This is a genomic window from Pseudomonas sp. B12(2026) (assembly GCF_057767015.1).
This window is the reverse complement of record NZ_CM173430.1, coordinates 224,808-670,395: the sequence shown is the minus strand read 5'-3', so window position 1 is coordinate 670,395 and position 445,588 is coordinate 224,808. Positions and strand designations below refer to the sequence as shown.

The window sequence follows — 445,588 nt, the reverse complement described above, 5'->3', positions numbered from 1 at the left end:
GCGATGGCGGCATCTGCCGCATCAAGCTGCCCTGTGGACAACTCGACGCCCGCGCCGCCCGCGCCATCGCCGCTGCCGCCGGACGCCACGCCGACGGCGTGCTGGAGGCGACCAACCGCGCCAACCTGCAGATCCGCGGCGTGCATGCCGGCGCCGGGAACGCGCTGAGCCGCGAACTGCTGGCCGCCGGCCTCGGCCCGCGCGAGCTGGCGGCGGACGACGTGCGCAACCTGCTGGTCAGCCCGGCCCTCGGCCTGGACGCCGCCACGGCGTTCGACGCCGGCCCGCTGGCGCGCCAACTGCTCGACCTGCTGGAGCGCACCCCGCGCTTCCACGGCCTGTCGCCCAAGTTCGGCGTGCAGCTGGACGGCGGCGAGTCGCTGGCGATGCTGGAGCACCCCAACGATATCTGGCTGTCGGCGATGTCCGACGACGCCGCGCCGCATTTCGCCTTCGGGCTCGCCGGCTGTCCACCGCAGATCGGGACGGATCGCCCCGCCCTGGCGGCAGTCTCCGCCGAGCAGGTGCCGCTGCTGGTGGAAAGCCTGCTGCACCTGTTCCTCGACCTGGCCGGCGACGGCCAGACGCGCATGCGCCACCTGCGCGAGACGCTGGGCGACGCCGCGCTGCTGGAGCGCCTGCAGCAACGCCTGCCCTTCCCGCTGCTGTACGGTCCGCTTGTGGACAACTGGCGGCGCCCTGCGCCGGATGCCTACGCGCACCTCGGCATGCGTCCGCAGCGCCAGCCGGAGCGCGCCCTGGTCGGCGCGGGATTCGTCCTCGGCCGCCTCGACAGCGCCACGCTGCTCGGCCTCGCCGATCTGGCGGAGCGTTTCAGCGGCGGGCAACTGCGCCTGACGCCCTGGCAAAGCCTGATCCTCCCCGACGTGGCGCAGGCCGATGCCGCCGTCGCGCTCGGCGCGCTGGGCGAGCTCGGCCTGGTGATCGACGCGGCCCAGCCGCTGTCGCGCCTCGTCGCCTGCAGCGGCTCCAGCGGCTGCGCGCGCGGGCTGGCCGACACCAAGGGCGACGCCCTGCGCCTGGCCGAACGCCTGCGCCACGCGCCGCCGGCCGGCGTGCACCTGTGCGGCTGCCCGCGCTCCTGCGCCGCCGCCCACATTGCGCCGCATACCCTGCTGGCCGTCGCCGACGGCCGCTACGACCTGTTCCGTCGCGCTGACGGCGTGGCCGGCTTCGGCCAGCCGCTGGCGCGCAACCTTTCCCTCGACGAGGCCTGCGACCTACTCGCCGCCCCCGGAGCCCTTCCCGATGCTTGATTACATCCGCGACGGCCAGGCGATCTACCGCCAGTCCTTCGCCACCATTCGCGCCGAAGCCGACCTGTCCGGCATCCCCGCCGACCTGGAGAAGCTCGCCGTGCGGGTGATCCACGCCTGCGGCATGGTCGACGTGGTGCAGGACCTGCGCTTCTCCGCCGGCGCCGGCGCCATCGGCCGGGCGGCGCTGGCCGCCGGCGCGCCGATCCTCTGCGATGCGCGGATGGTCGCCGAGGGCATCACCCGCGCGCGCCTGCCGGCGCACAACGAGGTGATCTGCACCCTCAACGACCCGGACGTCCCGGCGCTCGCCCGCGAGCTGGGCAACACCCGCTCGGCGGTGGCGCTGGAACACTGGCGCGAACACCTGGAAGGCAGCGTGGTGGTGATCGGCAACGCGCCGACCGCCCTCTTCTACCTGCTGGAAATGCTCGACGCCGGCGCGCCGAAACCGGCGCTGATCCTCGGTTTCCCGGTGGGTTTCGTCGGCGCCATGGAGTCCAAGGACGCCCTCGCCGCCGACAGCCGCGGCGTGCCCTACGTGATCGTCCGTGGCCGCCGTGGCGGCAGCGCGATGGCGGCCGCGGCGGTGAACGCCCTGGCCACGGAGGTGGAATGATGGCCGGCCGCCTCATCGGCCTGGGCGTCGGCCCGGGCGACCCGGAACTGCTGACCCTCAAGGCCCTGCGCCTGCTGCGCGCATCCCCGGTGATCGGCTACTTCGTGGCCAAGGCCAAGCACCACGCCGGCCACGGCGGCAACGCCTTCGCCATCATCGAGGAGCACCTGCTCGACTCGCAGCAGCGCCTGCCGCTGGTCTACCCGGTGACCACCGAGAAGCTGGAGCCGCCGCTGACCTACGAAGGCGTGATCAGCGACTTCTACGACACCGCCGCCGCGCAGGTGGCCGCGCACCTGGATGCCGGCCGCGACGTGGCGGTGATCTGCGAGGGCGACCCGTTCTTCTACGGGTCCTACATGTACCTGCATGACCGTCTTGCGGAGCGCTACGACACCGAAGTCGTGCCCGGCGTCTGCTCGATGCTGGGCAGCGCGGCAGTGCTCGGCGTGCCGCTGGTGTATCGCAACCAGAGCCTGTCGGTGCTTTCCGGCGTGCTGCCGGAAGACGAGCTCAAGCGCCGCCTGGCCGACGCCGATGCGGCGGTGGTGATGAAGCTGGGGCGCAACTTCGACAAGGTCCGCCGCGTGCTGCGCGAGCTGGGCCGCGATGGCGGCGCGCATTACGTCGAGCGGGCGACCATGCGCGAGCAGCGCATCGTCGCGCTGGACGAGGTCGACCCGATGGCCTCGCCCTACTTCTCGATGATCGTCATCCCCGGCCAGCGGTGGAACGGCTGATGCGCGCCGCCATCGTCATCCTCGGCCAGGGCGCGCTGGCCACCGCACGGCGCATCCAGGGCGCTTATCCACAGGCGCGGGTGCTGGGCCTGAAGGGTCGCGTCGAAGGCGCCGATGAGTCCTACGCGAATTTCGGCGAAACCCTGCGCCAGCTCTACCGCGACGACACCCCGATCATCGCCCTGTGCGCCGCCGGCATCGTCATCCGCACCCTCGCTCCGCTGCTCACGCCCTCAATGGCAGACAAGGGCGCGGAGCCGCCGGTGCTGGCCGTGGCCGAAGACGGCAGCGCGGTGGTGCCGCTGCTCGGCGGACTGGGCGGGGTGAACCGCATGGCCCGCGAAGTCGCCGCCGCACTGGAGGTGGCGCCGGCAATCACCACCAGCGGCGAGCTGCGTTTCGGCGCCTGCCTGCTCGACCCGCCGCAGGGCTATGCGCTGGCGGATATCGAACAGGGCAAGCGCTTCGTCTCCGACCTGCTGGGCGGCGACAGTCTGCGCATCGAGGGCGAGGCGCCCTGGCTGGACGGGCTGGACCTGCCGCTGGCCGAGGACGCCGCGCACACCCTGCGCATCGATGCGCGCGCCGAGGGCATCGCGCGCAACGAGCTGCGCATCCATCCGCGCATCGTCCTCGCCCACATCACGCTGGCGGATTCGCAGCTGCCCGGACGCATCCGCCTGGGCCTCGCACAAGCCGGGCTGGCCGCGGCATCGCTGGCCGCGCTGCTGGCGCCGCGCTGCCGCATGGCCGATCCGGCACTGGCCGAGGTGGCCCGCGAGCTGGGCGTGCCGCTGCGGTTTATCCACAGCGACGACGCGTTGCCGCCGGCCGTGCTGCACGGCGACTCCTTCCACCTGCACCGCGCTGCCACGCCGGTCGAAGCCGAAGGTATCGGCCAGCCGCGCGGGCGGCTCAGCGTGATCGGCCTCGGCCCCGGCGCCAGCGACTTCATGATTCCCGCCGTGCGCCGCGCGCTGGACGAGGCGCAGGACCTGCTCGGCTACGAGACCTACGTGAAGATGGCCGAGCCATTGCGCGACGACCAGGTGCGCCACTGCACCGACAACCGCGAGGAGATGCAGCGCGCCCGCCACGCCTTCGAGCTGGCCGCCAGCGGGCGGCGGGTGGTGGTGATTTCCTCCGGCGACCCCGGCGTGTTCGCCATGGCCGCCGCGGTGATGGAGGCGCTGCACGAGAGCAATGATCCGGAGTGGCACGGCGTGGAGCTGGAAGTGCTGCCGGGCGTGTCCGCCGCGCTGGCCGCCGCCGCGAAGGCCGGCGCGCCGCTGGGGCACGATTTCTGCCTGATCTCGCTGTCGGACAACCTCAAGCCCTGGGAGACCATCGAAAAGCGCCTCGACCATGCCGGCGCCGCCGACCTGGCCATGGCCTTCTACAACCCGATTTCCAGGGCCCGCCCGTGGCAACTGGGCCGCGCGCTGGAGATCGTGCGCCGCCACCGTTCGCCGGAGACCCTGGTGGTGCTCGGCCGCGACATCGGCCGCCCGGCCGAGGCGCTGCGGGTGGTGACGCTCGGCGAGTTGGTGCCGGAAATGGTGGACATGCGCACCCTGGTGATCGTCGGTTCATCGCTGACCCGGCGCTTCCCCCGCGCCGGCGGTGGCGACTGGGTGTATACGCCGCGCTGGTATCGCTGAGCCGCGGGAGCGGTCGCGGGCAGGCTCGCTCGCATGGCGCAGGGCAGGCGCCCGCCGGGGATGGCGGCGCCGCCCGGTCCCCCGTGGCGCGGCCGGCGCCACGGGGGCTTTCGCGTCTAGAGCTCCATCAGCTGGTGCTGGCGCGTCTCCAGCTCCAGGGAAACGCGGTAGGCCTGCGCTTCCCGCTCGGTGTGGAAGATGCCGACCAGCTGGCCTTCCTGGTGCACATCCCAGCAACGCCCGCCCTGGGCGCGGAACTCGCGGGATTTATGGTCGTCGTCACGCTCGGTCACTGTAATGCTCATGTCTTTTCTTCTCCGGTTTTGCCGTACGGCAAGGCAGCTCCAGATTCATTTAATTAGCTGGCTAATTAAATGGCGGTTTGCGAGAAAGACTGTTACGGGCATTCGCCAAAACCAGCGTCCCAGAAACGCAAAAGCGCAGCTCGAAGGCTGCGCTCTTGGGGACGGGTCTCCCGGGGGAGACGTCGTTCGACTCAGAACGGAATGTCGTCGTCGAAGCTGTCGTAGTCCGGGGCCGGCTGCGGAGCGGGCTGGGACTGCTGCTGCGGGGCCGGACGCGGGGCCTGCTGCGGACGCTGCTGCGGCTCGCGCGGAGCACGCGGGGCATCGTCGCCACCGGCACCCGGACGGCCACCGAGCAGCTGCATGTTGCCGTTGATGTCGACCACGATCTCGGTGGTGTAGCGGTCCTGACCGTCCTGACCCTGCCACTTGCGGGTGCGCAGGCTGCCTTCGACGTAGATCTGCGAACCCTTGCGCACGTACTCGGCGACGATCTCCGCCAGGCGACCGAAGAACACCACGCGGTGCCACTCGGTACGTTCCTGCTGCTGACCGGTCTGCTTGTCCTTCCAGCTTTCGCTGGTGGCCAGGGTAATGTTGGTGACGGCGTTGCCGTTGGGCAGGTAGCGGGTTTCCGGATCGCCACCGACGTTACCAACCAGAATGACTTTGTTAACCCCACGGGCCATGACGCTCTCCTAAAGGCTTCAGCACGTCGCCGACTCGGCGCCGGCAAGGCGCTCGAGGGACGTGCGATCCACTTGTTGGGAATCTACTTTGACATACGCGGCGGCCTCTTCGATGACCACCATCACATCGCTCACACCGGGCAATGCCTTGAAACGCTCGGCCAACGAGGCATCGCGCAGCGCCTCAGCGGACAGGGGCAGGCGAATGCTCGTTACATACGGCGGTTCACGCATGGTAACAGCAATCGCCAGCCAGATGGCAGCAAGGACGGCGCAGCCGATGAATACCCCGTTCAGGCCGCCATGCTGGAACATCCAGCCGCCCAGGATGCCGCCCACCGCGGCGCCGAGGAACTGCGCGGTGGAGTACACGCCCATCGCCGTGCCCTTGCCGCCGGCGGGCGAAACCTTGCTCACCAGCGAGGGCAGCGAGGCCTCCAGCAGGTTGAACGCGGTGAAGTAGACGATGATGCCGAACACCAGTTCCTGCAGGCTGTCGCCGAAGGCCCAGAAGTACAGTTCGCAGAGCATCATGGTCGCCACCGCGCCGCTCAGCACGCGCTTCATCTGGCGCTTCTTCTCGGCGTAGATGATGAACGGCACCATGCCGAAGAAGCCGACCAGCAGCGCGGTCAGGTACACCCACCAATGCTGCTCCTTGGGCAGCCCGGCGCGCTCCACCAGCGCCAGCGGCAGGGCCACGAAGCTGGCCATGAGGATGGCGTGCAGGACCAGGATGCCGACGTCCAGGCGCAGCAGTTCGGGGTTCTTCAGGGTCGGGATCAGCGACTGCCTGGCCACGCTGGATTCGCGGTGCTGCATGCGGTGATCCGGCACCGGCACCATGAACAGGATGATCAGGACGCCCACCAGCGCCATGCCGGAGGTGAACCAGAACAGCCCGTGCAGGCCGAACCAGTGGGTCAGCACCGGGCCGGCGACCATGGAGGCGGCGAAGGATACGCCGATGCTCAGGCCGATGATGGCCATGGCCTTGGTGCGGTGCTGTTCGCGGGTCAGGTCCGAAAGCAGCGCCATGACCACCGCGGAAATCGCCCCGGCGCCCTGGATCACCCGGCCGGCGATGACGCCCCAGATGGTCTCGGAGCTGGCGGCCACCGCCGCGCCCGCGGCGAAGACCAGCAGGCCGACGACGATGATCGCGCGGCGGCCGATGCGGTCGGACAGCGTGCCCAGCGGAATCTGCAGGATGGCCTGGGTCAGGCCGTAGGCGCCCATGGCGAAACCGATGAGTGCCGGGGTCGAGCCGCTCAGCTCCATGCCGTAGGTCATCATGACCGGCAGCAGCATGAACATGCCGAGCATGCGGAAGGCGTAAAGCAGCGCCAGGCCGGATGTCGCCCTGAGTTCGGTGCCACTCATGCGCTCAGTGTGGGAATCGTGCATAAGCCCCTCGTGGGAAGACGGATTTGGGGAACGCGCTGAATGGCCCCCGTGACGGCATACTCATCCGCGGAGCGGATGGCCGGCTGGCGCCGCGCCGAAAATAGCCGCGCATTCTACCAGCCCTGCCGCACGCCGGCACAGTCGCGACTTTGCCGCGCGCTCATGGCCAGCCTTATACTCAGCGGTTTTCGCCCGCCATGCGAGGCCGCTGTGGACCAGATCCTCATCCGTGGGGCACGTACCCACAACCTGAAGAACATCGACCTGACCCTGCCGCGCGACAAGCTGATCGTGATCACCGGCCTGTCCGGTTCCGGCAAGTCTTCCCTGGCCTTCGACACGCTCTACGCCGAGGGCCAGCGCCGCTACGTGGAATCCCTGTCGGCCTACGCCCGGCAGTTCCTCTCGATGATGGAAAAGCCCGACGTCGACACCATCGAGGGCCTGTCGCCGGCGATTTCCATCGAGCAGAAATCCACCTCGCACAACCCGCGCTCCACCGTCGGCACCATCACCGAGATCTACGACTACCTGCGCCTGCTCTACGCCCGCGTCGGCATCCCGCGCTGCCCGGACCACGACATCCCGCTGGAGGCGCAGACCGTCAGCCAGATGGTCGACCAGGTGCTGGCGCTGCCCGAAGGCCGCAAGCTGATGCTGCTGGCCCCGGTGATCCGCGAGCGCAAGGGCGAGCACCTGGCGGTGTTCGAGGAGATGCGCGCCCAGGGCTTCGTCCGCGCCCGCGTCAACGGCAAGCTCTATGAGCTGGACGAACTGCCCAAGCTGGACAAGAAGCTCAAGCACACCATCGACATCGTGGTCGACCGCTTCAAGGTCCGCGCCGACCTGCAGCAGCGCCTGGCGGAGTCCTTCGAGACGGCGATCAACCTGGCCGACGGCATCGCGCTCGTGGCTCCGATGGACGATGAAGAAGGCGAGGAGATGATCTTCTCCGCCCGCTTCGCCTGCCCGGTCTGCGGCCACTCGATCAGCGAGCTGGAACCCAAGCTGTTCTCCTTCAACAACCCGGCCGGCGCCTGCCCGACCTGCGACGGCCTGGGCGTGAAGCAGTTCTTCGACGCGCGCCGGGTGGTCAACGGCGAGCTGACCCTGGCCGAGGGCGCGATCCGCGGCTGGGACCGGCGCAACGTCTATTACTTCCAGATGCTCGGCTCGCTGGCCGGGCACTTCGGCTTCAGCCTGGAGGAGCCCTTCCAGGACCTCGATCCGGAGCACCAGAAGTTCATCCTCAACGGCTCGGGCCGCGAGAACGTCGAGTTCCGCTACCTCAACGACCGCGGCGACATCGTCAAGCGCGCGCACCCCTTCGAGGGCATCCTGCCCAACCTGGAACGCCGCTACCGCGAGACCGAGTCGGCCACCGTGCGCGAGGAGCTGGCCAAGTTCCTCAGCACCCAGCCCTGCCCGGACTGCCACGGCACCCGCCTGCGCCGCGAGGCGCGCCATGTGTGGGTCGGCGACAAGACCCTGCCGGCGGTCACCTCGATGCCGGTGGGCGCGGCCTGTGATTACGTCTCGGGCCTGACCCTGACCGGCCGCCGGGGCGAGATCGCCGCGAAGATCCTCAAGGAAATCCGCGAGCGCCTGCAGTTCCTGGTCAACGTCGGCCTCGACTACCTGACCCTGGACCGCAGCGCCGACACCCTGTCCGGCGGCGAGGCCCAGCGCATCCGCCTGGCCAGCCAGATCGGCGCCGGCCTGGTGGGCGTGATGTACATCCTCGACGAACCCTCCATCGGCCTGCACCAGCGCGACAACGAGCGCCTGCTGGGCACCCTCACCCACCTGCGCAACCTGGGCAACACGGTGATCGTGGTGGAGCACGACGAGGACGCCATCCGCCTCGCCGACTACGTGGTCGATATCGGCCCCGGCGCGGGCGTGCACGGCGGACAGATCGTCGCCGAGGGCACCCCGCAGGAGGTCATGGAGCATCCCGGCTCGCTCACCGGCAAGTACCTCTCCGGCCGCACCAAGATCCGGGTGCCGGCCGAGCGCACGCCGCGCAACAAGAAGCAGCTGCTCAAGCTCAAGGGCGCGCGCGGCAACAACCTGCAGAACGTCAACCTGGAAATCCCGGTCGGCCTGTTCACCTGCGTCACCGGCGTGTCCGGCTCGGGCAAGTCGACGCTGATCAACAACACCCTGTTCCCGATCACCGCCACCGCGCTGAACGGCGCCACCAGCCTGGAAGTCGCGCCCCACGATTCCTTCGACGGCCTGCAGCACCTGGACAAGGTGGTGGACATCGACCAGAGCCCGATCGGCCGCACCCCGCGCTCCAACCCGGCCACCTACACCGGCCTGTTCACGCCGATCCGCGAGCTGTTCGCCGGCGTGCCGGAAGCCCGCTCGCGCGGCTACGGCCCGGGGCGCTTCTCGTTCAACGTCAAGGGCGGCCGCTGCGAGGCCTGCCAGGGCGACGGCGTGATCAAGGTGGAGATGCACTTCCTGCCGGACATCTACGTCCCCTGCGACGTCTGCAAGGGCAAGCGCTACAACCGCGAGACCCTGGAAGTCCGCTACAAGGGCAAGAGCATCACCGAGGTGCTCGACATGACCATCGAGGACGCGCGCGAATTCTTCGACGCCGTCCCGGCCATCGCCCGCAAGCTGCAGACGCTGATGGACGTCGGCCTGTCGTACATCAAGCTGGGGCAGAGCGCGACCACCCTGTCCGGCGGCGAGGCGCAGCGGGTCAAGCTGTCCCGCGAGCTGTCCAAGCGCGATACCGGCAAGACCCTGTACATCCTCGACGAGCCGACCACCGGCCTGCACTTCGCGGATATCCAGCAACTGCTCGACGTGCTGCACCGCCTGCGCGACCACGGCAACACGGTGGTGGTGATCGAGCACAACCTCGACGTGATCAAGACCGCCGACTGGCTGGTCGACCTCGGCCCCGAGGGCGGTTCCAAGGGCGGGCAGATCATCGCCACCGGCACGCCGGAGCAGGTCGCGGAGCTGGAGGTGTCGCATACCGGGCGCTTCCTCAAGCCGCTGCTGGAGCGGGATCGGGCCTGATCGCGCTCACATGAAAAAGCCCCTGCTGCCAATCGGCGCAGGGGCTTTTTTCTGCTCTTCGTAGGAGCGAGCTTGCTCGCGAACCACCTGAAACCGCAGTCGCCGGGAAGCTCTGTTCGCGAGCAAGCTCGCTCCTACAAAAGCAAAGCCCTCGACGCGTTGGCACCGAGGGCTCTTTGCAAACCGCAGCCGCGAATCAGATCTGCGACTGCAGGTAATTCTCCAGGCCGACCTTCCGGATCAGGCCGAGCTGCTGCTCCAGCCAGTAGGCGTGGTCTTCCTCGGTGTCGATCAGTTGGGCCTTGAGGATGTCGCGGGAGACGAAGTCCCTGTGCTGCTCGCAGAGGGCGATGCCCTTGGCCAGCGCGGCGCGCACGTGGCGCTCCAGCTTCAGGTCGGCCTCGAGCATCTCCGGCACGGTTTTGCCCGGGCGGATGTCGTCCGGACGCATGCGCGGGGTGCCTTCCAGCAGCAGGATGCGGCGCAGCAGGGCGTCGGCGTGCTGGGTTTCCTCTTCCATCTCGTGGTTGAGACGCTCGTAGAGCTTGCTGAAGCCCCAGTCCTCGTACATGCGCGAATGGACGAAGTACTGGTCGCGCGCGGCCAACTCCCCCGTCAGCAGCGTGTTCAGATAGTCGATAACCTCGGCGTGGCCTTGCATCAGCCTTCTCCCTGGAGCGTGACAGCGAATTGAACGGCGCTATGGTCGCGACTGGCCATGACCGGGGTCAAGCCCGGTGGTGGCACAAATGAAGCCACCCTCCGCAGAGGGTGGCTGGTTGTGCGGTACAGATTAGGCCAGGTTCAGGCCCAGCGCCTTGGCGACGCCTTCGCCGTAGGCCGGGTCGATCCTGGCGAACAGCTCGACCTGACGGCGCTGGATGGTCTCCGGCACCCCGGCCATGTCGCCGGCGATGTTCGCGTACAGACGCTGCCGCTGCGCCTCGTCGAACAGGCCGAACAGCGCGGCCGGCTGGCTGTAATAGTCATCGTCGACCCGGTGGTTCCAGTGGTCGGCGCTGCCTTCCAGGGTCAGCGGCGGCTCGGAGTAGTCCGGCTGCTCCTGCCACTGGCTGAAACCGTTCGGCTCGTAGGTGACGGTCATGTCGCCGTTGTTGCCGTCGACCCGCATGGCGCCGTCGCGGTGGTAGATGCGCGGGTTGTTGCGCGCGGCGTTCACCGGGATCTGGTGGTGGTTCACGCCCAGGCGGTAGCGATGCGCATCACCGTAGGAGAACAGGCGGCCCTGGAGCATCCTGTCCGGCGAGAAGCCGATGCCGGGGACGATATTCGCCGGGCTGAAGGCGGACTGCTCGACCTCGGCGAAGTAATTCGCCGGGTTGCGGTTCAGCTCGAAGTAGCCCACTTCGATCAGCGGGTAATCAGCGTGCGGCCAGACCTTGGTCAGGTCGAAGGGGTTGTAGCGATAGGTCGCCGCGTCCTTCTCCGGCATCACCTGGATGAACATCGTCCAACGCGGGAAATCACCGCGCTCGATGGCGTCGTACAGGTCGCGTTGCGAGCTTTCGCGATCGGCGCCCACCAGACGGGCAGCTTCCTCGTTGCTCAGGTTCTCGATGCCTTGCTGGGTCCTGAAGTGGAACTTGACCCAGAAACGCTCATTGCCGGCATTGATGAAGCTGAAGGTGTGGCTGCCGAAGCCATGGACGTGGCGGTAGCTGCGCGGCAGGCCGCGATCGCTGAAGTCGATGGTCAGCTGGTGCAGGGCTTCGGGCAGGTGCGAGAAGAAGTCCCACTTCAGGGTGGCATTGCGCAGGTTGGTGCGCGGATCGCGCTTCACCACGTGGTTCAGGTCAGGGAATTTCAGCGGATCGCGGAAGTAGAAGACCGGGGTGTTGTTACCCACCAGGTCCCAGTTGCCTTCCTCGGTGTAGAACTTCAGGGCGAAACCGCGGATATCACGCTCGGCGTCCGCCGCACCACGTTCGCCGGCAACGGTGGAGAAACGCAGGAACAGCTCGGTCTGCTTGCCGACCTGGGAAAACAGCCTGGCGCGGGTGTAGCGGGTGATGTCGTGGGTGACGGTGAAGGTGCCGTGGGCCGCCGAGCCCTTGGCATGCATGCGGCGCTCCGGGATCACTTCGCGGTCGAAGTGCGCCAGTTTCTCCAGGAACCACACGTCCTGCAGCAGCATCGGTCCGCGCGGGCCGGCGGTCTGGACGTTCTGGTTATCGGCGACCGGCGCTCCGGCAGCGGTCGTCAGACGGGTTTTGTCGCTCATCGTTACTCTCCTCAACGGCGGGTTGTACGGTGGCCGCTGCCCACGCAAGGTGTGGCATGGCCCGACATCCCGATCGGACAATTAAGTGCCTTCCCGGCGCTGGCTGGCGATCCAGCCTGGCTCTGCGGAAGGCGACGTCGTCAAGGATCGGTGAGGAGACGGTTGATCAGCCAATTTATTGATTCGAGCTTATCGATAGAGAAAAACTTTTCGATAGGCGATAAAAAACCGGGCACAAGGCCCGGTTTCTTATAAGGCGTAAACCTTACTCGGCAGCTTCAACAGCACCGCCGACAGCACGGTCTACCAGCTCGACGTACGCCATGGGAGCGTTGTCGCCGGCACGGAAGCCGCACTTGAGGATGCGCAGGTAGCCGCCCGGACGGTTGGCGTAGCGCTTGCCCAGGTCGTTGAACAGCTTGCCTACGGCTTCTTTCGAACGGGTACGGTCGAAAGCCAGACGACGGTTGGCAACGTTGTCCACTTTAGCCAGGGTGATCAGCGGCTCGGCAACGCGACGCAGTTCCTTGGCCTTGGGCAGGGTGGTTTTGATCAGTTCGTGTTCGAAGAGCGACACAGCCATGTTCTGGAACATAGCCTTGCGGTGTGCGCTGGTGCGGCTCAGGTGACGACCACTTTTACGATGGCGCATGGTTCAATTCCTTTCCAAACTTTACGTTTGGTAGCTACGACGATCAGGCAGTCGCCTTGTCGTCTTTCTTGAGGCTTGCCGGCGGCCAGTTGTCGAGGCGCATACCGAGGGACAGACCGCGAGAGGCCAGAACGTCCTTGATTTCGGTCAGGGACTTCTTGCCCAGGTTCGGAGTTTTCAGCAGCTCTACTTCGGTGCGCTGGATCAGGTCACCGATGTAGTAGATGTTCTCCGCCTTGAGGCAGTTGGCCGAACGGACGGTCAGCTCCAGATCATCGACCGGACGCAGCAGGATCGGATCGATCTCGTCTTCCTGCTCTTCAACGACAGGCTCGCTATCGCCCTTGAGGTCCACGAACGCTGCCAGCTGCTGTTGCAGGATGGTAGCGGCGCGACGGATAGCCTCTTCGGGGTCCAGGGTGCCGTTGGTTTCCAGATCGAGGACCAGCTTGTCCAGGTTGGTACGCTGTTCGACACGGGCGTTCTCGACCACGTAGGCAACACGACGCACGGGGCTAAACGAGGCGTCGAGCTGCAGACGGCCGATGCTACGGCTTTCGTCTTCATCGCTCGAACGGGCATCAGCCGGCTCGTAGCCACGGCCACGAGCGACTTTCAGCTTCATGTTCAGCGCGCCGTTATCGGCCAGGTGGGCGATAACATGGTCACCGTTGACGATCTCGACATCATGATCCAGCTGAATATCGGCAGCGGTCACCACACCCGAGCCCTTTTTCGCCAGGGTCAGCGTCACTTCGTCACGGCCGTGCAGCTTGATGGCCAGGCCTTTCAGGTTGAGCAGGATCTCGATGACATCTTCCTGCACACCTTCGATGGCGGAGTACTCGTGGAGTACTCCGTCGATCTCGGCCTCGACCACTGCACAGCCAGGCATGGAGGACAACAGGATGCGACGCAGCGCGTTGCCCAGGGTATGGCCGAAACCACGCTCGAGGGGCTCGAGGGTGATCTTGGCGCGGGTTTGGCTGACCACCTGCACATCGATGTGGCGGGGGGTCAGGAACTCATTTACCGAACTCTGCATGGATGCACCTATTTTCTAGCCCTTACTTGGAGTAGAGCTCGACAATCAGGTTTTCGTTGATGTCGGCGGACAGGTCGGAACGAGCCGGAACACTTTTGAAGGTGCCGGACTTCTTGTCGCTATCCACTTCGACCCACTCAACGCGACCGCGCTGGGCGCACAGATCCAGGGCTTGAGCGATACGCAGCTGGTTCTTCGATTTCTCGCGAACAGCAACGACGTCGCCTGCTTTGACCTGGTAGGACGGTACGTTCACGGTCTGACCGTTGACGCTGATGGTCTTGTGGGACACCAGCTGACGGGATTCGGAACGAGTGGAACCGAAGCCCATACGGTAGACGACGTTGTCCAGACGGCACTCGAGCAGCTGCAGCAGGTTCTCACCAGTGGAGCCCTTGCGGCGGGACGCTTCCTGATAGTAGCCACGGAATTGACGTTCCAGAACGCCGTAGATGCGGCGGACTTTCTGCTTCTCGCGCAGCTGCAGACCGTAATCGGACAGACGACCACGACGCTGGCCATGCTGGCCAGGAACGTTTTCTGCCTTGCACTTCGAGTCGAGGGCGCGGGCGCCGCTCTTCAGGAACAGATCAGTGCCTTCGCGGCGAGACAGTTTGCACTTGGGACCAATGTAACGAGCCATTTCTCACTGTCTCCTATTACACGCGACGCTTTTTCGGCGGACGGCAGCCGTTGTGCGGGATCGGGGTTACGTCGGTGATGCTGGCGATCTTGTAACCGCAGGCATTCAGCGCACGAACAGCCGACTCGCGGCCCGGACCCGGGCCCTTGACGTTGACGTCGAGGTTCTTCAGACCGTATTCCAGAGCAGCCTGGCCGGCACGCTCGGCCGCTACCTGGGCAGCGAACGGGGTGCTCTTACGCGAGCCGCGGAAGCCCGAACCACCGGAGGTAGCCCAGGACAGGGCGTTGCCCTGACGGTCGGTGATGGTAACGATGGTGTTGTTGAAGGACGCGTGGATATGCGCGATCCCGTCAACCACCGTCTTTTTGACTTTCTTACGAGGACGAGCAGCAGGTTTTGCCATGACTAGATTCCTAAGCGATTACTTGCGGATCGGCTTACGCGGGCCCTTGCGGGTGCGCGCGTTGGTCTTGGTACGCTGACCGCGAACCGGAAGACCGCGACGATGACGCAGACCGCGGTAGCAACCGAGGTCCATCAGACGCTTGATGTTCATGTTGATTTCGCGACGCAGGTCACCTTCGGTGGTCAGCTTGCCCACTTCGGTACGCAGCGAATCGATCTGCTCTTCGCTCAGGTCCTTGATCTTTGCAGCCGGGCTGATGCCGGTGGCTGCACAGATGCTCTGTGCGGTAGTGCGACCAACACCATAGATGTAGGTCAGCGAGATAACAGTGTGCTTGTTATCCGGAATGTTTACGCCTGCAATACGGGCCATTCAGAAAAACTCCAATTGACAGCTACCCGGCGCCCAGGAAGCCAAGAAAGGGCGCGGATATTAGCGCTGTAAAAACAAATAATCAACCCGGCAGCACACTAGCTGCCGGGTTATAACGCGTGGTTCACACTCAGCCTTGGCGCTGCTTGTGACGCGGCTCCGCGCTGCAGATCACGCGAACGACGCCTTCGCGACGGATGATCTTGCAGTTACGGCACAGCTTCTTTACCGATGCACGAACTTTCATCAGTGACTCCTCGAACCTTACGGATCAGCGCAGCAGGCCGCTGCCATAACCCTTCAGGTTGGCTTTCTTCATGAGGGATTCGTACTGGTGAGAAACGAGGTGCGATTGTACTTGGGCCATAAAGTCCATCACAACCACGACCACGATCAGCAACGAGGTCCCGCCAAGGTAGAACGGTACGTGGGCAGCTACGACCAGGAACTGGGGCAGCAGGCACACAGCCGTCATGTACAGGGCACCGAACATGGTCAAACGGGTCAGCACGCCATCGATGTAGCGAGCCGACTGTTCGCCCGGACGAATACCCGGAATAAATGCACCGGACTTCTTGAGGTTTTCCGCCACGTCCTTCGGGTTGAACATCAGCGCTGTGTAGAAGAAGCAGAAGAAGACGATCCCTGCACTAAACAGCAAAATGTTCAGCGGCTGCCCCGGAGCGATCGCTTGCGCGACGTCCTGCAGCCATCCCAGGCCTTCCGACTGACCGAACCAGGCACCCAGGGATGCCGGGAACAGCAGGATGCTGCTGGCGAAGATCGCGGGAATTACCCCCGCCATGTTCACTTTCAGCGGCAGATGGCTGGTCTGGGCGGCAAACACCTTGCGCCCTTGCTGGCGCTTGGCGTAATGCACGGCGATACGGCGCTGACCACGCTCGATGAACACCACGAACGCAATGATGGCCACGGCCAGCAGGCCGATGGCGATCAGGGCGAAGATGTTGATGTCACCTTGACGCGCGGACTCGAAGGACTGACCGATTGCTCGGGGCAGACCCGCGACGATACCGGAGAAGATCAGCATGGAGATGCCGTTGCCGACACCCCGCTCGGTGATCTGCTCACCCAGCCACATCATGAACAGCGCACCCGCCACAAAGGTGGTGACCGACACGAAGTAGAAGCCGAAGTCGTTGGAGAAGGCCACGCCCTGGCTACCCAGACCAATGGACATGCCAATGGCCTGGACGAGCGCCAGGACGAGAGTTGCGTAGCGGGTGTACTGGCTGATCTTGCGACGCCCAGACTCACCCTCTTTCTTCAACTGCTCCAGCTGCGGGCTGATAGCGGTCATGAGCTGCATGATGATCGATGCCGAGATGTACGGCATGATCCCCAGCGCAAAAATGCTCATGCGCTCCAGCGCGCCGCCGGAAAACATGTTGAAGAGGCTAAGAATGGTCCCCTCGTTCTGCCGGAACAGTGCCGCCAAGCGATCGGGGTTGATGCCCGGGACTGGGATATGCGCGCCGATCCGGTAGACGATGATCGCCAGGAACAGGAAACGCAGACGTGCCCAGAGCTCGGACAAACCACCACCGTTGCTCAGCGCAGAGAGAGCACCTTGCTTAGCCATTTAGTCCTCGATTTTGCCGCCAGCTGCTTCGATAGCCGCACGAGCGCCCTTGGTGGCGCCGATGCCTTTCAGGGTGACTGCGCGAGTAACTTCGCCGGACAGCATGACTTTCACACGCTGTACGTTCTGGTTAATCACGTTGGCATCCTTCAGGGCCTGCACGGTTACGACATCACCCTCGACCTTGGCCAGCTCGGAGGTGCGCACTTCTGCGCGATCCAGGGCCTTCAGCGAGTTGAAGCCGAACTTCGGCAGACGACGGTGCAGCGGCTGCTGACCACCCTCGAAGCCCGGAGCGATGGAGCCACCGGAGCGGGAGGTCTGACCTTTGTGACCACGGCCACCGGTCTTGCCCAGACCGCTACCGATGCCACGGCCCGGACGGTGCTTTTCGCGACGGGCACCCGGCGCGGAACGCAGATCGTTCAGTTGCATGGATTAACCCTCCACACGCAGCAGGTAGTAGGCCTTGTTGATCATGCCGCGGTTTTCAGGAGTGTCCTGAACTTCGACGGTATGATTGATGCGACGCAGGCCCAGGCCTTTGACGCAAGCCTTGTGATTGGCCAGACGGCCGTTCAGGCTCTTGATCAGGGTAACTTTGACAGTTGCCATGGTTAGAGAATCTCCTCGACGCTCTTGCCACGCTTGGCCGCTACCGACTCAGGGGACTGCATGTTCTTCAGGCCCTTGAAGGTTGCGTAGACCACGTTCACCGGATTGGTGGAGCCGTAGCACTTCGCCAGAACGTTCTGCACACCGGCCACTTCCAGGACAGCACGCATGGCGCCGCCGGCGATGATGCCGGTACCTTCGGAAGCCGGCTGCATGTACACCTTGGAGGCGCCATGGGCGGACTTGGTCGGGTACTGCAGGGTGGTGCCGTTCAGATCAACCTGGATCATGTTGCGGCGAGCAGCTTCCATTGCCTTCTGGATGGCGGCCGGCACTTCACGCGCCTTGCCACGACCGAAGCCAACACGGCCCTTGCCATCGCCAACCACGGTCAGCGCGGTGAAGGCGAAGATACGGCCACCTTTAACGGTTTTGGCGACGCGGTTAACTTGAACCAGCTTCTCGATGTAGCCTTCGTCGCGCTTTTGATCGTTGTTTGCCATAACTTAGAACTCCAGACCGCCTTCGCGAGCGGCATCAGCCAGGGCCTTGATGCGACCGTGGTACTTGAAGCCAGAACGGTCGAACGCCACCTGAGTGACGCCGGCAGCCTTGGCGCGTTCGGCGACCAGTTGACCAACTTTCTTGGCTGCGTCGACGTTGCCGGTGGCACCTTCGCGCAGTTCCTTGTCCAAGGTCGAGGCGCTGGCCAGGACCTTGCCACCATCGGCTGCAATGACCTGGGCGTAGATGTGCTGGGAAGAGCGGTACACGCAGAGGCGTACGGCTTCCAGTTCGCGCATCTTCAGGCGTGCCTTGCGAGCGCGACGCAGACGGGTTTCTTTCTTGACGCTCATTTGCTATGCCCTACTTCTTCTTGGCTTCTTTACGAAGGACGACTTCGTCGGCGTAACGCACGCCCTTGCCTTTGTACGGCTCCGGCGGACGGAAGTCGCGGATTTCCGCAGCAACCTGACCGACCAGCTGCTTGTCGATGCCCTTGATCAGGATATCGGTCTGGCTGGGGGTTTCCGCTACGATGCCGGCAGGCAGTTCGTAATCAACCGGGTGGGAGAAGCCGAGAGCCAGGGACAGCACTTGGCCTTTGGCCTGCGCTTTATAACCAACGCCGACCAGCTGGAGCTTGCGCTCGAAGCCCTGGCTGACGCCGATTACCATGTTGTTGACCAGAGCGCGGGTGGTACCGGCCATGGCACGGGTCTGCTGGTCGCCGTTACGCGCAGCGAAACGCAGCTCACCGTTGTCCTGAATGACTTCGACGGACGGATGGACTTTCAGCTCGAGAGCGCCCTTGGCACCCTTGATCGAAAGCTCCTGACCGGCCAGCTTGATTTCAACGCCGGCGGGCAGCTTGACGGGGTTCTTAGCAACGCGAGACATGCTGATTCCCCTTAGAACACAGTGCAGAGCACTTCGCCACCAACGCCAGCGGCACGGGCAGCACGATCAGTCATCACACCTTTGTTGGTGGAAACGATCGACACACCCAGGCCACCGCGAACTTTCGGCAGCTGGTCTACGGATTTGTACTGGCGCAGGCCAGGACGGCTGATTCGCTTCACTTCCTCGATGACAGGCTTGCCTTCGAAGTACTTCAGCTCGATCGACAGCAGAGGCTTGGCCTCGGCGCTGACTTGGAAATCCGCAATGTAGCCTTCGTCCTTGAGGACTTTGGCGACTGCCGCTTTCAGCTTGGAAGACGGCATGCTCACGACGGTCTTCTCAGCCATCTGGGCATTACGGATGCGAGTTAGCATGTCTGCTAACGGGTCCTGCATACTCATGGGCTTAATGCTCCTGATACAAAAGATAAGCCTTCAACTTCTTTACTCGCCCTCAAAACACCAGGCGATCAAAACCCAGGCTCGGGGGAGCCGGGTATTCTAGAGATCGCTCAAAAACGAATCAAGCCCCGCGAGGGGGCTTGCTTCGTTAGGCGATCAACGGAGCCGTCGCCGGCTCCGCCTACGACTTACCAGCTGGCTTTCACCAGACCCGGTACGTCGCCGCGCATTGCAGCTTCGCGCAGCTTGTTACGGCTCAGGCCGAACTTGCGGTAGAAGCCGTGCGGACGACCGGTCAGACGGCAACGGTTACGCAGGCGGCTGGCGCTCGCGTCACGGGGCTGCTTCTGCAGGGCGACCTGGGCGTTCCAACGCTCTTCCGCAGAGGAGTTCGGATTAGCGATGATCGCTTTCAGCTCGGCACGCTTCTTGGCGTACTTGGCTACCGTTTGCTGACGCTTCAGCTCACGGTTCTTCATGCTCTCTTTAGCCATGGTCCTACTCCAATCAGTTGCGGAACGGGAAGTTGAAGGCACGCAGCAGGGCGCGACCTTCATCATCCGTACGAGCGGTGGTGGTCAGAGTGATATCCATACCGCGGAGGGCATCGATCTTGTCGTAATCGATTTCCGGGAAGATGATCTGCTCTTTGACGCCCATGCTGTAGTTGCCACGACCATCGAAGGACTTGGCGTTCAGACCACGGAAGTCACGTACGCGCGGCAGGGAGATCGACAGCAGACGGTCCAGGAACTCGTACATGCGGTCGCCACGCAGGGTGACTTTCACACCGATCGGCCAGCCTTCGCGGATCTTGAAGCCAGCGATGGACTTACGAGCGTAAGTCACGACCGGCTTCTGACCTGCGATCTTTTCCAGATCGGCAACGGCGCTTTCGATGACCTTCTTGTCACCGACCGCTTCGCCAAGACCCATGTTCAGGGTGATTTTGGTGACGCGCGGAACTTCCATCACGTTCGCCAGCTGAAGCTCTTGCTTCAGCTTGGGAGCGATTTCCTTCCGATAAATTTCTTTCAATCGTGCCATGGTGATCTACCTAGCTCCCTCAAGCCTTAACCGGTTTCTGGGTCGACTTGAAGACACGAATCTTCTTACCGTCCTCTACCTTGAAACCAACGCGGTCAGCCTTGCTGGTCTCGGGGTTGAAGATGGCGACGTTGGAGACGTGCAGAGGCGCCTCCTTCTCGACGATCCCGCCTTGCTGGTTGAGCATGGGGTTGGGCTTGGTGTGGCGCTTGATCAGGTTCACGCCACCAACGACCAGACGGTCGTCAGCGAGAACTTTCAGCACCTTGCCACGCTTGCCCTTGTCCTTGCCGGCAATGACGATGACTTCGTCGTCACGACGAATTTTTTGCATGACGGCTACTCCTTACAGCACTTCAGGGGCAAGGGAGACGATCTTCATGAACTTCTCGGTACGAAGTTCACGAGTCACCGGCCCGAAGATACGGGTGCCGATCGGCTCCTGCTTGTTGTTCAGCAGGACGGCGGCGTTGCCGTCGAAGCGGATGATGGAACCGTCGGTACGACGTACGCCGTGCTTGGTGCGAACGACCACGGCAGTCATTACCTGGCCCTTCTTCACCTTGCCACGCGGAATCGCTTCCTTGACGGTGACCTTGATGATGTCGCCAATGCCGGCGTAACGGCGGTGGGAACCGCCGAGTACCTTGATGCACATTACGCGACGCGCGCCGCTGTTATCAGCGACATCGAGCATGGATTGAGTCTGAATCATCTTCTATCTCCGACCCTTAGACTTCAACCGCGCGCTCGACGATATCAACCAGGGTCCAGGCCTTGGTCTTGGCCAGCGGACGGGTCTCGCGGATGGTGACCAGGTCACCAACGCGGCACTGATTGGTTTCGTCGTGGGCGTGCAGTTTGGTCGAACGCTTCACGTATTTGCCGTAGATCGGGTGCTTGACGCGACGCTCGATCAGAACGGTAACGGTCTTGTCCATCTTGTCGCTGACAACGCGGCCGGTCAGCGTACGGACGGTCTTCTGAGCTTCAGCCATGATTACTTACCTGCTTGCTGGTTGAGCACAGTTTTAACGCGAGCGATGTCGCGCTTCACTTGCGAGAGCAGGTGAGACTGCCCCAACTGGCCAGTTGCCTTCTGCATGCGCAGATTGAACTGGTCGCGCAGCAGGCCGAGCAATTGCTCGTTCAGCTGCTCAACGGATTTTTCACGAAGTTCATTCGCTTTCATCACATCACCGTCCGCTTAACAAAGGAGGTGGCGAGCGGCAGCTTTGCAGCAGCCAGGGCGAATGCCTCACGCGCCAGCTCTTCGGATACACCCTCGATCTCGTACAGGACCTTGCCCGGTTGAATCTGGGCTACCCAGTACTCGACGCCGCCCTTACCTTTACCCATACGTACTTCCAGGGGCTTCTTGGTAACCGGCTTGTCAGGGAATACGCGAATCCAGATCTTGCCGCCACGTTTTACGTGACGGGTCAGCGCACGACGTGCGGACTCGATCTGACGCGCGGTGAGACGGCCACGGCTGGTTGCCTTGAGGGCGAACTCGCCGAAGCTGACTTTGGAACCGCGATGAGCCAGGCCACGGTTGTGACCGGTCATTTGCTTGCGGAACTTCGTACGCTTAGGTTGCAGCATTTGCGTACTCCTTACTTAGCAGCTTTTTTACGAGGAGCGGGCGCTACCGGCTTCAGCTCTTCCTGGCGGCCACCGATGACCTCGCCTTTGAAGATCCAAACCTTCACACCGATCACACCGTAGGTGGTGTGCGCTTCGTAGGTTGCGTAGTCGATGTCGGCACGCAGGGTGTGCAGGGGCACACGACCTTCGCGATACCACTCGGTACGAGCGATTTCAGCGCCGCCCAGACGACCGCTTACCTGGATCTTGATGCCTTTGGCACCAATGCGCATGGCGTTCTGTACAGCGCGCTTCATGGCGCGACGGAACATAACGCGACGCTCCAGCTGCTGAGCTACGCTTTGCGCAACCAGCATACCGTCGAGTTCCGGCTTGCGGATCTCTTCGATGTTGATGTGCACCGGCACACCCATTTGCTTGGTCAGGTCCTGACGCAGCTTCTCAACATCTTCACCTTTCTTGCCGATCACGATGCCGGGACGAGCGGTGTGGATGGTGATGCGTGCGGTTTGAGCCGGACGATGGATATCGATACGGCTTACGGACGCGCTTTTTAGTTTGTCTTGGAGGTACTCACGTACCTTCAGGTCGGCGAACAGATAATCGGCGTAAGTGCGCTTATCTGCGTACCAAACGGAGGTGTGCTCCTTGACGATACCCAGGCGGATGCCATTGGGATGTACTTTCTGACCCATCTGATCGACTCCGTTACTTGTCCGCAACCTTGACAGTGATATGGCAAGACCGCTTGACGATGCGATCAGCACGGCCTTTGGCGCGCGGCATGATGCGCTTGAGCGAACGACCTTCGTTGACGAAGACGGTGGAGACCTTCAGGTCGTCCACATCGGCGCCTTCGTTGTGCTCGGCGTTGGCAACGGCCGACTCCAGCACTTTCTTCATGATCTCGGCGGCTTTCTTGTTGCTGAAAGCCAGGAGGCTGAGCGCATCGCCCACCTTCTTCCCGCGGATCTGGTCGGCGACCAAGCGGGCTTTCTGGGCGGAGATACGAGCGCCCGAGAGCTTAGCGGCTACTTCCATCTTCCTTACCCCTTAACGCTTGGCTTTCTTGTCCGCAGCGTGCCCACGATAAGTGCGGGTAGCAGCGAACTCGCCGAGTTTGTGACCGACCATGTCTTCGTTGACCAGGACCGGCACGTGTTGACGGCCGTTGTGGACAGCGATGGTCAGACCAACCATGTGCGGCAGGATCATCGAACGGCGCGACCAGGTCTTGATCGGCTTGCGGTCGTTCTTTTCCACCGCCACTTCGATCTTCTTCAGCAGGTGAAGATCGATAAAAGGACCTTTTTTCAGAGAACGTGGCACTGTCGTATCCCTCTATTTACTTGCGGCGACGGACGATCATGTTGTCGGTACGCTTGTTCGCGCGAGTCTTCTTACCCTTGGTCTGAAGACCCCACGGCGACACCGGATGACGACCAGCAGAGGTACGACCTTCACCACCACCGTGCGGGTGGTCGACCGGGTTCATGGCAACACCACGAACGGTCGGGCGAACGCCACGCCAGCGCTTGGCACCGGCTTTACCCAGCGAACGCAGGCTGTGCTCGGAGTTCGAGACTTCGCCCAGGGTCGCACGGCAGTCAGCCAGGACTTTGCGCATTTCGCCGGAACGCAGACGCACGGTTACGTAAGCGCCTTCACGGGCAACCAGCTGAGCCGAAGCGCCAGCGGAGCGAGCGATCTGAGCGCCTTTGCCAGGCTTCAGTTCGATACCGTGGATGGTGCTACCCACCGGGATGTTGCGCAGCGGCATGTTGTTGCCGGCCTTGATCGGAGCGCCGATACCGGAGATCAGTTGATCGCCAGCCACCACGCCTTTCGGGGCGATGATGTAACGACGCTCGCCGTCCGCGTATTTCAGCAGAGCGATGTGAGCAGTACGGTTCGGATCGTATTCGACGCGCTCAACGATGGCAGGAATGCCATCCTTGTTGCGGCGGAAGTCGACCAGACGATAGTGCTGCTTGTGGCCACCACCGATATGACGGGTGGTGATACGACCGTTGTTGTTACGGCCGCCCGACTTGGACTTCTTCTCGAGCAGGGGAGCGAACGGAGCACCTTTGTGCAGGTCCTGGTTCACTACCTTGACTACGAAGCGACGACCAGCGGAAGTCGGTTTGCATTTAACGATTGCCATGATGCACCCCTTTACTCAGCGCCAGCTGCGAAATCGAGATCCTGGCCCGGCTGGAGAGCGATGTACGCTTTTTTCCAGTCGTTACGCTTGCCCAGGCCGCGAACGGTACGCTTGGTCTTGCCCTGAACGTTCAGGGTGGTGACGCGACGTACTTTCACGCCGAACAGGCTTTCTACGGCCTTCTTGATTTCCAGCTTGGTTGCATCAGTGGCAACCTTGAAAACGAATTGGCTGTTGCCGTCCGCCAGGCCAGTGGCCTTCTCGGAGATATGCGGGCCCAGCAGCACTTTGAATACGCGTTCCTGGTTCATGCCAGCAGCTCCTCGAACTTCTTCACGGCAGACACGGTGACCAGCACCTTGTCGTAGGCGATGAGGCTGACCGGATCGGAAGCCTGAACGTCACGTACGTCGACGTGGGCCAGGTTGCGAGCTGCCAGGTACAGGTTCTCATCGACGCCTTCGGTGACGATCAGTACATCTTTCAGGCCCAGGCCTTCCAGCTTGCTGACCAGACCCTTGGTCTTCGGCGCGTCGACAGCGAAGTCGGCAACGACAACCAGACGATCCAGACGAACCAGCTCAGAGAGGATGGAGCGCAGGGCAGCGCGGTACATCTTCTTGTTGAGCTTCTGGGAGTGATCCTGGGGCTTGGCTGCGAAGGTCGCGCCACCGCCACGCCAGATGGGGCTGCGGATGGTGCCAGCACGAGCACGGCCAGTGCCCTTCTGACGCCACGGCTTCTTGCCGCCACCGGAGACTTCGGAACGAGTCTTCTGAGCCTTGGTGCCCTGACGACCGCCAGCCATGTAGGCGACGACAGCCTGGTGAACCAGAGTCTCGTTGAATTCGCTGCCAAAGGTACGCTCGGAAACTTCGATCGCCTGAGCGCCATTTACATTCAGTTGCATCTCAGCTTCCTCTCTTAACCGCGAGCCTTGGCTGCCGGACGCACCAGCACATCACCACCGGTAGCGCCAGGAACGGCACCTTTGACCAGCAGCAGATTGCGCTCTGCATCGACACGTACGACTTCCAGGGATTGAACGGTTACACGCTCAGCACCCAGGTGGCCGGACATTTTCTTGCCCTTGAACACTCGACCAGGAGTCTGGCACTGGCCGATGGAACCCGGGACGCGGTGGGAAACGGAGTTACCGTGGGTATTGTCTTGACCACGGAAGTTCCAGCGCTTGATGGTACCGGCAAAGCCTTTACCCTTGGACTCACCGGTCACATCGACCAGCTGGCCAGCCTGGAACAGATCGACGGTGATTGCATCACCGGCGCTGTAGGCTTCCTCGTCCAGGCGGAATTCCCACACGCCGCGACCGGCGGCGACATTCGCCTTGGCGAAGTGACCGGCCTGCGCCTTGGTCACACGGGAAGCACGACGCTCGCCGACAGTCACCTGGACCGCGCGGTAGCCATCGTTCTCTTCGTTTTTGAACTGGGTGACGCGATTCGGCTCGACCTCAATGACCGTAACCGGAATGGAGACACCATCTTCGGTGAAAATGCGGGTCATGCCGCACTTACGACCGACAACACCAATTGTCATCTTTAGAACCTCTTTAGTGTACGGGGCTTTCACCCGCTATGGCCGCCCATTTCAGAGCGTTACACGACCAATGCCGAAGGCATTAGCCGAGGCTGATCTGTACTTCGACGCCAGCAGCAAGGTCGAGCTTCATCAGCGCGTCGACGGTTTTGTCGGTCGGCTGAACGATGTCGAGAACACGCTTGTGGGTACGAATTTCGTACTGGTCACGAGCGTCCTTGTTGACGTGCGGGGAAATCAGCACGGTGTAACGTTCCTTGCGGGTCGGCAGAGGAATCGGACCACGCACCTGAGCGCCAGTACGTTTCGCGGTTTCCACGATTTCCTGGGTAGATTGGTCGATCAGGCGATGGTCAAAAGCCTTCAACCGAATACGGATTTGTTGATTTTGCATTTGACCTCAGACTCCAAGTTGCCATTCCCAACGGACGGACTCCGCCCGTTAAAAGGAGGCGCAATTGTACGGATGCACCTTGGGGGTGTCAATATTTAACCAACTCAACGAAAAAGGGACCCCGAGGGGTCCCTTTTTCTGGAGCGGATCAGCGATTACTCGATGATCTTGGCAACCACGCCGGCGCCAACGGTACGGCCGCCTTCGCGGATCGCGAAGCGCAGGCCATCTTCCATGGCGATCGGAGCGATCAGGGTGACAACCATTTTCACGTTGTCGCCCGGCATTACCATCTCAACGCCTTCCGGCAGTTCGCAGTTGCCGGTCACGTCAGTGGTACGGAAGTAGAACTGCGGACGGTAGCCCTTGAAGAACGGGGTGTGACGACCACCTTCTTCCTTGGACAGCACGTACACTTCGCACTCGAACTTGGTGTGCGGCTTGATGGTGCCCGGCTTGGCCAGAACCTGGCCACGCTCTACGTCTTCACGCTTGGTGCCGCGCAGCAGGACGCCGACGTTCTCACCAGCACGACCTTCGTCGAGCAGTTTGCGGAACATTTCAACGCCGGTGCAGGTGGTCTTGGTGGTCGCCTTGATGCCGACGATTTCCACTTCTTCCTGAACCTTGACGATGCCACGCTCGACACGACCGGTTACCACGGTGCCACGACCGGAGATCGAGAACACGTCTTCGATCGGCATCAGGAACGGCTGGTCGATTGCACGAACCGGCTCGGGGATGTAGGAGTCCAGGGTCTCTACCAGCTTGCGCACGGCGGAAACACCCATCTCGTTGTCGTCCTGGCCGTTCAGAGCCATCAAAGCGGAACCCACGACGATCGGGGTGTCATCGCCCGGGAAGTCGTAGGTGTTCAGCAGGTCGCGAACTTCCATCTCGACCAGTTCCAGCAGCTCGGCGTCGTCAACCATGTCGGCCTTGTTCAGGAACACGACGATGTAGGGAACGCCTACCTGACGGGACAGCAGGATGTGCTCGCGAGTCTGCGGCATGGGGCCGTCAGCTGCCGAGCAAACCAGGATCGCGCCGTCCATCTGGGCAGCACCGGTGATCATGTTCTTCACGTAGTCAGCGTGGCCCGGGCAGTCTACGTGAGCGTAGTGGCGTACCGGCGAGTCGTATTCAACGTGAGAGGTGTTGATGGTGATACCGCGAGCCTTCTCTTCCGGCGCGTTGTCGATCTGGTCGAAAGCGCGAGCGGAGCCGCCCCAGGTCTCGGAGCAGACCTTGGTCAGTGCAGCGGTCAGAGTGGTTTTACCGTGGTCAACGTGACCGATGGTGCCGACGTTGACGTGCGGTTTGTTACGTTCGAATTTTTCCTTAGCCACGACAGTAAACCTCGTACTTAAAGGGCTGAATCAAGCTTGTTTTTTAACGAGAGCTTCGACGATGTTCGACGGAGCTTCGGCGTACTTGGAGAATTCCATGGAGTAGCTTGCGCGACCCTGGGACATGGAACGCACGTCGGTTGCGTAACCGAACATTTCGCCCAGCGGAACCTCGGCACGGATCACCTTACCGGAAACCGAGTCCTCCATCCCCTGAATCAGACCACGACGACGGTTCAGGTCACCCATCACGTCACCCATGTAGTCCTCAGGAGTCACCACCTCTACCTTCATGATCGGCTCAAGCACCTTACCACCGCCCTTCTGGGCCAGTTGCTTGGTCGCCATGGAAGCAGCGATCTTGAACGCCATCTCGTTGGAGTCGACGTCGTGGTAGGAACCATCGAAGACGGTAGCCTTCAGGCCGATGAGCGGATAGCCGGCAACGACGCCGTTCTTCATCTGCTCCTCGATACCTTTCTGGATCGCCGGGATGTATTCCTTCGGAACCACACCGCCCACGACTTCGTTGACGAAGACGAGACCTTCGGTGATGTTGCCCTTCTCATCCACGTCCGGAGTCGAGAAGCGGATCCAGCAGTGACCGAACTGGCCGCGGCCGCCGGACTGGCGAACGAACTTGCCTTCGATCTCTACGTTGTCCTTGGAGATGGTTTCGCGGTAGGAAACCTGCGGCTTGCCGATGTTGGCCTCGACGCCGAACTCGCGCTTCATGCGGTCGACGAGGATGTCCAGGTGCAGCTCACCCATACCGGAGATGATGGTCTGGCCGGTTTCTTCGTCGGTCTTGACGCGGAACGACGGGTCTTCCTGAGCCAGCTTGCCGAGGGCAATACCCATCTTCTCCTGGTCAGCCTTGGTCTTCGGCTCAACAGCTACCGAGATTACCGGCTCCGGGAAGTCCATACGCTCGAGGATGATCGGCTTCTCGATGTCGCACAGGGTGTCACCAGTGGTGACGTCCTTCATGCCGATCAGAGCAGCGATGTCGCCAGCGCGTACTTCTTTGATCTCGTCACGCTGGTTGGCGTGCATCTGCACCATACGACCAACGCGCTCTTTCTTGCCTTTCACGGAGTTGACAACCGAGTTGCCAGACTCCAGAACGCCCGAGTAGACGCGAACGAAGGTCAGGGTACCTACGAACGGGTCGGTAGCGATCTTGAACGCCAGAGCGGAGAACGGTGCGTTGTCGTCAGCCGGACGCTCGTCGTGGATTTCGTTGTCATCAGTGCTGTCCGGGTGGACGCCCTGAATCGCCGGAATCTCGGTCGGAGCAGGCAGGAAGTCGATAACGGCATCGAGAACCAGGGGCACGCCCTTGTTCTTGAACGAGGAACCGCAGACAGCCGGAACGATTTCGCAGGCGATAGTACGCTGACGCAGGCCGGCCTTGATCTCTTCGATCGACAGCTCACCCTCTTCCAGGTACTTGTTCATCAGCTCTTCGTTGGCTTCGGCAGCAGCCTCGACCATGTTGCTGCGCCACTCGTTGGCCAGGTCCAGCAGCTCGGCAGGGATCTCTTCCTCGCGGTAAGAAGTACCCTTGTCGTCTTCGTTCCAGTAGATGGCCTTCATCTTCAGCAGGTCGATCTGACCTTCGAAGTCATCCTCTGCACCGATGGCCAGCTGAACCGGAACCGGGGTGTGACCCAGGCGGTTCTTGATCTGACCGACGACGCGCAGGAAGTTGGCGCCGGCGCGGTCCATCTTGTTCACGTAGACGATACGCGGAACACCGTACTTGTTGGCCTGACGCCATACGGTTTCGGACTGCGGCTCAACGCCGGAGGTGCCGCAGAACACAACGACAGCACCGTCCAGCACGCGCAGGGAGCGCTCAACTTCAATGGTGAAGTCTACGTGGCCAGGGGTGTCGATGACGTTTACGCGGTACTTGTCGTACTGGCCGCGCGAACCTTCCCAGAAGGTGGTGATCGCAGCGGAAGTGATGGTGATACCACGCTCCTGCTCCTGCACCATCCAGTCGGTGGTAGCAGCGCCGTCGTGCACCTCACCCATCTTGTGGCTGAGACCTGTGTAGAACAGGATCCGCTCGGTAGTGGTGGTCTTGCCCGCGTCAACGTGGGCACAGATACCAATGTTCCGATAGCGGTTAATTGCTGTAGTACGAGCCATAAAGCCCTCGCAAAAGTGTTGATGCCGTAATTAGAAGCGGTAGTGCGAGAACGCTTTGTTGGCCTCAGCCATACGGTGCACGTCTTCACGCTTCTTGACGGCAGCGCCTTTGCCTTCAGCGGCATCCAGCAGCTCGCCAGCAAGGCGCAGAGCCATGGACTTCTCGCCACGCTTGCGGGCGTAGTCCACCAGCCAGCGCATGGCCAGCGCATTACGACGGGACGGGCGTACTTCGACCGGAACCTGGTAGGTAGCACCGCCGACACGGCGGGACTTCACTTCGACCAGCGGAGCGATGGCGTCGAGTGCTTTTTCGAAGATTTCCAGGGGGTCGCCTTTACCGCGCTCTTTGACCTTGTCCAGAGCACCGTAAACGATACGCTCGGCAACGGCTTTCTTGCCGCTTTCCATCACGTGGTTCATGAACTTGGCCAGAATCTGGCTTCCGTATTTCGGATCGGCCAGGATCTCACGCTTGGCCGCTACACGACGTCTTGGCATTGATAAGCCCTCAAACGGTCTTCAGGTTAGCTCGGGACGGTGCCCGACCTTACTCTTATCGACTCAGCAAATAGGAAAACAAAATTACTTCGGACGCTTGGCGCCGTACTTGGAACGACCCTGCTTACGGTCTTTGACGCCGGAGGTATCCAGCGAACCGCGCACGGTGTGGTAACGCACACCCGGGAGGTCCTTTACACGACCGCCGCGGATCAGCACTACGCTGTGCTCCTGCAGGTTGTGACCTTCACCACCGATGTACGAGGAAACCTCGAAACCGTTGGTCAGACGAACACGACACACCTTACGCAGTGCAGAGTTCGGCTTCTTCGGGGTGGTGGTGTATACGCGGGTGCATACGCCGCGACGCTGAGGGCAGTTCTGCAGGGCAGGAACGCCGCTCTTGTCCACCAGGCGCTTGCGCGGTTTGCGCACCAGCTGGTTGATAGTTGCCATCTATAGCTCCACTGATTGTCTTACGACACTTAAAAACGAAAATGGGCAGAGCGTGAGCCCTGCCAATTTTCGGGGTACAAGATACTAAAGAGCTTCCTGTACACCGTCAAGACAAAGCCCCGGTTGTCAAGACAACCGGGGCTTCGTTTGAGGCTTAGTTACCGCTCAGATTGAGCGCTTCGGCCAGTGCGGCTTCGGCTTCGCTGGCGCTGACGCGCTGCGGCTTGCCGAGATCGCGCTGACGCTTGCGCTCGCTGTGGTAAGCAAGGCCGGTACCTGCCGGGATCAGACGACCCACGACCACGTTTTCCTTCAGGCCGCGCAGGAAGTCGCGCTTGCCGGTGACCGCCGCCTCGGTGAGGACGCGGGTGGTCTCCTGGAAGGACGCCGCCGAGATGAACGACTCGGTGGACAGCGAGGCCTTGGTGATACCCAGCAGGACGCGCTCGTACTTGGCCGGGAACTTGTCCTGGGTAGCCAGTACTTCGTTCTCTTCCAGCACCTGGACCAGCTCGACCTGATCGCCCTTGATGAAGGAGGAGTCGCCCGACTCGGCCACTTCGACCTTGCGCAGCATCTGACGCAGGATGGTCTCGATGTGCTTGTCGTTGATCTTCACGCCCTGCAGACGGTAAACGTCCTGGATCTCGTTGACGATGTACTTGGCCAGCGAGCTCACACCCAGCAGACGCAGGATGTCGTGCGGGTTGCTCGGGCCGTCGGAGATCACTTCACCACGGCTTACCTGTTCACCTTCGAACACGTTCAGGTGACGCCACTTCGGAATCAGCTCCTCGTACGGATCGCTACCGTCCGTGGGAGTGATGACCAGACGGCGCTTGCCCTTGGTTTCCTTGCCGAAGGAGATGGTGCCGCTGATTTCCGCCAGGATCGAAGGCTCTTTCGGACGACGAGCTTCGAACAGGTCGGCAACGCGCGGCAGACCACCGGTGATGTCACGGGTCTTCGAGGTTTCCTGCGGGATACGTGCGATAACGTCACCCACACGCACCTTGGCGCCGTCGTTCAGGTTGACCAGGGCGTTCGCCGGCAGGAAGTACTGCGCCGGTACGTCGGTACCCGGCAGCATCAGGTCCTTGCCAGCGGCGTCGATCAGCTTCACGGCCGGACGGATGTCCTTGCCAGCAGCCGGACGATCCTTCGGATCCATCACCTCGATGTTGGTCAGACCGGTCAGTTCGTCGGTCTGGCGCTTGATGGTGATGCCCTCTTCCATGCCCACGAAGGCCACGGTACCGTCCATCTCGGTGACGATCGGGTGGGTGTGCGGGTCCCACTTGGCGACGATGGCGCCCGGGTCGACCTTGTCACCTTCCTTCACGGAAATCACCGCACCGTACGGCAGCTTGTAGCGCTCGCGCTCGCGACCGAAGTCGTCGGCGATGGCCAGTTCGCCGGAACGGGAGACCGCCACCAGCGCACCGTCGGCACGTTCAACATGCTTCAGGTTGTGCAGGCGGATGGTGCCGCCGTTCTTGACCTGCACGTTGTCCACGGCGGAAGTACGGCTGGCCGCACCACCGATGTGGAAGGTACGCATGGTCAGCTGGGTACCCGGCTCACCGATCGACTGGGCGGCGATGACGCCGACAGCTTCACCGATGTTCACGCGGTGGCCACGGGCCAGATCGCGGCCGTAGCACTTCGAGCAGATGCCATGGCGGGTTTCGCAGGTGATGGGCGAGCGAACCAGAACTTCGTCGACGCTCATCTGCTCGAGGAAGTCGACCCACTTCTCGTCGATCAGGGTGCCAGCCTCGACGATGACTTCGTCGGTACCCGGCTTGAACACTTCACGGGCAACCACACGGCCGAGCACGCGCTCGCCCAGCGGTTCGACCACGTCGCCGCCTTCGATGTGCGGGGACATCAGCAGGCCGTGCTCGGTGCCGCAATCGATCTCGGTCACTACCAGGTCCTGGGCCACGTCGACCAGACGACGGGTCAGGTAACCGGAGTTCGCGGTCTTCAGCGCGGTATCCGCCAGACCTTTACGAGCACCGTGGGTGGAGATGAAGTACTGGAGTACGTTCAGGCCTTCGCGGAAGTTCGCGGTGATCGGGGTCTCGATGATCGAGCCGTCCGGCTTGGCCATCAGGCCGCGCATACCGGCCAGCTGACGGATCTGGGCCGCGGAACCCCGCGCACCGGAGTCCGCCATCATGTACATGGAGTTGAAGGACTCCTGGTCGACCTGCTTGCCCTCGCGGTCGGTCACCTTCTCTTTCGAGAGGTTGGCCATCATCGCCTTGGACACTTCGTCGTTGGCCTTGGACCAGAGGTCGATCACCTTGTTGTACTTCTCGCCCTGGGTTACCAGGCCGGAGGCGTACTGGCTCTCGATCTCCTTCACTTCCTCGGTGGCGGCATCGATGATGCGAGCCTTTTCGGTCGGGATGACGAAGTCGTTCACGCCGATCGACACACCGGAGATGGTCGAGTAGGCGAAGCCGGTGTACATCAGTTGGTCGGCGAAGATGACGGTGTCCTTCAGACCCACCACGCGGTAGCAGTGGTTGATCAGCTTGGAGATCGCCTTCTTCTTCATCGACTGGTTGACCACGTCGAAGGGCAGGCCGGCCGGAACGACCTGGAACAGCAGCGCACGGCCGACGGTGGAGTCGACGATGCGGGTGTTGGCGGTCAGGCTGCCGTCTTCGTTCTTGATCTTCTCGTTGATGCGCACTTTTACGCGGGCGTGCAGGGACACCTGACCGCTGCGGTAGGCGCGGTCAACTTCCTGCAGGTCTGCGAAAGCCATGCCCTCGCCCTTCGCATTCACGGCTTCACGGGTCATGTAGTACAGACCCATTACCACGTCCTGCGACGGAACGATGATCGGCTCGCCGTTGGCGGGCGACAGGATGTTGTTGGTCGACATCATCAGCGCGCGCGCTTCCAGCTGGGCCTCGAGGGTCAGCGGGACGTGCACGGCCATCTGGTCACCGTCGAAGTCGGCGTTGTACGCGGCGCAGACCAGCGGGTGCAGCTGGATGGCTTTACCTTCGATCAGTACCGGTTCGAACGCCTGGATGCCCAGACGGTGCAGGGTCGGCGCACGGTTCAGCAGTACGGGATGCTCGCGGATCACCTCGGCGAGAACGTCCCACACTTCCGGCAGCTCGCGCTCGACCATCTTCTTGGCGGCCTTGATGGTGGTGGCCATGCCACGACCTTCCAGCTTGCCGAAGATGAACGGCTTGAACAGCTCCAGAGCCATTTTCTTCGGCAGACCGCACTGGTGCAGACGCAGGGTCGGACCCACGGTGATTACCGAACGGCCGGAGTAGTCCACGCGCTTACCGAGCAGGTTCTGACGGAAGCGACCCTGCTTGCCCTTGATCATGTCGGCCAGGGACTTCAGCGGGCGCTTGTTCGAGCCGGTGATGGCACGGCCGCGGCGGCCGTTGTCCAGCAGGGCGTCGACGGCTTCCTGCAGCATGCGCTTTTCGTTGCGCACGATGATGTCCGGAGCGGCCAGGTCGAGCAGGCGCTTCAGACGGTTGTTACGGTTGATCACGCGACGGTACAGATCGTTCAGATCGGAAGTCGCGAAGCGGCCGCCATCCAGCGGAACCAGCGGACGCAGGTCCGGCGGCAGCACCGGCAGGACGGTCAGCACCATCCACTCGGGATGGTTGCCGGAGCCCTGGAAGGCTTCCATCAGCTTCAGGCGCTTGGACAGCTTCTTGATCTTGGTTTCCGAGTTGGTCTGCGGAATCTCTTCGCGCAGGCGACCGATCTCGTGCTCCAGGTCGATGGCGTTGAGCAGCTCGCGAACGGCTTCCGCGCCCATGCGGGCGTCGAAGTCGTCACCGAACTCTTCGAGGGCTTCGAAGTACTGCTCGTCGTTCAGCAGCTGGCCCTTCTCCAGGGTGGTCATGCCCGGGTCGATCACCACGTAGCTCTCGAAATAGAGCACGCGCTCGATGTCACGCAGGGTCATGTCTAGCAGCAGGCCGATACGGGACGGCAGGGACTTCAGGAACCAGATGTGGGCGACCGGCGAGGCCAGTTCGATGTGGCCCATGCGCTCGCGGCGCACCTTGGCCAGCGCGACTTCGACGCCGCACTTCTCGCAGATCACACCGCGGTGCTTGAGGCGCTTGTACTTACCGCACAGGCACTCGTAGTCCTTCACCGGGCCGAAAATCTTGGCGCAGAACAGGCCATCGCGCTCCGGCTTGAAGGTACGGTAGTTGATGGTCTCCGGCTTCTTAACTTCGCCGAAGGACCAGGAACGAATCATCTCGGGCGAGGCCAGACCAATACGGATGGCATCGAACTCCTCGATTTGACCCTGGTTTTTCAACAGATTGAGCAAGTCTTTCAAGGCCTTTCCTCCTCACGGACCCGGTGCGACCGGCCTTGACCAGCCGCACCGTTTGACGTCACGTGTTATTCGGTTTCCAGTTCGATATCGATGCCGAGCGAGCGGATCTCTTTGATCAGCACGTTGAAGGACTCAGGCATGCCGGCCTCCATGCGGTGATCCCCGTCCACGATGTTCTTGTACATCTTGGTACGGCCGTTCACGTCGTCCGACTTCACGGTCAGCATTTCCTGCAGGGTGTAGGCGGCACCGTAGGCTTCCAGCGCCCAGACCTCCATCTCCCCGAAACGCTGGCCACCGAACTGCGCCTTACCACCCAGCGGCTGCTGGGTAACCAGGCTGTAGGAGCCGGTGGAACGTGCGTGCATCTTGTCATCGACCAGGTGGTTCAGTTTGAGCATGTACATGTAACCAACGGTGGTCGTACGCTCGAACTGGTTGCCGGTGCGGCCGTCATACAGACGCATCTGACCGCTTTCCGGCAGATCGGCCAGCTTCAGCATGGCCTTGATCTCGCGCTCCTTGGCACCGTCGAATACCGGGGTAGCCATGGGCACGCCGCCCTTGAGGTTGTTGGCCAGAGCGATGATCTCGTTATCGTTCAGCTCGTCCAGGCTTTCCTGGCGGCCGCCGATCTCGTTGTAGATCTCGTTCAGGAAGCCACGCAGCTCGGCGATCTTGCGCTGCTCTTCGAGCATGCGGTTGATCTTCTCGCCCAAGCCCTTGGCCGCGAGGCCCAGGTGAGTTTCGAGGATCTGACCGACGTTCATACGCGACGGTACGCCCAGCGGGTTCAGAACGATGTCCACCGGAGTGCCGTTGACGTCGTGCGGCATGTCTTCGACCGGCATGATCACGGAGACCACACCCTTGTTACCGTGGCGGCCCGCCATCTTGTCGCCCGGCTGGATGCGACGTTTGATGGCCAGGTAGACCTTGACGATCTTCAGTACGCCCGGAGCCAGGTCGTCGCCCTGCTGCAGCTTGCGCTTCTTGTCTTCGAACTTGTCGTCGAGCATCTGACGGCGGTCACTGATGTAGGCCTGGGCCTTCTCCAGCTGCTCGTTCAGAGCATCGTCCGCCATCCGCAGCTTGAACCACTGGCCGCGCTCGAGGCCGTCCAGGTACTCGTCGGTGATCTCTGCGCCTTTCTTCAGGGCAGGACCGCCGTCGGCCTTGGCGCCGACCAGAGCGGAACGCAGACGCTCGAAGGTCGCGCCTTCGACGATGCGGAACTCTTCGTTCAGGTCCTTGCGGATCTCGTCCAGCTGCATCTTCTCGATGGACAGGGCGCGGCTGTCGCGCTCGACACCATCACGGGTGAAGACCTGTACGTCGATGACGGTGCCCTTGGTGCCGGTCGGCACGCGCAGGGAGGTGTCCTTCACGTCGGACGCCTTCTCACCGAAGATCGCGCGCAGCAGCTTCTCTTCCGGAGTCAGCTGGGTCTCGCCTTTCGGGGTGACCTTGCCGACCAGGATGTCGCCAGCCTGCACTTCGGCGCCGACGTAGACGATGCCGGCTTCGTCCAGCTTGTTCAGCGCGGCCTCACCCACGTTCGGGATGTCCGCGGTGATTTCCTCTGGGCCAAGCTTGGTGTCACGGGCAACGCAGGTCAGTTCCTGGATGTGGATCGTGGTGAAACGATCTTCCTGGACCACGCGCTCGGACAGGCAGATGGAGTCTTCGAAGTTGAAGCCGTTCCAGGGCATGAACGCTACGCGCATGTTCTGACCCAGAGCCAGTTCACCCATGTCGGTGGACGGGCCGTCGGCCAGGATGTCGCTGCGCGAGACCTTGTCGCCCTTCTGCACCAGCGGACGCTGGTTGATGCAGGTGTTCTGGTTGGAACGGGTGTACTTGGTCAGGTTGTAGATGTCGACGCCGGCTTCGCCAGTCTCGACTTCGTCGTCGTTCACGCGGACCACGATACGGCTGGCATCGACCGAGTCGATCACGCCGCCGCGGCGGGCAACCACGCAGACACCGGAGTCACGGGCGACGTTGCGCTCCATGCCGGTACCTACCAGCGGCTTGTCGGCGCGCAGGGTCGGTACAGCCTGACGCTGCATGTTCGAACCCATGAGTGCACGGTTGGCGTCGTCGTGCTCGAGGAACGGAATCAGCGAGGCAGCGACGGAGACGACCTGCTTCGGCGAAACGTCCATGAGGGTGACGTCTTCCGGCGCCTTCACGGTGAATTCGTTCAGGTGACGTACGGCTACCAGTTCGTCGATCAGCTGACCCTTGTCGTTCAGGGTCGCCGAGGCCTGGGCGATCACGTGGTCGGCCTCTTCGATCGCGGAGAGGAAGACGATGTCGTCGGTGACCTGACCTTCCTTGACCACCCGGTACGGGCTTTCCAGGAAGCCGTACTTGTTGGTGCGGGCGTAGGTCGCCAGGGAGTTGATCAGACCGATGTTCGGACCTTCAGGAGTCTCGATCGGGCACACGCGACCGTAGTGGGTCGGGTGTACGTCACGAACCTCGAAGCCCGCGCGCTCACGGGTCAGACCGCCCGGGCCGAGTGCGGAGACACGGCGCTTGTGGGTGATCTCGGAGAGCGGGTTGTTCTGGTCCATGAACTGCGAGAGCTGGCTGGAACCGAAGAACTCCTTGATCGCGGCAGCCACCGGCTTGGCGTTGATCAGGTCCTGCGGCATCAGGCCTTCGCTTTCGGCCATCGACAGGCGTTCCTTGACCGCGCGCTCTACACGCACCAGGCCAACGCGGAACTGGTTCTCGGCCATCTCGCCGACGCAACGGACGCGACGGTTGCCCAGGTGGTCGATGTCGTCGACGATGCCCTTACCGTTACGGATGGCAACCAGGGTCTTGAGGACCTCGACGATGTCTTCCTTGCTCAGCACACCGGCGCCTTCGATCTCGGTACGACCGATGCGGCGGTTGAACTTCATGCGGCCAACGGCGGACAGGTCGTAGCGCTCGGCGCTGAAGAACAGGTTACCGAACAGGGTCTCGGCGGCTTCCTTGGTCGGCGGCTCACCGGGACGCATCATGCGGTAGATCTCGACCAGCGCTTCCAGCTGATTGCTGGTGGAGTCGATCTTCAGCGTGTCGGAGATGAACGGACCGCAGTCGATGTCGTTGGTGTACAGGGTTTCCAGGCGCACGACCTGGGCCTTGGCGATCTTCGCCAGGGTGTCGACGCTCAGCTCGGTGTTGCACTCGGCAATGATCTCGCCGGTGGCCGGATGCACGACGGCCTTGGCCACGGTACGGCCAATGAGGTAGTCGAACGGCACTTCCAGCTGGCTGATGCCGGCCTTCTCGAGCTGGTTGATGTGGCGCGCGGTGACACGGCGGCCCTGCTCGACGATGACCTTGCCGCTGGCATCCTTGATGTCGAAGCTGGCGATCTCGCCACGCAGACGCGAGGGCACCAGTTCCAGGTTCAGGGTCTCGCCCTTGATCTGGAAGACGTTGGTGTCATAGAACGCGTTGAGGATTTCCTCGGTGCTGTAGTTCAGCGCACGCAGCAGGACGGACGCCGGCAGCTTGCGGCGACGGTCGATACGGACGAACACGCAGTCCTTCGGATCGAACTCGAAGTCCAGCCAGGAACCGCGGTAAGGAATGATGCGAGCGGAGTACAGCAGCTTGCCGGAACTGTGGGTCTTGCCACGGTCGTGGTCGAAGAACACACCCGGGGAACGGTGCAGCTGGGAAACGATGACGCGCTCGGTACCGTTGATGATGAAGGTACCGTTCTCGGTCATCAGGGGGATTTCCCCCATGTAGACTTCCTGTTCCTTGATGTCCTTGATCGCTTTGTTCGACGACTCTTTGTCGAAGATGATCAGGCGCACTTTCACACGCAGCGGGACGGCGAAGGTCACACCGCGCAGCACGCACTCCTTGACGTCGAATGCCGGCTCGCCCAGGCGATAACCGACGTATTCCAGGGCAGCATTGCCGGAATAGCTGATAATCGGGAAAACGGACTTGAAGGCCGCGTGCAGGCCGATATCACGGACCTGATCCTTGCTTGCGCCCGCCTGCAGGAATTCGCGATAGGAATCCAGCTGGATGGCCAGCAAATACGGCACATCCATGACGTCCGGCAACTTGCTAAAGTCCTTGCGGATACGTTTTTTCTCAGTGTATGAGTAAGCCATCAGCGTTCCCCAGCTTGGTCACCTGCTTGTTTGGCCTCTCCCTCGCAGGGAGCAGCCCAAAAATCGTGCAAACCCTAGGTTTGCGCCGCCACTCGGGCGGGATTTTCACGTTATGGAGGGGTACCCACGGCACCCAACCCATAACGGAAAAAGGCCGGTGGCAATTGCCACCAGCCATCAGCCTGTCGCTTAACGCTCGGGCTGTAGACGCAAGGTCCGAACTTACTTGAGCTCGACCTTGGCGCCTGCTTCTTCCAGGGCTTTCTTGGCAGCTTCGGCTTCTTCTTTCGAAGCGCCTTCCTTGACCACGCCCGGGGCGCCGTCAACGACAGCCTTGGCTTCTTTCAGGCCCAGGCCGGTCAGTTCACGAACGACCTTGATCACGTTCACTTTCTTGTCGCCAGCTTCGGCCAGGACGATGGTGAACTCGGTTTGCTCTTCAGCGGCAGCAGCCGGGCCAGCAGCCGGGCCAGCAGCAACAGCAGCAGCGGCGGTAACGCCGAACTTCTCTTCCATCGCCTTGATCAGTTCAACGATCTGCATGACGGACATTTCGGATACGGCGTTGATGATGTCTTCGTTGGTCAGAGCCATGACTCTAATTCCTGTATTGGGTGACGGCGCGTACGCCATCTATTAAACAAAAAAGGTTGAAAGCAGCTGCCGAGCCTTAGGCTGCGGTGGCTTCCTTCTGATCGCGAATTGCCGCCAGAGTACGAGCCAGCTTGCTGGTAGCGCCCTGAATGACGCTCATCAGCTGTGCGACAGCTTCGTTGTAGGTCGGCAGGGTCGCCAGCACGTCGATCTGATTGGCTGCGAGGAACTGACCCTCGAACGCGGCCGCCTTGATCTCGAACTTGTCCTGACCCTTGGCAAACTCCTTGAAGATACGAGCGGCAGCGCCCGGATGTTCATTGGAGAAAGCAATCAGGGTCGGGCCCTTGAACGTGTCGTTGAGCACTTCAAACTGAGTGCCTTCAACGGCGCGCTTGAGCAGGGTGTTACGTACGACTTTCACGTACACACCAGCTGCGCGGGCCTCTTTACGGAGTCCGGTCATTGCGCCGACAGTCACGCCACGGGCATCAGCCACGACAGCGGACAGACCGGCTTTGGCAGCCTCGTTGACTTCAGCGACGATGGCCTTCTTGTCTTCGAGTTTAATTGCCACGGGTTTACTCCTGGATGTTACCGATTCGTCCAGCCGGAGCCGGACGGCGTTTTGGTGTCTGATTCGGTTAACGAATCGGGAGCACCATCTGCGTAGGCTTGAGGTTTAAGGCTTGCGCCGCCTACGGTCTTGGACAGCCCCCGCCAGGCAGGGACCCCAATACCTGCGGACAGTGGGCGAACCCACTGTCCGACTTAGTTCATCAGCCTTCCAGCGAAGCCTGATCGATCTGCAGACCCGGGCCCATGGTGGTGCTCAGGGTTACGCGCTGAACGTACACGCCCTTCGAGGAGGCGGGTTTCAGACGCTTCAGATCGCTCAGCAGCGCTTCCACGTTCTGCTTCAGCTTGACCGGCTCGAAGTCGATCTTGCCAACGGAGGCGTGGATGATGCCGTTCTTGTCGGTACGGAAACGTACCTGACCGGCCTTGGCGTTCTTGACGGCGGTAGCGACGTCCGGGGTCACGGTGCCGACTTTCGGGTTCGGCATCAGACCGCGCGGACCGAGAACCTGGCCCAGTTGGCCGACAACGCGCATGGCGTCCGGAGAAGCGATGACGACGTCGTAGCTCAGGTCACCGGCCTTCATTTCGGCAGCCAGTTCGTCCATACCAACCTTGTCGGCGCCAGCAGCCAGAGCGGCTTCGGCAGCCGGCCCCTGGGTGAAGACGGCAACGCGCACGGATTTGCCGGTACCGTTCGGCAGAACGGTGGCACCACGTACGACCTGGTCGGATTTACGCGGATCGACGCCCAGGTTGATGGCGACGTCAACGGATTCCTTGAACTTGATGGTCGACAGTTCGGCCAGCAGCTTGGCGGCATCTTCGAAGCCGTACTGCTTGCCTGCTTCAACCTTCTCGGCGATAGCCTTTTGACGCTTGGTCAGCTTAGCCATTACACACCCTCCACGTTCAGGCCCATGCTGCGCGCGGAGCCAGCGATGGTACGTACGGCAGCATCCAGATCGGCAGCGGTCAGATCGGCCTGCTTGGCCTTGGCGATCTCTTCCAGCTGGGCACGGGTAACGGTGCCTACCTTCTGGCTGTTCGGACGGCTGGAACCACTGGTGATACCAGCAGCTTTCTTCAGCAGCACGGACGCCGGGGTGCTCTTGGTTTCAAAGGTGAAGCTGCGGTCGCTATAAACGGTGATGATCACCGGAGTCGGCAGACCGGGCTCCATGCCCTGGGTCTTGGCGTTGAACGCCTTGCAGAACTCCATGATGTTCACGCCGTGCTGACCCAGCGCAGGGCCGACCGGCGGCGACGGGTTGGCCTGACCGGCCTTAACTTGCAGCTTGATGTAAGCCTGGATTTTCTTAGCCATTTGCTACTCCAATTACGGGTTCAAGCGCCCTGCGGCTCCCCGGTTGCTTTCGCGTTTATCCCAATGACGACAAAACCCCGCAGCCTAGGGCTGCGGGGTGTGGGATGCGGTGTGTCAGTTAGACTTTCTCTACCTGACTGAACTCCAGCTCCACCGGGGTAGAGCGACCGAAAATGAGCACAGCGACCTGGATGCGGCTCTTTTCGTAGTTGACCTCTTCGACCACACCGTTGAAGTCAGCGAACGGACCATCGATAACCCGCACGGTCTCGCCCGGCTCGAACAGTGTCTTCGGCTTGGGCTTGTCGCCGCTATCAGCAACGCGGCGCAGAATGGCATCTGCTTCCTTGTCGGTGATCGGCGCCGGCTTGTCGGCAGTACCACCGATGAAGCCCATGACGCGAGGAGTATCCTTGACCAAGTGCCAAGTACCCTCGTTCATCTCCATCTGCACCAGGACATAGCCGGGGAAGAATTTGCGCTCACTCTTGCGCTTCTGGCCGTTCCGCATCTCCACGACTTCTTCGGTGGGGACGAGGATCTCGCCGAATTCGCCTTCCATGCCGGCCAGCTTGACCCGCTCGATCAGCGAGCGCATGACATGCTTCTCGTAACCCGAGTATGCATGCACAACGTACCAACGCTTAGCCACGGAACACCCTTAACCTACGATCATGGAAACCAACCAACCCAGCAGGGAATCGAGTCCCCACAGCAGTAGCGCCATCACCAGCACTACCGCGACCACGATCAGCGTGGTCTGAGTCGTTTCTTGACGAGACGGCCATACAACCTTACGAATTTCAGCGCGAGCTTCCTTGGCAAGGGCAAAGAACGCACGCCCCTTGACAGTCTGCAGCGACACGAAACCAGCGATAGCCGCCAGAACCAGAATACCGAGCACGCGATAGAAGATCGGCTGCGCGGAAAAATACTGATTGGCGACCACTGCCACCACAACCAGCACCGCAACCAAGAGCCACTTCAAGAGATCAAGACGCGACTCTTTGGCCTCTGCCTTCGCATTCATCTGCTAGGAATCCCGTTGAAAGAAGTGCCAGATCTTAATGAATCTGGCAGGCCAGGAGGGAATCGAACCCCCAACCTGCGGTTTTGGAGACCGCCGCTCTGCCAATTGAGCTACTGGCCTAGAACAAAGTCAGGCCGACCATTATGCCGGCCTGATGAGGAAAGATCAATCGATTATTCGATGATCTTGGCAACCACGCCGGCGCCAACGGTACGGCCGCCTTCGCGGATCGCGAAGCGCAGGCCATCTTCCATGGCGATCGGAGCGATCAGGGTGACAACCATTTTCACGTTGTCGCCCGGCATTACCATCTCAACGCCTTCCGGCAGTTCGCAGTTGCCGGTCACGTCGGTGGTACGGAAGTAGAACTGCGGACGGTAGCCTTTGAAGAACGGGGTGTGACGACCACCTTCTTCCTTGGACAGCACGTACACTTCGCACTCGAACTTGGTGTGCGGCTTGATGGTGCCCGGCTTGGCCAGAACCTGGCCACGCTCTACGTCTTCACGTTTGGTGCCGCGCAGCAGGACGCCGACGTTCTCACCAGCACGACCTTCGTCGAGCAGCTTGCGGAACATTTCAACGCCGGTGCAGGTGGTCTTGGTGGTCGCCTTGATGCCGACGATTTCCACTTCTTCCTGAACCTTGACGATGCCACGCTCGACACGACCGGTTACCACGGTGCCACGGCCGGAGATCGAGAACACGTCTTCGATCGGCATCAGGAACGGCTGGTCGATTGCACGAACCGGCTCGGGGATGTAGGAGTCCAGGGTCTCTACCAGCTTGCGCACGGCGGAAACACCCATCTCGTTGTCGTCCTGGCCGTTCAGAGCCATCAGAGCGGAACCCACGACGATCGGGGTGTCATCGCCCGGGAAGTCGTAGGTGTTCAGCAGGTCGCGAACTTCCATCTCGACCAGTTCCAGCAGCTCGGCGTCGTCAACCATGTCGGCCTTGTTCAGGAACACGACGATGTAGGGAACGCCTACCTGACGGGACAGCAGGATGTGCTCGCGAGTCTGCGGCATGGGGCCGTCAGCTGCCGAGCAAACCAGGATCGCGCCGTCCATCTGGGCAGCACCGGTGATCATGTTCTTCACGTAGTCGGCGTGGCCCGGGCAGTCTACGTGAGCGTAGTGGCGCACCGGCGAGTCGTATTCAACGTGAGAGGTGTTGATGGTGATACCGCGAGCCTTCTCTTCCGGCGCGTTGTCGATCTGGTCGAAAGCGCGAGCGGAGCCGCCCCAGGTCTCGGAGCAGACCTTGGTCAGCGCAGCGGTCAGAGTGGTTTTACCGTGGTCAACGTGACCGATGGTGCCGACGTTGACGTGCGGCTTGTTACGCTCAAACTTTTCTTTAGCCATCTTGACCGTCTCCCGTAAGGAATTGAGAAAGCCACATCACCATTAAAACAAAGGCAGATATTTTCATATCTGCCTTTGCAAGATGGAGCTCATGAGCGGATTTGAACCGCTGACCTCACCCTTACCAAGGGTGTGCTCTACCAGCTGAGCTACATGAGCAAACACAAGCAGCAAGTCTGGAGCGGGTAGCGGGAATCGAACCCGCATCATCAGCTTGGAAGGCTGAGGTTCTACCACTGAACTATACCCGCGGAGCCTTACGCTCACGCTTGAAACTGGTGGAGGGGGAAGGATTCGAACCTTCGAAGTCTGAGACGTCAGATTTACAGTCTGATCCCTTTGGCCGCTCGGGAACCCCTCCGAGTGAGGCGGCATTCTACAGCCTGCCACCGCGTTGTCAACAGTTTTTTCTTTAAAAACTTGAGCTTAGCTCTTCGACAACGGCTTCGTGGAATTCCCCTTTCAGGTCCCCCCTACGAAGCGGGCGCCATTCTATTCAAACTATTGAGGGCTTGCAACGCTTTTGCAGGGCATCGTCTGCTTTTGCAACTCCGGAAAATCCGGAGCCAGCTGACTCACCAGCGAGTCATCCACCAGGCGGCTGCTTTCCGGAGCAACCTGCACCCAGTAATCGTGTTGCGACCGCGCCAGTTCGCGAATCAACGCCTCATAACCCGCGCCCTTCAGCCGCTCAACGACGCTGTCGGCGGAGTCCTTACGCTGGAATATCCCCAGCGAGATGCCGTCTGCGAGATCTCCCTCGGTGATGATGTAGCTGTCGATCTTGCGCGCCTGCAACTCACGCAACTGCCACAACGAGGCCTGGCGCGAAGCCAGCGGCGGCAGATACACCCAGTAATCGATACCAGCAGCAGCATCCACCGTCTGTACGGAGGCCTGCACATCGAGGCTCAGCAGTCGCTGCGTCAGCAGCTTGGCGCGCTCCTCGTTTGGGAAGCCGCCCAGGAACAGACAGGCCGAAGCCGGCGTCACCGGCTTTTCCTCGACCTGCCGCCACCGGGGAGGCTCGGCCGACTCACTCAACAGGCGGATATTCTTCTGCTCGCCATGGAACAGACTGAGGGGCGCGACCTCCTTGGGACGAAGCGGCGCCTGCTGTTGATGCCAGACGTAATAGAAGACATTCAGGGCCAGCAGGAACAGAAAGAACCAACGCATCGATCAGACTCACTCAATCGGGCAGGCGAGCGCCAGGCCGAGAAACACCAGATCAGGAAGCACCACGGCGCGCGGGAGTACATCTCTTACCAACTCGGCATCTCCCCCGGTCAGGTATATCGCGCACTCATCGCCCAGCAGACGATTGGCCAACTCGCATTGTTCGCGCACGAACCCGCGCAGCATCAGAACACAGCCCCGCTCCACCGCCTCGGAGGTCTCCTGGCCCGGCAACAGGTTCTGCAGAGCCTCGTGAGCGGCCTCATCGTCGTAGCGAATACGGCGCGTATGCGTCCGTAACTGGCTGCGCATCAGCGACATCCCGGGAGCGATAAAGCCGCCCATGTGCCGTCCGGAAGCGTCTACCAGGTCGGCAGTCACCGCAGTGCCGAGATCGATCACCAGACAGCCACGTCCCGCCAGACAATGCCCCGCCACCAACGCGAGCCAACGGTCCATGCCAAGCCGCTGATAGTCGCAATATCCATTCACCACGCCACTGAGTTCCTTCGCCGGCGTGGCGATCCGCACCGCGACAGGGAACGCCTTCTCAAGACTGCTGCGCAGCGCATCGGTCTCCTGCTCGCTGCGGACACTCACCATCCGGCAATAGCGAATTTCCAGAGCGTTGCCTACCTGCAACTGTGCGAGCAGAGCCTGGTCAGAATCGGCAACGCCCCCTGCAACAGTCACCAGATCGTGCTTTCTAACCACACGCCACTTGATCAGGCTATTACCGCAATCCAATTCAAGAATCATCAGACAACCTCAGACTCAACTCGCCTCCGCTGTAACGCTGCTCCTGCCCATCAACCAGGAGGCGCAGAGCACCTCGCTCGTCGATGCCCAGCGCACACCCAACGATATTATTGGCGGCAGTGGAGAGTGTGACCTGCCTCCCCTGCCAAAGATGAAGAGACTCCCACTCCTCGAGGCTGGCGGCAAAGCCCCGCTCGCGGTGACGGGCAAGCACCAGGGCAAGCTCCATCTCCAGCGCCATAAGCAGCGCGTTGCGATCGACCCTCACACCCAGCGCTTCGCGCAGAGACGTCCAGGGCTGATCGATGGACTCGGCCTTGCGCATGTTCACGTTGATGCCAATACCAATGGCGACACTGCAGATATCCGCCGGATCACCGGTGAGCTCGAGCAGTATGCCGGCGATCTTCTTACCGCCGACCAGAACGTCGTTGGGCCACTTCAGCCCGACATCGACAACACCGAGGGAGCGAATGGCCCGCGCAACGCCAAGCCCCACGACAAGGCTCAGCCCCTCAAGCTCCTTCGCGCCGCCGCGGACGGAAATACCCAGGGTGTAATAAAGGTTGGCTCCGAACGGGCTTTCCCACTGCCGCCCGCGCCGGCCGCGCCCGGCAGTCTGGCGCTCAGCCAGTACCGCGAAGGGGGCAGCATTTCCCGCGGACAGTCGTCGCAGCACTTCGGCATTGGTGGAGTCGATGGTGAAAAGCACATCCAACGGCCAAGGACCAGAGCCATGCCTGGGCTCGATAATGCTCAGCGGCTCTTCCAGGCGATAGCCCCGGCCGCGCACTCTCTGCACGGTCATGCCATAGTCGCGCTCAAAACCTTCGAGGCGCTTCCAGACAGCACTCCGGCTCACGCCGAGCAGAGCGCCGAGCTCCTCTCCCGAATGAAAGCGGCCATCGCTCAGCAATTTCAGCAAGGTCTGCATATCACCCCCGCAATATTCAGGCACGCATCATATAGAGGCCCACCGGACTTGCCTATGCAGCAGAGCTGCTGGCTTTTCCCGCGCGCAAAAGCAAAGCCCCCGACCAGCGTTGGCTGATCAGGGGCTTTGGGATAGGTGCTTGACGATGACCTACTCTCACATGGGGAAACCCCACACTACCATCGGCGATGCGTCGTTTCACTGCTGAGTTCGGGATGGGATCAGGTGGTTCCAACGCTCTATGGTCGTCAAGCAATTCTTTAGGACGCTCGTGGCTTGCGCGCACGCTCATCCGGATTCGGGTATGTGACAGGTATTTGCGGTTCTCACGAACTTTCGGTTCGTCGACTTCACCGTCTAACACACAAATTGTTTGGGTGTTATATGGTCAAGCCTCACGGGCAATTAGTATCGGTTAGCTCAACGCCTCACAGCGCTTACACACCCGACCTATCAACGTCGTAGTCTTCGACGGCCCTTCAGGGGAATCAAGTTCCCAGTGAGATCTCATCTTGAGGCAAGTTTCCCGCTTAGATGCTTTCAGCGGTTATCTTTTCCGAACATAGCTACCCGGCAATGCCACTGGCGTGACAACCGGAACACCAGAGGTTCGTCCACTCCGGTCCTCTCGTACTAGGAGCAGCCCCTCTCAAATCTCAAACGTCCACGGCAGATAGGGACCGAACTGTCTCACGACGTTCTAAACCCAGCTCGCGTACCACTTTAAATGGCGAACAGCCATACCCTTGGGACCGGCTTCAGCCCCAGGATGTGATGAGCCGACATCGAGGTGCCAAACACCGCCGTCGATATGAACTCTTGGGCGGTATCAGCCTGTTATCCCCGGAGTACCTTTTATCCGTTGAGCGATGGCCCTTCCATACAGAACCACCGGATCACTAAGACCTACTTTCGTACCTGCTCGACGTGTCTGTCTCGCAGTCAAGCGCGCTTTTGCCTTTATACTCTGCGACCGATTTCCGACCGGTCTGAGCGCACCTTCGTACTCCTCCGTTACTCTTTAGGAGGAGACCGCCCCAGTCAAACTGCCCACCATACACTGTCCTCGATCCGGATTACGGACCAGAGTTAGAACCTCAAGCATGCCAGGGTGGTATTTCAAGGTTGGCTCCACGCGAACTGGCGTCCACGCTTCAAAGCCTCCCACCTATCCTACACAAGCAGGCTCAAAGTCCAGTGCAAAGCTACAGTAAAGGTTCACGGGGTCTTTCCGTCTAGCCGCGGATACACTGCATCTTCACAGCGATTTCAATTTCACTGAGTCTCGGGTGGAGACAGCGCCGCCATCGTTACGCCATTCGTGCAGGTCGGAACTTACCCGACAAGGAATTTCGCTACCTTAGGACCGTTATAGTTACGGCCGCCGTTTACCGGGGCTTCGATCAAGAGCTTCGCTTTCGCTAACCCCATCAATTAACCTTCCGGCACCGGGCAGGCGTCACACCCTATACGTCCACTTTCGTGTTTGCAGAGTGCTGTGTTTTTAATAAACAGTCGCAGCGGCCTGGTATCTTCGACCGGCATGGGCTTACCGAGTAAATCGTTCACCCTCGCCGGCGCACCTTCTCCCGAAGTTACGGTGCCATTTTGCCTAGTTCCTTCACCCGAGTTCTCTCAAGCGCCTTGGTATTCTCTACCCGACCACCTGTGTCGGTTTGGGGTACGGTTCCTAGTTACCTGAAGCTTAGAAGCTTTTCCTGGAAGCATGGCATCAACCACTTCGCTCTCTAAAAGAAAGCTCGTCATCAGCTCTCGGCCTTGAACACCCGGATTTGCCTAAGTGTTCGGCCTACCACCTTAAACTTGGACAACCAACGCCAAGCTGGCCTAGCCTTCTCCGTCCCTCCATCGCAGTAACTAGAAGTACAGGAATATTAACCTGTTTCCCATCGACTACGCTCTTCAGCCTCGCCTTAGGGACCGACTAACCCTGCGTCGATTAACGTTGCGCAGGAACCCTTGGTCTTTCGGCGTGGATGCTTTTCACACCCATTGTCGTTACTCATGTCAGCATTCGCACTTCTGATACCTCCAGCAAGCTTCTCAACTCACCTTCACAGGCTTACAGAACGCTCCTCTACCGCTCGTCTTACGACGAACCCGTAGCTTCGGTGTGTGGTTTGAGCCCCGTTACATCTTCCGCGCAGGCCGACTCGACTAGTGAGCTATTACGCTTTCTTTAAAGGGTGGCTGCTTCTAAGCCAACCTCCTAGCTGTCTAAGCCTTCCCACATCGTTTACCACTTAACCACAACTTTGGGACCTTAGCTGACGGTCTGGGTTGTTTCCCTTTTCACGACGGACGTTAGCACCCGCCGTGTGTCTCCCACGCTGACACTTCCAGGTATTCGGAGTTTGCATCGGTTTGGTAAGTCGGGATGACCCCCTAGCCGAAACAGTGCTCTACCCCCTGGAGTGATACGTGAGGCGCTACCTAAATAGCTTTCGAGGAGAACCAGCTATCTCCGAGCTTGATTAGCCTTTCACTCCGATCCACAAGTCATCCCCTACCTTTTCAACGGGAGTGGGTTCGGTCCTCCAGTCAGTGTTACCTAACCTTCAACCTGCTCATGGATAGATCGCCCGGTTTCGGGTCTATACCCAGCGACTAAATCGCCCTATTAAGACTCGCTTTCGCTACGCCTTCCCTATTCGGTTAAGCTCGCCACTGAATATAAGTCGCTGACCCATTATACAAAAGGTACGCAGTCACCTAACAAGTAGGCTCCCACTGCTTGTACGCATACGGTTTCAGGTTCTATTTCACTCCCCTCTCCGGGGTTCTTTTCGCCTTTCCCTCACGGTACTGGTTCACTATCGGTCAGTCAGTAGTATTTAGCCTTGGAGGATGGTCCCCCCATGTTCAGACAAAGTTTCTCGTGCTCCGTCCTACTCGATTTCACTTCCAAGAACCTTTCACATACGGGGCTATCACCCACTATGGCCGCACTTTCCAGAGCGTTCTGCTAGATTCAAAGAAGCTTAAGGGCTAGTCCCCGTTCGCTCGCCACTACTAAGGGAATCTCGGTTGATTTCTTTTCCTCAGGGTACTTAGATGTTTCAGTTCCCCTGGTTCGCCTCACACACCTATGTATTCAGTGTGTGATAACCAGCTTGTGCTGGCTGGGTTCCCCCATTCAGAGATCTCCGGATCACAGTCTGTTTGCCGACTCCCCGAAGCTTTTCGCAGGCTACCACGTCTTTCATCGCCTCTGACTGCCAAGGCATCCACCGTATGCGCTTCTTCACTTGACCATATAACCCCAAGCAATCTGGTCATACGTCTCGAACGTGAAGACGACATTCGCCGAAAATTCGCGCTTGAACTCGCAAATTTTACCTTGACTTGAATAATCACCAGTGAAAGAGATTATTCAGTCTACTTCTATCACATACCCAAATTTTTAAAGAACGGTTCCGGTACAAAGACCAGACATCAATGTTCGTTCAACCTGAACATTCATGTCTGAGCTTTCGACGATTTGAAGATGGTGGAGCCAAGGAGGATCGAACTCCTGACCTCCTGCGTGCAAAGCAGGCGCTCTCCCAGCTGAGCTATGGCCCCATCGGATCAGCAGCACACCACAACAATTGGTGGGTCTGGGCAGATTCGAACTGCCGACCTCACCCTTATCAGGGGTGCGCTCTAACCAACTGAGCTACAGACCCAATCGTCTAACCAGTGAATCAAGCAATTCGTGTGGGAGCTTATGAAGAAGCTGGGATCTTCGATTAAGGAGGTGATCCAGCCGCAGGTTCCCCTACGGCTACCTTGTTACGACTTCACCCCAGTCATGAATCACTCCGTGGTAACCGTCCCCCTTGCGGTTAGACTAGCTACTTCTGGAGCAACCCACTCCCATGGTGTGACGGGCGGTGTGTACAAGGCCCGGGAACGTATTCACCGTGACATTCTGATTCACGATTACTAGCGATTCCGACTTCACGCAGTCGAGTTGCAGACTGCGATCCGGACTACGATCGGTTTTCTGGGATTAGCTCCACCTCGCGGCTTGGCAACCCTCTGTACCGACCATTGTAGCACGTGTGTAGCCCTGGCCGTAAGGGCCATGATGACTTGACGTCATCCCCACCTTCCTCCGGTTTGTCACCGGCAGTCTCCTTAGAGTGCCCACCCGAGGTGCTGGTAACTAAGGACAAGGGTTGCGCTCGTTACGGGACTTAACCCAACATCTCACGACACGAGCTGACGACAGCCATGCAGCACCTGTGTTCCGATTCCCGAAGGCACCCTCGCATCTCTGCAAGGTTCCGGACATGTCAAGGCCAGGTAAGGTTCTTCGCGTTGCTTCGAATTAAACCACATGCTCCACCGCTTGTGCGGGCCCCCGTCAATTCATTTGAGTTTTAACCTTGCGGCCGTACTCCCCAGGCGGTCGACTTATCGCGTTAGCTGCGCCACTAAGATCTCAAGGATCCCAACGGCTAGTCGACATCGTTTACGGCGTGGACTACCAGGGTATCTAATCCTGTTTGCTCCCCACGCTTTCGCACCTCAGTGTCAGTATCAGTCCAGGTGGTCGCCTTCGCCACTGGTGTTCCTTCCTATATCTACGCATTTCACCGCTACACAGGAAATTCCACCACCCTCTACCGTACTCTAGTCAGGCAGTTATGGATGCAGTTCCCAGGTTGAGCCCGGGGATTTCACATCCATCTTACCAAACCACCTACGCGCGCTTTACGCCCAGTAATTCCGATTAACGCTTGCACCCTTCGTATTACCGCGGCTGCTGGCACGAAGTTAGCCGGTGCTTATTCTGTTGGTAACGTCAAAACAGCAAGGTATTAACTTACTGCCCTTCCTCCCAACTTAAAGTGCTTTACAATCCGAAGACCTTCTTCACACACGCGGCATGGCTGGATCAGGCTTTCGCCCATTGTCCAATATTCCCCACTGCTGCCTCCCGTAGGAGTCTGGACCGTGTCTCAGTTCCAGTGTGACTGATCATCCTCTCAGACCAGTTACGGATCGTCGCCTTGGTAGGCCTTTACCCCACCAACTAGCTAATCCGACCTAGGCTCATCTGATAGCGCAAGGCCCGAAGGTCCCCTGCTTTCTCCCGTAGGACGTATGCGGTATTAGCGTTCCTTTCGAAACGTTGTCCCCCACTACCAGGCAGATTCCTAGGCATTACTCACCCGTCCGCCGCTGAATCATGGAGCAAGCTCCACTCATCCGCTCGACTTGCATGTGTTAGGCCTGCCGCCAGCGTTCAATCTGAGCCATGATCAAACTCTTTAGTTCAATACTGCTTGGGTTTTGAGAAAACCCTAAACTTGGCTCAGCAATCGCAAAAAACTCTCGAATTCACGAGTGTTACTTGTGATGCTGATAATCTTGCGATCACCAGTCTTACAGTCACAAGCACCCACACGAATTGCTTGATTCAACTTGTTAAAGAGCAGTTGGCTGAGTCTTTCATCTCAACCGAGGCCGCGCATTCTACAGCAACCTCTTACTTCGTCAAGCGTTATTTTCGAAAATTTTCTTTTCTACTCAACCGCTTGCGCTTCGGAGAAGAAAGCCTTCTCACCAGCGGGAGGCGCATTCTACAGCGTTCAAATCCGCTGTCAAGCACCTCGATGATCTTCTTTCAACCGCCCTGCCGGAGCAGGAAATCGAAAGCGGCAAGCGAATCGCCTGCCGGACCACCACCCCACCGAAGAATCTCTGTAAGTGCTTGATTTTCAAGCCCTTTAAGCGATTCGTCGCTGGGAGTGGTGCGCATTATAGGGACTTCAAAAGGCCCGTCAACGACTTTTTTAAACTTTCTTTACTCGGCCACCAAGGTGACGCGAGCGAAGGACTTCTTGCCGGCCTGCACTACATGGGTAGCACCGATCTTGAAGACGAACGCACGATCCACCACTTCGCCATCCACACGCACGCCACTAGACGACAGCAAATCGCGAGCAACCGCGGAGTTCTTCACCAGCCCCGCCTTATTAAGGACAGCACCGATGGGCAGATCCTCCGCCGCAGCCACTTCCACTTCCGGCAGGTCTTCCGGCAGTTCGCCATCCTTCAGGCGGTTGCCTGCGGACTTGTGCGCCGAAGCAGCGGCCTCTTCGCCATGGAAGCGGGCCACGATCTCTTCGGCCAGCTTGATCTTGATGTCACGCGGATTGGCGCCCGATTCGACGTCCTTCTTGAAGCCCTCGATCTCCTCCATGGAGCGGAAGCTGAGCAGCTCGAAGTAGCGCCACATCAGAGTGTCCGGAATGGAGACCAGCTTGCTGTACATGACGCCCGGCGCTTCCTGGATGCCGATGTAGTTGCCCAGGGACTTGGACATCTTCTTCACGCCGTCCAGACCTTCCAGTAGCGGCATGGTCAGGATGCACTGCGGCTCCTGGTCGTAGGCACGCTGCAGCTCGCGCCCCATCAGCAGGTTGAACTTCTGATCGGTACCGCCGAGCTCGACGTCAGCACGCAGCGCCACCGAGTCGTAGCCCTGAACCAGCGGATAAAGGAACTCGTGGATGGCGATGGACTGGTTGCTGGCATAGCGTTTGCTGAAGTCATCGCGCTCCAGCATGCGGGCAACGGTGTACTGGGAAGCCAGGCGAATGAAATCAGCAGGGGAAAGCTGGTCCATCCAGGTGGAATTGAAGGCCACTTCAGTCTTCGCGGGGTCGAGGATCTTGAAGACCTGGGCCTTGTAGGTCTCGGCGTTCTCGAGGACCTGCTCGCGAGTGAGGGGAGGACGGGTAACACTTTTCCCGCTGGGGTCACCGATCATCCCAGTGAAGTCACCGATCAGGAAGATCACCTGGTGCCCCAGTTCCTGGAACTGGCGCAGCTTATTAATAAGAACGGTGTGACCGAGGTGCAGGTCGGGAGCGGTCGGGTCGAAGCCGGCCTTGATACGCAGGGGCTGACCGCGCTCGAGCTTGGCGACCAGCTCGGCCTCCACGAGAATTTCGTCCGCTCCGCGCTTGATCAGCGCCAGCTGCTCTTGGACCGACTTCATTGCAGTTTCCTGTACGTTGCGAGTTTCGAAAGGGAACCAACGATACAAGAACAGGCACTAAAAACAAGTTTTGCCCGGCGCCAGAGGACGGGACGCCAGAACCCCGTCATCAGGGTTGCTTCAGAGGGAATTTGATTATATTTTAGGCAGTTATTTCACATTCCAAAAACACCACTCACGCCATGACGCAATCCGATCAGAAAGCGCCGTACTACCCGAAGAGCCATCTGCTGGCCGCAAGCGGTGTAGCAGCGCTCCTCAGCCTGGCTCTGCTGGTGTTCCCCTCGGCCGAGGTCGAGGCGAAGAAGACCACGCTCAGTCTGGAAATGGACAGCGGTACCGACCGCATCATTCAGGAAAAAGACGATCTTCGACCCAATCCGGTCACGGAAGACGACGGATCTTCTCCCTTCGTACAGATAGAAGGTTCGTCCGATAACCAGAACAGCGCCGGAAAAGACGCGGAAAAGAACAACTATCTCGCCGATTCGAGCAAGCAACCCTCCCCCTCCGCTCCCGCAGCTCCTGCGTGGAAGAGCGTGACCGTGGGCAAGGGCGACACCCTTTCCACCGTGTTCGCGAAGGCCGGCCTGCCGGCGAACGCCGTGCACGACATGCTTGCCGCCAACAAGGACGCCAAGCAGTTCACCCGTCTCGATATCGGCCAGGACGTGGACTTCCTCATTGACCCCAAGGGCGAGCTGCAAGGTCTGAAGGTCAAACGCAGCGATCTTGAAACCATCAGCCTGAACAAGACCGCCAAGGGCTATGACTTCAAGCGTGACCTGGTCAAGCCGAACGTCCACGCCAACTATGCCCACGGCAAGATCGACAGCTCGCTGTTCGCCGCCGGCAAGGACGCGGGTCTGTCCCATGACCTGATCATGTCGTTGTCGAACATCTTCGGCTATGACATCGACTTCGCCCTCGATCTGCGTGAAGGCGACGAATTCGATGTGATCTACGAATCCCAGCAGGTGGACGGCAAGCAGGTCGGCACCGGCAGCATCCTCGCCGCCCGTTTCGTCAACCGTGGCAAGGAATACACCGCGGTCCGTTACACCACCAAGCAGGGCAACACCAGCTACTTCCGTGCCGACGGCACCAGCATGCGCAAGGCGTTCATCCGCACTCCGGTGGACTTCGCGCGCATCAGCTCGCGCTTCTCGCTGGGGCGCTTCCATCCCATCCTGAACAAGATCCGTGCGCACAAGGGTGTCGACTACGCGGCGCCAATCGGCACGCCGATCAAGGCCACCGGCGACGGCAAGATCCTCGAAGCCGGACGCAAGGGCGGTTACGGCAACGCCGTGGTCATTCAGCACGGCCAGAACTACCGCACCGTCTACGGCCACATGAGCCGCTTCGCCAAGGGCGTCCGCTCCGGCGTCGCCGTGAAGCAGGGACAGATCATCGGCTACGTCGGCATGACCGGCCTGGCCACCGGCCCGCACCTGCATTACGAGTTCCAGATCAACGGCCAGCACGTCGACCCGCTCAGCGCCAAGCTGCCGATGGCCGACCCGCTGAACGGCCCGGAGCGCAAGCGCTTCATGGCGCAGACCCAGCCGCTGATGGCGCGCATGGACCAGGAGAAGGCAACCTTCCTGGCCATGAACAAGCGCTGAGCCATGCCGCTCTATCTGGGGGTGATGTCCGGCACCAGTCTCGACGGGCTGGACATCGCCCTGATCGAGCAAGGCGAGCGGACTACGCTGCTCGCCTCCCATTACCTGCCCATGCCGCCGGCCCTTCGCACCGACCTTCTGGCACTCTGCGCCTCCGGCCCTGACGAAATCGCCCGCTCCGCCCTGGCGGAGAATCAATGGGTCCGCCTGGCCGCGCAGGGCATCGATGAACTGCTTTCCCGCGAGAGTCTCGACGCCGGCGCAATCCGCGCCATCGGCAGCCACGGGCAGACGATCCGCCATGAACCGCAACTGGGCTTCACGGTACAGATCGGCAACCCCGCCCTGCTCGCCGAGCTCACCGGCATCGACGTGGTCGCCGACTTCCGCCGCCGAGACATCGCCGCCGGCGGCCAGGGCGCGCCGCTGGTTCCTGCCTTCCATCAGGCGCTGTTCGGCAGCGACAGCCGCGAATGCGCGATCCTCAATGTCGGCGGCTTCAGCAATGTCTCGCTGCTCAGCCCCGGCCAGCCGGTGCGCGGCTTCGACTGCGGCCCGGGCAACGTGCTGCTGGATGCCTGGATTCAGGAACAGCGCGGCGAGCCATACGACCGTGATGGCGCCTGGGCCGCCAGCGGCACCATCGATCAGGCGCTGCTGCAGAAGATGCTGGCGAACGACTTCTTCGCCGCCCGCGGACCGAAAAGTACCGGCCGCGAACGTTTCAACCTGACCTGGCTGAACAAGGTCCTGGCGGATCACGGCCCCGCGAAAGCCGAAGACGTGCAGGCAACCCTGCTGGAACTGACCGCCCGCAGCATCGCCTCGTCGCTTCTGGACGCGCAGCCCGGCTGCCGTGAAGTGGTGGTCTGTGGTGGCGGCGCCTTCAACGCCACGCTGATGCAGCGCCTTGCCGCGCACCTGCCCGGCGCCGGCGTCATCAGCAGCATCGACCGCGGCGTGCCGCCGGAGTGGATGGAAGCCATGGCCTTCGCCTGGCTGGCCCATCGCTTCCTCGAACGCCTGCCGGGCAACTGCCCGGAAGTCACCGCCGCCCAGGGCCCGCGCATCCTCGGTGCGCTCTACCCCGCCTGAGCCCGCCGCACAAACGAAAACGCCGCGCAATCGCGCGGCGTTTTCATGATTACGGCATCAGATCGAGAAGGACTGGCCGCAGCCACAAGTGGTCGCTGCGTTCGGGTTCTTGATGACGAACCGCGAACCTTCGAGGCCTTCCTGATAATCGACTTCCGCACCGGCGAGGTACTGGAAGCTCATCGGATCGACCACGAGACTGACGCCGTCGCGCTCGACGATGGTGTCGTCGTCCGCGGTGTCTTCATCGAAAGTGAACCCGTACTGGAAGCCCGAGCAGCCACCGCCCGTGACGAACACCCGCAGCTTCAGACGCGGATTGCCTTCTTCGTCGATCAGGTTCTTCACCTTGGTCGCAGCGCCGAGGGAAAACACCAGCGGGGTGGGGGTGAAGGTTTCGATGGTCATGGTGACAACTCTCCCGGCCGAGGCCGTACGTTACAACATTGCGGGCTATTATCCGCTTACCCCAGAAAAACGGTCAACTAATCCAGCTTATCCTTTGGTCCAGATCAATCGACCGCTTCCCGGGGCAATCTTTCCTTACGGCAGCAGCGCGGCGTTGGACAGGCCCATGTGCTCGTCCAGGCCGAACAGGATGTTCATGTTCTGGATCGCCTGGCCGGACGCGCCCTTCACCAGGTTGTCGATCACCGACAGGATCACCACCAGGTCGCCGCCCTGCGGACGGTGCACGGCGATGCGGCAGACGTTGGCGCCACGCACGCTGCGGGTTTCCGGATGGCTGCCGGCCGGCATCACGTCGACGAACGGCTCGTCGGCGTAGCGCTCTTCATACAGCTTCTGCAGGTCCACGCCACGGTCGGCGACGCGCGCATACAGGGTGGCGTGAATGCCACGGATCATCGGGGTCAGGTGCGGCACGAAGGTCAGGCCGACGTCGCCCTTGGCTGCGCGGCGCAGGCCCTGGCTGATTTCCGGCAGGTGACGGTGGCCCTTGACCGAGTAGGCCATCATGCTTTCGCCAGCCTCGCAGAACAGCGAGCCAACCTTGGCGCCACGGCCCGCGCCGCTGACGCCGGACTTGCAGTCGGCGATCAGTTGGCTGGTATCGGCCAGGCCGTTTTCCAGCAGGGGGATGAAGCCGAGCTGGGTAGCGGTCGGGTAGCAGCCGGGCACGGCGATCAGGCGCGCGGACCTGATGGCCGCACGGTTGACTTCCGGCAGGCCGTAGACGGCCTCGGGCAGCAGGTCCGGCGCGCCGTGGGGCTGGCCGTACCACTTGGCCCATTCCTCGGCGTCCTGCAGGCGGAAGTCGGCGGACAGGTCGATCACCCGGGTACCGGTGGCCAGCAGCTCGCCGGCCAGGGCATGGGCGACGCCGTGCGGAGTGGCGAAGAACACCACGTCGCAGTCGCCCAGGCGCTTCACGTCCGGCACGCTGAAGGCCAGGCCGTCGTAGTGGCCTCGCAGGTTCGGGTACATGTCGGCGACTTTCACGCCCTCCTCGGAACGCGAGGTGATCACCTCGACATGCGCCTGGGGATGCTGTGCCAGCAGGCGCAGCAGTTCCACGCCCGTATAACCCGTACCGCCTACGATACCGACCTTGATCATCTGCCTGTCACTCCACCTATGGGGCCAAATTCAGGGGCAACCATGATATGAGCCGCTGCCCCGGCTGAACAGAGCGAATCCGCCTGGATTGACCCTCCTGCCAGCCTCATGTTTCGTCTTTCCGATCAGGGGCTCCGCTGGCTCCATCCGACAATGCCTCCGCAGCCGTGCGATATTTCCCACAGAGCCACCGCCACAGGGATGACGCCACCGTACCGCGCCACTACTATCGGCCCATCGCCGATTCGAGGATGTCCCGATGCTGTACCTGTGGCTCAAAGCCTTTCACATCATTGCCGTGGTCTGCTGGTTCGCCGGCCTGTTCTACCTGCCGCGCCTGTTCGTCTACCACGCCATGAGCGAGGACGCCGCCAGCCGCGAGCGTTTCTGCGTGATGGAACGCAAGCTGTACCGCGGCATCATGGGCCCGTCGATGATCCTCACCATCCTCCTCGGCGCCTGGATGCTCTACCTCAATCCGGCCTGGCTGAGCCAGGGCTGGCTGCACGCCAAGCTCACCCTGGTGGTGCTGCTGATCGGCTACCACCACGCCTGCGGCGCCATGCTCAAGCGCTTCGCCCGCGGCGAGAACGCCCGCAGCCACGTGTTCTACCGCTGGTTCAACGAGGCACCGGTGCTGCTCCTGCTCGCCATCGTCATCCTGGTGGTGATCAAACCCTTCTGACCCCGACAAGGAGACCGTCATGTCCCTGCCCGCCCTGCTTGATCGCCGCCTGCGCGTTCCCCTGGTCGCGGCGCCGATGTTCCTGGTGTCCACCCCGCAACTGGTGCTGGCCTGCTGCAAGGGCGGCATCGTCGGCAGCTTCCCCGCGCTGAACCAGCGCGAAAGCAGCGGCTTCAAGGCCTGGCTGGAGGAGATCGAGGCGGGCCTGGCCGCCGATCCCAAGGCGGCGCCCTATGCGGTGAACCTCATCGTCCACAACAGCAACCCGCGCCTGCAGGCGGACCTGGCGCTCTGCGTGGCGCATCGCGTGCCCATCGTCATCACCAGCCTGGGCGCCGTGCGCGAAGTGGTGGATGCGGTGCACAGCTACGGCGGACTGGTGTTCCATGACGTCACCACCCGCCGCCATGCCGAGAAGGCGGCGGAGGCCGGGGTCGATGGACTGATAGCGGTCGCCGCCGGCGCCGGCGGCCATGCCGGCACCTGGAGTCCCTTCGCGCTGGTCGCGGAGATCCGCCAGTTCTTCGACAAGACCCTGCTGCTGGCCGGCTGCATCAATCACGGCCATGAGATTCTCGCCGCCCAGGTCCTCGGCGCCGACCTCGCCTACCTCGGCACCCGCTTCATCGCCACCCGCGAGAGCAACGCCTCCAGCGAATACAAGCGGATGCTGCTGGAAGCCCGCGCCGCCGACATCATCCACACCCCCGCGGTGTCCGGCGTGCCGGCCAGCTTCATGCGCCAGAGCCTGGAGGCCGCCGGCTTCGACATGAAGCGCCTGACCGACAAGGCCGACATCAACTACGGCGAGAAGCTCAAGCCGGTGAGCGACGAGGCCAAGGCCTGGAAAACCGTCTGGTCGGCCGGCCAGGGCGTCGGCAACATCCACGACCTGCCGTCGGTGGACGAACTGATCGCCCGCCTGGACAACGAATACCGCCAGGCCCTCACCCGCAGTACGACGCTGCCCGGCCAACTGCTGGTCTGACCGACGCCACCGCTCACCGATATCTGCACCGGGGCCGCTTGTTGGCCCCCGAAGGCGCTATTACGCTGTACCGAGCTCGCAACAGCCAACTGACAAGGATGCCCCAATGGACCAACTCCGCTTCAAGATCGTGTTCGACGGCGCGCTGATGCCGCAGACGCCGCTGGAAACCGCCAAGGAGAATCTCGCCCGCCTGTTCAAGAGCGACGCATCGAAGATCGACGCGCTGTTCAGCGGCACCCCGGTGGTGCTCAAGCGCGACCTTTCCGGCGATGAAGCCGACAAGTACCTGCGCGCCCTGCATGGCGCGGGCGCCAACGCCCGCAAGGAAGCCGAAGGCGCGATGGGCCTGAGCCTGGTGGAAACCGACGACCACCCCAGCGAAGCGACGCTGGCCAGCCGGGCCGCGGTCGAAGCGCCCGGCGACGAACGGATGACCTGCCCCAAATGCGGGCACGTACAGCCCAACGCCAGCGAATGCAGCGCCTGCGGCATCATCATCGACAAGTACGTGGCGCGGCAGGCCGAACTGGCGGCCAGCGCACAGCCGGCGTCGAACGCCCCGGCGGCGGGTTCACCCTACGCGCCGCCGCAGGCGCAGGTCGGCGACGACCTGCCGGAGTTCGGCGAGCTGAACGTGCGCAGCCTGTCCGGACGGATCGGCCGGGTGCGCTACCTCGGCTGGTCCGCCGCGCTGTCGCTGATCTTCTTCGCGGCCTACCTCGCGGCCACCCTGCTCATGGCGGTTTCGATGCCCGCCGGCGCCGTCGCCCTCATCGTGGTGGCCATCGCCGCCGTCGTCTTCAGCGTGCCCATCGGCGTGCAGCGCCTGCATGACCTCGGCTGGTCCGGCTGGCTCTGGCTGGCGCTGCTGGTGCCACTGGTCAACGCAGTGCTGAGCCTGGTGATGCTGTTCATGCCCGGCGAGAAGACCGCCAACCGCTTCGGCCCGCCGCCGCCGCCGAACAGCACCGCGGTCAAGGTCCTGGCGTTCACCTGGCTGGTATTCCCGGTATTCGCCGGTATTCTCGCGGCCATCGCGATCCCGGCCTATGAGCAGTACGTCGAGCGCGCGCAGGCTTCGCAATACCAGCCGAGCGACGATGCCGCCGCCCCGGCCGCCAGCGCGGAGCCCTCGGAAGACCAGTTCAGCAGCGGCGACACCGAAGGCGCCGACTCCGACGACGCCGACAGCAGCCAACAGTAATGCAACAACCCGTGGCGGGCGTGGTCGAACGCCACCCCGCCACAGAGACCCCTGAATGCCTCGTTTTGCCCTCATTACCGGCGCCTCCAGCGGCATCGGCCTGGCCCTGGCCGAAGCCCTCGCCCGGCGCGGCCAGGCGCTCATCCTGGTGGCCCGCCAGCGCGACGCGCTGGACAGCATCGCCTGCGAACTGTCGCAACGCTTCGGCGTCGAGGTGCTGTTCCGCGTCTGCGATCTTTCCGAGCCGCTGCAGATTTCCGGCCTGCTGCACGAGCTGGAGCAGAGCGGACGGCAGATCGAGCTGCTGGTGAACAACGCCGGCATCGGTTCGTCCGGCGCCTTCGTCGATCAGGACTGGTCCCGCGAACAGGAACTGCTGGAGCTCAATGTCCTGGCCCTGGCGCGGCTCTGCCACGGCATCGGCGCCATGATGGAGCGCAGCGGCGGCGGGCAGATTCTCAACGTCGCGTCAGTGGTCGGCCTGCTGCCCGGCCCGTGGATGAGCAGCTACTACGCCAGCAAGGCCTTCGTCCTGCACTTCTCCGAGGGGCTGCGCGAGGAGCTGTGGGGCCGTGGCATCAAGGTGTCCGTGCTCTGCCCCGGCCCGACCCGCACCGCCTTCTTCCGCAAGGCGAATCTGCAGGTCGCCCGGCTCGATGGCGGCAAGCTGATGATGTCGCCCGAGGAAGTCGCCTTCCTCGCCGTGCGGGCGCTGCGCCGCGCGCCGGCGATCATCATCCCGGGCTGGCGCAACCGCCTGGTGGCCTTCGGCCTGCGCCTGCTGCCGCGCTGGGTGGCGCGCAAGCTGGCCAGGCGCATCAACCAGCTGGCGCTCGCCGGCTGAGCCACTTCCGGGCGCGCAACCGACACGGGGGTTAAACTCCAGGTTCCTACCCACATGGCTGGAGGAACGTCCGTGGACTGTCTGTTCTGCAAGATCGTCGCCGGGGAGATACCCGCGCGCAAGTTCCATGAAGATGACCAGGTGATCGCCTTCCACGACATCGGCCCGCAGGCACCGGTGCACTTCCTGGTGGTCCCCAAGCGGCACATCGCCACCCTCAACGACCTGCAGGAAGCGGACAAGCCGCTGGCCGGGCACATCCTCCTCACCGCCCAGCGCCTGGCGATGGAGCTGGGCTGCGACGAAGGCTTCCGCGTGGTGATGAACTGCAACGACCTGGGCGGGCAGACCGTGCAGCACATCCACATGCACGTGCTCGGCCAGCGCCAGATGCACTGGCCGCCGGGCTGACGGGCAGCGTCGGCGGCGGTTTGCGCGCACCGCGGCAAGACCTGTCATCCGCCATCCGGTAAACTGCCGGGCGAATGTTCCTTCCGGAGGTGCGCCATGTCCGCCGACCGTCACTACTCCCCCGCCGACCGCTTCCTGCTGCAGGCCGATGCCGCGCTGCGCACGCTGCTGCCCTTCAGCGGTCATCCGGGCCGCCCGTCGCCGGCCATCGTCCAGCCGGACGCCGAGCTCGATGAAACCGATGCCCGCCATGTCGCCGGGCTGATGCGCATCAACCACACCGGTGAAGTCTGCGCCCAGGCGCTCTACCAGGGCCAGGCACTGACCGCCAAGCTGCCGCGGGTGCGCAAGGCCATGGAAGCCGCCGCCGACGAGGAGGTCGACCACTTGGCCTGGTGCGAGCAGCGCATCCGCGAGCTGGGCGGCCGGCCGAGCCTGCTGAATCCGCTCTTCTATGGCCTGTCGTTCGGCGTCGGCGCCGCCGCCGGCCTGGTCAGCGACCGCATCAGCCTCGGCTTCGTCGCCGCCACCGAGGACCAGGTGTGCAAGCACCTCGACGAGCACCTGGCGGAAATCCCCGCCGAGGACCAGAAGTCCCGCGCCATCCTCGAACAGATGCGCATCGACGAAGAGCACCACGCCACCAGCGCCATCGAGGCCGGCGGCCTGCGCCTCCCGACGCCGGTGAAATTCGGCATGACCCTGCTGTCGAAGGTGATGACCAAGTCCACCTACCGCATCTGATCCGGGCGGAAACGAAAAAGGGGCACCCATCGGGTGCCCCTTTTCATTACTGCCTTCGAGCGCAGCGCAATAGCTCGATCAGTGCGGCATGTTGCGCGCGTAGAAGATCTCCAGCATCTCGTGGCGCACGCGCTCTTCCACCTGCTTGCGCTGCTCGGGCGACAGACTGCGGGTCGCATCGCCGAACAGGTAGTTGTCCAGGTCGAACTCCTTGAGCAGCATCTTGGTGTGGAACATGTTCTCCTGGTACACGTTCACGTCGGTCATCTGGTAGGCCTCGTACGTGTCGTCGGAGAGGTAGTTCTGGATCGAGTTGATCGCGTGGTCGATGAAGTGCTTCTTGCCTTCCACGTCGCGGGTGAAGCCGCGCACGCGGTAGTCCACGGTGACGATGTCCGAGTCGAACTGGTGGATCAGGTAGTTGAGCGCCTTGAGCGGCGAGATGACGCCGCAGGTCGACACGTCGATGTCCACCCGGAAGGTCGCGATGCCGTCCACCGGATGGATCTCCGGATAGGTGTGCACGGTGATATGGCTCTTGTCGAGGTGCGCCAGGATGGTTTCCGGCAGCGGCCCCGGGGATTCCTCGATCTGGCTGTCGGTCGGGGTGACCGGTTGCTCGGAGATCAGGATGGTCACGCTGGCGCCTTGCGGGTCGTAGTCCTGACGGGCGATGTTCAGGATGTTTGCGCCAATGATGTCGACAACATCGGTGAGGATCTGCGTGAGACGCTCGGCGTCGTACTCTTCGTCGATGTACTGCACGTAGGCCTGCTGGTCTTCAGGCGTCTCGGCATAGCAGATGTCATAGATGTTGAAGCTCAAGGTCTTCGTCAGGTTGTTGAACCCGTGGAGCTTGAGTTTGCTTTTCACCGTGGGAACTCTCATCAAATGCGGCTCTGCCGCGTGGTTGAGCATGCCCGTCAGATGCGTACGGCGCACCTGCGTAGGACGGTTTACACCTCTTCGCGATGGCGATTGTGTTTGCTTGGTTTCGGGCGGATGGCCCGGAAAAAAGGAGGCGCATTATGCAGAGGTCGGATGACCTCTGCCAGAGTCTGCGCGCCCTCGATGATGAAAGGATGAAACGGCGGATCAGCCCAGCTCGACGATCTCGTAGTCATGGCTGATCTCGACGCCGGCGCGGCCCAGCATGATCGACGCGGAGCAGTACTTCTCGGCCGACAGCTCGACCGCGCGCTTGACCTGGGCTTCCTTCAGGCCGCGGCCCTTGACCACGAAATGCACGTGGATTTTGGTGAACACCTTGGGGTCCTCGCTGGCGCGCTCGGCTTCGAGGAAGGCTTCGCAGCTCTCCACCGGCTGACGGCCCTTCTTCAGGATGCTCACCACGTCGAAGTTGGTGCAGCCACCCAGGCCGATCAGCAGCATCTCCATGGGGCGCACGCCCAGGTTGCGGCCGCCGGCATCCGGCGGGCCGTCCATCACCACCACGTGGCCGCTGCCGGACTCACCGAGAAACATCGCTTCGCCAGCCCACTGGATTCGCGCTTTCATTGAGAAGAACTCCGCCAAAAAAGGGGCGTCAGCTTACCACAGCCCCTCCGGAGGCCCAGCGGAGCCGCCTGGCTGTTAGCTGTGTCGCAATTTGGCGAGGATCTTCGTCATTTATTACTTAAACTGACGCCGGTTTACTGGCACACTCCGGAAGATTGCCCTGACGAATGTTCCGGTTATCCAATGTTGGTAACACGTCGTCTGTTAAGCTCCTGCCGACTTACATACACGCAGGAATGCTCAAAAAGGCAATCTTGCCGCCTTGGGGATCGAGGGGGATCGAGCCAGGGACTCACGGCAACACGCACACTGCATAAAAAATCATTAGACGCCTGTTGTGCAAAGGCCACTCTTTTTACTTTCCGGGACTCGGGCATGGTAGCTATTACCCTTACACCCAAAATAAAGAACCTCGACAAGTTGCTCGCGCACTGCCACCGCCGCCGCTTCACCGCCAAGAGCACCATCATCTACGCCGGTGACCGCTGCGAGAGCCTGTTCTTCATCATCAAAGGCTCGGTAACCGTCCTGATCGAGGACGATGACGGACGCGAGATGATCATCGGTTATCTCAACACTGGCGACTTCTTCGGAGAGATGGGGCTCTTCGAGAAGGAAGGCAGCAGCAACCAGGAGCGCAGCGCCTGGGTACGCGCCAAGACCGAGTGCGAAGTCGCCGAGATCAGCTACACCAAGTTCCGCGAACTGAGCCAGCAGGACCCGGAAATCCTCTTCACCCTCGGCAGCCAGATGGCCGACCGCCTGCGCAAGACCACCCGCAAGGTCGGCGACCTGGCCTTCCTCGACGTCACCGGCCGCGTTGCCCGCACCCTGCTGGACCTGTGCCAGCAACCGGACGCCATGACCCACCCGGACGGCATGCAGATCAAGATCACCCGCCAGGAAATCGGCCGCATCGTCGGCTGCTCCCGCGAGATGGTCGGCCGCGTGCTCAAGAGCCTGGAGGAACAGGGCCTGGTGCACGTGAAGGGCAAGACCATGGTGGTCTTCGGCACCCGCTGAAGATCCACTGAACGCAAAAAAGCCGGCGATTGCCGGCTTTTTTGTTGCTTTGGATCTTCGCAGGAGCGAGCTTGCGCGCGAACCCTGGCGACTCCCCGATTCGTCCGGCGTGTCGCTGGTCAGTTTTTTTCGCGAGCACGCTCGCTCCTACGGATTCAGTCCGGATCGGCGCCCAGCTTGACCTTGCTGCGCTCGGGGAAGAACAGGCGCTTGAGCTCGGTGCCCGGGTCCTCGGCGCGCATGAAGGCCTCGCCGACCAGGAAGCCGAACACGTCGCTGACTTCCATCAGCTCGACATCGGCGCGGTTGAGGATGCCACTCTCGGTGATCACCATGCGGTCGCGCGGGATTTCCGGCAGCAGGTCGAGGGTTGTCTCCAGGCTCACCTCGAAGGTGTGCAGGTTGCGGTTGTTGATGCCCACCAGCGGGGTATCCAGGGTCTTCAGCGCGCGCTCCAGCTCGGGCGCGTCGTGAACCTCCACCAGCACATCGAGGCCGACACCCTTGGCCACCGAGGCCAGCTCGGCCATGCGCGCGTCATCCAGCGCCGAGACGATCAGCAGGATGCAGTCGGCACCGATGGCGCGGGCTTCCACCACCTGGTACGGATCGATCATGAAGTCCTTGCGGATCACCGGCAGCTTGCAGGCGGCGCGGGCTTCCTTGAGGTAGGCATCGCTGCCGAGGAAGAAATCCACGTCGGTCAACACGGACAGGCAGGTGGCGCCACCCTCTTCGTAGCTGCGGGCGATGTCGGCGGGATCGAAGTTCTCGCGCAGCACGCCCTTGCTCGGCGAAGCCTTCTTCACCTCGGCGATCACCCCCGGCTCGCGGTGCTTGGCGCGCTCCAGCAGGGCGGCGGCGAAACCGCGCGGCGCATCCGCGGCGCGCGCCAGCTGCTCCAGCTCGGCGAAGCTTACGCGGGCGCGGCGCTCGGCGACTTCTTCGGCCTTGCGGGCCAGGATCTTCTGCAGGACCGTCGGCACACTCACTGTGCGTTCTCCTCTCGGTAAACGGCGGTGAAGGCCGCCAGCTCTTCCATCTTCTCCCGCGCCAGCCCCGTGTGCAGGGCGTCGTGGGCCAGTTGCATGCCTTCGTGCAGGCTGGTGGCCAGGTCCGCCGCATAGAGCGCCGCACCGGCGTTGAGCACGATCAGTTCGGCGGCCTTCTGCCCGGCTTCGGTCTTGCGCCGGCCGAGGGCGTCGCGGATCAGCTCCAGCGACTCCTGGGGGCTCTCCACGGTCAGGCCGATCAGGCTCTGGCTCTTGATGCCGAAGTCCTCGGGCTGCACTTCGTATTCGCTGACCACGCCGCCCTTCAGCTCGGCGATGTGGGTCGGCGCGGCGAGGCTGAATTCGTCCAGGCCATCGCGCGAGTGCACCACCAGGATGTGCTCGCTGCCCAGGCGCTTGAGCACCTCGGCCAGCGGGCGGCACAGCGCCTGGCTGAACACGCCGACCACCTGGTGCCTGACGCCGGCCGGGTTGGTCAGCGGGCCGAGCATGTTGAACAGGGTCCGCAGGCCCAGCTCGCGGCGCGGCGCGGCGGCGTGCTTCATGGCCTTGTGGTGGACCTGGGCGAACATGAAGCCGACGCCCACGGTTTCGATGCAGCGCTTCACCTGGACCGGCTTGAGGTCGAGGTAGATGCCGGCGGCTTCCAGCAGGTCGGCGCTGCCGCTCTTGCCGGACACCGCGCGGTTGCCATGCTTGGCCACCTTGCCGCCAGCCGCGGCAACCACGAAGGCCGCCGCCGAGGACACGTTGAAGATGTTCGCGCCATCGCCGCCGGTACCGACCACGTCGACCACGTGCCTGAGGCTGTCCAGCTCGACCTGGTCGGCCAGCTCGCGCATCACCGCGACGGCGCCGACGATCTCGTCGATGGTCTCGCTCTTCATGCGCATGCCCATGAGGAAGGCGCCGATCTGCGCGTCGGTGCACTGCCCGGTCATGATCTCGCGCATGACGTCCTGCATTTCCTCGGTGGTCAGGTCCAGCTGGTTGACCACCCGGTTGAGGGCTTCCTTGATGTTCATGCGCGCACTCCGCCGGTCTGCTTGAGGAAGTTGGCCAGCATCTCGTGGCCCTGTTCGGAAAGGATCGACTCGGGGTGGAACTGCACCCCCTCGACGTTCAGCGTCTTGTGCCGCAGGCCCATGATCTCGTCGACTGAGCCGTCTTCCAGCTGGGTCCAGGCGGTGATTTCCAGGCAGTCGGGCAGCGTCTCGCGCTTGACCACCAGGGAGTGGTAGCGGGTCTGGGTCAGCGGATTGTTGAGGCCGGCGAATACGCCCAGGTCCTTGTGGTAGACCGGGCTGACCTTGCCGTGCATCACCTGGCGGGCACGCACCACGTCGCCGCCGAAGGCCTGGCCGATGGACTGGTGCCCCAGGCACACGCCCAGCAGCGGCAGCTTGCCGGCGAAGCGCTCGATCACTTCCAGGGAAACGCCCGCCTCGTTCGGCGTGCACGGGCCGGGGGAAAGGACGATGCGCTCGGGATTGAGCGCGGCGATCTGGTCGACGCTCAGCTCGTCGTTGCGAATGACGTGGATGTCGGCCTGCAACTCGGCGAAGTACTGCACCAGGTTGTAGGTGAAGGAATCGTAGTTATCGATCATCAGCAGCATGTCTGCTCGAACCTCATGATTGCACTGCTTTCGGATCGCGCCATCGTCGACACCCGTTGCGGCCTCGCAGGCTGCGCGAATCTGGCGATTATGCCAGCGGATGGGAGGAATGGACGCGTATGAAGGGACCGGCGCTATGCCGGGAAAGAAGGAATCAGGCGCGCCAGCGCCAACGGGCGAATGCCTTGAGGAGGGAGGTGATGATGCGGCTGCGGTGGATCACGGTTGCGGTCTCGCCTAGCAATGCCCGAACAGTAGCCCAAGGCCGGGCGCCGGCGCAATACGCGCGGCGCCTCCGGCGACGAAGATCGAGAAATTCAGAGGCAGGTGTCGAGTGCGGCGCGCTGGGAGGCGATGCGCGGTTCCCGTCCTGGGGAAGCGAGCGTGCAGCGCCGGAGTAACCGGCGAGCACCGTTTGCGAGCAAGGACTGGGCGTCCCCCTCGGTCCTACGAAGGGCCCCGCTTCAGCGCTGAACATGAAAAAGCCCCGCCGAAGCGGGGCTTTTTTCATCGAGCCGGCGACTCAGCCGCGGCCATGCACCTTGGCGGTGTGCTCGGCCAGGGCCACGGCGCGGAACATCGCGCGGCGCTTGTTGATGGTTTCTTCCCACTCCGCGGCCGGCACCGAGTCGGCGACGATGCCGCCGCCGGCCTGCACGTGCAGTTCGCCGTTCTTGATCACCGCGGTGCGGATGGCGATGGCGGTGTCCATGTTGCCGTTCCAGGCCAGATAACCCACCGCGCCGCCGTAGACGCCGCGCTTGACCGGCTCCAGCTCGTCGATGATCTCCATGGCGCGGATCTTCGGCGCGCCGGAGAGGGTGCCGGCCGGAAGGATGGCGCGCAGGGCGTCCATCGCGCTCATGCCGTCCTTGAGCTGGCCGTTCACGTTGGAAACGATGTGCATGACGTTGGAATAACGCTCGATCACCATCTGCTCGGTGACCTTCACGGTGCCGGTCTGCGACACGCGGCCGACGTCGTTGCGGCCCAGGTCGATGAGCATCAGGTGCTCGGCGATTTCCTTGGCGTCGGACAGCAGGTCTTCTTCCAGGGCGCGGTCGGCTTCCTCGGTGGCGCCACGCGGGCGAGTGCCGGCGATCGGGCGCACGGTGACTTCGCCGTCCTCGACGCGCACCAGCACTTCCGGCGAGCTGCCGACGACGTGGAAGTCGCCGAAGTTGAAGAAGTACATGTAGGGCGTCGGGTTGAAGCAGCGCAGCGCGCGGTACAGGTCGATCGGCGCGGCTTCGAAGTCGATGGACATGCGCTGCGAGGGCACGACCTGCATGCAGTCGCCGGCGAGGATGTATTCCTTGATGGTGCCGACCGCGCGCTCGTAATCCTCGCGGGTGAAGCTGGCGCGGAACTGCGGCTCCGGCGCGTTGACCGCGCTGAAGTCCAGACCGCGGCGCGGGGTGATCGGCTGGCGCAGGCGCTCCAGCAGCGCTTCCAGTTGCGCGAGGCCCTTTTCGTAGGCATCGGCCTGCGCCGGGTCGGCGAGGACGATGGCGTGCATCTTGCCGGCGAGGTTGTCGAACACCACCACGGCGTCGGAGACCATCAGCAGGATGTCAGGGTTTTGCAGCGGATCGGGGTTCGGGCACTGCGCCAGGCGCTGCTCGACGTAGCGCACGCAGTCATAGCCGAAGTAGCCGACCAGGCCGCCGTTGAAGCGCGGCAGGCCCGGCAGGGTCGGGACGCGGTAGCGCTCCTTGAATTCCTCGACGAAGGCCAGCGGGTCGGCGCACTCGAAGCTTTCCGTCTCAACGCCGTCGACCTTGATGCTCGCCTGGTGGCCATAGACCCGCAACACGGTGCGGCTGGGCAGGCCGATGATGGAGTAGCGCCCCCATTTCTCGCCGCCCTGCACGGATTCGAGCAGGTAGGTGTTGGGGCCGTCGGCGAGCTTCAGGTAGATCGACAGGGGGGTGTCGAAGTCGGCGAGGGTTTCGCAGGTCAGCGGAATGCGGTTGTAGCCTTCGGCGGCCAGGCGCTGGAATTCTTCGCGGGTCATGATCAGCCTCGTGGAATAAGAGCCCGTTCAGGATCTCGCCGATGCGCGGGAGAGGGTAAACGGGCTTTGAGGAGGAAACGGTCTTGGGTGCACACACGCGCCGGGCGTACCGGCCAGAAGGATGTCAGGCGCGCCAGCGCCAGCGGGCCAGGGCCTTGATGACTTTCATCCAGAGTGTGCGGGGAGCCGTATCCACGGTGCGATCTCGCTGGGCGGGGTTGGAAGCGGAGTCGGGCAACACTATCGCGTTGCCCGGATCGAAGCAAGGCAGCAGTTGGCGCAGGTCGTCCACCACCAGGCTCGGGGTTTCCTCGCTGATCGGCCGGCCGTGGTTGTAGCCGTAGGTCAGGCCCACGCTGCGCACGCCGGCGGCCTTGGCGGCGAGGATGTCGTTGCACGAGTCGCCGACGAACAGGGCCTGGTCCGCCGCCACGCCGGCCATCTTCATCACGAACAGCAGCGCCGCCGGGTCGGGCTTCTGCTGCGGCAGGGTGTCACCGCCGATGATCCAGCGGAAGAACTTGCCCAGCTTCATCTCGTCCAGCAGCGGGCCGACGAAGCGCTCGGGCTTGTTGGTGATCAGCGCCAGTTCGACGTCCTGCTTCTTCAGCCACTTCAGGGTCTCGACCACGCCGGGGTAGACCACGGTGAGCGCGTGGCTGTCGGCGTAGGCATCCATGAAGAGTTCGAGGGCACGCTCGGTGTCCTCCTCGCTGATCTGTTCATGCTCGATGCCGCCGGCCAGGGCGCGGCGCACCAGCACGCGGGCGCCGTTGCCGACCCAGTGGCGCACGGCGTCGAGGCCGGCGGGCGGGCGACCGAGCGCCAGCAGCATCCTGTCCACCGCGGCGGCGAGGTCCGGGACCGAGTCCACCAGGGTGCCGTCCAGGTCGAACATCACCAGACGCGGCAGGTCCCCGGCGAACAGCGGTTGTGCGGCACTCATCACTTGCGCGCCTGCGCCAGCTCGGCGTGCATGGCGCGGATGACCTCGGCGTAGTCCGGTGCGTTGAAGATGGCGGAGCCGGCGACGAAGGTGTCGGCGCCCGCGGCGGCGATCTCGCGGATGTTCTTCACGTTCACCCCGCCGTCGATCTCCAGGCGGATGTCGCGGCCGGAGGCGTCGATCAGCGCGCGGGCCTCGCGCAGCTTGTCGAGGGTGCCGGGGATGAACTTCTGCCCGCCGAAGCCGGGGTTCACGCTCATCAGCAGGACCATGTCGATCTTGTCCATCACGTACTTGAGCGCGTCCAGCGAGGTGGCCGGGTTGAACACCAGGCCGGCCTTGCAGCCGCCGTCCTTGATCAGTTGCAGGGAGCGGTCGATGTGCTGCGAGGCTTCCGGGTGGAAGGTGATGTAGGTGGCGCCGGCTTCGATGAAGTCGCCAATGATGCGGTCCACCGGGGAGACCATCAGGTGCACGTCGATCGGTGCGGTGACGCCGTATTTGCGCAGGGCCGAGCAGACCATCGGGCCGATGGTGAGGTTCGGCACGTAGTGGTTGTCCATCACGTCGAAGTGGACGATATCGGCGCCGGCGGCGAGCACCTTGTCCACATCCTCACCCAGGCGGGCGAAGTCGGCGGAAAGGATCGACGGGGCGATGGCGTAGGGTTGCATGGCGCACCTCTGTGAGCGGAATCACGGTTGGCGCGCATTGTAGCCGCTCGGGCGGCCCGAAGGGGACTCGACCGATGGCCGAGCCGGAAGTGCGGAAGACGGAAAAAAAGATCGCGGATCGATCCCGGCGCCGTGGGTGAGCACGGCGCCGGAACCGTCCGCGAAACACTGTGTGAATCAGGCAGTCGGTGCGGTACGCATTTTCTCGCTGCGGCCGCGCAGCCATTCGAGGGTCAGCAGGAGCAGGACGGAGAAACCGATCAGCAGGGTCGCCGCGGCGGCGATGGTCGGGCTGAGGTTCTCGCGGATGCCGCTGAACATCTGGCGCGGCAGGGTGGCCTGCTCGGGGCCGGCGAGGAACAGGGTCACCACCACTTCGTCGAAGGAGGTGGCGAAGGCGAACAGCGCACCGGAGATCACCCCGGGGGCGATCAGCGGCAGGGTGACCTTGAAGAAGGTCAACACCGGCGCCGCGCCCAGGCTGGCGGCGGCGCGCACCAGGTTGTAGTTGAAGCCCTGCAGGGTCGCCGACACGGTGATGATGACGAAGGGCACACCGAGCACCGCGTGGACGATGATCAGCGAGATGTAGCTGTTACCCAGGCCCAGCGGGGCGAAGAACAGGTAGCTGGCCACGCCGATGATCACCACCGGGACGACCATCGGCGAGATCACCAGGCTCATGATCAGCGCCTTGCCGCGGAACTCGCCGCGGGTCAGGCCGATGGACGCCAGGGTGCCGAAGACCATGGCCAGCACGGTGGCCGCCGGGGCGACGATCATGCTGTTGGTCAGCGAGCGCATCCACTCGGCGGAGTTGAAGAAGTCGGCGTACCAGCGCAGGGAGAAGCCCTGCAGCGGGTAGACCAGGAAGGTGCCGGAGTTGAACGACAGCGGCACGATCACCAGCACCGGCAGCACCAGGAACAGCAGCACCAGGCCGCAGAGGATGCGCAGGGTGTAGAACCACAGGCGCTCCACCGGGGACATATAGGGACTCAGCATCTTCTTATTCTCCTCAGCCCAGACGCAGGCGGCTCGCGCCCACCAGCCAGCCGTAGATCACGTAGAGCACCAGGGTAGCGAACAGCAGCAGGCCGCCCAGGGCCGTGGCCATGCCCCAGTTGATGGTGGTGTTGGTGTAGAAGGCGACGAAGTAGCTGACCATCTGGTCGTTCGGGCTGCCCAGCAGCGCCGGGGTGATGTAGTAGCCGATCGACAGGATGAACACCAGCAGGCAGCCGGCGCCGACGCCCGCCACGGTCTGCGGGAAGTAGACCTTCCAGAAGCTGGCGAACGGGTGGCAGCCCAGGGAGATGGCGGCACGCATGTAGCTCGGCGAGATGCCCTTCATCACGCTGTAGATCGGCAGGATCATGAACGGCAGCATGATGTGCACCATGGAGATGTACACGCCGGTGCGGTTGAACACCAGCTGCAGCGGCTGGTCGATCAGGCCCAGCTTGAGCAGCGCGCCGTTGATCAGGCCGCCCGACTGCAGCAGCACGATCCACGCGGCGACGCGCACCAGGATCGAGGTCCAGAACGGCAGCAGCACCAGGATCATCAGCAGGTTGCTCTTGCGCGTCGGCAGGATGGCCAGCAGGTAGGCCAGCGGATAGGCCAGCGCGAGGCAGATCAGGGTGATCACCGCGCCCATCCAGAAGGTGCGGGCGAAGATGTCCAGGTAGATCGACTGGTCGGGCGTGGCGCGGGCGATTTCGCCCAGGTCATCGATGCGGTGGTCGAGCGCGGCCAGCAGGTAATAAGGGGTGATGCGGCTGGCGTTGCGGCGGATCACCTGCCAGTAGGCCGGATCGCCCCAACGCTCGTCGATGCCTTCCATCGCGTCCTTGTACGACGCCGGCTGCTCCTTGAGCGGCAGCGCGCGGGCGGTCTTGGACAGCAGGCTGCGGTAACCGGCCAGCTCCATGTTCAGGCGCTTGGAGAGGTCACCGAGGGTCTGGTTCTTGCGCGCGGCGACCAGGTCCTCGCTCAGCGCCTGGTACACCGCATCCGCGGGCAGCGATTTGCCGTCCCAGTCGGAAATGGCGTTGACGGTCAACGGCAGCGCGCCGGCGACCTCGGGGTTGTTCACGCTCTTGAGGAGCAGCGCCGCGATGGGCACCAGGAAGGTCAGCAGGAGGAAGACCAGCAGGGGCAGGATCAGCGCCTGGGACTTCAAACGGTTCATCCGCTCCGCACGCGCCAGGCGCTGCTTGAGGGTGGTGCCGGCGACCTCGTTCAAGGACACAGCGGTGGCCATAGCGAACTCCGGTAAAACGGGCCGCCCGGGAGCGGCCAAGGTGTGGTGTCGGGTGGAGCCGCCGCGAGGGGGCGCGGCGGTTCCGGTCCGCCGTGGCCCGGACGGGCGCGGCGGGTGGGCTGGAGTCGTCGGCAGAACCGGGTGAAGCGCTTCCGGCCGGACGCCGGAACGGTTCTGCCGGGGAGACCCTTACTTGGCAGCCCAGGCGTTGAAGCGCTGTTCCAGCTGTTCGCCGTAGTCAGCCCAGAAGGTCACGTCCATGCCCACCTGACCCTGCATGTTTTCCGGGGTGGTCGGCATGTTCTTCAGCATGTCCTTGTTCAGCAGCGAGATGGCATTCTTGTTCGCCGGACCGTAGGCGATGCTCTCGGAGTAGGCCTTCTGCTGCTCGGGTTTGACCGAGAAGGCGATGAACTTCAGGCTCTCGTCGATCTTCTTGGCGCCCTTCGGGATGGCCCAGGCGTCGAAGTCGTAGATGCCGCCGTTCCAGACGATCTTCAGGTTGCTCTCGTTCTGCACGGCAGCGATGCGGCCGTTGTAGGCGGAGCTCATCACCACGTCGCCGGAAACGAGGTACTGCGGCGGCTGGGCACCGGCTTCCCACCACTGGATGTTCGGCTTGATCTGGTCGAGTTTCTTGAAGGCGCGGTCCTGGCCTTCCTTGGTGGCCAGCACCTTGTAGACGTCCTTGGGCGCGACGCCGTCGGCCATCAGGGCGAATTCCAGGGTGTACTTGGCGCCCTTGCGCAGGGCCCGCTTGCCCGGGAATTTTTCGACGTCCCAGAAATCGGCCCAGCCGGTCGGAGCGGTCTTGAGCTTGTCGGCGTTGTAGGCCAGGACGGTGGACCAGACGAAGAAGCCGACGCCGCAGTTGCTCACCGCGCCCGGTACGTAGTCCGCGGCGTTGCCGAGGATGGCCGGGTCGATCTGCTCGAACATGCCTTCGTCACAGCCGCGCGCCAGTTCCGGCGACTCCACTTCCACCAGGTCCCAGGAGACGCTGTTGGTATCGACCATGGCCTTCACCTTGGCCATCTCGCCGTTGTACTCGCCGGCGACGATCTTGTTGCCGGTGGCCTTCTCGAAGGGCTCGTAGAACGCCTTGATCTGGGCGTTCTTGTTGGCGCCGCCGAAAGACACCACGGTCAGGTCGGTGGCGGCCATCGACTGGGCCGCGCAGGCCAGGCCGATGCTCAGTGCCGCGAGCTTGAGCCCCGCTGCTTTCAAGGACTTCGACATTATTGTTGTCTCCACAGTGTGCAGGTTTGTTTTTCTTGGATGCATCAGGTCCGGGAGTGGCCGGGCCTTGGCGTTACGCCGCCGGCAGGGGATCGAGCGCGCGCACGTGCTCGACTTCCCAGCCCAGCGGAACCACGTCGCCAACGCCGAGTGCGGGATCGAGCTCGGCGATCGGCTGTTTGACGAAGAAATCGGTACGGCCACAGACCTCCAGGCGGATGCGCACGTGGTCGCCCAGGTAGATGAACTCGGCGACGCGGCCGGAGAAGCGGTTCACGCAGTTCTCGCTATGGCCGTTCAGACGCACGCGCTCGGGGCGGATCGACAGGCTGACGGTGTCGCCGACAGCGCCGACGTTGACCGCCAGCGCCTCGACCTTCTCGCCACGGGCCAGGCCCACGGTGCAGCGGTCGCCGTTGCGCGCCTGCAGCTGGCCGGCGATGCGGTTGTTCTCGCCGATGAAGTTGGCCACGAAGGAATTGCGCGGGTGCTCGTAGAGCTCGGCCGGCGGGGCGATCTGCTGGATCTCGCCCTGGTGGAACACGGCCACGCGGTCGGACATGGTCAGCGCCTCGCCCTGGTCGTGGGTCACGTAGACCACGGTCACGCCCAGGCGCTGGTGGATGTGCTTGATCTCCATCTGCATGTGCTCGCGCAGTTGCTTGTCGAGCGCACCCAGGGGTTCGTCCATCAGCACAAGCTGCGGCTCGAAGACCAGCGCGCGGGCCAGGGCCACGCGCTGCTGCTGGCCACCGGAGAGCTGGGCGGGATAACGACCGGCGAAGGTGTCGAGCTGGACCATGGACAGCGCGCGCTTCACGCGCTCGCTCACATCGGTCTTGCTCATGCCGCGCACGGAGAGCGGGAAGGCCAGGTTCTCGGCCACCGTCATGTGCGGGAACAGGGCATAGTTCTGGAACACCATGCCGATGTCGCGCTTGTGCGGGGGGACGTTGTTGATTGCGCGGCCGGCGAGCTGGATCTCACCGGCGGTGGGGGTTTCGAAACCGGCCAGCATCATCAGGCTGGTGGTCTTGCCGGAGCCGGAAGGCCCCAGCAGTGTCAGGAATTCGCCTTTGCGAATGTCCAGATTGAGGTCCTTCACGATGAGGGACTCGCCGTCGTAGCTCTTCTGCACGCCACGGAAGCTCACCAGTACATCGTTTGCCTGATTCTCGGCCATAACCGCACCTTTATTTTTTTGTAATGCCGTTGAACCCAAGCCTAAAGAAGCCGGATCGCCGAGCAAATCGGGCGGAATGAGAGATTGCTATCAGGCTTGGAGAGGATGCCTTGTAGGGCGATCCCTACAAAAACTAAGGAAATAGGCTGCCGGCCATGTTCCGGCCGGCAACCCTTCCGTCAGCTTCGTCAGCGCTTGGCCCAGGCCTGGAAGCGCTTCTCCAGCGCCTCGCCATGTTCGGTCCAGAACGCCAGGTTCATGCCCAGGGCATTGGCGATGTTCTGCGGCGCGGTGGGCAGGTTGGCGGCGACGTCCGGCGCCAGCAGCTCCACCGCCTTGCGGTTGGTCGGGCCGTAGGAGATGTTCTCGGCGAAGGCCTTCTGCTGCTGCGGCTGGCTGGCGAAGTTGACGAACTTCTCGGCCAGCTCCTTCTTGAACACGCCCGAGGGCAGCGCCCAGAAGTCGAAGTCGTAGATGCTGCCGGCCCAGACCATGCGGAAGCCCTTCTGCTCGCTCTGCGCCGCGGAGATCCGGCCGTTGTAGGCGGAGCTCATCACCACGCTGCCGTCGGCGAGGTCGCGCACCGGGTCCTGCCCGGACTTCCACCAGCTGATGTACGGCTTGAGCTCGTCGAGCTTGCGGAAGGCGCGGTCGACGCCCTCGTCGGTGGACAGCACCTTGTAGACGTCCTTGGGCGCGACGCCGTCGGCCATCAGGGCGAACTCCAGGCTGAACTTGGCGCCCCAGCGCAGGCCGCGCTTGCCGGGAAACTTCTTCACGTCCCAGAAATCCGCCCAGCCGCTGGGCGTGCCCTGCAGCTTGCTCTGGTCGTAGGCGAGCAGCGTGGTCCAGACGAAGATGCCGACGCCGCAGGGCTGCACGGCGCCGGGAACGAAGTCGGCGGGGTTGCCGACGGTCTTGGCGTCGAGCTTCATGAACAGCCCTTCCTCGCAGCCGCGGGCGAGCTCCGGAGCCTCGACCTCCACCACGTCCCAGGACACGTGGCTGATCTCCACCATGCGCTTGAGCTTGTCCAGGTCGCCGTTGTAGGAGCCGTGGACCACCGCCGTATCGGTCGCTTCCTTGAAGGGCTTGTAGAACGCCGCTTCCTGGGCTTCCTTGTTGGCGCCGCCAAAGGAAATCACCGTGACATAGTCCGCCAGCGCCGGCACCGCGACGCTCCCCAGCAGGCCGAACAGCACCCCTCCCCTTACCGCTCGCAACATCGTCTTCTCCTTGTTATCACGACGTACCGCATCAAGCGGGCAATGATTCCCTGCCTGACGGCAGCTAGATAGCCGGTTTGTTACAGAAATAGGACGCATCGCACAGAGATACGGGAAAAATCTGCGCGCGAGATGGCACAGATCAACTCAGATGAGCTTGTGCTCCATGGCATAACGCACCAGGTCGGCCACCGAGTTGGCGTTGAGCTTCTGCATCAGTCGCGCCTTGTGGGTGCTGATGGTCTTGCTGCTGACCGCCAGCTGCTGGGCGATCTCGTTGACGCCCTCGCCCTGCACCAGGCGCTCGAACACCGAGAACTCGCGCTCGGAGAGCAGTGCGTGGGGCGGCCGCGAGTCGGTCAGGCCGACCTCGAAGACCATCCGGTCGGCCAGCGCCGGGTCGATGTAGCGGCCGCCGCTGGCGATCTTGCGGATCGCCGTGAGCAGCAGCGCCGGGTCGCTGTCCTTGGTCGCGTAGCCGGCGGCGCCGGCCTTCAGCGCGCGGGCGACCATCTGCACTTCGTCGTGCATCGACAGCATCAGGATCGCCGGCGGATTGTTCAGCGCGCGGATCCGCGGGATGGCTTCCAGGCCGTTGACGCCGGGCATGGAAATGTCCAGCAGGACCACTTCGCAGGGCGTCTGGCGCAAGGTCTCGATCAGGTGTTCGCCGTTGGTGGCCTCGCCCACCACCTGCAGGTCCTTGGCCATGCCGATCAGTTGCTTGATGCCCTCGCGCACGATCGTATGGTCTTCCGCCACCAGCACTCGAATCACCGCCACTCCTCCCGCTTCCTGTCATTGTCGTTATCGTTGTAACTGCCGCCGCGCAATGGAACCCGGACCCACAGCGTGGTGCCCTCCCCGGGCTGGCTGTCGATCTGCAGCGTCCCACCGAACATCAGCACCCGCTCGCGCATGCCGACTAGGCCGAAGGATGCGCCCGGGCGCGTGGCGTCCGGGTCGAAGCCCACGCCGTCGTCGGTGATGCGCAGGCACAGCTCGCCATCCTCGACGCTCAACTGCAGCTCCACAGTATGCGCCTGGGCATGGCGCATGACATTGGTCAGCGCCTCCTGAAGGATGCGGAACAGGCCGATGGCCTTGGCGTCCGACAGCGCCGGCGGATTCTCCGGCACCTGCACCAGGCAGGGAATCTGCGTGCGCGCCTCGAAGCGCCGCGCCTGCCACTCCACCGCCGAACCGATGCCGGCGTCGAGGATCGGCGGGCGTAGCGCGGTGGCCACGTCCCGCACCAGTTGGAACAGCTGGGCGATCAGGCGCTTCATGTTGTCCAGGCGCTCGCGCAGGCCGCTGTCCAGCTCGCCATAGGCCAGCTCGCACATCGAGGTTTCCAGCTTGAGCACGGTGAGCACCTGGCCCAGTTCATCGTGCACTTCGCGGGCGATCCGCGCCTTCTCCTCCTCCCGCACGCTTTCCAGGTGCGCGGACAGCTCGCGCAGCTGCGCGCGGGATTCGCCGAGTTCCAGCTCGGCCTGCTTGTTCTCGGTGATGTCCCAGACCACGCCGTCCCAGGCCAGGCGGCCGTCGTCGAGGGTGCGCACCGTGGCCTTGATGTCCACCCAGCGCGGCTCGCGGCTGCGGGTGAGGATGCGGCCCTGCCAGCGCCAGTTGCTGCCGCTCTCCACCGCCGCCATCTGGCTGGCCAGATAGCCGTCGCGCTCGGAGGGATGCACCAGCCCAATGATGCCCAGGCCGCTCTCGCGCAGGTAGCCGGGCGAGTAGCCCAGGGCGGTTTCGCTGCCGCCGGTGATGAAGCTGATATAGGCGAAGTCGGAGTCGTCGTCCGGCGCGTTGGGCTCCAGGCGGAACACCAGCCCCGGCACGTTGGCGGCGATGCCCTGCAGGCGCGCCTCGCTTTCTTCCAGCGCGGCCCGGGCACGGCGGCGCTCGGTGACGTCATTGAGGAACACCAGCAGGTATTCGGAATCGCCGAAGCGCAGGAAGCTCAGCGAAACGTCCGCCGGCAGCCACTGGCCGTCGGCGCGCAGGCACTGGGTCTCGAAGCTCAGCGGCGCCTCGTCGGCATTGCGCGCGCGGCGCCAGAGGTTGAGCCAGCGGTCCATGTTCAACGTCGGCTCGAAGTCGGACAACGGCCGGTCCACCACGGCGCCGGGGGCATAGCCGAGCAGTTCCTCGGCGGCGCGGTTGGCGTAGCGCACGTGGCTGTCCCAGTTGACCCAGAGAATCCCCACGGTGCTGCTGTCGATGGCGAACTGGGCCAGGCGCAGCGCTTCCTCGGCGGCCTGGCGCAACTCGATGTCGCGGCGCGCGGCGAGCAGGCGCGACTCCAGCGCGCTGTGCTGGCGGCGCAGCCAGAGCACCGAGGTGACGGCGCAGGCCAGCAGCAGGCCGAGCAGGATGCAGAGGTTCTGCCAGAAACCCGGCGAGGAGCCCAGGCGCGGGTAGCTTGGCTGCAGCCAGCGCTCGTGGAGCTGGTCCAGGTCCTTGGCCGGAATGGCGCGCAGCGATGTATCGATGATCGACGCCAGCTCCGGCAGGTTGCGCCGGGTGGCCACCCGCAGCAGTTGCGGATAGCCGATGTCGGCCACCACCGAGAGGCCGCTGAACTCGGTCTCGCGGGTCAGGCGCGCCAGCTGCGCCTCGTCGATGACCGCGTAATCGGCCTCACGGCCGAGCACCTTGCGCAGCACCTCGCGATCGCTGTCGACCACTTGCAGCGCCAGCCCCGAGTAGGTGCCGCGCAGGTAGTCGAGCACCGGCCCCGGCCCGCGCACCGCGACGGAACCGCCGGTCTCGAGCGACTCCAGTTCCACCGAGGTGCCGCTGCGACGGTCGCCCACCACCAGGCGCGGCACGCGCAGGTAGGGGTCGGAGAACAGCCAGTCACGCAGCGTCGACGGCGTCTGGCTGATGCCGGGCGACAGGTCGATCTCCCCGGCGCGCACCGCGCGCTCCAGCGCCGCCTGGTCCGGGTAGGTGCGCCACTGCAGGGTCACGCCCATGAACTTGGCCAGCCATTCCAGAAGCTCCACGTTGGCCCCGGACAGCTGCTGCAGGCGCCGGTCCTGTTGCACGTAGGGTGCCTCCAGCAGCACGCCGACGCGCAGCTGCGGGTGCTCGGCGAGCCAGGCGCGCTGCGCCCCGTTCAGCGCCGGGGACGGAGCCGCGGTTTCCGCCGCGGCCAGCAGCGGCACGCAGCACAGCCAGAACAGACAGGCTTTCCAGAACAGACGACTCATGCCGACAACACCCCAGGATTCGATCGCGCCAGTGAACAGCCGGCATACCTTACCGCAACGCCGGTGGAACCCGGCATGGCCTGTGCCTGACAAACCAGATAACAGCCGCTAGGCTGGCCGCACTCGCGCCCGCCCATAGACATGGATATCGCCGATGCCGCACCTGCCTCGCCCCGCTCTGCTCGCCCTGTGCCTCTCGCTCGGCCTGTCGCCCCTATCGACGGCCTGGGCCGAAGCGGCCAAGCCCGCCGCCGAGGAGCAGCCGGCGCCGCGGCCGCAGCTCGGCGAGCGCAGCCAGGATGACGCCAGCGGCCTGGAGCGGCAGTTGCCGGAGCATGAACGGCAGCTGCTGCGGGCCGGCGAGGAGAGCTTCCTCGCCCTCTGGCTGCCGGCCAACACCGCGGAGGCGGAAGGCGTGGTGATCCTGATCCCCGGCGATGGCGAAAGCGCCGACTGGCCGGTGGCGATCGGCCCGCTGCGGCACAAGCTGCCCGACGCCGGCTGGCAAAGCCTCAGCGTGACCCTGCCCGACCCGCAGAGCACCGCCCCGGTGCCGCGCCCGGCCGAGTCGCCCGACAAGGCCAGCGCGGACACCGACGCCAGCGCCGCCGACAGCGCCCGCAAGCCGGAGGTCACGGGCAGCGCCGGCAACGCCACGCCGGCCCCGGAAAGCACCGGCGAAGCCGGCAGCGCCGAACCGGCCCAGGCCAGCCCGGAAGAAGCCGCGCCGACGCCGACCGACCCGGTGGCGCTGCGCAAGGCCCACGCCGAGCGCGTGCTGGCGCGCATCCAGGCGGCGGTCGAGCTGGCCGAGCAGCACCAGCCCAAGGCCATCGTCCTGCTGGGCCACGGCACCGGCGCCTACTGGGCGAGCCGCTACCTCGGCGAGCGCACGCCGGCCGACATCAGGAACCTGCTGCTGGTGGCCCCCGAGATGCCCCGCGATTTCCAGCCGTCGCTGGAGGACTCGGTACCGCTGCTCAACCTCGCCACCGGCGACTTCTATTACAGGGACAAGGCCGCCGACCGCGAAGCGGCGCAGCGGCGCCTGCAGGCCAGCAAGCGGCAGAAGTCGCCGAACTACGTGCAGATCGGCATGAACGCCCTGCCCGCCGACCTTTCGACCGAGCAGGAGCAGCTCTACCGGCGCATCCGCGGCTGGCTGTCGATGCACCTGGAGCCGGTCGGCCGGCCCGATTAACGAAAACCGCGGCGCTGCCGGACCAGCAGGTAGGCGGCCTGGATCTCGCGGGTCCTGGCGGTGGCGGCGGCAATGCGCTCGGGGCTGGCGCCCAGGCCTTCGAGCTTGTCCGGATGGTTCTGGCTGATCAGCTTGCGGTAGGCGCGCTTGATCTCCTCCGGTTCGCTGTCGGCCTTCACCCCCAGCAGGCGCAATGCCTGGGTATAGGACTCGCGCGGCGGCACAGGCGCCTTCGGCGGTTCCGCGCCCGCGGCCAGGGCCTGGATGCGCGCGCGGGAAAGACCGAGCCAGTCGCCCCACTGCAGGATCAGTTGCCTCTCCGCCGAACCCGGCGCGCCGGCCGCCCAGGCCATGCGCCAGCAGGCCTGCAGCAGACCTTCCGCGCTCGCCTCATGGCCGCGCCGCTGGCGCAGGCCGGCTTCCAGTAACGGGCCACCGCCCTTGCCGCGCCCGAAGGCCTCGATGGCCTGGCGGCGCGCGCTGTCGTCCAGCTGCAGACGCAGCATTTCCGCACGCGCCTGCTGGATGTGCGCGTCATGCACCCGCCCCCGGCTCTTGGCCAGGCGGCCGAGCAGGAGGAACAGCAGCTCGCGGTCATCGACCCGCGTGCCGCCGCGCAACTGCTCCAGCAGGCCGCGCCAGGAGCGCTCCTTCATGCGGCGGTCGAGCACCTGACCGAGCAGCGCGCCGAGCAGCGCCCCGGGAATGCTCGCCAGCGCCCAGCCGGCGACGAGGCCCAGCACTGTCCCCGGCCAGAACACCTCAGCCCTCCGCCAGTTGGCGTTCGACGTCGGCCAGGCGCTCATGGGTGCCGACGTCGACCCAGCGCCCGCGATGCCGCACGCCGCTCACGCGGCCGGCGTCCATCGCCCGGCGCAACAGCGGCGCGAGCTTGAAGGCGCCGGGCACGCAGCCGTCGAACAGCGCCGGATGCAGCACGGCGATGCCGCTGTAGGTCAGGCTCGGCTGGCCTTCGCGGTGGTCGCTCACGCGCCCTTCGTGCAGGCAGAAGTCACCCCGGCCGTGGTGGCCGGGATTGTCCACCAGCACCAGGTGCGCCAGGTCGCCCGCCGCCAGCGCGCCGTGCAGGCTCGCGTAATCGAAGTCGGTCCAGATGTCGCCGTTGGCGATGACGAAGGCTTCATCGCCCAGCAGCGGCAGCGCCTTGAAGATGCCGCCGCCGGTTTCCAGCGGCTCGCCTTCGGGCGAATAAAGGATGCTCACGTCGAAACGCTGGCCATCGCCCAGATAGTCCTCGATCTGCTGGCCGAGCCAGGCGTGGTTGATCACCAGTTGATCGAAGCCGGCCTGGCGCAGCGCCCGCAGCTGGTACTCGATCAGCGGCACGCCGCCGGCGCACACCAGCGGCTTGGGCGTATGCAGGGTCAGCGGGCGCAGGCGTTCGCCCTTGCCCGCGGCGAGAATCATGGCCTTCATGCGGGATGCGTCTCGTCTTCAGGCAGGCTCGCCAGCAGCGCGGCGAGGTCGCCCAGCTCGGGGCGGCGGGCGATGACGTTCTCCAGGTAGCGGAAGAAGCGTGGCACGTCGCCCAGGTAGCGCGGCTTGCCGTCGCGGTGGCAGATGCGGGCGAAGATGCCGATCACCTTGAGGTGGCGCTGCGCACCCATCAGGTCGCTGGCGCGCAGGAAGTCCTCGAAGCGCTCCGGCAGCGGGATGCCGGCAGCCTGCGCCTTGCGCCAGTAGCGCGACAGGCCGTCGTGGACGCGCGGCTCCGGCCAGCTGAGGAAGGCGTCCTTGTAGAGGCAGGTCACGTCATAGGTGACCGGGCCGAAAACGGCATCCTGGAAATCCAGCACGCCCGGGTTCGGCTCGCTGAACATCAGGTTGCGCGGCATGAAGTCACGGTGCACCAGCACGCGCGGCTGCTCCAGCGCGCTGCGCACCAGCAGGTCGCAGGTGCGCTGCCAGGCCGCCAGTTGCTCGCCCTCCAGGGTGACGCCCAGGTGGCGCTGCAGGTACCAGTCGGGGAACAGCTGCAGCTCGCGGCGCAGCAGGGCCTCGTCATAGGCCGGCAAGCGCCCGGCAACGTCCACCTGCTGGAAGGCCACCAGCGCGTCGAGCGCGGGCTCGAACAGCTCCTCGGCGTTCTGCGCGGTGAGCACGTCGAGGTAGGTCTGGCGGCCGAGATCGCTGAGCAGCAGGAAGCCCTGCTCGACATCCTCGGCCAGGATCTCCGGCACGTGCACGCCGGCCTCGGCCAGCAGGCCGGCGACCTTGACGAAGGGCCGGCAATCTTCCTGGGGCGGCGGCGCATCCATCACGATCAGGCTGCGGCCATCGCCCTGCCAGCGGAAATAGCGGCGGAAACTGGCGTCGCTGCTGGCCGGCGTCAGGCTCGCTGCGGGCACCGGGCCCCAGCCTTGGTTAGTGAACACTGCGGGCAAACTCAAGTCCAACCAGCCGATCATCTGCTGGTAACGGGCATCCTGTGACATCTTTATGGGTTCTCCACGGCCCTAGCCGTTGCGCGGGTCATGCTTTATTATCCAGCATCTTTTTGAGCCCATCGAGAGGCGTGCGGCCCGCTTTGGGCCGATGGCTCGCAGGAAGCCCGGATTAACAAGATGGCAGTGAATTTCCCCGTGTTCCGTAGAAAATTCCCCTTACTGGTGACCGGTGGCCTGCTGGCTATCCAGCCGCTCGCCTCTGTGACCGCGGCACCCGGTCAGCAGTTCGCCTGCCAACCCTCGGCCTCCGGCGCCTGGGATTGCGCCCCGCAGGACAGCACCAGCAGCGTTCCGCGCCCGCAGCACAGCGCCACGGCCGTGAGCGCAGGCACAGGCACCGGCACCGTTGCCGCAGGCGGCGCGCAGGCCGGTGGCGGCAGCACTGAAGAGCCCCAGCAACTGGTCACCGAGTCCCGCGGCCGCGGCCTGAAATCGCGCAGCGAAGACTTCAGCCACCTCGACTGGATTCCGCGCGAGAAGCTGACCGCCGCCCAACTGGCGGAGATCGGCCCGTACTGCAGCGGCGCCTACATCGAACCGGTGCGCCCGGGCATGAACGACAAGACGCCGAACGACGAGGCACCGACCTACGTCTCGGCCAAGGTGTCGCGCTACGAGCAGGAAAAGCAGATCGCCACCCTCGCCGGCAACGTGGTGCTGCGCCAGGGCAGCATGCAGGTGGAGGCCGACGAGGCCAACCTGCACCAGGCCGAGAACCGTGGCGAGCTGGTCGGCAACGTCAAGCTGCGTGACAACGGCGCGCTGATCGTCGGCGACCACGCCGAGCTACAACTGGACAACGGCGCGGCGAAGATCGAGAACGCCGAGTACGTCATGCATCAGGCCCAGGTGCGCGGCAGCGCGCTGTACGCCAAGCGCCAGGAAGACGCGATCATCCAGCTCAAGGACGGCACCTACACCCGCTGCGAACCCAGCAGCAACGCCTGGGTCGTCAAGGGCAACAACATCAAGCTGAACCCGGCCACCGGTTTCGGCACCGCGACCAACGCGACCCTGCGGGTGAAGGACATTCCGGTGTTCTACACCCCCTACATCTATTTCCCGATCGACGACCGCCGCCAGTCCGGCTTCCTGCCGCCGTCGTTCGCCAGCTCCACCGACACCGGCTTCACCCTGACCACGCCGTACTACTTCAACCTGGCACCGAACTACGACGCCACGTTGTACCCGCGCTACATGGTCAAGCGTGGCCTGCTGATGGAAGGCGAGTTCCGCTACCTGACCCACACCAGCGAAGGCCAGTTCAATGCGGCCTACCTGAACGACAAGAACGACGACCGCCAGGACTTCCCGCAGTACACCGACACCCGCTGGCTGTACGGCTGGAAAAACGTCAGCGGCCTGGATTCGCGCCTGCTGGCGCAGGTGGACTACACCCGCATCAGCGACCCGTACTACTTCCAGGACCTGGACACCTCGCTGGGCATCGGCACGCCGACCTATGTGAACCAACAAGGCTCGCTGACCTACCGTGGCGACAGCTACACCGCGCGTCTGAACGCCCAGGCCTACCAGCTGGCGACCGTGACCGACGTGACGCCGTACGACCGTCTGCCGCAGCTCACCCTGGACGGCAAGCTGCCGTTCAATCCGGGGGGACTGGACTTCAGCTACCGCACCGAAGCCGTACGCTTCGACCGCGACCTGGACGAAGGCCTGTACGTTCCCGACGAGAACGATCCGTCCTTCCAGGTACCGCGCCCGGATACCAATATCAAGGGCCTTGCGCGCGCTAACGGTGATCGCTTCCACGTCGAGCCGGGCATCAGCCTGCCGATGAACCGCAGCTGGGGCTTCATGACCCCGACCGTCAAGGCTCTCTATACCAAGTACGACCTGGACCTGGACAGCAAGGGCCAGTCGACCCTGCCGTCGTACATCAATTACGACAGCAGCCCAGACCGATCTCTGGGCCTGGCCAAGTTGGATTCCGGCCTGTACTTCGACCGCGACACCACCTTCGGCGGCAGCAAATTCCGCCAGACCCTGGAGCCGCGCGCGATGTACCTGTACGTCCCGTACGAGAATCAGGACAACCTGCCAACCTTCGACACCGGCGAATTCACCTTCAGCTACGACTCGCTGTGGCGTGAGAACCGCTTCACTGGTCGTGATCGTATCGGCGACGCCAACCAACTGTCCCTCGGTCTGGGCTCTCGCTTCATCGAGGATAACGGCTTCGAGCGTGCCTATATCGCCGCCGGCCAGATCTACTACTTCAGTGATCGCCGCGTACAACTGCCGGGCCTGACCGAAAACGACCTGCGCGCCAGTGGTGCAGAAAACCCGGACGCCGACACCTGGCGTTCGCCGTATGCCCTGACCGGCCGGTATCGCTTCGACCACGACTGGTACGTCAGCTCGGACTTCAACTGGAATGCGGACAGGAGCCATACCGACAACGGCAACCTGATGTTCCACTACCAGCCCGAATCCGATCCGCGCAAGGTGCTGAACGCCGGCTACCGCTACCGTGCGGACAGCAAGCGCTTCAACCCCAGCACCGGGCAGTTCGAGTACGGCAGCGACCAGTACAAGATCGAACAGCATGATTTCTCGTTCATGTGGCCGGTCCTGCCGCAATGGGCCGCCATCGGCCGCTGGCAGTTCGACTACAACCAGAGCCGCACGCTGGAAGCCTTCGGTGGTTTCGAGTACGACAGCTGCTGCTGGAAGCTGCGCCTGATCAATCGCTACTGGGTCGACTACGACGACGAGGATTATGTGACCTCGACGTCCAAGGCCGACCACGGTGTGTTCCTGCAAATCATCTTGAAAGGCCTTGGCGGCGTGGTTGGCAACCAGGTGGAAGGCTTCCTCGACCAAGGTATCCAGGGTTATCGTCAACGTGAAGACAATGCTATGTAAGGCCCTGCGCCCGCTGATGCTGGGCGCGCTGTTGGCAAGTTCCGTCGCTCATGCCGAAGTCGTCCCGCTGGACCGTGTGGTCGCCATCGTCGACAACGACGTGGTGATGCAGAGCCAGCTGGACCAGCGTCTGCGCGAAGTCCGCGCGACCATCCAGAAGCGCGGTGCGCCGCTGCCGCCGGAACATGTCCTGACCCAGCAGGTGCTCGAGCGCCTGATCATCGAGAACATCCAGCTGCAGATCGGCGACCGCTCCGGCATCCGCATCACCGATGAAGAGCTGAACCAGGCCATGGGCACCATCGCCCAGCGCAACAACATGAGCCTGGATCAGTTCCGCGCCGCCCTCGCCCACGACGGCCTGTCCTACGACGACGCCCGCGAGCAGGTGCGCCGCGAGATGGTCATCAGCCGCGTGCGCCAGCGCCGCGTGGCCGAGCGCACCCAGGTCAGCGAGCAGGAAGTGCAGAACTTCCTCGCCTCCGACATGGGCAAGATCCAGCTCTCCGAAGAGTACCGCCTGGCCAACATCCTGATCCCGGTACCCGATGGCGCCTCGCCGGAAACCGTGCAGGCCGCCGGCCGTCAGGTGACCGAGCTGTACCAGCAACTCAAGCAGGGCGCGGACTTCAGCCAGCTGGCGGTATCCCGCTCGGCGGGCGACAACGCCCTGGAAGGCGGCGAGATCGGCTGGCGCAAGGCCGCCCAGCTGCCCTCCCCGTTCGACAGCATGGTCGGCAGCCTGGCCGTGGGCGACGTGACCGAGCCGGTCCGCACCCCGGGCGGCTTCATCATCCTCAAGCTGGAAGAGAAGCGCGGCGGCAGCAAGATGCTGCGTGACGAAGTGCACGTGCGCCACATCCTGCTCAAGCCCAGCGAGATCCGCAGCGAGGAAGAGACCCAGCGTCTGGCCGAGAAGCTCTACGAGCGCATCCAGGCGGGCGAAAGCTTCAGCGAACTGGCGAAGAAGTACTCCGAAGACCCGGGCTCCAAGCTCAATGGCGGCGACCTCAACTGGGTCGATCCGGAGTCCCTGGTGCCGGAGTTCCGCGAGGTGATGAACAACGCCCCGCAGAACCAGGTCACCAAGCCGTTCCGCTCGCCGTTCGGCTGGCACGTCCTGGAAGTCCTCGGCCGCCGCGCCACCGACAGCAGCGACAAGTTCCGCGAACAGCAGGCTGCCCAGACCCTCCGCGCACGCAAGTACGACGAGGAACTGCAGGCCTGGCTGCGGCAGATCCGCGACGAAGCCTACGTCGAGATCAAGCAGTAACCGCTTGCGACGCTACGAGGAAACCCGGCCATGGCCGGGTTTCTTTTTGCCCGCGCAAAGCTTCGTCATAGAGAGGCTTCGTCGTAGAGTAGTCGCATCCGCTCCAACGCCCTGATTCGAGACCCCCTGATGAACACCTCCCGCCTCTTCGCCCTGACCCCCGGCGAGCCCGCCGGCATCGGCCCCGACCTCTGCCTGCTGCTGGCCCGCGAAGCCCAGCCCCATCCGCTGGTCGCCATCGCCAGCCGGCAATTGCTGGCCGAACGCGCCAAGCTGCTGGGGCTGGACATCGCCCTGCTGGAAGTCGGCCCCGGCCACTGGCCGAGCGCGCCGGCCGCTGCCGGCACTCTTTACGTCTGGGACACGCCGCTGGCCGCACCGGTCGAGCCGGGCAAGCTGGACAAGGCCAACGCCGCCTATGTGCTGGAAACCCTGACCCGCGCGGGCCAGGGCTGCATGGACGGCCACTTCGCCGGGATGATCACCGCCCCGGTGCACAAGGGCGTGATCAACGAAGCGGGCATCGCCTTCTCCGGCCACACCGAGTTCCTCGCCGACCTGACCGCCACCGCCCAGGTCGTCATGATGCTCGCCACCCGCGGGCTGCGCGTCGCGCTGGTGACCACCCACCTGCCGCTGCGGCAGATCGCCGACGCCATCACTTCCGCCCGCCTGGAGCGCGTCACCCGCATCCTCCACGCCGACCTGCGCGACAAGTTCGGCATCGCCAACCCACGCATCCTGGTCTGCGGCCTGAACCCCCACGCCGGCGAGGGTGGCCACCTCGGCCGCGAGGAAATCGACGTCATCGAGCCGACCCTGGAGCGCCTGCGCACCGAGGGCATGCAACTGATCGGCCCGCTGCCGGCCGACACCCTGTTCACCCCCAAGCACCTGGAACACTGCGACGCGGTGCTCGCCATGTACCACGACCAGGGCCTGCCGGTGCTCAAGTACAAGGGCTTCGGCGCGGCAGTGAACGTCACCCTGGGCCTGCCGATCATCCGCACCTCGGTGGACCACGGCACCGCGCTGGACCTCGCCGGCACCGGCCGGATCGACAGCGGCAGCCTGCAGGTCGCCCTGGAAACCGCCTATCAAATGGCGGCGGCCGCCGCCAGCCGGTAGCTGCAAGCAACAAGCGGCAAGCGGTGCCAACTGGTAGACTTTCGCCCTTTGATCACCGCTTAGGCTCTGGCTTGTCGCTTGCAGCTTGAAGCCTGGAGCTGCATTTATGTCCGAACTCTTCCAACACCGCGCCCGCAAACGCTTCGGCCAGAACTTCCTGCACGATGCCGGGGTGATTCACCGCATCCTGCGCTCCATCGCCCCCAAGGAAGGCCAGCACCTGCTGGAGATCGGCCCGGGCCAGGGCGCCCTGACCGAGGGCCTGGTGGACAGCGGCGCCAGGCTCGACGTGATCGAGCTGGACCTGGACCTGATCCCGCAGCTGAAGTGGCGCTTCGGCCTCAAGCCCAATTTCAGCCTGCACCAGGGCGACGCGCTGAAATTCGACTTCGCCAGCCTGGTCGGCGCCAGCGACGACAGGCTGCGGGTGGTCGGCAACCTGCCCTACAACATCTCCACGCCGCTGATCTTCCACCTGCTGGATCATGCCGGGATCATCCAGGACATGCACTTCATGCTGCAGAAGGAAGTGGTTGAGCGCCTGGCCGCCGAGCCGGGCAACGGCGACTGGGGCCGGCTGTCGATCATGGTGCAGTATTTCTGCCGGGTGGATTACCTGTTCACCGTCGGTCCGGGCGCCTTCAATCCGCCGCCGAAAGTCGAATCGGCGATCGTGCGCCTGGTGCCCTATAGCGAATTGCCCCATCCGGCCAAGGACCACCGCCTGCTCGAACGCATCGTCCGCGAGGCCTTCAACCAGCGCCGCAAGACCCTGCGCAACACCCTGCGCACGCTGATGAGCGTCGAGGACATCGAGGCCGCCGGCGTCGACCCGACCCTGCGCCCCGAACAGCTGGACGTGGCCGCCTTCGTGCGCCTGGCCAACCGCCTGGGCGAAACCGGCGCCGCAGCCGCGCAAGGACCCTCCGCATGAGCGATCCGCGCTACAACGTCAGCGTCAGCGTCACCACCCGCCACCTGCCGGAGCAATCCCAGCCGGAGCAGCAGCGCTACGTGTTCGCCTACACCGTGACCATCCACAACCAGGGCGAGCAGGCCGCCAAGCTGCTCACCCGCCACTGGGTCATCACCGACGGCAACGGCCAGGTGCAGGAAGTGCGCGGCGCCGGGGTGGTCGGCGAGAAACCGCTGATCGAGCCGGGCGCCAGCCATACCTACACCAGCGGCACCGTGCTGGCCACGCAAGTGGGCAGCATGCACGGCAGCTACCAGATGATCGCCGCCGATGGCCATCATTTCGAGGCCGAGATTCCGGTGTTCCGCCTGGCCGTGCCCGGGGCCCTGCACTGATGGCCACCTACGCCGTCGGCGACCTGCAGGGTTGCCTGGAACCGCTCAAGTGCCTGCTCGCACAGGTCCGCTTCGACCCCGCGCAGGACAAGCTGTGGCTGGTCGGCGACCTGGTCAACCGTGGCCCGGCCTCGCTGGAAACCCTGCGCTACCTCTATTCCATCCGCGAGTCGCTGGTCTGCGTGCTGGGCAACCACGACCTGCACCTGGTGGCGGTGGCCTACAACACCGAGCGCCTGAAAAAGAACGACACCCTGCGCGAGATCATCGACGCCCCGGACCGCGCCGAGCTCATCGAGTGGCTACGCCAGCAGCGGCTGGTCTACCACGACGCCGCGCGCGACATCACCCTGGTGCATGCCGGCATTCCACCGCAGTGGTCCATCGACAAGGCCCTGCAGCGCGCCGCCGAGGTCGAGGCCGTGCTGCGCGACGACGATCGCCTGCCGCTGTTCCTCGACGGCATGTACGGCAACGAACCGGCCAAGTGGGACAAGCGGCTGCACGGCATCGAGCGCCTGCGGGTGATCACCAACTACTTCACGCGCATGCGCTTCTGCACCCCCGACGGCAAGCTCGACCTGAAATCCAAGGAAGGCCTGGACACCGCGCCACCGGGCTACGCGCCCTGGTTCAGCTATGCCGAACGCAAGGCCGCCGGACGCAAGATCGTCTTCGGCCACTGGGCGGCACTGGAGGGCCAGTGCGACGTACCCGGCCTGTTCGCCCTGGACACCGGCTGCGTCTGGGGCGGCAGCATGACCCTGCTGAACCTCGACACCTTCGAGCGCATCCACTGCGACTGCGCCAAAGCACACCCCTGATTCCAGCGGGGCCAGGCGCCCCGCGCCTTGCGAGGTACCCCACATGAGCGACTTCAAGCGCATCGCCCCCGACCTGGCCCAGCAACTGCGCGAAGGCGGCGCCCAGGTCGTCGACATCCGCGACCCGCAGAGTTTCGCCACGGGCCACATCACCGGCTCGCGGCACGTCGACAACTATTCCGTGGCCGACTTCATCCGCGAAGCGGACATGGACGCGCCGCTGGTCGTGGTCTGCTACCACGGCAACTCCAGCCAGAGCGCGGCGGCCTATTTCGTCCAGCAGGGCTTCTCCGAGGTCTACAGCCTCGACGGCGGTTTCGAGCTGTGGCGCAGCGTCTATCCCGCGGATACCAGCGCGGGCGGCTCTGACTGAAAGCCCTTACGAAAGAGGCGGATTAGCCCCTTCAAAAAATCTGTAACTTCTCGCGCTTTCGCCCTTTACAGGTCAGAGAACGAACTATCCTTTCCCTCAGGCCATCCAAAACAGGGAGAGCCGGCACACCGGCTTCCGGGTAATCGGCAGTGACCATTTGGGGCGGATCAGGGCAGAGGCCAGGTTCCGTTGGAGTTCTGGGGGATTCTCGCCGGCATCACTGGCGGCCCGACCGCACCCGCACACGACCGAACCCGCGCCGGCTCCATGCATCGAGCGAGGAGACGTCATGAGCATTTTCAGTCACTTCCAGGAACGCTTCGAAGCGACCCGTCAAGAAGAGTACTCCCTGCAGGAGTACCTGGACCTCTGCAAGCAGGACAAGACCGCCTACGCCACCGCCGCCGAACGGTTACTGATGGCCATCGGTGAGCCCGAGCTACTCGACACGTCCGTCGATTCCCGCCTGTCGCGGATCTTCTCCAACAAGGTGATCCGCCGCTACCCGGCCTTCGCCGACTTCCACGGCATGGAAGAGTGCATCGACCAGATCGTTGCCTTCTTCCGCCACGCGGCCCAGGGCCTGGAAGAGAAGAAACAGATTCTTTACCTCCTCGGCCCGGTCGGCGGCGGCAAGTCCTCGCTGGCCGAGAAGCTCAAGCAGCTGATGGAGCACGTGCCCTTCTACGCCATCAAGGGCTCGCCGGTGTTCGAGTCGCCCCTTGGGCTGTTCAACCCGGACGAGGACGGCGCCATCCTCGAAGAGGACTACGGGATTCCCCGGCGCTACCTGCGCTCGGTGATGTCGCCCTGGGCGACCAAGCGCCTGAACGAGTACGGCGGCGACATCAGCCAGTTCCGTGTGGTCAAACTGCATCCCTCGATCCTCAACCAGATCGCCATCGCCAAGACCGAACCGGGCGACGAGAACAACCAGGACATCTCCGCGCTGGTCGGCAAGGTGGATATCCGCAAGCTGGAAGAATTCCCGCAGAACGACGCCGACGCCTACAGCTACTCGGGCGCGCTGTGCCGGGCCAACCAGGGCCTGATGGAATTCGTCGAGATGTTCAAGGCGCCGATCAAGGTCCTGCACCCCTTGCTCACCGCCACCCAGGAGGGCAACTACAACAGCACCGAGGGCCTCGGTTCGCTGCCCTACAGCGGCATCATCCTCGCCCACTCCAACGAGTCGGAGTGGCACAGCTTCCGCAACAACAAGAACAACGAGGCCTTCATCGACCGCATCTACATCGTCAAGGTGCCGTACTGCCTGCGCGTCACCGACGAGATCAAGATCTACGACAAGCTGCTGATCAACAGTTCGCTGGCGCACGCCCACTGCGCGCCGGACACCCTGAAGATGCTCTCGCAGTTCTCCGTGCTGTCGCGCCTGAAGGAGCCGGAAAACTCCAACATCTACTCGAAGATGCGCGTCTACGACGGGGAGAACCTCAAGGACACCGATCCCAAGGCCAAGTCCATCCAGGAATACCGCGACGCCGCGGGGGTCGACGAGGGCATGGCCGGGCTTTCCACCCGCTTCGCCTTCAAGATCCTGTCGAAGGTGTTCAACTTCGACCCGCATGAAGTCGCCGCCAACCCGGTCCATCTGCTCTATGTGCTGGAGCAGCAGATCGAGCAGGAACAGTTCCCGCCGGAAACCCGCGAGCGCTACCTGCGCTTCCTCAAGGAATACCTGGCGCCGCGCTACGTCGAATTCATCGGCAAGGAAATCCAGACCGCGTACCTGGAGTCCTACAGCGAATACGGCCAGAACATCTTCGACCGCTACGTGCTGTACGCCGACTTCTGGATCCAGGACCAGGAATACCGCGACCCGGAAACCGGCGAGATCCTCAACCGCGCCGCCCTCAACGAGGAACTGGAGAAGATCGAGAAACCGGCCGGCATCAGCAACCCGAAGGATTTCCGCAACGAGATCGTCAACTTCGTGCTGCGTGCCCGCGCCGGCAACAATGGCAAGAACCCCAGCTGGCTGTCGTACGAGAAGCTGCGCGTGGTGATCGAGAAGAAAATGTTCTCCAACACCGAGGACCTGCTGCCGGTCATCAGCTTCAACGCCAAGGCGAGCAAGGAGGATCAGCAGAAGCACAACGACTTCGTCAAACGCATGGTCGAGCGCGGCTACACCGAGAAGCAGGTACGCCTGCTGTCGGAATGGTATCTGCGGGTCCGTAAGTCGCAGTAGTCTGCCATCGGCGCGGTGGGATTCCCCGCCGCGCCGGTTGCCGTCGGGTCCGCGGCGGTTCCGCCGCCGCGCAACAGGCCCTGAGGAGCACTCATGAGCTACGTCATCGACCGGCGTCTGAACGGCAAGAACAAGAGCACGGTGAATCGCCAGCGCTTCCTGCGGCGTTACCGTGAGCACATCAAGAAGGCGGTGGAAGAGGCGGTCAGCCGCCGTTCCATCACCGACATGGAGCATGGTGAGCAGATCAGCATTCCCGGCCGCGATATCGACGAGCCGGTGCTGCACCATGGCCGCGGCGGCCGGCAGACGATCGTCCACCCCGGCAACAAGGAGTTCACCTCCGGCGAGCACATCCCGCGGCCCCAGGGCGGCGGCGGTGGGCGCGGCGGCGGCAAGGCGAGCAACCAGGGCGAGGGGATGGACGACTTCGTCTTCCAGATCACCCAGGAGGAGTTCCTCGACTTCATGTTCGAGGACCTGGAGCTGCCCAATCTGGTCAAGCGCCATCTCACCGGCAGCGACACCTTCAAGACCGTGCGCGCCGGCATCAGCAACGAAGGCAACCCCTCGCGCATCAACATCGTGCGCACCCTGCGCTCGGCCCACGCGCGGCGCATCGCCCTGTCCGGCTCGACCCGCGGCAAGCTGCGCGCGGCGCTGGCCGAACTGGACCGCCTGAAACGCGAGGAGCCGGACAACCTGGGCGACATCCAGGCGCTGGAGCTGGAAATCGCCAAGCTGCGCGCGCGCATCGACCGGATACCCTTCCTCGACACCTTCGACCTCAAGTACAACCTGCTGGTCAAGCAGCCCAACCCGACCTCCAAGGCCGTGATGTTCTGCCTGATGGACGTCTCCGGCTCGATGACCCAGGCCACCAAGGACATCGCCAAGCGCTTCTTCATCCTGCTCTACCTGTTCCTCAAGCGGAACTACGAGAAGATCGAGGTGGTGTTCATCCGCCACCACACCAGCGCCCGCGAGGTGGACGAGGAAGAGTTCTTCTACTCCCGCGAAACCGGCGGCACCATCGTCTCCAGCGCGCTCAAGCTGATGCAGGAAGTGATGGCCGAGCGCTACCCCACCAACGAGTGGAACATCTACGCCGCCCAGGCCTCGGATGGCGACAACTGGAACGACGACTCGCCGGTCTGCCGCGATATCCTGTTGAAACAGATCATGCCGTTCGTGCAGTACTACACCTACGTCGAGATCACCCCGCGCGAACACCAGGCGCTGTGGTTCGAGTACGAGAAGATCCGCGAAGCCTACGAAGACAGCTTCGCCCAGCAGCAGATCGTCTCCAGCTCGGACATCTACCCGGTATTCCGCGAGCTGTTCCAGAGGAGGCTCGTCGCATGAGCAAGCGTCAGCCGATCGCCACCGGCTCGGAGTGGACCTTCGAGCTGATCCGGCAGTACGACCGCGAAATCGGCCGGCTCGCCGAGCGCTATGCGCTGGATACCTACCCCAACCAGATCGAGGTGATCACCGCCGAGCAGATGATGGACGCCTACGCCTCCGTCGGCATGCCCATCGGCTACAACCACTGGTCCTATGGGAAGCACTTCCTCAGCACGGAAAAGAACTACAAGCGCGGCCAGATGGGCCTGGCCTACGAGATCGTGATCAACTCCGACCCGTGCATCGCCTACCTGATGGAGGAGAACACCCAGTGCATGCAGGCGCTGGTGATCGCCCACGCCTGCTACGGGCACAACAGCTTCTTCAAGGGCAACTACCTGTTCCGCACCTGGACCGACGCCAGCTCGATCATCGACTACCTGGTGTTCGCCAAGTCCTACATCAGCCAGTGCGAGGAACGCTACGGCATCGACGCCGTGGAAGACCTGCTGGACTCCTGCCACGCCCTGATGAACTACGGCGTGGACCGCTACAAGCGGCCCTACCCGATCTCCGCCGAGGAGGAGCGGCAGCGCCAGAAGGAACGCGAGGAGCAGATCCAGCGCCAGGTCAACGACCTCTGGCGGACCATTCCCAAGGCCGCCGGCAAGGACAAGGAACATTCCATGGCCCGCTACCCCAGCGAGCCGCAGGAGAACATCCTCTACTTCATCGAGAAGAACGCGCCGCTGCTGGAGCCCTGGCAGCGCGAAGTGGTGCGCATCGTGCGCAAGGTCGCGCAGTACTTCTACCCGCAGCGCCAGACTCAGGTGATGAACGAAGGCTGGGCGACCTTCTGGCACTACACCCTGGTCAACGACCTCTACGACGAGGGCCTGGTCAGCGACGGCTTCATGATGGAATTCCTCCAGTACCACACCAGCGTGGTCTACCAGCCCGGCTTCGACAGCCCCTACTACAGCGGCATCAACCCCTACGCCCTGGGCTTCGCCATGTACCGCGACATCCGCCGCATCTGCGAGGAACCCACCGAGGAAGACAAGCGCTGGTTCCCCGACATCGCCGGCAGCGACTGGCTGGCCACCCTGAAATTCGCCATGAAGAGCTTCAAGGACGAGAGCTTCGTCCTGCAGTTCCTCTCGCCCAAGGTGATCCGCGAGTTCAAGCTGTTCAGCATCCTCGACGACGACCAGAAGGACGACCTGCTGGTCGACGCCATCCACGACGACGACGGCTACCGCAAGATCCGCGAAACCCTGGCCGCGCAGTACAACCTCGGCAACCGCGAGCCGAACATCCAGATCTGGGACGTCGACCGCCGCGGCGACCGCTCGCTGACCCTGCGCCACCAGCAGCACGACCGCAAACCGCTGGGCGAGTCCACCGACGACGTGCTCAAGCACCTGCACCGCCTGTGGGGCTTCGACATCCACCTGGAGACCCTGCAGGGCGACAACCTGGTCAACACCTTCCACATGCCCCCAAAGGGTGAACGTGACAGCGAGGAGGGCTACCCGCGGCTCGACCTGATCATCCCACCCATTTGATCGGTTGACCGGTACGCCGGGCCGCTTCCAGCATGGCGAGACTCCCCCTGGAGATCGCCATGCGCCTGTTCGCCATCCTGCTGCTCTGCCTCGCCGTCGCCACCTGCACCAGCCCGCAGCCGAGGCCCCAGGTCATCCACCCGGCCGACACACGGCTGGCGGGCCTGCGCGACTTCCAGCTGATGCCGCCGGAAAACGCCGTCGACGCCCTGCCCTACCGCAACCGCTACCCGCTGATCAACGCCCGGCTGCGCCAGGGCCTGATCGAGCGCGGCTACCGGGAAAGCGCCACGCCGCAGCTCCGCGTCTACTACTGGCTGGCGCTGCAGGACGCCCCGCTGGAGTTCAAGGTCGACACCCCGCCGCCCAACCCGCTCGGCCCCTACCTCGCCATCCACCGCCTGCGCGACGAAACCGGCACCCTGCGCCTGCGGCTGACCGACACGCAGGGCCAGACGCTCTGGGAAGGCACCGTCAGCACCGGCCTGAGCCCGGCCCACGCCAGCGAGGCGCTGCTGCAGGACGCCATCGATGCCCTGCTGAAACAGCTCCCCGCCGCCGCACCATGACACCCCCGTAGAAGCGGACCTTGTCCGCGATAATCCCCGCTGTAGAGCCCATCGCGGACAAGGTCCGCTCCTGCGCAGGCTCCCACCGCACCTGTAGGGGCGAGCTTGCTCGCGAACCGCCACAGCGCCACGCTTGAACCTCCCCCGCCAAACCCCGAAGCTATCCCCAGAACAGGAGACAGCTTCATGCAGATCTACAAAGTGGGCGGCGCCGTGCGCGACCGCCTGCTCGGCCGGCCCTTCAGCGACACCGACTGGGTGGTGGTCGGCGCCACCGCCGACGAAATGCTCGCCCAGGGCTACCGCCCCGTCGGCGCCGACTTCCCGGTATTCCTCCACCCGAAGACCGGCGAGGAATACGCCCTGGCGCGCACCGAACGGAAAAGCGGCCGCGGCTACGGCGGCTTCACCTTCCACGCCAGCCCCGACGTCAGCCTCGAAGAAGACCTGATCCGCCGCGACCTGACCATCAACGCCATGGCCGAGGACGAACAGGGCAAGGTGTTCGACCCCTACGGCGGCCGGCAGGACCTCGACGCCCGGCTGCTGCGCCACGTCTCCCCCGCCTTCGCCGAAGACCCGCTGCGCGTGCTGCGCGTCGCCCGCTTCGCCGCCCGCTACGCGCCGCTGGGCTTTGCCGTGGCGCCGGAAACCCTGGCGCTGATGCGCGAGCTGTCCGAATCCGGCGAACTGGAAGCGCTGACCGCCGAACGCAGCTGGAAGGAAATCTCCCGCGCCCTGATGGAGCCGCGCCCGGACGTGTTCATCCAGGTCCTGCGCGACTGCGGCGCCCTGGCCGTGCTGATGCCGGAAGTCGACGCGCTGTTCGGCGTGCCGCAACCGCCCGCGCACCATCCGGAAGTGGATACCGGCGAGCACGTGCTGGCCGTGCTGCGCCAGTGCGCCGGACACGACCAGCCGCTGAGCGTGCGCTGGGCCTGCCTGGTGCACGACGTGGGCAAGGGCAGGACGCGCCGGGAGGAATGGCCGAAACACCACGCCCACGAGCACCTCGGCCTGCCGCTGATCGACGCGATCAACGCGCGCTTCAAGGTCCCGCGCGAATGCCAGGAACTGGCGCGGCTGGTCGGCGAGTACCACACCCACTGCCACCGCGCGCTGGAGCTGCGGCCAAGCACCCTCCTGGAGCTGCTGCAGGCCTTCGACGTCTACCGCCGGCCGCAGCGCTTCGAGGAGTTTATCGCCGCCAGCGAAATGGACGCCCGCGGCCGCCTCGGGCTGGAGGATCGCATCTACCCGCAGGCGGACTACCTGCGCGGCGCGGTGCAGGCCGCCCGCGCGGTCGCCGTGCAGCCGCTGCTGGAAAAGGGATACAAGGGCGCCGAACTGGGCGAAGCGCTCAAGCGCGAGCGCCTGACGGCCCTGAAGGCCTACAAGGAAAGTCACACAGGCTGAGGGACAGGCTCTCGTGGGAGCGGACCTTGTCCGCGATGAGCCCCATGCCGCGCGGATCGCGGACGAAGTCCGCTCCTACGGTTCGGTGCCCCGGGAGGGCACCGATATCAGCTCAAGCCGCCGGATGCGCCTCGAGCAACGCCACCGGCGTCAGCTCCACACCGCGCCACTGGAAGGGCACCGGCCAGAGCTTCTGCCCGATCCGCGCATCCGCCCACAGTTCGGCGAACGAGCGCCGGGCACCCGGGTGCTTCAGCTGCGGCGCCAGCAGCGACAGGGGCCAGAGCACGAAAGCGTTCTTCAGCACCTCGGCACGCGGCAGCGTCAGGCCGTCGAACTCACCGTGCAGGTCGCCGTAGAGCAGCACGTCGATATCCAGCGGCAGCCCCTTGCGCTCCGGCGCATAGCGGCCGTTGTCCGCCTCGATGTGCTTCAGCCGCAGGCTCAGCTCCGCCAGCGGCAGCGAGGTGCGCGCGACGATGACGAAGTTGTAGAAGGGACCGCTGCGAATGCCCACCGGCTCGCTCTCGAACACCGGCGAGCAATGGATATCCTCGAGGAAGCCGTCCAGCGCCTCGAGCCCGGCGAGCAGATGGCGCTCGCGCTCGAAATTGCTCCCCAGGCCCAGGTAGACCGTTGTCAGCGACATCCGCGTTCGATCTCCACACCCACGCCGACGGCCGCTGCGACGGCGCCCGGCTTGGTGACTTTCAGGCGCAGCCACGGGATGCCGAACTCCGCCATCAGCAATTCAGCGAGGCGTTCGGCGAAGGTTTCCACCAACTGGAAATGCGCGGCGCGGGCGAAAGCGATGACCCGCTCGGAGAGCACGGCGTAGTCCAGGGCCTTGGCGATGTCGTCGTCGGCCGCCGCCGGGCGGTTGTCCCAGCCCAGCGTCAGGTCCAGGCGCAGGCACTGCCGGATACCCCGCTCCCAGTCGTAGACGCCGATCACGGTGTCCACTTCCAGCCCCTCGATGAAAACTCTGTCCACTGACTGCATGCTCCAAGGCGACACGACAATCGGCCGGCACCCCGTTAGAATCGGAAACGACCTCGTCTCCGGTGGAAACCATGTTCTGGTTCTTGGCGTTCCTCGCCTACCTGCTCGGATCACTGTCCTTCGCGGTACTCCTCAGTCGCCTGTTCGGCACCGCCGACCCACGCGACAGCGGCTCGGGCAACCCCGGCGCCACCAACATGCTGCGCCTGGCCGGCAGGAAACTCGCGATCCTCACCCTGCTCGGCGATCTCGCCAAGGGGCTGATCCCGGTCCTCGCCGCCCGCCTGATCGGCCTGTCCGACGTGCAGCAGGCCTGGGTCGGACTGGCGGCGGTGATCGGCCACCTCTACCCGCTGTACTTCAACTTCCGCGGCGGCAAGGGCGTCGCCACCGCCGCCGGCATGCTGCTGGCGCTCTACCCGCCCGCCGCGCTGCTCGCCGTCGCGGCCTGGCTGGTCACCTTCAAGCTGTCGCGCACCAGCTCGCTCGCCGCCCTGGTCGCCACGCCGCTGACCCTGCCGCTGCTGGCCTGGCAGGAGCCTTCCGCGCTGCTGCCGATGACCGTGCTCACCGGCCTGATCGTCTGGCGCCACCGCAGCAACCTGCGCGATCTCATCGCCGGACGCGAACGTCACTTCTAGGGCCGCGAGCTTCCCGGCCCGCGCACCGCGCTGCAAGCGAAAAAACGGCCCATGCCGCTCGGAGCATGCGCCGCGTCGTTTGCAGCTTCATTATCAGACCGCCGGCAGCGATTCCATTGGCCAACGCGCCTGCACGCCAATCGACGGGCCATCCTGCTGCCCCGCCAGCAACCGTTGGCAGCCAGCATAGGCGATCATCGCGCCGTTATCGGTGCAGAAGCGCGGGCGGGCGTAGAACACCTGGCCCTTCATCTCGCCGAGCATCTTTTCCAGATGCTGGCGCAGCGCCTGGTTGGCGCTCACGCCGCCGGCGATCACCAGGCTCTTCAGGTGCGTCTGCTTGAGCGCGCGGCGGCACTTGATGGTCAGGGTTTCCACCACGGCGGTCTGGAACGCCAGGGCGACGTCGCAGCGGGTCTGCTCGCTGTCGTCACCTTCGGCGACGCAACGCTGCCAGGTGTTCAGGGCGAAGGTCTTGAGGCCGCTGAAGCTGAAATCCAGGCCGGGACGGTCGGTCATCGGCCGCGGGAAGACGAAGCGGCCGGCGCTGCCGCGCTCGGCCAGGCGAGCGATCTCCGGACCACCGGGATAGCCCAGGCCGAGCAGCTTGGCGGTCTTGTCGAAGGCTTCGCCGGCGGCGTCGTCCACCGACTCGCCGAGCAGTTGGTAACGACCGATGCCATCGACCCGGACCAGCTGGGTATGGCCACCGGAAACCAACAAGGCGACGAACGGAAACTTCGGCGGCTGCTCTTCCAGCATCGGCGCCAGCAGATGGCCTTCCATGTGGTGCACGCCGACGGCCGGCACACCCCAGGCGAACGCCATGGCCTGGGCGCAGGAAGCGCCGACCAGCAGCGCGCCCACCAGGCCGGGACCCGCGGTGTAGGCGATGGCGTCGATGTCTTCGGCGGTGCAGCCGGACTCGTCCAGCACCTGGCGGATCAGCGGCAGCATGCGCTTGACGTGGTCGCGGGAGGCCAGCTCGGGGACCACGCCGCCGTACACGCGGTGCAGGTCGATCTGACTGAACAGCGCGTCGGCCAGCAGGCCCTTTTCGCTGTCGTAAAGTGCGACGCCGGTTTCGTCGCAGGAGGTTTCCAACCCCAGCACTCGCATGGGTTTGAGCCTTTACTCTGGGCAAATTTGAAGGCGCGCATCATAATCGGCGGCTTGGCTTCGGACCAGCGCTTTTCGATCGGAGGCTTTGCATTCCTCCGCTCGAACGTTTAATATCCGCAACCCTTGAAAACCGCCGACTCCCGAACCAACTGTCAGGAGCGCGATAAACCCCCGGTAATCATTGAAGGTACGACCTGGATGCCCGCCGTCAAAGTTAAAGAGAACGAACCCTTCGACGTAGCCCTGCGTCGTTTCAAGCGCTCCTGCGAAAAAGCAGGCGTACTGGCCGAAGTCCGTAGCCGCGAGTTCTACGAAAAGCCGACCGCCGAGCGCAAGCGCAAGGCCGCTGCCGCTGTCAAGCGTCACGCCAAGAAAGTGCAGCGCGAGCAGCGCCGCCGCGAGCGCCTGTACTGAGTTACAGCGCCACGCCGCACGCTTTCCGCATCGCCCGGCCCACTCGCCGGGCGAGTGCCTGACAAGGCACGACCACTCCGATTCGCAGTCGCGAACTTCGGAGTTTTTGCTTTTCAAGCCCCATGCTTAGATTCAAGCCTCGCCCACGGTTTCGCCGCCGGGCGCTATGCTTGGGTCCACCTTGCGTCCCGATGAGTCTATGGCCGGCCTGATTCCACAATCCTTCATCGATGACCTGCTCAACCGCACCGATATCCTCGATGTGGTGAGTTCGCGCATCCAGCTGAAGAAGACCGGCAAGAACTACAGCGCCTGCTGCCCGTTCCACAAGGAGAAGACCCCCTCCTTCACCGTCAGCCCGGACAAGCAGTTCTACTACTGCTTCGGCTGCGGCGCCGGCGGCAACGCGCTCGGTTTCATCATGGACCACGACCAGCTGGACTTCCCCCAGGCGGTCGAGGAGCTGGCCAAGCGCGCCGGCATGGACGTGCCCCGCGAGGACGGCCGGCGCGGCGGCAAGCCGCGGCAACCGACCGACTCGCCGCTCTACCCGCTGCTCAGCGCCGCCGCCGAGTTCTACCGCCAGGCGCTCAAGAGCCACCCGGCGCGCAAGGCCGCCGTGGTGTACCTCAAGGGCCGCGGCCTGACCGGCGAGATCGCCCGCGACTTCGGCCTGGGCTTCGCTCCGCCGGGCTGGGACAACCTGCTGAAGAACCTGGGCGGCGACAACCTGCAGCTCAAGGCCATGCTCGACGCCGGCCTGCTGGTGGAAAACCCCGACAGCGGCAAGCGCTACGACCGCTTCCGCGACCGGGTGATCTTCCCCATCCGCGACAGCCGCGGGCGGGTGATCGCCTTCGGCGGCCGGGTGCTGGGCGACGACAAGCCGAAATACCTGAACTCGCCGGAAACCCCGGTCTTCCACAAGGGCCAGGAGCTCTACGGCCTGTTCGAGGCGCGGAAGAACAACCGCGACCTCGACGAGATCATGGTCGTCGAAGGCTACATGGACGTCATCGCCCTCGCGCAGCAGGGCATCCGCAACGCGGTGGCGACCCTGGGCACGGCCACCAGCGAGGAGCACATCAAGCGCCTGTTCCGCATCGTGCCGAACATCCTGTTCTGCTTCGACGGCGACCAGGCCGGCCGCAACGCCGCTTGGCGCGCGCTGGAATCGGCGCTGCCGAACCTGCAGGACGGGCGCAAGGTGCGCTTCCTGTTTCTCCCCGAAGGCGAAGACCCGGACAGCCTGGTGCGCGCCGAAGGCCCGGACGCGTTCCGCGCCCGTCTCGCCCACCAGGCCCAGCCGCTGGCCGACTACTTCTTCCAGCAACTGACCCAGGAGGCCGACCCCAGCACGCTGGAAGGCAAGGCGCACCTGGCGACCCTGGCCGGGCCGCTGCTGGAGAAGATTCCCGGCAACACCCTGCGCCTGCTGATGCGCCAGCGCCTGGGCGAGATCACCGGTCTTTCCGGCGATGCGCTGAACCAGATCAGCGCGCCGCGCGCCGGCCACTCCGCCGCCGCGCCGTCGCACGCCCCGGAGCAGCACGCCCACGAATACGCCGACTACGACATGGGCCAGTTCGCCGACCACGGCGAGAGCCACTATCCGGATGCATCGAGCTACTTCGAAGCGCCGGCGGAGTTTTCCGGCGCAAACGCCGGCGGCAAACCGGGCAAGAAGCAGTGGAAAGGCGAGCGCAAGTGGGATGGCAAAGGACGGAAAGGCGACTTCGTGCCGCGCCAGCCGCGCACCGAGATCAGCGTCGAATCACCGACCCTGACCGCCCTGCGGACCCTGCTGCACCATCCGCAACTGGCGCAGAAGGTCGAGGATGCCAGCCATTTCGCCAACGAAGGCCAGACTTACTCGCAACTACTGGCGGCACTGGTCGAGGCGCTGCAGAAGAACCCCAGCCAGCGCTCGATGCAACTGATCGCGCGCTGGCACGGAACCCCGCAAGGACGCCTGCTGCAGGCCCTCGCGGAAAAGGAATGGCTGATCGGCCAGGACAATCTTGAAAAGCAGTTCTTCGACACCATTACTACACTTGCTCACAGCCAACTGCGTACGAGCCGTGAGGCGCGCCTGCGCAGCGTGATGCAGAAGAGCCCCAGTGAACTGACTGACGAAGAGAAGGCGTTATTGCGGGAGCACTTCAGCACCCCCTCTTCAGCAGGCCCCCAGAGCTGAACTGGCGCCTGAAGCCTCGAATCTGGTATAATCCTCGGCTTAATTTCAGCCCGCCAAGACCTTCAGTGGATAGGGTGTTATGTCCGGAAAAGCGCAACAGCAATCTCGTCTCAAAGAGTTGATCACCCGTGGTCGTGAGCAGGGCTACCTGACTTACGCGGAGGTCAACGACCACCTGCCGGAGGATATCTCCGATCCGGAACAGGTAGAAGACATCATCCGCATGATCAACGACATGGGGATCAACGTATTCGAGACAGCCCCGGATGCGGATGCCCTGTTGCTGGCGGAAACCGATACCGACGAAGCCGCCGCCGAAGAGGCCGCCGCCGCCCTGGCCGCAGTGGAGAGCGATGTCGGCCGCACCACCGACCCGGTGCGCATGTACATGCGCGAAATGGGTACCGTGGAACTGCTGACCCGCGAAGGCGAGATCGAAATCGCCAAGCGCATCGAGGAAGGCATCCGCGAGGTCATGAGCGCCATCGCCCAGTTCCCCGGCGCGGTGGACGGCATCCTGGCGGAATACGGCCGCGTGGTCGCCGAAGGCGGCCGCCTGTCCGACATCCTGAGCGGCTACATCGACCCCGATGACGGCAGCCTGCCGGCCGAGGAAGTCGAGCCCGTCGGCCTGAAGGACGACAGCGCCGAATCCAAGGAAAAGGATGACGAGGACGAAGAAGCCGACGGCGAAAGCTCCGACGACGACGAAGGCGATGGCGGTCCGGACCCGGAAGAAGCCGCCCGTCGTTTCGGCTCCGTCTCCGACCAGCTGGACAAGACCAAGAAGGCCCTGAAGAAACACGGCCGCGGCAGCAAGCAGGCCAACGAGGAAATGCTCGCCCTGGCCGAGCTGTTCATGCCGATCAAGCTGGTGCCCAAGCAGTTCGACGCGCTGGTCGCCAAGGTCCGCGACTCGCTGGACCGCGTGCGCCAGCAGGAACGCGCCATCATGCAGCTGTGCGTGCGTGACGCGCGCATGCCGCGTGCCGACTTCCTGCGCCAGTTCCCGGGCAATGAAGTCGACGCCGGCTGGGTCGACAGCGTGCTCAAGGGCAAGCCCAAGTACGCCGAGGCCATCGAGCGCCTGAAGGCCGACATCCAGCGCAACCAGCAGAAGCTGGCCGACCTGGAAAGCGAAGTCCAGCTGAACGTCGCCGAGATCAAGGACGTCAACCGCGCCATGTCCATCGGCGAGGCGAAAGCCCGCCGCGCCAAGAAGGAAATGGTCGAGGCGAACCTGCGCCTGGTGATCTCCATCGCCAAGAAGTACACCAACCGCGGCCTGCAGTTCCTCGACCTGATCCAGGAAGGCAACATCGGCCTGATGAAGGCGGTGGACAAGTTCGAATACCGCCGCGGCTACAAGTTCTCGACCTACGCCACCTGGTGGATCCGCCAGGCGATCACCCGCTCGATCGCCGACCAGGCACGCACCATCCGTATCCCGGTGCACATGATCGAGACCATCAACAAGCTCAACCGCATCTCCCGCCAGATGCTGCAGGAGATGGGCCGCGAGCCGACTCCGGAAGAGCTGGGCGAACGCATGGACATGCCGGAAGACAAGATCCGCAAGGTCCTGAAGATCGCCAAGGAACCGATCTCCATGGAAACGCCGATCGGTGACGACGAAGATTCGCACCTGGGCGACTTCATCGAGGACTCCACCATGCAGTCGCCGATCGAAGTGGCGACCAGCGAGAGCCTCAAGGAAGCCACCCGCGAAGTCCTCGCCGGCCTCACCGCTCGCGAAGCCAAGGTCCTGCGCATGCGCTTCGGCATCGACATGAACACCGACCACACCCTCGAGGAAGTCGGCAAGCAGTTCGATGTGACTCGCGAGCGTATCCGCCAGATCGAAGCCAAGGCGCTGCGCAAGCTGCGCCACCCGTCGCGAAGCGAGCACCTGCGCTCCTTCCTCGACGAGTGACGAAGAACCCCCGGCCCGAGCCGGGGGTTTTTCTTTGGGGCCTTTCACTGGGCAAAGTGCCACGTCTACACTCTGGCGTAATCCCCCCCCAGGAATGAGGCTCTTCATGCCGCGTCTGCAGGCAGTTCTACTGTGGTGCCTGGCATTCTGGGCCGGGCAGGCGCTCGCCCTGGGCCTGTCGCCTGAAGAGCAGCGCTGGCTGCAGGAGCATCCGAGCCTGCGCCTGGGCGTCGACACCTCCTGGCCTCCCTTCGAATTCCGCGACAACGACGGCCACTACCAGGGGCTGGCCGCCAGCTACGCCAAGCTCATCGGCCAGCGCCTGAACGTCCAGCTGGAACCGGTACAGCCCGCCACCTGGAGCGAAGTCCTGCAGCAGGCCCGTGACGGGCGGATCGACCTCCTCCCCGGCCTCATGGCCACGCCGGAGCGCCTGTCATACCTCGCGTTCACCCGCCCCTACCTCGACTTCCCGATCGTCATCCTCGCGCGCAACGACGGGCCGTCGCCACGCAACCTCACCGACCTCTACGGCCTGAAGGTCGGCGTGGTCGAGCATTACGCGTCCCATGAGCTGCTGGCCGCCAACCATCCCGACCTCAGCCTGCTGCCATTGCCAAGCGTCGCCGCCGGCCTGCAGGCACTGGCCACGGGACAGGTCGACGCCTTCGTCGGCGACCTCGCTTCCAGCGTCTGGAGCCTGCGCCAGCTCCAGCTCGAAGGCGTGCAGATCAGCGGTGAGACGCCCTACCGCTACCAGCTGGCGATGGCGGTGCCGAAGGACCAGGCCATCCTCGCCGGCATCATCGACAAGGTGGTCGCCGAGCTCAAACCCGAAGACGTCGAGGCGCTGCGGGAGCCTTGGGTAGGCGGCCTGCTCGACAGGCGGCCGGTCTGGCGCGAAATGCTCGGCATCACCATCCCCGTCCTCCTGCTGATCAGCTTCACCGTGCTGGTGCTGATCACCATGAACCGCCGCCTGCGCGGCGAAGTGCAGCGGCGGGAGAAGCTCGAACAGGCCCTGCGCGACAGCGAGCAGCACTATCGCGGCCTGGTCGAGAGCCTGACGGCCATCGCCTGGGAAATGCGCCTGGCAGAAAACCGCTTCACCTACGTCTCCCCCCATGCCCAACGGCTGCTCGGCTACCCGCTCAAGGACTGGCTGGAGCCCGGCTTCTGGCAGCGCACCCTGCACCCGGACGACGCCGCCCAGGCCGTCGACTACTGCATGAGCGAGAGCCACGCAGGGCACAACCACAGCTTCGACTACCGCATGCTCGCCGCCGATGGCCGGGTGGTGTGGATCCGCGACATCGTCACCCTCATCCGCCACGGCGACGACCTGATCCTGCGCGGCCTGATGATCGACATCACCGAGGCCAAGCAGACCGAGCAGGCGCTGCGCCTGTCCGAGCAGAAATTCGCCTCGGTATTCCACCACTGCCCGGACATCATCGTCCTCGCCCGGCGCAGCGACGGCAGGCTGCTGGCGGTGAACAGCACCTTCGAACAACAGATCGGCATTCCCGCCAGCGAGGCGCAGGGCAAGACCTCCACCGAACTGGGCATCTGGGGCGAACCCGGCATGGGCCCGGCGATGCTTGCGCGCCTGCAGGGGCAGAATCTCGACAACATCGAAATCCCCCTCCGGCGCCGGGACGGCAGCCTCTTCACCGGCCTGCTGTCGGCCCAGCACATCGTCCTCGACGACATCCCCGCACTGGTGGTGGTGGTGCGCAACATCACCCAGGTCAAGCAGACCCAGGAGCAGTTGCGCGTCTCCGAGGAAAAATTCGCCAAAGCCTTCCACGCCTCGCCCGACGGCATGCTCATCACCCGCGTCAGCGACGGGCGGCTGGTGGAGATCAACCAGGGCTTCACCCGCATCACCGGCTACGGCCGCGACGCCGTGGCCCAGCGCTCCACCCTGAGCCTCGGGCTCTGGGCCAACCCCGCCGACCGCGAGCGGCTGCTCAAGGCCGTCGACCGGGAGTCCGGCGTGCAGGACTTCACCGTACAGATCCGCAACCACGACGGCAGCCTGCGCCTGTGCGAACTGTCCGCCCACCGCATCACCATCGACGGCGACGACTGCCTGCTGACCATCGCCCGCGACATCACCGAGCGCCAGCAGATGCAGGAAAAGCTGCAACTGGCCGCCACCGTGTTCGAGAGCACCGCCGAGGGCGTGATGATCACCGACGCCAGCCAGCGCATCGTCGCCGTCAACCGCGCCTTCAGCGAAATCACCGGCTACAGCGAACAGGAAGCACTCGGCCATTCGCCGCGCCTGCTCGCCTCCGGCCAGCACGACAGCAGCTTCTACATCGCGCTCTGGCACCAGCTCAACGCCGAAGGTCACTGGCAGGGCGAAATCTGGAACCGCCGCAAGAACCACGAGCTGTACCCCGAGTGGCTGACCATCAGCGCCGTGCGCAACGCCGACGGCGAGCTGTCGCACTACGTCGGCGTGTTCGCCGACATCTCCACCCTCAAGTACGCCCAGGCCAAGCTCGACTACCAGGCCCACCACGACCCGCTCACCGGCCTGCCCAACCGCCTGCTCTTCGAAAGCCGCCTGACCACCGCGCTCAGGGAAGCCCAGGAAGACAACCACCACGGCGCCGTGCTGTTCCTCGACCTCGACCGCTTCAAGCACATCAACGACAGCCTCGGCCACCCGGTCGGCGACCTGCTGCTGCAGTCCATCGCCCAGCGCCTGCGCGATCAGCTGCGCGACGTCGACACCGTGGCCCGCCAGGGCGGCGACGAATTCATCATCCTGCTGCCCGGCCTGCACCAGGCGGTGGATGCCGAACATGTCGCGAAAAAGCTGCTGCACTGCTTTGAAACGGCATTCATCGCCGGCGAACAGGAATTCTTCGTCAGCGCCAGCATCGGCATCTGCCTCTACCCCGGCGACGGCAACGACGTCGCCACCCTGGTGAAGAACGCCGACGCCGCGATGTACCGCGCCAAGGCCCAGGGCCGTAACCGCATCGAGTTCTACACCCGCGAACTCACCTTCCAGGCCACCGAACGCATGGCCCTGGAACACGAACTGCGCCGCGCCCTGGAAAGCGACCAGCTGCAGCTCTACTACCAGCCCAAGCTGGCGCTGGGCAGCGGCGAACTGGTCGGCGCCGAAGCGCTGATCCGCTGGAAACATCCGCAATTCGGCGCGATTTCCCCGGATCGCTTCATCCCGCTGGCCGAGGAAAACGGCCTGATCCTGCCGCTGGGCGACTGGGTCCTGCGCGAAGCCTGCCGGCAGATGAGCCGCTGGCAGGACAGCCACGCGGCCTTCGGCCCGCTCTCGGTCAACCTCGCCGGCGCGCAACTGCGCCAGACCCACCTGGTCGAGCGCATCCGCGACCTGCTCGCCCGCTACCACCTGCAGCCCTCGCGCCTGCAGCTGGAAATCACCGAGAGCTTCCTCATGCACCAGACCGAGGAAGCCCTGTCCATCCTGCACGGCCTGAAGAACCTCGGCGTGCAGCTGGCCATCGACGACTTCGGCACCGGCTACTCGTCCCTCAGCTACCTCAAGCAGCTGCCGTTGGACACCCTGAAGATCGACCGCTCCTTCGTCCACGGCCTGCCGGACGACCCGCACGACGCCGCCATCGCCCGCGCCATCATCGCCCTGGGCCGCAGCATGAACCTCACCGTGATCGCCGAAGGCGTGGAACACCAGGCCCAGGAGCATTTCCTCGAAGCCGAGGGCTGCGACCAGATCCAGGGCTACGCCCTCAGCCCACCGCTGCCGGCCGACGCTTTCGCCAACCGGTTCCTCACTCCGCTGAACCCGGTTGGCGCTACGGAAAACGCATCGGTATAATCCGCCGGCCTTCTGGGGGCCTATAGCTCAGTCGGTTAGAGCAGAGGACTCATAATCCTTTGGTCCACGGTTCGAGTCCGTGTGGGCCCACCACCCTTTCAGCAAAAAGCCGCGCGGATGCGCGGCTTTTGCGTTTCTGCGGGATTAGGTCCTGGCTGAAGCGAGCAACTCAGCACCGGCGTCCTTCTTCAGCAGCTCATAGATCACCGTCAGGAAGACTTCGCGCGTGGCTTCATCGCTGAGCAACTTCGTTGCCATGCTGGTGTTGCTGCTCATGGCTCCAGCGATAGCCTGGATGGCCTTGACCGGAAGGTCGGCCTTCATTGCCTGATTCAGGTCGTTGTTCTTCACCTGGGCCATTACCACGCTGTCCGAGCGCAGTGCCTCCGATACCTGAATGGCGAAGCTCACCTGATCGGTATCTGTAATCTCTTTCCCGAAAGCGTTGTTGAGCTTCTCGATCAGCTCCGCGAGATATTTCTTCTCGCGATCTCGCGCCTCACGCAAGCCGCTATCAGTGATGCCATACAGCCCGGGGGTTTCCGCCACAACCGCAATACCGCTCAGGTTATCGCCCTTCTTGAGCTTATAGTGGCTGAGCTTGAGGTCGCCCAGGTCGACCTGTTCGGGCGTGATGCCTTTCAGGCGCTTGCGCAGCAGACGGGCATAACAGGCGAAAGCCTCCAGATTCGGATCGCCGAACTCGATCAGCTGAGCGATGTACTCGTAGCTGCGTACGAACTTGGAAAGGTTCTCGCTGAAAATCATCAACTCGTCGCGCGCCTTGCAGTATTCCGAGCGCTGGGCGTCAGAGTATTCCATGTCCTTCTCGCGGCCCTCGTCGTGTGCCTTCTCCCAGGCCTTCTCCCATAGGTCGATGGCATCGTTGAGGGTTTTCAGCTTGCCGTTAAAGCGGTCGGTCGCAGGTTGGGTCAGCGCGTACAACTTCTGGTGGGTGACCTTCAGATCGACGATGGCATTGCCGAAGGCCTCAACTTCGGCCTGTTCGTAGATGAACATGCTGTCCAGACGCTGTTTGATGTCATAGACGATGTTCGGGTCCTGAATATCCGTCATCTTCGCATCGCGGTGGAAGGTCTTGAAGGCTGCCAGGATTTCCTTCGCTTCGTTGGCGAAGTCGATGACGAAGGTTTTGTCCTTGCCTGGGAAAGTGCGATTCAGGCGCGAGAGGGTCTGCACCGCCTCAACGCCTGAAATCTTCTTGTCCAGGTACATAGCCACCAGCTTGGGCTGGTCGAAACCGGTCTGGTACTTGTTGGCCACGATCATCACCCGGTAGTCCGGAGTATCGAAGACCTTGCGCATATCACGGCCATGCAGGCCAGGATTCAGGTTCGTTTCGCTGAACTGGTGATCGGCCGGCAGGCTGGCTTCCTCGACCTCCACGTTCGGCACCTCGCCGGAAAACGCCACCATGGCCCGCACGTTGTCGTAACCCTTGCGCTTGCAGAAGTCCTCCAGCGCCAACTGGTACTTAACGGCCGCCGCGCGCGAACTTGTTACCACCATGGCCTTGGCCTGGCCACCGAGCAGGTGCGCCACGTTCTTGCGGAAATGCTCGACGATCAGCTCGACCTTCTGCCCCACGTTCACCGGGTTGAGCGACAGCCACTTGGCCAGCTTGCGCCGTGCGCTCTTCTCGTCGACGCGCTTGTCGTCCGCCAGTTCGCTACCGATCTTGAAGGCCGCTTGGTAGCTCGTGTAGTTCAGCAACACGTCAAGAATGAAGCCCTCCTCGATGGCCTGCTGCATGGTGTAGAGGTGGAACGGTGCCGGCGGGTTTTCCAGGCTCACCGGCTGGGCTGGGTTACACGGGCGGCCGAACAGGCTCAGGGTCGAATGCTTGGGTGTAGCAGTAAAGGCGAAGTAGCTGGCATTGCCCGGTCGGCTACGGGAGTTCTGCCAAACCGACAACCGCTCCTCCTTCGACAGCTTCTCCCACTCCTCTTCGCTTTGCCCGGTCAGCACGTAGCGCAGGTCGTCCGCTGTGCTACCGCCAGTGGAACTGTGGGCCTCGTCGATGATGATGGCGAAGCGGCGGTCCCGCAGGCTCTGCTCGCTCAGGATGGCCTTCTGCGCATACGGGAAGGTCTGCAGGGTACAAACGATGATCGGCACGCCATCCAGCATGGCCTTGGCCAACTGCTGGCTCTTGGGCAGGTTCGACTGCTGCCGGTCGATGGCGCACACCACGCCGGCCTGATGCTCGATCTGCTTGATGGCGTCCTGCAGTTGCTGATCCAGCACCTGCCGATCGGTCACCACGATCACGCTATGGAAGTACGGCTCACCATTGGGCTGGCGCACACGAATCAGCGAATGAGCGGTCCAAGCGATGGTGTTGGTCTTGCCGGAGCCAGCGCTGTGCTGAATCAGATAGGGCTGTCCGACGCCTTCCTGACGCACCGCAGCCACCATCCGCGTCACCCCCTCCCACTGATGGAAGCGCGGGAAGATCAGGCCCTCCTTGAAGTAGGTCTTGCCGTTCACATCCTGGGCTTCCTTGCGCTCCTGCAGGACGAAGCGGTGGAAGATGTGCAACCAGTTGTCCTTCTGCAGCACGCGCTCCCAGAAGTAGCTCACCGGGTAGCTGCCGTTGTCGCCTGGCGGGTTGCCGGCGGCACCATCGTTGCCTCGGTTGAACGGCAGGAAGAAAGTCGAATCGCCGGCCAGTCTGGTGGTCATGCGGATATCGCTGTCGCTCATGGCAAAGTGCACCACAGCGCCACGCTTGAAGGTCAGCAGAGGCTCGGTACCGCCGCTCTTGCGTTCCGGCCGGCGGTCCATACGGTATTGCTGCATGGCGGCCTGCACCGATTGGGTGAAGTCCGTTTTCAGCTCAACGGTCGCCACCGGAATGCCATTGATGAAGAAACCCAGGTCGATTTCATCCGCCTTGTCGAGCGAGTAACGCAATTGTGGCACCACACGTAGGCGGTTGGCCGCATAACGCTTGATCACTGTCTCGTTGCGATCGTCCTCCGGCATCACCTGGCTCATGGCCAGGGTGCCGCCGCCACCTGCCACGGTAAAACCGTGGCGCAGCACATTCACCGTGCCACCCTCAGCCTTGTTCTCCAGTTGCTTGACCAGGCGATCCAACACCACCTGCGAGGTGCCCGCGCCATTCATCGTCCGCAGCTTGGCCATGGCCTGCGGCTGGCTCTCTTCCAGCCAACCGAGCACATCCTCGGGATATAGCGCCCGTGCCGCGTCGTAGTCAGCAGACTTGCCAACCACCCACCCGGCAGAGTCAAGCTGCTCGACGATATGGCGTTCCAGTTCGCATTCGTGGTGGATGTGGCTCATGGCGTTCCTTCTTGACTCATATCCAGGCCGACGACAATACGGCAACCTTGTCTAAATCTTGTCTAAACCTTGTCTTGCCTAGGGGCAGAAAGCACCCATCGACCTGTTTGCCGACTACCTTGTTTTTCAATGGTTTGGTCACGTTTAGACATGGCGTGCAGCAGGTTGCGGAACTTGTTCTGCTTCTGCTTCTCGTCTAAAGCATCTGAAAGCTTGTCTAAGACAAGCCCCTTCAAGTCATCGGGACTGGCAGAGCCAAACTTGCGCAGGTAGTCGAGAATCAGATCCTTGTAGTACGCATCATCAAAGGCCCGGTTGCGGATGTACTCGCCCTTGTTTCCGGTTACTTGGGCCACTTGCGCGGCCGGGTAATAGTTGGGCTTGCGTCCCTCGATCAGCCCCTGCTTGCGCAGGAAGGCAGCAGCCTCGTCGGTGATAGGCTGCTTCTTCTGCACGCGGTCGAGCAGCATGACCGTATTGAGCGGCAGATCCTGATGCTCCATCAGCAAGCGGGTGTAATTCTCATCGATCACGTGCCCGTAGATCTCCAGAACCACCTTGTTCGCCTCCGACTTGCTGTAGTCGGGGAGCGGGAAGAAGCGCTTGCGCTGCGAAAGGGTCATGGCGCGGATGCCATACCCCATGGTGTCGATCATCGCCAGGCTAACCATGGCCTGTGCCAGCCAGGGATTGCGGTAGCGGCTGGGCGTCTGCTCACCACTGAAATAGTCCTCCGGCTTGCCCTCGAAGAAGCCGCCGGCATTCTCGAAGACCAATCGATCGACGCGCTCGGTGATGAGTATGCGCGAACGCAACTCGTAGTCCTGGTGAGCGATGCAGTTGTGCAAGGCTTCCAGAATCACCCGGGTGTCGTACTTGTTCACCTCGGTGGCCAGCAACTGGTTCTGTGGGAACAGCTTCTGCGGAATATTGCGAATCCGCTGCAGCACCCCCGTGGTGGTCAGCAGAAACGGTGGACTGAAGTGTTCGTAAGCCTGTTCCTCCCCCACCAACTTCCAGGTGATCTGCGCCGTGGGAAGCAAATGTGTTGCCTCGCGCTTACCCAGCAGTAGCAAGGCAGTATGAGTAATGCGCCCCTGAATGGTGATCTTGGCCTTGTCGAGAAATGCCGGCACATCCCAAGCCGATATTTCGCTGGCGAAGCTGCCTTCACGGTACTTCTCTGCGAACTTCTGGCGGGCAATCTCGATGGCCATGGGTTCAAGGTCATTCAGGGTGGCGCCCTCGGCAATCTGGGCAGACCAGTCCCTAACTTCCAAGGGTTCGGCCAGAATCGCGGCCAGACGCTCCGGGCGCATTTCCACCAAAGCATCGTCCAGCCTTTGCCAGGCCTTATCGTGCGCATAGACCGGCAAACGCGACCGGTGCGCGGGGATATGCAACACCCAGACGGTCTTTTGAGTGTCGCTGGCAATCAATGGCTCGACCCGAAGGCCTTCGGAGTTCAAATTCGGGCAACGTCCGAGCAGGCGCTGGCGGATATTTTCCGGCGTGTAGTCATGAAAGTTCTGGATGCCAACGACTTTCAGCGAGTCATCTTCCACGCCGATCACCAGATGCCCACCGGCCATATTGGCAATGGCTGAAACATAGCTGGCGATGTCTTCGCCTTTTCGCCCGGAAACGGCATGTGTCAGGTTCTTGAATTCCTTCCATTCACAGGCGGAGTTTTCCCTGGGGTAATGCTCGCGCAGGTATCGCTGCAGGCTGGCTTCATCCACGGGCTCAATTGTCCTTTGCGAGGGCATTCAGTTGCTGATCCTGCCACGCAGCGTACGTCTGCCCGATGCCTTCCACCAGCCAAGTGGTACGGCCATTGGCTGACCGGCCACAAACAACCGCTGCCGCGGCGCTAGGGCTGTTGAACGCATAGTCGTCGCTGAACGACAGGTGTCCATTGCCATCGGGCACCATCACGCCCTCGGCCAACAGGTGCCTGAACAGGCCTTGATAGCCGCCGTCGGCGCCTATCCAGTCAGATCGGGCCTTGGAACCCTTGAGCACGAAGAACTCGCCGTCGACTTCCTTGGCCAGCGCGCGGCCTTTGCTCTTGGGGATATCCAATACGAAGCGCGGTGACTGGGTGACCGGTTGTTCGGCCGGCACCGTGGCGAGGCTGGAAGGTTTGGTCAGCTCGCGCAGGAAGTCGAAGCCCAGTACCGGCAGCACGGTGCGGATCTGCTCCAGGAAATAACCCATGTCGGCCCGGTCGGACTCCGGCAGGCCCGCGTATTCGTGGGCAGTGCCGTTGGCCAGCAGGCAGCGGCCGGCGCTGGTGGCGATGCCGATCAGCTTGCTTTCCAGGTACTTCGCATGGGCCTTGGTGAGGTTCTGGTCCTTGCTGGTAACCAGGCAAACGCGCTCCCAGAAGTCCTTGCCGCCCTGCTCCTCCGGGCGGTTGTGCTGCTTGAGGCGCTGGGCGATGTCGTCGGACTCGCCCACGTACACCCGGGTGCGCAAGCTGTCGTCCGGGTCGGGGCCGATCAGGAAGTACACGCCGGTACGCGCGCACTCGGGGCGCTGCACCAGTTCGGCGAGTTTGCTGCGCGGGCCGGTCAGCACATGGCCGGTCCAGTTCATGATCTCGGCGGTGAGCAGGCCATTGGGCGTGCCGTCGACGAGGAACAGGCGGATGCTGCGGCCCAGGCTCATGCGGATTCCCTCAAGTCGATCTGGCCGGTGACGGCGGCGGTGATCAGGGCGGAGCGGCGTTCTTTTAGGAGCTCGATGCTGCGTTCGGTTTTACCGAATATCGAATCAAGGCGAACCGTCGCGCTATTCAACATGACTTCGATAGCATCCTGCTCCTCGCGTGGAGGTACAGGAACAAGCAATTCCTTGACTGTCGCAATAGAAACCTCATTAAACGTCGAACCTTGTTTGGCGAGCTGCCAGTAGCCATCGACAGACTTACTGCAGAGGTACGCAACGAGATAATTGCTCGATAGCTCAGACGAACAGTCGATCCTTGCAACGCCTCTAGAGAGATTCACTCCAGCAAGGTGCTGTGGCACAACGAAAGCCGCTCCAATCGATGCTCGAATACCCAAAATGACTTCCCCGCCTGTCAAGCAAGAACGAGGAAAGCTAGCCGCGATTTCTGGAGTAGTTTTTTGCAGGCTTTCGATATCGAAATCACCCGAAGACATATTGGTAGTCTGGACAAAAGGCACCCCTTCATTCAGCGCCTCCCCTGGCTGAACAATACCGTAAGAAATCGTCGAGCCCTCTTTAACAAGTAGCTTCAACGGTTTTACTCCCCAGTGCTCCGGCACCTCCCCCAACCACTCGACGCCGGAGTCTTTCATCTTCACGCTCGGGTCGAGACCCTTGGTGACGGCATGGGTGATCAGCGCCTGGCGCTTTTCGCGCAGCAGTTCGATAAAGCGGGTTTTCTTTTCAATCAGCGCATCGATACGGGCGGTTTCTCGGGCCATGTGCGCTGCGATTATCTGGCGCTCACTTTCTGGCGGGACAGGCAGGAACAAATCGATGATACGTTCAACTGCCAACCCAGGCTGAGCAGACGATATCGAGTACTGACCTAGGTTCATTGTGCGTAGCAACTCACCGAGCCAACGAACCGCAGTGGGTACATAAGGAGAAACAACTACTGCGTGCTCGGATGCCCAGAATCTACCGTCGGCATAGTTGATGTTCCCGCACAATGCTCCTTGTCGCCCAACAAGTGCGTGGACGCCATCATGTGTAAAAGAGGTGCAATAGCCGCGCAGACCATTCCCACCATAAACGGGATATGCACCTTCCTCTTCGATAGACTCGCTGGTGATGAAGTCCCCACTCTGTAACGATGCCAGCCACTTGAGTTTTCTAACCTGCCAATGCTCCGGCACCCGCCCCAACCACTCCACCCCAGAATCCTTGTAAGCCGGATAAGGCTTGTAATGGCTCATGCCGTCACCTCACCCAGCAACGCGGCAATCTCGGCTTCCACGGTCTTAAGATCGGCATCGATATCGGCCAGCGGACGCGGCGGCTGGTAGACGTAGAAGTAGCGATTGAAGTTGATCTCGTAGCCGACGATGCCGACCTGGCCGTCCTTCGCATCGGTCTTTCCGGTATCGATCCAGGCATCCGGCACATGGGGCACCACTTCGCGGACAAAGTAGGCGTCGATGGACTCATTCAGCGGCACGTTCTCGAACTCGCGCAGGTCGGAGTCGGCCTGCACATTGCCCTTGTCGTCCAGTACAGGCTGGGCTTCGGGGTCACGTTCGCCGAAGCAGGCCAGCACGGCCTTTTGCGCGCCTTTGGAGAGTTTCTTGATGCCCACCGCCTTGAGGAAGGCCGGCAGGTTGTCGAACTCCCCTTGCACGCCAGCAAAGGCCTCCACTTGATCGGCGCCCTTGGTGTCCTGATAGGCCGCCAGCTTCTCCGGGGTGACGGAGAAGCGCAGGCGCAGCGGGCGTTCGACGGTGATGCGGCGGTAGCCGAAATCGGTGGCGGCAAAGACCTTGCTGGCCGGGCCTTCCTCGAACGCCTCATGCAGCTTGGCGATCTCGGCGATCTGCTCATCCGACAGGTACTTGCGCTTGCTGCCCAGGCTCTTGCGCATGGGTGCGTGCAGCTCGGTGGCGTCGATCAGCTGCACCTTGCCCTTGCGTAGTGCGTCCTTGTGGCTGGACAGCACCCAGATGTAGGTGCCGATGCCGGTGTTGTAGAACAGGTCGTTAGGCAGGGCGATGATCGCCTCCAGCCAGTCGTTCTCCAGGATCCAACGACGGATTTCCGATTCGCCGGAGCCAGCGCCGCCGTTGAACAGCGGCGAGCCGGACAGGACGATGCCGATCCGCGTACCACCCAGTTCCGCCGGTTTGCGCTTGGACAGCAGGTGCATGAGGAACAAGAACGAACCGTCGCCCACACGCGGTAGGCCCGGACCGAAGCGACCCGCGAAACCCTGTTCACTGTGCTCTTTCTGGACCTGTTGCTGAACCTTCTCCCACTTGTCCCCAAAGGGAGGGTTGGCCAGGCAGTAATCGAACTGCTCATGGGGCAGAAGGTCGTTGGAAATGGAGTTGCCTAACTGGATGTTCTTGGTGTTATGCCCCTGGATCAGTTTGTCGGCCAGGCAGATTGCATAACTTTCCGGCTCAAGCTCCTGGGCATAGGGAATCAGGCGAGCGTTAGGATTCCACTCCTTGACTTGCTCAATGGCGGAAGACAAGAAGCCTCCCGTTCCCGCGGTGCAGTCATAGACAGTGCGGACTACTCCCTCGCCATTCAGCGCCTGGTGGTCGGGCGCGAACACCAGCGTGGTGGCCAAACGCACAACATCACGCGGGGTGAAGTACTGCCCCGCGGTGTCATTGGCGGACTCGGCAAACTTGCGGATCAAGTGTTCGAATACCAGCCCCATTTCATGGTTGCTGATGGTGTCCGGATGCAAATCAATGGCGGCAAACTTCTGCGTCACCAGGTACAGCAGGTTGGCCCTCTCCAGCTTTTCCAACCAGTTGTCGAAGGCGAAGTGATCAAATACCTGCCGGGCATTGGTGGAAAACCGGGCAATGTAATCCTCCAGGTTAGAACGGGTGCTGGTGGAGCCGACGTTGGCCAGGGAAAACTGCGAGGTGTTGTAGAACGAAGCTTTCGCCACAGCGGGAAGTATCAGATCGAGGTCCACCCCCGAATCCTTGATCGCCAGGTACTTGGCGCGCACGACATCCCGAGTCGGCTCCAGCACACACTCCATCCGCCGCAACAACGTAAACGGCAGGATGATGCGGCCATAAATGGATTGCTTGAAGTCGCCGCGCAGCACATCAGCTACGTTCCAGATGAAGTCGGCGAGGTTTTGCTGGTTCACGCGATTGTTCCTTCCAAGGGTGCAAGGAAGCACGTTGAAACGCGCCTCCTGCGGGATGTCTTGATCGATGGCGAACCTTAAACGCTTGAGCGGCTCCGGGCCAGCATCTACGGGAGCTACCGTACGGTCCCGGCGTCCGTGAGCCGAATAGCTGCTCCGTCATTTAGGGAATTGCCCTACACTGCCTCGGCGTTGCTGTCCTACAAGCCCTCTGCGTAGCGTTCCCGCTGCCACGGTTCGCCGTGGTCAGGAGTGGAATCCTGAAAGCGAGTACGACACGTAAGCCATATACAGAGGGCGATTGCCGAGTAGCATTCGCCGTCTCTCGGTCTATGGCGGACCGTGTGAGGTGGGCTATTGCCCTACCGGTTCGTACTCGCATCCGGCATTCCACCCTTGCACGGTCCGCCTCCCTATTTCGGATGTCTGGGCGGCGGCTTCTTGAATGCAGCAAGGAGCGACAGCATGAACATTTCCGATACCCCCTCGGCCGACGAAGGCCTGATTCCTTCCGTTTTCCATCGTTACAACCGTCGTCTGCGCGGGCTGCTGATCGAGCGGCAGGCGTGGTTTTCCGTGCGCGACCTGGCGCGGCTGACCAACAGCCACCTGGGCGAGCGGGTCATCCGCAAGCTGGACCCGGATCAGACGCGCCTCGAACGCCTGGCCGGTGCACGAGAAGACGAGCTGCTGGTCAGCGAGTGCGGGCTGTACACGCTGCTGATGGTGCACTTCTACCACCCGGAGAACCGCAGCCTGCGCCAGTGGCTGAGCAACGAGGTGATCCCGGCACTGCGTGATGCGCAGCAACACAATCCGCACCTGCCGCGGCGGCGAATGGAGCACGTTCAGGGGCAGCAACTGAGCGTGCTCGACTGGCAGGGCAAGCTGTGGGTGCGCTGGGGGGGATGCGGTGCGGATGCTGGAAAATGAGGTGCGTTCGGGGCGGTAAGTGCCGCTCTCGCAGGATGGGTGGAGGAACGCGAAACCCAGCTAGTCCAGGTGGTGGCAGCATGGATCTCGCTGCGCTCTGCCCATCCTTCGGCGGCGACCGCTTCTGTAGCGGCCTCTTCGCCGCACAATGCAAGCCGCATCACACCAACCGTCGACCCGCCCGCAGAGCACGCTCCCAGGCATGACAGGGATCAATGCCCAATATCCATATGCCACTAAATTGATATCTATTTGCCACTTAAGAGTACTTCCATGACTCTCCATCGGTTCCCGGTGCAGCTGCTGGTCGCCTCGCAGGACCCGGCGCAGGCCCGTCAGGTCCGTGCGTTGCTGGCCGCCTACGATCTCCCCTGTGCAGTGCTCGAAGGCCCCCGGGACTGTGCGCAGGCGCCGCTGTGCCGCTGGTTCAAGGACGCACCGCTGAGCGATGCGGCGAAGCTGCATGCGCTGCTGGCCGACGCCATCGGCGTGCTGGAACGCAGCCGTCATGCCTTCCGCTCGCGCGAGCTGGGGGAATTGCGGCGGCGGCTCAGCAGCGCGCTGGAGGAGTTGCCGGCGCCGCGCGCACTGGTGTAAAACTCTCCGACCCGCGTTCCGCTGCTGCGGAAGCTGGCTTTGCCGGGCAGGATGCCAAAGGCCTGCAAGACAAAGCGCCGTGTTTGTCGCCGTTGATTCGGCTGACGAGCCGGCGCTTTTTTCATGCCCGAACAAAAACCAGCTACCCGCAAGGAGCCAAGCATGGGCCTGGGACCGAAGCTCGATAGCGTGCTCGAGCGCATCGGCCTGTCGACGACGGAGATCGATCAGCGCCTGAGTTACCTGGAGTGGCGCGACGAGGACGCGCGCCACCTCAATGGCCGCGCCAGCGAGTTGGAGGGCTGCCACCAGCGCTTCATCGAGCAGCTCTACGATCACCTGCGCGACTACCCGCCGCTGGGCGCCATCCTCGCCGAGCCGGCGACGCTGTCGCGCCTGAAATGCAGCCAGCTCGAATACTACCGCCAGCTCTGGGACGCGCCGCAGGACGCCGACTACGTGCGCGACCGCCTGCGCATCGGGCTGGTGCACCAGCACGTCGGCGTCGAGCTGAAGTGGTACATGGGCGCCTACCGCCTGTACCTGGACCAGATGCTCGCCGACCTGATGGGCGACGCCCCGGAGGCGGCGACCTACGCCAGCCTGCTCAAGCGGGTATTCTTCGACATGTCCCTGGCCATCGACACCTACGGCTCCGCCCAGCGCCAGGCGCTGGAGGACAGCGAGGCGCGCTTCGCCCGGGCCCTGCGCGGAGCCAACGACGGCATCTGGGACTGGGACCTGGGCAACGACCGCCTCTACGTTTCCGACCGCTGGGCACGCATGCTCGGCCTGACCCGCGACAACCTGGGCGAGAGCAGCACCAGCTGGTTCGGCCGCGTGCACCCGGACGACCTGCCCAGCCTGCGCCAGGCCATCGACGCGCACCTGCGCGGCAGCAGCGCGCTGCTCAACCACGAATACCGCATCCGCCAACGCGACGGCGGCTACCTGTGGGTGCAGGCGCGCGGGGTGATCACCGACGGGCGCATGGCCGGCTCGCAGACCGACATCAGCCAGCGCAAGGCCAGCGAGCACCAACTCAACCACGCCGCGCGGCACGATCCGCTGACCGGCCTGGCCAACCGCCTGCGCCTGGACGAGCTGCTGCAACAGGCACTGATACGCCAGCGCCGCCCCGGCGCGCGCGAGTCCGGCCTGCTGTTCATCGACCTGGACCGCTTCAAGCTGATCAACGACAGCCTCGGCCACGCGGTCGGCGACCGGGTGCTGGTGGAAGTCGCCCAGCGCCTGCTGCGCTGCCTGCGTCCCGGCGATCACCTGGCGCGTTTCGGCGGCGACGAATTCGTGGTGCTGCTCGACGACCTGGCCAGCCTCAACGACGCCGAACAGGTCGCCCAGCGCATGCTCGATTACCTGCACCTGCCGCTGCACGTCGACGGCCGGACGCTGGTGGTCAGCGCCAGCATCGGCATCACCGGCCTGATCACCGACGGCCAGGCCTTCGACACGCTGCAGGCCGCGGACCTGGCGCTGTACCGTGCCAAGGAGGCCGGCAAGGCGCAGTACGCGCGCTTCAGCCTGGAGCTGCAGGCCCAGGCGCAGCGCCGTCTGGAACTGGAAAGCGCGCTGGCCCAGGCGCTGCGCAACGAGGAATTCAGCCTGCATTACCAGCCCATCGTGCGCCTGGACGGCGCCGAAACGCCCTGGGTCGCGGTGGAAGTGCTGCTGCGCTGGAACCACGACGGCGAGGCGGTATCGCCGCAGCAGTTCATTCCGGTGCTGGAGGAATCCGGGGAGATCGTCCGGGTCGGCGACTGGGTGCTGCGCCAGGCCTGCCGGCAGACGGCGCTCTGGCAGCGCGAGGGACGCCGCGACCTGTACTGCTCGGTGAACCTGTCGAGCCGCCAGCTGCAGCAGCCGGGATTCGCCGCGCGGATCCGGCAGATCCTCGCGGAAAGCGGCCTGGCGCCGTGCAGCCTGATGCTGGAGATCACCGAAAGCCTGCTGATGCAGGACGGCGCGGAAACCCTCGCCTGCCTGCGCGAACTGGCCGCCCAGGGCGTGCGCCTGGCGCTGGACGACTTCGGCACCGGCTATTCCTCGCTGGGCTACCTCAAGCGCTACCCGCTGCACATCCTCAAGGTCGACCGCAGCTTCATCACCCGCGTGCCGGATGACCAGGAGCTGAGCGCCATCTGCCGGGCGATCATCGGCCTCGGCCACAGCCTGGGGCTGGAGGTGGTGGCCGAGGGCGTCGAGCGCCAGGAGCACCTGGACTTCCTCCGCCGGGAGGGCTGCCGCTACGCCCAGGGCTTCCTGTTCAGCCGGCCGCAGGCGCCGGAGCAACTGTTCGGGAACGCTGCGGAGCAGCAGAAATGAAGCTGAACCTGCCGGTCAGCGGGCGACAGGTCGAGGTGCCGGCGAGCGCCAACATCCTGTCCACCACCGACCTGAAGGGTGCGGTGAGCCACGTCAATCCCGACTTCCTCGCCATCAGCGGTTTCAGCGCCGAGGAGCTGCTGGGCTTCAACCACAACCGCGTGCGCCACCCGGACATGCCGCCGGCCGCCTTCGCCCACCTGTGGCAGACGCTGAGGGCCGGGCGCAGCTGGATGGGGCTGGTGAAGAACCGCTGCAAGAACGGCGACCACTATTGGGTCAGCGCCTTCGTCACGCCGATCCGCCGCAACGGCCAGGTGGTGGAATACCAGTCGGTGCGCACGCGGCCCGGCACCGCGCAGATCGAGGCCGCCGAACGCCTGTACGCGCGCCTGCGGCAGGGCGCGGGCGTGGCCCGGCCGCGGCTGTCGCTGGTGGCCCAGTTGCTGATCGGACTCGGCCTGGCCCAGGGCATTGGCGCCTTGCTGGCACTGTTCGAGCCGCATCTGGCGCTGCTGGGCTTCCTGCTCTCGGCGGGACTGGCCGGCGGCGGCCTGCTGCTGCGTCTGCGCCCGCTCGACGCGCTGCTCAAGCGCGCCCGGCGCATCACCGACAACCCGTTGAGCCAACGCCTGTATTCGGGCCGCGACGACGAATTCGGCGAACTGGACTTCGCCATGCGCATGCTGGAGGCGGAAACCGCCGCCGTGGTCGGGCGCATGGCGGATGCCTCGCACCAGTTGGCCGAACACGCGGCGGCGCTGGCCGACGCCATGGCCGGCGGCAGCGCGGCCACGCAGTTGCAGCAGCGCGAGACCGAGCAGGTGGCCAACGCCATGCACGAACTCGCGCAAAGCGTGCAGGAGGTGGCGCGCCACGCACAGCACAGCGCCGTGGCCGCGCAATGCAGCGACCGCATCACCCAGTCCGGCCACGACGACGTGCGCAACACCCGCGGCCAGCTCGCCGAACTGGAAGCCGGCGTGCGCCTGGCCTGCGCCGCCGTCGAACAGCAGCAGGCGCACGGCGAGGCGATCTCGCGGATGCTGGAGGTGATCCGCGACGTGGCCGGGCAGACCAACCTGCTGGCGCTCAACGCCGCCATCGAAGCCGCGCGGGCCGGCGAGAGCGGACGCGGCTTCGCCGTGGTCGCCGACGAAGTGCGCGCCCTCGCCTCGCGGACCGAGGCTTCCGCGCGGGACATCCAGGCGCTGATCGGCAACCTGGAGCGCGGCGCCGAGGATTCGGTGCGCGCTCTGTGGCAGTGCTGCGAGCAGGCGGCGACCGGCCTGGAGCAGGCCGGCCAGGCCACCGGCACGCTGGAGCGGATCAGCGAGCAGGTGTCGGCGATCCAGCGCATGAGCCTGGAGATCGCCACCGCCATCGAGCAGCAGGGCGCGGCCAGCGAGGAGGTGCAGCGCAGCCTGCAGGCGATCCGCGGCTCGGCCGACAGCAATGCGGCCAACGCCGGCACCTGCCAGCGCAGTGCGGCGCGCATGGCGGAGCTGGCCGCCGAATTGCGCTTGCTGGCGGAGCATTTCTGGGAGAGCGGCCGCAGCGCCTAGCGGGGCAACGGAGGTGCTTTTCGTAGGAGCGAGCTTGCTCGCGAACCAGGCCCCGCGAGGTTTGTTCGCGAGCAAGCTCGCTCCTACAAGGTCATCCCCGCTGCAGGTCTCAACGTACGGTGGATAACGTTCGACGTTATCCACCGTTTGCCCTCGGCGTGCTCCGAGCCTGCCGGCCTCAGAGGAACCAGCGGTACTCCCGCGCGCTGACTTCGTTCATGAAGTCCAGGTGGTCGTGGCGCTTGTTCTCGCAGTAGACGAAGACGAACTCGCTGCCCAGGCCGTCCTTCACCACCGGATGGTCTTCCATGGCGGCGACGGCGCCGAGCATGTCGCGGGGGAAGTCGATGCCGCTGGTGCGGTCTTCGTTGAGCGGGGCGATGGGTTCGCGCCCGGCTTCCAGGCCGTGTTCCATGCCGGTGAGGATGGCCGCCAGCACCAGGTACGGGTTGGCGTCGGCGCCGGCCAGGCGGTGCTCGATGCGCAGGTTCCTGCCGTCGGATTCGGGGATGCGGATGCACGCATCGCGGTCCTCGAAGCCCCAGCTGGCCTTGCTCGCCGCGTTCACCCGCGAGCCGTAGCGGCGGTAGGCGTTGTGGTTGGCGGCGAAGATCGGCATGCAGTGCGGCAGCAGCTCCAGGCAACCGGCCACGGCGTGACGCAGGGCCTGCTGGTTGTCGCGCTCCAGCAGGTTGTTGCCGTCGCGGTCGTAGAGGCTGACGTGCACGTGCATGCCGCTACCCGGCGCGTGCAGGTAGGGCTTGCTCATGAAGCTGGCGCGGTAGCCGTGCTTGAGCGCCACGCCACGGGTGGCGCGGGTGAACAGCGCGGCCTGGTCGGCGGCGTGCAGGCCGTCGTCGCAGTGGGCGAAGTTGATCTCGAACTGGCCCGGGCCGATCTCGGCGGTGATCACGTTGGCGTCCACGCCCTGCTCGCGGGAAGCCTCGACGATTTCATGGAGCACGTCGGAGAAGCGCGACAGGCGCTCGATGTGCATGTTCGGCTGGTCGTCCTCGTCGTCGCACAGCGGGTCGCGCGGGTACTGCGGCAGGCCGGCGTCGAGCTTCTTGTCGAACAGGTAGAACTCCAGCTCGAAGGCCACCACCGGGCGGATGCCCTTGGACTCCAGGCGCTGCATGACCCGGGCGAGCACTTCGCGCGGCTCGAATTCGATGGGCGCCGCGGTGCCGTCGGAGCTGATCAGCATCTGCCCGAGCGGCTGGTTCTCCCAGCGCACCGGCTTGAGCGAGCCGGGGATCAGGCGGCGCGGCGCGTCCGGGTCGCCGTCGTTGAAACAGTAGTCGCCGATCGGGTGCAGGCCGCCCTGCACGCCCAGCAGCACGCAGTTCTGCGGCAGTTTCAGCGGGCTGCCGGCGGCGACTTTTTCCAGCATGTCGACGGGGTAGCGCTTGCCGTAGAACTGGCCGGGGATGTCCAGGCAGATCAGGTCGACGTAGCGGATGTCCGGGTATTGCTGGCGGAAGGCGCGGACTTCGCTGAGCAGGTCGGGGTAGGTCGGGCGGTTCATGGTGCTTGGGGCCTTTTTTATGGACGGGCGGCGCCGGATCGCTTTCCCAAGCCAACCCTGGCGGGCTGGCTTGGGAAATTCAGGTGAAGATCCAGAGCACCCGCGTGGGTTTGTCGGTGAGGTTGCCGTAGCGGAACTGGCTGTGCGGCGGCAGCTGGAAACTGTCGTTGGCGTGCAGGGTGACGGTGTCGTCCTCGTACCAGAGGGTCAGCTCGCCTTCGAGGACAAAGCCGCCCTGCTCCGAGCTGTCGTTCAGGTGCCCTTCGCCGCTGGTGGCGCCGGGGGCGAGGATGCTGTCGAGCATCGAGAAGCCGCCGGACATGTTCGGCGAGGCGAGGATGTCGGTGATGCCGCCGGCGTAGTACAGGGTGCGGCGGTCGGCCGGGCGGGTGACCCAGTCGAGCTCGCGGCGGGTTTCGCCGGCGTAGAAGTAGGTGGTCGGCACGCCGAGGGCTTCGCTGATGGCGGTGAGGTCGGCCACGGTCGGCTGCGACAGGCCGCGCTCGACCTGGGAGAGGAAGCCCACCGAGCGGCCGATCTGTTCGGCCAGCGCGCCCAGGGTGAGGTTCTTGTGCTTGCGCAGGTCGCGGATCAGCGTGGCGAGGTGTTCGTTGGCGGCCGTCTGGTTCATGGGGGAAGTCCGATTCAGAAAAAGTCGCGCAATCGATACCAGGCCTTGCCGACGGCTTCCAGTGGCGCGGCGAAACGCTGCCCACCGGGGAACCCGGGATTGCGGATGCGTTGATAGAGCTCCAGCTCGTCGCCGCGGCCCAGCATCGCCTCGCTCACCGCGCGGGCGGCGGCCAGGCTCGGCAGCACGCCGTGGCCGGAATAGCCCTGCAGCCAGTAGAGGTCGCCGCGCCGGCCGATGTCCGGGGTGCGGCGCATGCTGCAGTCGATGTGGCCGCCCCAGGCGTATTCCAGCTCCACGCCCTTGAGCTGCGGGAACACCCGCTCGACGTAGGGCCGCGTGGCGGCGCGGATGTCGCTGGGCATGCCGCCCAGGTAGGTGCAGCCGCCGCCGAACAGCAGGCGGTGGTCGGGGGTCAGGCGGAAGTAGTCGAGGACGAACTGGTTGTCGGTGACGCAGCAGTTCTTCGGCAGTAGCGAGCGGGCCAGTTCCTCGCCCAGCGGCGCGGTGGCCACCTGGTAGGTGCCCACCGGCAGGATGCGCTCGGAGACGCCGCGGTCGAGCCCGTCGATATAGGCGTTGCAGGCCAGCACCAGGGAGGCGCAGCGCACGCTGCCCCGCTCTCCATTGGAAAGCTCGGTCGTGACGTCGTAGCCATTGCCGCTCTCGCGGAAGCTCAGCGCGCGGGTCTGCTCGAAGATGCGGCCGCCGGCGCGCTCGAAGGCGCCCGCCAGGCCGTAGGCCAGCTTGAGCGGATTCAGGTGGGCGGAATGGGGGTCGTAGAGGCCGGCCTGGTAGCGGTCGCTGGCGATCCACAGCGGCAGCTCCTCGCGCGGCACGAAACGCAGGCCCTCGTAGCCCCAGCGGCGGTTGGCCTCGGCCTGCCAGTCGTAGAGCATGCCGACGCGGCGCGGCAGCACGGCGGTCCACAGGTGGCCGACGCGGTAGTCGCAGTCGAAGCCGTGGCGTTGCGGCAGCTCGCGCAGTTCGCCGGCGGCCCGGAGCATGCCCTGCCAGAGGCGCAGCGCGCCTTCGTGGCCGAGGTCGGCCTCGATCGGGCCCAGGTCGCTGGACCAGCCCGGCAGCGCCTGCCCGCCATTGCGCCCGGACGCGGCCCAGGCGATGCGGCTGGCTTCGATCACGCAGACCTGGCGCCCGCCTTCGGCGAGCTGCAGGGCCGTGTGCAGGCCGCTGAAACCGGCGCCGATCACCAGCACTTCGCACTCCAGCGGCTCGCGTAGCGCATCGCGCGGCTGGATCAGCTCGGGGTTGGCACCGGCGTAGTAGGTGCCGACCGGCTCGGTCGAACGCAAGAACATGGCCACCTCATGAAATTGTTCTGATTGTTTTTCATGAAAAATACCAGAACAAATTTCATAAGGCTAGCCCGCCGCATCCCCTGCCGACGGGAAGCGGCGGTGGCACTCAGGACGACAGCACGGCGGCGCCGGACGGCTCGTCGCGTTTCTGCCGCAGGCTGACGGCGATCACCAGCGCCAGCAGGACACCGGCGAGGATCGCCGAGGAGCCGACGGTGCCGAAGTCCAGGCCGCCCTTCGCGTGGGACTTGGTGAGGAAGTCGCCGAGGGTGGCGCCGAACGGCCGGGTGAGGACGAAGGCGATCCAGAACAGCAGCACCGAGGAGATGCGGGTGAAGTAATGCAGCAGCACCACCACGGCGATCAGGCTGCCGATCAGCAGCGCGCCGCCGGCGAAGCCCAGGCCCGAGTCGTCGGCGAGGAAGTCGCCCAGCGCGGTGCCCAGGGTGTTGGAGAAGAGGATCGCGATCCAGTAGAACATCTCGCCCTTGAAGCTGTGGATGTTGTCCACCGACAGCGAGGTGCCGCTAAAGCGCCAGGCCGCGAAGATCGCCACCAGGATGCTCACCAGGATCGCCGAACCGGTGGCGTAGCCCAGGTCCAGGGTGCGGTCCATGAAGTCCGACATGGTGGTGCCGGCGGTGCTGGTGGAGAGGATCACCAGCCAGTACAGCCAGGGGGTGTAGCGCTTGCTGGCGAGCTGGCCGACCAGGGTGACGAGGAACAGGCTGATGAGGATCAGCGAGCTGATCGCATAGCCGACGTCTAGGGTCATCGACAGCAGGTCGCCGGCGGTTTCCCCCAGGGTGGTGGCGCAGATTTTCATCACCCAGAAGGCCAGGGTGATCTGTGGCAGTTTGTTCACGGGTAACTCTCCGGAAATGAGCGGGATACGAACAGGTCGCAGCACCCCGGAGTTCTGTGGTCTCCCCCAAGGCCCCTGGTGCGTGGCGGTGAAGACTGAAGGCGGCGCGGTGAAGAAAGGGTCAAGCCGGTATGAAAAAACCATCGGCGGCAAAAAGGCGCGTCCGCCCGGCGGATGACAGATCACCTCCAGTTGCTATGGTTTCAGGTTGGGGGCGCTGCGCCCGGGACCGTTTGGATTGCGCGCGACAGGCCGGCGCAAGGGGATAGGGATGAATCAGATGATCAAACCGCAACCGTACTGCAAGAACTGCCGGCTGGCGCCGCCGACCCTGAGCGACGACAAGATCGAGGAGCTGGAGGCGATCATCAAGCCCGGTCACCTACTGCACAAGGGTGACTTCGTGTTCCGCCAGGGCGACCCGTTCCACAGCGTCTACCTGGTCCGCTCCGGTTCGCTCAAGACCTTCACCACCAACGAGCAGGGCCTGGAGAAGATCACCGGATTCTATTTCGCCACCGAGATCTTCGGTTTCTCCGGCATGGGCGAAGGCAGCTACCCGGTGTCGGCGCAGGCGCTGGAAAGCACGCTGTGCAGCGAGATTCCCTTCAACCAGCTGGAAAGCCTGTCGATCCAGATTCCCGGCCTGTCGCACCAGATCATGCTGATGATGAGCCGCAAGATCCGCGAGGATCAGCAGATGAAGCTGCTGCTTTCGCGGCTGAATTCCGACTCGCGCATCGCCACCTTCCTGCTCAACCTTTCCGCGCACTTCCGCGAACGCGGCTTCTCCGCCACGCGCTTCCGCCTGAGCATGTCGCGCAACGAGATCGGCGATTACCTGGGGCTGGCGGTGGAAACCGTGTCGCGCAGCTTCACCCGCCTGCAGAAGCACGGGTTGGTGCGGGTGGCGGGACGGGAGACGGAGATCGTCGATTTCACCGAGCTGTGCGCGCTGGCCGGTGGTGAAGTCGAGCTTTGAATTGCAGCCCTTGAAAGGCTTCGCGGGCATGGTTCTCCTACAGCTGAGCTCCTACGGGAGCAGGCCGGTGCGTGCGGAACTGGCTTTCGTAGGAACGGAGCTTCTCCGCGATCACCGCGATAGCGGGGCAATGCCTGACCACCGGCCTGGCGGCCGGATCGCGGACAAGGTCCGCTCCTACGGGAGCCGGCCCTGTCCGCGTGGTTAGCGGGCATCACGTCCCGATCACACCCCCATCATCCTTGGTGATCACCAGCGTCGTGGAGCGCGGGATGCTCTTGCCGTCGCTGGCAGGGAAGCTGATGCCCGGGTGCTGGATGTTCACCCACAGCGTCCTGCCGTCCGGGGTCTGGGTGATGCCGGTCAGCTCGCAGCCGCGCGGGCCGACCAGGAAGCGCCGCACCTCGCGGCTGTGCGGGTCGGCGCAGAGCAGCTGGTTGCAGCCCATGGGCTGCATGGGTTGCTCGGCGTCGTCGTAGTCGGTCTCGATCCACAGGCGGCCGGCGGTGTCGAAGTACAGGCCGTCCGGCGAGGAGAAGATGTCGCCGTTGATGCTGCCGACCAGGTTCTCCGGCGCGCCGGAGCCCTTCTGCTCGCCGGCCAGCAGGAAGATGTCCCACTGGAAGGTGGTGGCGGTCGGGTCGCCGCCGGCTTCGTTCCAGCGCAGGATCTGCCCGTGGAGGTTTTCCTTGCGCGGGTTGGCGGCGTTCAGCGGCTGCTTCTTGCCGCGCGAATCGTTGTTGGTGAGGCTGACGTAGACCTCGCGGGTGCTCTGCTGCACCGCGACCCACTCGGGTCGATCCATGGGCGTGGCGCCGAGCTTGTCGGCGGCGGCGCGGGCGTTGACCAGCACCTCGGCCTGGCTGGCGAAGCCGTTCTCGGCGGTCAGGCCGTTCTGCCCGTGCACCAGTGGCAGCCAGCGGCCGCTGCCATCGTCGCTGAACTGGGCGACGTAGAGGACGCCTTCGTCCAGCAGGTCGCGGTTGGCGGCGCGGTCGTCGGGGTTGAACCTGCCGGCCGGGACGAACTTGTAGATGTACTCGCCCTTGGTGTCGTCGCCGTAGTAGAAGGCCATGCGCTTGTCCGCGCCCAGCGACAGGGTCGAGCACTCGCGGCAGAAGCGGCCGACGGCGGTACGCTTCTTCGGCGTCGACTGCGGGTCGAACGGGTCGATCTCCACCACCCAGCCGAAGCGGTTCGGCTCGTTGACGTGGCCGCCGTGGGGCTGGCCGGCCCTGGGCGTGGCGTCGAAGCGCTCGTCCACCGCTTCCCAGGCGTAGTAATTGCTGAACTGGCCGTTGGACAGGCCGTAGCGCTTGTGTGAAACACGCTTGGCGTAGTCGTCCTTGTCGCGGTTGACGAAGTACTGGTGCCAGTTCTCCTCGCAGGCGAGGTAGGTGCCCCAGGGCGTGACGCCCATGGAGCAGTTGTTCAGGGTGCCGAGCACCTGTTTCGCCTCGGGGTCGCTGGCGGTACGCAGCAGGTCGTTGCCGGCCAGCGGGCCTGCCAGGTCCAGCGGCGAGCTGCCGGTGATGCGACGGTTGTAGGTCGAACCCTCGACGCGCTGCCACTGGCCGCTGGCGTCCTTCTTCACCTCGATCACGCTCAGGCCGTGGGCGGCGATCTCCTTGCGCACCTCGGCTTCCGGGCGGCCGCGGCTGCCGTCCGGGCGGTCCTCGAAGGTCTGCCCCTTGGGGTGCAGCGTCGGGTTGATGTACTCGTGGTTGACCACCAGCAGGCCGTGGCTGTCCGGCGCGTCCGGGAAGGGGAAGTAGTGCATGCCGTCGTGGTTGTCGCCGGCCTGCAGCTCCTGGGCCTTCCAGTCCTCGCTGGCGTCGCCCTTCCAGGCCGGCGAGCCGGTCACCACGGCATCGCCCCAGGAGAAGAACGGCCGGGCGCTGTAGCCCTCGGCGACGATCACGCGGTCGAACTTCGGGTCCTGCTGCACCGGCACGCCCTTGAAGCCGAGCAGCGTGGTGGGCACCGGGGCCTCGGCGGCGAACAGTTGGCGGCCGGGGAACAGGCCACCGCCGAGGAAGCCGACCGCGCCGAGCACCAGGCTGTTCTTCAGCAGGCGGCGGCGCGAGGCGTCGATCAGTTCGCTCATCGGCACGTTGCCGGACGGGTTGATCGTCCGGTCATCGAAGCCGGCCAGTCGGTCGTGGAAATCCTGGAAACGTTCGCTCATCACGGGGTTCCTTCCGCACGGCCGTCGACGCGACGGCCCGGGTTGCCAATAAAGGATATTCGCGGAAGGTTAGGAACGCGGTGTTACGTCGGCATGACAGCGCCGCCGGCCCCGTTGCGGGGCCGGCGGCGGGAATAAAAGCCGCCCCACAGGACCAAGACGACGTCCGGAGGCGGGCGCGAGGGCGTTTGCGGAACAGCGCGGTTCAGGCGCTCCGTTCCAGGCATTCGGGGCCCGCCAGGCGGGCCGTCCAGTCTTCAACCACGCCACTGGTGAGGCGTTGCGCGGCGGTCTTGCGCCAGCGCAGGGAGAGCGCGTCGCAGGCCATCATCAGGCGCAGTCCGGTGCGCTCCAGCGGATGGCCGAAGTACCAGTCCAGCAGGCTCGACACGCTCAGTTGCGGGTAGTGTCGCTGCACCAGTTCCAGCGGCGCGTCGGCGGCGACCATGCCGGAACGACGGACCCGGTAGAACCAGCCGCAGCGCCCCTGCTCCTGCACCTCGAAAGGCAGCTCGGGCAGGTTCCAGCGGCGCGCCAGGCGATAGCTCGGCGAGCGCGGCTGGCTCACTTCGATCAGCGCCTCGCCCCAGCGGAACAGGTCGCCGATGCACACCTCATGTTCGTTGAGGCCGAAGGTCGACAGGTTCTCGCCGAAGGCCGGCTGTCGCCAGCGCGTCTGCGGATGCTGCTTGCGCCAGTGGCGGTAGTGCTCGGCCGGGTAATGGTGCAGTGCGCGGTCCAGGCCGCCGTCGCGGCGCAGGTCGGCCCGTGCGTCCCCCGGCAGCCCTTCGGCGCCGAGCCAGACTTCCTGGTGCGCTTCGAGCTTGTCGATGTCGCTGAGCAGACCTCCCCAGCTTTCTTCGACTTTGCCTATGAAAACGCCCTGGATGACGATGCTTTCCACCTTTGTCTACCCATCTGAGACAGCGGACAAGCGCTAGAGTAGTGGCCTGGATAGCCGACTATCCATTTCGATTTTCCAGTTTCGTTGATAAGCAGACCTTATGGATTTTCGCCAGCTCCGCTATTTCGTCGCACTCTACGAGGAGGGCCACGTCGGGCGCGCCGCCGAACGCCTGGCGATTTCCCAGCCGGCGCTGTCGCAGCAGATCCGCCAGCTGGAGCAGAACCTCGAGGTGGCGCTGTTCCAGCGCAGCGGCAAGCGCCTGCTGCCGACCGCCGCCGCGCATACCCTGTACAACCACGCGGTGCCGCTGCTGGAGGGCCTGGAGCGCGCCCGCGAGGCGTTGCGCGGCTTCCGCGGGCAGAGTCCGCGCAGCCTGACCATCGGCGTGCTGCAGACGGTCAACGCCACCCTGGTGCCGCGCCTGGTGGAGCGCCTGCATGCCGCGCGACCGCATGTGCAGGTGCGCATCTACGAATTGTCGGGGGTGGAGATCGAACGGCGCCTGCTGGCCGGCCAGCTGGATATCGGCATCGGCTTCCTGCCGCCGCGCCAGCCGGCGCTGCATGGCGTCGAGCTATACCAGGACGAGTTGCAGCTGGTGATCCCGGCGGATCATCCGCTGAAGGACTTCAGGAAAGTCTCGCTGGCCCAGGCCGCGGAGTTGCCGATGCTGCTGCTGGGCGAGGAGTTCCGCGGCCGGCAGATCTGGCAGGAGCAACTCGCGGCCATCGGCCGGCGGCCAAGGGTGCAGGCCGAGCTGAACCACATGAGCGGCATCCTCGACAGCCTGCCGCAGAGCCGCTTCGCCACCGTGCTGCCCGGCCGCGCACGGCAGATGAACGGGCATCCGGACCTGCTGTGGAAGCCGCTGAGCGAGCCGCGCATTCCGCTGAGCGTGGGGCTGGTCTACCGCGATGCGCAACGCCAGCTGCCGACGGTGGACCTGCTGCGGTCGTTGCTGGATGGGGCGGTGTGACGGCCTCCTGCCGAGAGGCTCTTGTAGGAGCGGATCTCATCCGCGAATCCGGCCGTCAGGCCGGCGGTTGGATGTTGCACCGCTATCGCGGTGATCGCGGAGAAGCTCCGCTCCTACGAGAGCGGCCGCCGCGCTGGACAGGAATCGCAGGCAAGAAAAAACCCCGCTTCTTTCGAAGCGGGGTTTTGCAGACCGATATCCTGACGTCCGTGCTGGCCACCGTCCGTGGTGGATTCCCTGATTTCCGTGTTGTCGTTGGCGCTTCCTGCGCAATGTCCTGACTGGAAATAAGGTTAACCGCGTCAGGAGGTTTCAGACAGACGCCGATCACCACCAGCGTTTGTAAGCCTAGGCTTACACAAATTCGTGATAGTCCGGTTACGAAACGGCATGACCCGCCATAAGAAAAGCCCCGCCGGAGCGGGGCTTTTTTCGTGGCGCTTAGAACTGCGCGGCGTCCAGCAGGTACAGCGATTCGCTACCGGCCTTCACCGAGGCGCTCAGGGAGTGGATGCGCGGCAGCAGGCGGGCGAAGTAGAAGCGCGCGGTGCCGAGCTTGCTGGCGTAGAACTCGTCCTGGCCTTCCTTGCCCAGCGAGGCACGGGCCATCAGCGCCCACATGTAGGCGTAGGCGGTATAGCCGAAGACCTGCAGGTACTCGACCGACGCGGCGCCGATCTCGTTGGGATTGCCCTTGGCGCGGTCCAGAACCCAGGCGGTCAGCTCGTCCAGGTTCTGCACTGCGGCGTTCAGCGGCGCGGTGAACTCGGCCAGCTCGGCGGAGGCCGAGGCGCTGAAGGCGCGGATCTCGTCGGTGAACAGCCTGGCGTAGGCGCCGCCGCTGCCGACGATCTTGCGGCCCATCAGGTCCAGCGCCTGGATGCCGTTGGTGCCTTCGTAGATCTGGGTGATGCGGCAGTCGCGCACCAGCTGCTCCTGGCCCCACTCGCGGATGAAGCCGTGGCCGCCGAAGACCTGCTGGCCGTGGACGGTGGTTTCCAGGCCCATGTCGGTGAGGAAGGCCTTGGCCACCGGGGTCAGCAGGGCGACCAGTTCCTCGGCGCGCTTGCGGGTGGCGGGTTCTTCGCTGTACTTGGCGGTGTCCAGCTGCATGGCGACGTAGCTGGAGAAGGCGCGGCCGCCTTCGTTCAGCGCCTTCATGGTGAGCAGCATGCGGCGCACGTCGGGGTGGACGATGATCGGGTCGGCGGCCTTGTCTTTCGCCACCGGGCCGGTCGGCGCGCGGCTCTGGATGCGCTCGCGGGCGTATTCCACGGCGCTCTGGTAGGAGCGCTCGCCGGTGGCCAGGCCCTGGATGCCGACGCCCAGGCGCTCGTAGTTCATCATGGTGAACATGGCGGCCAGGCCCTTGTTCGGCGCGTCGACGATCCAGCCGGTGGCGCCGTCGAAGTTCATCACGCAGGTGGCCGAGGCCTTGATGCCCATCTTGTGCTCGATGGAGCCGCAGGACACGGCGTTGCGCTCGCCCAGGGAGCCGTCGTCGTTGACCATCACCTTGGGCACCAGGAACAGCGAGATGCCCTTGGAGCCGGCCGGCGCGTCGGGCAGCTTGGCCAGCACCAGGTGGATGATGTTCTCGGCCAGGTCGTGTTCGCCGCCGGTGATGAAGATCTTGGTGCCGGAAATCCTGTAGCTGCCGTCAGCCTGCGGTTCGGCCTTGGTGCGGATGATGCCCAGGTCGGTGCCGGCGTGCGGCTCGGTCAGGCACATGGAGCCGGTCCAGACGCCGGCGTACATGTTCGGCAGGTACTTGGCCTTGAGTTCTTCGCTGGCGTGGGCGTTCAGCGACAGGCAGGCGCCGGCGGTCAGCATCGGGTAGAGGCCGAAGGACAGGTTGGCCGAGTTGACCATTTCCTCGACCTGCGCGGAGATCACTTTCGGCATGCCCATGCCGCCGAATTCCGGCGCGCCGCCCACGCCCACCCAGCCGCCTTCGGCGTAGGTGCGGTAGGCCTCGGGGAAGCCGGCCGGGGTCTTCACGCCGGCGGCGCTCCAGCTGCAGCCTTCCTCGTCGCCGCTGCGGTTCAGCGGGGCGATCACGCCGCCGGTGACCTTGCCGGCCTCTTCGAGGATCGCGGACGCGGTCTCGGCGTCGACGGTCTCGGCCAGGGCCGGCAGTTCGGCCCAGAGTTTGGCGACCTCGAAGACCTCATTGAGGACGAATTGCATGTCGCGCAGGGGAGCTTTGTAGTCAGCCATGATGAATCCTCGAACGAAAACGACGGCTGATCAGCCAGCCAGCGGTATCAGAATAGGAGGTACACGAAGGTACGCCGCCGGAGTTTACTCCAACAACTTTCAAGACATTAAGCGTCATGATGTGACCGTTCAACTATAGATTGGTCACGATTTGTAGTGCAAACGCGGAGGCCCGCGCGGGGCGGGCCTCCGGCTCTGGCGCGGGGATTACAGGGCGAACTGCTCGGCCGACAGGCGCATCAGCACCTCGGAACCGGCTTCCGCCGCCGCCACGTGGGCCCGCGCGCGGGGCAGCAGGCGGCTGAAGTAGAACTCGGCGGTGGCCAGCTTGGCTTCGTAGTAGGCCGCCTCGCCGGCGCCCTCCTCCCGCTTCTGCTGGGCGACCAGGGCCATGCGCAGCCAGAAGTAGCCGAGGGTGACGTAGCCGGAGAACATCAGGTAGTCCACCGAGGCGGCGCCGACTTCGTCGGGGTTCTTCATCGCGGCCAGGCCGACCTTCTGGGTCAGTTCGCCCCACTGTTTGTTCAGCGCCGCCAACTGGGCGACCTGGGCCTTCAGCTGCGGGTGCCCGGCGTGCTGCTGGCAGAGCTGGTGGACCAGCTTGGTGAAGCCCATCAGCAGCTTGCCCTGGCTGCCAAGGACCTTGCGGCCGAGCAGGTCCAGCGCCTGGATGCCGTTGGTGCCCTCGTAGATCGGCGCGATGCGGCAGTCGCGCACCAGCTGCTCCATGCCCCACTCGCGGATGAAGCCGTGGCCGCCGAACACCTGCATGCCGATGTTGGTGACTTCGAGCCCCGTCTCGGTCATGAACGCCTTGCAGATCGGCGTGAGGAAGGCCAGCAGGCTGGCGGCGCGCTCGCGCTCCTCGGCGTCGTCGGAGAGGTGCTCGATGTCCAGCAGCTGCGCGGTGAAGTAGGCCAGCGCGCGGTTGCCTTCGTTGAACGCCTTCATGGTCAGCAGCATGCGGCGCACGTCCGGGTGGACGATGATCGGGTCGGCCGGCTTTTCCGGCGCCTTCGGGCCGGTCAGCGAGCGCATCTGCAGGCGGTCCCGGGCGTAGCGCACCGCACCCTGGTAGCTGGTCTCGCCGAGGCAGAGGCCCTGCATGCCGGTGCCCAGGCGCGCGTGGTTCATCATGGTGAACATGCAGGCCAGGCCCTTGTTGGCCTCGCCGATCAGGTAGCCGGTCGCGCCGTCGAAGTTCATCACGCAGGTGGCCGAGGCCTTGATGCCCATCTTGTGTTCGATGGAGCCGCAGGCCACGGCGTTGCGCGCGCCGGCCTCGCCGTGCGCAGCGACGAGGAACTTCGGCACGATGAACAGCGAGATGCCGCGGGTGCCGGCCGGCGCGTCGGGCAGCTTGGCCAGCACCAGGTGGATGATGTTCTCGCTCATGTCGTGCTCGCCGGCGGAGATGAAGATCTTGGTGCCGGTGATCGCGTAGCTGCCGTCGGCGTTGGGCACGGCGCGGGTCTTGATGATGCCGAGGTCGGTGCCGCAGTGCGGTTCGGTCAGGCACATGGTGCCGGTCCAGACGGCGCTGGTCATGCGCGGCAGGTAGGTGCTCTTCTGCTCCTCGCTGCCGTGGGCGTGGATGGCCGCCATGGCGCCCTTGGTCAGGCCGGGGTACATGCCCCAGGAGCAGTTGGACGCGCCGATCATCTCGCTGACCAGCAGGCCGAGGGACGGCGGCAGGCCCTGGCCGCCGTAGGCCGGGTCGCTGGAGACGCCGTTCCAGCCGGCCTCGACGTACTGCGCGAAGGCTTCCTTGAAGCCCTTGGGCGTGGTCACCACGCCGTTGTCGAAGTGGCAGCCTTCCTCGTCGCCGGAACGGTTCAGCGGGGCGATGACCTGCTCGCAGAACTTGGCGCCCTCGTCGAGGATGGCGGCGAACATGTCCGGGGTGGCGTCGGTGGCGCCGAGGGCTGCGTAGCGGCCGGTGAAGTCGAAGACTTCGTCGGTGAGGAAGCGCACGTCGCGCAGGGGGGCCTTGTACTCGGGCATCGCGAATCTCCGTTCGGTTCGGGGCGCCAGCGCGGCGCGGAAACCTCGAACCTAACGGCGCCCGCAGGCGCGGACAATCACGCTGCACGCGCTGAATGCGCGGTCATAACCGTCCGCGGCGGCTCAGGCGGTGCGCACCGCGCCCCGGCGCGCCTGCCCGTGCACGGCCACGCGGTTGCGCCCGCCGCTCTTGGCCGAGTAGAGCGCCTCGTCGGCGCCCTTGATGACCTCTTCCGGACTGCGCCGCTCGCCGTCGCGCTCGGCGACGCCGACGCTGATGGTCACCGAGACCGTCCGGGCGGCCTTGCCGCCTCGCCTGCCGCGCCCCTGGCGGTCGTCCCTGGGCCGGCTGCCGCTGTCGCGCAGGTGCATCGCGTACTGTTCGATGGCCTGCCGTACCGCCTCCAGGTGCGGCAGGCACTGCTCCACCGACTTGCCGGAGAACACCAGGGTGAATTCCTCGCCGCCGTAGCGGTACGCCTTGCCGCCCCCGCCGGTGCGCCGCAACTGTCCGGCGACCATGCGCAGCACCTGGTCGCCGACGTCGTGGCCGTGGCTGTCGTTGAATTTCTTGAAGTGGTCCACGTCGACCATCGCCAGCACGTACTGCTGGCCCAGGCGCTGGAAACGCTCGTTCAGCGCGCGGCGCCCGGGCAGACCGGTGAGCTCGTCGCGGAAGGCCATCTGGTACGCCTCGTGGGCCACGGCGCCGGCCAGGGTGAGCATCACCAGGCTGGTCATCACGGTGAGCGCGTGGGGCAGGATGAACACCTTCGGCAGCATCCACAGCAGGCCGAGCAGCCCCGCCAGTTGCGCGGCGTGCAGCGGGCGCGGCTGGCGCAGGTAGGCGGCGGCCAGGGCGACGAAGGCGAGGCCGAAGCCGCAGTAGGACAGCTGCGCCAGGCTCATCCAGCGGCCATGCAGCGCCGGCCAGTAGACGTCGCTGAGCAGTTCCGCCAGGCCCTGCGGAAAGCGCTGCGCCAGCGCGGTCGCCACCGTCGCCACGATCAGCAGGACGGCGCCGCGGGCCAGCAGGTCCTGCAGCAGGTGCATGCGCTCCTGCCAGATGCCGTACATGCCGTAGAGCAGCGGCAGCAGCACGCTGCACAGGTGGAACACCAGCGCCGCGTCCGGCCGCGTCACGTGCTGGGCGCGGAAGTAGTCGACCTGGGTATCGAGCAGGAAGTAGGCGACATACACCACCACCAGCATGAACAGCTGGCGCTGGCGGCCGTAGACCATGCACAGGGCGCCGCCGAGCAGCAGCGACAGGGTCGGCAGGACGTTGAACAGCGAGGTGAAGAATTCGGACAGTCCGTCCAGGGAACCGGCGGCGATGCCGGCCGGGATCAGCAGCAGGGGCGTGAGGAAGTGGCTGAGCCGGTAGGGGGCCGTGGGTCGCACAGGGGGTTCCGAAGCGTTGGCGCCGGACGCGGGATCAGCCGGCCGGAAAGTGGCCTAATAATGGCACCTTCCGAAAATATTTGTGTGGCGGCGGACACGAAAAAGCCCGCCTTGCGGCGGGCTCCTTCGACGATCAGCGAGCGGGGCCGGATCAGTAACCGAGGGCGAAATCTTCCTCGGCCATGTCCATCAGGTTGCTCGCACCGGACAGCATCGAACCGACGTGCGCGCGGGTGCGCGGCAGGATGCGCTGGAAGTAGAAGCGCGCGGTCTTCAGCTTGGCCTGGTAGAAGGCCTCTTCGCTGGTACCGGCAGCCAGCTTCTCGGCGGCCAGGCGCGCCATGTCGGCCCAGAAGTAGGCCAGGCAGGCGTAGCCGGAGTACATCAGGTAGTCCACCGACGCGGCACCGACTTCCTCGCGGTCCTTCATGGCGGCCATGCCGACCTTCATGGTCAGCTCGCCCCACTCCTTGTTCAGCGCGGCCAGCGGTGCGACGAATTCCTTCACGGCGTCGTTGGCTTCGTTGGCCTGGCAGAACTTGTGCACGATCTTGGTGAAGCCCTTGAGCGCTTCGCCCTGGGTCATGAGGATCTTGCGGCCCAGCAGGTCCAGGGCCTGAACGCCGGTGGTGCCTTCGTACAGCATGGAGATACGGCTGTCGCGGACGTTCTGTTCCATGCCGTGCTCGGCGATGAAGCCGTGGCCGCCGTAGATCTGCACGCCGTGGTTGGCGGCTTCGAAGCCCACTTCGGTCATGAACGCCTTGGCGATCGGCGTGAGGAAGGCCAGCATCGCGTCAGCGGCTTTCTTCTGCTCTTCGTCCTGGCTGCGCTGGACGATGTCCACCTGCTTGGCGGCGAAGTACAGCATGGCGCGGTTGCCTTCGGCGAACGCCTTGGCGGTCAGCAGCATGCGGCGCACGTCCGGGTGCACGATGATCGGGTCGGCGGGCTTCTCCGGTGCTTTCGGGCCGGTCAGCGAACGCATCTGCAGACGCTCGCGGGCGTAGGCGATGCCACCCTGGAAGCCGACTTCGGCGTGGGCCAGGCCCTGCAGGGCGGTACCCAGGCGAGCGGTGTTCATGAAGGTGAACATGCAGTTCAGGCCCTTGTTCGGCGGGCCGATCAGGAAGCCGGTGGCGGCGTCGAAGTTCATCACGCAGGTGGCGTTGCCGTGGATGCCCATCTTGTGCTCGATGGAGCCACAGGACACGGCGTTGCGCTCGCCCACGCCGCCTTCGGCATTGGGCAGGAACTTCGGCACGATGAACAGCGAGATGCCCTTGGTGCCCTGCGGGGCGTCGGGCAGGCGGGCCAGCACGATGTGGACGATGTTGCCGGCCATGTCGTGTTCGCCGGCGGAGATGAAGATCTTGGTGCCGGTGACCTTGTAGGTGCCGTCGGCCTGCGGCTCGGCCTTGGTGCGCAGCATGCCCAGGTCGGTGCCGCAATGCGGCTCGGTCAGGCACATGGTGCCGGTCCACTCGCCGGAAACCAGCTTGGTCAGGTAGGTGTGCTGCTGCTCCGGGGTGCCGTGGGCGCTCAGGGTGTTCATGGCGCCGTGGGACAGGCCCGGGTACATGCCCCAGGACCAGTTGGCCTGGCCGACCATCTCGCTGATGGCCATGCCGAGGGATTCGGGCAGACCTTGGCCGCCGTGCTCGACGTCATGGGCCAGGCTCGGCCAGCCGCCTTCGACGAACTGCTGGTAGGCTTCCTTGAAGCCGGTCGGGGTCTTCACGCCTTCCGGGCTCCACTTGCAGCCTTCCAGGTCGCCGACGCGGTTCAGCGGAGCGATCACCTGTTCGCAGAACTTCGCACCCTCCTCGAGGATGGCATTGACCATGTCCGGGGTGGCGTCCTGGGCACCCGGCAGGTTCTGGTAGTGTGCTTCGTAGCCCAGCAGCTCGTCGCGAACGAAACGGATATCACGCAAGGGGGCCTTGTAATCAGGCATAGCGGTAACCTCTACGAAGGGTTCTGGTTAATGGGCGACCGGTCGTTGCGGTCGCAGTGCGGGATCGTTCCCGGCCGCCCAGTCGGTGCGCGCGGGCTTCCCGACAGTCAAACAGGCGTTTGAAACATACGTTTACGCCCTACCCTTGTCAAGCACCCAGACCGACCGCCCGGTCACGCCCGCAGGGCTACCCGCCGGACGCTTTCGCGCCACCGTCCTGCTGTTGATTAAAGCCCATGGCAGAGCGGCCGGCGTGTCGCGAGGACAGCCGGCGGGGCGGGAAGAAAATAGCGGAGTGAGCTGACCGTCAGGCGCGGATGTCGATGAGCGTGCCGAGCGTTTCGTCGGCGGCCTGGATGACCTTGGCGCCGGCCTCGACCTCGTGCTGGCCGCGGCGCAGATCGATCAGATGGTCCGCCAGGGCATCGCTGGAGGCGGTGCCGGCAGCGGCGATCCCGGCGCCGGCCTGGTCGACGCGGCGCTGGCCGGCCTGGACCGAGCCCAGGCCCGCGGCGAATGCATTACCGGAGATTTCCATCAGGGGTCTCCCAAACCAGAAGCGGCCAATAGCCATCATTCAAGCAGACTTCCGCGCGCCAGGCCAGATGCCGTTACAGGTCGAGGATGCTCAGGTCCAGGTGCGCGGCGACGGTCGCCGGTGTCGCCGGCGCCAGCCGCGGCACGCGGCCGACGCAGGGCGCCGGCAGGCGTTCGGCGAGGGTCGCGAGGTTCTCCTCCAGGCGCGAGGTGTGCGGATCGACGATGTTCGCCACCCAGCCGGCCAATTGCAGGCCGTCGCGCTGGATCGCCTCGGCGCTGAGCACCGCATGGTTGATGCAGCCCAGGCGCACGCCGACCACCAGGATCACCGGCAGGTCGAGGGCGATCGCCAGGTCCGACAGGCTCTCCTCCCCCGACAGAGGCACCCGCCAGCCGCCGGCGCCTTCCACCACGCTGAACTCGGCGCCAAGCGCCAGCACCGAGCGCACCGGGCCGCTCAGCGCGGCGACATTCAGCTTCACCCCACGCTCCCGCGCGGCGAGGTGCGGGGCGATGGCCGGTTCGAAGGCGAAGGGGTTCACCTGGTCGTAGGCCAGCGGCAGGCTGCATTCAGCCAGCAGGGCCAGCGCGTCGCCGTTGCGCAGCCCCTCGGGCGTCCGTTCGCAGCCGGAGGCCACCGGCTTGGACGCCGCCGTGGACAACCCGGCCAGCCGCGCCGCATGGAGCAGGCCGGCGGCGATGGTGGTCTTGCCGACTTCGGTGTCGGTGCCGGTGATGAAATAGGCGTTGGGCATGATCACCTCGGTGCTCTTTCTATGCAGGAGCGGAGCTTCTCCGCGATGCTTTTCCGGCGAATCCTCTGGAATGCTCGCGGACAAGGTCCGCTCCTACAGGGAAAACGGTTTGCGCAGGACGGCATAGACCACCCGGTAGGTCGCCGGCAGCCCCTGGGGCTGCCGGAACCGTTCATAGGCGGCGATCAGCGCGCGCACCCGCTCGCGTCCGGTCAGCCCGCCGGGCCGGCCGGGGTTGAGGTTGTGCGCGCCGAGCGCCTTGAGTTCATGGGTCAGGCTGCGCAGGCCGGGGAAATGCAGGACGCGGTCCTCGGCGCGCAGCTCCAGCACCTCCAGCCCGCTGGCGGCGCAGTGCCGCTGGTAGTCCTCGAAGGCGCGGAAGCGGTTCACATGGACGAAGCCATCCACCGCCTCCCAGGCGTTCCGCAGTTCGCCCAGGGTGCCGATGCACAGGCTGCTGAAGGCCAGCACGCCGCCGGGGCGCAGCACGCGGCGCGCCTCGCCCAGCACCGCCGGCAGGTCGGCGCACCATTGCAGCGCCAGGCTGGAGAACAGCAGGTCGCCGGCCCCGTCGCGCAGCGGCAGGTGCTCGGCATCGCCACCGATGAAATGTTCCGCGCCGCCCTGCTCGCGGGCATGGCGCAGCATGCCTTCGGCGATGTCGACGGCCAGCCCCGGCGCCTGTGGATAACGCGCCGCCAGTGCCCGGGTGAAATGCCCGGTGCCGCAGCCCAGGTCGATCCAGCGCTGCGGCGCGGCTTCCGGCAGCAGCTCCAGCAGGCGGCCGCCGACCGCGCGTTGCAGGTCGGCCACCGCATCGTAGGTCGCTGCGGCGCGGGAGAAGGAAGCGGCCACCTGACGCTTGTCAGGCAGCGCGCTCGAACGGCGTTCAGGCATCGTCGCCCTCGTGGATGAATCGGAGGATCGCGCCGGCCACTTCGTCCGGCTGCTCCAGCGGCAGGCCGTGGCTGGCGCCAGGCACCTGCACCACCTCGACGTCCGGCAGCCATTCCAGCAGGGCGTCGGCGGCGCCGGCCGGCACCAGCGCGTCGTTGCCGGCGAACAGGTGCAGCTGCGGGCCAGGGTAGCGGCCCAGGGCGGCGCGGGTATCGAGCTGGCCGAGCAGTTGCAGGCCGGCGGTCAGGCCTTCGACGTCCAGCTGCGGCAGCGCCACTTGCAGCTGCCGCGCCAGGGTGCGGGCGTCGCGCGCGCCCTGGCTGACCAGCAGGGTGAAGCGCTTGCGCACCAGCTGCGGCTCCAGCAGGAAGGCCTCGAAGAAGTCCTCGAACACCTCGCCCGCCATGGCCTCGGACCAGTCCTCGCGGCGGCGGAAGCAGGGGTTGGCGGCCAGGGTGATCAGCCCCCGGCAGGACTCGCCACGGCGCGCCGCCAGCTCGGCGGCGAGCATGCCGCCCAGCGACCAGCCGGCGATCCAGACGTCGTGGGGGACGTTGTCGTCCAGCTCGTCAAGCCAGACGCCCGGGTCGGCGTCGGTCGGCAGCGGCTCGATCTGCACGTTCAGGTGCGGCGCCTGCTCCAGCAGCGCATCGCGCAGCGGCTCCAGCGGCGCGCTGCCCAGGCCCCAGCCGGGCAGCAGGATCAGTTGGTCACGCATCGTCGCCCTCCTCGGCATCGATTTCTGCCAGCAGGCTGGACGACACCCGCTGCCAGCCTTCGGCCAGCGCCACCAGCAGGCGGTCGACCTGGGCCTCGCTGTGCAGCGCGGAGAGCGTCACGCGCAGGCGCGCGGTGCCGGCCGGCACGGTGGGCGGGCGGATGGCGCCGACCAGGATGCCGCGCTCGCGCAGCGTCCCCGCCAGGGCCATGGCCTGGCGGCTGCCGCCGATGAGGATCGGCTGGATCGGCGTCGGGCTGTCCATCAGGCGCAGGCCGAGGGCCTCGGCACCGGCGCGGAAGCGGGCGATCAGGGTGTTCAGGTGCTCGCGGCGCCAGCTTTCGGCGCGCAGCAGCTCCAGGCTCTTCAGCGTGGCGCAGGCCACGGCGGGCGGCTGGCTGGTGGTGTAGATGTAGGGCCGGGCGAACTGGATCAGCGTCTCGATCAGCTCCTCGCTGCCGGCGACGAAGGCGCCGGCGGTGCCGAAGGCCTTGCCGAGGGTGCCGACCAGCACGGGCACGTCGTCGAGCCCCAAGCCGAAGTGCTCGACGATGCCGCCGCCGTTGGCGCCCAGCGGGCCGAAGCCGTGGGCGTCATCGACCATCACCCAGGCGCCCTGCTTCCGCGCCGTCGCGCAAAGGGCGGGCAGGTCGGCGAGATCGCCGTCCATGCTGAACACGCCGTCGGTCACCACCAGGGTGCTGCCTTCGGCCTTGTCCAGGCGCGCGGCGAGGCTGGCGGCGTCGTTGTGCAGGTAGCGCGAGAAGCGCGCGCCGGAGAGCAGGCCGGCATCCAGCAGCGAGGCGTGGTTGAGGCGGTCCTCCAGCACGCTGTCGCCCTTGCCCACCAGGGCGGTGACGGCGCCGATATTGGCCATGTAGCCGGTGGAGAACAGCAGCGCGCGCGGGCGGCCGGTGAACTCGGCGAGCGCCAGCTCCAGCTCGTGGTGCGGGCCGCAGTGGCCGTTGACCAGGTGCGAGGCGCCACCGCCCACACCCCAGCGCTCGGCGCCGGCGCGCATTGCGGCGATCACCTCGGGGTGACTGGCCAGGCCCAGGTAATCGTTGGAGCAGAAGGCCAGCATCGGCTGGCCATCGATGACCACGTCCGGCCCCTGCGGGCTCTGCAGCAGCGGACGCTGGCGGTAGAGGTCGTCCGCCCTGCGCTGGGCAAGGCGGGCGGTGAGATCGAAAGACATACGCAACCCCGAATCGGCGGCGGCCCTCCGGGTGGAGAGCCTGTAGAAGCGAGCTTGCTCGCGAACGTCACTCCCCGATGGCTCGGAGTACTGGACGGTTCGCGAGCAAGCTCGCTCCTACAAGAAAAGCAGATCAGGCCGAAGCCGCGTTGTAGAACAGCTGGGAATCGCGTTGTTCCACCAGCGCCTGCTCGATGGCGGCCTGGTGCACTTCGTCGGCGTGCTCCTCGCGTTCCTCGGGCTTGATGCCCAGGCGCGCGAACAGCTGCATGTCCTTCTCCGCCTGCGGGTTGGCGGTGGTCAGCAGCTTCTCGCCGTAGAAGATCGAGTTGGCGCCGGCCATGAAGGCCAGGGCCTGCATCTGCTCGTTCATCTGCTCGCGGCCGGCGGACAGGCGCACGTGGGATTTCGGCATGAGGATCCGGGCCACGGCCAGGGTGCGGATGAAGTCGAACGGATCGACGTCCTTCTCCTCGGCCAGCGGGGTGCCCTTGACCTTGACCAGCATGTTGATCGGCACCGATTCCGGGTGCTCGGGCAGGTTGGCCAGCTGGATCAGCAGGCCGGCGCGGTCGTCCAGCGACTCGCCCATGCCGAGAATGCCGCCGGAGCAGATCTTCATCCCCGCCTCGCGCACGTAGGCCAGGGTCTGCAGGCGCTCGCCGTAGGTGCGGGTGGTGATGATGTTGCCGTAGAACTCCGGCGACGTATCGAGGTTGTGGTTGTAGTAGTCCAGGCCCGCTTCGGCCAGCGCCAGGGTCTGCTCCTGGGTCAGCTTGCCGAGGGTCATGCAGGTTTCCAGGCCGAGGCGCTTCACGCCCTTGACCATCTCCAGCACGTAGGGCATGTCCTTGGCCGACGGGTGCTTCCACGCCGCGCCCATGCAGAAGCGGGTGGAGCCGATGGCCTTGGCCTCCGCCGCCGCCTCCAGCACCTTCTGCACTTCCATCAGCTTTTCCTTGTCCAGGCCGGTGTTGTAATGGCCGGACTGCGGGCAATATTTGCAGTCTTCCGGGCAGGCGCCGGTCTTGATCGACAGCAGGGTGGAAACCTGCACGCGGTTCGGATCGAAGTGCGCGCGGTGCACGGTCTGCGCCTGGAACAGCAGGTCGTTGAAGGGCTGTTCGAACAGGGCGCGGACTTCGGCAAGGGTCCAGTCGTGGCGGGTTACGTGGGCTGCGGTGGCACTCATGGAGGATTTCCTTTCGACGCTGTCGAGGGCGCCTTCTTGTCAGGCTGTTCATTTCAGAATCGGGGCGGCACGCCACCTGGATTCAGGCTAAAGGCATCATATTGGGAGCTGTGACGCTGTCAACCAGCGATGCGATACAGGTCGACAAATGATCATTTATCGACCAGCTCATTCTTCATCCGCCACGCTCCTCTGAACCTGGCGGCCAGCAGACCGTTCCAATCCAGCAGGACATTCAGGAGTCACCCCCAGATGGGCACAGAAGGATTCTTCGACAACCTCGGCCAGATGGTCGGCAAGGCCATTCGCTTCATCATCGACCTGCTGTCGGGGATATTCGGCGGCCTGTGGCGCGCCATGGACGACTTCTTCCACGGCCTGGCCCGCGCCGTCGGAATCGACGTCTCGATCTTCAGCTTCGTCCTGCTCTTCCTCGGCCTGCTGCTGCTCTACAGTGGCATCCGCGCCTTCCTGCGGCGCTCGATCTTCGGCGGGCTGGTGTGGACGCTGCTGGGACTGCTGGTCCTGAGCTGGCTGATCCACTGATGCCCGCCGCCCATGGAGGGGCGCAATGCGGTTACCTCGATGGCGCCCCGTCTGGTGGCGCCCACCTGTGCGATGCCTGCTGTGCGGCGCGACGGCGGAGCAGCCCGGCCTGCCGCTGTGCCCCGGCTGCGACGACGACCTGCCCTGGCTCGCCGGGCACTGCGCGATCTGCGCCCTGCCGCTGCCGGTCGCCGGCCTCGCCTGCGGCCAGTGCCTGCGCCGCGCGCCCGCCTTCCAACGCGTGGAAACGCCGCTGCGCTACGGCTTCCCCGTCGACACGCTGATCACCCGCTTCAAGCACCAGGGCAACGCGCCCTGCGGCCGGCTGCTCGCGCAGTTGCTGGCGCGTCACCTGGCGCACGCCTTCGACGAGGGCCTGCCGCGTCCGGAGCGCCTGCTGCCCGTGCCGCTGTCGCGCCAACGCGAACGCCAGCGCGGCTTCAACCAGGCCGCCCTGCTGGCCGATTGGCTGGCCGCGCCGCTGGGCCTGCCGGTGGATGACCGGCTGCTCCGGCGTATCCGCGACACCCCGGCGCAGCAGGGCCTGGACGCCGCCACGCGGCAGCGCAACCTGCGCCACGCCTTTGCCCTGGCCGACGACGCCAGGGTCGACGGCCTGCACCTGGCGCTGGTGGACGACGTGCTGACCACCGGCGCCACCGCCCGGTCAATCGCCCGCCAGTTGCGCCGGGCCGGCGCCCGGCGGGTCGACGTCTACTGCCTGGCGCGCACCCCGGCCCCGGAATAGACCGCTGCTGATCCGCATTCCTGACAACTGCCCCTTGCGTTTTGCCGGTCGGCGACGGAGCCTCGCCGCATACCAATAAGCAGTCGCCAGACCATGACCACCCTCAGCCTGCTGACCCAGCACGTCACCCGCCGTCCGCAACGCATCGCCCTGCTGGCGCAGATCGCCCAGCTCGGCTCCATCACCCACGCCGCCAAGGCCGCCGGGATGAGCTACAAGACCGCCTGGGACGCCATCGACGAGCTCAACAACCTCTCCGACCGGCCGCTGGTGGAACGCAGCGTCGGCGGCAAGGGCGGCGGCGGCGCGCGCCTGACCGCCGACGGCGAGCGCCTGCTGGCGCTCTACCAGCGCCTGGAAGCCCTGCGCGAGCACATCGTCGAGCACGTCGAGCAGCAGGCCGACCTGGAACTGATCGGCCGCCTGATGATGCGCACCAGCGCGCGCAACCAGCTGCACGGGCACGTCTGCGCCATCGAGGCCGCCGGGCTCAACGACCTGGTGTGCATCGAGCTGCCCGGCGGCGCGCGCATCCAGGCGCGGATCACCCGCGAGAGCACCGAGAAGCTGGAGCTGCACGACGGCCAGCCGGTGGTGGCGCTGATGAAGGCCGGCTGGCTGTACCTCGACCTGCCGCACATCCCCTGCCCGGACGGGCTGAACGCGCTGGAAGGGCGCATCGACGACATCCACGAAGCCGACGACGGCCCCAGCGAGGTGCGCATCCAGTTGCCCGGCGGGCAGATGCTCTGCGCGCTGACCGACCCCGAGCGCATCGAGGCCCTCGGCCTGAGGCCCGGCACCCGGGTCCGCGCGCAGTTCTCCCCGGCCCAGGTGATCCTCGGCACGCCGCTGTAGTTTCCCTGCCGCCTGTCGAGCCGCAGCCGACCGGTGCCGCACGCCCCGGCCACGCCCGGTCTCGATGACCTGAAACAACAGGACTGCAACGAACACTGAGACCGGGCGCTGGCAGGGGTACACTAGGCGGCCTGCACACTGCCCGGATCGTCGCCATGTCCCATCCCTTCTCCGCCCTCACGCCCGACCTGGTTCTGGATGCGGTGGAAAGCATCGGCTTCCTCAGCGACGCCCGCGTGCTGGCGCTGAACAGCTACGAGAACCGCGTCTACCAGGTGGGCATCGAAGACAGCGAACCGCTGATCGCCAAGTTCTACCGCCCGGGGCGCTGGAGCAACGAGGCAATCCTCGAGGAGCACGCCTACGCCGCCGAACTGGCCGAATGCGAAGTGCCGCTGGTGGCCCCGCTGGTGCACGAGGGCAAGACCCTGTTCGAACACGCCGGCTTCCGCTTCACCCTGTTCCCCCGCCGCGGCGGCCGCGCGCCGGAGCCCGGCAACCTCGACCAGCTCTATCGCCTCGGCCAGCTGCTCGGGCGCCTGCACGCGGTCGGCGCCAGCCGCCCGTTCGAGCACCGCGAGGCGCTGACGGTGGATAACTTCGGCCACCAGTCCCTGGCCACCCTGCTGGAAGGCGACTTCATCCCGAAAAGCCTGCTGCCGGCCTACGAGTCCGTGGCCCGCGACCTGCTGAAGAAGATCGACGAGCTGTACGCGCGCGTCAGCTACACGCCCATCCGCATGCACGGCGACTGCCACCCCGGCAACCTGCTGTGCCGCGACGAGGTGTTCCACGTCGTCGACCTCGACGACTGCCGCATGGGCCCCGCCGTACAGGACCTGTGGATGATGCTCGCCGGCGAACGCCAGGACCGCCTCGGACAGCTCTCCGAGCTGGTCGACGGCTACCAGGAATTCCACGACTTCGACCCGCGCGAGCTGCCGCTGATCGAAGGCCTGCGCGCCCTGCGCCTGATGCACTACAGCGCCTGGCTGGCGCGGCGCTGGGACGACCCGGCGTTCCCGCCGAGCTTCCCCTGGTTCGGCAGCGAGCGCTACTGGGGCGACCAGGTGCTGGTGCTGCGCGAGCAACTGGCGGCTCTGGACGAGGAGCCGCTGCGGTTGTTCTGAGTGCCCGCAGTTCGTCATTGCCAGCCAGGAGTCGCACAAGGATTTCCACCTGACTCTTCGTAGGATGGCGTGGAGCGAAGCGATACCCATCGACCAACCGCTGCATCGGCGGCATGGGTATCGCTTCGCTCCACCCCTCCTACGGGCAGCCAACGACAGTTGCTCCTGACACGGCGTAAAGCCAGCGTTACGCACATGCACCGATATCCACGCATCGGCCACCGCCCCGGCACAGACAAGCCCGAGCGTGCGCCCTAGAATGGTGCGCCCACTCACCAGCTGCCTAATCAAGGATGTTCCATGGCTACCGCCAACCCCCGCCGGGGCTACGCCCTGGGCCTGACGGCCTATGTCATCTGGGGACTCTTCCCGATCTACTTCAAGCTGCTCGAACGCATTCCCGCCCTGGAAATCATCACCCACCGCGCCATCTGGTCCGCGGGGTTCGGCGCCCTGGCCCTGCTGGTCTGGAAGCATCCCGGCTGGTGGCGCGAGCTGCGCGAGAACCCGAAACGCCTCGCCGTGCTCGGCGCCAGCGGCATGCTGATCGCCAGCAACTGGCTGGTCTACGTCTGGGCGGTGAACAACGGGCACATGATCGAGGCCAGCCTGGGCTACTACATCAACCCGCTGATCAACGTGCTGCTCGGCCTGGTGATCCTGCGCGAGCGCCTGCGCCCGCTGCAGTGGGTCGCCGTGGCGCTCGCCGCGCTCGGCGTGGCCCAGCAGCTGTGGCAGCTGGGCAGCCTGCCCTGGGTGTCGCTGGCGCTGGCGCTGACCTTCGGCTTCTACGGGCTGATCCGCAAGCAGGCGCCGGTCGCCGCGCTGCCGGGGCTGGTGGTGGAAACCTGGATGCTGCTGCCGCTGGCCCTGGGCTGGCTGCTGCTGTTCGCCGACGGCCCGAGCACCCATGCCGAATTCTGGACCACCGGCGATGCGCTCTGGCTGGCCGCCGCCGGCCCGATCACCCTGGTGCCGCTGGTGTGCTTCAACGCCGCCGCGCGCCACCTGCCCTACGCCACCCTGGGCTTCCTGCAATACCTGGCGCCGACCCTGGTGCTGCTGCAGGCGATCCTGCTGTTCGGCGAGCACCTGGACAGCACCCGCCTGATCTCCTTCGGCTGCATCTGGCTAGCGCTGGTGGTGTACAGCGTGGACATCTGGTACCGCCTGTCCCGCGACAGCTGATCATTTATTGAGCGCAACACCGGAAGCCCCGGCTCACGGGGCTTTCAGCAAACCACCAGCAGACTATCCACAGCCCTATCCCGTGCAGACGGGGATAAGCGCGCCGCCCGCGCCGTTATCCCCAGTCGCGCTGCCCGAGCGCCGATCGGCCAGTCGAGCAGCACGCCAATCGATCACTTTTCGATCAAACAACCGGAAGCAGCGCCATTCCTGGGATACAGCCGGATTCCCAGCGCTTTTCCACAGGCGCATCCCCGCTTGCTGTGAATGTCCACGGCATCGCTGGCCAGTACGTGGACAACCCGGCCAAAGCCACAAGGCAAAAGGCCTTCAGCCATCCATCAACGGCCTTTCCACAGACTCATCCAGAGGTTTTGTGCACAGCGGCTGGACGAGGCATCACCCTCGTACGGCGGCCGAACGAACCGAGCAGAAAACGATCAACCCCGCCAAAGCCATGAATTCACTGGCCTCCAGGTATTTATCAACAGAAAGCTCACGGGACGATCCACGCGATCTGTGCACAGCCGTGGCTGTTGACCGTGGATAACAGGATGCGACTACAGGCCAGTTAGAACGGGCTCCCTGCGACTCCATTCACAGATCGCCCACAGGTTTACCCACAAGAGGCGGATAAACGGCGGACGAATCATTCCCCGTTGTGGAAATTCATCTCCACCATCAGGTCGTCCGCCAGTTCCTCCAGGCGGCTTTGCAGGACCTCCAGCGGCAGGGTCAGCGGCACCGCCAGCAACGCCTCGGCGTGGAACAGCGGCTCGCTGCTCATCGGCGCCGGCAGGACTTCGGTGGTCAGGCGCTCCAAGTTCACGCCATGTTCGCTGAGCAGGCGGGTGATGTCGCGGACGATGCCCGGACGATCGTTGCCGACCAGGTCCAGGTGGATCGGCTTCCAGTTGCACGACGGCTCGATGCCGCTCTCCGCCAGCAGCACGCGGATACCGTGGGCCGACAGGCCCTGCAGGCCTTCGACCAGCTCGTCGTAGCCTTCGGCGGGAACCGCCACCCGCAGGATGCCGGCGAACTGCCCGGCCATGCGCGACATGCGGCTTTCCAGCCAGTTGCCGCCGTGGGCGGCGATGCACTGGGCGATGCGCTCCACCAGGCCGGGCTGGTCCGGGGCGATGACCGTGAGAACGAGGTGATCCATGGGGCAACCTCCGTCAGGCGGAAAGATCCAGCCAGTAGGTGTAGAACTTCTCGTCACGCCGGTAGCCCAGGCGCTCGTAGAGCGACTGGCCGGCGCGGTTGGTCTTTGCCGTTTCCAGCTGCATGCCGCAGGCGCCGCTGGCCTCGGCATGGGCACGGGCGGCGTTCATCAGCGCCTCGCCATAGCCGTCGCGGCGCGCGGCCGGCATCACGTAGAGGTCGCTGACCAGCCAGGCCGGCTGCAACAGCAGCGAGGCGAAGAACGGATAGAGCTGGACGAAGCCCACGGCCAGGCCATCGATGCTGCGGGCGATGAACACGCAGGATTCGTCCCGCTCGATGCGCGCCTGGAGGAAACCGCGGATCGCCGCATGGGGCGCCGGTACTTCGTAGAAGTCGAGGTAGCCGGAGAACAGCGGCACCAGGTCGTCGAGATCGGCGGGGGTGGCAAGCGTCACGGACATGCGGGATTCTCCAGGGCGGAGAATGCAGTATAGGCAGGGCCGGCTAAGCTGGCTGCGACGGGGCGCCACGGATACGCCGCCGGATTATACGTGTACAGTTTTAAGATTTATCTGGAACAATCCATGAAGTTTTTGAGAACATAAAAGGCGCTACGTGACTGATATGCGTACTTTGGTCTAACCGCGACGCAAGCCCCCTGATTTTTCCCACGGCATCATGTAGTATTCCGCGGCCCGGACTACAAGGCGTTTTGCCTGTGTCCCGAGCTGGTCCTGAGCAGAGTGAGGCAAGCAATGACTGAACGCGTTCAAGTCGGTGGCCTGCAGGTCGCCAAAGTCCTGATCGACTTCGTTAACAACGAAGCCATTCCCGGCACCGGCGTCGACGCCGGCAAGTTCTGGGCGGGTGTGGAAGCCGTGATCAACGATCTGGCTCCCAAGAACAAAGCCCTGCTCGCCAAGCGCGACGACCTCCAGGCGAAGATCGACGGCTGGCACCAGGCCCGCGCCGGTCAGCCGCATGACGCGGCCGCCTACAAGGCCTTCCTGCAGGAAATCGGCTACCTGCTGCCGGAAGCGGCCGACTTCCAGGCCAGCACCCAGAATGTCGACGAAGAAATCGCCCGCATGGCCGGCCCGCAGCTGGTGGTGCCGGTGATGAACGCGCGCTTCGCCCTGAACGCCTCAAACGCCCGCTGGGGCTCGCTGTACGACGCACTGTACGGCACCGACGCGATCAGCGAGGAGAACGGCGCCGAGAAGGGCAAGGGCTACAACAAGGTCCGCGGCGACAAGGTGATCGCCTTCGCCCGCGCCTTCCTCGATGAGGCCGCCGCGCTGGAATCCGGCTCCCACGTCGACGCCACCGCCTACGCGGTGAAGAACGGCGCGCTGGCCGTGACCCTGAAGAACGGCAGCGAGACCGGCCTGAAGAACGCCGCCCAGCTCGTCGGCTTCCAGGGCGACGCCGCCAAGCCCGCGGCCGTGCTGCTCAAGCACAACGGCCTGCACTTCGAAATCCAGATCGATCCGGCCAGCCCGATCGGCCAGACCGACGCCGCTGGCGTGAAGGACGTCCTGATGGAGTCCGCGCTGACCACCATCATGGACTGCGAAGACTCCGTGGCCGCCGTCGACGCCGACGACAAGGTCGTGGTCTACCGCAACTGGCTGGGCCTGATGAAAGGCGACCTGGCCGAGTCCGTGACCAAGGGCGGCAGCACCTTCACCCGCACCATGAACCCGGACCGCGTCTACACCAAGGCCGACGGCTCCGAGATCACCCTGCACGGCCGCTCCCTGCTGTTCGTGCGCAACGTCGGCCACCTGATGACCAACCCGGCGATCCTCGACGCCCAGGGCAACGAAGTGCCCGAAGGCATCCAGGACGCCCTGTTCACCGGCCTGACCGCGCTGCACAACCTCAACGGCAACACCAGCCGCAAGAACAGCCGCACCGGCAGCGTCTACATCGTCAAGCCGAAGATGCACGGCCCGGAGGAAGTGGCCTTCGCCGCCGAAATCTTCAGCCGCGTCGAAGACGTGCTGGGCATGCCGCGCAACACCATGAAGGTCGGCATCATGGACGAGGAGCGCCGCACCACCGTCAACCTGAAGGCCTGCATCAAGGCCGCCGCCGAGCGCGTGGTGTTCATCAACACCGGCTTCCTCGACCGCACCGGTGACGAGATCCACACCTCCATGGAAGCCGGCGCCATGGTGCGCAAGGGCGCCATGAAGACCGAGAAGTGGATCGGCGCCTACGAGAACAACAACGTCGACGTCGGCCTGGCCACCGGCCTGCAGGGCAAGGCGCAGATCGGCAAGGGCATGTGGGCCATGCCGGACCTGATGGCCGCCATGCTCGAACAGAAGATCGGCCACCCGCTGGCCGGCGCCAACACCGCCTGGGTGCCGTCGCCGACCGCCGCCACCCTGCACGCGCTGCACTACCACAAGGTCGACGTGTACGCCCGCCAGGCCGAACTGGCCAAGCGCGCGCCGGCCTCGGTGGACGACATCCTGACCATTCCGCTGGCACCGAACACCAACTGGAGCGCGGAAGAGATCAAGAACGAGGTGGACAACAACGCCCAGGGCATCCTCGGCTACGTGGTCCGCTGGATCGACCAGGGCGTCGGCTGCTCCAAGGTGCCGGACATCAACGACATCGGCCTGATGGAAGACCGCGCCACCCTGCGCATCTCCAGCCAGATGCTGGCCAACTGGCTGCGCCACGGCGTGATCACCCAGGAGCAGGTGCTGGAAAGCCTCAAGCGCATGGCCGCGGTGGTCGACCGGCAGAACGCCAGCGACCCGCTGTACCGCCCGATGGCGCCGAACTTCGACGACAACGTGGCCTTCCAGGCCGCGCTGGAACTGGTCGTCGAGGGCACCCGACAGCCCAACGGCTACACCGAGCCGGTCCTGCACCGCCGCCGCCGCGAGTTCAAGGCAAAGAATGGTCTGTAAGGACTTCGCGCCGCGATGAAAAAACCGCCCCTCGGGGCGGTTTTTTCATGGTCGCCCGCGGGCGGCCTCGTGCGCTCGACGTGCCGGCGGCCAGCGGGGGTTCGCGCATGTCGGTCGTCCGGTGGAATGCAGGGGCCCGATTGTAGATCGCCGGCGGCTTCAGCGCCGCAGTTCGCCCCAGACCACGCTGGCATCGTCGTGGATCTTCAGGCGCGGATGCTCCAGCGCCTGGCCGTCGGCGGACTCCAGCGCCCGCAGCTCGTCGATCAGCGCCTCGACGCCGCGCGCCGGCAGCGCCTCGAACAGCCCGGCGAGCCCGTAGCGGCGGAATTCCAGCAGGCGGTCGAAGCCGTCGGTCACCAGCATGAACGCCTTCAGCCGCGCGGGATCGAGCACCCGGCGCTGCACGTGCGCCAGCCAGCGATCGGTCGGGTCGAGCACCCAGTAGCCCTGCGCCGTGTTGGCCAGCGCCCGGTTGCGCCGCACCCACTCGCGGCTGGCCTGGAACAGCTCGGCGTGGCTCCACTGCGGATGGGCCTCGCGCAGCGCCAGCAGGCGCTGCACCGACTGCCGGTCCAGTTCCTCCAGCGGCGTGTCGCCGAAGCTCTCCACGCGGCCATCGTCCCAGGCCAGGTGGATGCGGCTGTCGCACAGGTTGAGCAGCTCCAGCGCGCCGTCGTCCAGCACCCGCAGCAGGCTCAGGCAGGCGCTGGGCAGGTCCGGCCCCGGCGTGGCGGCGACGCCCGCGTCGCGCCGGAAGTCCTCGGCGATGCCCTGCTGCAGGGCCCGCAGCAGGGCCTCGGCCGGCAGCCCCGGGCGCTCCTCCAGCAGGCGCTGCAGATGGCCGCTGGCGCACTGCGCTAGCCAGCGCGCGTCGCTCTGCGCGTCCAGCAGCCCCGGCCCCAGGCTGGTGGCGCCATCGAGCACCCAGGCGGCGCGCGCGGTGTAGCCGATGGCGTCGTCGTTGACCGGCGAGCCCTGGCGGCAGGCCGCCCCCAGTAGTCGAATGGTTGTCATGCGCTTCACTCCCTCATATCGCCGATAGCCGAGCCCGGCGTACAGTCTCAATCAATTCCGGCCCTGCCAAGGAGAGCCCCATGTCCGCGATCCCGCGCCTCCTGCCCCTGCTGCTCGCCGGCCTGCTGCTGGCCGGCGGCGCCAATGCCGCCAGCGTGAAGTACTTCGACCTGCCCCAGGGCTCCGGCCCGCACGACGTCGCGCCCACGGCGGACGGCAAGGTCTGGTACACCGCGCAGCGCGCCGGCGCGCTCGGCCGGCTCGACCCGCAGACCGGCGCCACCGAGCAGATCGACCTGGGCAAGGGCTCGGCGCCCCACGGCGTGGTCGCCGGGCCCGACGGCGACGCCTGGGTCACCGACGGCGGGCTCAACGCCATCGTTCGGGTCGATCATGAACGCCTGGGCGTGGAAGTCATCCGGCTGCCCAAAGAGGCCGCCAACGCCAACCTCAACACTGCGGTATTCGATAACGACGGCACCCTCTGGTTCACCGGGCAGAACGGTTTCTACGGCCGCCTCGATCCGGCGACCCGCGAACTCGAGGTGTGGTCGGCGCCGCGCGGCCGGGGCCCGTACGGCATCGCCGTGACGCCCGACGGCAAGGTCTGGTACGCCTCGCTGGCCGGCGGCTACGTCGGCCAAATCGACCCGTCCGGCGACGAGGTCACCCGCGTCGATCCACCGAGCGCCGACAGCGGCCCGCGCCGGCTGTGGGCGGATTCGGTCGGGCAGCTGTGGATCAGCCAGTGGAACGCCGGCCAGCTGGCGCGCTTCGATCCGGACAACAACCAGTGGAAAACCTGGAAGCTGCCGGGCGATCATCCGCTGCCCTACGCCCTGTATGTCGATGCCATGGACCAGGTCTGGCTGAGCGACTTCGCCAGCAACGCGATCCTGCGCTTCGACCCGCAGAGCGAGCGGTTCACCGCTTACCCGAGCGACCGCGAGCACGCCAACGTGCGCCAGTTGCTGGGCCGACCGGGCGAAGTCTGGGGCGCCGAATCCGGCACCGACCGCCTGGTGGTCATCCACGAATGAACGCCGAGGAGAATCCATGAGCGTCCGTCCCACCCTGATCCATGCCGCCGCTTCGCCCTTCGTGCGCAAGGTCATGGTCCTGCTGCACGAGACCGGCCAGCTCGACCGGGTCGAGCTGCAACCTGCCGTCCACACCCCCATCGCGCCGGACGCCGGCGTGCTGCAAGGCAACCCCGCCGGCAAGATTCCCGCCCTGCGCCTGGCCGACGGCCAGACCCTGCACGACAGCCGGGTGATCCTCGAATACCTCGACCAGCAGCACGCCGGCGAGCCGCTGATCCCCCGCGAGGGCCCGGCCCGCTGGCGGCGCCTGACCCTGGCCTCGCTGGCCGACGCGGTGATGGACGCCTCCGTGCTGATCCGCTACGAGACCGCCATGCGTCCGCCGGAAATGCACTGGGAGCCGTGGCTGGCCAACCAGCAGCAGAAGATCGTCCGCACCCTCGCCTACTTCGACGGCCCGGCCCACGCCGAGCTGGCCGAGCGCTTCGACGTCGCCGCCATCGGCGTGGCCTGCGCCCTGGGCTACCTGGACTTCCGCCAGCCGCACTGGGACTGGCGCGCCGACTACCCGCAGCTGGCGAAGTGGTTCGCCGAGGTCAGCCAGCGGCCGTCGCTGCGGGCCACCGTTCCGGCCTGACGGGCGATGGGTATCGCTGCGCTCCACGCCATCCTACGGAGCGCAGCCCGGCGCCTGGGCAGGCGTGCGCCAGACCCGCCACCCCGCACCGCCCAGCCCCCGCTCCCCCCGGGAGAGGCTCGGGGTGAGGGGCAGGCCCGCACGCCAATGTCCCTGCGCAGCGCCCGCGCGCCTCATCACCCGCCGCTGAAACCGCTCATCCCGCGCCACACGCCGCGCCATTCCCGGCCCGAACAGCCCGGCAATCCGCCGCGCCAGCCGCCGGCCCGCCTCGCGCTCCTCGCGCAGCCCGCACCAGGCGCTCACGCCCTTTTCCCCAGACGGTAGAGCGGCAGCGCCAGCAGCAAGCCCAGCTGGGCGACGCCCATGCACAGTTCGAGGAAGGAGCGCACATGCGGATTGTGCGCCGCGTCCTGCACGCCGCTGAGCTGCTCCCACAGGCCGCCGGGCAACAGCAGGGCGAGATGGGCGAGCGGTTTGCCGCTGGCCACCAGCAGGGCGATCCAGTCGAAGCGGCCGGCCAGCATCAGCAGCGGCAGGCTCAGGCCGCTGATCAGCAGGCCGGCCAGCAGGCACAGGGAAAAACGCATCAGGTTGGACATGGCTCTCTCCTCAGCGCTGCACGCGCACGTCGTCCAGGGAAAACTCCAGGTCATCGCCACGGGCCCGACCGATGCCGTACCAGTCCAGCCGGCGGGTCAGCACCATCACCCCGGCGAGCACGCCGAACAGCAGCAGCGAGCCCATCAGCAGCGCGTAATCCTCGGCGCTGAGCAGCGCGTAGAGCATCCCGTACAGCGCCGCGAGCCCGGCGCTGAAGCCGAGGCCGCGCCACAGGCTGCGCAGCACGTGGCAGAGGTAGAAGCCGATCAGGCCGACGCACGCCGCGGCGGAAACCAGGTAGGCCCGCTCGAAGCCGACATGTTCGGAAAGCGACAGCAGCAGCAGGTAGAACAGCGCCAGCGCCATGCCCACCAGCGCGTACTGGATCGGGTGCACGGCCAGGCGCCGGAGCACTTCGAAGAGGAAGAAGCCGGCGAAGGTCAGGCCGATGAACAGCAGCGCGTACTTCACCGCGCGGTCGGTCTTCAGGTACTGGTCCACCGGGTCGACCAGGCCGACGCCGAAGCTGCGCGAGTTGAACGACTCGCAGTTTTCGCGCAGCGCGCAGGCCCGCAGCGCATCTTCCAGGTTGGTGGCGAAGAAGCTGGTGCGCCAGCGCGCGCTGAAGCCCCGCTCGGTGACGCTGCGCTCGGTCGGCAGGAACTCGCCGCCGAAGCTCGGATGCGGCCAGTCCGACACCAGGTTGACCTGGCTGTCGCGGCCCACCGGGGTGATGTCCAGGCGGCTGCTGCCCAGCAGGGCGAGGTCGAAGGCGTAGTCGAAGCGCTGCTCGTGGTCGGCCAGCGCCAGCGGCAGCACCGAGTGGACGCCGCTGCCCAGCAGCTTGCTCCCGGTGCCGGGCTGGAAGTCGCGCAGCTCGCCGTTCATCTTCAGCTTGAGGGCGTTCTCGATGCCGCGCACGTCGCTGATGCCGACCGCCAGCACCGGCGCGTCGAAGCGGTAGCTGGCGAGATCGTCGCCGATGCCGTAGTTGGCCGGCAGCGCGAAGCTGCCGCTGATGCTGTTGTCGGCGTGATAGAGGCGCGCCTCGTAGATGCCGCGATGGCGCAGCTCGGTGCGCATCCGCCCGTCGACCGCGAAGGTCTCCGGCAGGAAGTACAGGCGACCGCGCACCTCGCGCTCCTCCAGCACCCGCCGCTGGGTCTCCTTGTCGGTGCGCCACTCGCGCACGGTGCGGCTGTAGGGCACCACCACCAGGGGGCCGGTGAGCTGCTGGCTGTAGCTGGAACTGCGGGCGATGTCCTGCAGCACGCCGTCGCGATAGGCCTGACGCTCGTCGACCAGGCCGTCGATCATCAGCAGGGGAATCAGCAGAAGGACGATCAACAGGGCGATGGCGCCGAGCTTGATGCCGAGTTGGCGGTTCATGGGGAAGGCTCTCCGTGGAAGGGTGACGGGGAGAGCCTGGGGCGCGGGCGTGGTGATGCCGGGGAGGGAATGTGGAGACTCTGTGGGATTTGTGTGGCGGACGTCGATACTCCCGTAGGAGCGGACTTTGTCCGCGAATTGCGCCCGTAGGGCGCACCTGCAACGGCGCTATGGCTGCAGCAGCATCACGGCGTCGAAGAGCATCGCGGAGAAGCTCCGCTCCTACGAAAGCAGCCCCGCGGCTCCCTGTAGGAGCGGACCTTGTCCGCGATTCGCGCCCAGCGGGCGCGCTACGGCTGCGGCAGCGACAGGCTCGCCCGCACCCCGCCCTCGACGTTCTCGACGCATAGCGCGCCGCCGTGCAGCGCCGCCACCTCGGCCACGAAATTGAGCCCCAGGCCGGTGCTCTTGCGCCCGCTGGACGGGCGCGGCAGGGAGTAGAAGCGCTCGGTCAGGCGCGGCAGGGCGAAGTCGGGAATCGCCTCGCCCTGGTTGAACAGCTCGATGCGCCAGCCGCCACCCTCGGGCCGGGCGGAGAAGCGCACCGCGCCGCCGGGCGGGGTGAAATCCAGCGCGTTGTCCAGTAAATTGCCCAGCGCCTGGCGCAGCAGGAAACGCTCGCCGGTCACGCTCGCCTGCGGCGGGATCGCATTTTCCAGCTGCACGCCCCGCACCCGCACGATGCGCTCGTCGACCAGGCTCTCGACCAGCCCGTGCAGGGCCACCGGCACGCGCTCCTCCAGCCCCTGGCGCTGTTCCACCTGGGCGAGGTTCAGCAGCCGTTCGATCAGTTGCTGCAAACGCTCACTTTCCCCGGCGATATTGCCGACGAAGCGCGCGCGCTGCTCGGCCGGCATCTCGCCCTCGAGCAGTTCCGCCGCGCCGCGGATCGCCGCCAGCGGGCTTTTCAGCTCGTGGGTCAGGGTGTGCACGTAGCGCTCGACGTAGGCCTTGCCTTCCAGCTGCACGCGCATGCGCTCCACCGCGCCGGCCAGTTGCGCCATCTCGCCGCCGCGGTAGCGCGGCAGCTCCGCGCGGCGGCCTTCGCTGACCGCCTGGGCGTAGCGGGTCAGGCGTTCCAGGGAGCGGCTGAGCCACCAGGAGAGCAGCGCACCGACCAGCAGGCCGAGGGCGATCAGCCCGGCGCCGAGCCAGGCGAGGCGGCGCTGGGAGCGGTCGATGTAGGGTTGCAGGCTGCGGTTGGGCTTGGATACCGAGACCACGCCGATGATCGTCTGGCCATCGCGGATCGGCGCGGCGACGTACATCACCGAGGACTCCGGGTCGTCCGCCGACTCGCGGCTGGAGCGCGCGCCGTACTGCCCGCGCAGGGTCAGGTAGACGTCGTTCCAGCGCGAATAGTCCTGCCCCACGGCCTGCCCGAGGGAATCCAGCAGGACGACGCCGCGCGCGTCGGTGACGTAGATGCGGTGGTTCACCGCCGTCTTGTTCACCCCCCAGATGTCCGCCTGCGGGCTGCGCGCGCCATAGGCGCGGAGTATCTCCGGCAGCCGGCTCTGGCTGAGGGTGCCGTTCTTCACGTCGGCCTGCAGCACTTCGGCCAGCAGGTTGGCGGTGTCCACCAGGGTCTCTTCGCTGGACTGGCGCACGCCGGGGCGGATTTCATCCATCACCGTGCTCAGGACGAACCAGCCGGTCAGGCCGACGAACAGGAAGTAGACCAGGAAGATCCGCAGCGACAGGCGCATCAGCCCTTGTCCGGCGCGTAGCTGTAGCCCAGGCCGCGGTGGGTCTGGATCGGTTCGGCGGTGGCGGCGACCTGGCGCAGCTTGGCGCGCAGGCTCTTGATGTGGCTGTCGACGTTGCGCTCGTAGCCGGCGTCGGCGGCCACGCCGAGAGCATCGAGCAGCTGCTCGCGGCTGAACACCCGCTCCGGGCGCGCCAGCAGGGTCTGCAGCAGGCGGAATTCGTGGCGGGTCAGCGCCAGCGGCTGGCCGTGGTAGCGGATCAGCGCGCGCTCCGCGTCCACCTCGAACGGCCCGCGGCCTCCGCCGGCGGGCGCCTCGCGCGGCGCCATGCGCTTGAGGATGGCCTTCACCCGCGCGGCGACCTCGCGCGGGCTGAACGGCTTGACCACGTAGTCGTCGGCGCCGATCTCCAGCCCGACGACCCGGTCGATCTCGGCGTCGCGCGCGGTGAGGAAGATCACCGGCACCTCGGAGAAGCGGCGCAGCCGCTTGCAGGCTTCGAAGCCGCTGATGTCGGGCAGGCCGACGTCGAGGATGAGCAGGTCGAAGGTCTCGCGCTGCAACCGCTCCAGCGCCGCGCCGGCCAGGCTCAGCCAGGTGGTCTCGAAGCCCTCGGCCTGTAGCGCGTAGAGCAGCGTGTCGGCGATGGCGGCTTCATCTTCGACGATGAGGATGTGCGGCATGGGGTTCCGGCTCCCTGGAAACTGCCGGCACGGTGCCGCAAGCCCGGCACCGCGTCAATCGGGGCCTCAGCTGCCGGAGCAGTTCGGCTTGCCGGCGGTGAAGCGCTCGCCGGGGTCGACCGCGACGTGGAATTTGCGCAGGCCCTTGGTGCCCATCAGGAACGGGTAGTTGAAGTGGCTGCGGTCGGTCAGGTTGACCTCGATGGTGCGCTGGTCGCCGCCCAGGCACACCGGCAGCTCGATCACCGGGCGCTGGCTGAGGCCGGGGTTGCTGTCGTCCTCCTCGTCCTCGGCGGCGCCGTCGGCGCGGTTCTTGATCTTGGAGATGCGCAGCAGCTTGTGCTCGTACACCGAGTCGCCGCCGTCCTTGGTCGCCAGCTTGAAGCGCACCCACTCCTCGCCGTCGCGCTGGAACAACTGGATGTCCTTGGCCGACAGCGACGAGGTGTAGGCGCCGGTGTCCATCTTCGCCTGCAGCGTCTGGTCGAGTTCGGGCAGGCTGACCCACTCGTAGCGGCCATAGAGCTTGGGTTCGGCGGCCAGCACCAGGCTGGGCAGGGCCAGTGCGATCAACGTAGGCAGGGAAAGCAGGGCGAGGGCGCGTTTCACGCAGAATCTCCGGGGTGGGGCATGTGCGCATAGGACTAGCATGCCGGCCATTGGTTCGCCATCCCCTCCCCGCTTGGGCCGGGCGGACTGTCTGCGTATCATGGCCGCGTCACCGTCGCACAAGGAACCGGCTCTCCATGCGTGCACTCTCCATGCGGGCTCTGGCCGGCGTCGTCGCCAGCCTCCTGTTGCTGATCAACACCCTGGTCCTGATCGGCCCGATGCTGCTGATCGCCCTGCTCAAGCTGGTCGCCCCCGGCCAGGCGGCGAAGGACGCCTGCTCGCGTGGGGTGATGTGGATCGCCGAGACCTGGGCCGAGATCGACAAGGCCGTCTTCGCGCTGATGACCCCGACCGTCTGGGACATCCGCGGCGGCGATGACCTGCGCGGCGACACCTCCTACCTGGTGATCAGCAACCACCAGTCGTGGGTCGACATCCCGGCGCTGGTGCAGGCGTTCAACCGCAGGACGCCCTACTTCAAGTTCTTCCTGAAGAAGGAACTGATCTGGGTGCCCTTCCTCGGCCTGGCCTTCTGGGCGCTCGACTACCCGTTCATGAAGCGCTACGGCAAGGCCTTCCTGGAGAAGCACCCGGAGCTCAAGGGCAAGGACCTGGAGATCACCAGGGCCGCCTGCGAGAAGTTCAAGCGCATGCCGGTGACCGTGGTGAACTACCTCGAAGGCACCCGCTTCACCCCGGCCAAGCAGGCCCGGCAGCAGTCGCCCTACAGGAACCTGCTGCGCCCCAAGGCGGGCGGCGTGGCCTTCGTCCTGGCGGCCCTCGGCGAGCAGCTCGACACGCTGCTGGACGTCACCCTGGTCTATCCGCAAGGCCCGCGGCCGGGCTTCTGGGACCTGCTGTGCGGGCGCGTGCCGCGGGTGATCGTGGATATCCAGGCGCGCGAGATCGACCCCGCGCTGTGGCAGGGCGATTACGAGAACGACCCGGAATTCCGCCAGTACGTACAGGCCTGGGTGTCGCGCCTGTGGGAAGAGAAGGACGCGCGCATCGAGGCGCTGCGCCGGGAGTTCTGAGCCGGCGCGCTCACACGCCCCGTCCGGCGACCGGCGCCGCCAGCGGGGTTGCCGGTGCGCCCCAGAGGCCGCCGAGCGTGCCGAGCAGTTGGCTGCTCAGGCCCTGCTGGGTGAAGTAGTCGAGGATCACCCCGGCGAAGCGGCCGATCATCGACTGGTCCATACCCATCACGCCGAAGATCTGGTCGACGTCCTGCAGGTTGTTGATCCCGCCGAGCAGCGCCGCCGCCCCGCCCAGGCCACCCAGCATGCCGCCCAGATCGCCCAGGGAGCCGGAACCGTCGCCGGCGAGTTGCTGCATGTTCGGCATGGCCTTCTGCAACTGGGCGCTGTCGGTGTCCTTCAGGGTATTCAGGGCCAGCCCCAGCAGCGCGCCGGTGCCGCCGATGGCCTGCTGCTCGCTGACGCCCAGCTGGTGGGTCAGGTTGTTCAGCAGCGCACTGGCCGCCTGCGCGGGCGCTTCGGTGGCCGGCGCCGGCTCGGCGTTCTCGGCGAAGGTAGCGGCGAACACGGGGGATACGGCCAGCCAGGCGGCGGCCAGGACAACGGCGGATTTGGCGGACATCGACGGCTCCGGAGGGGATGCCCAGCCCCGAACAGGGACCGGGTCGTGGCTTCGACAAGGCGGGCCGCCGGCGGTTCCGCGCCGGCCGGCGGCCCGACGCCTCAGAAGCCGTTCGCGATCTCGCGAGGCGTAGCAGCCTCTCAGGCGCCCGCGCCCCAGAGCCCGCTGAGGCTGCTCAGCAACTGGCTGTTCACGCCCTGCTTGCCGAAGTAGTCCAGCAGCACCGTGGCGAACTTGCCGGTCATGCTCTGGTCCATGCCCAGCGCGCCGAAGGCATTGTTCACATCGCCCATGCTGCCGACGTTGCCCAGCAGACCGCTGGAGGCCGCGCCGCCGAGGTTGCCGAGCTGGCCGCCGAGGCCGCCCAGCGCGCTGCTGCCGGAGAGCTTGTCGAGGCCGGGAACGGCCTGGAGCAGCTGCGAGTAGTCGCCGCCGCTGAGTTTGTTCTTGGCCAGCCCCAGCAGCGCGCCGGTGCCGCCCAGGGCCTGTTCGTCGCTGACCCCGAGCTGGCCGGTCAGGGCGCCGAGCAGGCCGCTGGCCTGGGGCGTGCTGGCGACCGGCGCGGTGCCGCCGCCGGTTGCGCCGGAGACCACCTTGGCGGCGTCACCGAGGTTGAAGGCGAATGCGGAAGACGCCGCCAGCACGGTGGCCAGGGCGAGGGTGACACGGGGTTTGACGGACATCGCTGACTCCTGTGGGAATTCCGGCAAGCGGCCGGACCGCATATCGACCCGCCGCCGGTGACATCGTTCCGCCATACCCGCTACTTTCGGCGCACCCCGGCATCTGCTCGCAAAGACCTTGGAAAACGGGCCCTACAGGTCTGGCACAGGCATTTCCAGACAGCGGCAAAGTCCCCGCGCGCGGCCCGCCGCCTCCTGTCGCGCGGGCCCGGCGCCACACTCGACCGCCCCACCGCCGCGCAACATTCCCTAAGCTAGGGCCATCCCCTCCCGCTGGATCGATCATGCCCGAACCCTTCGCCCTGACGCCCCGCACGGCCCGCCTGCTGCCCTGGCTGGTGGCCATCGCCTTCTTCATGCAGGCCCTGGACGGCACCATCCTCAACACCGCGCTGCCGGGCATGGCCCGCTCGCTCAACGAGAACCCGCTGCGCATGCAGGGCGTGGTGATCGCCTACCTGCTCACGGTGGCGCTGCTGATCCCCTCCTCCGGGTGGATTTCCGATCGCTTCGGCACGCGCCGGGTGTTCCTCTTCGCGATCTTCCTGTTCAGCCTCGGCTCGCTGCTCTGCGCGCTCTCGCCGACCCTCGGCACCCTGGTCGCCGCGCGGGTGGTGCAGGGCGTCGGCGGCGCACTGATGATGCCGGTGGGACGCCTGGTGATCCTGCGCGTCTACCCGCGCAGCGAGCTGGTGCGGATCCTCAGCTTCGTCACCATTCCCGGCCTGCTCGGCCCGCTGACCGGCCCGACCATGGGCGGCTGGCTGGTGGAATACGCCAGCTGGCACTGGATCTTCCTGATCAACCTGCCGGTGGGGCTGGTCGGCTTCATCGTCGCCCTGCGCCTGATGCCGGACCTGCACGGCGTGCGCGCCACGCGCTTCGACGGCGTCGGCTTCCTGCTGTTCGGCGGCGCCATGGTGCTGATCACCATGGCCCTGGAGGGCCTGGGCGAGCTGCACATGCCCCACGTGCGCGTGGTGCTCCTGCTGGTGGGCGGGCTGGTCCTGCTGGTGTGCTACTGGCTGCGCGCGCTGCGCATCGAGGCGCCGCTGTTCCCTCCGTCGCTGTTCCGCACCCGCACCTTCGCGGTGGGCGTGCTGGGCAACCTGTTCGCCCGCCTGGGCAGCGGCTCGCTGCCGTTCCTGACGCCCCTGCTGCTGCAGGTCGGGCTGGGCTTCTCGCCCTCCCGGGCGGGCATGACCATGATCCCGATGGCGCTGTCGGCCATGGTCATCAAGTCGCTGGCCAAGCCGCTGCTGGAGCTGTTCGGCTACCGCCGCCTGCTGGTGAGCAACACGCTGCTGCTCGGGGCGATGATCGCCAGCCTCGGCCTGGTGGACCAGAACACGCCGTACCTGCTGCTGCTCGCGCAGCTGGCGGTGCTGGGCGGGATCAACTCGCTGCAGTTCACCGCGATGAACACCCTGACCCTGATCGACCTGCGCGACGACAACGCCAGCGCCGGCAACAGCCTGCTCTCGGTGGTGATGCAGCTGTCCATCGGCCTGGGCGTGGCCTGCGCGGCGGGGCTGCTGCGGGGGTTCAATGGCGACCTGGACAGCGCGCAGGAAGACGCGCTGTCAGCCTTCCACGCCACCTACCTGAGCGTCGGCCTGCTGTCGATGCTGGCGGCGGCGATCTTCTTCCAGCTCAGCGCCGGGGACGGCCGCACCACGCCGCGCCGGGTCGACCCGGAGCACGGCGTCAACGAGCACTGATCAGGGCTTGCAGGTGGGCGCGACGGTCTGCGTCTTCGAGGCGTCCACCGCGCCCAGGTGCTCCAGGCTGCGGCGGCCGAGCAGCACCGGGTAGTCCTGGGCCTGGCGGTCGCGCAGGGAGAACTGCTCGCGGTAGACCTTGTTGCCCAGGCACACGTCCATCAGCACCACCGGGCTGCGCTCGACGCCGTTGGCGCCGTGGAACTTCAGCACGCGCTCGATCTTGCGTTCGAAGGGCAGGCGCAGTTCCTTGCCGGTCGCGGGGTCGGTGACCATCACGTCGTACTGCACCCAGCGCTCGTTGTTCTTCTTGATCCGGACGATGTTGCGCGCGTCCATCGTCGAGGTCTGCGTGCCGGTATCCAGCCTGGCCTTGAGCACGGCTTCCTCGGGCATCAGCTTGAGCGTCTCGACCCAGCCCCAGGTGCCGGGCTGGGCGGGCGGTGCAGGCTCCTCGGCGGCGACGGCGCAGGTGCCGGCGAAGGCGAACAGACCGAGGGCCAGCAGGCGGAGGGCGGGCGACGACATGGATGGAGACTCCGGAAGGGATGACGGCAACTTTAGGCAATAAAAAACCCCGGATGTTTCCATCCGGGGTTCTTCGGCTGACGCCAGGGGATCTTAGTTGATCACCTGAACGCGCTCGGCCTGCATGCCTTTCTGGCCCTGCACGACTTCGAAGCTGACTTTCTGGCCTTCGGCCAGGGTCTTGAAGCCGTTACCTTCGATGGCGCGGAAGTGAACGAAAACGTCCGGGCCGCTTTCCGGGGTAATGAAGCCGTAGCCTTTGGTCTCGTTGAACCACTTGACGGTGCCGTTCTGACGATTCGACATGGTGTTCTCCTTGGAACGATTTTGAAGATTAGCCACGCGAGGCGGCCAGGAACTGAGTTGCAAGGAGTTACAAGGAGTCGAGCAGGACGGGGTGGAATAACCGACCGCATCAGGTCACGATCGACGGCGACCCATGCAAACACAGTTCAGGCACTCTACGACAAAAATCTGCGGAAAGCGAATCTGTATAAAAAACCATGTACAGCCAGTCGCGGGATTTCTGACAAGTGGGCGCAAAGCCTTGCACGGCCGGTATCCCAGCCCGCCCGGAGACGCCCTCCTGCTACACTGCGCGACCAATGGATTCACCCCGGGCCTCTTCCGTGACCACCTCCGCCTTCTCCAGCCTTCCCCTGTCGGCCGACCTGCTGGCCAACCTCGACTCCCTCGGCTACCGCGAGATGACCCCGATCCAGGCCGCCAGCCTGCCGGTGATCCTCAAGGGCCGCGACCTGATCGCCCAGGCCAAGACCGGCAGCGGCAAGACCGCCGCCTTCGGCATCGGCCTGCTCAGCCCGCTGAATCCGCGCTACTTCGGCTGCCAGGCGCTGGTGCTGTGCCCGACCCGCGAGCTGGCCGACCAGGTGGCCAAGGAAATCCGCCGCCTGGCCCGCGCCGCCGACAACATCAAGGTGCTGACCCTCTGCGGCGGCGTGCCCTTCGGCCCGCAGATCGGTTCGCTGGAGCACGGCGCCCACGTGGTGGTCGGCACCCCCGGCCGGGTGCAGGAGCACCTGCGCCGCGGCACCCTGAAGCTCGACGGCCTGAACACCCTGGTGCTCGACGAGGCCGACCGCATGCTCGACATGGGCTTCTACGACAGCATCGCCGACATCATCGGCCAGCTGCCCGCACGCCGGCAGACCCTGCTGTTCTCCGCCACCTACCCCGAGGGCATCGGCCAGCTGGCGGCGAAGTTCCTGAAGAATCCCGAGCGCGTGGAAGTCGAGGCGCTGCACGACGACAGCCAGATCGAGCAGCATTTCTACGAGATCGACCCGAAGCAGCGCCTCGACGCCGTGGTGCGCCTGCTGCAGCATTTCCGCCCGCAGTCCTGCGTGGCTTTCTGCCATACCCGCCAGCAGTGCATGGAAGTGGTCGAACAGCTCAACGCGCGGAAGATTTCCGCCCTGGCGCTGCATGGCGACCTGGAGCAGCGCGAGCGCGACCAGGTGCTGACCATGTTCGCCAACCGCAGCTGCAGCGTGCTGGTGGCCACCGACGTGGCCGCCCGCGGGCTGGACATCGCCGCGCTGGAGGCGGTGATCAACGTCGAGCTGTCGCGCGATCCGCAGGTCCACGTGCACCGCATCGGCCGCAGCGGCCGCGCCGGCGAGAAGGGCCTGGCGCTGTCGCTGGTCACCCCCGCCGAAGCCAGCCGCGCCCAGGCCGTCGAGGACCTGCAGGGCGCGCCGCTGAACTGGGAGCGCATCGACTTCCTCAAGGCCAACGACGCCCCGCTGCTGCCGCCGATGACCACCCTGGCCATCGCCGGCGGACGCAAGGACAAGCTGCGCCCCGGCGACATCCTCGGCGCGCTGACCGGCGATGCCGGGCTCAAGGGCGCGCAGGTGGGCAAGATCGCCATCTTCGACTTCCAGGCCTTCGTCGCCGTGGAGCGCGATAGCGCCCGGCAGGCGCTGAAGCACTTCAACGAAGGCAAGATCAAGGGCCGCTCGTTCAAGGCACGCATCCTCTGAGCTGCTCTTCTGTAGGAGCGAGCTTGCTCGCGAAGCGCATGGCAGCGCTGCAGCCGGCGAACATCGTTCGCGAGCAAGCTCGCTCCTACGAAAAGCCTCCGCCCCCGGAGGAAAGTGCGCGATACCCTGTCGCCCCCGCGATAGCAGCGCCGCAGGCGATCCGCTAGTCTGAGCGGCAGTCCCCCGGAAGCCCCGATTCGCATGCTTTCCTCCCCACTGCTCCAGTCTCTGCGGCGCCTCTGGGCGCTGGACAAGTTCGCCTACAGCCTGCGGGTGTTCGTCGCCCTCAGCGGGGTCATGCTCGCCTGCTGGCTGCAGGGCCGGCCGGAGCTGGTGATCCCGCTGTTCCTCGGGGTCATAGCCAGCGCCCTGGCGGAAACCGACGATCACTGGCTGGGCCGCCTGCAGGCACTGCTGGTGACCCTGGCCTGCTTCAGCGTCGCCGCGCTGGCGGTGGAACTGCTGTACTCCTACCCGCTGGTCTTCGTCGCCGGCCTGGCGCTGTCGACCTTCGCCATGACCCTGCTCGGCGCGCTGGGCGAGCGCTACGCGGCGATCGCCTCGGCCACGCTGATCCTGTCGATCTACACCATGATCGGCGTCGACCAGCGCGGCGGTTCGCCCAGCGATTTCTGGCGCGAGCCGGCGCTGCTGGTGCTCGGCGCCGGCTGGTACGGCCTGCTGTCGGTGCTGTGGAACCTGCTGTTCGCCAACCAGCCGGTGCAGCAGAGCCTGGCTCGGCTGTTCCTCGAACTGGGCGAGTACCTGAAGATCAAGTCGAGCCTGCTCGAACCGCTGCGCCAGCTCGACGTCGAGGCCCAGCGCCTGGCCCTGGCGCGGCAGAACGGCCGGGTCGTGGTGGCGCTCAACCAGGCCAAGGAAACCATCCTCGCGCGCCTGCCCCACGGCCGCCCGGGGCCGAAGATCAGCCGCTACCTGAAGCTGTATTTCATCGCCCAGGACGTCCACGAGCGCGCCAGCTCCTCGCACTACCCGTACAACCAGCTGGCCGAGGCCTTCTTCCACAGCGACGTGCTGTTCCGCTGCCAGCGCCTGCTCAACCAGCAGGGCAAGGCGTGCAAGGCGCTGGCGAAGGCGATCCAGCTGCGCCAGCCGTTCGACTACAACGACAGCGAACTGGCCCTGGCCGACCTCAACGCCTCGCTCGATCACCTGCGCCAGCAGGGCAACCCGGCCTGGCGCGGGCTGCTGCGCTCCCTCGGCGCGCTGGCGGCCAACCTGACCACCCTGGACCGCAAGCTCAGCGGCGCGAGCAACCCGGACGCGCTGGCCGACGAGCAGGACAGCAGCCTGCTGGACCGCTCGCCGCGCTCGCTGCGGGACGCGCTGGAGCGCCTGCGCCTGCAGCTCTCGCCCAACTCGCTGCTGTTCCGCCACGCCCTGCGCCTGTCCCTGGCGCTGGCCGCCGGCTACGGCATGCTGCACCTGATCCACCCGACCCAGGGCTACTGGATCATGCTCACCACGGTGTTCGTCTGCCAGCCGAACTACGGCGCCACGCGCATCCGCCTGGTGCAGCGGATCCTCGGCACGCTGGTCGGCCTGGTGGCCGGCTGGGCGCTGATCGACCTGTTCCCCAATCCGCTGGTCCAGTCGCTGCTGGCGGTGGTCGCCGGGGTCGCCTTCTTCGCCACCCGCAGCACGCGCTACACCCTGGCCACGGCGGCGATCACCCTGCTGGTGCTGTTCTGCTTCAACCAGGTGGGCGACGGCTACGGGCTGATCCTGCCGCGCCTGTTCGACACCCTGCTCGGCGCGCTGATCGCCGGGATCGCGGTGTTCCTGATCCTCCCCGACTGGCACGGCCGCAGCCTGCACCGCCTGGTCGGCGGCACCCTGGCGTGCAACAGCCGCTACCTGCGCGAGATCATGCAGCAGTACGCCAACGGCAAGCGCGACGACCTTGCCTACCGCACCGCGCGGCGCAACGCGCACAACGCCGATGCGACGCTCTCCACCACCCTGTCGAACATGCTGCTGGAGCCCGGCCACTTCCGGAAGGACGCGGAGATCGGCTTCCGCTTCCTGGTGCTCTCCCACACCCTGCTCAGCTACCTCTCGGCCCTCGGCGCGCACCGCGACCGCCTGCCCCCGGCGCCGAGCGACAGCCTGATCGGCGAGGCCGCCGAACGCCTCACCGCCAGCCTCGACGACATCGCCAGGCGCCTTGCCGAGCGGCGCCCGGTGGCGATCTACAGCGACGAGGAAGACGCCCTGGCCAAGCGCCTGGAGGAGCTGCCCGAGGAGCAGGACGACGCCCATCGCCTGGTGCAGACCCAGCTGGCGCTGATCTGCCGCCAGCTCACGCCGCTGCGCACGCTGGCGGCGCACCTGCTGAAGAAGGAGATCGGCACGGAGCAGGCGGAAGCCGCCTGAGCCACGCAGGCCTCCCTTCCGTAGGAGCGCCCGGTGGCATCGCTGCCGTGCGGTTCGCGAGCAAGCTCGCTCCTGCGACATGCAGCAGCTCCGCTACAGGCCGTGTTCCCGCTTCAGCGCGTCGTAGCTGCCGTCGGCGCGCATCGCGCGGATGGCCTCGTTGAACGCCGCGACGATCCGCGCGTGCTGCGGATTGCGCAGGCTGACCAGGATATGCAGGCCCTTCTCCGCCAGCGGCATCGGCAGGAATTCCAGCTGGCCCCCGACCGCCGCCAGCTCCCCGGCGAACTGATGGCGGGCGGTGATCTCGTCCTCCACCGCCAGCTCCACCCGCCCGGCGCGCAGCATCAGCGCGGCGTTGGCGAAGCTGAACACCGGCACCCGCCGCAGCTGCGGGTCGCTGTCGAATTCCGGGGAATAGCTGTAGCCGCGCACCACGGCGATGCGGTAGGGGTAGAGGTCGGCCAGACGGCTGAAGGTGATCGGCGAACCGCGGCGCTTGAGCAACAGCACGCGGTTGCTCAGGTAGGCTTCGGAGAATACGCCGAAGGCTTTCCGCTCCGGGTTGTACCAGGCGCCGACCACCAGGTCGTACTCGCCGCCGCGCAGGCCGTACAGCACGCGCGGCCAGGGGACCTCGACGTACTCGGTGGCGTAGCCCGCGCGCGCCAAGGCGGTGCGCACCAGATGCACCGCTCCCCCGCCGTTGGGCAGCCGTCTGTCCGTGTAGGGCGGCCAGCGGTCCGCGACGATGCGCAGCACCTCATCGGCGCGCGGCGCGGCGCAGGCGAGACACAGCAACAACAGCAGCAGACGCAACGGCATCGGTGCGCTCATTCGGCGGAGAGGGTCCGGAAAGACTAGCCGCAGCCCCCGCCGGAACGCCAACCCGCTCAGAATGGCATCGCCACCCGCAGGCTCATGCCGCCGTCGGCCTCGGGGGCCACCGTGAGGTTGTAACGGTCGCTGGCGGGGCCTTCGAGGAACAGGTTGTAGGTGAAGTTGGCGACGAAGTTGCCCAGCGCCATGCCCACCAGCACGTCGGTGGGATAGTGCTTGTCGCCCTCGACGCGCGACAGCGCGGTCAGCCCGTCGAGGGTGTAGAGGCCGGCCTTGGCGGTGTAGCGCAGGGTCGGGTCCATGTCGATGTAGTCCAGGTTGCGCCGGGTGAAGCTGGTGTGCACGGCGGTGACGGCGCTGTGGTTGGACGGGAAGGAGTCGTCGGGCACCCCGTCGGGCCGCTCGCGCCCGGACCACTCCTTGGCTTCCTCGACGAATCCGCTGACGGCGTAGCGGTCCGCCGCCAGCAGCGCCAGGTTGCGCCCGCGCCAGCTCCACGTCGCCTCGCTGTCCGCCGATTTCGGCGCGGCGACCAGCGCGCTGGCCACGCTCAGCCCGGTGGCGAGGTTGAGCATGTGGTCGGCGGCCTGGTTGGCGTCGCCGCCGAAGAGCCAGTCGTGGTCGCTCGCCGAGCGTTGCCAGCGGTGATCCCAGTTGCCGGCGGCGATCACCGCCGCGCCGGCCACCGGCGCCCAGACATCCGGACTGACCACCGCGCGCTGCGCGGAGTCGCCCACCCGCGACCAGCTCATGGACGGTGCGCCCGCGCAACCGGTCAGGCCAAGGGTGACGGCCAGCATCAGGGCCGTCAGCAGGGTAGTTTTCATCGTGTCCCCCGGCGTCCACCTCGTCCCGGCATGGACGCGTCAATGCATGAGTCCACGACTATAGATGCCGACTATCCGGGAGACCCTGCCTTCAGTCAGGCTTGGTCGACTTGCCGCCGGGCTCCAGCAGGCCCTTGAGCAGCTCGATGGGCATAGGGAAGACGATGGTGGAATTCTTGTCGCCGGCGATCGAGCCCAGCGTCTGCATATAGCGCAACTGCATGGCGCCGGACTGGCGGCTGAGCATTTCGGCGGCCTGCATCAGCTTCTCGGAGGCCTGCAGCTCGCCCTCGGCGTGGATCACCTTGGCCCGCCGCTCCCGCTCCGCCTCGGCCTGGCGGGCGATGGCGCGGATCATCGACTCGTTGAGGTCGACGTGCTTGATCTCGACGTTGGCGACCTTGATGCCCCAGGCGTCGGTCTGCGCGTCGAGGACCTTCTGGATATCCATGTTGAGCCGCTCGCGCTCGGCCAGCATCTCGTCCAGCTCGTGCTTGCCCAGCACCGCGCGCAGGGTGGTCTGCGCCAGCTGGCTGGTGGCGGCGAGGAAGTTTTCCACCTGGATGATCGCCTTCTGCGGGTCGAGCACGCGGAAGTACACCACGGCGTTGACCTTCACCGAGACGTTGTCGCGGGAGATCACATCCTGCGGCGGCACGTCGAGCACCACCGTGCGCAGGTCGACCCGGACCATCTGCTGCACCACCGGGATGACCAGCACCAGCCCCGGCCCCTTGACCTTCCAGAAGCGGCCGAGCTGGAACACCACCCCGCGCTCGTACTCGCGCAGGATCCGCAGCGCGCTGAGCACCAGGAACAGCAGCAGGACCAGCGCCACCATGAGTCCGAAGGGAAAGCCCATCACACACCTCCTGCATCGTCGTTGGCCGCCACCTCCAGGCTCAGGCCGTTGCGCGCCATCACCCGCACCCGCTGGCCGCTGTGCAGCGGCCGGTCGGCGCGGACCTGCCACTGTTCGCCCTGCAGCACCACCCAGCCGGAACAGGGATCGTCGCCGTCCACCCACAGGATGGTCGCCAGGCTCCCCTCCAGCCCCACCGGGCCGCTGACCACCCGGCGCCGCCGGGCCTTGAGCGCGACGCCGGCGATGCCGCCGATGAACAGGGCGCTGACCGTCGCCAGGGTAACCACCAGCGCCAGGGGAATGCCGAAACCGGGGGCGTCGGTGTCGATCAGGATCAGCGAGCCGATCACGAAGGCGACGATACCGCCCAGCCCGAGGGCGCCGAAGCTGGGCACGAAGGCTTCGGCGACCATGAAGGCCAGGCCGAGCAGGATCAGCCCCACCCCGGCGTAGTTCACCGGCAGCATCTGCAGCGCATACAGGCCCAGCAGCAGGCAGATCGCCCCCAGCACGCCGGGCAGCGCCATGCCGGGGTTGGCCAGCTCGAAGATCAGCCCGTAGACGCCGATCATCATCAGGATCAGCGCCACGCTGGGATCGGTGATCACCGCCAGCAGCCGGGTCCGCCAGTCCGCCGCGTGCGGCACCAGCGTCGCGCCGGCCACCTCCAGGCGCACGTCGCGGCCGTCGACGCTGACGCTGCGGCCATCGATCATGGTCAGCAGCATCGGGATGTCCGGCGCCACCACGTCCACCACCTTCAGTTTCAGCGCCTCGTCCGCCGCCAGGCTGACCGCCTCGCGCACCGCGCGCTCGGCCCATTCCGCGTTGCGCTCGCGCAGCTGCGCGAGGCCGCGGATGTAGGCCGCGGAGTCGTTGATCTGCTTGCGTGCGAGGGTGTTGGTGTCGGCGTCCGGCTTGTCGCCGGACTTGTCCGGCGAGCGGTCGGGACTGGGCATGCCGATCTGCACCGGCGTCGCCGCGCCGAGGTTGGTGCCCGGCGCCATCGCCGCGATGTGGCAGGCGTAGAGGATGTAGGTCCCGGCACTGGCGGCCCGCGCGCCGCCGGGGGCGACGTAGCCCGCCACCGGCACCGGGCTGACCAGGATCGCCTTGACGATGCTGCGCATGGCGCTGTCCAGCCCGCCGGGGGTGTCCATGCGCAGCACCACCAGCACCGCGCCCTCCTCGGCGGCGCGGGCGATGCCGCGCACCACGTAGTCGGCGCTGGCCGGGCCGATGGCGCCTTCGATGTCGAGCACCACCGCCGTGGGGGCCGCCAGCGCCCCGCCTGCGCCAAGCAGCAGGAAACAGGCGAGTCGACGGAGCAGCCTCAGCATGGCGCCTCCCTGGCCGAAGCCGACGGGCGCCGCAGTGGATGGAAGGACGGCACCCTTCCCTAAGCATAGTCCCCGGGGCCGTTCGTCCGCCGGAAACGAAAAACCCCGCCGAAGCGGGGTTTTTCTGCAGCAGGCGCGGATCAGCCCTTGAAGACGTCTTCCACGGACTGCAGCGGGTAGTGCTGCGGGTACGGCAGGGTCGCCACGCCGGTCTCGATGGCGGCCTTGGCCACGGCGTCGGAAACGACGCTGATCAGGCGCTTGTCCATCGGCTTCGGAATGATGTACTCGCGGCCGAACTCCAGGGCGCTCACGCCGTAGGCCTCGCACACTTCCTTGGGTACCGGCTGCTTGGCCAGGTCACGCAGGGCCAGGGCGGCGGCGATCTTCATCTCTTCGTTGATGCGGGTGGCGCGCACGTCCAGGGCACCGCGGAAGATGAAGGGGAAGCCCAGCACGTTGTTCACCTGGTTCGGGTAGTCCGAACGGCCGGTGGCCATGATCACGTCGTTGCGGGCGGCGTGGGCCACTTCCGGCGCGATTTCCGGGTCCGGGTTGGAGCAGGCGAAGACGATCGGGTTCGGCGCCATGCGCTTGAGGTCTTCGGCGCCCAGCAGGTTGGCGCCGGACAGGCCGACGAACACGTCGGCGCCTTCCAGGGCGTCGGACAGGGTGCGCTTGTCGGTCTCGGTGGCGAACACCGCCTTGTACTGGTTCAGGTCGGTGCGGCCGGCGTGGATCACGCCCTGGCGGTCGATCATGTAGATGTTCTCGACCTTGGCGCCGATGCTCACCAGCAGCTTCATGCAGGAGATGGCGGCCGCGCCGGCGCCGAGGCAGACGATCTGCGCGGTTTCCAGCTTCTTGCCGGCGATTTCCAGGGCGTTGAGCATGCCGGCGGCGGTCACGATGGCGGTGCCGTGCTGGTCATCGTGGAACACCGGGATGTCGCACTGTTCGATCAGCGCGCGCTCGATCTCGAAGCACTCGGGCGACTTGATGTCTTCCAGGTTGATGCCGCCGAAGGTGATGGAGATGCGCTTGACGGTATCGATGAAGGCCTGCGGGCTTTCGGCGTCGACTTCGATGTCGAACACGTCGACACCGGCGAAGCGCTTGAACAGCACGCCCTTGCCTTCCATGACCGGCTTGGAGGCCAGCGGGCCGAGGTTGCCCAGGCCGAGGATGGCGGTGCCGTCGGAAATGACCGCGACCAGGTTGCCCTTGCCGGTGTACTTGTAGGCCAGTTCGGGATCACGCGCGATTTCGCGCACCGGTTCGGCGACGCCCGGGCTGTAGGCCAGCGACAGGTCGCGGGCGGTGGCGGTCGGTTTGGTCAGCTCGACGCTCAGTTTTCCGGGGCGGGGTTGAGCGTGATATTCGAGGGCAGCGGTCTTGAGATCGGACATTTGGGCACTTCCGCTTTTGTTGCTTGTTGGACAGACGGGGGACCGAGCATACGCAGAAAGCCCGCACCTGCCAAGGTAGCCCGGGCCTCTGCTGTCAAGACCTCTAGCGTACGACTTTCAGCCAGTCTCCGGATTTTGGCTGACCGTTTGGATACAAGTCATTCAGTAAACGTATACGATTTATCGAGTCAGATTCCGCGCCCTTCTCGGCTTTCGCGAACTCCTCGACAGTCTGCCCGGATTTGACCTGAACCACGGCGATCCGGCGCGGTTGCGCGAGTTTGCGCTCGTCCGCGCGCATGGGTCGGAAACTGCGGATCACCCGCAGGAACTGGTCGTCCACGCTCTCCAGCGAGGCGCGGCCTTTGACCGCACCGACGAACAGGTAGGCGCGGTCCGCCTGGTAGATCACCGCGACCCGTCGCGCCGGCGAACCCGGCACCACCCCGGTGGCGCCCGACAGCCCGGCCTGCTGGAAACTCTCCTCGCCGGACAGGCGGCCGCCGGTGCCCTTGCGCAGGAATTCCGCCGGGGTCAGCTGGCCGTCGCGCTGCACCAGCTTCATGCCGATGTAGGCCTGCTGGTCGGCGGTGAAGCCCACCAGGGCGGTCGGCTGGTTGAGGATGCCCCAGCCCGCCGGGTAGCTGAGGGTGAAGTCCAGCTCGGCATGGTAGAAGTTCTGCCCCTTGCGCACGCCGCTGGCGGCGGAGTCGCCGAACGGCATGCCGTCGATGGCCTTCAGGTAGCGTTCGGCGCCGGTTTCCTGCTGGCCGCCGGCCAGGGCCTGGGCGGGGCCGAGCACCTGCTTGAGGCGCTGGTCGTTGTCCGGGTGGGTGTCGAACAGGCCATGGTAGCCCACCGGCTGGGCGGTCTGGCCCTTGCGCGCGGCCTCGTCGCGGGCGAAGTCTTCCTGGTTCTTCAGCACCCGCACCACCTGGATCATCGCCGTGGGGTCGTAGCCGGCGCGGGCCAGGTACTTGGCGCCCAGGCCGTCGGCCTCCAGCTCCATGTCGCGGCCGTAGCCGCGCACGAAGGCGGTGCCGAGCACGTTGGTGAGGTCCGCCGCCGCGCCGACGCCGGTGCCGATGGCGACGGCCTGGCCGAGGACGTTCCAGGCGCTGGACTGGCTCTGCTGGCGCACGCTGTGGCGGGCGGTGACGTGGCCGACCTCGTGGCCGAGCACGGCGGCCAGCTCCGCTTCGGAGCCCAGGTAGGCCATCAGGCCGCGATGGATGTAGACGTAACCGCCGGGCAGGGCGAAGGCGTTGATGTCCGGGGTGTCGATGACAGTGAAGTGGTATTGCAGCCCGGGCCGGTCGCCGGCGCGGGCGACCCGCTCGCCGACCTGCTGCACGTAGGCCTGCAGCTTCTCGTCCTCGTAGCGCGGGTACTGCTTGAGGATTTCCTGGCTGTACTTCTGCCCCAGGCTGAGCTCGTCCTGCTCGCTCATCGTCACGAAGTCGGTCTTGCCGGTGGCCGGGTTGACCGCGCAGCCCGCCAGGACGCCGAGCAGCGCCAGCAGGGCAAGGATTCCGAACGAGCGCACGCTCATGGCAATACCTCCATCATCGCCGGGTCGGTCAAAGGCAGCATCCAGCGTGCCTGTCCGGGTTTCACTCCGCCGCGTTCGGAGCGGTCGATCACCCAGCCGCGCGCTTCCACCTGTCGACCACGCAGGCCGCGCAGGGTTGCATCGTCGAAATGCTTCAGCAGGCGCGGATCGATGCGCAACACCAGCGGGCCGTCGAGATCGATCCACAGGCCGCCGCCGTTGCGCTGCACCTGCTCGACCCGGCCGCGGACCACAGCGAAGCCGCTGTCGTGCAGCTGTTCCACCGCCTGCACCGGGGAGCGCTTCCACAATCCCAGCCCGGCGCCGCGCGCCTCGCGCTCGGCGGCCTGCTGGCAGGCGGTGAGATCGGTGTTCGGGGCGATAGCTACAAGGTAGCCCAGGCCCTCGGCGAGCAGCTGGGATTCGAGGTTGTCGCCGTGCGAATCATAGGCGTGGGCCAGGGTGCGGCCGTACTTGTCCCTGCCCTGCCGGCCGGCGACCAGGCCGACTTCGCCGTCATTGGCCGCCACCAGCGCCTGCAGGCGGCGCTGCGCGGTCACCGCGAAAGGCTCTTCCGGGCGGCCGCGATGGGCCAGCTCCGGGGCGTTCACCCCGATCAGGCGCACGCTGCGGCCATCGGCCAGCTTCAGGGTGTCGCCGTCCACCACCCGCGCCACGCGCACGCTTTCCGGCTCTTGCGGTTGCGGACAGGCGGCAGCCGACGCCCCGGCTGCAAAACAGACGGCCATAAAAAAGGCGCCCACGAGGGACGCCTTTTTCGAAATGCCGTGAAGAACCATGACGGGTCTTCCGCGGAAATCGATCTTACTTCTTGCCACCAAACATGGCGAAACGCTGGTTGAAGCGATCGATACGGCCGCCGGTGTCGACGACTTTCTGCTTGCCGGTGTAGAACGGGTGGCACTCGGAGCAGACGTCCAGGTGGATGCTCTTGCACAGGGTCGAACGGGTCTTGATCACGTTGCCGCAGCTGCAGGTAGCTTCGATTTCTTCGTACGCGGGATGGATTTCCGGTTTCATGATGTCTTCCTCTGGTTGGTGTGCCGCCACCCAGTCTCTGGCAGAAGCCGAGCCACGGTCATCGAGGACCGCAGGCGGGATCTTTACCGGGCACCGCACGCAAATTAAGGGCGTGGATCATACCAGAGAAGTTTTTCCACGCAAGTCAAGCCTCGACCGATCGTCGCCGGGTGCTAAGATCGCCGCTCCCCGCCGCCCCGGAATCCGCCGCGTGCCCTCGCCATCCATCCTGCGCCTCGCCCTGCCCTCGCCGCTGCGCCGCCTGTTCGACTACCTGCCGCCGCACGGGCTCGACGTGTCGCGCCTGCAGCCGGGCGTGCGGCTGCGCGTGCCGTTCGGCCGCCGCGAAATCGTCGGCGTGCTGGTGGACAAGGTGGAGACCTCCGAAGTCCCGCAGGACAAGCTGCGCCCGGCCCTCGCCGTGCTCGACCGCGAGCCGCCGATGCCGGCGCACCTGCTGGAGCTGTGCCGCTGGACGGCGCAGTACTACCAGCACAGCCTGGGCGACACGCTGTCCTGGGCGCTGCCCAACCTGCTGCGCCAGGGCGAGGCCGCCGAGGCGCGCCAGCAGCGCTTCTGGCACGCCGCGCCAGAGGCCCGCGAGGACGACCCGCGCCTGGCCCGCGCGCCGCGCCAGCGCGAGACGCTGAAGATTCTCCGGCAGCATCCCCACGGCGTCGCCCACGAGCTGCTCGGCCAGCTGCAGATCAACAAGGACAGCCTCGACCTGCTGCAGGAGAAGGGCCTGGCCACGCTGGAAGTGCGCCTGCACAGCGTGCCGCCGCGCCACGGCCCGTGGCTGGCGCAGCCGGAGCTGCCGCTGAACGGCGAGCAGCGCGCCGCCTTCGAGGCCGTGCGCGCCGGCTTCGGCAGCTTCCACAGCTTCCTCCTCGCCGGCGTCACCGGCAGCGGCAAGACCGAGGTCTACCTGCAGCTGATCCGCGAGACCCTGGAGGCCGGCAAACAGGCGCTGGTGCTGATCCCCGAGATCAACCTCGGCCCGCAGACCCTGAGCCGCTTCGAGCGCCGCTTCAACGCGCGCATCGCCCTGCTGCACTCGGCGCTGACCGACCGCGAGCGCCTCGACGCCTGGCTGGCGGCCCGCGACGGCGAGGCGGACATCGTCATCGGCACCCGCTCGGCGCTGTTCACCCCGCTGAAGCATCCGGGGCTGATCATCATCGACGAGGAGCACGACGCCTCCTATAAGCAGCAGGAAGGCCTGCGCTACCACGCCCGCGACCTGGCCATGGTGCGCGCGCGCCTGGAGAACGTGCCGATCCTGCTCGGCTCGGCCACCCCGGCGCTGGAAAGCCTGCACAACGCCCAGAGCGGCCGCTACGGCCTGCTGCGCCTGACCCAGCGCGCCGGCGGCGCGCACCAGCCGAAATTCCACCGGCTGGACGTGAAGAGCCTGCCACTGGACTCGGGCATTTCCATGCCGCTGCAGCGTTCCATCGGCGAAACCCTGGCCGCCGGCCAGCAGGTACTGGTCTACCTGAACCGCCGCGGCTTCGCCCCGACCCTGCTGTGCCACGACTGCGGCTGGATCAGCCAGTGCCCGCGCTGCGACGCGCGGATGACCGTGCACCAGGGCAGCGGCGAGCTGCGCTGCCACCACTGCGACCACCGCGAGCGGCCGCCGCGCAACTGCCCCAAGTGCGGCAAGGTCGACCTGCGCCCGGTCGGCGCCGGCACCGAGCGCGCCGAGGAGCGCCTGCGCATCCTCTTCCCGGATCATCCGGTGCTGCGCATCGACCGCGACAGCACCTCGCGCAAGCACGCCATGCGCGACCTGTTCGCCACCATCAACAAGGGCGAGCCGTGCATCCTGGTCGGCACCCAGATGCTCGCCAAGGGCCACCACTTCCCGCGCGTCACCCTGGTGGCGATCCTCGATGCCGACGGCGGGCTGTTCTCCGCCGACTTCCGCGCCAGCGAGCGCATGGCCCAGCAGATCGTCCAGGTCGCCGGACGCGCCGGACGCGCCGAGGAGCCGGGCCGGGTGCTGATCCAGACCCACCTGGCCGACCACCCGCTGCTGGTGCAGCTCACCGAGCAGGGCTACTTCGCCTTCGCCGACCAGGCCCTGGCCGAGCGCCGCGCCGCCGGCCTGCCGCCCTTCTCGCACCTGGCGCTGCTGCGCGCCGAGGCGCACAAGCCGGGGCAGGCCGAGGCCTTCCTCGACGAAGCCTGCAGCGAAGCCGAGCGCATCCAGGCCAGCCTGGGCAGCGACGTGGAACTGCTCGGCCCGGTGCCGGCGCCCATGGAGCGCCGCGCCGGCCGCTTCCGCGCCCAGCTGCTGCTGATGGGCAACGCCCGCGCGCCGCTGCACCGCCTGCTCGGCCCCTGGCTACCGGTGCTCGAAGGCCTGCCCGGCGGGCGCCAGGTGCGCTGGTCGCTGGACGTCGACCCGATCGATCTGTTCTAGAAAAGCAGCGGCAAGCTACAAGCCTCAAGCGGCAAAAAGCAGAGCGGCCATGGTGAGAATCAAGGTTCACCGCAGCTTTTGCTTGTAGCTTTAAGCTTACAACTTGCCGCTGCGCCCTCCGGGCGCCGATAATGCGCGGTTCTGAGCCAGATAACCGGTCGCGCGCGCCGGATGCACGCGAGCACGGAGACAACCATGAAAAACACGATTCGCCACCTGATCCAGCAAGCCCTGGTCCGCCTGACCGAAGACGGCACCCTGCCGGCCGGCCTGACGCCCGACATCCAGGTGGAGAACACCAAGGACCGAACCCACGGTGACTTCGCCAGCAACATCGCCATGATGCTGGCCAAGCCCGCCGGCATGAAGCCGCGCGACCTCGCCACCAAGCTGGTCGAGGCGCTGCCGCAGAGCGCGGAAGTGGCCAAGGTCGAGATCGCCGGCCCCGGCTTCCTGAACTTCTTCCAGGACCAGGCCTGGCTCGCCGCCGGCCTCGACAAGGCCCTGGCCGACGGCCACCTCGCCGTGCGCAAGGCCGGCCCGGCCCAGCGCGTGGTGGTGGACCTGTCCTCGCCTAACCTGGCCAAGGAAATGCACGTCGGCCACCTGCGCTCGACCATCATCGGCGACGCCGTCAGCCGCGTGCTGGAATTCCTCGGCGACACCGTGATCCGCCAGAACCACGTGGGCGACTGGGGCACCCAATTCGGCATGCTGCTGGCCTACCTGGAAGAGCAGCCGGTGGACGCCCAGGCCGAACTGCACGACCTGGAAGTCTTCTACCGCGCCGCCAAGAAGCGCTTCGACGAGTCCGCCGAGTTCGCCGACCGCGCCCGTGAGCTGGTGGTCAAGCTGCAGGCCGGCGACGCCAAGTGCCTGGCCCTGTGGAGCCGCTTCAACGACATCTCCCTGTCGCACTGCCAGAAGGTCTACGACCTGCTGGGCGTGAAGCTGACCATGGCCGACGTGAAGGGCGAGAGCGCCTACAACGACGACCTCGCCAACGTGGTCGCCGACCTCACCGCCAAGGGCCTGCTGGTCGAGAGCGACGGCGCCCTGTGCGTGTTCCTCGACGAGTTCAAGAACGCCGAAGGCGAACCGCTGCCGGTGATCGTGCAGAAGGCCGGCGGCGGCTATCTCTACGCCACCACCGACCTCGCCGCCATGCGCTACCGCCACAAGGTGCTGCACGCCGACCGCGTGCTGTACTTCGTCGACCAGCGCCAGGCCCTGCACTTCCAGCAGGTGTTCGAAGTGGCCCGCCGCGCCGGTTTCGTCCCGGCCAGCATGGACCTGGAGCACATGGGCTTCGGCACCATGAACGGCGCCGACGGCAAGCCGTTCAAGACCCGCGACGGCGGCACCGTGAAGCTGATCGATCTGCTGATCGAGGCCGAGGAGCGCGCCTACACCCTGGTCAAGGGCAAGAACCCCGACTTCAGCGAGCAGGACCTGCGCCAGATCGCCCATGCCGTCGGCATCGGCGCGGTGAAGTACGCCGACCTGTCCAAGCACCGCACCAGCGACTACAGCTTCAACTTCGACCTGATGCTGAGCTTCGAGGGCAACACCGCGCCGTACCTGCTGTACGCCTACACCCGCGTGGCGAGCATCTTCCGCAAGCTGGGCAAGGGCTATGACGAGGTGGGCGGCAGCATCAATCTGCAGCAGCCGCAGGAAATCGCCCTGGCCGCGCAGCTCGCGCAGTTCGCCGACCTGCTCAACAACGTGGCGGTGAAGGGTGTCCCGCACATTCTCTGCGCCTACCTGTACGAGCTGGCCGGCCTGTTCTCCAGCTTCTACGAGCACTGCCCGATTCTCACCGCCGAAGACCCGGCGCAACAGGAAAGCCGCCTGCGCCTCGCCGCGCTGACCGGCCGCACCCTCAAGCAGGGCCTGGAACTGCTGGGCCTGGAAACCCTGGAGCGCATGTAAGCCCCATGGCGAAGAAGAAACCCGCTCCCAAGCGCGGCGCCAGCCGCTACCAGGCCCCGGCCAAGAAGAGTTCGGTCCCCGGCTGGGTCTGGCTGGTCGCCGGCCTGGCCATCGGCGGCTTCATCATGTTCCTGATGAAGCTGGAGCCGGGTCGCAACGACGTCAAACGCGAAAAGCCGGAGGCGCCCAAGGCCGTGGTCGGCTCCAACAAGCCCTCCGGCACCGTGCAGCCGCAACAGCCGGACGCCCCGACCGGGGTGAAGCCCAAGTACGACTTCTACACCCTGCTGCCGGGCTCGGAAGTCGCCGTGCCGCCGGAAGCCGTGCCGCCGCCGGCCAAGCCGCAGCAACCGCAGCAGCCGGCGACCGTGGTCGCGACCAAGGAAGAAGCCGAGAAGATCGACACCCAGCGCGCCCTGGCCGCCCTGAGCGGGCAGAATCCACCGCCGCCCGCGGTGGTCAAGCCGGCGACGCCCGCCGCCACGCCGGTCGCGACCCAGGTCGCCAGCGCGCAGAAGCAGGCCCTGCCGCAGGCACCGGCCGAGACCGCCCCGGCCAAGCCGACCCCGCCGCCGGCGGTGGCCGCGACCCAGTACTACCTGCAGGCCGGCTCGTTCCGCAAACAGTCCGACGCCGACCACCTGCGCGCGCAGATCATCATGATGGGCCAGAACGCCCGCGTGGAATCCGGCACCGTGCGCGACGAAACCTGGTACCGGGTGATGGTCGGCCCCTACGGCGACCGCGCCAAGGCCTCGGCCGCGCAGAAGCAGCTGGCCGGCAACGGCTTCAGCAATCTGCTGTTACAGCAGCGCCAGACCCGCTGACCCTCGGCAGGATCGGGCCCTGCGCCGACGGGCGGCGCGCGAAAAGCGCGCTGACCGTCCGGCGCGGGACTTGAACCCCGCCCTCCCAGTCCCCATCTGACTCTGCATTCGGGCACATCGCCCCGCAGTGTGGAGTAAGACCCTTGACCACCATCGTATCTGTCCGCCGTAACGGCAAAGTCGTCATGGGCGGCGACGGCCAGGTTTCCCTGGGCAACACCGTGATGAAAGGCAACGCGAAGAAAGTCCGCCGCCTGTACCACGGTGAAGTGCTGGCCGGCTTCGCCGGCGCCACCGCCGATGCCTTCACCCTCTTCGAACGCTTCGAGCAGCAGCTGGAGAAACACCAGGGCCACCTGGTGCGCGCCGCCGTCGAACTGGCCAAGGACTGGCGCACCGACCGCTCCCTGAGCCGCCTGGAAGCCATGCTCGCGGTGGCCAACAAGGACGCTTCGCTGATCATCACCGGCAACGGCGACGTGGTCGAACCCGAGCATGGCCTGATCGCCATGGGTTCGGGCGGCGGCTTCGCCCAGGCGGCGGCCATGGCCCTGCTGCAGAAGGCCGGCGACGACATGAGCGCCCGCGAGATCGCCGAGACCGCGCTGAACATCGCCGGCTCCATCTGCGTGTTCACCAACCAGAACCTGACCATCGAGGAGCTCGACAGCGCCATCTGAGGCGTTGTCGCTCTGGAGAAATTCGTCAAATGTCCATGACTCCCCGCGAGATCGTCCACGAACTCAACCGTCACATCATCGGCCAGGAAGACGCCAAGCGCGCCGTGGCCATCGCCCTGCGCAACCGCTGGCGGCGCATGCAGCTGCCCGCCGAGCTGCGCGCCGAGGTGACGCCGAAGAACATCCTGATGATCGGCCCGACCGGCGTCGGCAAGACCGAGATCGCCCGCCGCCTGGCGCGCCTGGCGAACGCCCCGTTCATCAAGGTGGAAGCGACCAAGTTCACCGAGGTCGGCTATGTCGGCCGTGACGTCGAGTCGATCATCCGCGACCTGGCCGATGCCGCGATCAAGATGCTCCGCGAGCAGGAAATCCAGAAGGTGAAGTACCGCGCCGAGGACGCCGCCGAGGAGCGCATCCTCGACGCCCTGCTGCCGCCGGCACGCGCCGGCGGTTTCGGTGACGAGCCGCCGCGCGAGGATTCCAACACCCGCCAGCTGTTCCGCAAGCGCCTGCGCGAAGGCCAGCTGGACGACAAGGAAATCGACGTCGAAGTGGCCGACATCCCGGCTGGCGTGGAAATCATGGCCCCGCCCGGCATGGAAGAGATGACCAGCCAGCTGCAGAACCTCTTCTCCAACATGGGCAAGGGCAAGCGCAAGAGCCGCAAGCTGAAGGTCTCCGAGGCCATGAAGCTGATCCGCGAGGAGGAAGCGCAGCGCCTGGTCAACGAAGAAGACCTCAAGGCCCGCGCCCTGGAAGCGGTGGAGCAGAACGGCATCGTCTTCATCGACGAGATCGACAAGATCGCCAAGCGCGGCAACGTGGGCGGCGCCGACGTCTCCCGCGAAGGCGTGCAGCGCGACCTGCTGCCGCTGATCGAGGGCTGCACGGTGAACACCAAGCTGGGCATGGTGAAGACCGACCACATCCTGTTCATCGCCTCGGGCGCCTTCCACCTGTCCAAGCCCAGCGACCTGGTGCCGGAACTGCAGGGCCGCCTGCCGATCCGCGTCGAGCTGAAAGCCCTGACCCCGAGCGACTTCGAGCGCATCCTCAAGGAGCCGCACGCCTCGCTGACCGAGCAGTACACCGCGCTGCTCAGCACCGAGGGCCTGGGCATCGAGTTCGCCGCCGACGGCATCAAGCGCCTGGCGGAGATCGCCTACCAGGTCAACGAGAAGACCGAGAACATCGGTGCCCGCCGCCTGCACACCCTGCTCGAACGCCTGCTGGAAGAGGTGTCCTTCGACGCCGCGGACCTGGCCAGCGAGCACAGCGACAAGCCGATCGTGATCGACGCGGCCTACGTCAACGGCCACCTGGGCGAACTGGCCCAGGACGAAGACCTGTCCCGCTATATCCTCTAAGAGCAGCTACAAGCGATAAGCTGCAAGCGGTAAGCAAAACACCGCTTGCGGCTTGCGGCTTTCAGCTCGGAGCTTTCAGATGCATATTCCTACCGCCATCAAGTTGCACAAGGCCTCGAAGAAGCTTTCGCTGACCTACGGGGAGCAGTCCTTCGAGCTCTCCGCCGAGTTCCTGCGCGTGCATTCTCCTTCGGCGGAAGTCCAGGGCCACGGCAACCCGGTGCTGCAGGTCGGCAAGCTCAACGTCGGCCTCTCCGGCCTGGAGCCGGCCGGGCAGTACGCGCTCAAGCTGACCTTCGACGACGGCCACGACAGCGGCCTGTTCACCTGGGACTACCTGTACGAGCTGTGTATCCGCCACGACGAGATGTGGGCGGACTACCTGGCGCAACTGGAGAAAGCCGGGAAGTCGCGCGATCCGTCGGAGTCCGTGGTCAAGCTGATGCTGTAATCCCCCCAGGAGAGAGCTTGCGCGCGAACAAACCCCGCTGCGGAACCGGTTCGCGGGCAAGCTCGCCCCTACAACTAATTCGAACCTTCCCCATTGGCACCAACCTTCGTCGGGCAATCACCCCCGGGGCACGCCATTTGCAACATTCCCCGTGCACACTGGCTGTCGCGTGGCCGCCTTGGACGTGTCCGGAAGATCCCCCCGCTCTAGAGCGCGTTTTCTAACTTTTCCCGACATACTCCTCGAAGAAGGCCCACGCTGCACCAGCTTGCGCGGTGAAGGAAACTCGGGTAACCAAGTCAGTGCAATGCTTTGCACTCGAGGTTCCCGACTTCCAGTGATGCCGCCAAGTGATGAACCGCGTGGAGTGTTCTCCACGTTCCGCCAACCCGAGCAGTACTTGGCCGCGTCACTCCAGATGAGCCTCGCCAGTATTCGTCTCAGGACAATGGAGCGTCGCCGATGACCCAGAAGAACAACAACGATCTGCCCCAGCAAGCCGCGGAAAACACGCTCAACCTCAGTCCGGTGATCGGCATTCAGGGCAAGGACCTGCTCACCTCCGCCCGCATGGTGCTGATGCAGGCGATCAAGCAGCCCTTCCACAGCGCCAAGCACGTGACCCACTTCGGCCTGGAGCTGAAGAGCGTCCTGCTCGGCAGGTCCGACCTCAAGCCGTCGGACGACGACCGCCGCTTCAACGACCCGGCCTGGAGCCAGAACCCGCTCTATCGCCGCTACCTGCAGTCCTACCTCGCCTGGCGCAAGGAATTGCACGCCTGGATCGGCGACAGCAACCTGTCGGCCCAGGACATCAGCCGCGGCCAGTTCGTCATCAACCTGATGACCGAGGCCATGGCGCCGACCAACACGCTGTCCAACCCGGCGGCGGTCAAGCGCTTCTTCGAGACCGGCGGCAAGAGCCTGCTCGACGGCCTCACCCACCTGGCCAAGGACCTGGTGAACAACGGCGGCATGCCCAGCCAGGTGAACATGGAAGCCTTCGAGGTCGGCAAGAACCTCGCCGTCACCGAAGGCGCGGTGGTGTTCCGCAACGACGTGCTGGAAGTCATCCAGTACAAGCCGATCACCGAGAGCGTGCACGAGCGCCCGCTGCTGGTGGTGCCGCCGCAGATCAACAAGTTCTACGTCTTCGACCTGTCGCCGGAGAAGAGCCTGGCGCGCTTCTGCCTGCGCAGCTGCGTGCAGACCTTCATCGTCAGCTGGCGCAACCCGACCAAGGCGCAGCGCGAGTGGGGCCTGACCACCTACATCGAGGCGCTCAAGGAGGCCATCGACGCGGTCCTGGCCATCACCGGCAGCAAGGACCTGAACATGCTCGGCGCCTGCTCCGGCGGCATCACCACCGTCACCCTGCTCGGCCACTACGCCGCGCTGGGCGAGAACAAGGTCCACGCCTTCACCCAGATGGTCAGCGTGCTGGACTTCGAGATGAACACCCAGCTCGCCCTGTTCGCCGACGAGAAGACCCTGGAAGCCGCCAAGCGCCGCTCCTACCAGTCCGGCGTGCTGGAAGGCAAGGACATGGCCAAGGTGTTCGCCTGGATGCGCCCCAACGACCTGATCTGGAACTACTGGGTCAACAACTACCTGCTGGGCAACGAGCCGCCGTCCTTCGACATCCTCTACTGGAACAACGACACCACCCGCCTGCCGGCCGCGCTGCACGGCGAGCTGGTGGAAATGTTCAAGACCAACCCGCTGACCCGCCCCGGCGCACTGGAAGTGGCCGGCACGCCGATCGACCTCAAGCAGGTCACCTGCGACTTCTACTGCCTGGCCGGCCTGTCCGACCACATCACGCCCTGGGAAGCCTGCTACCGCTCCGCGCGGCTGCTGGGCGGCAAGTGCGAATTCGTCCTGTCCAACAGCGGGCACATCCAGAGCATCCTCAACCCGCCGGGCAACCCCAAGGCGCGCTTCATGACCGGTCCGGAACTCTCCGCCGATCCGAAGGCCTGGCAGGAAAACGCCAGCAAGCACGCCGACTCCTGGTGGCTGCACTGGCAGAACTGGCTGGCCGAGCGCTCGGGCAAGACCCGCAAGGCGCCCACCGCGCTGGGCAACAAGGCCCATCCGGCCGCCGAAGCCGCCCCCGGAACCTACGTGCACGAACGATGAAGACAGAAGCCCTGCCGCCCGCCGGCGCCGTCGTCGACGACGCCTCCATCAAGCCCCTGGCGGTCACCGAAGTGACCGCCACGCCGCCACGCGCCAAGGCCCGGCGCGGCAACGCGGAGGCCGTGCCGCACAAGGCGCCGGCCACCCAGCCCTTCGAGTTCCGCACCATCGAGCTCGACGGGCAGACCATCCGCACCGCCGTGCGGCCGGGCAAGGCGCACATGACGCCGCTGCTGATCTTCAACGGCATCGGCGCCAACCTGGAGCTGGTGTTCCCCTTCGTCGCCGCGCTGGACCCGGACCTGGAGGTGATCGCCTTCGACGTCCCCGGCGTCGGCGGCTCGTCCACGCCCAGCACGCCGTACCGCTTCCCCGGCCTGGCCAAGCTGGCGGCGCGGATGCTCGACTACCTGGACTACGGCCAGGTCACCGCCCTCGGCGTGTCCTGGGGCGGCGCGCTGGCGCAGCAGTTCGCCCACGACTACCCGGAGCGCTGCAAGAAGCTGATCCTCGCCGCCACCGCCGCCGGCGCGGTGATGGTGCCGGGCAAGCCCAGGGTGCTGTTGCGCATGGCCAGCCCGCGGCGCTACATCCAGCCGTCCTACGGCGTGCACATCGCCCCGGACATCTACGGCGGCGCCTTCCGCCGCGACCCCCGGCTGGCCATGGCCTTCGCCAGCAAGGTGCGCTCCTCGGGCAAGCTCGGCTACTACTGGCAGCTGTTCGCCGGCCTGGGCTGGACCAGCATCCACTGGCTGCACAGGATCCGCCAGCCGACCCTGGTCCTGGCCGGCGACGACGACCCGATCATCCCGCTGATCAACATGCGCATGATCGCCTGGCGCATCCCCAACGCGGAGCTGCACGTGATCGACGACGGCCACCTGTTCCTGGTGACCCGCGCCGAGACCGTGGCGCCGATCATCATGAAGTTCCTCCAGGAGGAACGGCAGCGCGCGGTCATCCACCCGCGACCGTTCGCGCCCAAGGCCGGCTGAGCATCACGGCTTCGTCACAGTCGGCGGGCATCCTGCCTTGACCGATCGCTTCGCAGTTACTAACAACAAACAGGCGTGTTCACGGGTATCGACACGTAACGCCTGATCCGGGACCACAGGTCCCGGCTGCCCGCGACGGTGGCCGGCCCGCGGCCCGGCTGCCGATCCAGCGCACCGTTTTCGGGCGGTTCCCCCTCGCGTCGATACCCGTGCACACCCCTCGAACCGGCGACAGCCGTCTGCAACGGGGTCCTCCCGACTCCGGTACAGGCTTTGCTTCGCCATCAGGTCAGACCCGTCATGGAGTGCTGTTCATGCGAGAGAAAGCCGAGCCGGGGAACCTTCCCGTCCCCAACGAGTTCATGAACGCGCAGAGCGCCATCGTCGGCCTGCGCGGCAAGGACATGCTCTCCACCCTGCGCATGCTCGCCCTCCAGGGGGTCCGCCAGCCGGTCCACTCGGCGCGGCACCTGGCGGCCTTCGGCAAGCAGATGGGGCGGGTGCTGATCGGCGACTCGCCGCTGCAGCCCAACCCGCAGGACGCGCGCTTCCAGGACCCGTCCTGGCGCCTCAACCCGATCTACCGGCGCACCGTGCAGGCCTACCTGGCCTGGCAGAAGCAGCTGCTGGCGTGGATCGACGAGAGCGACCTGGACTGCGACGACCGCGCCCGCGCGCGCTTCCTGCTGTCGATCCTGTCCGATGCGGCGTCGCCGTCGAACACCCTGATCAACCCGCTGGCGGTGAAGGAGCTGTTCAACACCGGCGGCCAGAGCCTGCTCAAGGGCGCGCAGCACCTGCTCGATGACCTGATGCACAACGGCGGCATGCCCAGCCAGGTCAAGCGCAGCGCCTTCGAGATCGGCCACAACCTGGCCACCACGCCCGGCGCGGTGGTATTCCGCAACGAGGTGCTGGAGCTGATCCAGTACAAGCCGCTGGGCGAGCACCTGTATGCCAAGCCGCTGCTGGTGGTGCCGCCGCAGATCAACAAGTTCTACATCTTCGACCTGGCGGCGGAGAAGAGCTTCGTCCAGTACGCCCTGAAGAACAATCTGCAGCTGTTCATGGTCAGCTGGCGCAACCCCGACGCGCGCCACCGCGAGTGGGGCCTGTCGACCTACGTCACCGCGCTGGACGAGGCCATCGAGGCGTGCCGCTCGATCAGCGGCAGCCGCAGCGTCAACCTGATGGGCGCCTGCTCCGGCGGCCTGACCATCGCCGCGCTGCAGGGCCACCTGCAGGCGCGCCGGCAGCTGCGCAAGGTCGCCAGCGCCACCTACCTGGTGAGCCTGATCGACAGCCAGGTGGAAACCCCCGCCGCGCTGTTCGCCGACGAGCAGACCCTGGAGACCAGCAAGCGCCGCTCCTACCAGCAGGGCGTGCTGGACGGCCGCGACATGGCCAAGATATTCGCCTGGATGCGCCCCAACGACCTGATCTGGAACTACTGGGTCAACAACTACCTGCTGGGCAAGGAGCCGCCGGCCTTCGACATCCTCTACTGGAACAACGACAACACCCGCCTGCCGGCGGCGCTGCACGGCGACTTCCTCGACTTCTTCAAGCACAACCCGCTGGCGCGGCCGGGGGCGATGGAGGTCAACGGCACGCCCATCGACCTGAGGAAGGTCGCGGTGGACAACTTCCACGTCGCCGGCATCACCGACCACATCACGCCCTGGGACTCGGTGTACCGCTCGGCCCTGCTGCTGGGCGGCGAGAGCCGTTTCATCCTGTCCAACAGCGGGCACATCCAGAGCATCCTCAACCCGCCGGGAAACCCCAAGGCCTGCTACTTCGACAACGCCAGACTCAGCTCCGACCCGCGCGCCTGGTACTACGACACCCAGCGCCACGAAGGCAGCTGGTGGCCGCTGTGGCTGGAGTGGATCCAGCAGCGCTCCGGCGAACGCCGGCCGGTGAGCTTCGAGCTGGGCAACGCCGAATACCCGCCGATGGAGGCCGCGCCGGGGACTTACGTGCATGTGCGCTGAAGTCCGCTGGCACTGCGAGAGGCACTTGTAGGATGGCGTGGAGCGAAGCGATACCCATCGGGTCGCGGGCATGCACCGCTGATGGGTATCGCTTCGCTCCTCCCATCCTACGAAAGCGTTTCCCTGCCCTTGCAGGCGCGGGCCATGCCCACGGTTCGCGCCCCGGGGACGCTCCTGCAACAGCGCCATGCGAAAGTTAGAAATCGGCCGATTGGCAGCCGCCCACCCCTGAAGCTATCGTCGGCCCCACTGCGGCCAGAACCGGGACACGGATGAAAACGCGCGACAGGATCCTCGAATGCGCCCTGCTGCTGTTCAACGAGCGCGGCGAACCCAACGTCTCCACCCTGGAGATCGCCACCGAGCTGGGCATCAGCCCCGGCAACCTCTATTACCACTTCCACGGCAAGGAGCCGCTGGTGCTGGGGCTGTTCGAGCGCTTCCAGGACGAGCTCGCGCCCCTGCTCGACCCGCCGGAAGACGTGCGCCTGGGCGCCGAGGACTACTGGCTGTTCCTGCACCTGATCGTCGAGCGGCTGGCGCACTACCGCTTCCTGTTCCAGGACCTCTCCAACCTCGCCGGGCGCCTGCCCCGGCTGGCGCGCGGCATGCGCAGCTGGCTCAACGGGCTCAAGCGCACCCTGGCGACCCTGCTGGCGCAGCTCAAGGCCCGTGGCGAGCTGGAGAGCGATACCGAGTCCCTCGGCCAACTGGTCGAGCAGATCACCCTGACCCTGCTGTTTTCCCTCGACTACCAGCGCATCCTCGGCCTCCAGGGCGACGTGCGCCACGTGGTCTACCAGGTGATGATGCTGGTCGCCCCGCACCTGCGGGACGATTCGCGGCAGATCGCCGAACGCCTGGCCCAGCGCTACCTGGGACGCTGAAATGAAAACGCCCGGCGCGAGGCCGGGCGTGGGGTACGGCGACAGGCCGGTCAGGCCTGGGTCGGCGGCGTCACCGGAGCAGCGGCGGCGGGCGTCGCGGCCGGAGCCGCCGGCGCCGGAGCAGCGGCCGGAGTTGCCGGCTTGGCGGCTACCGTGGGCTTGGGTGCAGCGGGCTTGGGCGCAGCGGCCTTCTTCACCGCCGGCTTCTTCGCCGCAGCCGGTTTCGCAGCGGCAGGTTTCGCCGCGGCGGGCTTGGCAGCAGCCTTGGCGGCCGGTTTCGCAACGGGCTTGGCCGCCGGCTTCGCAGCCGGTTTGGCGGCAGCCTTGGCTGCAGGTTTCGCCGCAGGCTTGGCAGCGGGTTTGGCTGCCGCGGTCTTCGCAGCGGGTTTCGCGGCCGGTTTGGCGGCGGCTTTCGCTGCGGGCTTGGCGGCGACCTTGGCAGCCGGCTTGGCCGTGCTCTTGACGCTGACGCCGGTGAGTTTCTCGATCTGCCTGGTGAGGCTTTCCACCTTGCTGTGCAGATCCTTCACCTCGTTGCGGCTCGGCACGCCCAGGCGGGAGATCGCGCTGTTCAGGCGCTTGTCGAACGCCTCTTCCAGCTCGCCCCACTTGTCGATCGCCTTGCCCTTGACCGCCTCGACCCTGGACTTGGCCGAGCGCGCGGAAGACTTCACCGCGCCCACGGACTTGTCGACTTCGGTCTTGGCCTGCTTCTCGGCCCGCTCGCCGTCCTTGACCAGGCTCTCGAACATCTTGCTGCCGTCCTTGCTGACCTTCGAGTAGGCCCCCAATCCAGCCAGCCAGATCTGCCGCGAGTATTTCTCGATCTCGCCGATCCAACCGGGCTCTTTATCGGTAGTTTTTTTGCCAGCCATCCTGCTCTCCTTATTGAGTTCTCGCGACACGCTCGAGCACTTCGCTCAGCGAATCCAGCTTAGCAGAGAGCGCCGCCACATCACGCCTGGAGGGAATTCCGATGCGGTTCAGGGCAGCCGCGACACGGGCGTCGAAAGCCTCTTCGATCTTGTCCAGGTTGAGCTTGGCCTTGACGCTGTGCAGGCGGCCCTTGACGTTGTCGTTGGCGGCATCGATCTGGGTGCTGACCAGATCGCGGCCCTTCTTCTCCACGGACTCGCCGGTCTTGACCAGTTCCTTGAAGTACTCGCTGCCTTCCTGGCCCACGCGGGCATAGGTGCCCAGGCCCGCGAGCCAGATCTGCCGGGCGTAGTGCTTGGCGTCGGAGTAAAGGGAGGATTCGGGTTCTACGGCTTTCTTCTTGCTGACAGCCTTGGCCATGGTGGCACCTCACAGGATTCGGATTCGAGGGAGTCGAACAACCGCCCGCGAAAGGCGGGACTGTGGGTCAAGGTATCGGGGAAAATTAGAAAACACATACCAGCGTTGCGGGAGCAACGCAGCTACAAGCTGCAAGCCATAAGCTGCAAGCTTGCGTCCTCTTGCAGCTTATGGCTTGTCGCTTGCAGCTCGCGCGCTGGATAAAGCCTTGGCTCATGCCAAGGCTTTATCCAGCGCGCGCTCGATCTCGCCCTTGAGCAGGCCGCCCATGGCCGAAAGCATCAGGCCCAGCTTCACGTCCACCGCAACCTTGTCCTCGCCCACCTCGATGCGTCCGTCCACGCCGCTGCGCTTGAACACCAGGGTGTCGCCCTGCCACTCGCTGCTCACGCCGTGCTCGCGGGAGAGCTTGTCGGCAAGCTTCTCGGCCTTGGCGCGAGCGGCCTCGCGGCCGAGGGAATGGGGACGTTCGACGTGGATACGGGACATGCTGGAACTCCGGGATGACTGACCCGCCGATCATACGCGCCGCGCCGTATCGCCGCACCCCGCCACCCCGGCGAGCGAGGCGGCGTTTTTCCTCCTTCCTGTTAGAATGCCCGCCACTGACTTCCAGGGTAGAAATGCCATGAGCGAACCGCGCAAGCCCGGAGCGGGCCAAGACCCCGCCGAACCCACCACGCACTTCGGCTACAAGACCGTGCGCGAGAGCGAGAAGGCCGACAAGGTCGCCGAGGTATTCCACTCGGTCGCGGCCAAGTACGACCTGATGAACGACCTGATGTCCGGCGGCGTCCACCGCCTGTGGAAGCGCTTCACCATCGAGCTGTCCGGCGTGCGCGCCGGCAACCGGGTGCTGGACATCGCCGGCGGCACGGGCGACCTGACCCGCCAGTTCTCCCGCCTGGTCGGCCCGACCGGCGAAGTGGTGCTGGCCGACATCAACGCCTCGATGCTCAAGGTCGGCCGCGACAAGCTGCTCGACAGCGGCGTCGCCGGCAACGTCAGCTTCGTCCAGGCCGACGCCGAGAAGCTGCCCTTCCCCGACAACCATTTCGACGCGGTGACCATCGCCTTCGGCCTGCGCAACGTCACCCACAAGGACGAAGCGATCCGCTCCATGCTGCGCGTGCTCAAGCCGGGCGGCCGCCTGCTGGTGCTGGAATTCTCCAAGCCCACCAGCAACCTGCTGTCCAAGGCCTACGACGCCTACTCCTTCACCCTCCTGCCGCTGATGGGCAAGCTGGTCACCAACGACTCCGAGAGCTACCGCTACCTCGCCGAGTCGATCCGCATGCACCCGGACCAGGAAACCCTGAAGTCGATGATGGTGGAGGCCGGCTTCGACCGCGTCACCTACCACAACATGACCGGCGGTATCGTCGCCCTGCACCGCGGCATCAAGCCCTGATGACCCTGCTCACCCAGGCCGTGCTGGCCAGCGCCGAAGCCACCCTGAACCGCGTCCTGCGGCTGGACGGCGTGGCGCTGCAGCGCCTGGGCCGGCTCGCCGGCGAGGTGCTGGAGGTGGATTGCCAGGCACCCGTGCTGCGGCTGTTCATCCTCCCCGACGCCGATGGCCTGCACCTGGCCGCGCACCACGAGGCCGAGGTCAACTGCACCCTGCGCGCTCCGGCCGGCAGCCTGCTGCAGCTGGCCCTGGCGCGGGACAAGACCCGCGTGCTGCACAGCCCGGAAGTGGAGATGGACGGCGACAGCGCCATGCTCCTGGAGCTGGCCGACATCCTGCAGAGCCTGGAGCTGGACTGGGAGTACGAAGTCTCCCGCTGGCTCGGCCCGGTGCCCGCGCACCTGCTCGGCGCGCGCCTGCGCGGCGGCCTGGCCTGGGCCGGCGACAGCCTGGAAAGCCTGCGCCTGAGCCTGGCCGACTATCTGGCCGAGGAAAGCCGCAGCCTGGTCGGCCAGCATGAAGCCGAAGCGCGCTTCGAAGAGCTGGACCAGCTGAAGATCGCCCTCGACCGCCTCGACGCGCGGATTACGCGCCTTACCCAGAAGACCAAGCCCGACGCATGAAGCTGCTCGCCTTCCGCCGCCTGCTGCGCATCCAGCGCGTGGCGATCCGCTACCGACTCGACGACATGGTCCTCGAACTGCCCTTCCTGCCCTGGTGGCTGCGCCTGGTCGGCGGACTGCTGCCCTGGCGCTGGCTGCCGCGCAAGCCGCTGCAGCTGACCCGCGGCGAACGCCTGCGGCTGACCCTGGAAGACCTCGGGCCGATCTTCATCAAGTTCGGCCAGATTCTCTCCACCCGCCGCGACCTGCTGCCGGACGACATCGCCAACGAGCTGGCGCGCCTGCAGGACAAGGTCCCGCCCTTCCCGCCCGAGTTCGCCGTGGCGCGCATCGAGGAGCAGCTGGGGGCGAAGATCGAGCAGGTGTTCGCCCGCTTCGAGCGCGAGCCGCTGGCCTCCGCCTCGGTGGCGCAGGTGCATGCCGCGCAGCTCAAGAGCGGCGAGGAAGTGGTGGTGAAGGTGATCCGCCCGAACCTGGAACCGGTGATCCGCTCCGACATCGCCTGGCTGCACATCCTCGCCCGCACCGCCGAGCGCATCTCCGCCGATGCCCGCCGCCTGCACCCGGCGGAGGTGGTCAGCGACTACGAGAAGACCATCTACGACGAGCTCGACCTGCTGCGCGAGGCCGCCAACGCCTCGCAGCTGCGGCGCAACTTCGACGGCTCGCCGCTGCTCTACGTACCCCAGGTGTACTGGGACTGGTGCCGCCCCAAGGTGCTGGTGATGGAGCGCATCTACGGCATCCCGGTGACCGACCTGGACACCCTGCGCGACCAGCGCACCGACTTCAAGGCGCTGGCCGAGCGCGGCGTGGAGATCTTCTTCACCCAGGTGTTCCGCGACAGCTTCTTCCACGCCGACATGCACCCCGGCAACATCTTCGTCAGCACCCGCACGCCGTGGAGCCCGCAGTACATCGCGGTGGACTGCGGCATCGTCGGCAGCCTCACCGACGAGGACCAGGACTACCTGGCGCGCAACCTGATCGCCTTCTTCAAGCGCGACTACCGCAAGGTCGCCCAGCTGCACATCGACTCGGGCTGGGTGCCGGCGGAAACCAAGGTCAACGACTTCGAGGCGGCGATCCGCACCGTCTGCGAGCCGATCTTCGAGAAGCCGCTCAAGGACATCTCCTTCGGCCAGGTGCTGCTGCGCCTGTTCCAGACCGCGCGGCGCTTCAACATGGAAGTGCAGCCGCAGCTGGTGCTGCTGCAGAAGACCCTGCTGAACATCGAGGGCCTGGGCCGCCAGCTCTACCCGGAGCTGGACCTGTGGACCACCGCCCAGCCCTTCCTCGAACGCTGGATGCGCGAGCGCGTCAGCCCCGGCCAGCTGCTGCGCAACGCCCAGCAGCACATCGAGCAACTGCAGCACCTGGCGCAGATGACCCGCGACACCCTCGAACGGCTGTCCCGCGAGCCCCAGCCCGAAGCCCGCGACGGCAGCGTCCAGTCGGGCATGGGCAGTGCCTGGCCGGCGCGACTGATTGGCGCAGTGCTGGTCGCGGGCGCGGCCCAGACCGGCCTGGGGACCCACTCCCTGGCGGCCTGGCCGGCCTGGGCGATGCTCGCCGGTGGTCTGTATCTGATCCTGCGCCGATAGCCAGTCGCCGCACTGGCTGGCACACTTAACCGTTAATAAAGAGTGGCTGCGGACACCGCGCGTGCCCGCCCTACGGAACCCGAGATGAAAGACTGGCTGGACGAGATCAACTGGAATGCCGATGGACTGGTGCCCGCGATCGCCCAGGACCATCGCACCGGCCGCGTGCTGATGATGGCCTGGATGAACCGCGAGGCGCTGGCCCTGACCGCCGCCGAGAACCGCGCCATCTACTGGTCGCGCTCGCGCGGCAAGCTCTGGCGCAAGGGCGAGGAGTCCGGCCACGTGCAGAAGCTGCACGAACTGCGCCTGGACTGCGACGCCGACGTGGTGATCCTGATGGTCGAGCAACTGGGCGGCATCGCCTGCCATACCGGCCGCGAGAGCTGCTTCTACCGGGTGTTCGAGAACGGCGCCTGGCAGACGGTCGATCCGGTACTCAAGGATCCGGACGCCATCTACTCCCATGTAGGTACAGGAAAACCCCATGAGCACTGATACCCTCGCCCGCCTGGCGGAAGTCCTGGAAGCGCGCAAGAATGCCGCTGCGGAGAGTTCCTACGTGGCCAGCCTGTACCACAAGGGTCTGAACAAGATTCTGGAGAAAGTCGGCGAGGAGTCGGTGGAAACCATTCTCGCCGCCAAGGACGCCGCCGTGAGCGGCGACTGCACGGACCTGATCTACGAAACGGCCGACCTCTGGTTCCACTCGCTGGTGATGCTCGCCGCCCTCGGCCAGCACCCGCAGGCGGTACTGGACGAACTGGAGCGCCGCTTCGGCCTTTCCGGGCACGACGAGAAGGCGTCCCGCCAGCCGTCGGCCTGAACCCGATACTTTTGAGGAGAAACACATGGGCATCTTTGACTGGAAACACTGGGTCGTCATCCTGATCGTCGTGGTCCTGGTCTTCGGCACCAAGCGCCTGAAGAACCTGGGTTCGGACGTCGGCGAAGCCATCAAGGGCTTCCGCAAGGCGATGAACACCGAGGAAGACGAGAAGAAGGACCAGGCCACCACCGCCAACCCGTCGCTGAACCAGCCGCACACCATCGACGCGCAGGCGCACAAGGTCGAAGAGCCGGCGCGCAAGGACTGATGGGATAAACCATGTTTGGTATCGGCTTCAGCGAACTGCTCCTGGTGGGCCTGGTCTCCCTGCTGGTGCTCGGCCCCGAGCGCCTGCCGGGCGCCGCGCGCACCGCCGGGCTGTGGATCGGCCGGCTCAAGCGCAGCTTCAACGCCATCAAGACGGAAGTGGAGCGCGAACTGGGCGCGGACGAAATCCGCCGCCAGCTGCACAACGAGCACATCCTGCAGATGGAGCAGGACGCCAAGAAGCTGATCGCGCCGCTGAACGACCTGCAATCCCAGGTCGAAAGCAGCCTGAGTCCGCAGTCGCAGACCCCGCAGGCGGCATCGGACATCGCGCCGGACAGCCGCCTGAACAACCTGCCGGGCGTGGGCCATGCGCCCAGCCCGGATGCGGCCCCCGCCGCACCGGCCGAGCCGACCGCCGCGCCCCAGGCGCCCGCGCCGAGCCAGCCGCCCGCCTCGCCCGAGACGCCGCGTAACCCATGAGCGCCGAAAAACCCGACCAGCCCGAAAACGACCAGGAAATGCCCCTGGTCTCGCACCTGACCGAGCTGCGCACGCGCCTGATGCGCTGCGTGATCGCGATCTTCGTCATCTTCGTCGGCCTGCTGTACTTCTCGCAGAAGATCTACGCCCTGGCTTCCGAGCCGCTGCGGCGCTTCCTGCCCGAAGGCGCGACCATGATCGCCATCGACCCCGCGTCAGCCTTCCTCGCGCCGCTGAAGCTGACCATGATCGTGGCGCTGCTGCTGGCCATGCCGGTGATCCTCGCCCAGGTCTGGGGCTTCATCGCGCCGGGCCTGTACAAGCACGAGAAGCGCGTCGCCCTGCCGCTGCTGGCCTCCAGCATCATCCTGTTCTACGCCGGCATGGCCTTCGCCTACTTCCTGGTGTTCCCGTTGATGTTCCACTTCTTCCTCGGCCAGGCCCCGGAAGGGGTGACGCCGATGACCGACATCAACAGCTACCTGGACTTCCTCACCCTGCTGTTCGCCTTCGGCCTGGCCTTCGAGATTCCCGTGGCCACCGTGCTGCTGGTATGGATCGGGGTGGTCGACGTGGCCTACCTGAAGAAGATCCGCCCCTACGTGATCATCGGCTGCTTCGTCGTCGGCATGATCCTCACCCCGCCGGACCCGCTGTCGCAGACCCTGCTGGCGGTGCCGATGTGGCTGCTGTTCGAGGCTGGCGTGCTGTTCAGCCACCTGGTCCGCAAGCGCGGCCCGGAACCGGAAGAAGAGTCCAAGGGCGACCAGCCGCCGGCCACCCGTCCGTGAACCTGCTGCTGCTCGACGACGCCGACTTCGTCGCGGCGGATCGCGTGATCCTGCGCGACCGCCGCCTGACCCACATGCAGGAAGTCCACCGCGCCGAAAGCGGCGACCGCCTGCGCGTCGGCCGTCTCGGCGGCCTGATGGGCGAAGGCCGCCTGCTGCGCCTGGAAGCCAACGAAGCCGAGCTGGAAGTGCGCTTCGACCAGGCGCCGCCGGCCAAACTGCCGATCACCCTGCTGCTCGCCCTGCCGCGCCCGAAGATGCTCCGCCGCGTGCTGCAGACCGTCGCCGCCATGGGCGTGCCGCGCCTGGTGCTGCTCAACAGCTACCGGGTGGAAAAGAGCTTCTGGCAGACCCCCTTCCTCGAACCCGCGGCGATCCGCGAGCAACTGATCCTCGGCCTCGAACAGGCGCGCGACACCGTGCTGCCCGAGGTCGTCGTCGAGAAACGCTTCAAGCCCTTCGTCGAGGACCGGCTGCCGGCGCTGGCCGCTGGCAGCCTCGGCCTGATCGGCCATCCCGGCCCCTGGCCGGAGTGCCCGCGCGCCCTCCGCGAACCGGTGACCCTGGCCATCGGCCCGGAGGGCGGCTGGATTCCCTACGAGGTCGACAAGCTGCGTGAGGCCGGGCTCGCCCCGGTGCAGCTCGGCGAGCGCATCCTGCGCGTGGAGACGGCGGTCACCGCCCTGCTCGCCCGCCTGTTCTGATCCGCCGCCGGTCAGGACAGGAAGCAGCCGTCGCAATAGCCCTAAAGAAATTACAGATTTGTGTCGCCCTGCCGATATGACGGGCATTGGCCCTTCAGGCGGCAGCGCGTCCCGCGCCGGCTGCTGCCCCACCGTCCCTGGAGCAACGCGTTCATGTCCCGCTGGTTCAGTAATCTTTCGGTCAACTGGAAACTCACCATCGGCTTCGGCCTGGTCCTGCTGCTCACCCTGCTCATCGCATTCACCGGGTGGCTCAACCTGAACAGCCTGATCTCCCGCAGCGACAAGCTCAGCGAGATAGCCAACCTGGCCGGCATCACCAAGGACCTGCGCACCGTACGCCTGAAGTACCAGCAAAGCCGGTCGCCGGAAGACGCCAAGGCGGTGGTGCAAAGCATCGACCTGCTGGACCGCCAGCAGCAGGAAGTCGCCCAGATGCTCAGCGACTCCGAGGACCTGGCGCAGATCGACCGCCAGCGCCAGCTGACGGCCGAATACCGCACCCTGTTCGCGGGCCTGCAGAAGTCCTTCGACACCCGCGAGAGCGCGCGCAAGACCCTGACCCGCAAGGCTTCCGTGGTCAACCAGGGCCTGGAGCAGGCCGAGCAGCAACTGGTCGAGAGCGGCTCGGCCGAATCCCTCAAGACCCTCGCCGACATCTCCGCGCTGGGGCGCCAGCTGATGACCACGCGCCTCCAGGTGCTGGGCTACACCGCCAGCGAAGACGCGGCGGGCGAGCAGGTCGCCTTCGGCGCGCTGGCGGACGTCACCGCGGCCGTGCAGCAGCACCTCCAGGCCGCGCCGGCCGAACAGCAGGCGAACTTCCAGGCCGTGCTGAACGCCCTGCAGGACTATCGCAAGGCCCTGGAGCGCTATCGCGACGAAGCCAACAACGGCCAGGCGTCGCGCAATAAAATGCGCGACAGCGGCCTGCAGATCGAGAAGCTCAGCGGCGAGCTGAGCGACGCCCAGACCGCCAAGCGCGACACCGACGCGGCGCACGCCAAGGAGCTGCTGGCCATGGCCTCGCTGGTGGTGCTGGCCCTGAGCATCCTTGCCGCCTGGGCGATCACCCGGCAGATCGTCGTGCCGCTGCGCGAGGTGCTGGGCCACGCCGAGCGCATCGCCGACGGCGACCTGAGCGAGGACCTGCGCGTCAACCGCCACGACGAGCTGGGCCAGCTGCAGAAGAGCATGCAGCGCATGAACCAGTCCCTGCGCGAGCTGATCAGCCGCATCCACGGGAGCGTGACGCAGATCGCCAGCGCCGCCGAGGAACTGTCCGCCGTCACCGAGCAGACCAGCGCCGGGGTGAACAGCCAGAAGAGCGAGACCGACCAGGTCGCCACCGCGATGAACGAGATGGCCGCCACCGTGCTGGAAGTCGCGCGCAACGCCGAGGAAGCCTCCGAGGCCGCCTCCGCCGCCGACCGCGAGGCCCGCGACGGCGAGGGCGTGGTCAACGACGCCGTCGGGCAGATGGACCGCCTGGCCGGCGAGGTCGACCGTTCCAACGAATCGGTGCTCAAGCTCAAGCGCGAAAGCGAGAAGATCGGCAGCGTGCTGGACGTGATCAAGGCGGTGGCCGAGCAGACCAACCTGCTGGCGCTCAACGCCGCCATCGAGGCCGCCCGCGCCGGCGACGCCGGCCGCGGCTTCGCCGTGGTCGCCGATGAGGTGCGCGCCCTGGCCCAGCGCACCCAGTCCTCCACCGAGGAGATCGAGGCGCTCATCGCCGGCCTGCAGAGCGGCACCCAGCAGGCCGTGCAGATGATGGAGACCAGCCGCGAGCTGACCGTCAGCACCGTCGACCTGACCCGCCGCGCCGGCGAGCGCCTAGGCGCTATCACCCGCACGGTGTCGACCATCCAGTCGATGAACCAGCAGATCGCCGCCGCCTCCGAGCAGCAGAGCGCCGTGGCCGAGGAGATCAACCGCAGCGTGATGAACGTGCGCGACATCTCCGAGCAGACCGCCGCCGCCAGCGAGGAGACCGCCGCCTCCAGCGTGGAGCTGGCGCGCCTGGGCAACGAGCTGCAGGCGCTGGTCAGCCGCTTCCGCGTCTGATCCCCGCCGCGACGAAAAAGGCCCGCGCAATGCGGGCCTTTTCACTCCTGCAGCGCAGCCGCTCTTTGTAGGAGCGAGCTTGCTCGCGAACCAGCCCAGCAGCGCAACCAGGCCCGCAGGATGGCGTGGAGCGAAACTGCGAAACCAGTCACCGCGTCCGCCTGTGACTCCGGACCGGTCAGTGCTCCCGCGCCGGCCGGCAGCGGCAGGACAGCTGTCATCTGCATGGCGTAGCATCAGTCACTCGCCACCTTGGGAGAGTGACCATGCGCCCGCTGACCATCGACCTCGACGAACTGGCCTTCGCGCTCGATACCCAGGGTATCGATCACTACCTCGACCTCGCCAGCGGCCAGGTGCTGCTGATTCCCGTCGATGATCCCGATCCGGAGCTGGCCGAGCTGCTGCACCGCGAACCGGAGCGCCTGCTGCTCATCGAACCGTTGAGCAGCCGCCAGTCGCTGGACCTGATGCGCGACTTCCTGCGCGACGTGCCCGATCCCCATGCCTATTCCGCCCTGGCCAACGCCATCGAGGGGCGCAAGCCGTTCAAGGCGTTCCGCCACGTGCTGATGGGCTATCCCGAGCTGCTCCAGGCCTGGTACGCCTACCAGGCCGAGCGCCTGCGCGAGTGCGCGCTGGACTGGCTGGCGGATAACCAGATCCAGCCGGCGACGCGCAGCGCGATGCTGTAGATCCGCATGGCCCCTGCAGGAGCGGACCTTGTCCGTGATCCCAGGCATGCGCCGGGCCCTTCGCGGACAAGGTCCGCTCCTACGATCCGGCGGGTTCGCAACTCCCGGCATCGCCGAACGATGGGTATCGCTGCGCTCCACGCCATCCTGCGAAAGCTGCCGGCCCACATCCCGCGCAAACAAGAACGCCGCCCCGAAGGGCGGCGTTTTCGTCTTCCAGCCGGAAACGATCAGCCTTTCGGCGCCTCGTTCGGGATCGGCTGCGCCTGCGTCGCAGTGGCCTGCCAGCCGCCGCCGAGGGCCTTGTACAGGTTCACCTCGCTGGTCAGCTGGTTCAGGCGGTCGCTGATCAGTTGCTGCTGGGCGCTGAACAGCGAGCGCTGCGCATCGAGCAGGGTCAGGTAGTTGTCCACGCCGGTGCGGTAGCGCCTGTCGGCCAGCCGGTAGTACTCGCTGCTGGCGTCCACCAACGCGCGCTGCGCCTGCAGCTGCTCGTTGAAGGTGCCGCGCGCGGCGAGGCCGTCGGCGACCTCGGAGAAGGCCGTCTGGATGGCTTTCTCGTACTGCGCCACGTTGATGTCCTTCTGCACCTTGGCCAGGTCCAGGCTGGCGCGCAGGGCGCCGGCGTTGAAGATCGGCAGGCTGATGGACGGCTGGAACAGCCAGCTGCCGGAGCCGGCGTCGAACAGGCCGGAGAGGTCCGGGCTGAGGCTGCCGGCGTTGGCGGTCAGGCTGATGCGCGGGAAGAACGCCGCGCGCGCCGCGCCGATGTTGGCGTTGGCGCTCTTGAGCTGGTGCTCGGCCTGGAGGATGTCCGGGCGGCGTTGCAGCAGGTCGGACGGCAGCCCCGCCGGCACGCTGGCCAGCAGTTCCTCGGAGAGCTCGCGGCCCTTGGGCAGGTCGGCCGGCATGCCGGAGCCGAGCAGCAGCACCAGGGCGTTCTGGTCCTGGGCGACCAGGCGGGTGTACTGCGCCAGGGTGGCCCGGGCGCTTTCCACCTGGGTCTGCGTCTGACGCAGCTCCAGCGCCGACGCCACACCGACGTCGTAGCTGCGCTTGGTCAGGTCGTAGCTCTTCTGGTAGGTGGCCAGGGTGTCGCGGGTCAGCTGCAGCTGCTCCTGGTCGGCCCGCAGCGTCAGGTAGGCGTTGGCGACGTTGGCCACCAGGCTGGTCTGGGTGCTGCGCCGGGCTTCCTCGCTGGCGAAGTACTGCTCCAGTGCCTGGTCACGCAGGGCGCGCAGGCGGCCGAACAGGTCGATCTCCCAGGCGGTGACGCCCAGGGTGGCGCCGTACTGGCTGCTGATCATCGAGCTGCCGGTCTGCGACAGGTCGGCCGGCAGGCGCTGGCGCGAACCGCTGACGCCGGCATCCACCGCCGGGAACAGGTCGGCCCGCTGGATGCGGTACTGCGCCCGGTAGGCTTCGATGTTCAGCGCGGCGACGCGCAGGTCGCGGTTGTTTTCCAGCGACACTTCGATCAGCCGCTGCAACTGCGGGTCCTTGAAGAACTCGCGCCAGCCGATGTCGGCGCCGGCGTTGGCCGGCTGCGCGGCATCGTAGGCCGCGCCCTGTGGGTAAGCCGCCGCCACGGGCGCCTCGGGGCGCTCGTAGTCGGGGATCAGCGAGCAGCCGGACATCACCACGGCGGCGATCGCCAACGGCAAAGAGGGCAACAGGAAGGACTTTCTCATATCAATGCCCCTTCTCGGTGGCTGCCTGTTCCTTGGACGCGGCGTCCTTGAACAGGGTACTGACCACCACGTAGAACAACGGCACCCAGAAGACCGCCAGGACGGTCGCGGTGACCATGCCGCCGATCACGCCGGTACCGATCGCGTGCTGGCTGCCGGAGCCGGCGCCACTGGAGATCGCCAGCGGCACCACGCCGAGGATGAACGCCAGGGAGGTCATGACGATCGGGCGCAGACGCATCCGGCACGCCTCGACGGCCGCCTCGACTATGCCCTTGCCGTGCTCGTGCAGTTCCTTGGCGAACTCGACGATCAGGATCGCGTTCTTCGCCGACAGGCCGATGGTGGTCAACAGGCCCACCTGGAAGAACACGTCGTTGGACAGGCCGCGCATGGAAGTCGCCAGCAGCGCACCGATGATACCCAGGGGCACCACCAGCATCACCGAGAACGGGATCGACCAGCTCTCGTACAGCGCCGCCAGGCAGAGGAACACCACGATCAGCGACAGGGCATAGAGCGCCGGGGCCTGGGAGCCGGACAGCCGCTCCTCGTAGGACAGGCCGGTCCAGGCGTAGCCGACGCCCTTGGGCAGCTGCTTGACGATCTCCTCGACCGCCACCATGGCCTCGCCGGTACTGCGGCCCGGGGCCGGCTCACCGAGGATTTCCATGGCCGGCACGCCGTTGTAGCGCGAAAGCTTGGGCGAACCGTAGCCCCACTCGCCGGTGGCGAAGGCGCTGAACGGCACCATCTCGCCCCGGCTGTTGCGCACGTACCACTTCTCCAGGTCTTCCGGGCTCATCCGCGCGTTCGGGCGGCCCTGCAGGTAGACCTTCTTCACCCGTCCACGGTCGATGAAGTCGTTGACGTAGTTCGAACCCCAGGCGATGGAAACGGTACTGTTGATATCGGCGAGCGAGACGCCCAGCGCGCTGGCCTTCTCGTCATCGATCAGCAGCCTGTACTGCGGTTCGTCGTTCAGGCCGTTGGGACGCACGCGCTGCAGCACCGGGCTCTGCGCGGCCAGGCCGAGGAACTGGTTGCGCGCCTGCATCAGCACGTCGTGGCCCACGCCGGCCTGGTCCTGGAGGTAGATGTCGAAGCCCACGGCGTTACCCAGCTCGAGCACCGCCGGCGGGGCGAAGGCGAACACCATCGCATCCTTGAAGCTGAAGAAGTGCTGCTGCGCGCGCTGGGCCAGGGCGAACACGCTGTTCTCCTTGCCCGGACGCTCTTCCCAGGGCTTGAGCATGATGAACGCCATGCCCGAACTCTGGCCGCGGCCGGCGAAGTTGAAGCCGGTCACGGTGAACACCGAGGCCACCGCGCTGCTTTCCTTCTCCAGCAGGTAGGAACGCATCGCGTCGACCACCACCTGGGTCCGCTCGGCGGAGGAGCCGGTCGGCGTCTGTACCTGGGCGAACAGCACGCCCTGGTCCTCGTCGGGGAGGAACGCGGTGGGGATGCGGGTGAACAGGTAGACCATGCCGCCGAGGATGATCACGTACATCAGCAGGTACGGGAAGCGGTGCTTGAGGATCGACGCCACGCCGCGCTCGTAGCCGTGGGTGGTGGCCAGGAAGGTGCGGTTGAACCAGCCGAAGAAGCCGCGCTTGTGCTCGCCGTGGTCGCCCTTCTCGATGGGTTTGAGCATGGTGGCGCACAGCGCCGGGGTGAGGATCAGCGCCACCAGCACCGACAGGGCCATGGCCGAGACGATGGTGATGGAGAACTGGCGGTAGATCACCCCGGTGGAGCCGCCGAAGAAGGCCATCGGCAGGAACACCGCCGACAGCACCAGGGCGATGCCGACCAGCGCGCCCTGGATCTGGCCCATGGACTTGCGCGCCGCTTCCCTGGGCGGCAGGCCGTCCTCGGCCATCACCCGCTCGACGTTCTCCACCACCACGATGGCGTCGTCCACCAGCAGGCCGATCGCCAGCACCATGCCGAACATGGTCAGGGTGTTGATCGAGAAGCCGAAGGCGGCGAGCACGCCGAAGGTGCCCAGCAGCACCACCGGCACGGCGATCGTCGGGATCAGCGTGGCGCGGAAGTTCTGCAGGAACAGGTACATCACCAGGAATACCAGCAGGATCGCCTCGCCCAGGGTCTTCACCACCTCATGGATGGAGGCGGAGACCACCGGGGTGGTGTCGTACGGGTAGACGATCTTCATGCCCTGCGGGAAGAACGGCTCCAGGGTGGCCAGGGTGGCGCGGATCGCCTTGGCGGTGTCCAGCGCGTTGGCGCCGGTGGCCAGCTTGATCGCGATACCCGAGGCCGGCTTGCCGTTGAACTGGGCGTTGATGCTGTAGTCCTGGCCGCCCAGGGCCACGTCGGCGACGTCCTTCAGGCGAACCTGGGAGCCGTCGGCGTTGACCTTGAGCAGAATCTCCCTGAACTGCTCGGCGCTCTGCAGGCGGGTCTTGCCGATGATGGTGGCGTTGAGCTGCTGGCCCTTGACCGCGGGCAGGCCGCCCAGCTGGCCGGAGGAAATCTGCACGTTCTGCGCCTGGATCGCCGCCTTCACGTCGCCCGGGGTCATCTGGAAGCTGTTGAGCTTGGCCGGGTCCAGCCAGATGCGCATGGCGTACTGCGAACCGAACACCTGGAAGTCGCCCACGCCGGCGGTCCGCGACAGCGGGTCCTGGATGTTGGAGACGATGTAGTTCGACAGGTCTTCCTTGGCCATGCTGCCGTCGGTGGAGACGACGCCGACCACCATCAGGAAGTTCTTCACCGCCTTGGTCACGCGGATGCCCTGCTGCTGCACTTCCTGCGGCAGGAGCGGCGTGGCCAGCTGCAGCTTGTTCTGCACCTGGACCTGGGCGATGTCCGGGCTGGTGCCCTGGTCGAAGGTCACGGTGATGGTCATGCTGCCGTCGGAGTTACTCTCCGAGGTGATGTAGCGCAGATGGTCGAGACCGTTCATCTGCTGCTCGATCACCTGCACCACGGTGTCCTGCACCGTCTCGGCGGAGGCGCCCGGGTAGGCGACCTGGATGGCGATGGCCGGCGGCGCGATGGCCGGGTACTGGTTCACCGGCAGCTTGAGGATCGACAGACCGCCCGCCAGCATGATCACCAGGGCGATCACCCAGGCGAAGATGGGTCGGTCAATGAAAAACTTCGACATTACGAATCCCCTTGATTAACCCTGCTTGGCCGGCTGAGCGGCGGCGGGCTTGTCGTCGGCCCCGGCACTGGGCGCCACGTTCTTCGCGGGTACGGCCTTGGCCTGGGCGCCCGGCTGGACGAACTGCAGGCCTTCGGTGATCAGGCGGTCGCCGGGCTTGAGGCCATCGCTGACCAGCCAGAAGGCGCCGACGGTGCGCTCGGTCTTGAGGGTACGCTGCTCGACCTTGTCCCCCTCACCCAGCACCAGCGCGGTGGCCTGGCCACGGAAGTCGCGGGTCACGCCCTGCTGCGGCGCGAGGATGGCCTGCTTCTTGACCCCCTCTTCAAGCTGCGCGTGGACGAACATGCCCGGCAGCAGTTCCTTGTTCGGGTTGGGGAATATCGCGCGCACGGTGACCGAACCGGTGGTCTGGTCGACCGAGACTTCGGAGAACTCCAGCTTGCCCTCCAGCGGGTACTGCGAGCCGTCCTCGAGGAACAGCTTGACCTTGGCGGCGTTCTCGCCGGCCTTCTCCAGCTGGCCGGCGGCCAGTTCGCGGCGCAGGCGGATCAGCGCGGTGGTGGGCTGGGTCACGTCGACGTAGATCGGGTCCAGCTGCTGCACGGTGGCCATCGCGGTGGCCTGGCCGTTCTGCACCAGGGCGCCCTCGGTGACCGAGGAACGGCCGATGCGGCCGGAGATCGGCGAGTAGACCCGGGTGTAGCGCACGTTGATCTGGGCGTTGTCCACCGCGGCCTTGGCCTGCAGGTAGGCGGCCTGGGCGTCGGCGTACTGCTGCTTGCTCACCGCCTCGTCCTTCACCAGTTCCTTGTAGCGCTCGGCCTGCTGCTGGGTGGACACCAGGTTGGCCTGGGCGCTCTGCAGGGTGGCTTCGTAGACGGCCGGGTCGATCTGGTACAGCTGTTGGCCTTCCTTGACGTCGCTGCCTTCCTTGAACTGGCGCTTGAGGATGATGCCGTTCACCTGCGGGCGAACTTCGGCGATGCGATAGGCCGTGGTGCGGCCGGGCAGTTCGGTGCTCAGGGTCACCTCCTGCGCCTGCAGGGTCACCACCCCGACCTCGGGGATCGGCTTGTCCTGCGGAGCCTGACTCTTGTCACAGCCGGCAAGGGTGGCCATGGCGACGAGCAGGGCCGGAACCAGGGCGCGCATGGCTGGCTTTCGTTGCATATCGTTGTCCTCGTGAGCAAAGCATCCGGTTTGGCTGTGGGCTTGCCGGTCCGGAAAAGCTGGCCAAAATACTTACATTCAGCTCTGTTTGTAAACGTCCGAAAGCCCTGTGGGAAACCTACTGAAACGTTTTAGCCAGAGGCTAAAAGCGCAGCAGGTTTCCCGCAAGGCAGTCGCGGCGACGAACAAGGTTGATAACATCAACTAAAATACGAAAAAATAGTTGAGTCGATCAACCTGATTTACACAAGGTTTACCGTGACCGAGCCGACGCCCCACAACGTGAACCCCGACCTGCCGCAGACCCTGGAGAAGGTCCTCGAGCACCTGCGCGAGAGCCTTCACGACGAGCTGTGCGCGGAGGGCATCGACCTCGCCCCGCCGGACATCCGCCTGCTCGAACTGATCGGTGCCGACGCCGGGCAGAGCCTGCAGAGCCTGGGCCGCAAGATGTGCCGTGACAAGGCCCTGGTGACCCGCAAGATCCGTGAAATGGAGCAGCTCGGCCTGGTTCGCCGCGAGCGCAACCCGGACGACCAGCGCAGCTTCCAGCTCTTCCTCACCGACGCCGGGCGGCGTATCGAGGAACGCACCCAGGCGATTCTCGCACGCACCCATGACAATCTGTTCTCGCCGCTCGACGACGAGGAGCAGCGCCGGCTCACGCGGCTCCTGCAGCAGTGCCTGCAGGCTCACGGGGAGTGACGCCACAAACGAAAACGCCGGCATCCGCCGGCGTTTTCGCATTTCAGCGTCTTACTGACGCACCCCTTCGACCGACAGGGTCAGCTCCACTTCCTGGGAAGCCGGGCCGAGGTCGCGCTGGATGTTGAAGTCCTTCAGCTTGAGGGTGGTGGTACCGAGGAAACCGGCACGGTAGCCGCCCCACGGGTCATCGCCCTGGCCGATCAATTCAGCCTTGATGGTGACCGGCTTGGTCACGCCATTGAGGGTCAGATTGCCGGTGATCTCGGCATTCTTGCCATCGGCCTTGACGGCGGTGGATTCGAAGGTCGCGGTCGGGTTCTTGGCGACGTTGAGGAAGTCCGCGCTGCGCAGGTGCTTGTCACGCTCGGCGTGGTTGGAGTTCACGCTGTTGGTGTTGATGGTCACCTTGACCTTGTCGGCGGAGGGGTTCTTCTCGTCGAAGGTGAAGGCGCCGTCGAAATCGTCGAAGCGGCCGTACAGCCAGCTGTAGCCCAGGTGCTTGATGCGGAACTCGATGAAGGCATGCTGGCCTTCCTTGTCGATCTTGTAGTCCGCGGCCATGGCCTGGCCGGCGGAGAGCAGCGCGGCGCCGAGGGCCAGGGCGGCGAAGGTCTTCTTCAGCATTGAAACAATCTCCCTTTGGGTGAGGTTTTTACTTCGCGGCGCGGCCGAGCATGCGCGTCAGCGTGGAGTCGCGATCGATGAAATGGTGTTTGAGGGCCGCCAGGGCATGCAGCACGGCCAGCACCACCAGGGCCCAGGCCAGGTACAGGTGGATGGCGCCGGCGACATCGGCCTGCTCCGGCAGCCCGCTCAGGGTGGCGGGCACGTCGAACCAGCCGAACACGCTGATCGGCTTGCCTTCGGCGGTGGAGATCAGGTAGCCGGCGATCATCGCGGCGAACAGCAGCGCGTACAGCGCCAGATGGCCGAGCTTGCTGCCCAGGCGGGTGAGCGCTCCGTGGCTGGCCGGAGCCGGCGGCGGCGGGCTGAGGAAGCGCCAGACCACGCGCAGGAGCAGCGCGATGAGCAGCAGGATGCCGATGCTTTTGTGGATTTCCGGAGCGCGGTGATACCAGCTGTCGTAGTAATCCAGCTCGCGCATCCACAGGCCCAGGCCGAACAGGCCGAAGACCGCCAGCGCGCTGCCCCAGTGCAGGAACAGGCTGACCAGGCCGTAGCGAGCGGGGGAATTACGCCATTGCATCGATTCGCATCCTTGAAAAACGGAGGTTCAAGACTAGCGGCAAATCGGTCGAATAAAAGCGGAAAATCCTGCTTTGAAACATCGACTGACAAGATAGATATCCGCTGAAACCAGCGTGCCAGAGCCCGGAAACGACAATGCCGGCTTTCGCCGGCATTGTCTGTGGAGCGCCTCGGATCAGAACGGCAGCCAGGACATGATGCCCTTCTTCTCGCCCTTCCCGGCCGGCTTGTCGCTGGCCGCCGGCTTGCTCTCGGCCACGGCGGCCTTGCCTTCGAGCACCGGCGTCTTGCCGGCCTGCAGGTTGCGTACCTGGCTGGCGGCGCGCTTGCCGCTGCGCAGGGCGCCTTCGAGGGTGCCCGGGTAAAGCGCATCGGTGTGTTCGCCGGCGAAGGCGACGCGGGACACCGGGGTTTCCCAGACGCGCCAGAAGCGGCTGATCTGGCCCGGGCCGTAGGCCAGGTAGGAGCCGCCGGTGCCGGCGTCGACGCTGTAGCGGCGCATTTCGTAGCCGTCGTACGCGCCGCGCATCTTCGGGTAGTACTTGTTCATGCGGATCAGCACCTGCTCCGACAGCTGCCGGTCGCCGAAGGCCTGCATCAAGCGGGCGTTGTCGCCGGACAGGTTGATCAGCACGTTGGCGCCGCCCTTGGCCGCGGGCTCGACCCAGATCATGCCCAGGCCCTGGTCGCTGTAGATCTCGCCGGACAGGCGCGACTTGTCGTCCCACACCGGGCGCTTGAACTTCATCAGGATCTGGTCGCGCCAGCCGTAGTTGGTGCTCTTGAGCGCGGCCTGCTGCTTGTCGTTCAGGCCCGGGGTCATCTGGATGCTGCCCAGCGCGCGCAGCGGCACGGCCAGCACCAGGTAGTCGGCGCTGTAGCCGGTGGCGCCGACCTTGACAGTCACGCCGTCCTTGTCCTGGCTGATCGAGGTGACCTTGGCGTTGGTCTTGATGGTCTTGAGCTGCTTGACGAAGCCCTGGGCCAGCACCTGGCTGCCACCGGGCACGCGCGCGGCGCGCAGGTCGCGGTCATTGACGTTGCGGTACACGCGGCCCTGCTGGGCGAGGTACAGCAGCGACAGGCGCGACGGCTCGTCATAGCGCGAGCGGATGCGCTGGTTGACCAGCAGGCGCGCGGTCGGCGACAGGTTCAGCTTGTCCAGCCAGCGCGCGGCGTTCATCTGGTCCAGCGCGAACAGGGTCTTGCTCGACAGCGGATTGAGCGGGTCCTCGACGGAGGCGCCCAGCTCGTCCAGCGCCTTCTCGAAGCGCTCGAGGTCGGCGGCGACGGCCGGCATCTTCTGCTTCAGGTCGCTGCTGGAGTAATACACGCCGTCGATCAGGTAGCTCGGCGTACGCACGAAGTCGGGGGCCGGAACGGCCTTGATCTTCAGGGTATCCAGGTAGCCGTTGAGCGTCGGCTGCACCTTGGCGTTGCCGATCCACTCGCTGGTGGCCAGGCCCGAACGGCCACCCACCTGCGGCTTGGCCTCCAGCACGGTGACCTGCCAGCCGGCCTGCTGCAGCTCGTAGGCCGCCGACAGGCCGGCGAGCCCGCCACCGACCACGATGGCCGTCGGCTGTTTGTCCTTGCCCAGCGCCACCGCGCTGAACACCCCCAGAGCGAGCAGCGCGGCAGCGCGCAGCCATCCCATCTTCATCGCCAGAAATCCCCAAACGGTACAAAGGCGCGAAGCATACGTCAGCGCCTGAAGGCGGGATAGACACCTTGGTCGGCGATCTGCGGCATGTGTCGCGAGCCCCGTCGCTGTTCATCTCAGGTGCATTGCCATAGGCTTGCCCGACCATCGCAAGCCGACAGTCAGACGGCCAGCCAGATAAGGAGTCCCCCATGGGCCTGAATGCCGAGTGGATGCAGCGCGATCTCGAAGTGCTGTGGCACCCCTGCACCCAGATGAAAGACCACGAACGCCTGCCGGTGATCCCGATCCGCCGCGGCGAAGGCATCTGGCTGGAGGACTTCGAAGGCAAGCGCTACCTCGACGCGGTCAGCTCCTGGTGGGTCAACGTCTTCGGCCATGCCAACCCGCGCATCAACCAGCGCATCAAGGACCAGGTGGACCAGCTGGAACACGTGATCCTCGCCGGCTTCAGCCACCAGCCGGTCATCGAGCTGTCCGAGCGCCTGCTGCGCCTGGCGCCGGCCGGATTCTCACGAGTGTTCTACGCCGACAGCGGCTCGGCGGGCATCGAAGTGGCGCTGAAGATGAGCTACCACTACTGGCACAACCTCGGCCAGCCGGAGAAGAAGCGCTTCATCACCCTGACCAACAGCTACCACGGCGAAACCGTGGCGGCGATGTCGGTGGGCGACGTGGCGCTGTTCACCGAGACCTACAAGTCGCTCCTGATGGACACCATCAAGGTGCCGACGCCAGACTGCTACCTGCGCCCCGAGGGCGTTAGCTGGGAAGAGCATTCGCGGACGATGTTCGCCGCCATGGAGCAGGCGCTGGAGCAGCACCACCAGGAAGTCGCCGCGGTGATCGTCGAGCCGCTGGTGCAGGGCGCCGGCGGCATGCGCATGTACCACCCGGTCTACCTCAAGCTGCTGCGCGAGGCGTGCGACCGCTACGGCGTGCACCTGATCCACGACGAGATCGCCGTCGGCTTCGGCCGCACCGGGACGATGTTCGCCTGCGAGCAGTCCGGCATCACCCCGGACTTCCTGGTGCTGTCCAAGGCGCTGACCGGCGGCTACCTGGCGATGAGCGCGGTGCTCACCACCGACAATGTCTACCAGGCGTTCTACGACGACTACGCGACCCTGCGTGCCTTCCTCCACTCGCACACCTACACCGGCAACCCGCTGGCCTGCGCCGCCGCCCTGGCGACCCTGGACATCTTCGAGCAGGACAACGTCATCGAGGCCAACAAGGCCCTGGCGGCGAAGATGGCCAGCGCCACCGCGCACCTGGCCGACCACCCGCACGTGTCCGAAATCCGCCAGACCGGCATGATCCTCGCCATCGAGATGGTCCAGGACAAGGCGACGAAGACCGCCTACCCCTGGCAGGAACGCCGCGGCCTGAAGGTCTTCCAGCACGGACTGGAACGCGGCGCGCTGCTGCGCCCGCTGGGCAGCGTGGTGTACTTCCTGCCGCCGTACATCATCACCCCCGAGCAGATCGACTTCCTCGCCGAGGTCGCCAGCGAAGGCATCGACATCGCCACCCGCGATGCGGTGAGCGTGGCGGTCAGCGACTTCCACCCGGACCACCGCGATCCGGGCTGACGCCTTCGGCGAGCGACGAGCCGCAAGCCATAAGCTGCAAGCAAAAGCTGCGCTCTGGCCTTATGCTTGCGGCTTTCCGCTTGCAGCTTGTAGCTATCACCCATGCGCCTTTCCCGCTTCTTCATCGACGCCCCGCTCTCCCTCGGCCAGCACGAGCTGCCCGAAGCCCAGGCCCACTACATCGGCCGCGTGCTGCGCCACACGGCCGGCGACGCAGTGCAGCTGTTCGACGGCTCCGGCCGCGAATACCTGGGCGAACTGATCGAGGTGGGCAAGAAGGCCGTGCGCGTGGAGCTGCGCGAAGCGTTCGACGGCCAGGCCGAATCGCCGCTGCGCATCCACCTGGGCCAGGGCCTGTCCCGTGGCGAGCGCATGGACTGGGCGATCCAGAAGGCCACCGAACTGGGCGCCAGCGAGATCACCCCGATCGTCAGCGAGCGCTGCGAAGTGCGCCTGAAGGACGAACGCGCCGACAAACGCATGGCCCACTGGCGCCAGGTGGCGATCAGCGCCTGCGAGCAGTGCGGCCGCTCGGTGCTACCGGTGCTCAACGCGCCGGTCACCCTGGCCGAATGGCTGGAGAGTTGCGAAGCGCAGCTCAAGCTGGTGCTGCACCCGGTGGCCGAGCCGCTGACCAGCCACGACAAGCCCGCCAGCCTGGCCTTCCTCATCGGCCCCGAGGGTGGGCTGAGCGACGCCGAGGTCGAGCAGGCGAAAACCACCGGTTTCCACGCCGCCCGCCTCGGCCCGCGGGTGCTGCGCACCGAGACCGCGCCGGTGGTGGCGCTGAGCGTGGCGCAGCAGTTGTGGGGCGATTTCTAAGCGCAGTCCGGTTTATGCATTGGCGTTAGCAAGCTCGCTCCGCGCGCTTTTCGTAGGAGCGAGCTTGCTCGCGAACCTCCCGAGTCCCGGCGCCTGCCGGCTTCAGATCAGACCGGAGTCGGCCAGCATCTGCTCCAGCGCAACCAGATCGGGAATGCGCGCCTGCTCGTCGCCCAGGTTCACCGCATCCAGCTCCAGCGGCGCCAGCGGCACGTTGGTGCGCTGCAGGTCGGCACCGACCTTCAGCGAGCGCGGAATGCCCTGGACCAGCAGGGCCAGGAACTTGACGTTGGCCCGCCCGCCAAGGGCGTTGAGCACCAGCACCCGGGCACCGGCGCTGACGTGCGCCTGGCCGCCGGAAGCCGCCTCGAAGGACAGCAACGGCAGGCGCAGGTCGCGCCAGGCGACCTGCCCCAGGTACCAGGACGGCAGACCGTCCACCGGGTGCGGCGCGCGGTAGGTGATCAGCTCGGCCACCGCCACGTTGGGCAGCAGCAGGTTGCGGTCGGCCAGCGGCACCAGCAGGCCGGTCAGGCTCGCCGGCGCGGCGTTGGCCGCCACGGCGGCCTCGCCGCCTTCCTTGACCACGGGAAGATCACTCATCGCACCACTCCGCTTCATTACGTGACTTCGGCCACGCACTGCGCGGCCAGATGGTTGACCAGCGCCGCCGCCAGCTCGCGCGGATCGCCCGACAATGTGCTGTAGCCGCCCTCGCGCAGGCTGTCGGGCATGCTCGAACAGACGCAGCTGTCGGCGCGCTGGGTCCAGATTTCCGCACCCTGCCGGCGCACATAGGCCGCCGCCGCGCTGCCATCGCTGCACATGCCGCTGAAGACGATCACGCCGCAGCGCTCGCCGTACTGCTGGGCCAGGTTGAGCATCATCTGGTCGATGGACGGGCTGTAGGGCTCGGGCCAGGCGCGATCCAGGACGCGCATCCGCGCTTCCCCGTCGAAGCCCAGCTCCTGGCTGATCGGCACCACCACCACTTCGCCGCAACGCACCGGATCGCCGCTGCGCACGGTATTCACATGCCACTGGCTGTGACGGCCGACCGCCTGCGGCAGGCTGGCCTCGAACGCCGGATCGATGTGCTGGGCGTAGAGGAAGCCGACCGGCAGGGCGCCGGGCAGCGCATCGAGGAAGGTCTTCACCGCCGCCGGTCCGCCCATCGACGCGGCCAGCAGCCAGACCTGCGTGGCCGGCTCGCCGGCCTTGAGCGGCGAGGCTGCCAGGTCGTCGGGCAGCGTCACGCGGTTGGGCCGCTGCGCTTCGTCGAGCAGCGCGGCGAGGCTGCGGCCGACGCCGGCACTGGGGTCGCCCACCAGCCGGCGCAGCTTGGAGACCAGCCCGCGCTCCCAGCGCGGGTAGTGTTCGGAATGCCGTTCCGGCGCATGGCCTTCGCCGAACAGCACGGGCACCCGCGACTGTTCCAGCAGGTTGTCCACCAGCGGCGAGTCCTCCTGTTGCGCCAGGTCCACCAGCCACAGGTCGGTCTCGCAGGCGTCCAGCTGCTCGCCATCAAGGCGCGCCGGATCGGCATTGAGCACCACCTGGTAGCCGTGGCCGGCCAGGGCCTGCGCCAGCACGTGGCGCTGCAGCGAGGTATCGGCGATCACCGCGATGCGCGGCGTGCTCTGCTCAGCCATGGGACTTCACCAGGCTCAGGATGCTCTCCAGCAGCTCGGATTCCTGGTACGGCTTGCCCAGGTACTGGTTGACGCCGATGGCCAGAGCACGGTCGCGGTGCTTCTCGCCGGTACGCGAGGTGATCATGATGATCGGCAGATCCTTGAGTTTTTCGTCGTGGCGCACCAGGGTCGCCACCTCGAAGCCGTCCATGCGCGGCATCTCGATGTCCAGCAGCATGATGTCGGGCTTGTGCTCCTGCAGCTGGGCGATGGCGTCCACCCCGTCCTTGGCGGTCAGCACGTTCATGCCGTTGCGTTCCAGCAGGCGGCTGGTGACCTTGCGCACGGTGACCGAGTCGTCCACCACCATGACCAGGGTCGGGCGCTGGTGCTCGATCTCCGCCACGCTCGGGCCGGCCAGCTGGCGGCTCGGCTGCGTCTGCAGCGCGTGGGCATGGCGCACGCGGATGGTCGCCAGCAGGTCGAGAATCACCACCACGCGACCGTCACCGAGGATGGTCGCGCCGGAGATGCCGCTGACCCCGGAGAACTGCGTGCCCAGGCTCTTCACCACGATTTCGCGGGAGCCCGCCAGGGCGTCGACCTGCACCGCCACGGCGTGCTCCGCCGAGCGCACCAGGATCACCGGCAGCGGCAGCGACTGGCCGACCAGCTTCGGCTGCTGGCCGTTGCTCAGCAGGTCGCCCAGGTACTTCAGCTCGTAGCTCTGCCCGGCGTACTCGAAGCGCGGCGAGCCGCCCTCGGCCGAGGCCTGCTCGTAGAGCGCCTCCAGCTCGTACGGGGAAACCCGCACGATACCTTCGATGGTGTTCAGCGGCAGGGCGTACAGGTCCTCGCCGGAAAGCACCATCAGCGCGCGGTTCACCGACACGGTGAAGGGCAGGCGGATGTTGAAGTGCGTGCCCTCGCCCAGCGTCGAGTGAATGCTGATGGAGCCGCCCAGTTGCTTCACTTCGGAAGCGGCGACGTCCATGCCGACGCCGCGGCCGGAAATCTGCGTGACCTTCTCGGCGGTACTGAAGCCGGCCTCGAGAATGAATTGCAGCACCTCGTGGTCGGTCAGCTGGCTGTCCTCGGTCATCAGGCCGCGCTCGATGGCCTTGCGCCGCACCGCGTCGAGGCGAATGCCGCCGCCGTCGTCGCCCAGGGTCAGGAGGATGTCGCCACCCTCGCGGCCGAGGGTCAGGCGGATGGTGCCGACTTCCGGCTTGCCCGCCAGGCGGCGCACCTCGCCGGATTCGATGCCATGGTCCACCGCGTTGCGCAGCATGTGCTCCAGCGGCGCGACGATGCGTTCGAGCACCGTGCGGTCCATTTCGCCTTCGGCGTTGCCGACCACGAACTCGACCTGCTTGCCCAGCTCGTTCGCCACCTGGCGGACGATCCGGCGCAGACGCGGCACCAGGCGGTCGAACGGCACCATGCGGGTGCGCATCAGGCCTTCCTGCAACTCGGTGTTGACCCGCGCCTGTTGCAGCAGCAGGGTCTCGGCATCGCGGTTCTTCGCGGCCAGGGTTTCCTTCAGGTCGAAGAGGTCGGAAGCGGACTCGAACAGCGCGCGCGAAAGCTGCTGCAGCTGCGAGTAGCGGTCCATTTCCAGCGGGTCGAAATCTTCGTAGCCGGCGCGCTCGGCGTCGGCCTGGTGGCGCGAGAGGATCTGCGCCTGGGTCTCGGTGTCCAGGCGGCGCAGCTGGTCGCGCACCCGCTCGATGGTGGCGTCCATTTCCGTCAGGGTCGAGCCGACGTCGCTGACCTGTTGCTCGACGCGGCCGCGGAAGATGGAGGTCTCGCCGGCGAGGTTGACCAGGCCTTCGAGCAGCGGCGCCGGCACCTTGACCAGCTCCTGCGGCGCACGGCGGGCGGCCGCTTCCTGGGCGGCCTCCTGGGCGCGGCGCACGAACGGCAGCACCACCGGCGCCTCGACGCGCTGCGGCACGCTGGCAGCCATGATGGCTTCGGGCAACGCCGGCAGGTGCGGCGGAGCCGGCTCTTCGAAGCGGGGTTCCTCGACCTCGGTTTCGGCGACCTCGGCTTCGCCCAGATGCTCGCGCAGCTGGTCGACATCGGCCTGCAGCCCTTCGAAGCCGGACTGCACGTCCAGCAGCAGGCTTTCCGGCCACGGCGCGCCCTGTTGCTGGGCCTCGGACAGGTGCTGTTCGAGGTCGTGGGCCAGATCGCCCAGGCCACTCTGGCCGGCCAGGCGCGCGCCGCCCTTGAGGGTGTGGAGGATGCGCAGCAGCTCGTCCAGCGCACCGTTCTCGCGCTCGGCGTCCCAACGGCCCAGGGCCTGTTCCATGCTCTCGAGAAGGTCGTCGGCCTCTTCGAGGAAGATATCGAGGATGTCCGCTTCCGGACCGTCCGCCAGGGCCGGTTCGGCGCTCAGCGCCTGCAGGCTGACGCTGCTGGGGATGCTCAGTTGCTCGTCGGGGCTTGCGCGAAATCGGCGGATCGCCTCGATCAGCGAGTCGCCCTCCGGAATCCGGCGGTGGCCCTGGACGGCCTCGAGCATCTCGGCAAGGCGGTCGTGGCAACGCTGCAGCAGTTCGAACAGCACCGGGCTTGCGCGCATGCGCCCGCCGCACAGGCCTTCGTAGAGGAATTCCAGTTCGTGGGCGAGGTCGCCGATGGGGCGGATCTCGGCCATCCGCGCACCGCCCTTGAGGGTGTGCAGATCCCGCTGCAAGGCTTCCAGTTCGACGCTGTTGTCGACATTTCCCATCCAGCGCTGCAAGGCGCCGGAGGAGCTTTCGAGGATGTCGAAACCTTCCTCGAGGAAGATTTCCACCAGTTCCTCGTCGCGCTCGCCGTCCAGCTCGTAGCCGGCGTCAGCGGCCGGCTCCGGCGCGGCAATCTCCGTTTCGGGCGCGTCGAGGAAGGACTGTTCGTCGATATCCGGCAGCGCCGCCGCTGCCTGCTCGGCTTCGGCCGCGGGTTCCGGCTCGGCGGGCAGTTCCAGCTCGATCTCCTGCGCGACCGGCTCCTGCTCCGCCTCGGCGGCTTCCGCGTCGAGCGGGGCCTGGGCCAGCGAAGCGCTCAGGCCGGCGGCGGGGTTCTGCCGAAAGCTGCGGATGGTCTGCACCAGGTCGGCCGGATCGGTCAGCGCCTGGCCGGCCTGCAGCTGGTCGAGCTGGGTCGCCAGGCGGTCGTGGCAGGTGCGCAGCAGTTCGCCCAGCGCCGGGCTGTGCCGGAAGCGATGGTCCAGCAGCCCTTCGTAGAGCGATTCGAGTTCGTGGGACAGGTCGCCGATCTCGCGGATCTCGGCCATCCGCGCGCCACCCTTGAGGGTGTGCAGGTCGCGTTGCAGGGTCGACAGGGCCGCCAGCACCTCCGGCGACTTCAGCCACCGCTCCAGGGCCTGGCCGGCGTTGTCCAGGATATCCACCGCCTCTTCGAGGAAGATCGCGACCATTTCCTCGTCCAGCGCCTGCGGCGGATGCTGCGGGGCGGCATGCGGGCGCGGATCGGCGGCGGTGATGACTTCGTCGTCGTCGGCATGACGCGCCTGTTCGGCGCTCTCGCTGCGCGGCGGCCAGTTCAGGCCGTCCGGCAGGTCGTCCTCGGCCACGGGCCGGGAATCGAGAAGGAGTTCTTCGTCCTCGGCCGGGAAATCGTCGGCGGTCAGGCTCTCCAGGTCGATGAAGTCCTGCTCCGGCCCGGCCGGCGCGTCGAGCAGACGATGCAGCGCCTGGACCTGTTCCGGACGCGCGCTGACCTGCAACGCCGCGGCCACCTGGTCCATCATCCCGATCAGCGCTTCGTGGGCCTCTTCGGCGGCGCTGAAGAAGGCTTCGCCAACCTCCAGGCCGCCCTGCTGCACAGCGCCATAGACCGCCAGCAGCGCATCGGCCAGCTCGGCCATCTGCGGCAGTTCGGCCATCTGCGCGCCGCGGCTGAGGGTTTCCAGTTCGTCGTGCAGGGCGCCCAGCTCCTGGCGCTCCTGCGGGTGTTCGCGCCAGCGCCGCAGCAGGTCTTCGGCGTCCAGCAGAATGTCCATGCCCTCGGCGAGGAACACGCCGATCAGCTTGGGATCGCTGCCGCTGCCCTCGCCGCTCTCGCCACGACGCTTGGCCTCGGCGACCTCCAGGCGCTCCTGGTGCACCTGGGCGATGCGCGCCAGCAGTTCGACGCTGCCGTCGATGGGCGCCAGCGGGCGGCCCTCCAGCAACTGATCCAGGCCGACGCGGAACAGGCGCTCGGCAGCGTGCAGCAGTTCGGCCTCGCGCAGGTCGATCTGCAGCAGGTTGGTCTTGAATTCCTTCATCAGCCGCTCGAGCGGCGTGGCGATTTCGGCGATCGGCAGGATGCCGGCCATGTGCGCGCTGCCCTTGAGCGTGTGCAGGGCGCGCTGCAGGTCGTCGGTCACCGGCTGCGGCAGCTGCTGCGCGCAATCGGCGAGGAAGCCGACCAGGGTTTCCAGGTGGGTTTCCGCCTCGTTGCGGAAGATTTCCAGCAGCTGCGGATCGAGGCCTTCGCCATCGGCCTCCGCGCTGCTGGAGGCGACGGGCGCGCTGGCTTCCTCGACGCTTGCCGCGGCAGCGGTTTCCGGCTGTCCGCCGCCGGGCGGCGGGACCGGCTGTCCCTTGGCCAGGGCATGCGCGGTGGCGGCCAGGCGGTCGACATCGTCACGCTGGCGCTGGGCGTTGGCGGCAAACTCGTCGACCAGCTCCGGCATCAGCGCAACCACGTCCAGCACCACCTGCTGCACGGCGGGGGTGGTGGAAATGCTGCGGTCGAGCACACGGTTGAGCAGGTTTTCGATGGACCAGGCCAGCTCGCCGATCACCAGCGCGCGGACCATGCGGCCACTGCCCTTGAGGGTGTGGAAGGCGCGGCGGATTTCGGTCAGCGCCTCGCGGTCGTCGGCGACCGCCTGCCAGGCCGGCAGATGGGCGCCGATGGTTTCCAGTACCTCGCCGGCCTCCTCGATGAAGACTTCGCGCAGTTCCTCGTCCATCGGCTCTTCGTCGGCCGGCGGCGGCAGCAGGCTCGGCGGCACGTCCTGCGCGGGCGGGTTGATGGCCTGCGTGGGGGCCGCCATCACCTCGGCGAGGGACATCGGTTTCTCGACCGGTTCGGCAACGGGCTCGACGACAGGCGGCGGGCTCGGCAGCTCGACTTCCGGCAGGTCGAGGTCGGCGATGTCCAGTTCGCTCCAGCCCTGGGCCGGCACGAGGGGCTCGTCGGTGCTCTCGACCAGCAGGGTTTCCAGCTCCAGCGGGGCATCCAGGCCGAGGTCGACGCCTGCGGCCACGGCCGGCGTTTCGGGGAGCTCGCCGAGGGTCCAGTTGTCGTCGCTGACCAGCGGCTGTTCGGCGGCGGGCAGCTCGACATCCCAGTTCAGTTCGTCCGCCGGGGCAAGCGGGGTCGGTTCGACGGTACCCGGGAGCTCATCCAGTGCCAGCGGGGCATCCAGGCCGAGGTCGACGCCTGCGGTCATGGCGGGCGTTTCGGAGAGCTCGCCGAGGGTCCAGTTGTCGTCGCTGGCCAGCGGCTGTTCGGCGGCGGGCAGCTCGACGTCCCAGCTCAGCTCGTTCGCCGGAGCAACCGACGCCACGGAAATCGGCTCCACGGTGGCAGGGAGCTCATCCAGCGCCAGCGGCGCATCCAGGCTGAGATCGACACCTTCGGCCACGGCGGGCGTTTCGGAGAGTTCGCCGAGGGTCCAGTTGTCGTCGCTGACCAGCGGTTGTTCGGCGGCGGGCAGCTCGACGTCCCAGCTCAGCCCGTCCGCCGGGGCGGCCGGGGTCGGTTCGGCGGCACCCGGGAGCTCATCCAGGGGCGCCGGCGCATCCAGGCCGAGGTCAACGCCTTCGGCCACGGAGGGCGCCTCGGACAGTTGGCCGAGGGTCCAGTTGTCGGCGCCGGCCAGCGGCTGTTCGGTGGCGGGCAGTTCGACGACATCCCAGCTGAGTTCGTCCGCCGGAGCGGCCGGGGTCGGCTCGGCACCGAGGGTTTCATCCAGCACCTGCGGTGCCGCCGGTTCGGCCGGCGACAGGCGCGGATCAGTGCTCAGCCAGTCCTGTTCGACGGCGGGCGCGTTGTCATCGATCAGCTCGAGCGACCAGCCCGGCTCGTCGCTCGACGCCACGTTCGGCGCCTCGTCCAGCGCAGGCGGAGCGGGCGGCTCGGCGCCCAGGTCGAGCGCTTCCCAGAGGTTGTCCTCCGAGACCGCGGGCTCGACGATGCTGTCCAGCTCCCAGGCCGGCTCGTTCGGCTCCGCTGCCGCGGAATCCAGCGCCACGGGCGCGAGCGGGGTGTTCGTCGTGAAGTCGATGGCATCGCCCGGCAGGCTCGCCTCGGGTTGCGCCTGGCTGGCCGCCGGGGCGGGCTCGAGTTCGTCCAGCGACCAGGCGCCAAGATCGGCCACCGGCTCGGCGGGCGACAGATCGGCATCCAGCGGCAGCGGCTCGAACGTCGGCGCAGGCGTGTCGGCGAGGGGCTCGCCGAAGCTCGGCTCGTCCGCCATCGGCAAGGCGCTGAAGTTTTCCACCGGGGTCGCGGGGAGCTCTTCCAGCATCTCGACAGACGGAGCCAGCGGGGCGCCGAACGCCTCCGGCTGCTCCGGCTGCTCCGGCTCGACGGCAGCGTCTGCCGGCAGGGTCGTGCTGGCGAGCACGTCGATTTCGTCCAGCGGGTCGTCCAGCGGCGCCGGAGCCGGCGGCTCGACGGCATCGAGGATCGACGGACGCGGCTTGAGGGAGTAACCCAGACTTTCCAGGCTGTCCTCAGCCACGTCGAGAATCAGGTCGCCCTGGGTGCCCTGGTCCTCGGACAGGCGCTCGAGGTAATACTCGACGCCGGTCATGGCGTCGGCCAGGGTGTCGAGGCTGTGCCAGTCCGGCACCGCCTGGCGCACCAGCAGCTGTTCCTGGATGTAGCGGTTGCAGGATTCCAGCAGCTTCGCCGCACGATCCTGGGAGATCATCGCCAGACCGCCGCGCACCTGGGTGAGCAGCTCCGGCACGCGGGCCAGGTGTTCGTGGTTCCACTGCGAGGCGATGAACTCGATGATCGCGTCCTTGGCCAGTTCCAGGCCGTTGCGCGCTTCCTTGATCACCACCTGGTGGATCTGCTCGACATCGGTGGTCGGCAGGCGGCTTTCCTCGCTGCCCGGCGCCTCGCTCGGGCCGACCATGCCGGCCAGGGTCGCTTCGACGTAGAGCAGCGCGCCGGCGACGTCCATCAGCGTCGCATCGTCCGGCTTGCGCTGGCCGCGCGCCAGGGCGCCGACCACCTCGATCTGGTCGAGGATGACCTTGCGCGGCTGGCCGAAGCCCAGCACGGCGAGGGTGTCGGCGATCTGCTTGAGCGGCGCCAGCAGGCTGTCCAGCTCGCCCACCACGCTGCGGTCGCTGCGCACGAAGAGGTCGAGGCTGTCCTTGACCCGCACCAGTTCCTCGCACAGCGCGCCGACCACCGAGCGCATGGCATCGCGGTCCGGTCCGGCCAGGCGGGCGCGTTCCTCGTCGACCACCGCTTCGCCGGGCAGGGCGTCGTCCAGGCGGTACTCGTCCTTCACCGCGCGCACGCGCGGCGACTGGCCGGAGGCCTTGGCCACGTAGAACAGCAGGTTCTTGATCAGTTCGTCCGGCGCCGGCTGGTTCATCGCGTCGGCGCCCTGGTCGACCAGGCGCTTGAACTCGCGGTCCACCTGGCGCAGCAGGTTGCGCATGGAGGTGCCGTTGGCGATGCTGCCGTTGGCCAGGCCTTCGACGATCGCCGAGGCGATCACCCACAGGCGGCCCAGCGGCGCGTCCTTGCACAGGGACTCCAGGCGGGCGAAGACGCGCGCCATGTAGCCCAGGTTGGTCGGCAGGTCCTGGTTGCGGATGACGCCGACCAGGGCGACCTGGAGCATCTGCCGCAGCTTGCGCAGCAGCGCCGGCAGTTCGGCGGTGCGCAGGCGCGCCAGGGCATCCACCGGCAGCGCTTCGGCGCTGCGGGACAGGTCGGGGGCAAACAGGCTGGTTTCCGACAGCAGCTTCTCGCCACGGGCGGTGCGCAGGTCGTTGAGCAGCGGCAGCACGACCATCGGCAGGTCGCGGCGGGCGCTCTGGATGCGGTCCAGGTACACCGGCAGTTGCAGGATCGCCTGCATCAGCACTTCCAGGGCCTCGCCCTGGCTGGTGACGCGGTGGTCGATCAGCGCCTGGGTCAGGTGCTCCATCTCTTCGGCGAGCAGCGCGGCGCCGTAGAACTCCACCATCTGCAGGGTGCCCCGCACCTGATGGATGTAGGCCAGGCAAAAGCCCATCCGCGTCGGGTCCTGGGGATTCTCGACGTAGGATTCGAGCGCCTGCCGCGCCTGCTTGAGCGTTTCGGCAATCTCGCCTTTTACCCATTCCAGGGCGACATAATCGTGCCGATCACCCATAGCCACTCCACTCATGTGTCTGTGTCATCCCTTCCGGGTAAAGGCCAGAACGCGCTCATCGGCGACCGGTTCGAGGGCCGGATGGTGCCAATCCACCACCTCGCCGACGCCGACCACCAGCAGTCCCCCAGGCGCCAGCCGCTCGGCCAGTCGATTGAGGATTTCCCGCCGCCGCCAGCGGCGGAAATAGATCAGCAGGTTCTGGCAAAAGATCACATCCATGCCGGACATTGGCGCCTGGGCCAGTTCCAGCACATTCAGCCGGGCGCAGCAGACGCGCTCGACCAGACTCGGTACCACCTGATAGCGCCCGTCGTCCCGCGCGCTGAAAAAGCGCGCGGTCAACGCGGCGTCGAACTCATCCAGCTTGCGTGCCGCGTACACCGCCTCGCGCGCCCGGCTCAGGGCGTTGAGGCTGATGTCGGTCCCGGTCACGCCGAAGAACGGCGTGAGCCCGGCGGCCTCGAAGACCCGCGTGGCGACCATGGCGAGGGAGTATGGCTCCTCGCCGCTGGAACAGCCCACGCTCCACAAGGCCAGCGGCCGGCCCTGGCCGACCTCCTCGACGCGCTGGCGCAGGTAGCGCTGCAGCAGGTCGAAGGAAGGCTTGTGACGAAAGAAACGGGTTTCCTGAACGGTGAGGCGATCCAGCAGGTTCGACCACTCCACGGCGCCGCGCGGGCCATCGGTGACCTGCCGGTAGTAGCTGCCGTAGTCGCTGATGCCCAGTTCGCGCATGCGTGCGCCCAGGCTGGTCTGCAGGAAGGCGCGGCGCTGTTCGTTGACGACAACGCCGGTCCGGTCTTCCAACAGTGCCTGCCAGTCGCGGAATTCCGCGGCCGACATGTCGGCCAACGGCTGCAACGACCAGACGCCACTTGCCTGCATGTCGCGCCTCTCGTTCAAGACTGTCGTGCGCTACCGCCCGGGCAGCGCACCTCCTCTGCTCAGGCCTGTTCCGCGATGTCCGGCAGTTTGAAGCCGGATACGGAGTTGCGCATTTCACTCGCCATCTTCGCCAGGTTACCGATGCTGCGCGCGGTGGCGGTGGTACCGGCGGAGGTCTGCGAGGTGATCTCCTGGATCACGTTCATGGTGTTGGAAATGTGGCCGGCGGAGGATGCCTGCTGACGGGCGGCGTTGGAAATGTTCTGGATCAGCGCCGCCAGGGTCTTGGATACCTTCTCGATCTCTTCCAGGGCCACACCGGCGTCCTGCGCCAGGCGGGCACCGCGCACCACCTCGGAGGTGGTCTGTTCCATCGAGATCACCGCTTCGTTGGTGTCGGTCTGAATGGTCTTCACCAGCGCCTCGATCTGCTTGGTCGCGGCGGAGGAACGTTCCGCCAGGCGCTGTACTTCGTCCGCTACCACCGCGAAGCCACGGCCCGCGTCGCCGGCCATGGACGCCTGGATCGCGGCGTTCAGGGCGAGGATGTTGGTCTGGTCGGCAATGTCGTTGATCAGGCTGACGATGTCACCGATCTCCTGGGACGATTCACCCAGGCGCTTGATCCGCTTGGAGGTGTCCTGGATCTGTTCGCGGATGTTGTCCATGCCGGTGATGGTGTTGTGCACCACTTCGTTGCCCTTGTTGGCGATGGCCACGGAACGTTCCGCTACCGCCGAGGACTCGGAGGCGTTCGCCGATACCTGGTCAATGGACACGGCCATTTCGTTGATCGCGGCGGAGGCGCCGGCGATTTCCTGGGCCTGGTGCTCGGAAGCCTCGGCCAGGTGCATGGCGGTGGCCTGGGTCTCCTGGGCGGCGGCGGCCACCTGCACGGCGGTCAGGTTGATGGTTTCCACCAGCTCGCGGAGCTGGTCGATGGAGTAGTTGATGGAGTCCGCGATGGCGCCGGTGAAGTCCTCGGTCACGGTCGCGGCCACGGTCAGGTCACCGTCGGCGAGGTCGGCGATTTCGTCCAGCAGTCGCAGAATCGCCGCCTGGTTGCGTTCGTTTTTCTCGGCGGTCTCGGCCAGTCGGCGGTTGGTCTCGCGCACCATCACCAGGCCGATGAGGATGATCGCGCCCAGGGCGATGATACCCAGCATGGCGCTGGCGACCTGGTTGAAGACGCGGCCCTCGGTCAGGTTCTCGAAGCCGTCGGCCAGGGTGGAGGCCTTGTCCAGCAGGGTCTGCGAGCCGCCGAAGATGGTGTTGGCCGCTTCACGGACCTGGAACAGTTCCGGCGAGGTCTCGAGGATTTCGTCCACCGAGCCGGAAACGAATTCGAACAGTTCGGAAATCTCGTTGAGGCGGTCGACGGCCTCGGCGTTGGTCACCTTGGAGATGCTCATCGCCGCGTTGCCTTCCTTCATGCCCTTGAGCACGCGGCCGAACAGGCTGGCGTCGCGGCCGAAGCTGTCGGCGGCCTGGACGGAGTTCTCGTCACCGGCGAGCACCTTGTTCACCGAGCCGAGGATACGTTCGGCCAGCAGCGACTGGCGCTGGGCTACCGCCACCTGGTCGGCCGGGGCGCCGTTCTCCAGCAGGATGTCGACGACCTCCTCGTACTCCACCTGCAGCTGCGGGATGGTTTCGGCGAGGGTCGCGGCCACCTGGTGCAGCGACAGTACGGTCTGCTCGCTGGCCAGGATGGAGTCGGTGTTCTTGCGCAGGGTGTCCCAGTCCTTCTGCACATCCGCCATCTGCGGTTGCACGGCGGCCGGGCTCGGCGGCAGGCCGGTGGTTTCGTCACCCTTGACCAGGATGTTCCAGCGCTTCTCGAAGTCGTTGCGGGCTTCCTTGAGCAGCTTGAACGCCTCGCCCTTGCCCGCCGCCGCTTCGGTGGCGTTCTTGGCGATACGCTGGGACAGCACGCGCAGTTCGCCGGCGTGGCCGATGTACTGCTTGTCGTGGTTCGCCTGGGTGCTGAGGTAAGCGAAGTTGGCGAACAGCAAGACGATCGCCACGATCAGGACCACGAAGAGTCCGAGGATCAGCGAGCTGCTGCGCGTGCCCGAAAAGAGACTGCCTGCCTTGATTTTTTTCATATACGGCCCCCGCCTGGACCCACCACGCTTACGCTTTCCATGTCACAACAAGGGCCGGCGAGCCGGCCCAACCGGTCAAAATCTAGCTGGCGACATCGAGAAACGCCGGGTGTTGCGCCAGCGCATGCGGGCTGAACACGAGCCAGGGCTGCTCTCGATTGAAGACGCCATGAATAAAGGGTTGCAGGACCGCTTCGAGGGGCGGCAGCTGCTCTGAGAAGGTTTCCACCGGGAAGTGCTGCATGCCGTACACCTCATCGACGATGAGGCCGGCGAAGACTTCCCGGTGTTCCACCACCAGTACGCGCCGCTGTTTGCGCAGAGGCGACAGCTCCGCGCCGAGGAAGCCGCACAGGTCCATGATCGGCAGCAGGCGGCCGCGCACGTTGGCGACCCCCTTCACCCAGTCACGGACACCCGGCAGCAGTGTGTAGCGCGGCTCGTGAAGAACCTCGCCGACCTCCCCCATGGGCGCCACGAACAGGCGCCCGGCCATGCGAAAGCCAATTCCGTTCCAGCTCTGCGCCACTTCGCGCTGCGCAGGCAGACCCGCCGCCAACTGACGGCAGCGCTGATCGATCTGGACGAGAACCTCGAAAGGACTCTGGACTTCCGCCATGCCGGCCCTGGCCTTCTCTAATAATTATGTTCTTGAAGACAACGACAGCGTGCGCGGACCGGCTTCAGCCGGCCAGCACCGCATTGATGGTCTTGAGCAGCGTGTCCTCGTCCACCGGCTTGGTCAGGTAGTCGCGCGCGCCCTGGCGCTTGCCCCAGACCTTGTCGGTCTCCTGATCCTTGGTGGTGACGATGATTACCGGAATGGCGCTGGTTTCCGGGTCCTTGGACAGCTGACGGGTCGCCTGGAAGCCGTTCAGGCCGGGCATGACGATGTCCATCAGGACGACGTCCGGCTTCTCCTGGCGGGCCAGGGCCACGCCGTCGGCGCCGTTCTCGGCCTTGAGTACCTGGTGCGAATGCTTTTCCAGCATCGCGGTCAGCTTGTACATCTCGGTCGGCGAGTCATCAACAATCAGAATTCGAGCCATTGTGGTCCCCATACGGAAAAGGCGTCACCGGCGCTGGGCCGGACTTCAGGAAGCGTGCTCCACCGGGGTGAAGTCGGGCACATGGGTCTTGATCGCGCCGAGCAGCTCTTCCTTGCTGAAGGGCTTGGTGAGGTACTGGTCGGAACCGACGATGCGACCCTTGGCCTTGTCGAACAGGCCGTCCTTGGAGGACAGCATGATCACCGGCGTGGATTTGAAGGCACTGTTGTTCTTGATCAGGGCGCAGGTCTGGTAGCCATCCAGGCGGGGCATCATGATGTCGACGAAGATGATGTTCGGATGGGTATCGGCGATCTTCGCCAGCGCATCGAAACCGTCGATGGCCGTGATGACATCGCAGCCGACTTTCTTCAGCAGGGTTTCAGCCGTGCGACGAATCGTCTTGGAATCGTCGATCACCATCACTTTCAAACCGTCGGAATGCTGTTCCATGTTCGCCCTTACCATCTCGGTGAGTCGTTTTTCCACTTTCTTATTTCAGTGCGCGAGCGCCCTGCCACCGTCGGGCTGCGACCCAATCGTGGGAACCTTTTACCACAATCGCCAGAATCTTTACCACGCCCGGCAAATTCAGGCCATAAGACCCGGAACGCGCAGGCTTTTTCCTTGACCGAGCGCACATCCAGCGCCACCCTGAGCATCCTTTTTCAGCCTTTTCGACGGCGTTCTTTACCGCCCTCGCCAGTCCCAGGAGGACATCCCATGAGCGTACGCCTCGGGATCGTGATGGACCCCATCGCGCAGATCACTTTCAAGAAGGACAGCTCGCTGGCCATGCTGCTGGCTGCCCAGGCCCGTGGCTGGGAACTGTTCTATATGGAACAGCAGGATCTTTACCAAAAGGAGAACGTGGCGCGTGGCCGCATGCGTCCGCTGAAGGTGTTCTACGATCCGGCCCACTGGTTCGAGCTCGACGCGGAGATCGACCAGCCGCTGTCGGAGCTGGACGTGATCCTGATGCGCAAGGACCCGCCCTTCGACAACGAGTTCGTCTACTCCACCTACCTGCTGGAACAGGCCGAAGCCGCCGGCACCCTGGTGGTGAACCGCCCGCAGAGCCTGCGCGACTGCAACGAAAAGTACTTCGCCACCCTCTTCCCGCAGTGCTCGCCGCCGACGCTGGTGAGCCGCCGGTCAGATATTCTGCGCGAGTTCGCCGCGGAGCATCGTGACATCATTCTCAAACCCCTGGACGGCATGGGCGGCTCGATGATCTTCCGCCACCGCGAAGGCGACCCGAACCTCTCGGTGATCCTCGAGACCCTGACCCGCCACGGCCAGCAGCAGGTCATGGCGCAGCGCTACCTGCCGGCCATCAAGGACGGCGACAAGCGCATCCTGATGATCGACGGCGAGCCGGTGGAATACTGCCTGGCGCGCATCCCCGCGCAGGGCGAGACCCGCGGCAACCTGGCCGCCGGCGGTCGCGGCGTGGCCCAGCCGCTGTCCGAACGCGACCGCTGGATCGCCGCCCAGGTCGGCCCGGAACTGCGCAAGCGCGGCCTGCTGTTCGTCGGCCTGGACGTGATCGGCGAGAACCTCACCGAGATCAACGTCACCAGCCCGACCTGCATCCGCGAGATCGATGCGGCCTACGACACCCGCATCGGCGAGCGGCTGATGGCGGTCATCGACGAAAAGCTCAAGGCGCGCAGTGCGTCATAGACTTTTGCAATCCTCGTCGGCAGACTTCGCCAACTTTGGCCTATGCGACCCGCAATGAACGCTGCAACCCATTTCGACTTCCCCGTGTCCTCCGGCGTCCGCCCGGCGGACCGGCTGGGTTTCACCCTGTTCGTTGCGGCCATCGTGCATGTGGCCGTGCTGCTCGGCGTGGGCTTCAGCATGCCGACGCCCAGCCAGCTGAGCAAAACCCTGGAAATCACCCTCGCCAGCTTCAAGAGCGAGCAGGCGCCCGAGAAGGCCGACTACCTGGCGCAGATGAACCAGCAGGGCAGCGGCACCCTGGAACACAAGGCGATCCCCAAGACCACCGAGCAGGCGCCATTCCAGGACACCGAGGTGAAGAAGGTCGCGCCGCCGGCCACCCCGCGCCAGGCCAAGAGCCCGGAGTCGCCCAAGACCGCGGTCAGCACCCGCAGCCCGCGCCCGGACAAGGTCCAGGCCAAGCCGGAGACGCCCAAGGCGGAAACCGTCGCCAAGCCGGCGCCGCAGTTCGACTCCAGCCAGCTTTCCGCACAGATTTCCAGCCTCGAGGCCGACCTCGCCCGCGAGCAGCAGGCCTACGCCAAGCGTCCGCGCATCCACCGCCTGAGCGCCGCCTCGACCATGCGCGACAAGGGCGCCTGGTATAAAGAGGAATGGCGCAAGAAGATCGAGCGCATCGGCAACCTGAACTACCCCGACGAAGCCCGCCGCCAGCGCATCTACGGCAGCCTGCGGCTGCTGGTGTCGATCAACCGCGACGGCTCCCTCTATGAAGTGCAGGTGCTGGAATCTTCCGGCCAGCCCACGCTTGACCAGGCCGCCCAGCGCATCGTGCGCCTGGCCGCGCCGTTCTCGCCGTTTTCCGGCGACCTGTCGGACATCGACCGCCTGGAAATCATCCGCACCTGGCGCTTCGAGCGCGGCGACCGTCTGTCCAGCCAGTGAGCCTGTCGCGCCTGGCGGCGCATGGTGGCGTTTTCAAGGCTTGTCCCCCGCGACCGCAGGCCTGAAACTAGCGGCATGAAAAGCACAGCCGCAAGCTTCCTCAAGCACCACCTCCTGATCGCCATGCCACACATGGCGGACCCCAACTTCGCCCAGACCGTCACCTACCTCGTCGAACACAACGAGCAGGGCGCCATGGGCCTGATCATCAACCGCCCCAGCGGCCTGAGCCTCTCCGACGTGCTCGAACAGCTGCGCCCGGACGAACTGCCGCCGGCGCGCTGCCAGGGCATGATCATCTACAACGGCGGCCCGGTGCAGACCGACCGCGGCTTCGTCCTGCATCCGAGCGGGCGCAGCTACCAGGCCACCCTGGAGCTGGGCGAGCTGTCGCTGTCCACCTCCCAGGACGTGCTGTTCGCCATCGCCGACGGCAGCGGCCCGGCGCAGCACCTGATCACCCTCGGCTACGCCGGCTGGGAAGCCGGCCAGCTGGAAGCAGAACTCGCCGAAAACTCCTGGCTGACCTGCCCCGCCGACCCGGCGGTGCTCTTCGAGGTGCCGGCCGAGCAGCGCCTGTCCGCCGCCGCCGAGCGCCTGGGGATCAACCTCAGCCTGCTCACCGCCCAGGCCGGGCACGCCTGATGTCGACCAAGCCCCCGCGCCTGCTCCTGGGCTTCGACTACGGCACCAAGCAGATCGGCGTCGCCGTCGGCCAGGCCATCACCGGCCAGGCCCGCGAACTCTGCGTGCTCAAGGCGCAGAACGGCGTGCCGGACTGGAACCGCGTGGAAGCCCTGGTCAAGGAATGGCAGCCCGACGCCATCGTCGTCGGCCTGCCGCTGAACATGGACGGCACGCCCAGCGAGATGAGCGAGCGCGCCGAGAGATTCGCCCGCCGCCTGCACGGCCGCTACAACCTGCCGGTGCACACCCACGACGAACGCCTGACCACCTACGCCGCCAAGGGCGAACGCCTGGCCCAGGGCCAGCGCGACGGCTACCGCGAGCGCCCGGTGGACGCCCTGGCCGCCGCCCTGCTGCTGGAGGGCTGGCTGGCCGAGCACGTCCCCGCCTGATCCGAGGCAGCACACCTTGACTTGTGGCAGCCCCAAGTGGGCGAAAGCCACTAAGCTTTTCGGACCACTCCTTCCCGGAACGGTCCGCCCCGATGGCCGCCCGCGCCGGGTGGCCTCGCCAACCGAACCGGAGACGTCATGACCCTGCCCAGCCCCGCCGAACTCCTCCCCCGCATGGCCACCGACCTGCGCAACTACCTGGCGCAGCGCGGCATCGACTCGCCGCGCTTCGTCGGCATCCACACCGGCGGCATCTGGGTCGCCCAGGAACTGCTCAAGGAACTGGGCAGCGACGAAATCCTCGGCATCCTCGACGTCTCCTTCTACCGCGACGACTTCACCCGCAGCGGCCTGCACCCGCAGGTCCGTCCGTCGGAGCTGCCCTTCGATATCGACGGCCAGCACCTGGTGCTGGTGGACGACGTGCTGATGAGCGGCCGCACCATCCGCGCGGCGCTCAACGAGCTGTTCGACTACGGCCGCCCGGCCAGCGTGACCCTGGTCTGCCTGGTCGACCTGAATCGCCGCGAGTTGCCGATTCGTCCGGATGTCGTCGGCGAAACCCTGTCGCTGGCCCCCAACGAGCGGGTAAAATTGCGCGGTCCCGCACCACTCGTCCTCGAGCGCACGCTTCTCAGCCCCGCGCTGTAACCCCGCGCGCCCGGACCTCCACCTCCTACTTTCAGGGCCTGCCACATGCCGACCGACGCCAAGCGCCCGCTGCAGCTCAACGACCTGGGCCAGCTGCGCCACTTCCTCTCGCTCGACGGGTTGTCCCGCGAACTGCTGACCGAAATCCTCGAAACCGCCGACTCCTTCCTCGAAGTCGGCGCCCGCGCGGTGAAGAAGGTCCCGCTGCTGCGCGGCAAGACCGTGTGCAACGTGTTCTTCGAAAACTCCACGCGCACCCGCACCACCTTCGAGCTGGCCGCCCAGCGCCTGTCCGCCGACGTCATCTCGCTCAACGTGTCGACCTCCTCGACCAGCAAGGGCGAGACGCTCACCGACACCCTGCGCAACCTCGAGGCCATGGCCGCCGACATGTTCGTCGTGCGCCACAGCGACTCGGGCGCCGCGCACTTCATCGCCGAGCACGTCAGCCCCAACGTCGCGGTGATCAACGGCGGCGACGGCCGCCACGGCCACCCGACCCAGGGCATGCTCGACATGCTCACCATCCGCCGCCACAAGGGCAGCTTCGAGAACCTCTCGGTGGCCATCGTCGGCGACATCCTGCACTCGCGCGTGGCGCGCTCGGACATGCTGGCGCTCAAGACCCTGGGCTGCCCGGACATCCGCGTCATCGCCCCGCGCACCCTGCTGCCGGCGGGCCTGGAAGAGGTCTACGGGGTGAAGGTCTACACCGACGCCAACGAAGGCCTGAAGGACGTCGACGTGGTGATCATGCTGCGCCTGCAGCGCGAGCGCATGGCCGGCGGCCTGCTGCCCAGCGAAGGCGAGTTCTTCAAGCTCTACGGCCTGACCCAGAAGCGCCTGAAGCTGGCCAAGCCGGACGCCATCGTCATGCACCCGGGCCCGATCAACCGCGGCGTGGAGATCGACTCCGCGGTCGCCGACGGCGCGCAATCGGTGATCCTCAACCAGGTGACCTACGGCATCGCCATCCGCATGGCCGTGCTGTCCATGGCCATGAGCGGCCAGAACGCCCAACGTCTGCTGGAACAGGAGGACGCGCAATGACCGTCAGTATCCGTGGCGCCCACCTGATCGACCCCGCCAGCGGCCTGGACCAGGTCTGCGACCTGCACATCGAGGCCGGCCGGATCGTCGCCATTGGCGATGCCCCCGAAGGCTTCCACGCCGCCCAGGAAATCGACGCCGCCGGCCTGATCGCCACCCCCGGCCTGGTCGACCTGAGCGTCGCCCTGCGCGAACCGGGCTACAGCCGCAAGGGCAACATCGAGAGCGAAACCCGCGCCGCCGTGGCCGGTGGCGTCACCAGCCTGTGCTTCCCGCCGCAGACCAAGCCGGTGCTGGACACCTCGGCGGTGGCCGAACTGATCCTCGACCGCGCCCGCGAGGCCGGCAACGCCAAGGTCTTCCCCATCGGCGCGCTGACCAGGGGACTGGCCGGCGAGCAGCTGTCCGAACTGGTCGCCCTGCGCGACGCCGGCTGCGTGGCCTTCACCAACGGCCTGGCGCCGATGGCGAGCAACCGCGTGCTGCTGCGCTCGCTGGAATACGCGGCGACCTTCGACCTCACCGTGGTCTTCACCTCCCAGGACCACGACCTGGCCGAGGGCGGCCTCGCCCACGAAGGCCCGACCGCCAGCTTCCGCGGCCTGGCCGGCATCCCGGAAAGCGCCGAGACCGTGGCGCTGGCCCGCAACCTGCTGCTGGTGGAGCAGTCCGGCGTGCGTGCGCACTTCAGCCAGCTGACCAGCGCCCGCGGCGTCGAACTGATCGCCCAGGCCCAGGCCCGCGGCCTGCCGGTCACCGCCGACGTGGCGCTGTACCAGCTGATCCTCACCGACGAAGCGCTGACGGACTTCTCCAGCCTGTACCACGTGCAGCCGCCGCTGCGCTCGCGCAAGGACCGCGACGCCCTGCGCGACGCGGTGAAGAGCGGCGTGATCCAGGCCATCGCCAGCCACCACCAGCCCCACGAGGCGGATGCGAAGAACGCCCCGTTCGCCGCCACCGACCCGGGCATCAGCAGCGTCGAGCTGCTGCTGCCGCTGGCCATGACCCTGGTGCAGGACGGCCTGCTCGACCTGCCGACCCTGCTGTCGCGCCTGTCCAGCGGCCCGGCCGCCGCCCTGCGCCTGCCGGCCGGCAAGCTGGCGGTGGGTGCGGCAGCGGACATCGTGCTGTTCGAGGCCGACGGCCAGACCCTGGCGGGCGAGACCTGGCACTCCCGCGGCCAGAACTGCCCATTCCTCGGCCACTGCCTGCCGGGCGTGGTGCGCTGCACCCTGGTGGACGGACATATCGTCCACGCGGTGTAACGCTCCGCCGCCCCACGAAAAAGCCCGCCGATTGGCGTAATGCTGTTCACTTAAGCATTTGAGCTGTTGCCCGGGCTCCCCGAGAATCCGATGCCAGGTCTCTGGCATCGGATTTTTTATGTCTTTCCAACAGCAATTGCTCGATCTGGGCGAGTTGTTCAACTTCTCGGATCTCAGCACCTTCACCCAGAACATCCCGATCGAGTGGGTGGCGTCGGCACTGGGTCTTTCCGCGCAGGCCACCATCCGACGGCGGCGCCTGCCCAGCGATCAGGTGCTCTGGCTGGTGCTCGGCATGGCCTTGTTCCGCGACGAGCCGGTCCATGAGGTGGCGCGGCGCCTGAACATCTGCGCCCAGGGACTGGCCTCTCACGACCTGCTGGCCCGCAGCGGGGTCACCGAGGCCCGCAAACGGCTAGGGGCCGATCCGGTGGAGTGGCTGTTTCGCCAGACCGGTCACCACTGGGGGCGCGAGCGCTATGACGGTGATACCTGGCAGGGCCTGCAGGTCTTGGCCGTGGACGGTGCGCTCCTGCGCACCCCGGATACCCCCGAGCTACGGGAGCATTTCGGCTCCGGTAATACCGCCACCGACCGCCAGACGCCGTTTCCCATGCTGCGCCTCGTAGCCCTGATGAACGTGCGCTCGCACCTGATTCTGGATGCCCAACTGAGCCCCTACCGGCGCAGTGAAATGCGCCTGGCTGATGCGTTTGTGCAGCAGATTCCCAGCCATTCGGTGACGCTGTTCGACAAGGGATTCTGGAGTGCCAACCTGTTGCTGGGCCTGGCCAGCGGCGACAACCGTCACTGGTTGATTCCGGCCCGCAAGGCGTTGGTCAGCGAGGAGATCGATCGCTACGGCAAAGGGGACCGCCTGCTGCGGATGCGGGTGTCAGCCCAGGCGAGGAAGCGCAATCCGAATCTGCCCTGCTACTGGGAGGTGCGGGAAGTCAGCTACGAGAGACAGGGCAAGGTCAAAACCGTACTGACCTCGCTGCCAGCCGATATCTACAGCGCCAAGGCCATTGCCAATCTGTATCAGGAACGCTGGGAGATCGAACTGGGCTTCCGCGATATCAAGAGCTCCCTGCAACAGAACGCAGTGACCCTGCGCAGTAAGAAAATCGAACTGATCTACCAGGAAGTCTGGGGACTGTTGCTGGCCTACAACATCATTCGCCGCGAGGCGAGCCAGGCCGCAGTGGCCTTTGGCCGTGCTCCCGGCGACATCCGCTTCAAGCCGGTGGCTCACTACATCGCCGTGCAACTGATCGTGATGGCGGCGGCCAACCCGGTTTCCGCGACAGGACGACGCTTATCGGAGTTGCGGGCGGGAATCGGCGGGTTGTTCCTGGATCACCGCCCAAGGCCTTCACGACCCCGGACGGTGAAGATGTCCAAGACCCGCTACCCGGTAGACCGCAAGGCCGCTCCGCTTAAGTGAACAGCATTACGCCGATTGGCGGGCTTTTTCTTTGGCCGCGGATCAGACCCGCAGTCGCAGGGAGCTTCAACGTAGGATGGGTGGAGCGGAGCGATACCCATGCTGTCGGTGCTGCGATCGATGGGTATCGCTTCGCTCCACGCCATCCTACAAAAACACATCGTGCCTCAGATCATCGCCAGCGCCTTGGCCAGGTCGGCGCGCAGGTCTTCCACATCCTCCACGCCCACCGACAGGCGGATCAGCGAGTCGCCGATGCCCAGCGCCGCGCGGTTCTCCGCCGGGATGCTGGCGTGGGTCATGATCGCCGGGTGCTCGATCAGGCTTTCCACGCCGCCCAGGCTCTCCGCCAGGGCGAACAGCTGGACGTTCTCCAGGAAGCGTTTCGAACCGGCCAGGTCGGTGTCCAGGTCCAGCGAGATCATCCCGCCGAAGCCCTTCATCTGCTTGCGCGCCAGCTCGTGCTGCGGGTGCGAGGGCAGGCCGGGGTAGTAAACGCGCTTCACCTGCGGCTGCTGCTCCAGCCACTTCGCCAGTTCCAATGCGTTGGCGCAGTGCCGCTCCATGCGCAGCGCCAGGGTCTTCACCCCGCGCAGGGTGAGGAAGGCGTCGAACGGCCCGGCGATGGCGCCCACCGAGTTCTGCAGAAAGCCCAGGCGCTCGGCGAGGTCCGGGTTGTCGCCGACGATGGCGATGCCGCCGATCACGTCGGAGTGGCCGTTGAGGTACTTGGTGGTCGAGTGCACGACGATGTCGAAACCCAGGTCCAGCGGGCGCTGCACGTAGGGGCTGGCGAAGGTGTTGTCGGCCACGCAGAGGATGCCGCGCGCGCGGCAGGTGCGGGCGATGGCGGCGAGGTCGGTCAGGCGCAGCAGCGGGTTGCTCGGGGTTTCCACCCAGACCAGGCGGGTCTTGTCGGTGATCGCCGCTTCCAGCGCGCCGGGCTGGGCCAGGTCGGCGAAGTGGAAGTCATGCCCGGCGCTGCGCCGGCGCACCCGCTCGAACAGGCGGAAGGTGCCGCCGTAGAGGTCGTTGCCGGAAACGATGTGCGAGCCGGCGTCGAGCAGCTCCAGCACCGCCGAAATGGCCGCCAGCCCGGAGGCGAAGGCGAACGCCTTGCTGCCGCCTTCCAGGTCCGCCACGCAGCGCTCCAGCGCCCAGCGCGTGGGGTTGTGCGAGCGGCCGTAGTCCAGGCCCTTGTGCACGCCGGGGCTGTCCTGGCGGTAGGTGGAGTTGGCGTAGATCGGCGGCATGATCGCCCCGGTGGAGGGGTCGGGCTGCTGCCCCGCGTGGATCACGCGGGTGGCGAAACCGAGGCGGTCGTCGTGCTGGCTCATGCGAGGGTCCTCCGCAAATGGTTGAGCAAATCGAAACGGGTTATCAGGCCGTGGAAGCCCGAGGCGTCGGCGACGATCGCCACCAGGCCGCGATCGAGCACCGCCTCCAGCTCGGCCAGGCTGGCGCCGGGCGGCAGGGTCTCGGGCGCATCGCTCATGACGCTGGCGACGTCGCAGCGGAAGTGGCTGGGATCGTCGTGCACGCCCAGCAGGATATCCGACTCGTCGATGACGCCCACCAGGCGCCCGTCGTCGAGCACCGGCAGTTGCGAGATATCCGCCAGGCGCATGCGCTGGAAGGCGGTGAGCAGGGTGTCGCCGGGGCCGACGCTGACCACCCGGCCCTCCTCGAAGCGCCGCGCGACGATGTCGCGCAGGTCGCCGTAATGCTTGCGCTGCAGCAGGCCCTGGTCGGTCATCCACTGGTCGTTGTAGATCTTCGACAGGTAGCGGGTGCCGGTGTCGCAGACCAGGCTGACCACCCGCTTGGGCTCGGTCTGCTCGCGGCAGAAGCGCAGGGCGGCGGCCAGCAGCGTGCCGGTGGAGGAGCCGGCGGCGATGCCTTCGTTGCGCAGCAGTTCGCGGGCGGTGCTGAAGCTCTCTTCGTCGCTGATGGAGTAGGCGTGGCGCACGCTGGAGAGGTCGGCGATCGACGGCACGAAGTCTTCGCCGATGCCTTCCACCGCCCAGGAGCCGGGCGTGCCCAGCTGCCCCGAGCGCGAGTATTCGGCCATGATCGAGCCCACCGGGTCGGCCAGGACCATTTCCAGGCTAGGCTGGACCTTCTGGAAGAAGCGCGTCAGCCCGGTCAGGGTGCCGGCGGAGCCGACGCCGACCACCACCGCGTCGAGGTCATGGCCGGTCTGCGCCCAGATCTCCGGGCCGGTGCCGGTCTCGTGGGCCAGGGGGTTGGCCGGGTTGTTGAACTGGTCGGCGAAGAAGGCGTCGGGCAGCTCCTTCGCCAGCCGCGCGGCGACGTCCTGGTAATACTCCGGGTGGCCCTTGCCGACGTCGGAACGGGTGATGTGCACCTCGGCGCCCATGGCGCGCAGGTGCAGGACCTTCTCGGTGGACATCTTGTCCGGCACCACCAGCACCACCCGATAGCCCTTGGCCCGGCCCACCAGCGCCAGGCCCAGGCCGGTGTTGCCGGCGGTGGCTTCGACGATCACCCCGCCGGGCTTGAGCCGGCCGTCGCGCTCGGCGGTCTCGATCATGGCGACGCCGATGCGGTCCTTGATGGAGCCGCCGGGGTTCTGCGATTCGAGCTTGAGGAACAGGGTGCAGGGTCCGGTATCGAAGCGCGTGACGCGGACCATGGGGGTATTGCCGATCAGGTCGAGCACGGCGGGGCGGGATTCGTTGCTCATGGCAGCCACTCCTTCGGGGCGAGCCGGGGATCGCCCGGCGGCGCCTGCTACTGTCCTCCTGACCTTAGGCGGGCGGCGGAAGGATCGCCAGGCGCTGCGACGAAAGACGGCGGAGCGATTGCTCTTGCAGGAGCGAGCTCGCTCGCGAACCGCATGGCACGAGGCCCGTTCGCGAGCAAGCTCGCTCCTACAAAGAAAAGTCAGATGCGCTGCGGCACGTTGCGTTCCGAAATCTGGCTGTTCAGCGTCCAGAAGTCATAGAGCACGCCGAGGAAGCACAGGCCGCCGGTGAACAGGTAGAGGATGCCGGTGAGCCACTTGCCCATGTACATGCGGTGCACGCCGAGCACGCCGAGGAAGGTCAGCAGGATCCAGGCGACGTTGTAGTCCACGCCGCCGGAGCGGTAGCGCTGGTCCGCGGCGTCGTCCATGGAGGGGATGAGGAACAGGTCGATGATCCAGCCGATGAAGAACAGGCCAAGGGTGAAGAACCAGATGGTCCCGGTGATCGGGCGGCCATAGTAGAAGCGGTGCGAGCCGGTGAAGCCGAAGATCCACAGCAGGTAGCCGATGACCTTGCTGTGGGTGTCTGGGTTGGCGGACATGCCTTTCTCCCGTGTCGTTGCGATGCCCCAGCATAAACGAAAAGCCCGCGCTAGACGGGCTTTCCGGGCGCTATCCGTTCGAAAAGCAGGATCAGCGGAAGCGGCGGTTGGGATCGTCGTCGTTCATCTCCAGGGTCAGCCCCTGGGTCATGGAGGAAAGGTGGTCGGCGTCGGTTTCCGAGCCGAGCTTGATCATCAGGCGCAGGTCGTTCGCCGAGTCGGCGTAGGCCAGGGCGTCTTCGTAGGTGATCTCGCCCTGGCTGTAGAGCTGGTACAGCGCCTGGTCGAAGGTCTGCATGCCCTGCTCGGTGGAGCGCTTCATCAGCGGCTTGAGCTCGTGCACCTCGCCCTTGCGGATCAGGTCGGCGGCCAGCGGGGTGTTCAGCAGCACCTCGATCACCGCGCGGCGGCCCTTGCCGTCCGGGGTCGGCACCAGTTGCTGGGCGACGATGGCCTTGAGGTTCAGCGACAGGTCCATCCACACCTGGCCGTGCCGGTCGGCCGGGAAGAAGTGGATGATCCGCTCCAGCGCCTGGTTGGCGTTGTTGGCGTGCAGGGTCGCCAGGCACAGGTGGCCGGTTTCGGCGAAGGCCACGGCGTGGTCCATGGTCTCGCGCGAGCGTACCTCGCCAATCATGATCACGTCCGGCGCCTGGCGCAGGGTGTTCTTCAGGGCCACTTCGAAGGAGTCGGTATCCAGCCCCACCTCGCGCTGGGTGACAATGCAGCCCTGGTGCTGGTGGATGTATTCGATCGGGTCTTCGATGGAGATGATGTGGCCGGTGGAGTTCTTGTTGCGGTAGCCGATCATCGCCGCCAGCGAGGTGGACTTACCGGTACCGGTGGCACCGACGAAGATCACCAGGCCGCGCTTGGTCATCGCCAGTTTCTTGAGGACTTCCGGCAGCTTCAGGTCTTCGATGGTCGGGATGTTGGTCTCGATGCGGCGCAGCACCATGCCCACCAGGTTGCGCTGGTAGAAGGCGCTGACGCGGAAACGGCCGACGCCACGGGCGCTGATGGCGAAGTTGCACTCGTGGTTCTGGGCGAAATCGCGGCGCTGCTGTTCGTTCATCACCGAGAGCACCGTCTCGCGGGTCTGCTCCGGCGACAGCGCGGTCTTGGTCACCGGCAGCAGCTTGCCGTTGACCTTCATCGACGGCGGCACGCCGGCCGTGATGAAGAGGTCGGAGGCACCCTTTTCCACCATGAGGCGCAGCAGTTTCTCGAATTCCATGATCGTTCTCGCGCAGGTTCACGCTGACTGCGACAATGCTGTCGAACCACGGAGCGAGTGCGTGTGGCGCGCTCCGGGCGCCGGGCCGGGGACAGCCCGGTGGAGTTAGAAGTTTTCCGGAATCTTGGCCTTTTCCTTGGCCGCCTCGCGGGTCACCAGGCCCTTGGCGACCAGGCCCTTGAGGCACATGTCCAGGGTCTGCATGCCGATCGCGCCGCCGGTCTGGATCGCCGAGTACATCTGCGCGACCTTGTCCTCGCGGATCAGGTTACGGATCGCCGGGGTGCCGATCATGATCTCGTGGGCCGCCACCCGGCCGCCGCCGATCTTCTTCAGCAGGGTCTGGGAGATCACCGCCTGCAGGGATTCGGAGAGCATGGAGCGGACCATGGATTTCTCCTCGGCGGGGAACACGTCGACGATACGGTCGATGGTCTTGGCCGCGGAGGTGGTGTGCAGGGTGCCGAACACCAGGTGGCCGGTTTCCGCGGCGGTCAGCGCCAGGCGGATGGTCTCCAGGTCGCGCATCTCGCCCACCAGGATGATGTCCGGGTCCTCACGCAGGGCCGAGCGCAGCGCCTCGTTGAAGCCAAGGGTGTCGCGGTGCACTTCGCGCTGGTTGACCAGGCACTTCTTCGACTCGTGGACGAATTCGATCGGGTCCTCGACGGTGAGGATGTGGCTGTACTTGGTGTTGTTCAGGTAGTCGAGCATCGCCGCAAGCGAGGTGGACTTGCCCGAGCCGGTGGGGCCGGTCACCAGCACCAGGCCGCGCGGCACGTCCGAAACACGCTTGAACACTTCTCCCATGCCAAGGTCCTCCATCGTGAGTACCTTGGAGGGAATGGTACGGAACACGGCGCCGGCGCCACGGTTCTGGTTGAAGGCGTTGACCCGGAAACGGGCCACCCCGGGGACTTCGAAGGAGAAGTCGGTCTCGAGGAATTCTTCGTAATCCTTGCGCTGCTTGTCGTTCATGATGTCGTAGATCAGCGCATGGACCTGCTTGTGCTCCAGGGGCGGCAGGTTGATCCGGCGAACGTCGCCGTCGACGCGGATCATCGGCGGCAGGCCGGCCGAGAGGTGCAGGTCCGAAGCGCCTTGCTTGGCGCTGAAGGCGAGCAACTCGGTAATATCCATGGGACTCCCCAATCAAGAGCAAGCAGGTAGAATGCCGCAGAACTCGCAGCAGCCGGGCGGAAAGCGCAGGTAATGTCCACGATAGCAGAGAATATTGCAAAGGTTCGCGCACGCATCCGTGAGGCGGCGCAAGCTTGCGGACGCGCTCCGGAAGCGGTTCGCCTGTTGGCGGTGAGCAAGACCAAACCGGCCGCCGATATCCGCGAAGCGTTCGCCTGCGGATTGGCCGATTTCGGCGAGAACTACCTGCAGGAAGCCCTGGCCAAGCAGGTGGAACTGGCCGACCTGGCGCTGACCTGGCACTTCATCGGGCCGATCCAGTCGAACAAGACCCGGCCGATCGCCGAGCACTTCCAGTGGGTGCATTCGGTGGACCGCCTGAAGATCGCCCAGCGCCTGTCCGAGCAGCGCCCGCCGCACCTGCCGCCGCTGAACGTGCTGCTGCAGGTGAATGTCAGCGGCGAGGACAGCAAGTCCGGCTGTTCCCCCGCGGAGCTGCCCGCCCTCGCCCAGGCGGTGGCGCAACTGCCCAACCTCAGGCTGCGCGGCCTGATGGCGATTCCCGAACCGACTGAAGACATTGCCGCACAGCACGCCGCATTCGCTCGCCTGCGCGAGCTGATGCACGCCCTGAACCTCGGCCTGGACAGCCTGTCCATGGGCATGAGCCACGATCTCGAAGCCGCCATCGACGAAGGCGCCACCTGGGTACGCATCGGTACCGCCCTGTTTGGCGCCCGTGACTACGGCGCCCCGCACTGAATATAAGGAAGAGACTCAATGAGCAGCACCCGAATCGCTTTCATCGGCGCCGGCAACATGGCGACCAGCCTCATCGGTGGCCTGCGCGCCAGGGGCGTCGCCGCCGCCAGCATCCGCGCCAGTGACCCGGGTGCCGACCAGCGCGCCAAGGTCGCCGCCGAGCACGGCATCGAAGTGGTCGCCGACAACGCCAGCGCGGTGAAGGACGCCGACCTGGTGGTCCTGGCGGTCAAGCCGCAGGTCATGAAGGACGTCTGCCTGGCGCTGGCCCCGGTGCTGCCGGACAACGCCCTGATCGTCTCCATCGCCGCCGGCATTCCCAGCGCCAGCATCGAACGCTGGTTGGGCGCCGTCGGTGGCCGGCCGCGCGCCATCGTCCGCTGCATGCCCAACACCCCGGCGCTGGTCGGCCTGGGCGCCAGCGGCCTGTACCCCAACGCCAGCGTCAGCGCCGCCCAGCGCGAGCAGGCGCTGCAACTGCTGAGCGCCGTGGGCATCGCCCTGTGGCTCGACGAGGAGCGGCAGATCGACGCGGTCACCGCCGTCTCCGGCAGCGGCCCGGCCTACTTCTTCCTGCTGATGGAAGCCATGACCGCCGCCGGCGAGAAGCTCGGCCTGTCCCGCGACGTCGCCGGCCAGCTGGCCCGCCAGACCGCCCTGGGCGCCGCGCAGATGGCCACCAGCAGCGACGTCGACCCGGCCGAGCTGCGCCGCCGCGTGACCTCGCCCAAGGGCACCACGGAAGCGGCGATCAGGGTCTTCCAGGACAACGGCTTCGAAGCGCTGGTGGAAAAGGCGGTAGGCGCCGCCGACCATCGCTCCGCCGAGCTGGCCGAACAACTGGGTCAATGACAAGGAGCCCTCAATGACCGGTCTTTCCACCGCCGCCATCTACGTCATCCAGACGCTCGGCAGCCTTTATCTGCTGATCGTCCTGCTGCGCTTCATCCTGCAGCTGGTGCGCGCCGACTTCTACAACCCGCTCAGCCAGTTCATCGTGCGCGCCACCAAGCCGCTGCTGAACCCGCTGCGCCGGGTCATCCCTGGTTTCGGCGGCGTCGACTTCGCCTCGCTGGTGCTGGCCATCCTGGTCCAGCTGGTGCTGATGGTCGTCACCCTGACCCTGATGGGCTACGGCGTCGGCGGCTACATCCTGCAGCTGCTGGTGTGGTCGGTGATCGCGGTGACCTCGCTGTTCCTCAAGGTGTTCTTCTTCGCCCTGATCATCAGCGTGATCCTCTCCTGGGTCGCCCCGGGCAGCTACAACCCCGGCGCCCAGCTGGTGAACCAGATCTGCGATCCCTTCCTGGCGCCGTTCCGCAAGCTGCTGCCGAACCTCGGCGGCCTGGACATCTCGCCGATCTTCGCCTTCATCGCGCTGAAGCTGATCGACATGCTGGTGATCGGCAACCTGGCCGCCATGACCGGCATGCCGCAGATCCTCAGTCCCTTCATGTAACCGCAGGGGGAGCTCGCCAGCTGGAGCGAGCTCCTCGAAGCCCGAAAAGCCAATGACCTTCTATCGCTGGGACGGCGAGGACCTGATCCTCGACTGCCATCTGCAACCCAAGGCGAGCCGCGACGAGTTCGCCGGGCTGCATGGTGATCGCCTGAAAATCCGCCTCACCGCGCCGCCGGTGGAGGGCAAGGCCAATGCCCACCTGCTGGCGTTCCTCGGCAAGGCCTTCGGCGTGCCCAAGAGCCAGGTGAAACTGGAAAGCGGCGAGCTGAACCGCCAGAAGCGCGTGCGCATTCCACGGCCGACGAAGCTCCCGGAGGAGCTGGGGATTACCGCTGGGTAGGCTTGGCCGACCTTACGCACAGTATTGTGATGAAGGCCAATTGACCCCATTGCGCGCCACCGCATAATCCACGGCATTCATCCCCGCGCAGGATGCGCCAGCCAAAGGAACGCCTGAATGAGCATGGAACGTCTCAGTCAGCAGATCGATGCCTATGTCACCTGGAAGCGCGAGCTGGTCCGGGAGATCACCCGCTATCGCAGCCTGCTGGAACGCTGCCGGCTGAACACGCCGGACATCGAGAACCGCCTCGAACGCACCCTGCGCCTGCTGCGCGTCGACCACATCACCCTGGCCTTCGTCGGCGAGTATTCGCGCGGCAAGACCGAGCTGATCAACAGCCTGTTCTTCGCCGGCTACGGCCGGCGCATGCTGCCGTCCCAGGCCGGGCGCACCACCATGTGCCCCACCGAGCTGTTCTTCGATCCGCGCTCGGAGCGCCCCTACATCCGCCTGCTGCCCATCGAGACGCGCGCGGCCGACGCCAGCGTCGCGCAGTTCAAGCGCATCCCGCGGCACTGGGTGAACATCCCGCTGGACACCTCGGACCCGGCGAACATGGCCCAGGCCTTCGCCCAGGTCGCCAAGACCAAGCCGCTGCCGGTGGAACAGGCGATCCAGCTGGGCTTCCACCCGGACCTGCTGGAAGCCACCGACAAGCCCGGCGTGGTGCTGGTGCCGGCCTGGCGCCACGCGCTGGTCAACTTCGACCACCCGCTGCTGCGCCAGGGCCTGCGCATCCTCGACACCCCCGGCCTGAACGCGCTGGGCAGCGAGCCGGAACTGACCCTGTCGATGCTCCCCGCCGCCCAGTCGATCCTCTTCCTGCTGGCCGCCGACAGCGGCGTCACCGCCTCCGACATGGCGATCTGGCAGAACCACATCCGCCAGCTGGGCGAGGACAACCACACCACCCTGTACGCGGTGCTGAACAAGATCGACGTGCTGTGGGACGACCTGGCCGGCGAAGCCTTCGTGCAGAACGCCATCCGCCAGATCCAGGACGCCACCGCCCGCCAGCTGGGCATCGCCCGTGACGACATCCTGCCGCTGTCGGCCAAGCAGGCGCTGCTGGCCAAGGTGCGCGGCGACCGCGAGCTGCTCGCCCGCAGCCAGATGGAAAGCCTGGAGGAGCTGCTCTGCGAGCGCATCGTCACGCAGAAGGAACGCCTGCTCGAAGACACCGTGCTCGACCAGGTGCTGGCGCTGGCGCAGAACACCCAGCACACCCTGCGCGTGCGCCTGGAGAAGGTGAAGGAGCAGCACGCGCTGCTCGACAGCCAGCAGCACGACAGCGGCCAGCTGCTGTTCGAGCTGACCGCCAGGACCAAGGAAGACCACAGCCAGCACCACAAGCGCCTGCTCAACCTGAAGACCAACCAGCGCCTGCTGCGCCACCAGGGCGAACAACTGCGCGAGGCGGTGCGCCCCGAGCGCCTGGAGCAGCACCTGAAGAAGGTGCACGAGAAGCTGCGCGGCAGCTGGACCACCGTGGGCATCAACCAGGCGATCCTGCAGTTCTTCCGCGCCGTGCAGGGCGACCTGATCGGCCTGCACCACGAGTCGCAGGCGGCCAACCGCATGGTCGAGGCCATCTACCAGCGGCACAACCAGGAAAACCCGCTCAACGGCCTGGACGCCCCGCAGTTCCGCGTCGAACGCTACCTGCGCGAACTGGCCAAACTGCAGGACAAGGCCGACCGCTTCCGCCTGCACCTGAAGACCCTGCTCACCGAACAGCGCACCCTCACCCGGCGCTTCTTCGCCACCGTGGCCCAGGAAGTCATCGGCCTGCACCAGCGCCTGCGCGAGGAGGCCGAGCAGTGGGCCGCCGACGCGCTGATGCCACTGATGCAGTACAACCTGGAGCACAAGCAGCTGCTGGAAACCCACATGCTGCGGCTCAAGGCGCTCGCCCAGGAAACCCAGCAGACGCGCCAGCGCTCGCTGCTGATGGGGCGCTACACCGAAGAGCTGGAAAAGCAGCTCGCCGAGGCCACCGACGTCCTCCGCCAGTTGCGCCGCCCCTCGCCGCTGCAGCGCCAGGCCAAGGTCGTCACCCTGCCCGGCACCCAGCGCGCCTGACCCCCGCGCCCCGCCGCCCCCGAGCTTGCCGCAGGGGGCGGTGCTCTTTAGACTGGCGCCCTCCTTTTATTCTTGAGCTGGGTCGATGCCAACAGTCTTCCCCGAAGATTCCGTCGGTCTGGTCTCCCCCCAGACGCTGCAGTTCAGCGAGCCGCTGCCCCTGGCCTGCGGCAAGGCGCTGCCCGAGTACCAGCTGGTGATCGAGACCTACGGCGAGCTGAACGCCATGGCGAGCAACGCCGTGCTGATCTGCCACGCGCTGTCCGGCCATCACCACGCCGCCGGCTTCCACAGCAGCGAAGACCGCAAGCCGGGCTGGTGGGACAGCTGCATCGGCCCCGGCAAGCCCATCGACACCCGCAAGTTCTTCGTCGTCGCGCTGAACAACCTGGGCGGCTGCAACGGCTCCACCGGGCCGGCCAGCTTCAACCCGGCCACCGGCAAGGTCTATGGCTCCGACTTCCCGGTGGTCACCGTGGAAGACTGGGTGCACAGCCAGGCCCGCCTGGCCGACCGCCTGGGCATCGCCCAGTGGGCGGCGGTCATCGGCGGCAGCCTCGGCGGCATGCAGGCCCTGCAGTGGACCATCAGCTACCCCGAGCGCGTGCGCCACTGCCTGTGCATCGCCAGCGCGCCCAAGCTGTCGGCGCAGAACATCGCCTTCAACGAAGTCGCCCGCCAGGCGATCCTCTCCGACCCGGAGTTCTTCGGCGGCCACTTCCAGGAACACGACGTGATCCCCAGGCGCGGCCTGCGCCTGGCGCGGATGGTCGGGCACATCACCTACCTCTCCGATGACGCCATGGGCGCCAAGTTCGGCCGCGACATGAAGTCGGAGAAGCTCAACTACGACCTGCACAGCGCCGAGTTCCAGGTGGAAAGCTACCTGCGCTACCAGGGCGAGGAATTCTCCACCCGCTTCGACGCCAACACCTACCTGCTGATGACCAAGGCGCTGGACTACTTCGACCCGGCCGCTACCCACGGCGACGACCTGGCGCGCACCCTGGCCGGGGTGAAGGCGGACTTCTGCCTGATGTCCTTCACCACCGACTGGCGCTTCTCCCCGGCGCGCTCGCGGGAAATCGTCGACGCCCTGCTGGCGGCGAAGAAGAACGTCAGCTACCTGGAAATCGACGCACCGCAAGGCCACGACGCCTTCCTGATGCCGATTCCACGCTACCTGCAAGCCTTTGGCGGTTACATGAACCGCATCAGCGTATAAGAAGGAACGCCATGCGCGCCGACCTGGACATCATCCAAGACTGGATCCCCGCCGGCAGCCAGGTACTCGACCTGGGCTGCGGCGACGGCGAACTGCTCGCCTGGCTGCGCGACCACAAGCAGGTCAGCGGCTACGGGCTGGAAATCGACGCCGACAAGATCGCCAAATGCATCGAACGCGGCGTCAACGTCATCGAGCAGGACCTCGACAAGGGCCTGGGCAACTTCGCCAGCAACAGCTTCGACGTGGTGGTGATGACCCAGTCCCTGCAAGCCCTGCGCTACCCGGACAAGGTGCTGGCGGAAATGCTGCGGGTGGGCAAGACCTGCATCATCACCTTCCCCAACTTCGGCCACTGGCGCTGCCGCTGGTACCTCGCGCGCAACGGTCGCATGCCGGTGTCGGACTTCCTTCCCTACACTTGGTACAACACGCCGAACATTCACTTCTGCACCTTCCGCGACTTCGAAGCGCTGTGCCAGCAGCTGCAGGTGAAGGTTCTCGACCGCCTGGCGGTGGACCGCGAGCACCAGCATGGCTGGGCCTCCCGAGTTTGGCCTAATCTGTTGGGTGAGATCGGCATCTATCGGGTCAGCGGACCTGGCGTGCAGGACCATCGCATCGCCGTCTGATCGCCCCCAGGAGAACTATCATGCGCCGCCTGCTTACCTTCATCGCCTGCCTGGCCCTCGCCCTGCCCGCCGTCGCCGAACAGGTCAAACGCCTGGGCGACCTCCAGGTCCACTACAGCGTGTTCAACTCCAGCTTCCTCCAGCCCAAGGTCGCCTCGGCCGTGGGCGTGGTGCGCAGCAAGGCCCAGGGCGTGGTCAACATCGTGCCGCTGGACGCCAGCGGCAAACCGGCCAACGTCACGGTCGCCGGCAGCGCGAAGAACCTGATGGGCCAGGAAATTCCCCTGACCTTCAAGCGCGTGGTCGAGGAAGGCGCCGTCTACAACCTGGCGCAGTTCCCCATCGAAGGCCGCGAAACCCTGACCTTCACCATCAAGGTCCAGTCCGGAGACGAAGCCCCGCAGAGCTTCGACTTCATGCAGGAAATCTTCCCCGACGAATGATCAAGCTCGAACAACTGGTGCTGGCCAGTCACAACGCCGGCAAGCTCAAGGAACTCCAGGCCATGCTCGGCGCCCACGTGAAGGTGCGCTCGATCGGCGAGTTCAGTGATGTGGAGCCGGAAGAGACCGGCCTGTCCTTCGTCGAGAACGCCATCCTCAAGGCCCGCAACGCCGCGCGCCTCTCCGGCCTGCCGGCGCTGGCCGACGACTCGGGCCTGGCGGTGGACTGCCTCGGCGGCGCGCCGGGCATCTATTCCGCGCGCTATGCCGACGGCCAGGGCGACGCGGCGAACAACGCCAAGCTGCTCGACGTCATGAAGGACGTGCCGGACGAGGAGCGCGGCGCCCGCTTCGTCAGCGTGCTGGCCCTGGTCCGCCACGCCGAAGACCCGCTGCCGATCCTCTGCGAAGGCCTCTGGGAAGGCAGCATCCTGCGCGAAGCCCGCGGCGAGCACGGTTTCGGCTATGACCCGCTGTTCTGGGTGCCGGAAGCCGAGTGCTCCAGCGCCGAACTGCCGCCACAGCAGAAGAACCAGCTGAGCCACCGCGCCCGCGCCATGGCCCTGCTGAAGCAGCGGCTGGGGCTATGAAGGCAGCTGCAAGCCACAAGCCGCAAGCGACAAGTAAGAGCACGGACAGCTTGCAGCTTGAAGCTTGCAGCTTCTCGCTCCCGCCCCTGGCGGCGTACGTACACATCCCCTGGTGCGTGCGCAAATGCCCCTATTGCGACTTCAACTCCCACGCCGCCGGGCCCGAGCTGCCGGAAGACGCCTATGTCGAGGCGCTGCTGGCGGACCTCGCCGGCGACAGCGCGCACGTCCACGGCCGCAGGCTGACCTCGATCTTCTTCGGCGGCGGCACGCCCAGCCTGTTCTCCGCCCAGGCGCTGGGGCGCATCCTCGACGGCCTGGAACGCCAGGTCGGCTTCGAGGCCGACATCGAGATCACCCTGGAAGCCAACCCCGGCACCTTCGAGCAGGCCAAGTTCGCCGATTACCGGGCGCTGGGCATCAATCGCCTGTCCATCGGCGTGCAGAGCTTCCAGGCGGAAAAGCTCAAGGCGCTGGGGCGCATCCATGACGGCGACGAAGCGATACGCGCCGCCGAGATGGCCCGCCGCGCCGGCTTCGACAACTTCAACCTGGACCTGATGCACGGTCTGCCGCAGCAGAGCGTCGCCGACGCGCTGGGCGACCTGCGGCAGGCCATCGCCCTGGCGCCGACGCACCTGTCCTGGTACCAGCTGACCATGGAGCCGAACACGGTGTTCTGGAGCCAGCCGCCGGAGCTGCCGGAGGACGACCAGCTGTGGGAAATCCAGGAAGCCGGCCAGGCCCTGCTCGCGCAGGCGGGCTATGCGCAGTACGAAACCTCCGCCTACGCCCGTGACGGCAGGCGCGCGCAGCACAACCTGAACTACTGGACCTTCGGCGACTTCCTCGGCATCGGCGCCGGCGCCCACGCCAAGCTGAGCACCCCGCAAGGCTGCATCCTGCGCACCTGGAAGACCCGCCTGCCGAAGGACTACCTGAACCCGGAGAAGCCCTTCCAGGCCGGCGAGCGCGAACTGGAAGCGGACGACCTGCCCTTCGAGTTCATGATGAACGCCCTGCGCCTGACCGACGGCGTCCCCGCCGCCCTGTTCGCCGAACGCACCGGCCTGCCGTTGGCCAGTATCGACGACGCCTGCCGCCAGGCCCGCGCCGACGGCCTGCTGGTCGACGACCCGCAGCGCCTGGCGCCCACCGAGCGCGGCCAGCTGTTCCTCAACGATCTGCTTCAGCGCTTCCTGCCCTGAGCGTCCCGCTCAAGTACGGGCCGGGCGACGTCATCGTCGCCCGGCGTGTACACTCCCCGGCGACCCTCGACCCCAAGGAGCCCCAATGGACTTCGCGCTCGACCTGATTGCCAACGTCTCCCGCTGGTGCCGCGGCCACCTGTCCGACATCGCCCTGGCGATCATGGCCACGGTGCTGGTGCTGTTCGGCCCGGCGATCAACACCTGGGTGCAGCAGCGCATCGGCAGCCTGAACTTCGTCTTCCGCACCCTGCTGTTCGTGCTGATCTGCGCCGTGGGCTACGGCCTGGCGATGGTCTTCGTCACCCCCTGGCTGGCCAAGGGCCTGGGCTACTTCAACAACTACACCCTGGCGCCCGTGCTGCTGCTAGTGTTCTTCGTGATTGGCATGATCGCCGACCGCAGCTGATCGCGGTGCCTCCGGCGGTCAGCCACAGCCACCGCCGGAGGACCCATGAAGCCGATCAAGCACCTCTACCTGCACTTCACCGACGGCCAGCGCCTGGCGCTGCGCTTCCCGCAACAGAGCGACGACCCCGCCGAAGTGGCCCGCGGCATCCGCAAGCAGATGGAGTCGCCGGCCATCAGCATCGAGGTGGACGGCGACCTGCTGATCATCCCGCGCAACAGCATCAAGTACCTGCAGATCAGCCCGGCGCCGATGCGCATGCCGGAGACCACGGTGCTGGGGGCGGAGTTGATCGAGTGACGCGAGGGCTTTTGGTAGGAGCGAGCTTGCTCGCGAACCGCCTCAGCGCCGGCGTCGCCGGATAGCACGTTCGCGAGCGAGCTCGCTCCTACAGGCTCCGTCCACCCACATCGCGCAGATAGACAAAGGCCGCCCCGCGGCGGCCTCTGCCGGACTCAGTTACCCTCGCGGCGCAACGCCTGCGGGGTGAAGTCGCGCGGCCCCAGCGGGACCTGGAAGTCGTACATCGGCTCGTTGTTGTCCAGGCCGTCGACGAAGTAGCGCCCACCCTCGAAGTCATACAGCGCCTCCAGGGTGCTGAGCACCATGGGCACGTCGTAGTAGTTGATCGGGTGCACTTCCTGGGCGCGGATCAGCTTGCCGTCCTGGTCGTAGATATCGGCGGCAAGGATCTGCCAGCTGTCCTCGTCCAGGTAGAAGCGACGCTTGGCGAACGGATGGCTCATGCCCTTGCGCAGGGTTGCCTCGACCACCCAGACGCGGTGCGGCTCGTAGCGCAGCAGCTCGGGATTGAGGGTCTTGGTGCGCAGGATATCGGCGTAGGGAATGCCCTTCTGGTGCACCGCGTAGCTGTTGTAGGGCACCAGCATCTCGCGCTTGCCCAGCAGCTGCCACTCGTAGTGGTCCGGCGCGCCGTTGTAGACGTCCACGGTGTCGGCGGTGGCCAGGCCGTTGGTGTCCGGCTGCAGGCTGTCGTAGGCCAGGCTCGGCAGGCGGCGCACGCGGCGCTCGCCACGGTTGAAGCGCCAGGCCCGGCGGATCGACAGCACCTGGTCGAGGGTCTCCTGCACCACCAGCGCGGAACCGGCCAGCTTGGCCGGGGCGACCACGTTGTACTTGTAGTAGAACAGGGTGTTGTTCAGGTCCTGCGGGATCATGCCCTCGCGGCCGTAGTTGAAGTACACGTAGCGGTCGAGCTTGAGCAGGTTGTAGCTGCCGCTGGCGAGCACGGCGGCCTGGTTGGTGACCATGTGAATCTGCTCGCCGCGGTAGCGCATGATGTGGTTCCAGATCGCCTCCAGGCCGCTCTTCGGGATCGGGAACGGCACGCCGGCGGCGGCGCCCTGCACGCCGTTGCCGTCGGCGATCAGCTCGGCGTTCTCGGCGTTGAGGCGGGTGGCGTCGTAGATGCGCTGGGGCAGCGCCGCGCTGCGGCGGCTGGGGAACACGCGCAGGTAATAGTCCGGGTTCTCCTGCAGCAGCGCCTGGGTGCCCGGGGTGAGCAGCGCCTGGTACTGCGCCAGGTTCTTGCTGTCGACCGTGTATTGCACGGCATCGCCGGCATAGGGGTCGACATGGTGGTTGCCGGGCTGGTAACCCGCCGGCGGGGTGGCGATGCCGCCGGTCCAGGCTGGGATGGTGCCGCTGGCGTTGCCGGCCTTCTCCGCCCCCATCGGCGTCAGGTCGCGGCCCAGTCGCGCCGCCTCGGCGGCATCGACTTTCGCCTGCGCCGGCAGGGCCCACACCCCTGCCATCAGCAGTACAGCAAGTTTCTTCAACACAGCAGACTCCTTTGCGACGGACTCCTGTCCGTCACTCTTATTTTCGTCCGCGGCGGATGCCGCTTTTTATTCAGGAGGTGAGGGTGGCCCCGGGGGCCTGCCGGGTGGTCCCGGTCTATAGGGTGTTCATCCGTGAAAAAGGCCTGCAGCGCAGGCCTTTCCGGTCGATCAGTCGACGCGCTCGAACTTCAGGTCCCAGACGCCATGCCCGAGTCGTTCCCCGCGACGTTCGAACTTGGTCACCGGGCGCTCATCCGGGCGCGGCACATAGGTATTGTCCGCCGAAAGGTTGCGATAGCCGGGTGCGGCATTCATCACTTCCAGCATGTGCTCGGCATATTGTTCCCAGTCGGTGGCCATGTGCAGCACGCCGCCGACCTTCAGCTTCTGCCGCACCAGCTCGGCCCAGGCCGGCTGCACGATGCGGCGCTTGTGGTGGCGCGACTTGTGCCACGGGTCCGGGAAGAACAGCAGCAGGCGGTCGAGGCTGGCGTCGGCCACGCAGTCGCGCAGCACTTCCAGGGCGTCGCAGCTGTAGACGCGGATGTTGGTGAGGTCCTGGGTGAGCATGCCGTTGAGCAGCGCGCCGACGCCCGGACGATGCACTTCCACGCCGATGAAGTCCTGCTCCGGCGCGGCGGCAGCCATCTCCAGGGTGGCGTGGCCCATGCCGAAACCGATCTCGAAGGTGCGCGGCGCCTTACGGCCGAACACCTGGTCGAAGTCCCGCAGGCCGTCGGCCAGTTCCAGGCCGTACTTCGGCCAGCCCTGCTCGAGGCCGCGCTGCTGGCCCTCGGTCATGCGGCCGGCGCGCATTACGAAGCTCTTGATGGTGCGCAGCGGCCGGTTTTCGACGTCGGGCTGGTTCTCGGGGGTATCACTCATGACTCGGACCTTGCGGGTAAATGCACGCGCGGGCCGGTTGCCTCAGGCAAGCCGGCCCGCGCGTCGAAGTGGAGACGTTAGTTGATGAGGCCGGTCATCGGCGACGAGGCGCTGGCATACAGCTTGCGCGGCATGCGGCCGGCCAGGTAGGCCAGGCGGCCGGCGACGATGGCGTGCTTCATGGCCTCGGCCATCATCACCGGGTTCTGCGCGTGGGCGATGGCGGTGTTCATCAGCACGGCCTCGCAGCCCAGCTCCATGGCGATGGTGGCGTCGGAGGCGGTGCCCACGCCGGCATCCACCAGCACCGGAACGCTGGCTTCTTCGAGGATGATGCGCAGGTTGTACGGGTTGCAGATGCCCAGGCCGGAGCCGATCAGGCCGGCCAGCGGCATCACCGCGATGCAGCCGATCTCGGCCAGCTGGCGGGCGATGATCGGGTCGTCGCTGGTGTACACCATGACGTCGAAGCCGTCCTTGACCAGCACTTCGGCAGCCTTGAGGGTCTCGACGACGTTGGGGAAGAGGGTCTTCTGGTCGGCCAGGACTTCCAGCTTGACCAGCTTGTGGCCGTCCAGCAGCTCGCGGGCCAGGCGGCAGGTGCGCACGGCCTCGACGGCGTCGTAGCAGCCGGCGGTGTTCGGCAGGATGGTGTAGCGATCCGGCGGGATCACGTCCAGCAGGTTGGGCTCGCCCGGGTTCTGGCCGATGTTGGTGCGGCGCACGGCGACGGTGACGATCTCGGCGCCGGAAGCCTCGATGGCGACGCGGGTCTCCTCGAGGTCCTTGTACTTGCCGGTGCCGACCAGCAGGCGCGAGTTGTAGGTGCGGCCAGCCAGGATGAAGGGCTTGTCGACCGGCAGGATGGAGGAAGCTTGGCTCATCGGATCACTCCTCAGGAATAGGAAAAGCTCGGCGGGGCCTGAAAGACGTGGCGGCGGGCACTAGCCGCCGCCGATGGCATGCACCACTTCCACCTGGTCGCCTTCGCTCAGGGCGGTGGCGGCGTGCTGGCTGCGCGGCACGATGTCCAGATTCAGCTCGACCGCAACACGCTTGCCGGTGAGGTCGAGACGTTCGAGCAGGTTGGCGACGGTGTGGCCGTCGGGCAGCTCGAAAGGTTCGCCATTCAACTGAATACGCATGGGCGGGACGGTCATTGCTGGAGGGGTCGGCATTCTAGCCCGATCGCGCCCGATGACCAAGGTACCGGAGCGTCGCACTCGGGCTTTTCTGACGCCCGGGTCAGCCCAGCCGCGCGGCCGCGGCCAGCAACAGGGCCCAGCCGACAAGGAAGAACAGGCCGCCGATCGGCGTGACGATGCCCACGCCCAGGCCCGCCAGGGTCAGCAGGTAGAGGCTGCCGGAAAACAGCAGGATACCCACGACGAAGGCCCAGCCTGCCAGCTTCACCAGCGTGCCGCCGACCTGCACCGAAAGCAGCGCCACGCCCAGCAGGGCCAGGGCATGCAGCATCTGGTAGTGCACGCCGGTCTGGAACACCGCCAGGTGCTCCGGGGTGAGGCGGTTCTTCAGGCCGTGGGCGGCGAAGGCGCCGAGCGCCACGCCGGTGAAGCCGAAAAAGGCGGCGAGCATGAGGAAGATGCGCAGCATGCGAAAGCTCCGGGCAGACGAGTGCCGCTATAATGGCCCGCTCATCCGCCCAGGCAAAGCCCAGCCCGCCCTTATGCGCAACGTCCTCCGCCGCCTGTTCAAGATCGCGCTCTGGCTCGCCGCCGGCAGCGTGGCGCTGGTCATCGTCCTGCGCTGGGTGCCGCCGCCGGGAAGCATGCTGATGGTGGAGCGCAAGATCGAATCCTGGTTCGACGGCGAGCCGATCGACCTGCAGCGCAGCTGGCGCTCCTGGGACGAACTGCCGGCGGACCTGAAGATCGCGGTGATCGCCGGCGAGGACCAGAAATTCGCCGAACACCACGGCTTCGACCTGCCGGCGATCCAGCTGGCGCTGGCGCACAACGAGCGCGGCGGCAGCGTGCGCGGCGCCAGCACCATCAGCCAGCAGGTGGCGAAGAACGTCTTCCTCTGGTCCGGCCGCAGCTGGGTCCGCAAGGGCTTCGAGGCCTGGTTCACCCTGCTGATCGAGACCTTCTGGCCCAAGCAGCGGATTCTCGAGGTCTATCTGAACAGCGTGGAGTGGTCTTCCGGGGTCTTCGGCGCCCAGGCCGCCGCACGCCACCACTTCGGCGTCGACGCCCAGCACCTGTCGCGCCAGCAGGCCAGCCTGCTGGCCGCCGTGCTGCCCAACCCGCGCGAATGGAGCGCCAGCCGCCCCAGCGCCTATGTGCGCCAGCGCGCCGCCTGGATCCGCCAGCAGATGTGGCAACTGGGCGGCGCCGACTACCTGGAGCGGCTGTGACAGCCTTCGGGCGCAGCGCGGCCCCTTCCGTGGCGAGACCGACCTAGGGCGCCCCGGCCTCCTCGAAGGTGCTGCGCGGCACCAGGCGCAGCCATTGCAGCAGGCCATGCTTGTGCATCAGCGTCAGGCCCCGCTCGGGGTAGACCCAGGCTTCGCCGGCATCGGCCTGCAGGCGCAGCTTCGGCTCGCCCAGGCCGACCGCCAGGCGGCCGACGGCCAGCTCCTCCTGCGGCGCCAGCGCCAGTGCGCCCACCGGCTTGCCGTCCAGTTGGCGCAGCAGGTCGGCGCTCAACGGCTGGTCCTTGCCGCCGGGCTGCAGGCCGGTCGCCTGCGCCAGGCTGGCGTGCTCGCTCTCGCTCAGCGCCAGTTCCGCCTCGACGCGCCAGAGCCCTTCGTCGGTGTGCAACTGGCCGCGGTAGTGCAGCTGCGGGCCGTCCGGGCTGGCGATCAGCCAGAGCTCGCCCGGCAGCAGGGCCTGGAGCTCGCCCAGCGTCAGGCGGTCGTCGGCCAGCGGTTCGAACGCCCTTTGCTGCCACTCGCCGAACCACTGCGGCGGCTTGGGCGGCGCCGCGGTGCGGGCGACCCAGGAGCCCAGGGCGAACGCCAGGGCGGCGATGGCCAGGAAGAACATCCCGTGGACGGGGCGAAGGCGCGGCATGCGGTTCTCCGGTGGCGCGGGCAGAAAAAAACCGCACCAGGGTGCGGTTCTCGGACTCGCCGGGGCGCGCCGAAGCCGGTCAGGCTTCGATGCGGCCCTTGAGTTTGTTCATCGCGTTCTTTTCCAGCTGGCGGATGCGCTCGGCGGACACGTTGTACTTGGCCGCCAGGTCGTGCAGCGTCGCCTTCTCCTCGGCCAGCCAGCGCTGGTAGAGGATGTCGCGGCTGCGCTCGTCCAGGCCTTCCAGCGCCTCGTGCAGGCTGGCGGTGGAGCTGTCGCTCCAGTCCGCTTCCTCCAGCTGGCGCGCCGGGTCGTAGCGATGGTCTTCCAGGTAGTACGCCGGGGACTGGTAGGCGCTTTCGTCGTCGGCGTCGGCCGCGGGATCGAAGGCCATGTCCTGCCCGGTGAGACGGCTTTCCATCTCGCGGACTTCGCGGGGCTCGACGCCCAGGGTCTGGGCGACGCTGTTCACTTCGTCGTTGCTCAGCCAGGCCAGACGCTTCTTCTGGCTGCGCAGGTTGAAGAACAGCTTGCGCTGCGCCTTGGTGGTCGCGACTTTCACGATCCGCCAGTTGCGCAGGATGAACTCGTGGATTTCCGCCTTGATCCAGTGGACGGCGAACGACACCAGGCGCACACCCATTTCCGGGTTGAAGCGCTTCACGGCCTTCATCAGGCCGACGTTGCCTTCCTGGATCAGATCGGCCTGGGACAGGCCGTACCCGGAATAGCTCCGGGCGATGTGCACGACGAAGCGCAGGTGCGCCAGAACCATCTGCCGTGCCGCTTCCAGATCTTGCTGATAGAAGAGGCGTTCGGCCAGTTCGCGCTCCTGCTCCGGCGACAACAGCGGAATGCTGTTCACCGAGTGCACGTAGGCTTCCAGGTTTGCACCGGGAGCCAGGGCATAGACAGGTTGCAGAGAAGTGGTCATGCGAATCCTCCGATTCACGAAACTCGCGCAGTGTAGCACTGCGAAATCTGACTGCAAGCGGGTGTAAAAGTTCCTTTACACCCGCTTGACCCCAGTAAAATCAGGGGTTTCAGCGCGGCGCCAGCTCCCGCAGGTGACGCGCCACGGCCAGCCAGGCACCGATCCAGCCCAGCAGCACGGCGCCGATGGTGAGCGACAGGCCGTCGTCCAGCGGCACGCCGGCGAGGCCGAAGTCGCTGCCGTAAAGCCCGGCCAGATTGACGACCGAGCCGTTCAGCCAGTCCAGGCCGAAGGCCAGCAGCGCCCAGGACAGGATGCCCGCGCCCAGGCCGTACAGCGCGCCCATATAGAGGAAGGGGCGGCGCACATAACCGTCCGTCCCGCCGACCAGCTTGATCACCTCGATTTCGTTACGGCGGTTTTCAATGTGCAGGCGGATGGTGTTGCCGATCACCAGCAACAGGGTCAGCACCAGCAGGATCGTCAGGCCGAAGACGAAGCGGTCGCCCAGCTTGAGGATCGCCGACAAGCGCTCGACCCAGACCAGGTCCAGCTGCGCCTGTTGTACACCCGGAAGCTCCGCGAGCCGTTGACGCAAGGCATCCAGCTGGGCCTTGTCGATCTGCTTGGGGGTCACCGAGATCACCGCCGGCAGCGGGTTCTCGGGCAGTTCCTTGAGGGCTTCGCCGAGGCCGGACTGCTGCTGCAGCTCCTTCAGCGCGTCGTCGCGGCTGATCAGCTGCGCCTCGATCACGTCGGGCATCTTCTCGATCTGCTCGCGCAGGTCCTGGCCCTGGCTCTCGCTGGCCTTCAGGTCGAGGAACAGGGAAATCTGCGCGGCGCGCTGCCAGGAGCCGCCCAGCCGCTCGACGTTGCCCAGCAGCAGCGACAGGCCCATGGGCAGGCTGAGGGTGATGCCCATCACCAGGCAGGTGAAGAAGCTGCCGAAGGGATGGCTGAACAGGCGGTGCAGGCTGTCGGCCAGGCTGGCGCGGTGGTTTTCCGCATAGGCGGCCAGGGATGCGCTCTGGTCCTGGTGCTCGTGTTCGTCCGGGCGCTCGCGGGTGTTGCGCTGCGGAGTGCCCTCTTGCGGGCCGTGGGGCAGGTCGTTGGCGCTCATCAGGCGGTTTCCTCACGGTCGGCGATGATGCGGCCGCGCTGCAGGGTGATCATCCGGTGGTGCATGCGCGCGATCAGCGCCAGGTCGTGGCTGGCGATCAGCACGGTGGTGCCCAGGCGGTTGATGTCCTCGAACACCGACATGATTTCCGAGGCCAGGCGCGGGTCGAGGTTGCCGGTCGGTTCGTCGGCGAGCAGCAGGGCCGGACGGTGCACCACCGCGCGGGCGATGCCGACACGCTGCTGCTGGCCGGTGGAGAGGTCGGACGGACGGTCCTCGGCTTTCTCCTTGAGGTTCACCCGCTCCAGCGCCTCGTCCACCCGGCGCGCGATCTCCGGCTTGGGCAGGCCGAGGATCTGCATCGGCAGGGCGACGTTGTCGAACACGCTGCGGTCGTCGAGCAGCTGGTGGTTCTGGAACACCACGCCGATCTGCCGGCGCAGGAAGGGAATCTGCGCGGTGGAGATGCGCGAGACGTCCTGCCCGCCGAGCAGCAGCTTGCCGGAGGAAGGCCGTTCCATCGCCAGGATCAGGCGCAGCAGGGTGCTCTTGCCGGCGCCGGAGTGGCCGGTGACGAACATGATTTCGCCGCGGTGCACGCGGAACGAGATCTCGTGCAGGCCGACATGGCCGTTGGGGTAGCGTTTGCCGACCTGCTCGAAACGGATCATGCGATCTCCCGGGTCTCGAAGAGTGCGCGGACGAAAGCGTCGGCTTCGAAGGTGCGCAGATCGTCGATCCCTTCGCCGACACCGATGTAGCGGATCGGCAGGCCGAACTGCTTGGCCAGGGCGAAGATCACCCCGCCCTTGGCGGTGCCGTCCAGTTTGGTCAGGGCCAGGCCGGTGAGTTCCACGGCGTTGTTGAACTGCTTGGCCTGGTTGATGGCGTTCTGCCCGGTGCCGGCGTCGAGCACCAGCAGGACTTCGTGGGGAGCCGTCTGGTCCAGCTTGCCGATCACCCGGCGCACCTTCTTCAGCTCTTCCATCAGGTTGTCCTTGGTGTGCAGGCGGCCGGCGGTGTCGGCGATCAGCACGTCCACGCCGCGGGCCTGGGCGGCCTGCACGGCATCGAAGATCACCGAGGCGGAATCGGCGCCGGTGTGCTGGGCGATCACCGCGATGTTGTTGCGCTCGCCCCACACCTGCAGCTGCTCGACGGCGGCGGCGCGGAAGGTGTCGCCGGCGGCCAGCATGACTTTCTTGCCGTCCAGCTGCAGCTTCTTCGCCAGCTTGCCGATGGTGGTGGTCTTGCCCACGCCGTTCACGCCGACCACCAGGATCACGTAGGGCTGCTTGCCGCCCTCGATGGCCAGCGGCTGCTCCACGGGGCGCAGCAGGCCGGCCAGCTCTTCCTGCAGGGCCTTGTACAGCGCCTCGCTGTCGGCCAGTTCCTTGCGCGCCACGCGCCTGGTCAGGTTCTGCACGATGGTGGTGGTGGCCTCGACGCCGACGTCGGCGGTCAGCAGGCGGGTCTCGATTTCATCGAGCAGGTCATCGTCGATGACCTTCTTGCCCAGGAACAGGCTGGCCATGCCTTCGCCAAGGCTGGCGCTGGTCTTCGACAGGCCCTGCTTGAGGCGGGCGAAGAAGCCGAGTTTGGCCGGCTCGCTGGCGGCAGGCCTGGCTTGCGGTTCGGGCTGGGGTTCCGGCTCGGGCGTGGCGGCTACGACGGGAGCCACGGGGGCCGGCTGCGGTTGCACCGGCTCGGCGGCAGGAGCGGGCTGTGGCTGGGCCGGTTCGGCCGGCGCGGCGACGAACGGCTGCGGTGCTTCGGCGGCCACCGGCGGCTGCGGCTCGCGCGCCAGCGCAGGTGCGGCATCGACCAGCGGCTCGGCGGCCGGCTCCGGGCACGGCGCGACGGGCTCGGCCTGGGTGGCCGGTGACTGCACGGGCGCATCGGCCGGTTCAGCGGCGGCAGGCGTCCGGACCTGCGGCTCGACCTCGGCAACGGGCTGCTCGGCGGCCTGCGGCTTCTTGCGCAGCCAACCGAACAGACCTTTCTTTTCCCCGGCTGGCGGGGCTTTCTTGTCGTCGTTGGAACCAAACATGTAGGGATCGAATCTCTAGGGGACGCCACGGGAAGCGGACGAGGGAAAAGGCTCGCAACAGCTTTCGCCAGCGCTGGACGTGGCCGCCCGGAAAACGGATGGGTATCCTAGCATCTCCTCGCCCGCCGGGGTTAGGAGGCTGGCCGCCAGCCTGAATAGACCCCGCGGACAGCCCGAAAGGTTCAGTCGACGATGAAAACCCCTGCGCGCCGCCATGCCGGCCTGCTGCTCGGTTCCCTGTTGCTGCCGCTGCTGGCGGTTGCCGCGGAGCCTCAACCGACCCACGAATACACTCTGGACAACGGCCTGAAAGTCCTTGTCCGCGAAGACCACCGCGCCCCGGTGGTGGTTTCCCAGCTCTGGTACAAGGTCGGCTCCAGCTACGAGACGCCCGGCCTGACCGGCCTGTCCCACGCCCTGGAGCACATGATGTTCAAGGGCAGCCGCAAGCTCGGCCCCGGCGAGGCCTCGCGCGTGCTGCGCGAGCTCGGCGCGGAGGAGAACGCCTTCACCAGCGACGACTACACCGCCTACTACCAGGTGCTGGCCCGCGACCGCCTGCCGGTGGCGCTGGAGCTGGAAGCCGACCGCATGGCCCACCTGACCCTGCCGGCCGACCAGTTCAAGAGCGAGATCGAGGTGATCAAGGAGGAGCGCCGCCTGCGCACCGACGACAGGCCCAGCTCGCTGGCCTTCGAACGCTTCAAGGCCACCGCCTACCTCGCCAGCGGCTACCGCACGCCGACCATCGGCTGGATGGCCGACCTGCAGCGCATGACCGTCGACGACCTGCGCCACTGGTACCAGGCCTGGTACGCGCCGAACAACGCCACCCTGGTGGTGGTCGGCGACGTCAGCGGCGACGAGGTGAAAGCCCTGGCGCAGAAGTACTTCGGCGAGATTCCCAAGCGCGACCTGCCCGCCGCGCGCCGGCCGCTGGATCTGGCCGAGCCCGGCGAGCGCCGCCTGACGCTGCACGTGCGCACCCAACTGCCGAGCCTGATCATGGGCTTCAACGTGCCGAGCCTGGGCAGCAGCGACAACCCCCGCGAGGTCAACGCCCTGCGCCTGCTCTCGGCGATCCTCGACGGCGGCTACAGCGCCCGCCTGGCGTCGCGCCTGGAGCGCGGCGAGGAGATCGTCACCGGCGCCTCCGCCTCCTACGACGCCTTCACCCGCGGCGACAGCCTGTTCTTCCTCAGCGCGACGCCCAACGTGCAGACCGGCAAGACCCTCGAACAGGTCGAAGCCGCCCTCTGGCAGCAACTGGAAGACCTGAAGAAAACCCCGCCGAGCCAGGCCGAGCTTGAGCGCGTGCGCGCCCAGGTGATCGCCGGCCTGGTCTACGAGCGCGACTCCATCGCCAGCCAGGCCAGCACCATGGGCGAGCTGGAAAGCGTCGGCCTGTCCTGGAAGCTGGCCGACCAGGACCTGGAAGCCCTGCAGGCGGTCACCGCCGAGGACATCCAGAAAGCCGCCCGCACTTATTTCACCCGCTCCCGCCTGACCCTCGCCCAGGTCCTGCCGGAAGTCGCCACCGACAAGGAGCCGAGCCATGAGTGAACGCAATGGCCTGCGCTACGGCCTGGTCGGGCTGATCGTCATCCTGCTGATCGCCGGCCTGGCGCTGTTCGTTTCCCGCCCCGCCGCCGATACCGAAGTCCCCCGCCCGGCACCCGAGGCGAGCGCGCCCACCGGCGTGCAATCCCTCGCCGCAGCCGCCGGCAAGGCGCCCGGCCACCGCACGCTGGACATCCAGAAATGGCAGACCGCCGAAGGCGCCCGCGTGCTCTTCGTCGAGACCCATGAGCTGCCGATGTTCGACCTGCGCCTGACCTTCGCCGCCGGCAGCAGCCAGGACGGCGACGCCCACGGCCTGTCCATGCTGACCAACGCCATGCTCAACGAAGGCGTGCCCGGCAAGGACACCAGCGCCATCGCCGCCGGCTTCGACGACCTCGGCGCTGACTTCGGCAACGGCGCCTACCGCGACATGGCGGTGGCCAGCCTGCGCAGCCTGAGCGAGCCGGCCAAGCGCGACGCCGCGCTGGCGCTGTTCGACCAGGTGATCGGCCAGCCGACCTTCCCCGAGGACGCCCTGCTGCGCATCCGCAACCAGGTGCTGGCCGGCCTCGAATACCAGAAGCAGAACCCCGGCAAACTGGCCAGCCTGGAGCTGTTCCGGCGGCTCTACGGCGACCACCCGTACGCCCATGCCAGCGACGGCACCGAAAAGTCGATCCCGAAGATCACCGCCGCCCAGCTGCGCGCCTTCCACCAGAAGGCCTACGCCGCCGGCAACGTGGTCATCGCGCTGGTCGGCGACCTCAGCCGCGAGCAGGCCGAAGCCATCGCCAACAGCGTCTCCCGCGCGCTGCCCAAGGGCCCCGCCCTGCCGGCCCCGGCCGAGCCGCAGGTGCCCAAGCCCGGCGCCACCCACATCGAGTTCCCGTCCGCGCAGACCCAACTGATGCTGGCGCAGCTGGGCATCACCCGGAACGATCCGGACTACGCCGCGCTCTACCTGGGCAACCAGATCCTCGGCGGCGGTGGCTTCGGCAGCCGGCTGATGGACGAGGTGCGCGAGAAGCGCGGCCTGACCTATGGCGTCTACTCCGGCTTCAGCGGCATGCAGGCGCGCGGGCCCTTCAGCATCAGCCTGCAGACCCGCGCCGAAATGAGCGAGGGTACCCTCAAGCTGGTGCAGGACATCGTCCGCGAGTTCATCGACAAGGGCCCGACCCAGAAGGAGCTGGACAACGCCAAGCGCGAGCTGGCCGGCAGCTTCCCGCTGTCCACCGCGAGCAATGCCGACATCGTCGGCCAGCTGGGCGCCATCGGCTTCTACGGCCTGCCGCTGGACTACCTGGAAAACTTCCTCAACCAGGTCCAGGGCCTGAGCGTGGAACAGGTGAAAGAGGCCATGCGCCGCCACCTGAACCCGGACGCCTTCGTCATCGTCACCGCCGGCCCCAGCGTGCCGCAGAAACCGCTGCCGCCCCCCACCGACAAGCCCGCCGAGCAGCCCGCCGGCGTACCGGAGCATTGATGAGCAAACGTCCCGGCGGCGCCCCGCGCGCCGCACAGCGTCCCCACGGCGGCCAGGGCCAGTTGCGCATCATCGGCGGCGAGTGGCGCAGCCGGCGCTTCGCCTTCCCCGACGGCCCGGGCCTGCGCCCGACGCCGGACCGGGTGCGCGAAACCCTGTTCAACTGGCTGGCGGCCTACGTGCCCGGCGCCCGCGTGCTCGACCCCTTCGCCGGCAGCGGCGCGCTGTTCCTCGAAGCCCTGTCCCGCGGCGCCAGCGCCGGCCTCGCGCTGGACACCAACGCCGAAGCGGCCGCCGCCCTGCGCGGCCACCTCGCCACCCTCCGCTGCGACGTCGGCCAGGTCCTGCTGACCGACGCCCTGCGCTACCTGGACAACCCGGCCGAACGGCCTTTCGACCTGGTCTTCCTCGACCCGCCCTTCCACCAGAACCTGCTGCAAAACGCCTGCCGCCTGCTGGAAGAGCGCGGCTGGCTGGCCGGGGACGCCTGGGTCTACACCGAAAGCGAAACCGCGCCCTCCAGCCTCGGCCTGCCGCCCAACTGGCGCCTGCACCGGGAGAAGAAGGCCGGGGCGGTGCATTACGCGCTGTGGCGGCGCGGGGAGTCTTGAGTCAAGGAAAGGAGCCGAATCTCAAATGGACAATGAGATAGAAAAATCGATTCTGCTGTATCAGACAGAGAATGGGCGTCCGGCTGTAGAGGTTCGCCTTGAACACGACACCCTCTGGTTGAGCCTTCCACAGATGTCCGAGCTTTTCGGACGTGACAAGTCCGTCATCTCGCGGCATTTGAAGAACATCTTCGAAACCGGGGAACTGGAGCGGGAGCGAACCGTTGCAAGAAATGCAACGGTTCAAACCGAAGGTGATCGACAGGTCGCACGCCAGATGGAGTACTACAACCTCGACGCCATCATCTCCGTCGGCTACCGGGTGAACTCCCGCCAGGGCACCCACTTCCGTATCTGGGCCAACCAGGTACTCAGGGACTATCTGGTCAAGGGATACGCGCTCAATGAGCAGCACCTGCAAACCCAGCAAGCGCGGATTCGAGAGCTGGAACGCACCCTGACCCTGTTTCGGGAAAATCTCATCGACTAGGCCAGCCTGCCAGAGACCAAAGGATCGGCCAGGAAGAGGCTTGGTTGTTCAGAGCAATGGTCAGCTCATCTCCAAACGGAAGCGCAACCCCGCATCTGCGGCCCTACGCAGTATTGCTGCGAGGCTCTCCAACTCGTCTATTGTGTCCGACCAATAATCCAAGCGGTTCGATGTCTCCGTAGCAGTAAGGAGGTAGTTTCGTAGTTTGAGCACAGCACGACTACCCTCGCGAGCGTCAAACCAAATATCAGCCAGCGCCAAAGAATCCAGAAGCTCCCAGGGATCTCCGTCAAAGTCGTGCGGGACTTCCGGGTTGCAAGCAAACTCTGAGAGCAATTTGAGCATTCGTTCAGACGCTATTTCGTCCAGTTGCTCAATGTTCAAGGCCAGCAGTTCGCCGCCATTGAAGCTACCTATTTCATCAGGACCGCTAAAAACTGGATAGATTGCAAGGCTCACTGAGGTTACCTCGTAAATCACGTCAGATTGCAGCCATTTCTAACATTTTATTGACAAGGCACTTTCTCTGGAGGCATCGGAAAAGTCCTATATCAACCTCACTCAAGTCACTGCAACTCCGCCTGGACTGGCCTATAAATCATTCATCAAACATGCGAAAACCTCTGCCCTTCAAGCCCGCCTGGTGGCTCCCCGGCCCGCACCTGCAGACCCTGTACGGCTCGCTCCTGCGCAAAGCGCCGGGCCTTGCGCGCACCCGCGAGCGGCTGTGGCTGGAGGATGGCGACTTCATCGACCTGGACTGGCACGGCCCGCACGCGGCGGATACGCCGCTGGTGCTGGCGCTGCACGGGCTGACCGGCTCGTCGTCATCGCACTACATCCTCGGCCTGCAGCAACAGCTGGCGGCCCTGGGCTGGGCCAGCGTGGCGCTGAACTGGCGCGGCTGTTCCGGGGAGTCGAACCTGCTGCCGCGCGGCTATCACTCCGGGGTCAGCGAAGACCTCGCCGCGGTGGTCGCGCACCTGCGGGCGCAGCGGCCGATGGCGCCGCTCTATGCCGTGGGCTATTCGCTGGGCGGCAACGTGCTGCTCAAGTACCTGGGCGAGTCGTCCGCCGCCTGCCCGCTGCGCGGCGCGGTGGCGGTGTCGGTGCCGTTCCGCCTGGACCAGTGCGCCGACCGCATCGGCATCGGCTTCTCGAAGGTCTACCAGGCGCACTTCATGCGCGAGCTGGTGGCCTACGTGCAGACCAAGCGCCGGGCCTTCGCCGCCGGCGGCCAGGCGGAGAACCTCGCCGCGCTGGAGCGCCTCGGCCCGCTGGACGGCATGCGCACCTTCTGGGATTTCGATGACCGGGTGACCGCGCCGCTGCATGGCTTCGCCGATGTCCACGATTACTACCGGCGGGCGTCCAGCCGCTATTACCTGGGTGGTATCCGCGTGCCGACCCTGGTCATCCAGTCCAGCGACGATCCGTTCATCCACGCGCAGAGCATTCCGCTGGCCGGCGAGCTGTCGGCCTCCACCGAGCTGGAGCTGCTGGCCCACGGCGGCCATGTCGGCTTCATCGGCGGCTCGCCCGGGCGGCCGGACTACTATCTGGAGCGCCGCATCCCGCAGTGGCTGCGGCAGCGGCACGGCGCCTGACTGCCCTGGGTCAGCCCGCCGGCGCGGCGATGGAGCAGACTGGAAGCAAGCGCCAGAGAGGAGCGATGCCATGCCTGACACGCCGCTGACGATCCTGCACAACCCGGCACTGAACGACGCGCAGTGCGCCGGGATCGCCGCGCTCTACCGCGCCGTGGGCTGGGGCTCGCCCGGCACGGCGGACGAGCTGCGCGAGCTCTACGAGTTCTCCAGCTACACCCTGCTGGCCGTGGACGGCGGGCAGGTCATCGGCCTGCTGCGCGCCGAGAGCGAAACCGCGCAGACCACCTGGCTGGCGGAGATCGCCGTGCTGCCCGGCTTCCAGTCGCGCGGCGTGGGGCTCCAGCTGATGGCGCGTTTCCTCGCCGATCACCCACGACGCACGCTCTACACCGATGCCACCGAGGGCGTGGAGGAGTTCTTCGTGCGCCACGGCATCGCCCTGCGTCGGCCACGGGTGCCGGGACCGCGCAAGGCGGATGCCTGACGACCCCGGCGGCGGATAACCGCGCGCGGTCATCCGCCAATCGACTCAGTCTTCCAGCGGCACGTACAGCCGGTCGAACACCGCCGCCACCGCTTCGCGCGCGGCCGGGGCGATGTGCCCGCTTTCCAGCGCCAGCACCTGGTAGAGCCCCCGGCGCAGCTGAGCCTCGCTGAGGTCGCCGGCCACCTCGCGGGTGGTGCACAGGTAGCGCACCCAGGAGGTGAGGATGATCCAGGCGTTGAGGGTCAGGGCTTCGAGCTGGGTGTCGTCCAGCAGCAGGATGCCGGCGTCGATGAAGCCGCGATACACGGTCCGGGCGTTGACCAGCGCGCGGCGGGCGAAGCTGCGGTAGTTGGCGGCCAGCTCCGGGTCGGCGTCGAGCAGGTGTTCGAGGTCGCGGTGCAGGAAGCGGTAGCGCCACATCGCCGCCAGCAGCGATTCGAGGTAGTAGACCTTGTCGTCGACCGTCAGCGCGCGGCCTTCCGGCAGGCGCAGGAACTGATCCACATGCCCTTCGTACTCGGCGAACAGCTCGGCGATGATCGCCTGCTTGTTGCGGTAGTGGTAGTACAGGTTGCCCGGCGAAATGCCCAGGTGCGCGGCGATGTGGTTGGTGGTGACGCTGCGCTCGCCCTGGGCGTTGAACAGCTCCAGGCTGGCCTGGGCGATGCGCTCGCGGGTCTTGATGCGTGGGGCCATTCGCGGAACTCGTGAATACGGATTGCGGGGCAAAGGTACACCGATTGCTACCGCGTAACACCTGCGCAGGCGCATCCCAGCTTTTCGTTGGCTGGGCCTGGCGAGGTGGAAGCGGCATGCTGATTGACACTCTAGAGCAATTGCTCTAAAAAACCAGCGACAGCATAACAACGCGAAGCGTCGGTGATTCCCGTGCGAATCGTCGGAGAGCTTCCCCACCCGCTTCCGCCAAGGAGCCCGTCATGGTCGCCGACATCGCCTACCTGCAGCAGAGCCAGCAGCAGATCAGCCAGCTGGAATCCCTCCTCGAACGCCAGCGCCAGGCCTACCGCGCCAACCCGATGCCCGACGCCGGCCAGCGCATCGCCTGGCTGAAAAGCCTCGCCAACCTGCTGGTGACCGAGCAGCAGGCGATCATCGACGCGATCAGCAGCGACTTCAGCAACCGCTCGGCCGACGAGACGCTGCTGGCCGAAGTGCTGCCCGCCCTGCACGGCGTGCACTACGCCGCCAGGCGCGTGAAGAAGTGGATGAAGCCGTCGCGGCGCAGCGTGGGCATGCAGTTCATGCCGGCCTCGGCCAGGGTCATCTACCAGCCGCTGGGCGTGGTGGGCGTGATCGTGCCGTGGAACTACCCGCTGTTCCTCGCCATCGGCCCGCTGACCGGCGCCCTGGCCGCCGGCAACCGGGTGATGATCAAGATGAGCGAATCCACCCCCGCCAGCGCGCGCATGCTCAAGGCGCTGCTGGGCAAGATCTTCCCCGAGGACATGGTCGCGGTGGTCGAAGGCGAGGTGGAAGTGGGCGTGGCCTTCTCCAAGCTGCCCTTCGACCACCTGCTGTTCACCGGCGCCACCAGCATCGGCAAGCACGTGATGCGCGCCGCCGCGGAGAACCTCACTCCGGTGACCCTGGAACTGGGCGGCAAGTCGCCAGCGATCATCTCCGCCAGCGTGCCGATGAAGGACGCCGCCGAGCGCATCGCCTTCGGCAAGTCGCTCAACGCCGGGCAGACCTGCGTGGCGCCGGACTATGTGCTGGTGCCGCACAACCGCGTCGACGAATTCGTCGACAGCTACCGCCAGGTGGTGCAGGGCTTCTTCCCGCGACTGGAGGACAACCCGGACTACACCGCGATCATCAACGAGCGCCAGCTGTCGCGCCTGAACGGCTACCTGGCCGACGCCCAGGCGCGCGGCGCCACGGTCATCCCGCTGTTCCCGCAGGCCCAGGGGCGGCGCCTGCCGCAGGCGCTGCTGCTGAACGTGAACAACGAGATGAAGGTGATGCAGGAGGAAATCTTCGGCCCGCTGCTGCCGGTGATCCCCTACCAGACCCTCGACCAGGCGCTGGGCTACATCAACGAGCGCGACCGCCCGCTGGCGCTGTACTACTTCGGCTACGACAAGCGCGAGCAGGACCACGTGCTGGCGCAGACCCACTCCGGTGGCGTGTGCCTGAACGACACCCTGCTGCACGTCGCCCAGGACGACATGCCGTTCGGCGGCGTCGGCCCCTCGGGCATGGGCCATTACCACGGCCACGAAGGCTTCCTGACCTTCAGCAAGGCCAAGGGCGTGTTCAGCAAGCCGCGCTTCAACGCCGCCCGGGTGATCTACCCTCCTTATGGAAAGTCGCTGCAGAAGCTGGTGTACAAGCTGTTCATCCGCTGATTTTTTGCCGCGGGCATCCCCGGCGGCACTCTCCACAGGTGAAACAACAAGAATGACAGACACCTCCCTGAGCGCGCCGGGCCTGTCCCGGCGCGGCGTTCTCAAAGTCGGCCTGCTCGGCGGCGCCTTCCTCGCCACCGCCGGCGTCACCGCCAGCCTCAGCGGTTGCTCGGCCAGCGTGCCGGCCAATGGCTACAAGGTCCTGCGCGATTCCGACATGCCCTTCCTGCACGCGCTGATCCCGGTGATGCTGGCCGGCGCCGTGCCCGCCGAGCGCATGGCCGACGCGGTCAAGGGCACCCTGGAAAGCCTCGACAACAGCCTCCACCACCTCTCCCCGGAGATGCTCAAGCTCACCGTGCAGCTGTTCGACGTGCTCGCCCTGCCGATCACCCGCGGCCCGCTGACCGGCGTCTGGGGCAGCTGGGAGAAGGCCGGCGCGGCGGACGTGAAGCACTTCCTCGAACGCTGGCAGAACAGCTCGATCGCGCTGCTGAAGATGGGCCACAGCTCGCTGCTGCAGCTGGTCCTGATGGCCTGGTACGGCCGCCCGGAGTCCTGGGGCCACTGCGGCTACCCCGGCCCGCCGAAGGTCTGATCCGCCCGCAACGACAAGAATCCGCCTGAGAGAATCCCGATGCCTGTACCCGATCTGTTCGCCGCCGGCCTGGCCGGCGGCTGGAAAGTCCATGACGGCTCGCGCCTGGAAAACGACCTGACCCTCGAAGCCGACGTGGTGATCGTCGGCACCGGCGCGGGTGGCGGCACCACCGCCGAAATCCTCAGCGCCGCCGGCTACAAGGTGCTGCTGGTGGAAGAAGGCCCGCTGCGCACCAGCACCGACTTCAAGATGCAGGAAGCCGACGCCTACCCGACGCTGTACCAGGAAGGCATCGGCCGGATGAGCAAGGACGGCGCCATCACCATCCTCCAGGGCCGCGCCGTGGGCGGCACCACCCTGGTCAACTGGACCTCCAGCTTCCGCACCCCGGAACCGACCCTGGAACACTGGGCCAGGGAACACGGCGTCAAGGGCCACAGCGCCGCCGAGATGGCGCCCTGGTTCGAGAAGATGGAACAGCGCCTGGGCGTCGCCCCCTGGGCGCTGCCGCCGAACCCGAACAACGACGTGATCCGCAAGGGCTGCGACAAGCTCGGCCTGCACTGGAAGGTCATCCCGCGCAACGTGCGCGGCTGCTGGAACCTGGGCTACTGCGGGATGGGCTGCCCGACCAACGCCAAGCAGTCGATGCTGGTGACCACCATCCCGGCAACCCTGGACAAGGGCGGCGAACTGCTCTATCTCGCCCGCGCCAACCGCCTGCTGCTCGACGGCGACAAGGTCAGCGGCCTGGAATGCCTGGCCATGGACGAGCGCTGCGTCGCGCCGACCGGCCGCAGGATCACCGTCAAGGCGCGCCACTACGTGCTCTCCGGCGGCGGCATCAACACCCCGGCGATCCTCCTGCGCTCCAAGGCGCCGGACCCGCACGGCCGCGTCGGCCAGCGCACCTTCCTGCACGTGGTGAACTTCAGCGCCGCGCTGTTCGACGAGGTCATCAACCCCTTCTACGGCGCGCCGCAGTCGATCTACTCCGACCACTTCCAGTGGGACGACGGCGCCACCGGGCGCATGTCCTACAAGCTCGAAGTGCCGCCGCTGCAGCCCGCGCTGAGCGCCACCCTGCTCGGCGGCTTCGGCGAGGACAACGCCCTGCGCATGGAACAGCTGCCGCACACCAACGTGATCCTCGCCCTGATGCGCGACGGCTTCCACCCGGACAGCGCGGCCGGCAGCGTCAGCCTGCGCGGCGACGACACCCCGGTGCTCGACTACCAGATGACCGACTACACCTGGGACGGTATCCGCCGCGCCTTCCACACCATGGCCGACATCCAGTTCGCCGCCGGCGCCAAGGCCGTGCTGCCGCTGCATGCCGACGCCGGCTATGTGAAGAGCGCCAAGGAAGCCCACGCCCTGATCGACGGCCTGAATCTTGCGCTGTACCGCACCCGCCTGGGCAGCGCCCACGTGATGGGCGGCTGCGCCATGGGCGAGGACCCGCAGCAGGCGGTGTGCGACAGCCTCGGCCGGCACCACCAGTTGCACAACCTGTCGATCCACGACGGCTCGCTGTTCCCCACCAGCATCGGCGCCAACCCGCAGCTGTCGGTGTACGGGCTGACCGCGCAGCTGTCCGCCGCGCTGGTCGAGCGCCTGGGCAAGGCCTGACCCGGCGCAGGACCACGCGCAGGCTCTGGCACGGGGCCTGCGCGCGGGCGCCCGGCGCACCTGCGATGAACGCCGGTAGTCCACGTCCGGGCGCACTACCAAGGTCGCTTGGCCCCACGGACGCGCTGCGTTACCATCCAGCCCCGCTATTGCCCAGCCTGTAACCAAGAGCCGACCAGGACGCCGCGATGAATCGAGTGCTGTACCCGGGTACCTTCGACCCCATCACCAAAGGCCATGCGGATCTGGTCGAACGCGCCTCGCGACTGTTCGACCAGGTGATCATCGCCGTTGCCGCCAGCCCCAAGAAGAACCCCCTGTTCCCGCTGGAGCAACGCGTCGAGCTGGCCCGCGAGGTCACCTCGCACCTGCCCAACGTCGAAGTCGTCGGCTTCTCCACGCTGCTCGCGCACTTCGCCAAGGAACAGAACGCCAACATCCTGCTGCGCGGCCTGCGCGCGGTGTCGGACTTCGAATACGAATTCCAGCTGGCCAACATGAACCGCCAGCTCGCTCCCGACCTGGAGAGCATGTTCCTCACCCCGTCGGAAAAGTACTCCTTCATCTCCTCCACCCTGGTGCGCGAAATCGCGGCGCTGGGCGGCGACATCGCCAAATTCGTCCATCCCGTGGTGGCCAGCGCCCTGGCCGAGCGCTTCAAGCGCTGACCACGCCGCCGCCAAGGATGGCGGTTTGCGCAACCTCCCCTCCCGTCCGCGTGCACTGAACGCGCCGATGCGGCACAATTTCACCACTGTGCTACCGATCGCCATGGTTCCTTCCATGGTTGGAGTTGTTCGATGTCCCTGAAAATCACTGACGACTGCATCAACTGCGACGTCTGCGAACCCGAGTGCCCCAACGGCGCGATCTCCCAGGGCGAGGAGATCTACGTCATCGACCCGAACCTGTGCACCGAGTGCGTCGGCCACTACGACGAACCGCAGTGCCAGCAGGTCTGCCCGGTCGACTGCATCCCGCTCGACGACGGCAACGTCGAGAGCAAGGACCAGCTGATGCAGAAGTACCTGAAGATCACCGGCAAGGCCTGATCCCGCGCGTTTCGACATTTTTCATCGAGCTCTCACCAACCTCTGGGCGACGGGATTGTCTATCCTCCTACCTTCGCCCCATCAGGTTTTTCCAGCCGGTGCAGCCGGCGGTTCGTGAGATGCCATGTCCCTGTTGAATTTCCGCTCCCGCGCCTCCCTGCTCGGCTTCTGCAGCCTCCTGCTGCTCAGCGCCGCCCTGCACGCCGCGGAACACCCGGCGCAGGCCAGCGTCGCCACCGCCCATCCGGCCGCCACCGTGGCCGGCCTGGAAACCCTCGCCGACGGCGGTAACGCCTTCGACGCCGCCGTGGCCATCAGCGCCGCGCTGGCGGTGGCCGAACCCTACAGCTCGGGCCTGGGCGGCGGCGGCTTCTTCCTCCTGCGCCAGGCCGGCAACCCGCCGACCTACCGCTTCATCGACGCCCGCGAACGCGCCCCGCTGGCCGCCCACGCGCGGATGTACGAACGCAACGGCAGGGTCGACCCGCAACTGTCGCTCAACGGCGCGCTGGCCGCCGGCATCCCCGGCCTGCCCGCCGCGCTGGCGGACATCACCAGCCGCTACGGCCGGAAGACCCTGGCCAACAACCTGGTGCCGGCGATCCGCCTGGCCACCGACGGCGTGTCCGTCGACCGCATCTACATCGACCGCGTCGCCTGGCGCCTGGATGCCATGCGCAAGGACCGCGAAACCGCGCGCATCTTCCTCGACCAGGGCAACCTGCCCGAGGAATGGAGCCTGCTGCGCCAGCCGGACCTGGCGCGCACCCTGGAGCGCCTGGCGCGCTACGGGCGCATCGGTTTCTACGAGGGCGAGACCGCCGAGCAACTGGTGCAGGGCGTGCGCGCCGCCGGCGGCGTCTGGAGCCTGGCGGACCTGGCCGGCTACCGCACCGTCGAGCGCCAGCCGCTGCGCTTCCCGCTGGAGAACGGGCGCGAGCTGATCAGCGCGCCGCCGCCCTCCGCCGGCGGCATCGCCCTGGCCCAGAGCCTGGGCATGCTGCAGCAACTGCCGTGGCAGAAGGCCGAGCCGGTGCAGCGCGCGCATTACGTGGTGGAGGTGCTGCGCCGCGCCTACCGCGACCGCGGCCTGCTGGGCGATCCCGACCGCGTGGCCAATCCCGTTGCGCAACTGCTCGCCCCCGACTACCTCAAGCGGCTGGCCGGCGGCATCGACCCGCGGCGCGCCACCCCCAGCTCGGCGCTGCCCGGCGCGCCCGCCTGGCGCGAGGGCGATCACACCACCCACTTCGTGGTCATGGACGCGGACGGCAACGCGGTGGCCGCGACCCTCTCGGTCAACCTGCCGTTCGGCGCGGCCTTCACCGTGCCCGGCACCGGCGTGCTGCTCAACGACGAGATGGACGACTTCGCCACCGACGTCGGCGGCGCCAACGCCTACGCGCTGACCGGCAGCCAGGCCAACGCCGTCGCCTCCGGCAAGCGCCCGCTGTCGAGCATGAGCCCGAGCTTCATCGAGAGTCCCACGGAGATGGCGGCCTTCGGGACCCCTGGCGGCAGCCGGATTCCCAGCATGGTGCTGCTGGCGATGCTCGATTACCTGGACGGCAAGCCGGTCCAGCGCTGGGTCGCCTCCCCGCGCTATCACCACCAGTACCTGCCGGACGTGATCGAGCATGAACCGCGTGCCTTCAGCGGCAGCGAAATGGCCGAGCTGAACCGCCGCGGCTATACGCTCAAGGACGTCGGCCGCGCCTACGGCAACCAGCAGGTGCTGCTGTGGAACAAGAAGTCCGGCGAGGTGCAGTCGGCCAGCGATCCGCGCGGCATCGGCCTGGCCACCGAGCTGGCGGCGCCGCTGCGCTGATCAGGACCGGGCGGGCTCCGCCGCGTCGTCCTCGTACGCCTCGAACAGGCCGTGCTCGGTGCCCAGCTGCAGCACGTTGCGCAGGCTCTGGATGATGCGGCTGACATAGCCCAGGTCGTTCATCAGCGAGCTGGTCTGCAGGCCGTCCAGCTCCTGCCGGCGCACGGCGGCGAACAGCCCGTGGCGGAACGCCGCGTCGAACTCGGCGGCGCTGTCGTCGAGCAGTTGCAGCCGCGCGGCCAGCGCCTCTTCCGGCAGCGCGCCGCCGATCAGCGCGCCCAGCGCCCGCACTTCCCGCAGCATGCCGAGCAGGTGCCGGCGCAGCCCCACATAGGCCTCGCGCGTGGCCGAAGGCCCGCCGTGCAGCGCCTGGCCGAGGTTCTTCTGCAGGTGCTTGGCGTCCTTCACCGCGTCCACCAGTTGCAGCGCCACCACCTGGCAGGACAGCCAGAAGCGCTGGTGCTCCTCGTCCAGCGTCAGGTCCAGCCGGCCCATGAAGCTCAGCAGGTCGCCGTAGACGCCCTTGATGTGCCGCTGGTAGAGGACTTCCGCGCCCACCGCATCCTGGTCCGGCGCGGCCCGCAGCAGGCTTTCGTCGATGCGCGGCTGGCTGAGCATCTCCACCGGCAGGTACAGCGCGTGGCAGATCACCTCGATGCTCAGCCGGCCGAGGTGGCGCAACTCCAGCAGCACCGCGCTGGCGGCGGCGTCGGCGGAATCCAGCGCCAGTTCGTTGAGGTAGCGCGCGTGGGTGCGCTCGATGCTGGGCTGGGCCGGGGCCGTGTCGGTGATCAGCACCGGCGGCTCCTCCACCTCCGGCAGCCAGCGCGTCAGCAGCGTCGCCAGCCGGCCCTGCAGCGGCCAGAACACCACCACGCCCATGCCGTTGAACAGCGTATGGAACAGCGCCAGCTGGATCATCGGGTTGTCGGCCAGTCCCACGGGCGTCACCAGCACATGCACCAGCCAGGTCAGGGGCGCGAGCAGGAGGAACGCCAGCACGGCGGTGACCACGTTGAACAGCACGTGCGCCAGCGCCAGCCGCTGGCCGCTGCGGTTGCCGCCCAGGGAGCCGACGAAGCCCGTGGTGACGCTGCTGCCGACGTTGGAGCCGATGGCGATCGCCAGGCTCTGGCCCAGCGCGAGCTGGCCGCCGGCCAGGGCCGCGAGGGTGAGCATCAGGGTGGCGTGGCTGGATTGCAGCACCACGGTGATCAGCATGCCGAAGATGACGAACAGCAGCGCGCCGAGCATGCCGTCGGAGCGCAGCTCGCTCACGTCCATCGCGTCGCCGAAGCTGGAGAAGCCGTCCTTGATCTGGTCGATGCCCAGGAAGATGAAGGCGATGCCCAGCAGGATGCGCCCGGCCGCCTTGCTCTTGTCGCCGTTGAAGCCCAGCAGCACGCCGAACACCAGCAGCGGCAGCGCCAGCGGGCTGAGGCTGAGATTCTGCCCGGCCAGGGCGAGCAGCCAGATGCCGCTGGTGGCGCCGAGGTTGGCGCCGAAGAGGATGGCGATGCCGCCGGCCAGCTGGATCAGCCCGGTGCTGATGAAGGCGATGGTGAGCAGCGAAACCAGCGTGGAAGATTGCAGCAGGAAGGTGCCGCACAGGCCGAACAGCAGGCTCTTGCCGCGGGTCGCGGTGCTGCGCTCCAGCCAGCGCTCCAGCTGGCTGCCGGCCAGATCGCGCAGGCCCTCTTCCAGGCACTGCATGCCGAACAGGAAGAGCGCCAGCCCCGCGCCCAGTTGCAGCAGGCCGGCACTGGACCAGAAGGCATAACCGAGCCCCGCTGCAACCAGCAGCAGGAGCGCGGGACGCAGATGCGTCTTCAGCCGGGTCGAGTCCATGCGTCACCTGCCGGATTCAACGCATCGCCGGCGATGCATCCGCTGGGCCCGGTGGCGGCCACCCGGTCAGTCCTGCTTGTAGCCGCTCCGGGTGCAACCCAGGCAGCGTACGAAGGCGGACTTGCCCGGCTCGACGACCAGCGCCTCGCCGGCTTCCTTGACGTTGCCACCCAGCGCGCTGAACGGCAGGGTCACCACGAATGCCGCGGCGCCCACCACGGTGGCGGCGATCAGCAGCGGACGGGCGAAGATCAGGTCACCCATCATCGCGTAGGCCGGCGGGGCCTCGACGCTGTAGATCGGGTCGGCGCCGGCGCTGGAGGCCACCACTTCATCAGCGACGGCCGGCATCGCCGACAGCCCACAGGTCAGAGCCAGGACAGCGGCGGTGGTGCGGAACAGGTTCATGGAGGGAAGTCCTTTTTGATGTAGTTGGCAGGCAGACTGCCAGTAACTATATCAGTGCTCCCCGACTTGTCGCGTGACAGCCTTCAATCGCCGAGGAAAGCATATTCGGGCTTTTTCGGTACGAACGGCTGGTAGAAAGCCAGCATCCGCCGCAGATCTCCCGCCTCGTCCCCCGTCGGCCAGAACGGCTCGCCGATGACGATGCGCCGCCCCGGGTAATCCAGCGCCGCCAGCACGATGGGCACGCCCGCGCCACGGGCGATGTGGTAGAAGCCCATCTTCCAGCGCTCGACCTTCCTGCGCGTGCCCTCCGGCGAGAGGATCAGCATCATCTCGCGGCTGTCGCGGAAGGCCTGCACCGCCTGCTCCACGGTATTGAGCTTGAGGTGGCGCTGGATCGGGATGCCGCCCCAGCGGCGCAGCAGGCCACCGAACGGCGCGCGGAAGATCGTGTGCTTGCCGAACCAGCGCGCATTCAGGCGCAGCACGAACCTGGCCGCGAGAAACAGCACGAAGTCCCAGTTGGAGGTGTGGTGGGCGCCGATCACCACGAACTTGTCGAGGGCGGGCAGCGCGCCCTCGATGCGCCAGCCCGCGAGGCGCAGCATGGCGTGGCCGAGCGCCTCGGCCAGCGGATTGCGGGGCAGATAATTGCCGGACATGGATCACCTGGCGGCCCCTTCGCGAGGGGCCATTGTTGTTATGGGTCGGGGTGCGACAGGTTAGCGGCGGCGGCGCCGGTCAACGTTGGCAGCGTGGACAGTAGACGCTGGCGCGCTGGCCGAGGCGCACCTCGCGCAGGGTCGAGCCACAGACCTTGCAGAACTCGCCCCCACGGCCGTAGACGAACAGCTCCTGCTGGAAGTAACCGGGCTGGCCGTCGCCGCCGACGAAATCGCGCAGCGTGGTGCCGCCGCGCTCGATGGCGATCGCCAGGATGCGCTTGATCTCCTGCGCCAGCTTCAGGTAGCGGGCGCGGGAAATGGAGCCGGCCTCGCGGCGCGGATCGATGCCGGCGGCGAACAGCGCCTCGGTGGCGTAGATGTTGCCCACGCCGACCACCACCGCGTTGTCCATGATGAACGGCTTCACCGCCATGCTGCGGCCGCGGGACATCTGGAACAGCCGCTCGCCCTCGAAGGCATCGGTCAGCGGCTCCGGCCCGAGGTGGCGCAGCAGCTCGTGCTCCAGCGGCGCCAGGCTCCAGAGCAGCGCGCCGAAGCGCCGGGGATCGGTGTAGCGCAGCGCCATGCCCGACTCCAGCTCGATGTCCACGTGCTCGTGGCGCGCCGCCGGCAGCCCGCATTCGACCAGGCGCAGGCTGCCCGACATGCCCAGGTGGCTGATCAGCGTGCCGGCCTCGGCGTTGAGCAGCAGGTACTTGGCGCGCCGCTCCACCTGCAGGATGCGCTGCCCGGAAAGGCGCACGTCGAGGTCCTCCGGAATCGGCCAGCGCAGGCGCCGCTCACGGACGATCACGCGGCTGACGCGCTGGCCTTCGAGGTAGGGCGCGATGCCCCGGCGGGTGGTTTCGACTTCGGGTAATTCAGGCATGGATCACTACGCAGGAGATTTCTGTAGGAGCGAAAGGGACGCCTAGTTAATGCGCGGGAACATCGAAAAAAGCAAATGCCTTGGAAAGGCCGAGGGGCGATCCGCCCTTGCAGGAGCGGATCTTATCCGCGAATCGCGCCGGCACCCCGAGGCCATCGCGGACAAGGTCCGCTCCTACGGGAGCCTGGGCGGGGTGCTCTTGCAGGAGCGGACTCCGTCCGCGATGGCCCCAGCGCAAGAGCATCGCGGACGGAGTCCGCTCCTACGGGGATGCCGTGGTGCGTGGACGCGGCTTCAGTCCAGCGCCCGCGCCAGCTGGATCAGCTCCTCGCGCCACTCCGCGGCCTGCGGCAGGGCGAGGAACGACGGGTTGAGGAAGGTCTCGCGGGCCTCATAGGTGAAGGTCTGGCCACGCAGGTCGAGCATTTCGCCGCCGGCGCCTTCCAGCACGCCCTGGGCCGCGGCGGTATCCCACTGCGAGGTGGGCGCCAGGCGCGGATAGCAGTCCGCCGAGCCTTCGGCCAGCAGGCAGAACTTCAGCGAGCTGCCGATATTGGCCAGCTCCAGGTCGCCGAAACGCTCCGCCAGGCCGGCCAGCAGGCGCTCCTGGGCGGGGCTGGAATGGCGCTTGCTGGCCACCACGGTAAAGGCTTCGCCCGGGCTGACCCGCACACTGATTTCCCGCGAATCACCCGCGCGCTCCTCGCGCCACGCCCCGAGTCCGCTGCCGCCGTAGTAGCAGCGGCCGCTGGCGGGCACCCCGACCACGCCGAAGACCACGCGGCCGCGCTCGATCAGCGCGACGTTGACGGTGAACTCCTCGCTGCCGGCGATGAACTCCTTGGTGCCGTCCAGCGGGTCCACCAGCCACCAGCGCGTCCACTGGGCACGCTGCTCCAGCGGGATCTCGCAGTCCTCCTCCGACAGCACCGGCACCTCCGGCGCCAGCGCGCGCAGGCCGTCGGCCAGCAGGCGGTGGGCGGCCAGGTCGGCGGCGGTCACCGGCGACTCGTCGGCCTTGCGCTCGATGCTCAGCTCGCCGCGCCAGAACGGCAGGATCACCTCGCCGGCCTGTTGCACCAGGTCGATCACGGCGGGAAGGAAGGCATGTTTCACGGCTGGTATTCCCCTCGTTGGGTCAGCAGGTCGCGCACCAGATAGAGCGCGGCCAGGGCACGGCCTTCGCTGAACTGGGCGTGCTGGGCGAGGCTGGAGAGCTCGCGCAGGCTGATCTTGTCCACCCGCATCGGCTCCGGCTCGTCGCCGGGCAGGCTTTCGGGATAGAGCTTGCGCGCCAGCACCACCTGGATGCGCTGGCTCATGTAGCCGGGCGACAGCGACAGCTCGGTGATGTGCTCGAGCTCATGGGCGCCGAAACCGGCTTCCTCCTTGAGCTCGCGGTCGGCGGCGGCGAGGATGTCCTCGCCCGGCTCCACCAGGCCCTTGGGCAGCGACAGCAGGTATTCGTCGACCCCGGCGCAGTATTCCTCGACCAGGACCACATGCTCGGCGTCGAGCATCGCGACCACCATCACCGCGCCATAGCCCTGGCCCTTGCCCACCAGGCGCTCGTAGGTACGCTCCACGCCGTTGGAGAAGCGCAATTGCAGCTCTTCGACGGCGAACAGCCGGCTTTTGGCGACGATCTCGCGGGCGAGCACCGTGGGTTTCTGACGCATGGGGCGACTCCTGGGGGTGGCCGGGTCGGCTATGATAACCCGCCTTTTCCGATTGTCCGTGTTGGATGTTGCGCCAAGCCTGCCGATCCGCGACGCAACTGCGACACCTGCTGCCGAGTCCACCATGCCAAGCCTGCCCTGGTCAGCCATCGATACCGTCCTGCTCGACATGGACGGCACCCTGCTCGACCTGCACTTCGACAACCACTTCTGGCTCGAACACCTGCCGCAGCGCTACGCCGGGCACCACGGCATCAGCCGCGCGCAGGCCGACGCCGAACTGCTGCCGCTGTTCCGCGAGCATGCCGGCCAGCTCAACTGGTACTGCCTGGATTTCTGGAGCCGCGAGCTGAACCTGTCGGTCCGCGACCTCAAGCGCGAGGTCGCCCACCTCATCGCCCTGCGCCCGGACGCCGACCTGTTCCTCGCCGCGCTGCGCCTGCACGGCAAGCGCGCGGTGCTGATCACCAACGCCCACCGCGATTCGCTGTCGCTGAAGCTGGAGCGGGTCGAGCTCGCGCCCTGGTTCGACCGCCTGATCAGCTCCCACGACTACGGCTACCCCAAGGAAGACCCGCAGTTCTGGCAGGCGCTGCACGCCGAGCTCGGCTTCGACCCGGCGCGCACCCTGTTCATCGACGACAGCCTGCCGATCCTGCGCGCGGCGCGGCAGTTCGGCATCGCCCAGCTGCTGGCGGTGCGCCAGCCGGACAGCCGCGGCGCACCGAAGGACACCGAGGAATTCGCCGCCCAGGACGACTACCGGACGCTGATCGAAGGGCTCTGATTCCCGCTCATCGAAAACACGAGCCCGGCGCTGGGCCGGGCTCGCGGGCGTTACGCCGGAATCCGCAGCACCTGGCCGGGATAGATCTTGTCCGGGTGGCTGAGCATCGGCTTGTTCGCCTCGAAGATCTTCATGTAGGCGTTGGCGTTGCCGTACTCGGCCTTGGCGATGGCGCTGAGGGTGTCGCCCTTCTTCACCGTGACGAAACGCGCCTCCGGCGCCGGCGTGGCCACGCTGATGTGGTCCTCGACGCCGGAAACCCCCGCGACGTTGCCCAGGGCGAGCAGAATCTTCTCCTTCTCCTCCTGGCTGGCCACTTCGCCCGTGGCGATCACCTTGTCGCCCTCGACGCTGACCTGGATGTTCGGGTTGCCCAGGCCGACCTTGGCGATGTGCTCCTTGAGCGACTCGGCGGCCTGCGCCTCCTGGCCCACGATGCTCTCCCAGAGTTTCTCGCCGGCTTCCTTCACGAACGCGAAAATGCCCATTTCCAATCTCCCTACGGTTACAGTGACAGGCGGCCGGCATTGGCCGGACCGCGCGCAAGGAGTCTAGCCGGCAAGGCCGACAACGCCCGCAGGATCGATCCCGCCCCGGCCTCCACCCGACAGAACGCCGCTTTCCGGAGCCATCCGCCGATGGACATCAAACAGCTCAAGTTCCTCTGCGCCCTCGACGAGACGCGGCACTTCGGCCGGGCGGCGACGCGCTGCCATGTCACCCAGCCGACCCTGTCGATGCGCCTGCGCAGCCTGGAGGAAGAGCTGGGCCTGGAACTGGTGCGCCGCGGCCAGCGCTTCGAGGGCTTCACCGAGGCCGGCGAGCGCGTGCTGGCCTGGGCGCGCAGCCTGCTGGCGGCCCACGACGGCCTGTACGCCGAGGCCGCCGCCTGCCGCGGGCAGCTGGTCGGCACCCTGCGCCTGGGGCTGGTGCCGCTGGCGGGCTTCGACCCCATGCGGCTGATCGAACTGTTCGCCCAGCGCCACCCGGAACTGCGCTTCCAGCTCTACGCGCTGAGCTCGGAGAACATCCTCGAAGGCCTCGCGCGCAATCAGCTGGACCTCGGCCTGTCCTACCTCGACCGCATCGACCGCGAGCACTTCGAAGGCCTGGAGCTGGCCGCCACGCGCATGGGCCTGCTGCACGACCGCCGGCATTTCCGGATCGACGGCCCGAGCCTGGGCTGGGACGCGCTGGCGGACCTGCCCCTGGGCCTGCTCTCGACCGGCATGCACTTCCGCCAGTCCATCGACCACGGCTTCCGCAGCCGTGGCCTGACGCCCCAGCCGCGCCTGGAAACCGATGCCGTGCACCAGCTGGTGCAGGCCGTGGAGCGCGGCCTGTGCTGCGCGATCATGCCGCTGGGCAGCGGGCTGGACGCCCAGGGCGAGCACTTCGTCCTCACCCCGATAGAGGACGCCCGCACCCTCTCCCCGCTGGGCTTGATCATCCGCCGCGGCGAGCCGCGCTCGGCGCTGGCCGAGGCCTGCTTCCGCGAAGCGGCCGCCTTGCTGGGCGATTCTCCGGCAGCGTGATAGACAGCATCGATCGCGGTATCGAAACTACCCATTAGACGCTCCCCCGGCATCGGCCTAGTCTGGCTTTATTACTAGAACCACAGGGCTCAGCCCATGCCTTGCCTGATCGCCCGCCCGGCCCCCGCCGAGGTCCGGGCCGCCGTCGCCCCCGCCGACGACTACGCCTATGCCGAACTCACTCCGGACAACAGCGCCGGCCGCGCCCCGCTGGCCGGCGAGATCGCCCTGGCCATCGCCTACAACGGCCTCAGCCAGGCGGTGATGATGGTTTCGCCGAACGACCTGGAAGATTTCGTCCACGGCTTCAGTCTCGGCGCCGGCTTCATCGATTCCATCGACGACATCTATGAAATCCGCCTGACACCCCACGGCGACGCCATCGCCGCCGACGTGCAGGTCAGCAGCCGCGCCTTCTGGGCGCTCAAGCGGCAGCGCCGGCAACTGGCCGGCAGCACCGGCTGCGGCCTGTGCGGCGTCGAGGCGCTGGACCAGGCGCTGCCGGAACTGCCGCTGCTGCCGGCCGCCCCGCTGCCGCCCGCCGCGCATCTGAAGGGCCTGCGCGAACGGGTCGATGCCGCCCAGGAAATCGCCCGCCGCAGCGGCGCGCTGCATGCCGCGCTGTTCGTCGACGGCCACGGCGAGATCCGCCTGTGCCGCGAGGACATCGGCCGCCACAACGCCCTCGACAAGCTGGTCGGCGCCCTCAAGCGCCAGCGCCTGGAGCTGCGCGACGGCTTCGCCGTGGTCACCAGCCGCTGCAGCCTGGAGCTGATCCACAAGGCCGTGCGCGCCGGCCTGCCGACCCTGGTCAGCCTGTCCGCGCCCACCGCGCTCAGCGTGCAGTGGGCCCGCGGGCACAACCTGAACCTGATCCACCTGCCCCATCGCAGCGCCCCCCGGGTCTACAGCCCGGCACCGCAAGCCGTCTGAAAAGGCGCCGCACGTCGTCCCCCGAAAGAGTTCCCCATGAGCCTGCAACAGGAAAAACCCCTCTACCAGCCGTACAAGGGCCCGGCCGCCGGCTGGGGCGCGCTGATCAGCGTCACGCGCTTCTGGCTGGACAGCAAACAACCCCTGAAGAACCTGCGCGCGCTGCTCAAGACCAACCAGCGCGGCGGCTTCGACTGCCCCGGCTGCGCCTGGGGCGACTCCCCCGAAGACGGCCGGGTGAAGTTCTGCGAGAACGGCGCCAAGGCGGTGAACTGGGAAGCCACCAAGCGCCGCGTGGACGCCCGCTTCTTCGCCCGCCACAGCGTCAGCTCCCTGCGCGAGCAGAGCGACTACTGGCTCGAATACCAGGGCCGCCTGACCGAGCCGATGCGCTACGACCCGGCCACCGACCGCTACCTGCCGATCGCCTGGGACGACGCCTTCGCCCTCGTCGCCCGGCACCTGAACACGCTGCAGAGCCCCGACCAGGCCGAGTTCTACACCTCCGGCCGGGCCAGCAACGAAGCCGCCTTCCTCTACCAGCTGTTCGTCCGCGCCTTCGGCACCAACAACTTCCCCGACTGCTCGAACATGTGCCACGAGGCCAGCGGCGTGGCGCTGGGGGAAAGCGTCGGGGTCGGCAAGGGCACGGTGACCTTCGCCGACTTCGAGCACGCCGACGCGATCTTCGTGTTCGGCCAGAACCCCGGCACCAACCACCCGCGCATGCTCGAACCGCTGCGCGAGGCGGTGAAGCGCGGCGCCCAGGTGGTCGCCTTCAACCCGCTGAAGGAGCGCGGCCTGGAACGTTTCCAGCATCCGCAGCACGCGCTGGAGATGCTCACCAACGGCTCCGAGCCGCTCAACACCGCGTTCTTCCGTCCGGCGCTGGGCGGCGACATGGCCGCCGTGCGCGGCATCGCCAAGTTCCTCCTGCAGTGGGAGCGCGAGGCCCGGGCCAAGGGCGAGCCGGCGGTGTTCGACCATGCATTCATCGCCGAGCACACCCAGGGCGTCGACGCCTATCTGGCCGAGCTGGACGCCACCGCCTGGGAGCACATCGTGCAGCAGTCGGGCCTCGGCCTCGACGAGATCGAGCAGGCCGCGCTGATGTACCGCCGCGCCGAGCGGGTGATCGTCTGCTGGGCCATGGGCATCACCCAGCACCACCACTCGGTGCCGACCATCCAGGAACTGGTCAACCTGCAACTGCTGCGCGGCAACCTCGGCCGCCCCGGCGCCGGCCTGTGCCCGGTGCGCGGCCACAGCAACGTGCAGGGCGACCGCACCATGGGCATCAACGAGCGCCCGCCGGCGGCGCTGCTCGACGCCATCGAGCGGCGCTTCGGCTTCACGGTGCCGCGCGCGAACGGCCACAACACGGTCGAGGCGATCAACGCCATGCTCAAGGGCGAGGCCAGGGTCTTCATCGGCCTGGGCGGCAACTTCGCCCAGGCCACACCGGACAGCCCGCGCACTCATCAATCCTTGCGCAATTGCGCGCTGACCGTGCAGATCAGCACCAAGCTCAACCGCAGCCACCTCACCGTCGGCGGCGACGCGCTGATCCTGCCGTGCCTGGGCCGCACCGACATCGACCGCCAGGCCGACGGCCCGCAGGCGGTGACGGTAGAAGACTCCTTCAGCATGATCCACGCCTCCTTCGGCCAGCTGGAGCCGTCGTCGAAGCAGATGCGCTCCGAGCCTGCGATCATCGCCGGCATCGCCAAGGCCACCCTGGGCAACCACCCGGTCGACTGGGACGCGCTGATCGGCCACTACGACCGCATCCGCGAGCTGATCGCCGACACCATCCCCGGCTTCGCCGACTTCAACCGCCGCGTGGCGCAGCCGGGCGGCTTCCACCTGGGCAACGCCGCCGGCGCGCGGCGCTGGAACACCGCCAGCGGCAAGGCCAACTTCCACAGCCAGCCGCTGCCGGCGGACCTGGTGCACGAGCAGGTCCGCAGGACCGGCCAGGAGCCGCACCTGATCCTGCAGACGCTGCGCTCCCACGACCAGTACAACACCACCATCTACGGCCTGGACGACCGCTACCGCGGCGTGCGCGGCCAGCGCGAGGTGGTGTTCGCCAACGAGGCGGACATCCGCCGCCTGGGCTTCGAACCGGGGGAGAAGGTGGACTTGCTGTCGCTCTGGGCGGACGGCGTGGAGCGCCGGGTCAGCGGCTTCACCCTGCTGGCCTACGACGTCCCCGCCGGCCAGGCGGCGGCCTACTACCCGGAAACCAACCCGCTGGTGCCGCTGGAAAGCCACGGCGTGGGCAGCCACACGCCGACCTCGAAGTTCGTCGCCATCCGCCTCGAAAAGTCCCGGCCGGGCCTGCGCATCGTCTGAGGCTCCCTCCCCTGCAGGAGCGGACCTTGTCCGCGAATCGCGCGCACGGCGCGCGCCTGCAAGGGGCCAGGGGGCGTTTGATCTCGTAGGAAGCGGACTCCGTCCGCGATGACCCAGGGCCGGCCTGGCGGCCGGATCGCGGATAAGATCCGCTCCTACGAAAGCGCCTCGGCGTACGGCATTTCCACGCGCGCACGAAATACGCCCGGCGAAAAATCCGCCAAAAGCACATCACATGGGAAAGGGCTGAAAGGTAAACTCGGTGGAGTCGCTGGGTAATGTGTGAAAAGCCATCATTGCAATGGCACTTTGCGCTGGAAACACGCACAAAACAGAACCCTGGAATAACGCTCAGACCGCGCAAAATCGAAAAAGTTCTGACCTTAAATCATATACTTGCATTATTTGATGAAAGTCGTGTTATTCGTCGGAAGTGCCTTGTCAGAGCCTTCGCACGCACACAGGATCGCATCCAACATCCACACAGAGAGATGCTCTCTATGAAGTACTCCTCGATGCTCCTGTTGTCTCTTGCGCTGGTCGGTGGCACCGCCTACGCGGACGGCGACACCCGTGCCGGCGTCGGTGGCGCCCTGGGCGGGGTATTGGGTTCGGTCGTCGGCCAATCGATCGGCGGCAGCACCGGCGCCGCCATCGGTAGTGGTATCGGCGGTGCGGCCGGTGGTGCGGTCGGTGCCCGCCACGGTAACAGGACGGAAGCCGCCATCGGCGGTGGCCTGGGCGCAGCCGGCGGCCAGGTGATCGGCAACCAGATGGGCGGCACCACCGGTGGCCTGATCGGCGCGGCCCTGGGCGGCGGCGCAGGCGGCGCACTGGGCAACCACTATGCCGACAGCAACCGCGACGACGATGACGACTACCATCACGGCTACCGCCGCGCCCGCTACTACGATCGCGACTGGCACGACAATGGCCGTCACCGTGGCTGGTACAAGCACAGGCATCACCGTCGCGGCTGGGACTGACCTGCGTAGTATCAAACCGCGATCAGTCCACGGAAACGATGACGACAGCCGGGCATGATTGCCCGGCTGTTTTGTGTGCGGGACAACTTCCCCAACCCTTTCCTACATTCAGGTTCGCAAGATGCGTAAGACTCTCTCTGTACTGGCCCTCAGCCTGCTGGCCTCCCACGCCATGGCCGATGACACCAAGGCTGCCATCGGCAGCGGTGTAGGCGGCGCCTTGGGCAACGTGGTCGGCGGCGCCCTGGGCGGCTCCACCGGCGCAGCCATCGGCGCGGGCGTCGGCGGCGCGGCTGGCGGCGCGATGGGCGCGAAGAACGGCAACAAGACCGAGGCGGCCATCGGCGGCGGCCTGGGCGCTGCTGGCGGCTCGGTGATCGGCAACAAGGTCGGCGGCTCCACCGGCGGCCTGATCGGCGCGGGCCTGGGCGGTGCCGCGGGCGGCGCGCTGGGCAACCACGTGGCCGACAACAACAATGACGACGATGACGACAACGGTGGCGGCCACCACGACAACGGCTATCACAAGGGTCATTACAAGCACAAACACAAGCATCGCGACTGATGCCGTGCTGAACGCAAGAGCCCGCCTTCCGGCGGGCTTTTTCATTTCAGGCCCGGTACCCGGCGCCGATTGCCAGCCGCTCCCGCGGAAGCCCGGCCTCAGCCCCGCACCAGCACTTCCATCGCCTCGCGCAGTGGCGCGGGGATCGGCACCGGACTGTTGCTCGCGCGGTCGACGAAGACGTGCACGAACCGCCCCGCCGCGCAGGCCAGCTCCTCGCCCGCGCGGAACACCGCCAGCTCGTACTGCACCGAGCTGTTGCCCAGCTTGCCGACCCGCAGGCCGACCTCGATGCGCTCGGGGAAGGCCACCGGGGCGAAGTAGTCGCAGCTGGAGCTGACCACGAAGCCCACCACCTCGCCGCCCTGGATATCCAGGCCGCCGCGCTCGATCAGGTAAGTGTTCACCGCCGTATCGAAGAAGCCGTAGTAGGTCACGTTGTTCACGTGGCCATAGATGTCGTTGTCGTGCCAGCGGGTGGTGATCGGCTGGAAGTGCGCGTAGTCGGCGCGGCTCGGGTGCTGTTCGCTCATCGCTCTCTCAATAGGCGGCTCGGTAGATGGCCAGCGCGTCGGCTTCGCTGACCTCGCGGGGATTATTCACCAGCAGGCGCTGCTGCAGCATGGCGTCGGCGGCCAGGCGCGGCAGGCTGCCTTCCGGCACGCCGGCGTCGCGCAGGCGCGAGGGCAGGCCGCTGCGCGGGCTGAGGTCGGCCAGTTCGGCGATGAACTGCCCGGTGCGGTCGCCATCGGCGCGCAGGCGCTGGCCCAGCAGCAGCGGCGCCAGTTCGGCGTAGAGCGCGCCGGCGCTGGGCGCATTGAAGCGGATCACCTCCGGCAGCACCAGCGCATTGCTCAGGCCGTGGGGAATGTGGAAGTGCCCGCCCAGCGGATAGGCCAGCGCGTGCACGGCGGCCACCGGGGCGTTGGCGAAGGCCTGCCCGGCCAGGCAGGCGCCCAGCAGCATGGCCTGGCGCGCCTCGCGGTTGCCGCCGTTGTGCACCGCCTCGTCGAGGCTCAGCGCCAGCAGGCGCAGCGCCTCGCGGGCCAGCAGGTCGGACAGCGGGTTCTTCTTCAGCTTGCTGGTATAGGCCTCGATGGCGTGGACCATGGCGTCGATGCCGGTGGCGGCGGTGACCGCCGGCGGCAGGCCGAGGGTGAGGTCGGCGTCGAGCAGGGCCAGGTCCGGCAGCAGATGCGGGCTGACCACGCCCATCTTGGTGGTCTCGCCGGTGGTGACGATGGCGATCGGCGTCACTTCCGAGCCGGTGCCGGCGGTGGTCGGTACCTGCAGCAGCGGCAGGCGCGGGCCGCGCGCGTTGCCGACGCCGAAGACGTCCCTGAGCCCCTGGCTCGCCAGCGGGTGCGCCAGCAGCGCCACCAGCTTGGCGACGTCCATCGAACTGCCGCCACCGAAGCCGACCACCAGTTGCGCGGCCATCGCCCGCGCCTGCTCGGCGGCAGCCAGCACCACGCGCTCCGGCGGGTCGGCCAGCACCTGGTCGAAGACTTCCACCGCCACGCCGGCCGCCGCGAAGCCGGGCAGCACGCCGTCGAGCATGTTCAGCCGGGTGATGCCAGGGTCGGTGACGATGAGCACGCGCTGGGCGCCGCGCTCGCGGCAGAGCCCGCCCAGGCGGGCGGCAGAGCCACTCTCGCAGAGGATCTGCGCGGTGGTGGCGAAGCTGAAAGGCTGCATGACGGTCCCCGGTCTTGTCGTTGTACTGCGGAAACTCCGTAGGCCGCGGGTCGGCGGCCAGCCGGGGGAGCATAGCAATGCAGCGAGAAGCCATTCCGCCAAGCGAAATACTTATTCACCAGATGAATGATGAAGACAGCGTCACGCGGAATTGAACCGGTCGTTTTCGGGCGCACGGAAAAGCCCGTGGTGTCCGGCAATCGTGCGCATGAACATGACAGACGAACATAAATAACTTCCAAAATTATCGCAGGAAGAAAAGGGAAACTTCCTATAAGGCGGAACCATAAAATCATCCGCGAACGACAAGTTATTAGCCAAGCCTCCAGAACATCCAAAGACAGTCTAGATAATTCGCCATTATCAACTTCCAATGACCAGCCGCCGCACTTCTTAATTCAATAAAGGAAAAGCCATGAACAACAATATCGTCATAAGCGATTACTCGAAATACACACCCAAGCGACGCGACAGCCTTGCAACTTCGTCAATCAGAAACTTCCTCGACCGTTATTACGCGGAGAACAGGGCAAGGCTGGAAGAAACACTGGATGGATTCCTTGAACTGAAGGAATGGCTGACACGGATTCCCATCCACCCCGATTGCACATCCCCAACCATTCCAAACTGGCTGAACGGCTGGCTGCCGGGTGCGGACGCCCTGTCCCTCTATGGCTACACCGCCATGAACAAGCCCAGGCATTACATCGAGATCGGCTCGGGAAACTCGACGAAGTTCGTCCGCAAAGCCATCGACGACCATCAGCTTCCGACCGAGATAATCTCCATCGACCCGAGCCCCCGCGCGGAAATCGACACCATCTGCAGCAAGGTCATCCGCTCGCCCCTGGAAGAACTCGACCCCGGTTACTTTTCACTGCTGGAAGCGGGGGACCTGTTCTTCATCGACAACAGCCACCGCTCATTCCAAAACTCGGATGTGACCGTATTCTTTACCGAGATTCTTCCCACGCTGAAGCCGGGCGTAACAGTGGGAATCCACGATATCTACCTGCCGTTCGACTACCCGAACGAATGGAGCGATCGCTTCTATAACGAGCAGTACCTGCTGTGCTGCTACTTGCTCGGCGGGATGAAGAACCTGCGGATAGAGCTGCCCCTGGTCTACCTCTATTACTGCACCGAGAGCATGCGGCGCCTGGAGGCGCTGTGGTCCGATGAGCGAATGAATGGCGTCGAAAAGCATGGCGCAGCCTTCTGGCTGCGAACGATCTAATCACGCCGTTCAGATGCGTCCGCAGGCGAACGGGAGATCGCCTGCGGACGACGCGGGGTCAGACGGCGACCGGCGCCTTGATATGCGGGTGGGATTCGTAGCCGACCAGCTCGAAGTCCTCGAAGCGGAAGTCGAACAGATCCTTCACCGCGGGGTTGAGCTTCATGGTCGGCAGCGGCAGCGGCTGGCGGGTCAGCTGCAGGTCGGTCTGTTCCAGGTGGTTGGCGTACAGGTGGCAGTCGCCGCCGGTCCAGATGAACTCGCCCGGCTCGAGGCCCGCCACCTGCGCGACCATCAGGGTCAGCAGCGCGTAGCTGGCGATGTTGAAGGGCACGCCGAGGAAGATGTCGGCCGAGCGCTGGTACAGCTGGCAGCTGAGCTTGCCGTCGGCGACGTAGAACTGGAACAGCGCGTGGCACGGCGGCAGGGCCATCTCGTCGATCAGCGCGGGATTCCAGGCGGAGACGATCAGGCGGCGCGAGTCCGGGTTGCTCCTGAGCATCGCCATCAGGTTGGCGATCTGGTCGATGTGGCGGCCGTCCGGCGCCGGCCAGGAGCGCCACTGGTAGCCGTAGACCGGGCCGAGGTCGCCGTTCTCGTCGGCCCACTCGTCCCAGATGGAGACGCCGTGTTCCTTCAGGTAGGCGATGTTGGTCGAGCCCTTGAGGAACCACAGCAGCTCGTGAACGATCGATTTCAGGTGGCACTTCTTGGTGGTGACCAGCGGGAAGCCCGCGGCCAGGTCGAAGCGCATCTGGTGGCCGAACACGCTGTAGGTGCCGGTGCCGGTGCGGTCGCTCTTGAAGGTGCCGTGTTCGCGCACGTGGCGCATGAGGTCGAGGTACTGTTTCATCGGTGCCGTTCTATCCGGTGAGGCTCTGCGGCGCGGCTTGCAAGTGGCCGCCGGCGGGTCGGTCCGCCGACGCAGAATCTGAACAAGCGGCAATACTAAGGGGCACGGCCCGCTCTCGCCAGTCCGGGCGGCCCGGTGGCCATCCCAAGTAGGACGCACGCGCCGCAACCCTTGCCCGGCGCCAGAGAGGTCAGCATGTCCGACGCGCAACTGCCCGCCTTTCCCCTTTCCCGCCGCCGCCTGCTGGCAGTGGCCTGCGCCGGCGCGGCGCTCGGCGGCGTGCTGCTCAGCCCCGCCGCCCGCACCTGGGCCGCGCTGACGCCACAGGCCGAGGCGGAACTGGCCGGCTTCATGACCCTGTCCCAGCGCCTGACCGGGCGCAGCAACCTCGACCCGCGCATCGGCCAGCGCCTGTTCCAGGCCCTGGCGCAGCGCGACACCGCGCTCCGGCAGAGCCTCGCCGAGCTGCAGGCGCACCTGGCCGATGCGCCGGCCGGCTGGAGCGAGCGCCAGCAGTGGCTGGCCCGGCAGATCCTCGGCGGCTGGTACCTGGGGCAGATCGGCGATGCCGGCGACGCCACCCTCGTCACCTACGAGCAGGCGCTGATGTTCAAGGCGGTGGACGACGTGCTGGTGATCCGCAGCTACTGCCCGAACAAGCCGGGCTTCTGGGCGGCCCAGCCGGCCGAGCGGGAGGTGTGACCATGGCCGAGACACAACGCGCGGATTTCGTGGTGGTCGGCTCCGGCGTCGCCGGGGCGCTGGTGGCCCATCAGCTGGCGCTGGCCGGCAAGGATGTGCTGATCCTCGAAGCCGGACCGCGCATGGCGCGCTGGGAGATCGTCGAACGCTTCCGCAACCAGCCGGACAAGTCCGACTTCCAGGCGCCCTACCCCGCAAGCCCGCACGCGCCGCACCCGCAGTTCCACCCGGACAACCACTACCTGATCCAGAAGGGCACGCATCCCTACGACGTGCAGTACCTGCGCGTGGTCGGCGGCACCACCTGGCACTGGGCAGCCTCCGCCTGGCGCTTCCTGCCCAACGACTTCAGGCTGCTCAGCCTCTACGGCGTGGGCCGCGACTGGCCCATCGACTACGCCGAGCTCGAACCCTGGTACCAGCGCGCCGAGGAGGAGCTGGGCGTCTGGGGCCCGGGCGACGAGGAACTCGATTCCCCGCGCAGCCAGCCCTACCCCATGCCGCCCCTGCCGCTGTCGTGGAACGAGCAGCGCATCAAGACCCTGCTCAACGCCAACGGCTACCGCGTGGTCACCGAACCGGTGGCGCGCAACAGCCGCCCCTACGACGAACGGCCGACCTGCTGCGGCAACAACAACTGCATGCCGATCTGCCCGATCGGCGCCATGTACAACGGCATCGTCCACGTCGAGAAGGCCGAAGGCGCCGGCGCCCGGCTGGTGGAGAACGCCGTGGTGTTCCGGCTGGAGAAAGGCGACGGCGGCAAGATCAGCGCCGCGCTGTACAAGGACCCGCAGGGCAACGAGCACCGGGTCGAGGGCGGGACCTTCATCCTCGCCGCCAACGGCATCGAGACGCCCAAGCTGATGCTGATGTCCGGGGTCGGCAACAGCTCGGACATGGTCGGCCGCAACCTGATGGACCACCCCGGCACCGCCGTGCAGTTCTACGCCAGCGAGAAACTCTGGCCGGGCCGCGGGCCGCAGGAGATGACCTCGATGGTGGGCTTCCGCGACGGCGCGTTCCGCAGCGACTACGCGTCGAAGAAGATCCACCTGTCGAACCTCTCGCGCACCGACCAGGTGGCCGCCGAGCTGATCCGCAAGGGCCCGCTGCTGCTGGGCCGCGAGCTGGAGGCGCAGATCCGCGACCGCGCCGCGCGCTTCGTGCGCTTCGACAGCTTCCACGAAATCCTCCCGCACCCGGAGAACCGCATCGTCCCCAGCGCCAGCGAGCGCGACGCGGTGGGCATCCCCAAGCCGGAATTCACCTACGCGATGGACGACTACGTGCTCAGGAGCGCGGCGCACACCCGCGAGGTCTACACCCACGCGGCGAAGCTGCTGGGCGGCAGCGAAGTGGTGTTCGAGGACACCTTCGCCAACAACAACCACATCACCGGCACCACCCTGATGGGCGCCGACCCGAAGGACTCGGTGGTGGACGGCCAGTGCCGCAGCCACGACCACCCCAACCTGTTCATCGCCGGCAGCGCCGTGATGCCCACCGTCGGCTCGGTGAACTGCACCCTGACCATCGCCGCCCTGGCCCTGCGCCTGGCCGACCAGCTGAAGCGGGAGGCCTGAAGATGAAACGCCTGACCCTTCTCGTCCTGCTCGCCGCGCCGCTCTCGGCCCTCGCCGCCAAGGCGCTGGACCCGGCGCCGCAGGAACTGCTGCAGCGCGGCGAATACCTGGCCCGCGCCGGCGACTGCGCGGCCTGCCATACCGCGCCGGGCGGCAAGCCCTTCGCCGGCGGCCTGCCGCTGGCCACGCCGCTGGGCGCGGTGTACTCCACCAACATCACCCCCGACCCGAAGACCGGCATCGGCAGCTACAGCTACGAGGACTTCGCCCGCGCCCTGCGCGAAGGCGTGGCCAAGGGCGGCACCCGCCTCTACCCGGCGATGCCCTACACCGCCTACGCGAAGATCGACGACGACGACATGAAGGCGCTCTACGCCTGGTTCCTCAACGGCGGCGTGCAGGCCGAGGCGCAGCCCAACCGGGACTCGGACATCGCTTGGCCGCTGGACGCGCGCTGGCCCCTGGCGATCTGGAACCTGCTGTTCCACGACGACGCGGTCTACCAGCCCAACCCGAAGCAGAGCGCCGCCTGGAACCGCGGCGCCTACCTGGTCCAGGGTCTCGGCCACTGCGGCACCTGCCACACCCCGCGCGGCTTCGCCTTCCAGGAAAAGGCCCTGGACGAGCGCAGCACCGGCTTCCTCGCCGGCGCCGCGCTGGGCGGCTGGTACGCCTTCAACATCACCCCGGATACCCACAGCGGCATCGGCGGCTGGAGCGACGCGGAGATCGTCCAGTACCTCAGGAGCGGCCGCGCGCCGGGCAAGGCCCAGGCCGCCGGCCCCATGGGCGAGGCGGTCGAGCACAGCTTCCAGTACCTCACCGAGGCCGACCTGCAGGCCATCGCCAGCTACCTGCGCAGCGTCCCGGCGGTCAGCGACGGCGAGCGCAAGGCGCGCTTCCAGTGGGGCAAGCCGGCCGAGGACGTGATCGCCCTGCGCGGCCAGGACTTCGCCGGGCAGAAAGCCGACGACGGTGCCCGCCTCTACCTGGGCAACTGCGCCAGCTGCCATTCCTGGACCGGCGACGGGGTGAAGGACGGCTACTACCCGATGCTGACGAAGAACAGCGCGGTCGGCGCCCTGCAGCCGGACAACCTGGTGCAGGTGGTGCTCGGCGGCGTGCGGCGCAAGGTCGGCGACGAGGAGGTGTTCATGCCCGGCTTCGCCGGAACGCTCAACGACGAGCAGATCGCCGCCCTGGTCAACTACCTCACCGCGCAGTTCGGCAACCCGGAGGTGAAGGTCGACAGCGCGCGGGTCGCCGAGATTCGCCAGCCCTGACCGACAAGTCCCGCTCTCTCGCCGGGCGGGACGGGACTCGCCGGCACGCGGCTTGTCGTTGACAGCCCGGCGCCCCTCGCTGAAGCTGCGGCGGTTCCTGGAGCCGTCAGACGAACAACGGAAGTCGCATGTCCCAGCCGAAAACACCTGTTCCCCGCTCGTCGTCGCGCCCTCGCCGTGGCTGGCTGGCGGCTGGCGCCGGGGTTCTTCTGGCGGTGCTCGCCGGCCTCTGGTGGTGGGGGCAGCAGGACAGCGCCAGCCTCCCCGCGCCGCCTTCGGCGAAGCCCACGGCCATACCCGCAGCCGCTCCCACGCTGGTCGATGAACAGCAATGCCAGGGCTGCCACCAGGCGCAGACCCGGGACTGGCAGCGCTCCCATCACCAACAGGCGATGAAGCCGGCCAGCCCGGGCAACATGCTCGGTGACTTCGCCGACGTCACCTTCACGGGCGAGGTCGAGAGCACACGCTTCTTCCGCAAGGGCGACGAATACTGGGTCAACACCCCCGGCGCCGACGGCAAGCCGGCGGACTTCAGGGTGGCCTACACCTTCGGCTTCGAGCCTTTGCAGCAATACCTTCTGGAGTACCCGGGCGGCCGCCTGCTGGCCCTCGGCGTCGCCTGGGATAGCCGCAAGAACCGCTGGTTCCAGCTGATGCCCGGACAGCGCGTCGACTTCAAGGATGAGTTGCACTGGACCCGTCCCGCGCAGAACGCCAACTTCATGTGCATCGAGTGCCATACCACCGGCTTCAAGCGCAACTACGACGCCCAAACCGACAGCTTCGCCAGCCACTGGAACAGCCTCGGCGTCGGCTGCCAGGCCTGCCACGGGCCGGCGTCGAAGCACCTGGAATGGGCGCAGAATCCGGACCGCAGCGCAGGCAAGGGCTTCGAGGCGCCGCTCACGAACGCCAGCCAGAGCACCGTGGTGGAAACCTGCGCGCGCTGCCACGCCCGCCGCGCGCCGCTGGGCGACGGCTACCAGAACACGCACCGCTTCATGGACGACTACCTGCCCAGCACCCTGACCCGCGAGCTCTACGAGATCGACGGCAAGATCAAGGACGAAGTCTTCGAGTGGGGCTCCTTCACCCAGAGCAAGATGTTCGCCAAGGGCGTGCAGTGCACCGACTGCCACAACCCGCACAGCGGCGAGCTGGCGGCGCCGGGCAATGGCGTCTGCCTGCAATGCCACAACACCGCCGGCAAGCCGCTGCGCCCGCAGATCGACGGCAAGGGCCTTAAGGCGAAGAACTACGACTCGCCCGAACACCATCACCACGAGCCCGGCAGCCCCGGCGCGCAGTGCACGGCCTGCCACATGCCGGGCCGCTACTACATGGTCAACGACTACCGCCACGACCACGGCTTCAGCCTGCCCGACCCCGCGCACGCCCGGCGCATCGGCGCGCCCGACGCCTGCCGGGCCTGCCACAAGGACACCCCGGCCAAGCAGATCGCCGCGCAGTTCCGCCAGTGGTACGCCAGCGAACAGCCGGCCAGGCCGAACGCCTCCGGCAATCCCACGCCGCGCTACGACGACACCCTGTGGAAAGCCCGTGGCGGCAGGCCCGGCGCCTCCCGCGCGCTGCACCTGCTGCTGGCCTCGCCCGAGCTGCCGGCGATCCGCCGCGCCACGCTGCTCGCCGAACTGCCCGACTACCCCAGCCCGCGCTCGCTGGAGCTGGTGGTGCTGGGCCTGAAGGACAGCGACCCGCTGGTGCGCAACGCCGCCATCGACGCCCTCGCGCCGCTGGCCGGACCCCGGCAACAGGCGCAGTGGCTGGCGCCGCTGCTGACCGATCCGATCCGCGCCGTGCGCATCGCCGCCGCCTGGCAGCTGGCGCAGCTGCCGCCGCAGGCGCGCCCCGGCCTGGACGCGGCGCTGGACCAAGGGCTGCGCGAGTACGAGGCCGTACAGAAGAGCCTGGCCGAACGCGCCGAGGCCAACCTCAACCTCGCCATGCTCTACCAGCGCAGCGGCCGGGAGGCGCAGATGGAGCCCGCGCTGCGGGCGGCCATCGCACGCAACCCGGACTTCCTGCCGGCCAGCGTGACGCTGATCCAGTGGCTGGAAGCCAACGGCCGCCCGGCCGAGGCCCGCCAGTTGCTCGACGACGCCCTGCGCCAGCATCCGGCCGCCGGCCTGCTGCACCACGTCAACGGCCTCGCCCTGGTACGCCAGGGCGAGCGCGCGGCGGCGCTCAAGGAACTGCGCGAAGCGGTGCGGCTGGCCCCGGACGACGACCAGTTCCGCTACGTGCTGGCCATCGCCCTGCACGACGGCGGCGAAGCCGACGCCGCCGCCCACGAGCTGGAAGCGCTGCTGCAACGCCACCCGGCCAACCGCGCGGCGCGGCTGACGCTGATCGACTACCTGCGCGAAACCGGGCAGATGCAGAAGGTGCAGATGCTGCTGGCGGAGCTGGAGCAGCAGAACCCGGACGATCCGACGCTCAAGCGCGAGTGAATCTTCCGACGGCGGACGGGAACTCGGGCGGCGCCGAACGCTCTGACAGACGCATTCAACCAAGGAGTTACCATGCGTCGCCGCTGCATCCCCGCCGTCATCGCCCTCACCCTGCTCCCGCTGGCCTCCGCCATGGCCGAAGACAACGACTTCTGGCGCACGGTCCTGACCTCCGGCGCCACCACCGCCTCGACCTACCTGACCAGCCGCGACGACCACAAACTGGTCGGCCCGGCCCAGGACGACGCCGCCAGCTTCATCGCCACCGACGGCGCCATTCGCGGGCCCTACCTGGAAGCCGCGCTGCTGCAGATGCGCAGCGGCAACCCGGCACTGGCCAAGGCCAGCGACGCCGACCTGGCCAGCGCCATCCTCGCCGGCCAACCCTGACCGCGACGGCGCGCGCGGCCTGCAACGCCGCGCACGCCGCCCGGCGCAAAGGCGGAACTCCCCGCCAGCCCCCTGCATCTCACCTGTACACGGACCCTCCGGAGGTGATTCTGATGCACACCGCCAAACTGGCCACCGTTCTCGGCCTGCTCGCCCTGCCCGTCGCCCCGGCCATGGCCGACGACTTCCTGCGTGACATCATTTCATCCGGCGCGACCACCGCGTCGCTCTACCTGACCTTCCGCCACGACGACAAACTGATCGCCGCCGCCCAGGACGACGCCAGCGCCTACGTCGCCAGCGATGGCACGATCCGCGGCCCCTACCTGGAATCCGCACTGAACCGCCTGCGCAGCGACAACCCCGCCCTGCGCGCGCACAGCGACATGGAACTGGCCAACGCCATCTTGACCGACGATGCACCTGCCCAGTGAACCCCTCCGGCGCGGCCCCTGGCGCTCGGTGCGGGCCGTGCGCAACTGGCCGGTCAGGCACGGGTATCGAGTCGTTCCCTGCAACCTGCGTCACTGCCTCACGCTGACCGTCGCGCTGTAGGAGCCATCGCCTTCGGTAGCCGTAGGATGGCGTGGAGCGAAGCGATACCCATCACGGGGGATAACCCCAAGCGACGATCTGCGCCGAGATGCTCTTCGTAGGAGCGGACCTTGTCCGCGATCGGCCCCGCTCAAGAGCTTCGCGGACAAGGTCCGCTCCTACACGAGCAAATCCCAAGCGCGCTGTGGCTTTGGGCTTCGGGCTCTGGCTCTTGAAGACTTCCAGAGAAACCTCCGCGCGCACCGGAGCGCCCCTTCAGGAGGCCGAGTGGAATCGGAGTTTCAGGGGTTGAGCGGCATGGATGCCGCGAGAGCGTTGTCGGGCCAGGGATGGCCCGTCAACGCGGGCCCCTGAAACTCCGATGGAGCGAGGGAATTTTTCGCCTAAGCGAAAAACCGGATGCAGGGGCACAGACCTTTGCCTCCTTTGGGTCGTTTGCCAAAGGAGGTCGCCCGAGGGGGCGAAACAAAAAGTCCCCGCACACGCCGAAGCGACGCAAAAACACCCAACCCAAACGAAAAGCATCGCGGACGGAGTCCTACGAGGGTCCAGCTTTCCTGTAGGAGCGGACTTGTAGTGGTCCGGTTTTTCTAGACACCGCTATAGGAGCATCAAGCCGCCCGCGCCTCGAACACGGCTGGCGGCAACTGCTTCGTTGTCGAATGAAGACGCTGATGGTTGTAGTAGGTGGCGACGAATCGTGTCACATCGGCTTTGGCTTCGTGCTGGTCTCGATAGCGCCGCTCGCCTATCCACTCACGCTTCAAGCTGGCAAAGACTCGCTCCACCACTGCATTGTCCCAGCAATTGCCGCGCCGACTCATGCTCTGCACGATCTGCAAACGTCGCAGCATGTCCACAAAGCGCTCGCTGCTGTACTGGCACCCCTGATCGGAGTGGAACATCAGGCCGTTGTCCGGGTGTCGCATCGACACGGCGAGCTCCAGGGCCTGGATCACCAAATCCGTATCAGCCACGGACGAGAATGCCCAGCCCACGATTCGCCGGGCATACAGATCGACCACGATAGCCAGGTACAGCCAGCCACGCGCCGTACGCAGATAGGTGATGTCGCCGGCCCAGACCTGATTCGGGGCTGCCGGCTGGAATTGGCGATTGAGGTGGTTGGGGGCCGCCGCTGCCGGCTTGGTGTGCCGCCGATAGTGCTGATTGCGCCGTCGAGCCACCGCCAGGCCAGCCTGACGCATTAGGCGGCGAGCCCGTTGCCGACCCACCGCATGCCCCTGCTGACGCAAGGCCGCCGACATCCGGCGTGAGCCATAGGTGTGCCGGCTGCTTTCATGCAGGTCCGTGACGGCCGAGAGTAGCGGGCTGGGTGGTTTCGGGCGCTTATGACGCGCCGCGTAGTAACTGCTGCGCGCCAGTCCAAGCAGGCGACAGCAGCGCGTGACGCTCATGGCCCCCTTCACTCGGTCGATCATTTGCCAGCTCGCAGCATTTCCCGAACGAAGAAGGCCGTGGATTTTTTTAGCGTGTCACGCTCTTCCTGCGCCTCTGCCAGTGCGCGCTGCACCTGCGCCAACTGGCTCTCCAGTGCACGGATGCGCTGGGCATCATCGATGACCGAACCCGGTTGCTCAGCCCGCCATTGCGAGACCCAACGCCGCAACGCCGTCGGTCCCACCCCCATGGCCTGTGCTGCCTGCGGCACCGAGTAGCCCTGCGCTACCACCAGTTGCACTGCTTCGCGCTTGAGCGCGTCCGATAGTTTTCTATGACCCATGTAAATCACCTCAATAGTCGCGTTAGTTAACTCGCTCCTATCTCGGTGTCCAGAATTTCCGGACCACTACAACTCCGTCCGCGATTGATGTCAGTGCCCACACCCGAATAACGGCAGAGTGCAGTTCGCGAGCAAGCTCGCTCCTACGAAAAGCCCGCCATGAAAAAGCCGCCCGGAGGCGGCTCTTTCATTCACCGGTCGCGCATCACTCGCGGTAGTCATCCACCGGCACGCAGGCGCAGAACAGGTTGCGGTCGCCGTAGACGTTGTCCACACGGTTCACCGCCGGCCAGTACTTGAAGGCGCGGGTGTGCTCGGTCGGGGTCACCGCCTCGGCGATCTCGTACGGGCGCTGCCACACGCCGATCACGTCCGCCAGGGTATGCGGCGCGCGCTTGAGCGGGTTGTCCTCGGCCGGCCACTCGCCCGACTCGACCTTGGCGATCTCCGCGCGGATCGACAGCATCGCCTCGATGAAGCGGTCCAGCTCGTGCTTGGACTCGCTCTCGGTGGGCTCCACCATCAGCGTGCCGGGCACCGGGAAGGACATGGTCGGCGCGTGGAAGCCGTAGTCCATCAGGCGCTTGGCCACGTCTTCCTCGCTGATCCCGGTCTGCGCCTTGAGCGGGCGCAGGTCGAGGATGCATTCGTGGGCGACGCGCTCGTTGCGGCCGCGGTAGAGCACCGGGAAGGCGCCGTCGAGCTGGCTGGCCACGTAGTTGGCGTTGAGGATCGCCACCTCGGTGGCCTCGGCCAGCTGCGGGCCCATCATGGCGATGTACATCCAGCTGATCGGCAGGATGCTCGCGCTGCCCCAGGGCGCGGCGCTCACCGCGCCGTTGAGCGGGTTCGGGCCTTCGATGCGGACCACCGGGTGGTTGGCGACGAAGGGCGCGAGGTGCGCCTTCACGCCGATCGGCCCCATGCCCGGGCCGCCGCCGCCGTGGGGGATGCAGAAGGTCTTGTGCAGGTTCATGTGCGACACGTCGGCGCCGATGTCCGCCGGGCGCGCCAGGCCGACCTGGGCATTGAGGTTGGCGCCGTCCATGTACACCTGGCCGCCGTGGCCGTGGATGATCTCGCAGATCTCGCGGATGCCTTCCTCGTACACGCCGTGGGTCGAGGGGTAGGTGATCATCAGGCAGGACAGCTGCGCGCCGGCTTCCTCGGCCTTGCGCTTGAGGTCCTCGAGGTCCACGTTGCCGCCCTTGTCGCACTCGACGATGACCACGCGCATGCTCGCCATGACCGCCGAGGCCGGGTTGGTGCCGTGGGCCGAGGACGGGATCAGGCAGATGTCGCGGTGCGCGTCGCCACGGCTCTGGTGGTACCTGCGGATCGCCAGCAGGCCCGCGTACTCGCCCTGGGCGCCGGAGTTGGGCTGCATGCAGATGGCGTCGAAGCCGGTGATCGCGCAGAGCCAGCGCTCCAGCTCGTCGATCATCAGCCGGTAGCCCTCGGCCTGCTCGCGCGGCACGAAGGGGTGCAGGTTGGTGAATTCCGGCCAGGTGATCGGGATCATCTCGCTGGTGGCGTTGAGCTTCATGGTGCAGGAGCCCAGCGGGATCATCGCCTGGTTCAGCGCCAGGTCCTTGCCCTCGAGCTGGCGCAGGTAGCGCAGCATCTCGGTTTCGCTGTGGTGGCGGTTGAACACCGGGTGGGTCAGGTAGGCGCTGCTGCGCTGCAGGCTGGCGGGGATGCCGTCGGCGACCGCATTGGCGTCCAGGCGCTCGACCTCCAGGCCGTGGCCCGCGCCCAGGACGATGTCGAACAGGCTGGCGACGGTCTGCGCGCTGCTGGTTTCGTCGAGGCTGATGCCCAGGCGGTCCTCGCCGACGATGCGCAGGTTGACGCGGGCGGCGCGGGCGCGCTCGACGACGGCCTGCTGGCCGGCGCCGACCGCCAGGGTCAGGGTGTCGAAGAAGTGCTGGTTGACGCGCTTCACGCCCCGGGCTTCCAGGCCGGCGGCCAGGAGCGCGGTCAGGCGGTGCACGCGCTGGGCGATGCGCTTCAGGCCCTGCGGGCCGTGGTAGACGGCGTACAGGCTGGCGATGTTGGCCAGCAGCACCTGCGAGGTGCAGACGTTGGAGTTGGCCTTCTCGCGGCGGATGTGCTGCTCGCGGGTCTGCAGCGCCATGCGCAGCGCGGTGTTGCCGCGGGCGTCCTTGGACACGCCGATGATCCGCCCCGGCATGGCGCGCTTGTATTCGTCGCGGCAGGCGAAGAAGGCCGCGTGCGGACCGCCGTAGCCCATCGGCACGCCGAAGCGCTGGGCGCTGCCGAGCACCACGTCGGCGCCCAGCTCGCCCGGCGGGGTGAGCAGCAGCAGGGCGAGCAGGTCGCTGGCGACGCAGGCGATGGCCTGCTGGGCGTGCAGGGTGTCGATCAGGCCGCGCAGGTCGCGGACTTCGCCACGGGTGTCGGGGTATTGCAGCAGCGCGCCGAAGACCTGGTGCTTGCCGAGGTTCTCCACCTCGTCGATCACCAGCTCGAAGCCGAAGGCATCGGCGCGGGTCTGCACCACGGAGATGGTCTGCGGATGGCACTGGGCGTCGACGAAGAACAGGTTGCTCCTGGCCTTGGCCACGCGCTTGGCCAGGGCCATGGCCTCGGCGGCGGCGGTGGCCTCGTCGAGCAGCGAGGCGCTGGCGAGGTCGAGGCCGGTGAGGTCGATGGTCATCTGCTGGAAGTTCAGCAGGGATTCCAGGCGGCCTTGGGCGATCTCCGGCTGGTAGGGCGTGTAGGCGGTGTACCAGCCCGGGTTCTCCAGCACGTTGCGCAGGATCACCGTGGGGGTCAGGGTGCCGTAGTAGCCGGTGCCGATCAGGCTGGTCCACAGCTGGTTCTGTTGCGCGTAGCCCTTCAGCCGGTCCAGCGCGCCCTGCTCGTCGAGGGCGGGCGGCAGGTCCAGCAGCCGGTTCAGGCGGATGGCCGGCGGCACCGTCTGCACGATCAGGTCATCGCGGCTGCTCAGCCCCAGGGCGTCGAGCATGGCCCGCTGCTCGGCGGCATCGGGGCCCAGGTGGCGGGCGAGGAAGGCATCGGACTGGTGCAGCTGGGAAAGCGAAGGGCTGTTCGACATGGCTCGGTCTCGGTCGGTCTCGAAGGTCGTTCCCTGAAAAGAACAGGCCCCGACGAATCGAGGCCTGTGTGCACAGCGGTGTCTTACGCTTCGGCGTCGCAGGAAGCGCGGTAGCCGGCGGCGTCGAGCAGCTTGTCCAGCTCGGCCGGGTCGCTCGGCTTGAGCTTGAAGAACCAGGAGCCGTACGGATCGTTGTTCACTTCTTCGGGCGTGTCGGCCAGCACCTCGTTGATGGCGACGACTTCGCCGCCCACCGGGGCGTAGATGTCCGAGGCGGCCTTCACCGACTCGACCACACCGGCTTCCTGGCCGGCGGCCAGGGTCTTGCCCAGTTCCGGCAGTTCGACGAAGACCACATCGCCCAGGGCTTCCTGGGCATGGTCGGAGATGCCCACGGTCACGGTACCGTCGGCTTCCAGGCGCGCCCACTCATGGCTGGCGGCGTAACGCAGGTCGGCGGGGATATTGCTCATATTGTTTTTCCTCGAGGACTGGGCGACGGGCGGCGGTGCCGTCCTATTCAAGTTAGATCATGCAATTTAGATCAGAGCCTTGCCATGGCGCACGAAATTCGGCTGAACGACGCGAACCGGGTACCACTTGCCGCGGATTTCCACCTCGGCGCGGTCGCCGGTGGCGGCCGGCACGCGGGCCAGGGCGATGGACTTGCCCAGCGTCGGGGAGAAGCTGCCGCTGGTGATCTCGCCTTCGCCGACGCCGGCGACACGCACCACCTGGTGGGCGCGCAGCACGCCGCGCTCCTCCAGCACCAGGCCGACCAGCTTGGGCTGATCGCCCGAGGTCTTCTGCGCCTCCAGGGCCTGGCGGCCGATGAAGTCGCGCGCGGCCGGTTCCCAGGCGATGGTCCAGGCCATGTTGGCCGCCAGCGGGGAGACGTCTTCGTTCATGTCCTGGCCGTACAGGTTCATCCCGGCTTCCAGGCGCAGGGTGTCGCGCGCGCCCAGGCCCGCCGGGGCGATGCCGGCGCCGACCAGTTCGTTGAGGAACGCCGGCGCCTCGGCGGCCGGCAGCATGATCTCCAGGCCATCCTCGCCGGTGTAGCCGGTGCGGGCGATGAACCAGTCACCGTCGGCCTTGCCCTGGAAGGGTTTGAGTTCGCGGATCAGCGCGGCGCGCGCGGGGCTCACCAGCTCGGCGGTCTTCTCGCGGGCGTTCGGGCCCTGCACCGCCAGCATCGCCAGGTCCGGACGCTCGGTCAGGGTGAGCTCGAAGCCTTCGGTATGGGCCTGCATCCAGGCCATGTCCTTGTCGCGGGTGGAGGCGTTGACCACCACGCGGTAGCCGTACACGCCGAGGTAGACGATCAGGTCGTCGACCACCCCGCCGCGCTCGTTGAGCATGCCGCTGTACAGCGCCTTGCCCGGGGTCTGCAATCGTTCGACATCGTTGGCCAGGAGTCGCTGCAGGTATTCCTTCGCCTGCGGACCGGTGACGTCGACCACGGTCATGTGGGAAACGTCGAACACGCCGCAATCGCGGCGAACCTGGTGGTGCTCCTCGACTTGCGAACCGTAGTGCAACGGCATGTCCCAACCGCCGAAATCGACGATCTTGGCGCCGAGGGCGACGTGCAAATCATAGAGCGGCGTGCGCTGTCCCATGGGTGGTCTCCTTCCGGGCGAGGCGGGTGCGGAGCGCGAGAACGGCCCGCACGAAACGGCCGCATTGTAGTCGCATGACCGGCCCGTGGACAGTCGGTCCGACAGTCGAATCTCAGCGACTGCTGCGACCGGCCGTCCGCGCCGAGCGACGGATCAGGCCGATGACCGGGAACAGCCCCACCAGCACCAGCGTCAGCGCCGGCAGCGCGGCGCGCGACCACTCGCCCTCGCTGGTCATTTCGAAGACCCGCACGGCCAGGGTGTCCCAGCCGAAGGGACGCATCAGCAGGGTGGCCGGCATCTCCTTGAGCACGTCGACGAACACCAGCAGCGCGGCGCTCAGCGTTCCCGGCAGCAGCAGCGGCAGATAGACCCGCAGGAACAGCCCCGCGCCGCCCACCCCGAGGCAGCGCGACGCCTCCGGCAGCGACGGACGGATGCGTGCCAGCGCGCCCTCCAGCGGGCCGTAGGCCACCGCCATGAAGCGGACCAGATAGGCCACCAGCAGCGCGCCGAGGCTGCCCAGCAGCAGCGGCTTGCCGGCGCCGCCGAGGGCCGCGGAGAGGGGGATCACCGCATGATTGTCCAGCCAGCTGAAGGCCAGCATGATCGCCACCGCCAGCACCGAGCCGGGCAGCGCGTAGCCGAGATTGGCCAGGCCGACCGCCGAGCGCACCGCCGGCGTCGGCGTCAGGCGCCGGGCGAAGGCCAGCAGCAGCGCCACCGCCACCGTCAGCAGCGCGGCCAGGCCGCCCAGGTAGAGGCTGTGCAGGATCAGCCCGGCGTAACGCTCGTCCAGATCGAAACGGCCCTTCTGCCAGACCCAGGCCAGCAGCTGCAGCACGGGAATCACGAAGGCGCAGGCGAACACCAGCAGGCACCAGGCAGTGGCGGCGAACGCCTTGAGGCCATGCAGGCGATACAGCGCGGCCCCCCGCGGCCGCTCGCTGGACGCACCGCTGCGGCCGCGGCTGTAGCGCTCGCCCAGCAGCACCAGCATCACGAACAGCAGCAGCAGGCTGGCCAGCTGGGTGGCGCTGGACAGGCTGTAGAAGCCGTACCAGGTCTTGTACACGGCGGTGGTGAAGGTATCGAAGTTGAACACCGAGACGGTGCCGAAATCCGCCAGGGTCTCCATGATCGCCAGGGCAAGGCCGGCGCCGATGGCCGGCCGCGCCATCGGCAGGGCGACGCGCCAGAACGCCGCCCAGGGCGACAGCCCGAGCACCCGCGCCGCTTCGGTCAGGCCGCGCCCCTGGGCGAGGAAGGCGGTGCGCGCCAGCAGGTAGACGTAGGGGTAGAACACCAGCACCAGGACGACGATCACCCCGCCGGTGGAACGCACCCGCGGCAGCCTCAGGCCGGCGCCGAACCACTCGCGCAGCAGCGTCTGCACCGGTCCGGCGAAATCCAGCAGGCCGACGAAGACGAACGCCAGCACGTAGGCCGGCACGGCGAAGGGCAGCATCAGCGCCCAGTCCAGCCAGCGCCGCCCGGGGAACTCGCAGAGGCTGGTGAGCCAGGCCAGGCTGACGCCCAGCACGCTCACCCCGACGCCGACGCCGCCGACCAGCACCAGCGTGTTGCCCAGCAGGCGCGGCATCTGGGTCTGCCACAGGTGCGCCCAGATTTCCCGGTCGATCTGCGCCCAGCTCAGCAGCAGCACGCTGATCGGCAGCAACACCAGGGCGGCGACGGTGAAGGTGATGGGGTACCAGCGGTTGACGCGCATGCGGCGGCTTATCCAGAAACGTCAGTAGGCAGGTGTGTCGGACTCATGCGGATGACGCCCGGAACGCTCCGCCAGCGAGCTCGAAATCGAGCGGTCCGCGGGCGGCAGGGATATTGCGCCGGGCAGAGCGGTCGAATCGGCCACTTTGCCATTCCCCTCACTCAGGAAAAAGCCCATGTTGCCCCTCCGCCGCCTCCCGATCGTGCTGCTCGCCCCGCTGTGCGGGCCGGCATTCGGCGACCAACCCACCGCCACCGAAGCCTGCCTCAGGCTCGCCGACCGCTCCCTGGCCGGCAACCCGCAGCAGGAGCGGCGCTGGCAGGAGGTCTGGGTCGATGCCGGGGCGACCCGCGAGGAAGCCTATGACGGCGAGATCGAGGGCCAGCGCGCCACAAGACGCCTGCAGCTGCAGCTACGCCGTGGCGATTCGCCGGATGGGCGGCTCACCTGCTTCCTGGACGGCAACAACCAGGCCATTTCGGCGAAGTTCCACGCAAGATCCGACGCCCCTTGAGGCGTCGGCTCGCCATCAGTTCCAGCCGACGCGGTCCATCAGCTTGATCGCCTCGGCCTGGCGCTTGCCGGCGACTTCCACCGGGATGCTGTCGGCCTTGAACGTGCCCCAGGCCACCACTTCCGGCGACGACGCCACCTTCGGGTTGGCCGGGAATTCCTGGTTGAGGCTGGCGAACAGCGCCTGGGCGTCCGGGCCGGTCATCCACTCCACCAGCTTCTTGGCGGCTTCCGGGTGCGGCGCGTACTTGGTCAGGCCGATGCCCGACAGGTTGACGTGCACGCCGCGGTCGCCCTGGTTCGCCCAGAACAGCTTCACCGGCAGGTTCGGCTTCTGCTGGTGCAGGCGGCCGTAGTAGTAGGTGTTGACGATGCCGACGTCGCACTGGCCGGCGGCGATGGCCTCAAGCAGCGCGGTGTCGTCGGGGAACACGTCGGTGGCCAGGTTGTTCACCCAGCCCTTGAGGATCGCCTCGGTCTTCTGCTCGCCGTGGGTCTCGATCAGGGTGGCGGTGAGCGACTGGTTGTAGACCTTCTTCGCCGTGCGCAGGCACAGGCGGCCTTCCCACTGCTTGTCGGCCAGGGCCTCGTAGGTGCTCAGCTCGGCCGGCTTCACCCGCTCGGTGGAGTAGACGATGGTGCGCGCGCGCAGCGACAGGCCGGTCCAGCTGTCGGTGCTGGAGCGGTACTGCGGCGGGATGTTGGCGTCCAGCACCGGCGAGTCGAAGGGCTGCAGGATGCCCATCTGCTCGGCCTGCCAGAGGTTGCCGGCGTCGACGGTGAGCAGCAGGTCGGCCGGGGTGTTGGCGCCCTCGGCCTTGATCCGCGCCATCAGCGGCGCTTCCTTGTCGGTGATGAACTTGACCGGCACCCCGGTGGCCTTGGTGTAGGCGTCGAACACCGGCTTGATCAGCTCGTCGATGCGCGAGGAATAGACCACCACTTCGTCGGCGGCCTGGGCGGTGCCAGCGACGGCGGCCAGCAGGAGGGTGGCGAGAAGACCTTGGCGCATGAGCATGGGCGTGTCCTTTGCGGGGAAGAAATTTCGCAAATGATAAGGAACCGCATTTGATACTGGGTTGCGCAGATGTGTCGAGGTGTTTCGGAAAGGTGCGGTGTGGGGTCGCAGGCCGTCAGGGGCCAGAGCGCCCCCGGCCGCACGCCCCGCCCGGAGGGAAAGGGCGCCGTTCGGAGTGTGCGGTTATCGCGGGGTCGGCGGCAGGCCGCCGAGATCAGACCCGCGCCAAGGTCGGCAGATCGCCGGAAAGCCCCAGCGCCTGGCGCACGAACATCCCCTTGGCCTCGTGGTGCTTGTCCACCAGCCGCAGCCCGGCGTTGCGCAGCCAGCGCACCGCCAGCGGATCGGCCTGGAACAGGCGCTGGAAGCCTTCCATCGCCGCCATCATCGCCAGGTTGTGCGGCATCCGGCGGCGCTCGAAGCGGCTCAGCACGCGCTCCTCGGCGATGTTCTCGCCGCGCTCGTAGGCATGCAGGATCACCTCGGCGAGCACCGCGGCGTCGAGGAAGCCGAGGTTGACGCCCTGCCCGGCCAGCGGGTGGATGGTGTGCGCGGCGTCGCCGATCAGCGCCAGCCCCGGTTCCACGTAGCGCTTGGCGTGGCGCTGGCGCAGCGGGATGCACAGGCGGCGGTCGGCGTGCTCGATGGCGCCCAGGCGGTGCTCGAAGGCCCGCCCCAGGGCGGCGCGGAAGCCGTCGTCGTCCAGCGCCATGATGCGTTCGGCCTGCTCCGGGGTGGTCGACCAGACGATCGAGCACCAGTGCGCATCGCCCACCTTCGCCAGCGGCAGGAAGGCCAGCGGGCCGTCGTCGGTGAAGCGCTGCCAGGCGGTGGCCAGGTGCGGCTTCTCGCAGCGCACGCTGGTGACGATGGCGTGGTGCAGGTAATCCCATTCGCGGGTGGCGCAGCCGGCCAGGCGGCGCACGGCGGAGTTGGCGCCGTCGGCGGCGATCACCAGCGGCGTACGGATTTCCCGGCCGTCGGCCAGCGTCAGCAGCCAGTCGTCGCCGGAGTGGCGCAGCTGCTCCAGGCGCGCGTTGGGCAGCAGGCCGAGGGCGGAGTCGTGCAGGCGCTCCAGCAGGGCATCCTGCACCACGCGGTTCTCGACGATATGGCCGAGCACCTCGGCGTGCACGCTGGCGGCGCTGAAGTGGATCTGCCCGGTGCCGGAACCGTCCCACACCTGCATCTCGCGGTAGGGCTCGGCGCGCCGCGCGGCGATGCCGTCCCAGGCGTGCAGGCGCTGGAGGATGCGCCGGCTGGCCTCGGACAGGGCGCTGACGCGCGGCTCGAAGGGCGCCTCGCGGTCGAACGGTTTGACGCTCAGCGGCGAGCCGTCCAGCAGCAGGATGTCCAGGCCGCTGCCTTCCAGGGCCAGGGCCAGCGCGCTGCCGACCATGCCTGCCCCGACTATTACCAGATCCGCGTGCATCGAATTTCCTTCTGACTGGGGGCTGTCACACCGGGCGGGCGCCCAGGCCCATGGCCTGGCGGGCGAACCAGCGCTTGGCCGGCGGCAGCAGGTCGAGGCCGAGCAGGCCCAGGTTGCGGCCGGTGGCGAGCAGCGGCTGGGCGTTGGAGAACAGGCGGGTGACGCGGTCGGAGAAGCCGACGGTCATCTGCTGGTCCAGGCGCTGGCCGTCCAGGTAGCGCTGCAGCACGGCGAAATCGCCCGGCGCGGCCTCTTCCTGCAGCAGCCGGTCGCCCAGGGCCTGGGCGTCGCGCAGCGACAGGTTGAAGCCCTGCCCGGCGATCGGGTGCAGGCTGTGGGCGGCGTTGCCCAGTACCACCAGATGCGGGCGAATCTGTTCCTCGGCCTCGATCAGGTTCAGCGGGTAGCCGTAGCGCACGCCGACCTGGCGGAAGGCGCCGAGGCGATAGCCGAAGGCGTCCTGCAACTGGGCGAGGAAGGCCGCGTCGGGCAGTTCGCGCAGGCGCTCGGCGTCGCGGCCGTTGCGGGTCCAGACCAGCGCGCAGCGGTTCTCCGGCAGCGGCAGCAGGGCCAGCGGGCCGTTCTCGGTGAAGCGTTCGAAGGCCTGTCCGCGATGGGCTTCGGACGGGCTGATGTTGGCGATCAGCGCGGTCTGCCCGTAGGACGAGGAGCGCACGTTGATGCCCAGTTGTTCGCGCAGGCCGGAGCGGCCGCCGTCGGCCAGCACGGCGAGGTCGCAGTCCAGCTGCGTGTCGTCGTCCAGGGTCAGGCGGTAGCCGTCGCCGAGGGCTTCCATCCGCCGCACTTCGGCGGGGCAGCGCCAGCTCACCACCTCCGGGTCCAGCGCGTGCCACAGGCACTGGCCGAGCCAGGCGTTCTCCACCACGTAGCCCAGCGCCGGGACGCCCTCCTCCACCGCCGTCAGGCGCGCGGAGCCGAAGCGGCCGCGGTCGGAGACGTGGATCTGGGTGATCGGCTCGGCGCGCTGGGCGATCCGCTGCCAGAGCCCCAGGCGTTCGTAGATCTGCCGGCTGCCGAAGGACAGCGCGGACGAGCGCGCGTCGTAGCTGGGCTGGTAGGCATCGCCGGGGGCGAACGGCTCGACCAGCACGATCCGCCAGCCGCGCTCGCGGGCGCCGGCCTGGAGGATCAGCGCCAGGCTCGCGCCGACCAGGCCGCCACCGATGATGGCCAGTTGCGTGCGTTGCATGTCAGGCGGCCTGGGACTTGGCTTGCGCCATCAGCGCCTCGATCTCGGCAACGGTCTTGGGCACGCCGTTGGTGAGGATTTCGCAGCCGGTCCTGGTCACCACCACGTCGTCCTCGATGCGCACGCCGATGCCGCGCCACTTCTTCGGCACGTCGGTGTTGTCCGGGGCGATGTAGATGCCCGGTTCGACGGTCATCGACATGCCGACTTCGAGCACGCGCCATTCGCCGCCGACCTTGTATTCGCCGACGTCGTGCACGTCCATGCCCAGCCAGTGGCCGGCGCGGTGCATGTAGAAGGCCTTGTAGGCTTCGCCGGCGATCAGCTCGTCGACGTCGCCGCTGAGCAGGCCGAGCTTCACCAGGCCGGCGGTGATCACCCGCACGGTGGCCTCGTGGGCTTCGTTCCAGTGGCGGCCGGGGGCGATGTAGTCGAAGGCGGCGACGTTGGCTTCCAGCACCAGTTCGTAGATGGCCTTCTGCTCGGGGCTGAAGGTGCCATTGGCGGGGAAGGTGCGGGTGATGTCGCTGGCGTAGCAGTCGATCTCGCAGCCGGCGTCGATCAGGATCAGGTCGCCGTCCTTGATCGTCGCGTCGTTCTCCCGGTAGTGCAGGATGCAGGCGTTGCGGCCGCTGGCGACGATGGAGCCGTAGGCCGGCATCTTCGCCCCGCCCTTGCGGAAGGCGTAGTCGAGCTCGGCTTCGAGGTGGTATTCGCTGAGCCCCGGACGGCAGATCTGCATCGCGCGCACGTGGGCGCCGGCGGAGACCTCGGCGGCATAGCGCATCACCTTCACCTCGCCCGCGCTCTTGTACAGGCGCAGGTCGTGCAGCAGGTGGTCGAGGGCGACGAACTCGTTCGGCGGCTGTGCGCCCTGGCGGGCCTTGGAGCGGATCACGTTGATCCAGTCCATCAGCCGGCGGTCGAACTCCTGGTTGGCGCCCAGCGCATAGTAGACGCGGTCGCGGCCTTCGATCAGGCCGGGGAGGATGTCGTCGATGTCGCCGATGGGGAAGGCGTCGTCGGCGCCGAAGTCCTTGATCGCGCCGTCCTGGCCGGCGCGCAGGCCGTCCCAGAGCTCACGCTGCGGATCGCGCTCGCGGCAGAACAGCACGTACTCGCCGTGCTCGCGGCCGGGGATCAGCGCCATCACCGCTTCCGGCTCGGGGAAGCCGGTGAGGTACTGGAAGTCGCTGTCCTGGCGGTAGACGTGCTCGACGTCGCGGTTGCGGATGTACATCGGCGCCGCCGGGAGAATGGCGATGCTGTTGGGTTCCATCTGCTCCATCAGCGCCTTGCGGCGACGGGCGTATTCCGACTTGGCGATACGGATCATGCAGCGACCTCAATGCAGGGAGGGTTTCTCGGCCGGTGCCGGCACCTTGCCGAACTCGGAGAACAGCAGCAGCGGGGCGACGCGCAGGTATTCCTGCACTTCCATGTAGTCGGCCTCGCCGTCTTCGGAATCTTCCAGCGCGCCCTGGACCTGGGCGATGGCGGCGATGTCCTGCAGCACTTCGTCGGCCTCGTCGGACAGGCTGGGGGAGCGCAGCGCCAGGCCGAAGCCGGCGAGGAAGCCCTGGCACCACTGGCCGAGGGCCACGGCGCGCTCGGTCAGCGGCGCGTCGTCGTTGGGCAGCATCAGCACCACGGCCATCTCGCCGGCGCTGAAGTCCTGCTGGACCATGCCCAGCAGGCCGCCCAGGGCCGCGCTCAGGCGCTCGCCCGGCTCACCGCCGAGCAGTTCGCCGGCGGCCTGCAGCCACTCGCCCTGGTCGAAGCCGGAACCGGCGCAGACGCGGCCGAGCAGGTGGCCGTGCAGTTCGGCGGGGGAAATCGGCAGGGCAGCCTCGGCGAGCAGGGCGGCGAAGGCGGTATAGGCGGAACTTGACGTGGACATGATAGAACCCGGGGCGTGGCAGCTAGGCGCCATCGGGCGCCGCGCATAGAATGTGGTCCCGTATCCTAGCACCGCCGCCCCGTGCAAGACCATGTAACGGGGCGCTGCGTTGACCCGCCCCCTGGGCGGTCCTATATAGTTCCCGATCACTCCCATTCCTCGAGTAACGAGCCAAGCGAGAGCCCATGGAAGACGCCGACCTGCACGCGCTGATCGCCAAGTTCGACCAGCTGCTCCAGCGCCTGGAGCAGCTCAAGGCCGAGAACCGGCTGCTGCGGGCGAACGAGAAAAGCTGGCGGGAAGAACGCGCCCATCTGATCGAGAAGAACGAATTGGCGCGGCAGAAGGTCGAAGCGATGATTTTGCGACTCAAAGCCTTGGAGCAGGACTCATGAGCCAGTCGAATACCCTCAATGTTCAAATCCTCGACAAGGAGTACTGCATCGCCTGCCCTCCCGAGGAGCGCGTCAACCTGGAAAGCGCCGCGCGCTATCTGGACAGCAAGATGCGCGAGATTCGTTCCAGCGGCAAAGTCATCGGCGCCGACCGCGTGGCGGTGATGGCCGCGCTGAACATCACCCACGACCTGCTGCACAAGCAGCAGCGCCTGGACCAGGACACCAGTTCCACCCGCGAGCGCGTGCGCGAACTGCTCGAACGCGTGGACCGCGCGCTGACCACCGATTCCCTTACCACCGATCAGGGGCAGGGTGAAGTCTGACCCTGGAAATTTCCTTGGGGTATAATCCGCCCTGTTCCCTGGTGTGTTGGCCAGTCGGTGATGTCCCTGAGCCGATAATTGCAACAACGGAGGTTGCCAGTTGGGCTGGTGTGCATGTCCGCACGACGGAAAGCCTTAAAGCCTGCTGCAACCGCCACCTTGAACTCTCGGGTTCAAGGGCTAACCCGACAGCGGCATGTCCGGGGAGCTTTACCCTTCCATGATCCATTCCGACGGTCTCTCCCGTCCGGCCCTGCGCCGTCAGTTGCGCGAAGCCCGACGCGCCCTCACCCCGCTCCAGCAACGCCTCGCGGCCCAGGCCCTGTATCGCCAGTTGGCGCAGCACCCGCTGTTTCGCCGCGCGCGGCACATCGCCCTGTACCTGCCGGCGGACGGCGAGATCGACCCGCGGCCGCTGATGAAGGCGGCGCAGAAACGCGGCAAGGCGACTTACCTGCCGGTGCTGTCGGACTGGCCGAAAACCCACATGACCTTCCAGCGCGTCGGCGTTGGCGAGCGCTGGACGCGCAACCGCTTCGGCATCGCCGAGCCCGTGCGCGACCACGGCCAGCGACGCCCGGCCTGGGCGCTGGACCTGCTGCTGTTGCCGCTGGTGGGGTTCGACCCGCAGGGTGGACGCCTGGGGATGGGCAAGGGCTTCTACGACCGCACCCTGGCCTACCTGGGCATGCGCAAAAATTGGCACACACCGACGCTATTGGGCCTGGCGCACGAGTGTCAGAAGGTCGATAAGCTGGAACTGGCCAGTTGGGACGTGCCGCTGGCGGGCACGGTGACGGACGCCGGCTGGTATGGCCGGATCGCTTCGGCATCGCGTTCCCTGCGATAGCCGTCGCGACGAATCAAGGCTGCTGGGTGACCTGCACAGGGGCGTTGCCCTGACGCTGTTCCCAGAGACTCTGGGTGTAACCGGTGGTGACGACCCCCAGGCCGAACAGGATTACCAGAACCCACAAAAGATCAGGCTTGCGTTTCATTGATTGCCTCCCCCTTCCAGGCAAACTGTCCATGATGGCCGGCGGTGATTTTTTTGTCCGTCCGGCGGACCCAGCTAAAAACGGCGGCATTCTCCGACAATGAAAAGCTTCCCGCAATTCTGACGCCAACCGATCGTCGGAGGAGGCGCGCCTCCCGTAACTCCGCGCACTTCAAGGCAAGCTTCGTGCCTATTCCGCACATATTCTTCCCGCAGCGAAACTTCCGCGAGCCGGCAGCTTGTCGCAGGGGAAGCGCCTACCATTAGTTCCCGGGCGGCCTCCCGCAGCCGTCCCTGGAAACCCGCCACGCACAAGGAGCCCACCCGGATGGCACGCGCTTACTGGCTGATGAAATCCGAGCCCGACGAACTCTCGATCCACGACCTGCAGCGTCTGCAAAGCGCGCGCTGGGACGGCGTGCGCAACTACCAGGCGCGCAACTTCATGCGCAGCATGCAGCCGGGCGACCTGTTCTTCTTCTATCACTCCAGCTGCCCCGAACCGGGCATCGCCGGGATCGCGCAGATCGAGGGCGAAGCCTACCCCGACCCCACCGCGCTCGATCCCCGGAGCCCCTATCACGACCCCAAGGCCAGCGACCAGAAGAACCCCTGGACCGCCCGCGACGTCGGCTTCGTCGAAGCCTTCAGCGCGGTGCTGCCGCTGGCCGCCCTGAAAGCCCAGGCCGGCCTGGAGGACATGCCGCTGGTGCAGCGCGGCAACCGCCTGTCGGTGATGCCGGTGACCGAGGAACAGTGGCGGATCGTGCTGGCCCTGCTCCGGCAATGAAAGGGACCGGCAACGCCCCCCGGCGCTGAAAGGAAGCGCCAGGAAAGACCGATATCACTGTGCTATTAGGTAGGAAACACCCCCCGGAATCCGCCACATGCGCCGCCTGAGGTTCTCCCTTGCCAGCTATCTCGGACTGGGCGGTCTGCTCGGCATCCTGCTGCTGGCCGGCGCCTGGCTCAGCCATGAACTGGCCAGCAGCGAGCGGCAACGGGCCCGCGAACACCTCAGCTATCAGGCGCACGCCCTGGCCCACCAGCTGGAAACCAGCCTGCACGACCAGGTCCAGGGCCTGGACCTGCTGGCGCAGCTGTGGGCCTACCACGGGCGCATTCCGCGCTGGGAGTGGGAGCTCAACGCGCGCTTCTATATCGGTAACTTCGCCGGCTACCAGTCGATCCAGTGGGTCGATCCGGACCTGCGCGTCCATTGGGTCGAGCCCCTGCGCGGCAACGAGGCGGAGCTGAACTACCGGCTGACCCCGATGAGCCCCGGCTACGCCACCGCGATGGCCGCGCGCGACAGCGGCCAGCCACGCCTGAGCGACAGCATCGCGCTGCCCGGCGGCGGCCGCGGCTTCATGCTCTACACGCCGGTGTACCTGCACGCCGCCGATGGCTCGCTGCGTTTCGACGGTTTCATGCAAGGCACCTTCCGCGTCGACAACCTGATGGACCACCTGCTGGAACAGGTCGACAGCCACCTGTTCAGCGTGCGTCTGCTGGAACACGGCCAGCCGCTCTACGTCCGCGCCCAGGCGGACAGCCGCGCGGAAGAAACCCTGCGCCTGCCGCTGCAACTGCTGAACAACCGCAGCCTCGAACTGGAACTCAGCCCCAGCGCGGCGCTGCTGCAGCCACTCTCCACGCCGCTGCCAGCCGTCGTGTTCGGCGCCGCCGCGATCATCAGCCTGCTGCTGGTCGCCGCCCTCGCCCTGGCGCGGGAAAACGCCCGCCGCGCCGTCGCGCTGAGCGCCAGCAACCACCTGCTCCACCAGGAGGCCGAGCGGCGCCAGGACATCGAGCGGCGCCTGCTGGACAGCCGCGCCCGCCTGCAACTGACCCTCGACCTGACGGACTCCTGCCGCGACGCGCTGTTCATCTTCGACCTGCAGGAGCGCGAGCTGCTGCACATGAACCGCGCCACCCACAGCAGCCTGGGCTACAGCGCCGAGGAATTCCGCCAGTTGCTGCGCGACGACCCGGAACGGCTGGTCCCCGGCTTCTTCGCCTGGCTGCAGCAGGTGCAGCAGGCCAGCCGGCTGAACCTGCCGATGATCTTCCAGCGCGAGATGCAGCGCCGCGACGGCAGCCTGCAGGCGGCCGAGATCAACACCCAGCTGGCCCGCCAGGGCGAGCGCGACTACCTGATCGCCGTGGCCCGCGACAACGGCGAGCGCCTGCAGCTGGAGGCGAAGTTGCAGAAGCTGTCGCAGCAGGACGGCCTCACCGGGCTGTTCAACCGCCGCTACTTCGACCGCCTGCTGCACAGCGAATGGCGCCGCCTGCGCCGCTCCGACTCGCCGCTGGCGGTGCTGATGCTCGACGTCGACCACTTCAAGCTGTTCAACGACTGCCGCGGCCACCTGGCCGGCGACGACGCCCTGCGCCAAGTGGCCGGCGCGCTGCAGGGCAGCCTGCAGCGCGAGGGCGATGCGGCCTGCCGCTACGGCGGCGAGGAGTTCGTCATCATCCTCATCGACACCGGCCTGGAGGGTGCCAGCCATGTGGCTGCCCGGGTGCATCAGCAGATCGCCGAACTGGCCATCGAGCACCCCGCGACGGAGCTGGGCCGGCTGACCATCAGCATCGGCGTGGCCGTCGCCACGCCGGGGCAGCAGAGCGAGCCCGAGCAGCTGGTCGCCCAGGCGGACCAGGCGCTGTATGCGGCCAAGCACAGCGGGCGCAATCAGACCCGCGTGTGGCCGGTGGAGTGAGGACGGCGTTTCCGTAGGAGCTTGCTCGCGAACAGCGTTACCGGGGAGTCCCGCCGTTGGGCGGTTCGCGAGCAAGCTCGCTCCTACGAAGAGCGAGGAGCGAACGCTACGCCATCTGCCCGATGGTCCGGCGGAAGCGCCACAGGGCGCCGGCGAAGAACGCCGCGCCGATGCCGACGATGGCCAGCAGCTGCGGCCAGACGATGGACAGGTCGGCGCCACGGAAGAGAATCGCCTGGGCCAGGCTGACGAAGTGCGTCGTCGGCGCCGCCAGCATGATCTGCTGCACCAGCTCAGGCATGCTCTCGCGCGGCGTGGTGCTGCCGGAGAGGATCTGCAGCGGCATCAGGGTGAGGATCACCAGCAGGCCCAGCTGCGGCATCGAGCGCGCCACGGTGCCGAGGAAGATGCCCATCGAGGTGGTGGCGAACAGGTGCAGCGCCGCGCCGAGCAGGAACAGCCCCACCGAGCCGCTGATCGGCACGTCCAGCCAGCCGCGCACCACCAGTTGCAGGGAAATGGCCGCCGCCACCAGCACCACGGTGGCCATCGACCAGACCTTGGCCAGCATGATCTCGAAGGTGGTCAGCGGCATCACCAGCAGGTGTTCCACGGTGCCGTGCTCGCGCTCGCGGATCAGCGCCGCGCCGGTGAGGATGATCGACAGCATGGTGATCTGGTTGATCACCTCCATCACCGCGCCGAACCAGGCCTGGGTCAGGTTCGGGTTGAATTCCATGCGCACCGCCAGTTCCGCCGGCATCGCCGGCTGGGCGCGGTAGCGGCTGACGAATTCGCGCACCTCGGTGGCGACGATGTTCTGGATGTAGCCGGCGCCGGAGAAGGCCTGGCCGGTCTGGGTGGCGTCGACGTTGACCTGGATCGCCGGCTGCCGCCCGGCCAGCACGTCGCGCTGGAAGTCCGGCGGGATGTCCAGGGTGAAGGTGTAGAGGCCGACGTCCATGCCGCGGTCCATCTGCGCGTGGCCGATCATCTCCGGCGTGCGGAAATACGGCGCCTGGAAGGCGTTGACGATGCGCGAGGAGAGTTGCGACTGGTCCTCGTCGACGATGGCGATCGGCGCGTGGTGCAGGGTTTCCGGCATGCCGGTGGCGGAGCTGTAGACGCCCAGGGTGAAGGCCCAGGCGATCAGCACCAGCATCGCGTAGTCGCGGCCCAGGCTGCGGAATTCCTTGATGCCGAGGTTGAAGATGTTCGCCAGCTTCTTCATTTCAGACCTCCTGCTTCTTCAGGCAGGCGACGCTGAGCAGCGTCAGTACCACCACCATCGCCAGCAGCGGCAGGTAGTAGCCCCACAGGTCGGCGAAGCCCAGCGCCTTGGAGAAGGCGCCGCGGCTGACGATCAGGAAGTGCGAGGTCGGGTACAGCTGGCCGATGAAGGCCGCCGCGCCTTCCAGCGAGGACACCGGGTGGATCAGCCCGGAGAACTGGATGGCCGGGATCATGGTGGCGATGGCGGTGCCGAACACGGCGGCGATCTGGCTCTTCATGAAGGTCGAGAGCAGCAGGCCCAGGCCGGTGCTGGTCACCACGTAGAGGAAGGCGCCGACCAGCAGCGCCAGGAAGCTGCCCTTGAGCGGCACCTGGAACAGCAGCACGGCCATCGCCAGCATCAGCACGAAGTTGACCATGCCCATGCCGATGTACGGCAGCTGCTTGCCGAGGAGGAATTCCAGGCGCGTCACCGGGGTGACGTAGAGGTTGGTGATCGAGCCCAGCTCCTTCTCGCGCACCACGCCCAGGGCGGTGAGCATCGCCGGGATCATGATCAGCAGCAGCGGGATCACCGCCGGCACCATGGCCTTGAGGCTCTCCACGTCCGGGTTGTAGCGGTAGCGCACCTCGGTGCTGGCCGCCGCGCTGGCTTCGGCGCTGCCGCTCTGCCGGGCGAGGTCGGCGAGGTAGCTGGCGTGCAGCCCCTGCACGTAGCCGAGCACGGTGTTGGCGCGGGTCGGCATGGCGCCGTCGATCCACACGCCGATGGCCGGGTTGGCGCCGCGCTTGAGGTCGCGGCCGAAGTTCGGCGGGATTTCCACCGCCAGGCTCAGCTCGCCGCTGCGCATGCGCCGCTCCAGGTCCTCGGGGTCGCGGATCGGCGCGTGCTCGATGAAGTAGCGCGAGCCGGAGATGTTCAGGGTGTAGGCCTGGCTGGTGGTGGTCTGGTCGCGGTCGAGCACCGCGTAGGTGAGGTCCTCGACGTCCATGTTGATGCCGTAGCCGATGATCAGCATCAGCAGCGCCGTGCCCAGCAGCGCGAGGGTCAGGCGGATCGGGTCGCGGCGCAGCTCCATGGCCTCGCGGCGCGCGTAGCTGAACAGGCGCAGCCAGCTGAAGCGTTCGCCACCGGCGGACTTCGCCGGCGCCGCGGGTGCGTCCGGCGCGGGCGCGGCCTGCGGCGCCGGCGCGCTGCCGGCGGCCTCTTCGAGGTAGGCGATGAAGGTGGCTTCCAGGGTCGCCAGGCCGCGCTTGTCCATCAGCCCCTGCGGGGTGTCGCTGTCGAGCACCTTGCCGGCGTGCATCAGCGAGATGCGGTCGCAGCGTTCGGCCTCGTTCATGAAGTGGGTGGAGATGAAGATGGTCACGCCGTCGTTGCGCGACAGCTCCACCATCAGCTCCCAGAAGCCGTCGCGGGCCACCGGATCGACGCCCGAGGTGGGCTCGTCGAGGATCAGGATTTCCGGCTTGTGGATCACCGCCACGGCCAGCGACAGGCGCTGGCGGATGCCCAGCGGCAGGCTGTCGGGCAGCTCGCCCTGGACCTTGCCGAGGTCGAAGCGCTGGAGCATTTCCGCCACGCGCGGACCGATCGTCTCGGCCGGCAGGTGGAACAGCTTCGCGTGCAGCTCCAGGTTCTGCCGCACCGTCAGCTCGGCGTACAGCGAGAAGGCCTGGGACATGTAGCCGACGCGCCGGCGGGTCTCCATGTCCTTGGCGTTGACCGGCTGGCCGAACAGCGCACAGGTGCCTTCGCTGGCCGGCAGCAGGCCGGTGAGCATCTTCATGGTGGTGGACTTGCCGCAGCCGTTGGAGCCGAGGAAGCCGAAGATTTCCCCGCGCTCGATGCGGAAGCTGACGTGGTCCACCGCGACGAAATCGCCGAAGCGGCAGGTCAGCCCCTCGGCCTCGATGGCGATCTGCGGCGCGCCTTCGCTCTGCGTGCGCGGCGGAATCACCAGCTGGTGGTGGCCGGCGCGCTTGCTCTGCGGCAGCAGGGCGATGAAGGCCTCTTCGAGGTTCTGCGTGGCGGTGCGCGCGCGCAGCTCGGCGGGCGTGCCGGTGGCGAGCACCTTGCCGTCGTCCATCGCCACCAGGTGGTCGAAGCGCTCGGCCTCCTCCATGTAGGCGGTGGCCACCAGCACGCTCATGCCCGCGCGGCCGGCGCGGATGCGCCCGATCAGCTCCCAGAACTGGTTACGCGACAGCGGGTCGACGCCGGTGGTGGGCTCGTCGAGGATCAGCAGGTCGGGGTCGTGGATCAGCGCGCAGCACAGCCCGAGCTTCTGCTTCATGCCGCCGGAGAGCTTGCCCGCCGGGCGCTCGGCGAAGGGCGCCAGCCCCGTGGCGTGCAGCAGGTCGGCGATGCGCCGCTCGCGCTCGGCCTTGTCGTGGCCGAACAGGCGGCCGAAGAAGTCGACGTTCTCGAACACCGAGAGCGTCGGGTAGAGGTTCTTGCCCAGGCCCTGGGGCATGTAGGCGATGCGCGGGCACACGGCGCGGCGGTGACGGGCATCGCGCATGTCGCCGCCGAGCACCTGGATCTCGCCGTCCTGCAGCTTGCGCGCGCCGGCGAGCAGCGCCAGCAGGCTGGACTTGCCGACGCCGTCCGGGCCGATCAGGCCGACCATGCGGTTGGCCGGGATCTCCAGGCTGACGTCGTCGACCGCGCGGGTCTCGCCATAGCGCAGCGAGACCCGCGCCAGGCGGGCCACGCAGTCGCCGCCAGTCATTGCGGGACCTTGATCTGCAGGTGCTGCGGCCATTCAGCCTGCGGATCGAGGCGCAGGTAGGCCATGCCCGGCACGCCGGTCTTCACGTAGGTGATGTACTTCTCCAGCAGGCCCGGGTCGAGGCGCGCCTTGACGCGGAACATCAGCTTCTCGCGCTCGTTGGCGGTCTCCACGGTCTTGGGGGTGAACTGCGCGACGCTGGCGACGTAGGACACCTTCGACGGGATCACGTACTGCGGCACGGCGTCGATCACCAGGCGCGCTTCCTGGCCGAGCTCGACCTTGCCGGCCTGGCCCGAGGGCAGGAAGAAGGTCATGTAGACGTCGGCCAGGTCGACCATGTTGAGCAGCTTGCCGCCGGCCGGCAGCACTTCGCCGGGCTGCGCCACGCGGTACTGCACGCGGCCGTTGCGCGGGGCCTTGAGCAGGCTGTCGTCGATGTCCGCCTGCAGGCGCACGGTGCTCGCGGTGGCGGCCTCGATGGCCGACTGCGCCTCGACCACCTGGGAACGCGCGGCGGCGATGCCGGCCTGCGCCGACACCACCTGGGAGCGCGCCGCGGCCAGCGCCGCCTGGGCGCTCTGCATCACCGCGCGGTCGTCGTCGAGTTGCTGCTGCGGCAGGGCGTTGCGCTTGACCAGCTGTTCGGTGCGGATGAAGCGCTTCTGTGCGGCGGTGAGTTCCGCCTGGCGCTGGGCGACCACGGCTTCGGCGGTGGCCTCCTCGCTGATGCGCTGGGCCACCAGGGATTCGGCGGTGAGCTTGGCGTTCTGCGCCCGGCGCACCTCGGCCTGGGCCTGGGCGAGCTGGGCCTGGAGCACCTGGGTGTCCATCTTCGCCACCACCTGGCCGAGCTTCACGAAGTCGCCCTCGTCCACCAGGATTTCCGCCACCCGTCCGGGCAGCTTGGTGGCCACGTCCACCTCGGTGGCCTCGATGCGTCCGTTGCCGCTGGCGAAGCCTTCGGGCAGGCCGGTCGGCTTGAACGTCTGCCAGGCCAGTGCGGCGAGCACGGCGGCGACCGCCAGGATCAGTCCGCGGGTGCGCCAGCCTCTTGCAATTCCTGCCATCCGATATCCCTCATCTACACGCTCGACTTCGAGCAGATCATGGAGCGATTGTCGCGGATAGGCGGGAAATACGCCTTGATACAGGTCAGAGCCCGCCGGACGCTCCCTGCCCGCGGGGTACCGCCGCCGCTCAGGGCTGGACGATCAGGTTGTTGAACAGCAGGTCGTCCACCAGCGGTTTGCCCTCTTCCTGCTGCAGCACCGTCTGCACCTGCTTGAGGGCTTCCTGGCGCAGCTTTTCCTTGCCGTCGACGCTGCCGAGGGAATCGTCGGTCTGCTGGGCGAACAACATCACCAGCTGGTTGCGGATCAGCGGCTCATGGTGCTCGACCTTGTCCGAGGCCTCCTTGCCGGCGACCTTCAGCGCGATGTCGGCCTTGAAGTACTTCAGCCGCGGGCCGCTGCCGTAGTTGCCCACCAGCGCCGGGGTGAGGTCGACGAAGAGCGGCTTGTTGGCGTCTTCCGGCTTGGCCTCTTCGGATTCGGCGGCCGCGAACAGGGGACTGCAGGACAGGACCAGCAACAGGGCGAGGGAAGCTCTCAAGGCGATGTCTCCGGATTCGATGGCGGCAAGGATAGCCAGACTCGCGCCGCCGCCCAAGCTATATCGGGGCATAAACCGGGACCATGGTGATTTGCCCGTCCCCCCGGCGCCCCTACACTGGCCCGATACCTAGAGTGGAGTACTCCCCCATGAAAGCCGTGCTGTGCAAAGCCTTCGGCCCCGCCGAAAGCCTGGTGCTGGAAGACATCGCCAGCCCCGAGCCGAAAAAGAACGAAGTCCTGCTGCAGGTGCATGCCGCCGGGGTGAACTTCCCCGACACCCTGATCATCGAGGGCAAGTACCAGTTCAAGCCGCCCTTCCCGTTCTCCCCGGGTGGCGAGGCCGCCGGGGTGATCGCCGCGGTGGGCGAGAAGGTCACCCACCTGAAGCCCGGCGACCGCGTGATGGCGCTGACCGGCTGGGGCAGCTTCGCCGAGGAAGTGGCGGTGCCCGGCTACAACGTGATGCCGATCCCCGACGGCATGGACTTCGCCAGCGCCGCCGCCTTCGGCATGACCTACGGCACCTCCATGCACGCGCTGAAACAGCGCGCCAACCTGCAGCCGGGCGAGACCCTGCTGGTGCTCGGCGCCTCCGGCGGCGTGGGCCTGGCGGCGGTGGAGATCGGCAAGGCGATGGGCGCGAAAGTCATCGCCGCCGCCAGCAGCGAGGCCAAGCTGGAAGTGGCCAGGGCCGCCGGCGCCGACGTGCTGATCAACTACAGCGAAGGCAGCCTGAGGGACAAGCTCAAGGCAATCACCGGCGGCCAGGGCGTGGACGTGATCTACGACCCGGTCGGCGGCGAGCTGTTCGAGGAAGCCTTCCGCTCCATCGCCTGGAACGGCCGCATGCTGGTGGTCGGCTTCGCCAGCGGCAGCATCCCGGCGCTGCCGGCCAACCTCACCCTGCTCAAGGGCGCGTCGCTGGTCGGCGTGTTCTGGGGCTCCTTCGCCCAACGCCAGCCGCAGGACAACGCGGCGAACTTCCAGCAGCTGTTCGCCTGGTTCGCCGAGGGCAGGATCAAGCCGCTGGTGTCGCAGACCTACCCGCTGGAGAAGGCGGCGGATGCGATCAACCACCTGGGCCAGCGCAAGGCGGTGGGCAAGGTGGTGGTGACGGTGCGCTAACCCATTCGTGGGCGCGGATTTCATCCGCGTTTCGCGGACAAGGTCCGCTCCTACGAGAGCGCTTCAGCGCTTGATGACTTCCAGAGAAACCTCCGCGCACACCGGAGCGCCCCTTCAGGAGGCCGAGTGGAATCGGAGTTTCAGGGGTTGAGCGGCATGGATGCCGCGAGAGCGTTGTCGGGCCAGGGATGGCCCGTCAACGCGTGCCCCTGAAACTCCGATGGAGCGAGGGGAGTCCCGCGAAGCGGGACCCGGATGATGGGGCAGAGACCTTTGCCTACTTTGTGGCGTTTGACAAAGTAGGTCGCCCGGGAGGGCGAAACAAAATCTCCCAGTACACGCCGACGCGGCGCAGAAACACCGAACGACAAGAGCATCGCGGAGAAGCTCCGCTCCTACGAAAGCAAAAAAGCCCGGCGTGAGCGTAATGCTGTTCACTTAAGCATTTGAGCTGTTGCCCGGGCTCCCCGAGAATCCGATGCCAGGTCTCTGGCATCGGATTTTTTATGTCTTTCCAACAGCAATTGCTCGATCTGGGCGAGTTGTTCAACTTCTCGGATCTCAGCACCTTCACCCAGAACATCCCGATCGAGTGGGTGGCGTCGGCACTGGGTCTTTCCGCGCAGGCCACCATCCGACGGCGGCGCCTGCCCAGCGATCAGGTGCTCTGGCTGGTGCTCGGCATGGCCTTGTTCCGCGACGAGCCGGTCCATGAGGTGGCGCGGCGCCTGAACATCTGCGCCCAGGGACTGGCCTCTCACGACCTGCTGGCCCGCAGCGGGGTCACCGAGGCCCGCAAACGGCTAGGGGCCGATCCGGTGGAGTGGCTGTTTCGCCAGACCGGTCACCACTGGGGGCGCGAGCGCTATGACGGTGATACCTGGCAGGGCCTGCAGGTCTTGGCCGTGGACGGTGCGCTCCTGCGCACCCCGGATACCCCCGAGCTACGGGAGCATTTCGGCTCCGGTAATACCGCCACCGACCGCCAGACGCCGTTTCCCATGCTGCGCCTCGTAGCCCTGATGAACGTGCGCTCGCACCTGATTCTGGATGCCCAACTGAGCCCCTACCGGCGCAGTGAAATGCGCCTGGCTGATGCGTTTGTGCAGCAGATTCCCAGCCATTCGGTGACGCTGTTCGACAAGGGATTCTGGAGTGCCAACCTGTTGCTGGGCCTGGCCAGCGGCGACAACCGTCACTGGTTGATTCCGGCCCGCAAGGCGTTGGTCAGCGAGGAGATCGATCGCTACGGCAAAGGGGACCGCCTGCTGCGGATGCGGGTGTCAGCCCAGGCGAGGAAGCGCAATCCGAATCTGCCCTGCTACTGGGAGGTGCGGGAAGTCAGCTACGAGAGACAGGGCAAGGTCAAAACCGTACTGACCTCGCTGCCAGCCGATATCTACAGCGCCAAGGCCATTGCCAATCTGTATCAGGAACGCTGGGAGATCGAACTGGGCTTCCGCGATATCAAGAGCTCCCTGCAACAGAACGCAGTGACCCTGCGCAGTAAGAAAATCGAACTGATCTACCAGGAAGTCTGGGGACTGTTGCTGGCCTACAACATCATTCGCCGCGAGGCGAGCCAGGCCGCAGTGGCCTTTGGCCGTGCTCCCGGCGACATCCGCTTCAAGCCGGTGGCTCACTACATCGCCGTGCAACTGATCGTGATGGCGGCGGCCAACCCGGTTTCCGCGACAGGACGACGCTTATCGGAGTTGCGGGCGGGAATCGGCGGGTTGTTCCTGGATCACCGCCCAAGGCCTTCACGACCCCGGACGGTGAAGATGTCCAAGACCCGCTACCCGGTAGACCGCAAGGCCGCTCCGCTTAAGTGAACAGCATTACGGCGTGAGCGGTTTTTTTCATGGCGGTACAAACCTGTAGGAACGCGCCAAGCGCGTGATCGCGGACAGACTCAGCTCCTACGTGCCGGGATACCCCAGCGCCCGGGTTCGCGAGCAAGCTCGCTCCTACGAAGAGCGCACCCTGTAGGAGCGAGCTTGCTCGCGAACAGCCGGCGAACCGCAGGCCCTCAGGAATACAGCGCCTTGAACCGCTCGCGCAGCACGTTCTTCTGCACCTTGCCCATCACATTGCGCGGCAGCGCGTCCACCACCAGCACCCGCTTGGGCTGCTTGAAGCGCGCCAGCTTGCCGTCCAGCGCGGCCAGCACTGCCACCTCGCTCGGCGCCTGCCCCTTGCCCGCCACCAGCACGGCGGTCACGCCCTCGCCGAAGTCCGGGTGCGGCACGCCGATCACCGCCGACTCGGCCACCCCCGGCAGGGTGTCGAGGATTTCCTCCAGCTCCTTGGGATACACGTTGAAGCCACCGCTGATGATCATGTCCTTGTTGCGCCCGACGATCTGCACGTAGCCCCGCTCGTCGACGAAACCGATGTCGCCGGTCATGAAGTAGCCGTCCGCGCGCAGCTCCTCGGCGGTCTTCTCCGGCATCCGCCAGTAGCCCTGGAACACGTTCGGCCCACGCACTTCGATCATCCCCGGCCCGCCCTGCGGCAGCAGCGCCGGCTCGGCCTGGCCCGGATCGGTGATGCGCAGCTCGACGCCCGGCAGCGGGAAGCCGACGGTGCCGGCGATGCGCTCGCCGTCCAGCGGGTTGGAGGTGTTCATGCCGGTCTCGGTCATGCCGTAGCGTTCGAGGATGGCCATGCCGGTGCGCTCGGAGAACGCCTTGTGGGTCTCGGCGGTGAGCGGCGCGGAGCCGGAGATGAACAGGCGCATGTGCGCCACCGCCTCGCGGGTCAGGCCGGGCTGGTCGAGCAGGCGGGTGTAGAAGGTCGGCACGCCCATCAGCAGGTTCACCTGCGGCAGCAGGCGGAGGATTTCCGCCGCGTCGAACCTGCCCAGGAAGAGCATCGAACCGCCGGCCATCAGCAGGCTGTTGCAGGCCACGAACAGGCCGTGGATGTGGAAGATCGGCAGCGCGTGGAGCAGCCAGTCCTCGCCGGTGATTTTCCACGCGTCCACCAGCGCGCGGGCGTTGGACACCAGGTTGCCGTGGCTGATCATCGCGCCCTTGGAGCGCCCGGTGGTGCCGGAGGTGTAGAGGATCGCGGCGAGGTCGCTTGATGCGCGCGGCACGTCGGCGAAGCGCCCCGGCTTGCCGTGCACCGCGTCCATCAGCGAACCGTCGCCCTTGTCGCCCAGGGTCGCCACGCGGGCTACGCCGCTGACGTCCGCCAGCTCGCGGGCCTGGGCCTCGAAGGCCGGCGCGCAGACGAACAGCGAGGGCTCGGCGTCGTCGAGGAAGTAGCGCAGCTCCTCGCCGGTGTAGCCGCTGTTGAGCGGCAGGTAGACCGCGCCGGCGCGCAGCACGGCGAGGTAGAGCATCACCGTCTCGGGGCTCTTGTCGACCTGCACGGCGACGCGGTCGCCCGGCTGCACGCCGAGTTCCACCAGCGCGTGGGCGAACTGCGCGGTGCTGCGCAGCATGTCGGCGTAGCTGTAGCCGCCGCCGTCCGGGGTGCGGATGAAGGGTTTGGAAAGGTCGCTGGGCAGGTGTTTGCCGACTTCGGCGAAAAGGCTCTGGTTCATGCGGAGGTCCTAGCGTTTTGTTTTCGCCGACAGAGTGGCCAGCTTGCGCACCTCGGGTGAGGCCGTGACCGCGCCCTGGTTGGCGTAGGCTTCGTGGTTCTTTTCGATCTGGCGCAGTTCGTAGCGGTAATTGACCATCAGCCCGGCGGCCTGGCGCAGGCCGCTGGCGGAGAGGTCGCCGCGCCAGTTCAGGCGTTCCAGGCGGGCGCCGTTGCCCAGGTGGAAGCGCGCCACCGGGTCCAGCGGCAGGCCGGCGCCGTTCTTCGCATGCAGGAAGTACTCGGCGGCCAGCGCCAGCAGCGGCTGCTCCAGGCGCGGCGGTGGCGGAGCGTCGGGCTTGAGCGCCTTGAGGCACTCGGCGGCGGCCGCGCCCAGTTGCGCGTCCTCGCCCAGGCTGCCGAGCCAGCGGCGGAAGCCGGGCACCGGCGAGAGGGTGACGAACTGGCGCAGGCCGGGAATCTCCCGCGCCAGCTCCTCCACCACCTGCTTGATCAGGAAGTTGCCGAAGGAGATGCCGCGCAGGCCTTCCTGGCAGTTGCTGATGGAGTAGAAGACGGCGGTGTCGGGCGCTTCCGCCGGCGCTGCCTCGGCCGCCGGCTCAAGGCTCTTTATTTCCAGAATCTCGGCGATGGCGCCGGGCATTGCGCGGGTCAGCGCCACCTCGACGAAGATCAGCGGCTCGTCGGCCAGGGCCGGGTGGAAGAAGGCGAAGCAGCGGCGGTCGGCCGGCTGCAGGCGGCTGCGCAGGTCGTCCCAGTCCTTGATGGCGTGGACGGCCTCGTACTTGATGATCTTTTCCAGGATCGACGCCGGGGTCGACCAGTCGATCCGCCGCAGCACCAGGAAGCCGCGGTTGAACCAGGACGCCAGCAGGTGCTGCAGGTCGTGGTCCACCGCCGACAGCTCGGGTCTTGCCTTGAGCTCCAGCAACAGCCGACGGCGCATGGCGATCAGCTCGACGGTACCGCCGGGCGCCTGGTTGAGGCGGCGGAACAGCTCCTGGCGCGGCGGCTCGCTGGCCTGGAACAGCGCCATGGTGTGGGCCGCCGACGGGTCGTCGAGGTAGCGCTGGCAGGCTTCGGCCAGCGCCTCGTGGGGCGGGGCGAAGTCCTTCAGCAGGATGTCGAAGAAGGCTTTCTGCTGGTCTTGCGGGCAGTCCCGGTAGGCGCACAGCACCTGTCGCGCCAGGGCCACGCCCGACGCCTCGCCGTGACTGGAGACCAGCCTGTGGCAGGCCTGCGCCAGCGCCTGGGCATTGTCCGGCGCCGGCTCGCGCGACTCCAGCAGTTGCCGGCCGCGCTCGGTGATGCTTTGCAGCAGTTCCTGGAAGAAGCTGATGTTCATGCGGCCCCCTCAGCATGTGGATAAGACGATCAACCCTCCGCCAGCATGGGCGGCGGGCAGCGCTGGTACCAGCGCGAGGCCTGCTCGTAGGCGTGGGCCAGTTGCAGCACGGCCATGTCGGCCTGGTGCCTGCCGATGATCTGCAGGCCCATGGGCAGACCCTGCTCATTGAAGCCCACCGGCACGCTGGCCGCCGGGCAACCGGACAGGGTGGCCGGGATCACCACCTCCATCCAGCGGTGGTAGGTGTCCATGGCCTTGCCGGCGATTTCCTTCGGCCAGTCCCAGGTCTTGTCGAACGGGAACACCTGGGCGCTGGGCAGCAGCAGGTAGTCGTAGCGCTCGAACAGCTGGCTGATGGCGCGGTACCAGTCGCTGCGCGCGGCGGAGGCGCGGAACACCTCCACGGCGGACAGCTTCAGGCCGTTCTCCACTTCCCAGACGGCCTCGGGTTTCAGCAGTTCGCGCTTGGCCGGGTCGGCGTAGGCCGCGCCCAGGGAGCCGGCGACCATCCAGTGACGCAGGGTGCGCCAGGTGTCCCACAGGCGCTCGGGGGAGAAGCCCATGGCGGTGTCCTCGACCTGGCAGCCGATGGCCTCGAAGTCGGCGAAGGACTTGCGGCACAGCTCCAGCACGCCCTTTTCCATGGGCAGGTAGCCGCCCAGGTCGCCCAGCCAGCCCAGGCGCGCGCCCTTGAAGTCGCGCGCAAGCGAGCCTGCGAACTGCTCGCCGGTCTGGGCGATGGACAGCGGCGCGCGGGCGTCAACGCCGGCCTGCACCGACAGCAGCAGCGCCACGTCGCGTACGCTGCGGCCCATGGGGCCTTCGTAGCCGAGCTGGTCGATGAACAGGTCGGCGCTGTCGTCGAAGGGCACGCGGCCCTGGGATGGACGCAAGCCGACGATGTTGTTGAAGGCCGCCGGGTTGCGCAGCGAGCCCATCATGTCGCTGCCGTCGGCCACCGGAACCATCCGCAGCGCCAGGGCCGCCGCCGCGCCGCCGCTGCTGCCGCCGGCGGTGCGCTGCGGCGCGTAGGCGCAGCCGGTGGCGCCGAAGATCGGGTTGTAGCTGTGCGAGCCGAGGCCGAATTCGGGGGTGTTGGTCTTGCCGATGATGATCGCGCCCGCGGCGCGGAGACGCTCGACCATGATGCCATCGCGCTCGGGCAGGTAATCGCGGAACAGCGGCGAGCCGAGGGTGGTGCGGATGCCGCGGGTCAGCGACAGGTCCTTCACCGCGTGGGGCAGGCCGTGCATCCAGCCACGGTAGTCGCCACGGGCCAGTTCGGCGTCGCGCTGGTCGGCTTCGGCCAGCAGGATTTCGTCCGGCTGCTGGCTGACGATGGCATTGACCTCCGGGTTGTAGCGCTCGATCTGGTCGAGGTGCGCCTGCATCACTTCGCGGCAGGAAACGTCACGCAGGCGGATGCGTTCGGCCAGTTCGTGGGCCTGGAGCTGGACGAGTTCGTTGTGCGGATTCTGGCTCATGGAGAGCGGCCTTCTTTCATCAGGGCTTTCCCTCCATGCACGGCATGGGCGGGAAGCATCAGTCGGGTTCGGCGGCCCCACCGGCTGGCGGGGCTTTCATCGATCAGCGCGTTCGCCGGGCCGAACGCTGCCGGCGCGCCCACAGAGGTGGACGCGAGCAGCGTCGGAATTCCCGGGCGGAATCAGCGCATCAGGTTGGTCCAGATGCGGTCGGCCAGGCGGATCGCGCCTTCGCCACAGGTCTTGCTGAACACCACCCTGGTGCCCTCGGGGATGTGCAGTTCCGGCGCATCCTTCAGGCCCGCGTCGAGGAAGGGCTCCACGCCCTTGATCGGGCTCTGGTGCTTGAGGAAGTTCTGGGTCATTGCCGAGTTTTCCGGCTGGCTGAGGAAGGCGATGAACTTCCTGGCGTTCTCCGTGTGCCTGGCGCCGGCCGGGATCACCAGGTTGTCCACCCAGGCCATCACGCCCTCTTTCGGGTAGAGGTACTTCAGGCTCGGCTTCATCTCACGCGCCCGCATCGACGAGCCGCCCCAGAACATCGACATGTCGACTTCGCCCGAGGCCAGGTTCTCGCGGATCGAGCCGGCCTTGGAGCTGTAGGTCTTGACGAAGGGCTTCTGGTTCTTCAGCAGGGTCAGCACCTGCTGCATCTGCTTGGGGTCCTCGCTGCACAGCGGGATGCCCAGGTAGAGGCTGGCGGTGTCGATCACCTCGCTCGCCGAGTCGAACATGTTGACCTTGCCCTGCAGCTCCGCCGGCGGGGTGAACAGCACCGAGTAGCTGTCGGCCGCGCCGCTGTATGTGGCGCCGTCCAGCACCACGCTGGTGGTGCCCCAGATGAAGGGCACGGCGTAGGCGCCTTCCGGGTCCCAGGTGGGCTTCTTCAGGTTGTCCACGACGTTGGCGTAGTACGGCTGGCTGGCCGGGTCGAAGCGCTCCAGCAGCTTTTCCTGGATCAGGATCGGCACGAACTGGTGCGAGGGAATGGCCACGTCGTAGCCGGTGCCGCCCTGCTTGAGCTTGGCCAGCAGCGTTTCGTTGGAGTCGTAGGAATCCACGGTCACCTTGATGCCGGTTTCCTTCTCGAACTTCTCCAGGATCTGCGGGGTGAAATAGCCGCTCCAGCTCACCACGTTCAGTTGTTCGGCGGCCTGCGCGTGGATAGCCATGCCCAGCGTCAGCGAGGCCCCTACAGCAGCGATCAGTTTGCTCATCTTGTTCTCCGGAAGTGGCTCAGGATTTCTTTTTGCCCAGCAGGTAGGACAGCGTTACGAACAGCACGGAAACGCCGAGGATCAGGGTCGACACCGCGTTCACATCGGGCGTCACGCCCATGCGCAGCAGGCCGAAGATGAAGATCGGCAAGGTGGTGGTGCCGGCCTGGGAGACCATCATCGAGATCACGAAGTTATCCAGCGAGACGATGAAGGCCAGCATCAGCCCGGAGAAGATCCCCGGCATCAGCAGCGGCAAGGTGACCTTGCGGAAGGTCCGCCAGGGCCCGGCGTAGAGGTCGGCGGCGGCCTGCTCCAGGGACAGGTCCATGTCGTTCAGGCGGGCGCGGATCGGCAGGTAGGCGAACGGAATGCAGAACACCGTGTGGGCGATGATCAGGTTGCCGTAGCCCAGCGACAGGCCGAGGGTGGAGAACAGCGCCAGGGTGGCGACGCCGACGACGATCTCCGGCAGCACCAGCGGCAGCATGATCGCGCCCATGGACAGGCGCAGGCCCTTGAACTTCGCCCCGCGCGAGGTGCCCAGCGCGGCCAGGGTGGCGATCGCGGTGGCGATCACGCTGGCGCACACGGCGATCAGCAGGCTGTTGCCGGCGGCCTGGCGCAGCGCCTGGTTGGCGAAGGCGGCGCGGTACCAGTCGAGGCTGAAGCCGGTCCACACGGTGGCGGACTGGTTGGCGTTGAACGAGAGCACCACCAGCACCACGATGGGCGCGTAGAGGTAGAGGTAGAACAGGAAACTCAGGGCGCCGAAGCCACGGAAATCCTGCACGCCCAGACGGCGTTTGCTCAGCAGCGACAGCATCATTCACCTCCCCGGGCGATGCGCAGGCGTTCGGCGCGCATCGCGTAGAACATCAGCGCCAGCATCACGGCGGCCATCAGCACCAGCGACAGCGCCGCGCCGAAGGGCCAGTTCCGCGAGTCGCTGAACTGCCGGAAGATCAGGTTGCCGAGCATCATCCGGGTGCCGCCGCCGAGCAGCTCGGGGGCGATCATCGCGCCCAGGCAGGGCACGAAGGTGAGGATGGCGCCGGCCAGGATGCCCGGACGGGCGATCGGCAGGACCACCTTGCGCAGGGTGCGGATGCGCCCGGCGTAGAGGTCCTGGGCGGCTTCGAGCAGGCGCATGTCCATCTTCTCCAGGGTGGCGTAGATCGGCAGCACCACGAAGGGCGCGTAGGTGTAGACCAGGCCCAGCAGCACGGCGCCGTCGGTGTAGAGCAGGTTCAGCGGCTGGTGGATCAACCCAAGGCTCATCAGCGTGCCGTTGACCACGCCGGTGCCGCGCAGCAGCAGGATCCAGGCGTAGGTGCGGATCAGCAGGTTGGCCCAGAACGGCACGGTGATCAGGAAGATCAGCAGGCCGCGGCGGTGCGCCGGCTGCATCGCCAGCCACACCGCCACCGGGAAGCCCACCAGCAGGGTGATGACGGTGGTCGCCGCGGCGATGCCGATGGAGCGCAGGGCGATCACCAGGTAGGAATCGGCGAAGGCCAGGCTGTCGTCGAGCTGGCGCTCGAACAGCAGCGAGACGTAGGCGTCGATGCTGAAGTGCGGGTTCACCCCGCCGTAGGGGTTGGCCTGCATCAGCGAATAACCGATCACGATGAAGATCGGCACGATCAGGAACAGCCCGATGGCGACCAGCGCGGGCGATACGCCGAGGAAACTGCGCAGCGCCTGGCGCCGCTCCAGCGCATTGCCGGCGGTTGTGGATAACTCCTTCATGCTCACCTCCGCTCAGTCCACCAGCACGCTGGCGCTGCCCTTCTCGAACAGCAGCCCGGCGCACTGCCCGGCCGCCAGGCGCCCGCGCTGGCCGGCGCTGTTGGGCGCGCGGACCGTCAGGCGGGTGCCGTCGGCGAGGCTGACCTGGTACTGCAGGTCGGTGCCCAGGTAGACCTGCTGGACGACGCTGCAGGGCGTGGCGGACGGGGTGCCGTCGGGCACCAGTTGCAGGCGCTCGGGACGGATCGACAGGGTGACCTCGGCGCCGACCTTCAGACCCTCGCGGGATTCCGCCTCGATCAGCTGGTCGCCGGGAATGCGGTAGTGCGCGCAGTCGCCGGCGAAGTTCTCCACCCGCGCGGGAAGGAAGTTGGTCTCGCCGATGAAGTCGGCGACGAAGCGGTTGCGCGGGTGTTCGTAGATGTCGTCCGGGCGGCCGACCTGCTGCACCTCGCCCTCGGAGAGCACGGCGATGCGGTCGGACATGGTCAGGGCTTCTTCCTGGTCGTGGGTGACGAAGATGAAGGTGATGCCGGTCTTGGCCTGGATCGCCTTGAGCTCTTCGCGCATGGCCTGGCGCAGCTTGAGGTCGAGCGCCGACAGCGGCTCGTCGAGCAGCAGCACCTTGGGGTGCGGCGCCAGCGCGCGGGCCAGGGCGACGCGCTGTTGCTGGCCGCCGGAGAGCTGGGTCGGCTTGCGCTGGGCGAAGCGTTCCATCTGCACCAGGGCGAGCATCTCGCGGACGCGCTCGGCGACCTGCGCCTTGTTCATGCGCTTGCCCATCGGATGCGATTCCAGGCCGAAGGCGAGGTTCTCGGCAATGGTCATGTGCGGGAACAGCGCGTAGTGCTGGAACACCGTGTTCACCGGGCGCTCGAACGGCGGGCGGTCGGCGATGTTCTCGCCGTACAGCTGGATTTCCCCGGCGGTGGGGAATTCGAAGCCGGCGATCATCCGCAGCAGAGTGGTCTTGCCGCAGCCCGAGGGGCCGAGCAGGGTGAAGAACTCGTTGTCGCGGATGTCCAGGTCGACGCATTTCAGCGCGACGGGACCGCTGGCCGGATCGCCGTAGACCTTGCGCACGGAGCGGATGGAAACCGCCGCCGTCTGCAGGCTGTGCAGGGCACTCATGTGAAACCTCCGGATCCTTCCCGTCCGCCGCACGCTGGCGGCCCGGGGGTCTTGTAATTGTTCTGGCAGGGCTGGAGTAAACGCCGGATGCAGCGCTGGCCGTGGGTTCGGCTCGATGGTGTGGTGAGGCTGCTGGAGCGGATATTCGGAGAAAGGTGGTTGAGCGAAAAGCTCAATTTTCTTACATTCGATATTAAAAAAACTAACAACCAACGCCCAGGTGCGAGGCCCCTCCCATGCCCATCCAGCGCCTTCCGCCGCTCAATGCCGTCCGCGCCTTCGAGGCCGCCGCGCGGCTGGGCAGCTACGTCGCCGCCTCGAAGGACCTGCACGTGACGCAGCCGGCCATCGGCCGCCACGTCAAGCTGCTGGAGGACTGGCTGGGCGTGCAGCTGTTCGAGCGCACCCCGCGCGGGGTGAGCCTGACGCCCGCCGGGCAGCGCTACTACGCGAAGATATCCACAGCCCTGCAGCAGATCGCCGACGCCGGCTTCGAGCTGGCCCCCGGCGGCACCGCGCGCTGGCTGAAGATCATGGCGGTGCCGGCCTTCGCCAAGCGCTGGCTGATGCCGCGCCTGGAAACCCTGCGCCAGCAGCGTCCGGGCCTGAAGGTGGCGGTGGAGCCGAACCCGACTTTCAGCGAAGTGGATGGTAAAAGCGCCGATCTGGGGATCGTCTACGGGCTTCCGGGCGTGTACCCGCAATGCCACAGCACCCTGGTGCGGCCGGCGGTCTTCCCGGTCTGCTCGCCCTCCTACCTCGCCGAACACGGCCCGCTGGGCAGTGTTGCCGAGCTGGCGCGGCACAAGCTGATCCACGTGGACGACGGCGAATGGTGGAACCTCTGGCTGTCCACCATCGGGCTCGATCTGCGGGTGAATTCCGACGTGCTCTACGTCAGCAACGACCACGCCCTGTCCATGGCCGAGGCCGGCCACGGCATCGCCCTGGCCAACCTGGTGCTGGTGAAGCACCAGCTGGCCGCCGGCACGCTGGTGCGGCCGCTGGCCGAGGAGGTGCCGCTGGAAAGCTACCAGCTGCTGCTGCCACCGGGACCGGTGAGCGCCGATATCGCCTGGTTCGAGGCGTGGATTCGCGCGGCGTTGCAGGAGGAGTTTTCCCCCAGCGCAGCCCGCGTGGCTGAGTCAAGTGAATAGCCAAGCGCTACGCAGCTACGGCGCAACCCTGTAGGAGCGAGCTTGCTCGCGAACCCAACCCCCGCTGCGAGAGCTGTTCGCGAGCAAGCTCGCTCCTACGAAGAGCCGCTTGAATCAGCCGCGCGGGGCGTAGGCGAAGACGTCGGCGCGCATTTGATGCGGGTCCATGCCCGCCGCCACCAGCGCATCCAGGGTGCCGTAGACCATCGCCGGCGAGCCGCTGGCGTAGACGCGCAGGCCGGAGAGGTCGGCGAAGTCCTCGCACACCGCTTCATGCAGCAGCCCGCAGCGCCCCTGCCAGCCGCACAGGTCGCTGACGATCCGGTGCAGGTGCAGGTTGGGCACGCTCTGCCAGCGCTCCCAGTGCGGCAGCTCGTAGAAGTCTTCCGGGCGGCGCACGCCCCAGTACAGGTGCACCGGATGGGCAAAGCCGGCGGCGCGGCAGTGCTCGATCAGGCCGTGCATCTGCGCCATGCCGGTGCCGGCGGCGATCAGCACCAGCGGGGCGTCCGGCAGGTCGGCCAGGTGCGCGTCGCCGAAGGGCATCTGCACGCGGGCGAAGCGGTCGCGCTGCAACTGCGCCAGCAGGTCGATGGCGCTGTTCTCGCGCGCCAGGATGTGCAGCTCCAGGTCGCGCCCTTCATGGGGAGCGGAAGCCAGGGAGAAGGCCGCCGGCTCCTTGTCCTCGCGCTCGATCAGCAGGTACTGCCCGGCGTGGTAGCGCGGCGGCTTGCCGGCCGGCGCGCGCAGGCGCACGCGCCAGACATCGCCGCCCACCGGCTCGCAGAGGGTCAGCTGGCAGGACAGCCTGCGCACCGGCAGCTCGCCGGGCGCCAGCACGCCGTCCCAGTGCAGCACGCAGTCTTCCAGCGGCTCGGCCAGGCAGGTGAAGAGTTCGCCGTGATCGCGCACCTCGCCGCCCTGGCGCACGCGGCCCTCCACCAGCAGCGCCGCGCAGATGTGGCAGTTGCCGTTGCGGCAGCTCTGTGGGCAGTCGTAGCCCAGGCGCCGCGCACCGTCGAGGATACGTTCCCCGGGCCTGAGTTCGAGCTGGGCGCCGGAGGGTTGCAAGGTCACTTTCAAGCGATGTTCTCGTTATGTGTTTCTTGTAGGACGCCTGGTCCTTGCTCGCGAACCAGACCCCGCTGCGAGGCCATGTTCGCGAGCAAGCTCGCTCCTACAGGGTGCCGCAAGTATCAATCGATGCCCAGGCTCGCCCAGATTTCATCGACCCGCCGGGTCACCGCCGGGTCCTTCTCGATCACCCGGCCCCATTCGCGGCTGGTTTCGCCCGGCCACTTGTGGGTGGCGTCCAGGCCCATCTTCGAGCCGAGGCCGGAGACCGGCGAGGCGAAGTCCAGGTAGTCGATCGGGGTGTTGTCGATCATCACCGTGTCGCGCTTGGGGTCCATGCGCGTGGTGATGGCCCAGATCACGTCGTTCCAGTCGCGGGCGTTGATGTCGTCGTCGGTGACGATAACGAACTTGGTGTACATGAACTGTCGCAGGAACGACCAGACCCCCAGCATCACGCGCTTGGCGTGGCCGGGGTACTGCTTCTTCATGGTCACCACCGCCATGCGGTAGGAGCAGCCTTCGGGCGGCAGGTAGAAGTCGGTGATCTCGGGGAACTGCTTCTGCAGGATCGGCACGAAGACTTCGTTCAGCGCCACGCCGAGGATCGCCGGCTCATCCGGCGGGCGGCCGGTGTAGGTGCTGTGGTAGATGGGTTTCTGCCGGCGGGTGATGCGCTCGACGGTGAACACCGGGAAGCGGTCGACCTCGTTGTAGTAGCCGGTGTGGTCGCCGTAGGGGCCTTCCTCGGCCGTCTCGCCGGGATGGATCACCCCTTCGAGGACGATCTCGGCGCTGGCCGGCACCTGCAGGTCGCTGCCGATGCACTTCACCAGCTCGGTCTTGTGCCCGCGCAACAGGCCGGCGAAAGCGTATTCGGAGAGCGTGTCGGGCACCGGGGTGACGGCGCCGAGGATGGTCGCCGGGTCCGCGCCCAGCGCCACGGCCACCGGATAGGGCTGGTCCGGGTGCTTCTGGCACCACTCGCGGTAGTCCAGCGCGCCGCCACGGTGGCTGAGCCAGCGCATGATCACCTTGTTGCGGCCGATCACCTGCTGGCGGTAGATGCCGAGGTTCTGCCGTTCCTTGTTCGGCCCGCGGGTGACGGTCAGGCCCCAGGTGATCAGCGGCGCGACGTCGCCGGGCCAGCAGGTCTGCACCGGCAGCCTGGACAGGTCGACGGCGTCGCCCTCCTCGATCACTTCCTGGCACGGCGCGTCCTTGAGGACCTTGGGCGCCATGTTGATGACCTTCTTGAAGATCGGCAGCTTCGACCAGGCGTCCTTCAGCCCCTTGGGCGGCTCGGGCTCCTTGAGGAAGGCCAGCAGCTTGCCGATCTCGCGCAGCTCGGAGACGTCCTCGGCGCCCATGCCCAGGGCCACGCGCTCGGGCGTGCCGAACAGGTTGCCGAGCACGGGGATGTCGTAGCCAGTGGGCTTTTCGAACAGCAGGGCCGGGCCCTTGGCGCGCAGGGTGCGGTCGCACACCTCGGTCATTTCCAGCACGGGGGAAACCGGCGCCTGGATACGCTTGAGCTGTCCACGCTGCTCCAGGGCGGCGATGAACTCGCGCAGGTCGCGATACTGCATGAGGGTCTCGATGCGAAGGTGAAGATGCGACAGTTTAGCCGCTAACAACGCCTCGCAGAAACACGAAGGCCGGGTTTCCCCGGCCTTGTGGCATCTTAAAGCGCGCAGAGTCGCTGGCAAATCCGAGCGAAGCGGTTCTGGCTAGGCGCCTGGCCGCAGACAGTACTTCTCGTACGGCAAGGCCAGGCAACGACGCCAGAACGGATTTGACGGCGACGCTTATTTGCTGCGCTTCATCGAGTCGAAGAACTCATCGTTGGTCTTGGTCTGCTTGAGCTTGTCGAGCAGGAATTCCACCGCGGCGATCTCGTCCATCGGGTGCAGGATCTTGCGCAGGATCCACATGCGCTGCAGCTCTTCCTCACCGGTGAGCAGCTCTTCGCGACGGGTGCCGGAGCGGTTGATGTTGATCGCCGGGAACACGCGCTTCTCGGAGATGCGACGGTCGAGGATCAGCTCCATGTTGCCGGTGCCCTTGAATTCCTCGTAGATCACCTCGTCCATCTTCGAGCCGGTCTCGATCAGCGCGGTGGCGAGGATGGTCAGCGAACCGCCTTCCTCGATGTTGCGCGCGGCGCCGAAGAAACGCTTGGGCTTCTCCAGGGCGTGGGCGTCGACACCGCCGGTGAGCACCTTGCCGGAGCTGGGGATCACGGTGTTGTAGGCGCGGGCCAGACGGGTGATGGAGTCGAGCAGGATGATCACGTCCTTCTTGTGCTCGACCAGGCGCTTGGCCTTCTCGATCACCATCTCGGCGACCTGCACGTGGCGGGTCGGCGGCTCGTCGAAGGTGGAGGCGACCACTTCGCCGCGCACGGTGCGCTGCATCTCGGTCACTTCTTCCGGGCGCTCGTCGATCAGCAGGACGATCAGGTGGCACTCGGGGTTGTTGCGGGTGATGTTGGCCGCGATGTTCTGCAGCATGATCGTTTTACCGGCCTTCGGCGGGGCGACGATCAGGCCGCGCTGGCCCTTGCCGATCGGCGAACAGAGGTCGATCACGCGGCCGGTGAGGTCCTCGGTGGAGCCGTTGCCGGCTTCCATGGTCAGGCGCTTGGTCGGGAACAGCGGGGTCAGGTTCTCGAAGAGAATCTTGTTCTTCGCGTTCTCCGGACGATCGAAGTTGATCGAGTCGACTTTCAGCAGCGCGAAGTAGCGCTCGCCTTCCTTCGGCGGACGAATCTTGCCGATGATGGTATCGCCCGTGCGCAGGTTGAAGCGCCGGATCTGGCTGGGCGAGACGTAGATGTCGTCGGGGCCGGCCAGGTACGAGGAATCGGCGGAGCGCAGGAAGCCGAAGCCATCCTGGAGAATCTCCAGCACGCCGTCGCCGGAGATTTCCTCACCGCTCTTCGCGTGCTTCTTCAGCAAGGCGAAGATGATGTCCTGTTTGCGCGAACGAGCCATGTTTTCCAGGCCCATGGCATCGGACATTTCCAGCAATTCGGCAATCGGCTTTTGCTTGAGTTCGGTCAGATTCATAGAAGGGGACGTAAATACGCTGAAAGAGGAAAAGGGAACAAGCGTGAAGCTTGAAGAGCCGTGCCGCAGAGTGACGACAGGATCGCTTGGAATTCGAGTAGGAAGTGCGTCGGCGACGGCTTGCAGGGGACAACGCAATCAACGTTGTGCGCCCGAATTTAACACCCGGACCCAGGAGCGTCTAGGGGGAATGAAAGAAAAAAGCCCCGCCAGGTTGCGGGGCTTTTCGTACGGGCTTCGACTTCAGATGTTGCTGTCGAGGAAGGCCGCCAGCTGGGACTTGGACAGTGCGCCGACCTTGGTCGCCTCGACATTGCCGCCCTTGAACAGCATCAGGGTCGGAATGCCGCGCACGCCGTACTTCGGCGGGGTGTCCTGGTTCTCGTCGATGTTCAGCTTGCAGACTTTCAGCTTGCCCTGATAGTCCTTGGCGATCTCGTCGAGTACCGGGGCGATCATCTTGCACGGGCCGCACCATTCGGCCCAGTAGTCGACCAGCACAGGACCATCGGCCTTCAGCACGTCCTGTTCGAAGCTGGCATCGGTAACATTGACGATATGTTCGCTCATGTAATCTCTCCGTCAATCGGATGCGAAAAAGTGTCCGCCATCATAGCCCGCCCGGGCCCGCACCGAAAGGCGCAGCTGATTGAGTCTCTCTATCGCTGACGCGGCAACAACTGATCGGTGACATCCCCTTCATTGGCACCACCGGCCTAAAATGGCAGGATGTCTCCCGTATCTGTCCGGACCTTCGAAACATGCCCCATACCCCAGCCAAGACCTTCCCCTTGATCGCAGCCATCGACCTCGGCTCGAACAGTTTCCACATGGTTTTGGCGAAGACCGATCACGGCGAGATACGCATCCTTGAGCGGCTGGGCGAGAAAGTCCAGCTGGCCGCCGACATCGGCGAAGACCGCATGCTCAGCGCCGAATCCATGCAGCGCGGCTTCGATTGCCTGAAGCAGTTCGCCCAGTTCATCAGCGGCATGCCGCCGGGCTCGGTGCGCGTGGTGGGCACCAACGCCCTGCGCGAGGCACGCAACCGCGCCGACTTCATCCGCGTCGCCGACCAGATCCTCGGCCACCCGGTGGAGGTGATCTCCGGCCGCGAAGAAGCGCGCCTGATCTACCTGGGCGTCTCCCACACCCTGCCGGACACCTCCGGCCGCCGCCTGGTGGTGGACATCGGCGGCGGCAGCACCGAGTTCATCATCGGCCAGCGCTTCGAATCGCAGCTGCGCGAAAGCCTGCAGATGGGCTGCGTGAGCTTCACCCAGCGCTACTTCAAGGACGGCAAGATCACCCCGGCCCGCTACGCCCAGGCCTACACCTCGGCGCGCCTGGAGCTGATGAGCATCGAGAACAGCCTGCACCGCCTGGGCTGGGACGAGGCGGTGGGCGCATCCGGCACCATCCGCGCCATCTGCGTGGCGATCCAGTCCGGCGGCCACGGCAACGGCGAGATCAACCCCGAAGGCCTGGCCTGGCTCAAGCGCAAGATGTTCAAGCTGGGCGAGGTCGACAAGCTCGACATCGACGGCATCAAGCCCGACCGCCGGCCGATCTTCCCGGCGGGCCTGGCGATCCTCGAGGCGCTGTTCGACGCCCTCGAGCTGAGCCGCATGGACCACTCCGAAGGCGCCCTGCGCGAAGGCGTGCTCTACGACCTGCTGGGCCGCCACCACCACGAGGACGTCCGCGAGCGCACCATCGGCGCGCTGATGGAGCGCTACCACGTCGACCCGGAGCAGGCCGCGCGCGTCGAGGCCAAGGCGCTGAAGTCGCTGGACCAGGTGGCCGACGCCTGGGAACTGAAGGACGAATGGCACCGCGAGCTGCTGGTGTGGGCCTCCCGCGTCCACGAGCTGGGCCTGGACATCGCCCACTACCACTATCACAAGCACGGCGCCTACCTGCTCGAACACTCGGATCTGGCGGGCTTTTCCCGCCTCGACCAGCAGACCCTGGCGCTGCTGGTGCGCGGCCACCGCCGCAATATCCCGGCGGACCGCTTCAACGAACTGGGCGACGAGGGCGACAAGCTGATCCGCCTGTGCATCGTGCTGCGCTTCGCCATCCTCTTCCACCACATCCGCGGCACCCAGCAGATGCCGGCGGTGACCCTCCAGGTCTCCGCCAGAAGCCTGAGCATCCGCTTCCCGGAAGGCTGGCTGACCTCCAACCCGCTGACCCAGGCGGATTTCGAGCAGGAAGCCGGCTGGCTTGCCCGCGTGGGTTACCAGCTCAGCGTGAGCTGATCGCCGTCCCTGCCCGGGACAGAAAGGCCCCGGCGTGCGAACGCCGGGGCCTTTTCGTTTCTGCCGACCGAGGATCGTGGCCGGGACCCGTGCCGCAGGAGCGGACCTTGTCCGCGATAGCCGGACCTGCCGACGCGTTTCGCGGACGGAGTCCGCTCCTACAAGAGCGAAGCCCCCGGTGGCCACTCGCCCTGTCGGAGCGGGCTCCGTCCGCGATCAGCGACCGAGCGCCGGCTTCGCGAGCAATCTCGCTCCTGCGAAAAGCCCGGCCGCGGACATGAAAAAGCCCCGCCGCGAACGGCAGGGCTTTTCCAGAGACAGCAGCCGGATCAGCGCGAATTGATCACCGGCGTGCACAGGCGCTCGAGCAGCATGGCCTGCGAGTTGCGGGCGTTCTGGTTGCCAGTCGGGGACTGGCGCTGGTAGCTGCCGTCGGACTGCAGCACCCATGCCTGGGTGTTGTCGGCGAGGTACGACTCCAGCTCCTTCTTGACGCGCTGCACCAGCTTCTTGCCTTCCACCGGGAAGCAAGTCTCCACGCGCATGTCGAGGTTGCGCTCCATCCAGTCGGCGCTGGAGAGGAACAGCTTCTCGTCGCCGCCATTGAGGAAGTAGTAGATCCGGCTGTGTTCGAGGAAGCGGCCGATGATCGAACGCACCTGGATGTTGTGCGACACCCCCGGCACGCCCGGCCGCAGGCAGCACATGCCACGCACGACGAGGTCGATCTTCACCCCGGCCTGGCTGGCCTTGTACAGCGCGCGGATCACCTTGGAGTCGGTCAGCGAGTTGACCTTGGCCATGATCTGCGCCGGCTTGCCCTCGGCGGCGTGGGCGGCCTCGCGGTTGATCATCTCCAGCAGGTTCTTCTTCAGGGTGAAGGGCGCGTGCAGGAGCTTCTTCATGCGCAGGGTCTTGCCCATGCCGATCAGCTGGTTGAACAGCTTGTGCAGGTCCTCGCAGAGCGCCACGTCGGCGGTCAGCAGGCTGTAGTCGGTGTACAGGCGGGCGTTGCCGGCGTGGTAGTTGCCGGTCCCCAGGTGCGCGTAGCGGCGCAGCTCGCCATCCTCGCGACGGAGGATCAGCATCATCTTGGCGTGGGTCTTGAAGCCGACCACGCCGTAGATCACCACCGCGCCGGCCTGCTGCAGGCGGCTGGCCAGCTGCAGGTTGGATTCTTCGTCGAAGCGCGCCCGCAGTTCGATCACCACGGTGACTTCCTTGCCGTTGCGCGCGGCCTCCACCAGGGCGTCGACGATCTCGGAGTTGGCGCCGGAGCGGTACAGCGTCTGCTTGATCGCCAGCACGCTGGGGTCCTTGGCGGCCTGGCGCAGCAGGTCGACCACCGGGGTGAAGGACTCGAACGGGTGCATCAGCAGCACGTCGAGCTTGCCCAGCACGTTGAACAGGTTTTCCTTCTTCTGCAGCAGCTTCGGAATCACCGGGGTGAACGGCGGGTACTGCAGCTCCGGGTGGCTGGCCAGGCCGGTGACGCTGAACAGGCGGGTCAGGTTGACCGGACCGCTGACCTTGTACAGCTCGTTGTCGGACAGGCCGAACTGCTTGAGCAGGTAGTTGGACAGGTGCGTCGGGCAGGTGTCCACCACCTCCAGGCGCACGGCGTCGCCGTAGCGGCGCGAGAAGAGTTCGCCGCGCAGCGCGCGGGCCAGGTCCTCGACGTCCTCGGCATCCACCGAAAGGTCGGCGTTACGGGTCAGGCGGAACTGGTAGCAGCCCTTCACCTTCATGCCGTGGAACAGGTCGTCGGCATGGGCGTGGATCATCGAGGAGAGGAAGACGTAGTTGTCGCCGGCGCCCGCGACGTCTTCCGGCAGGCGGATGATCCGCGGCAGCGAGCGCGGCGCCGGGATGATCGCCAGGCCCGAGTCGCGGCCGAAGGCGTCCAGGCCTTCCAGCTCGACCATGAAGTTCAGGCTCTTGTTCACCAGCAGCGGGAACGGGTGGGTCGGATCGAGGCCGATGGGGGTGACGATCGGCGCGATCTCGTCGCGGAAGAAGCGGCGGACCCAGGCCTTGATCTTCGGCGTCCAGTAGCGGCGGCGGATGAAGCGGATGTCGTGCTTGGCCAGCTCCGGCAACAGGATGTCGTTGAGGATGCTGTACTGGCGGGCGACCTGCTCGTGCACCTGCTCGCTGATGCGCGCCAGCGCCTGGTGCGGCAGCAGGCCGTCGGCGCCGGCCTGTTCGCGGGCGAAGGTGATCTGCTTCTTCAGGCCGGCGACGCGGATCTCGAAGAATTCGTCGAGGTTGCTGGAGAAGATCAGCAGGAACTTCAGACGTTCCAGCAGCGGGTAGGACTCATCCAGCGCCTGTTCCAGCACGCGGATGTTGAACTGCAGCTGCGAGAGCTCGCGATGAATGTAGAGGGCGCTGTCATCCACGTTGACCGCAGGGGCGGCCACCTCCGGGGGCGGAGGCGTCGCTTCGGTGGTCTCGGCCACGACGATTTCGGTGGTGTCAGCTTCGAGGAGTTCGGTTTCGCTAAGGCCTTCGGTATTCATCGCAAGTCTCGTCGACGGGGGGTCAGCCCCCCCTTTTCAGTTGTTCTGCAGCACGTTTGGCGAAGTAGGTCAGGATGCCATCTGCGCCGGCGCGTTTGAAGGCCAGCAGCGACTCCAGGATGACCGCTTCGCTGAGCCAGCCGTTCTGGATGGCGGCCATGTGCATCGCGTACTCGCCGCTGACCTGGTAGACAAAGGTCGGCGCGCGGAATTCGTCTTTCGCCCGGCGAACGATGTCGAGGTACGGCATGCCCGGCTTGACCATGACCATGTCGGCGCCTTCGGCGAGGTCAGCGTAGATCTCGTGCAGCGCTTCGTCGCTGTTGGACGGGTCCATCTGGTAGGTGGCCTTGTTGCCCTTGCCGAGGTTGGCGGCCGAGCCGACCGCATCGCGGAACGGGCCGTAGTAGGCGCTGGCGTACTTGGCCGAGTAGGCCATGATGCGGGTGTTGATGTGCCCGGTGGATTCCAGCGCTTCGCGGATCGCGCCGATGCGGCCGTCCATCATGTCCGACGGTGCGACCACCTGGGCGCCGGCTTCGGCGTGGGACAGCGCCTGCTTGACCAGCACATCGACGGAAACGTCGTTCAGCACGTAGCCATCTTCGTCGAGGATGCCGTCCTGGCCATGGATGGTGAAGGGGTCCAGCGCCACGTCGGTGATGATGCCCAGCTCCGGGAAGCGCTCGCGCAGGGCGCGGGTGGCGCGCTGGGCGATGCCGTCGGGGTTGAAGGCTTCGGCGCCATCGAGGGACTTCTTCTCCAGCGGGGTCACCGGGAACAGCGCCAGGGCCGGGATGCCCAGCTCCACCAGTTCCTCGGCTTCCTTGAGCAGCAGGTCGATGGACATGCGCTCCACGCCCGGCATCGAGGGCACCGCCTCGCGCTGGTTCTTGCCGTCGAGGACGAACACCGGAAGGATCAGATCATTGGTGGTCAGTACGTTCTCGCGCACCAGACGACGGGAAAAGTCGTCACGACGATTGCGGCGCAGTCGGGTGAAGGGGAAGGCACGATCGGCAGGAATGAAGCTCACGGCGTACTCCAGGGCCTGGACAGCAGGCACAGTGTGACAGTTATAGGCGCAGATTATGACCGATTGGTAACAAGCGGTGACAGTGACCCGTGGTCGCGGCAACCTGCCGCACCGGCCGGGCGCCAGCGAACGCCGGGCGGGAGTTGCCCCAGATCACTGGGGACGACCGGCACGCCTTCCCCCGGAGCGGCAACCGCGTTAGGCTTCGCGTTCATTTCGCTGCGCTGCCTCGATAATGCTCCAACAATTCCTGCAGGATTTCGGCTATCTCGCCCTGTTCCTCGGCACCTTCTTCGAGGGCGAGACCATTCTGGTACTGGCCGGTTTCCTGGCATTTCGCGGCTATATGCAGCTGGAATGCGTGATCGCCGTCGCCTTCCTCGGCAGCTACGCGGGCGACCAGCTGTGGTACTTCCTCGGCCGCCGCCACGGCCGCAAGCTGCTCTCGCGCAAGCCGCGCTGGCAGCAGATGGGCGACAAGGCGCTGGAGCACGTGCGCAAGCATCCCGACCTGTGGGTGCTGAGCTTCCGCTTCGTCTACGGCCTGCGCACCGTGATGCCGCTGGCCATCGGCCTGTCCGGCTATCCGCCGCTGCGCTACCTGCTGCTCAACGGCATCGGCGCCATTGTCTGGGCCTCCGCGCTGGGCTCGGCGGCCTACTCCTTCGGCAGCGTCCTCGAAGGCGTGCTGGGCAACGTCAAGAAATACGAGCTGATGGTGCTTGGCGGCCTGCTGGTCATCGGCCTGCTGCTCTGGCTGCGCCGCCGCTTCAAGAGCGCCAGCAAGGGCTGAGCCTTCAGGCGGTGGCCTGGGGCAGCCGTTCGGCGCGCCGCAGGCCCAGCAGCCCGATCAGGCTCGCCAGGGTGTAGACCGCCAGCGCCCAGGGCGCCCACTGCGGCAGCCCGATCCCGCCCCACAGCGCCAGCATCGCCAGCGCCGGCACGTTCAGCGCCAGCCGCAGCACCTCCATGCGCAACGCCCAGGCGCGGTTCTCCAGCCAGCAGCCGATGGCGTAGAGCCCGAACGCCATCCAGGCCCAGCCGATCACCAACGGCATCACCTGCCAGCCCTCCCCCACGCCCAGCAGCCAGGTGCCGAGCACCACGTAGCCGGCGAACTGCAGCGCCGCATACCACTGGCGAGCGCGCCCCAGCGGCACGTCGAACTTGCGGAACGTGCTCAGGTCGGGCTTTTCCACCGGATAGCGCCGGGCGACATCCTCCGGGCGCCAGCCGGTGCGCATGAACCAGATGCGCAGCTTGTCCCGGACGCTGCCGGCACGGCGCGCGTCCCGCCAGAGCTGCGCATAGACCTGCAGGTTGGCCCACAGCGGGTTCCAGCTGGCCAGCGGCGCGGTCACGCCGAACACCACCGGCTCCGCGTCCAGCTCTTCCTGGAAGGTGCCGAACAGGCGATCCCAGAGGATGAACACGCCGCCGTAGTTGCGATCCATGTAGAGCGGGTTCTGCGCATGGTGCACCCGGTGGTTGGACGGGGAGACGAAGATCCACTCGAACCAGCCGAGCTTGGGAATGTGCCGGGTATGCACCCAGAACTGGTACAGCAGGTTCATCGCGGCGACCGTGAGGAACACCAGCGGCGGCACGCCGGCCACCGCCATCGGTAGGTAGAAGATCCAGCCGAAGATGAAGCCGGTGCTGGTCTGCCGCAGCGCCGTGGAGAGGTTGTAGTCCTCGCTCTGGTGGTGCACCGCGTGCGCGGCCCAGAGCACGTTGCGCTCATGGCCCAGGCGATGGTTCCAGTAGTAGCAGAAGTCGTAGAAGACGAAGGCGAACATCCAGACCCAGGGGCTCTGGGCGGACAGCTCGAACAGCGCCAGGTGCCGCCAGGCGATGCCGTAGGTCACCAGGCCCAGCCCCTTGGTCAGCAGGCCGCTGGTGGTGGACAGCACCCCGGCGCTGAGGCTGTTCAGCGCATCGCTCAGGCGATAGGTGTGCATGCCCCGCCAGCGGTCGGCGAGCAGCTCGATCGCGATCAGGAGGAAAAAGAACGGAACGGCGAAGAGGATGTAGTTCATGGCGCGACCGAGTCGTTATGCTTATGGGAGGTCCTGGCTCATCGATCCTAGCCCCTTGCCCCAGGCCGGCCACGACCGCCGGCGACAACCCGGGCGGCATATAGCGACACGTCCGGCCCCCTCGAACAGGAGCAGTCCATGCAGAAGAAAGTTGCCGTCATCCTCTCCGGCTGTGGCGTCTACGACGGCGCGGAAATCCACGAAAGCGTGATCACCCTGCTGCGCCTTTCCCAGCGCGGCGCGAAGGTGCAGTGCTTCGCCCCGGACATCGCCCAGCACCACGTGCTCAACCACCTGACCGGCGAGGAAATGGCCGAGAGCCGCAACGTGCTGGTGGAGTCCGCGCGCATCGCCCGTGGCGAGGTGAAGGATATCCGCGAGGCACAGGTCGAAGACTTCGACGCACTGGTCATCCCCGGCGGCTTCGGCGCCGCGAAGAACCTCAGCAACTTCGCCTTCAAGGGCGAACAGTGCGAGGTGCAGCCGGACGTGCTGGCCCTGGCCAAGGCCTTCGCCGCGGCGAAGAAGCCGGTCGGCCTGTTCTGCATCGCCCCGGCGATGGCCGCGCGCATCTATGGCGACGGCGTGCAATGCACCATCGGCACCGACGAAGGCACCGCCCAGGCACTGACCCGCATGGGCGCCAAGCACATCGACTGCGCCGTGGAAGGCATCGTCGAGGACACGGCCCACAAGCTGGTCACCACCCCGGCCTACATGCTCGCGCAATCCATCGCCGAAGCCGCTTCGGGCATCAACAAGGCGATCGACCGGCTGCTGGAGCTGGCCTGAGGGTGCAGGGCTTTTGATCCCGTAGGACCGGACCTTGTCCGCGATGACCTCCGGCGCGGTTCGGACCTTTCGCGGACAAGGTCCGCTCCTACGCAAAGCCCCGCCCAGACAATCCCGCTCGAAATGAAAACGCCCGGCACTGCCGGGCGTTTTCGTTTCCAGGTTCAGACCTTGCGGTTCTGTGCCTCGCGCATCAGGCGCGTCAGCAACCGGTCCAGGCCATTGGCAAAGGCCTGCCGGTCCTTGTCGCCATAGGGCGCCTGCCCTCCTCCCACCTGCCCCTGCTCGCGCAGGTCGGTGAACAGGTTGCGCACCGCGAGGCGCTCGCCCATGTTCTTCTCGTCGAACTCGCGGCCACGCGGGTCGAGGGCATCGACGCCCTTCTTCACCAGCCGGTCGGCCAGCGGCACATCGCTGCAGATCACCAGGTCGCCCGGCTCGGCCTGCTCCACCAGGTAATCGTCGGCGGCATCCATCCCGCTGGGCACCACCACCAGACTGACGCAGGCGAACGGCGGCTTGGCCACGGGCTGGCCGGCGACCATCACCACCTCCAGCTTGCGCTTGAGGGCGAACTTCGCCACCAGTTCCTTGGCCGCGCGTGGGCAGGCGTCGGCGTCGATCCAGATACGCATCGGGGAAAACCTTCCTTCGAAAAGCACGACGGCCAGTATCGCACTGGCCGTCGTGAACCACGTCGTTCAGCGCATCAGGAGGATGCGATGCTCTCCGCCTTGCGGCGCTCGGCGAGGTAGCTGCGGCTGTAGAACACCACCACCGCCAGCAGCGCCAGGGCCTGGGCCGACAGCGAGTAGGCATCGGCCTTGATGCCCAGCCAGTCGAAGTCGAAGAAGGGCACCGGACGGGTGCCGAGCACCCCGGCTTCCTGCAGCGCGACCACGCCATGGCCGGCGAAGACCACGGACAGGGCGCAGAGCAGCGCGGCGTTGGCGGTGAAGAACTGCTTGAGCGGCAACCGGGCCGAGCCGCGCAGGATCACCCAGGCGATGCCGACCAGGATCACCACGGCGCTGCCGGCGCCGGCGATCACCGCGTTGTGTCCGGCCGGGCCGGCCTGCAGCCAGAGGGTCTCGTAGAACAGGATGACCTCGAACAGCTCGCGGTAGACCGAGAAGAACGCCAGCACGGCGAAGCCGAAGCGGCCGCCGCCACCGACCAGGCTGCTGCGGATGTAGTCCTGCCAGGCGGCGGCGTGGCGACGGTCATGCATCCACACGCCGAGCCAGAGCACCATCACGCAGGCGAACAGCGCGGTGAAGCCCTCGATCAGCTCGCGCTGGGCGCCGCCGATGTCGATCACATAGGCGGCTACCGCCCAGGTGGCGAAGCCGGCGACGAAGGCCAGGCCCCAGCCCAGGTGCACGCCGCGCACCGCCTTCTCCTGCCCGGTGTTGCGCAGGAAGGCGAGGATCGCCGCCAGCACCAGGATCGCTTCCACGCCTTCGCGCAGCAGGATCAGCAGGGCCGAGACGAAGCTGATGGAGAAACTCAGCGAGTCGCCGCTGAGGGCCTTCGCGGCCTCAGCCAGCTTGCCCTTGGCCAGTTCCAGCTGCTGCGCCGCCGCGGCTTCCGGCAGGCCGTCGCGCAGCGCCTGGCGATAGGTCATCAGCTGCTTTTCCGTGGCCTTGCGCAGGTCGGGGGCGACGTTGTCCAGCGAGCTTTCCACCAGCTCGAAGCCTTCCAGGTAGGCGGCCACGGACAGGTCGTAGGCCTGGTCGTGGTCGCCGGAACGGTACACGGCGAAGCTCTTGTCCAGGGTCGCAGTGGTGAAGTCGATCAGCTGCGCCGGGCCGCGATGCTCCAGCGGCGGATGGGCGCGCAGGGCACGGAAGCTCTCGGCCGCGGCCTCGCCATCGCGCCGGGCGACGTCCGCCGGGGTTTCGGTGGCCAGGGTCGCCAGCGGGTAGCTGCGGGCCGGGTCGGCTTTCGCCTGGGCACTGCCGAGGCCGGCGATGTAGGCCGCCATGTCCCAGCGCTGACGCTCGTCGAGCTGGTCGGCGAAGGCCGGCATGTCGGTGCCGGCGACGCCCAGGCCGATCACGTTGCGCAGGTCGTACAGGCTCAGCTGGTCCAGGCGCGCGCGGTTGGTCAGGTTGCCGGGCGGCGGCTCCAGGCCGATGCCCGCCGGACCGTCACCCTTGCCGGTGGCGCCGTGGCAGATCGAGCACTGCTGGGCGTAGGTCTCCGCGGCGCGGGCCGGGTCGGGGGTTATCGCGGGAGTCTGCACCACCTGGTAGACATCGGCGATGCGCACTTCCAGATGGCGCGCCAGCTGGGCGACCTGCTCGCCGGGCTGGCGCTGCTCGATGGCCTGCCGGAGGGCGTCGGCGGCCTTCTCCAGGTCGGCGCGCTCGGGGCGGGCCGGCAGGGCCAGGATCAGCGCATGGAGATTGCCGACGAACTCCAGCTGCTCCTTGTACTCGCTGGCGTCGGCGATATTGCCGTCGGCAACGGTCGCCGGGTAGTCGGCGGCGAGGTAACTGAGCAGGTGAAGCGCTTGGGAGGGGTCGACAGCCGTGTCGGCGTGAACTCCAAGGCTGAAAAGGCCGACCAGCGGCAACAGCCAGACGAGAAGTTTGGAAGGTTGCATAGCGGAAGGTAAATGAGAATGAAAGAGTTTAAATTGTCGCCTCCGGGCGACCGCTATGCAAGGACAATGTCCGGGAAACCGCAGCCGAGGCGTCCGTGACGACGCCCGGGCCCCCGTGCCAACGCCTCAGGCCTGGGCGCGGTGCACGCTGGCGAGCAGGCCGGCAGCGCCCACGAACAGGGTCGCGAAGGTCCGGTTCACCACCGTCTGCTGGCGCGGCGAGCGCAAGGCACGCAGCACGCGGGCGGCCAGCCCGGTGTAGCCGGCCATGACGATCAGGTCCACGCAGATCATGGTCACGCCCATGATCACGTACTGGATCAGCATCGGCCGGTGCGGGTCGACGAACTGCGGCAGCACCGCGAGCATGAAGATCACCGCCTTGGGATTGCTGGCGTTGACCAGGAAGCCGCGCAGCACCAGCGTCAGCGGCCGGCCGATGGGGCGCTCGCCGCCGGCTTCCATCGCCTGCGGCGGCGAGGTCCACTGGCGGTAGGCGAGGTAGACCAGGTAGGCCACGCCGAACCATTTGATCACGCTGAACGCCAGCGCCGAGGTCGCCAGCAGCGCGCCCACGCCGGCGGCGACGACGGCGATCTGCAAGGCCAGGCCGATCTGCAGGCCCAGGGCGTTCCAGTAGCCGCGCCAGAAACCGTACTGCAGCCCGCAGGACATCGAGGCGATGGCCCCGGCGCCCGGCGACAGGCTGATCACCCAGCAGGCGATGAAGAAGGCGAACCACGTACTGGCGAGCATCTGGAACCTCACGGCGCCCAGGGGCGCAATAATCTGTTACGGAGGGCCAGTGTGCCCTAGTCACGGCGCGCCGCCCAGCACCGTCGACCAGGGAACGCTCACCTGAGCGAGCGCGCTCCCGCGGACGGAAAACCCGACTCGCCGTTGCGCAGGTTCACCGGCTCTTCGCGGCGTCGGCGCGCGCTCCAGGCCGCACGCGGGAGGAACGCCACAACAGTCAGGCAGGCCCGGGCCACGCCATTAACGCGGCCCGCATCCCCCTTACTCGCTGGCCTCCAGCTCGCGCTGCAGTTCCTCGAGGGTTTCCAGCGCCATCAACCAGTCCTCTTCCAGCTCGCCTTCGCGGACCTTGAGGGTGGACTGGCGGGCCAGCAGGTCACGCAGCTCGTCCTTGCGCGCCGCCTCGTAGAGCGCGCTGTCGCCCAGGCGCCCTTCCAGCTCGGCGAGCTGCTCGTGGACCTTGCCCAGTTCCTTCTCCAGCTTGTCCGCCTCGCGCTTGTGCGGCGCCAGTTGCTGGCGCAGCGCGGCGGCGGCCTGGCGCTGGGCGCGCTTGTCGGTCTTGTCGCCGGCTGGCGCGACAGGCGCGGCCGGCGCCTGGCGGGAACGGAAATCCACCAGCCAGCGCGCGTAATCCTCCAGATCCCCGTCGAATTCGCGGACGCGCCCGTCGGCCACCAGCAGGAACTCGTCGGTGGTGCTCTTGAGCAGGTGACGGTCGTGGGACACCACCACCACGGCGCCGGAGAATTCCTGCAGCGCCATGGTCAGCGCCAGGCGCATTTCCAGGTCGAGGTGGTTGGTCGGTTCGTCGAGCAGCAGCAGGTTGGGCTTCTGCCAGGCGATCAGCGCCAGGGCCAGGCGCGCCTTTTCGCCACCGGAGAAGTTCAGCACCGGCTCGTCGCAGCGGTCGCCACGGAAGTCGAAGCCGCCGAGGAAGTCGCGCAGGGTCTGCTCGCGTTCGGCTGGGGCGATGCGCGCCAGGTGCAGCAGCGGGCTGGCCTTGGGGTCCAGCGAGTCGAGCTGGTGCTGGGCGAAGTAGCCGATGGCGAGGTTCTCGCCACGGGCGAGCTCGCCGGAGAGCAGCGACAGGTCGCCGGACAGGGTCTTGATCAGGGTCGACTTGCCCGCGCCGTTGGGGCCGAGCAGGCCGATGCGCGCGCCGGGCACCAGCTGCAGCTTGACCTTCTCCAGCACGGTCTTGTCGCCGTAGCCCAGGCGGGCTTCGGAAAGGTTGAGCAGCGGGCTGGAAATCTTGTCGGACTCGCGGAAGCTGAAGTCGAACGGCGAATCGACGTGGGCCGGCGCCAGTTCTTCCAGGCGTTCCAGCGCCTTGATCCGGCTCTGCGCCTGGCGGGCCTTGGTGGCCTGGGCGCGGAAGCGGGCGATGTACTTTTCCATGTGCGCGCGCTGCGCCTGCTGCTTCTCGTAGGCCTGCTGCTGCTGCGCCAGGCGCTCGGCGCGGGTGCGCTCGAAGGCCGAGTAGCCGCCGCGATAGAGCGTCAGCTTGCGCTGTTCGAGGTGGGCGATGTTGTCCACCACGGCATCGAGGAAGTCGCGGTCGTGGGAGATCAGCAGCAGCGTGCCCGGGTAACCCTTGAGCCACTCCTCCAGCCAGAGGATGGCGTCGAGGTCGAGGTGGTTGGTGGGTTCGTCGAGCAGCAGCAGTTCGGACGGGCACATCAGTGCCTGCGCCAGGTTCAGGCGCATCCGCCAGCCACCGGAGAAGTCGCCGACGCGGCGCTCCATCTGCTCGGCGGTGAAGCCCAGGCCGGCCAGCAGCTTGCGCGCACGGGCATCGGCGGTGTAGCCGTCGGCGCTGTCCAGCTCGCTGTGCAGGCGCGCCAGCGCGGTACCGTCGTGGGCCTGTTCGGCGGCGGCGAGGTCCGCCTGGATCTTGCGCAGGTGGACGTCGCCGTCGAGCACATAGTCGACGGCGAGGCGGTCGAGGGTCTCGACCTCCTGGCGCATGTGCGCGATACGCCAGTCGGCGGGCAGGTAGCAGTCGCCAGCGTCCTGGCCGAGCTGGCCACGCAGCAGGGCGAACAGGCTCGACTTGCCGGCGCCGTTGGCGCCGATCAGGCCGACTTTCTGTCCGGGATGCAGGGTGAGTTCGGCTCCTTCCAGCAAGCGCTGGGGGCCACGCTGTAGCGTAAGATTTTGTAGTCGAATCATGGCCGCGGAGTTTATCAGCTTCGCCTGGCGATCGCTGAGGGTGCTCCATGTCTGATGATGTCTGGTCGTATGCCCTGGAACTCTACGCCCGCCCGGGCGTGGAGGCGGCGTGCCTGTCGCTGCAGGAGGACGGCGCGGACGTCTGCCTGCTGCTCGCAGCGGCCTGGCTGGGAAGTGCCGGCGTGGCCTTTGCGCAGGCGCGAATGATCACGCTGGAGGATACGGCGCGAGCGTGGCGCGAAGAGGTGATCGTGCCGCTGCGCTCCCTGCATCAGCGCTGGCGCGAACCGGCGCAGCGGGATGCGGCGTTGGCGCCATTGCGCGAACGTCTCAAGCAGCTCGAACTGGATGCGGAAAAGGTGCTGCTGCAACGGCTGGGGAAGGTGGCGCAGGCGTGGCCCCGGAACGAGGCGGAAGACTTGTCGCGCTGGCTGGATGCAGCGGCGGGGGACGCGGGCAGCTTGCGCCGCGATGCGCGGGAATCCCTGCGCATCGCGGCGAGCCTCTCCTGAGCCTCAGGAAGCGCTGGAGGTGCTGCTGGCCGGAGCGGCCGGTGCCGGAGTGGCGCTGGCAGCCGGGGCGGTCGGCTGAGCAGCCGGTGCGGCGGGCGCTACCGGAGCGGCCGGTTTGGCGGCCACGGGCTTGGCAGCGGGCTTCGCAGCCGGTTTGGCGGCGGGCTTGGCAGCAGCAGGCTTGGCAGCCGGTTTGGCAGCCGGTTTGGCGGCAGGTTTCGCAACAGCGGCCTTGGCCACCGGCTTGGCGGCGGGCTTGGCAGCGGCAGGTTTGGCAGCCGGTTTGACGGCAGGCTTCGCGGCGGCGGCTTTGGCGGCCGGCTTGGCGGCAGGTTTCGCAGCAGCGGCTTTGGCAGCCGGCTTGGCGGCAGGCTTGGCAGCCGGCTTGGCAGCCGGCTTGGCGGCGGGCTTCGCGGCAGCAACTTTAGCAGCCGGCTTCGCGGCAGGCTTGGCAGCGGCGGCCCTGGCAGCCGGTTTGGCGGCGGGCTTGGCAGAGGCGGCTTTGGCAGCGGGCTTGGCAGCAGCGGCTCTGACAGCCGGCTTGGCGGCGGGCTTCGCAGCGGCGGCCCTGGCAGCCGGCTTGGCTACCGGCTTGGCGGCAGCGACCGGCTTGCGGTTGGCCAGGGACTTGCCAACGGCTTCCTTCACCTTGGTCACACCCTGGGCGAGCTTCAGGCTCTCCTGCACATCGCGCTTGAGGTTGGCGATGTAGGCGCGGGTTTCGGTCTGGCGGGTCTTCAGGGTTTCCAGCGCCTCGTCCAGCTCGGCGATGGCGGACTTCGCCTTGGCCTGCGCCTTGGCCTTGCCCTCTTTGGTGGCGTCCTGCAGTTTGGTGCGCGCCTTGTGCAGCTTCTCTTGCGCCTTGCCGCGTTGTTTCTCGAGTTTGGCGAGGAGCTGTTCGGCATCGACGAGAGCCTGCTTGCAGGCTTCTTCGAGGTGATCGATCAGGCTATGGGACAACTGCTGCAGCAGGTGCAACGGAGTAGTGACGGGTTTCTTGTTGGCCGACATGACGTGCCTCCTGGCGGACGTGGTTGCGCCCATACTAGCCCCGTCGGCAGCCGCTCGCCACTGTGCCGATCGAGCTGCAACCCGCGCCCGGCATAATCTCCAGCCGATTTCACCGCCAGCAGAACCCGGGTTGCATCGCGCACCGCTCCGCTTGCTCTTCGCATCGCTGCCGGTCAGTGCGGCCCCCGGGGACGAACTCCCCTGCAGCCAGGGCGTGCAACCGGGCGAGCGGATGCAGCAGGCAGTCCCCGGCATCGCCGGCGGCAAGCCGCCGGAAAGCCTGCGCCAGAGCTGTCGCGGCGAGCTGTGGGGTTCAAGGTGGAGCTGCTGAAGAACCGCTGAAACAAAAACGGCGCGATCGCTTCAAGCGTTCGCGCCGTCTTCGGCCTGACGGTCGATCAGACCGCGGCGACTTTCTGTCCGTGGGCGTTGTGCAGCACCTCGATCAGGCAATCTTCCAGTTCGAAGCGTTCGTGCAGTTGCTGGCGCAGGTTCTTCAGCTCGCTGGTCAGGCAGGTGCCTTCGCGGCAGTCGCCGTTGTCGCAGCGGTCGTTGAAGTTGAGCGCGTTGGCGGTGATGGTTTCAAGGCGGGGATAGATCTGCTTGGCCAGTTCCAGACCCCGGGTGTCACCGAAGGCCTGCGCTTCGTTCATCAGTTGTTCGTAGACTTCGAAGTGTCCCGCCGACACGTAGTCGAGCAGGAGCTGGCAAAAACTCTGCAGGGATTGGGCGTTGGTCTTCGGTGCCTGGACGCCGTCCAGGGAATCGAATGCCCGGACCAGTTCATGTCGATCCCTGAGCCAGCGGTCGATCAGCTGGTGTACGCCTCCCCAACGTTCCTGGGCATTACGGCAGCTCTCGAGCATGTTGTCCTCACTTCCCTTGTCGCCGTCCCGGCAATGTCCGCCCCGGGACAATATTCTGTCGAACCTCGACATCCGCGTGAGTGGGTTTTCTTCGGCGGCGGCTTTCCGGCGGAATGGAAACCCAGAGTATGCCCGCCGGTTTCTGCCTTCAAGACGCTGGCGCGCGGAAAATTAATACGAGCGTTTAATCGGCAGGCCGCGCGCCCTCTGGCCTGCATCGGACAGCGCAGGCCAGGGCCGGAACGACTGCGACGCTCAGCCGCGTCGGCGGAAGAACTGGAAGATGGCGAACAGCGCGAAGGCGATGAAGGCGAGCAGGCTCCACTCCGGGATGCTCAGGCTGAGCAGGGTCCAGTTGACCTCCGCGCAGTCGGCCGAACCGTGGAACATGGTCCACAGGATGTCGGCGTAGGGCATGCTCTCCATCATGTATTCCAGCGGCGGCAGGCAGGCAGGCAGCTGGTCCGGCGGCAGGGTCTGCAGCCAGATCTGGCGGCCCGCGGTGCCGGCGCCGGCCAGCGAGCAGAGCAGGATCAGCACCGAATACACCCGATAGCCGCGGCCGTGCAGCCCGGCGATCAGCGCGAACAGCCCGGCGCCGGCGAAGAAGATGCGCTGCAGGATGCACAGCGGGCAGGGCTCCAGCCCGACCACGTACTGCAGGTAGAAGCCGGTGCCGAGCATGGCGGCGCAGGCGAGGAAGGCGAGGAAGAACAGGGAACGAGGGCTGGCCAGGTTCATGGCGGCTCCGCTGAATGGGCTGCTGCAGGAAGGGCGCTACGGTAGAGGAAAGTCCGCCGCCGTTTCAAGGCGGCAGTCGTCATACCCGTCTGTGTTCAAGCCGATCCGTGACCATCTCGAGAAAGATGGGAGGGCGCCGCCTAAACTGCCGGTGGCACTCATCCGGGAATCCACGCCATGCGTCGTCGCCTGCCACTTTTCGCGTTGCTGTGCCTGGCCAGCCTGCCGGCCTGTTCGGACAACGCCCTGGAGCACATCCGGCTGCCGGAGGGCTTCCACATCAGCCTGCTCACCGACCAGGTGCCCGGCGCGCGCGCCATGGCCTGGGGCGATGCGGGCACCCTGTTCGTCGGCAGCATGAGCGCCGGCAAGGTCTACGCGGTACGCCCGGACGGCCGCGTCTCGACGGTGGCCGAAGACCTGCAGATGCCGGTGGGCGTCGCCTTCCGGGACGGCGACCTGTACGTCTCGGCGGTCAGCCGCATCCTGGTGCTGCGCGGTATCGAGGAGCGCCTCGACGCACCGCCCGAGCCCGAGGAACTCCCTGCGCGGTTCCCTTCCGAGACAGCCCACGGCTGGAAGTTCATCGCCTTCGGCCCGGACGGCAAGCTCTATGTTCCGGTGGGCGCGCCCTGCAACCTCTGCCGCCCGGACCGCGAGCGCTACGCCAACCTGCAGCGTATGAACCCGGACGGCAGCGCCCGCGAAGTGGTCGCCCACGGCATCCGCAACAGCGTCGGCTTCACTTGGCATCCGCAGACGCACCAGCTCTGGTTCACCGACAACGGCCGCGACCTGCTCGGCGATGAGCAACCGAGCGACGAACTGAACAGGCTCAGCCGCGTCGGCGAGGATTTCGGCTATCCCGATTGCCACCAGGGCGACATTGCCGATCCCGAGGAAGGCCGGACGCCCTGCTCCGCCTTCACCCCGCCGGTGGCCAGGCTCGGCCCGCACGTCGCGGCGCTGGGGCTGCGCTTCTACACGGGCGATCAGTTCCCGCCGGAGTACCGCAACAACCTGTTCATCGCCGAGCACGGCTCGTGGAACCGCAGCCGGAAGATCGGCTACCGCATCGCCCGGGTGGAGCTCGACGGGGACGGCTCGCTCAAGCGCCAGAGCGTGTTCGCCGAAGGCTGGCTGGACGAAAACGGCAGGGTCCGCGGCCGGCCGGTCGACGTGCTGGTGGCGCCCGACGGCGCGCTGCTGGTGAGCGACGACGAGAACGGGGCGATCTACCGCATCCGCTACGGCAAACCCTGAGAAACGCAAACGGCGCCCGGAGGCGCCGTTTTTCCCGCATCCGGATCAGGCCCGGACAGCCAGCGGCGACGAAGCCGGCGGCGCCAGCAGGCCCAGGCCCTCCTGGAACAGCTGGTTGCTGCGCTCCACCTCGCCCAGCTGCGCCAGCAGGCGCGCCAGCTCGGCGCAGGTTTCCGCGCTGCGCTGCCGCGCAAGGCTGGCTTCCAGATATTCGCGCGCCTTGCCCCACAGCTTGTTCTGCAGGCTCAGGCGGCCAAGGGTGAGCAGCAGCCCGGCATCGTCCGGATGCGCCTTCAGCCAGCCTTCGGCGGTCTGCAACTGGCGACCGGCGTCACGGCTGCGGGACAGGCCGTAGAGCTGCACCAGACGGTCGTCGTAGCCCTCCTTGAGCGCCTTGCGCAGCACCTCCTCGGCTTCCTCCGGCGCGCCCAGGCGCAGCAGCTGCTGGGCGTAGGCCGCCACCAGCGGCGCCTGACCCCGCAGGTTGCCCGGCAGGTTCTGCCAGCGCTGGGTCAGCGGCTGCAGGCTGCTCTCGCCCTGTCCCACACCCTGCTCGCCGGCCTCGCCGAGCGAGGCGATCCAGCTGCGGCGTTCCAGATCGGCCAGTTCGGCATTCTTCAGCACCCGTTCCTTGCGCAGCTCGGGCAACAGCACGCAGAGCGCCTGCCAGTCGTGGAGGCTGACGTAGAGCTGCTGGAGCAGGCGCAGCACGGTGTGATGACGCGGATGGTCCTCGTGCAGCTTGTCCAGCACGCCGCGCGCCTGGCTGAAGTCGCCACGGTTGATCAGCAGCTGGGCGCGGGTCAGGCCCACCGCCAGCGCGGCGCCCGGCTCGCGCTGCTGTGCGTGCTTGAGCAGTTCGTCGCACTCCTCGTCGCGGCCCAGCTCGTTCGCCGCCCGCGCCGCGCCCAGGTAGTGCGACAGCGGTCGATCGCTCAGCTCGGCGGCGCGGCGCAGGTGGCGCAGGGCCTGCTGCCAGTGCCCTTCGGCGAGGTCGCGCTGGCCGTTCTCCTCGGCCAATTGCGAACGACGGAGGCGGTTGAAGCGCGACCAGGGATTGACCACCCGCCCGGAAACGCCCAGCAGGCGCAGCACCAGGCGCACGGCCAGGTACAGCACCCAGAGCACCACCAGCAGCGCGAGGAAGGTCCACAGGCTGGATTCGTAGCGGAAGCTCTTGTAGGCGATCAGCACGTAGCCGGACTGTTCGGCGACGGCCAGCCCGATCAGGGTGGCGGCCAGCACGACGGCCAGGATCAGCACATAGACGCGGCTCATGGCTGGTTCCCCGCGTCGGGCGCGACGGTTTCCTGCTGCGCGGCATCGGCGTCGCGGCGCGCGAGGTAGGCCTGCAGCGCGCTGAGGGCGGGGCCCAGGTCCGGCGCCTGGACGCTGACGGCCTGACCGCTCAGTTCATCGAGGCGCGTCGCCAGGGCGCGGCTGTCGGCGAGCTCGGCGTTGAAGAAGTCGCCGACGATCTGCCGGGCCTGCTTCAGCGCCTGCTGGTAGACCTCCTGCTTGCCGTTCAGGGCCGCCCACTGCGCCTGCTCCAGCGCCAGGCTGAGGGCCAGGCGCACACGGTCGAGCTGCTGGCCGGAGAGCAGCGGGCGGATGTCCTGGCCGGCATTGAAATCGATACGCACGTAGCGGGAGATGCGCTCCCACCACAGGTCCCAGGTGCTGCTGCCATCGCCCCAGGCGGTGCTGGTGGTGACGGCGCTGTCATCGGCCTTGAACGCCGGGTTGAGCGGCTGCAGCTGCGCGGCCTGGTCACGCAGGGCGCCCAGTTGCAGGAACAGCCCGGTGCGGTCCGGACGCGGCAGGCTGCGCAGCGCCTCCAGGCTCTTGGCCAGTTGCTCGCGGGCGGCGAAGGCGCCCGGGTCGTTCTGCCGGCGCAGGATGTCGTCGGCGCCCTGCACCAGCTCGGTGGCGCTGTCGATGTCCTGCAGCGCGGAGAGGCGCAGCGCGGCCAGACGCAGCAGGTGCTCGGCCTCGGCGAGGCGCCACTGCTGGCGGCCCTGCCCCAGCACCTGCTTGAGCTGCTTGGCCAGCTGCTGCTGGTCGCCCTGCAGTTCCACCACCAGACGGCGGCGGGCGTCGAGCTCATCGGCGCTCGGCAACGCGTCGAGGCGCTTGTTCAGCTCGGCGTTGCTGTTCTGTACGCTCTGCGCCTGCCCGCGGACATCCTCCAGCTGGGCGGCGCGCTGCTGTTCGGCAGTCTTGAGCTGCTGGACTTGCCAGATGCCCCAGCCACCCGCAGCGAGGCCGGCGGCGCCGACCAGCAGGGCCAGCAGGGCGATGCCGGTGCCGCCCTTGCGAGGTGCCGGCTCACGGGCCGGATTGGTCGGAGTGGGAGTCTCTTGGGGAGTGACGGCTTCGCTCACAGATCCATCCTTCGCTCAGAAATTGTTCTCGTCGGCGCTTCGCAGCGCCTCCATCAGTGCCGCAGCGCTGGCGCCCCGACAGTCGATCACGCGCTGCGCCCCCAGCTCGCGGGCCTGCTCGGCCACGCGCGGGCTGGGCACGAACAGCGGCAGCGCACTCACCTGCGGCCAGTCCTGCTCCGCCAGACGATACAGATGTTCCAGCCCCTGCCCGCTGCTGATCGCCACGGCGTTCAGCTGTTCGTCGCGGATGCGCCTTGCCAGCTCGCCCGGGGGATAGGACGGCAGCTCGCGACGGTAGAGTTCCAGATAGTCGACCGCCACGCCTTGGCCGCGCAGGCAGTCGGCGAGGAATTCCCGGCCACCTTCGCCCCGCAGGATCAGCACCTTCGGATCGTGCACCTGCAGCGCCTGCGCCAGCGCCGGCAGCCGCAGCAGGGCTTCGCTGTCGTCGCCGTCGGCGGGGCAGTGCACGGTCAGGCCGTAGTCTTCGAGGATAGCCGCGGTCGCCGCGCCGACGCTGAACCAGCTCTGGTTCAGCGGCGGCTGCGGCCAGTAGCGGTCCAGCCGCTCCAGGCCCAGGCGCGCCGCCGGCTTGCTGACCACGATGACCGCGCAGTAGCGGTCGAGATCGAGGACCAGGCTGCGCTCGGCCGGCGACTCTTCCCGCTCGACGATCGCCAGCAACGGCAGGCTGGCGCTGTGGATGCCCGCTTCGGCGAGGCTAGCGGCCAGTGCCGCGCACTCATCCTCGGGACGGGTCAGCAGCAGCCGCCAGTGGCTCACGGGTGACCGGCCTCGCCGTACACCGCGGTGAGGATGTCCTGCGCGCCCTGCTCCAGCAGGTCCTCGGCCACCTTCACGCCAAGGGCCTCGGCGTCGGCCAGCGGCGCGCGCGCCTCGGCGCGCAGCAGTTGGGAGCCGTCAGGCTGGCCGACCAGGCCGCGCAGCCACAGCTGATTGCCTTCGAGCACGGCGTAGCAGGCGATCGGCACCTGGCAGCCACCGTTGAGACGCTTGTTCAGGGCGCGCTCGGCGGTGACGCGGACGGCGGTTTCGGCGTGATGCAGCGGCGCCAGCAGCGCGTGGATTTCCACGTCGGCGGTACGGCATTCGATGCCCACCGCGCCCTGGCCGCCAGCCGGCAGGCTGGCTTCGACGCCGATGGAGGAGCGGATGCGGTCTGCGAAGCCGAGGCGGATCAGGCCGGCGGCGGCGAGGATGATGGCGTCGTAGTCGCCGGCATCCAGCTTGGCCAGGCGGGTGTTGACGTTGCCGCGCAGGAAGCGGATCTGCAGGTCCGGCCGGCTGGCCAGCAGCTGCGCCTGGCGGCGCAGGCTGGAGGTGCCGACCACGCTGCCGGCGGGCAGCTCATCGAGGCTGGCATAGGTGTTGGAAACGAAGGCGTCGCGCGGGTCTTCGCGCTCGCAGATGCAGTACAGGCCCAGGCCCTCGGGGAAGTCCATCGGCACGTCCTTCATGGAGTGCACGGCGATGTCCGCCTCGTTCTGCAGCAGCGCGGTTTCCAGTTCCTTGACGAACAGCCCCTTGCCGCCGATCTTCGCCAGCGGCGCGTCGAGCAGCTTGTCGCCGCGGCTGGTCATCGGCAGGAGGGTCACGGTCAGGCCGGGATGGGCCTGTTCCAGGCGGGCCTTGACGTATTCGGCCTGCCACAGGGCCAGCGCGCTCTGGCGCGTGGCGATACGGATTTCGCGAGAGGACATGGGCATTTCCGTGCAATAGAGCGTGCAAGAGACGACCCGCATCATAACAGCTCGCGCGCGCAGAAGCCTGGGCAGCGGCCCCAGGCTTCACGCGGAATGCGGCACTGTGTCGCTACAGGTTATGCATGAGTCGCCGCACGCCTGCGACGTGCCGGCGGCTGACGGTCAGGGCATCGCCGTTGAGGCCCTTGAGGTACAGCTGGAAGTGTCCCAGCGGGGTGCGCTGCAGGCGTTCGATGCGCTCGCGGGAGACCAGCGCGTTGCGGTGGATGCGCACGAAGCGCTCGCCGAACTCGTCCTCCAGCGCCTTCAGCGGCTCGTCCAGCAGCACTTCGCCGCCGGCATGCCGCAGGGTCACGTACTTGTGGTCGGCAATGAAGAAGATCACGTCTTCCAGCGGAATCAGCTCGATGCCCTTGCGGGTCCGCGCGCTGATGTGGCTGCGCGGGCCGGGGCCGCCGGCCGCCGGGGGCTTGGTCAGCGCCGCCAGTTGCACGCGGTTGGGCCGCGAGGCCTTCTTCAGCGCTTCGGCCAGGTCCTCGCTGCGGACCGGCTTGACCAGGTAGCCGACCGCGCTGACCTGGAACGCCTCGAGGGCGAATTCGTCATGGGCGGTGCAGAAGATCACCGCTGGCGGGGCTTCGCGCTCGCACAATTTGGCCGCCACCTGAAGCCCGTCCAGGCCGGGCATGCGGATATCCAGCAGGACGATATCCGGCTTCAGGCTGTCGATCAGTGTCAGCGCTTCTTCACCATTGCTGGCGGCGGGCTCGAGGACGCGATAGCCGTCCATTTGCCCTACCAGCCGGGCCAGGCGCTCTCGCGCCAGGGGTTCGTCATCGACGATCAGGACATTCATAAGCTCAGGCTTCCTGCATGAGACGCGCACATGGATAGCGTAGACAGGTGTAGTGCCGTCCGTCACGGCGTTCGACGCTGAGACTAGCTTTTGGCCCGAAAAGTGCCGCAAGTCTGGCTGCAATATTTTGCAGCGCCTGCTGGGTCCCCTTCGTGGGCAGCGTCTGCGTCGACTCGTCGTACGGGTTGCTCACACGGAGCTGGAACACACCGTCACGGTAGTCCGCCTCAACTTTCACCAGGCCGCCTTCGATGCGCGGCTGGATGCCATAAATCAACGAGTTCTCCAGCAACGGCTGCAGCGTCAGCTGGGGGATCGGCACGCCATCGGGCACCTCGCTCACCTGCCAGTCCAGCTGCAACCGGTCGCCAAGACGAAACTGCTCAATGGAAAGATAGCGTCTGGCCAACTCGAGTTCCTCCCCCCAGGAAATTAATGTTCCCGGTTTCGCCAGGCTGGCGCGGAACAGGTCCGACAGGTTCAGCACCGCCTGCTCGGCCTTGCCCGGGTCGAGCTCGATCAGGCTGGCGATGCTGTTGAGGCTGTTGAACAGGAAATGCGGACGGATGCGCGCCTGCAGCGATTCGATCCGCGCCCGCAGTTCGGCCTGTTCCTGACGGCGCCATTGGCTCAGGAGATAAAAGTAGCGTAGCAACAGGGTGGACATGATGAGGGCGATCAATGCGTGGCGCAGGTAGAGATTCACTTCGCCGGTGAGCGACAGCGGCCCGCCCAGGGCGAGGTAGTCGGCCGCCGCCGTGCAGGCGAGGGTCAGCGCCACCACCAGCGCGCAGCTCAGCACCCCGGCGAGCCAGGCGGGGCAGCGGGCCAGCAGCGGCCGCAACTGGCACAGCAGGCCGGCCGAGAGCAGCACGATCCATTGCACGAAGAGCGAGATCAGCGACAGGCGCACCCAGTTGAAGCTCGGCGTCATCGGCTCGGCCAGCACGATCACCAGCACCAGCATCTCGGCCAGCACCACCAGGCTGAACAGCGCTTCGGGCTGGCACAGTTCGGGGATGAAAAAGTCGTCTTGGGGTGCCGGCCGGGCGCCGGTCTTCGCGAGTTTGGGCATCGACGCAGTTTCCGTAAGCGTCCGCGCGGCGGCAAGCGCCGCGTGCGACCAGAGCGGGGAAATGTCGGGCAGCGCAAGGATCGGCCGGGAGCCGCGCGGCGCGTCCCGGCCGCTCCCCCGCCCCAACCGTCAAAGCGCCGCCGGTTTTGTCGTTCAGCCTGCTATTATCGTCGCACTTTGCCCGTCATGCAGGCCGCGCGCCGCGCCTGCCCGTTTCCGCGAGAGAAATCCATGAGCGTAGAGAAGACCAACCAGTCCTGGGGCGGCCGCTTCAGCGAGCCCGTCGATGCCTTTGTCGCCCGCTTCACCGCTTCCGTCGACTTCGACAAGCGCCTCTACCGCCACGACATCATGGGCTCCATCGCCCACGCGACCATGCTGGCCAAGGTCGGCGTGCTGACCGACGCCGAGCGCGACACCATCATCGACGGCCTGAAGCAGATCCAGTCCGAGATCGAAGCCGGCAGCTTCGACTGGCGCGTCGAGCTGGAAGACGTGCACATGAACATCGAGGCGCGCCTGACCGACCGCATCGGCATCACCGGCAAGAAGCTGCACACCGGCCGTTCGCGCAACGACCAGGTGGCCACCGACATCCGCCTCTGGCTGCGCGACGAGATCGACCTGATCCTCGCCGAGATCACCCGCCTGCAGCAGGGCCTGCTGGGCCTGGCGGAAGCCGAAGCCGACACCATCATGCCCGGCTTCACCCACCTGCAGACCGCCCAGCCGGTGACCTTCGGCCACCACCTGCTGGCCTGGTTCGAAATGCTCAGCCGCGACCACGAGCGCCTGGTCGACTGCCGCAAGCGCGCCAACCGCATGCCCCTGGGCAGCGCCGCGCTGGCCGGCACCACCTACCCGATCGACCGGACCGTCACCTGCGAACTGCTCGGCTTCGAAGCGATCTCCGGCAACTCGCTGGACGGCGTTTCCGACCGCGACTTCGCCATCGAATTCTGCGCCGCCGCCTCCGTGGCGATGATGCACCTGTCGCGCTTCTCCGAAGAGCTGGTGCTGTGGACCAGCGCCCAGTTCCAGTTCATCGACCTGCCCGACCGCTTCTGCACCGGCTCCTCGATCATGCCGCAGAAGAAGAACCCCGACGTGCCGGAGCTGGTGCGCGGCAAGTCCGGCCGCGTGTTCGGCCACCTCGCCGGCCTGCTGACCCTGATGAAGGGCCAGCCGCTGGCGTACAACAAGGACAACCAGGAAGACAAGGAACCGCTGTTCGACGCCGCCGACACCCTGCGCGACAGCCTGCGCGCCTTCGCCGACATGGTCCCGGCGATCAAGCCCAAGCGCGAGATCATGCGCGAGGCGGCCCGCCGCGGCTTCTCCACCGCCACCGACCTCGCCGACTACCTGGTGCGCAAGGGCCTGCCCTTCCGCGACTGCCACGAGATCGTCGGCCATGCGGTGAAGTACGGCGTGGACAGCGGCAAGGACCTGGCCGAGATGAGCCTGGACGAGCTGCGCCAGTTCAGTGACCAGATCGGCGACGACGTGTTCGCCGTGCTGACCCTGGAAGGCTCGGTGAACGCCCGTGACCACATCGGCGGCACCGCGCCGAACCAGGTCCGCGCCGCCGTCGCCCGTGGCAAGGAGCTGCTGGCCAAGCGCTGAGCGCAGCGTTTCATGTACTACTGGAACCAAGAGAACTTCGAAGGACTGGAACGGCTCGCCGATGAACTGGCGAGCCTGCCCGGCCTGCAGGCGCTGGCGGATTATGCCCGCGCCCGCAGTCGAGGCCTGCGACGAGAGGCGTTTGCCGCCCTCGACGGGTTCCTGCGCAATGCCCCTGCCCCCACTGCCCTGCCAGCCCGCGAGCTGAGTCTGCAGGTACTCGCGCTGCACAGCCAGACCCGCGAAGCCCATCAGTTCCTCGCCCAACCGCTGCTTGCGCGCTTCCTGTTCCCGACACTGCAAGCCTGGATCGACAGCGAACCGACGGCCCACGCGCCGCTGCGCTGGCTGGGGCTACTGCAGAATGATGGCGATCTCCTGCGCCGGGCGCTGGCGGTCAGCCCGGATGATGTTGCTGTTCGCTACCGATTGATCGATTTCGCCCTGGGCGCCGCGGACTACGCAATGCACCATCTGGACGAGGGCTTTTTCATAGGCGAACCGGCCCAGGCGCGCGAAGCGCTGGAGCTCGCGACCCGACTCATCACCGAGGCGCCGGACGCCAACCCGTTCGCCCGCCGTGCCGAAGAAGCCGTGCAGCTCTCGGCGATGCTGGATGACTGGCTGGCCTACTCGGCACAGCCCGACGGCGACTTCGCCGCCTGGTGCGCCGAACGGCAGCGCCCGTATGCCTGGGCGAAGAAGTACTACTACACCTCCTGAACGCTCAGGTCCGCCCCAGATAGCCCAGCTGCGCCGGCGTCAGCCGCAGCATGCGCGCGGCCTTGTGCTCGGCGAGTTTCGGCAGTTCCTCTTCGGGCAGACGCGCCGCACTGGCGGCAAGATTGACGATCAGCGCCTCGCGGCTGAACACACCGCTGTCGATCGCGTAGGCGGCCGCCACCAGACCGCGCAGCTCCAGCGGCAGGCGCCAGCGGGTCCGCAGCGCCGAACCGAAGCCGGCGCCCTGCTCGGCCAGCGCCTCGTCCACTTCGCTCTCGCTCAGCGCGCCGCCCGCGCGGTGCCAGTCCTGCAGGCTGCGCAGCAATGCCAGGTCGCCCAGGCAGTGCAGCAGCCCGGCGGTGAAGCAGCGATCGGCGTCCGCGCCCAGCGACTCGGCCAGCGCGAAGGCGCCATCGGCACTGTCCCGCGAGAGCTGCCAGAAGCGCTCGGCGCGGTCCTTCAGCAACGGATCATCGAGCGTGGCGGCACGCTGCAGCGCCACCGCCAGCATCAGGTTCAGCGCATGCGCCACACCCAGCCGCGACAGCGCCTGCAGGAGCGTCTGGCACGGCATGCCGACATGCCGTGCGGCGCTGTTGGCGGCGGAGATCAGGCAGGCGGTGATCTGCGGGTCATGGCCGAATTCCTGGTCGAGCATCTCCAGGTTGATGTCCTTGGCCTCCATGCAGCGGCTCACCGCCTTGCCGACCTCGCCCATCAGCGGCGCGCCGTCGGCGGCGTCACGCTCATCCTGCAGGAAGCGCTCCAGCGACAGGTTCCGCTCCAGCGCCGGCGATTGGCTGACGACGCTCTCCCCCGGCGCCAGCAGCAAGGCACGCAGGCGGGAGCGCAGGTTCTCGGCATTGAACGGCTTCACCAGATAGGCCGACGGCGCCAACGGCAGCGCCGCGCGGACGCTGGCAGCGTCCGCCTTCGCGCTGATCAGGATGAATGGCTGGGCTGCCCGTCCCCGGCGCATGGCGCGAACCTGGCGCAGGAGCTCGAGGCCATCGCTGCCGGGCAGCTCGCGCTCGGCCAACACCAGGGCATACGACTGCCGCCGGCAGGCGTCGATCGCCGACAGGCCATCCTCGCAGAACTGCACGCTGGCATCGCCGCGCACGCTGAGCACCAGTTGCCCCAGCAGCTCACGGCTCCAGGGATCGTCGGCCGCGACCAGCACGCAGGGAGAGACGCTCATCCATCACCTCATTCGAAACGAACACCACGCACCGCTACGAGCCGCCGGGTCAAAGCGGTCCTTGCCGGCCCGTGCCTCTTCGGCTACCGCCAGCCACGGGCCTTGGGAATGGCGCGCAGCTTAATCCAAAGCCCGGGGACTTGCTCTTGTGCGCTATCAAATCGGGCATGAAAAAGGCCCGCTTGCGCGGGCCTTTTCATTACAGCGGCTAAACCGTCAAGGCTCAGGCCAGCTCGTCGAAGCACTCGGCCAGGATGGCCAGGCCCTTGTCCAGCTGGGCGTCCGGGATGGTTACCGGCATCAGGAAGCGGATGACGTTGTAGTAGGTGCCGCAGGAGAGCAGGATCAGGCCTTTCTCACGGGCGCGAACCACGATCTTGCTGACCAGCTCGGCGGCCGGCTTGTGGGTGTCGCCGCCTTCGAACAGCTCGATGGCGACCATCGAACCCAGGCCACGAACGTCGCCGATCACCTTGTGCTTGGCCTGGATCTCGCGCAGACCAGCCTTCAGGCGCTCGCCCAGCGCTTGCGAACGTTCCAGCAGCTTCTCTTCCTCGAACACCTTCAGCACGGCCAGGGCCGCGGCGCAGGCGATCGGGCTGCCGGCGTAGGTGCCGCCCAGGCCGCCGGGAGCGATGGCGTCCATGATTTCGGCCTTGCCGCAAACGCCGGAGATCGGGAAGCCGCCGCCAACGGACTTGGCGAAGGTGGTCAGGTCCGGAACGATGCCCAGTTGCTCGGTGGCGAAGAAGGTGCCGGTACGGCCAGCGCCGGTCTGCACTTCGTCAGCGATCAGCAGGATGCCGTGCTCGTCGCACAGGGCGCGCAGGCGCTGCATGAAGGGCTTGGAGTTGACGTAGAAGCCACCCTCGCCCTGGACCGGCTCGATGATGATGGCGGCGATGTCGCGCGGCTGGGCGTCGTTCTTGAAGATGCGCTCGATGCTGTCAATCGCGTCGTCTTCGCTGATGCCGTGCAGTTCGCACGGAGCCAGGGCGCGGAAGATGCCGCCCGGCATCAGGCCCATGCCGGCGGAGTACGGAACGACCTTGCCGGTCAGGCCCAGGGTCATCATGGTGCGGCCGTGGTAGGCGCCGGTGAAGGCGATCACGCCGGCGCGGCCGGTGGCGGCACGGGCGATCTTGACGGCGTTCTCAACGGCTTCGGAGCCGGAGGTGACCAGCAGGGTCTTCTTCGGGAAGTTGCCCGGAACGCGCTTGGCGATCTCTTCGGCCAGCTCGATGTAGGGCTCGTACGCCAGCACCTGGAAGCAGGTGTGGGACAGCTTGGTCAGTTGCTCCTGAACGGCGGCAACCACTTTCGGATGCAGGTGGCCGGTGTTCAGTACGGCAATGCCGCCGGCGAAGTCGATGTACTCGCGACCTTCGACGTCCCACACGGTGGAGTTCTCGGCGCGCTCGGCGACGACCGGGTGGATCTGGCCAACACCGCGCGGTACGGCGGCCTGACGACGTTGCAGCAGGGATTCGTTGGTTTTGCTCATAACTTCCTCAGTGGCCGCTCATCGGGCGACCGGATCAAAGGATGAAAGCGGGGAGAAGCCACGCACGACAGCATACGATGATCGACTGTCGTGGCACTTGCGGCCCGCCGGACGGGTTGTCCGGTGCTACCACCGGAAAACGCCGACGCGAAGGTGGCTGCCAGCTCTTGCCTGCCACCCGCGCGCCCACGGAAAGATCAGATGCCGCCGAGGCAGAGGTACTTGATCTCGAGGTAGTCCTCGATGCCGTACTTCGAACCTTCGCGGCCCAGGCCCGAGGCCTTGATGCCGCCGAACGGCGCCACTTCGTTGGAGATCACGCCGGTGTTGATGCCGACCATGCCGTATTCCAGCTGCTCGGCCACGCGGAACACGCGGGCCAGGTCGCGGGCGTAGAAGTAGGACGCCAGGCCGAACTCGGTGTCGTTGGACATGGCGATGACTTCGGCCTCGTCCTTGAAGCGGAACACCGGCGCCAGCGGGCCGAAGGTCTCGTCCTTGGAGACCAGGGCGCTCTTCGGTACGTCGACCAGGATGGTCGGCTCGAAGAAGGTGCCGCCCAGGGCGTGCGGCTTGCCGCCGGTGAGGACCTTGGCGCCCTTGGAAACGGCGTCGGCGATGTGCTCTTCGACCTTGGCCACGGCCTTGGAATCGATCAGCGGGCCGGTGGTGATGCCCTGCTCCAGGCCGTTGCCGATGTTCAGCTTGGCCACGGCGGCCTTGAGCTTCTCGACGAAGGCGTCGTACACGCCGTCCTGCACGTACAGGCGGTTGGCGCAGACGCAGGTCTGGCCGTTGTTGCGGTACTTGGAGATCAGCGCGCCATCGACGGCGGCGTCCAGGTCGGCGTCGTCGAAGACGATGAACGGCGCGTTGCCGCCCAGTTCCAGGGACACCTTCTTGATGTCCTTGGCGCATTCGGCCATCAGCTGGCGGCCGATTTCGGTCGAGCCGGTGAAGGTCAGCTTGCGCACGATCGGGTTGCTGGTCAGCTCGCCGCCGACTTCGCCGGCGCTGCCGGTGACCACGCTGAACACACCCTTCGGAATGCCGGCGCGCTCGGCCAGCTCGGCCAAGGCCAGGGCGGAGTACGGGGTCTGCGAAGCGGGCTTGAGCACCATGGTGCAACCGGCGGCCAGGGCCGGGCCGGCTTTACGGGTGATCATCGCGGACGGGAAGTTCCACGGGGTGATGGCCGCGGTCACGCCGATCGGCTGCTTGATCACGATGATGCGCTTGTCGGTCTGGTGGCCCGGAATGGTGTCACCGTAGATGCGCTTGGCTTCTTCGCCGAACCACTCGAGGAAGGAGGCGGCGTAGGCGATCTCGCCCTTGGCTTCGGCCAGCGGCTTGCCCTGCTCGATGGTCATCAGGCGGCCCAGGTCGTCCTGGTTTTCCATCATCAGGTCGAACCACTTGCGCAGCTTGTTGGCGCGCTCCTTGGCGGTCAGCGCGCGCCAGGCCGGCAGGGCGCGGTCGGCGGCTTCGATGGCGCGACGGGTCTCGGCGGCGCCCATCTTCGGCACGCTGCCGATGATTTCGTTGGTGGCCGGGTTGTTCACCTGGATGGTCTGGCCGCTGTCGGCGTCGACCCAGGAACCGTCGATGTAAGCCTGTTGACGGAACAGCTTGGCATCATTGAGTTGCATGACCTGTCTCCTTTCGAGGAAAGCCTGTGGACGGCGGGTCCACCTCGAGTCCCCACCTGTCTTGTTATCTGGATTGGAGAGACCGCAGTCTCTGCCGTTCATTCGCCCCGACCGACCACCGTCGGCGCCGGAAGCGATGGTCGCCACCGCAAGGGGGCGACGCCAGGCGAACGGCTCTTAGTTCGCCCGGCACGCGGACACGAAAAAACGCAGGCCCGGGTCATTGCCCGGTCTGGTCCAGTTCGCTCACGCACGGATTCCTGGATTGAATCCAAGAGGACACCTGCCACACAACCTTCCGGTACGCTGATCGACGGAAGCCGCACGGAGACCTGTCACTGAAGACAAGCGGTTGGCGCAACGGAAGAATGTCATCCCGCAGGCTGTTGGCCGGCTGGTGTGATGCCAATTCTCCGGTCTCCTGTTGTTGTGATGGGGAGGCGTTTGAAATCTCAAACGAATCCTAGGGCCCTCGACTGCAAAGGGCAATAGCTTGTTCGACAAAACCAACGAAGGTATTCGACTGCAGAGCCTTTTCGTCGTGTTTCCACCGACAAACGGCGCTTTTCGTTCGATATCATGAACGATCGTACTGCTATTGGACGCCCAAGCCCGAGATGCGTATGATTGCCGCCTGCCGCGCCCGCCGCGGCATACGCATCCGTAGCTCAGCTGGATAGAGTACTGCCCTCCGAAGGCAGGGGTCGTGGGTTCGAATCCCGCCGGATGCGCCATCTCCGCGCTGCCCCGATGCAGACATGAAAAGGCCCGCAGCATGCGGGCCTTTTTCGTTTCAGGGTGCTCAGCGCCCCATGATCCTCCGGTATTCGTCCCGGTACTCCTCGTACGGCAGGTTGCGCTGCTGCAGATCGAAGATCTGCTGCTCCTGGCTCCGCGCCGGAGAGGCGTGGGCGACGGTTTCGACCGCCGTGGGCACGACGGGCGCAGGCACGCTCCGTGGTGGCGAGATCGGCGTGGCGGGAGTCGTGGGCGATGGCAGCGGACGCGAGGGACGGGCGACCAGCAGGGCGCTGGTGATTTCCTCGACGATCTGCTCGGACACCGCATCCAGCTGCGCCGGGCCCATCGAGGCGAACAGGTCGCCGGCGGCTTCCGCTTCGCTGTCGTAGCGGCGCGAGGCGAGCAACTGGCCGGTGAGCCCGTCGTGGTAGCGCACGGTGGAGGTGATCCATTCGCCCTCGTCGGAGCGCGGACGGTTGTTGGCGCTGTGGCCGCTGCCGACCTCGATCACCACCAGGGTGGACAGGGTGTCCGTGGCGCGCGGCGCGCCGTCCTGCACCGAGAACTGGTAGTCCGCCGAATCCGCCTCCTCGCGCAGGGCCTCCCGCCAACCGCTCATCAGCGTGGTCCAGCGCGGGTTGGCGGCCACCTGGGCGTCGGGCTGGAAGTTCACCACCAGGTTGTGCCGGGTGTCGCGGTACAGGGAAATCGGGGCACCGCGCTCGTCAGTGCGGACCGAGGAGGAGCAGCCGCCCAGCAGGGCGAGGCTCAGGACGATGGGGAAGTAGCGCATGGGGATCCCTCTTGTAATCCGGGACATTCTGCCAGCACTTCGTGACAGGGAGGTACCGTCTGGAATCAGTCCTCCAGCCAGTCTTCCCCGTCGTCCAGGCCCGGCTGGTATTCCTCCGGCTCGTCGTCGTCCGGGTGGTCGTCGAAATACGCCGAGTCCGCTTCCAGCAGGCTGTCGAGGTCGTCGTCGAGATCGAGCAGGTGGTCGTGTTCGGGCTCGGGGAGGTCGCGGTCGTCGTCAGTCATGGCCGGTCAGGAAAACAGAAGTGGAAGGACAGTATAAGTCGCGCCGCCGCGGCATGACGTTTTCGCTCCTGTCGATGCCGTGTTCCAGCCTTGCCGGATCGCCGTCCGTCCACGATCCTCTATGAACCTCGGGCATCGCGCGCGAGACGACGAGAGGGGGCTGGAATGAAGAATGTGGCTCAGCTGCTGAATGCCAAGGCGGACCAGCAGGTTTACACCATCGGCCCGGACGCGATGGTGATCGACGCACTGCGCCTGATGGCGGAGAAGAACCTCGGCGGCCTGCCGGTGGTGGAGACCAACCAGGTGGTCGGCTTCTTCAGCGAGCGCGACTACGCCCGGCGCCTGGCGCTCAAGGGGCGCTCCTCGGAGGACACGCCGGTCAGCGCGGTGATGACCGCGCCGGTGATCACCGTGGAAACCCACCTGAACATCGACGCCTGCATGGGCATCATGACCGAGCGCCACCTGCGCCACCTGCCGGTGGTGGAGAACGGCGAGCTGCTGGGCCTGCTGTCGATCGGCGACCTGGTGAAGGCGGCCATCGCCGAGCAGGCGGACCTGATCCGGCAGCTGGAGCAATACATCCGCGGCGAGTAAGCAGGGCGCGGCGGTCGCTCAGCGCGCGGTCGCCGTTTCCACCTTGCCGCTGAGCATGTCCACCAGGCTCAGGGTGCCGTCGGCGTAGCCGCTGCCGGTGTCGATGTAGTGCGTGTTGCCCAGCCGGCGCACGTGGACCTGCACCGTGTGGCCGACATACAGGCGCTCCAGGCCAGGCACCCGCGTATCATCCTCGCCCTCGATGCGGGTGCGTGCCCACATCGCCAGTGCCGCCGCGTTGCGCCGGGCGGCGCCGCCCAGTTCCCCCGCCAGCGCCGCCATGCCGCTGTCCCAGTCCGGAAAGGCCACCGAGATCGGCGGCTCGGCGTGGATGATGCCGATACGGCGGCCATCCGCGGCCTCCACCTCGATGGCCAGCGGCAGCCGCTGCAGGCGCCGGGCGATGCGCTCGCGCTCCTCCTGCGGCAATTCGTAGAGCCACACGCCGCCGTTGCGGAAGTGCAAGTCACGGTCGTCGCCGGCCAGCACCGAGTCGATCACCAGTTGCTCATGGTTGCCGCGCACCGAGGCGAACCAGGGGTGCTCCAGCCACTCCAGCACGCGCGGCGAGTAAGGGCCGCGATCCACCAGGTCGCCGGCGGCGAACAGGCGGTCGGCGGCGGCATCGAACGCCACCCGCTCCAGCAGGCGTTCGAGCAGTTCGAAATGGCCGTGCACATCCCCCACCACGAAGTCGCGGCCGCGCAGGTTGCGCGCAAAACGTTGCAGGGGGCGTTCCGGCAAGAGGGTATTCATCACCAGCTCCAGGTCTTGCAGGCTTCCAGCTTACCAGTGGCAGATGGCATTCCCGCGGCGTTTCGACGAAAGCCGGATGACCTGCCGCCGCCGCGCTAGACGCTGGCGCACGGCAGCACCGCCCGTCCGCCCGCCCCGTCCCGATGCGTCCCCGCATCTGTCGTCGGCGACCTTTCCCGCCCGCCGTGCTAACCCTATAAGTGCCGTTCTTTCAATGCCTTGAGGGTGCACTCCATGAACAAGATCGTCGCCATCACCGGCGGTTTCGGCCACCTGGGCAGCGTAGTCGGCCAGGCCTTCGCCGACGCCGGCTGGCAGGTCGCGCTGCTCGGCCACGCTGCCAACCCGCATCATCCACAGGCTGGCGCGCTGTCCCTGGGCGGTGTCGACCTGACCGACAGCGCCGCCGCGCGCGACGCCATCGACCGCGCCAGCGCGCATTTCGGCGGACTCGATGCGCTGATCAACGTGGCCGGCGGTTTCCAATGGGAAACCCTCGCCGATGGCGACGTCGACACCTGGGACCGGATGTACCGCATCAACCTGCGCACCGCCGTGGTCTCCAGCCAGGCCGCGCTGGCGCACCTGAAGGCGCGCGGCCAAGGGCGCATCCTCAACATCGCGGCCGCCGCCGCTACCCGCGCGGCACTGGGGACGGGCGCCTACGCGGCGTCCAAGGCCGGGGTGATGCGCTTGACCGAGGCCCTGGCGGAAGAGCTCAAGGACGCGCGCATCACCGTCAACGCGCTGATGCCGAGCATCATCGACACCCCGCAGAACCGCGCCGACATGCCCGACGCCGAGTTCGACCGCTGGGTGCGCCCGGAGCAGCTGGCGGCGACCCTGCTGTTCCTCGCCTCGGATGACGCGGCGGCGATCACCGGCGCCTGCATCCCGGTCAGCGGACGCGTCTGAACCGGCATCTGCGGGCACGGGCGCATGGACGGCGGCCGGCCCCGCCGCCTATGCTCGCCAGCCGTCCCGCTGTCCGGCTGTCTCCCCCATGCCCCACGTCCTGTCCGTCGTCCTGCCGATCTTCGCGCTGATCCTGGTCGGCTGGCTGTGCCGGCGCACCAACCGCCTGGGCCCGCAGGCGGCCTCGGAGATCAACCGGCTGGTGGTCTGGCTGTGCCTGCCGGCGCTGCTGTTCAAGGTCACCGCCACCGCGACCTGGGCACAAATCTGGCAACCGGGCTTCCTCGCCGCCTTCACCGGCGGCTGCCTGCTGGTGTTCTTCGCCACGCTCGCCTGGCGCCTGCTGCAAGGCCGCGCGCTGCCGGCGGCGAGCATCGACGGGCTCAGCGCGTCCTACGCCAACACCGGCTACATGGGCATTCCGCTGTGCCTGCTGGTGTTCGGCCAGGACGGCCTGGAGCCGGCGCTGATCGCCTCCCTGCTGGTGGTCTGCGTGCTGTTCGCCATCGCCGTGGTGTGCATCGAGGTAGGCCTGCAGAACGAGAAGCACATCGGCCGCGCCATCGCCGTGGTGCTCAAGGCGCTGGGCAAGAACCCGCTGGTGGTGTCGCCGATCCTCGGCGGACTCTGGGCGGCCACCGGCATCGGCCTGCCGACGCCGCTGCTGCATTTCCTCGACATGCTCGCCGCCGCCACCACGCCCTGCGCGCTGATATCCCTCGGCCTGTTCCTGGCGCAGAAGCAGGAAAGCGAGCAGGTCGGCGCCTGGCCGCTGGTGGCGATCAAGCTGGTCGGCCAGCCGCTGCTGACCGGTTTCCTCGCCTACCGGGTGTTCGACCTGCCGCCACTGTGGGCCGACTCCGCGCTGCTGCTCAGCGCGCTGCCCACCGGCACCGGCCCCTTCATGCTCGCCGAGTACTACCAGCGCGAGGCGGCGGTGGTGTCGCGGAGCATCCTGGTGTCCACCCTGGGCTCGCTGGTGACCCTCTCCCTGTGCCTGCTGTGGATCGCGCGATAAGCGGCTCTTCGCAGGAGCGGACCTTGTCCGCGATGGGGTCGGCACGCGGCGCAAAAGCATCGCGGACAAGGTCCGCTCCTACAAAAAACGGACCGGCCATTGAGGGGATGGCAAGGCCGTTGCCCAAACGCAGAGGACCATCCCAGGGGTAGGCGACTTCGCGCCGGATAATGGCCAGTTGATAGCTTTTGAGACCGCTTGAGGCCTCGACGCTGCTAGGATGCGCGCGCGTTTCTTGTTCAACAGAAAGCCCTTCCAGAGCCCATTTCCTACAAGAGGCCAGCATGCGCAAGCACCGTCGATTGACCTTCCGCCACATCGGCCAGATCAACGTGACCAACCGCCTGAGCGGCGAGCCCATGGGCGTGGTTGGCGACGTCTCGATGGGCGGCCTGCGGCTGGTGACGGACGGGCCGCTGGCGCCGGGCAGTTGCTACGACATACGCCTGGAGATTCCGGTGCGCGAGGGCCATACCCGACCGCTGGACATCACCGTCATCTGCCAGTGGTCGCGCAAGGAAACCCGCGGCGGGCGCTTCGAGCAGGGCTTCAAGCTGGACCGGCCGAGCGCGGAGTTCACCGAGCTGGTGACCTCGATGTCGGTGAGCTTCAACCGCAGCCTGCTGGGGCGGGCGCGGCTGCAATGATCCGTTCCACGAAATGCCATTATTCTGGCAATTTATTTTATTTAATGAAGGAATACTGGCTCTAATCTGACCGAGCCCGGGTCAGTGACCGGGTTCTTATGCTATTATTCTGGCGATTAACGAACGAATACGCCGGAATACTTGCCCATGGCCAAGAAGACCGCCCCCCTGTTGCCACAAACCAGCCAGTTGCTCGCTGCTTTCGGTGAGCGGCTCAAGCTCGCGCGCCTGCGCCGCAAGCTCACGGCCAAGCAGGTTGCCGAACGCGCCGGAATGTCGCCGATGACCCTGCGCGCCCTGGAAGCCGGAGGTGCCGGCGTGACCATCGGCGCCTACCTCTCGGTCATGCAGGTGCTGGGGCTGGAAGCGGATCTGGCGAAGCTCTGCGAAACCGACGAGCTGGGTCGTCAGTTGCAGGATTCCCGCCTGATAAGCCGGCGACGGCGCGAGACCGAGCCCGCAAAACCGGGATATCTCCCTCCCCAGGGCTCCAGGTCCGGGCAGGATGCTGTCGCACGGGAGGACCAGGCTGCGTTCGATGCAGCCGATCCGGGCGAGAACGCCGTCGCCGATAAAGGCGTCACGGCCAAATCGCTGGTGGACCTCCTCAAACCGGTGGAAAGGGAGCGCAAGGAGCGCGAATAGCCATGACCATGATCGGGGTGTACGCAGACTGGGACGGTCTTCCCGCCCCGCGCAGGCTTGGTTCGCTCACCTCGAGAAAGACCCGCGCCACCGAGCTGTTCGAGTTTCGCTACGACCCCGAGGCCCTGAAGGACCCGATCCTCGGGCTGGTACAGCTCGACCCCCGCCTCGGCCTGTATGAGGGCTCGCAGTTCCCACCTCCGCCGCAGAACAGGTTCGGCGTCTTCGCCGACTCCAGTCCCGATCGCTGGGGACGCCTGTTGATGGAGCGGCGGTGGGAGCGCGAGGTGCGGGCCGGCGTCATCGACAAGGCCTCGCGGCTCTACGAATCGGATTATCTGCTGGGCGTCCATGACCTCTATCGCGTCGGTGCCCTGCGCTACAGGCTGGAGGACAGCGGCGCGTTTCTCGATGACCGGGCCGATCTGGCCGCGCCGCCCTTCACCGAGATTGCCGCGCTGGAGCGCGCCGCCCGCGCGCTGGAAGAGGATCCCGACAACACCTCGGCCGATGGCCGGGAGTGGCTCTGGATGCTCATCGCACCGGGCGGCTCGCTCGGTGGCGCGCGGCCCAAGGCCAGCGTCGCGGACAGCGAAGGGCATCTGTACATCGCCAAGTTCCCCAGCAACCGCGACCTGTACGACGTCGGCGGATGGGAGATGCTGGTCAATGCCCTGGCGGTGGGCTGCGGGCTGAACGTCGCCGACGCCCAGGCGCAGAAATTCGCCAGCGCCCACCACTGCTTCATGGTCCGCCGCTTCGACCGCACGGCCAGCGGCAAGCGTCTGCATTTCGCCTCGGCGATGACCATGACCGGCCACATCGATGGCGACGATGCGTCGACCGGCGTCAGCTATCTGGAACTGGCCGAGGTGCTGATCCGCCACGGCTCCCGGACCAACGCCGACCTGCGTGAGCTCTGGTCGCGCATCGTCTTCAACCTGCTTGTCTCCAACGCCGACGACCACCTGCGCAACCACGGCTTCATCCTGGTGCCCGGCCGCGGCTGGCGGCTGTCCGAAGCCTACGACATGAATCCGCTGCCCCACGCCGACGGCCTGAAACTCAACATCACCGACGCCGACAACGCCCTGGACCTCGAACTGGCACGCGAGGTGGCGACCTACTTCCGCCTGGGCCTGGGCGAGGCGGACGACATCATCGCGCACAGCCGCGGCATCGTCCGCCAGTGGCGCACGCTGGCGCGCGGGCTCGGCCTGCCGGGGTACGAACAGGAGCGCATGGCCGACGCCTTCCGGCTTGCCGGGGGCTGAACACCGCCATCGCGCACGGCGGCGCCGGGCGCGACGGTCAGCCCAGCGTCCCGAGAATCTGCACCCCTACCCGCTCGGGAATCTCGTTCTGCGACAACACGTGCAGCCCCGGGCTGAACACCCGCGCGTAGCGGGCCAGCAGCGGGCGCAGTTGCGGCATCACGGTGAGGATCGGCGGGTGGCCTTCCTTGCGCAGCTTTTCCTTCACCACCGGCATGCTGTGCTGCAGCTGGTTGAGCAGGCTGGGTTCCACCGGGATGTTGTCCAGGCTCACCGGGCCGGCCTGCTGGGCGATGCTCAGGGCGCCGAGCAGGGTGTTCTCCAGCGCATTCTCCAGCACGAACACGGTCAGCTCCGGACGGTCGCCGGCAATGCTGGATACGATGCTGCGGCGCAGCGCATAGCGCACGTCGGAGGCCAGCAGCACCGGGTCCTTGGTGGTCTCGCTGCCTTCGAGCAGGGCGCTGGCGATGGTGACGATGTCCTTCAGCGGCACTTCCTCCTGCAGCAGTTGGCGGTACACGCGGTGCTGCTGCGAGTAGGTCAGCTGCGCCTTCAGCGATTCGGCGAGCTTGGGCGCCTGCAGGGTCAGGCGCTGCATCAGGTGCTCGACGTCGTCGTGCTTGAAGATGTCCGGCAGGTGCTCGCGGACCACCTTGTTCAGGTGCGTGGCGACTACGCTGGCGCAGTCGATCACCTGGTAGCCCAGGTTCAGCGCGCGGGACTTGTCCGCCGGGAGAATCCACACCACCTGCATGCGGTACGCCGGGTCGACGCCGAGGATGCCGTCGATCTCGCCGTAGAGCTCCGGCGAGGGAATCGCCATCAGCCGGTCGGCGTGGATTTCCGCACCGTCGATGCGCTCGCCGTTGATGTGGATGGCGTACTGCGAGGCCTTCAGGCGCAGGCTGTCGCGGATCTGCACTTCCGGCAGGAGGAAGCCGAGGTTCTCCGAGAGCGTCTGGCGCACCCCGCGGATGCGCTGCGGCAGCGGCGCGCCGCTGGCCTCGTTGACCAGGCTGACCAGCTTGTAGCCCAGCGAGATCGACAGCCGCTCCACCAGCGGAATGTCTTCCCAGGCCAGTTGCTGCGCGCGCTCCTGGTCCATCGCGTGGGTCAGCGCCTGGGTCTGCTCCAGGGTCTGCGCCTCGACGGGCGGACCGGCCAGGGACAGGCGCCAGGCGATGAAGGCCACCAGCGCGGCGAAGGCGAAGAAGGCGATGTGCGGCATGCCCGGCACCAGGCCGAGGACGATCAGGATGCCGGCGACGGTATAGAGCAGCGACGGCGAGGCCAGCATCTGCTTGCGCACCAGACTGGTGATTTCCGCCGACTCGTTGACCCGGGTGACGATGATCGCCGCCGCGGTGGACAGCAGCAGCGCCGGGATCTGCGCCACCAGGCCGTCGCCGATGGTCAGCAGGGCGTAGCGCTGGAAGGCCTGGGCCGCCGGCAGGTCGTAGACGAACACGCCGATGGCCAGGCCGCCGAAGAGGTTGATCAGCAGGATCAGGATGCCGGCGATGGCGTCGCCGCGGACGAACTTCGAGGCGCCGTCCATCGCGCCGTAGAAGTCGGCTTCCTTGGCCACTTCCGCGCGGCGGCGCTTGGCTTCGTTCTGGTCGATCAGGCCGGCGTTGAGGTCGGCGTCGATGGCCATCTGCTTGCCCGGCAGCGCGTCCAGGGTGAAGCGTGCGGTGACCTCGGAGATGCGCTCGCCGCCCTTGGTGATGACCATGAAGTTGATGATCATCAGGATCACGAAGACGATCAGGCCGACGATGAAGTTGCCGCCGATCACCACGTGGCCGAAGGCTTCGATCACCTTGCCCGCCGCGCCCGTGCCGGTGTGGCCGTCGAGCAGCACCACGCGGGTGGAGGCGACGTTCAGGGTCAGGCGCAGCAGCGTGGTGACCAGCACCACGGTGGGCAGCAGCGAGAAGTCCAGCGGACTCTTCGACGACACGCTGACCAGCAGCACCAGGATCGCCACCACGATGTTGAAGGTGAACAGGGCGTCCAGCACCAGCGGCGGCAGGGGCAGGATGATCATCGAGAGGATCGACAGGATGATCAGCGGGATGCCGATGCGGCCGCTCTGGAAGGTCGGCAATAGTGACTGCAGTAGGCGCATGCTCAGACTCTGTTCAGCAGTTCTTCGGGAATGGGGATGTTCTTGATCAGCTCCGGCCGCTCGCGGCGCCCGGAGCGCCAGGCCTTGAGCTGGAGGATGTAGGTCAGGACGTGGGCGACGGCCTTGTACAGCTGCGCCGGAATCTGCTGGTTCACCTGGGTGGTGGCGTAGATGGCGCGGGCCAGCGGCGGCAGTTCGAGCACTTCCAGATCATGGGCCTGGGCCATTTTCCTGATGTACAGCGCGGTCTCGTCCAGGCCCTTGGCGACCACGTAGGGCGCCTGGGCCTTCTTCGGGTCGTAGCGCAGCGCTACGGCGAAGTGCACCGGGTTGACGATCACCACGTCGGCGGTCTTGATCACCTTGTTGATCTGCCGCTGCACCAGTTGGCGCTGCAACTGGCGGATGCGCGCCTTCACTTCCGGGCGGCCTTCCTGGTTCTTGTGCTCTTCCTTGCGCTCCTGCTTGGTCATGCGCAGCTTCTTCTTGAAGAAGAAGTACTGCAGCGGGATGTCGACCAGGGAGAACAGGATGAACACCACCAGCAGCGACAGGGTGATGTCGTAGAAGGTGCCGAACGCCGCGGCGATGGCGCTGTGCACGTCGCTGCGCTGCAGGGCCAGCAGGCCGGGCAGCGCGGCGTGCAGCTGGTACAGGGCAACGGCGATCAGCACGGCGATCTTCAGCAGCGACTTGGCCAGCTCGGTCCAGTTCTGCATCGAGAAGATGCGACCGAGCCCGGTGATCGGGTTCAACTTGGACAGCCTGGGCATGAAGTTCTTGCTGGAGAAGATCCAGCCGCCGGGGATCATCGAGAACAGCACCACCAGCAGGGGTGTGACCAGCAGCGGCAGCAGCGTGGTGATGAACAGCACCAGGTGGTGGCCGAGCACCAGCGGCAGGTCGTCGAGGCCGATCTCGCTGCGGCGCAGATCGATGAAGGACAGCGCGAAGCCTTCCTTCAGGCCCTCGTAGAAATGCTCCACGCCGACCTTCAGGGCGATCAGCGTGACCAGCAGCGAAAGCGTGGTGGAGAGGTCCTTGGAGCGGCTGACCTGGCCGTCCTCGCGGCTCTTCTTGAGCTTCTGCTGGGAGGCCTCTTCCGTTTTCTCCTGGGCGCTGTGCTGCTCAGCCATGGCGCCCCTCGCGGAAGATCACGCCGATGGCGTCGAGCAGCTGGCGGGTCAGCTTGAGGTAGTTCTCGGGGATGTCCGGCAGGGTCAGCCAGATGCACGCCAGCCCCGCCAGCACCGCCATGGGGAAGCCCAGGGAGAACAGGTTGAGCGCCGGCGAGATGCGGTTGAGCAGGCCGAAGCAGAACTGCACCAGGGTCATGCAGAACACCACCGGCAGGGTGATCAGCACCGCTGCGGCGAACACCCAGGCCAGGCTGCCGAGCACCGATTCCAGCCCCAGGTAGTGCAGGCCGCTGCCCACCGGCCAGTAGACGAAGCTCTGGTAGAGGATGCTCACCACCAGCAGGTGGCCGTCCACCGCGAGGAACAGGAACACCAGCAGGATGAAGTACAGCTGGTAGAGGATCGAGGACGACGACACGCCGTTCATGGGGTCGTTGTACACCGCCATGCTCAGGCCGAGCTGGGTGGAAATCACGTCGCCGACCAGGGCGAACACGGTGAACACCAGCATCAGCGAAAGTCCCAGCATCAGGCCGAAGGCAACCTGCTCCAGCGCCACCAGCAGGCCCTGCGCCGACAGCGGGTCGATGGCCGGCGGGCGCGGCAGCGCGGCGCCGAGGGCGACGGTCAACGCCAGGCCGAGGAGGATGCGCAGGCGCAGGGGGATCGCCTTGTGGCTGAAGATCGGCGCCAGGGCGAACACCGCCATGATCCGGCAGAAGGGCCACCACCAGGCCTGCAGCAGTTGCAGGTAGTCGAAGGCCTGCAGGAAGGATGCGCCGTGCTGCATGGCATCAGCCGACCAGCCGGCCCGCCTGGTGGAACGACTCGATGAACAGCTCCGAGAGCGTGCGCAATATCCAGTGCCCGGCGAACACCAGCATCCCCAGGGTGATCAGCAGGCGCGGCAGGAAGCTGAGCATCTGCTCGTTGATCTGCGTGGCCGCCTGGAAAATGCTGACCAGCAGGCCGCCGATCAGGCTCGGCACGATCAGCACGCAGACGATCAGCGCGGTGATGTGCACGGCGTTGGAGACGATATCGACGGCGCTTTCCGGGGTGAGCATGGGCGGCGGTCTCTAGAAGGGCTGCACGCTGCTGGTCAGCGTGCCCATCATCAGGGCCCAGCCATCCACCAGCACGAAGATCATCAGTTTGAACGGCAGCGAGATCATCATCGGAGAGAGCATCATCATGCCCATCGCCATCAGCACGCTGGCCACCACCAGGTCGATCACCAGGAACGGGATGAAGATCATGAAGCCCAGCTGGAACGCGGTCTTCAGCTCGCTGAGCACGAAGGACGGCAGCAGCAGGGAGAAGTCGAGCTCCTCCAGCTTCGCCGGCACGGTTCCACCGGCCAGCGAGACCATGGTCTCCAGCGAAGTGCGGTTGGTCTGCGCCAGCATGAAGCGGCTGAGGGTCTGCTTGGCGCGGCCCAGGCCCTCCTCCAGGCTGATCTGGTCGGACTCGAAGGGCTGGTAGGCGTTGGCGTACACGTCCTGCCACACCGGGCGCATCACCAGCAGGGTCATCACCAGGGCGATGCCCACCAGCACGTTGTTCGGCGGGCTCTGCTGCAGGCCGATGGCCTGGCGCAGGATGGCCAGCACGATGACGAAGCGGGTGAAGCAGGTCATCAGCATCAGCATCGCCGGGAGGAAGCCCAGCAGGGTCATGACGATGAGAATCTGCAGCTTGACGCTGAACGCCTGGCCGTCCGCCGTATCGTGGAGATTGAACAGCGTGACCTCGCCGCCGGCCGCCTGCGCATACAGCGGGCACAGGGCGCCGGCCAGCAGGACGAGCCAGGCCAGGGAGCGGCGCAGCCTCATGCGGTGAGGGCGTCGAGGCTGGCGCCGCACAGTTCGAGCACGCGCAGGCCGTAGTTGCCATTCATGACGACCACCTCGGCCTTGGCGAACAGCGCGCCGTTGACCTTCACGTCCAGCGGCTCGCCGGCGAGCTTGTCGAGGATGATCACGCTGTTGGCGTCGACATCCATCAGCTCCTTCAGGGAAATCTCCACCGAGGCGACTTCCAGGGTGACGTTCACCGGAATCTTGCCGAAGAAGCTCAGCTCCTGCTGCGGCAGCGGCGCGCGCACGGCCTCGGCGGGGATATCGGCGGCGTCCTGGGTCAGGCTGAGGTCGCCGTCGTTGATCAGCGACTCGAACTCGGAGTCGGAGAGAGGGCCAGTCATGGGTTTTTCACGCTTTCCAGAGAGGAGAGGAAGAGGGTGCCGTCGTCTTCGAAGATGGCGCCGCGGAACAGCTTCTGCCGGTTGACGCGCACCTCGACGCGCTCCAGTGGGCGGATCGCCAGCACGTCGCCCGGCTCCAGGGCGAGCACCTGGGACAGCGGCATGCGCGCGGCGGCGACCACGCAGTCCAGGCGCAGCGGCAGGTGCTTGATGTTCTCCACCGGGTTGCCGGTCACCCGCGGTGGCGGCGGGCCGGCGAGGCGGCGGGTGAGTTCGTCCGCCAGCGGGTTGTCCAGGTAGAGGTAGAGCGACGAGCGTTCGCCGGTGAGGTGGCTGACGTAGCTGAACTCGGCGACGTACTCCCACTGCACTTCTTCGTAGGTGGGGTCGATCTGCTGCAGGCGGCCGACCGACTCGCCCATCAGCAGCGCGCGGCCGAACAGGTCCACCACGTCCAGGCCGAGGCGTTCGAGCATGCGCTGCTCGGAACTGCTGATCGGCGGCGTATCGCGGTTGGGCACCAGCGTGCCGCCGTAATAGCACTCGATGACTTCGGTGAGCAGGGCGCGGTCCATGGCGAAACCGAACTTGCCCAGGGGCGAATCGAACAGGCATTCCAGTTCACGGGGAAGTTCCTCGTGAATCTGCAGGCTATCCAGTTCGAGATTGATTCGATAATGCCGCAGGAAATAGTCGCTGATGATCCGCGGATACTTTCCGGAGATCTCTTTGATGTATTGCGGAATCCTGTGATAATGCCGGCCGAGTTTCTGCGGTTTCAGTCGGATCAGACTATCGGCGGGCACGCCATGGTGAACTTTTGGTTTGCCAGTCATGCTCAGCGTCGTACTTCCAGGTTCGATCTGCCATCTGCCCAGTGACACACAAGTGTCACGGCCGGGGAAATCCGCCGGCCCATGCTCAAGGCATGATCTATGGTTCGTCGAGCCCCGTGATTCAAGCGTTACGGGCTACTGACATGGCAAAATGATAGCGCCGCGGGGCCGCCTGATTAAATCAATAGATATCAAATAGAGTTTTTGACGAAACTTTTTGTCTATTGAGCTTAATTAATCGGCGGGAAGCTATGGCGCAATGCCAGCACTTGTTAGTGTGGGCGGGTTGGTTCCGGTTGCAGCACTTCTTTATAGATGACGAAGTTGTTGCAATGCCACCCGTGAGACGTCCAGCGCAGAGAAAGATTCCGCAGTCCCCGAACAATCATCATCGGGCACGCTCGCGATCGAACGACTGACTGGCGTAACACGCACTAGCGAATGGAAAGTTGCAGTGACCAGTTTAAGCCAGTCGATCGACCAATTATGTGAGACGCTGCTCGAAGAGCGGCCTGCGCAGAAAAAAGTTGCGATCATCGGGCCGTCCTCGGACGCCGCCCATGCCCTGCTTTTGCAGGCGCTGCTGGCCGAAGGCTGCCGGGTCGAGCGCTTCGCCGGCTTCACCGAACTGGCCCGCGCGCGCAGCGACGCCGCACTGCTGTTCATCCTCGCCGGCGCGTTCCCCGCCCCCGATCTCTACGCCCAGGTCGGCGCCCTGCTCAGCGACGGTAGCGAGCGTGACCTGGTGCCCATCGTCGGCTACGACGAGCAGGACAAGGCCGCCACCCTGCTCGACCTGGGCTGCGTCGACTACCTGCTCTCCCCCTTCGGCGCCGGCCAGCTGGCCGCCCTGCTGCGCCGCCAGGAAGCCTCCAGCGCCGCCCAGGACCTGTTCGTCTCCCGCTCCCAGGCCGGTCGCCGCCTGCTGGCCATGGCCCAGCGCGTGGCGCAGACCCGCGCGCCGATCCTGGTCACCGGCGAGACCGGCACCGGCAAGGAACTGCTGGCCCGCTACATCCACGGCATCGCCAGCCCGGACGCGCCCTTCGTCGCGGTGAACTGCGCGGCGATCCCCGAGGCGATGCTCGAATCCATCCTCTTCGGCCACGAGCGCGGCGCCTTCACCGGCGCGGTGAACGCCCAGCCGGGCAAGTTCGAACTGGCCAACGGCGGCACCCTGCTGCTCGACGAGATCGGCGAACTGCCGCTGGCGCTGCAGGCCAAGCTGCTGCGCGTGCTGCAGGAGCAGCGCGTGGAGCGCCTGGGCGGACGCCGCGAGATCGAGCTGGACGTGCGCATCATCGCCGCCACCAACCGCGACCTGCAGGCCGAAGTCAACGAAGGCCGCTTCCGCGCCGACCTGATGTTCCGCCTCGACGTGCTGCCGCTGCACATCTCGCCGCTGCGCGAGCGCAAGGAAGACGTGCTGCCGCTGGCGCGCCGCTTCATCCGCCAGTACGCGCCGCAGGACGCCGAGCACGACCTGCTCACCGAAGCCGCCGCCCGCGCCCTGCTGCAACACGACTGGCCGGGCAACGTGCGCGAGCTGGAAAACACCCTGCAACGCGCCCTGGTGCTGCGCAACGGCCTGTTCATCCAGCCCCGCGACCTCGGCCTGGCCGCGCCGGAGCTGCCGGCGACCGCCGTCGCCGCGGTGATCCCGCTGGCCGCCGAAGGCGGCCGCGCCGCGCTGCGCGCCAGCGGCAAGCTCGCCGAGTACCAGCACGTCATCGACACCATCCGCCGTTTCGGCGGGCACAAGACCAAGGCCGCCGAGAGCCTGGGCATGACCACCCGCGCGCTGCGCTACCGGCTCAACGCGATGCGCGAGCAGGGCGTGCAGGTGCAGTTCTGATTTCGTTTCCCGGGGGAGACCTTCCATGAGTTCGATCATGCGGGTCCAGCAGGACATGCTGGAGCGGATGAACCGTTACGCCGAGCTGGCCGGTGGCCCGACCATCCAGCCCGCCGCGCAGCTTGCCGGCGACGCGCCGGCCCAGGGCATCGGCGCCAGCTTCGAGCAGGCGATGCGCTCGGTGGACGCCGAGCAGCACAAGGCCAGCGACGCCATGGCCGCCGTCGACAGCGGCAAAAGCGACGACCTGGTCGGCGCCATGATCCAGAGCCAGAAGGCCAGCGTGTCGTTCTCCGCGCTGATGCAGGTGCGCAACAAGCTCACCGGCGCCTTCGACGAAATCATCCGCATGCCGCTGTAAGGACTGACAGTGCTGCAGACTCTCAAGGGGCGCCTGGCGCTCGACAAACTCAAGCTCGACCCGCGCCTGGGCCTGCTCGCCATCGCCCTGGGCGCCGCCCTGCTGGCGGCGGCGGTGGTCTACTACCTGTGGCGCGACCAGGGCGCCTTCCACCCGCTCTACGGCGCCGGCGAAGCCTACCCGGCCGCCGACGTGATGCAGGTGCTGGACGCCGAAGCCGTCGCCTACCGCCTGCACCCGCAGAGCGGCCAGGTGCTGGTGCGCGAGGAAGACCTGGCGCGGGCGCGCATGCTGCTGGCGGCCAAGGGCGTGAAGGTCTCGCTGCCGGCCGGCTACGAGCTGTTCGACAAGGACGAGCCGCTGGGCACCAGCCACTTCCTCCAGGACGTGCGCTTCAAGCGCAGCCTGGAAGGCGAGCTGGCCCGCACCATCATGGGCCTGAAGGGCATCGAGCAGGCGCGCGTGCACGTCGCCCGCGAGGACAGCAACTCCTTCGTGGTCGGCCGCCGCGACCCGGCCAAGGCCTCGGTGCTGCTGCAACTGGCGCCCGGCCAGCGGCTGAGCCCGGAGCAGGTCGGCGCCATCGTCAACCTGGTGGCCGGCAGCGTGCCGGAACTCAAGCCCGAAGACGTCAGCGTGGTCGACCAGAACGGTGTGCTGCTCTCGCGCGGCATCAACGGCGCCGGCGGCCCGGCGCAGAACTGGCAGGCGGTGGACGATTACCAGCGCAAGGCGGTGGGCAACGTCGAGGAAGTGCTGGCGCCGGTGCTCGGCCTGGGCAACTACCGCATCAGCGTGTCCGCCGACATCGACTTCAGCCAGAAGGAAGAAACCCAGCAGAGCTACGGCGAGGCGCCGCGCCTGCGCAGCGAGACCCAGCGCAACGAGACCACCCTCGACCAGCTCGCCCTCGGCGTGCCCGGCTCGCTGAGCAACCGTCCGCCGGAGCCGCCGCCGCAAGCGCAGCCGCAGGACCCGGCCGCCGCCCAGAACCCGGCCCCGCCCGGCAACGGCAAGGTCGCCAAGACCGACAACAAGGCCGCCACCTCGACCCGCAGCGAAACCACCCGGCAGAACGACTTCGACCAGAGCGTCACCCACATCAAGTACCCGGCTTTCGCCCTGCGCCAGCAGAGCGTGGCGGTGGTGATCAACGCCGCCACCGCGCCCGAGGGCGGCTGGACCGACAAGGCCCGCGCCGACCTCGAAGCCATGGTCAAGAGCGCCGTGGGCTTCAACGCCCAGCGCGGCGACCTGCTCACCCTCAGCGTGTTCCCCTTCGCCGCCGCGCCGGTGCAGGCGTCCAGCGAGCGCTGGTGGGAAAGCAGCGCCCTGCAGGCCCTGGTGCGCTACAGCGTGCTCGGCCTGATCGCCCTGCTGTTCCTGCTGCTGGGTGTGCGCCCGGCGGTCCGCGGCCTGACCCGGCGCGCCCAGCCGGCGGCCAGCGCCGCGCTGCCCGAGGCCGCCGACTACCCGCTGGCCCTGGACGCCGAGCGGCGCCTGGCGCTGGCCAATGAAAGCGTCGGCGGGCTCAACGTGCTCGGCGAGCTGAACCCGCTCTCGGAAATCCGCCTGCCGGCGCCGGGCTCGGGCCTGGAACACCAGATCGAGCATCTGCAGATGCTGGCGAAGAACGACCCGGAACGGGTCTCGGAAGTGATCAAGCACTGGATTGGCCGCAATGACCGACACGAGCCTGCCTGAAGAAACCAAAAAGCGCGTCCCGCAGATGCGCGCCGTGAGCTCGCTGGAACAGGCGGCGATCCTCATGCTGAGCATGGGCGACGAAGCCTCCGCCGGCATCCTGCGCAATTTCAGCCGCGAGGAGATCGTCAGCATCAGCCAGGCGATGGCGCGGCTGTCGAACGTCAAGCAGAACACCGTCTCCGACGTGATCGGCCGCTTCTTCGACGACTACAAGCTGCAGTCCAGCATCAAGGGCGCCTCGCGCTCCTACCTCGCCGGCATGCTCGGCAAGGCGCTGGGCAGCGACATCACGCGCAACCTGCTGGACAGCATCTACGGCGAGGAAATCCGCTCGAAGATGGCGCGCATGGAGTGGATCGACCCCAAGCAGTTCGCCGCGCTGATCGCCAAGGAACACGCGCAGATGCAGGCGGTGTTCCTCGCCTTCCTGCCGCCGGGCATGGCCACCGACGTGCTCGAATCGATGCCCGCCGAACGCCAGGACGAACTGCTGTTCCGCATCGCCAACCTCAGCGAGGTGAACAGCGACGTCATCGCCGAGCTGGAACAGCTGATCGAGCGCAGCCTGCGCGTGCTCTCCACCCAGGGCTCGCAGGTGCGCGGGGTGAAGCAGGCGGCGGACATCATGAACCGCTTCAAGGGCGACCGTAACCAGATGTTCGAGCTGCTGCGCGCCCACAACGACACGCTGGTGGAGAAGATCGAGGACGAGATGTACGACTTCTTCATCCTCTCCCGGCAGAACCAGGAAGTGCTGCAGACCCTGCTGGAAGTCATCCCGCTGGACGAATGGGTGGTCGCCCTCAAGGGCGCCGAGCCCGAGCTGGTGCGCGCCATCCAGGGCGCCATGCCGAAGCGCCAGATGCAGCAGATGGAATCCATCAACCGCCGCCAGGGCCCGGTGCCGCTGAGCCGCGTGGAGCAGGTGCGCAAGGACATCATGGGCGTGGTGCGCGAGATGGCCGCCGACGGCGACCTGCAGGTGCAGCTGTTCCGCGAGCAGACGGTGGAGTAACCGGGCATGGCGATCAAAGTCATCAAGGCCGACAGCCGCGCCTGGCGCCCGTACCGCTTCCCGCCGCGCTGCGCCACCGCCAGCGCCGACAACCACGGCTGGGACAGCGACCCGGCGGCGCGCCAGCGCGCCATCTCCGAAGGCTTCCAGGAAGGCCTGGAGAAGGGCTACCAGGACGGCGTGGCCGAAGGCCGCGAAGCCGGGCTGCGCGAGGGCTTCGAGGCCGGTCGCCAGGACGGCCTGCGCAAGGGCCGCGAGGAAGGCCGCGCCGCCGGCCGGCAGGGCTTCGATGACGCCAGCGCGCCGCTGCAGGCCGCCGTCGAGGCCTTCGCCGAGTATCACCAGGGCTTCCAGCGCACGCGCCAGAAGGAGCTGCTGGAGCTGGTGCAGAAGGTCGCCCGGCAGGTCATCCGCGTCGAGCTGACGCTCAACCCCACGCAACTGCTGACCCTCGCCGAGGAAGCCCTGGCCGCCATGCCGGGCGAACAGGGCGAGGTGCAGATCCTGCTCAACCCGGAAGAATGCGCGCGCATCCGCGAACTGAACCCCGAGCGCGCGGCGAAGTGGCGGCTGGTGCCGGACGAGCGCCTGGCGCTGGGCGAATGCCGGGTCGTCACCGCGCAGGCGGAGGCCGACATCGGCTGCCAGCAGCGCCTGGACAGCTGCATGGAAGCCCTGAGCGCCCACCTGCAGGACGAAGACTGAGATGGCCCTGGGCGACGGCTTCAAGCTCGAGGAAGCGCTGCGCTCGCTGGATTCGGTCCAGCTGGCGCGGGTCAGCGGTCGCCTGGTGCGGGTCTCCGGCCTGCTGCTGGAAAGCCTCGGCTGCCGGCGCATGACCGGCCAGCGCTGCTACGTGGAAGGCGCCGACGGCGAGCGCCTGGAAGCCCAGGTGGTCGGCTTCAACCGCGACATCACCTACCTCATGCCGTTCAAGAAACCCGTCGGCCTGACCTCCGGCTCGCGGGTCTTCCCGGCGCCGGACGAGGCCGTGCTGCACATCGACCACTCCTGGCTGGGCCGGGTGGTCAACGGCCTCGGTGAACCGCTGGACGACCTCGGCAAGCTCGCCGGCCGCCACCCGCTGCCCACCGAACTGCCGCAGGTGAACCCGCTGCGCCGCCGCCCGGTGTCCGAGCCGCTGGACGTCGGCGTGCGCGCCATCAACGCCCTGCTGACCCTCGGCAAGGGCCAGCGCGTCGGCCTGTTCGCCGGCAGCGGCGTGGGCAAGAGCGTGCTGCTGGGGATGATCACCCGGCAGACCAAGGCCGACGTGGTGGTGGTCGGGCTGATCGGCGAGCGCGGCCGCGAGGTGCAGGAATTCCTCCTCCACTCCCTCGGCCCGGAAGGCCTGCGGAAGGCCGTGGTGGTGGTCGCGCCGGCCAACGAATCGCCGCTGATGCGCCTGAAGGCCACCGAACTGTGCCACAGCATCGCCGCCTGGTTCCGCGACCAGGGCCAGGACGTGCTGCTGCTGGTCGACTCCCTGACCCGCTACGCCATGGCCCAGCGCGAGATCGCCCTGGCCCTGGGCGAGCCCCCGGCGACCAAGGGCTACCCGCCGTCGGTGTTCGGCATGCTCCCGGAGCTGGTGGAAAGCGCCGGCAACGGCGAAGGCGACCGGGGCAGCCTGAGCGCCATCTACACCGTGCTCGCCGAGGGCGACGACCAGCAGGACCCGATCGTCGACTGCGCCCGCGCCATCCTCGACGGCCACATCGTGCTGTCGCGGCGCCTGGCGGACGTCGGCCACTACCCGGCGATCGACATCGCCGCCTCGGTCAGCCGCTGCATGAGCCAGGTGGCGGAACCGGCGCACCTGGCGGCGGCGCGGCAGTTCAAGGAATTCAGCGGCACCTATGAGCGCATCAAGGAGCTCATCCCGCTGGGCGGCTACACGCCGGGCATGGACGTGAAGACCGACCGCTCGGTGCAACTGGCGCCCATGCTGGAGCGCTTCCTGCGCCAGGAAACCACGGACGGCGCCGAGCTGGCGAGCAGCATCGCCACCCTGCAAAGCATCGTCGGCGGCCGCGCATGAAGACGCAGATCGAGATGCTCGGCCGCCTGGCTGACGTGCGCGGCGGCAAGGTCCGCGAGCTGCTCGGGCGGGTCAACTACCAGCAGAACCTCTGCCAGCGCTACCGCAACAACATCACCGGGCTGGACCGCCTGTGCGGCTTCAGCGTGGCCACCAGCACCCCGCTGCAGCGGCACAACCAGCAGCAGTACAAGGTCACCCTGCACAAGATGCTGCAGTTGCAGCGCCGCGAGCTGGAGGTGGCCGAACAGACCCTGGCGCGCATCCAGGGCGAGCTGCTGGCGGCCATGCGCAGCGAGAAGGTGCTGGCCCAGGTGATCGAGGCCAAGGCCGGCCAGTGGCAGGCGCAGCTTGCGCAGCAGGAGCAGAAAATCCAGGATGGCCTCGCCGCGCAGTCCTGGTGGCGCGCGCAGGCGTGAGCGCCGGCACGGGCGTGAAACCCGGCATTTAAGTTTTCCCGCGGGCGGTCGCCCTCTTGGGGAAAGCCCAGAACAATTTCGGATACCCACCATGGAAATCACCCGGCAACTGACCAGCGTCGCGCTGGCCACCAGCGACTCCGCCAAGGCCGCGCGCAGCGAGCGCGCAGCGCCAGTGGCCGAGGCTGGCGCTGCGGCGCCGGTCAGCGATTCGCTGCGCCTGGAGGAGATGCAGGAAACCCTGCGCGCCATGCCCGACGTGGACCAGGACCGCGTCGCGGAAATCCGCCGTGCGCTGATGAACGGCGACCTGGCCAACGACACCCGCATGCTCGCCACCAGCATCCTCTCCTTCCATCGCGGCAGCGACGCATGACCCAGCGCGCGCGGCTGCTGCAGGTGATCGAGCAGGACGTCCAGCAGGATGGCCGCGATTGCCTGGCGCTGCGCGACAGCCTGCAGGCGCTCTACCGCCACCTGCTGGCCCGGGACAGCGCGCAGATCGAGCGGCTGAACCCGGAGATCCAGGCGCTGCTCGACGCCGTCGCCACCCGCGCCCAGCGCCGCAGCAAGGCCCTGCGCGCCTTCGGCCTGCCGCTGGATGCCGGGGGCATGCGCACGCTGCTCTCCAACTACGCGCCGCCGCGCCGCGAGGCGCTGCAGCGCGAATGGCTGCAACTCGGCCAGCTCACCGCCCAGTGCAAGCGCCTCAACGAGCGCAACGGCAAGCTGCTGGCGATGCACCATGACATCCTCAACCAGCTCATGGGCGACCCGCGCGAGCAGGCGGTGTATTCGTCGTACCCGGGGTACTGATTCCCGCCCGGGCCTGTGTAGGACCGAGCTTGCTCGCGAACCGGATTGACGCCGAACCTGCCGGCGGATCGCGGACAAGGTCCGCTCCTACTGCGGGATCGGCTTTCGTAGGAGCGGAGCTTCTCCGCGATGCTTTTACTGTTCGTACGGTAGCCACCGTCTTGTTCGGTGTTTCTGCGCCGCTTCAGCGTGTGCTGAGAGATTTGGTTTCGCCCTCCCGGGCGAGTTCCTTTTGGGGCCCCAAAAGGAACCAAAAGGGCCCGTCCCGGCATCCGGGTCTTCGCTTCGCTCAGACTCCCCTCCTTCCGGTATCGCTCCGAGGGTCGGCTTGCAAGGGCCATCCATGGCCCTTCAAGCCTCTCGCGGCATCCATGCCGCTCGCCCCTCTGCGCAATACCTCCACTCGGCCTCCTGACGGGACCCTGCGCGCGCCTGCGATTTCGGTGTGACAGAAAGAGCAGCGGCTGAAGGATTTGCACTTCGTAGGATGGCGTGGAGCGAAGCGATACCCATCGATGATTTGTGCCGAGATGCTTTTCGTAGGAGCGGACCTTGTCCGCGAAGCTCTTGAGCGGGGCTGATCGCGGACAAGGTCCGCTTGTGTCTGCTGACTTCGGTAGGATCGAAGGTGAGAGCGGCGGGAAGCAAGCTGCAGGTCCGCAGTGTTAGCAGCACGAGTAGGAGCCCAAGCTGCCTCCCGCCGTCCTCTGACCAAAGCCCGAACAGTTGAACGAGTACAACCTCGAACCACAAGCGTGGGCAGTCAGAGCGCTCTCGCCATGTAGTTTACGAGGGTTGAAGCATGACGTGTTGGATCGGTATCGATGTTGCCAAGGACTCGCTGGCCGTATGGTTCCGCCCACAGGGCAGGAGCTTGAGCGTTTCCAATGACGAAGCGGGACATCAGCAGTTAGTGACGCTCTTCGCCGAGGAGAAGCCCGGCCGCATTGTGCTGGAGGCTACCGGTGGATATGAGCGAGGCGTCCTGCATGCCTTGTCCCGAGCCGGCCACGCAGTCTCTCGCTTGAATCCCACACGGGTTCGGGCGTTTGCTACCGCCATGGGCAAGTTGGCCAAGACCGACCCCATCGATGCGGCCGTCCTGGCGCATCTGGCCCAAACGCTGGAGGAAGCCCCCAGTACGGTTCTTTCGCCGGAGCGCCGGCGGCTGCGAGAGCTGGTGCAACGTCGCGAGCAACTGGTTGGGCAGCGCGATGATGAGCGCCGGCGCCTGCAGCAGGCCAACGACCCCTTCGTTCGCCAATGCCTGGAGGACGCCATCAAGGCCTTGAAGGCCAGAATTTGCAGCTATGACGAGCAAATCGCCGAGGCCATGGCTACGGTGGACTCCGAGCAGGTCCAGCAACTCAGTCAGGTCAAGGGCGTAGGCCCGGTAACCGTCGCAGGATTACTGGCTTACCTGCCAGAACTGGGACAACTCAACCGTCGCCAGATCGCCGCCCTGGTCGGCTTGGCCCCTTACAACAGCGACAGCGGCCAGAAATCGGGGCAACGCCGTATCCGCGGAGGGCGCGGCATGATTCGACGCATCCTCTACATGGCAACCTGGTCGGTCATTCGTTACCAGAAGAGCTTCGCTCTTCGTTATCACGGCCTACGCGAAAACGGCCGATGCGCCAAAGTCGCGTTGGTGGCCTGCATGCGAGTTCTGATCGTACGGCTCAATGCGATGGTCCGGGACGGCACTTGCTGGAGAACTGACTTCGAGTAAAAGACAGTTGCTCCTACACAAGCAAATCCCTGGCACGCTGTGGCTTTGGGCTTTGGCTCTTGAAGACTTCCAGAGAAATATCCGCACGCACCGGAGCGCCCCTTCAGGAGGCCGAGTGGAATCGGAGTTTCAGGGGTCGAGCGGCATGGATGCCGCGAGAGCGTTGTCGGGCCAGGGATGGCCCGTCAACGCGGGCCCCTGAAACTTCGATGGAGCGAGGGAACCCCGGCGAAGCCGGGGCCGGATGCAGGGGCAGAGACTTTTGCCCACTTTGGGTCGTTTGCCAAAGTGGGTCGCCCGAGGGGGCGAAACAAGAAGTCCCAGCACACGCCGAAGCGGCGCAGAAACACCCAGCCAAAAGCATCGCGGAGAAACTCCGCTCCTACAAAAGCGATACATCCCACCGTAGGAGCGAACCCTATCCGCGATCCGTCGGCAGGGCCGGCGTCAGGCAGGTTCGCGAGCAAGCTCGCTCCTACAAAAGCGGAAAGCGGTTTCCAGATGAGTATCCGTGCGCCGCGGATGCCGTCGCGGGTGACGGCCAGCAGGCTCAGGCCAACAGGCTCACCACCGCAAACCGGCTGAGGTTGGCCTGGGCCACCACCGTCTGCGCCGCCGCGCTGTAGTGCGTGGCGCTCCGGCCCATGCGGTCGAGCATGGAAGCGGCGAAACCGTGCGCCCACTCACGCTCGTCCTCGCTGGCATGGCGGTCGAGGAAGTCGCGGATATCGTCCTGGCGGTGGCGCAACTGGTCGCGCAGGCCGCCGATGCGGTCCAGCGCGGAGACCACCGAGTCGAGCAGCTGGCGCTGTTCGCGGAAGGCGTCGGTCCTGATCTCGGTGGGGAAGGCCAGCAGCCCTTCCTCCTGGCTTTTCAGCCGGGTGTTCTTGCCCTTGGCGAACAGCTTGCCCTCGCCCTGCACCGCCAGCTGGCCCTTGAGCTGCTGCCAGTCGGCCTCGGGAGCGGAGAATTTCAGCGCGCCATCGCTGTCCAGCTCGGCGCGGATGCCGGCCTGGCCGAGGGTGGCGTTGAAGCGGCGCAGCACCTGCTCGGTGCTCATGCCGTCGTCGAGCACCACCGCCGCCGGTTCGGCGAGCTGGCGGCCGGCGCTGAACAGCAGGGTTTCCTTGCCCGAACGCTGGATGCTTTCCACCGACTCCAGGCCTTCGAGGCTGAAGCGGCTGCGCACCGGCTCGTTCAGGCGCAGGCGGAAGTTGGCGTCGAGGCTGCCGTCGGAGCGCCGGGCGCGCTGTTCCAGCAGTTCGTTGACCTGCCGGGTGGCCTGGCGCACGCCTTCGCGGTCCTGCGACTGCGGCGCGCTGAGCTCGCGGCTGAGGTTGAGCTTGAGGCTGCCGAGGCGCTCCTGCAGGTCGCCCAGGTAGCTGTCGGCCGACTGCATGGAGGACAACTGCTGGTTGAGCTGCAGGTTGAAGCTGCCGTTCTTCTGCGCGCCGCGCGCCATCTGCGCGGCGTTCTCGCCCTGCTCCTCGCGCTGGCGCAGGCCGTTCTGCCGCCCGCCGGCGGCGGGCAGGATGACGTCGCGGCGCTCGCGGGGATCGAAGACGGCCGCGGCCGGCAGTTGCTTGATGACCTTCATGGTGACCTCTGCACCGGATGGGCAGTTGCCCGGCAACGGGGCCGGGGGCGACGGGTAAAAGGTAGGAGGGGCCGGGGCTGTGCGCCGCGTTTCGGCGTCCAGACCTCCAGGTGGCGCGGCCCGGCCCTCCTACGTGAAAACTACAGCTGGCTGAACAGCGACAGGCCGTTGAGCCTCAGGTAGGTCTTCTGCGTGGCCTGGAGCGCGAGCTGGTAGCTGTTCAGGTCGATGCTGGCGCCGGCGTAGTCCAGCTGCGACAGATCGTCGTTGATCTTCTGGTTCACCAGCGAGACGTCCTCGTTGCTCGAATTGAGCATGGTCAGGGTGTTCTGCCGGCCGCCCAGTTCGGTGATGGCGCCGAGCAGGCCGTCCTGGCCGCCGTCGAGGCTGTCGATGGTGGCGGTGATCTGCGCGCTGACCGCCGGATCGGTGACGTCCAGCGCCGGGTCCTTGAGCATCTTCACGGTGGCGTGCAGCTGGTTGAGGAAGTCCATGTTGCCGCCGAACACGCCGATCGCGGTGACGTTCTCGTCCACCTGCACGCCGTTGGCCACCGCGGCCTGGCGCGACTTGTCGTTGCCGGTGGCGACGTAGCTGTCGGTAAGCGGCTCGTAGGTCACCGCGGGGCTGTCGCTGAGGGTGCCGGAGAACAGGTAGCGGCCTTCCTCGTCGCGCACGTTGACGAAGCTGACGATGGTCTTCTCGATGTTCTCCAGCTCGCCGGCCATGGCGTTGAGGTCCTTCGAGGTGTTCGAGCCGTTGGCCGCCCAGAGCAGCAGGTCGCGCACGTTGAGCATGGCGTCGGAGGCGGACTGCAGGTTGGTTTCCTGGGTCGAGAGGCTGCCCGAGACGTTGCCGATGTTGGTCCGGTACTGCGCCAGGCTCGCCTCCTCGCGCTGGATGCGCAGCATGCGCACGCTGGCGATGGGGTCGTCGGAGGGCTGGAGGATGCGCTTGCCGGTGGCCATCTGCTGCATCAGCTTGTTCAGCGCCGAGGTGTTGCTGTTCATCGAACCGCTCATCAGCGCGGTGATCTGTGAATTGGTGATCCGCATTCCGCTTTCCTTCGCGCGGGCCCTTAGAAGGCCGCGAGCATCGAGTCGAACAGCTCCTTGGCGGTGCTGATGACTTTCATGTTGGCCTGGTAGGCCTGCTGGTAGGTGACCAGGTTGACCGCCTCTTCATCCAGGCTCACCGCGCTGACGCTGTCGCGCTGGGACTGGGCCTGGCTGGCGACGTTGGTGGCGGTGGTCTGGTCGGCCTGGTTCTGCCGGCTGGCGCTGGCGACCTTGCCGAGCAGGCCGGCGAAGGCGTCGTTGAGGGTCACCTGGCTGCCGTCGACGCTGATGCTCTGGTTCTTCAGGTCCAGCAGCGCCAGCAGGTTGACGTTGTTGCCGGTCTCGCCGGCGGTGTCCGACAGGGCCAGCTGTTCGGCCGTGAGGTCGTTCACGCTGAGCATCGCGGTGGTGCTGCCGGCGTTGTAGGTCAGCAGCGCCTGGCCGGGATTGCCGTTGAGGTCGAAGCCGCCCGCCAGGGTGTCGTTGACCATCTGCGCGAGCTGCCCGGCCATCTCGTGCAGGGCGGTCTGGTTCGGCCGCAGGGCGTCGTACTCGGTGTCGTACAGCGCGCCGAGGGAGCCGCCCATGCCGTCCTGGGCCATCGGGAAGCGGGTGCCGGCGAAGGACAGGTCGATGGCCTGCTCGCCGCTGGCGCTGCGGCTGACCGCCAGCTGGCCGGCGGAGTTGCCGGCGACCAGCGGCTGGCCGTTGGCCAGGGTCACGGTGAGGGAGCCGTCGGCCACTTCGTTGACGCGGATCGAGGCGTACCTGGAGAGGTCCTGCACCAGGCTGTCGCGGTGGTCGCGCAGCGCCGTGGTGTCGCCGCCGGCGGCGCCGACCTCGACGATCTGCTTGTTCAGCTTGGCGAGGTTGTCGGTCAGGCCGTTGATCTCGCCGACCATGGCGCCGCGCTGCTCCTGCAGGGCGCGCAGCTGGCTGTCGATGTTGCTGGACAGGCCGTTGAAGCGCTGGGCGAGGTTCCTGGTCTCGTTGACGATCTGCTGGCGCAGGGCGACCGAGCCGGGGGTCGCGGTGGCCTCGCTGAGCGCGGCGAAGAAGTGGTCCAGGCCGACGCTGATGCTCGAACCGTCGCCGCCCATCAGCCCTTCCAGCGCGGACAGGTACTGCTGGCCGCTGTCGTAGTAGCTCTGCTCGGTGGTGGCGCGCCACAGCTGCTGGTTCTGGAAGTCGTTGGCCATGCGGCGGATGCTGGTCACCACCACGCCGCCGCCGACGTTCTGTCCACCTTCCCCGGCCAGCGAGGCGAGCACCGGGTTCAACCGGCTGAAGCCGGGGGTGTTGGCGTTGGCGACGTTCTGCCCGGAGGTGGTCAGGGCGATCTGCGCCGCCCGCAGGCCGCTGTAGCCAATCTGGCTCAAGCTACTCACGAAGTGCTCTCCTTCGACTCGATGCGGATCGGCTGGGCGAAGGCCGCCGAGGCCGGTCGGGCGACAAATTCAGGCTGTTTCCCCTGATAGGCGACGGAATCGCCGTAGCGCTTAAATCCGTCCTGCGGCGCGTTCTTCAGGCCGCTTTCCGGCGACAGCCCGCTGCCGGGCAGGCGCGCCGGCGCCTGGGCCTCGCGCACGCGGCGGAGCACGCCGAGGGTGTAGTCGCGGGTCTCGTCGAAGGGAATGCTGCGCACCCAGTCGGCCAGGCCGACCTGCCCGCTGCGCGGGTCGCCGTTGCTCTTCAGCCACTCGTCGACCTTGCCGGGGCCGGCGTTGTACGCGGCCAGGGCGAGCACGTGCTGGCCGTCGTAGCGCTCCAGCAGCTTGCCCAGGTAGGCGCTGCCCAGGGCCTTGTTGTAGGCCGGGTCGCTGGTCAGGCGCTGCTCGTCGTAGGGCAGGCCGAGTTCGCCGGCGACTTCGCGGGCGGTGTCCGGCATCAGCTGCATCAGGCCGCGCGCGCCCTTGGGCGAGACGGCGGCAGCGTCGCCGCCGGACTCCTGGCCGATCACGCTGTCCACCAGGGTGCGGAAGCCCGCCGTGCCCTGCTGCCAGGCGTGGGACAGCCGCTCGACGCCGCGCTGCCAGGTGTCCACCAGCGGGTTGCGGCTGGACACCGAGGGCCGCCGCAGCGCGTCGCCGCCATCGGCGAGCATGACGGCGTCGGACGCGTTCGCCGACTCGCCGGACAGCTGGCGCACCAGCAGGTCGGCGATGCCGGTCTGCTTGCGCGTGGCCAGCTGCTCGGCCAGTGCCTCGTCGTAGAAGTCGCGCAGGGTGTCGAGGTCGCGGCTGCGCAGCGGACTGCCGGCGGAGAGCACGTCGCCGGCCTTGCGCATCTGCTTGAGGATCTGCTGCAGGAACATCGCCTCGAACTGCTCGGAGGCGGCCTGCAACTGCTCGCGGCGGATGGTCTCGGGCGCCTCGCCGGGCTGGCCGGCGGGGACGATGGGGCGGTTGAGCGAGGTGATGCTCATCAGATGACCACCAGTTCGGCGTTCAGCGCGCCGGCCTGCTCCAGCGCCTGGAGGATGCTCATCACGTCGTCCGGGGTCGCGCCCAGGCTGTTCACGGTGTTGATGATGCTTTCCAGGCTGGTGCCCTCGGGCCACTTGAACATCGGTTTCTTGTCCTGGCTGACCGAGACGTCCGACTGCGGGGTGACCGCCGTGGTGCCGTTGGAGAAGGGCCCCGGCTGGCTGACCTGGGGGTTCTCGCTGATGGTCACGGTGAGCGTGCCGTGGGCCACCGCGGCGGCCTTCACGCGCACGCCCTGGCCGACCACCACGGTGCCGGTGCGGCTGTTGAACACCACCTTGGGCCGGGTGCGGCCTTCCTCCACCTCCATGCCTTCGAGCATGGCCATGAAGCTGGTGCGCTGGGCGCTGCTGGCCGGCGCGCGCACCGACACCTTGGTGCCGTCCAGCGCGGTGGCGGTGCCGGAGCCGAAGCGCGCGTTGACCGCGTTCATCACCTGGGTGGCGGTCTGGAAGCTGGGCCGGCGCACGTTGAGCATGATGTCCGGGCGCATGGCGAAGTCGCTGGGGATCATCCGCTCGATGGTCGCGCCGTTGGCGATCAGGCCGCTGTTGGCGCTGTTGACCGCCACGCTGGAGCCGCTCTGGCCCTGGGCATGCAGGCCGCCGACCACCAGGCTGCCCTGGGCGAGGGCGTAGACTTCGCCGTCCACGCCCTGCAGCGGGGTCATCAGCAGCGTGCCGCCGCGCAGGCTCTTGGCGTCGCCCAGCGAGGACACGGTGACGTCCACCGTCTGCCCGGCGCTGAAGGACGGCGGCACGCTGGCGGTGACGCTCACCGCGGCGACGTTCTTCATCTGCGGGTCGACGTTCGCCGGCAGGTTCACGCCGAACTGCTTGAGCATGTTGACCACCGACTGGCTGGTGAACTTCACCTGGTTCTTGTCGCCGGTGCCGTCCAGGCCGACCACCAGGCCGTAGCCGATCAGCTGGTTCTCGCGCACGCCCTCGATGTCCACGAGGTCCAGCAGCGGAATGGCCAGCGCCTCGGCCTGCCAGAACAGGCAGGCCGTCGCCAGCAGGCGGGAAAGGGTTCTACGCATGGAGTGCTCGCCTGCTTACATCGGGAACAGCGGATGGGTAAAGAAGCGCGTCAGCCAGCCGGCCGAGTTGCTGTCGTTGAGCACGCCGCGCCCGGCGTAGGAAATCTTGGCGTTGGCGACGTTCTGCGAGGACACCTGGTTGCTGCGGTTGATGTCGTCGATGCGCACCATCCCGGTGAGGCGGATGAACTCGTCGCCCTGGTTCAGGCGCAGGGACTTCTCGCCCTTCACCAGCAGCACGCCGCCGGGCAGGACCTTGTGCACGGTCACGGCGATGGAGCCGGTGAGGGTGTTCTGCTGCGAGCTCTTGGCCGAGCCGTCGAAGTCGCGGCTGGCGGTGGCGGAGGTTTCCAGGCCGCCGTACTCCTTGCTCAGGATGGTCGGCACCGGGACGTCCAGGCTGGATTGCTTGCCGAAGCTGGTGCCGGCGCTCTTGCTCGACTGGGTGGCCTCGTTGAGCACCACGGTGACGATGTCGCCCACGCCGATGGCGCGCTTGTCGCGGATCAGCGAGCCGCCGTAGCCCGAGCGGTACAGCCCGCCGCTGGTGGCCGGCGGCAGGCTGTAGTCGAGGTCCGGCGGCTGGTAGACCGAGGAATCCTCGTCCGGCAGCATCTCGTTGAAGCTCTGGCAGCCGGCGAGCAGCGCCAGGGCGAGCAGCGGGGCAAGGCGCGTCATGGTCAGACCGTCTGGTTGAGGAACTGCTGCATGCCCGACGCGGCGTCGAGCACCTTGGCGTTGGCCTCGTAGGCGCGCTGGATGGCGATCATGTTCACCATCGCTTCCACCACCTGCACGTTGGAGCCTTCCAGCACGCCCTGCTTGAGCGAGCCCAGGCCGTCCTGGCCGGGGATGCCTTCCTGCGGCTGGCCGCTGGCGGCGGTCTCCCGGTAGAGGTTGCCGCCGAGGGCTTCCAGGCCGGACGGGTTGGTGAAGCTGACCAGGGTGATCTGGCCCAGCTGGGTGGGCAGGGTCTCGCCCGGCAGGACGGCGGTGACGATGCCGTCGCTGCCGACGGTGAAGCGGCTGGCGCCGGCCGGCACGGTGATGTTCGGGGTCAGCGGCAGGCCCTGGGCGTTGACCACGATGCCCTCGTTGTTCAGCTGCAGCTGGCCGTTCTCGGTGTAGTAGGTCTCGCCGTTGGACGATTCCACCTGGAAGAAGCCGCTGCCGACGATGGCCAGGTCCATGGGCTGGCCGGTGGTCTGCATGCTGCCTTCGGTGAACACCTTCTGCGTGCCCACCACGCGCACGCCGCTGCCCAGCTGGATGCCGGAGGGCACGGTGTTGACCTGGTCGGCCTGCGCGCCCGGTTGCAGCTCGACCTGGTAGAACAGGTCCTCGAACACCGCGCGGTCGCTCTTGAAGCCGACGGTATTCACGTTGGCCAGGTTGTTGGCCACGGTGGACATCGCGGTGTCCTGTGCCGCCAGGCCGGTCTTGCTGACCCAAAGTGCCGAACTCATGTTTCGCTCCTGTCTGCGCGCTGCGCGTTACGCGCCACGGATCACGCGGTCGCCGGCCTCGGCAAGGTCCGAGGCGGCCTTCATCATCTTCACCTGGGTCTCGAACCGGCGGTTCAGGCTCATGGTGCCCACCAGCTGGTCGATGGCCGAGACGTTGCTCTGCTCCAGGTGTCCGGAGATCAGCCGCACGTCCTCGCTGGTCGCCACGTTCTGGCCGTTCTTGCTGACCAGCAGGCCCTGGGCGTTCTTCACCAGCGAGGCGGGCGGGGCGTCGACCAGCTTGATGCGGTCGACGTCGGTCATCAGGTAGTCGCCGCGCGGCATGACCGAGAGGGTGCCGTCGCTGCCGATGGCGATGGCGTCGTACTCGGGCAGGGTGATCGGCCCGCCCTCGCCGAGCACCGCGCGGCCGTTGATCGTCAGCTGGCGGTCGGCGTTGATCGACAGGTTGCCCTGGCGCGTGTAGGCCTCGCCGTTGCCGGCCTGCACGGCCAGCAGGCCGGGGCCCTGGATGGCCACGTCGAGGTCGCGCCCGGTGGCCATCAGGGTGCCGGGGGTCATGTCCACGCCGCTGCTCTCGATGCGCGCGAGATAGCGGCTGTCGTAGCCGGCGCCGCTGACGTCGACCGCGCTGGCGTGCTCCAGGTCCGCGCGGAAGCCGGGGGTGTTGACGTTGGCGAGGTTGTTGGCGCGGATGTCCAGCGCCGCCATGCTGCGGCTGGCGGCGGTCATCGCGGTATAGCCGAGTCGATCCATGCTTCTGCCCTATCAGATCGCCGAGAACAGCACTTGGGTGAGTTCCTTGTCGGTGGTCATCACCTTGGTGTTCGCCTGGTAGTTGCGCTGGCCTTCCATCAGGCCCACCAGTTGCTGGGTGATGTCGACGTTGGAGCCTTCCAGGTTGCCCGCCGACAGCGCGCCGAACTGGCCGATGCCGGGCACGCCGATCAGCGGGGCGCCGGAGGCGGAGGTCTCGCTCCAGGCGGTGCCGCTCTCGTTCTGCAGGCCGCCGGTGTTGATGAAGTTGGCCAGTGCGACCTGGCCCTGCAGCATGCGCTGGCCGTTGCTGTAGTTGACGTAGACCTTGCCGTCGTTCTCCACCGCGATGCCGGTCTGCTCGCCGGCGGCGTAGCCGGTGGCGCGGTTGGTGGTGACCACGAAGTCCGAGCCGTACTGGCTGGTGCCGGTGTAGTCGAGGGCGATGTTCATCGGGTCGACGCCCGGCAGGTTGAAGCTCACCGGCACCGCGGCGATCGGCGCGGACAGCGAGCCGTCCGGGGCGAAGGTCAGCGCCTGGGCGGCGCCCACGGCGGTGCCGTCGACGGCGTAGTGGGCATCCCAGGAGTTGGTGCCGGTCAGCACGAAGTACTGGGTCAGGGTGTGTTCCTTGCCCTGGGAGTCGTAGATCTTGCTGGTGTAGGTGGAGTTGTAGGTCGCCACGTTCTGCGGGTCGAACGGCGCGATGGCCGGGACCTTCTCGTTGGAGTCGAGGTTGGCGACGAAGTCCAGCTTGTCGGTGGCCTTGGCCGGCAGGTTGGCGGTCTTCACCTGCAGGTCGGAGACGGTGCCCACCAGCAGGTTGCCGTTGGCGTCGGTCGGGTAGCCCTGCAGGCGCTGGCCGGTGGCGTTGATCAGGAAGTTGGCGTTGTCCTGGCTGAACACGCCGGCGCGGGTGTACCGGGTGTCGCCGTTGCCGCTCTTGACCACGAAGAAGCCGCCGCCGGAGATGGCCAGGTCGAGGTTGCGGTTGGTGGAGACCAGCGCGCCGCCCTGGCTGATGCTCTGGGTGGTGCCGGTGACTTCCACGCCCATGCCCTTGCTGTCGGCGTAGACACTGCCGAACTCGGTGCGCGAGGACTTGAAGCCCACGGTGCCGGAGTTGGCGATGTTGTTGCTGATGGTGTCCAGCTGCTGGGTGACGGCGTTCAGGCCGGTCAGGGCGATGTTGAAGCTCATGGCGTTATCTCATCCTGAAGGTATTGGAACAGGCGCTCAGGCGGCCTGGCCCTGACTGAATTCGACGATCTTGTAGAACGGCACCTGGCCGGCGCCCTGGACGTCCAGCACCGGGCCGTCGGCGCTGACGCGGACGTCGTTCACCAGTCCGGAAACCTCGATGCCCGGCGTCTCGCCGCTCTCGGTCTTGACCGCCAGGGTGTACTTGCCGGGCTTCAGGCCCAGGGCCTGCGGGTCCACGGTGAAGGGCACGGCGCCCGGCGCCTGCGGGCCGAGGGCGATGTCGGTGCGCACGCCGTTGGCGTCGGTGAGCTGCAGCACGGTGGTGGCCGAGGAGTGCTCCAGGTTGACCTGGCCGCTGACCTGGTCGCCGTCCAGCTGCAGGCTGTCGGCGCTGACCTTCACCTGCTGGCCGACCAGGCCGGCGGCGGTGAGGGTCTGCAGGTTGTCCGTCAGCACCAGGTTGTTCTGCTGCAGGGTGGTCATGTTCTGCATGCTCTTGACCTGCGCCATGGCCGAGTACTGGTTGATGAACTCGGTGCTGTCCACCGGCTTGGTCGGGTCCTGGTACTGCACCTGGGCGACCAGCAGGGTGATGAAGCTGTTCTCCATGTCGGTCAGCTGGCCGACGTCCACCGCCTGCTTCGGGGCGTCCGAGGTGGCGCTGGTGCCGGTGCTGTCGTTGACGCCGTTGACCGTGCTCATCAGGCGTCTCCCAGTTTCAGCAGGCTGGACTGCATGCTCTTGACCCGGTTGAGCACTTCCACGCCGGTCTCGAAGCTGCGGGTGGCGGACATCATGTCGGTCATTTCCTCGATCTCGTTGACGTCGGGGTAATAGACGTAGCCGCTGGCGTCGGCCAGCGGGCTGCCCGGCTCGTAGCGGCGCTGCGGGGCGCGGCCGGAGGTGACCACGTCGAGCACCTGCACGTGGGCGCCGCCCATGCCGGCGCCGCGGGTGAGCTGGTCGTTGTCGTAGACGGCGGCGAACATCGGCTTGCGCGCCTGGTACACGGCATCGGGGCTGGCGGCGGCGGAGTCGGCGTTGGCCAGGTTGCTCGCCACGGTGTTCAGGCGCACGGTCTGCGCGTTCATCGACGAACCGGCGATGCGGTAGATGGAATCGAATGCCATGGCGTCAGCGTCCTTCGATGGCCTCCTTGAGGCCGCGGAATTTCATGGTCAGGAAGGTCAGGCTGGTCTGGAAATCCATCGCGTTGCGCGAGAACTCCGCCTGCTCGGTGGCCAGCTCCACACTGTTGCCGTCCTGGGAGGGCTGGTTGGGGATGCGGTATTTCAGCGCCGGGCCGGTGCTGGCCAGCAGCGCGCTGGCGCCGTCCTGGCGCTGCATCTCGGCGGCGAAGTCGATGTCCCGCGCCTTGAAGCCGGGGGTGTCTTCGTTGGCCAGGTTCGAGGCCAGGATTTCGCTGCGCTGCATGTGCAGCGAGAGGGCCTGCTCGTGGATACCCAGGGTCTCGTCAAACCGTATACTCATTCCCGCAACCCACTCTCATCGTTCGGCGTGCGTGGCGATAGAGCACAAAGCATGCCGCCCCTGAAGGTCGCTTCATGTCATTGATTTACAAGGCTTTGCGCGCCGCTCACGGTGGCGCGCGCAACACCGCGTTTCCGCTTTCGGCGCGCCGCGCGACGGGATGCGGAAAAGTCCTTTCCGCCTGCTTCCTCCTCCTGCTCCCCGCACTCGGCCAGGCCCAGGAACAGCCCCGCGATGCGCGCACGCAACTGGACGCCGCCGCCCAGCGGACGATCGCCACCGAGCTGCAAGGCACGGCGCAGAAGGAAGGCTGGAAAGGCATGACCTTCCGGCTGGACAACAACCTGCCCAACAGCCTGGCCAGGCTGCCCGCCTGCCCGGACGAGCCGCAGCTGCGCGCCAGCGAAGCGCCCGCCGCGCCCACCGCGCGGCGGCGTTTCGAGGCCAGCTGCCCGGGGCAGCCCGGCTGGCCGGTGTACTTCACCAGCCAGCCCACGGTGCTGCTGCCGGCGGTGGTCGCCAGCAGCGAGATCGAGCGCGGCCAGACGCTGGACGCGGGCCAGCTGAAGCTCGCGCCGCTGGACATCGGCAAGAACGCGCGGGGCTACTTCACCCAGGTGGAGGACGTGCTCGGGATGACCGCCCGCCGGCGCATCCGTGCCGAGCAGGCGCTGACCCCGGCGCTGGTCGACGGCGCGCTGCTGGTGCGGCGCGGCCAGCAGGTGAGGATCGTCGCCAGCCAGGACGGCATCCGGGCCAGCGCCGTGGGCGAGGCGCTGGCCAACGGCAAGCAGGACGAGGTGATCCGGGTGAAGAACCTGCGCAGCCAGAAGGTCATCGAGGCGAAGGTCACCGAATCGGGCGTGGTCAGCAGCATCTTCTGAGGCTGCGCCGGCAGGCGGGGAGTCACTCCCCGCTGACGGTGGTGACCTCCACGTAGTGCCGCGCATGGATGGCCGGCGCGGGCATCACCGGCGCATCCAGCTCGCCTCCCGAGAAGCAGCGGAAGTGGTTGGCCACCATGTCGTAGCCGGACATCCGGCTGAAGGCGATGCCGCCGGAGAAGCGCGGGTTGACGTCCATCAGCAGCGGCGCGCCGTCGTGCATCAGGAACTCCATGTTGATGCAGCCGTTCACGCCCAGCACCTGCGCGACCCGCCCCGCCATCTCGACCAGCGGCGCATCGGCCAGCATCTTCACCGTCAGTCCGGCGCCGTTGGCGGTGCGCACCAGCTCCTGCCGCGCCATGCCCGCCCACTGCCCGGTGCCGCCCTGGCGCACCACGTCGACGACGCACACCTCGCCGGGGAGCAGCGGCTGCACGATGTAGTCGCGCCCCTGGCACTTGTTGCGGATGTAGCGCAGGTAGTCCGGGTCATGGATCGCCGCCAGCCCCTCGCTGTTGCGGCCGTCGCGCGGCTTGGCGATCAGCGGCAGCTCCAGCTCCGGCAGGTCTTCCAGCCGCCAGGTGGGAATGCTGCGGATGCCCGGGACGTCCAGGAAGGTCCGGTAGACCAGCCACTTGTCGCGGCTGACGCGGATGGTCTCCAGCGGCGGCATGCACAGCGTGATGCCACGGGAGGTGAACGCCTCGTGATGCAGCGCGAACGCATCGACCTCGGGGTCGATCAGCGGCAGCACGTGGGTCACCCGCTCGCGTTCGCAGATTTCCAGGATGCGGCCGATATAGGCGGCCACGTCCCGCGCGCGGGGCACCTGATAGGCGGCGTCGAGCAGCGCCGAGGTGGCGCACCACTCCGGGGGCTGGATATTGGTCCCGACGATCCGCGCCGCCGAATGCTGCCGCAACGACGCCACCACCGCCTCGGCGCAGAACGCGCCGGTGGCCGTGACCAGACAGGTGGAAGAGGAACCGCCACCAAGTAGCGTGCTCATGCGGGAAACCCGCTGGCGGCACGCCGCAAACGCCCGACCGGAAAACGAATCCCCATGTCTCATGGCCTCGTGTTGATTCGACCGCCCACACCCACAGCGCCCCGTTGGCCATACGACACTTCGTCAGCGAACACACCAAGCGTAGCCGCCGAACCCGCGGCCGGAGGGCTGGGCCGGCCATGAGAAAAATTAATCGGCGGCCGCACTTTCCCCGGTTTTCGCCCTATCGCCGTTCGTCAGGTCCACCAGTAGCGGACGAAGTGGAAGAACACCGGCGCCGCGAAGCACACCGAGTCCAGGCGGTCGAGCATGCCGCCGTGGCCTTCGATCATGTGCCCCCAGTCCTTCACCCCGCGGTCGCGCTTGATCGCCGACATCACCAGCCCGCCGAAGAAGCCGAGGATGTTGATCATCAGCGCGATCAGCAGCGCCTGCCAGGGCTTGAACGGGGTGATCCACCACAGCGCGCCGCCGATCAGCGTGGCCAGCGCGACACCGCCGATGAAGCCCTCGACGGTCTTGGACGGCGACAGGTTCGGCGCGATCCTGCGCTTGCCCATGAGCTTGCCGCAGACGTACTGCAACACGTCCGAGAGCTGCACGACGATCACCAGGAAGGCGATCAGCAGCAGGTTGCGCCCCTCGTAGCCGGCGATATCCAGGGTCAGCAGCGCCGGCACGAAGGAGATGCAGAACACCGCCAGCATCAGCCCCCACTGCACCTTCGAGGCGCGTTCGAGGAAGTGCTTGGAGTCGCCGCCCAGCGAAGCGAGGATCGGCAGCAGCAGGAACATGTAGACCGGGATGAAGATGGAGAACAGCCCGTACCACTGGATGCCGATCAGCAGGTACTGCATCGGCAGCACGAAGTAGAAGGCCGCCACCAGCGCCGGGTAGTCGCTGCGCCGGGTCGGCATCAGCGTGAGGAACTCGCGCAGGGCGTAGAAGGACACGCCGTAGAACAGCAGGATCACCGCCCACTGGCCGAGCGCGAAGGCGCCGCCGATCACCGCGACCATCACCCACCAGGCGTTGATCCGCGCATTCAGGTTGTCGATCACCGCGTGCGGTCCGGGCGGCGCCCTCCAGCGCAGCACCGCGCCGACCAGCGAGGCGAGGACGAGGATGGCGCCGATGCCACCGAAGAGCAGCCAGGTCTGGTTCATCTCAGTGGCCCTCCGGCGTGGCGAGTTTGAGCAGCGCCTCGCGGGCGCGTTCGAGGAAAGCCTCCTTGCCCTCGCCCTCCTGCACCGCCAGCGGCGCGCCGAAGCTCAGCGTGCACAGCAGCGGCAGCGGCAGCGCGCGGCCCTTGGGCATCACGCGGCTGAGGTTGTCCAGCCACACCGGCACCAGCTCCACCTGCGGATGCTTCCTGGACAGGTGGTAGATGCCGCTCTTGAACGGCAGCAGGCGCACTTCTTCGTCTAGGTTGCGCGTGCCTTCGGGGAAGAGGATCAGCGAGTCGCCGTCGGCCAGCGCCTGCTCCACCGGCTCCAGCGGATTGCCGCCCTCGGCGCTGCGCGTGCGGTCGATCAGCACACCGTGGAACACGCGGTTGATGATGAAGCCGCGCAGGCCGCCCTTGCCCCAGTAGTCCATGCCCGCCACCGGCCGCGTGCGGGCGCGCAGCTCGGGCGGCAGCGAGGCCCAGAGCAGGACGAAGTCGCCGTGGCTGCTGTGGTTGGCGTAGTAGATGCGCTGCGCCGGGATCGGCGTGGTGCCCAGCCACAGGCTGCGCAGGCCCGTCACGGCGCGGGCGCCGGCGATGATGGCGTAGGCGAAGAGTCGTTCCAGCATTCGGGTACGTTCCTCAGGCTTCGAAAGTCAGGGTGATCAGGATCAGCAGCGCGATGAGCCACTGCGCCGCGCAGAGCAGCACCTGCCGGCGCAGCAGGGCGAGCGCGCCACGGCTGCGCTCGCTCCAGGGGCGGCCGGACTTTTCCGCCGGCACGCCGGCGTAGGTGGTCAGCGCGTCGTCCAGCTGCCGGGTGCGCTCGGGCAGCGCATCGCCGGCGTTGGCCATGGCCGCGAACAGATCGGCGTCCAGCGCCACGCGCATGGCGTAGAACTTCTGCACCAGGCCGAGCAGCACCAGCAGCGCCATGCCCAGGCTGAACGCCAGCGAGGCGCTGGCCATCAGCACGCCGTAGAAACCCAGCGCCAGGGCCAGCACGGTCAGCGCGGAGGACAGGCCATTGAGGCTGCTGCCACGGCGCAGCAGGCTGGCCACCAGAATCAGACCCGGATCAACCAACATGGCTCACCTCCTGCGGTATATGCGGCTGGCCGGCGATCTGCGCCAGCACCGCCAGTTGTTCGGCCTTGAGCACCACCTGCGGGCGCGCCCGGCGCACCTGCGCCACGGCGTCCCCGACCGTGTCGGCACGGCCGGAAACCAGCAGCCAGGCGGCGATCACCGTGGCGCTGCGCGAATAGCCCAGGGCGCAACAGACCAGCAGCGGGCCTTCGGCGCGCAGGGCGTCGATCAGCCCGGCAGCGCACCGGCATTGCTCGGCACCAGGCGCGACCAGATCGAGCAACGGCAGCGAGACATAGCCCCCGCCGTGCGCGGCACAGGGCAGCTCCGCACACAGGTCGACAATCGCCAGGTCGGGCTTTGCCTCGAGCTCGGCGCCACTTGGCAGGCGGCCAAGCCAGAGGCCGGGCAGCACTTCGTCCGGCTGCGGATGACGGCGCGTCCAGGCGCGGGAATTGATCCACGCGGCGAGCAGATAGGGAGCCAGCAGCCAGGACACGGCCAGCGATTGCCGGCCGTCCGTGCGCTTCTGGAAACCTTCCGCGCCGATGCCCAGGTAACAGAGCGCAACCAGCGCCAGCGATACCGCCGGCCACAGCAGCCACAGCCACCAGCCGCCGCCCGCCAGCGCCAGCAACGCGCAAACGGCCGAGCCGACCGCGTAGAAAACCGCCAGCCGCAACCGGCGCGGTTCAGCGCTGAATTGCCACGCCGCCAGCGGCGAGCGCCCCTCGCGCGGCCACAGCCAGACGCACAGCCAACCCACCAGCGCGCCGCTGGGAACATCGATGAAATGGTGCTGCCAGGTGGTCAGCACCGACAGGCCGATCAGCGCGAACCAGCCGTGCAGCAGCCAGCGCCACAGGCCGCCGGCATGGCGGCCATAGGCGGTCCAGAGGATCACCAGCAGCGCGATGTGCAGCGACGGCGCCTGGTTGAACGGCTTGTCGAAGCCCATCAGCAGGTCGAACAGCCAGCCGAAGACGCCCTCCAGCGCCGGCCGCTCGAAGCTGAAGCGCAGCGGGAACAGCAGGAAGCAGCCCACCGCGATCAGCTGCGCGCTGAGCAGGCGCAGGGCGTGGCCGTCCAGCTCGCGGCGCGTGCGCGGCAGCAGGAAGGACAGGCCGTAGAGCAGGTCGATGGACCAGTACGGAATGATCGTCCAGGGCCACAGCGGCATGCCGCGCTCCCAGTCGAACACCAGCACGCCGACCGTCTCGCGCCGCGCTGCCGCCCAGTTGGCGAAGCCGTAGCTTGCGAAGAAGAACGGCCCGAGGAACACCAGCCAGATCACCGCCCGGCGCAGCACGCCGGGCTCGCGCGGTGCCATCAGCGGCGCTCCCGGCGGGCCAGGGAGACGGTGAAGATGCCGTCCTCGTCGATGCGCTGGGCCAGCTTGCGGAAGCCGGCGGCCTCCACCAGCTGGTCCATCTCCAGCTGCGTGCGGCGGCGCATCACCCAGGCCTGGCCGGCGCGGTGGCTGGTCAGGGCGCGGGCGATCAGCTCCAGCTGCGGGTGCCAGGGCTGGCCGGTGTAGATCAGGTAGCCGCCCTCCTCCACCGCCTCGCCGAGGCCGGCCAGCGAGCCGCCGACCATGGCGTTGTCGGCGAACAGCTCGTAGAGGCCGGAGACCACCGCCAGGCTCGGCTTGGGTTCGACGGCGGCGAGGTCGGCGCCGTCGAAGGCGTCGCCCTGGACGAAGCGGGCGCGCTCGCCCAGGCCCAGGCGTTCGATCAGCGCCGAACCTTCGCGCACGTTCAGCTCGCTGTAGTCGCGCAGCAGCACGCTTTCCGGCAGCGGCTCGACGCCCTGCAGCGCTTCGAGGATGTAGCGCCCGTGGCCGGCGGCGATGTCGAGGATGCGCACCTCGCGGCCCTGTTCGCGCAGGCTGGCCATGGCCTGGCGCAGCAGCTCCTCGATGTTCACCTTGCGCTGGCGGATGCCGCGCCAGCCGGCGGATTCCAGGTAGGTGCGGTCGATCATCCGGCCCACGGGCCCGGCGCCTGCCGGCTGGTTGCGGTAGACGTAGTCCAGGGTGCTGCCGGAGTCGAAGCCGGTCTGGAAGCCCAGGTTGATGCCGTCCGAGAGCAGGCGGCCGAGGCGCATGTTGGCGCGGGTCGCGCGCCAGTAGAGGTCGCGGATCGACCAGGCCGGCAGCGGCGTGGCCAGCGCCTCGGCTTCGGCGCAGGTGTAGCCGAAGCGGTCGGCGTCGCGCAGGTCGGGGCGCTCCGGCGCGCGGGCGAAGCATTCGAGGAGGAAGCGCCGGGCGCGGCTCACCGCCTGTTCGCGGTGCAGTTCGCCGAGGGTGTCGTGGAAGAAGCCGGGCAGGATGTGCAGCTCCTTGCGCGCCGAGCCGAGGTTGTCGAAGAAGCGCTGCTGCGGCTTGCGGTGCACCACGAAGTCGGAGCCGGAAATCAGCAGCTGGGTCGGCACCTGGATCGCCTGGGCGTCGGCCACCACGCGCTCGGCGGCGGCGTAGAGGCCGAGCAGCACGTTCACCGAGATGGCGCGGGCGATCAGCGGGTCGCTGTCGAAGGAGGCGATGCGCTCCGGGTCGTGGGTGAGGAAGCTGGATTTGACGTAGCTGTTGACGAAGAAATTGCCGCGCCACCAACGGGCCAGCTTCAGCCCCGGCCGGGCGAAGGGCACGTAGAGCTTGACCTTGAACGCCGGCGAGGCGAGCACCAGGCTGCGGATCGGCGGCGCGTAGTCGTGCACCCAGGTGGACACCAGCACGGCGCCGACGCTCTGCGCCACCACCGCCATGTCGCTGACGGCGATGCCGTGGGTGGCGGCGATGTGCTCGACGAAGGTCTGCACGTCGCGCACGCTGGTGCCGAAGCTCGGGCTGTCGCCGCGGGCGCCGGGGGACTGGCCGTGGCCGCGGGCGTCCCAGGCGAAGATGTCGAAGCCGGGCAGGTCCAGCTCGTCGGCCAGGTGGGCGATGCGCCCGGAGTGTTCGTGGCCGCGATGGAACAGCAGCACCGCGCGGCGCGGTTCATCGGCGGCAGCGGCCGCCGGCCAGTGGCGGTAGAAGAGTTCGGCACCGTCGTGGGTAACGAAGTGGAGAGTCGAAGATTCGCGCATAACGTCCTCTGTTCGATGGCTTTGGGGGCGCTCCCGCCCCCGTCGTGAAGATCCTGGCCGGCATCCGCCGGCCCTCTTACCGGGCAGGCTGTTGCGGCTGCTCGGCCAGGCCCCGGCGGACCCGGTTGACGATGGTCAGCACCAGCAGCACGGCCAGCACCACCAGCAGGTCGTTCAGCCAGTCCAGCGGCAGCAGGCCGGTCGCCAGACCCGCGCCGAAGATGCCGAAGCACAGCGCGCGGTCGCTCTTGCCCATGGGGCCGTCATAGCGGCGCGAGGCGCCGACCATCAGGCCCAGCACGCCGGCGTACTCGCTGATGATCGCCAGCAGCACCACCAGGCCGACCAGCGCCGGCGAAACGCCCGGCAGCAGGGCGAACGGCAGGTACAGGGCGCTGTCGGCGATCACGTCGGTCAGTTCGTTGAGGTAGGCGCCCAGCCGCGACTGCTGGCCGAACTCGCGGGCGAGCATGCCGTCCATGGCGTTGAGCGCCATGCGCGCGAACATCCACAGCGGAATCAGCAGGAAGATCCATACATGCGCGCTGAGCAGCGCGACGACCAGGGCGACCAGCAGAGAGGCGGCGCACGCGGCGAGCGTCACCTGGTTGGCGGTCACGCCGCGCTGGTGCAGGCGCGTCACGCGCGGGCGCAGGAGGTTCTGGAAGCGGGACTTGAGTTGGTAGACGGAGATCATGAAGGTCCTTCTCATCGATCGGAACGAACAGTCCACAGCCCTGTGGAGCCACCGAGCATAGCCTCGCGGTGGAAGCAGAGCTGTAGGAAGTGTCTCAACACAATAGATGACCGATCCCACCCCCGAAGGCACACCCATCGCTGGGCGGACCGGCGCGGAGCCGCGTTCGGGCGCCGCCGGAATCCCCGCGCCAAAAATTTCACCCGGCCATTTAATCCTTCCCCACGCGCTGTCGCCTTACCTTTTCAGCAGGCACAACGCCGGCTTCATCCAGCTCATTAAGGAAGTCCAACATGGCCTTGTCGATTCAAACCAACTATTCCGCCCTGATCACCCAATCCAGCCTGAACAAGACCAACAGCGCACTGGCCACCAACCAGCAGCGCCTGGGCACCGGCCTGCGCATCAACTCCTCGTCCGACGACGCCGCCGGCCTGCAGATCGCCACCCGCCTGAACGCCCAGTCCCGCGGCATGGACGTTGCCATGCGCAACACCGGCGACTCCATCTCCCTGCTGCAGACCGCCGACGGCGCCTTCAGCGAAGCCACCGACATCCTTCAGCGCATGAAGGACCTGGCCACCCAGGGCGCGAACGACACCAACAGCGCCAAGGACCTCGACGCCCTGCAGAGCGAGTACAACGAGCTGGGCAACGAACTGGGCAACATCTTCAAGAACACCAAATACGCCGGTGAGAGCCTGTTCAGCGACGGCACCACCACCGACGGCAGCACCGGCAAGTTCTCCGCGGCCATGAACTTCCAGATCGGCGCCAGCTCCGGCGAACAACTGAGCCTGGACGCCTCCACCTCGCTCACCGCCCTGGCCACCGCCCTGGGCGCAGCCTCGCAGAACTTCACCGATGGCACCGCCGGCACCGAGATCGCCGATACCAGCGGCGCGACCCCGGTGAAAAACGCCAACGCCACCATCGACCTGCTGGAAACCGCGCTGGACAGCATCGGTTCGTTCCGCTCCACCCTGGGTGCGAACATCAACCGCCTGCAGCACACCTCCAACAACCTGGCCAACATGAAGGACAACACCGACCAGGCCAAGGGCCGCATCATGGACGCCGACTTCGCCAGCGAAAGCGCCAACATGAGCAAGAACTCCATGCTGATGCAGTCCGGCATCTCCATGCTCAAGCAGGCTGGCCAGATGCCCAGCATGATCATGGGCCTGCTGGGCTAAGGCGGAATCCGTCGCGTAGCGCCCCCCGCTGCGCGCGAAAATCGCCACGCATGACGCCCCGCTGGCCGGGGCGTCATGCTGTTTGTAGGTATGCCGGCATCAACTAAAGGCGCATTGCCACTACTGCAGGCCGCGCCAGCCGGCGCTTCCGGGTTTTCTGTGAAAAACGCAAGCACGGGTGTGCAAAATTCAGAACTTGCGCCCACATTTTCCTGACGCCAAAATAATGCCTTTGCCTCCGTCGCCACATGGAGTTTCCCGCAACCGTCAAGGAAGCGGCTCGCAAGGGCAAGATGAGCACACTCACTTCAACGCTTGCGGATAGCCGGGCCTCCATCGCCTGTCTGACCTTCCGCACCGGCCGTTCCGATTGCATCGCGCAGTTCTATCCCGCGCTCTATCAGCTCGACCTCGAACGTGACGGCGAGGTGGAACGCATCGACCTGGGTTTTTCCGGCAGCCGGCTGCTCGAACGCCTGCTGCAGAGCCCGGGGGACGTGGTTGCCCGCGATGAACTGCTGACCCACGCGTGGTCGGACCGGGTGGTCGGCCAGGGCAGCCTCAACCAGCAGATCTACACCCTGCGCCAGGTGCTGGCGGACGAGAAGCAGCGGCAGATCATCCAGACCCTGCCCCGCCGCGGCTACATGTTCAACCCGCAATACCTGGAGAGCGTGCCGCCCGCCGAAGCCGGCATCGAGGCCCCCGCGCCGCCGCAGGCCATTGCGCCGCCGGCGCCCCCTGCGAGCGAGCCGCTGGAGCCGGCACCGAGCATGCCGCCAGGCCAGTGGCGCCTGAAATTCGCCGCCGCGAGCCTCGGCCTGTTCGGCCTGCTGATGCTGCTCGGGACCTTCTACTACACCCAGATGCGCAGCCCGGTGCTCACCGCCGAGCGCAGCTTCGGGCCGCTGCGGATCACCTACGTGGAAGACAACGAGCAGGAACTCAAGCGGCTGATCCACGACACCCGGGAGCTCGCGCAGCAGCTTTCCGGGCTGGCGACCCACCCCATCGGCCTGATGCTGCACATGACCTCGGGCTTCTACGAACTGGTCTGCGTGCAGCCCGAAGGCCGCGCCAACTGGCTGCTGATCCACGAGAGCCAGGTCGCCCGGACGCCCCAGGAGCAGCTGCGCAAGTGCCTGAACTGAACCTGCGCCGCGAGGCCGGCGTGGCCCGCCGCTGCCTGCTGGTCTCGCTGCTGGGCGTCGCCTGCCTGGTGGTGGCGCTGTACCTGCTGTGGCAGCACGGACAACAGGCCGCCTCGGCGATCGACGGCCGCTACGGCTCCAACGGGCAGGTCGTGCTCGGCAACGGCAAGGTGCTGGACATCACCCAGACCACCCTGTTCCACGAGGGGCGCTTCTACTCGATGGTCCAGCAGGACGCCAACATCCTCGAAGTCTCCGGCCAGCTCGGCAATGACCTGGCCGGGCGCTACCAGTTGCGGGTGGAGGAGAACAGCATCAGCAACCTGCAGGCCGACAACGGCCTGGACAACGAGCTGATCTTCAACCTGCTCTACGGCCGCCAGCGCGGCGCGCGCATCACCCTCGAACCCCTGGGGGGCTGCCTCTACGGCGTGGAGACGCGCCAGGTGTTCTGCCCCCACGCCTCGCGCGACCGCTGAACCCTTCACTGCGTCACCGCCGCGGCCGGCGCCGATGCCGGAACCGATGACGGCTCGGCCGGCTTCGGCACCACCAGCTTCGCCCCGGAAGGCGAGTAATGCACCTGTGCATAACTCTCGCCGAAGATTTCCCGGTACAGGCTCTCCGCGTGCCGGGTCAGCAGGAGGATCTCGATGCGCCGGTTGGCGCCGTTCTCCGGCTCGTCCGGGCGCAGCGGCATGACGTCGGCCTGGGCCGCCACCTGCAGCACGTGGTCCGCCGGCAGACCGCTGTCGACCATCACGTTGCGCGCGCGCAGGGCGCGGTCGCCGGAGAGGTTCCAGTTGTTGTAGCCGTCGGGCCGGCGGTACTGCACGGCGTCGGTGTGACCGCTGACGATCAGCTTGTTCTGCACCTTCGACAGCACGCCCGACAGCGCGCCGAGCAGGGTCTGGAAATGCGGGTCGAGGGTCGCCTTGCCGCGCTCGAACATGAAGCGCTGCTGGTCGTCCTTGATCAGGATGCGCAGCCCCTGCGGCACCACGGTCGCCTCGATGTTGGCCAGGGCGTCGACCTTGCCGGACACCTCGCGGATCAGCTCGGCCAGTTCGCGCAGGTCGGTGCTGCTGTCGTACTGGCGGCTCTCGCCGTCCTCCGGCGCGGCGCTGTCGCGGGCCTTGTCCCGCCTGCCGTCGTCCAGCGCCAGTTCGGGCGCGGGCTTCTCCGGGGTCTTGATCGGCTGCGGCAGGCCGTCCAGTTCGATCGGCGTGCGGCTGGCGCCGTCGAATACCCCGGCGCCGCCGTCGACCACCGGGTTGGCGTCCTGGTCGCCCACCGCCACCGGCTGCGGCTCGACCTGCGGATGGATGATCCACAGCACCATGAACAGCGCCATCATCGCCAGGGTGAAGTCGGCGAAGGCGACCTTCCAGGCGCCGCCATGTTCGTCCTCGTCGTGGCCTTTCTTGCCACGCCGCTTGACGATGACTTCGCGGGTCTTGTCGGCGCGCTTCTTCATGCGACGTCCCGCTCTTCCTCATAGCGGGTGACCCAGGTCTCCAGCTGCTTGAAGGCCGGCTTGACGTCCTGCTCGATCAGCTTGCGCCCGGCGTCCACCGCCAGCAGCGTGGGCTTGCCGGCGACGTGGGCGACCAGGGTGGTGCGCACGCATTCCAGCGCCGACAGCTCGGTCTTCACCCGCTGCGACATGGCGTTGGACAGCGGGTCCATCAGGCAGTAGCAGACGAAGATGCCGAAGAAGGTGCCGACCAGCGCGGCGGCCACGTGGGCGCCGATCTCGGCCACCGAGCCGCCGATGTTGCCCATGGTGATGATGATCCCCATGATCGCCGCGAGGATGCCGAAGCCGGGCATCGCCTCGCCGACCTTGTGCAGCGACTTGGACGGCTGCATCAGGGCGTGCTCCATGGCGTCCAGTTCCTGTTCGAGGAAGCCTTCCAGCTCGTGGGCGCTGATCTTGCCCATGGCCATCAGGCGGAAGTTGTCGGCGATGAACGCCATCAGGTTCTTTTCCTGGCGGATCAGCGGGTACTTGGCGAACAGGTCGCTCTGTTCCGGCTCCTCGATGTGCGCGTCGAGCACCTTCAGGCCGCCGACGTCGACCATCTCCAGCAGCTCGTAGAGCAGCATCAGCAGCTGGCGCTGGAATTCCTCGCCACGGCGCTTGAAGACGAACACGCCCTTGATCTGCGAGCACATCTCCAGCAGCACTTCGCGCGGGTTGGCGACCACCAGGGTGCCCAGGCCCGCGCCGAGGATGATGAGAATCTCCGCCGGCTGCCAGAGCGCGCGCATGTCGCCGTGGGCCATGGCGTAGCCGCCGAGCACGCAGGCGATGATGATCAGGGCACCGATGATTTTCTGCATAGGTCTGGATTCTTCAGGGAGTGTCGGGGTCGTTGAGGAAACGGCTGCACTTGCCGATCGCCTGCTTCATCAGCTGGCAGATGCGCGCGTCGGTCAGCTCCAGCACCAGGGCGATTTCCCTGAGGTTGAGCTCGTGCTGGTAATACAGGTTGAGGATCAGCCGCTCGCGCTCGTTGAGGCGTTCCAGCGCCTGGCTCAGCAGGCGCTCCTTGAACACCCGCTCCTCCAGCGCGTCGCCGCGGCCCTGCACGCCGTCGTGGCCGCTCTGCAGCAGCGCGTCGAAGCTCTCGATGGATTCGGAGGATTCGGCGCGCAGGTAATCCTGGTAGCCGGCCTCGTCGAGCCCGGTGGCGGCCAGCACTTCCTCGTCGCTCGGGACCCGGCCGAGCTGGCGTGCCAGGGCGCGGATCGCGTCACGCACCTTGTGCGCCTGCTGCCGCACCTGGCGCGGGCGCCAGTCCTGGCGGCGCAGCTCGTCGAGGATCGCGCCGCGGATGCGCAGCGCGGCGAAGCGGCCGAACTGCTCGTCCGGCTCGCCGTAGCGGCGCAGGCCTTCGAGCAGGCCCATCAGGCCGATCTGCTCCATGTCCTCGCGGTCCAGCACCTGGTTGGCCTGCAGCGACAGCTGGCTGACGATGCGCCGCACCAGCGGCAGGTACTGCATCATCCAGCGCTGCTCGGCGGCCGGCGACAGACGGGCGTGTCCGCCGCCGTCTTCGCTGGCGTAGGCCTGGGCGGGATCGCGAAGGGCGTGCATGACGGCTTACTGGACGATCATCTTGCTGAGCAGCACGTGCTCGAAGGGGACCATCACCTTGCGCGCGGCGAAGTCGTCGAGCAGGGCCTTCTCCAGGCGCGCCTGCACCTCGCCGATGGGCATCGCGCGCAGGGTCTCGAACTTCTCCGGGGTCAGGTTGGCGACCACCGAGCTGCGCACCATCGGCGCCACGCTTTCGAGCTTCTTGCGCTCCTCGTCGGCCCTGGCCTGCAGCACCAGGTCGATCACGAAGTAGTGCTCGCGGTCCTCGCCACGGGAGCTGACGATGATCTTCTCCACCGGCACGAAGAGGTATTCGGCGCTTTCCGCGTCCTTGCCGTCCCCGGCCGTTTCGGCCTTGCCGGCATCGGCTGCGGCCGCCGGGGCGAGGCTGGCGGACTTGATCATGCGGTAGTTGACGAACACGCCGCCCAGCACGACGGCGATATTCACAATGAGCATCAGTACAACGAGGCGCGACGTGGACATGGAGTTTCTCGAAAATTCCTGGGAAGGTGCGGGCCGCTGCCGGCCTACACGGTGATCAGTACATCGCTGTCGCCACGCGCCGCGGCGCGCTCGCCGGGCTGCGCGTCACGCGGGTTGGCGGCGACCGCGACCTGCTCCTGGGCGAAGCGCTGGCGGTTCTGCTGGCCGCCCTGGCCGGCCTGGGCGTCGGAGGAGACCTGCACGTCGACCTGCAGGAAGTTCTGCCCGACCAGTTCCTGGCGCAGACGCTCGCTGGTCTGCTGGAGCATGCGCACCACGTCGCCGTGGGACGCGGAAATCTGCACGTTGAGCTGGCCGGCCTCGTGGCGCACGAGGATTTCCATCGCCCCCAGCTCCGGCGGATCGAGGCGGATGGTGGCGTTCTGCACGCGCTGGTTGAGCTGCAGCTCGACGTTGTCGCGCAGCGCCGTGAGCATCTGCTCGCCCCAGTGGGCGTCGTTGTCCTTGAGGTGCAGCGGCCTGTCGAACAGCGGCGGCGCAGCGGGTGCGGCGTTCGCGGGCTGCGGGGTGCCGCCGGCGACCGGCAGGTGCGGGTCGGGGGCGACGACGGGCGCTGGCGGCGCGGCGGCGGCCTGCGCGTCCGGCGCATCCACTGCGGCGGCGAGATGCTGTTGCAGCAGCGTCTGCGCCTGGCTCTGGGCGGCTTCGCGCGGCGCCGGCGCGCTGGCGGCGGCGCCGTCCGGGGCGGCGTCCTTGGCGGCGCTGTCGTCAGCGACACCGCCCGGCAGCGGCGCGGCGCCGTTCACCGGCGCCGTGGCGGGCTGAACCTGGGCACGCACATCGACGGACTGGGTAGCGAAGCCAGCGACCGCGGCGGTGGTCTGCGCCTGCGGATTGTCCCGCGCCTGCACCACCAGCCCGGCCTGGCTGAGCATGCCGGCCAGCCAGCTCTCGGCGCCGGACGGCGAAGGCTCGCCGGGCTGCTGCGCGGCGGGTGCGGCGCCGGCGCTATCGGCGGACGGGTCTTCCGCGGGCACGGGGCGAACGTTGCCGGTCTGCGGCGCGGGCTCGTCGAGCGCCTGCGCGGTATCGAACTGGGCGAGGAAGGATTGCACCGTGACGGTCCTGGCCTTCGCCTCGGGCCCGGCGCCCTGCGTGCGGAAGCCGGCGATGCCGGTGTCGCGGCGGCTGCCGTCCGGCGCGTGGGCAGCTTCCGGCGCGCAGGCGTCGGCCACCGGGCGCTCGCCAGTCCCGGCGGCGGGGATGGGCTGGGTCATCAGCTGGATCACGGTTTATCGGCCCCCTGGAGCATGTCCACCTGCAGGTACGCCGAACGGCCTTCGGCGTACTCCAGGTGCGACAACAGCAGGCGGCGCAGGCGCTCGCACTCTTCGGCGCAGGCCTGCGACGCCTGTTCATGCAGCCCTTGCAGGCGCTTGCGGGCCAGCAGCACGTCGGCCGCCAGCTCCGGCCGCGACGACATCGCCACCAGTTGCGCGCGGATCGCCCGGTCGACCTGCCCCATGGCGTTCCAGTCCTTGCGCTGCAGCGCCGCGCCGAGCCGTTCGTACAGCTCGAACAGGCGCTGGCGGTCATCCACGGGCGGCACTGACGCCCTCCCAGCCTTCGCGCAGGATGCCCAGCAGGCGCACCACTTCGTCGATGCCGGCGACGTCCAGCGAAACGCTGACGTCGGACAGGCGATAGATGCAGTAGTCGTAGAGCCGCGCCAGCCCCTGCACGACTTCGCCGCCGTTCTCGTAGTCGAGCGCGCCGCTCAGGCCGTTGAGGATGTTCAGGCACTTCTCCAGGGAGCGGCCCTTCTGCTGGTAGCGCTTGTGCTCGATGTGCCCGCGCGCGCGGGCCAGCTCGTCGAGCAGGCCGTCGAACAGCACCAGCACCAGTTCGTAGGGCGACGAGGAGGCGGCCCGGGCCTCCAGGTCTACCATCCGGTAGCTGTCGTAGCTCTGGTTCATTGCGTCGTCGCCTCCCCGAACATTCCGCTGGTCTGACTCATCGACTGCATCACCTGCATCATCGAGGTGTACTGCTTGAGGTAGCGCGTGTAGTAGCTGTCGTACTGGCGCTGCAGCGTGTCGTAGTCATCGTTCACGCGGCGCAGGTTGTCGTTCAGCGTGTCCTTGCGGGACTTCATCACGCCGTTGGTGCTGTTGGTGTAGAGCGTCAGGGTCTTGTCCAGGCTGTCGAGCAGGTTGCCCTTGCCGATGAACAGCTTGTCCAGGCCGTCCGGGTCGTTGGCGATGGCCTTCTCGAAGCGCGCGGCGTCGAGCGTCAGCTTGCCGTCGCGGTCGGCGCTGACGCCGAAGTTGATCAGGTTGGCGCCACCGAAGGTGGTGCGGATCATCTGGTTCAGGTTGTTCTCGATCGAGCGCACGCTGGCGTCGCCGGCCAGCGGGCCGCGGGCGGTGCCATCCTGGTCGCCGGCGGCGGTGAGCTTGTCGATCTGGGTGGCCAGGGCGTTGTAGGCGTCGATGAAGGTCTGCAGCTGCTTGGTGGTGCCGGCCTGGTCCTGGGCGATGGTCACGGAGATCGGCTGTTCGCCGGACTGCTGCGCCTGGGTGAAGGTCAGGTCGACGCCATCGATGACGTTGTCGAAGGTGTTGCTGCCGTTGGTCAGCAGCATGCCGCTCTCGCCGCCCAGGCGGACGCGGGCGTCCTGCGCCCTGGACAGCTCCTGCGGGTTGGCCAGGGCGTTCTCGAAGGCGCTGTTGGCGGTCGAGGTGCCGCTGAGCGAAAGGCTGATGGCATTGGCCGCGCCGGTTTCCTCCGCGCCCAGCACCAGCGAAACCTGGCCGTTGCTGCGCACCAGGGTGGCTTTCACGCCGGTGTTGTCGGTGGCCTTGTTGATCGCCGCGGCGAGCTCGTCCATGGAGTTGACGCCGTCGCCGTCGGTGTCGACCGTGCTCAGGTCGATGTCGAAGGACGTGCCGTTCTGGCTCAGGGTCAGGGTGCCCTGGGTGTCGATGTCGCTGGTCTGCAGGCCGGAGAAGGACAGCTGCTGCGAAGTGGCCAGCTGCTCGACGAAGAAGTCGTACTTGCCGGCCACGGCGGTGCTGTCCACCTGGGCGCTGACGTAGCCTTCCTTGCTCAGGGTGGCGCTGTTGACCAGCATGCTCGCGCCGACGCCGTTGAGGCCCTTCACCGCGGTGTCGAAGGCCTTGAGCGCGGACTCCAGCGAAGTCACCGCCGAGAGCTGGGTCTGGTACGCGGCCTGGTTGCGGTCGGCCTTGTTCAGCCCGCTCTGGACCTCGAAGGTAGCCAGCTGCTGGGCCATCTGTTTGACGTAGTCGGAATCTATGGTGGTCATCTGAAAACACCCCTTTGCTGCCCGAAGAGCAATATCGATGCCAATGGCCGGAGCCCCGTGTCATGGAGCTTTGCGGGAAATCCATGCAGAAGCCGGGCTTCCGCCCGGACCGATCCGGCGCGCACCGGGAAGCGGAATTTCCGCCTGGGCGCACAGCCTTCGCTGCAGGGAAAGGGCGACCGGGGAGAGGCATTGCTTAAGCGGCGGGAATGCCGGGCGGGGTCGTGACACAACCATGAAAAAGGCGGAGCCCCCTTGGAAGACTCCGCCCTTGCGCCGCTGCGGCGCGATCAGGCCAGTTTCAGCAGGCCCATGCCCAGGATCAGCATCGCCAGGCCGATCCAGCCGCGGCGCGCCAGGCGCTGGCCGAACAGGGCCCAGCCCATGGCCACGGTGGCAAGGATGCCGAAGCCGCCCCACACCGCGTAGGCCACCGACAGCTCGATGCCACGCACCGCCTGCGCCAGCGCGGTGAACGCGCCCAGCACCAGGAGCATCGAGGCGACGCCCGGGAGGCGCCTGCGGAAACCGTCGGAGTATTTCAGCAGCAGGTTGGCGATCACTTCCAGGGCGATGGCCAGGCCCAGCCAGGCCATCGGAATCAGCTCATGGTTCAGCATGTCACGGCCTCCCTGTCGGTCTCGCGCTCGTTCTTGCGGGTGCCGGACTTCACCAGCAGGATGCCGGCGATCATCACGGCCAGGCCCAGCCCCTTCTCCGGGGTCAGCTCCTCGCCCAGCCAGGCGGCGCTGACCAGGGTGATCAGCACGATGCCGATGCCTTCCCACAGGGCGTAGGCCACGCCCACTGGCACATGCCTGATGGCCAGGGAGAGGAAGTAGTACGACAGGCCGACCATGGCGTACATCAGCAGCAGGCCCGCCACCGGGTACAGCGCATGGGTGAACTTCATCGAGGTGGTGCCAGCGACTTCGAAGCCGATGGCGGCAAACAGATAGATCCAGGAACGCATGGTGCAAGCCCTCCCACGGGCGGCCGCGCGCAATAAGGTTCTGAAAGCACCTTGCGGCGGTTTTCGGTTCGGGTTCGGTGGCGCCGACTCGGGCGACGGAGATTCCGTCGCACTTGGCGCCACGCTCAGGTAGCGGCCGAAGGGAGGGGCTAGAGATCGCCGGTCCAGTGACGCTCGCGCGAAACCAGGCGGGAAGTGGGGAGGGGCAACGCCTTGATGTTCAACATAATGAACACAATATTGCCAATTTCGGCGGCATTTGGCAAATCGACCGCTTCGATTCCAGGTATGAACGCCCATGAACCGGCGCTTACAGGCAAGTCCGTCCGCCAGGCGCCATCAGGACCGTGCGATATTCTGCTCACTCCATTGAGCCTGTCGCCGCCCGCGATCTGCCCCACGCTCCGGGCCGCTTCATCCTGCTACTATCCCCAGCCAGAACCCTGTCGGAGATCGCGATGATCGCTCTGCAAGACGCCTGGAAGGCCGGACTGTTCGGCCGCGAACACTGGACACGCAACCTGGTGGCCGGAGTGATAGTCGGGGTGGTGGCGCTGCCCTTGGCCATGGCCTTCGCCATCGCCAGCGGGGTGAAGCCGGAGCAGGGCATCTACACGGCGATCATCGCCGGCATCGCGGTGTCGTTGCTCGGCGGCAGCCGGTTGCAGATCGCCGGGCCCACCGGCGCCTTCATCGTGATCCTCGCCGGGGTGACTGCCAAACACGGGGTCGACGGCCTGCAGATCGCCACGCTGATGGCCGGCGCGATCCTCGTGCTGCTCGGCGCGAGCCGGCTCGGCGCGATCATCCGCTTCATCCCGGCGCCGGTGATCGTCGGCTTCACCGCCGGCATCGGGGTGATCATCTGGGTCGGCCAGTGGAAGGACTTCTTCGGCCTGCCCGCGGTCAGCGGCGAACACTTCCACCAGAAGCTCTGGCACCTGCTGCAGGCGCTGCCGCACCTGCATGTGGCGACCACCCTGCTGGCGATGCTGAGCCTGGCGCTGGTGCTGTTCACCCCGCGCGTCGCCGCCCTGCGCCGGGTTCCCGGGCCGCTGGTGGCGATGGTGGTGGTGACCGCCATCCAGTCGCTGTTCCACTTCGACGGCGTGGCCACCATCGGCACCGCCTTCGGCGGCATCCCCCAGGGCCTGCCCAGCTTCAGCCTGCCGGAGGTGACCCTGCCGCGCGTGCTCGAACTGATCGGCCCGGCCTTCGCCATCGCCATGCTCGGCGCCATCGAATCGCTGCTCTCGGCGGTGGTCGCCGACGGCATGGCGGCGACCCGCCACGACTCCAACCAGGAGCTGATCGGCCAGGGCATCGCCAACCTGGTCGCCCCGCTGTTCGGCGGCTTCGCCGCCACCGGCGCCATCGCGCGCACCGCCACCAACATCCGCAACGGCGGCAACAGCCCGCTGGCCGGCGTCACCCACTCGGTGACCCTGGTGCTGATCCTGCTGTTCCTCGCCCCGCTGGCCTCGAACATCCCGCTCTGCGCGCTGGCGGCGATCCTCTTCGTGGTGGCCTGGAACATGAGCGAGATGCGCCACTTCCTGTTCATGGTCAAGCGCGCGCCGCGCGCCGACGTGACGATCCTGCTGATCACCTTCCTGCTCACCGTGTTCAGCGACCTGGTGATCGCGGTGAACATCGGCGTGATCCTCGCCATGCTGCAATTCATGCGGCGCATGGCGTCGTCGGTGGAGGTGCACGTCGACGAAGGCCCGGAACTGGAAGTGGAACTGCGCGGCCGCGGCCTCTTCGAACTGCCGCCGGGGGTGCTGGTGTACAGCATCGAGGGACCGCTGTTCTTCGGCGCCGCGGAGACCTTCGAGCGCGCCCTGGTCAAGACCCATACCGATCCCAAGGTGCTGATCATCCGCCTGCGCCGTGTGCCCTTCATGGACATCACCGGCATGCAGACCTTGCAGGAGGTCATCGAGGACCTGCAGCGGCGCAACATCGAGGTCCGCCTGTGCGAGGCCAACTCGCGGGTGCTGAGAAAGCTGCGCAAGACCGGGATACTCGATGCACACAGAGCCGCCATCTATCACCCGGACTTCCCCTCCGCGCTGACGGCCACGACCGCCGGGGCCTGAGATGGCCGGGCGGATCGAGGCGCTGATCTTCGACTGCGACGGCACGCTGGTGGACAGCGAGCAGCTGTCCGCCGAGCTGATCGTCCTGCTGCTGGACGAACGCGGCGTGCGCAGCTCGGTGGAGGCCATCCTGCCGATCTACCGCGGCGAGCGCTTCCTCGACGTGGTGGAGCATCTGGGGCGGCTTTATCCACAGGTGGCGCCGACCGACTTCCTCGCCGAGTACCGCCAGCGCAGCCTGCCCTGGCTGCGCGCCCGGCTGCGGGCGATGCCCGGCGCGGCGGAACTGGTGCGGCGCCTGCGGGTGGCCAAGTGCGTGGCCTCCAACGGCCCGCGCGAGAAAATCGAGACCAGCCTGGAATGCGCGGGGCTGCTGGACGACTTCCACGGCCGGGTGATCAGCGCCTACGACCTGGGCGTGTGGAAACCCGATCCCGAACTGATCCGCCACGCCGCCCGGCACATGGGCGTGGCGCCGGAGCGCTGCCTGGTGGTGGACGACAGCCTCCCCGGCCTGCGCGCGGGACTGGCCGCCGGGGCGCGGGTGGTCGGTTTCGGCGGATTGGACTTCAGCGGACTGCCCGGCGAATTCGACCGGGCGCGGGACATGCGCGAACTGGGCCGCCTGCTGGACGGCCTGGGCCTGCTGGCGCCGCCCTCCCCCTGACGCCGGAGCGGGCGGCGTCGGGTCACTTCACCAGCCGCGCGTCCAGGCTGTTCTGCGCCAGCCGCTGGGCCTGCTCCCGGGTCATGCCCAGGTGCTCATGCAGGGCCTGGAAGTTCTCGTTGACGTAGCCGCCGAAGTAGGCCGGGTCGTCCGAATTCACCGTGACCTTCACGCCGCGTTCGAGCATGTCGAGGATGTTGTGCTCGCGCATGTGTTCGAACACGCAGAGCTTGGTGTTGGACAGCGGGCAGACGGTCAGCGGTATCTGCTCGTCGATGATGCGCCGCATCAGCCGCTCGTCCTCGATGGCGCGCACGCCGTGGTCGATGCGTTCGACCTTGAGCAGGTCGAGGGCTTCCCAGATGTACTCCGGCGGACCTTCCTCGCCGGCGTGGGCGACGGTGAGGAAGCCTTCGGCGCGGGCGCGGTCGAACACGCGCTGGAACTTGCTCGGCGGATGGCCGACCTCGGAGCTGTCCAGGCCGACGGCGATGAAGGCGTCGCGAAACGGCAGCGCCTGCTCCAGGGTCTTGAACGCCTCGTCCTCGGACAGGTGGCGCAGGAAGCTGAGGATCAGGCCGTGGCGGATGCCCAGCTGCCGCTCGCCATCCTTGAGCGCGGCCTGGATGCCGCGCAGCACCACCTCGAAGGGAATGCCGCGGTCGGTGTGGGTCTGCGGGTCGAAGAACGGCTCGACGTGGATGACGTGCTGCGCCTTGCACTTCTGCAGGTAGGCCCAGGTCAGGTCGTAGAAGTCCTGCTCGGTGCGCAGCACGTCGGCGCCGGCGTAGTAGAGGTCGAGGAACTCCTGCAGGTTGTTGAACGCATAGGCCCGGCGCAGGCTCTCGACGTCGCCCCAGGGCAGGGCGACCTTGTTGCGCTCGGCCAGGGCGAAGAGCAGCTCGGGCTCCAGCGAACCCTCCAGGTGCAGGTGCAGTTCGGCCTTGGGCAGGGCATTGAGCCAGTCGTACATGGTGGGGTTCTCTTCATCAGGCGGTCGCGGGAATTATTGCACGGCCCGGCGCGGGCGCAGGCCGGGATGCCGACGACGGACGCCGGCCGGGCTCTCCCGGCGGGCCGGCTGGTGTGTCGTCCGGGCATTGCCTAAGATGGCGAACCCGCTTTTACCGGATATGGAAGCCCCCCGATGCTGCGCGCGCTCAAAGACGAAAAGTTCCTCATCCTCGCCCTGCTGGTGGCGCTGGCGGTGTACCCGCTGGAACACAGCCTGCTGAGCGGCGGCAAGATGCTCGCCGGGATCACCGCCACGGTGCTGCTGGCGGTGATCATCGGCGTCTCCCTGCGCGTGGCGCACCACGCCGAAATCCTCGCGGAGAAGGTCGGCGAGCCCTACGGCACCATGATCCTGACCCTGGCGGCGGTGCTGGTGGAGGTTGTGATCCTGGCGATCATGATGGGCCACAACCATTCGCCGACCCTGGCCCGCGACACCATCTACGCCGCGGTGATGCTGGACATGAACGGCATCCTCGGCCTGGCCGCGCTGCTGGGCGGCCTGAAGCACGGCGAGCAGTCGTACAACGACGACTCGGGCAAGACCTACGTGACCATGATCCTCACCGCCGTGGGCATCTCCATGGTGGTGCCGGAGCTGATCCCCGCCGAGCAGTGGAAGCTCTACTCCTTCTTCACCATCGGCTGCATGGTGATGCTCTACGCCCTGTTCCTGCGCATGCAGACCGGCCAGCACAGCTACTACTTCAGCTACAACTACGCCGCCCACGGCGAGCAGCACGAAGCCCACGAGGCGCACGGCAGCAGCCGGCAGTCGATCATGCTGCTGGTGGTCGGCGTGGTGCTGATCGGCGCGCTGGCCGAGGTGATGTCCAAGGCGCTGGACGTCGGCCTGCAGGGCGCCGGCGTGCCGCCGATCGTCCCGGCGCTGCTGGTGGCGGCGATCTCCGCCAGCCCGGAAATCCTCACCGCCCTGCGCGCCGCGCTGGCCAACCGCATGCAGCCGGTGGTCAACATCGCCCTGGGCGCCTCGCTGTCGACGGTGATCCTCACCGTGCCGGTGATCGAGGCCCTGGCGCTGTTCAGGGACCAGCCGATCCAGATGGCGATGACCCCGCTGCAGACCGGCATGATGTTCATCACCCTGATGGTCGCCGGCTTCAACCTGCATGACGGCAAGACCAACGCCATCGAGGGCATGACCCACTTCGTGCTGTTCGCCACCTTCCTGATGTTGTCGCTGATGGGACTCTGACCATGCTCAAGATCTACCTCGCCGGCCCCGACGTGTTCCGCCCCGACGCCTTCGAGCAGGGCGAACGGCTCAAGGCCCTGTGCGCCGAGTTCGGCCTGCGGGGCCTGTACCCGCTGGACCACTCGGTGCCCGCGGGAATCGAGCAGCCCCGGGAACAGGCGCTGTGGATCTACCAGGCCAACCTCGCGCTGATCGCCGAGGCCGACGCGGTGGTCGCCAACCTCAACCCCTTCCGCGGCGCCGAGCCGGACAGCGGCACGGCCTTCGAGCTGGGCTACGCCGCCGCCCTGGGCAAGCCACTGTACGGCTACATCGACGAGGGCGGCAGCTGCGCCGAGCGCCTGCCGTGCGAATGGAAGGGCGACGAGCCGGGCCGCGACCGCGAGGGCAACCAGGTGGAAGCCTTCGGCCTGCCGCTGAACCTGATGCTTGGCGTGCCGGCGCAGGTCGCCGTCGGCGGGGCGCGGGAAGCGCTGGCATTGCTCAAGGCCGAACTGCTCCAGGCGGAATGACCCGCCTTTCGTAGGAGCGGACTCCGTCCGCGATCCGACCGACAGGTCGGTGCCACGGCCATCGCGGACAAGGTCCGTTCCCGCCTCGCCAACAGAAAACGCGCCCCCAGGGCGCGTTTTTTGTCGGTGCGGAAAAGGCTCAGCAGCCAGCGGCTTTTGCTCTCGTAGGAGCGGACCTTGTCCGCGATAACCTCCGGCGCGATTCGGACCTTTCGCGGACAAGGTCCGCTCCTACAGGAACCGAAGCCGTGCCACCACCAATAAAAAACGCGCCCCGGGGCGCGTTTTTTATTGGTGCGGAAAAACCTCAGCGCCGGGCTTTCTTCAGCTCGAAGTTGAACACCTTGGTCGCCTGCCGCGCGACGATCCGGCCGCCCAGCGTGCGCGGCTCGAAGCGCCACCGCTCCATGGCGTCGAGCACGCTGCGCTCGAAGACCCGCGGCGGGGTCGATTCGAGGAACTGGATGTCGGTGATCCGGCCATCGCTGGTGATGGTGAACAGGACCTTCACGCGCCCTTCGATCTGCCGCGTCTGGGCCACGCGCGGATAGACCGGCGGGTCCATGCGCAGCGGCTTGATGTCGCTGTCGGTGAGGCTGCCGGTCGGCAGGCCGGCGGGGCCTTGCGAGCCGCTCGGCGCCGACTGCGCGCCCGGGGTGGACTGGCCGACGGTCGGCGCGGCGGCGGGTGGCGCTGCAGCCGGGGTCGGCGGCGCGGTGGTTTCCGGCGCCGATTCCGCCTCGGGCTCAGGCTTGGGTTTCGGCTTGGGCTTGGGCGCGACCTTGGGGACGGCCTTTTCCACCGGCTTGGGTTTCGGCTTGGGCTGTTCCACCGGCTTGGGTGGCTCGACCGGCTTTGGCGGCTCGGGCGGCGTCGGAACCGGCGCGGCGGCCGGCGGTTGCTGCACCGGCTCGGGCCGGGGCGGCAGGTTGACGACGCTGACCTGCATCGCCGCGGGCATCACGCCCTGGCCCAGGTTCAGCTCCGCCGGCGAGGGCACGATCCAGAACAGCGCGGCGACTATCGCCAGGTGCATGCCGACCGCCAGCCCCGAGGACTTCCACCAGCCAGCCCTGCGCGGCGGCTCCGCGCCCTCCTCCACGCCTTCCACGGGGGCGGCGTAGGGGATCAGCACCTCCTCGGGAAGCACCTCCACATCCCGCCGCTCGCCCTCGCAACTGACCAGCCGCAGGTGGGCCTCGTTGACGCGCTGGGCGTTCACGCTGGGCAGTACGGCACCCTCCTCCGTCGTGGCGACGAGGGAGAGCGCGTCCTCGACGGACACGGCGAGACTGACGTCAGCCGCTTCGCGCGGTTGGGGTAAGGACATGAGAAAGCCTGTGGAAAGAGTTCACGAAGCAATATCTTCTGATAATTATTATCATTCACCAGCCCGACGAGGGCAACCTCGTTGTCAGATCCGGTTCGATGGCACAGCGCAACAGCGCGTCGTGAAGCGGCTGCGGCTCGACCGGCGCCGCCAGGATCAGCTCGATCCGGCTGTCGCGCCGCCACGGGCTGGGCGCCCAGGGTTCCGCTCGTCCGGTACGGTTGCAGGCCAGCCAGCCGCCCTCGCCATGCAGCACCGCCTTGGCCCGCAGCAGGCCGGGCAGAGCGGCGAGCCAGTCGTCCAGCTCGGCGATGCGGAAGCGCCAGTCGGGGTGGAAACGCCAGCCGATCGCCTGCCGGCCGTCCTCGATGCGCACCTGCCGCAGCGGCTGCTCGCGGCGCAGCAGCACACCGCCCGCCACGCCCGCCGGCAGCTCGGGCAGCTCGCCCGCCGGTTCCGCCGGCGACGTGGCGGGCAGTTCGGGGAGCGCCAGCCGGCCCTGCGTGGTCCAGCGCACCGGCAGTGCCGGCAGACCGGCCAGCAGCGCGGCGCGGGCCGCGTCGTCGAGGTTCTCGCTCTTGTTCAGCAGGATCAGCCCGGCCTGCTCCAGCGCCGCCTCCTGGGCTTCGGGCAGCGGCTGCCCGGCCGCCAGCGCCGCGGCGTCCAGCACCATGACCAGCGGCTGCACCGCCAGCACGCCGTGCCAGGGCGCGGCGCGCAGTTGCGCCAGCAGTTGCGAGGGATGGCCGAGGCCGGAAGGTTCGATGAACAGCCGCTGCGGCCTGGCCTTGCGCAACAGCCGGCCCAGCCCGACCTGGAACGGCGCGCCGTTCACGCAGCACAGACAGCCGCCCGCGACCTCGCCGAGGGCGACGCCGTCTTCGTCGCGGCTGAGCAGCGCGGCGTCCAGGCCGACCTGGCCGAACTCGTTGATCAGCACCGCCCAGCGCTGGTCCGCCGGGCGCTGGGCCAGCAGGTCGCGCAGCAGGCTGGTCTTGCCCGCCCCAAGGGGGCCGGCAATGAGGTGAGTCGGGATCTGCTTCAACATTCGCCCATGGTGACGCCTGACGCTCGCCGGGAAAAGCGCTAGAGTCGCGACTTGTTTACGCACCCCGGACCGATCATGCGCCTGCCCCTTTGCCTCGCCCTCGCCTGCCTGCCCCTGTTCGCCCATGGCGAGGCCTGCGTGGTGCACAGCCAGGGCGCCAACCTCGACGTGAAGGTCTGCCAGCAGAACCGCAGCATTCCGCAGAAGCTGTTCCGCGACGGCTTCTGCCAGCCGCAATTGAAGGACCAGAAGGTCCAGGTCACCTACGCCGACAGCTGCCCCAGCGGCGCCTTCGGCGTCTGCGAGAACGCCGAGGTGCAGGGCATGCCCTACCGCCAGGACATCCATTATTACGGCGTGGCCAGCGACGCGCGCGTCCTCCAGCCGTTCTGCGAAGGCCAGAGCCACGGCCAGTGGCGCAAGCCCTGACGCGCCTTCATCGACCTGTCATACGCCTCAGGCTTACTGTCCCCGGGTACCTCACACCCTCTCGGCACCCCACGCCGTGAATGATCTTGGTGAATCGGGTCGCCATCCCTGGCGGCCCATTTTTTTTGCCCGCTAACCCAGCCAGTCCAGCGTCAGCAGCAGACGCCGCTCGCCGGGCGCCGGCTGCGGCGAGCGATGGACGATGCCGCCGCCGGGATTGCCGGCCCATTTCTCGCCCTTGAACAGACCCACGTCACCCGCCGCCATCTGGCGTATCGCCGCAAGGCCATCGGGCTCCGCCGCCGGCTCGCCCAGGTGCGCGCGGGCCATCGCCCACTCCTCCAGCCACTGGCTGGCCGGCCCGGCGTAGGTGGTGACCAGCCGCAGCGGCACATGATCGACGTGGAAGCGCGGGCACATGGCTTTCTCCAGGCTGCGCAGGCGCAAACCGATGCGCCGCGCGCCGGTGAGGCAGGCGAAGGCTTCGGCCAGCCACTGCAGGTCGTCACGCAGCAGCGCGCAGCCGTCGAGCATGGCGTGGTCGCGTAGCAGGTCGCCCAGCGGGACGCGCTCGTCGACCACGTCCAGGCTCTGCTTCAGGTCCAGCGAGCGGGTGCTCAGCCAACTGGCGAAGGTGCTGATCTCCGGGAACAAGGTGCGCTGCCAGACGGCGAGATTGACGTCGTCGCGGAGCACATCGGCGAGCACCTGCGGGTCGTCGCCCAGCACCTGGCGCGGCCAGGCCGGCGTGTCGAGGGCGAGCATCAGGCTTGCGCCTCCCAGGGTTCGAAGGGATCGCGCAGGCGCTCCCAGGCGGTGGCGCCGGCGGCCATTTCGGCGTCGTCCAGCAGGCAGCGGTCCAGTTCGGCGAACAGGAGCCCGAAGTCCAGGTTCTGGCCGATGAACACCAGTTCCTGGCGGCAATCGCCGCTGTCGGCGTCCCAGTGCTTGAGCACGGCCTGCCGCTCGGTGTCGTCCTGCGGCCAGGCTTCGCGCGGGACGAAGCGCCACCAGCGCCCGGCCAGACCGTGGCGCATCAGGCCGCCGGCCTGGGACCAGCTGCCCGCGTCGCGGTAGCGGCTGGCCAACCAGAAGAAGCCCTTGGAGCGCAGCAGGCGGCCGTTGCTCCAGGGCCGGGCGAGAAAGTCGTGGAAGCGCTGCGGGTGGAACGGCCGGCGCGCGCGGTAGACGCTGGAGGCGATGCCGTAGGCCTCGGTCTCCGGCAGGTGCTCGCCGCGCAGCTCCTTGAGCCAGCCGGGCGCGCGCTCGGCACGCTGGAAGTCGAAGCGGCCGGTGTCGAGGATGCGCGCCAGCGGCACCTGGCCCATCACCATCGGCTGGATGTCGGCGTCGGGGTTGAGCTTGCGCAGGATGGCCAGCAGCTCGTCGCGCTCGGCGCTGCCGATCAGGTCGATCTTGCTCACCAGGATCACGTCGGCGAACTCCACCTGCTCCACCAGCAGGTCGCTGAGCGAGCGCTCGTCGTCCTCGCCGAGGGTTTCGCCGCGCTCGGCGAGGCTGTCGGCGCCCTGGTAGTCGGCGAGGAAGTTCAGCCCGTCGACCACGGTGACCAGCGTATCCAGCCGCGCCAGGTCCGACAGGCTGCGGTCCTGCTCGTCGCGGAAGGTGAAGGTCTCGGCCACCGGCAGCGGCTCGGAGATGCCGGTGGATTCGATCAGCAGGTAGTCGAAGCGGCCTTCGCGGGCGAGGCGGCTGACCTCTTCCAGCAGGTCCTCGCGCAGGGTGCAGCAAATGCAGCCGTTGCTCATCTCCACCAGGCGCTCCTGCCCGCGGTTGAGGCTGACGTCACGCTGCACTTCGCGGCCGTCGATGTTGATTTCGCTCATATCGTTGACGATCACCGCGACCTTGAGGTTCTCGCGGTTCTTCAGCACATGGTTGAGCAGGGTGCTCTTGCCGGCGCCGAGGAAGCCGGACAGGACGGTGACGGGGAGGCGTTGGCTCACGGTGGTCTCTCTCTTCTGCGGGCAGCCTGCGGTGCGCCTGGGGAATCCCTGGCTGGGCTGCCGGTTCGCTTGCGTGAATTGTTATAATATAACAATAAAACTCGAACAATCCGCTTTCCCATCGAGCGGCGCCATGCCATAGATAGCCCCAAGTCCGCCGAGAGCCCCGATGAAAGCCGTCGCCCTGAGCTGTTGCCTGCTGTCGCTCGCCCCCCTCGCCCACGCCGGAGGCACCGCGCCGCTGCCCTTCCCGGGCCTGGCGTCGGCGGCCTGCGCCTGGCTGGCCAACGTGCTGGCGTGCATGGAGCGCGACGGCAGCCACTACAGCGTCGCCACCCTCGGCCGCGACACCTACCTGCGCGGCTTCGACGCCGGCAGCGGCCTGGACTGGGCGCAGACCGGCACGCGCTACGGGCAAATCACCTTCTTCAGCGGCGTATCCAGCGACGGCCAGGTGTGGATCGGCTCCAGCCGCGGCATCGGCTGGACCAACATCAGCCGCTTCAGCAGCTCCAGCGGCGGCCGGGCGAAGCTCAGCTGCGGCCGGGTCAGCGGCTGCAGCCAGCAGGTGCGCTAGGGCGTTCGCCCTACGCCATCCCCGCCAGCAGGCTGCCCTGCGGTGGTCGCTGGCGGAAATAGCCGTGCAGGCCCTCGAAGATCGCCTCGGCCAGCTGCTGCTGGTGCCGCGCGTCGTGCAGCCGGCGGCAATCGGCGTCGTTGGAGATGAAGCCGGTCTCGACCAGGATCGACGGGATGTCCGGCGACTTGAGCACCGCGAAGCCGGCCTGGTCGACGCGCTCCTGGTGCAGCCGGGTGATGCCGCCCAGGCTGCGCAGCACGCTGTGGCCCAGGTCCAGGCTGGAGGCGACGGTGGCATTGATCGACATGTCGAGGATCACCCCCGCCAGCATCGGGTCCTTGTCCTTGAGCGGCAGGTTGCTGGCCGCACCGATCAGGTCGGCGCCGTTCTCGCGCTCGGCCATGAAGCGCGCCAGGGTCGAGGTGGCGCCGTGCTCGGAGAGGGCGAACACCGAGGCGCCGGAGGCCGTGCGGCGGGGCGCGGCGTCGGCGTGCACCGAGACGAACATGTCGGCGTTGCAGCGCCGCGCCACTTCCACACGCTGGCGCAGCGGGATGAATACGTCGACGTTGCGCACCAGCCGCGCCTTGAAGCCGGGCTGGCGGTCGATGCGCCGCGCCAGGTTCTGCGCGATCAGCAGCGCCACGTCCTTCTCCCGCTCGCCGCGCGAGCCGAGCGCGCCGGGGTCCTTGCCGCCGTGGCCGGCGTCGACCACCACCACGATGTCGCGGCCCTTGTCCGCGCCTTTCGTGGGGCTGGCCGGGGCCTCGGCCAAGCGCTGGCGCGCGCGCAGGTCGAGCACCAGGCGATGCCCCTTGCCGCCTTCCGGGGCGAGGGCGAAGGCATTCAGGTCCACCGCCTCGGCGAGGTCAAGAACCAGGCGCAGCCCGCCATCGCCCAGGCGCCCGCTGCGGATGTCGCGCAGCGGCCCGGCCGGCAGCGCCAGCCGGCCCAGGTCGGCGCTCGGCTGCGCGCCGTCGAGGTCGAGGTCGACCACCAGCCGCTCCGGCGCGGACAGCTGGAAGGTGCGGAAGTGGAAGGGGCCGTCCAGGTCGAGGACCAGGCGCAGGCCGTCGGCGGACTGGACGGCGCGGGCGTCGAGCAGGCGGGCGCCGGCCAGGGCGTCCAGGGCGGGTATCCAGGCGGCACTGGCGAGCAGGCTCTGCAGCAGGCGGCGTCGATTCATGTCGGTGGTGGTTGCAGGAAGGATCGGGAAGCAATAGGTTATATTATAACATTTGCCGCTACCACCCATTCCCATGACCGTCTTCCTCCCGGATATCTCCACCCAGGCCGCGCCGATCGCGCTCACGCTCGACTGGGTCGGCATGCAGGGCATCGCCCTGCCCCTGCGCCTGCATGGCGAGCGCCTGGGCGCGCTGGCCGATGCCGGCGTCAGCCTCGACGACGCCGGCGCGCGCGGCATCCACATGTCGCGCCTGTACCTGGCGCTGGCCCGCCTCGGCCAGCACGAACTCACCCCGGCCCTGCTGCGCGACGTGCTCGGCGACTTCCTCGCCAGCCACGCCGGCCTGTCGCGTCGCGCCAGCCTGCGCCTGGCCTTCGACCTGCTGCTCGAGCGCGCGGCGCTGGTCAGCCCGTTGCGCGGCTGGAAGGCCTATCCCTGCGAAGTCCAGGCGCAGCTCGACGACCAGGGCCTGCAGCTCGAACTGCGGCTGCGCCTGCCCTACTCCTCGACCTGCCCCTGCTCGGCGGCCCTGGCGCGCCAGCTGATCCAGCAGCGCTTCGCCGCCGATTTCGCCGAACGCGCGCCGAGCCTCGAAGCCGTCCACGCCTGGCTCGGCAGCAACGCCGGGATAGCCGCCACGCCGCACAGCCAGCGCAGCTTCGCCGAGCTGCGGGTGGAGCTGCGCGACGGCCTCGAACGGCTGCCGCTGGAGGAACTGCTCGACCTCGCCGAAGCCAGCCTCGGCACCGCCGTGCAGACCGCCGTGAAACGCGCCGACGAGCAGGCCTTCGCCCTCGCCAATGGGCAGAACCCGATGTTCTGCGAGGACGCCGCGCGGCGCCTGCACCTGGCCCTCGCCGGGCATCCGGAGGTGCGCGCCTTCGCGCTGCAGGTGGTCCACGCCGAAAGTCTCCACGCCCATGACGCCGTGGCCCGCAGCCAGTGGCGCCGGGAGGTCGCGTGATCCGTTGCCAGTCCCTGCAGTGGGGGCCGCCGCGCCTGCCGCTGACGCCGCCGCTGGACCTCGAACTCGCCCCCGGCAGCTTCACCGCCGTGATCGGCGCCAACGGTTGCGGCAAGAGCAGCCTGCTGAAGGTCATCGCCGGGTTGCAGAAGCCCCTGGCCGGGCGCGTGGACAGCGAACTGCGCCCCCGCGAGATCGGCTATCTGGTGCAGCAGCAGGCGCTCGACCGGCAGTTCCCGATCAGCCTCGGCGAGCTGGTCGGCGCCGGCTTCTGGAACAGTCGCCTGACCGCCGCCGCCCGCCGCGAGCGACTGCGCGCGGTCCTCGCCGACTGGCGCCTGGAGGGCCTGGAACAGCGCCCATTGGCGGCGCTGTCCGGCGGCCAGTTGCAGCGCGCGCTGCTCGCCCGCCTGAGCCTGATGGACAGCCCCCTGCTGCTGCTCGACGAGCCCGACGCCTGCCTCGACGAAGCCGGCCAGGACCTGCTCTGGCAGCGCATCGACGCCTGGCACCGCGCCGGGCGCACGCTGCTGCTGGTCTGCCATGATCTGGCGCGGGTGCGCCAGCACGTGCCCGACTGCCTGCGCATCGCCGCCGACGGCTGCCAGCACGGCGGCAGCGGCAGGCTGATCGCCCGGCGCGACCAGGCCTGGGTGGCGTGATGATCCTCCACGCGCTCTGGCAACCCTTCTGCGAATTCGCCTTCATGCGCCGCGCGCTGCTCGGCGGCGTGGCCCTGGCGCTGAGCGCCGCGCCGCTCGGGGTGTTCCTCATCCTGCGGCGCATGAGCCTGATCGGCGACGCCATCGCCCACGGCATCCTCCCCGGCGCCGCCGTCGGCTTCTGGCTGGCCGGGCTGTCGCTGCCGGCGCTGACCTTCGGCGGCCTCGGCGCCGGCCTCGCGGTGGCCGGCCTGGCCGCCTGGGTGACGCGCCACACCGGGCTGCGCGAAGACGCCAGCCTGGCCGCCGTCTACCCCATCTCGCTGGCCAGCGGCGTGCTGCTGCTGGGCCTCGCCGGCAAGCGCCTGAACCTGCTGGAAGTGCTCTTCGGCTCGGCCCTGGCGGTGGACCGCACGACCCTGCTGGGCATGCTCGGCGTCGCCGCGCTCAGCCTGCTGCTGCTCGCGGTCATCTACCGCAGCCTGCTGCTGGACAGCCTCGACCCGCTGTTCCTGCGCAGCGTCAGCCGCCTCGGGCCGCTCGCCCACGGCCTGTTCCTCGGCCTGGTGGTGCTCAACCTGGTGATCGGCTTCCAGGCCCTGGGCGCGCTGATGATGGTCGGCCTGATGATGCTGCCGGCCGCCGCCGCACGCTTCTGGAGCCGCCGCCTGCCGGTGCTGCTGGCGCTCGCCGCCGGCTTCGGCGCGCTCGCGGTATGGCTTGGCCTGGCGGCGTCCTACGCCTGGTCGCTGCCCAGCGGGCCGGCCATCGTCCTGGCCGCCGGCCTGTTCTACCTGCTCTCGGTTTTCCTCGGCCCGGTGCACGGCCTGTTGCGCCGCGGCCTGCTGCCCATTCCGCAATGACATCCCCGCAAAGGAGTTCCACCATGCGCGTCCTGTTGCTCCTGCTCGCCTTCTGCCTGCCCCTGTCACTCTCCGCCGCCGAACGGCTGAAGGTGGTGACCAGCTTCAGCATCCTCGCCGACATGACCCGCGCGGTCGGTGGCGAGCATATCCAGCTCAGCAACCTGGTCGGCCCCGACAGCGATGCGCACACCTACGAGACCACTCCGGACGACGCCCGCGCGGTGCACCAGGCCGGCCTGATCGTGGAGAACGGCCTGGGCTTCGAACCCTGGCTCGACCGCCTGGTGAAGAGCACCGAGACCCGCGCGAAGGTGATCCAGGCCAGCCACGGCGTGATCCCACGCAGCCTGGAGGAGGACGGCCAGACCATCCCCGACCCGCACGCCTGGAACAACCTGGCCAACGCCGACATCTACGTCGGCAACATCGCCAGGGCCCTGGCCCAGGTCGACCCGGCCAACGCCGCCGATTACCAGCGCAACGCCGACGCCTACCTCAAGCAGGCCCACGCATTGCTCGCCTACGCCAGGCAGAAGCTCGGCAACCTGCCGGCCGATCGCCGCAGCCTGGTCACCTCGCATGACGCCTTCGGCTACCTGGGCCAGGCCTACGGCCTGAGGCTGCTGGCGCCGCAGGGCCTGTCCACCGAGCGCGAGGCGTCGGCCAGCGACGTCGCCGCACTGGTGCGGCAGATCCGCGAGCAGCACATCCGCGCGGTCTTCGTCGAGAACGTCAAGGACCCGCGGCTGATGCAGCAGATCGCCGAGGAAAGCGGCGCGGCGATCGGCGGCACGCTGCACTCCGACGCCCTCGCCAGCGAAGGCCCGGCCAGCACCTACCTGGGGCTGTACCGCGACAATGTCGACACCCTTTACCAGGCGCTGTCCGGCAAGCCCTAGAGCACCAGGCTCAGGTGCACGCGGTCGCGGCAGGGAATGCCGTTCTCGACGATCGGCTGCGGGTAATTGAGGGTGAAGTAATCGGGCTCGACGGCGCGCAGGCGAAAGCCCGCGCGCTGGTAGAAGCCGAGCTGCGCCAGGCTGGAGTTGCCGGTGGCGATGTCCAGGCGCAGCGCGCCGGCACTACGCGCCGAATCGATCGCGGCCTCGAGCAGCCGGCGGCCCAGGCCGCGGCCCTGCCACTCCGCCTGCACGGCGAGGTTGGTGATTTCGATGACGCCCCAGCTGCGCGCGGTCAGCGTCAGCACGCCGCGCACCGCGCCCGCCTCGGCCAGCGCCAGCACGCGCGATTGCGGCAGGTAGCGCTCGACCTGTTCGCGGCTGGGATCGGCCAGCAGCAGAAGCGGCCAGGGCGCATCGGCCGAGGGGAGTTCGACGAGGGACAGCTCGGGATAGCAGGACATCATGATCCGCGGGGATAAGCCAAAACGAAGGCGACGGTTTATCGCCTCGGGCCCGGCAATGCAAGCATTTCGACATCACTTTGGTCGTAGGCGGAGCGATCGGGCGCGCCAGGCCGGGCCGACCGCTCAGGCGTAGATGTCGCGGCGGCTCCACGGCACTTCCTGGGAGCCATCGGCGTGCGGCCGGCTGGCGAGGATCTGGTGCAGGTTGACCCAGCCCTTGCTGAAGCCGTAGGCGCAGCCGGCCAGGTACAGGCGCCAGATGCGCAGGGCCTGCTCCGGCACCAGCCTGGCCGCCGCCGCCAGCTTCGCTTCCAGGTTGGCGCTCCAGAAGTCCAGCGTGCGCGCGTAATGCAGGCGCAGGCTTTCCACGTCCACCACCTCCAGCCCGGCTTCGCTCATCCGCGCCACCGCCAGCGACAGGTGCGGCAGCTCGCCGTGGGGGAAGACGTAGCGGTCGATGAAGTCGCCGGCGCCGCGGCCGACCGGGCGGCCATCGGTGTAGCGCGAGGTGATGCCGTGGTTCATCACCAGCCCGCCGGGGCGTACCGCATCGAACAGGTGCTGGAAGTAGAGGCCGAGGTTGGCATGGCCGACGTGCTCGAACATGCCGACGCTGACCACCTTGTCGAAGCGGCCGTCGCGCGGCAGGTCGCGGTAGTCCATGTGCTCCAGGCGGACCTGGCCGTCCAGGCCCTCGGCCTTCACCCGCTCGCGGCCGAGCTTGAGCTGCTCGTCGCTCAGGGTGATGCCCAGCACCTGGACGCCGAATTCCTTCGCCGCCAGGCGCGCCAGCCCGCCCCAGCCGCAGCCCACGTCGAGCAGGCGCTCGCCCGGTTGCAGGCGCAGCTTGCGGCACAGGTGGCGCAGCTTGGCCCGTTGCGCGGTGGCGAGGTCCTCGCTGCCGGTCTCGAAGTAGGCGCAGGAATACACCATCTCCGGGTCGAGCCAGAGCTGGTAGAAGTCATTGGAAAGGTCGTAGTGGTAGTGGATCGCCTCGGCGTCGGTGGCCTTGTCGTGGCTTTCGCGCACGTAGTCGCCCGGGTCGTCGTCGACGCCCAGGGCGGCGCTCAGGGCATCGCCCATGGCGATCACGTCGCCGATCGAACCTTCGATGTCCATGCGCTTCTCGACGTAGGCGCGGCCCAGGACATCGAGGCTGGGCCGGGTGATCTCGGTCAGCAGCGTGGGGTCTCGTACGACGAGAGTTACCTGCGGATCGGGCCCCAGGTCGAACGCCTGGGCCTCGCCGATGCGGATGCGCAACGGCAACTGCAGGGACAGCAACTCAGAGGGCAGATTGGCTTTCATGCACACCTCCTGGTCACAGGGCTGAAGAACTATAGACCAGTTCCTGCATAGTCTGTCCCCATGGCCTGGCCCGCGCAAAACTCCGGGAACCGGCCGCGCCCGGCAGCCCGGCCCCGATGGATAGTTGGCCATGCAAGCGTAGCAGCCGCTCCGGGAGGCATTCCTGCAAGGCCTGAGATAGAGCGTTTCCGTAACGGAAACAATGACCCGCGGCCGGCAACGCCCGTAATCATTGGACCCGACCTGGATTACACTGTGCGGCCCTCCGGCGCTTTCCGACCGGAGGACCTCCGCAGTGAAGGGGACCGCCTTGAATACCTTCTCCACGCCACGTCCCGCGGTCCGCACCGTGCTGGTGGGACTGATGCTGGCGATCTTCCTCGGCGCGCTGGACCAGACCATCGTCGCCGTGTCGCTACCGGCGATCTCCGCCGGCTTCGGCGACTTCGACCTGCTCGCCTGGGTCATCTCCGGCTACATGGTGGCGATGACCATCTCCATGCCGATCTACGGCAAGCTCGGCGACCTCTACGGGCGCCGCGTGCTGATGCTGTTCGCCATCGGCCTGTTCACCGCCGCCTCCATGCTCTGCGGCGCCGCGCAGAGCATGGAGCAGCTGGTGCTCGCCCGCGTGCTGCAAGGCATTGGCGCCGGCGGCATGATGTCGGTGAGCCAGGCGATCATCGGCGACATCGTCCCGCCGCGCGAGCGCGGCCGCTACCAGGGCTATTTCAGCAGCATGTACGCCATCGCCAGCATCGCCGGGCCGGTGCTCGGCGGGCTGCTGACCGAGCACCTGTCCTGGCGCTGGGTGTTCCTGATCAACCTGCCGGTGGGCCTGGTCGCCCTCGCCGTGTCCCGCCGCACCCTGCGCGGCCTGCCGGTGCCGGGGCGCAAGCCGGTGATCGACTACCTGGGCACGGTGCTGATGATCGCCGGCCTCGGCAGCCTGCTGCTGGCGATCACCGAGGTCGGCCAGGGCGCGCGCTGGAATGACCCGCGGATGCTTGGGCTGTTCGCCGCCGCGCTGGTGCTGATCGGGCTGTTCGTGATGCAGGAGCGCCGCGCGCCGGAGCCGCTGGTGCCGATGCAGCTGTTCCGTATCCGCGCGGCGACGCTGAGCTGGCTGGTCAGCTTCTTCGCCAGCTTCCAGGTCATTTCGCTGTCGGTGCTGGTGCCGCTGCGCTTCCAGTCGGTCACCGGCGCCGGTGCCGACAGCGCTGCGCTGCACCTGCTGCCGCTGGCCATGGGCGTGCCGATCGGCGCGTACTGCTGCGGCCGGCTGACCGCGACCCTGGGCCGCTACAAGCCGCAGATCGTCGCCGGCGCGCTGCTGACGCCCTGCGCCATCGCCGGCCTGGCGCTGACATCGCCCAGCGCCTACCTGCTCTCGGGCCTGAGCATGCTGCTCACCGGCATCGCCGCCGGCACGCAATTCCCCACCAGCCTGGTGGCGGCGCAGAACGCGGTGGAGACGAGGCACCTGGGGGTTGCCACCAGCAACATCACGCTGTTCCGTTCCCTCGGCGGCGCGGTGGGCATCGCGCTGATGTCGGCGCTGCTGCTGGCCATGCTGCAACCGCTGGCGGGCGAGGCCGGCCACGGCCTGTCGGCCAGCGCGCTGCTGGCGAGCCTGGGCGGTGAAGGCCACGAGGCGCAGCGGCAGGTTCTGGACGGGGTGTTCGGCCGGCTGTTCCTGATCAACGCC

416 protein-coding genes, 8 tRNA genes, 3 rRNA genes, 1 other RNA gene and 2 pseudogenes (2 of these 430 only partly in view) are annotated in these 445,588 nt (G+C 66.7%); 171 read left to right on the top strand and 259 right to left on the bottom strand.

Going from position 1 to position 445,588, the window contains the following annotated elements; translation table 11 throughout:
- The 4 genes in view from cobG to cobJ are tightly spaced (each overlapping or abutting the next) and all read left to right on the top strand, a layout consistent with a single transcriptional unit that may run on beyond the window.
- A protein-coding gene (gene cobG, locus AC3B6A_RS03185) for a precorrin-3B synthase (RefSeq protein WP_488400866.1) crosses the window boundary here: on the top strand, positions 1-1,277 show its 3' portion. 70 nt of this gene lie to the left of the window's left edge; only the last 1,277 of its 1,347 coding nucleotides appear in the window; the start codon falls outside the window, past its left edge; it ends in the stop codon at positions 1,275-1,277.
- Positions 1,270-1,896 carry a precorrin-8X methylmutase gene (locus AC3B6A_RS03180; protein WP_207884721.1) on the top strand — a complete coding sequence of 209 codons (627 nt, stop codon included), beginning with the start codon at positions 1,270-1,272 and terminating at the stop codon, positions 1,894-1,896. The genes cobG and AC3B6A_RS03180 overlap by 8 nt, the downstream gene beginning before the upstream one ends.
- A complete protein-coding gene (locus tag AC3B6A_RS03175; RefSeq protein WP_488400865.1) occupies positions 1,893-2,636 on the top strand; it encodes a precorrin-2 C(20)-methyltransferase in 744 nt (247 codons plus the stop codon). Before AC3B6A_RS03180 ends, AC3B6A_RS03175 begins: the two co-directional genes overlap by 4 nt.
- Positions 2,636-4,297 (top strand): precorrin-3B C(17)-methyltransferase, encoded by a 1,662-nt coding sequence (gene cobJ / locus AC3B6A_RS03170; protein ID WP_488400864.1) that lies wholly within the window; start codon positions 2,636-2,638, stop codon positions 4,295-4,297. Before AC3B6A_RS03175 ends, cobJ begins: the two co-directional genes overlap by 1 nt.
- 116 nt (positions 4,298-4,413) lie before the next feature.
- Here cobJ and AC3B6A_RS03165 read toward each other — a convergent pair whose 3' ends face one another.
- The 3 genes from AC3B6A_RS03165 to AC3B6A_RS03155 all read right to left on the bottom strand — a co-directional run bounded on the left by AC3B6A_RS03165 (position 4,414) and on the right by AC3B6A_RS03155 (position 6,698).
- The gene (locus AC3B6A_RS03165; protein WP_488400863.1) at positions 4,414-4,602 is read right to left on the bottom strand and encodes a hypothetical protein; all 189 of its coding nucleotides are present in this window, start codon (positions 4,600-4,602) and stop codon (positions 4,414-4,416) included.
- A gap of 191 nt (positions 4,603-4,793) precedes the next feature.
- Positions 4,794-5,291, bottom strand: coding sequence for a single-stranded DNA-binding protein (ssb, locus tag AC3B6A_RS03160; protein WP_488400862.1), 498 nt, complete (start codon positions 5,289-5,291; stop codon positions 4,794-4,796).
- An 18-nt stretch (positions 5,292-5,309) separates the two neighbouring features.
- Entirely contained in the window at positions 5,310-6,698 is a 1,389-nt protein-coding gene (locus AC3B6A_RS03155) for an MFS transporter (protein WP_488400861.1), read from the bottom strand.
- A gap of 210 nt (positions 6,699-6,908) precedes the next feature.
- Here AC3B6A_RS03155 and uvrA point away from each other — a divergent pair, with 210 nt between their 5' ends.
- Positions 6,909-9,743, top strand: a complete 2,835-nt coding sequence (uvrA, locus tag AC3B6A_RS03150; protein ID WP_488400860.1) for an excinuclease ABC subunit UvrA — start codon at positions 6,909-6,911, stop codon at positions 9,741-9,743.
- A gap of 196 nt (positions 9,744-9,939) precedes the next feature.
- Here uvrA and bfr read toward each other — a convergent pair whose 3' ends face one another.
- The 56 genes from bfr to tyrS form a co-directional block, all read right to left on the bottom strand.
- A complete protein-coding gene (gene bfr / locus AC3B6A_RS03145; RefSeq protein WP_488400859.1) occupies positions 9,940-10,404 on the bottom strand; it encodes a bacterioferritin in 465 nt (154 codons plus the stop codon).
- A gap of 132 nt (positions 10,405-10,536) precedes the next feature.
- Entirely contained in the window at positions 10,537-11,985 is a 1,449-nt protein-coding gene (gene katA / locus AC3B6A_RS03140; RefSeq protein WP_488400858.1) for a catalase KatA, read from the bottom strand.
- Between the two features lie 265 nt (positions 11,986-12,250).
- Entirely contained in the window at positions 12,251-12,637 is a 387-nt protein-coding gene (gene rplQ, locus AC3B6A_RS03135; protein ID WP_488400857.1) for a 50S ribosomal protein L17, read from the bottom strand.
- Between the two features lie 43 nt (positions 12,638-12,680).
- Positions 12,681-13,682, bottom strand: coding sequence for a DNA-directed RNA polymerase subunit alpha (locus tag AC3B6A_RS03130; protein ID WP_009617182.1), 1,002 nt, complete (start codon positions 13,680-13,682; stop codon positions 12,681-12,683).
- Between the two features lie 22 nt (positions 13,683-13,704).
- Positions 13,705-14,325: a 30S ribosomal protein S4 gene (rpsD, locus tag AC3B6A_RS03125; RefSeq protein WP_488400856.1), complete on the bottom strand. Its 621-nt coding sequence runs from the start codon at positions 14,323-14,325 to the stop codon at positions 13,705-13,707.
- A 16-nt stretch (positions 14,326-14,341) separates the two neighbouring features.
- Complete coding sequence (rpsK, locus tag AC3B6A_RS03120; RefSeq protein ID WP_003093689.1) at positions 14,342-14,731, bottom strand: 30S ribosomal protein S11; 390 nt, start codon at positions 14,729-14,731, stop codon at positions 14,342-14,344.
- A gap of 18 nt (positions 14,732-14,749) precedes the next feature.
- A complete protein-coding gene (gene rpsM / locus AC3B6A_RS03115) occupies positions 14,750-15,106 on the bottom strand; it encodes a 30S ribosomal protein S13 (protein WP_015475336.1) in 357 nt (118 codons plus the stop codon).
- A gap of 130 nt (positions 15,107-15,236) precedes the next feature.
- A complete protein-coding gene (gene rpmJ, locus AC3B6A_RS03110; RefSeq protein ID WP_002555468.1) occupies positions 15,237-15,353 on the bottom strand; it encodes a 50S ribosomal protein L36 in 117 nt (38 codons plus the stop codon).
- Positions 15,354-15,377: 24 nt separating this feature from the next.
- Positions 15,378-16,709 carry a preprotein translocase subunit SecY gene (gene secY / locus AC3B6A_RS03105; RefSeq protein WP_024767080.1) on the bottom strand — a complete coding sequence of 444 codons (1,332 nt, stop codon included), beginning with the start codon at positions 16,707-16,709 and terminating at the stop codon, positions 15,378-15,380.
- The gene (gene rplO, locus AC3B6A_RS03100) at positions 16,710-17,144 is read right to left on the bottom strand and encodes a 50S ribosomal protein L15 (protein WP_152219918.1); all 435 of its coding nucleotides are present in this window, start codon (positions 17,142-17,144) and stop codon (positions 16,710-16,712) included. It abuts the gene before it with no gap.
- 3 nt (positions 17,145-17,147) lie between these two features.
- Positions 17,148-17,324 (bottom strand): 50S ribosomal protein L30, encoded by a 177-nt coding sequence (gene rpmD / locus AC3B6A_RS03095; protein WP_009617174.1) that lies wholly within the window; start codon positions 17,322-17,324, stop codon positions 17,148-17,150.
- 2 nt (positions 17,325-17,326) lie between these two features.
- Positions 17,327-17,827: a 30S ribosomal protein S5 gene (gene rpsE / locus AC3B6A_RS03090; RefSeq protein ID WP_009617173.1), complete on the bottom strand. Its 501-nt coding sequence runs from the start codon at positions 17,825-17,827 to the stop codon at positions 17,327-17,329.
- Positions 17,828-17,830: 3 nt separating this feature from the next.
- On the bottom strand, positions 17,831-18,181 hold the full coding sequence (gene rplR / locus AC3B6A_RS03085; RefSeq protein ID WP_009617172.1) for a 50S ribosomal protein L18: 351 nt from the start codon (positions 18,179-18,181) through the stop codon (positions 17,831-17,833).
- A gap of 10 nt (positions 18,182-18,191) precedes the next feature.
- A complete protein-coding gene (gene rplF / locus AC3B6A_RS03080) occupies positions 18,192-18,725 on the bottom strand; it encodes a 50S ribosomal protein L6 (RefSeq protein ID WP_275609987.1) in 534 nt (177 codons plus the stop codon).
- Between the two features lie 11 nt (positions 18,726-18,736).
- Positions 18,737-19,129 (bottom strand): 30S ribosomal protein S8, encoded by a 393-nt coding sequence (gene rpsH, locus AC3B6A_RS03075; protein ID WP_084313379.1) that lies wholly within the window; start codon positions 19,127-19,129, stop codon positions 18,737-18,739.
- A 188-nt stretch (positions 19,130-19,317) separates the two neighbouring features.
- A complete protein-coding gene (rpsN, locus tag AC3B6A_RS03070; RefSeq protein ID WP_152219911.1) occupies positions 19,318-19,623 on the bottom strand; it encodes a 30S ribosomal protein S14 in 306 nt (101 codons plus the stop codon).
- Between the two features lie 13 nt (positions 19,624-19,636).
- Positions 19,637-20,176, bottom strand: coding sequence for a 50S ribosomal protein L5 (gene rplE, locus AC3B6A_RS03065; RefSeq protein WP_275609986.1), 540 nt, complete (start codon positions 20,174-20,176; stop codon positions 19,637-19,639).
- A gap of 19 nt (positions 20,177-20,195) precedes the next feature.
- Positions 20,196-20,510 (bottom strand): 50S ribosomal protein L24, encoded by a 315-nt coding sequence (gene rplX / locus AC3B6A_RS03060; RefSeq protein WP_488400855.1) that lies wholly within the window; start codon positions 20,508-20,510, stop codon positions 20,196-20,198.
- Between the two features lie 12 nt (positions 20,511-20,522).
- On the bottom strand, positions 20,523-20,891 hold the full coding sequence (rplN, locus tag AC3B6A_RS03055) for a 50S ribosomal protein L14 (RefSeq protein WP_003093714.1): 369 nt from the start codon (positions 20,889-20,891) through the stop codon (positions 20,523-20,525).
- Between the two features lie 16 nt (positions 20,892-20,907).
- Positions 20,908-21,174 carry a 30S ribosomal protein S17 gene (gene rpsQ / locus AC3B6A_RS03050; protein WP_090261966.1) on the bottom strand — a complete coding sequence of 89 codons (267 nt, stop codon included), beginning with the start codon at positions 21,172-21,174 and terminating at the stop codon, positions 20,908-20,910.
- Between the two features lie 2 nt (positions 21,175-21,176).
- The gene (gene rpmC / locus AC3B6A_RS03045; RefSeq protein WP_003093720.1) at positions 21,177-21,368 is read right to left on the bottom strand and encodes a 50S ribosomal protein L29; all 192 of its coding nucleotides are present in this window, start codon (positions 21,366-21,368) and stop codon (positions 21,177-21,179) included.
- Positions 21,368-21,781 carry a 50S ribosomal protein L16 gene (rplP, locus tag AC3B6A_RS03040; protein ID WP_009617163.1) on the bottom strand — a complete coding sequence of 138 codons (414 nt, stop codon included), beginning with the start codon at positions 21,779-21,781 and terminating at the stop codon, positions 21,368-21,370. The genes rpmC and rplP overlap by 1 nt, the downstream gene beginning before the upstream one ends.
- Before the next feature lie 11 nt (positions 21,782-21,792).
- Positions 21,793-22,479, bottom strand: coding sequence for a 30S ribosomal protein S3 (gene rpsC / locus AC3B6A_RS03035; protein ID WP_015475326.1), 687 nt, complete (start codon positions 22,477-22,479; stop codon positions 21,793-21,795).
- Between the two features lie 13 nt (positions 22,480-22,492).
- Positions 22,493-22,825 carry a 50S ribosomal protein L22 gene (rplV, locus tag AC3B6A_RS03030; protein ID WP_488400854.1) on the bottom strand — a complete coding sequence of 111 codons (333 nt, stop codon included), beginning with the start codon at positions 22,823-22,825 and terminating at the stop codon, positions 22,493-22,495.
- Between the two features lie 12 nt (positions 22,826-22,837).
- Positions 22,838-23,113 (bottom strand): 30S ribosomal protein S19, encoded by a 276-nt coding sequence (gene rpsS, locus AC3B6A_RS03025; protein WP_015475324.1) that lies wholly within the window; start codon positions 23,111-23,113, stop codon positions 22,838-22,840.
- A 16-nt stretch (positions 23,114-23,129) separates the two neighbouring features.
- On the bottom strand, positions 23,130-23,951 hold the full coding sequence (gene rplB / locus AC3B6A_RS03020; protein ID WP_024767388.1) for a 50S ribosomal protein L2: 822 nt from the start codon (positions 23,949-23,951) through the stop codon (positions 23,130-23,132).
- A gap of 11 nt (positions 23,952-23,962) precedes the next feature.
- Complete coding sequence (gene rplW, locus AC3B6A_RS03015) at positions 23,963-24,262, bottom strand: 50S ribosomal protein L23 (RefSeq protein ID WP_015475322.1); 300 nt, start codon at positions 24,260-24,262, stop codon at positions 23,963-23,965.
- Complete coding sequence (rplD, locus tag AC3B6A_RS03010; RefSeq protein WP_017521904.1) at positions 24,259-24,861, bottom strand: 50S ribosomal protein L4; 603 nt, start codon at positions 24,859-24,861, stop codon at positions 24,259-24,261. The genes rplW and rplD overlap by 4 nt, the downstream gene beginning before the upstream one ends.
- A gap of 14 nt (positions 24,862-24,875) precedes the next feature.
- Positions 24,876-25,511 carry a 50S ribosomal protein L3 gene (rplC, locus tag AC3B6A_RS03005; protein WP_488400853.1) on the bottom strand — a complete coding sequence of 212 codons (636 nt, stop codon included), beginning with the start codon at positions 25,509-25,511 and terminating at the stop codon, positions 24,876-24,878.
- 82 nt (positions 25,512-25,593) lie between these two features.
- Positions 25,594-25,905: a 30S ribosomal protein S10 gene (rpsJ, locus tag AC3B6A_RS03000; RefSeq protein WP_003243886.1), complete on the bottom strand. Its 312-nt coding sequence runs from the start codon at positions 25,903-25,905 to the stop codon at positions 25,594-25,596.
- 155 nt (positions 25,906-26,060) lie between these two features.
- Positions 26,061-27,254 carry an elongation factor Tu gene (gene tuf, locus AC3B6A_RS02995; RefSeq protein ID WP_152219891.1) on the bottom strand — a complete coding sequence of 398 codons (1,194 nt, stop codon included), beginning with the start codon at positions 27,252-27,254 and terminating at the stop codon, positions 26,061-26,063.
- Positions 27,255-27,284: 30 nt separating this feature from the next.
- The gene (fusA, locus tag AC3B6A_RS02990; protein ID WP_488400852.1) at positions 27,285-29,414 is read right to left on the bottom strand and encodes an elongation factor G; all 2,130 of its coding nucleotides are present in this window, start codon (positions 29,412-29,414) and stop codon (positions 27,285-27,287) included.
- A 30-nt stretch (positions 29,415-29,444) separates the two neighbouring features.
- On the bottom strand, positions 29,445-29,915 hold the full coding sequence (rpsG, locus tag AC3B6A_RS02985; RefSeq protein ID WP_276230128.1) for a 30S ribosomal protein S7: 471 nt from the start codon (positions 29,913-29,915) through the stop codon (positions 29,445-29,447).
- 84 nt (positions 29,916-29,999) lie between these two features.
- Positions 30,000-30,371 carry a 30S ribosomal protein S12 gene (gene rpsL / locus AC3B6A_RS02980; RefSeq protein ID WP_015475317.1) on the bottom strand — a complete coding sequence of 124 codons (372 nt, stop codon included), beginning with the start codon at positions 30,369-30,371 and terminating at the stop codon, positions 30,000-30,002.
- A 154-nt stretch (positions 30,372-30,525) separates the two neighbouring features.
- Positions 30,526-34,725 carry a DNA-directed RNA polymerase subunit beta' gene (gene rpoC / locus AC3B6A_RS02975; protein ID WP_488400851.1) on the bottom strand — a complete coding sequence of 1,400 codons (4,200 nt, stop codon included), beginning with the start codon at positions 34,723-34,725 and terminating at the stop codon, positions 30,526-30,528.
- A gap of 65 nt (positions 34,726-34,790) precedes the next feature.
- Positions 34,791-38,864, bottom strand: a complete 4,074-nt coding sequence (gene rpoB, locus AC3B6A_RS02970; RefSeq protein ID WP_488400850.1) for a DNA-directed RNA polymerase subunit beta — start codon at positions 38,862-38,864, stop codon at positions 34,791-34,793.
- Positions 38,865-39,086: 222 nt separating this feature from the next.
- On the bottom strand, positions 39,087-39,458 hold the full coding sequence (gene rplL, locus AC3B6A_RS02965; RefSeq protein WP_275609980.1) for a 50S ribosomal protein L7/L12: 372 nt from the start codon (positions 39,456-39,458) through the stop codon (positions 39,087-39,089).
- 76 nt (positions 39,459-39,534) lie between these two features.
- The gene (gene rplJ / locus AC3B6A_RS02960) at positions 39,535-40,035 is read right to left on the bottom strand and encodes a 50S ribosomal protein L10 (protein ID WP_089393446.1); all 501 of its coding nucleotides are present in this window, start codon (positions 40,033-40,035) and stop codon (positions 39,535-39,537) included.
- Between the two features lie 202 nt (positions 40,036-40,237).
- Positions 40,238-40,933 (bottom strand): 50S ribosomal protein L1, encoded by a 696-nt coding sequence (gene rplA, locus AC3B6A_RS02955; protein ID WP_488400849.1) that lies wholly within the window; start codon positions 40,931-40,933, stop codon positions 40,238-40,240.
- A complete protein-coding gene (rplK, locus tag AC3B6A_RS02950; protein ID WP_090268512.1) occupies positions 40,933-41,364 on the bottom strand; it encodes a 50S ribosomal protein L11 in 432 nt (143 codons plus the stop codon). Before rplK ends, rplA begins: the two co-directional genes overlap by 1 nt.
- Before the next feature lie 118 nt (positions 41,365-41,482).
- Positions 41,483-42,016: a transcription termination/antitermination protein NusG gene (nusG, locus tag AC3B6A_RS02945; RefSeq protein WP_488400848.1), complete on the bottom strand. Its 534-nt coding sequence runs from the start codon at positions 42,014-42,016 to the stop codon at positions 41,483-41,485.
- A 9-nt stretch (positions 42,017-42,025) separates the two neighbouring features.
- Positions 42,026-42,394: a preprotein translocase subunit SecE gene (gene secE / locus AC3B6A_RS02940; RefSeq protein WP_488400847.1), complete on the bottom strand. Its 369-nt coding sequence runs from the start codon at positions 42,392-42,394 to the stop codon at positions 42,026-42,028.
- 44 nt (positions 42,395-42,438) lie between these two features.
- A tRNA-Trp gene (locus AC3B6A_RS02935) sits at positions 42,439-42,514 on the bottom strand.
- A gap of 53 nt (positions 42,515-42,567) precedes the next feature.
- Positions 42,568-43,761, bottom strand: coding sequence for an elongation factor Tu (gene tuf / locus AC3B6A_RS02930; RefSeq protein WP_152219891.1), 1,194 nt, complete (start codon positions 43,759-43,761; stop codon positions 42,568-42,570).
- Between the two features lie 83 nt (positions 43,762-43,844).
- Positions 43,845-43,920 (bottom strand) — tRNA-Thr (locus tag AC3B6A_RS02925).
- Between the two features lie 18 nt (positions 43,921-43,938).
- Positions 43,939-44,012, bottom strand: a tRNA-Gly gene (locus tag AC3B6A_RS02920).
- Between the two features lie 25 nt (positions 44,013-44,037).
- Positions 44,038-44,122: transfer RNA gene (locus AC3B6A_RS02915), tRNA-Tyr, on the bottom strand.
- Positions 44,123-44,262: 140 nt separating this feature from the next.
- Positions 44,263-44,940, bottom strand: coding sequence for an SPOR domain-containing protein (locus tag AC3B6A_RS02910; RefSeq protein ID WP_488400846.1), 678 nt, complete (start codon positions 44,938-44,940; stop codon positions 44,263-44,265).
- Positions 44,941-44,949: 9 nt separating this feature from the next.
- Entirely contained in the window at positions 44,950-45,699 is a 750-nt protein-coding gene (locus AC3B6A_RS02905) for a pantothenate kinase (RefSeq protein WP_488400845.1), read from the bottom strand.
- Positions 45,689-46,633 carry a bifunctional biotin--[acetyl-CoA-carboxylase] ligase/biotin operon repressor BirA gene (gene birA, locus AC3B6A_RS02900; protein ID WP_488400844.1) on the bottom strand — a complete coding sequence of 315 codons (945 nt, stop codon included), beginning with the start codon at positions 46,631-46,633 and terminating at the stop codon, positions 45,689-45,691. Before birA ends, AC3B6A_RS02905 begins: the two co-directional genes overlap by 11 nt.
- Positions 46,634-46,770: 137 nt before the next feature.
- Positions 46,771-46,886 (bottom strand): 5S ribosomal RNA (gene rrf / locus AC3B6A_RS02895).
- Between the two features lie 131 nt (positions 46,887-47,017).
- Positions 47,018-49,908: ribosomal RNA gene (locus AC3B6A_RS02890) — 23S ribosomal RNA — on the bottom strand.
- Positions 49,909-50,142: 234 nt separating this feature from the next.
- Positions 50,143-50,218, bottom strand: a tRNA-Ala gene (locus AC3B6A_RS02885).
- A gap of 27 nt (positions 50,219-50,245) precedes the next feature.
- Positions 50,246-50,322, bottom strand: a tRNA-Ile gene (locus tag AC3B6A_RS02880).
- A 64-nt stretch (positions 50,323-50,386) separates the two neighbouring features.
- Positions 50,387-51,922: ribosomal RNA gene (locus AC3B6A_RS02875) — 16S ribosomal RNA — on the bottom strand.
- The 16S, 23S and 5S rRNA genes sit together here with 2 tRNA genes alongside, the layout of an rRNA operon.
- Before the next feature lie 529 nt (positions 51,923-52,451).
- Complete coding sequence (tyrS, locus tag AC3B6A_RS02870) at positions 52,452-53,651, bottom strand: tyrosine--tRNA ligase (RefSeq protein ID WP_488400843.1); 1,200 nt, start codon at positions 53,649-53,651, stop codon at positions 52,452-52,454.
- A gap of 182 nt (positions 53,652-53,833) precedes the next feature.
- Here tyrS and AC3B6A_RS02865 point away from each other — a divergent pair, with 182 nt between their 5' ends.
- Together AC3B6A_RS02865 and AC3B6A_RS02860 are read left to right on the top strand one after the other, a co-directional pair.
- Positions 53,834-55,279, top strand: coding sequence for a peptidoglycan DD-metalloendopeptidase family protein (locus tag AC3B6A_RS02865; protein WP_488400842.1), 1,446 nt, complete (start codon positions 53,834-53,836; stop codon positions 55,277-55,279).
- Between the two features lie 3 nt (positions 55,280-55,282).
- Complete coding sequence (locus tag AC3B6A_RS02860) at positions 55,283-56,374, top strand: anhydro-N-acetylmuramic acid kinase (RefSeq protein ID WP_488400841.1); 1,092 nt, start codon at positions 55,283-55,285, stop codon at positions 56,372-56,374.
- Between the two features lie 57 nt (positions 56,375-56,431).
- On the opposite strand, the gene erpA is transcribed toward AC3B6A_RS02860, so the two are convergent.
- Positions 56,432-56,782, bottom strand: a complete 351-nt coding sequence (gene erpA, locus AC3B6A_RS02855) for an iron-sulfur cluster insertion protein ErpA (RefSeq protein ID WP_152219878.1) — start codon at positions 56,780-56,782, stop codon at positions 56,432-56,434.
- A 135-nt stretch (positions 56,783-56,917) separates the two neighbouring features.
- Positions 56,918-57,952 (bottom strand): N-acetyl-gamma-glutamyl-phosphate reductase, encoded by a 1,035-nt coding sequence (argC, locus tag AC3B6A_RS02850; protein ID WP_488400840.1) that lies wholly within the window; start codon positions 57,950-57,952, stop codon positions 56,918-56,920.
- A 262-nt stretch (positions 57,953-58,214) separates the two neighbouring features.
- Here argC and hemJ point away from each other — a divergent pair, with 262 nt between their 5' ends.
- From hemJ to coq7, 6 genes are all read left to right on the top strand, one after another.
- On the top strand, positions 58,215-58,637 hold the full coding sequence (gene hemJ / locus AC3B6A_RS02845; protein ID WP_488403490.1) for a protoporphyrinogen oxidase HemJ: 423 nt from the start codon (positions 58,215-58,217) through the stop codon (positions 58,635-58,637).
- Between the two features lie 19 nt (positions 58,638-58,656).
- Positions 58,657-59,625, top strand: a complete 969-nt coding sequence (locus AC3B6A_RS02840; RefSeq protein WP_488400839.1) for an NAD(P)H-dependent flavin oxidoreductase — start codon at positions 58,657-58,659, stop codon at positions 59,623-59,625.
- A 106-nt stretch (positions 59,626-59,731) separates the two neighbouring features.
- The gene (locus tag AC3B6A_RS02835; RefSeq protein WP_488400838.1) at positions 59,732-60,832 is read left to right on the top strand and encodes a DUF805 domain-containing protein; all 1,101 of its coding nucleotides are present in this window, start codon (positions 59,732-59,734) and stop codon (positions 60,830-60,832) included.
- A gap of 55 nt (positions 60,833-60,887) precedes the next feature.
- The gene (locus AC3B6A_RS02830; RefSeq protein ID WP_488400837.1) at positions 60,888-61,676 is read left to right on the top strand and encodes an SDR family NAD(P)-dependent oxidoreductase; all 789 of its coding nucleotides are present in this window, start codon (positions 60,888-60,890) and stop codon (positions 61,674-61,676) included.
- Positions 61,677-61,748: 72 nt separating this feature from the next.
- Positions 61,749-62,087, top strand: coding sequence for a histidine triad nucleotide-binding protein (locus AC3B6A_RS02825; protein ID WP_488400836.1), 339 nt, complete (start codon positions 61,749-61,751; stop codon positions 62,085-62,087).
- Between the two features lie 96 nt (positions 62,088-62,183).
- A complete protein-coding gene (gene coq7 / locus AC3B6A_RS02820; protein ID WP_488400835.1) occupies positions 62,184-62,831 on the top strand; it encodes a 2-polyprenyl-3-methyl-6-methoxy-1,4-benzoquinone monooxygenase in 648 nt (215 codons plus the stop codon).
- A gap of 78 nt (positions 62,832-62,909) precedes the next feature.
- Here coq7 and speD read toward each other — a convergent pair whose 3' ends face one another.
- Together speD and AC3B6A_RS02810 are read right to left on the bottom strand one after the other, a co-directional pair.
- Complete coding sequence (speD, locus tag AC3B6A_RS02815; protein WP_488400834.1) at positions 62,910-63,704, bottom strand: adenosylmethionine decarboxylase; 795 nt, start codon at positions 63,702-63,704, stop codon at positions 62,910-62,912.
- 222 nt (positions 63,705-63,926) lie between these two features.
- Complete coding sequence (locus AC3B6A_RS02810; protein WP_488400833.1) at positions 63,927-64,349, bottom strand: OsmC family protein; 423 nt, start codon at positions 64,347-64,349, stop codon at positions 63,927-63,929.
- Between the two features lie 375 nt (positions 64,350-64,724).
- Between AC3B6A_RS02810 and crp the strand changes: the two genes are divergently transcribed.
- Positions 64,725-65,372: a cAMP-activated global transcriptional regulator CRP gene (gene crp, locus AC3B6A_RS02805; protein ID WP_275609960.1), complete on the top strand. Its 648-nt coding sequence runs from the start codon at positions 64,725-64,727 to the stop codon at positions 65,370-65,372.
- 155 nt (positions 65,373-65,527) lie between these two features.
- Here the strand turns inward: crp and trpC are convergent, their stop codons facing one another.
- The 13 genes from trpC to AC3B6A_RS02740 form a co-directional block, all read right to left on the bottom strand.
- Complete coding sequence (trpC, locus tag AC3B6A_RS02800) at positions 65,528-66,364, bottom strand: indole-3-glycerol phosphate synthase TrpC (protein WP_488400832.1); 837 nt, start codon at positions 66,362-66,364, stop codon at positions 65,528-65,530.
- Entirely contained in the window at positions 66,361-67,410 is a 1,050-nt protein-coding gene (gene trpD, locus AC3B6A_RS02795; protein WP_488400831.1) for an anthranilate phosphoribosyltransferase, read from the bottom strand. Before trpD ends, trpC begins: the two co-directional genes overlap by 4 nt.
- Positions 67,407-68,003 carry an aminodeoxychorismate/anthranilate synthase component II gene (locus AC3B6A_RS02790; RefSeq protein WP_488400830.1) on the bottom strand — a complete coding sequence of 199 codons (597 nt, stop codon included), beginning with the start codon at positions 68,001-68,003 and terminating at the stop codon, positions 67,407-67,409. Before AC3B6A_RS02790 ends, trpD begins: the two co-directional genes overlap by 4 nt.
- A 523-nt stretch (positions 68,004-68,526) precedes the next feature.
- A complete protein-coding gene (trpE, locus tag AC3B6A_RS02785) occupies positions 68,527-70,020 on the bottom strand; it encodes an anthranilate synthase component I (protein ID WP_488400829.1) in 1,494 nt (497 codons plus the stop codon).
- Between the two features lie 124 nt (positions 70,021-70,144).
- Complete coding sequence (locus tag AC3B6A_RS02780) at positions 70,145-70,966, bottom strand: phosphoglycolate phosphatase (protein ID WP_488400828.1); 822 nt, start codon at positions 70,964-70,966, stop codon at positions 70,145-70,147.
- The gene (gene rpe / locus AC3B6A_RS02775; protein WP_488400827.1) at positions 70,966-71,640 is read right to left on the bottom strand and encodes a ribulose-phosphate 3-epimerase; all 675 of its coding nucleotides are present in this window, start codon (positions 71,638-71,640) and stop codon (positions 70,966-70,968) included. Before rpe ends, AC3B6A_RS02780 begins: the two co-directional genes overlap by 1 nt.
- A gap of 177 nt (positions 71,641-71,817) precedes the next feature.
- A complete protein-coding gene (locus AC3B6A_RS02770) occupies positions 71,818-72,645 on the bottom strand; it encodes an ABC transporter permease (RefSeq protein WP_488400826.1) in 828 nt (275 codons plus the stop codon).
- A gap of 13 nt (positions 72,646-72,658) precedes the next feature.
- A complete protein-coding gene (locus AC3B6A_RS02765; protein ID WP_488400825.1) occupies positions 72,659-73,906 on the bottom strand; it encodes an ABC transporter permease in 1,248 nt (415 codons plus the stop codon).
- Between the two features lie 189 nt (positions 73,907-74,095).
- The gene (locus AC3B6A_RS02760) at positions 74,096-75,145 is read right to left on the bottom strand and encodes an ABC transporter substrate-binding protein (RefSeq protein WP_488400824.1); all 1,050 of its coding nucleotides are present in this window, start codon (positions 75,143-75,145) and stop codon (positions 74,096-74,098) included.
- A gap of 73 nt (positions 75,146-75,218) precedes the next feature.
- Positions 75,219-76,328 (bottom strand): ABC transporter ATP-binding protein, encoded by a 1,110-nt coding sequence (locus tag AC3B6A_RS02755; protein ID WP_488400823.1) that lies wholly within the window; start codon positions 76,326-76,328, stop codon positions 75,219-75,221.
- 188 nt (positions 76,329-76,516) lie between these two features.
- Complete coding sequence (locus tag AC3B6A_RS02750; RefSeq protein ID WP_488400822.1) at positions 76,517-77,554, bottom strand: ABC transporter substrate-binding protein; 1,038 nt, start codon at positions 77,552-77,554, stop codon at positions 76,517-76,519.
- Positions 77,555-77,701: 147 nt separating this feature from the next.
- Complete coding sequence (locus tag AC3B6A_RS02745) at positions 77,702-78,331, bottom strand: response regulator (RefSeq protein ID WP_488400821.1); 630 nt, start codon at positions 78,329-78,331, stop codon at positions 77,702-77,704.
- On the bottom strand, positions 78,328-80,778 hold the full coding sequence (locus AC3B6A_RS02740) for a PAS domain-containing sensor histidine kinase (protein ID WP_488400820.1): 2,451 nt from the start codon (positions 80,776-80,778) through the stop codon (positions 78,328-78,330). Before AC3B6A_RS02740 ends, AC3B6A_RS02745 begins: the two co-directional genes overlap by 4 nt.
- Positions 80,779-80,932: 154 nt before the next feature.
- Between AC3B6A_RS02740 and AC3B6A_RS02735 the strand changes: the two genes are divergently transcribed.
- Positions 80,933-81,979, top strand: a complete 1,047-nt coding sequence (locus tag AC3B6A_RS02735; RefSeq protein ID WP_488400819.1) for an alpha/beta hydrolase family protein — start codon at positions 80,933-80,935, stop codon at positions 81,977-81,979.
- Here the strand turns inward: AC3B6A_RS02735 and AC3B6A_RS02730 are convergent.
- Genes AC3B6A_RS02730 through AC3B6A_RS02720 form a run of 3 tightly spaced genes read right to left on the bottom strand, consistent with a single transcriptional unit; the run spans position 81,976 to position 84,435 of the window.
- On the bottom strand, positions 81,976-82,740 hold the full coding sequence (locus AC3B6A_RS02730) for a DnaJ domain-containing protein (protein WP_488403488.1): 765 nt from the start codon (positions 82,738-82,740) through the stop codon (positions 81,976-81,978). The two genes, AC3B6A_RS02735 and AC3B6A_RS02730, sit on opposite strands and share 4 nt — an antisense overlap.
- Before the next feature lies 1 nt (position 82,741).
- Positions 82,742-83,416, bottom strand: coding sequence for an N-acetylmuramate alpha-1-phosphate uridylyltransferase MurU (murU, locus tag AC3B6A_RS02725; protein ID WP_488400818.1), 675 nt, complete (start codon positions 83,414-83,416; stop codon positions 82,742-82,744).
- Positions 83,413-84,435, bottom strand: coding sequence for an aminoglycoside phosphotransferase family protein (locus AC3B6A_RS02720; protein WP_488400817.1), 1,023 nt, complete (start codon positions 84,433-84,435; stop codon positions 83,413-83,415). The genes murU and AC3B6A_RS02720 overlap by 4 nt, the downstream gene beginning before the upstream one ends.
- Before the next feature lie 129 nt (positions 84,436-84,564).
- On the opposite strand from AC3B6A_RS02720, the gene AC3B6A_RS02715 reads away from it, so the two are divergent.
- The 12 genes from AC3B6A_RS02715 (at position 84,565) to AC3B6A_RS02660 (ending at position 99,357) form a co-directional block, all read left to right on the top strand.
- Positions 84,565-87,336, top strand: a complete 2,772-nt coding sequence (locus tag AC3B6A_RS02715; protein ID WP_488400816.1) for an LPS-assembly protein LptD — start codon at positions 84,565-84,567, stop codon at positions 87,334-87,336.
- Entirely contained in the window at positions 87,317-88,609 is a 1,293-nt protein-coding gene (locus AC3B6A_RS02710; protein ID WP_488400815.1) for a peptidylprolyl isomerase, read from the top strand. Before AC3B6A_RS02715 ends, AC3B6A_RS02710 begins: the two co-directional genes overlap by 20 nt.
- A 129-nt stretch (positions 88,610-88,738) precedes the next feature.
- Positions 88,739-89,737 carry a 4-hydroxythreonine-4-phosphate dehydrogenase PdxA gene (gene pdxA, locus AC3B6A_RS02705; protein WP_488400814.1) on the top strand — a complete coding sequence of 333 codons (999 nt, stop codon included), beginning with the start codon at positions 88,739-88,741 and terminating at the stop codon, positions 89,735-89,737.
- Positions 89,738-89,843: 106 nt separating this feature from the next.
- On the top strand, positions 89,844-90,671 hold the full coding sequence (rsmA, locus tag AC3B6A_RS02700; protein ID WP_488400813.1) for a 16S rRNA (adenine(1518)-N(6)/adenine(1519)-N(6))-dimethyltransferase RsmA: 828 nt from the start codon (positions 89,844-89,846) through the stop codon (positions 90,669-90,671).
- Positions 90,668-91,048 (top strand): Co2+/Mg2+ efflux facilitator ApaG/CorD, encoded by a 381-nt coding sequence (gene apaG, locus AC3B6A_RS02695; RefSeq protein WP_488400812.1) that lies wholly within the window; start codon positions 90,668-90,670, stop codon positions 91,046-91,048. The genes rsmA and apaG overlap by 4 nt, the downstream gene beginning before the upstream one ends.
- Positions 91,048-91,872: a symmetrical bis(5'-nucleosyl)-tetraphosphatase gene (locus tag AC3B6A_RS02690; RefSeq protein ID WP_488400811.1), complete on the top strand. Its 825-nt coding sequence runs from the start codon at positions 91,048-91,050 to the stop codon at positions 91,870-91,872. Before apaG ends, AC3B6A_RS02690 begins: the two co-directional genes overlap by 1 nt.
- 43 nt (positions 91,873-91,915) lie before the next feature.
- Positions 91,916-92,245: a thiosulfate sulfurtransferase GlpE gene (glpE, locus tag AC3B6A_RS02685; protein WP_488400810.1), complete on the top strand. Its 330-nt coding sequence runs from the start codon at positions 91,916-91,918 to the stop codon at positions 92,243-92,245.
- A 289-nt stretch (positions 92,246-92,534) separates the two neighbouring features.
- A complete protein-coding gene (locus AC3B6A_RS02680; protein WP_488400809.1) occupies positions 92,535-94,457 on the top strand; it encodes a PrkA family serine protein kinase in 1,923 nt (640 codons plus the stop codon).
- A gap of 93 nt (positions 94,458-94,550) precedes the next feature.
- Entirely contained in the window at positions 94,551-95,822 is a 1,272-nt protein-coding gene (locus tag AC3B6A_RS02675) for a YeaH/YhbH family protein (RefSeq protein ID WP_488400808.1), read from the top strand.
- Positions 95,819-97,372: a SpoVR family protein gene (locus tag AC3B6A_RS02670; RefSeq protein ID WP_488400807.1), complete on the top strand. Its 1,554-nt coding sequence runs from the start codon at positions 95,819-95,821 to the stop codon at positions 97,370-97,372. The genes AC3B6A_RS02675 and AC3B6A_RS02670 overlap by 4 nt, the downstream gene beginning before the upstream one ends.
- Positions 97,373-97,431: 59 nt before the next feature.
- On the top strand, positions 97,432-97,941 hold the full coding sequence (locus AC3B6A_RS02665; RefSeq protein WP_488403486.1) for a DUF4136 domain-containing protein: 510 nt from the start codon (positions 97,432-97,434) through the stop codon (positions 97,939-97,941).
- Between the two features lie 186 nt (positions 97,942-98,127).
- A complete protein-coding gene (locus tag AC3B6A_RS02660; RefSeq protein WP_488400806.1) occupies positions 98,128-99,357 on the top strand; it encodes a multifunctional CCA addition/repair protein in 1,230 nt (409 codons plus the stop codon).
- A gap of 112 nt (positions 99,358-99,469) precedes the next feature.
- Here AC3B6A_RS02660 and folK read toward each other — a convergent pair whose 3' ends face one another.
- Entirely contained in the window at positions 99,470-100,006 is a 537-nt protein-coding gene (folK, locus tag AC3B6A_RS02655) for a 2-amino-4-hydroxy-6-hydroxymethyldihydropteridine diphosphokinase (protein WP_488400805.1), read from the bottom strand.
- Positions 99,997-100,350, bottom strand: a complete 354-nt coding sequence (gene folB / locus AC3B6A_RS02650) for a dihydroneopterin aldolase (protein ID WP_488400804.1) — start codon at positions 100,348-100,350, stop codon at positions 99,997-99,999. Before folB ends, folK begins: the two co-directional genes overlap by 10 nt.
- Positions 100,351-100,430: 80 nt before the next feature.
- Here folB and plsY point away from each other — a divergent pair, with 80 nt between their 5' ends.
- Positions 100,431-101,000: a glycerol-3-phosphate 1-O-acyltransferase PlsY gene (gene plsY, locus AC3B6A_RS02645; protein ID WP_488400803.1), complete on the top strand. Its 570-nt coding sequence runs from the start codon at positions 100,431-100,433 to the stop codon at positions 100,998-101,000.
- Between the two features lie 93 nt (positions 101,001-101,093).
- On the opposite strand, the gene tsaD is transcribed toward plsY, so the two are convergent.
- Positions 101,094-102,119, bottom strand: a complete 1,026-nt coding sequence (gene tsaD, locus AC3B6A_RS02640) for a tRNA (adenosine(37)-N6)-threonylcarbamoyltransferase complex transferase subunit TsaD (RefSeq protein WP_488400802.1) — start codon at positions 102,117-102,119, stop codon at positions 101,094-101,096.
- A gap of 201 nt (positions 102,120-102,320) precedes the next feature.
- On the opposite strand from tsaD, the gene rpsU reads away from it, so the two are divergent.
- The 5 genes from rpsU (at position 102,321) to AC3B6A_RS02615 (ending at position 110,600) form a co-directional block, all read left to right on the top strand.
- Positions 102,321-102,536, top strand: coding sequence for a 30S ribosomal protein S21 (gene rpsU, locus AC3B6A_RS02635; protein WP_003085057.1), 216 nt, complete (start codon positions 102,321-102,323; stop codon positions 102,534-102,536).
- 199 nt (positions 102,537-102,735) lie between these two features.
- Complete coding sequence (gene dnaG, locus AC3B6A_RS02630) at positions 102,736-104,733, top strand: DNA primase (protein WP_488400801.1); 1,998 nt, start codon at positions 102,736-102,738, stop codon at positions 104,731-104,733.
- A 79-nt stretch (positions 104,734-104,812) separates the two neighbouring features.
- Positions 104,813-106,666: an RNA polymerase sigma factor RpoD gene (gene rpoD / locus AC3B6A_RS02625; RefSeq protein ID WP_488400800.1), complete on the top strand. Its 1,854-nt coding sequence runs from the start codon at positions 104,813-104,815 to the stop codon at positions 106,664-106,666.
- Between the two features lie 106 nt (positions 106,667-106,772).
- Positions 106,773-110,507 (top strand): bifunctional diguanylate cyclase/phosphodiesterase, encoded by a 3,735-nt coding sequence (locus AC3B6A_RS02620; RefSeq protein ID WP_488400799.1) that lies wholly within the window; start codon positions 106,773-106,775, stop codon positions 110,505-110,507.
- A gap of 16 nt (positions 110,508-110,523) precedes the next feature.
- Positions 110,524-110,600 (top strand) — tRNA-Ile (locus tag AC3B6A_RS02615).
- Positions 110,601-110,651: 51 nt separating this feature from the next.
- Here AC3B6A_RS02615 and AC3B6A_RS02610 read toward each other — a convergent pair.
- The 5 genes from AC3B6A_RS02610 to AC3B6A_RS02590 form a co-directional block, all read right to left on the bottom strand.
- Positions 110,652-113,837, bottom strand: a complete 3,186-nt coding sequence (locus AC3B6A_RS02610; RefSeq protein WP_488400798.1) for a type I restriction endonuclease subunit R — start codon at positions 113,835-113,837, stop codon at positions 110,652-110,654.
- A 62-nt stretch (positions 113,838-113,899) separates the two neighbouring features.
- Entirely contained in the window at positions 113,900-115,579 is a 1,680-nt protein-coding gene (locus tag AC3B6A_RS02605) for an RNA/DNA-binding domain-containing protein (protein WP_488400797.1), read from the bottom strand.
- 4 nt (positions 115,580-115,583) lie between these two features.
- Complete coding sequence (locus tag AC3B6A_RS02600) at positions 115,584-116,510, bottom strand: GIY-YIG nuclease family protein (RefSeq protein WP_488400796.1); 927 nt, start codon at positions 116,508-116,510, stop codon at positions 115,584-115,586.
- The gene (locus tag AC3B6A_RS02595) at positions 116,507-117,772 is read right to left on the bottom strand and encodes a restriction endonuclease subunit S (protein WP_488400795.1); all 1,266 of its coding nucleotides are present in this window, start codon (positions 117,770-117,772) and stop codon (positions 116,507-116,509) included. Before AC3B6A_RS02595 ends, AC3B6A_RS02600 begins: the two co-directional genes overlap by 4 nt.
- The gene (locus AC3B6A_RS02590) at positions 117,769-119,688 is read right to left on the bottom strand and encodes a type I restriction-modification system subunit M (protein ID WP_488400794.1); all 1,920 of its coding nucleotides are present in this window, start codon (positions 119,686-119,688) and stop codon (positions 117,769-117,771) included. The genes AC3B6A_RS02595 and AC3B6A_RS02590 overlap by 4 nt, the downstream gene beginning before the upstream one ends.
- A gap of 465 nt (positions 119,689-120,153) precedes the next feature.
- Here AC3B6A_RS02590 and AC3B6A_RS02585 point away from each other — a divergent pair, with 465 nt between their 5' ends.
- The 4 genes from AC3B6A_RS02585 (at position 120,154) to AC3B6A_RS02570 (ending at position 125,126) form a co-directional block, all read left to right on the top strand.
- Positions 120,154-120,621, top strand: a complete 468-nt coding sequence (locus tag AC3B6A_RS02585) for a BRO-N domain-containing protein (RefSeq protein WP_488400793.1) — start codon at positions 120,154-120,156, stop codon at positions 120,619-120,621.
- 273 nt (positions 120,622-120,894) lie between these two features.
- Positions 120,895-121,218, top strand: a complete 324-nt coding sequence (locus tag AC3B6A_RS02580) for a hypothetical protein (protein WP_488400792.1) — start codon at positions 120,895-120,897, stop codon at positions 121,216-121,218.
- Between the two features lie 162 nt (positions 121,219-121,380).
- Complete coding sequence (locus tag AC3B6A_RS02575; protein WP_488400791.1) at positions 121,381-123,561, top strand: putative bifunctional diguanylate cyclase/phosphodiesterase; 2,181 nt, start codon at positions 121,381-121,383, stop codon at positions 123,559-123,561.
- The gene (locus tag AC3B6A_RS02570; protein ID WP_488400790.1) at positions 123,558-125,126 is read left to right on the top strand and encodes a methyl-accepting chemotaxis protein; all 1,569 of its coding nucleotides are present in this window, start codon (positions 123,558-123,560) and stop codon (positions 125,124-125,126) included. Before AC3B6A_RS02575 ends, AC3B6A_RS02570 begins: the two co-directional genes overlap by 4 nt.
- Before the next feature lie 178 nt (positions 125,127-125,304).
- Here the strand turns inward: AC3B6A_RS02570 and AC3B6A_RS02565 are convergent, their stop codons facing one another.
- The 4 genes from AC3B6A_RS02565 to AC3B6A_RS02550 all read right to left on the bottom strand — a co-directional run bounded on the left by AC3B6A_RS02565 (position 125,305) and on the right by AC3B6A_RS02550 (position 129,469).
- Entirely contained in the window at positions 125,305-126,654 is a 1,350-nt protein-coding gene (locus tag AC3B6A_RS02565) for a glutamine synthetase family protein (RefSeq protein WP_488400789.1), read from the bottom strand.
- 79 nt (positions 126,655-126,733) lie between these two features.
- Positions 126,734-127,285, bottom strand: a complete 552-nt coding sequence (locus AC3B6A_RS02560; protein WP_488400788.1) for a helix-turn-helix domain-containing protein — start codon at positions 127,283-127,285, stop codon at positions 126,734-126,736.
- A 14-nt stretch (positions 127,286-127,299) separates the two neighbouring features.
- Positions 127,300-128,604, bottom strand: a complete 1,305-nt coding sequence (locus tag AC3B6A_RS02555) for an NAD(P)/FAD-dependent oxidoreductase (protein WP_488400787.1) — start codon at positions 128,602-128,604, stop codon at positions 127,300-127,302.
- A gap of 106 nt (positions 128,605-128,710) precedes the next feature.
- Entirely contained in the window at positions 128,711-129,469 is a 759-nt protein-coding gene (locus tag AC3B6A_RS02550; RefSeq protein ID WP_488400786.1) for a COG4705 family protein, read from the bottom strand.
- 280 nt (positions 129,470-129,749) lie between these two features.
- Between AC3B6A_RS02550 and fnr the strand changes: the two genes are divergently transcribed.
- Positions 129,750-130,451, top strand: a complete 702-nt coding sequence (gene fnr, locus AC3B6A_RS02545) for a fumarate/nitrate reduction transcriptional regulator Fnr (protein WP_488400785.1) — start codon at positions 129,750-129,752, stop codon at positions 130,449-130,451.
- 214 nt (positions 130,452-130,665) lie between these two features.
- On the opposite strand, the gene AC3B6A_RS02540 is transcribed toward fnr, so the two are convergent.
- Together AC3B6A_RS02540 and AC3B6A_RS02535 are read right to left on the bottom strand one after the other, a co-directional pair.
- Positions 130,666-132,639: a PhoX family protein gene (locus tag AC3B6A_RS02540; RefSeq protein WP_488400784.1), complete on the bottom strand. Its 1,974-nt coding sequence runs from the start codon at positions 132,637-132,639 to the stop codon at positions 130,666-130,668.
- Between the two features lie 205 nt (positions 132,640-132,844).
- Complete coding sequence (locus tag AC3B6A_RS02535) at positions 132,845-133,543, bottom strand: MOSC domain-containing protein (protein ID WP_488400783.1); 699 nt, start codon at positions 133,541-133,543, stop codon at positions 132,845-132,847.
- 100 nt (positions 133,544-133,643) lie between these two features.
- Here AC3B6A_RS02535 and AC3B6A_RS02530 point away from each other — a divergent pair, with 100 nt between their 5' ends.
- The gene (locus tag AC3B6A_RS02530) at positions 133,644-134,522 is read left to right on the top strand and encodes a LysR family transcriptional regulator (protein ID WP_488400782.1); all 879 of its coding nucleotides are present in this window, start codon (positions 133,644-133,646) and stop codon (positions 134,520-134,522) included.
- 441 nt (positions 134,523-134,963) lie between these two features.
- Here the strand turns inward: AC3B6A_RS02530 and AC3B6A_RS02525 are convergent, their stop codons facing one another.
- The 10 genes from AC3B6A_RS02525 to bioB form a co-directional block, all read right to left on the bottom strand.
- Positions 134,964-136,742: an acyl-CoA dehydrogenase C-terminal domain-containing protein gene (locus tag AC3B6A_RS02525; protein WP_488400781.1), complete on the bottom strand. Its 1,779-nt coding sequence runs from the start codon at positions 136,740-136,742 to the stop codon at positions 134,964-134,966.
- Between the two features lie 207 nt (positions 136,743-136,949).
- Positions 136,950-138,746 (bottom strand): acyl-CoA dehydrogenase C-terminal domain-containing protein, encoded by a 1,797-nt coding sequence (locus tag AC3B6A_RS02520; RefSeq protein WP_488400780.1) that lies wholly within the window; start codon positions 138,744-138,746, stop codon positions 136,950-136,952.
- Positions 138,747-138,869: 123 nt separating this feature from the next.
- Positions 138,870-140,150 carry a GGDEF domain-containing protein gene (locus AC3B6A_RS02515; protein ID WP_488400779.1) on the bottom strand — a complete coding sequence of 427 codons (1,281 nt, stop codon included), beginning with the start codon at positions 140,148-140,150 and terminating at the stop codon, positions 138,870-138,872.
- Positions 140,151-140,301: 151 nt separating this feature from the next.
- A complete protein-coding gene (locus tag AC3B6A_RS02510; RefSeq protein ID WP_488400778.1) occupies positions 140,302-142,107 on the bottom strand; it encodes a phenylacyl-CoA dehydrogenase in 1,806 nt (601 codons plus the stop codon).
- 307 nt (positions 142,108-142,414) lie between these two features.
- Positions 142,415-142,645, bottom strand: a complete 231-nt coding sequence (locus tag AC3B6A_RS02505; protein ID WP_488400777.1) for a hypothetical protein — start codon at positions 142,643-142,645, stop codon at positions 142,415-142,417.
- 73 nt (positions 142,646-142,718) lie between these two features.
- Complete coding sequence (gene bioD, locus AC3B6A_RS02500; protein WP_488400776.1) at positions 142,719-143,402, bottom strand: dethiobiotin synthase; 684 nt, start codon at positions 143,400-143,402, stop codon at positions 142,719-142,721.
- Positions 143,403-143,495: 93 nt separating this feature from the next.
- On the bottom strand, positions 143,496-144,299 hold the full coding sequence (bioC, locus tag AC3B6A_RS02495; RefSeq protein WP_488400775.1) for a malonyl-ACP O-methyltransferase BioC: 804 nt from the start codon (positions 144,297-144,299) through the stop codon (positions 143,496-143,498).
- Entirely contained in the window at positions 144,292-145,017 is a 726-nt protein-coding gene (locus AC3B6A_RS02490) for an alpha/beta fold hydrolase (protein WP_488400774.1), read from the bottom strand. The genes bioC and AC3B6A_RS02490 overlap by 8 nt, the downstream gene beginning before the upstream one ends.
- On the bottom strand, positions 145,010-146,215 hold the full coding sequence (gene bioF, locus AC3B6A_RS02485; RefSeq protein WP_488400773.1) for an 8-amino-7-oxononanoate synthase: 1,206 nt from the start codon (positions 146,213-146,215) through the stop codon (positions 145,010-145,012). Before bioF ends, AC3B6A_RS02490 begins: the two co-directional genes overlap by 8 nt.
- 133 nt (positions 146,216-146,348) lie before the next feature.
- The gene (bioB, locus tag AC3B6A_RS02480; RefSeq protein WP_488400772.1) at positions 146,349-147,407 is read right to left on the bottom strand and encodes a biotin synthase BioB; all 1,059 of its coding nucleotides are present in this window, start codon (positions 147,405-147,407) and stop codon (positions 146,349-146,351) included.
- 252 nt (positions 147,408-147,659) lie between these two features.
- Between bioB and AC3B6A_RS02475 the strand changes: the two genes are divergently transcribed.
- The 5 genes from AC3B6A_RS02475 to rarD all read left to right on the top strand — a co-directional run bounded on the left by AC3B6A_RS02475 (position 147,660) and on the right by rarD (position 151,877).
- Entirely contained in the window at positions 147,660-147,953 is a 294-nt protein-coding gene (locus AC3B6A_RS02475; protein WP_488400771.1) for a hypothetical protein, read from the top strand.
- A gap of 25 nt (positions 147,954-147,978) precedes the next feature.
- The gene (locus AC3B6A_RS02470; protein ID WP_488400770.1) at positions 147,979-148,701 is read left to right on the top strand and encodes a double zinc ribbon domain-containing protein; all 723 of its coding nucleotides are present in this window, start codon (positions 147,979-147,981) and stop codon (positions 148,699-148,701) included.
- Between the two features lie 93 nt (positions 148,702-148,794).
- On the top strand, positions 148,795-149,559 hold the full coding sequence (gene modE, locus AC3B6A_RS02465) for a molybdenum-dependent transcriptional regulator ModE (RefSeq protein ID WP_488400769.1): 765 nt from the start codon (positions 148,795-148,797) through the stop codon (positions 149,557-149,559).
- Between the two features lie 155 nt (positions 149,560-149,714).
- Positions 149,715-150,689 carry an SrkA family protein kinase gene (gene srkA, locus AC3B6A_RS02460; protein ID WP_488400768.1) on the top strand — a complete coding sequence of 325 codons (975 nt, stop codon included), beginning with the start codon at positions 149,715-149,717 and terminating at the stop codon, positions 150,687-150,689.
- A 300-nt stretch (positions 150,690-150,989) separates the two neighbouring features.
- On the top strand, positions 150,990-151,877 hold the full coding sequence (gene rarD, locus AC3B6A_RS02455; protein ID WP_488400767.1) for an EamA family transporter RarD: 888 nt from the start codon (positions 150,990-150,992) through the stop codon (positions 151,875-151,877).
- A gap of 649 nt (positions 151,878-152,526) precedes the next feature.
- On the opposite strand, the gene AC3B6A_RS02450 is transcribed toward rarD, so the two are convergent.
- Positions 152,527-153,045 (bottom strand): glycine cleavage system transcriptional repressor, encoded by a 519-nt coding sequence (locus AC3B6A_RS02450; protein WP_488400766.1) that lies wholly within the window; start codon positions 153,043-153,045, stop codon positions 152,527-152,529.
- Between the two features lie 13 nt (positions 153,046-153,058).
- Positions 153,059-153,508 carry a GNAT family N-acetyltransferase gene (locus AC3B6A_RS02445; protein WP_488400765.1) on the bottom strand — a complete coding sequence of 150 codons (450 nt, stop codon included), beginning with the start codon at positions 153,506-153,508 and terminating at the stop codon, positions 153,059-153,061.
- 294 nt (positions 153,509-153,802) lie between these two features.
- Here AC3B6A_RS02445 and AC3B6A_RS02440 point away from each other — a divergent pair, with 294 nt between their 5' ends.
- A complete protein-coding gene (locus AC3B6A_RS02440) occupies positions 153,803-155,980 on the top strand; it encodes a malate synthase G (RefSeq protein ID WP_488400764.1) in 2,178 nt (725 codons plus the stop codon).
- A gap of 159 nt (positions 155,981-156,139) precedes the next feature.
- Here the strand turns inward: AC3B6A_RS02440 and AC3B6A_RS02435 are convergent, their stop codons facing one another.
- Entirely contained in the window at positions 156,140-156,997 is an 858-nt protein-coding gene (locus tag AC3B6A_RS02435) for a protein phosphatase 2C domain-containing protein (protein ID WP_488400763.1), read from the bottom strand.
- Between the two features lie 80 nt (positions 156,998-157,077).
- On the opposite strand from AC3B6A_RS02435, the gene AC3B6A_RS02430 reads away from it, so the two are divergent.
- Entirely contained in the window at positions 157,078-158,037 is a 960-nt protein-coding gene (locus tag AC3B6A_RS02430; RefSeq protein WP_488400762.1) for a Vgb family protein, read from the top strand.
- A gap of 16 nt (positions 158,038-158,053) precedes the next feature.
- Positions 158,054-158,677, top strand: coding sequence for a glutathione S-transferase (locus tag AC3B6A_RS02425; RefSeq protein WP_488400761.1), 624 nt, complete (start codon positions 158,054-158,056; stop codon positions 158,675-158,677).
- A 302-nt stretch (positions 158,678-158,979) separates the two neighbouring features.
- Here AC3B6A_RS02425 and AC3B6A_RS02420 read toward each other — a convergent pair whose 3' ends face one another.
- The 5 genes from AC3B6A_RS02420 to rloA2 all read right to left on the bottom strand — a co-directional run bounded on the left by AC3B6A_RS02420 (position 158,980) and on the right by rloA2 (position 163,670).
- Positions 158,980-159,279, bottom strand: a complete 300-nt coding sequence (locus AC3B6A_RS02420) for a hypothetical protein (protein WP_488400760.1) — start codon at positions 159,277-159,279, stop codon at positions 158,980-158,982.
- Positions 159,280-159,289: 10 nt separating this feature from the next.
- Positions 159,290-160,669, bottom strand: coding sequence for a cell envelope integrity protein CreD (gene creD / locus AC3B6A_RS02415; RefSeq protein WP_488400759.1), 1,380 nt, complete (start codon positions 160,667-160,669; stop codon positions 159,290-159,292).
- 290 nt (positions 160,670-160,959) lie between these two features.
- A complete protein-coding gene (gene creC, locus AC3B6A_RS02410; protein WP_488400758.1) occupies positions 160,960-162,378 on the bottom strand; it encodes a two-component system sensor histidine kinase CreC in 1,419 nt (472 codons plus the stop codon).
- Positions 162,378-163,061 carry a two-component system response regulator CreB gene (gene creB, locus AC3B6A_RS02405; protein ID WP_488400757.1) on the bottom strand — a complete coding sequence of 228 codons (684 nt, stop codon included), beginning with the start codon at positions 163,059-163,061 and terminating at the stop codon, positions 162,378-162,380. The genes creC and creB overlap by 1 nt, the downstream gene beginning before the upstream one ends.
- Before the next feature lie 66 nt (positions 163,062-163,127).
- Entirely contained in the window at positions 163,128-163,670 is a 543-nt protein-coding gene (rloA2, locus tag AC3B6A_RS02400; RefSeq protein ID WP_488400756.1) for a retropepsin-like aspartic peptidase RloA2, read from the bottom strand.
- 152 nt (positions 163,671-163,822) lie between these two features.
- Between rloA2 and yihG the strand changes: the two genes are divergently transcribed.
- Positions 163,823-164,707: a 1-acylglycerol-3-phosphate O-acyltransferase, YihG family gene (gene yihG / locus AC3B6A_RS02395; protein ID WP_488403484.1), complete on the top strand. Its 885-nt coding sequence runs from the start codon at positions 163,823-163,825 to the stop codon at positions 164,705-164,707.
- A gap of 10 nt (positions 164,708-164,717) precedes the next feature.
- Here the strand turns inward: yihG and AC3B6A_RS02390 are convergent, their stop codons facing one another.
- Positions 164,718-165,272 (bottom strand): DUF2780 domain-containing protein, encoded by a 555-nt coding sequence (locus AC3B6A_RS02390; protein WP_488400755.1) that lies wholly within the window; start codon positions 165,270-165,272, stop codon positions 164,718-164,720.
- A 140-nt stretch (positions 165,273-165,412) separates the two neighbouring features.
- Positions 165,413-165,955 carry a DUF2780 domain-containing protein gene (locus AC3B6A_RS02385; RefSeq protein WP_488400754.1) on the bottom strand — a complete coding sequence of 181 codons (543 nt, stop codon included), beginning with the start codon at positions 165,953-165,955 and terminating at the stop codon, positions 165,413-165,415.
- A gap of 284 nt (positions 165,956-166,239) precedes the next feature.
- Here AC3B6A_RS02385 and mdtD point away from each other — a divergent pair, with 284 nt between their 5' ends.
- A complete protein-coding gene (gene mdtD / locus AC3B6A_RS02380; RefSeq protein WP_488400753.1) occupies positions 166,240-167,676 on the top strand; it encodes a multidrug transporter subunit MdtD in 1,437 nt (478 codons plus the stop codon).
- Here the strand turns inward: mdtD and rloA3 are convergent, their stop codons facing one another.
- Together rloA3 and AC3B6A_RS02370 are read right to left on the bottom strand one after the other, a co-directional pair.
- A complete protein-coding gene (gene rloA3, locus AC3B6A_RS02375; protein WP_488400752.1) occupies positions 167,677-168,204 on the bottom strand; it encodes a retropepsin-like aspartic peptidase RloA3 in 528 nt (175 codons plus the stop codon).
- Between the two features lie 93 nt (positions 168,205-168,297).
- On the bottom strand, positions 168,298-168,510 hold the full coding sequence (locus AC3B6A_RS02370) for a cold-shock protein (RefSeq protein WP_015475193.1): 213 nt from the start codon (positions 168,508-168,510) through the stop codon (positions 168,298-168,300).
- Between the two features lie 323 nt (positions 168,511-168,833).
- On the opposite strand from AC3B6A_RS02370, the gene dbpA reads away from it, so the two are divergent.
- Both dbpA and yccS read left to right on the top strand, forming a co-directional pair.
- Positions 168,834-170,210: an ATP-dependent RNA helicase DbpA gene (gene dbpA, locus AC3B6A_RS02365; protein WP_488400751.1), complete on the top strand. Its 1,377-nt coding sequence runs from the start codon at positions 168,834-168,836 to the stop codon at positions 170,208-170,210.
- 201 nt (positions 170,211-170,411) lie between these two features.
- Positions 170,412-172,607: a YccS family putative transporter gene (gene yccS, locus AC3B6A_RS02360; protein WP_488400750.1), complete on the top strand. Its 2,196-nt coding sequence runs from the start codon at positions 170,412-170,414 to the stop codon at positions 172,605-172,607.
- A gap of 93 nt (positions 172,608-172,700) precedes the next feature.
- Here yccS and AC3B6A_RS02355 read toward each other — a convergent pair whose 3' ends face one another.
- From AC3B6A_RS02355 to rpmE, 8 genes are all read right to left on the bottom strand, one after another.
- Positions 172,701-173,432 carry a substrate-binding periplasmic protein gene (locus tag AC3B6A_RS02355; protein WP_488400749.1) on the bottom strand — a complete coding sequence of 244 codons (732 nt, stop codon included), beginning with the start codon at positions 173,430-173,432 and terminating at the stop codon, positions 172,701-172,703.
- Between the two features lie 68 nt (positions 173,433-173,500).
- Positions 173,501-174,274, bottom strand: coding sequence for a phosphatase PAP2 family protein (locus AC3B6A_RS02350; protein ID WP_488400748.1), 774 nt, complete (start codon positions 174,272-174,274; stop codon positions 173,501-173,503).
- A gap of 91 nt (positions 174,275-174,365) precedes the next feature.
- Entirely contained in the window at positions 174,366-175,136 is a 771-nt protein-coding gene (locus AC3B6A_RS02345; RefSeq protein ID WP_488400747.1) for a slipin family protein, read from the bottom strand.
- Positions 175,136-176,479 carry an NfeD family protein gene (locus AC3B6A_RS02340; RefSeq protein ID WP_488400746.1) on the bottom strand — a complete coding sequence of 448 codons (1,344 nt, stop codon included), beginning with the start codon at positions 176,477-176,479 and terminating at the stop codon, positions 175,136-175,138. The genes AC3B6A_RS02345 and AC3B6A_RS02340 overlap by 1 nt, the downstream gene beginning before the upstream one ends.
- A 140-nt stretch (positions 176,480-176,619) precedes the next feature.
- On the bottom strand, positions 176,620-177,888 hold the full coding sequence (locus AC3B6A_RS02335; protein WP_488400745.1) for a malic enzyme-like NAD(P)-binding protein: 1,269 nt from the start codon (positions 177,886-177,888) through the stop codon (positions 176,620-176,622).
- A gap of 103 nt (positions 177,889-177,991) precedes the next feature.
- Positions 177,992-179,440 (bottom strand): M48 family metalloprotease, encoded by a 1,449-nt coding sequence (locus AC3B6A_RS02330; protein WP_488400744.1) that lies wholly within the window; start codon positions 179,438-179,440, stop codon positions 177,992-177,994.
- Positions 179,437-180,240, bottom strand: coding sequence for a thermonuclease family protein (locus AC3B6A_RS02325; protein ID WP_488400742.1), 804 nt, complete (start codon positions 180,238-180,240; stop codon positions 179,437-179,439). Before AC3B6A_RS02325 ends, AC3B6A_RS02330 begins: the two co-directional genes overlap by 4 nt.
- 25 nt (positions 180,241-180,265) lie before the next feature.
- Complete coding sequence (gene rpmE, locus AC3B6A_RS02320) at positions 180,266-180,481, bottom strand: 50S ribosomal protein L31 (protein WP_090264577.1); 216 nt, start codon at positions 180,479-180,481, stop codon at positions 180,266-180,268.
- Positions 180,482-180,692: 211 nt separating this feature from the next.
- Here rpmE and AC3B6A_RS02315 point away from each other — a divergent pair, with 211 nt between their 5' ends.
- The 10 genes from AC3B6A_RS02315 to AC3B6A_RS02270 all read left to right on the top strand — a co-directional run bounded on the left by AC3B6A_RS02315 (position 180,693) and on the right by AC3B6A_RS02270 (position 194,199).
- On the top strand, positions 180,693-182,912 hold the full coding sequence (locus AC3B6A_RS02315) for a primosomal protein N' (protein ID WP_488400741.1): 2,220 nt from the start codon (positions 180,693-180,695) through the stop codon (positions 182,910-182,912).
- A gap of 195 nt (positions 182,913-183,107) precedes the next feature.
- Entirely contained in the window at positions 183,108-184,847 is a 1,740-nt protein-coding gene (argS, locus tag AC3B6A_RS02310; protein ID WP_488400740.1) for an arginine--tRNA ligase, read from the top strand.
- A gap of 5 nt (positions 184,848-184,852) precedes the next feature.
- Positions 184,853-185,674, top strand: coding sequence for an SPOR domain-containing protein (locus tag AC3B6A_RS02305; RefSeq protein WP_488400739.1), 822 nt, complete (start codon positions 184,853-184,855; stop codon positions 185,672-185,674).
- Positions 185,675-185,817: 143 nt separating this feature from the next.
- Positions 185,818-186,354 carry an ATP-dependent protease subunit HslV gene (hslV, locus tag AC3B6A_RS02300; RefSeq protein ID WP_416747313.1) on the top strand — a complete coding sequence of 179 codons (537 nt, stop codon included), beginning with the start codon at positions 185,818-185,820 and terminating at the stop codon, positions 186,352-186,354.
- Positions 186,355-186,383: 29 nt separating this feature from the next.
- On the top strand, positions 186,384-187,724 hold the full coding sequence (hslU, locus tag AC3B6A_RS02295; RefSeq protein ID WP_488400738.1) for an ATP-dependent protease ATPase subunit HslU: 1,341 nt from the start codon (positions 186,384-186,386) through the stop codon (positions 187,722-187,724).
- A 79-nt stretch (positions 187,725-187,803) separates the two neighbouring features.
- Positions 187,804-188,175: a gamma-butyrobetaine hydroxylase family protein gene (locus AC3B6A_RS02290; protein WP_488400737.1), complete on the top strand. Its 372-nt coding sequence runs from the start codon at positions 187,804-187,806 to the stop codon at positions 188,173-188,175.
- Positions 188,176-188,637: 462 nt separating this feature from the next.
- Positions 188,638-190,317, top strand: coding sequence for a class II poly(R)-hydroxyalkanoic acid synthase (gene phaC / locus AC3B6A_RS02285; protein ID WP_488400735.1), 1,680 nt, complete (start codon positions 188,638-188,640; stop codon positions 190,315-190,317).
- A complete protein-coding gene (gene phaZ / locus AC3B6A_RS02280; protein ID WP_488400734.1) occupies positions 190,314-191,315 on the top strand; it encodes a poly(3-hydroxyalkanoate) depolymerase in 1,002 nt (333 codons plus the stop codon). Before phaC (AC3B6A_RS02285) ends, phaZ begins: the two co-directional genes overlap by 4 nt.
- Before the next feature lie 314 nt (positions 191,316-191,629).
- Positions 191,630-193,312 (top strand): class II poly(R)-hydroxyalkanoic acid synthase, encoded by a 1,683-nt coding sequence (phaC, locus tag AC3B6A_RS02275; protein WP_488400733.1) that lies wholly within the window; start codon positions 191,630-191,632, stop codon positions 193,310-193,312.
- Positions 193,313-193,584: 272 nt separating this feature from the next.
- Positions 193,585-194,199, top strand: a complete 615-nt coding sequence (locus AC3B6A_RS02270; RefSeq protein WP_488400731.1) for a TetR/AcrR family transcriptional regulator — start codon at positions 193,585-193,587, stop codon at positions 194,197-194,199.
- 50 nt (positions 194,200-194,249) lie between these two features.
- Here the strand turns inward: AC3B6A_RS02270 and AC3B6A_RS02265 are convergent, their stop codons facing one another.
- The 3 genes from AC3B6A_RS02265 to AC3B6A_RS02255 all read right to left on the bottom strand — a co-directional run bounded on the left by AC3B6A_RS02265 (position 194,250) and on the right by AC3B6A_RS02255 (position 195,984).
- Positions 194,250-195,074, bottom strand: coding sequence for a phasin family protein (locus tag AC3B6A_RS02265; protein WP_488400729.1), 825 nt, complete (start codon positions 195,072-195,074; stop codon positions 194,250-194,252).
- 10 nt (positions 195,075-195,084) lie between these two features.
- A complete protein-coding gene (locus AC3B6A_RS02260) occupies positions 195,085-195,495 on the bottom strand; it encodes a phasin family protein (RefSeq protein WP_488400727.1) in 411 nt (136 codons plus the stop codon).
- Between the two features lie 213 nt (positions 195,496-195,708).
- Positions 195,709-195,984 carry a polyhydroxyalkanoic acid system family protein gene (locus tag AC3B6A_RS02255; RefSeq protein ID WP_488400726.1) on the bottom strand — a complete coding sequence of 92 codons (276 nt, stop codon included), beginning with the start codon at positions 195,982-195,984 and terminating at the stop codon, positions 195,709-195,711.
- A 139-nt stretch (positions 195,985-196,123) separates the two neighbouring features.
- Between AC3B6A_RS02255 and ubiE the strand changes: the two genes are divergently transcribed.
- The 12 genes and pseudogenes from ubiE (at position 196,124) to AC3B6A_RS02195 (ending at position 204,969) form a co-directional block, all read left to right on the top strand.
- On the top strand, positions 196,124-196,906 hold the full coding sequence (gene ubiE / locus AC3B6A_RS02250; protein WP_488400724.1) for a bifunctional demethylmenaquinone methyltransferase/2-methoxy-6-polyprenyl-1,4-benzoquinol methylase UbiE: 783 nt from the start codon (positions 196,124-196,126) through the stop codon (positions 196,904-196,906).
- Complete coding sequence (locus tag AC3B6A_RS02245) at positions 196,903-197,529, top strand: ubiquinone biosynthesis accessory factor UbiJ (protein ID WP_488403483.1); 627 nt, start codon at positions 196,903-196,905, stop codon at positions 197,527-197,529. The genes ubiE and AC3B6A_RS02245 overlap by 4 nt, the downstream gene beginning before the upstream one ends.
- Positions 197,526-199,133 (top strand): ubiquinone biosynthesis regulatory protein kinase UbiB, encoded by a 1,608-nt coding sequence (gene ubiB / locus AC3B6A_RS02240; protein ID WP_488400723.1) that lies wholly within the window; start codon positions 197,526-197,528, stop codon positions 199,131-199,133. Before AC3B6A_RS02245 ends, ubiB begins: the two co-directional genes overlap by 4 nt.
- Positions 199,134-199,217: 84 nt before the next feature.
- The gene (gene hisI / locus AC3B6A_RS02235) at positions 199,218-199,631 is read left to right on the top strand and encodes a phosphoribosyl-AMP cyclohydrolase (RefSeq protein ID WP_015475166.1); all 414 of its coding nucleotides are present in this window, start codon (positions 199,218-199,220) and stop codon (positions 199,629-199,631) included.
- On the top strand, positions 199,621-199,959 hold the full coding sequence (locus AC3B6A_RS02230) for a phosphoribosyl-ATP diphosphatase (protein ID WP_488400722.1): 339 nt from the start codon (positions 199,621-199,623) through the stop codon (positions 199,957-199,959). Before hisI ends, AC3B6A_RS02230 begins: the two co-directional genes overlap by 11 nt.
- Before the next feature lie 25 nt (positions 199,960-199,984).
- Positions 199,985-200,230 carry a twin-arginine translocase TatA/TatE family subunit gene (locus AC3B6A_RS02225; RefSeq protein ID WP_488400721.1) on the top strand — a complete coding sequence of 82 codons (246 nt, stop codon included), beginning with the start codon at positions 199,985-199,987 and terminating at the stop codon, positions 200,228-200,230.
- An 11-nt stretch (positions 200,231-200,241) separates the two neighbouring features.
- Entirely contained in the window at positions 200,242-200,712 is a 471-nt protein-coding gene (gene tatB / locus AC3B6A_RS02220) for a Sec-independent protein translocase protein TatB (RefSeq protein WP_488400719.1), read from the top strand.
- Complete coding sequence (gene tatC, locus AC3B6A_RS02215; protein WP_488400717.1) at positions 200,709-201,503, top strand: twin-arginine translocase subunit TatC; 795 nt, start codon at positions 200,709-200,711, stop codon at positions 201,501-201,503. The genes tatB and tatC overlap by 4 nt, the downstream gene beginning before the upstream one ends.
- Complete coding sequence (locus AC3B6A_RS02210) at positions 201,500-202,207, top strand: 16S rRNA (uracil(1498)-N(3))-methyltransferase (protein ID WP_488400716.1); 708 nt, start codon at positions 201,500-201,502, stop codon at positions 202,205-202,207. The genes tatC and AC3B6A_RS02210 overlap by 4 nt, the downstream gene beginning before the upstream one ends.
- A 153-nt stretch (positions 202,208-202,360) precedes the next feature.
- Positions 202,361-203,368: pseudogene (locus AC3B6A_RS02205) on the top strand (methyl-accepting chemotaxis protein); the annotation flags it as partial.
- A gap of 33 nt (positions 203,369-203,401) precedes the next feature.
- Positions 203,402-204,274 (top strand): methyl-accepting chemotaxis protein, encoded by an 873-nt coding sequence (locus AC3B6A_RS02200; protein ID WP_488403481.1) that lies wholly within the window; start codon positions 203,402-203,404, stop codon positions 204,272-204,274.
- Positions 204,275-204,540: 266 nt separating this feature from the next.
- Positions 204,541-204,969, top strand: coding sequence for a UPF0158 family protein (locus AC3B6A_RS02195; RefSeq protein WP_488400715.1), 429 nt, complete (start codon positions 204,541-204,543; stop codon positions 204,967-204,969).
- 230 nt (positions 204,970-205,199) lie between these two features.
- On the opposite strand, the gene AC3B6A_RS02190 is transcribed toward AC3B6A_RS02195, so the two are convergent.
- The 3 genes from AC3B6A_RS02190 to mexA are packed head-to-tail and all read right to left on the bottom strand — an operon-like array spanning position 205,200 to position 210,975.
- Positions 205,200-206,660 (bottom strand): AdeC/AdeK/OprM family multidrug efflux complex outer membrane factor, encoded by a 1,461-nt coding sequence (locus AC3B6A_RS02190; protein WP_488400714.1) that lies wholly within the window; start codon positions 206,658-206,660, stop codon positions 205,200-205,202.
- A 1-nt stretch (position 206,661) separates the two neighbouring features.
- Entirely contained in the window at positions 206,662-209,802 is a 3,141-nt protein-coding gene (locus tag AC3B6A_RS02185; RefSeq protein WP_488400713.1) for an efflux RND transporter permease subunit, read from the bottom strand.
- Between the two features lie 15 nt (positions 209,803-209,817).
- Positions 209,818-210,975, bottom strand: a complete 1,158-nt coding sequence (gene mexA, locus AC3B6A_RS02180) for a multidrug efflux RND transporter periplasmic adaptor subunit MexA (protein WP_488400712.1) — start codon at positions 210,973-210,975, stop codon at positions 209,818-209,820.
- A 258-nt stretch (positions 210,976-211,233) separates the two neighbouring features.
- Here mexA and AC3B6A_RS02175 point away from each other — a divergent pair, with 258 nt between their 5' ends.
- Entirely contained in the window at positions 211,234-211,680 is a 447-nt protein-coding gene (locus tag AC3B6A_RS02175) for a MarR family winged helix-turn-helix transcriptional regulator (RefSeq protein WP_488400711.1), read from the top strand.
- 51 nt (positions 211,681-211,731) lie between these two features.
- Here AC3B6A_RS02175 and AC3B6A_RS02170 read toward each other — a convergent pair whose 3' ends face one another.
- The 3 genes from AC3B6A_RS02170 to AC3B6A_RS02160 form a co-directional block, all read right to left on the bottom strand.
- Complete coding sequence (locus tag AC3B6A_RS02170) at positions 211,732-212,307, bottom strand: YceI family protein (protein ID WP_488400710.1); 576 nt, start codon at positions 212,305-212,307, stop codon at positions 211,732-211,734.
- Between the two features lie 28 nt (positions 212,308-212,335).
- A complete protein-coding gene (locus tag AC3B6A_RS02165; protein WP_488400709.1) occupies positions 212,336-212,890 on the bottom strand; it encodes a cytochrome b in 555 nt (184 codons plus the stop codon).
- A gap of 177 nt (positions 212,891-213,067) precedes the next feature.
- Positions 213,068-214,555, bottom strand: coding sequence for a flavin monoamine oxidase family protein (locus tag AC3B6A_RS02160; RefSeq protein ID WP_488400708.1), 1,488 nt, complete (start codon positions 214,553-214,555; stop codon positions 213,068-213,070).
- Between the two features lie 191 nt (positions 214,556-214,746).
- On the opposite strand from AC3B6A_RS02160, the gene AC3B6A_RS02155 reads away from it, so the two are divergent.
- Positions 214,747-216,150, top strand: a complete 1,404-nt coding sequence (locus AC3B6A_RS02155) for an adenosylmethionine--8-amino-7-oxononanoate transaminase (protein ID WP_488400706.1) — start codon at positions 214,747-214,749, stop codon at positions 216,148-216,150.
- A gap of 102 nt (positions 216,151-216,252) precedes the next feature.
- Positions 216,253-216,972, top strand: a complete 720-nt coding sequence (locus AC3B6A_RS02150; RefSeq protein ID WP_488400704.1) for a 16S rRNA (uracil(1498)-N(3))-methyltransferase — start codon at positions 216,253-216,255, stop codon at positions 216,970-216,972.
- A 102-nt stretch (positions 216,973-217,074) separates the two neighbouring features.
- Here AC3B6A_RS02150 and AC3B6A_RS02145 read toward each other — a convergent pair whose 3' ends face one another.
- The 8 genes from AC3B6A_RS02145 to pilG all read right to left on the bottom strand — a co-directional run bounded on the left by AC3B6A_RS02145 (position 217,075) and on the right by pilG (position 231,499).
- Complete coding sequence (locus tag AC3B6A_RS02145; protein ID WP_488400703.1) at positions 217,075-217,575, bottom strand: chemotaxis protein CheW; 501 nt, start codon at positions 217,573-217,575, stop codon at positions 217,075-217,077.
- Between the two features lie 17 nt (positions 217,576-217,592).
- Positions 217,593-218,624, bottom strand: coding sequence for a chemotaxis protein CheB (locus AC3B6A_RS02140; RefSeq protein WP_488400701.1), 1,032 nt, complete (start codon positions 218,622-218,624; stop codon positions 217,593-217,595).
- Positions 218,617-227,001, bottom strand: coding sequence for an Hpt domain-containing protein (locus AC3B6A_RS02135; protein ID WP_488400700.1), 8,385 nt, complete (start codon positions 226,999-227,001; stop codon positions 218,617-218,619). The genes AC3B6A_RS02140 and AC3B6A_RS02135 overlap by 8 nt, the downstream gene beginning before the upstream one ends.
- Positions 227,002-227,025: 24 nt before the next feature.
- On the bottom strand, positions 227,026-227,889 hold the full coding sequence (locus tag AC3B6A_RS02130) for a CheR family methyltransferase (RefSeq protein ID WP_488400699.1): 864 nt from the start codon (positions 227,887-227,889) through the stop codon (positions 227,026-227,028).
- A 59-nt stretch (positions 227,890-227,948) separates the two neighbouring features.
- Positions 227,949-229,997 (bottom strand): methyl-accepting chemotaxis protein, encoded by a 2,049-nt coding sequence (locus AC3B6A_RS02125; protein WP_488400697.1) that lies wholly within the window; start codon positions 229,995-229,997, stop codon positions 227,949-227,951.
- 82 nt (positions 229,998-230,079) lie between these two features.
- The gene (locus tag AC3B6A_RS02120; protein WP_488400696.1) at positions 230,080-230,616 is read right to left on the bottom strand and encodes a chemotaxis protein CheW; all 537 of its coding nucleotides are present in this window, start codon (positions 230,614-230,616) and stop codon (positions 230,080-230,082) included.
- A 64-nt stretch (positions 230,617-230,680) separates the two neighbouring features.
- The gene (pilH, locus tag AC3B6A_RS02115) at positions 230,681-231,046 is read right to left on the bottom strand and encodes a twitching motility response regulator PilH (RefSeq protein WP_043248635.1); all 366 of its coding nucleotides are present in this window, start codon (positions 231,044-231,046) and stop codon (positions 230,681-230,683) included.
- 45 nt (positions 231,047-231,091) lie between these two features.
- Positions 231,092-231,499, bottom strand: coding sequence for a twitching motility response regulator PilG (pilG, locus tag AC3B6A_RS02110; protein ID WP_254470074.1), 408 nt, complete (start codon positions 231,497-231,499; stop codon positions 231,092-231,094).
- A 270-nt stretch (positions 231,500-231,769) separates the two neighbouring features.
- Between pilG and gshB the strand changes: the two genes are divergently transcribed.
- From gshB to AC3B6A_RS02070, 8 genes are all read left to right on the top strand, one after another.
- Positions 231,770-232,732, top strand: coding sequence for a glutathione synthase (gene gshB, locus AC3B6A_RS02105; RefSeq protein ID WP_488400695.1), 963 nt, complete (start codon positions 231,770-231,772; stop codon positions 232,730-232,732).
- A 54-nt stretch (positions 232,733-232,786) separates the two neighbouring features.
- Positions 232,787-233,680 carry an energy transducer TonB gene (locus tag AC3B6A_RS02100; RefSeq protein WP_488400694.1) on the top strand — a complete coding sequence of 298 codons (894 nt, stop codon included), beginning with the start codon at positions 232,787-232,789 and terminating at the stop codon, positions 233,678-233,680.
- A gap of 75 nt (positions 233,681-233,755) precedes the next feature.
- Complete coding sequence (locus AC3B6A_RS02095) at positions 233,756-234,325, top strand: YqgE/AlgH family protein (protein WP_488400693.1); 570 nt, start codon at positions 233,756-233,758, stop codon at positions 234,323-234,325.
- Positions 234,322-234,759, top strand: a complete 438-nt coding sequence (ruvX, locus tag AC3B6A_RS02090) for a Holliday junction resolvase RuvX (protein ID WP_488403480.1) — start codon at positions 234,322-234,324, stop codon at positions 234,757-234,759. The genes AC3B6A_RS02095 and ruvX overlap by 4 nt, the downstream gene beginning before the upstream one ends.
- A 138-nt stretch (positions 234,760-234,897) precedes the next feature.
- The gene (gene pyrR / locus AC3B6A_RS02085) at positions 234,898-235,410 is read left to right on the top strand and encodes a bifunctional pyr operon transcriptional regulator/uracil phosphoribosyltransferase PyrR (RefSeq protein WP_488400692.1); all 513 of its coding nucleotides are present in this window, start codon (positions 234,898-234,900) and stop codon (positions 235,408-235,410) included.
- A gap of 45 nt (positions 235,411-235,455) precedes the next feature.
- Positions 235,456-236,460 (top strand): aspartate carbamoyltransferase catalytic subunit, encoded by a 1,005-nt coding sequence (locus tag AC3B6A_RS02080; protein WP_488400691.1) that lies wholly within the window; start codon positions 235,456-235,458, stop codon positions 236,458-236,460.
- Positions 236,457-237,728 (top strand): dihydroorotase, encoded by a 1,272-nt coding sequence (locus AC3B6A_RS02075; protein ID WP_488400690.1) that lies wholly within the window; start codon positions 236,457-236,459, stop codon positions 237,726-237,728. Before AC3B6A_RS02080 ends, AC3B6A_RS02075 begins: the two co-directional genes overlap by 4 nt.
- A 118-nt stretch (positions 237,729-237,846) precedes the next feature.
- Positions 237,847-239,175 (top strand): IS4 family transposase, encoded by a 1,329-nt coding sequence (locus tag AC3B6A_RS02070; RefSeq protein WP_488398960.1) that lies wholly within the window; start codon positions 237,847-237,849, stop codon positions 239,173-239,175.
- 167 nt (positions 239,176-239,342) lie between these two features.
- Here the strand turns inward: AC3B6A_RS02070 and AC3B6A_RS02065 are convergent, their stop codons facing one another.
- The 5 genes from AC3B6A_RS02065 to pilT all read right to left on the bottom strand — a co-directional run bounded on the left by AC3B6A_RS02065 (position 239,343) and on the right by pilT (position 244,864).
- Positions 239,343-240,512: a cystathionine gamma-synthase gene (locus AC3B6A_RS02065; RefSeq protein WP_488400689.1), complete on the bottom strand. Its 1,170-nt coding sequence runs from the start codon at positions 240,510-240,512 to the stop codon at positions 239,343-239,345.
- A complete protein-coding gene (locus tag AC3B6A_RS02060; protein WP_488400687.1) occupies positions 240,509-241,882 on the bottom strand; it encodes a pyridoxal-phosphate dependent enzyme in 1,374 nt (457 codons plus the stop codon). The genes AC3B6A_RS02065 and AC3B6A_RS02060 overlap by 4 nt, the downstream gene beginning before the upstream one ends.
- A gap of 200 nt (positions 241,883-242,082) precedes the next feature.
- The gene (locus tag AC3B6A_RS02055; protein WP_488400686.1) at positions 242,083-242,487 is read right to left on the bottom strand and encodes an NINE protein; all 405 of its coding nucleotides are present in this window, start codon (positions 242,485-242,487) and stop codon (positions 242,083-242,085) included.
- A 91-nt stretch (positions 242,488-242,578) separates the two neighbouring features.
- Complete coding sequence (gene pilU, locus AC3B6A_RS02050; protein WP_488400684.1) at positions 242,579-243,724, bottom strand: type IV pilus ATPase PilU; 1,146 nt, start codon at positions 243,722-243,724, stop codon at positions 242,579-242,581.
- Between the two features lie 105 nt (positions 243,725-243,829).
- A complete protein-coding gene (gene pilT / locus AC3B6A_RS02045; RefSeq protein ID WP_151189058.1) occupies positions 243,830-244,864 on the bottom strand; it encodes a type IV pilus twitching motility protein PilT in 1,035 nt (344 codons plus the stop codon).
- A 72-nt stretch (positions 244,865-244,936) separates the two neighbouring features.
- Here pilT and AC3B6A_RS02040 point away from each other — a divergent pair, with 72 nt between their 5' ends.
- The 12 genes from AC3B6A_RS02040 (at position 244,937) to AC3B6A_RS01985 (ending at position 254,320) form a co-directional block, all read left to right on the top strand.
- The gene (locus AC3B6A_RS02040) at positions 244,937-245,626 is read left to right on the top strand and encodes a YggS family pyridoxal phosphate-dependent enzyme (protein ID WP_488400682.1); all 690 of its coding nucleotides are present in this window, start codon (positions 244,937-244,939) and stop codon (positions 245,624-245,626) included.
- A gap of 18 nt (positions 245,627-245,644) precedes the next feature.
- Positions 245,645-246,478, top strand: a complete 834-nt coding sequence (gene proC / locus AC3B6A_RS02035; RefSeq protein WP_488400680.1) for a pyrroline-5-carboxylate reductase — start codon at positions 245,645-245,647, stop codon at positions 246,476-246,478.
- Positions 246,479-246,491: 13 nt separating this feature from the next.
- Positions 246,492-247,085, top strand: a complete 594-nt coding sequence (locus AC3B6A_RS02030; protein WP_488400679.1) for a YggT family protein — start codon at positions 246,492-246,494, stop codon at positions 247,083-247,085.
- A gap of 52 nt (positions 247,086-247,137) precedes the next feature.
- Complete coding sequence (locus AC3B6A_RS02025) at positions 247,138-247,428, top strand: DUF167 domain-containing protein (RefSeq protein ID WP_488400678.1); 291 nt, start codon at positions 247,138-247,140, stop codon at positions 247,426-247,428.
- A 117-nt stretch (positions 247,429-247,545) separates the two neighbouring features.
- A complete protein-coding gene (locus AC3B6A_RS02020) occupies positions 247,546-249,513 on the top strand; it encodes a dynamin family protein (protein WP_488400677.1) in 1,968 nt (655 codons plus the stop codon).
- An 85-nt stretch (positions 249,514-249,598) separates the two neighbouring features.
- The gene (gene metX / locus AC3B6A_RS02015; RefSeq protein ID WP_488400675.1) at positions 249,599-250,738 is read left to right on the top strand and encodes a homoserine O-succinyltransferase MetX; all 1,140 of its coding nucleotides are present in this window, start codon (positions 249,599-249,601) and stop codon (positions 250,736-250,738) included.
- An 11-nt stretch (positions 250,739-250,749) separates the two neighbouring features.
- Positions 250,750-251,370 carry a methionine biosynthesis protein MetW gene (gene metW / locus AC3B6A_RS02010; protein WP_488400674.1) on the top strand — a complete coding sequence of 207 codons (621 nt, stop codon included), beginning with the start codon at positions 250,750-250,752 and terminating at the stop codon, positions 251,368-251,370.
- Positions 251,371-251,390: 20 nt separating this feature from the next.
- A complete protein-coding gene (locus tag AC3B6A_RS02005; RefSeq protein WP_488400673.1) occupies positions 251,391-251,813 on the top strand; it encodes a DUF4426 domain-containing protein in 423 nt (140 codons plus the stop codon).
- On the top strand, positions 251,810-252,403 hold the full coding sequence (gene rdgB / locus AC3B6A_RS02000) for an RdgB/HAM1 family non-canonical purine NTP pyrophosphatase (RefSeq protein ID WP_488400671.1): 594 nt from the start codon (positions 251,810-251,812) through the stop codon (positions 252,401-252,403). The genes AC3B6A_RS02005 and rdgB overlap by 4 nt, the downstream gene beginning before the upstream one ends.
- Positions 252,400-253,611, top strand: a complete 1,212-nt coding sequence (gene hemW, locus AC3B6A_RS01995) for a radical SAM family heme chaperone HemW (protein ID WP_488400670.1) — start codon at positions 252,400-252,402, stop codon at positions 253,609-253,611. The genes rdgB and hemW overlap by 4 nt, the downstream gene beginning before the upstream one ends.
- Positions 253,612-253,696: 85 nt before the next feature.
- A complete protein-coding gene (locus AC3B6A_RS01990; RefSeq protein WP_488400669.1) occupies positions 253,697-254,020 on the top strand; it encodes a DUF3392 domain-containing protein in 324 nt (107 codons plus the stop codon).
- 45 nt (positions 254,021-254,065) lie between these two features.
- Entirely contained in the window at positions 254,066-254,320 is a 255-nt protein-coding gene (locus tag AC3B6A_RS01985) for a hypothetical protein (RefSeq protein ID WP_488400668.1), read from the top strand.
- A 155-nt stretch (positions 254,321-254,475) separates the two neighbouring features.
- Here the strand turns inward: AC3B6A_RS01985 and AC3B6A_RS01980 are convergent, their stop codons facing one another.
- The 5 genes from AC3B6A_RS01980 to AC3B6A_RS01960 form a co-directional block, all read right to left on the bottom strand.
- Positions 254,476-255,822, bottom strand: coding sequence for a DUF1329 domain-containing protein (locus AC3B6A_RS01980; protein ID WP_488400667.1), 1,347 nt, complete (start codon positions 255,820-255,822; stop codon positions 254,476-254,478).
- A gap of 168 nt (positions 255,823-255,990) precedes the next feature.
- Positions 255,991-256,662 (bottom strand): tRNA (guanosine(46)-N7)-methyltransferase TrmB, encoded by a 672-nt coding sequence (gene trmB, locus AC3B6A_RS01975; protein ID WP_488403478.1) that lies wholly within the window; start codon positions 256,660-256,662, stop codon positions 255,991-255,993.
- A gap of 122 nt (positions 256,663-256,784) precedes the next feature.
- Entirely contained in the window at positions 256,785-257,591 is an 807-nt protein-coding gene (locus AC3B6A_RS01970; RefSeq protein WP_488400666.1) for a thiazole synthase, read from the bottom strand.
- A gap of 60 nt (positions 257,592-257,651) precedes the next feature.
- Entirely contained in the window at positions 257,652-257,852 is a 201-nt protein-coding gene (thiS, locus tag AC3B6A_RS01965; RefSeq protein WP_205338666.1) for a sulfur carrier protein ThiS, read from the bottom strand.
- Between the two features lie 100 nt (positions 257,853-257,952).
- The gene (locus AC3B6A_RS01960; protein ID WP_488400665.1) at positions 257,953-258,321 is read right to left on the bottom strand and encodes a DUF423 domain-containing protein; all 369 of its coding nucleotides are present in this window, start codon (positions 258,319-258,321) and stop codon (positions 257,953-257,955) included.
- Between the two features lie 73 nt (positions 258,322-258,394).
- On the opposite strand from AC3B6A_RS01960, the gene mtgA reads away from it, so the two are divergent.
- Positions 258,395-259,084: a monofunctional biosynthetic peptidoglycan transglycosylase gene (gene mtgA / locus AC3B6A_RS01955; RefSeq protein WP_488400664.1), complete on the top strand. Its 690-nt coding sequence runs from the start codon at positions 258,395-258,397 to the stop codon at positions 259,082-259,084.
- 43 nt (positions 259,085-259,127) lie between these two features.
- Here mtgA and AC3B6A_RS01950 read toward each other — a convergent pair whose 3' ends face one another.
- The 5 genes from AC3B6A_RS01950 to ftsY form a co-directional block, all read right to left on the bottom strand.
- Positions 259,128-259,742: a hypothetical protein gene (locus AC3B6A_RS01950; RefSeq protein WP_488400663.1), complete on the bottom strand. Its 615-nt coding sequence runs from the start codon at positions 259,740-259,742 to the stop codon at positions 259,128-259,130.
- Between the two features lie 79 nt (positions 259,743-259,821).
- The gene (rpoH, locus tag AC3B6A_RS01945; RefSeq protein WP_488400662.1) at positions 259,822-260,676 is read right to left on the bottom strand and encodes an RNA polymerase sigma factor RpoH; all 855 of its coding nucleotides are present in this window, start codon (positions 260,674-260,676) and stop codon (positions 259,822-259,824) included.
- A 109-nt stretch (positions 260,677-260,785) separates the two neighbouring features.
- On the bottom strand, positions 260,786-261,796 hold the full coding sequence (gene ftsX / locus AC3B6A_RS01940; protein ID WP_488400661.1) for a permease-like cell division protein FtsX: 1,011 nt from the start codon (positions 261,794-261,796) through the stop codon (positions 260,786-260,788).
- A complete protein-coding gene (ftsE, locus tag AC3B6A_RS01935) occupies positions 261,796-262,467 on the bottom strand; it encodes a cell division ATP-binding protein FtsE (RefSeq protein ID WP_488400660.1) in 672 nt (223 codons plus the stop codon). Before ftsE ends, ftsX begins: the two co-directional genes overlap by 1 nt.
- The gene (gene ftsY / locus AC3B6A_RS01930) at positions 262,464-263,846 is read right to left on the bottom strand and encodes a signal recognition particle-docking protein FtsY (protein ID WP_488400659.1); all 1,383 of its coding nucleotides are present in this window, start codon (positions 263,844-263,846) and stop codon (positions 262,464-262,466) included. Before ftsY ends, ftsE begins: the two co-directional genes overlap by 4 nt.
- Positions 263,847-264,038: 192 nt before the next feature.
- Between ftsY and AC3B6A_RS01925 the strand changes: the two genes are divergently transcribed.
- From AC3B6A_RS01925 to AC3B6A_RS01910, 4 genes are read left to right on the top strand one after another with little or no spacing between them, the layout of a single operon-like run.
- Positions 264,039-265,409 (top strand): M16 family metallopeptidase, encoded by a 1,371-nt coding sequence (locus tag AC3B6A_RS01925; RefSeq protein ID WP_488400658.1) that lies wholly within the window; start codon positions 264,039-264,041, stop codon positions 265,407-265,409.
- Positions 265,402-266,895, top strand: a complete 1,494-nt coding sequence (locus AC3B6A_RS01920) for a M16 family metallopeptidase (RefSeq protein WP_488400656.1) — start codon at positions 265,402-265,404, stop codon at positions 266,893-266,895. The genes AC3B6A_RS01925 and AC3B6A_RS01920 overlap by 8 nt, the downstream gene beginning before the upstream one ends.
- The gene (rsmD, locus tag AC3B6A_RS01915) at positions 266,895-267,506 is read left to right on the top strand and encodes a 16S rRNA (guanine(966)-N(2))-methyltransferase RsmD (protein WP_488400655.1); all 612 of its coding nucleotides are present in this window, start codon (positions 266,895-266,897) and stop codon (positions 267,504-267,506) included. The genes AC3B6A_RS01920 and rsmD overlap by 1 nt, the downstream gene beginning before the upstream one ends.
- A 25-nt stretch (positions 267,507-267,531) precedes the next feature.
- Positions 267,532-267,996: a virulence RhuM family protein gene (locus AC3B6A_RS01910; protein WP_488400653.1), complete on the top strand. Its 465-nt coding sequence runs from the start codon at positions 267,532-267,534 to the stop codon at positions 267,994-267,996.
- Positions 267,997-268,056: 60 nt separating this feature from the next.
- On the opposite strand, the gene AC3B6A_RS01905 is transcribed toward AC3B6A_RS01910, so the two are convergent.
- Complete coding sequence (locus tag AC3B6A_RS01905; protein WP_488400652.1) at positions 268,057-268,455, bottom strand: hypothetical protein; 399 nt, start codon at positions 268,453-268,455, stop codon at positions 268,057-268,059.
- Positions 268,456-268,607: 152 nt separating this feature from the next.
- On the opposite strand from AC3B6A_RS01905, the gene AC3B6A_RS01900 reads away from it, so the two are divergent.
- Both AC3B6A_RS01900 and AC3B6A_RS01895 read left to right on the top strand, forming a co-directional pair.
- A complete protein-coding gene (locus AC3B6A_RS01900) occupies positions 268,608-269,603 on the top strand; it encodes a hydrolase (protein ID WP_488400651.1) in 996 nt (331 codons plus the stop codon).
- 70 nt (positions 269,604-269,673) lie between these two features.
- Complete coding sequence (locus tag AC3B6A_RS01895) at positions 269,674-270,090, top strand: GNAT family N-acetyltransferase (RefSeq protein WP_488400650.1); 417 nt, start codon at positions 269,674-269,676, stop codon at positions 270,088-270,090.
- Positions 270,091-270,135: 45 nt separating this feature from the next.
- Here AC3B6A_RS01895 and AC3B6A_RS01890 read toward each other — a convergent pair whose 3' ends face one another.
- Positions 270,136-270,789: a TetR/AcrR family transcriptional regulator gene (locus AC3B6A_RS01890; RefSeq protein WP_488400649.1), complete on the bottom strand. Its 654-nt coding sequence runs from the start codon at positions 270,787-270,789 to the stop codon at positions 270,136-270,138.
- Between the two features lie 242 nt (positions 270,790-271,031).
- Here AC3B6A_RS01890 and AC3B6A_RS01885 point away from each other — a divergent pair, with 242 nt between their 5' ends.
- The 6 genes from AC3B6A_RS01885 to AC3B6A_RS01860 all read left to right on the top strand — a co-directional run bounded on the left by AC3B6A_RS01885 (position 271,032) and on the right by AC3B6A_RS01860 (position 277,575).
- Positions 271,032-272,462, top strand: coding sequence for a coniferyl aldehyde dehydrogenase (locus tag AC3B6A_RS01885; RefSeq protein ID WP_488400648.1), 1,431 nt, complete (start codon positions 271,032-271,034; stop codon positions 272,460-272,462).
- Between the two features lie 52 nt (positions 272,463-272,514).
- Positions 272,515-273,060 (top strand): twin-arginine translocation pathway signal protein, encoded by a 546-nt coding sequence (locus tag AC3B6A_RS01880; RefSeq protein WP_488400647.1) that lies wholly within the window; start codon positions 272,515-272,517, stop codon positions 273,058-273,060.
- Positions 273,061-273,099: 39 nt separating this feature from the next.
- The gene (locus AC3B6A_RS01875; RefSeq protein ID WP_488400646.1) at positions 273,100-274,695 is read left to right on the top strand and encodes a GMC family oxidoreductase; all 1,596 of its coding nucleotides are present in this window, start codon (positions 273,100-273,102) and stop codon (positions 274,693-274,695) included.
- Positions 274,696-274,883: 188 nt separating this feature from the next.
- Entirely contained in the window at positions 274,884-275,363 is a 480-nt protein-coding gene (coaD, locus tag AC3B6A_RS01870; RefSeq protein ID WP_488400645.1) for a pantetheine-phosphate adenylyltransferase, read from the top strand.
- A gap of 132 nt (positions 275,364-275,495) precedes the next feature.
- The gene (locus AC3B6A_RS01865; RefSeq protein ID WP_488400643.1) at positions 275,496-275,747 is read left to right on the top strand and encodes a YfhL family 4Fe-4S dicluster ferredoxin; all 252 of its coding nucleotides are present in this window, start codon (positions 275,496-275,498) and stop codon (positions 275,745-275,747) included.
- Positions 275,748-275,871: 124 nt separating this feature from the next.
- Positions 275,872-277,575, top strand: a complete 1,704-nt coding sequence (locus AC3B6A_RS01860) for a gamma-glutamyltransferase family protein (RefSeq protein WP_488400642.1) — start codon at positions 275,872-275,874, stop codon at positions 277,573-277,575.
- Here the strand turns inward: AC3B6A_RS01860 and AC3B6A_RS01855 are convergent, their stop codons facing one another.
- From AC3B6A_RS01855 to nudE, 6 genes are all read right to left on the bottom strand, one after another.
- The gene (locus AC3B6A_RS01855) at positions 277,576-279,423 is read right to left on the bottom strand and encodes a Na/Pi cotransporter family protein (protein ID WP_488400641.1); all 1,848 of its coding nucleotides are present in this window, start codon (positions 279,421-279,423) and stop codon (positions 277,576-277,578) included.
- Positions 279,424-279,489: 66 nt separating this feature from the next.
- Positions 279,490-279,831, bottom strand: coding sequence for a multidrug transporter (locus AC3B6A_RS01850; RefSeq protein WP_488400639.1), 342 nt, complete (start codon positions 279,829-279,831; stop codon positions 279,490-279,492).
- Between the two features lie 83 nt (positions 279,832-279,914).
- Positions 279,915-280,493: a lysophospholipid acyltransferase family protein gene (locus AC3B6A_RS01845; protein WP_488400637.1), complete on the bottom strand. Its 579-nt coding sequence runs from the start codon at positions 280,491-280,493 to the stop codon at positions 279,915-279,917.
- Between the two features lie 79 nt (positions 280,494-280,572).
- Positions 280,573-281,385, bottom strand: a complete 813-nt coding sequence (mutM, locus tag AC3B6A_RS01840) for a bifunctional DNA-formamidopyrimidine glycosylase/DNA-(apurinic or apyrimidinic site) lyase (protein ID WP_488400636.1) — start codon at positions 281,383-281,385, stop codon at positions 280,573-280,575.
- Between the two features lie 294 nt (positions 281,386-281,679).
- Entirely contained in the window at positions 281,680-282,501 is an 822-nt protein-coding gene (gene cysQ / locus AC3B6A_RS01835) for a 3'(2'),5'-bisphosphate nucleotidase CysQ (RefSeq protein ID WP_488400635.1), read from the bottom strand.
- Positions 282,498-283,064, bottom strand: coding sequence for an ADP compounds hydrolase NudE (gene nudE / locus AC3B6A_RS01830; protein WP_488400634.1), 567 nt, complete (start codon positions 283,062-283,064; stop codon positions 282,498-282,500). Before nudE ends, cysQ begins: the two co-directional genes overlap by 4 nt.
- Positions 283,065-283,188: 124 nt before the next feature.
- Between nudE and yrfG the strand changes: the two genes are divergently transcribed.
- Positions 283,189-283,851, top strand: a complete 663-nt coding sequence (yrfG, locus tag AC3B6A_RS01825; protein ID WP_488400633.1) for a GMP/IMP nucleotidase — start codon at positions 283,189-283,191, stop codon at positions 283,849-283,851.
- 50 nt (positions 283,852-283,901) lie between these two features.
- Here the strand turns inward: yrfG and lysM are convergent, their stop codons facing one another.
- Positions 283,902-284,339, bottom strand: coding sequence for a peptidoglycan-binding protein LysM (gene lysM, locus AC3B6A_RS01820; protein ID WP_488400631.1), 438 nt, complete (start codon positions 284,337-284,339; stop codon positions 283,902-283,904).
- Positions 284,340-284,489: 150 nt separating this feature from the next.
- Between lysM and AC3B6A_RS01815 the strand changes: the two genes are divergently transcribed.
- The 5 genes from AC3B6A_RS01815 to AC3B6A_RS01795 all read left to right on the top strand — a co-directional run bounded on the left by AC3B6A_RS01815 (position 284,490) and on the right by AC3B6A_RS01795 (position 290,228).
- On the top strand, positions 284,490-285,386 hold the full coding sequence (locus tag AC3B6A_RS01815; RefSeq protein ID WP_488400630.1) for a LysR family transcriptional regulator: 897 nt from the start codon (positions 284,490-284,492) through the stop codon (positions 285,384-285,386).
- Between the two features lie 96 nt (positions 285,387-285,482).
- The gene (gene fdhD, locus AC3B6A_RS01810) at positions 285,483-286,319 is read left to right on the top strand and encodes a formate dehydrogenase accessory sulfurtransferase FdhD (protein WP_488400629.1); all 837 of its coding nucleotides are present in this window, start codon (positions 285,483-285,485) and stop codon (positions 286,317-286,319) included.
- Between the two features lie 36 nt (positions 286,320-286,355).
- Positions 286,356-288,677: an FdhF/YdeP family oxidoreductase gene (locus tag AC3B6A_RS01805; protein WP_488400628.1), complete on the top strand. Its 2,322-nt coding sequence runs from the start codon at positions 286,356-286,358 to the stop codon at positions 288,675-288,677.
- A 500-nt stretch (positions 288,678-289,177) separates the two neighbouring features.
- The gene (locus AC3B6A_RS01800; RefSeq protein WP_488400626.1) at positions 289,178-289,663 is read left to right on the top strand and encodes a YMGG-like glycine zipper-containing protein; all 486 of its coding nucleotides are present in this window, start codon (positions 289,178-289,180) and stop codon (positions 289,661-289,663) included.
- 121 nt (positions 289,664-289,784) lie between these two features.
- Positions 289,785-290,228: a glycine zipper domain-containing protein gene (locus tag AC3B6A_RS01795; RefSeq protein ID WP_488400625.1), complete on the top strand. Its 444-nt coding sequence runs from the start codon at positions 289,785-289,787 to the stop codon at positions 290,226-290,228.
- Positions 290,229-290,326: 98 nt separating this feature from the next.
- On the opposite strand, the gene AC3B6A_RS01790 is transcribed toward AC3B6A_RS01795, so the two are convergent.
- Both AC3B6A_RS01790 and AC3B6A_RS01785 read right to left on the bottom strand, forming a co-directional pair.
- Positions 290,327-290,761, bottom strand: coding sequence for an acyl-CoA thioesterase (locus AC3B6A_RS01790; RefSeq protein ID WP_488400624.1), 435 nt, complete (start codon positions 290,759-290,761; stop codon positions 290,327-290,329).
- Positions 290,762-290,768: 7 nt separating this feature from the next.
- Positions 290,769-291,926 carry an iron-containing alcohol dehydrogenase gene (locus tag AC3B6A_RS01785; protein WP_488400623.1) on the bottom strand — a complete coding sequence of 386 codons (1,158 nt, stop codon included), beginning with the start codon at positions 291,924-291,926 and terminating at the stop codon, positions 290,769-290,771.
- Positions 291,927-292,341: 415 nt separating this feature from the next.
- Between AC3B6A_RS01785 and AC3B6A_RS01780 the strand changes: the two genes are divergently transcribed.
- Positions 292,342-293,163 carry a class I SAM-dependent methyltransferase gene (locus tag AC3B6A_RS01780; RefSeq protein WP_488400622.1) on the top strand — a complete coding sequence of 274 codons (822 nt, stop codon included), beginning with the start codon at positions 292,342-292,344 and terminating at the stop codon, positions 293,161-293,163.
- 58 nt (positions 293,164-293,221) lie between these two features.
- On the opposite strand, the gene AC3B6A_RS01775 is transcribed toward AC3B6A_RS01780, so the two are convergent.
- The gene (locus AC3B6A_RS01775; RefSeq protein ID WP_488400621.1) at positions 293,222-294,016 is read right to left on the bottom strand and encodes a thymidylate synthase; all 795 of its coding nucleotides are present in this window, start codon (positions 294,014-294,016) and stop codon (positions 293,222-293,224) included.
- A gap of 195 nt (positions 294,017-294,211) precedes the next feature.
- Here AC3B6A_RS01775 and AC3B6A_RS01770 point away from each other — a divergent pair, with 195 nt between their 5' ends.
- From AC3B6A_RS01770 to AC3B6A_RS01745, 6 genes are all read left to right on the top strand, one after another.
- The gene (locus AC3B6A_RS01770; RefSeq protein WP_488400620.1) at positions 294,212-294,718 is read left to right on the top strand and encodes a sugar dehydrogenase complex small subunit; all 507 of its coding nucleotides are present in this window, start codon (positions 294,212-294,214) and stop codon (positions 294,716-294,718) included.
- Positions 294,719-294,720: 2 nt separating this feature from the next.
- A complete protein-coding gene (locus AC3B6A_RS01765) occupies positions 294,721-296,304 on the top strand; it encodes a GMC family oxidoreductase (RefSeq protein ID WP_488400619.1) in 1,584 nt (527 codons plus the stop codon).
- A gap of 2 nt (positions 296,305-296,306) precedes the next feature.
- Positions 296,307-297,587 (top strand): cytochrome c, encoded by a 1,281-nt coding sequence (locus tag AC3B6A_RS01760; RefSeq protein ID WP_488400617.1) that lies wholly within the window; start codon positions 296,307-296,309, stop codon positions 297,585-297,587.
- Between the two features lie 128 nt (positions 297,588-297,715).
- A complete protein-coding gene (locus tag AC3B6A_RS01755) occupies positions 297,716-300,061 on the top strand; it encodes a tetratricopeptide repeat protein (protein WP_488400616.1) in 2,346 nt (781 codons plus the stop codon).
- 72 nt (positions 300,062-300,133) lie between these two features.
- The gene (locus AC3B6A_RS01750; protein ID WP_488400615.1) at positions 300,134-300,451 is read left to right on the top strand and encodes a DUF2388 domain-containing protein; all 318 of its coding nucleotides are present in this window, start codon (positions 300,134-300,136) and stop codon (positions 300,449-300,451) included.
- Positions 300,452-300,564: 113 nt separating this feature from the next.
- Positions 300,565-300,885, top strand: a complete 321-nt coding sequence (locus AC3B6A_RS01745) for a DUF2388 domain-containing protein (protein WP_488400614.1) — start codon at positions 300,565-300,567, stop codon at positions 300,883-300,885.
- 732 nt (positions 300,886-301,617) lie between these two features.
- Here the strand turns inward: AC3B6A_RS01745 and AC3B6A_RS01740 are convergent.
- The 5 genes and pseudogenes from AC3B6A_RS01740 to AC3B6A_RS01720 all read right to left on the bottom strand — a co-directional run bounded on the left by AC3B6A_RS01740 (position 301,618) and on the right by AC3B6A_RS01720 (position 309,186).
- Positions 301,618-302,750 (bottom strand): annotated as a pseudogene (locus tag AC3B6A_RS01740) (IS3 family transposase).
- Positions 302,751-302,955: 205 nt separating this feature from the next.
- Positions 302,956-305,832, bottom strand: a complete 2,877-nt coding sequence (gene gcvP, locus AC3B6A_RS01735; protein ID WP_488400613.1) for an aminomethyl-transferring glycine dehydrogenase — start codon at positions 305,830-305,832, stop codon at positions 302,956-302,958.
- 83 nt (positions 305,833-305,915) lie between these two features.
- Positions 305,916-306,305 (bottom strand): glycine cleavage system protein GcvH, encoded by a 390-nt coding sequence (gene gcvH / locus AC3B6A_RS01730; RefSeq protein WP_488400611.1) that lies wholly within the window; start codon positions 306,303-306,305, stop codon positions 305,916-305,918.
- A gap of 66 nt (positions 306,306-306,371) precedes the next feature.
- Positions 306,372-307,454 (bottom strand): glycine cleavage system aminomethyltransferase GcvT, encoded by a 1,083-nt coding sequence (gene gcvT / locus AC3B6A_RS01725; RefSeq protein ID WP_488400610.1) that lies wholly within the window; start codon positions 307,452-307,454, stop codon positions 306,372-306,374.
- Between the two features lie 112 nt (positions 307,455-307,566).
- On the bottom strand, positions 307,567-309,186 hold the full coding sequence (locus tag AC3B6A_RS01720; RefSeq protein ID WP_488400608.1) for an ABC transporter permease: 1,620 nt from the start codon (positions 309,184-309,186) through the stop codon (positions 307,567-307,569).
- Between the two features lie 175 nt (positions 309,187-309,361).
- Between AC3B6A_RS01720 and AC3B6A_RS01715 the strand changes: the two genes are divergently transcribed.
- Positions 309,362-309,700 (top strand): hypothetical protein, encoded by a 339-nt coding sequence (locus AC3B6A_RS01715; RefSeq protein ID WP_488400607.1) that lies wholly within the window; start codon positions 309,362-309,364, stop codon positions 309,698-309,700.
- 15 nt (positions 309,701-309,715) lie between these two features.
- Here AC3B6A_RS01715 and AC3B6A_RS01710 read toward each other — a convergent pair whose 3' ends face one another.
- The 5 genes from AC3B6A_RS01710 to AC3B6A_RS01690 form a co-directional block, all read right to left on the bottom strand.
- On the bottom strand, positions 309,716-310,717 hold the full coding sequence (locus AC3B6A_RS01710; RefSeq protein ID WP_488400606.1) for an extracellular solute-binding protein: 1,002 nt from the start codon (positions 310,715-310,717) through the stop codon (positions 309,716-309,718).
- Between the two features lie 214 nt (positions 310,718-310,931).
- Positions 310,932-312,149: a 2-octaprenyl-3-methyl-6-methoxy-1,4-benzoquinol hydroxylase gene (locus tag AC3B6A_RS01705; protein WP_488400605.1), complete on the bottom strand. Its 1,218-nt coding sequence runs from the start codon at positions 312,147-312,149 to the stop codon at positions 310,932-310,934.
- 25 nt (positions 312,150-312,174) lie between these two features.
- On the bottom strand, positions 312,175-313,359 hold the full coding sequence (ubiH, locus tag AC3B6A_RS01700; protein WP_488400604.1) for a 2-octaprenyl-6-methoxyphenyl hydroxylase: 1,185 nt from the start codon (positions 313,357-313,359) through the stop codon (positions 312,175-312,177).
- 1 nt (position 313,360) lies between these two features.
- Positions 313,361-314,695, bottom strand: coding sequence for a Xaa-Pro aminopeptidase (gene pepP / locus AC3B6A_RS01695; protein ID WP_488400603.1), 1,335 nt, complete (start codon positions 314,693-314,695; stop codon positions 313,361-313,363).
- A 9-nt stretch (positions 314,696-314,704) separates the two neighbouring features.
- Positions 314,705-315,259 (bottom strand): UPF0149 family protein, encoded by a 555-nt coding sequence (locus AC3B6A_RS01690; RefSeq protein WP_488400602.1) that lies wholly within the window; start codon positions 315,257-315,259, stop codon positions 314,705-314,707.
- 185 nt (positions 315,260-315,444) lie between these two features.
- Between AC3B6A_RS01690 and AC3B6A_RS01685 the strand changes: the two genes are divergently transcribed.
- The 4 genes from AC3B6A_RS01685 to AC3B6A_RS01670 all read left to right on the top strand — a co-directional run bounded on the left by AC3B6A_RS01685 (position 315,445) and on the right by AC3B6A_RS01670 (position 316,830).
- Positions 315,445-315,654 (top strand): TIGR02449 family protein, encoded by a 210-nt coding sequence (locus AC3B6A_RS01685; protein ID WP_207885741.1) that lies wholly within the window; start codon positions 315,445-315,447, stop codon positions 315,652-315,654.
- Positions 315,651-315,980, top strand: a complete 330-nt coding sequence (locus AC3B6A_RS01680) for a cell division protein ZapA (RefSeq protein WP_488400601.1) — start codon at positions 315,651-315,653, stop codon at positions 315,978-315,980. The genes AC3B6A_RS01685 and AC3B6A_RS01680 overlap by 4 nt, the downstream gene beginning before the upstream one ends.
- Before the next feature lie 32 nt (positions 315,981-316,012).
- A non-coding RNA gene (gene ssrS / locus AC3B6A_RS01675) (6S RNA) lies at positions 316,013-316,191 on the top strand.
- A gap of 9 nt (positions 316,192-316,200) precedes the next feature.
- Positions 316,201-316,830: a 5-formyltetrahydrofolate cyclo-ligase gene (locus AC3B6A_RS01670; protein WP_488400600.1), complete on the top strand. Its 630-nt coding sequence runs from the start codon at positions 316,201-316,203 to the stop codon at positions 316,828-316,830.
- Positions 316,831-316,843: 13 nt separating this feature from the next.
- Here AC3B6A_RS01670 and AC3B6A_RS01665 read toward each other — a convergent pair whose 3' ends face one another.
- Positions 316,844-316,978 (bottom strand): hypothetical protein, encoded by a 135-nt coding sequence (locus AC3B6A_RS01665; RefSeq protein WP_128082560.1) that lies wholly within the window; start codon positions 316,976-316,978, stop codon positions 316,844-316,846.
- A gap of 327 nt (positions 316,979-317,305) precedes the next feature.
- On the opposite strand from AC3B6A_RS01665, the gene AC3B6A_RS01660 reads away from it, so the two are divergent.
- Together AC3B6A_RS01660 and AC3B6A_RS01655 are read left to right on the top strand one after the other, a co-directional pair.
- Positions 317,306-317,767, top strand: coding sequence for an EVE domain-containing protein (locus AC3B6A_RS01660; protein ID WP_488400598.1), 462 nt, complete (start codon positions 317,306-317,308; stop codon positions 317,765-317,767).
- A 97-nt stretch (positions 317,768-317,864) separates the two neighbouring features.
- Positions 317,865-319,703 (top strand): sensor domain-containing diguanylate cyclase, encoded by a 1,839-nt coding sequence (locus AC3B6A_RS01655; RefSeq protein ID WP_488400597.1) that lies wholly within the window; start codon positions 317,865-317,867, stop codon positions 319,701-319,703.
- Between the two features lie 106 nt (positions 319,704-319,809).
- On the opposite strand, the gene AC3B6A_RS01650 is transcribed toward AC3B6A_RS01655, so the two are convergent.
- The 4 genes from AC3B6A_RS01650 to AC3B6A_RS01635 form a co-directional block, all read right to left on the bottom strand.
- The gene (locus tag AC3B6A_RS01650; RefSeq protein ID WP_488400596.1) at positions 319,810-320,934 is read right to left on the bottom strand and encodes an ABC transporter permease; all 1,125 of its coding nucleotides are present in this window, start codon (positions 320,932-320,934) and stop codon (positions 319,810-319,812) included.
- 1 nt (position 320,935) lies between these two features.
- Positions 320,936-323,671, bottom strand: coding sequence for a ribosome-associated ATPase/putative transporter RbbA (gene rbbA / locus AC3B6A_RS01645; protein WP_488400595.1), 2,736 nt, complete (start codon positions 323,669-323,671; stop codon positions 320,936-320,938).
- A complete protein-coding gene (locus tag AC3B6A_RS01640) occupies positions 323,668-324,741 on the bottom strand; it encodes an HlyD family secretion protein (protein ID WP_488400594.1) in 1,074 nt (357 codons plus the stop codon). The genes rbbA and AC3B6A_RS01640 overlap by 4 nt, the downstream gene beginning before the upstream one ends.
- A gap of 130 nt (positions 324,742-324,871) precedes the next feature.
- On the bottom strand, positions 324,872-325,285 hold the full coding sequence (locus tag AC3B6A_RS01635) for a flagellar basal body-associated protein FliL (protein WP_488400593.1): 414 nt from the start codon (positions 325,283-325,285) through the stop codon (positions 324,872-324,874).
- 149 nt (positions 325,286-325,434) lie between these two features.
- Between AC3B6A_RS01635 and AC3B6A_RS01630 the strand changes: the two genes are divergently transcribed.
- Complete coding sequence (locus AC3B6A_RS01630) at positions 325,435-326,412, top strand: NADPH:quinone oxidoreductase family protein (RefSeq protein ID WP_488400592.1); 978 nt, start codon at positions 325,435-325,437, stop codon at positions 326,410-326,412.
- A gap of 506 nt (positions 326,413-326,918) precedes the next feature.
- A complete protein-coding gene (locus AC3B6A_RS01625) occupies positions 326,919-328,247 on the top strand; it encodes an IS4 family transposase (protein ID WP_488398960.1) in 1,329 nt (442 codons plus the stop codon).
- A gap of 197 nt (positions 328,248-328,444) precedes the next feature.
- Here the strand turns inward: AC3B6A_RS01625 and AC3B6A_RS01620 are convergent, their stop codons facing one another.
- The 7 genes from AC3B6A_RS01620 to AC3B6A_RS01590 all read right to left on the bottom strand — a co-directional run bounded on the left by AC3B6A_RS01620 (position 328,445) and on the right by AC3B6A_RS01590 (position 336,899).
- The gene (locus AC3B6A_RS01620; protein WP_488400591.1) at positions 328,445-329,968 is read right to left on the bottom strand and encodes a malonate--CoA ligase; all 1,524 of its coding nucleotides are present in this window, start codon (positions 329,966-329,968) and stop codon (positions 328,445-328,447) included.
- Between the two features lie 9 nt (positions 329,969-329,977).
- The gene (locus AC3B6A_RS01615; protein ID WP_488400590.1) at positions 329,978-331,312 is read right to left on the bottom strand and encodes a malonyl-CoA decarboxylase; all 1,335 of its coding nucleotides are present in this window, start codon (positions 331,310-331,312) and stop codon (positions 329,978-329,980) included.
- A gap of 29 nt (positions 331,313-331,341) precedes the next feature.
- On the bottom strand, positions 331,342-332,799 hold the full coding sequence (locus AC3B6A_RS01610) for an amidase (RefSeq protein WP_488400589.1): 1,458 nt from the start codon (positions 332,797-332,799) through the stop codon (positions 331,342-331,344).
- Between the two features lie 182 nt (positions 332,800-332,981).
- Entirely contained in the window at positions 332,982-334,016 is a 1,035-nt protein-coding gene (locus tag AC3B6A_RS01605) for an ABC transporter substrate-binding protein (protein WP_488400588.1), read from the bottom strand.
- 19 nt (positions 334,017-334,035) lie between these two features.
- Positions 334,036-334,842 carry an ABC transporter permease gene (locus AC3B6A_RS01600; RefSeq protein WP_488403754.1) on the bottom strand — a complete coding sequence of 269 codons (807 nt, stop codon included), beginning with the start codon at positions 334,840-334,842 and terminating at the stop codon, positions 334,036-334,038.
- Positions 334,842-335,768: an ABC transporter permease gene (locus tag AC3B6A_RS01595; RefSeq protein ID WP_488400587.1), complete on the bottom strand. Its 927-nt coding sequence runs from the start codon at positions 335,766-335,768 to the stop codon at positions 334,842-334,844. The genes AC3B6A_RS01600 and AC3B6A_RS01595 overlap by 1 nt, the downstream gene beginning before the upstream one ends.
- A gap of 12 nt (positions 335,769-335,780) precedes the next feature.
- Positions 335,781-336,899, bottom strand: a complete 1,119-nt coding sequence (locus AC3B6A_RS01590; protein WP_488400586.1) for an ABC transporter ATP-binding protein — start codon at positions 336,897-336,899, stop codon at positions 335,781-335,783.
- 236 nt (positions 336,900-337,135) lie between these two features.
- On the opposite strand from AC3B6A_RS01590, the gene AC3B6A_RS01585 reads away from it, so the two are divergent.
- Positions 337,136-338,056 (top strand): LysR substrate-binding domain-containing protein, encoded by a 921-nt coding sequence (locus AC3B6A_RS01585; RefSeq protein ID WP_488400585.1) that lies wholly within the window; start codon positions 337,136-337,138, stop codon positions 338,054-338,056.
- Between the two features lie 114 nt (positions 338,057-338,170).
- Here the strand turns inward: AC3B6A_RS01585 and AC3B6A_RS01580 are convergent, their stop codons facing one another.
- From AC3B6A_RS01580 to trxA, 4 genes are all read right to left on the bottom strand, one after another.
- Positions 338,171-339,139 (bottom strand): CDP-6-deoxy-delta-3,4-glucoseen reductase, encoded by a 969-nt coding sequence (locus AC3B6A_RS01580; RefSeq protein WP_488400584.1) that lies wholly within the window; start codon positions 339,137-339,139, stop codon positions 338,171-338,173.
- Between the two features lie 113 nt (positions 339,140-339,252).
- Positions 339,253-340,719: a 4-hydroxy-3-polyprenylbenzoate decarboxylase gene (gene ubiD / locus AC3B6A_RS01575; RefSeq protein WP_488400583.1), complete on the bottom strand. Its 1,467-nt coding sequence runs from the start codon at positions 340,717-340,719 to the stop codon at positions 339,253-339,255.
- A 219-nt stretch (positions 340,720-340,938) separates the two neighbouring features.
- The gene (gene rho / locus AC3B6A_RS01570; RefSeq protein ID WP_488400582.1) at positions 340,939-342,201 is read right to left on the bottom strand and encodes a transcription termination factor Rho; all 1,263 of its coding nucleotides are present in this window, start codon (positions 342,199-342,201) and stop codon (positions 340,939-340,941) included.
- A 243-nt stretch (positions 342,202-342,444) separates the two neighbouring features.
- Complete coding sequence (trxA, locus tag AC3B6A_RS01565) at positions 342,445-342,771, bottom strand: thioredoxin TrxA (RefSeq protein ID WP_084313849.1); 327 nt, start codon at positions 342,769-342,771, stop codon at positions 342,445-342,447.
- 191 nt (positions 342,772-342,962) lie between these two features.
- Between trxA and ppx the strand changes: the two genes are divergently transcribed.
- Positions 342,963-344,465 (top strand): exopolyphosphatase, encoded by a 1,503-nt coding sequence (gene ppx / locus AC3B6A_RS01560; RefSeq protein WP_488400581.1) that lies wholly within the window; start codon positions 342,963-342,965, stop codon positions 344,463-344,465.
- 329 nt (positions 344,466-344,794) lie between these two features.
- On the opposite strand, the gene ppk1 is transcribed toward ppx, so the two are convergent.
- Both ppk1 and hemB read right to left on the bottom strand, forming a co-directional pair.
- Entirely contained in the window at positions 344,795-346,987 is a 2,193-nt protein-coding gene (ppk1, locus tag AC3B6A_RS01555) for a polyphosphate kinase 1 (RefSeq protein ID WP_488400580.1), read from the bottom strand.
- A gap of 22 nt (positions 346,988-347,009) precedes the next feature.
- Positions 347,010-348,023, bottom strand: a complete 1,014-nt coding sequence (gene hemB / locus AC3B6A_RS01550; RefSeq protein ID WP_488400579.1) for a porphobilinogen synthase — start codon at positions 348,021-348,023, stop codon at positions 347,010-347,012.
- Positions 348,024-348,255: 232 nt separating this feature from the next.
- On the opposite strand from hemB, the gene AC3B6A_RS01545 reads away from it, so the two are divergent.
- Positions 348,256-348,816, top strand: coding sequence for a DedA family protein (locus AC3B6A_RS01545; RefSeq protein ID WP_488403752.1), 561 nt, complete (start codon positions 348,256-348,258; stop codon positions 348,814-348,816).
- A 4-nt stretch (positions 348,817-348,820) separates the two neighbouring features.
- Here the strand turns inward: AC3B6A_RS01545 and AC3B6A_RS01540 are convergent, their stop codons facing one another.
- The gene (locus AC3B6A_RS01540) at positions 348,821-350,062 is read right to left on the bottom strand and encodes a sterol desaturase family protein (RefSeq protein ID WP_488400578.1); all 1,242 of its coding nucleotides are present in this window, start codon (positions 350,060-350,062) and stop codon (positions 348,821-348,823) included.
- A 138-nt stretch (positions 350,063-350,200) separates the two neighbouring features.
- Between AC3B6A_RS01540 and elbB the strand changes: the two genes are divergently transcribed.
- Positions 350,201-350,854, top strand: coding sequence for an isoprenoid biosynthesis glyoxalase ElbB (gene elbB / locus AC3B6A_RS01535; protein ID WP_488400577.1), 654 nt, complete (start codon positions 350,201-350,203; stop codon positions 350,852-350,854).
- 164 nt (positions 350,855-351,018) lie between these two features.
- On the opposite strand, the gene AC3B6A_RS01530 is transcribed toward elbB, so the two are convergent.
- The 4 genes from AC3B6A_RS01530 to AC3B6A_RS01515 form a co-directional block, all read right to left on the bottom strand.
- Positions 351,019-351,489, bottom strand: a complete 471-nt coding sequence (locus tag AC3B6A_RS01530) for a YaiI/YqxD family protein (protein WP_488400576.1) — start codon at positions 351,487-351,489, stop codon at positions 351,019-351,021.
- Between the two features lie 74 nt (positions 351,490-351,563).
- Positions 351,564-353,465 carry an FTR1 family protein gene (locus AC3B6A_RS01525; protein WP_488400574.1) on the bottom strand — a complete coding sequence of 634 codons (1,902 nt, stop codon included), beginning with the start codon at positions 353,463-353,465 and terminating at the stop codon, positions 351,564-351,566.
- A gap of 126 nt (positions 353,466-353,591) precedes the next feature.
- On the bottom strand, positions 353,592-354,221 hold the full coding sequence (locus AC3B6A_RS01520) for a LysE family transporter (RefSeq protein WP_488400573.1): 630 nt from the start codon (positions 354,219-354,221) through the stop codon (positions 353,592-353,594).
- Between the two features lie 261 nt (positions 354,222-354,482).
- Complete coding sequence (locus AC3B6A_RS01515) at positions 354,483-356,393, bottom strand: ATP-binding cassette domain-containing protein (RefSeq protein WP_488400572.1); 1,911 nt, start codon at positions 356,391-356,393, stop codon at positions 354,483-354,485.
- Positions 356,394-356,440: 47 nt separating this feature from the next.
- Here AC3B6A_RS01515 and AC3B6A_RS01510 point away from each other — a divergent pair, with 47 nt between their 5' ends.
- Positions 356,441-356,905, top strand: coding sequence for a TIGR02444 family protein (locus AC3B6A_RS01510; RefSeq protein ID WP_488400571.1), 465 nt, complete (start codon positions 356,441-356,443; stop codon positions 356,903-356,905).
- 3 nt (positions 356,906-356,908) lie between these two features.
- Here AC3B6A_RS01510 and AC3B6A_RS01505 read toward each other — a convergent pair whose 3' ends face one another.
- The 3 genes from AC3B6A_RS01505 to AC3B6A_RS01495 form a co-directional block, all read right to left on the bottom strand.
- A complete protein-coding gene (locus AC3B6A_RS01505) occupies positions 356,909-357,916 on the bottom strand; it encodes an AlgP family protein (RefSeq protein WP_488400570.1) in 1,008 nt (335 codons plus the stop codon).
- A 398-nt stretch (positions 357,917-358,314) separates the two neighbouring features.
- On the bottom strand, positions 358,315-358,782 hold the full coding sequence (rsd, locus tag AC3B6A_RS01500; RefSeq protein ID WP_488400569.1) for a sigma D regulator: 468 nt from the start codon (positions 358,780-358,782) through the stop codon (positions 358,315-358,317).
- A gap of 255 nt (positions 358,783-359,037) precedes the next feature.
- Positions 359,038-359,523, bottom strand: coding sequence for a disulfide bond formation protein B (locus AC3B6A_RS01495; protein WP_488400568.1), 486 nt, complete (start codon positions 359,521-359,523; stop codon positions 359,038-359,040).
- Between the two features lie 177 nt (positions 359,524-359,700).
- On the opposite strand from AC3B6A_RS01495, the gene AC3B6A_RS01490 reads away from it, so the two are divergent.
- Complete coding sequence (locus tag AC3B6A_RS01490) at positions 359,701-360,786, top strand: PQQ-dependent sugar dehydrogenase (RefSeq protein ID WP_488400567.1); 1,086 nt, start codon at positions 359,701-359,703, stop codon at positions 360,784-360,786.
- A gap of 45 nt (positions 360,787-360,831) precedes the next feature.
- Here AC3B6A_RS01490 and AC3B6A_RS01485 read toward each other — a convergent pair whose 3' ends face one another.
- From AC3B6A_RS01485 to AC3B6A_RS01460, 6 genes are all read right to left on the bottom strand, one after another.
- Positions 360,832-362,064 (bottom strand): heme biosynthesis HemY N-terminal domain-containing protein, encoded by a 1,233-nt coding sequence (locus tag AC3B6A_RS01485; protein ID WP_488400566.1) that lies wholly within the window; start codon positions 362,062-362,064, stop codon positions 360,832-360,834.
- Positions 362,061-363,170, bottom strand: a complete 1,110-nt coding sequence (locus AC3B6A_RS01480) for a uroporphyrinogen-III C-methyltransferase (protein ID WP_488400565.1) — start codon at positions 363,168-363,170, stop codon at positions 362,061-362,063. The genes AC3B6A_RS01485 and AC3B6A_RS01480 overlap by 4 nt, the downstream gene beginning before the upstream one ends.
- A 15-nt stretch (positions 363,171-363,185) precedes the next feature.
- Entirely contained in the window at positions 363,186-363,956 is a 771-nt protein-coding gene (locus AC3B6A_RS01475; RefSeq protein WP_488400564.1) for a uroporphyrinogen-III synthase, read from the bottom strand.
- Positions 363,953-364,894: a hydroxymethylbilane synthase gene (gene hemC / locus AC3B6A_RS01470; protein ID WP_488400563.1), complete on the bottom strand. Its 942-nt coding sequence runs from the start codon at positions 364,892-364,894 to the stop codon at positions 363,953-363,955. Before hemC ends, AC3B6A_RS01475 begins: the two co-directional genes overlap by 4 nt.
- Positions 364,895-365,006: 112 nt before the next feature.
- On the bottom strand, positions 365,007-365,753 hold the full coding sequence (algR, locus tag AC3B6A_RS01465; protein WP_488400562.1) for an alginate biosynthesis regulator AlgR: 747 nt from the start codon (positions 365,751-365,753) through the stop codon (positions 365,007-365,009).
- A gap of 4 nt (positions 365,754-365,757) precedes the next feature.
- Complete coding sequence (locus AC3B6A_RS01460; protein WP_488400561.1) at positions 365,758-366,828, bottom strand: sensor histidine kinase; 1,071 nt, start codon at positions 366,826-366,828, stop codon at positions 365,758-365,760.
- A 231-nt stretch (positions 366,829-367,059) separates the two neighbouring features.
- Between AC3B6A_RS01460 and argH the strand changes: the two genes are divergently transcribed.
- Both argH and AC3B6A_RS01450 read left to right on the top strand, forming a co-directional pair.
- Positions 367,060-368,454, top strand: coding sequence for an argininosuccinate lyase (gene argH, locus AC3B6A_RS01455; RefSeq protein ID WP_488400560.1), 1,395 nt, complete (start codon positions 367,060-367,062; stop codon positions 368,452-368,454).
- Positions 368,455-368,466: 12 nt separating this feature from the next.
- Positions 368,467-369,177 (top strand): hypothetical protein, encoded by a 711-nt coding sequence (locus AC3B6A_RS01450; protein WP_488400558.1) that lies wholly within the window; start codon positions 368,467-368,469, stop codon positions 369,175-369,177.
- A gap of 4 nt (positions 369,178-369,181) precedes the next feature.
- On the opposite strand, the gene AC3B6A_RS01445 is transcribed toward AC3B6A_RS01450, so the two are convergent.
- From AC3B6A_RS01445 to gabD, 3 genes are all read right to left on the bottom strand, one after another.
- Complete coding sequence (locus AC3B6A_RS01445) at positions 369,182-370,378, bottom strand: HDOD domain-containing protein (RefSeq protein ID WP_488400557.1); 1,197 nt, start codon at positions 370,376-370,378, stop codon at positions 369,182-369,184.
- 223 nt (positions 370,379-370,601) lie between these two features.
- Positions 370,602-371,882 (bottom strand): 4-aminobutyrate--2-oxoglutarate transaminase, encoded by a 1,281-nt coding sequence (gene gabT, locus AC3B6A_RS01440; RefSeq protein WP_488400556.1) that lies wholly within the window; start codon positions 371,880-371,882, stop codon positions 370,602-370,604.
- A gap of 197 nt (positions 371,883-372,079) precedes the next feature.
- Positions 372,080-373,531 carry an NADP-dependent succinate-semialdehyde dehydrogenase gene (gene gabD / locus AC3B6A_RS01435; protein WP_488400555.1) on the bottom strand — a complete coding sequence of 484 codons (1,452 nt, stop codon included), beginning with the start codon at positions 373,529-373,531 and terminating at the stop codon, positions 372,080-372,082.
- 657 nt (positions 373,532-374,188) lie between these two features.
- Here gabD and AC3B6A_RS01430 point away from each other — a divergent pair.
- Positions 374,189-374,265: transfer RNA gene (locus AC3B6A_RS01430), tRNA-Arg, on the top strand.
- A 68-nt stretch (positions 374,266-374,333) separates the two neighbouring features.
- On the opposite strand, the gene AC3B6A_RS01425 is transcribed toward AC3B6A_RS01430, so the two are convergent.
- Both AC3B6A_RS01425 and AC3B6A_RS01420 read right to left on the bottom strand, forming a co-directional pair.
- Positions 374,334-375,065: a hypothetical protein gene (locus tag AC3B6A_RS01425; protein ID WP_488400554.1), complete on the bottom strand. Its 732-nt coding sequence runs from the start codon at positions 375,063-375,065 to the stop codon at positions 374,334-374,336.
- Positions 375,066-375,130: 65 nt separating this feature from the next.
- Complete coding sequence (locus tag AC3B6A_RS01420; protein WP_488400553.1) at positions 375,131-375,310, bottom strand: hypothetical protein; 180 nt, start codon at positions 375,308-375,310, stop codon at positions 375,131-375,133.
- A 165-nt stretch (positions 375,311-375,475) separates the two neighbouring features.
- Here AC3B6A_RS01420 and AC3B6A_RS01415 point away from each other — a divergent pair, with 165 nt between their 5' ends.
- A complete protein-coding gene (locus AC3B6A_RS01415; RefSeq protein WP_488400552.1) occupies positions 375,476-375,910 on the top strand; it encodes a CBS domain-containing protein in 435 nt (144 codons plus the stop codon).
- A gap of 18 nt (positions 375,911-375,928) precedes the next feature.
- Here the strand turns inward: AC3B6A_RS01415 and AC3B6A_RS01410 are convergent, their stop codons facing one another.
- The gene (locus AC3B6A_RS01410) at positions 375,929-376,666 is read right to left on the bottom strand and encodes a metallophosphoesterase (RefSeq protein ID WP_488400551.1); all 738 of its coding nucleotides are present in this window, start codon (positions 376,664-376,666) and stop codon (positions 375,929-375,931) included.
- A gap of 234 nt (positions 376,667-376,900) precedes the next feature.
- Between AC3B6A_RS01410 and AC3B6A_RS01405 the strand changes: the two genes are divergently transcribed.
- From AC3B6A_RS01405 to AC3B6A_RS01385, 5 genes are all read left to right on the top strand, one after another.
- Positions 376,901-377,581 (top strand): SDR family NAD(P)-dependent oxidoreductase, encoded by a 681-nt coding sequence (locus AC3B6A_RS01405; protein WP_488400550.1) that lies wholly within the window; start codon positions 376,901-376,903, stop codon positions 377,579-377,581.
- Positions 377,582-377,669: 88 nt separating this feature from the next.
- On the top strand, positions 377,670-378,599 hold the full coding sequence (locus tag AC3B6A_RS01400) for an AEC family transporter (RefSeq protein WP_488400549.1): 930 nt from the start codon (positions 377,670-377,672) through the stop codon (positions 378,597-378,599).
- Between the two features lie 284 nt (positions 378,600-378,883).
- Positions 378,884-379,246 carry a PilZ domain-containing protein gene (locus AC3B6A_RS01395; protein ID WP_488400548.1) on the top strand — a complete coding sequence of 121 codons (363 nt, stop codon included), beginning with the start codon at positions 378,884-378,886 and terminating at the stop codon, positions 379,244-379,246.
- Positions 379,247-379,393: 147 nt separating this feature from the next.
- The gene (locus tag AC3B6A_RS01390; protein WP_488400547.1) at positions 379,394-379,891 is read left to right on the top strand and encodes a helix-turn-helix domain-containing protein; all 498 of its coding nucleotides are present in this window, start codon (positions 379,394-379,396) and stop codon (positions 379,889-379,891) included.
- 2 nt (positions 379,892-379,893) lie between these two features.
- Positions 379,894-381,165, top strand: a complete 1,272-nt coding sequence (locus AC3B6A_RS01385; RefSeq protein WP_488400546.1) for a type II toxin-antitoxin system HipA family toxin — start codon at positions 379,894-379,896, stop codon at positions 381,163-381,165.
- Positions 381,166-381,202: 37 nt separating this feature from the next.
- On the opposite strand, the gene AC3B6A_RS01380 is transcribed toward AC3B6A_RS01385, so the two are convergent.
- From AC3B6A_RS01380 to AC3B6A_RS01350, 7 genes are read right to left on the bottom strand one after another with little or no spacing between them, the layout of a single operon-like run.
- Entirely contained in the window at positions 381,203-383,299 is a 2,097-nt protein-coding gene (locus AC3B6A_RS01380; RefSeq protein ID WP_488400545.1) for a flagellar biosynthesis protein FlhA, read from the bottom strand.
- Between the two features lie 2 nt (positions 383,300-383,301).
- Positions 383,302-384,435, bottom strand: a complete 1,134-nt coding sequence (gene flhB, locus AC3B6A_RS01375) for a flagellar biosynthesis protein FlhB (protein WP_488400544.1) — start codon at positions 384,433-384,435, stop codon at positions 383,302-383,304.
- Entirely contained in the window at positions 384,428-385,228 is an 801-nt protein-coding gene (fliR, locus tag AC3B6A_RS01370) for a flagellar biosynthetic protein FliR (RefSeq protein WP_488400543.1), read from the bottom strand. Before fliR ends, flhB begins: the two co-directional genes overlap by 8 nt.
- A 4-nt stretch (positions 385,229-385,232) precedes the next feature.
- Entirely contained in the window at positions 385,233-385,505 is a 273-nt protein-coding gene (locus AC3B6A_RS01365; RefSeq protein WP_045213351.1) for a flagellar biosynthetic protein FliQ, read from the bottom strand.
- A 12-nt stretch (positions 385,506-385,517) separates the two neighbouring features.
- Positions 385,518-386,273, bottom strand: a complete 756-nt coding sequence (fliP, locus tag AC3B6A_RS01360; RefSeq protein ID WP_488400542.1) for a flagellar type III secretion system pore protein FliP — start codon at positions 386,271-386,273, stop codon at positions 385,518-385,520.
- A complete protein-coding gene (locus AC3B6A_RS01355; RefSeq protein WP_488400541.1) occupies positions 386,270-386,641 on the bottom strand; it encodes a FliM/FliN family flagellar motor switch protein in 372 nt (123 codons plus the stop codon). The genes fliP and AC3B6A_RS01355 overlap by 4 nt, the downstream gene beginning before the upstream one ends.
- Entirely contained in the window at positions 386,638-387,477 is an 840-nt protein-coding gene (locus AC3B6A_RS01350) for a FliM/FliN family flagellar motor switch protein (RefSeq protein WP_488400540.1), read from the bottom strand. The genes AC3B6A_RS01355 and AC3B6A_RS01350 overlap by 4 nt, the downstream gene beginning before the upstream one ends.
- 454 nt (positions 387,478-387,931) lie before the next feature.
- Here AC3B6A_RS01350 and AC3B6A_RS01345 point away from each other — a divergent pair, with 454 nt between their 5' ends.
- The 10 genes from AC3B6A_RS01345 (at position 387,932) to AC3B6A_RS01300 (ending at position 397,423) form a co-directional block, all read left to right on the top strand.
- On the top strand, positions 387,932-389,332 hold the full coding sequence (locus AC3B6A_RS01345) for a sigma-54 interaction domain-containing protein (RefSeq protein ID WP_488400539.1): 1,401 nt from the start codon (positions 387,932-387,934) through the stop codon (positions 389,330-389,332).
- Positions 389,333-389,357: 25 nt separating this feature from the next.
- Positions 389,358-389,693, top strand: coding sequence for a flagellar hook-basal body complex protein FliE (gene fliE, locus AC3B6A_RS01340; RefSeq protein ID WP_488400538.1), 336 nt, complete (start codon positions 389,358-389,360; stop codon positions 389,691-389,693).
- A gap of 9 nt (positions 389,694-389,702) precedes the next feature.
- Positions 389,703-391,397 (top strand): flagellar basal-body MS-ring/collar protein FliF, encoded by a 1,695-nt coding sequence (gene fliF / locus AC3B6A_RS01335; RefSeq protein WP_488400537.1) that lies wholly within the window; start codon positions 389,703-389,705, stop codon positions 391,395-391,397.
- The gene (locus tag AC3B6A_RS01330) at positions 391,375-392,415 is read left to right on the top strand and encodes a FliG C-terminal domain-containing protein (protein ID WP_488400536.1); all 1,041 of its coding nucleotides are present in this window, start codon (positions 391,375-391,377) and stop codon (positions 392,413-392,415) included. The genes fliF and AC3B6A_RS01330 overlap by 23 nt, the downstream gene beginning before the upstream one ends.
- Positions 392,416-392,421: 6 nt before the next feature.
- Positions 392,422-393,120 (top strand): flagellar assembly protein FliH, encoded by a 699-nt coding sequence (fliH, locus tag AC3B6A_RS01325; protein WP_488400534.1) that lies wholly within the window; start codon positions 392,422-392,424, stop codon positions 393,118-393,120.
- 1 nt (position 393,121) lies between these two features.
- On the top strand, positions 393,122-394,456 hold the full coding sequence (gene fliI, locus AC3B6A_RS01320; RefSeq protein WP_488400533.1) for a flagellar protein export ATPase FliI: 1,335 nt from the start codon (positions 393,122-393,124) through the stop codon (positions 394,454-394,456).
- A complete protein-coding gene (locus AC3B6A_RS01315) occupies positions 394,453-394,875 on the top strand; it encodes a flagellar FliJ family protein (RefSeq protein ID WP_488400532.1) in 423 nt (140 codons plus the stop codon). The genes fliI and AC3B6A_RS01315 overlap by 4 nt, the downstream gene beginning before the upstream one ends.
- Before the next feature lie 91 nt (positions 394,876-394,966).
- Positions 394,967-395,251, top strand: a complete 285-nt coding sequence (gene flgM, locus AC3B6A_RS01310; RefSeq protein ID WP_488400531.1) for a flagellar biosynthesis anti-sigma factor FlgM — start codon at positions 394,967-394,969, stop codon at positions 395,249-395,251.
- The gene (gene flgN, locus AC3B6A_RS01305; RefSeq protein WP_488400530.1) at positions 395,248-395,691 is read left to right on the top strand and encodes a flagellar export chaperone FlgN; all 444 of its coding nucleotides are present in this window, start codon (positions 395,248-395,250) and stop codon (positions 395,689-395,691) included. Before flgM ends, flgN begins: the two co-directional genes overlap by 4 nt.
- Before the next feature lie 802 nt (positions 395,692-396,493).
- Positions 396,494-397,423, top strand: a complete 930-nt coding sequence (locus AC3B6A_RS01300) for an IS110 family RNA-guided transposase (protein ID WP_488399089.1) — start codon at positions 396,494-396,496, stop codon at positions 397,421-397,423.
- A gap of 550 nt (positions 397,424-397,973) precedes the next feature.
- On the opposite strand, the gene AC3B6A_RS01295 is transcribed toward AC3B6A_RS01300, so the two are convergent.
- The 12 genes from AC3B6A_RS01295 to AC3B6A_RS01240 form a co-directional block, all read right to left on the bottom strand.
- On the bottom strand, positions 397,974-399,020 hold the full coding sequence (locus tag AC3B6A_RS01295; protein ID WP_488400529.1) for a hypothetical protein: 1,047 nt from the start codon (positions 399,018-399,020) through the stop codon (positions 397,974-397,976).
- A 140-nt stretch (positions 399,021-399,160) separates the two neighbouring features.
- On the bottom strand, positions 399,161-400,075 hold the full coding sequence (flgL, locus tag AC3B6A_RS01290; protein ID WP_488400528.1) for a flagellar hook-associated protein FlgL: 915 nt from the start codon (positions 400,073-400,075) through the stop codon (positions 399,161-399,163).
- Positions 400,076-400,098: 23 nt separating this feature from the next.
- Positions 400,099-401,466: a flagellar hook-associated protein FlgK gene (gene flgK, locus AC3B6A_RS01285; RefSeq protein ID WP_488400527.1), complete on the bottom strand. Its 1,368-nt coding sequence runs from the start codon at positions 401,464-401,466 to the stop codon at positions 400,099-400,101.
- Complete coding sequence (locus AC3B6A_RS01280) at positions 401,463-402,503, bottom strand: lytic transglycosylase domain-containing protein (RefSeq protein WP_488400526.1); 1,041 nt, start codon at positions 402,501-402,503, stop codon at positions 401,463-401,465. Before AC3B6A_RS01280 ends, flgK begins: the two co-directional genes overlap by 4 nt.
- Entirely contained in the window at positions 402,503-403,606 is a 1,104-nt protein-coding gene (locus AC3B6A_RS01275) for a flagellar basal body P-ring protein FlgI (RefSeq protein ID WP_488400525.1), read from the bottom strand. The genes AC3B6A_RS01280 and AC3B6A_RS01275 overlap by 1 nt, the downstream gene beginning before the upstream one ends.
- Before the next feature lie 15 nt (positions 403,607-403,621).
- Entirely contained in the window at positions 403,622-404,284 is a 663-nt protein-coding gene (gene flgH, locus AC3B6A_RS01270; RefSeq protein ID WP_488400524.1) for a flagellar basal body L-ring protein FlgH, read from the bottom strand.
- Between the two features lie 2 nt (positions 404,285-404,286).
- Entirely contained in the window at positions 404,287-405,072 is a 786-nt protein-coding gene (gene flgG / locus AC3B6A_RS01265; protein ID WP_488400523.1) for a flagellar basal-body rod protein FlgG, read from the bottom strand.
- 27 nt (positions 405,073-405,099) lie between these two features.
- Positions 405,100-405,828 (bottom strand): flagellar basal-body rod protein FlgF, encoded by a 729-nt coding sequence (locus tag AC3B6A_RS01260; protein WP_488400522.1) that lies wholly within the window; start codon positions 405,826-405,828, stop codon positions 405,100-405,102.
- Positions 405,829-405,840: 12 nt separating this feature from the next.
- Positions 405,841-407,028, bottom strand: coding sequence for a flagellar hook protein FlgE (gene flgE, locus AC3B6A_RS01255; protein ID WP_488400521.1), 1,188 nt, complete (start codon positions 407,026-407,028; stop codon positions 405,841-405,843).
- 36 nt (positions 407,029-407,064) lie between these two features.
- Complete coding sequence (locus AC3B6A_RS01250) at positions 407,065-407,733, bottom strand: flagellar hook capping FlgD N-terminal domain-containing protein (RefSeq protein ID WP_488400519.1); 669 nt, start codon at positions 407,731-407,733, stop codon at positions 407,065-407,067.
- Positions 407,733-408,161, bottom strand: coding sequence for a flagellar basal body rod protein FlgC (gene flgC / locus AC3B6A_RS01245; protein WP_488400518.1), 429 nt, complete (start codon positions 408,159-408,161; stop codon positions 407,733-407,735). The genes AC3B6A_RS01250 and flgC overlap by 1 nt, the downstream gene beginning before the upstream one ends.
- A gap of 4 nt (positions 408,162-408,165) precedes the next feature.
- Positions 408,166-408,522, bottom strand: a complete 357-nt coding sequence (locus tag AC3B6A_RS01240) for a flagellar basal body protein (protein ID WP_488400517.1) — start codon at positions 408,520-408,522, stop codon at positions 408,166-408,168.
- Between the two features lie 74 nt (positions 408,523-408,596).
- On the opposite strand from AC3B6A_RS01240, the gene flgA reads away from it, so the two are divergent.
- On the top strand, positions 408,597-409,406 hold the full coding sequence (gene flgA, locus AC3B6A_RS01235; RefSeq protein WP_488400516.1) for a flagellar basal body P-ring formation chaperone FlgA: 810 nt from the start codon (positions 408,597-408,599) through the stop codon (positions 409,404-409,406).
- Between the two features lie 22 nt (positions 409,407-409,428).
- Here the strand turns inward: flgA and AC3B6A_RS01230 are convergent, their stop codons facing one another.
- The 7 genes from AC3B6A_RS01230 to AC3B6A_RS01200 form a co-directional block, all read right to left on the bottom strand.
- On the bottom strand, positions 409,429-410,418 hold the full coding sequence (locus AC3B6A_RS01230) for an ATP-grasp domain-containing protein (protein ID WP_488400515.1): 990 nt from the start codon (positions 410,416-410,418) through the stop codon (positions 409,429-409,431).
- 236 nt (positions 410,419-410,654) lie between these two features.
- On the bottom strand, positions 410,655-411,584 hold the full coding sequence (locus AC3B6A_RS01225) for a phosphatidate cytidylyltransferase (protein WP_488400514.1): 930 nt from the start codon (positions 411,582-411,584) through the stop codon (positions 410,655-410,657).
- Position 411,585: 1 nt separating this feature from the next.
- On the bottom strand, positions 411,586-412,215 hold the full coding sequence (locus AC3B6A_RS01220) for a lysophospholipid acyltransferase family protein (RefSeq protein ID WP_488400513.1): 630 nt from the start codon (positions 412,213-412,215) through the stop codon (positions 411,586-411,588).
- A 13-nt stretch (positions 412,216-412,228) separates the two neighbouring features.
- Positions 412,229-412,675 (bottom strand): hypothetical protein, encoded by a 447-nt coding sequence (locus tag AC3B6A_RS01215; protein WP_488400512.1) that lies wholly within the window; start codon positions 412,673-412,675, stop codon positions 412,229-412,231.
- The gene (locus AC3B6A_RS01210) at positions 412,665-414,005 is read right to left on the bottom strand and encodes a phosphatase PAP2/dual specificity phosphatase family protein (protein ID WP_488400511.1); all 1,341 of its coding nucleotides are present in this window, start codon (positions 414,003-414,005) and stop codon (positions 412,665-412,667) included. The genes AC3B6A_RS01215 and AC3B6A_RS01210 overlap by 11 nt, the downstream gene beginning before the upstream one ends.
- The gene (locus AC3B6A_RS01205; RefSeq protein ID WP_488400510.1) at positions 414,005-415,762 is read right to left on the bottom strand and encodes a bifunctional alpha/beta hydrolase/class I SAM-dependent methyltransferase; all 1,758 of its coding nucleotides are present in this window, start codon (positions 415,760-415,762) and stop codon (positions 414,005-414,007) included. Before AC3B6A_RS01205 ends, AC3B6A_RS01210 begins: the two co-directional genes overlap by 1 nt.
- 76 nt (positions 415,763-415,838) lie before the next feature.
- Positions 415,839-416,459 (bottom strand): CDP-alcohol phosphatidyltransferase family protein, encoded by a 621-nt coding sequence (locus tag AC3B6A_RS01200; protein ID WP_488400509.1) that lies wholly within the window; start codon positions 416,457-416,459, stop codon positions 415,839-415,841.
- A gap of 293 nt (positions 416,460-416,752) precedes the next feature.
- On the opposite strand from AC3B6A_RS01200, the gene lafA reads away from it, so the two are divergent.
- The 3 genes from lafA to AC3B6A_RS01185 all read left to right on the top strand — a co-directional run bounded on the left by lafA (position 416,753) and on the right by AC3B6A_RS01185 (position 419,285).
- Positions 416,753-417,655, top strand: coding sequence for a lateral flagellin LafA (gene lafA / locus AC3B6A_RS01195; RefSeq protein WP_488400508.1), 903 nt, complete (start codon positions 416,753-416,755; stop codon positions 417,653-417,655).
- Positions 417,656-417,948: 293 nt separating this feature from the next.
- Positions 417,949-418,806, top strand: a complete 858-nt coding sequence (locus AC3B6A_RS01190) for a winged helix-turn-helix domain-containing protein (protein WP_488400506.1) — start codon at positions 417,949-417,951, stop codon at positions 418,804-418,806.
- On the top strand, positions 418,794-419,285 hold the full coding sequence (locus AC3B6A_RS01185; protein ID WP_488400505.1) for a hypothetical protein: 492 nt from the start codon (positions 418,794-418,796) through the stop codon (positions 419,283-419,285). Before AC3B6A_RS01190 ends, AC3B6A_RS01185 begins: the two co-directional genes overlap by 13 nt.
- A 5-nt stretch (positions 419,286-419,290) precedes the next feature.
- On the opposite strand, the gene AC3B6A_RS01180 is transcribed toward AC3B6A_RS01185, so the two are convergent.
- From AC3B6A_RS01180 to AC3B6A_RS01135, 10 genes are all read right to left on the bottom strand, one after another.
- A complete protein-coding gene (locus AC3B6A_RS01180; RefSeq protein WP_488400504.1) occupies positions 419,291-420,283 on the bottom strand; it encodes an OmpA family protein in 993 nt (330 codons plus the stop codon).
- A complete protein-coding gene (gene motA, locus AC3B6A_RS01175; RefSeq protein WP_488400503.1) occupies positions 420,280-421,152 on the bottom strand; it encodes a flagellar motor stator protein MotA in 873 nt (290 codons plus the stop codon). The genes AC3B6A_RS01180 and motA overlap by 4 nt, the downstream gene beginning before the upstream one ends.
- 13 nt (positions 421,153-421,165) lie before the next feature.
- On the bottom strand, positions 421,166-421,909 hold the full coding sequence (locus AC3B6A_RS01170) for a FliA/WhiG family RNA polymerase sigma factor (protein ID WP_488400502.1): 744 nt from the start codon (positions 421,907-421,909) through the stop codon (positions 421,166-421,168).
- Positions 421,910-421,915: 6 nt separating this feature from the next.
- Positions 421,916-422,398: a flagellar basal body-associated FliL family protein gene (locus tag AC3B6A_RS01165; protein ID WP_488400501.1), complete on the bottom strand. Its 483-nt coding sequence runs from the start codon at positions 422,396-422,398 to the stop codon at positions 421,916-421,918.
- A gap of 44 nt (positions 422,399-422,442) precedes the next feature.
- Positions 422,443-423,636 carry a flagellar hook-length control protein FliK gene (locus AC3B6A_RS01160; protein ID WP_488400500.1) on the bottom strand — a complete coding sequence of 398 codons (1,194 nt, stop codon included), beginning with the start codon at positions 423,634-423,636 and terminating at the stop codon, positions 422,443-422,445.
- A gap of 8 nt (positions 423,637-423,644) precedes the next feature.
- A complete protein-coding gene (locus tag AC3B6A_RS01155; RefSeq protein ID WP_488400499.1) occupies positions 423,645-423,968 on the bottom strand; it encodes a hypothetical protein in 324 nt (107 codons plus the stop codon).
- Complete coding sequence (fliS, locus tag AC3B6A_RS01150) at positions 423,952-424,335, bottom strand: flagellar export chaperone FliS (protein ID WP_488400498.1); 384 nt, start codon at positions 424,333-424,335, stop codon at positions 423,952-423,954. The genes AC3B6A_RS01155 and fliS overlap by 17 nt, the downstream gene beginning before the upstream one ends.
- Entirely contained in the window at positions 424,332-425,687 is a 1,356-nt protein-coding gene (gene fliD, locus AC3B6A_RS01145; protein ID WP_488400497.1) for a flagellar filament capping protein FliD, read from the bottom strand. The genes fliS and fliD overlap by 4 nt, the downstream gene beginning before the upstream one ends.
- Positions 425,688-425,977: 290 nt before the next feature.
- Positions 425,978-426,307 carry a multidrug/spermidine efflux SMR transporter subunit MdtI gene (mdtI, locus tag AC3B6A_RS01140; RefSeq protein ID WP_488400496.1) on the bottom strand — a complete coding sequence of 110 codons (330 nt, stop codon included), beginning with the start codon at positions 426,305-426,307 and terminating at the stop codon, positions 425,978-425,980.
- Positions 426,301-426,660 carry an SMR family transporter gene (locus tag AC3B6A_RS01135; protein ID WP_488400495.1) on the bottom strand — a complete coding sequence of 120 codons (360 nt, stop codon included), beginning with the start codon at positions 426,658-426,660 and terminating at the stop codon, positions 426,301-426,303. The genes mdtI and AC3B6A_RS01135 overlap by 7 nt, the downstream gene beginning before the upstream one ends.
- A gap of 458 nt (positions 426,661-427,118) precedes the next feature.
- Here AC3B6A_RS01135 and AC3B6A_RS01130 point away from each other — a divergent pair, with 458 nt between their 5' ends.
- Positions 427,119-428,762, top strand: coding sequence for a SulP family inorganic anion transporter (locus AC3B6A_RS01130; protein WP_488400494.1), 1,644 nt, complete (start codon positions 427,119-427,121; stop codon positions 428,760-428,762).
- 1 nt (position 428,763) lies between these two features.
- On the top strand, positions 428,764-429,429 hold the full coding sequence (locus AC3B6A_RS01125; RefSeq protein WP_488400493.1) for an HAD family hydrolase: 666 nt from the start codon (positions 428,764-428,766) through the stop codon (positions 429,427-429,429).
- A gap of 22 nt (positions 429,430-429,451) precedes the next feature.
- Here the strand turns inward: AC3B6A_RS01125 and AC3B6A_RS01120 are convergent, their stop codons facing one another.
- The gene (locus AC3B6A_RS01120; protein ID WP_488400492.1) at positions 429,452-430,402 is read right to left on the bottom strand and encodes an adenosine deaminase; all 951 of its coding nucleotides are present in this window, start codon (positions 430,400-430,402) and stop codon (positions 429,452-429,454) included.
- A 174-nt stretch (positions 430,403-430,576) separates the two neighbouring features.
- Between AC3B6A_RS01120 and AC3B6A_RS01115 the strand changes: the two genes are divergently transcribed.
- Complete coding sequence (locus AC3B6A_RS01115) at positions 430,577-431,659, top strand: calcium:cation antiporter (protein WP_488400491.1); 1,083 nt, start codon at positions 430,577-430,579, stop codon at positions 431,657-431,659.
- A gap of 2 nt (positions 431,660-431,661) precedes the next feature.
- Complete coding sequence (locus tag AC3B6A_RS01110; RefSeq protein WP_488400490.1) at positions 431,662-432,171, top strand: nucleoside 2-deoxyribosyltransferase; 510 nt, start codon at positions 431,662-431,664, stop codon at positions 432,169-432,171.
- 307 nt (positions 432,172-432,478) lie between these two features.
- On the opposite strand, the gene AC3B6A_RS01105 is transcribed toward AC3B6A_RS01110, so the two are convergent.
- Positions 432,479-433,501, bottom strand: a complete 1,023-nt coding sequence (locus tag AC3B6A_RS01105; RefSeq protein ID WP_488400489.1) for an energy transducer TonB — start codon at positions 433,499-433,501, stop codon at positions 432,479-432,481.
- A 55-nt stretch (positions 433,502-433,556) separates the two neighbouring features.
- The gene (locus AC3B6A_RS01100) at positions 433,557-434,549 is read right to left on the bottom strand and encodes a CobW family GTP-binding protein (RefSeq protein WP_488400487.1); all 993 of its coding nucleotides are present in this window, start codon (positions 434,547-434,549) and stop codon (positions 433,557-433,559) included.
- Between the two features lie 75 nt (positions 434,550-434,624).
- On the opposite strand from AC3B6A_RS01100, the gene AC3B6A_RS01095 reads away from it, so the two are divergent.
- Entirely contained in the window at positions 434,625-434,978 is a 354-nt protein-coding gene (locus AC3B6A_RS01095) for an NADH:ubiquinone oxidoreductase (protein ID WP_488400486.1), read from the top strand.
- 132 nt (positions 434,979-435,110) lie between these two features.
- On the opposite strand, the gene AC3B6A_RS01090 is transcribed toward AC3B6A_RS01095, so the two are convergent.
- Together AC3B6A_RS01090 and zigA are read right to left on the bottom strand one after the other, a co-directional pair.
- Positions 435,111-435,743, bottom strand: coding sequence for a DUF1826 domain-containing protein (locus AC3B6A_RS01090; RefSeq protein ID WP_488400485.1), 633 nt, complete (start codon positions 435,741-435,743; stop codon positions 435,111-435,113).
- The gene (gene zigA, locus AC3B6A_RS01085; protein ID WP_488400484.1) at positions 435,743-436,945 is read right to left on the bottom strand and encodes a zinc metallochaperone GTPase ZigA; all 1,203 of its coding nucleotides are present in this window, start codon (positions 436,943-436,945) and stop codon (positions 435,743-435,745) included. The genes AC3B6A_RS01090 and zigA overlap by 1 nt, the downstream gene beginning before the upstream one ends.
- Positions 436,946-437,114: 169 nt before the next feature.
- On the opposite strand from zigA, the gene AC3B6A_RS01080 reads away from it, so the two are divergent.
- The gene (locus tag AC3B6A_RS01080; RefSeq protein ID WP_488400482.1) at positions 437,115-437,522 is read left to right on the top strand and encodes a hypothetical protein; all 408 of its coding nucleotides are present in this window, start codon (positions 437,115-437,117) and stop codon (positions 437,520-437,522) included.
- A gap of 10 nt (positions 437,523-437,532) precedes the next feature.
- On the opposite strand, the gene AC3B6A_RS01075 is transcribed toward AC3B6A_RS01080, so the two are convergent.
- Positions 437,533-438,711, bottom strand: coding sequence for an N-acetylmuramoyl-L-alanine amidase (locus AC3B6A_RS01075; protein ID WP_488400481.1), 1,179 nt, complete (start codon positions 438,709-438,711; stop codon positions 437,533-437,535).
- 73 nt (positions 438,712-438,784) lie between these two features.
- Here AC3B6A_RS01075 and folE2 point away from each other — a divergent pair, with 73 nt between their 5' ends.
- Genes folE2 through AC3B6A_RS01055 form a run of 4 tightly spaced genes read left to right on the top strand, consistent with a single transcriptional unit; the run spans position 438,785 to position 442,105 of the window.
- Positions 438,785-439,678, top strand: a complete 894-nt coding sequence (gene folE2, locus AC3B6A_RS01070; protein WP_488400480.1) for a GTP cyclohydrolase FolE2 — start codon at positions 438,785-438,787, stop codon at positions 439,676-439,678.
- Positions 439,675-440,340 (top strand): metal ABC transporter ATP-binding protein, encoded by a 666-nt coding sequence (locus AC3B6A_RS01065; protein WP_488400479.1) that lies wholly within the window; start codon positions 439,675-439,677, stop codon positions 440,338-440,340. The genes folE2 and AC3B6A_RS01065 overlap by 4 nt, the downstream gene beginning before the upstream one ends.
- Entirely contained in the window at positions 440,340-441,203 is an 864-nt protein-coding gene (locus AC3B6A_RS01060) for a metal ABC transporter permease (protein ID WP_488400478.1), read from the top strand. Before AC3B6A_RS01065 ends, AC3B6A_RS01060 begins: the two co-directional genes overlap by 1 nt.
- Positions 441,204-441,226: 23 nt before the next feature.
- The gene (locus AC3B6A_RS01055) at positions 441,227-442,105 is read left to right on the top strand and encodes a metal ABC transporter substrate-binding protein (protein ID WP_488400477.1); all 879 of its coding nucleotides are present in this window, start codon (positions 441,227-441,229) and stop codon (positions 442,103-442,105) included.
- On the opposite strand, the gene AC3B6A_RS01050 is transcribed toward AC3B6A_RS01055, so the two are convergent.
- A complete protein-coding gene (locus AC3B6A_RS01050) occupies positions 442,102-442,569 on the bottom strand; it encodes a GNAT family N-acetyltransferase (protein WP_488400476.1) in 468 nt (155 codons plus the stop codon). The two genes, AC3B6A_RS01055 and AC3B6A_RS01050, sit on opposite strands and share 4 nt — an antisense overlap.
- A gap of 126 nt (positions 442,570-442,695) precedes the next feature.
- Positions 442,696-443,880: a C17 cyclopropane fatty acid synthase CfaB gene (gene cfaB / locus AC3B6A_RS01045; protein WP_488400475.1), complete on the bottom strand. Its 1,185-nt coding sequence runs from the start codon at positions 443,878-443,880 to the stop codon at positions 442,696-442,698.
- A gap of 364 nt (positions 443,881-444,244) precedes the next feature.
- Between cfaB and AC3B6A_RS01040 the strand changes: the two genes are divergently transcribed.
- Positions 444,245-445,588: the 5' portion of an MDR family MFS transporter gene (locus tag AC3B6A_RS01040; RefSeq protein WP_488403750.1), read on the top strand. The gene runs 75 nt beyond the window's last position; only the first 1,344 of its 1,419 coding nucleotides appear in the window; its start codon is at positions 444,245-444,247; its stop codon lies off the right edge, out of view.

What these genes read in the sequence shown, in the direction of transcription:
- AC3B6A_RS02670 (WP_488400807.1), top strand. Translation starts at nt 95,819, where the DNA reads ATGAGCAAGCGTCAGCCGATCGCCACCGGCTCGGAGTGGACCTTCGAG.
- AC3B6A_RS01090 (WP_488400485.1), bottom strand. Translation starts at nt 435,743, where the DNA reads ATGCTCGCCCTCGACACGCCGGCCTGGCCGCGCCAGGTGCTGGGCGAC.
- argH (WP_488400560.1), top strand. Translation starts at nt 367,060, where the DNA reads ATGAGCGTAGAGAAGACCAACCAGTCCTGGGGCGGCCGCTTCAGCGAG.
- metW (WP_488400674.1), top strand. Translation starts at nt 250,750, where the DNA reads ATGCGCGCCGACCTGGACATCATCCAAGACTGGATCCCCGCCGGCAGC.
- AC3B6A_RS01450 (WP_488400558.1), top strand. Translation starts at nt 368,467, where the DNA reads ATGTACTACTGGAACCAAGAGAACTTCGAAGGACTGGAACGGCTCGCC.
- AC3B6A_RS01795 (WP_488400625.1), top strand. Translation starts at nt 289,785, where the DNA reads ATGCGTAAGACTCTCTCTGTACTGGCCCTCAGCCTGCTGGCCTCCCAC.
- ubiE (WP_488400724.1), top strand. Translation starts at nt 196,124, where the DNA reads ATGAGCGAACCGCGCAAGCCCGGAGCGGGCCAAGACCCCGCCGAACCC.
- AC3B6A_RS02905 (WP_488400845.1), bottom strand. Translation starts at nt 45,699, where the DNA reads ATGATTCTTGAATTGGATTGCGGTAATAGCCTGATCAAGTGGCGTGTG.
- flgG (WP_488400523.1), bottom strand. Translation starts at nt 405,072, where the DNA reads ATGAGTTCGGCACTTTGGGTCAGCAAGACCGGCCTGGCGGCACAGGAC.
- AC3B6A_RS02835 (WP_488400838.1), top strand. Translation starts at nt 59,732, where the DNA reads ATGGACCAACTCCGCTTCAAGATCGTGTTCGACGGCGCGCTGATGCCG.
- flgM (WP_488400531.1), top strand. Translation starts at nt 394,967, where the DNA reads ATGGAAATCACCCGGCAACTGACCAGCGTCGCGCTGGCCACCAGCGAC.
- AC3B6A_RS02840 (WP_488400839.1), top strand. Translation starts at nt 58,657, where the DNA reads ATGTCCCTGCCCGCCCTGCTTGATCGCCGCCTGCGCGTTCCCCTGGTC.
- rplP (WP_009617163.1), bottom strand. Translation starts at nt 21,781, where the DNA reads ATGCTGCAACCTAAGCGTACGAAGTTCCGCAAGCAAATGACCGGTCAC.
- AC3B6A_RS01855 (WP_488400641.1), bottom strand. Translation starts at nt 279,423, where the DNA reads ATGGACTCGACCCGGCTGAAGACGCATCTGCGTCCCGCGCTCCTGCTG.
- fliE (WP_488400538.1), top strand. Translation starts at nt 389,358, where the DNA reads ATGAGTTCGATCATGCGGGTCCAGCAGGACATGCTGGAGCGGATGAAC.
- AC3B6A_RS02390 (WP_488400755.1), bottom strand. Translation starts at nt 165,272, where the DNA reads ATGTCCGCCAAATCCGCCGTTGTCCTGGCCGCCGCCTGGCTGGCCGTA.
- AC3B6A_RS01365 (WP_045213351.1), bottom strand. Translation starts at nt 385,505, where the DNA reads ATGCTCACCCCGGAAAGCGCCGTCGATATCGTCTCCAACGCCGTGCAC.
- AC3B6A_RS02125 (WP_488400697.1), bottom strand. Translation starts at nt 229,997, where the DNA reads ATGAAAAAAATCAAGGCAGGCAGTCTCTTTTCGGGCACGCGCAGCAGC.
- crp (WP_275609960.1), top strand. Translation starts at nt 64,725, where the DNA reads ATGGTAGCTATTACCCTTACACCCAAAATAAAGAACCTCGACAAGTTG.
- pilU (WP_488400684.1), bottom strand. Translation starts at nt 243,724, where the DNA reads ATGGAATTCGAGAAACTGCTGCGCCTCATGGTGGAAAAGGGTGCCTCC.
- thiS (WP_205338666.1), bottom strand. Translation starts at nt 257,852, where the DNA reads ATGCGTATTCAGTTGAATGGCGAACCTTTCGAGCTGCCCGACGGCCAC.
- AC3B6A_RS02165 (WP_488400709.1), bottom strand. Translation starts at nt 212,890, where the DNA reads ATGCAATGGCGTAATTCCCCCGCTCGCTACGGCCTGGTCAGCCTGTTC.
- AC3B6A_RS01715 (WP_488400607.1), top strand. Translation starts at nt 309,362, where the DNA reads ATGTTGCCCCTCCGCCGCCTCCCGATCGTGCTGCTCGCCCCGCTGTGC.
- AC3B6A_RS01215 (WP_488400512.1), bottom strand. Translation starts at nt 412,675, where the DNA reads ATGTTGGTTGATCCGGGTCTGATTCTGGTGGCCAGCCTGCTGCGCCGT.
- AC3B6A_RS02230 (WP_488400722.1), top strand. Translation starts at nt 199,621, where the DNA reads ATGAGCACTGATACCCTCGCCCGCCTGGCGGAAGTCCTGGAAGCGCGC.
- bioC (WP_488400775.1), bottom strand. Translation starts at nt 144,299, where the DNA reads ATGCCTGAACGCCGTTCGAGCGCGCTGCCTGACAAGCGTCAGGTGGCC.
- fliI (WP_488400533.1), top strand. Translation starts at nt 393,122, where the DNA reads ATGGCCCTGGGCGACGGCTTCAAGCTCGAGGAAGCGCTGCGCTCGCTG.
- fliR (WP_488400543.1), bottom strand. Translation starts at nt 385,228, where the DNA reads ATGCAGCACGGCGCATCCTTCCTGCAGGCCTTCGACTACCTGCAACTG.
- AC3B6A_RS02555 (WP_488400787.1), bottom strand. Translation starts at nt 128,604, where the DNA reads ATGTTCTTGCGTTCGACCGAGCCGGTCGGCACCTACTACGCCGGTGCC.
- AC3B6A_RS01530 (WP_488400576.1), bottom strand. Translation starts at nt 351,489, where the DNA reads ATGCGTATCTGGATCGACGCCGACGCCTGCCCACGCGCGGCCAAGGAA.
- yihG (WP_488403484.1), top strand. Translation starts at nt 163,823, where the DNA reads ATGCGGGCTCTGGCCGGCGTCGTCGCCAGCCTCCTGTTGCTGATCAAC.
- mexA (WP_488400712.1), bottom strand. Translation starts at nt 210,975, where the DNA reads ATGCAACGAAAGCCAGCCATGCGCGCCCTGGTTCCGGCCCTGCTCGTC.
- AC3B6A_RS01425 (WP_488400554.1), bottom strand. Translation starts at nt 375,065, where the DNA reads ATGCGCTACTTCCCCATCGTCCTGAGCCTCGCCCTGCTGGGCGGCTGC.
- rplB (WP_024767388.1), bottom strand. Translation starts at nt 23,951, where the DNA reads ATGGCAATCGTTAAATGCAAACCGACTTCCGCTGGTCGTCGCTTCGTA.
- AC3B6A_RS02910 (WP_488400846.1), bottom strand. Translation starts at nt 44,940, where the DNA reads ATGCGTTGGTTCTTTCTGTTCCTGCTGGCCCTGAATGTCTTCTATTAC.
- AC3B6A_RS01660 (WP_488400598.1), top strand. Translation starts at nt 317,306, where the DNA reads ATGGCACGCGCTTACTGGCTGATGAAATCCGAGCCCGACGAACTCTCG.
- AC3B6A_RS01720 (WP_488400608.1), bottom strand. Translation starts at nt 309,186, where the DNA reads ATGCGCGTCAACCGCTGGTACCCCATCACCTTCACCGTCGCCGCCCTG.
- AC3B6A_RS02420 (WP_488400760.1), bottom strand. Translation starts at nt 159,279, where the DNA reads ATGTCCAACCTGATGCGTTTTTCCCTGTGCCTGCTGGCCGGCCTGCTG.
- AC3B6A_RS02575 (WP_488400791.1), top strand. Translation starts at nt 121,381, where the DNA reads ATGGGCCTGGGACCGAAGCTCGATAGCGTGCTCGAGCGCATCGGCCTG.
- AC3B6A_RS02065 (WP_488400689.1), bottom strand. Translation starts at nt 240,512, where the DNA reads ATGAGCCAGCACGACGACCGCCTCGGTTTCGCCACCCGCGTGATCCAC.
- AC3B6A_RS01120 (WP_488400492.1), bottom strand. Translation starts at nt 430,402, where the DNA reads ATGTACGACTGGCTCAATGCCCTGCCCAAGGCCGAACTGCACCTGCAC.
- AC3B6A_RS01525 (WP_488400574.1), bottom strand. Translation starts at nt 353,465, where the DNA reads ATGCAACCTTCCAAACTTCTCGTCTGGCTGTTGCCGCTGGTCGGCCTT.
- AC3B6A_RS02475 (WP_488400771.1), top strand. Translation starts at nt 147,660, where the DNA reads ATGGGCACAGAAGGATTCTTCGACAACCTCGGCCAGATGGTCGGCAAG.
- hemC (WP_488400563.1), bottom strand. Translation starts at nt 364,894, where the DNA reads ATGTCCTCTCGCGAAATCCGTATCGCCACGCGCCAGAGCGCGCTGGCC.
- AC3B6A_RS01410 (WP_488400551.1), bottom strand. Translation starts at nt 376,666, where the DNA reads ATGAATACCCTCTTGCCGGAACGCCCCCTGCAACGTTTTGCGCGCAAC.
- AC3B6A_RS01765 (WP_488400619.1), top strand. Translation starts at nt 294,721, where the DNA reads ATGGCCGAGACACAACGCGCGGATTTCGTGGTGGTCGGCTCCGGCGTC.
- AC3B6A_RS01895 (WP_488400650.1), top strand. Translation starts at nt 269,674, where the DNA reads ATGCCTGACACGCCGCTGACGATCCTGCACAACCCGGCACTGAACGAC.
- flgA (WP_488400516.1), top strand. Translation starts at nt 408,597, where the DNA reads ATGTCATTGATTTACAAGGCTTTGCGCGCCGCTCACGGTGGCGCGCGC.
- AC3B6A_RS01900 (WP_488400651.1), top strand. Translation starts at nt 268,608, where the DNA reads ATGCGAAAACCTCTGCCCTTCAAGCCCGCCTGGTGGCTCCCCGGCCCG.
- AC3B6A_RS02335 (WP_488400745.1), bottom strand. Translation starts at nt 177,888, where the DNA reads ATGTCCGATCTCAAGACCGCTGCCCTCGAATATCACGCTCAACCCCGC.
- AC3B6A_RS02865 (WP_488400842.1), top strand. Translation starts at nt 53,834, where the DNA reads ATGACGCAATCCGATCAGAAAGCGCCGTACTACCCGAAGAGCCATCTG.
- AC3B6A_RS02505 (WP_488400777.1), bottom strand. Translation starts at nt 142,645, where the DNA reads ATGGAAATCTCCGGTAATGCATTCGCCGCGGGCCTGGGCTCGGTCCAG.
- coaD (WP_488400645.1), top strand. Translation starts at nt 274,884, where the DNA reads ATGAATCGAGTGCTGTACCCGGGTACCTTCGACCCCATCACCAAAGGC.
- AC3B6A_RS01790 (WP_488400624.1), bottom strand. Translation starts at nt 290,761, where the DNA reads ATGAGCGAACAGCACCCGAGCCGCGCCGACTACGCGCACTTCCAGCCG.
- AC3B6A_RS01655 (WP_488400597.1), top strand. Translation starts at nt 317,865, where the DNA reads ATGCGCCGCCTGAGGTTCTCCCTTGCCAGCTATCTCGGACTGGGCGGT.
- hisI (WP_015475166.1), top strand. Translation starts at nt 199,218, where the DNA reads ATGAAAGACTGGCTGGACGAGATCAACTGGAATGCCGATGGACTGGTG.
- tyrS (WP_488400843.1), bottom strand. Translation starts at nt 53,651, where the DNA reads ATGAAGTCGGTCCAAGAGCAGCTGGCGCTGATCAAGCGCGGAGCGGAC.
- AC3B6A_RS02565 (WP_488400789.1), bottom strand. Translation starts at nt 126,654, where the DNA reads ATGAACCGCCCGACCTACCCCGACCTGCTCAGCGAAGTCCGCGCCTTC.
- AC3B6A_RS01160 (WP_488400500.1), bottom strand. Translation starts at nt 423,636, where the DNA reads ATGACCCAGCCCATCCCCGCCGCCGGGACTGGCGAGCGCCCGGTGGCC.
- AC3B6A_RS01260 (WP_488400522.1), bottom strand. Translation starts at nt 405,828, where the DNA reads ATGGATCGACTCGGCTATACCGCGATGACCGCCGCCAGCCGCAGCATG.
- AC3B6A_RS01970 (WP_488400666.1), bottom strand. Translation starts at nt 257,591, where the DNA reads ATGAGCCAAGCTTCCTCCATCCTGCCGGTCGACAAGCCCTTCATCCTG.
- ftsE (WP_488400660.1), bottom strand. Translation starts at nt 262,467, where the DNA reads ATGATCCGTTTCGAGCAGGTCGGCAAACGCTACCCCAACGGCCATGTC.
- AC3B6A_RS01300 (WP_488399089.1), top strand. Translation starts at nt 396,494, where the DNA reads ATGACGTGTTGGATCGGTATCGATGTTGCCAAGGACTCGCTGGCCGTA.
- AC3B6A_RS02490 (WP_488400774.1), bottom strand. Translation starts at nt 145,017, where the DNA reads ATGCGTGACCAACTGATCCTGCTGCCCGGCTGGGGCCTGGGCAGCGCG.
- AC3B6A_RS01805 (WP_488400628.1), top strand. Translation starts at nt 286,356, where the DNA reads ATGAGCCTGCAACAGGAAAAACCCCTCTACCAGCCGTACAAGGGCCCG.
- AC3B6A_RS01230 (WP_488400515.1), bottom strand. Translation starts at nt 410,418, where the DNA reads ATGAGCACGCTACTTGGTGGCGGTTCCTCTTCCACCTGTCTGGTCACG.
- AC3B6A_RS01350 (WP_488400540.1), bottom strand. Translation starts at nt 387,477, where the DNA reads ATGACTGGCAAACCAAAAGTTCACCATGGCGTGCCCGCCGATAGTCTG.
- AC3B6A_RS02030 (WP_488400679.1), top strand. Translation starts at nt 246,492, where the DNA reads ATGACCGGTCTTTCCACCGCCGCCATCTACGTCATCCAGACGCTCGGC.
- rplC (WP_488400853.1), bottom strand. Translation starts at nt 25,511, where the DNA reads ATGACAATTGGTGTTGTCGGTCGTAAGTGCGGCATGACCCGCATTTTC.
- rpsN (WP_152219911.1), bottom strand. Translation starts at nt 19,623, where the DNA reads ATGGCTAAAGAGAGCATGAAGAACCGTGAGCTGAAGCGTCAGCAAACG.
- AC3B6A_RS02265 (WP_488400729.1), bottom strand. Translation starts at nt 195,074, where the DNA reads ATGGCTGGCAAAAAAACTACCGATAAAGAGCCCGGTTGGATCGGCGAG.
- modE (WP_488400769.1), top strand. Translation starts at nt 148,795, where the DNA reads ATGACCACCCTCAGCCTGCTGACCCAGCACGTCACCCGCCGTCCGCAA.
- AC3B6A_RS01400 (WP_488400549.1), top strand. Translation starts at nt 377,670, where the DNA reads ATGCCCCACGTCCTGTCCGTCGTCCTGCCGATCTTCGCGCTGATCCTG.
- katA (WP_488400858.1), bottom strand. Translation starts at nt 11,985, where the DNA reads ATGAGCGACAAAACCCGTCTGACGACCGCTGCCGGAGCGCCGGTCGCC.
- AC3B6A_RS03155 (WP_488400861.1), bottom strand. Translation starts at nt 6,698, where the DNA reads ATGCACGATTCCCACACTGAGCGCATGAGTGGCACCGAACTCAGGGCG.
- AC3B6A_RS02070 (WP_488398960.1), top strand. Translation starts at nt 237,847, where the DNA reads ATGTCTTTCCAACAGCAATTGCTCGATCTGGGCGAGTTGTTCAACTTC.
- AC3B6A_RS01850 (WP_488400639.1), bottom strand. Translation starts at nt 279,831, where the DNA reads ATGAACCTGTTCCGCACCACCGCCGCTGTCCTGGCTCTGACCTGTGGG.
- AC3B6A_RS02520 (WP_488400780.1), bottom strand. Translation starts at nt 138,746, where the DNA reads ATGCCCGAGTACAAGGCCCCCCTGCGCGACGTGCGCTTCCTCACCGAC.
- AC3B6A_RS01060 (WP_488400478.1), top strand. Translation starts at nt 440,340, where the DNA reads ATGATCCTCCACGCGCTCTGGCAACCCTTCTGCGAATTCGCCTTCATG.
- flhB (WP_488400544.1), bottom strand. Translation starts at nt 384,435, where the DNA reads ATGGCTGAGCAGCACAGCGCCCAGGAGAAAACGGAAGAGGCCTCCCAG.
- fdhD (WP_488400629.1), top strand. Translation starts at nt 285,483, where the DNA reads ATGCCTTGCCTGATCGCCCGCCCGGCCCCCGCCGAGGTCCGGGCCGCC.
- phaC (WP_488400733.1), top strand. Translation starts at nt 191,630, where the DNA reads ATGCGAGAGAAAGCCGAGCCGGGGAACCTTCCCGTCCCCAACGAGTTC.
- ftsX (WP_488400661.1), bottom strand. Translation starts at nt 261,796, where the DNA reads ATGAGCGCCAACGACCTGCCCCACGGCCCGCAAGAGGGCACTCCGCAG.
- AC3B6A_RS03175 (WP_488400865.1), top strand. Translation starts at nt 1,893, where the DNA reads ATGATGGCCGGCCGCCTCATCGGCCTGGGCGTCGGCCCGGGCGACCCG.
- AC3B6A_RS02120 (WP_488400696.1), bottom strand. Translation starts at nt 230,616, where the DNA reads ATGGCGGAAGTCCAGAGTCCTTTCGAGGTTCTCGTCCAGATCGATCAG.
- AC3B6A_RS02075 (WP_488400690.1), top strand. Translation starts at nt 236,457, where the DNA reads ATGACCGTCAGTATCCGTGGCGCCCACCTGATCGACCCCGCCAGCGGC.
- rpsU (WP_003085057.1), top strand. Translation starts at nt 102,321, where the DNA reads ATGCCCGCCGTCAAAGTTAAAGAGAACGAACCCTTCGACGTAGCCCTG.
- AC3B6A_RS01880 (WP_488400647.1), top strand. Translation starts at nt 272,515, where the DNA reads ATGACAGACACCTCCCTGAGCGCGCCGGGCCTGTCCCGGCGCGGCGTT.
- AC3B6A_RS02580 (WP_488400792.1), top strand. Translation starts at nt 120,895, where the DNA reads ATGACTCTCCATCGGTTCCCGGTGCAGCTGCTGGTCGCCTCGCAGGAC.
- AC3B6A_RS01105 (WP_488400489.1), bottom strand. Translation starts at nt 433,501, where the DNA reads ATGTCCTTACCCCAACCGCGCGAAGCGGCTGACGTCAGTCTCGCCGTG.
- AC3B6A_RS02170 (WP_488400710.1), bottom strand. Translation starts at nt 212,307, where the DNA reads ATGCTGAAGAAGACCTTCGCCGCCCTGGCCCTCGGCGCCGCGCTGCTC.
- AC3B6A_RS01180 (WP_488400504.1), bottom strand. Translation starts at nt 420,283, where the DNA reads ATGAAGAAGCGCGCCGACAAGACCCGCGAAGTCATCGTCAAGCGGCGT.
- AC3B6A_RS01620 (WP_488400591.1), bottom strand. Translation starts at nt 329,968, where the DNA reads ATGAACCAGAGCCTTTTCGCCGAAGTCGGCAAACACCTGCCCAGCGAC.
- rplO (WP_152219918.1), bottom strand. Translation starts at nt 17,144, where the DNA reads ATGCAACTGAACGATCTGCGTTCCGCGCCGGGTGCCCGTCGCGAAAAG.
- AC3B6A_RS02135 (WP_488400700.1), bottom strand. Translation starts at nt 227,001, where the DNA reads ATGGGTGATCGGCACGATTATGTCGCCCTGGAATGGGTAAAAGGCGAG.
- fliP (WP_488400542.1), bottom strand. Translation starts at nt 386,273, where the DNA reads ATGAGGCTGCGCCGCTCCCTGGCCTGGCTCGTCCTGCTGGCCGGCGCC.
- plsY (WP_488400803.1), top strand. Translation starts at nt 100,431, where the DNA reads ATGTTCTGGTTCTTGGCGTTCCTCGCCTACCTGCTCGGATCACTGTCC.
- gcvP (WP_488400613.1), bottom strand. Translation starts at nt 305,832, where the DNA reads ATGTCGAACAGCCCTTCGCTTTCCCAGCTGCACCAGTCCGATGCCTTC.
- AC3B6A_RS02570 (WP_488400790.1), top strand. Translation starts at nt 123,558, where the DNA reads ATGAAGCTGAACCTGCCGGTCAGCGGGCGACAGGTCGAGGTGCCGGCG.
- AC3B6A_RS02530 (WP_488400782.1), top strand. Translation starts at nt 133,644, where the DNA reads ATGGATTTTCGCCAGCTCCGCTATTTCGTCGCACTCTACGAGGAGGGC.
- AC3B6A_RS01670 (WP_488400600.1), top strand. Translation starts at nt 316,201, where the DNA reads ATGATCCATTCCGACGGTCTCTCCCGTCCGGCCCTGCGCCGTCAGTTG.
- rpsL (WP_015475317.1), bottom strand. Translation starts at nt 30,371, where the DNA reads ATGGCAACTATCAACCAGCTGGTGCGCAAACCGCGCAAGCGCCTGGTG.
- rarD (WP_488400767.1), top strand. Translation starts at nt 150,990, where the DNA reads ATGGCTACCGCCAACCCCCGCCGGGGCTACGCCCTGGGCCTGACGGCC.
- AC3B6A_RS01745 (WP_488400614.1), top strand. Translation starts at nt 300,565, where the DNA reads ATGCACACCGCCAAACTGGCCACCGTTCTCGGCCTGCTCGCCCTGCCC.
- rpoD (WP_488400800.1), top strand. Translation starts at nt 104,813, where the DNA reads ATGTCCGGAAAAGCGCAACAGCAATCTCGTCTCAAAGAGTTGATCACC.
- AC3B6A_RS02060 (WP_488400687.1), bottom strand. Translation starts at nt 241,882, where the DNA reads ATGAGCAACGAATCCCGCCCCGCCGTGCTCGACCTGATCGGCAATACC.
- rsmD (WP_488400655.1), top strand. Translation starts at nt 266,895, where the DNA reads ATGAGCAAACGTCCCGGCGGCGCCCCGCGCGCCGCACAGCGTCCCCAC.
- AC3B6A_RS01625 (WP_488398960.1), top strand. Translation starts at nt 326,919, where the DNA reads ATGTCTTTCCAACAGCAATTGCTCGATCTGGGCGAGTTGTTCAACTTC.
- AC3B6A_RS01755 (WP_488400616.1), top strand. Translation starts at nt 297,716, where the DNA reads ATGTCCCAGCCGAAAACACCTGTTCCCCGCTCGTCGTCGCGCCCTCGC.
- AC3B6A_RS02690 (WP_488400811.1), top strand. Translation starts at nt 91,048, where the DNA reads ATGGCCACCTACGCCGTCGGCGACCTGCAGGGTTGCCTGGAACCGCTC.
- rplW (WP_015475322.1), bottom strand. Translation starts at nt 24,262, where the DNA reads ATGAACCAGGAACGCGTATTCAAAGTGCTGCTGGGCCCGCATATCTCC.
- AC3B6A_RS02425 (WP_488400761.1), top strand. Translation starts at nt 158,054, where the DNA reads ATGAGCGTCCGTCCCACCCTGATCCATGCCGCCGCTTCGCCCTTCGTG.
- AC3B6A_RS01800 (WP_488400626.1), top strand. Translation starts at nt 289,178, where the DNA reads ATGAAGTACTCCTCGATGCTCCTGTTGTCTCTTGCGCTGGTCGGTGGC.
- AC3B6A_RS01125 (WP_488400493.1), top strand. Translation starts at nt 428,764, where the DNA reads ATGGCCGGGCGGATCGAGGCGCTGATCTTCGACTGCGACGGCACGCTG.
- gcvH (WP_488400611.1), bottom strand. Translation starts at nt 306,305, where the DNA reads ATGAGCAATATCCCCGCCGACCTGCGTTACGCCGCCAGCCATGAGTGG.
- AC3B6A_RS01950 (WP_488400663.1), bottom strand. Translation starts at nt 259,742, where the DNA reads ATGCCGCGCCTTCGCCCCGTCCACGGGATGTTCTTCCTGGCCATCGCC.
- AC3B6A_RS02385 (WP_488400754.1), bottom strand. Translation starts at nt 165,955, where the DNA reads ATGTCCGTCAAACCCCGTGTCACCCTCGCCCTGGCCACCGTGCTGGCG.
- rplK (WP_090268512.1), bottom strand. Translation starts at nt 41,364, where the DNA reads ATGGCTAAGAAAATCCAGGCTTACATCAAGCTGCAAGTTAAGGCCGGT.
- AC3B6A_RS02510 (WP_488400778.1), bottom strand. Translation starts at nt 142,107, where the DNA reads ATGCCTGATTACAAGGCCCCCTTGCGTGATATCCGTTTCGTTCGCGAC.
- AC3B6A_RS01330 (WP_488400536.1), top strand. Translation starts at nt 391,375, where the DNA reads ATGACCGACACGAGCCTGCCTGAAGAAACCAAAAAGCGCGTCCCGCAG.
- srkA (WP_488400768.1), top strand. Translation starts at nt 149,715, where the DNA reads ATGTCCCATCCCTTCTCCGCCCTCACGCCCGACCTGGTTCTGGATGCG.
- rpsC (WP_015475326.1), bottom strand. Translation starts at nt 22,479, where the DNA reads ATGGGTCAGAAAGTACATCCCAATGGCATCCGCCTGGGTATCGTCAAG.
- fusA (WP_488400852.1), bottom strand. Translation starts at nt 29,414, where the DNA reads ATGGCTCGTACTACAGCAATTAACCGCTATCGGAACATTGGTATCTGT.
- rpsM (WP_015475336.1), bottom strand. Translation starts at nt 15,106, where the DNA reads ATGGCCCGTATTGCAGGCGTAAACATTCCGGATAACAAGCACACTGTT.
- AC3B6A_RS02770 (WP_488400826.1), bottom strand. Translation starts at nt 72,645, where the DNA reads ATGCTGAGTCCCTATATGTCCCCGGTGGAGCGCCTGTGGTTCTACACC.
- creC (WP_488400758.1), bottom strand. Translation starts at nt 162,378, where the DNA reads ATGCGCCTGTCGCTGCGGATCTTCCTGGTCTACTTCCTGTTCGTCGGC.
- AC3B6A_RS02150 (WP_488400704.1), top strand. Translation starts at nt 216,253, where the DNA reads ATGCGCCTTTCCCGCTTCTTCATCGACGCCCCGCTCTCCCTCGGCCAG.
- AC3B6A_RS02620 (WP_488400799.1), top strand. Translation starts at nt 106,773, where the DNA reads ATGCCGCGTCTGCAGGCAGTTCTACTGTGGTGCCTGGCATTCTGGGCC.
- AC3B6A_RS01385 (WP_488400546.1), top strand. Translation starts at nt 379,894, where the DNA reads ATGACCATGATCGGGGTGTACGCAGACTGGGACGGTCTTCCCGCCCCG.
- AC3B6A_RS01250 (WP_488400519.1), bottom strand. Translation starts at nt 407,733, where the DNA reads ATGAGCACGGTCAACGGCGTCAACGACAGCACCGGCACCAGCGCCACC.
- AC3B6A_RS01925 (WP_488400658.1), top strand. Translation starts at nt 264,039, where the DNA reads ATGAAAACCCCTGCGCGCCGCCATGCCGGCCTGCTGCTCGGTTCCCTG.
- rplQ (WP_488400857.1), bottom strand. Translation starts at nt 12,637, where the DNA reads ATGCGCCATCGTAAAAGTGGTCGTCACCTGAGCCGCACCAGCGCACAC.
- AC3B6A_RS02720 (WP_488400817.1), bottom strand. Translation starts at nt 84,435, where the DNA reads ATGTCACAGGATGCCCGTTACCAGCAGATGATCGGCTGGTTGGACTTG.
- AC3B6A_RS01080 (WP_488400482.1), top strand. Translation starts at nt 437,115, where the DNA reads ATGAAAGCCGTCGCCCTGAGCTGTTGCCTGCTGTCGCTCGCCCCCCTC.
- pilT (WP_151189058.1), bottom strand. Translation starts at nt 244,864, where the DNA reads ATGGATATTACCGAGTTGCTCGCCTTCAGCGCCAAGCAAGGCGCTTCG.
- AC3B6A_RS02020 (WP_488400677.1), top strand. Translation starts at nt 247,546, where the DNA reads ATGAGCATGGAACGTCTCAGTCAGCAGATCGATGCCTATGTCACCTGG.
- rplE (WP_275609986.1), bottom strand. Translation starts at nt 20,176, where the DNA reads ATGGCACGATTGAAAGAAATTTATCGGAAGGAAATCGCTCCCAAGCTG.
- elbB (WP_488400577.1), top strand. Translation starts at nt 350,201, where the DNA reads ATGCAGAAGAAAGTTGCCGTCATCCTCTCCGGCTGTGGCGTCTACGAC.
- AC3B6A_RS02450 (WP_488400766.1), bottom strand. Translation starts at nt 153,045, where the DNA reads ATGGATCACCTCGTTCTCACGGTCATCGCCCCGGACCAGCCCGGCCTG.
- AC3B6A_RS01055 (WP_488400477.1), top strand. Translation starts at nt 441,227, where the DNA reads ATGCGCGTCCTGTTGCTCCTGCTCGCCTTCTGCCTGCCCCTGTCACTC.
- AC3B6A_RS01610 (WP_488400589.1), bottom strand. Translation starts at nt 332,799, where the DNA reads ATGAGCCAGAATCCGCACAACGAACTCGTCCAGCTCCAGGCCCACGAA.
- rpmD (WP_009617174.1), bottom strand. Translation starts at nt 17,324, where the DNA reads ATGGCAACTGTCAAAGTTACCCTGATCAAGAGCCTGAACGGCCGTCTG.
- lafA (WP_488400508.1), top strand. Translation starts at nt 416,753, where the DNA reads ATGGCCTTGTCGATTCAAACCAACTATTCCGCCCTGATCACCCAATCC.
- rpmE (WP_090264577.1), bottom strand. Translation starts at nt 180,481, where the DNA reads ATGAAACCGGAAATCCATCCCGCGTACGAAGAAATCGAAGCTACCTGC.
- rplL (WP_275609980.1), bottom strand. Translation starts at nt 39,458, where the DNA reads ATGGCTCTGACCAACGAAGACATCATCAACGCCGTATCCGAAATGTCC.
- AC3B6A_RS01100 (WP_488400487.1), bottom strand. Translation starts at nt 434,549, where the DNA reads ATGTTGAAGCAGATCCCGACTCACCTCATTGCCGGCCCCCTTGGGGCG.
- ppx (WP_488400581.1), top strand. Translation starts at nt 342,963, where the DNA reads ATGCCCCATACCCCAGCCAAGACCTTCCCCTTGATCGCAGCCATCGAC.
- AC3B6A_RS01395 (WP_488400548.1), top strand. Translation starts at nt 378,884, where the DNA reads ATGCGCAAGCACCGTCGATTGACCTTCCGCCACATCGGCCAGATCAAC.
- AC3B6A_RS02665 (WP_488403486.1), top strand. Translation starts at nt 97,432, where the DNA reads ATGCGCCTGTTCGCCATCCTGCTGCTCTGCCTCGCCGTCGCCACCTGC.
- AC3B6A_RS01495 (WP_488400568.1), bottom strand. Translation starts at nt 359,523, where the DNA reads ATGAACCTGGCCAGCCCTCGTTCCCTGTTCTTCCTCGCCTTCCTCGCC.
- AC3B6A_RS01225 (WP_488400514.1), bottom strand. Translation starts at nt 411,584, where the DNA reads ATGAACCAGACCTGGCTGCTCTTCGGTGGCATCGGCGCCATCCTCGTC.
- rpe (WP_488400827.1), bottom strand. Translation starts at nt 71,640, where the DNA reads ATGCAACCCTACGCCATCGCCCCGTCGATCCTTTCCGCCGACTTCGCC.
- AC3B6A_RS01690 (WP_488400602.1), bottom strand. Translation starts at nt 315,259, where the DNA reads ATGTCCACGTCAAGTTCCGCCTATACCGCCTTCGCCGCCCTGCTCGCC.
- rloA3 (WP_488400752.1), bottom strand. Translation starts at nt 168,204, where the DNA reads ATGTCGTCGCCCGCCCTCCGCCTGCTGGCCCTCGGTCTGTTCGCCTTC.
- pepP (WP_488400603.1), bottom strand. Translation starts at nt 314,695, where the DNA reads ATGATCCGTATCGCCAAGTCGGAATACGCCCGTCGCCGCAAGGCGCTG.
- mtgA (WP_488400664.1), top strand. Translation starts at nt 258,395, where the DNA reads ATGCGCAACGTCCTCCGCCGCCTGTTCAAGATCGCGCTCTGGCTCGCC.
- AC3B6A_RS02675 (WP_488400808.1), top strand. Translation starts at nt 94,551, where the DNA reads ATGAGCTACGTCATCGACCGGCGTCTGAACGGCAAGAACAAGAGCACG.
- AC3B6A_RS01115 (WP_488400491.1), top strand. Translation starts at nt 430,577, where the DNA reads ATGCTGCGCGCGCTCAAAGACGAAAAGTTCCTCATCCTCGCCCTGCTG.
- AC3B6A_RS01050 (WP_488400476.1), bottom strand. Translation starts at nt 442,569, where the DNA reads ATGTCCTGCTATCCCGAGCTGTCCCTCGTCGAACTCCCCTCGGCCGAT.
- AC3B6A_RS02040 (WP_488400682.1), top strand. Translation starts at nt 244,937, where the DNA reads ATGTCCACGATAGCAGAGAATATTGCAAAGGTTCGCGCACGCATCCGT.
- rpsH (WP_084313379.1), bottom strand. Translation starts at nt 19,129, where the DNA reads ATGAGTATGCAGGACCCGTTAGCAGACATGCTAACTCGCATCCGTAAT.
- AC3B6A_RS02270 (WP_488400731.1), top strand. Translation starts at nt 193,585, where the DNA reads ATGAAAACGCGCGACAGGATCCTCGAATGCGCCCTGCTGCTGTTCAAC.
- AC3B6A_RS01760 (WP_488400617.1), top strand. Translation starts at nt 296,307, where the DNA reads ATGAAACGCCTGACCCTTCTCGTCCTGCTCGCCGCGCCGCTCTCGGCC.
- AC3B6A_RS02540 (WP_488400784.1), bottom strand. Translation starts at nt 132,639, where the DNA reads ATGAGCGAACGTTTCCAGGATTTCCACGACCGACTGGCCGGCTTCGAT.
- AC3B6A_RS02860 (WP_488400841.1), top strand. Translation starts at nt 55,283, where the DNA reads ATGCCGCTCTATCTGGGGGTGATGTCCGGCACCAGTCTCGACGGGCTG.
- AC3B6A_RS01240 (WP_488400517.1), bottom strand. Translation starts at nt 408,522, where the DNA reads ATGAGTATACGGTTTGACGAGACCCTGGGTATCCACGAGCAGGCCCTC.
- AC3B6A_RS02155 (WP_488400706.1), top strand. Translation starts at nt 214,747, where the DNA reads ATGGGCCTGAATGCCGAGTGGATGCAGCGCGATCTCGAAGTGCTGTGG.
- AC3B6A_RS01890 (WP_488400649.1), bottom strand. Translation starts at nt 270,789, where the DNA reads ATGGCCCCACGCATCAAGACCCGCGAGCGCATCGCCCAGGCCAGCCTG.
- trpE (WP_488400829.1), bottom strand. Translation starts at nt 70,020, where the DNA reads ATGACCCGCGAAGAATTCCAGCGCCTGGCCGCCGAAGGCTACAACCGC.
- trxA (WP_084313849.1), bottom strand. Translation starts at nt 342,771, where the DNA reads ATGAGCGAACATATCGTCAATGTTACCGATGCCAGCTTCGAACAGGAC.
- ubiH (WP_488400604.1), bottom strand. Translation starts at nt 313,359, where the DNA reads ATGCAACGCACGCAACTGGCCATCATCGGTGGCGGCCTGGTCGGCGCG.
- AC3B6A_RS02100 (WP_488400694.1), top strand. Translation starts at nt 232,787, where the DNA reads ATGAACGCTGCAACCCATTTCGACTTCCCCGTGTCCTCCGGCGTCCGC.
- AC3B6A_RS01165 (WP_488400501.1), bottom strand. Translation starts at nt 422,398, where the DNA reads ATGTCCACGTCGCGCCTCGTTGTACTGATGCTCATTGTGAATATCGCC.
- rbbA (WP_488400595.1), bottom strand. Translation starts at nt 323,671, where the DNA reads ATGACTGGCGGCGACTGCGTGGCCCGCCTGGCGCGGGTCTCGCTGCGC.
- pilG (WP_254470074.1), bottom strand. Translation starts at nt 231,499, where the DNA reads ATGGAACAGCATTCCGACGGTTTGAAAGTGATGGTGATCGACGATTCC.
- AC3B6A_RS01785 (WP_488400623.1), bottom strand. Translation starts at nt 291,926, where the DNA reads ATGCAGCCTTTCAGCTTCGCCACCACCGCGCAGATCCTCTGCGAGAGT.
- AC3B6A_RS01920 (WP_488400656.1), top strand. Translation starts at nt 265,402, where the DNA reads ATGAGTGAACGCAATGGCCTGCGCTACGGCCTGGTCGGGCTGATCGTC.
- AC3B6A_RS01640 (WP_488400594.1), bottom strand. Translation starts at nt 324,741, where the DNA reads ATGGCAGGAATTGCAAGAGGCTGGCGCACCCGCGGACTGATCCTGGCG.
- AC3B6A_RS02260 (WP_488400727.1), bottom strand. Translation starts at nt 195,495, where the DNA reads ATGGCCAAGGCTGTCAGCAAGAAGAAAGCCGTAGAACCCGAATCCTCC.
- secY (WP_024767080.1), bottom strand. Translation starts at nt 16,709, where the DNA reads ATGGCTAAGCAAGGTGCTCTCTCTGCGCTGAGCAACGGTGGTGGTTTG.
- ftsY (WP_488400659.1), bottom strand. Translation starts at nt 263,846, where the DNA reads ATGTTTGGTTCCAACGACGACAAGAAAGCCCCGCCAGCCGGGGAAAAG.
- apaG (WP_488400812.1), top strand. Translation starts at nt 90,668, where the DNA reads ATGAGCGATCCGCGCTACAACGTCAGCGTCAGCGTCACCACCCGCCAC.
- AC3B6A_RS02760 (WP_488400824.1), bottom strand. Translation starts at nt 75,145, where the DNA reads ATGTCGAAGTCCTTGAAAGCAGCGGGGCTCAAGCTCGCGGCACTGAGC.
- AC3B6A_RS02585 (WP_488400793.1), top strand. Translation starts at nt 120,154, where the DNA reads ATGAACATTTCCGATACCCCCTCGGCCGACGAAGGCCTGATTCCTTCC.
- AC3B6A_RS02145 (WP_488400703.1), bottom strand. Translation starts at nt 217,575, where the DNA reads ATGAGTGATCTTCCCGTGGTCAAGGAAGGCGGCGAGGCCGCCGTGGCG.
- coq7 (WP_488400835.1), top strand. Translation starts at nt 62,184, where the DNA reads ATGTCCGCCGACCGTCACTACTCCCCCGCCGACCGCTTCCTGCTGCAG.
- AC3B6A_RS01515 (WP_488400572.1), bottom strand. Translation starts at nt 356,393, where the DNA reads ATGATTCGACTACAAAATCTTACGCTACAGCGTGGCCCCCAGCGCTTG.
- pilH (WP_043248635.1), bottom strand. Translation starts at nt 231,046, where the DNA reads ATGGCTCGAATTCTGATTGTTGATGACTCGCCGACCGAGATGTACAAG.
- cobJ (WP_488400864.1), top strand. Translation starts at nt 2,636, where the DNA reads ATGCGCGCCGCCATCGTCATCCTCGGCCAGGGCGCGCTGGCCACCGCA.
- lysM (WP_488400631.1), bottom strand. Translation starts at nt 284,339, where the DNA reads ATGGGCATTTTCGCGTTCGTGAAGGAAGCCGGCGAGAAACTCTGGGAG.
- metX (WP_488400675.1), top strand. Translation starts at nt 249,599, where the DNA reads ATGCCAACAGTCTTCCCCGAAGATTCCGTCGGTCTGGTCTCCCCCCAG.
- AC3B6A_RS01600 (WP_488403754.1), bottom strand. Translation starts at nt 334,842, where the DNA reads ATGCTGTCGCTGCTGAGCAAACGCCGTCTGGGCGTGCAGGATTTCCGT.
- hslU (WP_488400738.1), top strand. Translation starts at nt 186,384, where the DNA reads ATGTCCATGACTCCCCGCGAGATCGTCCACGAACTCAACCGTCACATC.
- flgC (WP_488400518.1), bottom strand. Translation starts at nt 408,161, where the DNA reads ATGGCATTCGATTCCATCTACCGCATCGCCGGTTCGTCGATGAACGCG.
- AC3B6A_RS02680 (WP_488400809.1), top strand. Translation starts at nt 92,535, where the DNA reads ATGAGCATTTTCAGTCACTTCCAGGAACGCTTCGAAGCGACCCGTCAA.
- AC3B6A_RS02750 (WP_488400822.1), bottom strand. Translation starts at nt 77,554, where the DNA reads ATGTTGCGAGCGGTAAGGGGAGGGGTGCTGTTCGGCCTGCTGGGGAGC.
- murU (WP_488400818.1), bottom strand. Translation starts at nt 83,416, where the DNA reads ATGAAGGCCATGATTCTCGCCGCGGGCAAGGGCGAACGCCTGCGCCCG.
- flgE (WP_488400521.1), bottom strand. Translation starts at nt 407,028, where the DNA reads ATGAGCTTCAACATCGCCCTGACCGGCCTGAACGCCGTCACCCAGCAG.
- rpsJ (WP_003243886.1), bottom strand. Translation starts at nt 25,905, where the DNA reads ATGCAAAATCAACAAATCCGTATTCGGTTGAAGGCTTTTGACCATCGC.
- AC3B6A_RS01135 (WP_488400495.1), bottom strand. Translation starts at nt 426,660, where the DNA reads ATGCGTTCCTGGATCTATCTGTTTGCCGCCATCGGCTTCGAAGTCGCT.
- AC3B6A_RS01200 (WP_488400509.1), bottom strand. Translation starts at nt 416,459, where the DNA reads ATGATCTCCGTCTACCAACTCAAGTCCCGCTTCCAGAACCTCCTGCGC.
- AC3B6A_RS02765 (WP_488400825.1), bottom strand. Translation starts at nt 73,906, where the DNA reads ATGGCCACCGCTGTGTCCTTGAACGAGGTCGCCGGCACCACCCTCAAG.
- AC3B6A_RS03180 (WP_207884721.1), top strand. Translation starts at nt 1,270, where the DNA reads ATGCTTGATTACATCCGCGACGGCCAGGCGATCTACCGCCAGTCCTTC.
- AC3B6A_RS01075 (WP_488400481.1), bottom strand. Translation starts at nt 438,711, where the DNA reads ATGAATCGACGCCGCCTGCTGCAGAGCCTGCTCGCCAGTGCCGCCTGG.
- AC3B6A_RS02525 (WP_488400781.1), bottom strand. Translation starts at nt 136,742, where the DNA reads ATGGCTGACTACAAAGCTCCCCTGCGCGACATGCAATTCGTCCTCAAT.
- AC3B6A_RS01985 (WP_488400668.1), top strand. Translation starts at nt 254,066, where the DNA reads ATGAAGCCGATCAAGCACCTCTACCTGCACTTCACCGACGGCCAGCGC.
- AC3B6A_RS01680 (WP_488400601.1), top strand. Translation starts at nt 315,651, where the DNA reads ATGAGCCAGTCGAATACCCTCAATGTTCAAATCCTCGACAAGGAGTAC.
- AC3B6A_RS02595 (WP_488400795.1), bottom strand. Translation starts at nt 117,772, where the DNA reads ATGAGCCATTACAAGCCTTATCCGGCTTACAAGGATTCTGGGGTGGAG.
- AC3B6A_RS01590 (WP_488400586.1), bottom strand. Translation starts at nt 336,899, where the DNA reads ATGAGTGCCCTGCACAGCCTGCAGACGGCGGCGGTTTCCATCCGCTCC.
- hemW (WP_488400670.1), top strand. Translation starts at nt 252,400, where the DNA reads ATGAAGGCAGCTGCAAGCCACAAGCCGCAAGCGACAAGTAAGAGCACG.
- rplF (WP_275609987.1), bottom strand. Translation starts at nt 18,725, where the DNA reads ATGTCTCGCGTTGCTAAGAACCCCGTCAAGCTGCCCGCCGGCGTTGAA.
- rplR (WP_009617172.1), bottom strand. Translation starts at nt 18,181, where the DNA reads ATGAGCGTCAAGAAAGAAACCCGTCTGCGTCGCGCTCGCAAGGCACGC.
- AC3B6A_RS02735 (WP_488400819.1), top strand. Translation starts at nt 80,933, where the DNA reads ATGCCGCACCTGCCTCGCCCCGCTCTGCTCGCCCTGTGCCTCTCGCTC.
- rplX (WP_488400855.1), bottom strand. Translation starts at nt 20,510, where the DNA reads ATGCAAAAAATTCGTCGTGACGACGAAGTCATCGTCATTGCCGGCAAG.
- AC3B6A_RS02435 (WP_488400763.1), bottom strand. Translation starts at nt 156,997, where the DNA reads ATGACAACCATTCGACTACTGGGGGCGGCCTGCCGCCAGGGCTCGCCG.
- AC3B6A_RS01865 (WP_488400643.1), top strand. Translation starts at nt 275,496, where the DNA reads ATGTCCCTGAAAATCACTGACGACTGCATCAACTGCGACGTCTGCGAA.
- AC3B6A_RS01460 (WP_488400561.1), bottom strand. Translation starts at nt 366,828, where the DNA reads ATGCCCAAACTCGCGAAGACCGGCGCCCGGCCGGCACCCCAAGACGAC.
- dnaG (WP_488400801.1), top strand. Translation starts at nt 102,736, where the DNA reads ATGGCCGGCCTGATTCCACAATCCTTCATCGATGACCTGCTCAACCGC.
- mdtD (WP_488400753.1), top strand. Translation starts at nt 166,240, where the DNA reads ATGCCCGAACCCTTCGCCCTGACGCCCCGCACGGCCCGCCTGCTGCCC.
- creB (WP_488400757.1), bottom strand. Translation starts at nt 163,061, where the DNA reads ATGCCGCACATCCTCATCGTCGAAGATGAAGCCGCCATCGCCGACACG.
- AC3B6A_RS03165 (WP_488400863.1), bottom strand. Translation starts at nt 4,602, where the DNA reads ATGAGCATTACAGTGACCGAGCGTGACGACGACCATAAATCCCGCGAG.
- AC3B6A_RS01685 (WP_207885741.1), top strand. Translation starts at nt 315,445, where the DNA reads ATGGAAGACGCCGACCTGCACGCGCTGATCGCCAAGTTCGACCAGCTG.
- tuf (WP_152219891.1), bottom strand. Translation starts at nt 43,761, where the DNA reads ATGGCTAAAGAAAAGTTTGAGCGTAACAAGCCGCACGTCAACGTCGGC.
- AC3B6A_RS02225 (WP_488400721.1), top strand. Translation starts at nt 199,985, where the DNA reads ATGGGCATCTTTGACTGGAAACACTGGGTCGTCATCCTGATCGTCGTG.
- gshB (WP_488400695.1), top strand. Translation starts at nt 231,770, where the DNA reads ATGAGCGTACGCCTCGGGATCGTGATGGACCCCATCGCGCAGATCACT.
- phaC (WP_488400735.1), top strand. Translation starts at nt 188,638, where the DNA reads ATGACCCAGAAGAACAACAACGATCTGCCCCAGCAAGCCGCGGAAAAC.
- rpoH (WP_488400662.1), bottom strand. Translation starts at nt 260,676, where the DNA reads ATGACCACTTCTCTGCAACCTGTCTATGCCCTGGCTCCCGGTGCAAAC.
- AC3B6A_RS02325 (WP_488400742.1), bottom strand. Translation starts at nt 180,240, where the DNA reads ATGGTTCTTCACGGCATTTCGAAAAAGGCGTCCCTCGTGGGCGCCTTT.
- pyrR (WP_488400692.1), top strand. Translation starts at nt 234,898, where the DNA reads ATGACCCTGCCCAGCCCCGCCGAACTCCTCCCCCGCATGGCCACCGAC.
- bfr (WP_488400859.1), bottom strand. Translation starts at nt 10,404, where the DNA reads ATGCAAGGCCACGCCGAGGTTATCGACTATCTGAACACGCTGCTGACG.
- rplV (WP_488400854.1), bottom strand. Translation starts at nt 22,825, where the DNA reads ATGGAAGTAGCCGCTAAGCTCTCGGGCGCTCGTATCTCCGCCCAGAAA.
- erpA (WP_152219878.1), bottom strand. Translation starts at nt 56,782, where the DNA reads ATGACCATCGAAACCTTCACCCCCACCCCGCTGGTGTTTTCCCTCGGC.
- AC3B6A_RS02715 (WP_488400816.1), top strand. Translation starts at nt 84,565, where the DNA reads ATGGCAGTGAATTTCCCCGTGTTCCGTAGAAAATTCCCCTTACTGGTG.
- AC3B6A_RS01845 (WP_488400637.1), bottom strand. Translation starts at nt 280,493, where the DNA reads ATGTCCGGCAATTATCTGCCCCGCAATCCGCTGGCCGAGGCGCTCGGC.
- ubiD (WP_488400583.1), bottom strand. Translation starts at nt 340,719, where the DNA reads ATGCAGTATCGCGACCTGCGCGAGTTCATCGCCGCCCTGGAGCAGCGT.
- AC3B6A_RS02080 (WP_488400691.1), top strand. Translation starts at nt 235,456, where the DNA reads ATGCCGACCGACGCCAAGCGCCCGCTGCAGCTCAACGACCTGGGCCAG.
- AC3B6A_RS01775 (WP_488400621.1), bottom strand. Translation starts at nt 294,016, where the DNA reads ATGAAACAGTACCTCGACCTCATGCGCCACGTGCGCGAACACGGCACC.
- AC3B6A_RS01095 (WP_488400486.1), top strand. Translation starts at nt 434,625, where the DNA reads ATGCGCCTGCCCCTTTGCCTCGCCCTCGCCTGCCTGCCCCTGTTCGCC.
- AC3B6A_RS02830 (WP_488400837.1), top strand. Translation starts at nt 60,888, where the DNA reads ATGCCTCGTTTTGCCCTCATTACCGGCGCCTCCAGCGGCATCGGCCTG.
- birA (WP_488400844.1), bottom strand. Translation starts at nt 46,633, where the DNA reads ATGCAGACCTTGCTGAAATTGCTGAGCGATGGCCGCTTTCATTCGGGA.
- AC3B6A_RS02810 (WP_488400833.1), bottom strand. Translation starts at nt 64,349, where the DNA reads ATGAAAGCGCGAATCCAGTGGGCTGGCGAAGCGATGTTTCTCGGTGAG.
- rpsG (WP_276230128.1), bottom strand. Translation starts at nt 29,915, where the DNA reads ATGCCAAGACGTCGTGTAGCGGCCAAGCGTGAGATCCTGGCCGATCCG.
- gabT (WP_488400556.1), bottom strand. Translation starts at nt 371,882, where the DNA reads ATGAGCAAAACCAACGAATCCCTGCTGCAACGTCGTCAGGCCGCCGTA.
- proC (WP_488400680.1), top strand. Translation starts at nt 245,645, where the DNA reads ATGAGCAGCACCCGAATCGCTTTCATCGGCGCCGGCAACATGGCGACC.
- yrfG (WP_488400633.1), top strand. Translation starts at nt 283,189, where the DNA reads ATGCCAAGCCTGCCCTGGTCAGCCATCGATACCGTCCTGCTCGACATG.
- creD (WP_488400759.1), bottom strand. Translation starts at nt 160,669, where the DNA reads ATGAACCGCCAACTCGGCATCAAGCTCGGCGCCATCGCCCTGTTGATC.
- AC3B6A_RS01615 (WP_488400590.1), bottom strand. Translation starts at nt 331,312, where the DNA reads ATGAACATCAGCTTCTTCCAGGAACTGCTGCAAAGCATCACCGAGCGC.
- bioF (WP_488400773.1), bottom strand. Translation starts at nt 146,215, where the DNA reads ATGTCTTTCGATCTCACCGCCCGCCTTGCCCAGCGCAGGGCGGACGAC.
- AC3B6A_RS02610 (WP_488400798.1), bottom strand. Translation starts at nt 113,837, where the DNA reads ATGAGCCACATCCACCACGAATGCGAACTGGAACGCCATATCGTCGAG.
- AC3B6A_RS01520 (WP_488400573.1), bottom strand. Translation starts at nt 354,221, where the DNA reads ATGCTCGCCAGTACGTGGTTCGCCTTCTTCATCGCCTGCTGGGTGATC.
- AC3B6A_RS01505 (WP_488400570.1), bottom strand. Translation starts at nt 357,916, where the DNA reads ATGTCGGCCAACAAGAAACCCGTCACTACTCCGTTGCACCTGCTGCAG.
- rpmJ (WP_002555468.1), bottom strand. Translation starts at nt 15,353, where the DNA reads ATGAAAGTTCGTGCATCGGTAAAGAAGCTGTGCCGTAACTGCAAGATC.
- mutM (WP_488400636.1), bottom strand. Translation starts at nt 281,385, where the DNA reads ATGCCTGAATTACCCGAAGTCGAAACCACCCGCCGGGGCATCGCGCCC.
- AC3B6A_RS01705 (WP_488400605.1), bottom strand. Translation starts at nt 312,149, where the DNA reads ATGCACGCGGATCTGGTAATAGTCGGGGCAGGCATGGTCGGCAGCGCG.
- AC3B6A_RS01355 (WP_488400541.1), bottom strand. Translation starts at nt 386,641, where the DNA reads ATGACTGGCCCTCTCTCCGACTCCGAGTTCGAGTCGCTGATCAACGAC.
- rsmA (WP_488400813.1), top strand. Translation starts at nt 89,844, where the DNA reads ATGTCCGAACTCTTCCAACACCGCGCCCGCAAACGCTTCGGCCAGAAC.
- rpmC (WP_003093720.1), bottom strand. Translation starts at nt 21,368, where the DNA reads ATGAAAGCGAATGAACTTCGTGAAAAATCCGTTGAGCAGCTGAACGAG.
- AC3B6A_RS02055 (WP_488400686.1), bottom strand. Translation starts at nt 242,487, where the DNA reads ATGTCCGCCAACCCAGACACCCACAGCAAGGTCATCGGCTACCTGCTG.
- rplN (WP_003093714.1), bottom strand. Translation starts at nt 20,891, where the DNA reads ATGATTCAGACTCAATCCATGCTCGATGTCGCTGATAACAGCGGCGCG.
- AC3B6A_RS02190 (WP_488400714.1), bottom strand. Translation starts at nt 206,660, where the DNA reads ATGAGAAAGTCCTTCCTGTTGCCCTCTTTGCCGTTGGCGATCGCCGCC.
- AC3B6A_RS01485 (WP_488400566.1), bottom strand. Translation starts at nt 362,064, where the DNA reads ATGAGCCGCGTCTATGTGCTGATCCTGGCCGTCGTGCTGGCCGCCACC.
- AC3B6A_RS02330 (WP_488400744.1), bottom strand. Translation starts at nt 179,440, where the DNA reads ATGAGCGTGCGCTCGTTCGGAATCCTTGCCCTGCTGGCGCTGCTCGGC.
- mdtI (WP_488400496.1), bottom strand. Translation starts at nt 426,307, where the DNA reads ATGCTGAACCATGAGCTGATTCCGATGGCCTGGCTGGGCCTGGCCATC.
- fliS (WP_488400498.1), bottom strand. Translation starts at nt 424,335, where the DNA reads ATGAACCAGAGCTACGACAGCTACCGGATGGTAGACCTGGAGGCCCGG.
- AC3B6A_RS02470 (WP_488400770.1), top strand. Translation starts at nt 147,979, where the DNA reads ATGCGGTTACCTCGATGGCGCCCCGTCTGGTGGCGCCCACCTGTGCGA.
- ssb (WP_488400862.1), bottom strand. Translation starts at nt 5,291, where the DNA reads ATGGCCCGTGGGGTTAACAAAGTCATTCTGGTTGGTAACGTCGGTGGC.
- AC3B6A_RS02140 (WP_488400701.1), bottom strand. Translation starts at nt 218,624, where the DNA reads ATGGCTGAGCAGAGCACGCCGCGCATCGCGGTGATCGCCGATACCTCG.
- AC3B6A_RS03130 (WP_009617182.1), bottom strand. Translation starts at nt 13,682, where the DNA reads ATGCAGAGTTCGGTAAATGAGTTCCTGACCCCCCGCCACATCGATGTG.
- glpE (WP_488400810.1), top strand. Translation starts at nt 91,916, where the DNA reads ATGAGCGACTTCAAGCGCATCGCCCCCGACCTGGCCCAGCAACTGCGC.
- AC3B6A_RS01595 (WP_488400587.1), bottom strand. Translation starts at nt 335,768, where the DNA reads ATGAAGGAGTTATCCACAACCGCCGGCAATGCGCTGGAGCGGCGCCAG.
- tsaD (WP_488400802.1), bottom strand. Translation starts at nt 102,119, where the DNA reads ATGCGAGTGCTGGGGTTGGAAACCTCCTGCGACGAAACCGGCGTCGCA.
- rho (WP_488400582.1), bottom strand. Translation starts at nt 342,201, where the DNA reads ATGAATCTGACCGAACTCAAGCAAAAGCCGATTGCCGAATTGCTGGAA.
- trpD (WP_488400831.1), bottom strand. Translation starts at nt 67,410, where the DNA reads ATGAACATCAAGGAAGCCCTCAACCGGGTGGTCAACCAGCTGGACCTG.
- ubiB (WP_488400723.1), top strand. Translation starts at nt 197,526, where the DNA reads ATGAAGCTGCTCGCCTTCCGCCGCCTGCTGCGCATCCAGCGCGTGGCG.
- folK (WP_488400805.1), bottom strand. Translation starts at nt 100,006, where the DNA reads ATGTCGCTGACAACGGTCTACCTGGGCCTGGGGAGCAATTTCGAGCGC.
- AC3B6A_RS01885 (WP_488400648.1), top strand. Translation starts at nt 271,032, where the DNA reads ATGGTCGCCGACATCGCCTACCTGCAGCAGAGCCAGCAGCAGATCAGC.
- AC3B6A_RS01380 (WP_488400545.1), bottom strand. Translation starts at nt 383,299, where the DNA reads ATGCGCCTACTGCAGTCACTATTGCCGACCTTCCAGAGCGGCCGCATC.
- rdgB (WP_488400671.1), top strand. Translation starts at nt 251,810, where the DNA reads ATGATCAAGCTCGAACAACTGGTGCTGGCCAGTCACAACGCCGGCAAG.
- rpoB (WP_488400850.1), bottom strand. Translation starts at nt 38,864, where the DNA reads ATGGCTTACTCATACACTGAGAAAAAACGTATCCGCAAGGACTTTAGC.
- AC3B6A_RS02025 (WP_488400678.1), top strand. Translation starts at nt 247,138, where the DNA reads ATGACCTTCTATCGCTGGGACGGCGAGGACCTGATCCTCGACTGCCAT.
- pdxA (WP_488400814.1), top strand. Translation starts at nt 88,739, where the DNA reads ATGAACACCTCCCGCCTCTTCGCCCTGACCCCCGGCGAGCCCGCCGGC.
- AC3B6A_RS02005 (WP_488400673.1), top strand. Translation starts at nt 251,391, where the DNA reads ATGCGCCGCCTGCTTACCTTCATCGCCTGCCTGGCCCTCGCCCTGCCC.
- AC3B6A_RS02660 (WP_488400806.1), top strand. Translation starts at nt 98,128, where the DNA reads ATGCAGATCTACAAAGTGGGCGGCGCCGTGCGCGACCGCCTGCTCGGC.
- tatC (WP_488400717.1), top strand. Translation starts at nt 200,709, where the DNA reads ATGAGCGCCGAAAAACCCGACCAGCCCGAAAACGACCAGGAAATGCCC.
- rsd (WP_488400569.1), bottom strand. Translation starts at nt 358,782, where the DNA reads ATGCTCGAGAGCTGCCGTAATGCCCAGGAACGTTGGGGAGGCGTACAC.
- AC3B6A_RS01960 (WP_488400665.1), bottom strand. Translation starts at nt 258,321, where the DNA reads ATGCTGCGCATCTTCCTCATGCTCGCCGCCTTTTTCGGCTTCACCGGC.
- AC3B6A_RS01405 (WP_488400550.1), top strand. Translation starts at nt 376,901, where the DNA reads ATGAACAAGATCGTCGCCATCACCGGCGGTTTCGGCCACCTGGGCAGC.
- secE (WP_488400847.1), bottom strand. Translation starts at nt 42,394, where the DNA reads ATGAATGCGAAGGCAGAGGCCAAAGAGTCGCGTCTTGATCTCTTGAAG.
- AC3B6A_RS01585 (WP_488400585.1), top strand. Translation starts at nt 337,136, where the DNA reads ATGCCCATCCAGCGCCTTCCGCCGCTCAATGCCGTCCGCGCCTTCGAG.
- AC3B6A_RS01510 (WP_488400571.1), top strand. Translation starts at nt 356,441, where the DNA reads ATGTCTGATGATGTCTGGTCGTATGCCCTGGAACTCTACGCCCGCCCG.
- AC3B6A_RS02130 (WP_488400699.1), bottom strand. Translation starts at nt 227,889, where the DNA reads ATGCAGGCAAGTGGCGTCTGGTCGTTGCAGCCGTTGGCCGACATGTCG.
- fliH (WP_488400534.1), top strand. Translation starts at nt 392,422, where the DNA reads ATGGCGATCAAAGTCATCAAGGCCGACAGCCGCGCCTGGCGCCCGTAC.
- AC3B6A_RS01220 (WP_488400513.1), bottom strand. Translation starts at nt 412,215, where the DNA reads ATGCTGGAACGACTCTTCGCCTACGCCATCATCGCCGGCGCCCGCGCC.
- rpsD (WP_488400856.1), bottom strand. Translation starts at nt 14,325, where the DNA reads ATGGCTCGTTACATTGGTCCCAAGTGCAAACTGTCTCGCCGCGAAGGC.
- rpsQ (WP_090261966.1), bottom strand. Translation starts at nt 21,174, where the DNA reads ATGGCTGAAGCTCAGAAGACCGTCCGTACGCTGACCGGCCGCGTTGTC.
- AC3B6A_RS02185 (WP_488400713.1), bottom strand. Translation starts at nt 209,802, where the DNA reads ATGTCGAAGTTTTTCATTGACCGACCCATCTTCGCCTGGGTGATCGCC.
- AC3B6A_RS02290 (WP_488400737.1), top strand. Translation starts at nt 187,804, where the DNA reads ATGCATATTCCTACCGCCATCAAGTTGCACAAGGCCTCGAAGAAGCTT.
- argC (WP_488400840.1), bottom strand. Translation starts at nt 57,952, where the DNA reads ATGATCAAGGTCGGTATCGTAGGCGGTACGGGTTATACGGGCGTGGAA.
- rpsE (WP_009617173.1), bottom strand. Translation starts at nt 17,827, where the DNA reads ATGGCAAACAACGATCAAAAGCGCGACGAAGGCTACATCGAGAAGCTG.
- AC3B6A_RS01630 (WP_488400592.1), top strand. Translation starts at nt 325,435, where the DNA reads ATGAAAGCCGTGCTGTGCAAAGCCTTCGGCCCCGCCGAAAGCCTGGTG.
- phaZ (WP_488400734.1), top strand. Translation starts at nt 190,314, where the DNA reads ATGAAGACAGAAGCCCTGCCGCCCGCCGGCGCCGTCGTCGACGACGCC.
- AC3B6A_RS01815 (WP_488400630.1), top strand. Translation starts at nt 284,490, where the DNA reads ATGGACATCAAACAGCTCAAGTTCCTCTGCGCCCTCGACGAGACGCGG.
- AC3B6A_RS02340 (WP_488400746.1), bottom strand. Translation starts at nt 176,479, where the DNA reads ATGCTGAGGCTGCTCCGTCGACTCGCCTGTTTCCTGCTGCTTGGCGCA.
- AC3B6A_RS01650 (WP_488400596.1), bottom strand. Translation starts at nt 320,934, where the DNA reads ATGAAGAAGCTGGCGAACATCTTCAACCTCGGCATCAAGGAATTCCGC.
- nudE (WP_488400634.1), bottom strand. Translation starts at nt 283,064, where the DNA reads ATGCGTCAGAAACCCACGGTGCTCGCCCGCGAGATCGTCGCCAAAAGC.
- tatB (WP_488400719.1), top strand. Translation starts at nt 200,242, where the DNA reads ATGTTTGGTATCGGCTTCAGCGAACTGCTCCTGGTGGGCCTGGTCTCC.
- AC3B6A_RS02445 (WP_488400765.1), bottom strand. Translation starts at nt 153,508, where the DNA reads ATGTCCGTGACGCTTGCCACCCCCGCCGATCTCGACGACCTGGTGCCG.
- flgH (WP_488400524.1), bottom strand. Translation starts at nt 404,284, where the DNA reads ATGACGCGCCTTGCCCCGCTGCTCGCCCTGGCGCTGCTCGCCGGCTGC.
- AC3B6A_RS01605 (WP_488400588.1), bottom strand. Translation starts at nt 334,016, where the DNA reads ATGAGCAAACTGATCGCTGCTGTAGGGGCCTCGCTGACGCTGGGCATG.
- bioD (WP_488400776.1), bottom strand. Translation starts at nt 143,402, where the DNA reads ATGCCCAACGCCTATTTCATCACCGGCACCGACACCGAAGTCGGCAAG.
- AC3B6A_RS02160 (WP_488400708.1), bottom strand. Translation starts at nt 214,555, where the DNA reads ATGAAGATGGGATGGCTGCGCGCTGCCGCGCTGCTCGCTCTGGGGGTG.
- AC3B6A_RS01295 (WP_488400529.1), bottom strand. Translation starts at nt 399,020, where the DNA reads ATGAAGGTCATCAAGCAACTGCCGGCCGCGGCCGTCTTCGATCCCCGC.
- folE2 (WP_488400480.1), top strand. Translation starts at nt 438,785, where the DNA reads ATGACCGTCTTCCTCCCGGATATCTCCACCCAGGCCGCGCCGATCGCG.
- AC3B6A_RS02305 (WP_488400739.1), top strand. Translation starts at nt 184,853, where the DNA reads ATGGCGAAGAAGAAACCCGCTCCCAAGCGCGGCGCCAGCCGCTACCAG.
- argS (WP_488400740.1), top strand. Translation starts at nt 183,108, where the DNA reads ATGAAAAACACGATTCGCCACCTGATCCAGCAAGCCCTGGTCCGCCTG.
- AC3B6A_RS01445 (WP_488400557.1), bottom strand. Translation starts at nt 370,378, where the DNA reads ATGAGCGTCTCTCCCTGCGTGCTGGTCGCGGCCGACGATCCCTGGAGC.
- AC3B6A_RS02350 (WP_488400748.1), bottom strand. Translation starts at nt 174,274, where the DNA reads ATGAAAACTACCCTGCTGACGGCCCTGATGCTGGCCGTCACCCTTGGC.
- AC3B6A_RS02255 (WP_488400726.1), bottom strand. Translation starts at nt 195,984, where the DNA reads ATGTCCCGTATCCACGTCGAACGTCCCCATTCCCTCGGCCGCGAGGCC.
- AC3B6A_RS01110 (WP_488400490.1), top strand. Translation starts at nt 431,662, where the DNA reads ATGCTCAAGATCTACCTCGCCGGCCCCGACGTGTTCCGCCCCGACGCC.
- AC3B6A_RS01130 (WP_488400494.1), top strand. Translation starts at nt 427,119, where the DNA reads ATGATCGCTCTGCAAGACGCCTGGAAGGCCGGACTGTTCGGCCGCGAA.
- fnr (WP_488400785.1), top strand. Translation starts at nt 129,750, where the DNA reads ATGATCAAACCGCAACCGTACTGCAAGAACTGCCGGCTGGCGCCGCCG.
- AC3B6A_RS02355 (WP_488400749.1), bottom strand. Translation starts at nt 173,432, where the DNA reads ATGCCGTTGCGTCTGCTGCTGTTGTTGCTGTGTCTCGCCTGCGCCGCG.
- gabD (WP_488400555.1), bottom strand. Translation starts at nt 373,531, where the DNA reads ATGCAACTCAATGATGCCAAGCTGTTCCGTCAACAGGCTTACATCGAC.
- AC3B6A_RS01420 (WP_488400553.1), bottom strand. Translation starts at nt 375,310, where the DNA reads ATGACTGACGACGACCGCGACCTCCCCGAGCCCGAACACGACCACCTG.
- AC3B6A_RS02345 (WP_488400747.1), bottom strand. Translation starts at nt 175,136, where the DNA reads ATGGGCTTTCCCTTCGGACTCATGGTGGCGCTGGTCCTGCTGCTGTTC.
- AC3B6A_RS01540 (WP_488400578.1), bottom strand. Translation starts at nt 350,062, where the DNA reads ATGAACTACATCCTCTTCGCCGTTCCGTTCTTTTTCCTCCTGATCGCG.
- rplD (WP_017521904.1), bottom strand. Translation starts at nt 24,861, where the DNA reads ATGCAACTGAATGTAAATGGCGCTCAGGCGATCGAAGTTTCCGAGCGT.
- AC3B6A_RS02095 (WP_488400693.1), top strand. Translation starts at nt 233,756, where the DNA reads ATGAAAAGCACAGCCGCAAGCTTCCTCAAGCACCACCTCCTGATCGCC.
- ppk1 (WP_488400580.1), bottom strand. Translation starts at nt 346,987, where the DNA reads ATGAATACCGAAGGCCTTAGCGAAACCGAACTCCTCGAAGCTGACACC.
- AC3B6A_RS01665 (WP_128082560.1), bottom strand. Translation starts at nt 316,978, where the DNA reads ATGAAACGCAAGCCTGATCTTTTGTGGGTTCTGGTAATCCTGTTCGGC.
- AC3B6A_RS01990 (WP_488400669.1), top strand. Translation starts at nt 253,697, where the DNA reads ATGGACTTCGCGCTCGACCTGATTGCCAACGTCTCCCGCTGGTGCCGC.
- AC3B6A_RS01750 (WP_488400615.1), top strand. Translation starts at nt 300,134, where the DNA reads ATGCGTCGCCGCTGCATCCCCGCCGTCATCGCCCTCACCCTGCTCCCG.
- AC3B6A_RS01210 (WP_488400511.1), bottom strand. Translation starts at nt 414,005, where the DNA reads ATGGCACCGCGCGAGCCCGGCGTGCTGCGCCGGGCGGTGATCTGGCTG.
- AC3B6A_RS02600 (WP_488400796.1), bottom strand. Translation starts at nt 116,510, where the DNA reads ATGAGCCTGGGCCGCAGCATCCGCCTGTTCCTCGTCGACGGCACGCCC.
- fliD (WP_488400497.1), bottom strand. Translation starts at nt 425,687, where the DNA reads ATGACCACCATAGATTCCGACTACGTCAAACAGATGGCCCAGCAGCTG.
- AC3B6A_RS02560 (WP_488400788.1), bottom strand. Translation starts at nt 127,285, where the DNA reads ATGAACCAGACGGCCGCCAACGAACACCTCGCCACGCTGATCCGCGAC.
- AC3B6A_RS01275 (WP_488400525.1), bottom strand. Translation starts at nt 403,606, where the DNA reads ATGCGTAGAACCCTTTCCCGCCTGCTGGCGACGGCCTGCCTGTTCTGG.
- AC3B6A_RS01910 (WP_488400653.1), top strand. Translation starts at nt 267,532, where the DNA reads ATGGACAATGAGATAGAAAAATCGATTCTGCTGTATCAGACAGAGAAT.
- AC3B6A_RS02370 (WP_015475193.1), bottom strand. Translation starts at nt 168,510, where the DNA reads ATGTCGAATCGTCAGAACGGCACCGTCAAGTGGTTCAACGAGACCAAA.
- AC3B6A_RS02740 (WP_488400820.1), bottom strand. Translation starts at nt 80,778, where the DNA reads ATGAGTCGTCTGTTCTGGAAAGCCTGTCTGTTCTGGCTGTGCTGCGTG.
- algR (WP_488400562.1), bottom strand. Translation starts at nt 365,753, where the DNA reads ATGAATGTCCTGATCGTCGATGACGAACCCCTGGCGCGAGAGCGCCTG.
- AC3B6A_RS01860 (WP_488400642.1), top strand. Translation starts at nt 275,872, where the DNA reads ATGTCCCTGTTGAATTTCCGCTCCCGCGCCTCCCTGCTCGGCTTCTGC.
- AC3B6A_RS01780 (WP_488400622.1), top strand. Translation starts at nt 292,342, where the DNA reads ATGAACAACAATATCGTCATAAGCGATTACTCGAAATACACACCCAAG.
- yccS (WP_488400750.1), top strand. Translation starts at nt 170,412, where the DNA reads ATGCTTTCCTCCCCACTGCTCCAGTCTCTGCGGCGCCTCTGGGCGCTG.
- AC3B6A_RS02780 (WP_488400828.1), bottom strand. Translation starts at nt 70,966, where the DNA reads ATGAGTGCCGCACAACCGCTGTTCGCCGGGGACCTGCCGCGTCTGGTG.
- AC3B6A_RS02200 (WP_488403481.1), top strand. Translation starts at nt 203,402, where the DNA reads ATGCAGCGCATGAACCAGTCCCTGCGCGAGCTGATCAGCCGCATCCAC.
- AC3B6A_RS02790 (WP_488400830.1), bottom strand. Translation starts at nt 68,003, where the DNA reads ATGCTGCTGATGATCGATAACTACGATTCCTTCACCTACAACCTGGTG.
- AC3B6A_RS01390 (WP_488400547.1), top strand. Translation starts at nt 379,394, where the DNA reads ATGGCCAAGAAGACCGCCCCCCTGTTGCCACAAACCAGCCAGTTGCTC.
- flgL (WP_488400528.1), bottom strand. Translation starts at nt 400,075, where the DNA reads ATGCGGATCACCAATTCACAGATCACCGCGCTGATGAGCGGTTCGATG.
- AC3B6A_RS01170 (WP_488400502.1), bottom strand. Translation starts at nt 421,909, where the DNA reads ATGCACGCCCTTCGCGATCCCGCCCAGGCCTACGCCAGCGAAGACGGC.
- cfaB (WP_488400475.1), bottom strand. Translation starts at nt 443,880, where the DNA reads ATGAAAGCCAATCTGCCCTCTGAGTTGCTGTCCCTGCAGTTGCCGTTG.
- gcvT (WP_488400610.1), bottom strand. Translation starts at nt 307,454, where the DNA reads ATGGGACAGCGCACGCCGCTCTATGATTTGCACGTCGCCCTCGGCGCC.
- AC3B6A_RS02430 (WP_488400762.1), top strand. Translation starts at nt 157,078, where the DNA reads ATGTCCGCGATCCCGCGCCTCCTGCCCCTGCTGCTCGCCGGCCTGCTG.
- AC3B6A_RS01710 (WP_488400606.1), bottom strand. Translation starts at nt 310,717, where the DNA reads ATGCTCATGCGCCAAGGTCTTCTCGCCACCCTCCTGCTGGCCGCCGTC.
- AC3B6A_RS01770 (WP_488400620.1), top strand. Translation starts at nt 294,212, where the DNA reads ATGTCCGACGCGCAACTGCCCGCCTTTCCCCTTTCCCGCCGCCGCCTG.
- AC3B6A_RS02195 (WP_488400715.1), top strand. Translation starts at nt 204,541, where the DNA reads ATGCGCCCGCTGACCATCGACCTCGACGAACTGGCCTTCGCGCTCGAT.
- rplA (WP_488400849.1), bottom strand. Translation starts at nt 40,933, where the DNA reads ATGGCTAAGCTGACCAAGCGTCAAAAGGCTATCGCCGAGAAGGTTGAA.
- rpsK (WP_003093689.1), bottom strand. Translation starts at nt 14,731, where the DNA reads ATGGCAAAACCTGCTGCTCGTCCTCGTAAGAAAGTCAAAAAGACGGTG.
- AC3B6A_RS01315 (WP_488400532.1), top strand. Translation starts at nt 394,453, where the DNA reads ATGAAGACGCAGATCGAGATGCTCGGCCGCCTGGCTGACGTGCGCGGC.
- AC3B6A_RS01875 (WP_488400646.1), top strand. Translation starts at nt 273,100, where the DNA reads ATGCCTGTACCCGATCTGTTCGCCGCCGGCCTGGCCGGCGGCTGGAAA.
- AC3B6A_RS01280 (WP_488400526.1), bottom strand. Translation starts at nt 402,503, where the DNA reads ATGAGCATCACCTCGCTCAACCGCCCCATCGTCCCCGCCGGCCAGCCC.
- AC3B6A_RS01490 (WP_488400567.1), top strand. Translation starts at nt 359,701, where the DNA reads ATGCGTCGTCGCCTGCCACTTTTCGCGTTGCTGTGCCTGGCCAGCCTG.
- AC3B6A_RS02440 (WP_488400764.1), top strand. Translation starts at nt 153,803, where the DNA reads ATGACTGAACGCGTTCAAGTCGGTGGCCTGCAGGTCGCCAAAGTCCTG.
- AC3B6A_RS02755 (WP_488400823.1), bottom strand. Translation starts at nt 76,328, where the DNA reads ATGGCCGAGAATCAGGCAAACGATGTACTGGTGAGCTTCCGTGGCGTG.
- AC3B6A_RS01415 (WP_488400552.1), top strand. Translation starts at nt 375,476, where the DNA reads ATGAAGAATGTGGCTCAGCTGCTGAATGCCAAGGCGGACCAGCAGGTT.
- AC3B6A_RS01205 (WP_488400510.1), bottom strand. Translation starts at nt 415,762, where the DNA reads ATGCGCGAATCTTCGACTCTCCACTTCGTTACCCACGACGGTGCCGAA.
- AC3B6A_RS01190 (WP_488400506.1), top strand. Translation starts at nt 417,949, where the DNA reads ATGAGCACACTCACTTCAACGCTTGCGGATAGCCGGGCCTCCATCGCC.
- motA (WP_488400503.1), bottom strand. Translation starts at nt 421,152, where the DNA reads ATGCAGAAAATCATCGGTGCCCTGATCATCATCGCCTGCGTGCTCGGC.
- flgN (WP_488400530.1), top strand. Translation starts at nt 395,248, where the DNA reads ATGACCCAGCGCGCGCGGCTGCTGCAGGTGATCGAGCAGGACGTCCAG.
- bioB (WP_488400772.1), bottom strand. Translation starts at nt 147,407, where the DNA reads ATGAGTGCCACCGCAGCCCACGTAACCCGCCACGACTGGACCCTTGCC.